The 453620-nt window shown below is 73.8% G+C and carries 409 protein-coding genes, 3 tRNA genes, 1 other RNA gene, 3 pseudogenes and 1 riboswitch (2 of these 417 cut by a window edge); of the genes and pseudogenes, 181 read left to right on the top strand and 235 right to left on the bottom strand.

Going from position 1 to position 453620, the window contains the following annotated elements:
• Together tal and tkt are read right to left on the bottom strand one after the other, a co-directional pair.
• Positions 1-543, bottom strand: partial view of a transaldolase gene (gene tal / locus FE251_RS07940; RefSeq protein WP_139072887.1) — the beginning only. It extends 579 nt beyond the left edge of the window; 543 of the gene's 1122 nt are visible here — the first part of the coding sequence; its start codon is at positions 541-543; its stop codon lies beyond the left edge, outside the window.
• 57 nt (positions 544-600) lie between these two features.
• Complete coding sequence (gene tkt / locus FE251_RS07935; RefSeq protein WP_139071073.1) at positions 601-2772, bottom strand: transketolase; 2172 nt, start codon at positions 2770-2772, stop codon at positions 601-603.
• A 307-nt stretch (positions 2773-3079) separates the two neighbouring features.
• Between tkt and FE251_RS07930 the strand changes: the two genes are divergently transcribed.
• On the top strand, positions 3080-4018 hold the full coding sequence (locus FE251_RS07930) for a heme o synthase (RefSeq protein ID WP_139071072.1): 939 nt from the start codon (positions 3080-3082) through the stop codon (positions 4016-4018).
• 4 nt (positions 4019-4022) lie between these two features.
• Complete coding sequence (gene xerD, locus FE251_RS07925; RefSeq protein ID WP_139948427.1) at positions 4023-4985, top strand: site-specific tyrosine recombinase XerD; 963 nt, start codon at positions 4023-4025, stop codon at positions 4983-4985.
• A gap of 26 nt (positions 4986-5011) precedes the next feature.
• Here xerD and FE251_RS07920 read toward each other — a convergent pair whose 3' ends face one another.
• Positions 5012-5236, bottom strand: a complete 225-nt coding sequence (locus FE251_RS07920) for a hypothetical protein (RefSeq protein ID WP_139948426.1) — start codon at positions 5234-5236, stop codon at positions 5012-5014.
• A 149-nt stretch (positions 5237-5385) separates the two neighbouring features.
• On the opposite strand from FE251_RS07920, the gene FE251_RS07915 reads away from it, so the two are divergent.
• The 7 genes from FE251_RS07915 (at position 5386) to FE251_RS07885 (ending at position 11016) form a co-directional block, all read left to right on the top strand.
• Complete coding sequence (locus FE251_RS07915; protein ID WP_330998284.1) at positions 5386-6252, top strand: ParA family protein; 867 nt, start codon at positions 5386-5388, stop codon at positions 6250-6252.
• Positions 6221-7096, top strand: a complete 876-nt coding sequence (locus tag FE251_RS07910) for a segregation and condensation protein A (RefSeq protein ID WP_139071070.1) — start codon at positions 6221-6223, stop codon at positions 7094-7096. Before FE251_RS07915 ends, FE251_RS07910 begins: the two co-directional genes overlap by 32 nt.
• A 40-nt stretch (positions 7097-7136) precedes the next feature.
• Positions 7137-7700 carry an SMC-Scp complex subunit ScpB gene (gene scpB / locus FE251_RS07905; protein WP_230976610.1) on the top strand — a complete coding sequence of 188 codons (564 nt, stop codon included), beginning with the start codon at positions 7137-7139 and terminating at the stop codon, positions 7698-7700.
• Entirely contained in the window at positions 7697-8440 is a 744-nt protein-coding gene (locus FE251_RS07900; RefSeq protein ID WP_139948424.1) for a pseudouridine synthase, read from the top strand. The genes scpB and FE251_RS07900 overlap by 4 nt, the downstream gene beginning before the upstream one ends.
• 64 nt (positions 8441-8504) lie before the next feature.
• On the top strand, positions 8505-9620 hold the full coding sequence (locus FE251_RS07895) for a prephenate dehydrogenase (protein WP_139948423.1): 1116 nt from the start codon (positions 8505-8507) through the stop codon (positions 9618-9620).
• Entirely contained in the window at positions 9617-10327 is a 711-nt protein-coding gene (cmk, locus tag FE251_RS07890; RefSeq protein ID WP_139948422.1) for a (d)CMP kinase, read from the top strand. The genes FE251_RS07895 and cmk overlap by 4 nt, the downstream gene beginning before the upstream one ends.
• Positions 10324-11016 (top strand): lysophospholipid acyltransferase family protein, encoded by a 693-nt coding sequence (locus tag FE251_RS07885; protein WP_230976366.1) that lies wholly within the window; start codon positions 10324-10326, stop codon positions 11014-11016. Before cmk ends, FE251_RS07885 begins: the two co-directional genes overlap by 4 nt.
• A 34-nt stretch (positions 11017-11050) precedes the next feature.
• Here FE251_RS07885 and FE251_RS07880 read toward each other — a convergent pair whose 3' ends face one another.
• The gene (locus FE251_RS07880) at positions 11051-11839 is read right to left on the bottom strand and encodes an ABC transporter permease (RefSeq protein ID WP_139071065.1); all 789 of its coding nucleotides are present in this window, start codon (positions 11837-11839) and stop codon (positions 11051-11053) included.
• The gene (locus FE251_RS07875; protein WP_179954744.1) at positions 11836-12732 is read right to left on the bottom strand and encodes an ABC transporter ATP-binding protein; all 897 of its coding nucleotides are present in this window, start codon (positions 12730-12732) and stop codon (positions 11836-11838) included. Before FE251_RS07875 ends, FE251_RS07880 begins: the two co-directional genes overlap by 4 nt.
• 130 nt (positions 12733-12862) lie before the next feature.
• Between FE251_RS07875 and FE251_RS07870 the strand changes: the two genes are divergently transcribed.
• The 5 genes from FE251_RS07870 (at position 12863) to FE251_RS07850 (ending at position 17581) form a co-directional block, all read left to right on the top strand.
• A complete protein-coding gene (locus FE251_RS07870; protein ID WP_139948420.1) occupies positions 12863-14164 on the top strand; it encodes a sensor histidine kinase in 1302 nt (433 codons plus the stop codon).
• Positions 14161-14820 carry a response regulator gene (locus FE251_RS07865; protein WP_139071062.1) on the top strand — a complete coding sequence of 220 codons (660 nt, stop codon included), beginning with the start codon at positions 14161-14163 and terminating at the stop codon, positions 14818-14820. Before FE251_RS07870 ends, FE251_RS07865 begins: the two co-directional genes overlap by 4 nt.
• Positions 14821-14901: 81 nt before the next feature.
• Positions 14902-16374: a ribosome biogenesis GTPase Der gene (gene der / locus FE251_RS07860; protein WP_230976365.1), complete on the top strand. Its 1473-nt coding sequence runs from the start codon at positions 14902-14904 to the stop codon at positions 16372-16374.
• Positions 16374-17426, top strand: coding sequence for a hypothetical protein (locus tag FE251_RS07855; RefSeq protein WP_139948419.1), 1053 nt, complete (start codon positions 16374-16376; stop codon positions 17424-17426). The genes der and FE251_RS07855 overlap by 1 nt, the downstream gene beginning before the upstream one ends.
• 81 nt (positions 17427-17507) lie before the next feature.
• A tRNA-Pro gene (locus tag FE251_RS07850) sits at positions 17508-17581 on the top strand.
• Between the two features lie 223 nt (positions 17582-17804).
• Here FE251_RS07850 and FE251_RS07845 read toward each other — a convergent pair.
• The gene (locus FE251_RS07845) at positions 17805-18500 is read right to left on the bottom strand and encodes a tyrosine-type recombinase/integrase (protein ID WP_168202683.1); all 696 of its coding nucleotides are present in this window, start codon (positions 18498-18500) and stop codon (positions 17805-17807) included.
• A gap of 916 nt (positions 18501-19416) precedes the next feature.
• Here FE251_RS07845 and FE251_RS07840 point away from each other — a divergent pair.
• A complete protein-coding gene (locus FE251_RS07840) occupies positions 19417-19647 on the top strand; it encodes a hypothetical protein (protein WP_139071059.1) in 231 nt (76 codons plus the stop codon).
• Positions 19644-20681, top strand: coding sequence for a serine hydrolase domain-containing protein (locus FE251_RS07835; RefSeq protein WP_139071058.1), 1038 nt, complete (start codon positions 19644-19646; stop codon positions 20679-20681). The genes FE251_RS07840 and FE251_RS07835 overlap by 4 nt, the downstream gene beginning before the upstream one ends.
• A 269-nt stretch (positions 20682-20950) precedes the next feature.
• Here FE251_RS07835 and FE251_RS07830 read toward each other — a convergent pair.
• The 3 genes and pseudogenes from FE251_RS07830 to FE251_RS07820 all read right to left on the bottom strand — a co-directional run.
• Positions 20951-21088, bottom strand: a pseudogene (locus FE251_RS07830) (ATP-binding protein); the annotation flags it as partial.
• Between the two features lie 20 nt (positions 21089-21108).
• Positions 21109-21522 carry an ACT domain-containing protein gene (locus FE251_RS07825; RefSeq protein WP_139948418.1) on the bottom strand — a complete coding sequence of 138 codons (414 nt, stop codon included), beginning with the start codon at positions 21520-21522 and terminating at the stop codon, positions 21109-21111.
• A gap of 491 nt (positions 21523-22013) precedes the next feature.
• A complete protein-coding gene (locus FE251_RS07820; protein WP_139071056.1) occupies positions 22014-22847 on the bottom strand; it encodes a methyltransferase domain-containing protein in 834 nt (277 codons plus the stop codon).
• 330 nt (positions 22848-23177) lie between these two features.
• Between FE251_RS07820 and FE251_RS07815 the strand changes: the two genes are divergently transcribed.
• The 16 genes from FE251_RS07815 to FE251_RS07740 all read left to right on the top strand — a co-directional run bounded on the left by FE251_RS07815 (position 23178) and on the right by FE251_RS07740 (position 44105).
• On the top strand, positions 23178-28832 hold the full coding sequence (locus FE251_RS07815; protein ID WP_139948417.1) for a Spy0128 family protein: 5655 nt from the start codon (positions 23178-23180) through the stop codon (positions 28830-28832).
• Positions 28833-28878: 46 nt separating this feature from the next.
• Entirely contained in the window at positions 28879-29439 is a 561-nt protein-coding gene (locus FE251_RS07810) for an AAA family ATPase (protein WP_139948416.1), read from the top strand.
• Positions 29440-29661: 222 nt separating this feature from the next.
• On the top strand, positions 29662-30504 hold the full coding sequence (locus tag FE251_RS07805; RefSeq protein ID WP_179954743.1) for a hypothetical protein: 843 nt from the start codon (positions 29662-29664) through the stop codon (positions 30502-30504).
• Complete coding sequence (locus FE251_RS07800) at positions 30501-32309, top strand: YhgE/Pip family protein (RefSeq protein ID WP_139948415.1); 1809 nt, start codon at positions 30501-30503, stop codon at positions 32307-32309. The genes FE251_RS07805 and FE251_RS07800 overlap by 4 nt, the downstream gene beginning before the upstream one ends.
• A 53-nt stretch (positions 32310-32362) precedes the next feature.
• Complete coding sequence (locus FE251_RS07795; protein ID WP_139948414.1) at positions 32363-32869, top strand: fluoride efflux transporter FluC; 507 nt, start codon at positions 32363-32365, stop codon at positions 32867-32869.
• Positions 32866-33243 (top strand): fluoride efflux transporter FluC, encoded by a 378-nt coding sequence (locus FE251_RS07790; protein ID WP_139071051.1) that lies wholly within the window; start codon positions 32866-32868, stop codon positions 33241-33243. The genes FE251_RS07795 and FE251_RS07790 overlap by 4 nt, the downstream gene beginning before the upstream one ends.
• Before the next feature lie 27 nt (positions 33244-33270).
• Positions 33271-36639 carry an FUSC family protein gene (locus tag FE251_RS07785; RefSeq protein ID WP_139948413.1) on the top strand — a complete coding sequence of 1123 codons (3369 nt, stop codon included), beginning with the start codon at positions 33271-33273 and terminating at the stop codon, positions 36637-36639.
• A gap of 227 nt (positions 36640-36866) precedes the next feature.
• The gene (locus FE251_RS07780) at positions 36867-37172 is read left to right on the top strand and encodes an urease subunit gamma (RefSeq protein ID WP_139948412.1); all 306 of its coding nucleotides are present in this window, start codon (positions 36867-36869) and stop codon (positions 37170-37172) included.
• A 4-nt stretch (positions 37173-37176) separates the two neighbouring features.
• Positions 37177-38049, top strand: a complete 873-nt coding sequence (locus FE251_RS07775) for a cobalamin biosynthesis protein CbiX (protein ID WP_139948411.1) — start codon at positions 37177-37179, stop codon at positions 38047-38049.
• Positions 38050-38066: 17 nt separating this feature from the next.
• Positions 38067-38510, top strand: coding sequence for an urease subunit beta (locus tag FE251_RS16000; RefSeq protein ID WP_139071047.1), 444 nt, complete (start codon positions 38067-38069; stop codon positions 38508-38510).
• A gap of 1 nt (position 38511) precedes the next feature.
• Positions 38512-40236: an urease subunit alpha gene (ureC, locus tag FE251_RS07765; RefSeq protein ID WP_139071046.1), complete on the top strand. Its 1725-nt coding sequence runs from the start codon at positions 38512-38514 to the stop codon at positions 40234-40236.
• 2 nt (positions 40237-40238) lie between these two features.
• Complete coding sequence (locus tag FE251_RS07760) at positions 40239-40973, top strand: urease accessory protein UreF (protein ID WP_139949294.1); 735 nt, start codon at positions 40239-40241, stop codon at positions 40971-40973.
• A 22-nt stretch (positions 40974-40995) separates the two neighbouring features.
• Positions 40996-41631: an urease accessory protein UreG gene (ureG, locus tag FE251_RS07755; RefSeq protein WP_139071907.1), complete on the top strand. Its 636-nt coding sequence runs from the start codon at positions 40996-40998 to the stop codon at positions 41629-41631.
• A complete protein-coding gene (locus tag FE251_RS07750; protein WP_223147507.1) occupies positions 41628-42641 on the top strand; it encodes an urease accessory protein UreD in 1014 nt (337 codons plus the stop codon). Before ureG ends, FE251_RS07750 begins: the two co-directional genes overlap by 4 nt.
• A 30-nt stretch (positions 42642-42671) precedes the next feature.
• Complete coding sequence (locus FE251_RS07745) at positions 42672-43589, top strand: urea transporter (RefSeq protein ID WP_139071906.1); 918 nt, start codon at positions 42672-42674, stop codon at positions 43587-43589.
• A 33-nt stretch (positions 43590-43622) separates the two neighbouring features.
• Positions 43623-44105, top strand: coding sequence for a Fur family transcriptional regulator (locus FE251_RS07740; protein WP_168202682.1), 483 nt, complete (start codon positions 43623-43625; stop codon positions 44103-44105).
• A 2-nt stretch (positions 44106-44107) separates the two neighbouring features.
• Here FE251_RS07740 and FE251_RS07735 read toward each other — a convergent pair whose 3' ends face one another.
• The gene (locus FE251_RS07735; RefSeq protein ID WP_139948410.1) at positions 44108-44932 is read right to left on the bottom strand and encodes an AraC family transcriptional regulator; all 825 of its coding nucleotides are present in this window, start codon (positions 44930-44932) and stop codon (positions 44108-44110) included.
• A 186-nt stretch (positions 44933-45118) separates the two neighbouring features.
• On the opposite strand from FE251_RS07735, the gene FE251_RS07730 reads away from it, so the two are divergent.
• The 10 genes from FE251_RS07730 (at position 45119) to FE251_RS07680 (ending at position 55178) form a co-directional block, all read left to right on the top strand.
• Entirely contained in the window at positions 45119-45808 is a 690-nt protein-coding gene (locus tag FE251_RS07730; protein WP_139071903.1) for an energy-coupling factor ABC transporter permease, read from the top strand.
• On the top strand, positions 45805-46128 hold the full coding sequence (locus FE251_RS07725; RefSeq protein WP_139071902.1) for a PDGLE domain-containing protein: 324 nt from the start codon (positions 45805-45807) through the stop codon (positions 46126-46128). Before FE251_RS07730 ends, FE251_RS07725 begins: the two co-directional genes overlap by 4 nt.
• 1 nt (position 46129) lies before the next feature.
• Complete coding sequence (cbiQ, locus tag FE251_RS07720) at positions 46130-46771, top strand: cobalt ECF transporter T component CbiQ (protein ID WP_139071901.1); 642 nt, start codon at positions 46130-46132, stop codon at positions 46769-46771.
• The gene (locus FE251_RS07715; protein ID WP_139071900.1) at positions 46768-47550 is read left to right on the top strand and encodes an energy-coupling factor ABC transporter ATP-binding protein; all 783 of its coding nucleotides are present in this window, start codon (positions 46768-46770) and stop codon (positions 47548-47550) included. The genes cbiQ and FE251_RS07715 overlap by 4 nt, the downstream gene beginning before the upstream one ends.
• Before the next feature lie 102 nt (positions 47551-47652).
• A complete protein-coding gene (locus FE251_RS07710) occupies positions 47653-48291 on the top strand; it encodes a DUF4956 domain-containing protein (RefSeq protein WP_139071899.1) in 639 nt (212 codons plus the stop codon).
• Positions 48288-49064 carry a polyphosphate polymerase domain-containing protein gene (locus tag FE251_RS07705; RefSeq protein ID WP_139948409.1) on the top strand — a complete coding sequence of 259 codons (777 nt, stop codon included), beginning with the start codon at positions 48288-48290 and terminating at the stop codon, positions 49062-49064. The genes FE251_RS07710 and FE251_RS07705 overlap by 4 nt, the downstream gene beginning before the upstream one ends.
• Complete coding sequence (locus tag FE251_RS07700) at positions 49061-51079, top strand: carbohydrate-binding domain-containing protein (protein ID WP_223147585.1); 2019 nt, start codon at positions 49061-49063, stop codon at positions 51077-51079. The genes FE251_RS07705 and FE251_RS07700 overlap by 4 nt, the downstream gene beginning before the upstream one ends.
• Before the next feature lie 618 nt (positions 51080-51697).
• Positions 51698-52489, top strand: a complete 792-nt coding sequence (locus FE251_RS07695; RefSeq protein WP_139948408.1) for a response regulator transcription factor — start codon at positions 51698-51700, stop codon at positions 52487-52489.
• Entirely contained in the window at positions 52486-53934 is a 1449-nt protein-coding gene (locus tag FE251_RS07690; protein WP_230976587.1) for a sensor histidine kinase, read from the top strand. Before FE251_RS07695 ends, FE251_RS07690 begins: the two co-directional genes overlap by 4 nt.
• Positions 53935-54263: 329 nt before the next feature.
• A complete protein-coding gene (locus FE251_RS07680) occupies positions 54264-55178 on the top strand; it encodes a Gfo/Idh/MocA family protein (protein WP_139071974.1) in 915 nt (304 codons plus the stop codon).
• On the opposite strand, the gene FE251_RS07675 is transcribed toward FE251_RS07680, so the two are convergent.
• The 4 genes from FE251_RS07675 to FE251_RS07655 all read right to left on the bottom strand — a co-directional run bounded on the left by FE251_RS07675 (position 55175) and on the right by FE251_RS07655 (position 60182).
• Positions 55175-55903: a competence/damage-inducible protein A gene (locus tag FE251_RS07675; RefSeq protein ID WP_139948407.1), complete on the bottom strand. Its 729-nt coding sequence runs from the start codon at positions 55901-55903 to the stop codon at positions 55175-55177. The genes FE251_RS07680 and FE251_RS07675 overlap by 4 nt on opposite strands.
• Positions 55904-55956: 53 nt before the next feature.
• Positions 55957-56835: a polyphosphate kinase 2 gene (gene ppk2 / locus FE251_RS07670; protein WP_139071979.1), complete on the bottom strand. Its 879-nt coding sequence runs from the start codon at positions 56833-56835 to the stop codon at positions 55957-55959.
• A 300-nt stretch (positions 56836-57135) separates the two neighbouring features.
• Complete coding sequence (locus FE251_RS07665) at positions 57136-58413, bottom strand: PP2C family protein-serine/threonine phosphatase (protein ID WP_139948406.1); 1278 nt, start codon at positions 58411-58413, stop codon at positions 57136-57138.
• A gap of 224 nt (positions 58414-58637) precedes the next feature.
• A complete protein-coding gene (locus FE251_RS07655) occupies positions 58638-60182 on the bottom strand; it encodes a molybdopterin-dependent oxidoreductase (protein ID WP_139948404.1) in 1545 nt (514 codons plus the stop codon).
• A gap of 49 nt (positions 60183-60231) precedes the next feature.
• On the opposite strand from FE251_RS07655, the gene FE251_RS07650 reads away from it, so the two are divergent.
• Positions 60232-60630: a YccF domain-containing protein gene (locus tag FE251_RS07650; protein ID WP_139071970.1), complete on the top strand. Its 399-nt coding sequence runs from the start codon at positions 60232-60234 to the stop codon at positions 60628-60630.
• A gap of 27 nt (positions 60631-60657) precedes the next feature.
• Here FE251_RS07650 and FE251_RS07645 read toward each other — a convergent pair whose 3' ends face one another.
• Positions 60658-60966 carry a hypothetical protein gene (locus tag FE251_RS07645; RefSeq protein ID WP_139071969.1) on the bottom strand — a complete coding sequence of 103 codons (309 nt, stop codon included), beginning with the start codon at positions 60964-60966 and terminating at the stop codon, positions 60658-60660.
• A gap of 185 nt (positions 60967-61151) precedes the next feature.
• Between FE251_RS07645 and FE251_RS07640 the strand changes: the two genes are divergently transcribed.
• The 9 genes and pseudogenes from FE251_RS07640 to FE251_RS07600 all read left to right on the top strand — a co-directional run.
• Positions 61152-61724, top strand: coding sequence for a GNAT family N-acetyltransferase (locus FE251_RS07640; RefSeq protein WP_139948403.1), 573 nt, complete (start codon positions 61152-61154; stop codon positions 61722-61724).
• A gap of 33 nt (positions 61725-61757) precedes the next feature.
• Complete coding sequence (locus FE251_RS07635) at positions 61758-62513, top strand: LamB/YcsF family protein (RefSeq protein WP_139071967.1); 756 nt, start codon at positions 61758-61760, stop codon at positions 62511-62513.
• A complete protein-coding gene (locus tag FE251_RS07630) occupies positions 62510-64054 on the top strand; it encodes a 5-oxoprolinase subunit B/C family protein (RefSeq protein ID WP_139948402.1) in 1545 nt (514 codons plus the stop codon). The genes FE251_RS07635 and FE251_RS07630 overlap by 4 nt, the downstream gene beginning before the upstream one ends.
• A 65-nt stretch (positions 64055-64119) precedes the next feature.
• Positions 64120-64992 carry a carbohydrate kinase family protein gene (locus FE251_RS07625; protein WP_139948401.1) on the top strand — a complete coding sequence of 291 codons (873 nt, stop codon included), beginning with the start codon at positions 64120-64122 and terminating at the stop codon, positions 64990-64992.
• 49 nt (positions 64993-65041) lie between these two features.
• Positions 65042-66166: a 23S rRNA (uracil(747)-C(5))-methyltransferase RlmC gene (rlmC, locus tag FE251_RS07620; RefSeq protein WP_139948400.1), complete on the top strand. Its 1125-nt coding sequence runs from the start codon at positions 65042-65044 to the stop codon at positions 66164-66166.
• 74 nt (positions 66167-66240) lie between these two features.
• The gene (locus tag FE251_RS07615; protein ID WP_139948399.1) at positions 66241-67389 is read left to right on the top strand and encodes a zinc-dependent alcohol dehydrogenase; all 1149 of its coding nucleotides are present in this window, start codon (positions 66241-66243) and stop codon (positions 67387-67389) included.
• Positions 67390-67401: 12 nt separating this feature from the next.
• Entirely contained in the window at positions 67402-67977 is a 576-nt protein-coding gene (locus FE251_RS07610; protein WP_139948398.1) for a hypothetical protein, read from the top strand.
• On the top strand, positions 67974-68480 hold the full coding sequence (locus FE251_RS07605; protein WP_139948397.1) for a hypothetical protein: 507 nt from the start codon (positions 67974-67976) through the stop codon (positions 68478-68480). Before FE251_RS07610 ends, FE251_RS07605 begins: the two co-directional genes overlap by 4 nt.
• A gap of 59 nt (positions 68481-68539) precedes the next feature.
• Positions 68540-68788: pseudogene (locus FE251_RS07600) on the top strand (lipase); the annotation flags it as partial.
• Here the strand turns inward: FE251_RS07600 and FE251_RS07595 are convergent.
• On the bottom strand, positions 68770-69792 hold the full coding sequence (locus tag FE251_RS07595; RefSeq protein ID WP_223147583.1) for an adenosine deaminase: 1023 nt from the start codon (positions 69790-69792) through the stop codon (positions 68770-68772). The pseudogene FE251_RS07600 and the gene FE251_RS07595 sit on opposite strands and share 19 nt — an antisense overlap.
• Positions 69793-69909: 117 nt before the next feature.
• Here FE251_RS07595 and FE251_RS07590 point away from each other — a divergent pair, with 117 nt between their 5' ends.
• Complete coding sequence (locus FE251_RS07590; RefSeq protein WP_139071960.1) at positions 69910-70797, top strand: ribonuclease Z; 888 nt, start codon at positions 69910-69912, stop codon at positions 70795-70797.
• Between the two features lie 52 nt (positions 70798-70849).
• On the opposite strand, the gene FE251_RS07585 is transcribed toward FE251_RS07590, so the two are convergent.
• From FE251_RS07585 to FE251_RS07575, 3 genes are all read right to left on the bottom strand, one after another.
• Positions 70850-72688, bottom strand: a complete 1839-nt coding sequence (locus FE251_RS07585) for an amidase family protein (protein ID WP_179954781.1) — start codon at positions 72686-72688, stop codon at positions 70850-70852.
• A complete protein-coding gene (locus FE251_RS15495) occupies positions 72685-73407 on the bottom strand; it encodes a hypothetical protein (RefSeq protein WP_168202681.1) in 723 nt (240 codons plus the stop codon). The genes FE251_RS07585 and FE251_RS15495 overlap by 4 nt, the downstream gene beginning before the upstream one ends.
• A 173-nt stretch (positions 73408-73580) precedes the next feature.
• On the bottom strand, positions 73581-74486 hold the full coding sequence (locus FE251_RS07575; protein WP_139071958.1) for a serine hydrolase domain-containing protein: 906 nt from the start codon (positions 74484-74486) through the stop codon (positions 73581-73583).
• Positions 74487-74579: 93 nt separating this feature from the next.
• Between FE251_RS07575 and FE251_RS07570 the strand changes: the two genes are divergently transcribed.
• Positions 74580-75374, top strand: coding sequence for a deoxyribonuclease IV (locus tag FE251_RS07570; RefSeq protein WP_139071957.1), 795 nt, complete (start codon positions 74580-74582; stop codon positions 75372-75374).
• 356 nt (positions 75375-75730) lie between these two features.
• Here the strand turns inward: FE251_RS07570 and pgi are convergent, their stop codons facing one another.
• From pgi to FE251_RS07550, 4 genes are all read right to left on the bottom strand, one after another.
• A complete protein-coding gene (gene pgi, locus FE251_RS07565) occupies positions 75731-77365 on the bottom strand; it encodes a glucose-6-phosphate isomerase (protein WP_139071956.1) in 1635 nt (544 codons plus the stop codon).
• Between the two features lie 71 nt (positions 77366-77436).
• The gene (locus FE251_RS07560) at positions 77437-78501 is read right to left on the bottom strand and encodes an aromatic acid exporter family protein (RefSeq protein ID WP_168202680.1); all 1065 of its coding nucleotides are present in this window, start codon (positions 78499-78501) and stop codon (positions 77437-77439) included.
• A gap of 35 nt (positions 78502-78536) precedes the next feature.
• Entirely contained in the window at positions 78537-80126 is a 1590-nt protein-coding gene (locus FE251_RS07555; RefSeq protein WP_139071706.1) for an FAD-dependent oxidoreductase, read from the bottom strand.
• Positions 80126-81268 (bottom strand): glutamate--cysteine ligase 2, encoded by a 1143-nt coding sequence (locus FE251_RS07550; RefSeq protein WP_139948395.1) that lies wholly within the window; start codon positions 81266-81268, stop codon positions 80126-80128. The genes FE251_RS07555 and FE251_RS07550 overlap by 1 nt, the downstream gene beginning before the upstream one ends.
• A gap of 71 nt (positions 81269-81339) precedes the next feature.
• Between FE251_RS07550 and hrpB the strand changes: the two genes are divergently transcribed.
• The gene (hrpB, locus tag FE251_RS07545) at positions 81340-83853 is read left to right on the top strand and encodes an ATP-dependent helicase HrpB (RefSeq protein ID WP_139948394.1); all 2514 of its coding nucleotides are present in this window, start codon (positions 81340-81342) and stop codon (positions 83851-83853) included.
• A gap of 9 nt (positions 83854-83862) precedes the next feature.
• Here hrpB and FE251_RS07540 read toward each other — a convergent pair whose 3' ends face one another.
• From FE251_RS07540 to exaC, 4 genes are read right to left on the bottom strand one after another with little or no spacing between them, the layout of a single operon-like run.
• Positions 83863-84936, bottom strand: a complete 1074-nt coding sequence (locus FE251_RS07540) for a mechanosensitive ion channel family protein (RefSeq protein ID WP_139071708.1) — start codon at positions 84934-84936, stop codon at positions 83863-83865.
• A gap of 14 nt (positions 84937-84950) precedes the next feature.
• Positions 84951-85253: a YciI family protein gene (locus tag FE251_RS07535; protein ID WP_139071709.1), complete on the bottom strand. Its 303-nt coding sequence runs from the start codon at positions 85251-85253 to the stop codon at positions 84951-84953.
• A gap of 25 nt (positions 85254-85278) precedes the next feature.
• On the bottom strand, positions 85279-85803 hold the full coding sequence (locus FE251_RS07530; RefSeq protein ID WP_139948393.1) for a DUF779 domain-containing protein: 525 nt from the start codon (positions 85801-85803) through the stop codon (positions 85279-85281).
• Between the two features lie 59 nt (positions 85804-85862).
• Entirely contained in the window at positions 85863-87428 is a 1566-nt protein-coding gene (exaC, locus tag FE251_RS07525) for an acetaldehyde dehydrogenase ExaC (RefSeq protein ID WP_139948392.1), read from the bottom strand.
• 153 nt (positions 87429-87581) lie between these two features.
• Here exaC and FE251_RS07520 point away from each other — a divergent pair, with 153 nt between their 5' ends.
• On the top strand, positions 87582-88277 hold the full coding sequence (locus FE251_RS07520) for a DUF5701 family protein (protein ID WP_230976586.1): 696 nt from the start codon (positions 87582-87584) through the stop codon (positions 88275-88277).
• Between the two features lie 14 nt (positions 88278-88291).
• Here FE251_RS07520 and arfB read toward each other — a convergent pair whose 3' ends face one another.
• Positions 88292-88717, bottom strand: a complete 426-nt coding sequence (gene arfB, locus FE251_RS07515) for an alternative ribosome rescue aminoacyl-tRNA hydrolase ArfB (RefSeq protein WP_139071713.1) — start codon at positions 88715-88717, stop codon at positions 88292-88294.
• A 205-nt stretch (positions 88718-88922) separates the two neighbouring features.
• Here arfB and pepN point away from each other — a divergent pair, with 205 nt between their 5' ends.
• A complete protein-coding gene (gene pepN, locus FE251_RS07510; protein ID WP_230976585.1) occupies positions 88923-91541 on the top strand; it encodes an aminopeptidase N in 2619 nt (872 codons plus the stop codon).
• Between the two features lie 4 nt (positions 91542-91545).
• Here pepN and FE251_RS07505 read toward each other — a convergent pair whose 3' ends face one another.
• The 4 genes from FE251_RS07505 to FE251_RS07485 form a co-directional block, all read right to left on the bottom strand.
• The gene (locus FE251_RS07505) at positions 91546-92364 is read right to left on the bottom strand and encodes an SCO1664 family protein (RefSeq protein WP_139948390.1); all 819 of its coding nucleotides are present in this window, start codon (positions 92362-92364) and stop codon (positions 91546-91548) included.
• Positions 92295-92846 carry a DUF3090 domain-containing protein gene (locus FE251_RS07500; RefSeq protein ID WP_139948389.1) on the bottom strand — a complete coding sequence of 184 codons (552 nt, stop codon included), beginning with the start codon at positions 92844-92846 and terminating at the stop codon, positions 92295-92297. Before FE251_RS07500 ends, FE251_RS07505 begins: the two co-directional genes overlap by 70 nt.
• Before the next feature lie 10 nt (positions 92847-92856).
• The gene (locus tag FE251_RS07495; RefSeq protein ID WP_139948388.1) at positions 92857-93555 is read right to left on the bottom strand and encodes an MSMEG_4193 family putative phosphomutase; all 699 of its coding nucleotides are present in this window, start codon (positions 93553-93555) and stop codon (positions 92857-92859) included.
• A 290-nt stretch (positions 93556-93845) separates the two neighbouring features.
• On the bottom strand, positions 93846-94838 hold the full coding sequence (locus tag FE251_RS07485) for an LLM class F420-dependent oxidoreductase (protein WP_139948387.1): 993 nt from the start codon (positions 94836-94838) through the stop codon (positions 93846-93848).
• An 87-nt stretch (positions 94839-94925) separates the two neighbouring features.
• On the opposite strand from FE251_RS07485, the gene FE251_RS07480 reads away from it, so the two are divergent.
• The 9 genes from FE251_RS07480 to FE251_RS15825 all read left to right on the top strand — a co-directional run bounded on the left by FE251_RS07480 (position 94926) and on the right by FE251_RS15825 (position 101635).
• The gene (locus tag FE251_RS07480) at positions 94926-95549 is read left to right on the top strand and encodes a CDP-alcohol phosphatidyltransferase family protein (protein WP_139071718.1); all 624 of its coding nucleotides are present in this window, start codon (positions 94926-94928) and stop codon (positions 95547-95549) included.
• Positions 95546-96397 carry a DUF881 domain-containing protein gene (locus FE251_RS07475; protein WP_139948386.1) on the top strand — a complete coding sequence of 284 codons (852 nt, stop codon included), beginning with the start codon at positions 95546-95548 and terminating at the stop codon, positions 96395-96397. Before FE251_RS07480 ends, FE251_RS07475 begins: the two co-directional genes overlap by 4 nt.
• Positions 96398-96442: 45 nt before the next feature.
• The gene (locus tag FE251_RS07470) at positions 96443-96775 is read left to right on the top strand and encodes a small basic family protein (protein ID WP_139071720.1); all 333 of its coding nucleotides are present in this window, start codon (positions 96443-96445) and stop codon (positions 96773-96775) included.
• 11 nt (positions 96776-96786) lie between these two features.
• On the top strand, positions 96787-97542 hold the full coding sequence (locus FE251_RS07465) for a DUF881 domain-containing protein (protein WP_139071721.1): 756 nt from the start codon (positions 96787-96789) through the stop codon (positions 97540-97542).
• A 95-nt stretch (positions 97543-97637) separates the two neighbouring features.
• A complete protein-coding gene (locus FE251_RS07460; protein WP_139071722.1) occupies positions 97638-98090 on the top strand; it encodes an FHA domain-containing protein in 453 nt (150 codons plus the stop codon).
• Positions 98087-98860 carry a transcriptional regulator FtsR gene (gene ftsR, locus FE251_RS07455; RefSeq protein ID WP_230976583.1) on the top strand — a complete coding sequence of 258 codons (774 nt, stop codon included), beginning with the start codon at positions 98087-98089 and terminating at the stop codon, positions 98858-98860. Before FE251_RS07460 ends, ftsR begins: the two co-directional genes overlap by 4 nt.
• 63 nt (positions 98861-98923) lie before the next feature.
• Positions 98924-99394 (top strand): bifunctional nuclease family protein, encoded by a 471-nt coding sequence (locus FE251_RS07450; protein ID WP_168202679.1) that lies wholly within the window; start codon positions 98924-98926, stop codon positions 99392-99394.
• A gap of 245 nt (positions 99395-99639) precedes the next feature.
• Positions 99640-100155: a MerR family transcriptional regulator gene (locus tag FE251_RS07445; protein ID WP_176554649.1), complete on the top strand. Its 516-nt coding sequence runs from the start codon at positions 99640-99642 to the stop codon at positions 100153-100155.
• A gap of 142 nt (positions 100156-100297) precedes the next feature.
• Positions 100298-101635, top strand: coding sequence for a DUF2510 domain-containing protein (locus FE251_RS15825; RefSeq protein WP_139071724.1), 1338 nt, complete (start codon positions 100298-100300; stop codon positions 101633-101635).
• 57 nt (positions 101636-101692) lie between these two features.
• Here FE251_RS15825 and FE251_RS07435 read toward each other — a convergent pair whose 3' ends face one another.
• The 3 genes from FE251_RS07435 to FE251_RS07425 are packed head-to-tail and all read right to left on the bottom strand — an operon-like array spanning position 101693 to position 105042.
• Complete coding sequence (locus FE251_RS07435) at positions 101693-102856, bottom strand: hypothetical protein (RefSeq protein ID WP_139948385.1); 1164 nt, start codon at positions 102854-102856, stop codon at positions 101693-101695.
• Positions 102853-104130: a glycosyltransferase gene (locus tag FE251_RS07430; RefSeq protein ID WP_139948384.1), complete on the bottom strand. Its 1278-nt coding sequence runs from the start codon at positions 104128-104130 to the stop codon at positions 102853-102855. Before FE251_RS07430 ends, FE251_RS07435 begins: the two co-directional genes overlap by 4 nt.
• Positions 104131-104133: 3 nt before the next feature.
• Complete coding sequence (locus tag FE251_RS07425) at positions 104134-105042, bottom strand: ATP-grasp domain-containing protein (RefSeq protein ID WP_139948383.1); 909 nt, start codon at positions 105040-105042, stop codon at positions 104134-104136.
• Between the two features lie 172 nt (positions 105043-105214).
• Between FE251_RS07425 and FE251_RS07420 the strand changes: the two genes are divergently transcribed.
• The 3 genes from FE251_RS07420 to FE251_RS07415 all read left to right on the top strand — a co-directional run bounded on the left by FE251_RS07420 (position 105215) and on the right by FE251_RS07415 (position 107016).
• Positions 105215-105862, top strand: a complete 648-nt coding sequence (locus tag FE251_RS07420; RefSeq protein WP_139948382.1) for a DUF6338 family protein — start codon at positions 105215-105217, stop codon at positions 105860-105862.
• Positions 105863-106306: 444 nt separating this feature from the next.
• On the top strand, positions 106307-106474 hold the full coding sequence (locus FE251_RS15490) for a hypothetical protein (protein ID WP_168202678.1): 168 nt from the start codon (positions 106307-106309) through the stop codon (positions 106472-106474).
• An 86-nt stretch (positions 106475-106560) separates the two neighbouring features.
• The gene (locus tag FE251_RS07415; RefSeq protein ID WP_139949287.1) at positions 106561-107016 is read left to right on the top strand and encodes an ASCH domain-containing protein; all 456 of its coding nucleotides are present in this window, start codon (positions 106561-106563) and stop codon (positions 107014-107016) included.
• Between the two features lie 186 nt (positions 107017-107202).
• Here FE251_RS07415 and FE251_RS07410 read toward each other — a convergent pair whose 3' ends face one another.
• The 3 genes from FE251_RS07410 to FE251_RS07400 all read right to left on the bottom strand — a co-directional run bounded on the left by FE251_RS07410 (position 107203) and on the right by FE251_RS07400 (position 109365).
• Positions 107203-107619, bottom strand: coding sequence for a GNAT family acetyltransferase (locus tag FE251_RS07410; RefSeq protein WP_139948381.1), 417 nt, complete (start codon positions 107617-107619; stop codon positions 107203-107205).
• Positions 107620-107764: 145 nt separating this feature from the next.
• Positions 107765-108406, bottom strand: a complete 642-nt coding sequence (locus tag FE251_RS07405; protein WP_139948380.1) for a dihydrofolate reductase family protein — start codon at positions 108404-108406, stop codon at positions 107765-107767.
• A 62-nt stretch (positions 108407-108468) separates the two neighbouring features.
• A complete protein-coding gene (locus tag FE251_RS07400) occupies positions 108469-109365 on the bottom strand; it encodes an alpha/beta fold hydrolase (protein ID WP_230976582.1) in 897 nt (298 codons plus the stop codon).
• 63 nt (positions 109366-109428) lie between these two features.
• Between FE251_RS07400 and FE251_RS07395 the strand changes: the two genes are divergently transcribed.
• The 3 genes from FE251_RS07395 to FE251_RS07385 all read left to right on the top strand — a co-directional run bounded on the left by FE251_RS07395 (position 109429) and on the right by FE251_RS07385 (position 111281).
• Positions 109429-109980: a TetR/AcrR family transcriptional regulator gene (locus FE251_RS07395; RefSeq protein WP_139948379.1), complete on the top strand. Its 552-nt coding sequence runs from the start codon at positions 109429-109431 to the stop codon at positions 109978-109980.
• Between the two features lie 55 nt (positions 109981-110035).
• Complete coding sequence (locus tag FE251_RS07390) at positions 110036-110971, top strand: hypothetical protein (protein WP_139071729.1); 936 nt, start codon at positions 110036-110038, stop codon at positions 110969-110971.
• 70 nt (positions 110972-111041) lie between these two features.
• A complete protein-coding gene (locus FE251_RS07385) occupies positions 111042-111281 on the top strand; it encodes a PspC domain-containing protein (RefSeq protein ID WP_139071730.1) in 240 nt (79 codons plus the stop codon).
• A gap of 22 nt (positions 111282-111303) precedes the next feature.
• On the opposite strand, the gene FE251_RS07380 is transcribed toward FE251_RS07385, so the two are convergent.
• From FE251_RS07380 to FE251_RS07330, 11 genes are all read right to left on the bottom strand, one after another.
• Positions 111304-111624: a hypothetical protein gene (locus FE251_RS07380; protein ID WP_139071731.1), complete on the bottom strand. Its 321-nt coding sequence runs from the start codon at positions 111622-111624 to the stop codon at positions 111304-111306.
• 97 nt (positions 111625-111721) lie between these two features.
• The gene (locus FE251_RS07375; protein WP_139071732.1) at positions 111722-112558 is read right to left on the bottom strand and encodes a helix-turn-helix domain-containing protein; all 837 of its coding nucleotides are present in this window, start codon (positions 112556-112558) and stop codon (positions 111722-111724) included.
• A 67-nt stretch (positions 112559-112625) separates the two neighbouring features.
• On the bottom strand, positions 112626-113933 hold the full coding sequence (locus FE251_RS07370) for a TRAP transporter large permease (protein WP_139948378.1): 1308 nt from the start codon (positions 113931-113933) through the stop codon (positions 112626-112628).
• Positions 113933-114445: a TRAP transporter small permease gene (locus tag FE251_RS07365; RefSeq protein WP_139071733.1), complete on the bottom strand. Its 513-nt coding sequence runs from the start codon at positions 114443-114445 to the stop codon at positions 113933-113935. Before FE251_RS07365 ends, FE251_RS07370 begins: the two co-directional genes overlap by 1 nt.
• A gap of 8 nt (positions 114446-114453) precedes the next feature.
• Positions 114454-115473, bottom strand: a complete 1020-nt coding sequence (locus FE251_RS07360; RefSeq protein ID WP_139071734.1) for a TRAP transporter substrate-binding protein — start codon at positions 115471-115473, stop codon at positions 114454-114456.
• Between the two features lie 15 nt (positions 115474-115488).
• Positions 115489-118008 (bottom strand): glycoside hydrolase family 31 protein, encoded by a 2520-nt coding sequence (locus FE251_RS07355; protein WP_139948377.1) that lies wholly within the window; start codon positions 118006-118008, stop codon positions 115489-115491.
• Between the two features lie 143 nt (positions 118009-118151).
• Positions 118152-120506, bottom strand: coding sequence for an ATP-binding cassette domain-containing protein (locus FE251_RS07350; protein ID WP_139948376.1), 2355 nt, complete (start codon positions 120504-120506; stop codon positions 118152-118154).
• Positions 120507-120531: 25 nt separating this feature from the next.
• Positions 120532-120942, bottom strand: coding sequence for a VOC family protein (locus FE251_RS07345; RefSeq protein ID WP_139071737.1), 411 nt, complete (start codon positions 120940-120942; stop codon positions 120532-120534).
• Between the two features lie 5 nt (positions 120943-120947).
• Positions 120948-121394, bottom strand: coding sequence for a helix-turn-helix transcriptional regulator (locus FE251_RS07340; RefSeq protein ID WP_139071738.1), 447 nt, complete (start codon positions 121392-121394; stop codon positions 120948-120950).
• 48 nt (positions 121395-121442) lie between these two features.
• Positions 121443-121787 (bottom strand): single-stranded DNA-binding protein, encoded by a 345-nt coding sequence (locus tag FE251_RS07335; protein WP_139948375.1) that lies wholly within the window; start codon positions 121785-121787, stop codon positions 121443-121445.
• Positions 121788-121911: 124 nt separating this feature from the next.
• Complete coding sequence (locus tag FE251_RS07330; protein ID WP_139949286.1) at positions 121912-122865, bottom strand: aldo/keto reductase; 954 nt, start codon at positions 122863-122865, stop codon at positions 121912-121914.
• Positions 122866-123028: 163 nt separating this feature from the next.
• Between FE251_RS07330 and FE251_RS07325 the strand changes: the two genes are divergently transcribed.
• Positions 123029-123379, top strand: coding sequence for an RNA polymerase-binding protein RbpA (locus tag FE251_RS07325; RefSeq protein ID WP_139071740.1), 351 nt, complete (start codon positions 123029-123031; stop codon positions 123377-123379).
• A gap of 194 nt (positions 123380-123573) precedes the next feature.
• On the opposite strand, the gene FE251_RS07320 is transcribed toward FE251_RS07325, so the two are convergent.
• The 9 genes from FE251_RS07320 to FE251_RS07280 form a co-directional block, all read right to left on the bottom strand.
• Entirely contained in the window at positions 123574-124317 is a 744-nt protein-coding gene (locus tag FE251_RS07320; RefSeq protein ID WP_139948374.1) for a polyprenol monophosphomannose synthase, read from the bottom strand.
• Positions 124314-125855 (bottom strand): apolipoprotein N-acyltransferase, encoded by a 1542-nt coding sequence (lnt, locus tag FE251_RS07315; RefSeq protein WP_139948373.1) that lies wholly within the window; start codon positions 125853-125855, stop codon positions 124314-124316. Before lnt ends, FE251_RS07320 begins: the two co-directional genes overlap by 4 nt.
• Before the next feature lie 337 nt (positions 125856-126192).
• Positions 126193-129015 (bottom strand): DEAD/DEAH box helicase, encoded by a 2823-nt coding sequence (locus FE251_RS07310; RefSeq protein ID WP_139948372.1) that lies wholly within the window; start codon positions 129013-129015, stop codon positions 126193-126195.
• The gene (locus FE251_RS07305) at positions 129012-129950 is read right to left on the bottom strand and encodes a diacylglycerol/lipid kinase family protein (RefSeq protein WP_139071743.1); all 939 of its coding nucleotides are present in this window, start codon (positions 129948-129950) and stop codon (positions 129012-129014) included. Before FE251_RS07305 ends, FE251_RS07310 begins: the two co-directional genes overlap by 4 nt.
• A complete protein-coding gene (gene tatC / locus FE251_RS07300) occupies positions 129947-130705 on the bottom strand; it encodes a twin-arginine translocase subunit TatC (protein WP_139071744.1) in 759 nt (252 codons plus the stop codon). The genes FE251_RS07305 and tatC overlap by 4 nt, the downstream gene beginning before the upstream one ends.
• A gap of 57 nt (positions 130706-130762) precedes the next feature.
• Positions 130763-131080: a Sec-independent protein translocase subunit TatA gene (gene tatA, locus FE251_RS07295; RefSeq protein ID WP_139948371.1), complete on the bottom strand. Its 318-nt coding sequence runs from the start codon at positions 131078-131080 to the stop codon at positions 130763-130765.
• 49 nt (positions 131081-131129) lie between these two features.
• Positions 131130-131444, bottom strand: a complete 315-nt coding sequence (locus tag FE251_RS07290) for a hypothetical protein (RefSeq protein ID WP_139071746.1) — start codon at positions 131442-131444, stop codon at positions 131130-131132.
• Positions 131441-132412 carry a helix-turn-helix transcriptional regulator gene (locus FE251_RS07285; RefSeq protein WP_139071747.1) on the bottom strand — a complete coding sequence of 324 codons (972 nt, stop codon included), beginning with the start codon at positions 132410-132412 and terminating at the stop codon, positions 131441-131443. Before FE251_RS07285 ends, FE251_RS07290 begins: the two co-directional genes overlap by 4 nt.
• On the bottom strand, positions 132405-133376 hold the full coding sequence (locus FE251_RS07280) for a helix-turn-helix transcriptional regulator (protein WP_139948370.1): 972 nt from the start codon (positions 133374-133376) through the stop codon (positions 132405-132407). The genes FE251_RS07285 and FE251_RS07280 overlap by 8 nt, the downstream gene beginning before the upstream one ends.
• A gap of 77 nt (positions 133377-133453) precedes the next feature.
• Between FE251_RS07280 and FE251_RS07275 the strand changes: the two genes are divergently transcribed.
• Positions 133454-134560: a DUF3866 family protein gene (locus FE251_RS07275; RefSeq protein ID WP_139948369.1), complete on the top strand. Its 1107-nt coding sequence runs from the start codon at positions 133454-133456 to the stop codon at positions 134558-134560.
• 4 nt (positions 134561-134564) lie between these two features.
• Here FE251_RS07275 and FE251_RS07270 read toward each other — a convergent pair whose 3' ends face one another.
• The 9 genes from FE251_RS07270 to FE251_RS07230 form a co-directional block, all read right to left on the bottom strand.
• A complete protein-coding gene (locus FE251_RS07270) occupies positions 134565-135023 on the bottom strand; it encodes a PH domain-containing protein (RefSeq protein ID WP_139948368.1) in 459 nt (152 codons plus the stop codon).
• The gene (gene hisG / locus FE251_RS07265; RefSeq protein WP_139948367.1) at positions 135020-135862 is read right to left on the bottom strand and encodes an ATP phosphoribosyltransferase; all 843 of its coding nucleotides are present in this window, start codon (positions 135860-135862) and stop codon (positions 135020-135022) included. The genes FE251_RS07270 and hisG overlap by 4 nt, the downstream gene beginning before the upstream one ends.
• A 20-nt stretch (positions 135863-135882) precedes the next feature.
• Positions 135883-136146, bottom strand: coding sequence for a phosphoribosyl-ATP diphosphatase (locus FE251_RS07260; RefSeq protein WP_139071752.1), 264 nt, complete (start codon positions 136144-136146; stop codon positions 135883-135885).
• A gap of 53 nt (positions 136147-136199) precedes the next feature.
• Positions 136200-137183 carry an ABC transporter substrate-binding protein gene (locus tag FE251_RS07255; protein WP_139948366.1) on the bottom strand — a complete coding sequence of 328 codons (984 nt, stop codon included), beginning with the start codon at positions 137181-137183 and terminating at the stop codon, positions 136200-136202.
• Positions 137180-138034, bottom strand: a complete 855-nt coding sequence (locus FE251_RS07250) for an ABC transporter permease (protein ID WP_139071754.1) — start codon at positions 138032-138034, stop codon at positions 137180-137182. The genes FE251_RS07255 and FE251_RS07250 overlap by 4 nt, the downstream gene beginning before the upstream one ends.
• 84 nt (positions 138035-138118) lie before the next feature.
• A riboswitch (FMN riboswitch) is annotated at positions 138119-138242 on the bottom strand.
• Positions 138243-138309: 67 nt separating this feature from the next.
• Positions 138310-138969 (bottom strand): ribulose-phosphate 3-epimerase, encoded by a 660-nt coding sequence (rpe, locus tag FE251_RS07245; protein WP_139071755.1) that lies wholly within the window; start codon positions 138967-138969, stop codon positions 138310-138312.
• 29 nt (positions 138970-138998) lie between these two features.
• Complete coding sequence (locus FE251_RS07240; RefSeq protein WP_139948365.1) at positions 138999-140534, bottom strand: RsmB/NOP family class I SAM-dependent RNA methyltransferase; 1536 nt, start codon at positions 140532-140534, stop codon at positions 138999-139001.
• A complete protein-coding gene (gene fmt / locus FE251_RS07235) occupies positions 140531-141472 on the bottom strand; it encodes a methionyl-tRNA formyltransferase (RefSeq protein ID WP_139071757.1) in 942 nt (313 codons plus the stop codon). Before fmt ends, FE251_RS07240 begins: the two co-directional genes overlap by 4 nt.
• A gap of 216 nt (positions 141473-141688) precedes the next feature.
• Positions 141689-142303: an HAD family hydrolase gene (locus FE251_RS07230; protein ID WP_139948364.1), complete on the bottom strand. Its 615-nt coding sequence runs from the start codon at positions 142301-142303 to the stop codon at positions 141689-141691.
• A gap of 91 nt (positions 142304-142394) precedes the next feature.
• Here FE251_RS07230 and FE251_RS07225 point away from each other — a divergent pair, with 91 nt between their 5' ends.
• Together FE251_RS07225 and FE251_RS07220 are read left to right on the top strand one after the other, a co-directional pair.
• The gene (locus tag FE251_RS07225) at positions 142395-143447 is read left to right on the top strand and encodes a YeiH family protein (RefSeq protein WP_139071759.1); all 1053 of its coding nucleotides are present in this window, start codon (positions 142395-142397) and stop codon (positions 143445-143447) included.
• A gap of 223 nt (positions 143448-143670) precedes the next feature.
• Positions 143671-145701 carry a primosomal protein N' gene (locus FE251_RS07220; protein WP_230976580.1) on the top strand — a complete coding sequence of 677 codons (2031 nt, stop codon included), beginning with the start codon at positions 143671-143673 and terminating at the stop codon, positions 145699-145701.
• A gap of 370 nt (positions 145702-146071) precedes the next feature.
• On the opposite strand, the gene metK is transcribed toward FE251_RS07220, so the two are convergent.
• The 12 genes from metK to FE251_RS07160 all read right to left on the bottom strand — a co-directional run bounded on the left by metK (position 146072) and on the right by FE251_RS07160 (position 158774).
• Positions 146072-147277, bottom strand: coding sequence for a methionine adenosyltransferase (gene metK / locus FE251_RS07215; protein ID WP_230976579.1), 1206 nt, complete (start codon positions 147275-147277; stop codon positions 146072-146074).
• Positions 147278-147299: 22 nt separating this feature from the next.
• Positions 147300-148499 carry a bifunctional phosphopantothenoylcysteine decarboxylase/phosphopantothenate--cysteine ligase CoaBC gene (coaBC, locus tag FE251_RS07210; protein WP_139071818.1) on the bottom strand — a complete coding sequence of 400 codons (1200 nt, stop codon included), beginning with the start codon at positions 148497-148499 and terminating at the stop codon, positions 147300-147302.
• A gap of 19 nt (positions 148500-148518) precedes the next feature.
• Positions 148519-148782 (bottom strand): DNA-directed RNA polymerase subunit omega, encoded by a 264-nt coding sequence (rpoZ, locus tag FE251_RS07205; protein ID WP_139071760.1) that lies wholly within the window; start codon positions 148780-148782, stop codon positions 148519-148521.
• 66 nt (positions 148783-148848) lie between these two features.
• Positions 148849-149430, bottom strand: coding sequence for a guanylate kinase (gmk, locus tag FE251_RS07200; protein ID WP_139071819.1), 582 nt, complete (start codon positions 149428-149430; stop codon positions 148849-148851).
• Between the two features lie 2 nt (positions 149431-149432).
• On the bottom strand, positions 149433-149744 hold the full coding sequence (gene mihF / locus FE251_RS07195) for an integration host factor, actinobacterial type (RefSeq protein WP_139071761.1): 312 nt from the start codon (positions 149742-149744) through the stop codon (positions 149433-149435).
• 111 nt (positions 149745-149855) lie between these two features.
• Entirely contained in the window at positions 149856-150704 is an 849-nt protein-coding gene (gene pyrF / locus FE251_RS07190) for an orotidine-5'-phosphate decarboxylase (RefSeq protein ID WP_223147582.1), read from the bottom strand.
• The gene (gene carB / locus FE251_RS07185; RefSeq protein WP_139071762.1) at positions 150701-153997 is read right to left on the bottom strand and encodes a carbamoyl-phosphate synthase large subunit; all 3297 of its coding nucleotides are present in this window, start codon (positions 153995-153997) and stop codon (positions 150701-150703) included. Before carB ends, pyrF begins: the two co-directional genes overlap by 4 nt.
• Complete coding sequence (carA, locus tag FE251_RS07180; protein WP_230976578.1) at positions 153997-155211, bottom strand: glutamine-hydrolyzing carbamoyl-phosphate synthase small subunit; 1215 nt, start codon at positions 155209-155211, stop codon at positions 153997-153999. Before carA ends, carB begins: the two co-directional genes overlap by 1 nt.
• Positions 155208-156527: a dihydroorotase gene (locus FE251_RS07175; RefSeq protein WP_139948363.1), complete on the bottom strand. Its 1320-nt coding sequence runs from the start codon at positions 156525-156527 to the stop codon at positions 155208-155210. The genes carA and FE251_RS07175 overlap by 4 nt, the downstream gene beginning before the upstream one ends.
• Positions 156524-157507 carry an aspartate carbamoyltransferase catalytic subunit gene (locus tag FE251_RS07170; RefSeq protein ID WP_139071765.1) on the bottom strand — a complete coding sequence of 328 codons (984 nt, stop codon included), beginning with the start codon at positions 157505-157507 and terminating at the stop codon, positions 156524-156526. The genes FE251_RS07175 and FE251_RS07170 overlap by 4 nt, the downstream gene beginning before the upstream one ends.
• On the bottom strand, positions 157504-158061 hold the full coding sequence (gene pyrR / locus FE251_RS07165) for a bifunctional pyr operon transcriptional regulator/uracil phosphoribosyltransferase PyrR (RefSeq protein ID WP_139948362.1): 558 nt from the start codon (positions 158059-158061) through the stop codon (positions 157504-157506). Before pyrR ends, FE251_RS07170 begins: the two co-directional genes overlap by 4 nt.
• A 221-nt stretch (positions 158062-158282) precedes the next feature.
• Positions 158283-158774 carry a CinA family protein gene (locus tag FE251_RS07160; protein ID WP_139071767.1) on the bottom strand — a complete coding sequence of 164 codons (492 nt, stop codon included), beginning with the start codon at positions 158772-158774 and terminating at the stop codon, positions 158283-158285.
• A 108-nt stretch (positions 158775-158882) separates the two neighbouring features.
• Here FE251_RS07160 and FE251_RS07155 point away from each other — a divergent pair, with 108 nt between their 5' ends.
• Together FE251_RS07155 and FE251_RS07150 are read left to right on the top strand one after the other, a co-directional pair.
• The gene (locus FE251_RS07155; protein WP_139948361.1) at positions 158883-159317 is read left to right on the top strand and encodes a DUF4383 domain-containing protein; all 435 of its coding nucleotides are present in this window, start codon (positions 158883-158885) and stop codon (positions 159315-159317) included.
• Positions 159314-159871 (top strand): DUF2231 domain-containing protein, encoded by a 558-nt coding sequence (locus tag FE251_RS07150; protein WP_139071769.1) that lies wholly within the window; start codon positions 159314-159316, stop codon positions 159869-159871. The genes FE251_RS07155 and FE251_RS07150 overlap by 4 nt, the downstream gene beginning before the upstream one ends.
• Here the strand turns inward: FE251_RS07150 and lgt are convergent.
• From lgt to trpC, 4 genes are all read right to left on the bottom strand, one after another.
• Entirely contained in the window at positions 159868-160842 is a 975-nt protein-coding gene (lgt, locus tag FE251_RS07145) for a prolipoprotein diacylglyceryl transferase (RefSeq protein ID WP_139071821.1), read from the bottom strand. The genes FE251_RS07150 and lgt overlap by 4 nt on opposite strands.
• Before the next feature lie 254 nt (positions 160843-161096).
• Positions 161097-161918 (bottom strand): tryptophan synthase subunit alpha, encoded by an 822-nt coding sequence (trpA, locus tag FE251_RS07140; RefSeq protein WP_407925289.1) that lies wholly within the window; start codon positions 161916-161918, stop codon positions 161097-161099.
• Positions 161915-163204: a tryptophan synthase subunit beta gene (trpB, locus tag FE251_RS07135; RefSeq protein ID WP_139948360.1), complete on the bottom strand. Its 1290-nt coding sequence runs from the start codon at positions 163202-163204 to the stop codon at positions 161915-161917. Before trpB ends, trpA begins: the two co-directional genes overlap by 4 nt.
• Positions 163201-164016: an indole-3-glycerol phosphate synthase TrpC gene (trpC, locus tag FE251_RS07130; protein WP_139948359.1), complete on the bottom strand. Its 816-nt coding sequence runs from the start codon at positions 164014-164016 to the stop codon at positions 163201-163203. Before trpC ends, trpB begins: the two co-directional genes overlap by 4 nt.
• Positions 164017-164138: 122 nt before the next feature.
• Between trpC and FE251_RS07125 the strand changes: the two genes are divergently transcribed.
• The gene (locus tag FE251_RS07125; protein ID WP_139948358.1) at positions 164139-165902 is read left to right on the top strand and encodes a glycoside hydrolase family 13 protein; all 1764 of its coding nucleotides are present in this window, start codon (positions 164139-164141) and stop codon (positions 165900-165902) included.
• On the opposite strand, the gene FE251_RS07120 is transcribed toward FE251_RS07125, so the two are convergent.
• The 5 genes from FE251_RS07120 to hisI are packed head-to-tail and all read right to left on the bottom strand — an operon-like array spanning position 165899 to position 169005.
• On the bottom strand, positions 165899-166195 hold the full coding sequence (locus FE251_RS07120) for a hypothetical protein (RefSeq protein WP_139948357.1): 297 nt from the start codon (positions 166193-166195) through the stop codon (positions 165899-165901). The genes FE251_RS07125 and FE251_RS07120 overlap by 4 nt on opposite strands.
• Entirely contained in the window at positions 166192-166476 is a 285-nt protein-coding gene (locus FE251_RS07115) for a hypothetical protein (RefSeq protein ID WP_139071774.1), read from the bottom strand. The genes FE251_RS07120 and FE251_RS07115 overlap by 4 nt, the downstream gene beginning before the upstream one ends.
• A 38-nt stretch (positions 166477-166514) precedes the next feature.
• On the bottom strand, positions 166515-167093 hold the full coding sequence (locus FE251_RS07110) for a Trp biosynthesis-associated membrane protein (RefSeq protein ID WP_139948356.1): 579 nt from the start codon (positions 167091-167093) through the stop codon (positions 166515-166517).
• On the bottom strand, positions 167090-168646 hold the full coding sequence (locus FE251_RS07105; protein ID WP_139948355.1) for an anthranilate synthase component I: 1557 nt from the start codon (positions 168644-168646) through the stop codon (positions 167090-167092). Before FE251_RS07105 ends, FE251_RS07110 begins: the two co-directional genes overlap by 4 nt.
• Entirely contained in the window at positions 168643-169005 is a 363-nt protein-coding gene (hisI, locus tag FE251_RS07100; RefSeq protein ID WP_139071777.1) for a phosphoribosyl-AMP cyclohydrolase, read from the bottom strand. Before hisI ends, FE251_RS07105 begins: the two co-directional genes overlap by 4 nt.
• Positions 169006-169165: 160 nt before the next feature.
• Between hisI and FE251_RS07095 the strand changes: the two genes are divergently transcribed.
• Complete coding sequence (locus tag FE251_RS07095; protein WP_168202676.1) at positions 169166-169651, top strand: OsmC family protein; 486 nt, start codon at positions 169166-169168, stop codon at positions 169649-169651.
• Positions 169652-169700: 49 nt separating this feature from the next.
• Here FE251_RS07095 and FE251_RS07090 read toward each other — a convergent pair whose 3' ends face one another.
• The 6 genes from FE251_RS07090 to FE251_RS07065 form a co-directional block, all read right to left on the bottom strand.
• Positions 169701-171491: an ABC transporter ATP-binding protein gene (locus FE251_RS07090; protein ID WP_139948354.1), complete on the bottom strand. Its 1791-nt coding sequence runs from the start codon at positions 171489-171491 to the stop codon at positions 169701-169703.
• Positions 171488-173374 carry an ABC transporter ATP-binding protein gene (locus FE251_RS07085; protein WP_330998319.1) on the bottom strand — a complete coding sequence of 629 codons (1887 nt, stop codon included), beginning with the start codon at positions 173372-173374 and terminating at the stop codon, positions 171488-171490. The genes FE251_RS07090 and FE251_RS07085 overlap by 4 nt, the downstream gene beginning before the upstream one ends.
• Before the next feature lie 144 nt (positions 173375-173518).
• Positions 173519-174994, bottom strand: coding sequence for an APC family permease (locus tag FE251_RS07080; RefSeq protein WP_179954786.1), 1476 nt, complete (start codon positions 174992-174994; stop codon positions 173519-173521).
• Positions 174995-175186: 192 nt separating this feature from the next.
• Entirely contained in the window at positions 175187-176593 is a 1407-nt protein-coding gene (locus FE251_RS07075) for a glutamate decarboxylase (RefSeq protein WP_139071780.1), read from the bottom strand.
• 137 nt (positions 176594-176730) lie between these two features.
• Positions 176731-177678, bottom strand: a complete 948-nt coding sequence (gene bsh, locus FE251_RS07070) for a choloylglycine hydrolase (protein ID WP_139071781.1) — start codon at positions 177676-177678, stop codon at positions 176731-176733.
• 174 nt (positions 177679-177852) lie between these two features.
• A complete protein-coding gene (locus FE251_RS07065; RefSeq protein WP_139071782.1) occupies positions 177853-178398 on the bottom strand; it encodes a nucleoside/nucleotide kinase family protein in 546 nt (181 codons plus the stop codon).
• Positions 178399-178469: 71 nt separating this feature from the next.
• On the opposite strand from FE251_RS07065, the gene hisF reads away from it, so the two are divergent.
• The 3 genes from hisF to FE251_RS07050 are packed head-to-tail and all read left to right on the top strand — an operon-like array spanning position 178470 to position 180354.
• Positions 178470-179240: an imidazole glycerol phosphate synthase subunit HisF gene (hisF, locus tag FE251_RS07060; RefSeq protein ID WP_139071783.1), complete on the top strand. Its 771-nt coding sequence runs from the start codon at positions 178470-178472 to the stop codon at positions 179238-179240.
• Positions 179241-179294: 54 nt separating this feature from the next.
• The gene (locus tag FE251_RS07055; RefSeq protein WP_168202675.1) at positions 179295-179936 is read left to right on the top strand and encodes a TIGR03085 family metal-binding protein; all 642 of its coding nucleotides are present in this window, start codon (positions 179295-179297) and stop codon (positions 179934-179936) included.
• A 46-nt stretch (positions 179937-179982) separates the two neighbouring features.
• Positions 179983-180354, top strand: a complete 372-nt coding sequence (locus tag FE251_RS07050; RefSeq protein ID WP_139071785.1) for a VOC family protein — start codon at positions 179983-179985, stop codon at positions 180352-180354.
• Between the two features lies 1 nt (position 180355).
• On the opposite strand, the gene FE251_RS07045 is transcribed toward FE251_RS07050, so the two are convergent.
• The 4 genes from FE251_RS07045 to FE251_RS07030 all read right to left on the bottom strand — a co-directional run bounded on the left by FE251_RS07045 (position 180356) and on the right by FE251_RS07030 (position 184278).
• Positions 180356-181267, bottom strand: coding sequence for an FKBP-type peptidyl-prolyl cis-trans isomerase (locus FE251_RS07045; RefSeq protein ID WP_139071786.1), 912 nt, complete (start codon positions 181265-181267; stop codon positions 180356-180358).
• A 1-nt stretch (position 181268) separates the two neighbouring features.
• Positions 181269-182651, bottom strand: a complete 1383-nt coding sequence (gene pafA / locus FE251_RS07040) for a Pup--protein ligase (protein WP_139071787.1) — start codon at positions 182649-182651, stop codon at positions 181269-181271.
• Positions 182648-182839, bottom strand: a complete 192-nt coding sequence (locus tag FE251_RS07035; RefSeq protein ID WP_139071788.1) for a ubiquitin-like protein Pup — start codon at positions 182837-182839, stop codon at positions 182648-182650. The genes pafA and FE251_RS07035 overlap by 4 nt, the downstream gene beginning before the upstream one ends.
• A gap of 83 nt (positions 182840-182922) precedes the next feature.
• Positions 182923-184278 (bottom strand): FUSC family protein, encoded by a 1356-nt coding sequence (locus tag FE251_RS07030; protein ID WP_168202674.1) that lies wholly within the window; start codon positions 184276-184278, stop codon positions 182923-182925.
• Between the two features lie 191 nt (positions 184279-184469).
• On the opposite strand from FE251_RS07030, the gene FE251_RS07025 reads away from it, so the two are divergent.
• Positions 184470-185072 (top strand): ATP-binding protein, encoded by a 603-nt coding sequence (locus tag FE251_RS07025; protein WP_139071790.1) that lies wholly within the window; start codon positions 184470-184472, stop codon positions 185070-185072.
• A gap of 20 nt (positions 185073-185092) precedes the next feature.
• On the opposite strand, the gene dop is transcribed toward FE251_RS07025, so the two are convergent.
• The 6 genes from dop to FE251_RS06995 form a co-directional block, all read right to left on the bottom strand.
• The gene (gene dop / locus FE251_RS07020) at positions 185093-186661 is read right to left on the bottom strand and encodes a depupylase/deamidase Dop (RefSeq protein WP_139071791.1); all 1569 of its coding nucleotides are present in this window, start codon (positions 186659-186661) and stop codon (positions 185093-185095) included.
• A 13-nt stretch (positions 186662-186674) separates the two neighbouring features.
• Complete coding sequence (gene arc / locus FE251_RS07015) at positions 186675-188312, bottom strand: proteasome ATPase (RefSeq protein ID WP_139071792.1); 1638 nt, start codon at positions 188310-188312, stop codon at positions 186675-186677.
• Between the two features lie 65 nt (positions 188313-188377).
• On the bottom strand, positions 188378-189418 hold the full coding sequence (locus FE251_RS07010) for a tRNA (adenine-N1)-methyltransferase (RefSeq protein ID WP_139071793.1): 1041 nt from the start codon (positions 189416-189418) through the stop codon (positions 188378-188380).
• 44 nt (positions 189419-189462) lie between these two features.
• Entirely contained in the window at positions 189463-189741 is a 279-nt protein-coding gene (locus tag FE251_RS07005) for a DUF2277 domain-containing protein (protein WP_139071794.1), read from the bottom strand.
• A 66-nt stretch (positions 189742-189807) separates the two neighbouring features.
• Positions 189808-190242, bottom strand: coding sequence for an MmcQ/YjbR family DNA-binding protein (locus tag FE251_RS07000; RefSeq protein WP_139071795.1), 435 nt, complete (start codon positions 190240-190242; stop codon positions 189808-189810).
• A gap of 48 nt (positions 190243-190290) precedes the next feature.
• Positions 190291-191415, bottom strand: a complete 1125-nt coding sequence (locus tag FE251_RS06995; RefSeq protein WP_139071796.1) for a site-2 protease family protein — start codon at positions 191413-191415, stop codon at positions 190291-190293.
• An 87-nt stretch (positions 191416-191502) separates the two neighbouring features.
• On the opposite strand from FE251_RS06995, the gene FE251_RS06990 reads away from it, so the two are divergent.
• Entirely contained in the window at positions 191503-192432 is a 930-nt protein-coding gene (locus tag FE251_RS06990) for a RecB family exonuclease (RefSeq protein ID WP_139071797.1), read from the top strand.
• 18 nt (positions 192433-192450) lie between these two features.
• Here the strand turns inward: FE251_RS06990 and FE251_RS06985 are convergent, their stop codons facing one another.
• Positions 192451-193167, bottom strand: coding sequence for an HAD family hydrolase (locus FE251_RS06985; RefSeq protein WP_139071798.1), 717 nt, complete (start codon positions 193165-193167; stop codon positions 192451-192453).
• An 85-nt stretch (positions 193168-193252) separates the two neighbouring features.
• Between FE251_RS06985 and FE251_RS06980 the strand changes: the two genes are divergently transcribed.
• Positions 193253-194131 carry an alpha/beta fold hydrolase gene (locus FE251_RS06980; protein ID WP_139948352.1) on the top strand — a complete coding sequence of 293 codons (879 nt, stop codon included), beginning with the start codon at positions 193253-193255 and terminating at the stop codon, positions 194129-194131.
• Here the strand turns inward: FE251_RS06980 and FE251_RS06975 are convergent.
• From FE251_RS06975 to FE251_RS15630, 3 genes are all read right to left on the bottom strand, one after another.
• Positions 194082-194555, bottom strand: coding sequence for a type III secretion system chaperone family protein (locus tag FE251_RS06975; RefSeq protein WP_139071800.1), 474 nt, complete (start codon positions 194553-194555; stop codon positions 194082-194084). The genes FE251_RS06980 and FE251_RS06975 overlap by 50 nt on opposite strands.
• Positions 194556-194580: 25 nt before the next feature.
• Entirely contained in the window at positions 194581-197691 is a 3111-nt protein-coding gene (locus FE251_RS15635; protein WP_218013609.1) for an eCIS core domain-containing protein, read from the bottom strand.
• Positions 197692-197773: 82 nt separating this feature from the next.
• Entirely contained in the window at positions 197774-199681 is a 1908-nt protein-coding gene (locus tag FE251_RS15630; RefSeq protein WP_139071801.1) for an ATP-binding protein, read from the bottom strand.
• A gap of 177 nt (positions 199682-199858) precedes the next feature.
• On the opposite strand from FE251_RS15630, the gene FE251_RS06960 reads away from it, so the two are divergent.
• The 6 genes from FE251_RS06960 to FE251_RS06935 all read left to right on the top strand — a co-directional run bounded on the left by FE251_RS06960 (position 199859) and on the right by FE251_RS06935 (position 212257).
• Positions 199859-200323: a septum formation family protein gene (locus tag FE251_RS06960; RefSeq protein ID WP_139071802.1), complete on the top strand. Its 465-nt coding sequence runs from the start codon at positions 199859-199861 to the stop codon at positions 200321-200323.
• 18 nt (positions 200324-200341) lie between these two features.
• Positions 200342-200734, top strand: a complete 393-nt coding sequence (locus FE251_RS06955; RefSeq protein WP_139071803.1) for a DUF4280 domain-containing protein — start codon at positions 200342-200344, stop codon at positions 200732-200734.
• A 111-nt stretch (positions 200735-200845) separates the two neighbouring features.
• On the top strand, positions 200846-201502 hold the full coding sequence (locus tag FE251_RS06950) for a DUF4255 domain-containing protein (RefSeq protein ID WP_168202673.1): 657 nt from the start codon (positions 200846-200848) through the stop codon (positions 201500-201502).
• Positions 201503-201509: 7 nt separating this feature from the next.
• The gene (locus FE251_RS06945; RefSeq protein WP_139948351.1) at positions 201510-203729 is read left to right on the top strand and encodes a carboxypeptidase-like regulatory domain-containing protein; all 2220 of its coding nucleotides are present in this window, start codon (positions 201510-201512) and stop codon (positions 203727-203729) included.
• The gene (locus FE251_RS06940) at positions 203722-206289 is read left to right on the top strand and encodes a carboxypeptidase regulatory-like domain-containing protein (protein WP_139948350.1); all 2568 of its coding nucleotides are present in this window, start codon (positions 203722-203724) and stop codon (positions 206287-206289) included. Before FE251_RS06945 ends, FE251_RS06940 begins: the two co-directional genes overlap by 8 nt.
• A 7-nt stretch (positions 206290-206296) precedes the next feature.
• Positions 206297-212257 (top strand): carboxypeptidase regulatory-like domain-containing protein, encoded by a 5961-nt coding sequence (locus FE251_RS06935; RefSeq protein WP_139948349.1) that lies wholly within the window; start codon positions 206297-206299, stop codon positions 212255-212257.
• 17 nt (positions 212258-212274) lie between these two features.
• Here the strand turns inward: FE251_RS06935 and FE251_RS06930 are convergent, their stop codons facing one another.
• The 12 genes from FE251_RS06930 to FE251_RS06870 all read right to left on the bottom strand — a co-directional run bounded on the left by FE251_RS06930 (position 212275) and on the right by FE251_RS06870 (position 224376).
• Positions 212275-212826, bottom strand: a complete 552-nt coding sequence (locus tag FE251_RS06930; protein WP_139948348.1) for a hypothetical protein — start codon at positions 212824-212826, stop codon at positions 212275-212277.
• Positions 212823-213404, bottom strand: a complete 582-nt coding sequence (locus FE251_RS06925) for a phage tail protein (protein WP_230976576.1) — start codon at positions 213402-213404, stop codon at positions 212823-212825. Before FE251_RS06925 ends, FE251_RS06930 begins: the two co-directional genes overlap by 4 nt.
• Entirely contained in the window at positions 213401-215344 is a 1944-nt protein-coding gene (locus FE251_RS06920) for a putative baseplate assembly protein (RefSeq protein ID WP_139948347.1), read from the bottom strand. The genes FE251_RS06925 and FE251_RS06920 overlap by 4 nt, the downstream gene beginning before the upstream one ends.
• Positions 215344-215754, bottom strand: coding sequence for a GPW/gp25 family protein (locus FE251_RS06915; RefSeq protein WP_139071041.1), 411 nt, complete (start codon positions 215752-215754; stop codon positions 215344-215346). The genes FE251_RS06920 and FE251_RS06915 overlap by 1 nt, the downstream gene beginning before the upstream one ends.
• Complete coding sequence (locus tag FE251_RS06910; RefSeq protein ID WP_139948346.1) at positions 215754-217547, bottom strand: phage baseplate assembly protein V; 1794 nt, start codon at positions 217545-217547, stop codon at positions 215754-215756. The genes FE251_RS06915 and FE251_RS06910 overlap by 1 nt, the downstream gene beginning before the upstream one ends.
• Entirely contained in the window at positions 217544-218197 is a 654-nt protein-coding gene (locus FE251_RS06905) for a CIS tube protein (RefSeq protein WP_168202672.1), read from the bottom strand. Before FE251_RS06905 ends, FE251_RS06910 begins: the two co-directional genes overlap by 4 nt.
• On the bottom strand, positions 218197-221124 hold the full coding sequence (locus FE251_RS15480) for a hypothetical protein (protein ID WP_168202671.1): 2928 nt from the start codon (positions 221122-221124) through the stop codon (positions 218197-218199). Before FE251_RS15480 ends, FE251_RS06905 begins: the two co-directional genes overlap by 1 nt.
• The gene (locus FE251_RS06890) at positions 221121-221573 is read right to left on the bottom strand and encodes a phage tail protein (RefSeq protein WP_230976575.1); all 453 of its coding nucleotides are present in this window, start codon (positions 221571-221573) and stop codon (positions 221121-221123) included. The genes FE251_RS15480 and FE251_RS06890 overlap by 4 nt, the downstream gene beginning before the upstream one ends.
• A gap of 4 nt (positions 221574-221577) precedes the next feature.
• Positions 221578-221760, bottom strand: a complete 183-nt coding sequence (locus FE251_RS06885; RefSeq protein WP_139073236.1) for a DUF6760 family protein — start codon at positions 221758-221760, stop codon at positions 221578-221580.
• Between the two features lie 3 nt (positions 221761-221763).
• Positions 221764-222252 (bottom strand): hypothetical protein, encoded by a 489-nt coding sequence (locus tag FE251_RS06880; RefSeq protein WP_139073237.1) that lies wholly within the window; start codon positions 222250-222252, stop codon positions 221764-221766.
• Positions 222249-222728, bottom strand: coding sequence for a phage tail protein (locus FE251_RS06875; protein ID WP_139073238.1), 480 nt, complete (start codon positions 222726-222728; stop codon positions 222249-222251). Before FE251_RS06875 ends, FE251_RS06880 begins: the two co-directional genes overlap by 4 nt.
• Before the next feature lie 79 nt (positions 222729-222807).
• The gene (locus FE251_RS06870; RefSeq protein ID WP_139948344.1) at positions 222808-224376 is read right to left on the bottom strand and encodes a phage tail sheath family protein; all 1569 of its coding nucleotides are present in this window, start codon (positions 224374-224376) and stop codon (positions 222808-222810) included.
• A 244-nt stretch (positions 224377-224620) separates the two neighbouring features.
• On the opposite strand from FE251_RS06870, the gene FE251_RS06865 reads away from it, so the two are divergent.
• Together FE251_RS06865 and FE251_RS06860 are read left to right on the top strand one after the other, a co-directional pair.
• Positions 224621-227116 carry a helix-turn-helix transcriptional regulator gene (locus tag FE251_RS06865; RefSeq protein WP_139073239.1) on the top strand — a complete coding sequence of 832 codons (2496 nt, stop codon included), beginning with the start codon at positions 224621-224623 and terminating at the stop codon, positions 227114-227116.
• Positions 227117-227169: 53 nt separating this feature from the next.
• The gene (locus tag FE251_RS06860) at positions 227170-228063 is read left to right on the top strand and encodes a PAC2 family protein (protein WP_139073240.1); all 894 of its coding nucleotides are present in this window, start codon (positions 227170-227172) and stop codon (positions 228061-228063) included.
• Here FE251_RS06860 and FE251_RS06855 read toward each other — a convergent pair.
• Genes FE251_RS06855 through FE251_RS06840 form a run of 4 tightly spaced genes read right to left on the bottom strand, consistent with a single transcriptional unit; the run spans position 228060 to position 232391 of the window.
• Positions 228060-229277 (bottom strand): YihY/virulence factor BrkB family protein, encoded by a 1218-nt coding sequence (locus FE251_RS06855; RefSeq protein ID WP_139948343.1) that lies wholly within the window; start codon positions 229275-229277, stop codon positions 228060-228062. The genes FE251_RS06860 and FE251_RS06855 overlap by 4 nt on opposite strands.
• Positions 229278-229280: 3 nt before the next feature.
• A complete protein-coding gene (mshC, locus tag FE251_RS06850; RefSeq protein WP_139073242.1) occupies positions 229281-230549 on the bottom strand; it encodes a cysteine--1-D-myo-inosityl 2-amino-2-deoxy-alpha-D-glucopyranoside ligase in 1269 nt (422 codons plus the stop codon).
• Between the two features lie 17 nt (positions 230550-230566).
• On the bottom strand, positions 230567-231469 hold the full coding sequence (locus FE251_RS06845) for a VOC family protein (protein ID WP_230976574.1): 903 nt from the start codon (positions 231467-231469) through the stop codon (positions 230567-230569).
• 55 nt (positions 231470-231524) lie between these two features.
• Positions 231525-232391, bottom strand: coding sequence for an undecaprenyl-diphosphate phosphatase (locus tag FE251_RS06840; RefSeq protein ID WP_139073243.1), 867 nt, complete (start codon positions 232389-232391; stop codon positions 231525-231527).
• Positions 232392-232455: 64 nt separating this feature from the next.
• Here FE251_RS06840 and FE251_RS06835 point away from each other — a divergent pair, with 64 nt between their 5' ends.
• On the top strand, positions 232456-233394 hold the full coding sequence (locus tag FE251_RS06835; RefSeq protein WP_139948342.1) for an aldo/keto reductase: 939 nt from the start codon (positions 232456-232458) through the stop codon (positions 233392-233394).
• A 3-nt stretch (positions 233395-233397) separates the two neighbouring features.
• Here FE251_RS06835 and FE251_RS06830 read toward each other — a convergent pair whose 3' ends face one another.
• The gene (locus FE251_RS06830; protein WP_139073245.1) at positions 233398-233715 is read right to left on the bottom strand and encodes a DNA primase; all 318 of its coding nucleotides are present in this window, start codon (positions 233713-233715) and stop codon (positions 233398-233400) included.
• A gap of 81 nt (positions 233716-233796) precedes the next feature.
• Here FE251_RS06830 and FE251_RS06825 point away from each other — a divergent pair, with 81 nt between their 5' ends.
• Positions 233797-234027 (top strand): DUF5703 family protein, encoded by a 231-nt coding sequence (locus FE251_RS06825; protein ID WP_139073246.1) that lies wholly within the window; start codon positions 233797-233799, stop codon positions 234025-234027.
• Between the two features lie 4 nt (positions 234028-234031).
• On the opposite strand, the gene FE251_RS06820 is transcribed toward FE251_RS06825, so the two are convergent.
• From FE251_RS06820 to FE251_RS15820, 4 genes are all read right to left on the bottom strand, one after another.
• Positions 234032-235363 (bottom strand): M20/M25/M40 family metallo-hydrolase, encoded by a 1332-nt coding sequence (locus FE251_RS06820; protein WP_139948341.1) that lies wholly within the window; start codon positions 235361-235363, stop codon positions 234032-234034.
• A 20-nt stretch (positions 235364-235383) separates the two neighbouring features.
• Positions 235384-237036: an ABC1 kinase family protein gene (locus FE251_RS06815; protein ID WP_139073248.1), complete on the bottom strand. Its 1653-nt coding sequence runs from the start codon at positions 237034-237036 to the stop codon at positions 235384-235386.
• 47 nt (positions 237037-237083) lie between these two features.
• A complete protein-coding gene (locus FE251_RS06810) occupies positions 237084-239150 on the bottom strand; it encodes a M3 family metallopeptidase (protein WP_139073249.1) in 2067 nt (688 codons plus the stop codon).
• 218 nt (positions 239151-239368) lie between these two features.
• Positions 239369-240406 (bottom strand): bifunctional GNAT family N-acetyltransferase/nucleoside triphosphate pyrophosphohydrolase family protein, encoded by a 1038-nt coding sequence (locus FE251_RS15820; RefSeq protein ID WP_139073250.1) that lies wholly within the window; start codon positions 240404-240406, stop codon positions 239369-239371.
• A gap of 64 nt (positions 240407-240470) precedes the next feature.
• Between FE251_RS15820 and FE251_RS06800 the strand changes: the two genes are divergently transcribed.
• From FE251_RS06800 to FE251_RS06790, 3 genes are read left to right on the top strand one after another with little or no spacing between them, the layout of a single operon-like run.
• Entirely contained in the window at positions 240471-241337 is an 867-nt protein-coding gene (locus FE251_RS06800) for an SDR family oxidoreductase (RefSeq protein WP_139073251.1), read from the top strand.
• Positions 241318-242478: a PQQ-dependent sugar dehydrogenase gene (locus FE251_RS06795; protein WP_176554765.1), complete on the top strand. Its 1161-nt coding sequence runs from the start codon at positions 241318-241320 to the stop codon at positions 242476-242478. Before FE251_RS06800 ends, FE251_RS06795 begins: the two co-directional genes overlap by 20 nt.
• A 14-nt stretch (positions 242479-242492) precedes the next feature.
• Complete coding sequence (locus FE251_RS06790) at positions 242493-243203, top strand: NUDIX hydrolase (RefSeq protein ID WP_168202669.1); 711 nt, start codon at positions 242493-242495, stop codon at positions 243201-243203.
• 1 nt (position 243204) lies between these two features.
• Here FE251_RS06790 and FE251_RS06785 read toward each other — a convergent pair whose 3' ends face one another.
• From FE251_RS06785 to FE251_RS06775, 3 genes are all read right to left on the bottom strand, one after another.
• A complete protein-coding gene (locus tag FE251_RS06785) occupies positions 243205-244242 on the bottom strand; it encodes an Rv2578c family radical SAM protein (RefSeq protein ID WP_139073254.1) in 1038 nt (345 codons plus the stop codon).
• A 68-nt stretch (positions 244243-244310) separates the two neighbouring features.
• Entirely contained in the window at positions 244311-244991 is a 681-nt protein-coding gene (hemQ, locus tag FE251_RS06780; RefSeq protein WP_139073255.1) for a hydrogen peroxide-dependent heme synthase, read from the bottom strand.
• A gap of 159 nt (positions 244992-245150) precedes the next feature.
• The gene (locus FE251_RS06775) at positions 245151-246257 is read right to left on the bottom strand and encodes a ferrochelatase (RefSeq protein ID WP_139948340.1); all 1107 of its coding nucleotides are present in this window, start codon (positions 246255-246257) and stop codon (positions 245151-245153) included.
• Between the two features lie 120 nt (positions 246258-246377).
• On the opposite strand from FE251_RS06775, the gene FE251_RS06770 reads away from it, so the two are divergent.
• The 8 genes from FE251_RS06770 (at position 246378) to FE251_RS06735 (ending at position 254112) form a co-directional block, all read left to right on the top strand.
• On the top strand, positions 246378-247439 hold the full coding sequence (locus tag FE251_RS06770; protein WP_139948339.1) for a FecCD family ABC transporter permease: 1062 nt from the start codon (positions 246378-246380) through the stop codon (positions 247437-247439).
• Complete coding sequence (locus FE251_RS06765) at positions 247436-248242, top strand: ABC transporter ATP-binding protein (RefSeq protein WP_139948338.1); 807 nt, start codon at positions 247436-247438, stop codon at positions 248240-248242. The genes FE251_RS06770 and FE251_RS06765 overlap by 4 nt, the downstream gene beginning before the upstream one ends.
• Before the next feature lie 11 nt (positions 248243-248253).
• Complete coding sequence (locus FE251_RS06760) at positions 248254-249222, top strand: ABC transporter substrate-binding protein (RefSeq protein WP_139073259.1); 969 nt, start codon at positions 248254-248256, stop codon at positions 249220-249222.
• Between the two features lie 47 nt (positions 249223-249269).
• Positions 249270-250052 (top strand): FadR/GntR family transcriptional regulator, encoded by a 783-nt coding sequence (locus FE251_RS06755; RefSeq protein WP_139948337.1) that lies wholly within the window; start codon positions 249270-249272, stop codon positions 250050-250052.
• Between the two features lie 31 nt (positions 250053-250083).
• Complete coding sequence (locus FE251_RS06750; RefSeq protein WP_139948336.1) at positions 250084-250908, top strand: hypothetical protein; 825 nt, start codon at positions 250084-250086, stop codon at positions 250906-250908.
• Positions 250909-251073: 165 nt separating this feature from the next.
• Positions 251074-251547 (top strand): hypothetical protein, encoded by a 474-nt coding sequence (locus FE251_RS06745; RefSeq protein WP_139948335.1) that lies wholly within the window; start codon positions 251074-251076, stop codon positions 251545-251547.
• A 247-nt stretch (positions 251548-251794) separates the two neighbouring features.
• Positions 251795-252553 carry a sulfite exporter TauE/SafE family protein gene (locus FE251_RS06740; RefSeq protein WP_139073261.1) on the top strand — a complete coding sequence of 253 codons (759 nt, stop codon included), beginning with the start codon at positions 251795-251797 and terminating at the stop codon, positions 252551-252553.
• A gap of 107 nt (positions 252554-252660) precedes the next feature.
• The gene (locus FE251_RS06735) at positions 252661-254112 is read left to right on the top strand and encodes an alanine/glycine:cation symporter family protein (protein WP_230976573.1); all 1452 of its coding nucleotides are present in this window, start codon (positions 252661-252663) and stop codon (positions 254110-254112) included.
• Positions 254113-254114: 2 nt separating this feature from the next.
• On the opposite strand, the gene FE251_RS06730 is transcribed toward FE251_RS06735, so the two are convergent.
• Both FE251_RS06730 and FE251_RS06725 read right to left on the bottom strand, forming a co-directional pair.
• Positions 254115-254714 (bottom strand): hypothetical protein, encoded by a 600-nt coding sequence (locus FE251_RS06730; protein WP_139948334.1) that lies wholly within the window; start codon positions 254712-254714, stop codon positions 254115-254117.
• A gap of 10 nt (positions 254715-254724) precedes the next feature.
• A complete protein-coding gene (locus FE251_RS06725; protein ID WP_139948333.1) occupies positions 254725-256815 on the bottom strand; it encodes a peptidoglycan recognition protein family protein in 2091 nt (696 codons plus the stop codon).
• Positions 256816-257182: 367 nt separating this feature from the next.
• On the opposite strand from FE251_RS06725, the gene FE251_RS06720 reads away from it, so the two are divergent.
• The gene (locus FE251_RS06720; RefSeq protein WP_139948332.1) at positions 257183-258478 is read left to right on the top strand and encodes an AI-2E family transporter; all 1296 of its coding nucleotides are present in this window, start codon (positions 257183-257185) and stop codon (positions 258476-258478) included.
• Positions 258479-258617: 139 nt separating this feature from the next.
• Here the strand turns inward: FE251_RS06720 and FE251_RS06715 are convergent.
• Positions 258618-258703, bottom strand: a tRNA-Leu gene (locus FE251_RS06715).
• 205 nt (positions 258704-258908) lie between these two features.
• On the opposite strand from FE251_RS06715, the gene FE251_RS06710 reads away from it, so the two are divergent.
• Entirely contained in the window at positions 258909-260294 is a 1386-nt protein-coding gene (locus tag FE251_RS06710) for an AI-2E family transporter (protein ID WP_230976572.1), read from the top strand.
• Here the strand turns inward: FE251_RS06710 and FE251_RS06705 are convergent.
• The 3 genes and pseudogenes from FE251_RS06705 to FE251_RS06695 form a co-directional block, all read right to left on the bottom strand.
• Positions 260281-260814: a GNAT family N-acetyltransferase gene (locus tag FE251_RS06705; RefSeq protein WP_139948330.1), complete on the bottom strand. Its 534-nt coding sequence runs from the start codon at positions 260812-260814 to the stop codon at positions 260281-260283. The two genes, FE251_RS06710 and FE251_RS06705, sit on opposite strands and share 14 nt — an antisense overlap.
• Positions 260815-260867: 53 nt before the next feature.
• Complete coding sequence (locus tag FE251_RS06700; protein WP_139948329.1) at positions 260868-264161, bottom strand: error-prone DNA polymerase; 3294 nt, start codon at positions 264159-264161, stop codon at positions 260868-260870.
• Positions 264162-264334: 173 nt separating this feature from the next.
• Positions 264335-264712, bottom strand: a pseudogene (locus tag FE251_RS06695) (imine reductase family protein); the annotation flags it as partial.
• Positions 264713-264874: 162 nt separating this feature from the next.
• Between FE251_RS06695 and FE251_RS06690 the strand changes: the two are divergent.
• From FE251_RS06690 to FE251_RS06680, 3 genes are all read left to right on the top strand, one after another.
• Positions 264875-266785 (top strand): LTA synthase family protein, encoded by a 1911-nt coding sequence (locus FE251_RS06690; RefSeq protein ID WP_139948327.1) that lies wholly within the window; start codon positions 264875-264877, stop codon positions 266783-266785.
• 64 nt (positions 266786-266849) lie between these two features.
• Complete coding sequence (locus FE251_RS15700; protein ID WP_223147581.1) at positions 266850-268733, top strand: HNH endonuclease signature motif containing protein; 1884 nt, start codon at positions 266850-266852, stop codon at positions 268731-268733.
• Positions 268734-268804: 71 nt separating this feature from the next.
• On the top strand, positions 268805-269401 hold the full coding sequence (locus FE251_RS06680; protein ID WP_139948326.1) for a protein-L-isoaspartate O-methyltransferase family protein: 597 nt from the start codon (positions 268805-268807) through the stop codon (positions 269399-269401).
• A gap of 10 nt (positions 269402-269411) precedes the next feature.
• Here FE251_RS06680 and FE251_RS15940 read toward each other — a convergent pair whose 3' ends face one another.
• From FE251_RS15940 to FE251_RS06670, 3 genes are read right to left on the bottom strand one after another with little or no spacing between them, the layout of a single operon-like run.
• Positions 269412-269546 (bottom strand): hypothetical protein, encoded by a 135-nt coding sequence (locus FE251_RS15940; RefSeq protein ID WP_269144724.1) that lies wholly within the window; start codon positions 269544-269546, stop codon positions 269412-269414.
• Between the two features lie 14 nt (positions 269547-269560).
• Positions 269561-271159: a Y-family DNA polymerase gene (locus FE251_RS06675; protein ID WP_139948325.1), complete on the bottom strand. Its 1599-nt coding sequence runs from the start codon at positions 271157-271159 to the stop codon at positions 269561-269563.
• On the bottom strand, positions 271159-272022 hold the full coding sequence (locus tag FE251_RS06670; RefSeq protein WP_139948324.1) for a hypothetical protein: 864 nt from the start codon (positions 272020-272022) through the stop codon (positions 271159-271161). The genes FE251_RS06675 and FE251_RS06670 overlap by 1 nt, the downstream gene beginning before the upstream one ends.
• A 129-nt stretch (positions 272023-272151) precedes the next feature.
• On the opposite strand from FE251_RS06670, the gene FE251_RS06665 reads away from it, so the two are divergent.
• Positions 272152-272679, top strand: coding sequence for a YbhB/YbcL family Raf kinase inhibitor-like protein (locus tag FE251_RS06665; RefSeq protein WP_139948323.1), 528 nt, complete (start codon positions 272152-272154; stop codon positions 272677-272679).
• Positions 272676-273251 carry a YbaK/EbsC family protein gene (locus FE251_RS06660; RefSeq protein WP_230976571.1) on the top strand — a complete coding sequence of 192 codons (576 nt, stop codon included), beginning with the start codon at positions 272676-272678 and terminating at the stop codon, positions 273249-273251. The genes FE251_RS06665 and FE251_RS06660 overlap by 4 nt, the downstream gene beginning before the upstream one ends.
• A 16-nt stretch (positions 273252-273267) precedes the next feature.
• Here the strand turns inward: FE251_RS06660 and FE251_RS06655 are convergent, their stop codons facing one another.
• Together FE251_RS06655 and FE251_RS06650 are read right to left on the bottom strand one after the other, a co-directional pair.
• Positions 273268-273711 carry a hypothetical protein gene (locus FE251_RS06655; RefSeq protein WP_139948322.1) on the bottom strand — a complete coding sequence of 148 codons (444 nt, stop codon included), beginning with the start codon at positions 273709-273711 and terminating at the stop codon, positions 273268-273270.
• Between the two features lie 65 nt (positions 273712-273776).
• Positions 273777-274241: a tRNA (cytidine(34)-2'-O)-methyltransferase gene (locus tag FE251_RS06650; RefSeq protein ID WP_139948321.1), complete on the bottom strand. Its 465-nt coding sequence runs from the start codon at positions 274239-274241 to the stop codon at positions 273777-273779.
• 104 nt (positions 274242-274345) lie between these two features.
• Between FE251_RS06650 and FE251_RS06645 the strand changes: the two genes are divergently transcribed.
• Positions 274346-274876: an OsmC family protein gene (locus tag FE251_RS06645; protein ID WP_139948320.1), complete on the top strand. Its 531-nt coding sequence runs from the start codon at positions 274346-274348 to the stop codon at positions 274874-274876.
• 3 nt (positions 274877-274879) lie between these two features.
• Here the strand turns inward: FE251_RS06645 and FE251_RS06640 are convergent, their stop codons facing one another.
• From FE251_RS06640 to FE251_RS06610, 7 genes are all read right to left on the bottom strand, one after another.
• On the bottom strand, positions 274880-275311 hold the full coding sequence (locus FE251_RS06640; protein ID WP_139948319.1) for a COG1361 family protein: 432 nt from the start codon (positions 275309-275311) through the stop codon (positions 274880-274882).
• Between the two features lie 36 nt (positions 275312-275347).
• Complete coding sequence (locus FE251_RS06635; RefSeq protein ID WP_218013705.1) at positions 275348-276172, bottom strand: TrmH family RNA methyltransferase; 825 nt, start codon at positions 276170-276172, stop codon at positions 275348-275350.
• 55 nt (positions 276173-276227) lie between these two features.
• Positions 276228-278159 (bottom strand): ABC transporter transmembrane domain-containing protein, encoded by a 1932-nt coding sequence (locus FE251_RS06630; protein ID WP_139948318.1) that lies wholly within the window; start codon positions 278157-278159, stop codon positions 276228-276230.
• Entirely contained in the window at positions 278156-279883 is a 1728-nt protein-coding gene (locus tag FE251_RS06625; protein ID WP_139948317.1) for an ABC transporter ATP-binding protein, read from the bottom strand. Before FE251_RS06625 ends, FE251_RS06630 begins: the two co-directional genes overlap by 4 nt.
• Before the next feature lie 142 nt (positions 279884-280025).
• Positions 280026-281351: an SPFH domain-containing protein gene (locus FE251_RS06620; RefSeq protein ID WP_139948316.1), complete on the bottom strand. Its 1326-nt coding sequence runs from the start codon at positions 281349-281351 to the stop codon at positions 280026-280028.
• Between the two features lie 7 nt (positions 281352-281358).
• A complete protein-coding gene (locus FE251_RS06615) occupies positions 281359-281805 on the bottom strand; it encodes an NfeD family protein (RefSeq protein WP_139073146.1) in 447 nt (148 codons plus the stop codon).
• 61 nt (positions 281806-281866) lie between these two features.
• On the bottom strand, positions 281867-282655 hold the full coding sequence (locus FE251_RS06610; RefSeq protein WP_139948315.1) for an ABC transporter ATP-binding protein: 789 nt from the start codon (positions 282653-282655) through the stop codon (positions 281867-281869).
• A gap of 49 nt (positions 282656-282704) precedes the next feature.
• Here FE251_RS06610 and FE251_RS06605 point away from each other — a divergent pair, with 49 nt between their 5' ends.
• A complete protein-coding gene (locus FE251_RS06605; RefSeq protein WP_139073144.1) occupies positions 282705-283526 on the top strand; it encodes a hypothetical protein in 822 nt (273 codons plus the stop codon).
• Positions 283527-283530: 4 nt separating this feature from the next.
• Here FE251_RS06605 and glgA read toward each other — a convergent pair whose 3' ends face one another.
• On the bottom strand, positions 283531-284745 hold the full coding sequence (gene glgA / locus FE251_RS06600) for a glycogen synthase (protein ID WP_139073143.1): 1215 nt from the start codon (positions 284743-284745) through the stop codon (positions 283531-283533).
• A gap of 70 nt (positions 284746-284815) precedes the next feature.
• Between glgA and glgC the strand changes: the two genes are divergently transcribed.
• The 3 genes from glgC to FE251_RS06585 all read left to right on the top strand — a co-directional run bounded on the left by glgC (position 284816) and on the right by FE251_RS06585 (position 287953).
• Positions 284816-286072 (top strand): glucose-1-phosphate adenylyltransferase, encoded by a 1257-nt coding sequence (gene glgC / locus FE251_RS06595; protein WP_139073142.1) that lies wholly within the window; start codon positions 284816-284818, stop codon positions 286070-286072.
• A gap of 44 nt (positions 286073-286116) precedes the next feature.
• Entirely contained in the window at positions 286117-287007 is an 891-nt protein-coding gene (gene serB, locus FE251_RS06590; protein WP_230976569.1) for a phosphoserine phosphatase SerB, read from the top strand.
• A gap of 73 nt (positions 287008-287080) precedes the next feature.
• Positions 287081-287953 (top strand): alpha/beta fold hydrolase, encoded by an 873-nt coding sequence (locus FE251_RS06585; protein WP_139948314.1) that lies wholly within the window; start codon positions 287081-287083, stop codon positions 287951-287953.
• A 109-nt stretch (positions 287954-288062) separates the two neighbouring features.
• Here the strand turns inward: FE251_RS06585 and FE251_RS06580 are convergent, their stop codons facing one another.
• From FE251_RS06580 to fabG, 3 genes are read right to left on the bottom strand one after another with little or no spacing between them, the layout of a single operon-like run.
• Positions 288063-288569: a SixA phosphatase family protein gene (locus FE251_RS06580; protein ID WP_139948313.1), complete on the bottom strand. Its 507-nt coding sequence runs from the start codon at positions 288567-288569 to the stop codon at positions 288063-288065.
• Entirely contained in the window at positions 288570-289337 is a 768-nt protein-coding gene (gene fabI, locus FE251_RS06575) for an enoyl-ACP reductase FabI (protein WP_139948312.1), read from the bottom strand.
• Positions 289338-289360: 23 nt separating this feature from the next.
• Positions 289361-290077, bottom strand: coding sequence for a 3-oxoacyl-ACP reductase FabG (fabG, locus tag FE251_RS06570; protein WP_139073138.1), 717 nt, complete (start codon positions 290075-290077; stop codon positions 289361-289363).
• Between the two features lie 82 nt (positions 290078-290159).
• Between fabG and FE251_RS06565 the strand changes: the two genes are divergently transcribed.
• Genes FE251_RS06565 through FE251_RS06555 form a run of 3 tightly spaced genes read left to right on the top strand, consistent with a single transcriptional unit; the run spans position 290160 to position 291522 of the window.
• A complete protein-coding gene (locus FE251_RS06565; protein ID WP_230976568.1) occupies positions 290160-290486 on the top strand; it encodes a DUF3099 domain-containing protein in 327 nt (108 codons plus the stop codon).
• Positions 290483-290704: a hypothetical protein gene (locus FE251_RS06560; RefSeq protein WP_139073137.1), complete on the top strand. Its 222-nt coding sequence runs from the start codon at positions 290483-290485 to the stop codon at positions 290702-290704. Before FE251_RS06565 ends, FE251_RS06560 begins: the two co-directional genes overlap by 4 nt.
• Positions 290701-291522, top strand: a complete 822-nt coding sequence (locus FE251_RS06555) for an SURF1 family cytochrome oxidase biogenesis protein (RefSeq protein ID WP_139948311.1) — start codon at positions 290701-290703, stop codon at positions 291520-291522. Before FE251_RS06560 ends, FE251_RS06555 begins: the two co-directional genes overlap by 4 nt.
• Here the strand turns inward: FE251_RS06555 and FE251_RS06550 are convergent.
• On the bottom strand, positions 291479-292186 hold the full coding sequence (locus tag FE251_RS06550; protein ID WP_139073135.1) for a FadR/GntR family transcriptional regulator: 708 nt from the start codon (positions 292184-292186) through the stop codon (positions 291479-291481). The two genes, FE251_RS06555 and FE251_RS06550, sit on opposite strands and share 44 nt — an antisense overlap.
• Before the next feature lie 48 nt (positions 292187-292234).
• Here FE251_RS06550 and FE251_RS06545 point away from each other — a divergent pair, with 48 nt between their 5' ends.
• Positions 292235-293437: an MFS transporter gene (locus tag FE251_RS06545; RefSeq protein WP_168202668.1), complete on the top strand. Its 1203-nt coding sequence runs from the start codon at positions 292235-292237 to the stop codon at positions 293435-293437.
• Positions 293438-293449: 12 nt separating this feature from the next.
• Here the strand turns inward: FE251_RS06545 and FE251_RS06540 are convergent, their stop codons facing one another.
• Positions 293450-294178 (bottom strand): DUF72 domain-containing protein, encoded by a 729-nt coding sequence (locus FE251_RS06540; RefSeq protein WP_139948309.1) that lies wholly within the window; start codon positions 294176-294178, stop codon positions 293450-293452.
• Complete coding sequence (locus FE251_RS06535; protein WP_456237484.1) at positions 294175-295764, bottom strand: ABC-F family ATP-binding cassette domain-containing protein; 1590 nt, start codon at positions 295762-295764, stop codon at positions 294175-294177. The genes FE251_RS06540 and FE251_RS06535 overlap by 4 nt, the downstream gene beginning before the upstream one ends.
• A gap of 444 nt (positions 295765-296208) precedes the next feature.
• Between FE251_RS06535 and FE251_RS06530 the strand changes: the two genes are divergently transcribed.
• Genes FE251_RS06530 through FE251_RS06515 form a run of 4 tightly spaced genes read left to right on the top strand, consistent with a single transcriptional unit; the run spans position 296209 to position 305454 of the window.
• Entirely contained in the window at positions 296209-296535 is a 327-nt protein-coding gene (locus FE251_RS06530; protein ID WP_139948308.1) for a hypothetical protein, read from the top strand.
• Positions 296529-299252, top strand: coding sequence for a VWA domain-containing protein (locus tag FE251_RS06525; protein WP_139948307.1), 2724 nt, complete (start codon positions 296529-296531; stop codon positions 299250-299252). The genes FE251_RS06530 and FE251_RS06525 overlap by 7 nt, the downstream gene beginning before the upstream one ends.
• 41 nt (positions 299253-299293) lie before the next feature.
• Positions 299294-302599, top strand: coding sequence for a tubulin-like doman-containing protein (locus tag FE251_RS06520; protein WP_139948306.1), 3306 nt, complete (start codon positions 299294-299296; stop codon positions 302597-302599).
• A complete protein-coding gene (locus FE251_RS06515) occupies positions 302599-305454 on the top strand; it encodes a hypothetical protein (protein ID WP_139948305.1) in 2856 nt (951 codons plus the stop codon). The genes FE251_RS06520 and FE251_RS06515 overlap by 1 nt, the downstream gene beginning before the upstream one ends.
• A 43-nt stretch (positions 305455-305497) precedes the next feature.
• Here the strand turns inward: FE251_RS06515 and FE251_RS06510 are convergent, their stop codons facing one another.
• Together FE251_RS06510 and FE251_RS06505 are read right to left on the bottom strand one after the other, a co-directional pair.
• Positions 305498-306184 carry an NAD(P)H-binding protein gene (locus FE251_RS06510; RefSeq protein WP_223147580.1) on the bottom strand — a complete coding sequence of 229 codons (687 nt, stop codon included), beginning with the start codon at positions 306182-306184 and terminating at the stop codon, positions 305498-305500.
• 74 nt (positions 306185-306258) lie between these two features.
• Positions 306259-308976: an ATP-binding protein gene (locus FE251_RS06505; RefSeq protein WP_139948304.1), complete on the bottom strand. Its 2718-nt coding sequence runs from the start codon at positions 308974-308976 to the stop codon at positions 306259-306261.
• Between the two features lie 262 nt (positions 308977-309238).
• Between FE251_RS06505 and FE251_RS06500 the strand changes: the two genes are divergently transcribed.
• The 6 genes from FE251_RS06500 (at position 309239) to FE251_RS06475 (ending at position 317839) form a co-directional block, all read left to right on the top strand.
• Positions 309239-309796, top strand: a complete 558-nt coding sequence (locus FE251_RS06500) for a small multidrug efflux protein (RefSeq protein ID WP_139073130.1) — start codon at positions 309239-309241, stop codon at positions 309794-309796.
• A 385-nt stretch (positions 309797-310181) separates the two neighbouring features.
• Positions 310182-311849, top strand: a complete 1668-nt coding sequence (gene kdpA, locus FE251_RS06495) for a potassium-transporting ATPase subunit KdpA (RefSeq protein ID WP_139948303.1) — start codon at positions 310182-310184, stop codon at positions 311847-311849.
• Positions 311846-313984, top strand: a complete 2139-nt coding sequence (gene kdpB / locus FE251_RS06490; RefSeq protein ID WP_139948302.1) for a potassium-transporting ATPase subunit KdpB — start codon at positions 311846-311848, stop codon at positions 313982-313984. The genes kdpA and kdpB overlap by 4 nt, the downstream gene beginning before the upstream one ends.
• Complete coding sequence (gene kdpC / locus FE251_RS06485) at positions 313981-314628, top strand: potassium-transporting ATPase subunit KdpC (RefSeq protein WP_139073109.1); 648 nt, start codon at positions 313981-313983, stop codon at positions 314626-314628. The genes kdpB and kdpC overlap by 4 nt, the downstream gene beginning before the upstream one ends.
• On the top strand, positions 314625-317162 hold the full coding sequence (locus FE251_RS06480; protein ID WP_269144723.1) for an ATP-binding protein: 2538 nt from the start codon (positions 314625-314627) through the stop codon (positions 317160-317162). The genes kdpC and FE251_RS06480 overlap by 4 nt, the downstream gene beginning before the upstream one ends.
• Complete coding sequence (locus tag FE251_RS06475; protein WP_139948301.1) at positions 317159-317839, top strand: response regulator; 681 nt, start codon at positions 317159-317161, stop codon at positions 317837-317839. Before FE251_RS06480 ends, FE251_RS06475 begins: the two co-directional genes overlap by 4 nt.
• An 89-nt stretch (positions 317840-317928) precedes the next feature.
• On the opposite strand, the gene FE251_RS06470 is transcribed toward FE251_RS06475, so the two are convergent.
• The 8 genes from FE251_RS06470 to FE251_RS06435 are packed head-to-tail and all read right to left on the bottom strand — an operon-like array spanning position 317929 to position 324603.
• On the bottom strand, positions 317929-318267 hold the full coding sequence (locus FE251_RS06470) for a metal-sulfur cluster assembly factor (protein ID WP_139073107.1): 339 nt from the start codon (positions 318265-318267) through the stop codon (positions 317929-317931).
• Entirely contained in the window at positions 318264-318758 is a 495-nt protein-coding gene (gene sufU / locus FE251_RS06465) for a Fe-S cluster assembly sulfur transfer protein SufU (protein ID WP_139073106.1), read from the bottom strand. The genes FE251_RS06470 and sufU overlap by 4 nt, the downstream gene beginning before the upstream one ends.
• Positions 318751-320061 carry a cysteine desulfurase gene (locus tag FE251_RS06460; RefSeq protein WP_139948300.1) on the bottom strand — a complete coding sequence of 437 codons (1311 nt, stop codon included), beginning with the start codon at positions 320059-320061 and terminating at the stop codon, positions 318751-318753. The genes sufU and FE251_RS06460 overlap by 8 nt, the downstream gene beginning before the upstream one ends.
• Positions 320062-320081: 20 nt before the next feature.
• Complete coding sequence (gene sufC, locus FE251_RS06455; protein WP_139073104.1) at positions 320082-320840, bottom strand: Fe-S cluster assembly ATPase SufC; 759 nt, start codon at positions 320838-320840, stop codon at positions 320082-320084.
• Positions 320841-320874: 34 nt separating this feature from the next.
• Positions 320875-321222, bottom strand: coding sequence for a non-heme iron oxygenase ferredoxin subunit (locus FE251_RS06450; RefSeq protein ID WP_139073103.1), 348 nt, complete (start codon positions 321220-321222; stop codon positions 320875-320877).
• On the bottom strand, positions 321219-322454 hold the full coding sequence (gene sufD, locus FE251_RS06445) for a Fe-S cluster assembly protein SufD (RefSeq protein ID WP_139948299.1): 1236 nt from the start codon (positions 322452-322454) through the stop codon (positions 321219-321221). Before sufD ends, FE251_RS06450 begins: the two co-directional genes overlap by 4 nt.
• Positions 322454-323884, bottom strand: coding sequence for a Fe-S cluster assembly protein SufB (gene sufB / locus FE251_RS06440; protein ID WP_139073101.1), 1431 nt, complete (start codon positions 323882-323884; stop codon positions 322454-322456). Before sufB ends, sufD begins: the two co-directional genes overlap by 1 nt.
• On the bottom strand, positions 323884-324603 hold the full coding sequence (locus FE251_RS06435) for a helix-turn-helix transcriptional regulator (protein WP_139073100.1): 720 nt from the start codon (positions 324601-324603) through the stop codon (positions 323884-323886). The genes sufB and FE251_RS06435 overlap by 1 nt, the downstream gene beginning before the upstream one ends.
• Before the next feature lie 169 nt (positions 324604-324772).
• Here FE251_RS06435 and FE251_RS06430 point away from each other — a divergent pair, with 169 nt between their 5' ends.
• A complete protein-coding gene (locus tag FE251_RS06430; protein WP_139948298.1) occupies positions 324773-325735 on the top strand; it encodes an ABC transporter ATP-binding protein in 963 nt (320 codons plus the stop codon).
• The gene (locus FE251_RS06425; protein ID WP_139948297.1) at positions 325732-326472 is read left to right on the top strand and encodes an ABC transporter permease; all 741 of its coding nucleotides are present in this window, start codon (positions 325732-325734) and stop codon (positions 326470-326472) included. Before FE251_RS06430 ends, FE251_RS06425 begins: the two co-directional genes overlap by 4 nt.
• A 3-nt stretch (positions 326473-326475) precedes the next feature.
• On the opposite strand, the gene FE251_RS06420 is transcribed toward FE251_RS06425, so the two are convergent.
• Genes FE251_RS06420 through FE251_RS06410 form a run of 3 tightly spaced genes read right to left on the bottom strand, consistent with a single transcriptional unit; the run spans position 326476 to position 329947 of the window.
• Positions 326476-328806 carry a catalase gene (locus FE251_RS06420; RefSeq protein WP_139948296.1) on the bottom strand — a complete coding sequence of 777 codons (2331 nt, stop codon included), beginning with the start codon at positions 328804-328806 and terminating at the stop codon, positions 326476-326478.
• Positions 328807-328852: 46 nt separating this feature from the next.
• The gene (locus FE251_RS06415; protein WP_139073096.1) at positions 328853-329224 is read right to left on the bottom strand and encodes a DUF5997 family protein; all 372 of its coding nucleotides are present in this window, start codon (positions 329222-329224) and stop codon (positions 328853-328855) included.
• Positions 329225-329266: 42 nt separating this feature from the next.
• Complete coding sequence (locus FE251_RS06410; protein ID WP_168202667.1) at positions 329267-329947, bottom strand: GOLPH3/VPS74 family protein; 681 nt, start codon at positions 329945-329947, stop codon at positions 329267-329269.
• Positions 329948-330056: 109 nt separating this feature from the next.
• On the opposite strand from FE251_RS06410, the gene FE251_RS06405 reads away from it, so the two are divergent.
• Positions 330057-330803 (top strand): LysR family substrate-binding domain-containing protein, encoded by a 747-nt coding sequence (locus FE251_RS06405; protein ID WP_139948294.1) that lies wholly within the window; start codon positions 330057-330059, stop codon positions 330801-330803.
• Positions 330804-330989: 186 nt separating this feature from the next.
• On the opposite strand, the gene FE251_RS06400 is transcribed toward FE251_RS06405, so the two are convergent.
• Together FE251_RS06400 and FE251_RS06395 are read right to left on the bottom strand one after the other, a co-directional pair.
• A complete protein-coding gene (locus tag FE251_RS06400; RefSeq protein WP_139948293.1) occupies positions 330990-332198 on the bottom strand; it encodes an RNA polymerase sigma factor in 1209 nt (402 codons plus the stop codon).
• Positions 332199-332555, bottom strand: coding sequence for a YciI family protein (locus FE251_RS06395; protein WP_139073091.1), 357 nt, complete (start codon positions 332553-332555; stop codon positions 332199-332201).
• Between the two features lie 152 nt (positions 332556-332707).
• Between FE251_RS06395 and FE251_RS15995 the strand changes: the two genes are divergently transcribed.
• Together FE251_RS15995 and FE251_RS06390 are read left to right on the top strand one after the other, a co-directional pair.
• Positions 332708-332983 carry a DUF7800 domain-containing protein gene (locus tag FE251_RS15995; protein ID WP_330998318.1) on the top strand — a complete coding sequence of 92 codons (276 nt, stop codon included), beginning with the start codon at positions 332708-332710 and terminating at the stop codon, positions 332981-332983.
• Positions 332980-334476 carry an alkaline phosphatase D family protein gene (locus tag FE251_RS06390; protein ID WP_330998317.1) on the top strand — a complete coding sequence of 499 codons (1497 nt, stop codon included), beginning with the start codon at positions 332980-332982 and terminating at the stop codon, positions 334474-334476. Before FE251_RS15995 ends, FE251_RS06390 begins: the two co-directional genes overlap by 4 nt.
• Here FE251_RS06390 and FE251_RS06385 read toward each other — a convergent pair whose 3' ends face one another.
• The 4 genes from FE251_RS06385 to FE251_RS06370 form a co-directional block, all read right to left on the bottom strand.
• Positions 334477-335289 (bottom strand): SDR family NAD(P)-dependent oxidoreductase, encoded by an 813-nt coding sequence (locus FE251_RS06385; RefSeq protein WP_139073128.1) that lies wholly within the window; start codon positions 335287-335289, stop codon positions 334477-334479. It abuts the gene before it with no gap.
• Positions 335290-335398: 109 nt separating this feature from the next.
• Positions 335399-336265 (bottom strand): carbohydrate ABC transporter permease, encoded by an 867-nt coding sequence (locus tag FE251_RS06380; protein ID WP_139073090.1) that lies wholly within the window; start codon positions 336263-336265, stop codon positions 335399-335401.
• Positions 336265-337098: a carbohydrate ABC transporter permease gene (locus tag FE251_RS06375; protein WP_139073127.1), complete on the bottom strand. Its 834-nt coding sequence runs from the start codon at positions 337096-337098 to the stop codon at positions 336265-336267. Before FE251_RS06375 ends, FE251_RS06380 begins: the two co-directional genes overlap by 1 nt.
• A 101-nt stretch (positions 337099-337199) precedes the next feature.
• Positions 337200-338462 carry an ABC transporter substrate-binding protein gene (locus tag FE251_RS06370; RefSeq protein ID WP_168202665.1) on the bottom strand — a complete coding sequence of 421 codons (1263 nt, stop codon included), beginning with the start codon at positions 338460-338462 and terminating at the stop codon, positions 337200-337202.
• Between the two features lie 34 nt (positions 338463-338496).
• On the opposite strand from FE251_RS06370, the gene FE251_RS06365 reads away from it, so the two are divergent.
• The gene (locus FE251_RS06365; protein ID WP_139948291.1) at positions 338497-340749 is read left to right on the top strand and encodes an alpha-galactosidase; all 2253 of its coding nucleotides are present in this window, start codon (positions 338497-338499) and stop codon (positions 340747-340749) included.
• 85 nt (positions 340750-340834) lie between these two features.
• Here FE251_RS06365 and recD read toward each other — a convergent pair whose 3' ends face one another.
• From recD to recC, 3 genes are read right to left on the bottom strand one after another with little or no spacing between them, the layout of a single operon-like run.
• On the bottom strand, positions 340835-342712 hold the full coding sequence (gene recD / locus FE251_RS06360) for an exodeoxyribonuclease V subunit alpha (protein ID WP_230976566.1): 1878 nt from the start codon (positions 342710-342712) through the stop codon (positions 340835-340837).
• Positions 342709-346047, bottom strand: coding sequence for a UvrD-helicase domain-containing protein (locus tag FE251_RS06355; RefSeq protein ID WP_139948290.1), 3339 nt, complete (start codon positions 346045-346047; stop codon positions 342709-342711). Before FE251_RS06355 ends, recD begins: the two co-directional genes overlap by 4 nt.
• Positions 346044-349382: an exodeoxyribonuclease V subunit gamma gene (gene recC, locus FE251_RS06350; RefSeq protein WP_139948289.1), complete on the bottom strand. Its 3339-nt coding sequence runs from the start codon at positions 349380-349382 to the stop codon at positions 346044-346046. The genes FE251_RS06355 and recC overlap by 4 nt, the downstream gene beginning before the upstream one ends.
• 81 nt (positions 349383-349463) lie before the next feature.
• On the opposite strand from recC, the gene FE251_RS06345 reads away from it, so the two are divergent.
• Together FE251_RS06345 and FE251_RS06340 are read left to right on the top strand one after the other, a co-directional pair.
• On the top strand, positions 349464-350756 hold the full coding sequence (locus FE251_RS06345; protein ID WP_139948288.1) for a D-arabinono-1,4-lactone oxidase: 1293 nt from the start codon (positions 349464-349466) through the stop codon (positions 350754-350756).
• Positions 350756-351073, top strand: a complete 318-nt coding sequence (locus FE251_RS06340) for a DUF1905 domain-containing protein (RefSeq protein WP_139948287.1) — start codon at positions 350756-350758, stop codon at positions 351071-351073. The genes FE251_RS06345 and FE251_RS06340 overlap by 1 nt, the downstream gene beginning before the upstream one ends.
• 18 nt (positions 351074-351091) lie before the next feature.
• On the opposite strand, the gene FE251_RS06335 is transcribed toward FE251_RS06340, so the two are convergent.
• The 4 genes from FE251_RS06335 to FE251_RS06320 form a co-directional block, all read right to left on the bottom strand.
• On the bottom strand, positions 351092-352351 hold the full coding sequence (locus FE251_RS06335) for an alpha-hydroxy acid oxidase (protein ID WP_139948286.1): 1260 nt from the start codon (positions 352349-352351) through the stop codon (positions 351092-351094).
• Positions 352352-352554: 203 nt separating this feature from the next.
• Positions 352555-352932: a VOC family protein gene (locus tag FE251_RS06330; RefSeq protein WP_139948285.1), complete on the bottom strand. Its 378-nt coding sequence runs from the start codon at positions 352930-352932 to the stop codon at positions 352555-352557.
• Between the two features lie 139 nt (positions 352933-353071).
• On the bottom strand, positions 353072-354802 hold the full coding sequence (locus tag FE251_RS06325; protein WP_139948284.1) for an HNH endonuclease signature motif containing protein: 1731 nt from the start codon (positions 354800-354802) through the stop codon (positions 353072-353074).
• A 57-nt stretch (positions 354803-354859) separates the two neighbouring features.
• Positions 354860-355774, bottom strand: coding sequence for an alpha/beta fold hydrolase (locus tag FE251_RS06320; RefSeq protein ID WP_139948283.1), 915 nt, complete (start codon positions 355772-355774; stop codon positions 354860-354862).
• Between the two features lie 385 nt (positions 355775-356159).
• On the opposite strand from FE251_RS06320, the gene FE251_RS06315 reads away from it, so the two are divergent.
• From FE251_RS06315 to FE251_RS06280, 8 genes are all read left to right on the top strand, one after another.
• The gene (locus FE251_RS06315) at positions 356160-357176 is read left to right on the top strand and encodes a substrate-binding domain-containing protein (protein ID WP_223147579.1); all 1017 of its coding nucleotides are present in this window, start codon (positions 356160-356162) and stop codon (positions 357174-357176) included.
• Between the two features lie 70 nt (positions 357177-357246).
• A complete protein-coding gene (locus FE251_RS06310) occupies positions 357247-358737 on the top strand; it encodes a sugar ABC transporter ATP-binding protein (RefSeq protein ID WP_139948281.1) in 1491 nt (496 codons plus the stop codon).
• Positions 358734-359726 (top strand): ABC transporter permease, encoded by a 993-nt coding sequence (locus tag FE251_RS06305; protein ID WP_223147578.1) that lies wholly within the window; start codon positions 358734-358736, stop codon positions 359724-359726. The genes FE251_RS06310 and FE251_RS06305 overlap by 4 nt, the downstream gene beginning before the upstream one ends.
• Positions 359723-360715, top strand: a complete 993-nt coding sequence (locus FE251_RS06300) for an ABC transporter permease (protein ID WP_139948280.1) — start codon at positions 359723-359725, stop codon at positions 360713-360715. Before FE251_RS06305 ends, FE251_RS06300 begins: the two co-directional genes overlap by 4 nt.
• 132 nt (positions 360716-360847) lie before the next feature.
• Positions 360848-362050 (top strand): Gfo/Idh/MocA family protein, encoded by a 1203-nt coding sequence (locus FE251_RS06295; protein ID WP_139948279.1) that lies wholly within the window; start codon positions 360848-360850, stop codon positions 362048-362050.
• Between the two features lie 295 nt (positions 362051-362345).
• Entirely contained in the window at positions 362346-366935 is a 4590-nt protein-coding gene (locus FE251_RS06290) for a family 16 glycoside hydrolase (RefSeq protein WP_139948278.1), read from the top strand.
• Between the two features lie 160 nt (positions 366936-367095).
• A complete protein-coding gene (locus FE251_RS06285) occupies positions 367096-367473 on the top strand; it encodes a nuclear transport factor 2 family protein (RefSeq protein ID WP_139948277.1) in 378 nt (125 codons plus the stop codon).
• Between the two features lie 410 nt (positions 367474-367883).
• Entirely contained in the window at positions 367884-368837 is a 954-nt protein-coding gene (locus FE251_RS06280) for an NAD(P)-dependent oxidoreductase (protein WP_139948276.1), read from the top strand.
• A 7-nt stretch (positions 368838-368844) separates the two neighbouring features.
• Here the strand turns inward: FE251_RS06280 and dinB are convergent, their stop codons facing one another.
• Complete coding sequence (gene dinB / locus FE251_RS06275; RefSeq protein WP_168202663.1) at positions 368845-370101, bottom strand: DNA polymerase IV; 1257 nt, start codon at positions 370099-370101, stop codon at positions 368845-368847.
• Positions 370102-370312: 211 nt separating this feature from the next.
• Between dinB and FE251_RS06270 the strand changes: the two genes are divergently transcribed.
• Both FE251_RS06270 and FE251_RS06265 read left to right on the top strand, forming a co-directional pair.
• Complete coding sequence (locus FE251_RS06270) at positions 370313-370555, top strand: hypothetical protein (RefSeq protein ID WP_139948275.1); 243 nt, start codon at positions 370313-370315, stop codon at positions 370553-370555.
• Positions 370556-370601: 46 nt separating this feature from the next.
• Positions 370602-371375, top strand: coding sequence for an AAA family ATPase (locus FE251_RS06265; RefSeq protein ID WP_139948274.1), 774 nt, complete (start codon positions 370602-370604; stop codon positions 371373-371375).
• Positions 371376-371380: 5 nt separating this feature from the next.
• Here FE251_RS06265 and FE251_RS06260 read toward each other — a convergent pair whose 3' ends face one another.
• Positions 371381-372295, bottom strand: coding sequence for a universal stress protein (locus FE251_RS06260; protein WP_139948273.1), 915 nt, complete (start codon positions 372293-372295; stop codon positions 371381-371383).
• Between the two features lie 278 nt (positions 372296-372573).
• On the opposite strand from FE251_RS06260, the gene FE251_RS06255 reads away from it, so the two are divergent.
• Positions 372574-374793 (top strand): SpoIIE family protein phosphatase, encoded by a 2220-nt coding sequence (locus FE251_RS06255; RefSeq protein ID WP_139073069.1) that lies wholly within the window; start codon positions 372574-372576, stop codon positions 374791-374793.
• Between the two features lie 25 nt (positions 374794-374818).
• Here the strand turns inward: FE251_RS06255 and FE251_RS06250 are convergent, their stop codons facing one another.
• Both FE251_RS06250 and FE251_RS06245 read right to left on the bottom strand, forming a co-directional pair.
• Positions 374819-376951, bottom strand: coding sequence for a DEAD/DEAH box helicase (locus tag FE251_RS06250; RefSeq protein ID WP_139073068.1), 2133 nt, complete (start codon positions 376949-376951; stop codon positions 374819-374821).
• 188 nt (positions 376952-377139) lie between these two features.
• A complete protein-coding gene (locus tag FE251_RS06245) occupies positions 377140-377673 on the bottom strand; it encodes an acyl-CoA thioesterase (RefSeq protein ID WP_139948272.1) in 534 nt (177 codons plus the stop codon).
• Between the two features lie 113 nt (positions 377674-377786).
• On the opposite strand from FE251_RS06245, the gene FE251_RS06240 reads away from it, so the two are divergent.
• Positions 377787-378893, top strand: coding sequence for an excalibur calcium-binding domain-containing protein (locus FE251_RS06240; RefSeq protein ID WP_139948271.1), 1107 nt, complete (start codon positions 377787-377789; stop codon positions 378891-378893).
• A gap of 109 nt (positions 378894-379002) precedes the next feature.
• Here FE251_RS06240 and FE251_RS06235 read toward each other — a convergent pair whose 3' ends face one another.
• Positions 379003-379452 (bottom strand): NUDIX domain-containing protein, encoded by a 450-nt coding sequence (locus FE251_RS06235; RefSeq protein ID WP_223147576.1) that lies wholly within the window; start codon positions 379450-379452, stop codon positions 379003-379005.
• Between the two features lie 261 nt (positions 379453-379713).
• On the opposite strand from FE251_RS06235, the gene FE251_RS06230 reads away from it, so the two are divergent.
• The 7 genes from FE251_RS06230 to FE251_RS06200 are packed head-to-tail and all read left to right on the top strand — an operon-like array spanning position 379714 to position 385947.
• Entirely contained in the window at positions 379714-380730 is a 1017-nt protein-coding gene (locus FE251_RS06230; protein WP_179954785.1) for a zinc-binding dehydrogenase, read from the top strand.
• Positions 380727-381158: a PaaI family thioesterase gene (locus tag FE251_RS06225; RefSeq protein WP_223147575.1), complete on the top strand. Its 432-nt coding sequence runs from the start codon at positions 380727-380729 to the stop codon at positions 381156-381158. The genes FE251_RS06230 and FE251_RS06225 overlap by 4 nt, the downstream gene beginning before the upstream one ends.
• On the top strand, positions 381155-382630 hold the full coding sequence (locus FE251_RS06220; RefSeq protein WP_139073064.1) for a class I adenylate-forming enzyme family protein: 1476 nt from the start codon (positions 381155-381157) through the stop codon (positions 382628-382630). The genes FE251_RS06225 and FE251_RS06220 overlap by 4 nt, the downstream gene beginning before the upstream one ends.
• Positions 382627-383412 (top strand): ABC transporter permease, encoded by a 786-nt coding sequence (locus tag FE251_RS06215; RefSeq protein ID WP_168202662.1) that lies wholly within the window; start codon positions 382627-382629, stop codon positions 383410-383412. The genes FE251_RS06220 and FE251_RS06215 overlap by 4 nt, the downstream gene beginning before the upstream one ends.
• The gene (locus FE251_RS06210; RefSeq protein ID WP_139948268.1) at positions 383409-384155 is read left to right on the top strand and encodes an ABC transporter permease; all 747 of its coding nucleotides are present in this window, start codon (positions 383409-383411) and stop codon (positions 384153-384155) included. The genes FE251_RS06215 and FE251_RS06210 overlap by 4 nt, the downstream gene beginning before the upstream one ends.
• 1 nt (position 384156) lies before the next feature.
• Positions 384157-384963 carry an ABC transporter ATP-binding protein gene (locus FE251_RS06205; protein WP_139073062.1) on the top strand — a complete coding sequence of 269 codons (807 nt, stop codon included), beginning with the start codon at positions 384157-384159 and terminating at the stop codon, positions 384961-384963.
• 9 nt (positions 384964-384972) lie between these two features.
• Positions 384973-385947 (top strand): ABC transporter substrate-binding protein, encoded by a 975-nt coding sequence (locus FE251_RS06200; protein WP_139948267.1) that lies wholly within the window; start codon positions 384973-384975, stop codon positions 385945-385947.
• Here FE251_RS06200 and FE251_RS06195 read toward each other — a convergent pair.
• Entirely contained in the window at positions 385928-386620 is a 693-nt protein-coding gene (locus FE251_RS06195) for an SDR family NAD(P)-dependent oxidoreductase (protein ID WP_139948266.1), read from the bottom strand. The two genes, FE251_RS06200 and FE251_RS06195, sit on opposite strands and share 20 nt — an antisense overlap.
• A 34-nt stretch (positions 386621-386654) precedes the next feature.
• Between FE251_RS06195 and FE251_RS06190 the strand changes: the two genes are divergently transcribed.
• Complete coding sequence (locus tag FE251_RS06190) at positions 386655-387314, top strand: VOC family protein (protein ID WP_139948265.1); 660 nt, start codon at positions 386655-386657, stop codon at positions 387312-387314.
• Here FE251_RS06190 and FE251_RS06185 read toward each other — a convergent pair.
• The gene (locus tag FE251_RS06185) at positions 387304-388209 is read right to left on the bottom strand and encodes a cytochrome b/b6 domain-containing protein (protein ID WP_139948264.1); all 906 of its coding nucleotides are present in this window, start codon (positions 388207-388209) and stop codon (positions 387304-387306) included. The two genes, FE251_RS06190 and FE251_RS06185, sit on opposite strands and share 11 nt — an antisense overlap.
• A gap of 202 nt (positions 388210-388411) precedes the next feature.
• Here FE251_RS06185 and FE251_RS06180 point away from each other — a divergent pair, with 202 nt between their 5' ends.
• Positions 388412-388645: a heavy-metal-associated domain-containing protein gene (locus FE251_RS06180; protein ID WP_230976565.1), complete on the top strand. Its 234-nt coding sequence runs from the start codon at positions 388412-388414 to the stop codon at positions 388643-388645.
• 344 nt (positions 388646-388989) lie between these two features.
• Here FE251_RS06180 and FE251_RS06175 read toward each other — a convergent pair whose 3' ends face one another.
• From FE251_RS06175 to FE251_RS06160, 4 genes are all read right to left on the bottom strand, one after another.
• Positions 388990-389937, bottom strand: a complete 948-nt coding sequence (locus FE251_RS06175) for a TIGR03557 family F420-dependent LLM class oxidoreductase (protein WP_139948263.1) — start codon at positions 389935-389937, stop codon at positions 388990-388992.
• 70 nt (positions 389938-390007) lie between these two features.
• The gene (locus FE251_RS06170) at positions 390008-390628 is read right to left on the bottom strand and encodes an alpha/beta hydrolase family protein (protein WP_168202661.1); all 621 of its coding nucleotides are present in this window, start codon (positions 390626-390628) and stop codon (positions 390008-390010) included.
• Entirely contained in the window at positions 390625-390834 is a 210-nt protein-coding gene (locus tag FE251_RS06165) for a dodecin (RefSeq protein ID WP_139073055.1), read from the bottom strand. The genes FE251_RS06170 and FE251_RS06165 overlap by 4 nt, the downstream gene beginning before the upstream one ends.
• Positions 390835-390931: 97 nt before the next feature.
• Positions 390932-392176, bottom strand: a complete 1245-nt coding sequence (locus tag FE251_RS06160) for an MFS transporter (RefSeq protein WP_223147574.1) — start codon at positions 392174-392176, stop codon at positions 390932-390934.
• A gap of 62 nt (positions 392177-392238) precedes the next feature.
• Between FE251_RS06160 and FE251_RS06155 the strand changes: the two genes are divergently transcribed.
• A complete protein-coding gene (locus tag FE251_RS06155) occupies positions 392239-393081 on the top strand; it encodes an SMP-30/gluconolactonase/LRE family protein (protein WP_139948261.1) in 843 nt (280 codons plus the stop codon).
• 103 nt (positions 393082-393184) lie between these two features.
• Entirely contained in the window at positions 393185-394036 is an 852-nt protein-coding gene (locus FE251_RS06150) for an SMP-30/gluconolactonase/LRE family protein (protein WP_139948260.1), read from the top strand.
• A gap of 3 nt (positions 394037-394039) precedes the next feature.
• On the opposite strand, the gene FE251_RS06145 is transcribed toward FE251_RS06150, so the two are convergent.
• From FE251_RS06145 to FE251_RS06095, 11 genes are all read right to left on the bottom strand, one after another.
• Entirely contained in the window at positions 394040-396130 is a 2091-nt protein-coding gene (locus tag FE251_RS06145; RefSeq protein WP_139948259.1) for a hypothetical protein, read from the bottom strand.
• A 9-nt stretch (positions 396131-396139) separates the two neighbouring features.
• Positions 396140-397393: an enolase C-terminal domain-like protein gene (locus FE251_RS06140; protein ID WP_139949272.1), complete on the bottom strand. Its 1254-nt coding sequence runs from the start codon at positions 397391-397393 to the stop codon at positions 396140-396142.
• An 11-nt stretch (positions 397394-397404) separates the two neighbouring features.
• Entirely contained in the window at positions 397405-398208 is an 804-nt protein-coding gene (locus tag FE251_RS06135; protein ID WP_139948258.1) for an SDR family NAD(P)-dependent oxidoreductase, read from the bottom strand.
• 14 nt (positions 398209-398222) lie between these two features.
• Positions 398223-399038: a carbohydrate ABC transporter permease gene (locus FE251_RS06130; RefSeq protein ID WP_139073049.1), complete on the bottom strand. Its 816-nt coding sequence runs from the start codon at positions 399036-399038 to the stop codon at positions 398223-398225.
• A 1-nt stretch (position 399039) separates the two neighbouring features.
• Positions 399040-399969, bottom strand: a complete 930-nt coding sequence (locus FE251_RS06125; RefSeq protein ID WP_230976564.1) for a carbohydrate ABC transporter permease — start codon at positions 399967-399969, stop codon at positions 399040-399042.
• Positions 399970-400042: 73 nt separating this feature from the next.
• The gene (locus tag FE251_RS06120) at positions 400043-401329 is read right to left on the bottom strand and encodes an ABC transporter substrate-binding protein (RefSeq protein WP_139948257.1); all 1287 of its coding nucleotides are present in this window, start codon (positions 401327-401329) and stop codon (positions 400043-400045) included.
• A 21-nt stretch (positions 401330-401350) separates the two neighbouring features.
• A complete protein-coding gene (locus FE251_RS06115; RefSeq protein WP_456237483.1) occupies positions 401351-402457 on the bottom strand; it encodes a DUF4185 domain-containing protein in 1107 nt (368 codons plus the stop codon).
• Between the two features lie 83 nt (positions 402458-402540).
• Complete coding sequence (locus tag FE251_RS06110) at positions 402541-403275, bottom strand: FadR/GntR family transcriptional regulator (RefSeq protein ID WP_139948255.1); 735 nt, start codon at positions 403273-403275, stop codon at positions 402541-402543.
• Between the two features lie 324 nt (positions 403276-403599).
• Positions 403600-406110: a helix-turn-helix transcriptional regulator gene (locus FE251_RS15935; protein ID WP_139948254.1), complete on the bottom strand. Its 2511-nt coding sequence runs from the start codon at positions 406108-406110 to the stop codon at positions 403600-403602.
• A gap of 38 nt (positions 406111-406148) precedes the next feature.
• On the bottom strand, positions 406149-407162 hold the full coding sequence (locus FE251_RS06100) for a sigma-70 family RNA polymerase sigma factor (RefSeq protein WP_139073044.1): 1014 nt from the start codon (positions 407160-407162) through the stop codon (positions 406149-406151).
• Positions 407163-407236: 74 nt separating this feature from the next.
• On the bottom strand, positions 407237-407707 hold the full coding sequence (locus FE251_RS06095; RefSeq protein WP_139073043.1) for a VOC family protein: 471 nt from the start codon (positions 407705-407707) through the stop codon (positions 407237-407239).
• Between the two features lie 135 nt (positions 407708-407842).
• Here FE251_RS06095 and FE251_RS06090 point away from each other — a divergent pair, with 135 nt between their 5' ends.
• Positions 407843-408259, top strand: a complete 417-nt coding sequence (locus FE251_RS06090; protein WP_139073042.1) for a VOC family protein — start codon at positions 407843-407845, stop codon at positions 408257-408259.
• 10 nt (positions 408260-408269) lie between these two features.
• Here the strand turns inward: FE251_RS06090 and FE251_RS06085 are convergent, their stop codons facing one another.
• The gene (locus tag FE251_RS06085; RefSeq protein WP_139948253.1) at positions 408270-409472 is read right to left on the bottom strand and encodes an amidohydrolase; all 1203 of its coding nucleotides are present in this window, start codon (positions 409470-409472) and stop codon (positions 408270-408272) included.
• Between the two features lie 148 nt (positions 409473-409620).
• Between FE251_RS06085 and arfA the strand changes: the two genes are divergently transcribed.
• Positions 409621-411129: an arabinosylfuranosidase ArfA gene (gene arfA, locus FE251_RS06080; RefSeq protein WP_139948252.1), complete on the top strand. Its 1509-nt coding sequence runs from the start codon at positions 409621-409623 to the stop codon at positions 411127-411129.
• A 13-nt stretch (positions 411130-411142) separates the two neighbouring features.
• Here arfA and FE251_RS06075 read toward each other — a convergent pair whose 3' ends face one another.
• Both FE251_RS06075 and FE251_RS15805 read right to left on the bottom strand, forming a co-directional pair.
• Positions 411143-412774: a thiamine pyrophosphate-binding protein gene (locus tag FE251_RS06075; protein WP_139948251.1), complete on the bottom strand. Its 1632-nt coding sequence runs from the start codon at positions 412772-412774 to the stop codon at positions 411143-411145.
• Positions 412775-412779: 5 nt separating this feature from the next.
• The gene (locus FE251_RS15805) at positions 412780-413550 is read right to left on the bottom strand and encodes a cyclase family protein (protein ID WP_139948250.1); all 771 of its coding nucleotides are present in this window, start codon (positions 413548-413550) and stop codon (positions 412780-412782) included.
• Positions 413551-413642: 92 nt separating this feature from the next.
• Here FE251_RS15805 and FE251_RS06065 point away from each other — a divergent pair, with 92 nt between their 5' ends.
• Complete coding sequence (locus FE251_RS06065) at positions 413643-414035, top strand: DUF2237 family protein (protein WP_139073037.1); 393 nt, start codon at positions 413643-413645, stop codon at positions 414033-414035.
• A gap of 177 nt (positions 414036-414212) precedes the next feature.
• A complete protein-coding gene (gene panB, locus FE251_RS06060; RefSeq protein ID WP_139073036.1) occupies positions 414213-415061 on the top strand; it encodes a 3-methyl-2-oxobutanoate hydroxymethyltransferase in 849 nt (282 codons plus the stop codon).
• 33 nt (positions 415062-415094) lie between these two features.
• Here the strand turns inward: panB and FE251_RS06055 are convergent, their stop codons facing one another.
• A complete protein-coding gene (locus tag FE251_RS06055; protein WP_139948249.1) occupies positions 415095-415283 on the bottom strand; it encodes a hypothetical protein in 189 nt (62 codons plus the stop codon).
• A 34-nt stretch (positions 415284-415317) separates the two neighbouring features.
• Here FE251_RS06055 and map point away from each other — a divergent pair, with 34 nt between their 5' ends.
• Positions 415318-416190, top strand: coding sequence for a type I methionyl aminopeptidase (gene map / locus FE251_RS06050; protein ID WP_139948248.1), 873 nt, complete (start codon positions 415318-415320; stop codon positions 416188-416190).
• 18 nt (positions 416191-416208) lie between these two features.
• Here map and FE251_RS06045 read toward each other — a convergent pair whose 3' ends face one another.
• Positions 416209-417063 (bottom strand): AraC family transcriptional regulator, encoded by an 855-nt coding sequence (locus FE251_RS06045; protein WP_139948247.1) that lies wholly within the window; start codon positions 417061-417063, stop codon positions 416209-416211.
• 27 nt (positions 417064-417090) lie between these two features.
• On the opposite strand from FE251_RS06045, the gene FE251_RS06040 reads away from it, so the two are divergent.
• The 3 genes from FE251_RS06040 (at position 417091) to FE251_RS06030 (ending at position 419201) form a co-directional block, all read left to right on the top strand.
• Entirely contained in the window at positions 417091-417585 is a 495-nt protein-coding gene (locus tag FE251_RS06040; protein WP_139948246.1) for a VOC family protein, read from the top strand.
• A gap of 66 nt (positions 417586-417651) precedes the next feature.
• Positions 417652-418419: a polyphosphate--glucose phosphotransferase gene (gene ppgK / locus FE251_RS06035; RefSeq protein ID WP_139948245.1), complete on the top strand. Its 768-nt coding sequence runs from the start codon at positions 417652-417654 to the stop codon at positions 418417-418419.
• A 20-nt stretch (positions 418420-418439) separates the two neighbouring features.
• On the top strand, positions 418440-419201 hold the full coding sequence (locus FE251_RS06030; protein ID WP_139948244.1) for an MBL fold metallo-hydrolase: 762 nt from the start codon (positions 418440-418442) through the stop codon (positions 419199-419201).
• On the opposite strand, the gene FE251_RS06025 is transcribed toward FE251_RS06030, so the two are convergent.
• From FE251_RS06025 to FE251_RS05980, 10 genes are all read right to left on the bottom strand, one after another.
• Positions 419179-419547, bottom strand: coding sequence for an RNA-binding S4 domain-containing protein (locus tag FE251_RS06025; RefSeq protein ID WP_139073030.1), 369 nt, complete (start codon positions 419545-419547; stop codon positions 419179-419181). The genes FE251_RS06030 and FE251_RS06025 overlap by 23 nt on opposite strands.
• 23 nt (positions 419548-419570) lie before the next feature.
• Positions 419571-420734, bottom strand: coding sequence for an ABC transporter permease (locus FE251_RS06020; protein ID WP_139948243.1), 1164 nt, complete (start codon positions 420732-420734; stop codon positions 419571-419573).
• Complete coding sequence (locus FE251_RS06015) at positions 420731-421897, bottom strand: ABC transporter permease (RefSeq protein ID WP_230976563.1); 1167 nt, start codon at positions 421895-421897, stop codon at positions 420731-420733. The genes FE251_RS06020 and FE251_RS06015 overlap by 4 nt, the downstream gene beginning before the upstream one ends.
• A gap of 1 nt (position 421898) precedes the next feature.
• On the bottom strand, positions 421899-422879 hold the full coding sequence (locus tag FE251_RS06010) for an ABC transporter ATP-binding protein (RefSeq protein WP_218013693.1): 981 nt from the start codon (positions 422877-422879) through the stop codon (positions 421899-421901).
• A gap of 153 nt (positions 422880-423032) precedes the next feature.
• Positions 423033-423704, bottom strand: a complete 672-nt coding sequence (locus FE251_RS06005; protein WP_139948242.1) for a hypothetical protein — start codon at positions 423702-423704, stop codon at positions 423033-423035.
• Positions 423705-423839: 135 nt separating this feature from the next.
• Positions 423840-424220, bottom strand: an RNA gene (gene rnpB, locus FE251_RS06000) — RNase P RNA component class A.
• A 33-nt stretch (positions 424221-424253) separates the two neighbouring features.
• Positions 424254-425372 carry a histidine phosphatase family protein gene (locus FE251_RS05995; RefSeq protein ID WP_139948241.1) on the bottom strand — a complete coding sequence of 373 codons (1119 nt, stop codon included), beginning with the start codon at positions 425370-425372 and terminating at the stop codon, positions 424254-424256.
• Positions 425369-426106 carry a zinc ribbon domain-containing protein gene (locus FE251_RS05990; RefSeq protein ID WP_139073026.1) on the bottom strand — a complete coding sequence of 246 codons (738 nt, stop codon included), beginning with the start codon at positions 426104-426106 and terminating at the stop codon, positions 425369-425371. Before FE251_RS05990 ends, FE251_RS05995 begins: the two co-directional genes overlap by 4 nt.
• The gene (locus FE251_RS05985) at positions 426103-427287 is read right to left on the bottom strand and encodes a Nif3-like dinuclear metal center hexameric protein (RefSeq protein ID WP_139073025.1); all 1185 of its coding nucleotides are present in this window, start codon (positions 427285-427287) and stop codon (positions 426103-426105) included. The genes FE251_RS05990 and FE251_RS05985 overlap by 4 nt, the downstream gene beginning before the upstream one ends.
• 105 nt (positions 427288-427392) lie before the next feature.
• Entirely contained in the window at positions 427393-427827 is a 435-nt protein-coding gene (locus FE251_RS05980; RefSeq protein WP_139073024.1) for an OsmC family peroxiredoxin, read from the bottom strand.
• 140 nt (positions 427828-427967) lie between these two features.
• Here FE251_RS05980 and FE251_RS05975 point away from each other — a divergent pair, with 140 nt between their 5' ends.
• Positions 427968-428957 (top strand): aldo/keto reductase, encoded by a 990-nt coding sequence (locus FE251_RS05975; protein ID WP_139948240.1) that lies wholly within the window; start codon positions 427968-427970, stop codon positions 428955-428957.
• Between the two features lie 9 nt (positions 428958-428966).
• Here the strand turns inward: FE251_RS05975 and FE251_RS05970 are convergent, their stop codons facing one another.
• From FE251_RS05970 to FE251_RS05950, 5 genes are all read right to left on the bottom strand, one after another.
• The gene (locus tag FE251_RS05970) at positions 428967-429458 is read right to left on the bottom strand and encodes a beta-class carbonic anhydrase (protein WP_139948239.1); all 492 of its coding nucleotides are present in this window, start codon (positions 429456-429458) and stop codon (positions 428967-428969) included.
• A gap of 30 nt (positions 429459-429488) precedes the next feature.
• Complete coding sequence (locus FE251_RS05965) at positions 429489-429983, bottom strand: DUF3052 domain-containing protein (RefSeq protein ID WP_223147571.1); 495 nt, start codon at positions 429981-429983, stop codon at positions 429489-429491.
• Between the two features lie 64 nt (positions 429984-430047).
• Positions 430048-430124 (bottom strand) — tRNA-Val (locus FE251_RS05960).
• Positions 430125-430265: 141 nt separating this feature from the next.
• Complete coding sequence (locus FE251_RS05955; protein WP_139948238.1) at positions 430266-430712, bottom strand: redoxin domain-containing protein; 447 nt, start codon at positions 430710-430712, stop codon at positions 430266-430268.
• Positions 430696-431121 (bottom strand): DUF3052 domain-containing protein, encoded by a 426-nt coding sequence (locus FE251_RS05950; RefSeq protein WP_139073020.1) that lies wholly within the window; start codon positions 431119-431121, stop codon positions 430696-430698. The genes FE251_RS05955 and FE251_RS05950 overlap by 17 nt, the downstream gene beginning before the upstream one ends.
• A gap of 273 nt (positions 431122-431394) precedes the next feature.
• On the opposite strand from FE251_RS05950, the gene aceE reads away from it, so the two are divergent.
• Positions 431395-434133: a pyruvate dehydrogenase (acetyl-transferring), homodimeric type gene (aceE, locus tag FE251_RS05945; RefSeq protein WP_139948237.1), complete on the top strand. Its 2739-nt coding sequence runs from the start codon at positions 431395-431397 to the stop codon at positions 434131-434133.
• A gap of 106 nt (positions 434134-434239) precedes the next feature.
• On the opposite strand, the gene adhP is transcribed toward aceE, so the two are convergent.
• Positions 434240-435274 carry an alcohol dehydrogenase AdhP gene (gene adhP / locus FE251_RS05940; protein ID WP_218013691.1) on the bottom strand — a complete coding sequence of 345 codons (1035 nt, stop codon included), beginning with the start codon at positions 435272-435274 and terminating at the stop codon, positions 434240-434242.
• Between the two features lie 209 nt (positions 435275-435483).
• Entirely contained in the window at positions 435484-436152 is a 669-nt protein-coding gene (locus FE251_RS05935) for a hypothetical protein (protein WP_139073018.1), read from the bottom strand.
• A 129-nt stretch (positions 436153-436281) separates the two neighbouring features.
• Between FE251_RS05935 and FE251_RS05930 the strand changes: the two genes are divergently transcribed.
• The 5 genes from FE251_RS05930 (at position 436282) to FE251_RS05910 (ending at position 441151) form a co-directional block, all read left to right on the top strand.
• Complete coding sequence (locus tag FE251_RS05930) at positions 436282-437475, top strand: PucR family transcriptional regulator (protein ID WP_139073017.1); 1194 nt, start codon at positions 436282-436284, stop codon at positions 437473-437475.
• 110 nt (positions 437476-437585) lie between these two features.
• A complete protein-coding gene (locus FE251_RS05925) occupies positions 437586-438512 on the top strand; it encodes an ACP S-malonyltransferase (protein ID WP_139948236.1) in 927 nt (308 codons plus the stop codon).
• Complete coding sequence (locus FE251_RS05920; protein WP_139073015.1) at positions 438509-439516, top strand: beta-ketoacyl-ACP synthase III; 1008 nt, start codon at positions 438509-438511, stop codon at positions 439514-439516. The genes FE251_RS05925 and FE251_RS05920 overlap by 4 nt, the downstream gene beginning before the upstream one ends.
• Before the next feature lie 83 nt (positions 439517-439599).
• Positions 439600-439848: an acyl carrier protein gene (locus FE251_RS05915; RefSeq protein WP_139073014.1), complete on the top strand. Its 249-nt coding sequence runs from the start codon at positions 439600-439602 to the stop codon at positions 439846-439848.
• A gap of 64 nt (positions 439849-439912) precedes the next feature.
• Positions 439913-441151 (top strand): beta-ketoacyl-[acyl-carrier-protein] synthase family protein, encoded by a 1239-nt coding sequence (locus tag FE251_RS05910; protein ID WP_139948235.1) that lies wholly within the window; start codon positions 439913-439915, stop codon positions 441149-441151.
• Positions 441152-441188: 37 nt separating this feature from the next.
• On the opposite strand, the gene FE251_RS05905 is transcribed toward FE251_RS05910, so the two are convergent.
• The 8 genes from FE251_RS05905 to FE251_RS05870 form a co-directional block, all read right to left on the bottom strand.
• Positions 441189-441689: a DUF3145 domain-containing protein gene (locus FE251_RS05905; RefSeq protein WP_139073012.1), complete on the bottom strand. Its 501-nt coding sequence runs from the start codon at positions 441687-441689 to the stop codon at positions 441189-441191.
• A gap of 142 nt (positions 441690-441831) precedes the next feature.
• Positions 441832-443256 carry a dicarboxylate/amino acid:cation symporter gene (locus FE251_RS05900; protein WP_139948234.1) on the bottom strand — a complete coding sequence of 475 codons (1425 nt, stop codon included), beginning with the start codon at positions 443254-443256 and terminating at the stop codon, positions 441832-441834.
• A 324-nt stretch (positions 443257-443580) separates the two neighbouring features.
• Positions 443581-444069, bottom strand: coding sequence for a peptide deformylase (def, locus tag FE251_RS05895; RefSeq protein WP_139073010.1), 489 nt, complete (start codon positions 444067-444069; stop codon positions 443581-443583).
• A 46-nt stretch (positions 444070-444115) separates the two neighbouring features.
• A complete protein-coding gene (locus tag FE251_RS05890) occupies positions 444116-445765 on the bottom strand; it encodes an FAD-binding dehydrogenase (protein WP_139948233.1) in 1650 nt (549 codons plus the stop codon).
• A gap of 42 nt (positions 445766-445807) precedes the next feature.
• The gene (locus FE251_RS05885; protein ID WP_139949269.1) at positions 445808-448261 is read right to left on the bottom strand and encodes a beta-xylosidase/alpha-l-arabinosidase; all 2454 of its coding nucleotides are present in this window, start codon (positions 448259-448261) and stop codon (positions 445808-445810) included.
• A 102-nt stretch (positions 448262-448363) separates the two neighbouring features.
• Positions 448364-449263: a carbohydrate ABC transporter permease gene (locus FE251_RS05880; protein WP_139073005.1), complete on the bottom strand. Its 900-nt coding sequence runs from the start codon at positions 449261-449263 to the stop codon at positions 448364-448366.
• The gene (locus tag FE251_RS05875; RefSeq protein ID WP_456237482.1) at positions 449260-450243 is read right to left on the bottom strand and encodes a carbohydrate ABC transporter permease; all 984 of its coding nucleotides are present in this window, start codon (positions 450241-450243) and stop codon (positions 449260-449262) included. Before FE251_RS05875 ends, FE251_RS05880 begins: the two co-directional genes overlap by 4 nt.
• A 58-nt stretch (positions 450244-450301) precedes the next feature.
• Positions 450302-451603, bottom strand: a complete 1302-nt coding sequence (locus tag FE251_RS05870; RefSeq protein ID WP_139073004.1) for an ABC transporter substrate-binding protein — start codon at positions 451601-451603, stop codon at positions 450302-450304.
• A gap of 116 nt (positions 451604-451719) precedes the next feature.
• On the opposite strand from FE251_RS05870, the gene FE251_RS05865 reads away from it, so the two are divergent.
• The gene (locus tag FE251_RS05865; protein WP_139073111.1) at positions 451720-452724 is read left to right on the top strand and encodes a LacI family DNA-binding transcriptional regulator; all 1005 of its coding nucleotides are present in this window, start codon (positions 451720-451722) and stop codon (positions 452722-452724) included.
• Positions 452721-453620, top strand: the 5' portion of a protein-coding gene (locus tag FE251_RS05860) for an endo-1,4-beta-xylanase (protein WP_139948232.1). Its footprint extends 384 nt past the window's final position; only the first 900 of its 1284 coding nucleotides appear in the window; it begins with the start codon at positions 452721-452723; its stop codon lies beyond the right edge, outside the window. Before FE251_RS05865 ends, FE251_RS05860 begins: the two co-directional genes overlap by 4 nt.

Raw genomic sequence — 453620 nt, 5'->3', positions numbered from 1 at the left:
GGCGAGGGCGACGGCGCGGTAGCGGTCGAGGGAGAAGATGAGGGTGACGTTGACGCTGATGCCCTCCGCGGTGGCCGCGGTGATCGCCGGCAGCCCCTCGAGCGTCGCCGGGACCTTGACGAGGAGGTTGCGGCGGTCGACGAGCCGCCACAGCTCGCGCGCCTGGGCGAGGGTGGCGTCGGTGTCGTGGGCGAGGTACGGGTCGACCTCGATGGAGACCCGGCCGTCGACGCCGTCGGACCGCTCGCTCACCTCGGCGAAGCAGTCGCAGGCGGCGCGGACGTCGGCCGTGGTGAGGGAGGTGATCGCGGTGGGGACGTCGGCGCCCTCGCCGGCGAGCCGCGCGAGGTCCGCGTCATAGCGCGTCCCCTCGGACATCGCGGAGGCGAAGATCGACGGGTTGGTCGTCACGCCGACGACGTGGTCGTCGGCGATGAGGGAGGACAGGGACTGCGCGCCACCACCCTCGAGACGCTCGCGCGACAGGTCGTCCAGCCAGACAGAGACCCCGAGGTCGCTGAGCTCAGCGAGGTGGTTCGTCATTGCTCCTCCTTCGGTGCGGTCCGGCGGCGGCAGTCTGCCGCCGCCGGACCGGTGCCGCTACTTGGGCAGGTCGCCCGTACCCCCGCGGGAGGGCTCCTGGTCGGCGCCGGGGGAGTCGGTCCCCGCGGCGGCCAGCGACTCGTGAGCCTTGGCGACGGTCGCCTCGGCCGTGATGCCGAACTCCTCGTAGAGGCGCTGGTAGTCGGCGGAGGCGCCGTAGTGCTCGAGGCTCACGCAGCGGCCGGCGTCGCCGACGAGCTCGTGCCAGCCCTGGGCGATGGCCGCCTCGATCGACACGCGCGCCTTGACCGAGCCGGGCAGGACCTCCTCCTGGTAGGCGTCGTCCTGCAGCGCGAACCACTCGCGCGAGGGCATCGACACGACGCGCGTGGCCACACCCTGCGCCTGGAGCATCTCGCGGGCCTCGAGCGCGATCTGCACCTCGGAGCCGGTGGCGATGAGGATGACCTGCGGCGTGCCGCCGGCGGCCTCGGCCAGGACGTAGCCACCGCGGGCCGTGCCCTCGGCGCTGGCCAGCGTGTCGCCCTCGGCCGCACCGGAGCCGCGCGCCGGGTTGGGCACGTTCTGGCGGGTGAGGATGAGGCCGACGGGCCGCTCGGTGTTCTCCAGGATCGTGCGCCACGCGACGGCGGTCTCCGCGGCGTCCGCGGGACGGACGACGTCGAGGCCCGGGATGGCGCGGAGCGCGGCGAGGTGCTCGATCGGCTGGTGCGTCGGGCCGTCCTCACCGAGGCCGATGGAGTCGTGGCTCCACACGAACGTGCTCGGCACGCCCATGAGCGCGGCGAGGCGCACGGCCGGGCGCATGTAGTCGGAGAAGGTGAGGAACGTGCCGCCGTAGGGGCGGGTGAGGCCGTGGATGGTGATCCCGTTGAGGATCGAGCCCATCGCGTGCTCACGGATGCCGAAGTGGAGGGTGCGGCCGTAGGGGTTGCCGGGGAACATCTTGGTGGAGCGCTCGACCGGCAGGAAGGACGGCTCGCCCTTCATCGTCGTGTTGTTCGAGCCGGCGAGGTCGGCGGAGCCGCCCCAGAGCTCGGGCAGCACCGGGGCCAGCGCGCTGAGGACCTCACCGGAGGCCGCGCGGGTGGACACCGCCTTGCCCTCCTCGAACGTGGGCAGCGCGTCGGCCCAGCCCTCGGGCAGCTCGCGCGTGCGCAGGCGGTCCAGCAGGGCGGCGCCCTCGGCGTTGGCGGTGCGCCACGCCTGGTAGTGGCGGTCCCACTCCTCGCGGGCGGCGGCGCCCCGGTCACGGACCTTGCGGACGTGGGCGATGACGTCGTCGGCGACCTCGAAGGTGCGCTCGGGGTCGAAGCCGAGGACCTCCTTGAGGCCCTTGATCTCCTCGGCGCCCAGCGCGGAGCCGTGGATCGCGCCGGTGTTCTGCTTCGTGGGGGAGGGCCAGCCGATGATCGTGCGCAGCGCGATCATCGTCGGGCGGCGCGTCTCGGCCTGGCCGGCGCGGACCGCGGCGAGGAGCGCGTCGGTGTCCTCGGCGTAGGTGGTGTCGCCCTGGGTCCAGTCGACCCGCTCGGTGTGCCAGCCGTAGGCGGCGTAGCGGGCGAGGACGTCCTCGGTGAAGGCGATGTTCGTGTCGTCCTCGATCGAGATCCGGTTGTCGTCCCAGATGACGATGAGGTTGCCCAGCTCCTGGGTGCCGGCGATGGAGCTCGCCTCGGAGGTCACACCCTCCTGGAGGTCGCCGTCGGAGGCGATGACGTAGATGTTGTGGTCGAAGGGGCTGGTGCCCGGGGCGGCGTCGGGATCGAGCAGACCCCGCTCGCGACGGGCGGCCATGGCCATGCCGACCGCGTTGGCCAGGCCCTGGCCGAGCGGGCCGGTGGTCACCTCGACGCCGTCGGTGTGGCGGTACTCCGGGTGACCCGGGGTGCGGGAGCCCCACGTGCGCAGCGCCTGCAGGTCCTCGAGCTCGAGCCCGTACCCGGAGAAGTACAGCTGGATGTACTGGGTGAGGGCCGAGTGGCCGGCGGACAGGACGAAGCGGTCGCGGCCGAGCCAGTGCGGGTCCGCCGGGTCGTGACGCATGACGTTCTGGTAGAGCAGGTAGGCGGCCGGCGCGAGGCTCATCGCCGTGCCGGGGTGCCCACTGCCGACCTTCTGGACGGCGTCTGCGGCGAGCACGCGGGCGGTGTCGACCGCCCGGTGGTCGAGATCGGTCCAGCCGGTCCGGCTGCTGGTGTCGCTCACTAGGTCTCCCTCGGGTGTGTGTCACAGGCCGGCCGACGAGCGGCCGGGAGAACAACGGATGCTTGGACCCTATCGCCGCTCTCCGCCACGCCGGGATTGTTGCCAGTTGGTGCCCGGGCCGCACCCGGGTGTGAGCAACTCGGCAGCGACGCGGCGGTGCGCGCTGGGCCAGGACGCGCTCCCTGGACCGTAGGATGACGGGACCTGCGCTGTCCCTGACGGCCGGACCGTGAGATGGGAAGTGGAACGACGCGTGCGAAGTGTGGAGCCGGCGCCCGGACGCCAGACCGAGGAAGGTGCACCCGCCGTGTCCGACCGTTCGACCCTCCGGTCAAGCCCCGGACCTGCCGGTCCGTCGAGCACGAGGGGTGACCGGCTGAGGGCCTACGTCGCCCTCACCAAGCCCCGGATCGTCGAGCTCCTGCTCATCACGACGATCCCCACGCTCTTCCTCGCCGCTGACGGCTGGCCCGGGCTGTGGCTCACCGTCGCGACCGTCGTCGGCGGGTACGCGGCGGCCGGCTCGGCCAACACGTGGAACATGATCCTGGACCGGGACATCGACCGGCTGATGAACCGGACGAAGCAGCGCCCGCTCGTCACCGGCGTGCTGTCGGTGCGCCAGGCGACGGTCTTCGCGATCGTCCTCGGCGTCCTCGCCTTCCTCTGGTTCGGCCTGCTCGTCAACTGGGCCTCGGCCTGGCTGGCCCTCGGCGCGATCGCCATCTACGTCGTCGGCTACACGATGCTGCTCAAGCGGCGCACGAGCCAGAACATCGTCTGGGGCGGGGCCGCGGGCTGCATGCCGGTGCTCATCGGCTGGTCGGCCGTCACCGGGACGGTGCAGTGGCCCGCCGTCGTCCTCTTCGGGATCATCTTCTTCTGGACGCCGCCGCACTACTGGCCGCTGTCCATGCGCTTCCGCAAGGACTACGCCCGCGCCGAGGTGCCGATGCTCCCCGTCGTCGCCTCGAGCTCCCAGGTGAGCGTGCAGATCCTCGCCTACGGCGCCGCGATGGTCGCCTGCTCGCTCCTCCTCGTGCCCGTCGCGGGGATGACGTGGGTGTACGCCGTCGTCGCCGGCCTGGCCGGGGCGTGGTTCCTCTACGGCTGCGTCCGGCTGCTCGTGCGCGCCCGGAACCCCGAGCGCGGCAAGCTCGCGGCGATGAAGGTGTTCCACGCCTCGATCACCTACCTCACGGTCGTCTTCGTCGCCGTCGCGGTCGACCCCTTCCTGCCCCTCTAGACCGGTGACGACCCGCACGACGACACCGTCTGCGCGGTCCGTCGCGCCTGCCCTGGCGCGGGCGCTGGAGGAGTACCTCGCCCACCTCGCCGTCGAGCGCGGGCTCAGCGAGCACACGCTCGCCGCCTACCGGCGCGATCTCGAGCGGTACACCGCCTACCTCGGCGGCCGCGGGCGGCGGCGTTTGTCGGACGTGGTGGAGACCGACGTCGCGGAGTACGTCGAGGTGCTGCGCGCCGGGTCCGACGGCGGCCGGGCCCTGGCCGTCTCCTCCGCCGGGCGAGCGGTGGTCGCCGTGCGCGGCTGGCACCGCTTCGCCGTGCTCGAGGGGCACGCGCCGCAGGACCCGAGCGCCGAGGTCCGCGCCCCGGCGACGGCACGGCGCCTGCCCAAGGCGCTGAGCACCGACGACGTGGAGCGGCTGCTCGAGGCCGCGTCGCTGGGGGACGGCCCGGTCCCGCTGCGTGACCGGGCGTTGCTCGAGGTGCTCTACGGCACCGGCGCGCGGATCAGCGAGGCGGTGGGGCTCTCGGCCGACGACCTCGACCTCGACGGCGGGACCGTGCGCCTCTTCGGCAAGGGACGCCGCGAGCGGGTGGTGCCGGTCGGCCGCTTCGCCGTGGAGGCGGTGGAGGCCTATCTCGTGCGTGCCCGCCCGGTGCTCGCGCACGCCGGCCGGGGCACCTCGGCCCTCTTCCTCAACCAGCGGGGCAACCCGCTGAGCCGGCAGAGCGCCTGGGCGGTGCTGCAGACCGCCGGGGCCCGCGCGGGGCTGGGCGACCGCGTCTCCCCGCACACCCTGCGCCACTCCTTCGCCACCCACCTGCTCGCGGGCGGCGCCGACGTGCGCGTGGTCCAGGAGCTGCTCGGGCACGCGTCGGTGACGACGACGCAGATCTACACCCAGGTCACCGTCCAGGCGATGCGCGAGGTCTACGCGACCGCCCACCCCCGCGCCCGCGGCTGACCGCCACGGGCGCGGGCGGGCAGGGGTCAGGCGCGGTGGTCGCCGGTGCCGGCGTCGGGCTCGCCGTCGGCGCGGTGGCGGCCGGTGGTCGCGGCCGGGCCCGGCTCCGTGGCCCCGGCCGTCGTGTTGCCCGAGGTCTTCCCGCTGCCCCCGGCGGTGCCGACCGCGTTGACGCCGTCGACGCCGGTCTGCTCGTCCTGCTCGCCGCTGAGCGCGTCCTTGGCCTTGCGTGCCATGTCTCCGAGTCCCATGACTCCTCCTCGAGGTGGTTCGTGAGGCCAAGAATGGGGGCGTGGCCCGCCCGCCGCATCCCGGGCGACCGTCCGCCGTCGCGTGCCGAATGCCCGAACCTCCGCGCGCCTGCTCGCCTCAGGTGGCGACGGGCAACTAACGTGGCACCGTGACCGACCCCAAGCAGCCGACCCTGATCGACGCCCAGACGTCCGGGCAGGCCGCCGACTTCCCCGTGCCTGCGCCGCTCAGCGGCCACGGGCCGGCCCGCATCATCGCCATGTGCAACCAGAAGGGCGGCGTCGGCAAGACGACGACGACCATCAACCTCGGCGCTGCGCTGGCGGAGTACGGCCGGCGGGTCCTCATCGTCGACTTCGACCCCCAGGGCGCGGCCTCGGCCGGGCTCGGGATCAACGCCAACGAGCTCGACCGCACGATCTACTCGGTGCTCATGGAGCCCCGCTCGGACGTCCGGGAGATCATCTGCGAGACGTCCGTCGAGGGCCTGGACATCGTCCCGGCGAACATCGACCTGTCCGCCGCCGAGGTCACCCTCGTCACCGAGGTCGCCCGGGAGCACGCCCTCACGCGGGTGCTGCGCCCCGTGGCCGACGACTACGACGTCGTCCTCGTCGACTGCCAGCCCTCCCTCGGCCTGCTCGCCGTCAACGCGCTCACGGCCGCGCACGGCGTCGTCATCCCGCTCGAGGCGGAGTTCTTCGCGCTGCGCGGCGTCGCGCTCCTCATGGAGACGATCGACAAGGTGAGCGAGCGGATCAACCCGCGCCTCCAGCTCGACGGCATCCTCGTCACCATGTACGACGGGCGCACCCTCCACGCCCGCGAGGTGCTCGAGCGCGTCCGTGAGGGCTTCGGCGACCGCGTCTTCGACACCGTCATCAACCGGACGATCAAGTTCCCCGACGCCACCATCGCCACCGAGCCGATCACGACCTACGCCCCGAGCCACCCGGGCGCCGAGGCCTACCGGAGGCTGGCCCGTGAGCTCGTCGCCCGCGGTGACGTCGCCTGACCCGGCGGCGGTCCCACCCGAGGCGTCCGACGGGCACGGCCGCGCGCCGTTCGCGGTGACGCTGGAGAACTTCTCCGGACCCTTCGACCTGCTGCTCTCGCTCATCGCGAAGCACAAGCTCGACATCACCGAGGTGGCCCTCGCGCAGGTCACCGACGAGTTCATCGCCCACCTGTCCGGTCAGGAGGACTGGGACCTCGGCCAGGCGAGCGAGTTCCTCGTCGTCGCCGCGACGCTCCTCGACCTCAAGGCCGCCCGGCTGCTGCCGCGTGGCTCGGTGGAGGACGAGGAGGACCTCGAGCTCCTCGAGGCCCGCGACCTCCTCTTCGCCCGGCTGCTCCAGTACCGCGCCTACAAGCAGGTGGCCGCCGACCTCGAGCGTCGCTGGGCCACCGGCTCGCGGTCCTACCCGCGCTCGGTCCGGCTCGAGCCGCACTTCGCCGCCCTGCTGCCCGAGCTCGTCCTGCGCGTGGGACCCGAGCGGCTCGCCGAGCTCGCCGCCGCTGCGTTCGCCCCGCGCCCCGGCCCGCCGCAGGTGGACCTGGGCCACCTGCACGCGCCGGTCGTGTCCGTGCGCGAGCAGGCGGCGATCCTCGTCGACCGGCTGCGCCGCACGCGCTCCGCGACCTTCCGCGCGCTCACCGACGACGCCGCCTCGACCGCCGTCGTCGTCTCCCGGTTCCTCGCGCTGCTCGAGCTCTTCCGCGAGGGGGCGATCGCCTTCGACCAGGCTCGTCCGCTCGGCGAGCTCACCGTGCGGTGGGCGGGCAGCGAGGACGGCGACGTCGACGTGGCCGACGAGTACGACGACGCGACGAGCGAGGAGGAGACCGACGATGAGTGAGGCCGAGGTGCCGCAGTACGAGCCGGTGCCCGACGACGTCATGCCGCGCGAGCACCTCGCGGCGCTCGAGGCGATCCTCATGGTCGTCGACGAGCCCGTGCCCGCGGCGCAGCTCGCCGGGGTGCTCGGCCTGCCCACAGGCCAGGTCCGTGAGCTCCTCGCCGAGCTCGCCGCCGACTACGCGGGGGAGCGCGGCGGACGCCCGCGCGGGTTCGAGCTCCGCGAGGTGGCCGGCGGCTGGCGGGTCTACTCGGCGCCGACGTACGCGGACGTCGTCGGCCGCTTCATCGTCGACGGGCAGACCGCCCGGCTCACCCAGGCCTCGCTCGAGACGCTCGCCGTCATCGCCTACCGCCAGCCGGTCTCGCGCAGCCGGGTCGCGGCGATCCGCGGCGTCAACGTCGACGGCGTCGTGCGCACGCTCCTCGCCCGCGGTCTCATCGAGGAGGCGGGCCACGACGAGGACAGCGGCGCCGTCCTCTACCGCACGAGCGCCTACTTCCTCGAGCGCATGGGCCTGGGCTCGCTCGCCGACCTGCCCCCGCTCGCCCCCTACCTGCCCGACCTTGACGCCCTGGACGACCTCGACGAGGAGCTGCGATGAACCCCGATGCCCACACCCCCGACGGTGTCCGCCTGCAGAAGGTGCTGGCCGCCGCCGGCTACGGCTCCCGCCGTGCCTGCGAGCAGCTCATCGTCGACGGCCGGGTGACCGTCGACGGGCGGAGGGTCGAGCTCGGCACCCGGGTGGACCCGGCCACCGCCGTCGTCCACGTCGACGGCGTGCGCCTCCAGCTCGACGACACCAAGGTGACGATCGCGCTGCACAAGCCGGCCGGCGTCGTCTCCTCGATGCACGACGAGCAGGGCCGGCCCGACCTCTCGCAGTACGCCGCCGAGCGTGACGAGCGGCTGTTCCACGTCGGGCGGCTCGACGAGCAGACCGAGGGCCTGCTCCTCCTCACCAACGACGGCGAGCTCGCCCACCGGCTCACCCACCCGTCCTACGAGATCCCCAAGACCTACGTCGCCACCGTCCGCGGCCAGGTGCCCCGGTCGCTCGGACGGGCGCTGCTGGACGGCGTGGAGCTCGAGGACGGGCCGGCGCGCGCCGACCGCTTCACCGTGCTCGAGACGCTGCCGACGGAGTCGGTCGTGGAGATCGAGCTGCACGAGGGCCGCAACCGGATCGTGCGCCGGATGCTCGAGCACGTCGGGCACCCCGTGACCCGGCTCGTGCGCACCCGCTTCGGCAACGTGCGGCTCGGGCGGCTCAAGCCCGGCCACACACGAGTGGTCGAGGGCACCGAGCTCGGCACGCTGATGTCGAGCGTCGACCTGTGAGCCGGGGGGTACTCTGTCCCGGGCGCCGCGTCGGGCGGCCCGCGGGCAAGGAGGAAGCAGCAGCGTGACGACCCAGGCGGCCCCCCTGACGGCAGGTCCGGTCAGGGTCGTCGGCACCGGTCTCCTCGGCACGAGCATCGCGCTGGGCCTGCGCGGCCTCGACGTCCCCGTCCAGCTGTCCGACTCCTCGCCCTCCGCGCTCGCCCTCGCGCGCGACATGGGCGCCGGCGAGCCGGTCGGCGAGGCGAGCCCCGAGCCGGCGCTCGTCGTCGTCGCGACGCCCCCGGACGTCGCGGGACCGGTCGTGCTCGAGATGCTCCGCCGCCACCCCGGCGCCGTCGTCACCGACGTCGCGAGCGTCAAGGCGGTCATCGCCGCGGAGGTCGCCGCCGGTGGTCAGGACGGTGCCCGCTACGTCGGCTCCCACCCGATGGCGGGCCGTGAGCGCTCCGGCGCCGCCGCCGCCGACGCCGACCTCTTCGCCGGGCGTCCCTGGGTCATCGCGCCGACCGGCGACGCGGACCCCGCCGCCGTCGCCGCCGTCCGCGGCCTCGCGCTCGACCTCGGCGCGCTGCCGGTGTCGCTGGACCCGCAGGAGCACGACGACGCCGTCGCCGTCGTCTCCCACGTCCCCCAGCTCGCGGCCTCGCTCGTCGCGTCCCTGCTCGTCGAGGCGCCCGAGTCGGCGCTGTCCCTCGCGGGGCAGGGGCTGCGGGACGTCACCCGCATCGCGGCGTCCGACCCGCGACTGTGGGCCGCGATCCTCGTCGGGAACGCCGCCCCGGTGGGCGAGGGGCTGCGCCGGCTGCGCGCGGGCATCGACTCGCTCATCGAGGGCCTGGACAAGGCCGCGGCGAGCGGCCCGCTCGCACCGGGCGCCGTTGGCGCGCTCAGCCGCGTCATCGACGCGGGGAACACCGGGGTCGCTCGGATCCCGGGCAAGCACGGCGGCGCGCCGCGCCGCTACAGGACCGTGCAGGTGCTCATCCCGGACGAGCCGGGTGAGCTGGGCCGGCTCTTCGGCGAGGTCGGGGAGCTCGGCGTGAACATCGAGGACCTCCAGCTCGAGCACTCCGCAGGGGCGAGGGTCGGCATCGCGCACCTGTCGGTGGTGCCGGCCGCCGCCGCGGCGCTGGAGGACGGACTGACCAACCGAGGGTGGAGAGTGGTGGCGGAATGACAGCGCCGGTGACGGTCGCGATCGACGGACCTTCCGGGTCGGGCAAGTCGACGGTGAGCAGGGGGCTGGCGTCCGCGCTGGGCCTGGCCTACCTCGACACCGGCGCGATGTACCGGGCGGCCACCTGGTGGTGCCGTCGGCAGGGGGTGGACCTCGACTCCGCGGACGCCGTGACGGCCGCCGTCGCGGTCATGCCGCTCGAGATGGGCATCGACCCGGCCGCCCCGGCGGTCGTGTGCGACGGCGTCGACATCACCGCGGAGATCCGCGGCTCGGACATCTCCTCCATCGTCTCGGTGGTGGCGACGAACCTCGACGTGCGCGCCGAGCTGCGTGAGCGGCAGCGGGCGATCATCGCCGCCGAGCGCCGCGCCGCCGGCTTCAGCGAGGGTCGCGGCATCGTCGCCGAGGGCCGCGACATCACGACGGTCGTCGCCCCCGACGCCGACGTGCGCATCCTCCTCACGGCGGACGAGGAGGCACGCCTCGCGCGGCGTGCGCGCGAGCTGCACGGCAGCGACGACCCGGACTCGCTCGCCGCGACGCACGCCGAGGTCGTGGGCCGCGACGCACGTGACTCGACCGTCTCGACGTTCCTCACCGCGGCGGACGGCGTCGTGACGATCGACTCCTCGCGGATGGACGCGGCGCGCACCCTGGAGGTGGCACTCGGCGTCGTCGAGCAGGTGCGGCAGGAGCAGCGGTGAGCACTGAGCTCTCGCGCGGGGCACGCACGAAGGCCGAGGACATCTACCGCTGGGGGCCGATCTGGTCGCGGCGCGTGGGCCAGTTCCTCGACCACGTGTGGTGGAACACGAAGGTCCACGGTGCCGAGCACGTCCCGAAGGACGGCCCGGTCATCATCGCCTCGAACCACACCGGCGTCATCGACGGTCCGCTCCTGCACGGTGCGGTCCCGCGTGGCTCCCACTTCATCATCAAGCAGGAGTTCTGGGACTCCCCGCTCGGCTTCCTCATGACGCTCGCCGGCCAGATCCCGGTCGACCGGAAGAACGGGCGCGCCGCGCTCGTCGTCGCCCAGCAGATGCTCAGCGAGGGCCGCGTCGTCGGGATCTTCCCCGAGGGGAACCGGGGGAGCGGTACCGTCCAGTCCACCCGTGCGGGCGTCGCGTGGCTCGCCGTCCACGGCAACGCGCCGGTCGTGCCGGTCGCCTGCCTCGGGACCCGGCCCACGGGCAAGAAGGTCGGCTACGTCCCGCCGCCGCGCTCGCGCCTCCACGTCGTGTTCGGCAAGCCGATCGTCGTGGACACCGAGCGCGGCGAGGGCGGCAACCGCGAGGTCATGACGCGGGCGATGCAGCAGATCCACCAGGGCCTGGCCGCGCACGTCGAGGACGCCGTCGCCCTCACCGGCATCCCGCTGCCCACGCACTGACGGTCCCCGGCACGCGCCGGGGACCGCAGGCAGGTCAGGAGACGTCGCGGCGCGCCGTGCGCCACAGGCCGAGGGCCAGCGGCACGCCCACCCACACCGCGGCCGACGTGGCGAGCTGTGCCCACCCGGTCGCGGTCATCGTCCCCTCCATGAGCGGGCCCATCGCGGAGTCGAGGTTGAGCCACTGCGCCGGCTCCCGGAGCCCCGACACGAGGGCGGTGAGCACGGTCCAGGCGGTGGGCAGGGCGAGGTAGGCGACGATCGCCACCGGCGTGCTCAGCAGCGCGAGCCCGAAGCCCACCCCCTGGCTCACGAGCAGGACGAGCGCGAGGAGCATCCCGCCGAGCACCGACCACTCCATGGTCCAGGCGCCGTCCCCGTCGAGCAGGACCGCCCCGACGACGTTGGACACGGCGCCCACGGCGAGCGCGGCCGCCATGACGACCAGGCCCAGCCCCCAGGCCGAGACGAGCTTGGCGAGGTTGACCCGGCTGCGCCGCGGCTCGAGGGTGAAGGTGGTGAGCGCGGTGCGCTGGGACCACTCGCCGGTCGCGGCCATGATGCCGATGAGGGGCAGGAGGATCAGCTGACCCAACGACGACGCGGTGGTGAGCTCCTGCCACGTCCTGCTCTGCGGCTCGCCGGTGAACAGGACGAGGGCGATGAGGGCCGCGTTGAGCAGGACGATGACGGCGAGCAGCCAGGCTCCCGCGCGGGTGTCGACCTGCTTGCGCAGCTCGACGAGCAGGAGGCGGGTGAACGGGACGCCGCTGCCGCGCGCCTGGCGCGGGCGGGCGGGGACGGTGGTCGTGGTGGTGCTCATGCGGGGATCTCCTCTCGCCCGTGCTGGGCGGTCGCGTCGAAGAACAGCTGCTCCAGGCCGGTGGAGGAGCTGGGACGCAGCTCGGTGAGCACGACGCCGGCGGTGAGGGCGAGGCGCCCGACCTCCTCGGTGGTCGCGGACGTCGCGAGGCCCGGGCCGGTGGGGGACACGTCGTGACCGTCCGCCGCGAGGACGGCCGCGAGCGTGAGGTCGTCGGTGCTGTGGACCTGCGTCCCAGGGGTTGCGAGGAGGTCGGCGACGGCGCCCTGGGCCACGATCCGGCCACCACCGATGATGACGAGGTCGTCGGCCACCGCCTCGACCTCGCGCAGGAGGTGGGAGGACAGCAGGACGGTTCCCCCGGAGTCGGCGAAGGAGCGCAGGAGCGTGCGCAGCCAACGTATGCCCGCCGGGTCGAGACCGTTCGCCGGCTCGTCGAGGACGAGCACCGCGGGCTCACCGAGGAGGGCGTGCGCCAGGCCGAGACGCTGGCGCATGCCGAGGGAGTAGGTGCGGGTGCGCGCCCTGGACTCGGCCGGGGTGAGCCCGACGAGGGTGAGGACCTCCTCGACGCGCCGCGAGGGCAGCCCCATGAGCTGTGCGGAGACGGTGAGGATCTCGCGCCCGGTGCGCCCGGCGTGCTGGGCGGCGGCGTCGAGGAGCACACCGACGTGCCGGCCCGGGTTGGCCAGGGAGGTGAACGGCACGCCGAGGACGGTGGCGCGCCCGGCGGTCGGGCGGGTGAGGCCGGTGAGCATCCGCATCGTCGTCGACTTGCCGGCACCGTTGGGGCCGAGGAAGCCGGTGACGCGCCCGGGCCTGGCGGTGAAGGAGACGGTGTCGACGACGAGGTGGTCGGCGTACCGCTTGGTGAGGTTCTCTGCGGTGATCATGGGAACCACCCTCCCGGCCCGCGCGGCGCGGAGGATCGGAGCCGGGGCTCGCGCGGGTCGGACTTTGGTCGGACCCGCGCCGGCCGGGAGGTGGACGGAGGCGCCCCCGTGTGTCCCTAGGCTGGCGGTCATGCAGCTCGCCGCCCCGTCCCCGCCTGCCTCCCGCCGGGGGGCCGGCCCGGCCGGCGCGTCGCCGGCCCTCAGCCCTCCCGGCCCGCCGGCCCTGCGCCCGTGGTCGAGGACGTGGCGGTACCTGGCGGCGGCCGGCATCGCCTTCCTCATGTGGATCTTCACCTCCGTCGACCTCCTCCCGCAGGACGGCGCGGTCCCCACCGAGGTGGAGGCCCGGATGGGGGTCGCCCTCCTGCTCGACGGGCTGCTCGGCATATTCGCCCTCCTCCTCCTGCCGCTGCGTCGTCGCTACCCGGCCGTCATCGGCGTCGTGACCGGTCTGCTCACCGGGGTGTCGGCCGCAGCGCTCGGGGCCGCCGCGGTGGCCGCGGTCTCGGCGGCGACCTGGCGGCGGTGGCGCCTCGTCCTCCCGGTGGTCCTCGCCTGGGTCGCGGCGACCGTCGTCTACGAAGGGCTGTGGCGCCCGAGCCTCCTCGAGGACACGAGCACCACGGCCTTCGTCATCCTCTCCAGCAGCATCGCCGTGGGCGTGGTCGCGACGTGCATCGCCACCGGCTTCTACGTCGGCGCCCGGCGCGAGCTGCTGTCCACGCTGCGCCAGCGCGCGGAGACCGCGGAGCGGGAGCAGGCGCTCAAGGCCGAGGCCGCGCGCGAGGCGGAGCGCACCCGGATCGCGCGCGAGATGCACGACGTGCTCGCCCACCGGATCTCCCTCGTCGCGATGCACGCCGGTGCCCTCGCCTACCGCACGGACCTCAGCCGCGAGGAGACCGCGGAGGCAGCCGGTGTCATCCAGCACAACGCGCACCTCGCCCTCAGCGAGCTGCGGCAGGTGCTCGGGGTGCTGCGGGCCGGGAGCCCGGGGGAGCACGTGGCGCCCGAGCCGCCGCAGCCCGAGCTCGCCCAGGTGACCGAGCTCGTCGCGGCCGCGAGCCCTCACGTCGACGTCACGGTCGACGCCGCCGGGCTGCCCGAGGGCCGGCTGCCCGCGCGCGAGCTGCCTGCGACGACGTCCCGCACCGCCTACCGCGTGGTCCAGGAGGCGTTGACGAACGCGTCCAAGCACGCCCCGGGCAGCGCCGTCGTCGTCCGGCTCGCCGGCGCCCCCGGTGGCCTCCTCACCGTCGAGGTGGTCAACGGCCCGCCGTCGCGCACTGCCCCCGGCACCCCCGGTGCCGGACTCGGGCTGCTCGGCCTCGGCGAACGGGTCGAGCTCGCCGGCGGGGCGCTGGAGCACGACGCCGGTCCGGACGGCTCGTTCACTGTGCGAGCCTGGTTGCCGTGGGAGGAGAGCACATGACGACGCCGGTGCGGGTGGTCATCGTCGACGACGACGGCCTGGTCCGGGCAGGTCTGCGGCTCATCCTCGGCGGGCACGCCGGGATCACGGTCGTGGGCGAGGCGCCCGACGGGCACGAGGGGGTGGCCGTCGTCGAGCGGGAGCGCCCCGACGTCGTCCTCATGGACATCCGCATGCCCCGGCTCGACGGGTTGGCGGCCCTCCGCCGGCTCGCCGAGCGCGGCTCCACCGCCCGCGTCATCGTCCTCACGACCTTCGACACCGACGAGATGGTGCTCACCGCGCTGCGGCAGGGAGCGACGGGGTTCCTCCTCAAGGACACCCCGCCCGCCGACCTCGTCGACGCCGTGCTGAGGGCCGCCCGCGGGGAGCCGATGCTCTCCCCGAGCGTCACCGCCCAGGTGATCTCGGTCGCAACGCAGAACCAGGACGACTCCAGGGAGCGCGCGGCACGCGAGCGGGTCGCCCGGCTCACCGAGCGGGAGCGGGAGGTCGCCGTCGCCATCGGCCGAGGGCTGTCGAACGCCGAGATCGCGGCCGAGCTCTACATGGGCGTGGCGACGGTCAAGACGCACATCGGTCGCCTGTTCACCAAGCTCGAGGCCGCCAACCGGGTGCAGATCGCCCTGTGCGTCCACGACGCCGGGCTCACCTGACGCGCTCCGCCCGCCCCCGTTCCGGCCCCGCCCCGGGGCGGCGTTAGCATCCGGGCGGCGCGGCAGGGGAGAATGGGCGACGTGAGTGAAACCCAGGACCTCCCGACCACCCCGGCCGACGACGAGCAGCGCGCCGCCGCCCTGCGCGCCGGGCTGGCCGACTACGTGCTCGACGAGGAGGACGCCGCCCTGCTCGCCGCCGGCGACGGCGGCTCCGAGCGGGAGCCCGCGGACGCCCCCCTGCCCGTGCTCGCCGTCGTCGGCCGCCCGAACGTCGGCAAGTCGACGCTCGTCAACCGCATCCTCGGACGGCGCGAGGCCGTGGTGCAGGACGTCCCCGGCGTCACACGAGACCGCGTGAGCTACCCGGCCGAGTGGGCCGGACGCCGCTTCACGCTCGTCGACACCGGCGGGTGGGAGCACGACGCCGCGGGCCTCCACGCCCGCGTCGCCGACCAGGCCGAGGTCGCTATCGAGCTCGCCGACGCCGTCATGTTCATCGTCGACGCGACCGTCGGGCCGACGAGCACCGACGAGCAGGTCGTCCGGCTGCTGCGCAAGTCCGGCAAGCCGGTGGTGCTCGTGGCCAACAAGGTCGACTCGCCCATGCAGGAGGCCGACGCCTCCGCCCTGTGGTCCCTCGGTCTCGGGCAGCCGTGGCCCGTCTCGGCCCTGCACGGCCGCGGCTCCGGTGACCTCCTCGACGCCGCGATGGCGATCCTTCCCGAGGTCTCCTCCGTGGCGGCCGAGCTGCCCGAGGGAGGGCCCCGGCGGGTGGCCCTCGTCGGTCGCCCGAACGTCGGCAAGTCCAGCCTGCTCAACGCGCTCGCCCGCCAGGACCGCGTCGTCGTCCACGACGTCGCCGGCACCACCCGCGACCCCGTCGACGAGCTCGTCGTGCTCGGGAACCGGCCGTGGTGGTTCGTCGACACGGCCGGCATCCGCCGCCGTGTCCACCAGACGAAGGGCGCGGACTTCTACGCCTCGCTGCGCACGCAGGCAGCGCTGGAGAAGGCGGAGGTCGCCGTCGCGCTCGTCGACGCCTCGGTCCCGCTGACCGAGCAGGACATCCGCGTCATCCAGCAGGTCGTGGACGCCGGGCGCGCGCTCGTCATCGCCTACAACAAGTGGGACCTCATGGACGAGGACAAGCGCTTCCTCCTCGAGCGGGCGATCGACCAGGACCTCGTCCAGCTCCCGTGGGCGCCGCGCGTCAACCTGTCCGCCAAGACCCGCTGGCACGTCGACAAGCTGGTCAAGGCGCTCGACACGGCGCTGGAGGGCTGGGACACCCGCATCCCCACCGGCCGGCTCAACGCCTTCCTCGGCGAGCTCACCGCGGCCAACCCGCACCCGGTCCGGGGCGGGAAGCAGCCGCGGATCCTCTTCGCCACGCAGGCGGACAACCGCCCGCCGCGGTTCGTCATCTTCGCGACCGGGTTCATCGAGCACGGCTACCGCCGCTTCATCGAGCGCAAGCTGCGCGAGAACTTCGGCTTCGAGGGCACGCCCATCGAGATCAGCGTGCGGGTGCGGGAGAAGCGGCGCCGCTGATGGCCGGAAGCCGGCACGTGCTCCTGCGGTGGGGGTTGCCCCGCGACCCCCGCGCCGGGGAGCACGTGCTCGGCTTCCTGCTCACCGCGGTCGTGACCGTCGTCGTCACCCGCGGGATTCTCGAGCTCACCGGCTTCCCGCAGATCGGTGGGGCCTCCCTCCACATCGCCCACGTGCTGTGGGGCGGGCTGCTCATGGCGCTGGCCCTCCTGCTGGCCCTGTGCTTCGCCGGGCCCGTGGTGCGGCCGACGATCGCGTTCGTCGGCGGGGTCGGCTTCGGCCTGTTCATCGACGAGGTGGGCAAGTTCCTCACGAAGGACAACGACTACTTCTTCCGGCCCGCGCCGATGATCATGTACCTCACGTGCGTGGGGCTGCTGCTGCTCGCCGACGCCCTCGTCGGTCGCCGCCCGGCCGACGCGAGCGAGCGGCTCGCCGCCGCTGCCGACCACGCCGTCGCGGGCCTTGCCGGAGGGCTCAGCCCGCAACGCCGCGTGGCCGCCGAGGCGCTCCTGCGGGAGGGGAGAGGTGCCCGCGGGGCGGAGGAGGTCGAGGCGCTCCTCGCGGTCGTGCCCGAGGACCACAGCGAGCTGCCGGACCCGCTCGAGGTCGCCACCCGCGCCCTCCGTGAGCTCCTCGTCGGCGTCGTGCGCGCCTCGTGGTCGCTGGCGGTGGCCGGCGCGCTCCTCGTCCTCGTCGTCGGCGGGGGAGTGGTCATCGTGGTCACGGCCGACTCGGACGCACCGGCATGGTCGGGCTGGTTCGTCGTGGCGTCGACCGCCGTCGTCCTCGCGTGCGCCCTGCGCGCGTGGATGCTCGTGGCCGGGCGTCACCAGGGGTGGGCGGTGGAGTGGCTGCGTCGGGCGTTCACGGTCGAGCTGCTCGTCACGGTCGTCGCCCTGTACCGGATCGACCCGTGGCCGGCCACGGCCGTCATGGCCGTCGCCCTCCTCGGACTGGGCGTGGCACTCGCCGAGCGGGCCCGGCTCGCGCAGACCGGTGAGGACATCGACCGGGCGGGCGGACCCCGGGTCCCCACCGCCCAGGAGTGACCCCGCCCACACGGGGGCCCTGCGGTTTCAGTTCCCGCCGAGTCCTGCGGTAACCTGCTCTCGGTTCGTTCGCGAACCGGACGGGCTGTGGCGCAGCTTGGTAGCGCACTTGACTGGGGGTCAAGGGGTCGCAGGTTCAAATCCTGTCAGCCCGACCGTGAAGCAGCAGGTCAGGGGCCATCTCGCACATGCGGGATGGCCCTTTTCCGTTCTGGAATGGGGCGATGTAGCCATCCATGTAGCCAACGCACATGAGGTCAGGCGAGACGCTCTGGCTAGTGGTCGGTCCGCGATCCGAGAAGGCCCGCGCGTTAGGCGTCGTTGCGACGCGCAACCTGCGAGGCATCGTTGCAAGAGTGCCGCGGCACCGCCGGGCCGCTACCACCCAAGGGACGAGGCCAGGCGGTCGACGGCGGCTCGTGCGCCCTCGGTGGAGACGTGCCCGTAGATGTCGCCGGTGACTTGCACCGAGGCGTGGCCGAGAATCTCCGAGACCGTGCGCAGGGGGACGCCTGCCTCGAGCATGGTCGAGGCGGCCGTGTGCCGGAGCGTATGGATACCGACGCCGTGAAGTCCGGCGTTCTTGGCGGCGGTGGACATGGCTCGCGACGCGTTCCGTGGATCGATCGGTCCGCCGAACTCCGTCGTGAAGACCAGCCCGCTCTCCCTCCACGATCCTTCGCTTCGAGCGCGGGCCTCGTCTTGAGACGCGCGCACGGCGGAAAGGACAGCGGCGGTCGCGGTCGAGACGGGGATCGTACGGCGTGAGCGCTCTGTCTTCGGCGGCTGAACCTCGAGGCCCTCGCGTGTTCGTGCAAGGGTTCCGCGCACGGTGACGAGCCGGCGCGTCAGGTCAACCTCGGACCACCGGAGCGCGAGGGCTTCACCCCGTCGCAACCCCGTACCGGCGAGCACTCGCAGCAGGTGCTCGTAACGAGTGCCCTCGGCTGCCCTGAGTAAGGCGTCGACCTCGTGTGGTGCCAGCGCGCGGGCTTCGGCGCTGGTGACGGTTGGCCTCTTCAGCTTGGACGCGGGGCTCGCGCCGAGGAGGCCATCACGTACGGCGGTATCCAATACCTGCCTGAGTACGGTGTCGATCTGGCGGATCGTCGAGGATGAGAGACCTTTGGCGCGCAGCCGGAGGATGAATGCCTCGATGTCCGCGGCACCTACCTTCCCGATTGGGGAGCGCGGCCATCTGGTCCGACAGTGCGTGTGTGCGGAGAAGGACCTCGTACGTGTCCTTCGTCGACCGCTTGCGGTCCGACGCCTCAAGCGTGGTGCGCATCCACTCGTCGATGACCTTGTGGAGCTTCACCGAGGAGTCTCGGACCGGGCCGCCGACATCGAGCCGCTGTCGAGCCGCCTGGAGCTTCTTCTTTACTTCTGCGTGGAAGGTGCCGAAGAAGGTTGCGCGCCGGCGCCTGCCGTTGAGCGCCGGCAGTTCGATCGAAGCGGTCCATCGACCCTGGCAACGGTGGTCGGGCCGCGTGCCATCAGAGCCCAGGGGCGGACAGGTCGGGTGGTCGTGGCGCCGGTAGATGGTCCCGTCGCCGCGACCGGCCCTTCTACCCATGGCGACGTGCCCAGGAGTATGTGGAGATCCGACGGGGGCCACAATCGGTCGCCGTGCGCGGACGGCGATGTTGGCGACTCGTACACGATTGCCAGGGTCGCGACCCGTCCGATGATCGGTCAGTCGCGCGCCGACGGTCGGCACCTTGGGCGGCATGGTCGGGCGGATGCCCGCTGAGCGGAATGGTCGGGCGGATGCCCGCTGGGCGGAATGGTCGGGCAGAGCCCGTATGGCGGCCGTGGAGTGCGTTCAGGCAACGAGTCGGTCAGCGAACCCGTCGGTGTCGTGGGGCGAGCGAATCGGGCGATGGGCTCCCAACTGGTCGGATGGTTCCTGACCGCGGTAGAAGGATGTGCCGCTGCGGGCAGTCAACGTAAGTTGACGACCATAGAGAAGTCAACTAGGGTTGACCGCATGGCCGATGTTGATCTTGCATGGATCACCGAGCACACCGATCCCCTCCAAGCGTTGCGCGAAGCGACCGCGCTGCGCCGCCGACTGGAAGGACACGAAGAGGTCCTGGTCCACCGTGCCCGCGTGTCAGGGACCACGTGGGCGCAGATTGCCGAGGCGCTCGGCGTCTCGAAGCAAGCCGTCCACAAGAAGTACGGGGGCCGGCACCTGTTCGGCCGCACGGAGGCATGACGATGATCAACTCGCTCCTTGACGATCTGTCAGGACGAACAGCGCAACGACTCGGCGCTGGACAGCGTGGTGTCGTGGTGGTGGGTGCGCTGCACGGCAGGCAGTCCGCAGTGCACGGCGCAGATCCCGGCACGCAGTTCGAGATCGGTTCCATCACCAAGACGTTCACCGCGCTCGCCTTGGCCCAGCTCGCCGTGCGCGGCGTCGTGGGGCTGGACCAACCCCTGAGCGACCTCCTACCTCGTGACATCACGGCCCCCCAGCGCGGCGGCGAGGTCATCAGGCTGAGGCACCTGGCCTCCCACACTTCTGGGTTACCAAGGCTTCCCAAGGGGACCCTGCCACGGGGCCTGTTGCGAGCAGACCCCTACGCCGGATGCACCGGCGAGCTCCTGATGGACGGGTTGCGGCGCACCCGTTTGCGATCGGTGCCCGGCACCCGCTTCTGCTACTCCAACCTCGGCGCCGGCTTGCTCGGATTCGTCCTGGCACGCCACACCGAGACCGACTACGACTCGCTCGTCCAGGCCGAGATCTGCCGGCATCTGGGCATGACAGACACCCGCGTGGTCCTCGATCTCGAAGGCGCAGCCCGGTTGGCCCCCGGTCACTCCCGCACGGGACGACCACGCCCACCGTGGCACCTGGCCGCCCTCGCCGGTGCCGGCGGCCTTCACTCGACGGTTCCCGACCTGCTCAGGCTCGCGCGGGCCCACCTCGGCCCCGCCCCCGAAGAACTCGCCGAAGCGATCGCTCTCAACCGCACGACCGCGCACCGCATCAACGCACGAGCTGCGATCCATCCCGGCTGGATCGCAGCCAACCTGCCCCGCACCCAGCATCGAGTCATGTTCCACAGTGGCGGCACGGGTGGATATCGCAGCCTGCTGGCTATAGCCCCCGAACACGGCGCCGCAGTCGTGATCCTCAACGCCAACAACCGACCCGTGGATCGCCCCGGCCTCAAGCTGCTCGGGCAGATCATCGACTCCGGACCCGGATTCGGGTCCGATCCCGTCCCGGCCGCCGCCTGACCGACCTGACGTGGGTAGAGAGCTCGGCGAAGTAGCGACCGGTCGCAGTCGGCGGAGTCAGCCAACGGATCCCGCGCATTCACGTGCTCCCGCCCTGCGGCTCACGACTCCGGATGCAACGGATGATCGCCTCAACTAACCGACGCCGATCGTGGGCGGCCGGGGTCAAGCGCACCCATTTGCATGAGCAAGATCGCCCACAAGTGTCAACGACGGCTGAAAGTGGACCCCTTTGCGACGGGTGAAAGTGGACCCCTCTCGTGGTGTGGTCAGTCGGTTGTGGCCGCTGGCGGGCGGCCGAGGTCGCGGTTCTTGAGTCGGTAGGAGTCGCCTTTGGGGGCGATGACGTCGGCGTGGTGGACGAGGCGGTCGATCATCGCGGCGGCGACGGTGTCATCGCCGAAGACGTGTCTGCTGCTGGTTCGGTCTACGGGACGGCGCTTCTGACAGTCCTGTCAACCGCGAGGCGGCGGAGAGCGTCCAGTTCGTCGTCGAGACGGTCGATAGGAACCAGTAAGTGGTCGTGGTTGTAGCCGGCAACCACGTTGCAGCTGATGTCGGCCTCTGCGAGGGCACCGCTTACTGCTGCGGTCAGCCCGACTGCCTCAAGTGCCGAGTAGACCTGCAAGGTGATCCATCCGGCGACGTAGTCGTAGGTGAGCCCCAGTCGATCAGCGTCATCCTGGGCGATCACCACGCTGAGGCCCTCGGGCTCGACAACGCTTGCCAGGACATCGGCGTCGACCGTGCCGCTCTGCACGGTGACGAAGACGAACCGTCCTGGACGGCATCGCGGTGACATCCCCGCCAGCAACTTCGCCAGGTTCGTCTCACCGCTCATGGTCCGGCAGTCTGCCAGAGCCTTCGAGGCGCTTGCCTCCCGTGAGCCATCGGACGGACGAGATATGGGTGCCGATTGCCGATCCTCTGCCGGATGCCGGAGTTGCCGCATCGCGCGCGGGGTTTGCGTCTGTCTGTCGGATGACGTCGACAACTGCGCGAGACTGGAACGATGCGCGTACGACCGATCGACCCGCGCGACGAGACCTGGGAGATCGAGCGCCCGCGCTTTCAGGGTCTACTTTTGGACCGGCACGGCTTCCGAAGAGTACGAACCCAGCGGAACCGATGTGCATGGAGCTATCCAGTGGGCCGAAGGCCAGCGCGGGGACCGGACATACACCCTCTACGCCTGTGCCGACGTCGACCTGATTCGCCTCGCCGGCGTCGATCCGTCGGCTGAGCAAGCTTCCGCCCGACTGAGTCCGCGGCATCCCAGGTGACGATCGGCTTGCGAGGGCAGGTCGTGCGGGTCGCTCCCCAGGGAGCGGCTCACCGGCACTGCGCGAGTAGTTCTCCGTGGAGAATGACGAACCAGGCATCAGGACTCTCACCCCAGGTACGCCAGCCGTCGGCAATCGCCTCGACGTCGGCGCGCGTGAGTCCGAGTTCCGCTGCCTGGGCGGAGAACGCGCCCGCTTCGACGCGCGCAGCTTGTCCGTTGCCCCACCATCGACAGCTCGCCGGGTCGGCGTAGGTCCACGTGGAAGAGGTGACCTGGACGTCGGTGATGCCTGCCTGGTGTGCCCAGGAGCGCAGCCGCCGACCGGCGTCGGGATTCGCGCCGTTGCGGTGGGCGATCTGCCGGTAGGTCGTACGCCACTGTTCCAGATGGGGTGAGTCCGGGTACCACGCCATGGCGGCGTAATCGGCGTCGCGGGCGGCGATCCATCCGCCCGGTCGGCAGACACGACCCATCTCACGGAGCGCGGCCACCGGGTCCGCGAGGTGCTGCAGCACCTGGTGAGCGTGGACGATGTCGAAGCTTGCATCCGGGTAGCCAAGCGCCACTGCGTCCGCAAGCTCGAACCGTGTCCGGGAGTCCCCGCGCCTGGCGGCGTTCTCGCGTGCTGCCGCCAGCGGCGCCTCGGTGTTCTCTACACCGACCACCTGGCCGGGAGCCACGAGCTCGGCGAGGTCCAGCGTGATGGTCCCGGGACCGCACCCGACGTCGAGGATGCTCTGGCCGCCACGCAGATGCGGCAGCAGATATGCCGCCGAGTTCACGGCGGTGCGCGCGGCATGCGAGGCGAGAACAGGCAGCTCGTGCCCATGGCTGTAGCGGACCGTGGATCGGGTCGACTGATCGGCAACTTCGTCGTTCACAAACTGCAGGCTATTGGGTCGCGGCTCTGCCAGCTTTGGCGTGCCGCTCCGCGGACTACTTCCAGCCGCTGGCTGGTGTCACCACTGCTGGGGAGGGCCGGCAGCACGCGGCTCGACGTCGGCCAAGGCGCGCACCGCGTGGGATGCCGGGAGGCGCGCTGGGACGTGTCAGCCGAAGCCCCGCACGAGTGTCCCGGAGCGGGCACGAATGTGATCCGTGTCATAGGCTGCCCCGAACATGCACCGGCGACGTCGGGGGAGTCCGGGATGCACGGTTCGAGGAAGAGCACAACTGTCCTTGGCGGATGGCGTCGGCGTGCTGCCGGCGCGGTGGTCGCGGCGACACTCGTCGTCGGCGGGGCGGTGACCGGCGTCCTGTCGCTGGCCGAACCCGCCGCCGCCGCCGATGCCGTCGACCGCGTCGTCGACCCGCCCACGTGGCACGACTTCCCGGGATCGGACCCCACGCAGGGGTACTACAACATCTCGCGGAGCCCGGGCCGCATCTGGACGGACAAGACGGTGTTCGACACGACGGTCGAGGACCCGGGACGAGAGGTCCCGCCGCTCGAGGTCGGGACGAACGAGACGGCCGTGGCACTCTCGGCCATCGGCAGCACGCGCCACGTCTCGCGCGAGGAGCCCATCCCGATCGACGCGTCGCTCGTCGTCGACCTCTCGGGCTCGATGCGGTCCTGCATCGACAACCCGAGCACCAACTGCATCACGAACAGCGGCGCCGGTTCCCGGGCCGAGGCCCTCGTCGAGGCCACCAACAGCGCACTTCGCATCATCCTCGGTGCCGACCCCGACAACCGCGTCGCCCTCACCAGCTTCGGCAACAGCACGGGCACGCTCATCGGCCTCGGTCGGCCCGAGCCGATCGGCCAGGACGCCGCCGGCGACGACATCTACATGCGGCTGTGCAACGCAGGCGGGAACCTCTACGTCACGTTCGCCGCGAACGGGTGCCCGGCGTCGAACCGTACCGAGGTCGTCGGTGGCACGAACATCGAGCGCGGCATCTACCGCGGGATGAACATCCTCGCGACGCAGACCGGCGTGGCCGGTGAGCGCATCCCGAGCGTCCTGCTCATGTCGGACGGCGAGCCCACCTACTCCGTCGCGGCCAACGCGCAGGGCGGCACCAGCTCCCCGCAGTGGTGGAACATCCCGAGCAACGGCGCGGGCCGGGACAACGTCGGACCCGGGAACGCGGGCTACTCCGGCAACGGCTTCATGGCCGCGCTCACCGCCCAGTACTTCAAGAACATCGTCAACGAGAACTACGCCACGTCCGCAGACCTCGGCACCGACGCCCGCGTCTACACGGTCGCCTTCGGTCTGGACTCGTTGTCCGCCGAGAGCCAGGCCCTCGCGCGCGTCACCCTCGACCCGGCAGACGAGCTCGGGTCCACGACCAACACCTACGCCGCAGACTTCCGCACCTGGTTCGCGCAGTACCGGGCCGGCGGCGGGACCGGCACGATCCCGTGCGTCCTCGTCAACCGCACCGGCAGCACCGACGTGTGCCTGACGAACGTCGGGCACCCGACGAGCGCCACGGGCGGCGTCCCCGCCGCGGACCCGACGACGCTCGCCTACAACGACGCCTTCTACTCCCCGGTGACCGCCGAGGACCTGGAGGAGGCGTTCACCCAGATCGCCACCTCGATCACCGAGGCGCCGCCCAACTTCCCGATCGACATCGAGAACAACAGCCCGGCGACCTCGGGCTACCTCACGATGACCGACGAGCTCGGGCCGTTCATGGAGGTCAAGATCCTCGACCGGATCGCGTTCTGCTCCTCGATCCGGGAGTCCCCGACGTCCGAGCCCGACCCCAACGACTGCGACGCCCAGACGTTCGTCGCCACCGGCTCCACGACAGAGGGGGACGTCACCACCTACACCTTCGAGGGGACCTACGAGGCCAACGACGTCGCCGGCCCCGCGAACGTCGGTGACGTCATCGTCCAGGTGGTGCGCAACCCCGCCCTCGCGGTCGGCGACACGGTCATCTGGCGGGTGCCCGCCTCGCTCCTGCCGTTGCGCGACACCAACGTCGTCGAGGACGCCGACGGCACCCCGACCTCGGTGTCGATCATCCCGTCGCACCCCGTGCACCTGCTGTTCACCGTCGGTCCCAAGGACGGTGTCACCGACGCGCTCGGCGACACCGCGTCCCTCGGCGCCTCCGACGGAGCAGCGCTCGCCCAGTACGTCGCCGAGAACACCGACGACGCCGGGAACGTGCGGTTCTACACCAACGCCTTCGAGACCGGCACGGACGGGATCACCGCCCAGACCAACGCCCAGTTCCGGCCGGCGGACCGCAACGCGTTCTACCGGTTCGCCGCGGACACGACGCTCTACACCGCCCAGTCGACCGACGCGCCGCTGTCGTTCGCCGACTTCGAGAGCGACCCGGCCGACACGACGTACTACTACCCGCAGGTCGAGTACTCCAACGTCGACGGCCCGGCCAAGAGCACCTTCTGGGTCGCGACCACGAAGCAGCAGCTGCTCGACAGTGAGGACGAGGCCCACCAGGTGTCCGGCGTCGCGGGGACGGCGTTCGCCCCCGCCGGGATGTTCGCCCTGACCGAGCGCACGAACAACCTCGACGAGGTCAAGTGCACCCCGGCGGGCAGCGCCTGGGACACCAGCGTCCCCGTCTGCAACGACGCCAACCCCGGGGTCGACGGCAACTACACCGAGACCGCCGACTACGTCCGCCTCAGCCCGCCGCTGGCCCCCGAGAGCCAGACGCTGCAGCAGGACCTCGGGAACAACGGGTACGTGGCGTTCGCGACCCCCGGCACACTGAGGATCGACAAGACCGTCGTCGCCGACCCCGCGCTCGAGCCCGACCAGGACGCGACGTTCGAGTTCACCGTCGACCTCACGGCCGACGGCGCGGCGCTCGAGGGCGACTTCCCGTACACGCTCTACCAGGACGGGGTGAGTGACCCCGTCGAGACAGGCCGGATCGCCTCCGGGGGCACGGTCTCCCTCACCGTCGACCAGTACGTGACGATCGGCAACCTCCCTGCCGGCGCCACCTACACCGTCACGGAGACGCCGCCCGCGTCCGGGTTCACCCAGACCTCACCCACAGGGCCGGCCACCGGCACCATCGAGACCGCTGCCGAGGCGACCGCGACGTTCGAGAACACCTACACCGCCACCGCGGTGACGCTCGCGACGCCGTCGGCGACCAAGGTCCTGGAGCCGTGGCCGGCGGGCCTGACCTTCGACGCGACGCTCTGCGGGTCGGGTGTCCCGCTGCCGGAGGGAGCCGGTGCCGACGGCTGCGTGACCGTCGAGCTCACCGCCGCCGATCCCACCGCCGCGTTCGGGGACATCGTCTTCGAGTCACCCGGCCAGTACCAGTACGCCATCACCGAGACCCGCAGCACCGCGGCCGGGGTGACCTCCTCCGCTGCCCAGTACCAGTGGACGGTCCAGGTCTCCGACAACGGGACCGGCGAGCTCACGGCGACCGTCGCGCTCGTCCGGGTCGCCGACGACGCCGGGGTCGCGGTGAGCGAGCCGGTGGCGGGCGGGTCACCGGCCACGTTCACCAACTCCTTCTCCGCCACCGAGACCAGCATCTCGCTCCCGGCCGCCAAGATGGTCCGCGACCTCTCCCTGCCCGGCAGCGAGGCGGAGCAGATGCGCTTCCCCGCGCTGTCGCACACGGCGGAGTTCACCGCTCTCGGGGTCACACCGGACGACGTCCCGGTCCCGGCCCCGACCGGGTGCACCTCGCCGTGCCAGGTCTCCAACACCCCGGGGTCGCCCGACCTCTCCTCCCCGCAGATCACCTTCGGGGAGACCGACGTCAACCACACCTTCTACTACTCGGTCCGTGAGGTCGCCGACCCGACGCGACCCTTCGTCGACTACGACACCTCCGCCTACGTCTACCGGGTGTCGGTCACGGCGGTCGACACGGACGAGGGCGCCGTCGTGGACGCGACCCTCGCCACCTGCGAGACGACCGCCACCGCGCTCGAGCAGAGCACCTACGGCGACTGCGACCCGACGACGGGCACCTACACCGAGGGACAGACGGCGGACTTCGTCAACGTCTACGAGCCCGCCGCCGGGACGACCGACCTCACCGCCACCAAGAGCTTCCAGGGCCGCCCGTGGCTCGACGGGGACTCCTTCGAGTTCCAGCTCGTGCCCGCTCCCGGGGCCACCAGCGACGCCGTGGCGGCCGGGACGGTGACCCTCCCCGGCGGCAACCCGTGGGCGGTGACGGTGAGCGACCCGGCACAGCCCACCGCGACCTTCGCGGGCCTGTCCTTCAGCCAGCAGGGCAGCTACCAGTTCCTCGTCACCGAGACCGTGCCGGCGGACACCCGCGGCATCACCTACGACACCCACACCCTCGTCTACGACGTCAGCGTCACGAACGTCACCGTCGACGGCGAGCTCGAGGTGCAGGCCACCCCGCGCGGCGGTCAGGGCCAGCAGACCTTCACCAACACCTACGCCGGCGCGGTGACCGTGGCCGGGGTCGAGATCGACAAGACGCTGACCGGGCGCGACCAGAGGGCCGGTGAGTTCGTCTTCGACATCGTCCCGGCCGACCAGGCGGCGGCGGACAAGGCGGGCATCCCGCTGACGGGTGCCGAGCTGGCGACCCAGTCCGACGCTCGACCCGGTGAGACGATCGGCCAGCAGCTCCTCGGAACGGTCCAGTACACCCAGGCCGACCTCGGCAGCACCTACACCTACACCGTCACGGAGCGGCAGGGCACGACCACGGGCGGGGTCGAGTACGACGACGCGACCTGGACGGTGACGCGTGCCGCCCAGTACGACCCCGAGACGGCCGGCCTCTACGTGCTCACCACCGTCACCGGCCCGGACGGCGCGACCCAGTACGACTCGCGCACGTCCGAGGTCCCGGTCGTCTCCTTCGCCAACGCCTACTCGGCGCAGCCGACCACGGCGACCGTCGGCGGGAGCAAGACGATCACCGGCCGCGGGTGGCTGGAGGGGGAGACCTTCCGGTTCCAGCTCACGCCGCAGGACGACGCCCCCGCGCCCGCGGACGACACGGTGACCGTCGCGGGTGACGCCGCCGCGGGGCAGGCCGTCCCGTTCGAGTTCGAGCCGATCACCTACGACACGGCCGGCGAGTTCCGGTACGTCATCGCCGAGCTCGCGCCGGACGACGGCGAGGGCCTGAGCTACGACCGTCACCCGTCCCTCGCCACGGTCACCGTCACCGACGACGGCGAGGGCAGCCTCGTCGCCGCGGTCACCTACGACACGGACGAGGACTTCGTCAACATGTACTCCTCGCAGTACACCGCCGCCGTCGAGCTCGCCAAGACGCTCCTCGGCCGCGACCTCGAGGCCGGCGAGTTCACCTTCGACGTCGTCCCGCAGGACTCGGGCGCCGCAGCGGTCGCCGACCTGCCCGAGGAAGGCTCGTCCCTGGTCAACGCCGAGGGCGCGGCCGACGGCGAGCCCTCGGTCACCGACGTGCTGCCCGCCGTCTTCCTCACCCAGGCCGACGCCGGGCAGACCTACTGCTACGCGATGACCGAGCGCGCCGGCAGCCTGCCGGACGTGCGCTACGACCCGACCGCCTACGACGTCTGCCTCGCGGTCGCCGACAACGGCCGGGGCGTCATCACGGTGACGACGACCGTGACCGGGAGCGACGGCACCGAGGTGGTGACCGAGAACTCGTCCGACGCCGACCCGGCGGGGCCGTGGCCGCTGGTGCCGTTCACCAACATCTACGAGGAGCCCACGCCCCCGCCCGGCCCCGAGCCGACCCCGCCGCCGGACGCCCCGGACGTGCCCGTGCCGCCGGACGACACGACCCCGGGCTGGCACCTGCCGTCCACGGGTGCCGCCGTCCTCGGCCTCCTCGCCCTGGCCCTGCTCCTGGCGATGCTGGGCGCTCTCCTGGTGCGCGACCGGCGCCGGCGCGACGGCAGCGCCGGGTCGTGACACCCGGCCGTGGTCGGGCCTCCGGTGGTCGGGGCGGGACGCGGGCGTGCAGGCCGACGTCGTCCTCCTGAGCGGGCCGCCGGGGGCGGGGAAGACCACGACCGCGCGGCGCCTCGCGGCCACTTACGCCAAGGCCGTGCACCTGCACACCGACGACTTCTGGCACGTCATCGTCTCGGGCGGCATCGCCCCGTACCTGCCCGGGTCGGACCCGCAGAACCGCACGGTGATGGCCGCGGTCGGGCGAGCCGCCCGGACCTACGCCGAGGGGGGCTTCACCACGGTGGTCGACGGGATCATCGGCCCGTGGATGCTCCCGCACGTCCTTGACCCGGCGTCCTCCGCTCCGCGGGTCCACTACGTCGTCCTGCGGCCGAGCCGCGCGGAGGCGCTGCGCCGGGCCCAGGCACGGTCGGCGCCCGACGCGCTCGTCGAGACCGGGCCGGTCACCGCGATGTGGGACCAGCTGGCCGACCTCGGCCCGCTCGAACGGCACGTCCTCGACACCACGTCGCAGCGACCCGAGGAGACCCTCGCCGTCGTCAGGGCGGCCGTCGACGGTCGGCGCTTCGTCCTCTCCGCACACCCCGGTGACGCCCGTGGGTAGGCGCCGGTGCGGGCGACCTGCTCCGGGCAGCACGCCTGTTGCGGGCGACAACTGGCGGATTGATACTGTCCGGCACGGGCCGTTCGGGGGAGGGGGCCACGTGAGCACCTACGGTCGGTGGCACAGATGCACGGCGACGGTCGTGCCTCTCCCGCGCCTCCGGGCGGTCTCCCGCACGCACGGCAGCAGCCGCCCGCCCGACTCGTCGGTGCTGTGATCCCGGTGCGCGTCCAGCTGGAGCAGGTGACCAAGGGGCAACGCCAGGACGCGCTGCCGGTCACCGACCTGTCGTTCGAGACCGGGCACGCCACCCTCGAGATCGCCGAGACCGAGCAGCGACCCACCGTCCTGGGCCTGCTGGCCTCGGGGCGGATGCGTCAGGAGTCGGGCTCGGTCCTCATCGACGGGAAGCGGGACAGACGGTCCCTGCGCCGCCGCGTCGCGCTCGTGGACGCCCCCGACGTCTCGGCCCCGGAGCCGAACGTCTCGGTGACGGGCGTCGTCGCCGAGGAGCTCATGTTCGCCCGGTGGCGCTCCGGTCCGGCCAGCGCCCGCCGGTGGCTGCGGGAGCAGGGCCTGGGGGACACGGTGCGGCTGCCGATGAGCAACCTCGAGCCGGCCGCACGCGTGCGCATCCTGTGCGAGCTCGCGCTCCTGCGCAACGGCGTCGAGGGCATCGTCCTCGTCTCACCCGACCGGCACGGCGGCGACCCCCACGCCTGGTGGGACATCGCCATCGAGATCGCCGAGCGCGACATCGCGGTGCTCGTCCTCGCCGGGATCGCCTCGCGCACCGTCCTGTTCACCCCCCGGCCGCCTGCGGCACGGTTGCCCGAACCGGACCGGTCCACGTCCCACGAGGGGCGCCACGCCGCCACAGCCCAGCTCCAGACGCCGGACGGTGAGCCGGAGCCGCAGCCGGACCGAGACGCGGAGCCGGAGACGGATCAGCACCCGGAGCCGGAGCGCGACGCGGGGCCGGAACGAGACGTACAGCCGGAGCCGGACCGCGACGCGGAGCCGGACCCGGACCGCGAGCCGGACGTCGCGGACGGTGAACGGTGAAGATCCCCCACCTCATCGCCGCGGAGCTCCGCCGGCTCGTGTCCACCCCTCTCTCGGCGGTCGCGCTCCTCGCCCTGCTCGCTGTGCCGATCCTCTACGGCGGCCTGTACCTCTGGGCCAACCAGGACCCCTACAGTCAGCTCGGGCGGATCCCCGCTGCGGTCGTCGTCGAGGACGAGGGCGCGGAGATCCGGGGCTCGGAGCGCAACCTCGGCGACGAGATCGCCCAGGAGCTCCTGCGCAGCGGGACGTTCGACTGGACCGAGGGGAGCGCGGACGAGGTCAGCGCCGGCCTGCGGTCGGGCCGTTACGACTTCGCCGTCGTCATCCCCTCCGGCTTCTCGGCCTCGATCGCCTCGATCAACTCCACCGACCCGCAGCAGGCCACGATCGAGCTGCAGACCAACGACGCGAACAGCTACCTGGGCACGACCATCGGCACGGAGGCGGTCCAGCGGGTCGAGACCCTCATCGTGCGCAAGGTGGTCGACGAGGTCGCCCTGGCGCTCCTCGACGGCCTGGCGGAGATCCGCTCGAAGCTCTCCGACGCCGCGGGGGGCGCGAGCCGGCTCACCGAGGGCCTGTCGTCCGCCGCGAGCGGCGGCGAGCGGCTGCAGTCCGGGGCCCAGGAGCTCGTGAACGGCATCGGCGAGCTCCAGGCCGGCGCCGAACGGCTCGCCTCCGGCAGCCGCCAGGTCGCCGGCGGCGTCGACCAGATCGACGCCGTCGCCCGGGAGGTGGGCTCCGTGGCCGCCGAGGCCGCCGCGCTCGTCCCGCAGGCCCGGACCGACCTCGCCCACAACCTCACCGCGCTCGGGCTCACCCAGGCGGAGGTGGCCCAGGTCCTCACCCTCCTCAACCCGGTGGGGGAGCGGATCGAGCAGCTCGACGACCGCGCGCAGGCCACCGTCGCCCGCATCAACGAGCTCGACGCCGGAGCCGACGAGGTCGCCTCCGGCGCCCAGACCCTGAGCGACGGGCTGGGCTCGGCGTCCTCCGGCGCGAGCGAGCTGCTCAGCGGCGTGGGTGAGCTGCGCAGCGGCATCGGTGAGCTGCAGTCGGGTGCGAACGAGCTCTCCACCGGCCTGTCCGACGGCGTCTCCCAGATCCCCGACGACGACACCGCGGTGCGCGAGGCGCAGAGCCGGATGCTCTCCGACCCCCTGCGCATCGACACGAGCGCCATCGCACCGGCGCAGAACTACGGCGCCGGGCTCGCCCCGTTCTTCGCCGCGCTCGCGGCGTGGATCGGCATCTACGCCCTGTTCCTCATCGTCCGGCCGGTGTCGCGCCGGGCCATCTCGGCGATGTACAAACCCATCCGGATCTCCGTTGCCGGCTGGCTCACGCCGGCGCTCCTCGGCGCGGTCCAGATGGCCGGGCTGTTCGGCGTCCTCGCCCTCGCGCTCGACTTCCGCTTCGCCGAACCGTGGGCCACCTTCGGGCTCCTCGTCCTCGCCTCCGCCTCCTACACGTGGATCATCCTCGCGCTGAACGTGTGGCTGGGGGCCGTCGGGCAGTTCCTCGGGCTCGTCCTCATGGTCCTCCAGCTGGTGACGGCCGGCGGCACCTTCCCCTGGCAGACGCTACCCACGCCCCTCGCCGCGCTCCACGGCGTCCTGCCCATGGGGCACGTCGTCGACGCGCTGCGCCAGGTCATGTACGGAGGGGACCCGGCGAGGGTGCGCGGCGACATCGCCGTGCTCCTCGCGTGGGCCCTGGGCGCCGCGCTCATCGCCACGGCGGGGACCGCGCGGATGCGCTTGCTGACCCTGCGCGAGCTCCAGCCGAGCATCCTCCAGTGACCACCACCGACCAGTGACCACCACCGACCCCGACCCAACGAGAGAAGGTCACCATGACCGTCGTCGAACACCACAGGGACAACGCCCGCCACGTCCCCAGACCGGCGTACGCGCAACCCCGCCTCGTCCTGCTCGTCCTGCTCGGCGGGGCGATCGGCACGGCCGGACGCGAGGGCATCGCCCTCGCCCTGCCGTGGAGCGGCGACACCGTCCCGTGGGCGGTGTTCATCGTCAACGTCGCGGGCGCCTTCATCCTGGGGCTGCTCCTCACCGCGCTCGCCGCCCGCCGGCCGGAGACGCCGGCACGCCGTGACGTGCGGCTGTGCGTCGGCACCGGCGTCATGGGCGGCTTCACGACATACAGCTCGCTGGCCACCGACACGGCGACTCTTGCGGAGTCAGACCTCGGCCTCGCCGTCGTCTACGGGCTGGGCAGCGTCCTCGTCGGCGTCACCGCGGCAGGGCTCGGCGTCCTCGCCGGTGGAGCGGTCGGACCGCCCCGGCACCCTGACGGGACCCCCAAGGACGGGTCCGCACCGGGACGGGGGACGGGACGATGAGCGGCTCCGTGTTCCTCCTGGTCATGCTCGGCGGAGGCATCGGCGCCGCCCTGCGCTTCATCATCGACGGGCTCATCATGCGCCGCGTCACCAGCGGCTACTCGTGGGGAACGTTCGTCATCAACTCGACCGGATCGTTCCTGCTCGGGCTGCTCACCGGGCTGGCGGACTCCTCGGTGCTGTCCTCCGACTGGCTCGCCGTGCTCGGCGGCGGCGTCATGGGCGGCTACACCACGTTCAGCACGGCCATGGTCGACACCGTCCACATGATCCAGCACCGCACCTACGGGCGGGCGCTGTTCAACGCCTTCGGCATGATCGTGGTCACGGTGCTCCTCGCGCTGCTCGGCCTCGTGCTCGGCCGGTCGGTCTAGCCGACACCAACCACAAGGGGGAACCACATGGAGACCGTGTGGATCGTGCTCGGGGTCCTCGTCCTGACCATCACGCTGCTCGACACCTTCCTCACGGTCTTCAACTTCGACGAGCACGGCCTCGTCCTCGACAAGGTCGTGAGGTGGGAGTGGCTCGCCCTGCGCGGCATCACCCGCCGGGTAGGGCGTCGGTGGCGTCCCGTCCTCCTGCGACAGGTCACCGGCATCCTGCTCGTCTCGACGATCGTCCTGTGGTTCACCGGGATCATCCTCGGCTTCGCGCTCATCTACCTCGGCGCGATGCAGTCCAGCACGTCGTTCCAGATCTCCGCCGGCGTCGAGGCCGACTTCGGGGGCGCGCTCTACCTCGCGGTCGGCCAGTTCTCGACCGTCGGCGTCGACAACATCTCCCCGGCGTTCTTCCTGCTCAACGTGCTCACCGTGAGCGAGGCGCTGCTGAGCATCGCCCTCGTCTCCTTCATCATCACGTTCCTCAGCAGCGTGTACGGCGTCATCGAGTCGCTGCGCACCCTGTCGGCCAACTTCTTCCAGGTCGGGCACGGCATCGGGGACGCGGTCGACACGCTCCAGCCGTTCTTCCCCGACGGCGAGGCCCGGGGGCTGGACGGACAGCTCGGCGCTGTCGTCGACTCCCTCGGCGCCTACTCCGACGGCCTCGCCCAGAACGGCACCGCCTACTACTTCCAGAGCGGGCGCGACCAGTTCTCCCTGCCCTTCTCCCTGGCCATGACCTCCGGCGTCATCGGCGCCCTCACCTGGGGCCTGCCCACCGGCAGCGACCCCACCAAGGAGCCCAACCTCGCGCGTCTCACCGAGCAGTTCGAGGAGTTCCGGCTGCGCACGGAGGCGAGGATGGGGCTCTCCGGCAACCCCGTGGTCGCGGCTGTCTCCGAGGAGGAGTTCGCGGCGGTGGCCGACGCCGTCGAGGGCCGCAGGCCGGTCGGGAGACCCGACCCCTGGGCCCAGCGGTTCCTCGCGATCGACCGCCGCATGGCCGGGCTCACCCGCTCGACGACCCCACTCGACCGCGCGGACGCCTACCGCCGCTACACCGCCTGGCTCGCCTTCGCCGTGCCCGCCCGCGCGTTCGTCGAGCAGGTCGCCCGGGACCTCGACTACCAGCCCATCTACCGGACGACCCTCACCACCCCCGACGGCGTCCGGCTCGACCCCATGGGACCGACCGCCGCCGAGGCCGCCGGGGAAGTCGTGGGCGGGGAGGTGCGTCCGCGGCCCTCCGGCCACCCCGGGCGCGTGGGCGCGTGGCTGCGCCGGCGCCGGCTGCTCGTCGACCCCGGGTTCGTCCGGCTCACCGAGGCGATCCGCGCCGTGGGGACGGTCGCCCTGGCCGTCGCCGTCACCGCCGCGATCGCGGGCACGCTGGACGCCGACCCGGTCCACGCGGTGATCCTCGCCGGCCTCATCTCGGTGTTCGCCGCGCCGTCCGTCAGCGGAGGACGCCGCAGCTCGCGATGGTGGACGGGCGCCCTCACGGCGGTCCCGGCGGTCATCGGCGCGACGCTGGGGACCGTGCTGCCCCACGACGACGAGCTGATCTCCGTCCTCGAGCTCGCCGTCGTCGCCGGCATCGCCATGTGGCTGCGGCGTTTCGGCCGCCAGTTCGGAGGGTTGGGCCAGCTCGCGTTCATCAGCTACTACGTCGTCCTGCTCACCGGGATGCAGACCTCCGACCTGCCCGCCGTCCTCCTGGCGGTAGGGGTCGGCGTGGTGAGCGCGTGGATCGCTGCCCTCGTGCCCGGCCCCAGTCTCGAACGTCAGGTGGACAGCGGGTTGGACGCCGTCTACGAGCGGGTGGACCAGCTCGTCGACACGATGGTCGACGTCGTGTCGACGGGGCGGACCGACAAGCACCTCATCCGGACCCTGCGCTCCGGGCAGACCGCACTTCACCACACGGCCGCGGCGTTCAACGGCAACCTCAGCGCCGACGACGTCCCCGGCATCAGCCCCGAGCGGGCGCACGCGATGCGCGCGCGGATCTTCGACCTGCACCTCGCCGCGACGAACCTCGTCGCCCTCGTGCCGACGTCCGCGACGATCACGATCACGACCGCGCAGCGTGCCCGGCTCACCGCCGACCTCCTCGACGTCCAGCAGGACATCGCCGAGCTGCGTGCCGGCGGGGCCCCCGCGCGGTCCGCCGGGCCGCTCCCGGCCCCGGCCGAGCCGGGGTGGCCGCACGTCGCCCGGCGGATCCTCGAGGCGGTCCTCCAGCTCCGCGGCGCGCTGGACGACATGCACGAGGCCTACCGCGGTCCGCTCCACACGCCCGCGCCGCCCCCGGACACCGAGGGAGCCCACCACCCCGAGCACGCGCCGGCAGCTGCCGCACACGCCCCGGCCGGCGCCGCCGGCCGCAAGGCGTTCCAGGCCGCGGTCTCCACCGCACTGGCCCTCGCCCTCGGGTCGCTCGTCTCGGAGCGGCACCAGTACTGGGCGGCCATCCCGGCCTTCCAGGTCCTCGCCGACAGCGACGGGGAGACCCGTGTCAAGGCGTTCCAGCGCATCCTCGCCACCGTCCTCGCCTCCGGTCTCGCCTTCGGGCTCGCCATCGCCGCCGGGCACCGGCTCGAGCTGGCGATCCCCCTCCTCATCCTCTGCACGTTCGCCATGGCCTTCCTGCGCACGGTCTCCTCACCGTGGCTCTCCTTCTGGTCGACCCTCCTCCTGGCGACGATGTACGACGCCCTGGGCACGCTCGACGTCGAGACCGTGGAGGTGCGGCTGGCCGAGACCGCGATCGGTGCGGTCGTGGCCGTCGTCGTCTCGGCCTTCGTCTTCCCCACCCGCACGCGCACCCGCGTGCTGCACGGGATGTCCGACGTCGTCGGGCGGACGAAGACGCTCGCCCGGGACATCTTCCTCCGGCTCGGCGGCGCCGAGGGCCCGAGCAACGCCCGCCTGCACCGGGCCGGGCACCAGATCTCCGGCCAGATCGGGAACCTCGAGCAGGTCGCTGTCCCAATCCGCCGGAACTCGGGCTCGCTGCAGTCGGAGGGCATCGAGGCCCAGCTCACCTGCCTGTGGTCGATCCTCGGCTACGAGGAGAACATCGTCCGGGTGCTGCGCGAGGGACCCGTCCCGACCCATCCGGAGTGGGCGCGGCTCGCGAGCGCGACCAGGGACAACTTCGACGCGGTGCTCGCCGTCCTGCGCGGCGCGCTGCCCCAGCGCATCCACCCGCCCGCGGAGTTCGACGTCGACGCCGCAGACCCGGGGTCGGACCGGGAGCGTGCACTGCTCATCCTCGTCGCCCGGCTCAACGACGCGCTGCTCACCCTCCTCGACGCCGTCCAGCCGGGAACGGTCGACTCGATGTCCCAGGGTGCGCCGGCCCGGGGCGCGAGCGACTGAACCTGCGCGCGGCCGGGAGGCTGCCCTGTGCGCGACACCTCTCCACGTGGCCGGAGCGGGCTCTTCCTGCGACAGGCTCGCGCGTGCAGGCACGGATCTGTGCCACCCGGCGCGATCCCGTGCCCAATCGCCGCCCCGCCGTTCGGTCCGCCGGACCGCGTGCCAGCATGGCGGAAAGGGACCCGGCCGGGGCCGGCCGGGTCAGCGCTCAAGAGCAAGGAGCTGTCGTGGACCTCGCACCGCGCGAAATGGACAAGCTGTACGTGTACCAGGTGGCCGAGCTCGCGCGCCGGAGGCGCGACCGGGGCACCAAGCTCAACGTGAGCGAGGCCCAGGCCCTCGTCACCGAGGCGATCCTCGAGGCCGCGCGCGACGGAAAGACAGTCGCCGAGTGCATGGAGCTCGGGAAGAAGGTCGTCACCGTCGCCCAGTGCATGAACGGTGTCCGGGAGCGGGTGCAGCTGCTCCAGGTCGAGGCGACCTTCCCGGACGGGAGCAAGCTCGTCTCCTGCCACGACCCGATCGGGGCCTGACCACGTGGCTGGGGGGCCCGGGGTCGCGGTGTACCTCGTCGGGGGGCACGAGAGCGCCTACGGGAGAGAGCTGACCCGGTTCACCGGGTCGGCCGCGACCATCGCGGAGGCGGCGACGGCGCCCGGACGCGGTCTGCAGGACCTCGCCGAGGACGCGCTCGCGTCCGAGCAGACGGTGGTCGCCGTGCCGATGACGTTCGGCCGCGACCCGCAGATGGTCGCCGAGACCGCCAAGACCCTCAAGTGGCTCTCCGCCAGAGCACCGGGCCGGGTGGCCGTCAGCGCCCCGTTCGGCACGACCGACCACCTCACCACCTGGCTGCGCGCCGCGGCGAACCGCGCCGCCACCGGGGGCGGGCGGACCGCACTGCTCGCCGTCGCCCCCCACTCCAACCCCTTCGACGAGGCCGAGCTGCACCGGCTCGCCTACCTCGTCGCCACCTACGGTGCGCTGCCCGAGGTGCACGCCACCATCGCCGACGACTCCGCGGAGCTCGCGGCCGCCGCCGCCCGGGCCCGTGCCCTCGGCGCCGAGCGCGTCGTCGCCGTCCCGGCAGGCTTCGCGGCCACGCTCCCGGACGCCGACGTCGAGCTCGCCGGCCCGCTCGTCGGGGAGGCCGCCGTCGCGCGCGTCGTGCGCATCAGGGTGGTCGCAGCGCTCGCCGCCCTCGTAGCGGGCGACGACGGCATCGACGTGGCACTCGCGGCCGACCACGGCCACGGGTACGCGCACTCCCACGCGGGCGACGAGCACCCGCACACCCACGCAGACGGCACGACGCACGTGCACTCGCACGGCTCGGCCCACCCCCACGCCCACGCCGACCACCGCCCGGCGACGCCGGTCGGTGACGGGGTGCACGGCTACCACCAGTAGGGATCCGGAGGACGACGATGATCAACAGGAAGCCGAAGTACCACCACGGCACCGACGAGATCGAGATCAACGAGGGACGGGAGTCGGTGACCCTGAGGGTCACCAACACGGGGGACAGGCCGGTGCAGATCGGCTCCCACTTCCACTTCTTCGAGGTGAACCCCGCGATGAGGTTCGTGCGCGAGCGCGGCTGGGGCATGCACCTGGACATCCCGGCAGGCACCGGCGTGCGCTTCGAGCCGGGGGAGACCAAGGAGGTGAACCTCGTCGCCTTCGCCGGCGCCCGCCGCATCGTCGGCTTCAACGGGCTCGTCAACGGCGGGCTCGACGCGAAGAGCACCAAGGCACGTGCCCTGCGGCTGCTCGCCGAGCGCGGCTTCGCCGACGGCGAGCCCGACTCGGGCAGTGGGAGCGGATCCAGCACGAAGCCCGGCACCGGGCAGACGAAGGGGAGCAACTGAGATGGCTGTCATTTCGCGCAAGCAGTACTCCGACCTGTTCGGCCCGACGGTCGGGGACAAGGTCCACCTCGCCGACACGAACCTCGTCATCGAGATCGAGCGTGACTACGCCTCGGAGAGCTACGGGGACGAGGTCGTCTACGGCGGTGGCAAGTCCGCCCGCGACGGCATGGGCTCCAACCCGTCGGCCACGTCGGCCACCGGCGCGCTCGACCTCGTCATCACCAACGTCATCGTCATGGACGCCCTCATCGGCATCGTCAAGGCCGACATCGGCGTCAAGGACGGGCGGATCGTGGGCATCGGGAAGTCCGGCAACCCGCAGACCCAGAAGGGCGTGGACCCGCGGCTCATCGTCGGAGCAGGGACCGAGGTCATCGCGGGCGAGCACCTCATCGCGACGCCCGGTGCCATGGACCCGCACGTCCACTTCATCTCGCCACAGCAGGCCTACGCGGCCCTGTCCAACGGCATCACGACCCTCTTCGGCGGCGGGACCGGCCCGACGGACGGCACGAACGGCACGACGTGCACCCCCGGCCCGTGGAACATCCACCGGATCATGCAGGCCTGGGACGACCTGCCCGTCAACGTCGGCATCCACGGCAAGGGCAACGCCTCCATGCCGGAGAGCCTCATCGAGCAGATCGAGGCCGGGGCCGGTGGCCTGAAGGTCCACGAGGACTGGGGCACCACGCCCGCCGCCCTCAGCCAGGCGCTGAGCATCGCCGACCAGTACGACGTCCAGGTCGCCGTCCACACCGACAGTCTCAACGAGTCCGGCTTCGTCGAGGACACCATCTCCGCCATCGACGGCCGGACGATCCACACGTACCACACCGAGGGCGCCGGCGGTGGGCACGCACCGGACATCATCAAGATGGCCGGCCAGGCCAACGTCCTGCCCTCCTCGACCAACCCCACCCTGCCGTACACGGTGAACTCGGTCGACGAGCTCCTCGACATGGTCATGGTGTGCCACCACCTGTCCTACGACATCCCCGAGGACGTCGCGTTCGCCGACTCCCGGGTGCGCGCGGAGACGATCTCGGCCGAGACCGTCCTGCACGATCTGGGTGTCATCTCGATGTTCTCCTCCGACTCCCAGGCCATGGGACGGATCGGGGAGTCGGTGGCACGGGCGTTCCAGACCGCCCACCACTGCAAGGACAAGCGCGGCAAGCTGCCCGAGGACGCGGAGGGCAACGACAACTTCCGCGTCCTGCGGTACCTCGCGAAGGTGACGATCAACCCCGCGATCACCCACGGGATCTCCGACTACGTCGGATCGCTCGAGCCGGGCAAGATCGCCGACATCGTCCTGTGGCCGATCGACCACTTCGGCGCCAAGCCGAAGATGGTCGTCAAGGGCGGACTGGTGAACTGGGGGCTCATGGGCGACCCGAACGCCTCGCTGCCCACTCCCCAGCCCGTGTACTTCCGCCCGTCCTTCGGTGCGGTCGGCCAGGCCCTCAACGCCACGCGGGCGACCTTCGTCTCCCAGGCGTCGATCGAGAAGGGCGTGCCCGAGAAGCTGGGCCTCAAGAGCATGATCCTGCCGGTGCGGGGGACGCGCTCGATCGGCAAGGAGGACATGGTCCGCAACAACACCCGGCCGGCCATCGAGGTGGACCCGGAGACCTACCAGGTGACGTTGGACGGCGAGCCGGCCCACATCGACCCCGCCCAGTCGCTGCCGCTGACCCAGCTGTTCTACCTGGCGTGAGCATGGGTACTCCGGGAGTGGCCGCGCGGACGGGCGACGCGGCACTCACCCACCTGCTGGTGAGCCTGCAGCTGAGCGACTCAGCCTTCCCGAGCGGCTTCTACACGATGTCGCACGGGCTGGAGTCCTTCAGCCAGGCGGGCCTCGTCGACGCGCGGAGCGTCGGCGAGCTCCTGGAGGACCTGCTCGTCTCCGTGGTCGGCCCGGGCGACGCGACAGCGCTCGCCCGGGCCCACGAGGCGGCCCGGGCCGGCGACTGGGAGACGGTGGCCGACCTCGACCGCCTGCTCCACGCGACGAAGCTGAACGCCGAGCTGCGTCTTGCCAGCGTCCGCAGCGGCCGCCAGCTCGCCGACATCGCCGCCGAGACCTTCGCCGGCACGACGGCGGGCCCCGAGGTGGCCGCGTGGGCGGCGCGGGTGAAGGCCAAGGAGGTGCCCGGCTGCCAGCCGGTCGTCACCGCGGTCTGCTACGCGGCAGTGGGGGTGCCCACGGCCGCCGCCGTGGCCTCCGACCTCTTCGCCTTCGCCGTGAGCTACGCCGGGGCCGCGCTGCGGCTGCGGCTCACCGACCACCGGAGCAACCAGGTGATGCTCCGGCGGGCCCAGCCCGTCATCGAGGCGGTGGTCGCCGACGCGATGGCCCGGCCCGTCGCGGACATCGGCGGGTTCGCCCCCATGGGGGACGTCATGTCGGCCGCCCACGAACGCGCCGAGGCGCGGCTCTTCACCACCTGACCACCGAGAGAGGCACAACCGCATGAGTGAGAACGTCCTGCGTATCGGGATCGGCGGGCCGGTCGGCTCGGGCAAGACGGCACTGGCCGAGGCGCTCGTCCCGATCCTCATCGCAGCCGGGCGCACGCCCGGTGTCATCACCAACGACATCTACACCCAGGAGGACGCCCACCACGTGCGGCGGGCCCTGGCCGGGACACTGGACCCGGACCGGGTGTTCGGGGTGGAGACCGGTGCCTGCCCCCACACCGCCGTGCGCGACGACCCGACGATGAACCTCGCCGCGGGCGACGAGATGCTCGAGCGCTTCCCGGACATCGACACGCTGATCTACGAGTCCGGGGGCGACAACCTCACCCTCACCTTCTCCCCGGTGCTGGCCGACGTGTTCGTCTTCGTCCTCGACACCTCCGAGGGGGAGAAGATGCCGCGCAAGCGAGGGCCGGGCATCACCGACAGCGACATCCTCGTCATCAACAAGATCGACATCGCCCAGTACGTGCGCACGGACCTCGACGTCATGACCCGCGACGCCCACGCGGTCCGCGGCGACAAGCCCGTCGTCCTCACGAACTCCCTCGACGGGACCGGCGTCGCCGAGCTGTTCGACACGATCATGGCGACGTGGCACGCGCGGCGGGGCGAGCTGATCGCGTGACCGGGCAGAGCGTCGTGGACCCGCCGCGGACGACAGCGCTGCCGGGTCCCGGCGCGCCGCCCGAGCGACTGTCGGCCGCGCACTACGAGCCCGCCCACGTACCGGCGGAGGTCTCCCGGTACGGGACGGCGGCGCACACCCTGCCGGTGGGTACGTCGGGCAAGGTGGGCCTGCTCGAGCTCGGCTTCGAGGTGCGCGGGCCGGCAGGGGAGCAGCGCACCGAGCTCGTGCGGCACTACCAGAAGACGCCGCTGCAGATCATGCGCCCCATGTACTACGACGAGGCGCGGCCCGACATGCCCTACACCTACGTCATGACGACCGGGGGAGGCATCCTCCACAACGACCGGCAGCGGACCGACCTGTGGTTCGGTGAGGGCACCTCGGCGCACGTGACGACGCAGGCGCACACGAAGGTCTACCGGATGGAGTCGGGCTACGCGACGGCACTCGTCAACCTCGACCTCGCGCCCGGCGCCTACGTCGAGTACCTGCCCGACCCGCTCATCCCGTACCGCGACTCACGCCTCTACCAACGCACCGACGTCACGCTCGCGGAGAGCGCGACGCTCGTCGCCGGGGAGACCGTGTACTCCGGGCGGCTCAGCCGGGGGGAGCACCACCAGTTCTCGGCGCTGGCGAGCGACTTCACGGTGCGCCGGCCGGACGGGGAACCCGTCGCCGTCGACCGCGTGCGGCTCGTGCCCCGTGACGGGCGCAGCGGCGGCCCGGCGGTGCTCGGCTCGCTCGACGTCGTCTCGACGATCTACGTCGTGACGACCGCGGTGCCCGCCAAGGAGGTGGCCGACGTCCTGCACGCCGCGGCGGCGGACGCGTTCTCGCACGCGCCCGAGGGACGGTTCGGCGTCAGCACGCTGCCCGTCGGCTCCGGGGCCTGGCTCCGCTTCGTCGGGAACGACACCGTCGCTGCCGCGGCCGTGTGGCGGTCGGCCACCCGCGCGGCACACGAGCTCCTCACCGGGAGCCCGGCACCCACGATCAGGAAGTAGCCCGCCGACCATGGACAACGGAGGTGCGTCGTGACCACGCCCAGCGAGCAGACAGGCCTGGCGCCCTGGGGGTTCGCCCTCCTGCGCGGACCGTCCCAGATCTTCTTCCAGGTGAACGTCATCACCGGCCTGCTGGTCCTGGCCGCGTTCTTCATCGCCGACTGGCGCATGGGGGTCCTCGCACTCATCGGTGCCCTCGGCGGGGCGCTCGGAGGGCGCGCCATGGGCTACCCGCCCTCCAACGTCGCCTCCGGCATGCAGTCCTTCTCCGGCACCCTCGTCGGCGCGGCGGTGTTCGCCGCGCTCGGCGGGGACGAGTGGTGGTGCTACGCGCTCGCGTTCGGCGGCGGGCTGCTCACCGGCCCGGTGACGTGGCTCATCGACGCCCTGTTCTCGAAGACCGCGCTGAAGAAGTACAACCTGCCCTACACGACGGCCCCGTTCGTCATCGTCGCCACGATCATCGTCCTGTCGACGACGTCGCTCGCGGTGTCCTCCTCGCCCTCCGACCTCCCCGACGAGCCGGTCCAGGCGTTCTTCCTCTCGCTGCTCACGAACGTGTCGCAGGTCGTCCTCGTGGACAACCCCTTCGCGGGCGCGGCGATCCTCCTCGGGCTGTTCATCGCGAGCTGGCGGGTGGGCCTGGCGGGCCTGCTGGGCAGCGCGCTCGGGTCGCTCACGGCGATCGCGATGGGGGAGCAGTGGAGCGAGATCGCCAACGGCCTGGCGAACTACTCCGGCGTCCTCACCGCGATCGCCCTGTGTGTGACGTTCCTCAAGAGCTCGACGGCCTCCTGGCTGTACTCCCTGCCGTGGATCGTCGTCACCGCGGTCGTCACGCTGCTCATGCACCGCCTCGGCCTCGAGACGTACACCTGGCCCTACATCCTCACGACGTGGGTCGCGCTCATCGTCGCGTACTCGGTCAAGGGGCTCGACCGGTCCTAGGCCACCGGGCTGCCGGGTGGCACGATGAGGCCCATGTCGAGCACCGCGCGAGAGGTCGAGCACGACCACGTGCACCACGCCGCGGGGCCGCGCTCGGCCCAGGCCGCGGTCGCGGCGCTGCGCGCCCGGGGGGAGCGGATCACCTCGGGCAGGCGCGCCGTGCTCGACGTCCTCTCCGCGAGCGCGGACCACCTCACCGCCGAGGAGGTCGTCGCAGCCCTGGGTGACTCGACCGTCCACCGGGCCACCGTCTACCGGACCCTGGACCTGCTCGTGGCGGCCGGCGTCGTCGCATACCGCCGGCTGCCCGGTGGTGCCACCAGCTACCACCTCGCCGCCACGGGTGAGGGCTACGAGCACCTGCACGGCTACTGCCACCGCTGCGGCACGGTCGTCGTCCTGCCCGCCGACGCGCTCGATGACGTCGGTGAGCTGCTCCGGCGCGCGGGGTTCCGGCTCGACGCCCGGCACAGCGACCTCGTCGGCCTGTGCGAACGGTGCGTCTCGCCGGACTGACCTCAGGCAGTCCGCTCGACGTCGTGGTGCTCGCGGTACTCGGCGGGGGTCACCCCGAGGCGGGCGACGAACGCCGCGCGCATCGTCGCGACGCCGGAGAACCCGGACCGGACGGCGACGTCGGACAGCGCGAGCGCGGGGTCCTCGCGGATGAGCCGTGCGGCGGTGGACAGCCGGTACCGCGTGATGAGGTCCGCAGGGCCCACCGGGTCCGGGAACCTGCGGTAGAGCTGGCGTCTGCTCACGTGCAGCTCGCGGGCCAGGGCGGCGACCGCGAACTCCGGGTCGCAGTGCCGCTCGGCGATCGTCGACCACGCCAGGCGCCGGATGTCGTCCGAGTCCTCCGGCCCGGTCCGCGTCGCCGCATGGTGCTCCCGCAGCACGTCCCGGACGATCGCCACCGCGAGGTCCTCCAGGGCGGTGTCCGAGGCCGGTGAGCGCCCGGGCTGGACGGCGGTGCACAGGGCGCGGGTCATCTCGCGCGAGACCCGCGCGAGCGAGCCGTCCTCGAGAGGGACCACCGCCTCCACCACGTCCCGGGGCGGGAGCAGGACGTCGGGGACGACGATCGCGCACACGTCCTCTCCCAGCCCGAGCACCGGGGCGAGGCCGGTCCGGGACGAGACGACGTGACTGCGCGAGGTGGCCCCCTCGCGGGTGTGGACCAGCGCCGTGAACGGCGAGGCCACCTGACCGGCGCTCGCCCCCTGCGTCACTCGCAGGACCGTGCGCGGGCCGATGAGCACGACCCGTCCGAACCGGGCGCACGCGAGCCCTGCACCTCGGTCGGGCGCCGACGCCGGCGTCCCCGTGACGATCTCGGTCATGGTTCGCCGTCCCCCCAGAGGCTCCAGACAAGAGGGCCCCAGGCGCTGCCGGCAGGCCCTCCTCGGCTCCGATTGTCACCCGGCCACCGGGCCGGCGCTAGCGCTGGCCGGGCCTCGGCGGGCGGTCTAGATTGGCAAGTGCGACTCGCTCGCATTCGCGAGTGGGGGGAACGAAAGGGTCGCGCGATGCACGTTCCGGACGGATTTCTCGACCTCCCGACATCGATCGCGACCGGCGTCGTCGCCGCCGCCGGCATCGCGGTCTCCCTCCCGATCGCGCGGAGGGAGGGGGACGAGGACCGCAAGGTTCCCATGGTGGGCATCGTCGCCACCGTCGTGTTCGCGTCGCAGATGGTGAACTTCCCCGTCGGCGCCGGGACGAGCGGGCACCTCATGGGAGGTGCCCTCGCGGCGGTCCTTGTCGGACCCGGCACGGCGGTGCTGTGCCTCAGCGTCGTGCTCATCGTCCAGGCGCTGCTCTTCGCCGACGGCGGGATCACCGCGGTCGGCACGAACATCACCCTCATCGCCCTGGTGACGGTCGTCGTCGGGTGGTGGGTGTTCCGCGGTGCGGTCGCGGTCCTGCCGCGTCGGCGCTGGTCGGTCGCCGCCGCGGCCTCGGTCGGTGCATTCCTCTCCGTGCCGGTCGCTGCCGCCGTGTTCGCCGGGCTCTTCGTCGTCGGCGGGACCGTCTCCGTCCCGGTCTCCTCGATCTTCGCCGCGATGGTCGGCTGGCACCTGGTGATCGGCGTCGGCGAGGCGGTGATCACCGCCGTCGTCGTCTCCGCCGTCCTCGCGACCCGCCCCGACCTCGTCTACGGGGCGCGCTACGCACGGGCCGTGCGGCCCGCCACCGGCCGGGAGGCACGGGCATGAGCGCGCAGCGCGGGCGGCGCCGGATCTCGGCCCGGGCCTTCACCGTCGGGGCGCTCACCGTCGCGCTGCTCGTCGCGTGCGTCGTGAGCGTCTGGGCCTCCGGGCACCCCGACGGCCTCGAGTACGTCGCCGAGTCCGAGGGCTTCATCGGCGAGGCGAGCGAGAGCGCCGCCGCCGCGAGCCCGTTCGCCGACTACAGCGTCGCGGGCCTTCCGACCGGCCTGTCCGTCGCGATCGTCGGTCTCGTCGGCTGCGCGGTGACCTTCGCCGTCGCCTGGGGCGTGGGGCGGCTGACCCGCGGCCGCACGCGCGAGCGCTGACGTGACCCCCGTCCGCGAGAGCCTCCTCTCCCGGGTCGACGCGCGCACGAAGCTCCTCCTGCTCGTCGCGTTCGCCGTCCTCGTCGTGCTCACCCCGCGTGAGTGGGTTCCGGTGTTCGGCGGGTACGCCGTCGTCGTCGGCGTCGTCCTCGCGCTGGGCCGGGTGCGGCCGCGCACCGTGGCCAAGGGGATGCTCATCGAGCTGCCGTTCGTCGTCTCCGCGCTGCTCATGCCGTTCATCGCCACCGGGCCCCGGGTCGACGTGCGGGGCGTGGCGCTGTCGGTCGAGGGGCTGTGGGGCGCGTGGGGCCTGCTCGCCAAGGCGACGCTCGCCCTGCTCGCCGCGATCGCGTTCGCCTCCACCACCGAGCCACGACGCGTCGTCGCCGCGCTCGAGAGCCTGCGCCTGCCCCGCCAGCTCACCGAGATCCTCGCCTTCATGCTGCGCTACCTCGACGTCATCGCCGAGGAGGCCGCCCGGATGCGCATGGCTCGTCAGGCGCGCGGGTTCACCGCCCGCGGGCCGGGCGCCTGGCGCGTCCTCGGGATGGCGGTCGGCGCCCTGTTCGTCAGGGCCCACGCCCGTGGGGAGCGGATCCACTTCGCCATGCTCGCCCGCGGGTACCGCGCGGACGCCCGATGACGGCGCTGCGCGCCGCGAGGGGGACCGGTGCGGCCGGTGTCACGGTCGCGGACCTGCACTACGGGTACCCCGGGGGCGGCGCACCGGTGCTCGAGGGCGTGAGCTTCGACGTCGCGCCGGGGGAGCGGGTGGCGATCCTCGGCCCCAACGGCGCGGGCAAGACGACGCTCATGCTCCACCTCAACGGCATCCTCAGCCCCGACGACGGACACGTCGCCGTCGACGGCCTGCGCGTGTCGCGCGAGACCGTGCTCGAGGTGCGACGCCGCGTCGGCCTCGTCTTCCAGGACCCCGACGACCAGCTCTTCATGCCGACGATCGGGGAGGACGTCGCCTTCGGTCCGGCGAACTACGGCGTGAGCGGGGCAGCCCTGGACGAGCGGGTGGGCACCGCGCTCGCCCAGGTCGGGCTCGCGGGCAGCCAGGCCCGCTACCCGCAGCGGATGTCGCTCGGCGAGCGCCGCCGCGCCGCGATCGCCACGATCCTCGCCATGGAGGTCGACGTCGTCGTCCTCGACGAACCGACGTCGAACCTCGACCCGACGGCGCGGCGCGAGCTGTCCACCACCCTCTCCCGGCTCCCGGCGACGCAGATCGTCGTCACGCACGACCTCCCGTTCGCGCTCGAGGTCTGTCCCCGGGCGCTCGTCCTGGACGACGGGCGGATCGTTGCCGACGGCGCCACCCGCGAGCTGCTCGCCGACGAGGAGCTGCTCGCCGCCCACGGTCTGGAGCTGCCCTGGGGGTTCGACCCCGGGCGCACGCAGGGCGGCACCTGACCGGCCGGGCTCACATGCTGCTCACAGGAACGTCCCAGGACCGGTGAAGGCCGGGCTGGCGCAATAGGAGTCGTCCAGCCCAGCCGCGTCCCGGGAGCCAGCGTGCCGAACCTCCTCCTCGTCCTGGCCGACGTCGTCGCCGTCACCCTCCTCACCTTCGCCCTCTACCTGCCCCGGCACCGCCGTCGGGACCTCGCCGTCGCCTACCTCGGCGTCAACGTCGGGGTCCTCGGGGTGGCCGCAGCGCTCTCCTCGAGCACCGTCGGGGCGGGGCTGGGCCTGGGCCTGTTCGGGGTGCTGTCGATCATCCGGCTGCGGTCCAGCGAGCTCTCCCAGCGCGAGGTCGCGTACTACTTCTCGGCGCTCGCGCTCGGCCTGCTCGGTGGTCTCGGCGTCACCGAGCCCACCGTCAACGCCGCCTTCATGGCCGTGGTCCTCGCCGTCATGTACGTCGGTGACCACCCCCGGCTGCTGCCGCGGATGCGCTCCCAGACCGTGCTCCTCGACCGGGCGCTGAGCCGGGAGGAGGAGCTCACCGCGTGCCTCGCGGAGCTGCTCGGCGGACGGGTCCACCAGGTCACCGTGCAGCGTCTCGACCTCGTCAACGACACCACGCTCGTCGACGTGCGCTACACCGTGCCGGCGCAGCGCCGGCGCGCCGCGGAGGACTCCCGTACGGCCCCGGCACCCACCGGGGCGGACGGCGCGCGGCGCGTGGGCAGCACGGCGGTGGCGCGATGAGCACGCCGGACCTCGCCCTGGACCACCTGCCCGCCGTCACCCTGCCCGAGCTCGAGGCACGCGCCGCACGGCTCACCCGCGTCGACCGCAAGTACCTCCTCACCTACGAGGAGGCCGAGGCGGTCACGGCCGGGCTCCCCGCCGACGTCGCGGCGCTGGAGATCGGCGGACGACGCACCTTCGGCTACGAGTCGGTCTACCTCGACACCCCGGCCGGTGACGCCTTCGCGGCCACCGCCCACCGCCGTCGGCGACGCTTCAAGGTGCGGACGCGGACCTACGACTCCGGTGCCTGCTGGCTGGAGGTCAAGACCCGCGGCCCGCGCGGCACGAGCGTCAAGGTCCGCCGCCCGCGGCCCGCCGGGGCTCCGGACGGGCTCACCGGCGAGGAGCGCGCCTTCGTCGCCACGACGCTGCGCGACGCGGGCATCGACCCGGCGCCCGTCGACCGGCTCGAGCCGGTGCTCCTCACCCGCTACCGGCGCGCCACGCTCTACCTGCCCGGTGACGGCGCCCGCGCGACCGTCGACACCGCCCTGGAGTGGCGCGACCCGGCGGGCAGGTCCCGGGACGCCACCGGTCTCGCCGTCGTCGAGACCAAGACCGGCGCGACGCCGTCCGCGGTCGACCGGCTCCTGTGGGCCCGCGGCCACCGCCCGGCGCGGATCTCCAAGTTCGCCACCGGGCTCGCCCTGCTCCACCCCGACCTCCCCTCCAACCGCTGGCACCGGACGCTGCGGCGTCTGGACGCCACCCCGACCCCCACCAGATGAGAAAGGCACACATCATGCGCAACGCCATCCGCCCGATGGCTGCCGTCCTCCTCGTGGGCGGCCTCGCGGCCGGCTGCTCCGGCTCGCAGCCCGACGCCGCCGCGCAGGACACCGTCGACCTCAAGATCGACGCCGCGTCCGTCGAGGACGCGCTCGCCGCCAACGTCGCGGCCCACGAGACCGAGACCGACTGGGACCCCGACACCGAGGTCGCCATCGACCTCTCCGACGACGGGTCCACGGTCTCCGGTGAGGGCGCGTCCGTCGACGGGAGCACCGTGACCATCTCCCAGCCCGGCACCTACCGGCTGAGCGGCACGCTCACCGACGGGCAGGTCGTCGTCAGCTCCGCCACGGAGGGGCTGGTCCGCCTCGTCCTCGACGGCGCCGACATCACGAGCTCCACCACCGCGCCGATCGCGGTCGAGCAGGCCGGGCAGGCCGTCGTCGTCCTCGCCGACGGCTCGACCAACAGCCTCACCGACACCGCCCGGACGGCGGGGGAGGACGAGCCCGACGGCACCCTGTTCTCGCGCGCCGACCTCACCGTGACCGGCACCGGCTCGCTCAAGGTCACCGGCGCGATGAACGACGGCATCGCCGCGAACGACGGGCTCGTCATCGACTCCGGCAAGGTCGCGGTCCAGGCGGCAGACGACGCCATCCGCGGCAAGGACTACGTCGTCGTCTCCGGCGGCGAGGTCAGCGTCACGAGCGAGGGCGACGGCCTGAAGTCCGACGACGAGGAGGACGCCGAGGCCGGGTACGTCGCCGTCCTCGGTGGTTCCGTCACGGTCGAGTCCGGGGCCGACGGCCTCGACGCGGCCACCGACGTCATCGTCGGCGACGGCACGCTCGACGTCACCTCCGGTGGCGGCGCGGGCGGCGAGCTCGCGGAGGACGCCTCCGCCAAGGGCCTCAAGGGCAACGTGTCCGTCGTCGTCGGCGGCGGGACCGTCACGGTGGACGCCGCCGACGACGCCGTGCACTCCGACGCCGTGGCCACGATCGCCGGCGGCGACCTCACCCTCGCGACCGGGGACGACGGCGTGCACGCCGAGGAGTCCCTCGCGGTCACCGGCGGCAGCGTCGAGGTCAGCCGCTCCGAGGAGGGGCTGGAGGCCGCGGCCATCACGATCACCGGCGGTGACGTCTCCCTCGTGTCCACCGACGACGGCATCAACGCCGCCGGCGGCAACGGTGAGAACGGCCCGGAGGCGCAGGCCTCCGCGGAGTACTCGGTCACCATCACCGGCGGGACGGTCGTCGTCGACGCCGGCGGGGACGGCCTCGACTCCAACGGCACCGTCGACATGACCGGCGGGACGGTCGTCGTCGCCGGGCCGACGAACGAGGGCAACGGGGCGATCGACGTCATGGGCGAGTTCACCGTCGAGGGCGGCACCCTCCTCGCGACCGGCAGCTCCGGCATGGCCACGGCCCCGAGCACGGACTCCCCGCAGGCCTCGGTGCTCGCCACCTTCGACCCGCAGGAGGCCGGGACGGTCGTCGCGATCACGACGTCCGACGGCGAGGTCATCGCCGCGTTCGAGTCCCCGAAGGACTTCTCCTCCGTCGTCCTGTCCTCACCGGAGCTCGTCGCGGGCGAGAGCTACGACGTGCTCGTCGGCGCGAGCGTGAGCGGCGAGGCGACCGCGGGTCTCCACGACGACGCCGACCTCGAGGGGGCGACGACCGTCGCCACCGTCACCGGCGGGGAGCACGCCGCCGGACCGATGGGCGGCCCGGGCGCGGGTGGCATGCAGCCCCCGGCCGACGGGGAGATGCCCCAGCCCCCGGCTGACGGGGAGATGCCCCAGCCCCCGGCCGACGGGGAGATGCCCCAGCCCCCGGCCGACGGCGAGATGCCCCAGCCCCCGGCTGACGGTGAGCGTCCGGAGCGTCCGGCTGACGGTGAGCGTCCGGAGCGTCCGGCTGACGGTGAGCGTCCCGCCGACGGCGAGCGCCCCCAGGGCGACTCGGCCTCGCCGGAGGCCCGCACGTCGGCCGCCTGAGCCGACCCCACCACACCCTCTGGGACACCCCTTTGCGCACCCGACGCGCGCTGCACGGGGTGTCCCAGAGCCCGCACAGGGTGTCCCGGAGCGCTTCCCCCTCCAGGACACCCCGGCGCGTTCCGCTGCGCGCCGTGAGGGGTGTCCCGGAGGACTTCCTCCTCTGGGACACCCCTCTGAGGCTTCGCAGCCTGCTGCGCGGGGCGTCCGAGGGCGCCAAGGGGCGTCCCAGAGGAGGTGGGGCGTGCCGGCCGGTGCTCGGCACGCCCCGCCAATCGCTCGCCGTGCGCCCGGGAGCTGCAGCGTGCGCCCCACTCCTGCACTGTGCGACCAGGAGGTCCACGGTGCGCCCGTCCCAACGGGCGCGCGGTCGCACGGTCGGGCACACCGTCAGCCGTGCCGGACGCGCGCGCCGGAACGGCGTGAGGCAGACCTCGCGAGGAGCCTCCCGGGGAAGTCCTCTGGGACACCCTTATGCGGCTCCGCACCCCGCTGCACGGGGTGTCCGGGGGCGCCAGGGGGCGTCCCAGAGCGGGGTGGGGGTGCGCGGGCGGGGTGTTCAGGGAACGTTCAGGAGGGGCTCAGGGATCCTCCATCGCACGGCGCGACCATGGGGGCATGTCCTCCTCCACCACGCCCGCCCCGGGGCCGGTCCTCACCCGCCCGGACGGCTCACCCGTCCGGGCACTCGTCGTCGACGACGAACCCGCCCTCGGGGACCTGCTCGCCACCGTGCTCCGCTTCGAGGGCTGGCACGTCGACACCGCGGTGACCGGCCACGCCGCCGTCCGTCTCGCCCGCCGCGAACGGCCCGACGTCGTCGTCCTGGACGTCATGCTCCCCGACCTCTCCGGCCTCGAGGTGCTCGAGCGCCTGCGTGCCCTCCACCCGCACGTCCCCGTCCTCTTCCTCACCGCCAAGGACGCCGTGGAGGACCGGGTCGCCGGGCTCACCGCCGGCGGCGACGACTACGTGACCAAGCCGTTCAGCCTCGAGGAGGTCGTCGCCCGGCTGCAGGCGCTGCTGCGCCGTGCGGGCACCCGCGCGGACGACGAGCGCAACGTCCTCACCGTCGGGGACCTGCGGCTCGACGAGGACAGCCGCGAGGTCTCCCGCGCCGGTGAGCCCGTCTCGCTCACCGCCACCGAGTTCGAGCTGCTCCGCCACCTCATGCACAACCCGCGCCGGGTGCTGTCCAAGGCACAGATCCTCGACCAGGTGTGGCACTACGACTTCGGCGGCAGGGCCAACATCGTCGAGCTGTACATCTCCTACCTCCGGCGCAAGATCGACGCCGGACGCGCCCCGATGATCCACACCGTGCGAGGGGTGGGCTACGTCCTCAAGCCGGCCGAGGACGCCGAGGACACGGAGGACGCCGCGGACGCCGAGGGGGGCGAGGACCGGTGAGCCGCTGGCCACTGCGCCGCCGCGTCATCGCCGTGCTCGTCGGGCTCGTCCTCGCCGTCGCCCTCGCCACCGGCATCCTGTCCGCGCTCGCACTGCGCGACTCGCTCATGTCCCAGCTCGACCAGCGGCTGCTCGCCTCCAGCCAGCGCGCGCTCGGCGCCCAGCACGAGCTGCGCGGCCACCGCGACGCCGGCGGCCCGCCGCCCGGGCTCGACGTCCCCGGCCAGGGGACCGGCACGGTGAGCGTCTCGGTCGGCCCGGACGGGACGCTGTCGGGCTACATCGGCGAGGACGGCACCTTCCTGCCGCTCACCGCCGCGCAGGTCGAGCGCCTGCTCGACGTCGACCCCGGCGCCCCTGCCACCGTCGACCTCGGTGACCTCGGCAGCTACCGGGCCCTCGCCGTCACGGACGTCGACGACGGCAGGGTCGTCACCGGCCTGTCCACCGAGGACGTCGACGACACCGTCCAGGACTACGTCGCCGCCGAGACGGGCATCGCGCTCGTCGCCGTCGCGGGCGCCGCGACCGCCGGCGGGCTGCTCGTACGGCGCCAGCTCCGCCCGCTCGACGAGGTCGCGGCCACCGCGACCACGGTCGCCTCGCTGCCGCTCCACGAGGGCCAGGTCGCCCTCGACGAGCGGGTCCCCGCCCGGTACACCGACCCGGCCACCGAGGTGGGCCAGGTGGGCGCTGCCCTCAACCGGCTCCTGGCCCACGTGGAGGACGCCCTGCGCCAGCGGCACGACAGCGAGACCCAGGTGCGCCAGTTCGTCGCCGACGCCAGCCACGAGCTGCGCACGCCGCTCGCCTCCATCCGCGGCTACACCGAGCTCCTGCGCCGGCTGCCCGGCGAGCTGCCCGAGGGCGCCGAGCAGGCGATCGGGAGGGTGGAGTCCGAGTCGGCCCGCATGACGACGCTCGTCGAGGACCTGCTCCTGCTCGCGCGCCTCGACGCCGGGCGTCCGCTCGCCCGGGAGGAGGTCGACCTCGCCGTGCTCGCCGTGGACGCTGTCGCCGACGCGCACGTCGCGGGCGCGGACCACACGTGGCGCCTGGACCTGCCCGACCCGGAGGTGAGCGGCCCGGCGCTCGTCGTCGGGGACGAGGACCGGCTGCGCCAGGTCCTGGCCAACCTCCTCGCCAACGCCCGCGTCCACACCCCGGCCGGGACGACCGTGACGACGTCCGTGCGGTGCGAGGGAGACACCGTCCAGCTGCACGTGGAGGACGACGGCCCGGGCATCGCGCCCGAGCTGCTGCCCCGCCTGTTCCACCGCTTCGCCCGCGGGGACGCCGCACGCAGCCCGGGCACCGGTTCCACCGGCCTGGGCCTGGCGATCGTCGACGCCGTCGTGCGCGCCCACGCGGGCCGGGTGGCCGCGGACAGCGTCCCGGGACGCACGGTCTTCACCGTGTCCTTCCCGGCCGCGCCGGCGGACTGAGGCGTACTTCCGCTGCGCGGGCCGCGGCGGCTTTCGTCGCGTCGCCACCCGTGGACATCGACGCTGGTGGCGGTCGTGCACCCCGTGGGTGTAGACGCGTACGGCTCCACCGCCGCGACGACCTCCTCGATCGCCGTGATGACGCCCCGGCGGGATCGAGCCGGGTGTCGGGGAAGTGGAGGTGGACAAGCCGGGCGCCGACGACGGCCGCGGCCGCTGCGGCCTCCGACCGGCGCGCGGAGACCGCGCCGCCGACGGCGCAGGCGCGCGCAACGACGTCCGCAGCGGCGCTAGGCTCGCCGGGTCGCCCCACCCGAACGGAGAACCTCATGCGCGTCGCGGTCATCGGCCTGGGCGACATCGCCGGCAAGGCCTACCTGCCCGTGCTGGCGGCGACGGCGGGGGTCACCCCCGTCCTCGTGTCGCGCCGGCGGGCCACCTTGGACGCCGTGGGTGAGCGGTACCGGGTGGCCGAGCGCTTCACGTCCCTCGACGACGCTATCGCCACGGGCCTGGACGCCGCGACGGTGCACGCCCCCACGGCGGTCCACCCCGAGGTCGTCGAGACGCTGCTGCGGCACCGGGTCCCCGTGCTCGTCGACAAGCCGATAGCGCAGGACCATGCCACGGCGGCCGCGCTGGTGTCGCTCGCAACCAGGCTCGGGGTGTCCCTCGCCGTGGGCTTCAACCGCCGCCACGCGCCCGCCGTGCGGGCGCTGGCCGAGTGGCCGGACCTCGACGTCGTCACCCTGCAGAAGCACCGCTCCCACCCGCTGGGGCCGGCTCGCGCCATGGTCTTCGACGACTTCATCCACGTGCTCGACACGCTGCGATTCCTCGTGCCCTCCACGCTGACCGACCTCACGGTCTCGGTGCGTGGTGGGGGCGGCGGTACCGCCCGGCGGCTCGCCGTCCACTTCACGGGGGAGGACGGCCGGCTCGCGACCGGGGTGATGAGCTGGACGGCGGGCATGTCGCACGAGGTGCTCGACGTCGTCGGGGACGGGCGGCGGCGCCAGGTGGTCGACCTCGCCGACATCGTCGACCTCGCCGGCCAGGAGCGGCTCACCCGACGGGACGGCTGGCGCCCGGCGACCGCGCTGCGCGGCTTCGACGCGATGTGTGCCGAGTTCCTCTCCGCTGTCGCGGCCGGCCGGATCCTCGACGCGACGGACGCCCTGGCGACCCATGAGCTGTGCGAGCGCGTCGTCGAGGCGGCCGAGGCCGTGACGGGCCAGGGCTAGGACACGGCGCGGCGGATCTCCTCGAGCCGGGCGATGGCGTCGTCGAGCAGGGTGGCGTCCGTCCCGCGCACGACGACGGTCGTGCCCCGCACCTGGCCGTCACTGAAGGGGTAGGAGCCGAAGCTCAGCGCCGGGGTCCGCTCGGCGAGCTCACGCAGCGGGCCCGCCACCCGGCTCTCCCCGACCTCGAAACGCACCTCTCGGGACTCGCGTGGGACACCCGCCTGCAGGCCGGGCAGGAGGGCGTCGAGCATGGCCCGGAAGATGCTCGGGACGCCGGCCATGACGTGGACGTTGCCGAGGCTGAACCCCGGGGCTCCGGAGACGTCGTTGGCGATGAGTGTGGCGCCGTCGGGGATGCGCGCCATGCGCAGCTGCTCCGGTGAGGGGACTGTGCCACGGCGGGCCGCCGCCTCCTCGAGCAGGGCGCGCGCGTCGTCGCGCACGGCGATCCCCACCCCGAACGCGGCGGCGACGGCGTCGGCGGCGATGTCGTCGTGCGTCGGGCCGATCCCGCCGGAGGTGAAGACGTGGGTGTAGCCGTCGCGCAGGGCGTGGAGCGCGCCGACGATGACGTCGTGGTCGTCCGGGACGACCCGCACCTCGCGCAGGTCGATGCCCACGGCGGTGAGCTGCCCGGCGAGGTGGTAGGCGTTCGCGTCGCGGGTGCGACCGGAGAGGATCTCGTCCCCGATGACGAGCATGGCGGCGGTGGGGTTCGGCATGCGCCCAGCGTGCCCGGCCGCCGCGCCGCGCGCACGCCCCGTCCGCGCCGGCGTCAGCCCTTGCTGCGGGACCTGGCGCCGTCGTCGAGCGAGGGGTCCTCGACGAGCGTGGAGGCCCAGTCCGGCACGTAGGAGGACACCTCGATCGGCGGGCGCTGGTAGCCGGTGCCCTGCGGACGCTTGGGCAGCGTGGGCTTGTCGTGGGGCACCTCGACGTAGGGGAGGGAGGCGAGCAGGTGGTGGATCATGTTGAGCCGGGCCTGCTTCTTGGAGTCCGAGGCGACGTGGTGCCACGGGGCGACGGCGGTGTCGGTGTGGACCATCATCTCGTCCTTGGCCCGGGAGAAGTCCTCCCAGCGGGTGATCGACTCGAGGTCGATGGGGGAGAGCTTCCACTGCCGCAGCGGGTCGTGCAGCCGCTTGCGGAACCGCTCGAGCTGGACGTCGTCGGACACCGAGAACCAGTACTTGCGCAGGTGGACACCGTCCTCGACGAGCATCTGCTCGAAGATCGGGCACTGGCGCAGGAAGCGCTTGTGCTCCTCGGGGGTGCAGAACCCCATGACCTTCTCCACGCCGGCGCGGTTGTACCAGGAGCGGTCGAACAGGACGATCTCCCCGGCCGCGGGCAGGTGCTGGATGTAGCGCTGGAAGTACCACTGTCCGCGCTCGCGCTCGGTGGGGGCGGGCAGCGCGGCGATCCGGGCGACGCGGGAGGAGAGGTACTCGGTGATCCGCTTGATCGTCCCGCCCTTCCCGGCGGCGTCGCGACCCTCGAAGACGACGACGACGCGCGCACCGGTGTCCTTCACCCACGCCTGGAGCTTCCCGAGCTCACCCTGGAGCCGGTAGAGCTCCGCCTCGTAGATCTTGTTCGGGATCTTCGTCGTGCGGAACCCGGTGACCTCGGAGGACGGTGCCTCCTGCTCCATCGTGGCAGTCGGCTCCTTCGAGCCGGAGGGCTGCTTCGTGGCGGCGGGCTTCTTCGCGGTGGCCATCTCCCGATTCTGCCGCCGCACGGCCCGCTGCGCGCGACGACGAAGGCCCCCGCCACGACTGGAGGGCGTGACCGGGGGTTGGTCCGCGGCGGATGCCGATGGTGTCGCTCTGGTCCCCGTTCCAGTCACCGACGAGGGTGGTGTCGCTCTCCCGGTCGTGCACGACCGTCTGGTCGGCGGCGCCGGCGCGAGTGGCGCCGGCGAAGAAGCAGGTGCGTCCGCGGCGCAGGGTGCCTAGCGGGCGTCGTCTGCGCCGCTGCCGGTGGAGCGGCTCGTAGGGCCGCCGTGCCACTCGAGCAGCAGGACAGCGGCGTCGTCCTTGATCTCGGTGCCCACGGTGTCGAGGAAGATCCGGGCGATGTCGTGGGCGACGTTGCGTGGGTGCTGGTCAGCGGTGTCGCGCAAGGCGCCCGGTAGGTCGAAGGCGGCGGCGCTGCGTTCGAGCATGCCGTCGGTCATGAGCAGGAGCCGGTCGCCCGGGCTCAGGTCGATCTCCTGGACCAGGAAGTCGTGCTCGCGCAGCCCCAGCATGGGGTTGTTCGCCGGAGCGATGCTGGTCACTCGTCCGTCGTGCAGCAGCAGGGCTCCCGGGTGCCCGGCGTTGATGATCCGGGCGACCGTGTGGTCGGCACCGCGGTGCGGCTCGGCCGACCCCTGGATGTCGATCTCGAGGAGGATCCCGGTGACGTAGGAGCCGAGGACCCCGGTGTCGTAGGCGTCCTGCCCGACGTCGGCGCGGTTCTGGGCCAGGAGCGCCCGGTTGGCGGCGTGCGCCTGCTCGACGATACCGGCGCCTGCTCGGCGGGTGTTGCGGAGCGCGTTGACCGTGAGCGTGGCCATCATGGCGGCCCTGAGGTCGTGCCCGGTGGCGTCGGTGAGGGAGACCGTGAGCCGGTCGGAGGAGGCGACGTAGTCGAAGGAGTCTCCCGCGGCGCTGGCCGAGGGCTCCAACCATCCCGCGATCGTGAAGGACCCGCCCTCGCAGACGAACCCGGGCGGCAGCAGACGGCGCTGGATCTCTCTGGGCAGCGTGAACTCCGCCGACCGCATGGCCGTCTCGTAGGTGTCGGTGTGCCGCTGATTGGCGATGAGCACGTAGCCGAGCGCGTGCGCGACCGCGGCCAGCTGCGTGGCCGTCCCCGGGGCGAGGGTGCCTTCCTCGCCCGTCTCGGCGTCCGAGTCGGCGTCGTGCCCGGGCAGCGTCACGGCGAGCACCCCGAGGGCGTCGCCCCGGACGGTCACGGGGACGTACGCGCGACCGTCCCCGTCCTGGACGATCCGCTGCTCACGCCAGGCCCGCCCCGGGGTGGTGCCGTCGAGGTCGAACCGGGTCCCGGCGTGGGTGTGGTCGACCAGCGTGCTGCCCGCGGCGTCGGCGATGAGGAACGCGGCGGACTGCACACCGAGCGCCTCGTGCAACGCCTCGGCCACGGCGGAGATCGCCTCGGCGGGAGGGACGTCCTCCGCCGCCGAGAGCAGTGCCGAGATGTCAACCTCTTGAACGCGCGCCATCGTCGGACCGTATCCCAGGCCGCGGCGCGGATCTCGCAGGGTGGGCTCGACATCCACGACCTGGCGCGGTCCTCGACGAGAACGTGGGCACGACCGTCGTCCAGGCGGTGACCGGCACCGAGGACCGCGGCCAACCCGCCAGGTGAGGACGCCGCGTCCGAGTACCGCGTCAGCGACGTCGAAGGGGCAGGCAGCCCTGGCGCCGGAGCCGACCCACGACGAGCTCAGCCTTCGACGTCAACCACGACCGAGTGCCACCCCGAGGCGCCGTCCGGCACGGGCGGCGCCTCGGCCGAGGTCTGCGTCTTCCCGGTCCCGTCGGTGGCGCGGACGGTGAGGGTGTGACGCCCGGGGGTCGCCTCCCACGCGAGACGCCACTGCCGCCACGCGTCGACCGTCGGCTCGGCGGCGAGATCGGCGGGCAGCCACTCGCCGTCGTCCACCCGCACCTCGACGCGGGAGATGCCGCGGTGCTGCGCCCACGCCACCCCGGCGACCGTCGTCGGGCCGGCGGGCAGGCTCCGGCCCCGAGGGACGTCGATGCGCGAGGCCGTCTTCACCGGCCCGCGCTCGGCCCAGCCGCGGGTGGTCCAGTAGGCCGCGGCGTCGGCGAACCGGGTGACCTCGAGGTCGACGACCCACTTCGTCGCCGACACGTAGCCGTACAGCCCGGGGACGACCAGCCGTGCCGGGAACCCGTGCTCGGGTGGCAGCGGCTCCCCGTTCATCCCGACGGCGAGCACGGCGTCGCGTCCGTCGGTGAGCACCTCCAGCGGCGTGCTCGCCGTCCAGCCGTCCGCGCTCGTCGAGAGCACCATGTCCGCGCCGGGCAGCGGGCCGGCCTCCGCGAGGAGCTCACTCACCGGCAGGCCCGTCCACACCGCCGTGCCGGCGAGGTCCCCGCCCACCTGGTTGGACACGCAGGTGAGCGTGACGAGCGCCTCGACCATCGGGCGGGAGAGCAGGTCGGCCATGTCGATCTCGACCTCGCGCCTCACCATGCCGTGCACCCGCAGCCGCCACGCGGCCGGGTCGACCTGCGGCACGGCGAGCGCCGTGTCGATCCGGTAGAACTCCGCGTTGGGCGTGCGGAAGGGCGGCTGCCCCCGCACGCCCTGCTCCGCGGCCGGGTCGACCGCAACCGGCACCGCGACCGACGGGACCACGAACGCCCGGCGCGCCGCCCGCACCACCTCACCGGCCCCGCTGAGGACGCGGCCGGCGACGATGCCGAGCACCCCGAGGACGGCGAGCGACCCGCCGAGGACCAGCACCGACCGTCGCCCGGGGCCGTCGGGGGCGGGGGTGGGGGCGCGTGCGGCCGACGAGCCGGGGAACAGCGCCACCAGAACGAGCAGGCCGGCGCCCCCGCCGAGCACCGTCGGCGCGGCGTCGGCCGGCGCCGCGCCCGGCCGGGTGAGCACCGCCGCGAGCGCCACCACGCACAGCAGCGTGAGACCTGCCAGCGCGAGGCCCCGCCGGCGCCGTGCGAGCAGGCCGAGCCCTGCGCTCAGGGCGGCGAGGACCACGCCCGTGCCCACGATCAGCGCCGCCTTGTCGCCGGTGCCGAACGCCGCGATCGCCGCGTCCTTGAGCCAGGCCGGCGTGCGGTCGACGAAGGAGTCGGCGACGGCGAGGAGCGGGGAGGGCGTGCCGTCCGTGCCGACCACCCGCACGAGCAGCCCGGCGACGACCTCGGCGACGCCGAGCGTCACCGCCCCGGAGGCCAGACCGGCCGCCGCGGCCTCCACCGGGGAGTGCCGGACCATGCCCCATCGTCGCACTGCGCCGCGACTCGGGCCTCGCTACCGTGGGGGCATGCGGACCATCGGCAACATCCTCTGGCTCCTGCTCGCCGGCTGGTGGCTCGCGCTGGCCTACGTCGTCGCCGGGGTCATCGCCTGCGCCCTCGTCGTCACCATCCCGTTCGGCATCGCCTCCTTCCGGCTGGCGAGCTTCGTCCTGTGGCCCTTCGGGCGCCGGGCGGTCTTCCGGCAGGACGCCGGGGCGCTGGCGATGATCGGCAACGTCGTGTGGATCCTCGTGCTCGGCTGGGAGCTCGCCCTGGCGCACGTCGTCGCGGGCTTCCTCCTGTGCCTCACCGTCGTGGGCATCCCGCTGGGCGTCGCCTGCTGGAAGATGGTGCCCCTCGCGCTCGTGCCGCTCGGCCAGCAGATCGTCCCGGTGAACGGCCCGCGGGCCTACCCCGGTCGCTGACCGGCCGAGCGGTCACGAGCCCGGCACTCAGAACAGGACGAGGCACCCCAGGGTCCCGGCGACGCCGAGCCACACCCAGCCCGGGAGCCGCAGGAACCTGCCCGGCTCACGGCCGGTCACCTCGCGCCACGCGGGCACGATGACCGGCCACGCGGCGGCGAGCAGCAGCCCGCCGAGCACGGCGCCCCAGCCCGCGGCGATCGCGCGCACCCCCCAGGTGAGGGCGAGCACGAGGGCTCCGGGGACGAGGGCCGCCACGATGAGGAACGTGACGAGCATCGACCCGACCTGGCTGGTCGTCGACTGCTCGGATTCGAGCTCGGGACGGATCGTCAAGACACACCTCCACCGGTGACTCTGGGCGGGGGAGACGCGCCGCCGGGGCGTCGCGCGCCCTCGCCGGTTTCGGCCTCATTCTCACCCGTGGTGACGCCTCCTCACGCCACGCCACCGGCAGGTCGCACGTGGTTCGGCTCACCATTTCCCTGGCCCCGGTCGCGGCCGCGGTGTTCGATGTCCCCATGCCGATCGAGGTGCGTCCGGCGGTCGTCTTCGAGGACGTCGCGACGATGGTCGGACCCAAGCGGCCCGACGCCAACGTGTGCTGGTGCCTGTCCTACCGGCTGCCCTCGCGGGAGCACCTCGCGCTGCGTGGCACGGCGCGCGGGGAGCGGGTGCGCGAGCTCGTCGCGCAGGACCCGCCACCGGGCGTGCTCGCCTACGACGGTGAGGACGTCGTGGGGTGGGCGGGGGTGCACCCGCGGGCCGACACGAGCTTCGCGCGCAACCGCCGCATCCCGCGGGTCGACGACCTCGACGTATGGTCGGTGTGGTGCCTGCGCGTGCGCCCCGGCCACCGGGGCCGGGGGATCGTCCACCCGCTCCTCGCCGGGGCGGTGGACCTCGCCCGCTCCTACGGCGCGCCGGCCGTCGAGGGGTACCCGGTGGACAACGGCGGGGCCAAGGTCGACATCACGATGGCCTACGTCGGCACCCGCCACGTCTTCGAGCGCGCCGGGTTCACCAAGGCGGCCGACACCACCTCCGTCCTCGCCGGATTCCCGCGCGTCCTCATGCGCCTCGACCTGCGCTGAGGCGCCGGTATCCTCCCGGTGGGAAGGAGCCCCATGCCGATCGACCTCAACGCCGACGTCGGCGAGTCCCTCGGTCCCCGCGCCACCGGGGACGACGCCGCGATCCTGCGGCTCGTCTCGAGCGCGAGCGTCGCGTGCGGGTTCCACGCCGGGGACGCGAGCACCGCCCGGCGCACCTGCCTGTCCGCGGCGACGTCGGGCGTGGACGTGGGGGCCCACGTCTCCTACCGCGACCGTGCCGGCTTCGGCCGCAGGTTCATCGACGTCGACCCCGGCGAGCTCGTCGACGAGGTGATCTACCAGATCGGGGCGCTGCAGGCCATGGCCGCGGCCGCCGGGACGCTCGTGCGGTACGTCAAGCCGCACGGGGCGCTGTACAACGCGATCGCCCACCACCGGGCGCAGGCCCGCGCCGTCGCCGCGGCGGTGCGGACGGTCGACCCGGACCTGCCGATCCTCGTGCTGCCCGGCACCGTCATCGAGGAGGAGGCCCGCGAGGCCGGGCTGCGGCCGGTCCCCGAGGCCTTCGCCGACCGCGCCTACCAGCCCGACGGCACCCTCGTGCCCCGCTCCCGGCCCGGGGCGGTCATCACCGACCCCGCCCGGGTGGCCGCACGCGTCGTGCGCCTGGCCACGACCGGCACCGTCGAGGCGGTCGACGGGACGACGATCCACGTCCCGGCGCAGAGCGTGTGCGTGCACGGGGACACGCCCGGCGCGGTCGCCGTCGCCACGGCCGCGCGCGCGGCCCTCGACGCCGCCGGCGTCCCGGTCACCGGCTTCCGGTGACACCGCGCACCGTGCGCCACGCGGGGGAGCGCGCGCTGCTCGTCGAGTGCGCCGACCTCGGGGAGGTCCTCGGGCTGCACGCCGTGCTCACCGCGGCGCCGCTGCCCGGGCAGCTCGAGGTGCTCCCCGCCGCCCGCACGCTGTTCGTCCGGGCCGCCGACCGGCGCGCCCGCGACCGCCTCGTCACGCTCCTGCGCGACCTGCCCGCCGCCGCGGACGCCCGGCCGGAGGGCGACGTCGTCCAGGTCGACACGGTCTACGACGGCGCCGACCTCGCGGAGGTCGCCGCGCTCACGGCGATGAGCGCCGACGCCGTCGTCGCCGCCCACACCGGGCAGGTGTGGACGGCCGCGTTCGGCGGGTTCGCACCCGGCTTCGCCTACCTCGTCGGTGAGCACGCGGCGCTCGACGTGCCGCGCCGCGCGACCCCGCGCACCGCCGTGCCCGCGGGGGCGGTCGGCCTCGCGGGTCACTTCTCCGCCGTCTACCCCCGGCGCTCCCCAGGCGGCTGGCAGCTCCTCGGGCGTACCGCCGCCCCGGTGTGGGACCTCGACCGCGACCCACCGGCCTTGCTGCGCCCCGGTGCACGGGTGCGCTTCCGCGCCGTCCGCGAGGTCGTCACCGCGGTGGTCCCCACCCCGCCCGCCGCACCCGTCGCCGATGAGGGCCCGGCCCTCGTCGTCCTCGCCGCCGGTACCCAGAGCCTGGTCCAGGACCTCGGCCGGCCCGGCCGGCTCGACCTCGGCGTGAGCCCGTCGGGCGCGGCGGACCGCGGGTCGGCACGGCAGGCGAACCGGCTCGTCGGCAACCCCCGGGAGGCCGCCGTCGTCGAGACCGTGCTCGGTGGGCTGGCGTTGCGGGCGGTGGGGGACCACGTCCTCGCGGTGAGCGGGGCGCGGGCCCCGCTCACCGCGCTGCGCGACGGATCGGTCGCGCGGACGCCGCCCACCGACGACCCGTTCGCGCTCTACGACGGCGAGGAGCTGCGGGTGGGGCACCCGGACGCGGGCCTGCGCGTCTACCTGGCGGTGCGCGGCGGCCTCGCCGTCGCCCCGGTGCTCGGCAGCCGGTCGACCGACGTCCTCTCCGGCACCGGTCCCGCCCCGCTCGCCACCGGCACCGTCCTGCCCGTGGGGCCGCCCCCGGGCACCGCCGTCGCGCGGTCCGAGCCGCCGCGCGTAGCCGCGGCGCCCGGCGACGTCCTCGAGGTGCCCGTGACGCTCGGGCCGCGGGAGGACTGGGTGACCCCGGAGTCCGTGGAGCGGCTGCTCGGGCAGGAGTGGACCGTCGGCGTCCGCTCCAACCGGGTCGGGGTCCGCCTCGAGGGCGCCGCGCTCGACCGCGCCGACGACGCCGAGCTGGCGAGCGAGGGCACGGTCGCCGGCGCCGTCCAGGTCCCGGCCGACGGTCAGCCGGTCGTCTTCCTCGCCGACCACCCGGTGACCGGTGGGTACCCGGTGGTCGCCGTCGTGCGCGATGCCGCCCTCGACACGCTCGCCCAGGTCCGGCCGGGGGACCGGGTCCGCTTCCGGCTGCGCTAGCCCCGCCTTGCGCGCTCGGCGTCGGCCCGTAGGTTCGATGACGGAACCGACCACGAGGAGGACCGATGGCCGAGCACACCCACCCCGCGGACCGGGAGGCAGCGACCTCCGTCCCGTCACCGCGCGCCCCCGACGCCCGCACGCTGCGTCGCCGCAGCGAGGACCCGACGCTCGGGGACGGCGCCAAGCCACCCACGAGCGTCGGCTGGGGCCCGACCCCCACCCTCACCGACCGCCGCGGGCCCGAGGCGCCGGCGTACGTCGCCCTCGAGCCCGGCGCGCCCACCGACAGCCCGGCGGCCCGGGTGGCCGAGGGCCTCGAGGCGCTCGGCCGGTCGGTCGAGCGCGTCTCGCCGGAGCAGGTCCCCCGGAGGGCCCCGACCGCGACGAACAGCCCGCTCGTCGTCCACGTCGGCGACGTCGACCCCGTCCGCGGCCCGGAGGCCGTGGACGTCTACAGGTCCGGTGCGACCGTGAGCTACGCCGTGCCCCAGGGCGCCGAGGAGTCACGCGTGCAGGCGCTCCTCGCCCGCGCCGACGTCGTCACCGTCGCCGCCGGCGACCTCGCCCGCCTCCACCCGGGCGAGGAGGCGGCCTCCACCGTGCGCCGCTGGCTCACCGCCGGTCCGTCGGTCGTCGTCGTCACGGGTGCGGACGGGGCGCGGGCCACCAACGCCGTCGGGACGACGGCCGAGGTCCGCGGCGACCACGGCGGTGACCACGGTGCCTTCGTCGCGGGGGTCCTCGACGCGCTGTGGTCCGGGGGTCTCCTCGGGGTCCACGCGCGCGAGGACCTGCGCACCCTCGTGGCCGGCACGCTGCAGGAGCTCCTCGACAACGCGGCCGCCTCGGCGGAGGTGGCCCGCACGACGGGCCGCCCGGCCACCCGTGCGGAGCTCACCGAGGCCAGGGGAGTGCCCCGCCTCGGCACCGTGTGACGGATCTCCGGCCCGCGGCCCACCCCGGCCCCCGTACGCTGGTGGGGCCATGCAGTGCTCCTACTTCGACGCCGGCCGGTGCACCTCGTGCACCCTCATGGGCACGCCGTACGCCGCCCAGCTCGCCGGCAAGGAGGAGCACGCCCGCGCTGTCCTCGGGTCCCACGGCCCGGCCGAGTGGCTCCCCGCGGTCGCGAGCCGGGAGTCCGGCTACCGGAACAAGGCGAAGATGGTCGTCGGCGGCACCGTCACCGCGCCCACGCTCGGCATCCTCGACGCCGCGGGCAGGGGAGTGGACCTGCGCGAGTGCGGCATCATCGCCCCGGGCATCCGGGCCGCCTTCGGTGCCCTCACCGCCTTCGTCACCACCGCCGGGCTCACCCCCTACGACGTGCCCGCCCGACGCGGTGAGCTGAAGAACCTCGTCGTCACCGAGTCGCCCGACGGGCAGCTCATGGTCCGCTTCGTCCTGCGCTCCCGCGAGGCCCTGCCCCGGGTGCGCAAGCACCTGCCCGCGCTGCTCGCCGACCTGCCACAGGTCGCCGTCGTCTCGGTCAACCTGCTCCCGGAGCACAAGGCCGTCGTCGAGGGTGAGGAGGAGGTCGTCCTCACCGAGCAGCAGACCCTCACCATGCGGCTGGGCGGCATCGCCCTGCACCTGCGACCCCAGGGCTTCTTCCAGACCAACACCGAGGTCGCCGCCGCGCTGTACGCCCAGGCCGGCCGGTGGGTGGAGGAGGTGGCGCCGTCCTCGGTGTGGGACCTGTACTGCGGTGTCGGCGGCTTCGCCCTGCACGCCGCCCGCCCCGGGCGCACCGTCACCGGGATCGAGACGAGCGCCCACGCGGTCGCCGCCGCCGAGCGCAGCCGGACCGAGGTGGGGCTCGCCGACGTGCGCTTCCTCGCCGGGGACGCGACCGCCTTCGCCCTGGACGCCGGCACCGTCCCGGACCTCGTCGTCGTCAACCCGCCCCGGCGCGGGATCGGCCCGCGCCTCGCGCAGTGGCTCGAGGACTCGGGCGTCCGGCACGTCCTCTACTCCAGCTGCAACGTCACGTCCCTCGCCCGGGACCTCGCGGCCATGCCCTCGCTCGTGGCCGTGCGCGGCCAGGTGCTCGACATGTTCCCCCAGACCCCGCACTCCGAGGTCCTCCTCCAGCTCACCCGCCGCTGACCGGGCGCTTCGACCTGCGGACCTCGGCCGCCCGTGCCACCCTGGCTGCCCCCGAGCAGCGAGTGGAGGTCCCCGTGCGTGCGATGGTCTACCGCGGTCCGTACAAGATCCGGGTCGAGGAGAAGGACATCCCGGCGATCGAGCACCCGAACGACGCCATCGTGCGGGTCGAGCTGGCCGCGATCTGCGGCTCCGACCTGCACCTCTACCACGGGATGATGCCGGACACCCGGGTGGGCACGACCTTCGGGCACGAGTTCATCGGCGTCGTCCACGAGGTCGGCTCCTCCGTGGAGAGCCTCAAGCCGGGGGACCGGGTCATGGTCCCCTTCAACATCTCCTGCGGCTCGTGCTACTTCTGCTCCCGCGGGCTGCTGTCCAACTGCCACAACGTCAACCCGAACGCGACCGCCGTCGGCGGCATCTACGGCTACTCCCACACCACCGGCGGCTACGACGGTGGCCAGGCCGAGTACGTGCGGGTGCCCTTCGCCGACGTCGGACCGACGATCATCCCGGACTGGATGGACGACGAGGACGCCGTCCTGCTCACCGACGCCGTCGCCACCGGGTACTTCGGCGCCCAGCTCGGCGAGATCCGTGAGGGCGACACGGTCGCCGTCTTCGGCGCCGGCCCGATCGGCCTCATCGCCGCGAAGACGGCATGGTTCATGGGTGCGGCCCGCGTCATCGTCATCGACCACCTCGAGTACCGGCTGGAGAAGGCCCGGTCCTTCGCCCACGCCGAGACGGTGAACTTCGCCGAGCTCGACGACGTCGTCGTCCACCTCAAGCGGACCACCGACGGCCTGGGCGCCGACGTCGCCATCGACGCCGTGGGCGCCGAGGCGGACGGCAGCTTCCTCCAGCACGTGACCTCGGCCAAGCTCAAGCTCCAGGGCGGCTCACCCGTCGCGCTCAACTGGGCGATCGACGGGGTGCGCAAGGGCGGCACCGTCTCCGTCATGGGCGCCTACGGCCCCATCTTCAGCCAGGTGAAGTTCGGCGACGCCGTCAACAAGGGCCTCACCCTGCGGATGAACCAGGCCCCCGTCAAACGGCAGTGGCCGCGGCTCTTCGAGCACATCCGCAACGGCTACCTCAAGCCGAGCGACATCGTCACCCACCGCATCCCCCTCGAGCACATCGCCGAGGGCTACCACCTCTTCTCGGCGAAGCTCGACGGCTGTATCAAGCCCCTGATCGTGCCCAGCGCGAGCTGAGAGGAGAGAGACATGAGCGAGCGCATCCCCGTTTACACCTCTGCCGCACCCCCGGTGCCCTCCGCCGAGGAGCTGCGCGCCCGGATCCCCGGGTGGGGCGTCGACCTCGACCCCGCCGACCGACCCTCCTACCCCAAGGAGCGCGCGGAGCGCACCGGCGCGCACTGGGACCTGCCCGAGCAGCAGGAGGAGACCTTCCCCCGCGAGCGGTCCGTCGAGCACATGAGGCTCACCCCGGTCTTCGGCACGGTCGCGCCGCTGCACGGGCTGTCGGGCGCCATCCGGCGATACTCCTACGCGCGCTTCAGCGAGGCCCGGGCGGCGCACTGGCTGCTGCTCATCGCCGCGGACCGGGTCGACGCCGCCGAGAGCCACCTGCGCTCCCTGGCGAGCGGGCGGCCGGACAACCCCGTGACCGAGACCGGCGTGCGCGCCGAGCTCAGCCACGACGGCGTGGGCTCGCGGCGCGGCAGCCGGGTGGACGTCAACCACCAGTGGATGGACCCCGTGCTCGTGGCCGGGCCGTGGGTGCTGGCCGGCGCCGCCGCCGTCGCCGGCGTGCGCGCGCTGCTGCGGCGCGGCCGGTGAGCGCCACCTCGCCGGTGTGGAACCTGCGCGGGGACGACGCCGGGTGGCAGGCGGACCCGCTGCCGCAGGTCCGCGCCGAGGTACCGAGCGTCGTCGACCCGGGATGGCTGGACGGGCCGGGCCTCTTCGACGTCGCCCACGACGCCACGGCCCGGTTCTACGCGACGAACCGGGGCGTGACGCCGTGCTTCCTCGACACCGAGGAACCGGCGGACCTCCAGCGTCACGTCCCGATGGGCTACACGAACCTCGACCTCTTCGAGAAGCGCGCCGTCGTGGCCGACGGGGCGCTCGTGCGGCTGTGGCCCCAGCGCTTCGACGCGACCCCCTCCGGTCCCTACCACTTCCACCTGGTCGTCCCGGGCGGCGGCGAGCACGAGATGCTCGTCCTCGGGGCCTCCCACCCGGTCCCGTACCCGATCCTCCAGGCGGAGAACCTCTCCGCACGGCTCGGTGTGCCGGTCCTCGTCGCGCGGCGGCTCAGCTCGCGGGCGTGGCACTGAGCCGCGTCCCGGACCGTGCGCCGTGACGGGCGGCCGAGTACGGTGCCGCCGTGACCCGAGGCGCCGACGACGAGGGAGCAGCCGGCGTGCCGGACACCTGGACGATCACCACCGACGTCCTGCGCGCCGCGCACGACCCGAACCTGTTCGACGGGCGCGAGCTCTACGGCCCGGCCGACTGCGCCGAGCTGCCGCTGCCCGACGAGCTGCACCCCGACGCCGCCACCCACCGCCGGGTCGCCGAGCGCTTCCGCGCGCGGGTCCTCGGCGGTGGGGGCGCCTTCGCGGGTCAGGCCCCCGCGGCGTAGGCGTCGAGCTCGGCGAGGTAGCGCTCGCGCTCCCGGCCGCTGAGCCAGGCGACCTCGAAGGAGTTGCGGGCGAGCTGGACGAGCTGCTCGCGGCCCAGGCCCGCGACCTCGGCGAGCCGCTCGTAGTTCTCCGCGACGTACCCGCCGAAGTAGGCCGGGTCGTCGGAGTTGAGGGTCACCTTGACCCCCTGCTCGAGGAGGCCGACGATCTCGGTCTCCTTGACGCCGTCGACCACCCAGCCGTTGGAGATCGGGCAGCAGGTGAGGCCGAGGTCGCGCTCCTTGATGGCGGCGACGAGCTCGGGAACCTCGAAGGCGTTGGAGCCGTGGTCGATCCGGTCGACGCGGATGTCCTCGATGACCTGGCGGATGTGCTCGTGGGTGCCCTCCTGGTCGATGTCGCAGTGCATCGTCAGGAGGTAGCCCTCCTGGCGCGCGCGGGCGAAGACGGCGGCGAACTTCGCCGGCGGGTTGCCGCGCTCGTCGGAGTCGAGACCGACGCCGAGGATCCAGTCGCGGTAGGGGAGTGACTCCATGAGCGTGCTCATCGCGTGCTCGGCGGAGAAGTCGCGCAGGAAGCACATGATGAGCTCGGCGTGGATGCCGAGGTCGCGGCGCGCGTCCAGGACGGCGCGGCGCAGGCCACCGACGATCGTCGGGAAGGGCACGCCCCGGGAGGTGTGCGCCTGCGGGTCGAAGAAGATCTCCGCGTAGCGCACGTTCTGGCTCGCCGCCTTGGTGAGGTAGGCGGTCGCGAGGTCGTAGAAGTCGTCCGCGGTGACGAGCACCCGCATGGAGTCGTAGTACACGGTGAGGAAGGAGGAGAGGGAGTCGAAGTCGTAGGACGCCCGCACCTCCTCGGCCGTGGCGTGCTCGAGCTCGATGCCGTTGCGCTGGGCGAGGGTGAACTTCAGCTCCGGCTCGAGGGTGCCCTCGATGTGGAGGTGCAGCTCCGCCTTGGGCAGGCCGGCGATGAAGTCGCGCAGGTCGGGGGTGACGGTCACGCGTGTGCTCCCTTGGTCGATCGGGGCCCGGCCCGCTCGGCCGGGCGGGGCGAGCGTACCGAGCAGCTCGGCCGGGGCGGGCCGGGTGTCCGGCGCGGGCGCCGGTACGATCGCGCCGTGCGTGAGCTCGTCGTCCTCGGGACGGCCTCCCAGGTGCCGACCCGCACCCGCAACCACAACGGCTACCTGCTGCTGTGGGACGGACGCGGCTACCTCTTCGACCCGGGTGAGGGCACCCAGCGGCAGATGACCCACGCCGGCGTCTCGGCCACCCAGGTGCACCACGTCTGCCTCACCCACGTCCACGGCGACCACTGCTACGGCCTGCCCGGCGTGCTCTCGCGGATGGTCCTCGACGGCGTCAGCCACCCCGTCCACCTCCACTACCCGGCGAGCGGGGAGGAGGTGGTGCGGGCGCTCGTGTCCGTCGCCTCGCCCGGCCTGGACCTGCGTCTGCACCCGCACCGCAGTGCGGGGGAGGTGGCGCCCGGGCTGGAGGTGGCGCCGCTGGACCACCGCGTGGAGACCTACGGCTACCGCCTCGTCGAGCCCGACGGGCGCACCCTGGTGCCGGAGCGGCTCGCCGCCGCCGGGCTGCACGGGCCCGACGTCGGCCGGCTGCAGCGCGAGGGCCGGGTCGGTGGGGTGAGCCTGGCGGAGGTGAGCGTGCCGCGGCGCGGCCAGCGCTTCGCCCTCGTCATGGACACCGCCCCGTGCGACGGTGCGCAGCAGCTCGCCGACGGCGCGGACCTGCTCGTCGCCGAGTCGACCTTCGCCGACGAGGACGTCGCGCTCGCCGCGGAGTACCGCCACCTCACCGCCGGACAGGCGGGGGCGCTGGCCGCCGCCGCGTCGGTGCGCACGCTCCTGCTCACCCACTTCTCCTCGCGCTACCCGGACCTCGAGCCGCTGCGCGCCCAGGCCCAGGCCGCCGCGGGGGACGCGCGTGTCCTCGTCGCCCACGACCTCGACCGGGTCCCCCTGCCGCGTCGCCGGTCGGGCTGAACGGCGCGCTCGTCCCGGAGGTGCGCGGGGCACCTCCGGGACGAGCGTCGGGTCAGCCGAGCGGGCCGTACAGCGCCGGCGTCGTGCGCGCCGTCGTCGCCTGCTCGAAGGCGTAGGCGAACCCGAGCAGCGTCCCCTCGGAGTAGTCCCGGCCGAGGAGCTCGAGGTTGACCCCGGCCCCGGTGACCGTGCCGTCGGCCTCGATGGCCTGGCCCATCGGCACGGTGACCGACGGCATCCCGGTGTTCGGGCTCAGCCGCATGTTCTGGCCGACGGTGCCGTACGGCGTGCCGGTGGGGTAGACGAGCGCGTCGAGGCCGAGCTCGTCCATGAACGAGGTGACGAGCACCTGCCCCGCCACCAGGGCCCGGGTGTGGCTGCCCTCGGGCCCCGCCCACGCCTGGTAGACCTCCTCGGTCACCGCGGCGCGGGACTCGTAGGTGCGCTGGCGCGAGGTGACGAAGTGCCCGGTCGCGACGATCTCCTCCAGGGTCCGCGCCTCGACCTGCGGGGCGAGGTACGCCGCGACGTACTCCTCGAGGTCGTGGCGGAACTCGTTCGTGCTCCCGCTCGGCTCGGCGAGCACGTCGGAGAGGCCCGCGGGCGCCTCGAGCGGGACGACGGTCGCGCCGAGCGCCTCGAGGGTGGCGGTGGCCTCGGCGAAGAGCCGCGTCGTCGTCGCGTTGGTGCCCACCATCGACGTCACGTACCCGATGCGGGCACCGTCGAGCGCGTCGACGTCGAGGGAGGTCGCGTAGGACGCGGGCACCTTGCCCGCCTGGTCGGCGGTCACCGGGTCGGCAGGGTCGACCCCGACGACGGCGTCCAGCGCCACGGCGGCGTCGACGACGCTGCGCGCCATCGGGCCGGCGGTGTCCTGGCTCAGCGCGAGCGGGATGATGCCCGCGCGGCTCACCAGGCCGATGGTCGGCCGCACGCCGACGAGCTGGTTGTAGGAGGACGGGACGCGGATCGAGCCGCCGGTGTCGGTGCCGAACCCGAGGCCCACGAGGTTGGCGGAGACCGCCGCGCCCGTGCCGCCGCTGGAGCCGCCGGCGCTGCGGCGGGTGTCGTAGGGGCTGGCCACGAGCAGCGTGGTGCCCGGCTCGAGGCCGGTCGAGAACTCCGAGACGAAGCCGAACGCGAACTCGTCGAGGCTGGCCTTGGCGAGGACGACCGCGCCGTCGGCGCGCAGGCCGGAGACGATCGTCGCGTCGGTGCCGGTCTCGTTGTCCTCCCAGCAGCCGCAGCCGCCGGTGGTCGCCATGTCGGCGGTGTTGACGTTGTCCTTGACGGCCACCGGCACCCCCAGCAGCAGGCTCGTCATCCCGCTGGTGGCGCGGGTCGCGTCGGCCGCGGCGGCGGCGTCGAGGGCGACGTCGCTCGTCGTGATGACGGAGTTGAGTGGGCGGCCCTCCGGGTCGAGGAGGGCACGGTCGTACGCCTCGATCCGCTCGAGGTACGCCTGGGTGAGCTCCACGGAGGTCGTCACGCCCGCGTTCATCGCGGCCTGCATGTCGATCACCGAGGCCTCGACGATCTCGAACGGGCCGTCGTCGTAGACCATGCGCTGGGCGACGGCGGCGAGGTCGGTGACGGTGAGGACGCCGTCGTCGTCGACGTCGGCGGTGGGCACCCAGGCGGGCTCGCCGTCGGTGGCGCCGAGCGCGCCGGTGAGGACGGCGAGGTCGGCGGGGGTCACCTGGCCGTCGCCGGTGAGGTCGAGCTCGGCGTAGTAGCGCGGCAGCTCGAGGGTCGCGGCGGCGGGCCGGGGCGCGCCCTGCGCCGTCGCGGTCGCGGCGAGCGCGAGCCCGCCGACGAGGACGACGGTGAGGGCCGTGCGGCGGGTGGTCACGGGGGTGCTCCTGCGGGACTGGCGGACGAGGGTCATCGCGCACCTGCCCGGGCGCGGCGCACGGCGAGGGCGGTGCCGCCCCCGGCGAGGAGGAGGGCGCCGAGCGCGCCGACGAGTCGCACGTCGGCGCCGGTGCTGGCGAGCGGGCCGCCGGCGCGCGGCGGGGTGCCGGCGTCCGCACCCGCGGGAGCGGGGTCGGCTGCTGTCGGCTCGGGGTCGGCGGTCGGCTCGGGGACGGCCGGCTCCGCGGGCGGCGGCGTCGTCGGCTCGACGACCTGGGTGACGGTGACGGTCGCGACGGGGGCCTCGACCGACGTCGTCGTCCCGTCGGCGGCGACGAGCGCGGCCTGCACGGTGATGTCGGAGGTGCCCGCCCCGACCGCGAGGAGCTCGACCTGCGTCGTGAGGTCGCCGGCGAGCGCGGGGGAGGTGCCCAGCCGGGTGTGGACGAGCGTGGCGCCGTCGACGGTGGCGGTGAGCGCGTCGAACCCGCCGTCCGGGCCGGTGGCCGCGGCGTCGGGGGCCAGGGAGAGGACCGCGTCGTCGAAGACGAGGCCGAGCTCGTAGGCGTAGACGTCGCTCACGTCGTCGAGCGTGAGGTCGACGGTGACCCGCTGGGCGACCGGCACGGTCTGCGGGGCGTCGACGGTGAGCGCGGCGACGGTGGGCGCGGCGGCCGCGGGCACGGCCAGGAGCGTGCACGCGACCAGGAGGGCGCCGGCGGCTGCCCCCCTCGTTCGGCGGGTGGGTGGCATGGTCCGTCCTTCCAGCTGCGTCAGGGCTCGGACGCGCTCCGAAGGTGCCGCGTCCTTCGTCGGACGGTAGGCGGGCGGTGTTTCGCGCGATGGGCCCGGACGTTACCCGCGTGTTTCACGCGGTGCGCGGGGAGGCGGACTCCGTCACCGGCGGCGGCCGGAGCCGGGGGTGCTCACAGGAGTGGCAGGAGCTCGTCCCAGACCGCCCGGAGGATGTCGTTGGACGCGGCCTCGTTGTGCGCCGTCGTCGTCACGACCGCGCGCTGCTGGGGCAGCACGACGGAGAACTGGCCGTACATGCCGTCGGCGCGCCACGCGCCCTCCGGCGTGCAGCCCCACACCTGGTAGCCGTAGCCGGCCTGCGACTCCGTGTCCGTGAAGCCCTGCGTCTCGACGACGTCGGTGTGCATCGCGTGCACGTAGGACGCGGGGACGAGCTGCTCGCCCTCCCAGCGGCCCTCCTGGAGGAGGAGCCGGCCGAGGCGGGCGTACTCGCTCGTGCGGAGGAACAGATCGGTGGCTCCGCGGCTGAACCCGAGCGGGCAGCGCATCCACTGCGGGTTGTGGATGGCCAGCGGGTCGAAGAGCCGGGGGAGGAGGTAGTCACGCAGGTCCTGTCCGCTCACGGCGTGGACGACCCTGCTGAGGACGTAGGTGCACCCGTTGGAGTACTCGAACCGCGCGCCCGGCTCGGCGACGAGCTCGGAGCGCAGGAACCCGGCGAGCAGGTCCGTCTGCTCCTCCTGGCCCGGCCCCCACCAGGTGAAGGTGTTCCCGCTCGTCATCTGGAGCAGGTGACGGACGGTCATGGCCTCGACGCCGTCGGCGTGCTCCTGCCCGGGGAAGAAGCCGAGCACGGGGTCGTCGAGGTCGAGCAGGCCCTCCGCCTGCGCCATCCCGACCGCCACCGCGGTGAAGGCCTTGGAACCCGAGTAGACGTTGACGAGGTCGTCGTTGCGGAAGCGGTGCTCGACCGGCTCGTGACCCTCCCGGTGGAGGTGGACTCCGTACAGGCCGAGGTTCCGCTCCGCGTTGCGCAGGCGGATCCCGGTGAGGAGGGCGGCGTCGGACGTCGGCATCGGCTGTTCTCCCAGTGGCATCGGCGGCAGGACCAACTCTACGGCGGCGGGCGAGGCGGGGGCGGTGGGGACGCCAGACGTTAGGGTCGGTGCATGGCCGTTGTGGGAGCGCACGTCGAGCAGACCGACCCGATCGCCGAGGCCCGCGCACGCGGGGCCGACGCCGTCCAGTTCTTCCTGGGCGACCCCCAGGGGTGGAAGAGCCCCGAGGTCCGCTACCCCGGGGGCGCCGAGGCGCTGCGGGCCGCCGCGCAGGAGGCCGGCGTGGCGCTGTACGTCCACGCGCCGTACGTCCTCAACGTCGCGACGACGAACAACCGCATCCGCATCCCCAGCCGCAAGCTGCTGCAGAAGCAGGTGGACGCCGCGGCCGAGATCGGCGCCGCGGGGATCATCGTCCACGGCGGGCACGTGCTCGCGGCCGACGACCCCGCCGTCGGCTTCGACAACTGGCGCAAGTGCATCGACCAGCTCGACGCGAAGGTGCCCGTCCTCATCGAGAACACCGCCGGCGGCAACCGCGCGATGGCGCGCGGCGTCGAGCGCCTGGAGCAGCTGTGGGCGGCCGTGCTCGAGGCGGACGGCGGAGCCGACGTCGGCTTCTGCCTCGACACGTGCCACGCCTACGCGGGCGGTGAGGAGCTCGCCGGGCTCGTGGACCGGGTGCGCGCGGTGACCGGGCGGATCGACCTCGTCCACGCGAACGACAGCCGCGACGCCTTCGACTCCGGCGCCGACCGGCACGCCAACCTCGGCCAGGGCACCCTGCCCGCCGACGAGCTCGCCGACCTGCTCCGCGCCGCCGACGCCCCCGTCATCGTCGAGACCCCCGGCGGCGTCGAGGAGCACCGCGCCGACATCGCCTGGGTCCGCACCCACCTCGCCTGACCCGCCGCCTCACGCGCGGCGCCGCCGGCGCGCGCGTCAGCGTCGGCTGCGCCTCACGCGGCCTTTCCTGCCACCACGTCCGCGGCACGCCCGCGACACGCCGCAGGGAAGCGCTCCCCGGCGCCCGTTCAGGTGACTCAGTGGCAGGAACCGCGCGCCGGACTCCCGGACCGAGCCGGACTCGCGTGCCGCGCGCACCCTGCCGCGTGCGTTCCTGCCACCAAGTCAGCGACTCGCCGACGACACGCCGCGGGGAGGCGCTTCCCGAGGGCTGCTGAGCCGACTTGGTGGCAGGAACCGCGCGCCCGGCAAGCCGCCGGAGCACCGGGGCGGCAGGAGAGCCGCCCCGGTGGCGGTCAGGAGCGGCGCAGGCGGCGGTAGCGGCGGATGAGCGCGTTGGTCGAGGAGTCGTGCGCGAGCTCGGGCTCCTCCTCGGCGCTGAGCTCGGGCTCGATCCGCTTGGCGAGCACCTTGCCGAGCTCCACGCCCCACTGGTCGAAGGAGTTGATCCCCCACACCACGCCCTGGGTGAACACCTTGTGCTCGTAGATCGCGACGAGCTGCCCGAGCACGGCCGGGGTCAGGCGCGGGGCGAGCAGGAGTGTCGTGGGGGAGTTGCCCGCGAACGTCTTGTGCGCGACGAGCTCCTCCGGCACGCCCTCGGCCCGCACCTCGTCCGCCGACTTGCCGAACGCCAGCGCCTCGGCCTGCGCCAGGAGGTTGGCGGTGAGCTGGTCGTGGTGGCCCGGAACCTCCTCGCCCGGGTGGACGAGGCCGATGAGGTCGGCCGGCACCGTCTGGGTGCCCTGGTGGATGAGCTGGTAGAACGCGTGCTGCCCGTTGGTGCCCGGCTCGCCCCACACGACCGGACCGGTCTGGACCGACACCGGCGAGCCGTCGATCGTCACGGACTTGCCGTTGGACTCCATGTCGAGCTGCTGGAGGTAGGCGGGGAAGCGCGAGAGGTTCTCGCTGTAGGGCAGCACGGCGTGCGTCGCCGCACCGCGGAAGTTGCGGTGCCACACCCCGATGAGCCCGAGCAGGGCGGGCACGTTGCGCTCGAGCGGGGTGGTGCGGAAGTGGGTGTCGACGGTGTGGAAGCCGTCGAGCATCTGGCGGTAGTTGTCCGGCCCGATGGCGATCATGAGCGAGAGGCCGACGGCGGAGGTCATCGAGTACCGGCCGCCCACCCAGTCCCAGAAGCCGAACATGTTCGCGGTGTCGATCCCGAACGCCGCGACCTTCTCGGTGTTCGTCGACACGGCGACGAAGTGCTTGGCGACGGCGGCCTCGTCACCGAGCGCGGCGAGGAGCCAGCTGCGCGCCGTCGTCGCGTTGGTGATGGTCTCGATCGTCGTGAACGTCTTGGAGGCGACGATGAAGAGGGTCGTCTCGGGGTCGGCGGCGGCGAGGACGGCGGCGATGTCGTCGCCGTCGACGTTGGAGACGAAGGAGGAGCGGATGTCGGGCGTGGCGTAGGGCGCGAGGGCGATGGTCGCCATCTTCGGCCCGAGGTCCGACCCGCCGATGCCGATGTTGACGACGTGGTCGATCCGCTTGCCGGTGTGGCCGCGCCACTCGCCGCTGCGCACCTGCTCGCTGAACGCGGCCATCTTGTCGAGGACGGCGTGGACGTCGGCGTCGACGTCCTGGCCGTCGACGACCAGCCCGCTGCCGCGCGGCGCGCGCAGCGCGGTGTGGAGGACGGCGCGGTCCTCGGTGGAGTTGATGTGCTCGCCGCGGAACATCGCCTCGGTCTTCTCGGCGAGCCCGGCGGCCTCGGCCAGCCGGACGAGCAGGGCGAGCGTCTCGTCGGTGACGTCGTTCTTCGAGTAGTCGACGTAGAGGTCGCCCACCTCCAGCGCCAGCCGGGTGCCCCGCTCGGGGTCGGCGTCGAACAGCTCGCGCAGGGTGGTCCGCGCGGTGCGCGCGGCGTGATCCTCGAGCGCGGCCCACTCGGGGGTGGTCGAGATGTCCTGGGGATGAGGCACGGTGCTGCTCCTGGGCTCGGTGGGCGATCGCCCCCCATCATGGCGCGCCACGGCCGTGAGCGCGACGGACCTCAGTCGGTCCGCTCCATCTGGGCGAGCGAGTCCGAGGCCCGGCGCAGGGAGACGAGCACGGAGTCGACGAGGAGCTGGTCGTCCCGCCTGGGCGCGATGCGGCGCGCCTCCTCGACGGCGCGGTGCGCCTCGCGGCTCGAGGGAGGCCCGCCCTCCACGCTCTCGGTACCGGCGTCCGTGACGTTCTCGAGCGCCGCCGCGATCGTGCCGAGGGCGTCGCGGACCAGCTCGCGCGTCCCTCCGGACAGTGCCTCGACCCGGTCGGTGTCGCCGACGCCCCCGAGGAGCAGGTCGGCGAGGTCGCTGACGACGAGCGAGAGCCGGTCGAGCGTGCGCGCCTCGTACCGCAGCGCCTGGATCGAGGCGGTGTACCGCCGCGCCCTGGGGTTGCGGCGGGCCGCCTCCCCGACCTCCGTCACCGCCGCGGCCATGGCGGCCCGTTCGCGCGGGGCAACGGCGTGCTCGTCGTCCCACTCCCGCAGCGAGGGCAGCTCCTCCCCGTCGAGCAGCGCGGCGAGCGCGGCGACGTCCCCGGCCAGCGTGGCGCGGAACCGGGCGATCGTGGCCTGGGCGGGGGCGAGCGGGAGCGGCGGCAGGACGGCGTTGACGAGGATGCCGATGACGGCCCCGAAGAGCGTGAGCCCGGCGTAGGCGCCGACGTACATCTCCTCCCCGTGCCCGACGATGAGGGTGAACAGCGCGGCCGTGGGGACCCAGCTGCCCATCGAGCCCAGCAGCCGCCACCCGGCGAGGACGACGGACGGGACGACGACGAGCGCGACAGCCGCCGGCCCGGTGGCCGGCAGGAGGTCGACCGCCCACCCGACGGCGCCGCCGACGACGATGGCCAGCACCGACTGCAGCGACTCACGCACCGAGCCGGCGAGGGTGAAGGTCGTGGCGATGACCGCGCCGAACGGCGCGTAGTACGGGTAGTCGGCGGCCGGGCCGGGGAGGAGGCCCACGGCCGCCCACGCGATCGCGGCCGCAAGTGCCGCCCGGATGGCCAGTGCGAGCCGGGGGTTGCGCCGCCACCGCTCGCGCCACCACGAGGCACTCCGCACGTCCCTCGGTAGCGCGACCCGCTGCCAGGCGAACGTCATCGGGTGGCGAGCCCGCGCGTCGCAGGACCCTCCAGCAGCTCGCCGTCGGCGGTGAACCGCGACCCGTGGAGCGGGCAGTCCCAGGACATCTCCTCGTCGTTCCAGCGCAGCACCCCGCCCAGGTGGGGGCACACGGCCGAGACGGCACGGGTGACGCCGTCCACGGTCGAGACGGCGACGGGGTGCAGACCGTGCCGCACGACGCAGCCGGTGCCCTCGGCCGGCGCCTCCGGGGCCGCCGTCCCGTCCGCGTCCGAACCGCCCTCCTGGACGGGCGTGGCGTCCGCCTGCTCGGCGGCCGACGCGTCTGCCGTCGTCGGCGCCGAACCGGTCTCGGGGGCGGTCATCGCCCGGACGTACCCGCCCGCGAGCCGTGCGGCAGCGCCGGCGTTGAGCCGGACCGCCTCGGTGAGACCGGACATCTCGTGGCGGCTCCACGTGCGGTACGCGTCGCACCACTCCGGCGTCTCACCCACGAGGGCCGCGGCGAGCAGGTGCGCGGCGGCCACGCCGTTGGTCATGCCCCACTTGGCGAAGCCGGTGGCGACGTGGACGCGCGTGTCGCGGGGCACGAGCGGCCCGACGTAGGGCAGCTCGTCGACGGGGTGGTAGTCCTGGGCCGACCAGCGGGCGACGAGCCGCGCGTCGGGGAACCAGCGGCGCCCCCAGCTGAGGAGGTTCTCCACCCGGGCACGGGGCGACTCCGTGCGGCCGACGACGTGCGAGGCGCCGCCGACGAGGACGACCTCCCCGTCCCCGTGCGGCGCCGTGCGCAGCGAACGGGTCGGCGTGCCGGCGGTGATGGACATCGGGAGGTCGGTGGGCGCGTCGACCTCCAGCGCGAGCACGTAGGACCGCTGCGGCTCGAGGCGGGCGAAGTAGGCCCCGCGGTCGGCGAAGGGGGTCCCGGTGGCGAGGACGACACGGTCGGCGTGGACGGTGCCGCGACTGGTCGCGACGGCGCCGTCCTTGCCGCGCAGCTCGGTCACCCGGGCACCCGTCCGGATGACGACTCCGGCGTCCTGTGCCGCCCTGGCGAGCGCGGCGAGCAGCTGGACGGGGTCGACCTGCGCCTGGTCGGCGAGCCACGTGCCGGCAAGCGCGGGGAAGGGCGCGGAGAGCTCCTCGTGCCACTCGACGGGCAAGCCGGCCCTCAGCGCCGCGGCGTGCTCGTCCTCGGCGGCGGGCAGCTGGTGGGGACCGGCCGCGTAGGTGAGGGCGGCACGGCGCTGGACTGGCACGTCCCACCGGGCGCTCTCGGCGAGAAGCCACTCCTGGCCGACCCGGTTGCCCGTGACGTACTGGCGCACCATGTCCTCGCCGTGACGGGCACCGATGGCCGAGAGCCGGGTGCCCTGGAGGAGCGACACCTTCGCCGTCGAGTGGCCGGTCGTGCCGGCCCCGATCCACCGCGCCTCGAGCACGACGACGCGCACCCCGGCCCGTGCGAGCAGGACGGCGGTCGCGAGCCCGGTGAGTCCCGCACCGACGACGGCGACGTCGTAGCGTCCGGTGACCGGCTCAGCGGCGAGCCGCTCGGCGTCCGGCACCGTCCCCGGCCCGGCGCCCAGCCACAGTGAGGTCATCAGCCCTCTCCTTCCTGTCCCAGCGTCATGCGCACCGCGGCCTGGACGACGTCGTGCAGGCTGCCGGTGCGCTCCAGCACCCGCCGCTGACGGTCGGCACCCGTGCCGACGCGCTGCAGGCGGGCGAGTCCGTCGAGGACGAGCTCGGTGTCCCCGTACTCCTCGAGCGCGGGGCGCACGTGGGCGACGAGGAGGTCGAGCACCTCGCCCGCCGGACGCGGCCGGTGGGTGAACGGGTCGAGGAGCTCACCGCCCGTGCCGTAGCGGGAGGCCTGCCACGTCGCCAGCCTGAGCATCTGGGTGGGCACGTCCGGGGCGGGGTCGCCCGACGCCCACTGCCCGGCGGCCGTCTCGACGAGCGCGCGCGAGAGTGCGGCGAGCAGGACGGTGTCGCGTGCGTCCTGGCACACGTCCGCCACCCGGAGCTCGAGCGTCGGGTAGGAGCGTGAGGGCCGGGCGTCGAGGTAGACCATGCCCTCGTCGAGGATGACGCCGGTGGCCATCATCTCCTCGATCCGCCGCCGGTAGGCGGCGGCCGAGCCGAAGACGTCGGGAGGCCCGGCGACGGGCCAGCGGATCATCACCTCGGGCCGGTAGGAGGCGTACCCGGAGTCCCCGCCCTGCCAGAAGGGGGAGTTGGCGCTGAGCGCGAGAAGGGTCGGCAGCCAGACGCGCGCCCGGTCCAGGGCGCCGATCGCCTCGTCGTCGGAGTCGACGGACACGTGGACGTGGCACCCGCAGATGAGCTGCTCGCGCCCGATCTGGCCGTAGCGCTCGACGATGCGCTGGTAGCGCTCGTCGTCGGCGGCGCTCGGCTCGGCGGGGAGGGGGGAGGTGGCCAGGGCGACGGCGCGGGTGCCCTCGCGGCGGGCGGCGGAGTCGGCCCGCACCCGCCACTCGAGGAGCTCCTCGCCGAGCGCGGTCATGTCGTGGTGGGGAGCGGTGTCGGTCTCGACCTGCTCGCGCTGCAGCTCGCCGTCGATGCTCGACCCCGGGGTCGAGGACGCCGCGGCGGAGATCCCGGAGGACCGGCTGCCGGCGAGCACCTCGGCCCGCCGGAGGACCTGGGTCGCCCGGGCCACCGCACGCCCCGAGTCGGTCCCGACCAGCAGCAGCTCTTCCTCCACACCTACGGTTCGCATCGGGTCAGTGTGGCGTGGGCCGCGCGGGTCGGCACGGCGGGAGAGCGGCTGTGGCGCGGCACACTGGTCCGGTGACCGCCCTCGCCCAGCTCCTCGCCGACCCGCCCGACCTGCCCGTCGCGGCTGGCCTCGCCGAGCTGACCGACGCCGTGGGCACGGCCGGCACCGCGGTCCTCCAGTCCGCGCCCGGCAGCGGCAAGACGACCCTCGTCCCACCCGCGATCGCGGTCGCGCTGGGCGGCAGGGTCGTCGTCACGCAGCCGCGCCGGATCGCCGCCCGCGCCGCCGCGGCGCGCCTGGCCGCGCTGCTCGGGGAGCCGGTCGGGGCGACGTCCGGGTTCGCCGTCCGGGGCGACCGGCGCAGCGGTCCGACGACTGTCGTGGAGTTCGTCACGGCGGGCACCCTCCTGCGGCGTCTGCAGCGCGACCCGGAGCTGCCCGGGGTGCGCGCCGTCGTGCTCGACGAGGTCCACGAGCGGCAGGTCGACTCCGACCTCCTGCTCGCCATGCTCGTCGAGGTGCGCGCGACGCTGCGCGAGGACCTCGCCCTCGTCGCGATGTCCGCGACCGTTGAGGCCGAGCGGGTGGCGGCGGTGCTCGGCGCGGGCACACCGGTGGTCACGGTGCCCGGCGCGCTGCACCCGGTGGACACCGTGTGGTGCCCGCCCCCGCGCACGGCACCCCGGCTCACCCCGCGAGGCACGAGCCCGGCGTTCCTCGGGCACGTGGCCGACGTCGTCCAGCGGGCGCTGCGCGAGCAGGAGGGGGACGTCCTCGTCTTCCTCCCGGGAGCGCGCGAGGTCGACGACGTCGTGCGCCGCACGTCGGGCACGGGCGTGGAGGTGCTGCCGCTCCACGGCCGGCTCCCGGCCGCCGAGCAGGACCGGGCGCTGCGCCCGGGCACCGCCCGCAGGGTCGTCGTCTCGACGGCGGTGGCCGAGTCCTCCCTCACCGTGCCCGGCGTGCGCGTGGTCGTGGACGCCGGGCTGGCGCGCGAGCCGCGCACCGACCACCACCGCGGGCTGGCCGGGCTCGTCACCCGCAGCGTGAGCCAGGCGTCGGCGGAGCAGCGCGCGGGCCGCGCCGGACGTCAGGGCCCCGGGACCGTCTACCGGTGCTGGTCGCAGGGCGAGCACGCGCGGCTCGCCCGCCACCCCCAGCCGGAGATCCTCACCGCCGACCTCACCGGACCGCTGCTCGAGCTCGCCGTGTGGGGCGCACCGGACGGCGTCGGCCTGGCCCTGCTCGACCCGCCCCCGCCGGCCGCCGCCACCGCGGCCCGCTCTGTCCTCACCGACATCGGCGCGCTCGCTCCCGACGGCACCGTGACCGAGCGCGGCCGGGCGATCGCCGCCGTCGGAGCCGACCCACGCCTGGCCCGCGCCCTGCTCGACGGCGCGGCCGCCGTCGGTCCGCGCACGGCGGCCGAGGTCGTCGCCCTGCTCGCCGAGGACGCCGGGCCGCAGGACCTCGACCTGCCGGCCGCGCTGCGCCGCGCCCGGGCGGGCGGCCGGTCGGCCTGGCGCCGCGAGGCCGACCGGTGGGAGCGCCTGGTCACCCGCTCACGGCAGGACGCCGCCGCGGGAGGCCCCGGCGGCGCCCCGCCTTCTCTCGACCTCGCCGTCGGGCTGGTCACCGCACTCGCCCACCCCGACCGGATCGCCCGTCGCCGTCCGGGGTCGGAGGTCTACCTCATGGCCGGGGGCGCCGGCGCGCGACTGCCCGCGGGCGGGCTCGGCGGCGCCGAGTGGGTCGCCGTGGCCGACGCGACCCGCACCCCGGGGCAGCCCGACGCCGTCGTCCGGGCGGCGGCGCCCGTCGACGAGGCGACCGCCCGGGAGGCGGGGGCGCACCTGCTGCGCACGAGCGATGACGTCGCGTGGCGCTCCGGCCGGCTCGTCGCCCGGCGGGTGGAGCACCTGGGTGCGATCGAGCTGTCCTCCGAGCCGCTCGCGCACCCGCCGGCCGACCTCGTGGCCGCGGCGGTCCGCGACGGCCTGCGCGCCGAAGGGCTCGGCCTCGTCCCGTGGCCCGCCGGCGCCCTCCTCCTGCGGCAGCGACTGGCGTTCCTCCACGCCGCGCTCGGTGACCCGTGGCCCGACGTCTCGGACGACGCTCTCCTCGCCCGGGTGGGGGAGTGGCTGGGTCCGGACCTCGCCGGGGTGCGCGGCAGCCGCGACCTCGCCCGGCTCGACACGACGAGCGCGCTGCGCAGGCTGCTGCCGTGGCCGGAGGCCGGGCGGCTGGACGAGCTCGCCCCCGAGCGGGTCACCGTGCCCACCGGCTCGGCGGTCCGCGTCGACTACACCGACCCGGCCCGCCCGAGACTCGCGGTGCGCATCCAGGAGGTCTTCGGCTGGCGCGGCGCCCCGGCGCTGGCGGGTGGCCGGGTGCCGCTCGTGCTCGAGCTGCTCTCCCCGGCCCGGCGCCCCGCCGCCGTCACCGCCGACCTCGCCGGCTTCTGGCGCACCGGCTACCCGCAGGTGCGCGCCGAGCTGCGCGGGCGCTACCCCAGGCACCCGTGGCCGGAGGACCCGGCCACGGCGCCCCCCACGACCCGGACCAAGCGGCCCGGGCACGGCTGACGCGGCGGCTCAGCCCGCGACGTCGGCCGCCGGCTCGTGGTCCGGGCCGTACGGCGGCAGGGTGACGCGCCGCACCGGCAGCGCCTGCGGGTCGTTGTCCCGCAGCCACACGACGAGGTGCTCCCGCACGGCGCAGCGCAGGGTCCAGTCGTCGTCGGTGTTCGCCGTCGTCACGAGCGCGCGGACGGTGACGTGCCCGCCGGTGGAGTCGGTGACGAGGAGCGACTTCCCGCGCTTGTCCCACGCGGGGTGCTGCTCGACGAACGCGTCGAAGGCGGCCCGCATCCGCTCGAAGTCGGTGCGCCAGTCGAGCTCGAAGTAGACGACGCCGGTGACCGTGTCGCCGGTCCGGCTCCAGTTGATGAACGGCTGGGTGGTGAAGTACGTCGAGGGCAGCACCTTGTGCCGCTCGTCCCAGATGCTCACGACGACGTAGGACAGCGTGATGTCCTCGATCGTGCTGTACGTGCCGTCGACCTCGACGATGTCCCCGATCCGGATCGCGTCGGTGAACGCGAGCTGGAGCCCGGCGAAGAGGTTGCCGAGGCTGCTCTGCGCCGCGATGCCGACGACCACCGACAGCAGGCCGGCGGAGGCGAGGATCGTCGTGCCGATGCGCTCGACCCCGGGGAAGGTGAGGAGCGCCATCGCCGCGCCGACGACGATGAAGCCGGCGTTGACGAGGCGCCGGATGAGGAGCATCTGGGTACGCGTGCGGCGCCGGTCACGGTCGTCCTGCTTGCGGGCGACGACGCGGCGCTGGGTCTGCTCGAGCCAGGCGAGCACGATGGTCGCCGCGAACCAGACGCCGCTGACGATGATGGCGATGAGCAGCACGTGCATGCCGACGTCCCGCACGGTGCCCGCCTCGGCTGTCGTCCCGAAGGCGATGCGCAGGGCGATGGCCAGCACGAGCGCGCCGAACGGACGGCGCACCCGCAGCCAGGCGGCGTGCAGGCGGGGGGCGCCGCGGTCCGACAGCCGGCGGACGATGACGTAGACGGTGAACATCACGAGCGCGACCGCCGCCGCGGCGGCGAGGAGCGCGATGATCCACCGGAGGAAGGGCCAGAGGTCGTCCATGGGTGCCTGCCGGGTCAGAGCGTCGCGTGCTCGCGCAGCGCCCCCAGGACCGGGTTCCACGGCCTGGCGGTGCGCTTGGTGATGAGGTGCGCCCGGTGGAAGGGGTCCTCGTCCAGCAGCCGGAAGGCGCCGTCGACGTCCTCGGCGAGGACGATGAGGAGGGCGCCGGGGGCGGCGTTGTCCAGCCACGGGCCGGAGGCGAGGAGCGAGCCGGCGTCGACGAGACCGGCGACGAACTCCCGGTGCTCGGGCCGGATCGCGGCGAGGTCGTCGGTGCGGTTCGTGTCGTAGGTGTACTCGACGGCGAAGACGGTCATGCGCACGAGGGTATGTCCTCCGGCGTCACGCGCGCGGGATGGCGCACGCCTCGGCGACCTCCGTGACCACCTGGGGGTGGGTCGCGGCGGGCGGGCGGGCACCGGTGTCCCAGTCCGCTCCGGTGAGGACCGGCTGGCTCTCCAGCGCCCGCAGCTCGGCGTCGTTGAACACCCGGGAGCGGGTGAGGAAGCGGACCCCCTCGGGGCCCTCGACGCTGAACCCGGCGCCGCGGCCGGGCACGACGTCCAGGACGAGCTGGGTGTGGCTCCACGCCCCGAACTGCTGGGCCGAGATCCACACCGGCACGCCGTCCTCGTCGGCGGGCGCGTCGGGGCGCACCTGCCCGGTGAACAGCCGCAGGTCGAGCACGCCGAGGAGGACCTCGCGGTCCCCGACGATGAACTCCCCCTGCGGGTAGCACATGGGGGAGGAGCCGTCGCAACAGCCGCCCGACTGGTGCATCATCAGCGGCCCGTGCTGGTCGCGCAGCCGGTCGAGCAGCTCGCTCGCGGCCTGCAGCGCCACGACCCGCGGCACCCTGACCTCCATGGTCCCTCCCTCGGGTGGGGGACCGGGGCCGCGCGCGGCGGCCCCGGTCCGGCGTCGGTCTAGAAGAAGCCCAGCGGTCCCGGCGCGTAGGACACGAGGAGGTTCTTCGTCTGCTGGTAGTGCGACAGCATCATGAGGTGGTTCTCGCGGCCGATGCCCGACTGCTTGTAGCCACCGAAGGCTGCGTGCGCCGGGTACTGGTGATAGGTGTTCGTCCACACCCGCCCCGCCTGGATGGCCCGGCCCGCCCGGTACATCGTGTCCGCGCTGCGGCTCCACACCCCGGCGCCGAGCCCGTAGAGGGAGTCGTTGGCGATGGCGATGGCCTCGTCGAAGTCCTTGAACGTCGTCACCGACAGGACGGGGCCGAAGATCTCCTCCTGGAAGACCCGCATCGAGTTCTCACCCTTGAAGACGGTCGGCTGGATGTAGTAACCGCCGTCGAGCCCCTCGACGGAGTCGACGCCGCCGCCGATGAGGACCTCGGCGCCCTCCTGGCGGCCGATGTCGAGGTAGCTACGGATCTTCTCGAACTGGTCGGAGGAGGCCTGCGCACCGACCATCGTCGTCGGGTCGAGGGGGTGGCCCCGCTTGATCGCCTTGACGCGGGGCAGCGCCCGGGCCATGAACTCGTCGTAGATCGACTCGTGGATGAGGGCCCGGGAGGGGCAGGTGCACACCTCGCCCTGGTTGAGGGCGAACATCGTGAAGCCCTCGAGCGCCTTGTCGAGGTAGGAGTCGTCGGCGTCCATGACGTCGGGGAAGAAGATGTTGGGCGACTTCCCGCCGAGCTCGAGGGTCACCGGGATGATGTTCTGGGTCGCGTACTGCATGATGAGGCGGCCCGTCGTCGTCTCGCCGGTGAAGGCGATCTTGGCGATGCGCGGGTTGGACGCGAGCGGCTTGCCCGCCTCGAGCCCGAAGCCGTTGACGACGTTGACGACGCCGTCGGGCAGCAGGTCCCCGATGAGGGACATGAGGTAGAGGATCGAGGCTGGGGTCTGCTCGGCAGGCTTCAGGACGACGGCGTTGCCCGCCGCGAGCGCCGGGGCGAGCTTCCACGTGGCCATGAGGATGGGGAAGTTCCAGGGGATGATCTGCCCGACCACCCCGAGCGGCTCGTGGAAGTGGTAGGCGACGGTGTCCTCGTCGAGCTGGGAGATGCCGCCCTGCTGGGCGCGCAGCGCGCCGGCGAAGTACCGGAAGTGGTCGATCGCCAGCGGCAGGTCCGCGGCGAGCGTCTCGCGCACGGGCTTGCCGTTCTCCCACGTCTCGGCGACGGCGAGCCGCTCGAGGTTCTCCTCCATGCGGTCGGCGATGCGGTGGAGCACCAGCGCCCGCTGCGCCACGGAGGTGCGCCCCCAGGCCGGGGCGGCCGCGTGGGCGGCGTCGAGGGCGAGCTCGATGTCCTCGGCGGTGCCGCGCGCGACCTCGGTGAACGTCTTGCCGTCCACCGGGCTCTGGTCGGCGAAGTACTGGCCCTTGACGGGCGGGACCCACCGGCCCCCGATGTAGTTGTCGTAGCGCTTCTCGTAGCTCATCAGCGCGCCCTCGGTGCCCGGGGCGGCGTAGACGTTCGGCTGCGGCGCGGCGGTGTCCTTGGCGACGTCGGTCTCGATGGTCATGAGCGAGTACTCCCTCGTGCTCTCGATCTGCCGTGAGTGGCTCGTCGTCGAACCACCCGCCCCCGACGATATGTCGTGGATCACATCCTGGGAAGAGTTCTGGCGGCGCGTGCGTTGACCCCGGGGCGCCCACCATCCCAGGAGGTCACCGTCGTGCCCCAGCAGACCGTCACCCACCCCGCCGACCTGCCCACCGTCCTCGCCGGCCCCTCGGCCGCGCAGACCGCCGTCGACCCTGTCGCCCCGCCCGAGGCCGAGCTCGAGCGGCAGGTGCGCACCTATGTCGAGCTCGGCTTCCCCGCCCTGCTCGGCACCGACGAGGACGGGCTGCGCGCGCTCGTCGAGCCGCTGCGCGCGCAGCTGCCGCCCGCCGGGGCACCGACGTCCGTCCCGCCCGAGGACCACGTCCCGTTCGTTCTCGTGCTCGCCCTCGAGCGGCCGGGTGACGCCGTCCCCGCCATGCGGCTGGGGCGGCGCGGCGGCGTCAGCCTCATCGACGACGACGAGCTCGCGACCTACCGCCCCGTGGTCGACGTCCCGGACGGCCCCGCCCACCTCGTGCGCGACGTCGACACCGGCACCCGGTTCCTCGGCGTGACGCCCGAGAGCGCCACGGAGACGATCCGCGCGGAGGGGCGCCGCCCGCTCACCGTCGCTGAGGGGCTGGCGCTCGTCGTCGTGCGCCCGGACATGCTGCGTCCCGGCCGCTGCTTCTCCCTCGCCGGCTCGCGCACCGGCACGAACCAGCGGGTGCCCGCCGTGTGGATCTCCGAGCGTCGCCCCAAGCTCGGGTGGTGCTGGGACCGCAACCCGCACACCTGGCTCGGCACCGCGTCGGCGGCCGGCTGAGGCCGCGGCCCGCCTCAGTCCGCCGGGCGGCGGCGCAGGGCCTTGGTCTGGCTGCGGCGGGTCTTGGCCTCGGCGCGCCGGCGCTGGGCGCCCCGCGAGGGCTTCGTGGGCCGGCGCGTCGGAGGTGGGGGAGCGAGCGCCCCGCGCAGCAGGTCGGCCAGCCGGGCGGCGGCCGCCTCGCGGTTGCGCAGCTGGGAGCGGTGCTCGCTGGCCACGACGGTGAGCCGGCCGTCGACGAGCCGGCCGGCGAGGGCCGCGAGCACCCGCTCACGCTGCCGCTCGTCCAGCGCCGTGGTCCCCGCGACGTCGAGGGTGAGCTCGACCCGGGAGTCGGTCGTGTTGACGCCCTGGCCACCGGGCCCCGAGGCCCGGGAGAAGCGCCACTGCAGCTCCTCCTCGCGCACGACGACGGCGCGCGTCACGTGCAGGTCACCGGGCATGGCGCCAGCCTCTCATCCGCCGAAGACCGCAGGCGCGCTCATTCCTGCCACGACTGAGGTCCGCGTCACGGTCCGGGCCGTGCCTCACCGGCGTGTCGCAGGGCGTGTCGCGCAGGTCGTGGCGTGTTTTCCGGTCGCTCGGGCACGCGGGGACCGGCCGCGTCCGCGTGGCCCGGTGGGCGGTCCTCGTGCTTTGCTCCTCCCCGTGAGCAACCTGACCCGCGACGAGACCCGCGGCCGCGCCGCCCACCTGAGCCTCCACACCGTCACCGTGGAGCTCGACCTGCGCGCAGCCCGCGACGGCGGCACCCCGACCTTCCCGACGACGACGACCGTGAGCCTGACGAGCACCGCGCCCACGACGTGGCTCGACTTCCTCGGACCCCGCGTCCACGCCGTCGTCGTCGACGGCGAGGAGCAGCCGGTGCGCTTCGATGACGGCCGGGTCCACGTCGAGGGGCTGCGCACGGACGGCGGGGAGTCGACCGTCGTCGTGCGTGGCGAGGGTGCCTACTCGCGCACTGGCGAGGGGCTGCACCGCTTCGTCGACCCGGTGGACGGGCAGACCTACCTCTACACCCAGTACGAGCCCGCCGACGCCCGGCGCGTCTTCGCGAACCTCGAGCAGCCCGACCTCAAGGCGTCCTACACGTTCGTCGTCACCGCGCCGGAGGACTGGCACGTGCTGTCCAACTCCGCGGCGCAGGAGGTGAGCGACGCCGAGGACGGCGGGCGGACGTGGACCTTCGCGCCCACGCCGCCGCTGTCCACCTACATCACCGCCGTCGTCGCCGGGCCCTACCACCGCGAGGAGGGCAACTGGTCGCGCGAGCTGCCCGACGGCACCACCCTCGAGGTGCCGCTCGGCCTGTGGTGCCGCGCCTCCCTCGCGCCCTACCTCGACGCCGCGGAGTTCCTCGAGGTCACCCGCCAGGGCCTGGACCTGTTCCACGACGCCTTCGACTACCCCTACCCGTGGGGCAAGTACGACCAGGTGCTCGTGCCCGAGTACAACCTCGGCGCGATGGAGAACCCGGGCCTGGTGACCTTCACCGAGCACTACCTCTTCCGCTCCCAGGCCACCGAGGCCCAGCGCGAGGGCCGCGCCACGACGATCCTCCACGAGATGGCCCACATGTGGTTCGGCGACCTCGCGACGATGCGCTGGTGGGACGACCTGTGGCTCAAGGAGTCCTTCGCGGACTACATGGGCACCTACGCCACGGCCACCGCCACCCGCTTCTCCACCGCGTGGACGAGCTTCGCCCTGCGCCGCAAGGCCTGGGCCTACCGCCAGGACCAGCTGCCCAGCACCCACCCCGTCGTCGCGGACATCCCCGACCTCGAGGCCGCCAAGCAGAACTTCGACGGCATCACCTACGCCAAGGGCGCCTCGGTGCTCAAGCAGCTCGTCGCGTTCGTCGGGCCCGAGGCGTTCCTCGCCGGTGCCCGCGTCTACTTCCCCCGCCACGCGTTCGGCAGCACGACCCTCCCGGACCTCCTCGCCGCGCTCGAGGAGGCCTCGGGCCGCGACCTGTCGGCGTGGAGCGGGCAGTGGCTGGAGACCACCGGCCCCTCGACGCTCACCGCCGAGGTCGACCTCGCGCAGGGTGAGGACGGCCGGGAGACCGTCGCCCTCCTGCGGGTCCACCAGGAGGACGCGGGCGGGGTGCTGCGCGACCACCGCCTCGTCGTCGGGTGCTACGCCGCGGGCGAGGACGGCGCCCTCGTGCGCACCCACCGGTTCGAGACCGACGTGACCGGCGCCGTCACCGAGGTGGCCGAGGCCGCCGGGATCCCCGCGCCGGACCTCGTCCTCGTCAACGACGACGACCTCACCTACGCCAAGGTGCGCCTCGACCCGCGGAGCAGCGCCACCGCGCTGCGCTCGGCGGGGACCCTCGCCGAGCCGCTGTCCCGCGCCGTCGTGTGGTCGGCGCTGTGGAACGCGACCCGCGACGCGGTCCTGCCCGCCGAGCGCTTCCTCGACGCCGTCGTGAGCCAGCTGCCGGCGGAGGAGGAGATCGGGATCGCGCGCGACCTGCTCGCCCACGCCGCGACCGCCGTCGAGCACTACCTGCCGGTCGAGCAGCGCGCCGGGGCGCGCGGTCTGCTCGCCGAGGAGACCTACGCGCGGCTCACCGAGCGTGAGCCCGGCTCGGGCCTGCAGCTCGTGTGGGCGCGTGCCTTCGCCGACGCCGCCGCCCGCGCGCCGGAGGCGGCCGGCCACGTCCGCGCGGTCCTCGCCGGTGAGGTCGAGGGCCTGCGGCTCGACCCGGACCTGCGCTGGTCGCTGTGGCAGGCGCTGGCCGCTGTCGGCGAGGCGGGGCCGGAGGACCTCGACGGCGAGCTCGCCCTCGAGGACACCGCGACCACCCGCCTGGCCCGTCGCGCCGCGCTCGCGGGGCGCCCGGACGCCGACGTCAAGGCCGGCGCCTGGGCCGAGCTCGGGCTGCCCGCGCCGGGCACCGACGCCGCCCTGGGGGACAGCGACCTGTCCAACGACGAGGTCGACGCCGTCCTCACCGGCCTCACCCAGCCGCTGCACGCCGACCTGCTCGACGGGTACGTCGAGCAGTACTTCGCCCTCCTCCCCGCGATCTGGGAGGGCCGCTCGATCGAGATCGCCGAGCGGCTCGTCCAGGGGCTCTACCCTTCGTGGGCGGCGGAGGAGGACGGCGCGGTGGAGGAGCAGCCGGTGGTGCGCCGGACCCGGCGCTGGCTCGACGAGCACGCCGAGGCGCCCGCAGGGCTCCGCCGCACCGTCCTCGAGCAGCTCGACGACCTCGAGCGCGCACTGCGCGCCCGGGCCGCGGCGGCCTGACCGGCTAGAAGGGCGGCCAGGGGATCGCCGGGTAGCCGGCGGGCGGCAGGGGGAACCGCCCGGCGGCGAGCAGGCGGTCGCAGCGATCGGTGAGGGCGATGACCTCGGCGGGCTCGAGCAGCCCGCCGAGCGCCGCGCCGAGCTCGCCGTCCAGGTCGGTGCGCACCCGCTGGACCCCGGCCACCTCCTCGGCCGTGAGCCCGGCCCCCGCCCACCCCCAGAGCACGGTGCGCAGCTTGTGCTCGGGGTGGAACGTCAGCCCGTGGTCCACGCCGTACCGGTGGCCGCCCTCGACCGCGAGGACGTGCCCGGCCTTGCGGTCGGCGTTGTTGACGACGACGTCGAATACCGCCATCCGCCGCAGGGCGGGGGAGTCCTCGTGGAGGAGGGCGACGGGCCGGTCCTCCTCGTCGACACCCTCCAGGACGCGGCACCATCCCTTCGCCGGGGCCTCCCCGGCGGGGACGAGGAGGACGGCGTCCTGCTCCGGGTCCGGCTCGCACCAGACCTGGGCCATGCCGGTACCGAGCGGCCCCTCGCACAGCCAGGTGCGGGGGACCAGCCCCCACCCCGTCGCCTCCGAGACGAGGTAGGCGGCGACCTCCCGGCGGGCGAGCGTCCCGTCGGGGAAGTCCCACAACGGCCGCTCCCCGGCGACGGGCTTGTAGACGACCGGCTCAGGCCCGAGGCGGCCGAGGAAGGTGGCGTTGGAGGCCGAGAGGATCCGCGCGTCGAGAACGATCTCGGCGCCGCTCACCGCAGCCCGTCGGTGGGCCCGCAGTCGTGGCCCTCGGGGTCCATCGGCTCCCCGCACCGGGGGCATGCCGGGCGCCCGGCGGCGACGACCTCGCGGGTGCGCTCGGCGAAGGCGCGGGCGGTACCGACGGGGATGCGCACGACGAGCGCCTCCTCCACCTCGGGGACGACCGGCTCGAGCGTCTCCGCGTCGACCGTCTGGATCGGGACCGCCTCGATGACGAGCTGGGCGGTGGAGGGGTCCCAGCCCAGGCCCATGACCCCGACGCGGAACTGCTCCGCGACCGGCTGGTCGAGGCCCTCGGTGTCGATGAGCTCCTGCGGTGCCTCGGCCGGGACGCTGAAGCGGTTGCCGTCGGTGGCCATGAGCTCGTCGAGCAGCTCGTCGATCTTCTCGGCGAGCGCGGCCGACTGCTCCTTCTCCAGCGCGACGGACAGGAGCTGGCTGCCGGTGCGTGCCTGGAGGTAGAAGGTGCGCGCCCCGGGCTGCCCGACCGTCCCGATCACGAGCCGGTCGGGCCAGTCGAAGGTGTGGACGGTGACGGGCACGTTCCCCATGCTACGAGGCGGGCGGCGAACCCGCCGGTCCGGCCCCGCCCCCGACCTGGGCCCCCTCGTGCCGGGCGGCGAGCCACGAGAGGTCGCCGTCGTCGGTGTTGACGGCGAGCACCTGCGGCGCGGCGGGGGCGTAGCGCACGACCGAGAGCGACGCGGGGTGGACGTGGAGGCGCTGGAAGAGGTCGAGGTGCAGGCCGAGGGCGTCGGCGAGGACCGCCTTGAGCAGGTCTCCGTGACTCACCGCGGCCCACACCGCGCCGGGCCCGTGCTCGGCCTCGACCTCCGCGTCGATCCGGCGGACCGCGCCGACCGCCCGCGCGTGCATCTCCACGAGCGACTCCCCGCCGGGGAATACGGCGGCCGAGGGCTGGCGCTGGACGACCTGCCACAGGTCCTCGCGGGCGAGGTCGGCCAGGGCCCGGCCCTGCCAGCGGCCGTAGTCGCACTCGGTGAGCGCGTCCTCCACCCGGGTCGGCGGGCTCCCGGCCTGGCGGTCGAGCACCGCCTGCGCCGTCTCCCGACACCGTTCGAGCGGGCTGGTGACGACGAGGGCGAGCGGCACGCCGGCGAGACGTGCGCCGGCGTGCCGAGCCTGCTCCCGCCCCGTCCCGTCGAGGACGACGCCCGGCGTGCGGCCCGCGAGCACCCCCGCGGTGTTCGCGGTGCTGCGGGCGTGCCTCACGAGGATGACGGTGGCCATGGGAGGCGATCCTAGGTCCCGGGGCCGGGCGCCGCCGGGCGGGTCCCCCTCAGAGCACCGCCTGGAGGAAGTCGCGGGTGCGCTGCTCGCTGGGGTGGGTGAACAGCTCGCCGGGCGCGCCGTCCTCGATGATGTGGCCCGCGCGCCGGACGGCGTCCACGAGAGGCGATCGTGGCGGGCGGAGGTCGCCGTCGACCTCCGCCCGCACCGCAGCGGAACACCCGTCGCGGATCGTTACCGCACCGCGACACGCTTGACCGCTGCTTTGCGGTCGAGGGAACCTTGTTTGACTAGTCCTGCAGTGCGGGGATGACCTCCTGCTCGAAGAGCTCCATCCCGCTCGTGTCGTAGGCCGCCTCCGGGAAGTAGAGGATCGCGTAGGTCATCCCGAGGTCGCGCAGCGCGGAGAGGTTCTCCACGATCTGCTCGGGCGTGCCGCACGCCGGCATCCCCCGGATGGCGCCGAGCTCGCGCTCGACCTTGTCCTCCGGCACCCCGGCGGAGCGCAGCCGGTCGGCGAGCTGGTCCAGGCGGTCCTGCACCTCGGCCTCGTCGCGCCCGATGGCGACGTTGTAGTTGGAGGAGCGGGTGATGCGCTCGACGTCGGTGCCGACCTCGCGGCAGTGCTCGGCGAGGATCGCCGACTTGTGGGCGAAGCCCTCCGGGGTGCCGTCGAAGTTCGTGTAGTCGGCGTACTGCGCGGCGATGCGCAGGGTGACCTTCTCGCCGCCGCCGGCGATCCACAGCGGCACGCCACCCTCCTGGAGGGGGAGGGGGCGGCAGATGGCACCGTCGACCTGGTAGTGCTCGCCGCTGAAGGTGGCCACGCCCTCGCGCCACGCCTGGCGCATGATCTGGACGCCCTCACGGAGCATCGCCAGACGCTCGCCCGCCCGCGGGAAGCCGTAGCCGTAGGCGCGCCACTCGTGCTCGTACCAGCCGGCGCCGATCCCCATCTCCAGGCGGCCGCCGCTCACGTGGTCGATCGTGGCTGCCGCCTTGGCGAGGTACATCGGCGGGCGGTAGGCCATGCACGTGCACATCTGGCCCAGGCGCACCCGGTCCGTGCTCGCGGCGAGGGCAGCCATGAGGGACCACGCCTCGTGGGTCGCCTCCTCGCTCGGGACCGGGGTCGTGTGGAAGTGGTCGTACACCCACACCGACTCCCACGGCCCGGCATCGGCCCGGCGGGCCAGGTCTCGCATGAGCGGCCACTGCCGCACGTCCTCGATGCCGACGAGGTCGAAGCGCCAGCCTTGCGGGATGAAGAGTCCGAATCGCATGGCCAGAGAGTACGGGCAGGTCACGGCACGGTCACGCCTGGCGCGCCCGCCTCCGCGAGTCGCTCCCACCTGCGTACCCTGGACCCCGTGGACACCGGGGAGGAGACGGCGCGCGCGGCCGCCGACGAGCGCGTCTGGACCGTCCCCAACGCCATCAGCTTCCTGCGCCTGGCACTCATCCCGGTCTTCGCCTGGCTGATCGTCGGTGAGCACGACGTCGCCGCGCTCATCGTCCTCGCCGTCGCCGGCGCCTCCGACTGGGTCGACGGGTTCATCGCCCGGCGCTTCGACCAGGCGAGCCGCCTCGGGCGCATGCTCGACCCGGCGGCCGACCGGCTCTACATCTTCGTCACGCTGATCGGCCTCGCCTACCGCGAGATCGTCCCGTGGTGGCTCGTCGTCGTCATCGTCGCCCGCGAGCTCGTGCTCGCCGGGACGATGCCCGTGCTCGTCCGCCATGGCTACGGGCCGCTGCCGGTGCACATGGCCGGCAAGTCCGGGACGTTCTGCCTCATGTACGCCTTCCCGCTGCTGCTCCTGGCCTCCGTGCCGGGCGTGGTGGGGGAGGTCGCGTGGACCGTCGGCTGGGCCAGCGCCCTGTGGGGCGTGGGCCTGTACTGGTTCGCCTGCCTGCTCTACCTGGAGCAGGTCGCGTGGATCGTGCGCCGCGACCGTGCGGGGTCGGGCGCAGCCGCACCAGGTGCCGGATGACCGGGGGGCGGCTGCGGCTGGACGAGTCGATGACGCTCCTGACGGAGGTCATCGAACGGCCCCTGGACCCCGGCTACGCCGAGGCTGCCCGGCGGCGGGCCGATGGCACCGCTCCGGCGATGCCCTGGTGGCGCAAGCTCGTCGTCGCCGTCCTCGCGGCGGTCCTGGGCCTGGGCGGGGTGTGGGCCGCGCGCGAGCTGCGCGCCCCCAGCGCCACGGCCAGTGAGGCACGAGCGGTCCTCCTGTCCCAGATCGAGGAGGGGGTCGCGGATGCCGACGCCCTGCGCCAGGAGAACGCCGCCCTCGCGGCCGCCATCGACACCCTCCAGGAGGAGTCGCTGCGCGTCAGTGACCCCGAGTTCCTCGACGAGGTCCGCGCTCTCGCGCTGAGCGCCGGTGGGGTGAGCGTCCAGGGCCCCGGCCTGCGGATCACCCTGGACGACTCGCGTGACGCCCAGGCCGGGACACCGGGCTCCGAGATGGGCCGGGTGCAGGACCTCGACCTGCAGATCCTCGCCAACGCGCTGTGGGCGTCGGGGGCCGAGGCCGTCGCCATCAACGGCCACCGCCTCTCCAGCGTGAGCGCCATCCGCTCCGCCGGCCTGGCGATCCTCGTCGACCTCGCGCCGCTGGCCCGGCCCTACGTCGTCGAGGCGGTCGGCGACCCCGACGCCATGCGTGCCCAGCTCGCCCGCAGCAGCGCCGGCGCCCACCTCGCCACGCTGCGCGACTCCGTGGGCATCCCGGTGTCGTTCGAGGAGGCCGACGAGCTCGTGCTCCCCGGCACCACCGAGCGCAGCCTGGAGCACGCCGAACCGCTCGCCACGCCGGAGGCGGGGGACCGATGACCGGACAGGACCGGCCGCCGCGGGCGGCAGGGGAGGAGCACTGACATGTTCGCCGTCATCGGACTCGTCGTCGGCGTCGTCGCCGGCATCCTCATCGAACCCACCGTGCCGACCGGGCTGCAGCCCTACCTCCCGATCGCCGTCGTCGCGGCGCTCGACGCCCTCTTCGGCGGTCTGCGGGCCTACCTCGACGGGGTGTTCGACGACCGCGTCTTCGTCGTCTCCTTCGTCTTCAACGTCCTCATCGCCGCGCTGCTCGTCTTCCTCGGTGACCAGCTCGGGGTGGGGGCGCAGATGACGACGGCGGTCGTCGTCGTCCTCGGCATCCGGATCTTCTCCAACGCGGCCTCGATCCGCCGGCACGTGTTCAAGGCGTGAGGAAGGTGCGCGTGCAGGACGAGCGACCCACCGGGGAGGGCACCGCCGCCCGCGCCCGCCTGCGCCAGCTCGTGCTGCGCCGGCAGCCCACGTGGGTCCACGTGCTCATCGTCCTGCTCTGCGCGGCGGTCGGCTTCGCCCTCGCCGTCCAGGTGCGCCAGGCCCAGGAGGACACCTACGCGACGATGCGCCAGGACGACCTCGTGCGGCTCATCGACGAGCTCGGGGCTCGTAACCGCGAGCTCACCGAGGAGGGCGTGGCGCTGCGCCGCGAGCTCGACGACCTCGAGTCCGGGACGAGCTCGCTGGAGGCTGCGCGGGAGGCGGCCGAGCAGCAGGCCCGCGTCCAGGGCATCCTCGCCGGGGTCCTGCCGGTCACCGGGCCGGGCATCGAGCTCCGCGTCGAGGACCCGAACGCCGAGGTCACGGCCCCGACGTTCGTCACCGTGCTGGAGGAGCTGCGCAACGCCGGCGCGGAGGCGATCGAGCTCAACGGCCAGCGGATCACCGCCTCGAGCTGGCTGGGCACCCGCACCGGCGGGCTGGTCGTCAGCGGCGTGGAGATCGAGCCGCCGTACGTGTGGCGAGCCATCGGCGACCCGCAGACGCTCGCCGTCGCCCTGGACATCCCCGGGGGCGCGCTCGCCTCGATCCGCACCGCGGGCGCGACGGTCGAGGTCGAGCAGGAGGAGCGCGTCGAGATCACCTCCGTGCGCGAGCTCCAGCAGCCCGAGTGGGCCACGCCGAGCCCCGCGGACGAGGGCTGAGGACGAACTGCGTGTCACACGGGCCTCATCGGGAACTATGGTGGTGGCATGAGGCCGGGGTGACACCCGGTGGGTCGTTGAGGGGAGCACACGTAATGGGTACCGAACCCGAGCCGCAGGACATGTCGCGCACGACCGCCCGGTTCGGCGCCATCGGAGCGACGGACGAGACCCTCGCGCGCACGGACGTCCCGCCGCCGGACCTCGCGGCCGTCGAGGGCCTGCCCCCCGGCCACGCGCTGCTCATCGTCCAGCGCGGGCCGACAGCGGGTGCACGGTTCCTGCTCGACACCGACCGGACGATCGCCGGACGCCACCCGAGCGCCGACATCTTCCTCGACGACGTCACGGTCTCCCGCCGTCACGCGGAGTTCGTCGCGCACGAGGGTGGCTACGTCGTCCGTGACGTCGGCTCCCTCAACGGGACGTACGTCAACCGGGAGCGGATCGACTCCGCCGTCCTCCACGCGGGCGACGAGGTGCAGATCGGCAAGTACCGCCTCACCTACCACCCGAGCCCGAACCGCGGCGACGCCACGGCCCAGTGAGCGCGACCGCACGCCGCGCCACCGGCCCCGAGCCCGCGGAGCAGAACCGTCCCGAGGAGGCGCCGAGCACCTGGCCGCCCGGCGCCTCCACCGAGCCCACGATGAGCATCGGCGCGGTGCTCGCCGTGCTGCAGCCGGAGTTCCCGGCGGTCCGCATCTCCAAGCTGCGCTTCCTCGAGGAGCAGGGCCTGGTGAGCCCGCGCCGCAGCGGCTCGGGCTACCGGATGTACAGCCAGGCCGACGTCGAACGGCTGCGCTACGCCCTCACCGCCCAGCGCGACTCGTTCCTGCCCCTGCGGGTGATCCGCGACCAGCTCGAGGACCTCGACGCCGGACGTCCGGTCGCCGACGCGCCGGGCACCCGGGTCGTCACGCGTGACGGCGAGCTCGTCCGCCCCCGGCCCTCGGCCCGGGTACGGCCCGAGGAGATCGCCGACCTCACCGGCGTCAGCCTCGCTGAGATCGAGGAGATCGCCGCCGCTGGGCTCATCGTCGCCGACCCGCGCGGTCGGTTCCCCGGCCGCGCCGTCGACGTCGTGCAGCACGCGGCGACGCTCGCCCGGCAGGGGATCAGCCCGCGGCACCTGCGCACCGTCCGGACGGCGGCCGAGCGCCACGCCGACACGATCGAGCAGGTCGTCGCGCCCGTGCGCGCGCAGCGCTCGGGCGCCGGACGGGAGCGGGCGGCGGCTCGTGCGCTGGAGCTCGCGGAGGTCTACGGGCGGCTGCACGCCGACCTCCTGCGTGCGGCGGTGGACGACCTCGCCTGAGGGCGCGTCCGGTGGCCGACCATCCGCAGGCACGCCCGTGACGATGGTCGTACCGTTGCGGGTATGCGAGAGATGGACGTGCTCGGCGTCCGGGTGAGCATCCCGGAGAACGAGGTCGTCGTCGTCCTCGCTGCGAAAGGTGCCGGCAGGGTCGTGCTCCCCATCGTCATCGGGCCGCGGGAGGGCGCTTCGATCGCGACCGCGCAGGCCGGGATCGTCCCCGAGCGCCCCCAGACGCACGACCTGTTCATCGCGCTGCTTGAGGCCACCGGGGTGAGCCTCGAGCGCGTCCAGGTGACCAAGCTGGAGCACGGCACGTTCCACGCCGAGCTCCACCTGTCCACCGGGCACCGGGTGGACTCGCGGCCCTCGGACGCCATCGCGCTCGCGCTGCGCGCCCAGTGTCCGGTGCTGTGCGCCGAGGACGTGCTCACGACGGCAGGCGTCATCATGGACGCGGAGGACGAGGCCGACGTCGTCGCGAACTTCCAGGCGTTCCTCGAGGACGTCGAACCGGAGGACTTCGAGGCGTGAGGGGAGGGGCAACCGGTTGCCGCGAGGGCCGACCTCGAGGTGAAGTAGAGGTTGAGACACGCGGCACGAAACACGCCGAGCGACGCGCCCGGGCGTGTCGTTGACTGGGCTGCCCCCGGGTCCTAGCGTGGGGGACATCAGGGCCGGAGCACACACCTCGTGCACGGCGTGAACGAACGGGAGTGCACGTGAGCGGCAGCGACGCGACAGCAGCCGGTGCAGCGGTCCCTCAGCGGGCGCAGGGAATGCTCTTCGGAGACGCCCTCCCGGACCTGGACACCGAGACCGGCTACCGCGGCCCCACGGCCTGCCGGGCAGCGGGTATCACCTACCGGCAGCTCGACTACTGGGCCCGCACCGGGCTGGTCGAGCCGAGCATCCGCAACGCCAGCGGCTCGGGCTCCCAGCGGCTCTACAGCTTCCGCGACATCCTCGTGCTCAAGGTCGTCAAGCGACTGCTCGACACCGGGGTGTCCCTCCAGCAGATCCGCACCGCGGTCCACCACCTGCACGAGCGCGGCGTCGATGACCTCGCCGGCATCACGCTCATGAGCGACGGCGCCAGCGTCTACGAGTGCACGAGCGCCGACGAGGTCATCGACCTCGTCCAGGGCGGTCAGGGCGTCTTCGGCATTGCGGTCGGCCGCGTGTGGCGTGAGGTCGAGGGCTCGCTCGCCGAGCTGCCCACCGAGCGGGCCGAGCGTGGGACCCCCGTGGAGGACGAGCTCTCCCGCAGGCGGCGCGCCCGCGACGCGGGCTGACGACATCGGGACCTGGGCCATCGGCCCAGGTCCCTCTCGTTTTCCCGCCTTCCCGGCAGCCGCATGGGGAAGGGGACATTTCCCCATGGAAACTCTTGTACATCTGTCGGTTTGAGGGCGTTACAACTCCTACTATTCGACCATGACTAATCCGATCGCCGGTTGGTACCCCGACCCCTCAGGGGACACGAGCAAGCTGCGGTACTGGGACGGCACGTCCTGGACCGCCCACTACGCGCCCGCCCAGGCGGCAAGCCCCGCCGCGGGTGAGCAGTCGACTGCGCCCGGCACACCGGAGAGCGGCCAGCCCGCCGCCGGGCCGAGCGACACCCCCACGACCCAGCTGCCGGCCCAGTCGGACACGCCCACCGCCGCCTACCCCGCGGCACAGAGCTTCGGCCAGCCCTCCCAGCAGGGCTACCCGCAGCCGGGTCAGCCCGGCTACGGCCAGCCCGGTCAGCAGGGTTACGGGCAGCCTGGTCAGGCGGGTTACGGCCAGGGTGGCTACGCCCAGCAGGCCGCTCCCGGCCAGGACGCCTACGCCCAGTACCCCGGGAGCCAGCAGCCCTACGGGCAGCCTTACGGAGGACCGCCGCAGGACGGCTACGGCCAGCAGCCCGGTGAGTCCGACGGTGGCTCCGGCAAGGGCCTGGTCATCGGCATCGTCGTCGCCGCGCTCGTCCTCATCGCTGCCGCGGTGACCGCCGTCGTCCTGCTCCTCAGCGGTGACGACGAGCCCGAGCCCCGGCCCGTCACGTCTCCCACGGCGGTGGAGCCCACCGAGGAGCCCTCCGTGGCCCCCACCGAGGAGCCCACCGAGGAGGACACGTCCGAGCCCGAGCCGACGGGGTCCGCGAGCGGCGGGGCCATCGAGCTGGGCACGCCCGCCGAGGGCTCGTTCGACGCGGGCGGCACCTGGACCGCCACGCTGACCCTCACCGAGGCAACGCCGGTGGTGGTCGACGCCGCCTCCGCATCCGGTGACCTCCAGCTCAGCCTCACCGGCGGTGACGTCACGCTCGAGAACGACGACCGCGGCCAGTTCTTCAAGTACCGCGAGGCCAGCATCCTCGACCCCGCCATCGGCGCCTACCTCGAGCCGGGGGAGTACGAGGTCGCGGTCTCCGGGTTCGGGGCCTCGACCGCCGCCGACTTCACCCTCACCGCGGTGGCCGCCGTGCCCCTCACCCCCGGTGAGACGGTGTCCGTGGACACCGACGGCGAGCCGTGGGTCGGGTACCTCGATCTCACCGACGCCGCGCTGGTGACGGTCGACGTCGCCTCGAGCGAGGGTGACGCCGTCCTGGGCCTGTTCGACTCCGCCGGTGAGACGCAGGGGATCGACGACAGCACCGACGGCTCGGGGCAGATGACCGACCCGTACTTCCAGGCCGAGCTGCCGGCCGGTCCCACGTTCATCTCCCTCCACGAGTACTTCAGCGACCCGCTGGTCGCGGAGCTGACCGTCACCGTCGAGTGACACCTCCGACGCCCCCGGGAGCACGCCTCCCGGGGGCGTCGTCGTACGCCGGAGGGCTCATGAGGTGGGAGTGGCCCTCGAGCCCCACACGGTCGCGAGGGCCTGCCAGTCCTCGTCGGTCATGAGCGAGAGCGGGCTGACGTTGACGGACGTGATCCCGTTGGTGGCGGCGAGCCCGACGGCCTCCTGCAGCGTCTCGGCCGGGATGGACTCCTCGGACCCCCCGTCCTCCGCGCTGGCCCGGCCGGACCACAGCCCGACCGAGACGGTGAACCGGGACATGTCGAAGCCTGCGTCCTCGAGTGCCGCGGTCACCTCCTCGATCTCGGCGGGCGGGCGCTGGGCGTAGAGGTAGGCCCACAGGACCAGGCGGTCCGCGGCCTCGAGGAGGACGGTGTAGTCCTGACCGCTCGAGGGGTCGCCGAGGGCCGGGTCGGTCCAGTTGACCCGGACGTCGACGGCCAGCGCGATGTGTGCGCCCGCCCCGTCGCGCACGTCGTCGAGGGCGGCGCGCATCCGGGCGAGCAGGTCGGCGATCACCTGGGAGGTCCACGCTCCCAGCGCGGGGTCGCTCTCGGCGATCGTGCCGTCCGCGTCACGGGGCCAGTCCACGGCACCGGTCATCTCCTGGAACAGCGCGAGGTCCTCCTCCCCGAAGTGGAAGCCGCTGAGGAAGAGCTCGGTCACCGCGATCTGACTGGGGTCGTAGCGCTCGCCGAGCGCGGCGACGTACTGCACGAGACGCTCGCCCACCTCACCCCGGGCGAGCTGGTGGGCCGAGGGCAGGTACTGCGACCGGACGCCCTCTGCGGACGTCCCGGCGAGGGAGGGGTTCTCGGCGATCCAGGCAGGGACGTACGCGTCGACGATGAGCCCGACCGGCCGCGCACTGCCGTCGGCACTCTCCCGCAGGGCGCGGGAGGCGCGGGCGAGGTGGTCGGCGCCGGACTCGGCCGCCGCGTCGGGGTGGGCGGGCCAGTCGAACGCGGTGAACTCCACCCGGCCGGCGTTGAGGTCCACCGCCGTCACGCCGGCCTCGTCGAGGCGGGCGTCGATCGCCGCCCAGTCTGTGCCGGGGTCGATGACGATGCCGAAGTCGACGCTGACCGAGCGCAGCTCCTCGGGCAGGTCCTCAACCGCCAGGTCGGGCGGGACGTCACGCCACGGCGCGGCGATGACCACGGCGACGACGAGTACGGCGACGACGGTGAGCAGGATCATGACGGCCCAGGGTCCTGGTCGTCGACGAGGCCGTCCACGCTCACTGTCCCGGTCCGCTCCAGCTTGTTCCATCTGTTCTCCGCGTTGCTGAGCTCGAGCCGCGCGGCGTCGAGGATGACGAAGGTCATGAGGGTCGAGTACAGCGGCCAGAGGACGATCGTCCAGGCGTGTCGCAGGTCGCGGGGCGCCCGGTCGACGAGCACGGCGGCGAGGAGGAGGACGACCGACATGCCGAGGCCGACGAACAGGATCCAGGCGACCAGCGACTCGGGCAGCCACCGCGTGCCCTGGACGACGACGAGCACGACCAGGGCGATGGCGCCGAGCACCTGGAGGAAGGGTGCGATGACCTGCGAGACGGTGTTGAAGAGCAGGTAGACGCCGAAGGCGCCGTACCGGGGGTTGCCGACCATGCGGCGGTGCAGCGCGGTCACCTGGAGCAGCCCTCGTGCCCAGCGCACGCGCTGGCGCCACAGGCCGCGCAGGGTCGAGGGGGACTCGGCGTAGACGACGGCGTCCGGGGCGAAGGCGACCTGGTAGCCGCTGCGGTGGACCCGCCACGTGAGCTCGAGGTCCTCACCGAGGGTCGAGGTGTCCACCGGCCCGGTCTGCTCGAGGACGTCGCGCCGGAAGGCGCCGATGTTGCCCGAGACGATGGGCAGGCAGCCGAGGGTGTCGAGGGCGCGGCGCATGAGCCCGGTGCCGACGTGGCTGATGAGCGCCAGGAGGCGGGTGAGGATGCGGTCGGTGTTGACCGGTCGGTCGTTGCCGCACACGGCGCCGACCTTCTCGTCGCGGAACCCGCGCAGCAGGCGGGTGACGGTGTCCGGGCGAAAGATGCCGTCGGCGTCGGCGAGCAGGAGGACCTCGCCGTGGGAGGCGGCGATGCCCGTGTTGAGGGCACTTCCCTTGCCCCCGTTGACCTGGCGGATCGCCTGCACCCGGGGGTCGGCGGCGGCGAAGTGCCGCATCCAGTCGTAGGTGTCGTCCGCTGAGCCGTCGTCGACGCACACGATCTCGAGCCGCGCGTGGTCGCTGCGCAGGAGCGACTGGATGCAGTTGCCGATCACCCTGCCCTCCTCGAACGCCGGGATGATGACGCTCACGAGAGGTGGCTCGATGAACAGCGGGCCGCAGCCGGCCGGGCCGAGGCCCTTGCTGCGGCCACGGAGCTCGAAGACGATCGCCCAGGGGAGGATGGCGAGCCGGACGATCCCGACGGCCAGCAGCGACACGCCGATCACCAGGACGAGCGCGATGGCGACGCCGGTCACCGCTCAGCCCGGCCAGTCGCCGAGGAGCGCCTCGAAGATCTCCGGGGCCTCGGCGGAGACAGCGCCGAAGCGGGCGTTGACCTCGAGGACGACGGGGGTGCCGTCGTCCAGGCGGCGCACGTCCATGTCGAGCGGGCCGACGAGCCCGAGGGCCCGGGCGCAGCGCGTGGCGAGGTCGGCGACGTCCTGGGCCCCGCCGTCGGACACGCGTCGCACGGCGGTGGCGTTGCCGACGAGCCCGTCCTCGAGCTCGGTCTTCTCGAGGACGACGACGACGCTCTCACCGGTGACGGGGGAGCGGTAGACCTGCGGGCTGTACTCGCGGCCCGGCGCGAACGCCTGCACCACCCACGAGCCGTCGAAGTCGGACCAGTGCTGTGCGTCCGCGTCCTGCACGACGTGCACGCCCCGCCCGCCACGTGACACGCGGGGCTTGACGACGACGGGCCCGTCGAAGTGGCGCAGGACGGTCGCGGTGGAGGCGAAGGCGTCCGCGGGGGCGTGGCGGGGGACGGCGACGTCCTGGCGGGCGAGGGCCCACATGGTGAGGAGCTTGTCACCGGCGACGGCCGCCGGTCCGGGCGGGGAGACGACGACCCTGCCGGTGAGGCCCGCCGCCTCGGCCAGGACGGCGAGGCGGGGGAGCTCCTCGGAGACCGTCGGGACGACCAGGTCGGGCTCGACGCGGGCGAGGAGCTCGAGCATGAGCCGGTCGTAGGAGGGGTCGGTGGCCCACGGTGCGGACTCGACCGCGGCGAAGCCGGGCACGGAGGCCGGCACGGCGTCCACGCCCACGACGCCGAGCGGGTCGTCGGGGCCGCGCGCGAGCAGCTGTCTGCCCAGTGCGCGGCCCGCCGGCCCGGCCGCACCGGTGACGAGCAGCGTGCGCGTGTCCTGTCTCACAGCCTCCATGGGCAAAATCGTAGGCGGGCCCCGGGGCGGTCGCCCGGTAGGGAGGGGCCCAGGCACCGGGGGAGAGGGGCGACCTTCCCGGCGCCCGGGGCTTCCTTCCGCCGTGGAACCGCTACCGGCGTACGGCGGGCGGGTGGAGAATCGGGCCACGCCCACACGCGGGGGAGGACCTGTGCCTGAGACGTGGATGCAGGTGGCCGTCATCCTCGCTGCCGTCATGCCCGGGTTCGTCTACCAGGTGAGCAGGCGCAAGGTGGCGGGTCCCGGCCCCGACGAGCGGGAGTTCGCGGTCCGGGTGCTGCGAGCAGTCGCGGCGAGCGCGGTCTTCGCCGGCGTCTACGCCGCCGCGTTCGGCCCGACGGTGGTGAGGTACGTCCGCGAGCCGGCCTCCACCTTCGAGGACATCCGGCTGGTGGCCCTCGCGTTCCTGCTCCTGGTCGTGCTCGTGCCATGGGCAGCGGCGCGAGCGGCCGTCTACCTCAGGACGTCGCGATGGTTCGCCGAGCTCAGCGCCACGCTGACGTCGCGGCTGAGGCTGAGGAGGTCCTGGAACCCGACGCCCAGTGCCTGGGACTACGCCTTCGCCACCGTCCGGCCCGGCTGGGTCCGCGTCCGCCTGTCCGACGGCTCCTGGGCAGGGGGCTGGTTCGGGTACGACTCCTTCGCGACGTCGTTCCCCGAGCCGCAGGAGCTCTACCTGGAGGTCGGCTACGTCATGTCGGAGGAGGGGACCTTCACCGCGGAGGTCTCGGCGCCGGAGGGGGTGATCATCCGCTGCCAGGACGCCCTCGTGGTGGACTTCATCCCGCCAGAGAACTGATACTGGGGCGGTCGAGGAGGCGTGATGCGTACCAAGGGGAGCACCAGGGGCGACAAGGGAGAGAGCGTCAGGGGAGTGGCGCCCGTCCGGACGAAGTGGGTCGCGCCCAGCGCCGGTGGGTACTCGGCCCGGTCGGCCCCGGGTGAAGCAGTCGAGCGCCCCTCGACGCCCCCGAGCAACGGGGCCTCGGTCTCCCGTCCGCGCCGGTCGCAGGCGGCCGGACAGTGACCCGCGAGGAGGGCCCGCCGCCGCGGGAGCCGGGGTGGCAGGTGCCGGACGCCGGCTCGCTCACCGAGGGATGGGTCGTCGAGCCGCGCGACGAGGGTCCGAAGCGTCCGCTGCCCACCCCGCCGAAGACACCGGCAACACCGAAGAGGAACACGAAGAAGTAGCGCCGGACGACGGCGCCGGGCGAGGCCCGTCACCACCGACAGGAAGAGATCTGTGGCCACCTACGACCTGATGTTCAGCGCGTTCCTCCTCATGCCGGTCATCGGCGGCGTCGTGACGGGCGGGGCGGTGCTCGTCGCCCGCCTCGTCCGAAACGTCCGGGCTGACCGGGTCGGAGCCGGGGGAGGGGCGATCAGAGCTCGTGGGACGATCGGCGTGTGACCGACCAGGATCGCTCGTCCGACACCAGTCCGCCGCCCACGGGCCCGACGCCGGCGGCCGCGCTCGACACCGAGGCGGCGGAGCGCATGTGGGCGGAGTACGCAGGCGCCCACCCGGAGGTGGTGAGCGCCGGGTCGGAGCACACGGTCGACCGGTTCGGGGACTCGGCCGAGCTGTCCGACGAGCTGTTGGCGATCGTCCTGAACGGCACGAAGCGGGCCACCGCCGACCTAGTCGCCGAGTTCGCCGCACGCGGTGAGGCGCTGCCGCGAGTCGGCTCGCACTGGGTCGCCTGCGACGGGGCCGGAGCTCCTCGAGCGGTGCTGCGCAGCACCGAGCTGCGCCTGGGAACGATCGGTGACGTCGACGAGGACTTCGCCCGCGACGAGGGCGAGGGCGACCGGACGCTGCAGTCGTGGCTGCGGGAGCACCGGCGTTACTGGGAACGCACCTGCGCCGCACGCGGCGACGTGTTCATCGACCAGCACGAGATCGTCTTCGAGCGCTTCCGTGTCGTGTGGCCGCCGGAGATCGCGGACTGACGTCCCGTCAGCTCATGCCCTGGTGAGGGAGTGGCGCATCGGCCAGGCATCCTGGCCGGCTGCAGCGTTTTGACATAATGTACATTATCGGCGTTACGCCAACGAATGCCGATCGGCCTCCGACCGGGCGATGTCCAGGACGACTGCCGTGAGGCGCGACGCTCGGACCGGCGTGCCCAAAGCTCGTCAGTCGTCGAACCGACGGCCCAGCACCTTGACGTCGGACGCCTCGTACCCCAGGGCCTCGTAGAACCCGATGACGCCGGCGTTCTGTGCGCGGACCATCAGCTGGATCTTCGGTATGTGCCGCTCGCGTACCCACTGCTCACAGGCCCGCATGAGCATCCGGGCATACCCCTTGCCCTGGAGGTCCGGAGTGACGGCCACGTAGTAGACCCATCCTCGATGACCGTCGTGGCCGACCATGGCGGTAGCGACCAAGGTCCCGGTGGGCTCATAACCGCCCAGGACCGTCGAGTCGGGACCCTGCATGGCCCTGGTCAGGTCAGCACGGGCGTCGTTCCACGGCCGGGTCAAGCTGACGGCTTCCCACAGTGCGACTGCCGAGTCGTAGTCGGCGGGCTCGAGGGGTCGGATCTGCACCCGTCTCACTGTAGGAGGAGGCCTGCCGAGTCCGCGCGCACTTCACGCGGGGCTCCACTGTGCCCCCCGCGCCGGGACCGTGCGGCCGCCAGAGCGAGCGCACGGTGGACGGCACGGGGGCGCACAGTCGCGGTGAGGCGCCGTGTCAGCGCCTCGTCATCGTGAGGTGGGTGACGCCGCTCGCGGTCGAGACCGCCTCGACGTCGTAGTCCCGCTCGATGGCCTCGAGCCCGTCCCACAGCCGGCTGCCGCGGCCGAGCACGATCGGGACGACGACCACGTGGATGTCGTCGACGAGGCCGGCCGCGATGAAGTCGCGTGCGACGCTCGCACCACCACCGATCCGCACGTCCAGGCCGCCGGCGGCCTCGCGGGCGACCTCCAGCGCCTGTGCCGGGCCGGCGTCGAGGAAGTGGAACGTCGTGCCGCCGGCCATCTCCAGCGGCGGCCACGGCCGGTGCGTGAGCACGAAGGTCGGCGTGTGGAACGGCGGCGTCTCACCCCACCAGCCGCGCCACTCGGGATCGTCCTGCCAGCCGGGCGGGCCGAACTTGTTCGCGCCCATGATCTCGGCGCCGATCCCCTCCTCGTGCCGGCGCGCCATGGCGTCGTCGACGCCCTCGCTGCCGGACTCGGCGCCGATGAGCGAGGCGCCGAAGCCGGTGGCGAACATCCACTCGTGGAGCCGCTCGCCGGCGTGGCCCATGGGCGTCTCCAGGCTCTGGCCCTCCCCCGCGCCGAAGCCGTCGAGCGAGATGGACAGGTTGTGGATCCTCGTGCGTGACATGCGCATTCCTCCGTCTAGGGTCTTGCGGTGCTGACCGGCGCCGCGGCCAGGAGTCATCTGCCTCAGGCCGCGCGTGCGAACCAGTCGAGAGCGAGCTCGGCCACCTCGGCGGGCGCGTCGTCGGTGATGAAGTGCGCGGCGTCGTCCACGTAGGTGATCTCGAGGTGGTCGGCGCACGTGCCGGCGTCGCGGCAGATGGTGGCGACGAGCCCTTCCTCGAAGCCGTAGTCGCGCCGGCCGAACACGACGAGCGTCGGCACGGTGAGGCGACGGCGCCGGTAGGTCCCGCCCACCATCCGTGCCGCTTCGGGCAGGACCATGCGTCGGGTGAGCGGCCGGACCGCGGCGTCGACCTCCGGCCGTGCCATCGGCGCGAGGTGCGCCGCGAGAACCTCGGCCGGGACAGGATGCGCGGCGTACCTCTCGGAGAACGTCCGGTCCATCGGCGCGCCGCGCCGGTGCCACACGAAGCGCGGGAGGTGTGAGAAGGCCCGGTACAGCTGCGGAGCGAAGCGCATGAACCCGGGCGGCACGCTGAGCTGTACCGCCGTCCTGACCCGTTCCGGGTGCTCGTAGCTCAGCTGCATGGCGGTGACGACGCCCATGTCGTGCGAGACGAGGTCCACGCGGTCGAGGTCGAGTGCGTCGAGCAGCGCGAGCAGATCCTCCATGCGCGTCTCGCGGTCGACGCGCGGGTCGCGTGCCGACGTCCAGCCGGCGCCCCGGAGGTCCGGGCACAGCGCCCGGTAGCCGTGTGCCGCAAGCGCCGGTGCGACATCGCGCCACTGCCACCAGTGCTGCGGGCTGCCGTGCAGGAGGAGGACCGGGCGCCCCTCCCCCACGGCGGCGAGATGCGTCCGCAGGCCCGGCGTCTCCACGACGAGGTGCTCGAACCCCTCGGCCTCCGGCAGGGGCGGTGACCATGCGCCCGCGGGTCCGGCGCTCGGCAGCGTGTCCATGGCAACCTTCTTCGCTCGTTGGACTACTATGAACATAGTAGAACCGTCGTCGGGAGGTTGTCCATGGCCGGGACGCGCGAGCGTGCGCTCGAGGCAGCCGTCGCACTGCTCGGGACGCAAGGGGTGCGCGCGCTCACCCACGCCCGGGTCGACGAGCGGGCCGACCTGCCGCCGGGGTCGACGTCGAACTGGTTCCGCACCCGGCGGGCGCTCCTCGGCGGCGTCGTCGACTGGATCGCCGAGCAGGAACGGGCGGACATCGACCCGTCCGGACTCCCCCACGTGAGCAGCGCGCAGGACCTCGCTGCCGGGCTCTGTGCGATGGTCGAGCTGCAGACCACGCGGTACGCCGCCCGCACCCGGGCGCGCTACGCGCTGTTCCTCGAGCTCACCACCGACCCCGAGCTCACCGAGCCGCTGGTCCGCCAGCGCCGAGAGTTCGAGCGGTGGGCCGAGTCCGTCGTCTCCGCCGCCGGCATCCCCGACCCCGTGCCCGCCACACGAGCACTCATGGCACTGGCCGAAGGGCTGCTGCTCCACCGGCTCAGCGTCGACCCGGGCCTCGACGTGCGTCCGGCGATCGAGCGGGCGGTCCGTGGCCTGTCCCGGGCCTGACCCCGCGACGCCACTCCCCCTTCCACGCACCGCGCCGATGCCCTACCGTGCGCTGATGGACGTCGTCGCCTGGCTGCTGGACTCCGACCCCGCGCTGCGCTGGCAGGTGCTCGCCGATCTCACCGACGCCCCCGCGGACGAGGTCGCCGCCGAGCGTTCGCGGGTCGCGACCACCGGCTGGGGCGCCGCCCTCCTGGCCGAGCAGGCCGAGGACGGACGCTGGGACGGCGGCACCTACCGGCCCGGCTGGGCACGTGAGGACCTGCCGTTCTTCGACGCGTGGACCGCCACCCACCACGTGCTGCAGGAGCTCGTCGACCTCGGCGTCGACCCGGCGAGCCCGGAGGTGCGCCGCGCGGTGGAGCGCGTGCGGGAGAACGTGCGCTGGGAGCACGAGAGCGAGCCGTTCTTCGCCGGTGAGGCCGAGCCGTGCATCAACGGCGTCGCGCTGCGCACCACCGCCTCCCTCGGCGAGGACGGCAGCGCGATCGCCGCGACGCTCCTGCGCACGCGACTGCCCGACGGCGGGTGGAACTGCTGGGCCGAGGACGGTACGGCCGTCTCCTCGTTCCACTCGACGATCTGCGCCGTCGAGGGCCTGCTCGCGTGGGAGCGCACCGGGGACGCGACGCCCGAGGCCGCCGAGGCACGGGCGTCGGGCGAGGAGTACCTCCTCGCCCGGGGACTGTTCCGACGCCGCTCGGACGGCGCCGTCGCCGACCCGCGCATGACGATGCTGTCCCACCCGGCGCGCTGGTACCACGACGTCCTGCGCGGTCTGGAGCACTTCCGGAACGCGGGCCGGCGCGACCCGCGCCTGGCCGAGGCCGTCGAGCTCCTCCGCGGCAAGGCCGATGCGAACGGCATGTGGCACCTGGACAGCGCCCACCAGGGCCCGTGCTGGCTCGACTACGGCGAGGGCGAGGGCTTCCCCAGCCGCTGGGTGACGTTCCGGGCGCTGCGCGTGCTGCGCTGGTGGGACGGCGGATGAGGGAGCGACCAGGGACCGGTCAGGGTGGTCCCCGATGTCCGCCGCACGCGCCGCGACCTAGCGTGACGTCATGACCTCCTTCTTCGACTCCATCCGCCGCACCGGCTTCCGCCGCGGTCCGGGCCGCATCCTCGGCGGCATCGCCGCCGGCCTGGCGAACAGGCTGGGGACCAGCGTGACGCTCGTCCGGCTCCTCGTGCTCCTCGCCTTGCTGCTCCCGGGGATAGGCATCGGCCTCTACCTCGTGCTGTGGGCACTCCTGCCGTGGCAGGACGGCACCATTCCCCTCGAGCGACTGCTCTCGCGCTGAGACGCCGCCGGCCCCGTCTGCCTCAGGGGTCGACGAAGAGCGCGAGCGTCGTGAGCACGGCGAGGACAGCGAGCACCCGCACCGTCGTGCTGCGCCACTCCCCCTCCCGCGCCGCGCCGCACACGGCTGCGAGAGCAAGGCTCGCCGGGACGAGCCACCAGCCGAGGACGCCGTACTCGTCCCACGGCCAGTGGGACACCTCGCCCACCCGCTGGAGCTGGGGCACGAACGCCACGACGACGGCGAGGGGCACCGGCACCGCGAAGACCATCATCAGCCACGTGAGCACCGACCAGCGGCGCCCCAGGGTGGCGGCGGGGGCACGGGAACAGGTTTCGACCACGAGAAACGCCTCTTCGACCTGGACGACGATGTCGTCTGCCCCCTGTCCCGACCGTACCCGGTGAGGGCGCCACCTGTCGACGATTTGACGGGATCCTTCAGGCTCCGACGCTGCGGACCTCCCGAACGGGCGTCGCGCCCGCGCGGAACTGCGAGGGGGTGAGTGACGTGCGCGACCGGAAGACGCGGTTGAAGTGGGTGACGTTGGCGAACCCGACGATGCTGCTGATCCGCCCCACCGGGTGGTCGGTCTCCTGGAGCAGCCGCTCGGCGCGCCCGATGCGCAGCCCGTTGACGTAGCCGATCACCGTGGCACCGGTGTGCCGCTTGAACTCGCGGGCCAGGTGGTACGGGCTGATGTAGAAGCGGCCGGCGAGGGTGGTGAGGTCGATCGGCTCGGCGTAGTGCTCGTGGAGGAAGTGGATGACCTCGGCGATGCGCCCGCCCTGCGCGCTCACCCGGGCGTCGCGCCGCTCCTCGCGCTGCAGCTTGACGAGGAGCTGGGTGACGAGCAGCCGCATCTCCTCCTGTCCGCCGTCGCCCAGGACGTCCTGGACGTCGAGCAGCTCGTCGACCACCTGGCGCACCCGGGACCGCACCCCGGCGGGCCGCGTGACCCCGACCTCGGCGAAGCCCGCGAGCACGTGGGGGTAGAGGACGGCCTCGGGCCGGAAGTAGACGACGACGCGCTGGAACGCGACGCCGTCGTCGCCGTAGGAGAAGTGCTCGACCCCGGGAGGGAAGACGATGAGCTCGGACGGTTCGATCCGGTAGAGCGTCTGCTCGGCCCAGTGGTTGCGGGCGCCCGCCTCGAGGCAGTAGATCTCGAAGTAGTCGTGGCGGTGAGGCCGGGACATGTTGTCGTCCACGCCCCGCACCCGTGCCACCGCGACGTCGTGCCCGCGTGACATGAGGTCGCCGGCGAAGTCGAGCACCGTCCCTGCCTTCCTGCCGAGTGGCGGTGCACCGGCCCGGTGCACCGCCACCCACCGTACCCAGGAGCTAGCCGAGCAGCCCCAGCCACTCCGGCAGCTGCAGCGACAGCGCCGGGATGAAGGTCACCGCGAGCAGCAGCACGACGAGACCGGCGAAGTACGGCAGGAGCCGCGGCACGACCTGCTCGATCGTCACCCCGGACACACCGGTCGCGACGAACAGCACCGAGCCCACCGGCGGGGTCATCGTGCCGATGCACATCGCGAGGATGAGCATCATGCCGAAGTGCACCGGGTGCATGCCGAGCTCGGTGGCGATCGGCAGGAAGATCGGGGTGAAGATGAGGATCGCCGGCGTGATGTCCATGAACGTGCCGACGACGAGCAGGATCGCCACCATGAGCAGCAGGATGATCGCCTTGGAGTCCGCGGTGGACAGCAGCGCGTCGGTGATCGCCGTCGGGATGCCGGTGTAGGCCATGACCCACGACATCGCCGAGGACGCCGAGATGAGGAACATGACCACGCCGGTGGCCACGACGGTCGAGGTGACGACCTGCTTGAGGTCCGCCCAGCTGAGGCTGCGGTAGATGAGGGACAGGACGAGGCAGTACAGGACCGCCGCGGCCGCACCCTCGGTCGCCGTGAAGACGCCGGCGACGATCCCGCCGACGACGACGATGACGAGCAGCAGGCTGGGCACCGCGCGCAGGAACACCCGCAGCCCCTCCCCAAGGCCGACGCGCGGCGAGGTCGCCCCGGCCATCCGCCGCCGCGCGTAGAGCCACGCGACGACCATGACGACGACGCCCATGAGGATGCCGGGGACGTAGCCGGCCATGAACAGCGCCGAGATCGACACGCCGCCGGCGACCGTCGAGTACACGATGGCGGCCGTCGTCGGCGGGATGAGCAGCCCGGTGGACGCCGAGGCGATGTTGACGGCGGTGCTGAAGGCCGGGTCGTACCCCTCCTCCTTCTGCCGCTTGTGCAGCGTGCCGCCGATGGCCGCGGCGGCGGCCACGGCCGAGCCGGACAGCGAGCCGAAGAGCATGTTGCCGAGCACGTTGGTGTGTGCGAGAGCCCCGGGGACCCGACCGGCCAGGACGAGCGCGAGGTCGACGAGCCGCCGCGCGATGCCGCCGTTGTTCATGATGTTGCCCGCGAAGATGAACAGCGGGACGGCGAGCAGCGAGAAGCTCTCGATCCCGACGTTCATCTGCTGTCCCACGACGTAGGTCGACTCCTCGAAGGAGAGGAAGACGAGCGCGGTGAGGAAGGAGGCGATCCCCAGCGACACCGAGATCGGCACGCCGGCGAAGAGCAGGACGAAGAAGACGCCGAACAGCACGGCGACCGCGAGAAGTGCTTCCATCAGTCTGTTCCCTCCGCCTCGACGACCGGCTCCCCGGTGACGTCCTCCCAGATGTTGAGCACCTGCGCGAGGGCGATCGCCAGACCGCTGACGGGTGCGATGGCGTAGACGAGACCGCGTGAGATCCCGAGCAGCGCCGAGTAGTCGTGCCGCGCGGCGAGCGCGAGCATGGTGCCGCCGACGACGAGGACGACGACAGCGAAGAGCAGGACGAGGACGTCGGCCCCGAGGAGGAACCCGCGCCGGGCCCGGCCGGGCAGCCGGTCGCGCACGAGCACGAGGGCCATGTGCTTGCGGTGGAGGAAGGCGTAGGCCGCGCTGACGAACGAGGTCCAGATGAGCGCGTAGCGCACGAGCTCCTCGGTGAAGGCGGCCGGGGCGCCGAGGACGTAGCGCGTGAACACCTGGTAGAGCACGAGGAACGTCATGAGGACGAGCAGGGTGCCGGCGGTGGCGAGGAGCACGGCGCCGAGCACTCCCCTCACCCGGGCGATGCGGTCGTGGGTGGTCATCTCGTCCTTCACTCCCCTGCAGCTTCGATGACGGACAGGAGCTCGGCGACCTCGGGGTGCTCGGCCACGTACCGCTCGACGACAGGGCGCGTGGCCTCCCGGAAGGCCTCGAGGTCGACGTCGGTCACGAACTCCACGCCCATCGCCTCGGCCTCGGTGACGGCCTCCTCGATGCTCTGCGCCCAGGCGACCTTGTGGTCCTCCGTGGACCGGCGTGCCGCGTCGACGAGCAGCTCCTGGTCCTGCGGCGACAGCCGCTGCCAGGCGTCGCTGCTGATGACGAGCATGTCCGGGATGCGGGTGTGCTCGGTGAGAGAGAAGGACTTGGCGACCTCCCCGTGCGCGCTCTGGGTGAGGACGGTCTCGTTGCTCTCCGCGCCGTCGATGAGGCCGGTCTGCAGGGAGGTGTAGGTGTCCCCGAGGGCCATGACGATCGGGGCGGCGCCGAGCTCGGCCATGAGCTCGGTCTGGGAGCGCATGTCCTGGACGCGGACCTTGAGCCCGCGCAGGTCCTCCGGGGTCCGCACCGGGGTGTCCGCGGTGTAGAAGGACCGGGCGCCGGAGGTGTAGTAGGTGAGCCCGACGAAGCCCTGGTCCACGGTCGACCGGAAGAACTCCGCCATCTCCGGGGAGTCCATCACCTGGTAGTACTCCTCCTCGGATGCGAAGACGTACGGCAGGCCGAAGGCGTGGTAGCCCGGGTCGTAGTTGGCCAGGCCGGGGGCGCTCACCCGGGTCATGTCGACGATGCCCTGGTTGAGCTGGCCGAGGACGGTCGTCTCCGAGCCGAGCTGGCCGTTGCCGTACATCCGCACGGTGATCCGCCCGTCGCTGCGCTCCTCGACGTCCTCCGCGAAGGCGGTGAGCGCCTGGGAGGTCACGTGCCTGTCGTTGAGGTTGTGCGCGAAGCGCAGGACGAGCGGGTCCTCGGCGGTGGCCTCAGTGCTCGTCGTGCTCCCGCCGGCGCACGCGCCGAGCGCGGCGCACGCGGCCAGCAGGGCCGTGAGTCTCGTCAGTGTTCGTTTCATCCGTCCTTCTCTTCCTCACATGCCGATCATGTCGAAGGGCTCGAACGAGACCGTGACGGCGAGGTCGCCGTCCGGGTTGGGCAGGGTGATGAGCACCGAGCCGAGCTCGGGGTCGTAGTACCAGCCGCGGTCCGCCATGGCGAAGTCCTCGCGGTAGAGCACGTGCGGGACCCGCCTGCCGTCGGCCTCCACCCAGAACGGCGCCCGGTCGGGGTGGATGACGTCGAGCAGGAGGCGGCGCACCGGGCTGCGGAACGTGCCGCGCCGGGTGAGAGTGAGGGTCACCCGGTCCCCCGCGGTCATCCGCACGTCGGTCTCGAGGTACTCCCCGCGCTCGTGCGCGCGGGTGAGTCCGTCGTCCTCGTACAGCACGGTGTGCCCGTCGCGGTCCGGCGCGCACACCAGCCGCAGCTCGTTGACGACGTCGCGGGTGAGGCTGTCGAGGTCGTGGGCGGCGAGCGGGACGATGCCGCCGCCGCGGACGAGGACCGGGATGGAGGAGAGGTCCACCGGGAGGGTGATCGTCTGCCCGCCGTCGTGCCGCTCGCGGGTCCACGCGTCGTAGAAGACCTCGCCCGCTGGCAGCCGGAGGGAGCGGGTGGTCGCGCCCGGCTCCAGGACGTTGGCGACGAGCAGCGCGTCCCCGAGCATGAACTCGGTGAAGGTCTCGTCGACCTCGGGGTCGTCCTGGAAGGCGCTGACGAGCGGCTCCATGATCGGCAGGCCGGTGCGGTGGGCGCGGGCCATGAGGGAGTACAGGTAGGGGAAGAGCCGGTAGCGCAGCTTGATGGCGTCGCGCACGTACGGGGTGTGGGAGGCGAACATCCACGGCTCGGTCACGGTGTTGTCCGAGTTCACCGAGTGGATGGAGAACCGCGGCTGGAAGATGCCGTGCTGCACCCAGCGCACGAGCAGCTCGGGGTCGGGCGCGGGGCCGTGGAAGCCGCCGATGTCGGCGCCCTGGTTGGCCACCCCGGACAGGCTCATGCCGAGGATGGTGGCGATGTTGTAGCGCAGGCTCTCCCAGCTCGTGGAGTTGTCCCCCGCCCAGGTCTGGGCGTAGCGCTGGATCCCGGCGTGCCCGGCGCGGCAGACGATGTAGGGCCGGGCGTCGGGGTCGCGCTCGATGATCGCCTCCTGGGTCACCTGGCACATGAGGTTGGCCATGACGGTGCGCAGGCGCCCGATGGTCGCGCCGGTCCCCTCGAAGTCGACGACGGAGTCCTGGTCGATGATGCCGTCGTACTCGCAGTTGTCGTTCCACACCGACGTCGTGCCCTGCGCGAGGACCGCGTCGGTGAGCCACGCCTTCCACGACTCACGCGCGGCGGGCCGGGTGAAGTCGACGAACCGGCCCGGTCCGCCCCACCAGGCGCCGACGGCGGGCCCCTCCCCCGCCGTCGCGACGGCGTCGGCGCTGCGCCGGACGAAGACGTCCGCCTCGGCGAACTCCGCCATCCGCGGGTGGACGTCGAGCACCCCGGGCTTGACGTTCGGGGAGACGGTGATGCCGCGCTCGGCCATCGCCGTGAAGAAGGCCGGCGGGTCGGGGAAGCGGCGGTCGTTCCAGGTGAGGACCGCGCGCTTGGGCCCGGCCGGGGTGTCCTGGGTGCAGTAGCCGGAGGACAGCTGGAACCCGTCGACCGGGATGCCCTCGGCCCGCGCGATGTCGATGAAGCGGGTGATCGCCTCGTCGCTGCCCGACTCGAGCTCGGCGTAGTACATCGAGGAGGCGAGGTAGCCCAGGGCGTACTTCGGCAGCAGCGGCGGGCGCCCGGTGAGCGCGGTGTAGCGCTGGACGACGTCGCGGATCGCGGGCCCAGCGATGAGGAACAGGTCGATGTCCCCGCCGTCGGTGCGGTAGCGGCTGTGCGCCGGCCAGTAGTTGCTCTTCTCCCGGCCGAGGTCGAAGTCGCACGCGTAGGTGTTGTGGTAGAAGTACCCGACCGCGGTCCGGGAGCGGCGGTCGAGCCTGAGGTAGAACGGGATGTGCTTGTACAGCGGGTCGGTGTCCCGCGCGTCGTAGCCCAGCGCGTCCTTCGGGCTGAGCGTGAGGAGCCGGCGCGCCTTGTTCAGCGGCCCGGCGGTCTCGCCGAAGCCGTAGAACGCGTCGTCGGGGTCGATCTCGCTCGTGTGGATGCGGCGACCGTTGGCGTCCTCGAGGTAGCCGAGGCCGACGACGTCGGAGTGCAGCACCGTGCCCGCCTCGTCGAGCACGCGCAGGCGGAAGGGCTCCTTGTCGATCTCCACCCGCAGCCGCCCGCCGGTGACGACGGCCTGCTCGGCGCCGTCCTGGAGGGTGAGGGCGGGCGGGGTGACCCGGGTGCGCTCGTCGCCCAGCACGCCGTCGAGCCGGTCCGGCCAGGCGGTCGTCACGAGCGAGTAGGACTCCTCGGCGAAGTCCCCGTCGAACCCGGCGCGGATGCGCACGACGTCCTCGGTGACGAGCAGGAGGCGGACCTCGACCCCGTCCGTGCGGACCCTCACCCATCCGTCGACGAGCTCGACCGTCTCGACCCGTGTGCTCACCCGCACGGCGCCCTCCCTCGGTTCGCGGACCGGCGGTGGCGCCGGCCCTGGCTTACCGAGGAACTCTAGGAAAGGGGGTTTGACCGAAATTGCGGTGATGGGGCGAGTTCTCGACCGATCTTGCGCACCTGCCCGCCCGGGGCGTCGGCTCAGCGCGCGACGTAGGCCGCGAGGTGGGTGCCGGTGAGGGTCGAGAGGTCGGCGACGAGGTCGGCCGGGGTGCCCTCGAAGACCACCCGACCGCCGTCGTGCCCGGCGCCCGGCCCGAGATCGACGAGCCAGTCCGCGTGGGCCATGACGGCCTGGTGGTGCTCGATGACGATGACGGTCTTGCCGGAGTCGACGAGCCGGTCGAGCAGCGCGAGGAGCTGCTGGACGTCGGCGAGGTGCAGCCCGGTGGTCGGCTCGTCCAGCACGTACACCCCGCCGGGCTCGCCCATGTGGACGGCGAGCTTGAGGCGCTGGCGCTCGCCGCCGGACAGCGTCGTCAACGGCTGCCCGAGCGTGAGGTAGCCCAGCCCGACGTCGCTGAGCCGCTGCAGGACCTTGTGGGCGGCGGGGGTGCGCGCCTCCCCCGCGCCGAGGAAGGCCTCGGCCTCGGCGACCGACATCTCCAGCACCTCGGCGATGTTGCGTCCGCCGAGCGTGTACTCGAGCACCGCGGCCTGGAACCGCCTGCCCTCGCACTCCTCGCAGGTCGTGCTCACCGTCTCCATGAAGCCGAGGTCGGTGAAGATCACCCCGGCGCCGTTGCACACCGGGCACGCGCCCTCGGAGTTGGCGCTGAACAGCGCCGGCTTGACGCCGTTGGCCTTGGCGAACGCCTTGCGGATGGGCTCGAGGAGGCCGGTGTAGGTCGCCGGGTTGGAGCGACGCGAGCCCTTGATCTGGCCCTGGTCGACGACGACGACGCCCTCGCGGCCGGCGAGGTTGCCGTGGATGAGGCTGCTCTTGCCCGACCCGGCGACGCCGGTGACGACGGTGAGCACGCCGGTGGGGATGTCGACGTCCACCCCGGTGAGGTTGTTCTGGCGGGCGTCGCGGATCTCCAGGGCGCCGGTGGGCTCGCGCACCGACTCCTTGAGCGCCACCCGGTCCCCGAGGTGCCTGCCGGTGAGCGTGCCGCTCTCCCGCAGCCCGTCCAGGGTGCCCTCGTAGACGACCCGCCCGCCCGCGCTGCCCGCACCCGGGCCGAGGTCGACGACGTGGTCGGCGATGGCGATCGTCTCGGGCTTGTGCTCGACGACGAGCACGGTGTTGCCCTTGTCGCGCAACCGGCGCAGCAGGGCGTTCATGCGCTCGATGTCGTGCGGGTGCAGGCCGACGGTCGGCTCGTCGAAGACGTAGGTGACGTCGGTGAGGGACGAGCCGAGGTGGCGGATCATCTTCGTGCGCTGCGCCTCGCCGCCGGACAGCGTCCCGGACGGCCGGTCGAGGGACAGGTAGCCCAGGCCGATGCCGACGAAGGAGTCGAGCAGGTGGCGCAGGTTGGCCAGCAACGGGGCGAGGGACGGCTCGTCGAGCTCCGCGACCCACTCGGCGAGGTCGCTGATCTGCATCGCGCACGCGTCGGCGATGCTCACCCCCCGGATCATCGACTCCCGCGCGTGGGGAGCGAGGCGGGTGCCGTCGCAGTCGGGGCAGGTGCGGTAGACGACGGCGCGGTCGACGAAGGCCCGGATGTGCGACTGCATCGCGTCGCGGTCCTTGGCGAGCATCGACTTCTTGATCTTGGGGACCAGGCCCTCGTAGGTCATGTTCGCCCCGCCGACGGGGACCTTGACCGGCTCCTTGTACAGGAAGTCGTGCAGCTCCCGCTCGGTGTAGTCCTTGATCGGCTTGTCGGCGTCGAGGAACCCGGACTCCATGAAGAGCTTGACGTACCAGCCGTCGGCCACGTAGCCGGGGACGGTGATCCCACCCTCGGCGAGGGACTTGGTCTCGTCGTAGAGCTGGGCGAGGTCGATGTCGGTGACCGACCCGCGCCCCTCGCACCGCGGGCACATGCCGCCGAGCTGGTTGAAGGTGGCCCTGACCGCCTTCTTCCCGCCGACCGAGATCGCGCCCTGCGAGCTCACCGACGGGACGTTGAAGGAGTAGGCGTTCGGTGAGCCGGCGTGCGGCTCCCCGAGCCGGCTGAAGAGCATCCGCAGGAAGGCGTTGGCATCGGTCACCGTGCCGACGGTGGAGCGGGGGTTGGCCCCGAGCCGTTCCTGGTCGACGATGATCGCCGTCGTCAGCCCTTCGAGGACGTCGACGTCCGGGCGCGCGAGCGTCGGCATGAACGCCTGGAGGAAGGTGCTGTAGGTCTCGTTGATGAGCCGCCGCGACTCCGCGGCGACGGTGTCGAACACGAGGGAGCTCTTCCCCGATCCGGACACGCCGGTGAAGACCGTGAGCCGGCGCTTGGGGATGTCGACGTCCACGTCCTTGAGGTTGTTCTCCCGCGCGCCCTGGACGCGGATGCGGTCGTGCTGCTCGGTACCGGCTGACGTCGTCGTCATCAGGGCGTGCCTCTCTCGGGGACGGTCAGGGGAGCTGCTGCAGCCGCACGGTGTTGCCCGCCGGGTCCCGGAATGCGCAGTCGCGCATGCCCCAGTCCTGGTCGGTGGGCTCCTGCATGACCTCGACGCCGGCCGCCTGGACCCGCTCGAAGGCGGCGTCGACGTCGGAACTGGCCAGCATGATGCTCGCGAAGGTGCCCTTGGCCATCATCTCAGCGATCGTCTGCTGCTCCTCCGCGGTGACGCCGGGATCGGCCGTCGGCGGGTAGAGGACGATGGCGGTGCCCGGCTGGCTCGGCGGACCGACCGTGATCCAGCGCATGGCGCCCTGCCCGACGTCCTGGCGGACCTCGAAGCCGAGCGCGTCCCGGTAGAAGCCGAGGGAGGCCTCCGGGTCGGTGTGCGGGAGGAAGCTGGCGTGAATCGTGATGTCCATGCAGGTCACGCTAGTAGCGGCGCCTGCGCCAGTGCTTCTCGATTTCTGACCGGTCTGGCGACCCGCTTCGCGACGCACGGCGGCACGCCCGTGGCAGCGTGCTCGGCCTCCTTGCGGTAGACGCTCGGCGGCATCCCGACGAGCTCGCTGAAGCGCGTGCTGAAGGTGCCGAGGGAGGAGAAGCCCACCGCGAAGCACACCTCGGTCACGCTGAGCTCACCGCGGCGCAGCAGGGTCATCGCGCGCTCGATGCGACGGGTCATGAGGTAGGCGTAGGGAGACTCCCCGTAGGCCCGGCGGAACTCGCGGCTGAGATGCCCCGCGGACATGTGCGCGGCGCGGGCGAGGGCCTCGACGTTGAGCGGCTGGGCGTAGTCGCGGTCGATGCGGTCGCGCACGCGGCGCAGCACCGTGAGGTCCCGCAGGCGCTCCTGCGCGCCGGTCCGTGCCATGCCGTGATGCTGCCACGGGCCGCCGCGCTTGCCTAGAGCTGCCCGCGCCTACGGGCCGCGTCCACCTCCCGGCACGCGCCGCACGCGCACGGCCTCCACCTCGTAACGCGAGACCCTCGCCGCGCCCGCCGCGAAGAACCGGCGGCGCAGCGCGCCCTCGACGGCGACGACGCTCCCCTCCCCCAACCTGCCGGCCACCCGACGTGTCCGCCCGCTCCAGCACGCGACGTCGACCGTGTCGACCGTGGCGCGTCCCGCGGCGGCGTCGGGCCGCGGGACGACCAGCCGGAAGGTCGCGACGCGGTCACCGCTCGGCAGCTCCCGCTCCGCGACCGCGCCACTCACCCGGCCGACGAGCGACACCGAGTTGTGCCCGAGCTCCCCGTGCTCCATGTCCTTCTCCTCCCGTCCGCTCCCGGCCGAGCCTGCCCGGCGGCGAGGACAGGGGCCGGCGCCGCGGCCGGTGCTCGTGGAGGAGCAGGTCGTGACTGCGCGTCGTGGAGCAGCCTCGGGGGCGTCAGGCGGAGGCCGGGCCGGGCGACGCCTCGTCGATCGCGAGGAGCGTCTCGGCGTCGGGCTCCCACAGGCCCGCCTCGACGTTCGCGCGCACCTGCTCGGGCGTCCGTGCCCCGGCGATGACGCTCGCCACGCCGGGCTGCGCCGCCAGGCCACCGAGCGCGAGGGTGAGCAGCGGGACACCGGCGTCGCGGGCCACCGCCTCCAGCGCCTCCACCCTGTCGAAGTCCGCACGGGCCAGCCGCTCGGGCTTGGCCGCCAGCCGGCTCCCGGCCGGGGCGGGCTCACCGCGCCGGTACTTGCCGGTGAGCAGGCCGGACGCGAGGGGGAAGTAGGGCAGGACGCCGGCGCCGACGTGCGCAGCCGCCGGGACGACCTCGGCCTCGATCCCCCGCGAGAGGAGCGAGTACTCGTTCTGGACGGAGACGAACGGCGTGAGCCCGGAGGTCCGGGCGATCCAATCGGCGTCGACGAGCTGCCAGCCCTGGACGTGGGAGCAGCCCACGTAGAGGACCTTGCCCTCGCGGACGAGCTCGTCGAGCGCTCCGAGGGTCTCCTCCATCGGGGTGACCGGGTCGAGCCGGTGGAGCTGGTAGAGGTCGATGTGGTCGGTGCGCAGCCGACGCAGCGAGCCCTCGACCGCGCGGCGGATGTAGCGGCGCGACCCGCGCACGCCGTGGTCCTCCCCGTTGAGGCCACGCACGTCCATGCCGAACTTCGTCGCCACGACGACGTCGTCGCGCCGGCCCACGAGCGCCTCACCGAGGAGCTCCTCCCCCTGTCCTGGCACCCCGCCGTAGGAGTCGGCCGTGTCGAACATGGTGATACCGGACTCAATCGCGGCGCTCACCACGCGCGTGACGTCCTCCGGCGGTAGTGTCGCTCCGAAGCTGTTGCAGCCCAGGCCGACCGTCGACACCACGAGGCCGCTGGAACCCAGCTGGCGGAACGTCATCTCGGTCACACGGGCACCCTAACGCGCCGGAGATGACCTACTGGACCTTCACAGGACTTTCACCACGGCCGTGGAACAAGCGGACACCATGGGCCGTTGGGATCAGTAGTAGCAGGGTGCATACCGGCGCGCTCGAACATGCGTGCCCGAGAGGAGAGGCGTGATGGCAGATCGATCACTGCGAGGAGTCGGGATCGGTGCGAAGAGCCTCGAGACCGAGGCCGGAGTCGAGTTCGCCGAGCGGACCGAGGCGCACTACGAGTGCCCGAACGGGCACACCATCGTGCTGCCCTTCGCGGCAGAGGCGGAGATGCCGGCGCTCTGGGAGTGCCGCTGTGGCGAGGAGGCGCTCCTCCGTGACGCCGCCCGCCCCGAGCCCGTCAAGCCCGTGAAGAAGCCCCGTACCCACTGGGACATGCTGCTCGAGCGCCGCACCATCCCCGAGCTCGAGGAGCTGCTCGCCGAGCGGCTCGAGCTGCTGCGCAGCGGACAGCTCCGCCGCCGCAGCGCCTGACACACCCGCGACGAAGGCCCGCAGGCACCGCCTGCGGGCCTTTGCCGTGCCCGGACGCCGATCGCTGACGCGTGCCGAGCTGCGTGCGCAACTCCGCTGTCGCGCGGAAGTCCGCTGTCGCGCGGAAGTCGGCTCTCGCGGGGAAGTCCGCTGTCGCGCGGAAGTCGGCTGTCGCGGGCGGGCGGTCGGACGGACTAGCGGCGGCGCAGGAGACCGAGGAGCTGCTGGGCGCGGTGCCGCACGCCCCACGCGGTCGTGCGCACGAGCGCCTCGGCGATGATGCCGCGGCTCATCTTCGACACGCCCTCGGCGCGCTCGACGAAGCTGATCGGCACCTCGGCCACCCGCCCGCCGGCCCGGTGCACCCGCCACGTCATGTCGACCTGGAAGCAGTAGCCCTGGGACTCGATCTCCTCCAGCGGCAGCGCGGCGAGGGCGGGTGCCCGGAACACCCGGAAGCCGGCGGTCGCGTCGCGCACCGGGAGCCCGAGGAGCAGCTGGACGTAGGTGTTGGCGCCCCGGGAGAGCAGCTCTCGGTGCAGCGGCCAGTTGACCACCTCTCCCCCGGGCACCCAGCGCGAGCCGATGACGAGGTCCGGCGCGTCCTCGGCGGCCGCGCGGGCGAGCAGGTCGGACAGCTGCTCGGGGCGGTGGGAGCCGTCGGCGTCCATCTCCACGACGAGGTCGTACCCCCGCTCCAGCGCCCACTGGAACCCCGCGACGTACGCCCTCCCCAGCCCCTGCTTGCCGGGCCGGTGCAGCACGTGGACGTGGCCGTCGCGGGCAGCGACCTCGTCGGCCACCGCCCCGGTGCCGTCGGGGCTGTTGTCGTCGGCGACGAGGATGTCGGCGTCCGGGACCGCCCGACGGGTCCGCTCGAGCACGAGCGGCAGGGACTCCCGCTCGTCGTAGGTCGGGATGATGACGAGGGTCCTCACGCCTGCCTCCTACGGCTGCGGGCGGTGGCCAGCGCACCGGCGAGGAGCGAGACGAGGGCGAAGGCGGACACGACGACGGTCGGCCAGTCGCCCAGCCGGTCGGCCACCGTGAGGGAGGTGCGCAGCGGCAGGTCCGCGACGAGCTGGTCGGCGGTGAACAGCCCGGTGGAGTCCATGACGACGCCGTTGGGCGCGATGATCCCGCTGACGCCCACGGTGGAGATCTGCACGGTCGCCCGGCCGTGCTCCACCGCGCGGAACACCGACATCGCCAGCTGCTGCGCCGACTCCTGGGTGAAGCCGAAGGAGGCGTTGTTCGTCGGCACGACGATGAGCTCGCCGCCCGCGAGCACGGCCTCGCGCATGAGCCCCCCGTAGGCGACCTCGAAGCAGATCCCGACGGCGAGGTCGACCACCCGGCCGAGCCGGGGGCTGTCGAGCTCGATGATGCCGACCTCGTCACCGGGCAGCATGTCGATGGACACGAGGTCGACGACGTCGGTCACCTTCCGGGCGAGGTCGCGCAGCGGGATGTACTCGGCGAACGGGGCCGGGTGCTGCTTGGCGTAGACGTCGACCTGCCCCTCGCCGGCCACCCAGAGGATCGCCTCGTTGTACCGGTAGTCCTCCCCGTAGCGCTGGCCGCCGACGAGGATCGGGGCATCGACCGCGGCGGCGGCCCGGTCGATGAGCCGCCCTGCCTCACCGTCACGGCGCGGGTCGATGTCGGTGGAGTTCTCCGGCCACAGGACGATGTCGAGCTCGCCGGACTCGACCTCCTCGAGCAGTGCCTCGGTCCCGGTGACGTGGCGTTCGAGGACGTCGCGGCGGACGGCGAAGGCGTCGAGCCCGGGGCCGGGCACGTTGCCCTGGACTGCGCCCACGCGCAGCGTCCCGGCCTCGGCCCGCGTGTCGACGGGGACGACGAGGCCGGAGGCGACGAGCGCACCGGCGACGAGCAGGGCACCGCTCGCCTGCCCCACGCGGGCACGGCGCAGGTGGCCGAGCGCGAGGGCGACGAGCGCACCGGCGGCGACGACCACCCAGCCGACGAGGGTCTCCCCGCCGAGGGAGGCGAACCGCAGCAGCGGGCCGTCGGTCTGGGAGAAGGCGAGCTTGCCCCACGGCATGCCGCCGAAGGGCACGAGGCCGCGTGCGGTCTCCGTCGCGACCCACAGGCTCGCGACGACGGCGACACCGAGCGCCGGGTGGCGCACCACGGGGCCCCAGCGGGCCGCCAGCGACCACGCCCCGGCGAACACGGCGACGAAGCACGCCTCGGCGGCACCGAGCAGGAGCCACGGGACGGCGCCCGCGGCCTCCTCGGCCCACCACAGGTGGATGAGGAAGAAGACGGCACCCCAGAGCCAGCCGACCAGGAGCGCCCGCCCGAGCGTGGCGCCGCGCAGCGCGAGGAGGAGGAGGGCGATGCCGACGGGTGCCAGCGGCCACCAGGAGCGTCCGGGGAACGCCGCGTCCGTGGCGAGAGCTCCGGCGACGGCGAGCAGGATCGCGACGGACGAGGAGGGGCGGGGCACCCGACAAGGATAGGTGCCGCGGAGGGCCGCCCGGTCCGCGGACGCGACCGGCCCGCGTGTCCTTCGGACCGAAGCTGCCGGAGCAGCTCCGTTATCTACTGAACACGCGGGCCCGGCCACTGTCCGCCGCGGCGCTCACCCGGATCTCAGCGCGGAGATGGGGGCGTCGGCGGTATGCCAACCGAACCTAATAGTCCGGGGTGTACTCCATCAAGCCTGAGAAACCGCAGGTCAGCGACATGGATGCAGGTCAGCGCCGCGTTTGTACGGACGTGTGATTCACCATGACCGGCGTGTCGCACGGGCGTGTCGCCGCGTGTCCGTTCTAGCCGCCGGGTCACACGCTCGACCACGCGACGACGCCCCGGCGGACGAGGTCGATGGCGCGGCGGGCGCTGCGGCGGGTCTCCTCGTCGGGGGCGGCCGTGGCGAGCTGGTCGAGGACGTCGAGCACCTGCTTGCACCAGCGCACGAAGTCTCCCGCGCCGAGCTCGGTGCCCTCCAGGACGGTGTCGAGCGCGGCCCCGCGGGCCCACTGGTGGACGGCGGCGACGATCCCGGCGTCGACCGGCTCGGCACGCGGGACGCCGTGCTCGGTCTCGAGCTCGCCGAGCTCGTCCGACACGCGCACGGTGGCGCGCACCGCCTCCCCGAGCGCCCCTCCCCCGGCACCCGGCCGGCTCACCGTGTCGGTCCGTGCGGAGTAGACGACCGTGGAGACGACGCCGGCGAGCTGGGCCGGGTCCAGTCCCCGCCACAGCTCGCGGCGCAGGCACTCGGCGAGGACGAGGTCCTTCTCGGCGTACAGCCGCGCGAGCCAGCGCCCGTTCTCCGTGACGACGAGGCCGTCCGCCTCGTCGCCCTCGAGGTAGCCGAGCTGGGTGAGCAGGGCACACACCTTGTCGAAGTCGCGGGCGATGGAGGACGTGCGGGTCTCGATGCGGCGCAGCAGGCGCTGGTGCTCGGCGTCCAGGGTGGCCCACCGGTTCGCCCAGCGGGCGTGCTCCTCGCGGTCGGGGCACGCGTGGCACGGGTGGGCACGCAGCGCGCGGCGCAGCTCCTCGAGCTCGGCCTCGACGGTGGGTACCGGCCGCGGGGCGGCGTCCCGGGATGCGGGTGGCGCGCTCTGGACCGCGCTGCGCAGCCGGGCGGCGAGGTCGCGCCGCTGCCCGGCGTCCCGCAGGTTGGCGTGCTTGGGGATGGGGACCGTGGCGACGGTGGCGGCCCCGTGCGGCAGCTCGGCGCTGGTGAGGGTGCGCACCCGCGGCTCTGGCGTGAGGACGCGCAGGACCGGGGAGTCCAGGCGGTCCGCGTCGACGTCCAGGACGAGCGCCCACAGCGTGCGCCGGCCCCGCCGGTACTCCAGGACGTCACCGCGCCGGGTGCCGGCGAGCGAGGCGTGGACGGCGCGGCGGGCGGCGAGCGACCGCTCGCGGGAGCGGTCCTTCTCCAGCTCGCTGATGCGTTGGCGGATCCGCGCGTACTCGCGGAAGTCGCCGAGGTGGCAGGTCATCGCCTCGGCGTACCCGGCCAGGCCCTCCTCGTTGCGGCGGGCCTGGCGCGCCAGGCCGACGACGCCGCGGTCCGCCTGGAACTGTGCGAAGGAGCTCTCGAGCAGCTCCCGGGCCTCGGGGTGGGGCAGCGTGCCGAGGAGGTTGACAGCCATGTTGTACGTCGGGTGGAAGCTCGAGCGCAGCGGGTAGGTGCGGCGCGAGGCGAGGCCGGCGAGGGCCGTGAGGTCGACGTCGTCGCGGTACAGGACGATCGCGTGGCCCTCGACGTCGATGCCGCGCCGTCCGGCGCGCCCGGTGAGCTGGGTGTACTCCCCCGGGGTCAGGGCGGCGTGAGCGGTGCCGTTCCACTTCTCGAGCTGCTCGAGCACGACGGAGCGGGCCGGCATGTTGATGCCGAGCGCGAGGGTCTCGGTCGCGTAGACGACCTTGACGAGCCCGGCGGCGAACAGCACCTCGACGGTCTCCTTGAACACCGGCAGCAGCCCGGCGTGGTGCGCGGCGACGCCGCGCTGGAGCGCCTGGGACCACGCGTGGTAGCCGACGACGGCGAGGTCCTCCGGCGGCAGGGCGGCGCACCGCTCCTCGACGATCTGCGCGATGGTCCGCGCCTCGGCGGCGTTGGTGAGGCGGATGCCCGAGCGCAGCACCTGCTCGACGGCGGCCTCGCACCCGGCGCGGGAGAAGATGAAGACGATCGCGGGAAGCAGGCCCTCGGCGTCGAGCCGTTCGACGACGACGTGCCGCGGGGCTGTCCGCACCCGGGCCGGACGCATGGCGGGGCGGCGACGCGCACGCGGGTCGCGGCCGCGGCCGGCCGGTGCCGACCCGGTGCGCTGCGCCCGCCTGATCGCCTCGAGCAGGTCGGGGCTGATCGGCGGGTTGGGGCCGGGGTCGGTGGGGTCCACGCGGTCGCTGTAGAGGTCGTGGACCCTGCTGCGGACCATCACGTGCTGCCACAGCGGGACCGGCCGGTGCTCGGAGACGACGACGGCGGTGTCCCCGCGGACCATCGACAGCCAGTCGCCGAACTCCTCGGCGTTGGACACGGTGGCCGAGAGGGACACGAGCCGCACGTCCTCGGCCAGGTGGAGGATGACCTCCTCCCACACCGGGCCGCGGAAGCGGTCGGCGAGGTAGTGCACCTCGTCCATGACGACGTAGCCGAGGTCCTCGAGCGTGGAGGAGCCGGCGTAGAGCATGTTGCGCAGCACCTCGGTGGTCATGACGACGACCTGCGCCTCGCCGTTGATCGTCGTGTCACCGGTGAGGAGGCCGACCTTCTCCTCCCCGTGGGCGGCGACGAGGTCGAGGTACTTCTGGTTGCTCAGCGCCTTGATCGGCGTGGTGTAGAACGTCTTGCGCCCGGTACGCAGGCCGAGGTGGACGGCGAACTCCCCGACGATCGTCTTGCCGGCGCCGGTGGGCGCCGCGACGAGGACGCTGCGTCCCTCCTCCAGGGCCTCGCACGCCTCGCGCTGGAAGTCGTCGAGGTGGAAGCCGACGCGACCGGCGAACGCGGCGAGCTCGCTGCGCTCGGCGCGGGCGCGGCGGCGGGCGGCCGCGTAGCGCTCGGCAGGACTGGGCTCGTCGGTGGTCGGGGACGTCTCGGGGGCGGGGTCCGGTCGGCGCTTGCGTCGAGGGCTCACGCCTCGACCTTAGGCGCCAGGACACGCAGCGCGCGCGGGTGGACGTCGCACTGCAGCGGCAGTGCGCGCAGCGGCTCGCCGTCGACGATCGCGATCGGCGGGTTGGCGCCGACGTCGGTGAGCGGCTCGATCCGGACGCTGCGCACCCGGCGCGTGCGCACGGCGGGGTGGTCGACGTGCTTGCCGGAGAACAGCAGCGGGAAGAGCCGCACGACCTGGTGGCGCGGCAGCCCGTGGGCGGTGACGAGGTCGAGCAGCCCGTCGTCGGGCACGGCGTCGGGGGCCACGCGCATGCCGCCGCCGAACAGCGGGGTGTTGGAGACCGTGACGAGGGTGGCCTCCTGCTCCCAGGTCTCACCGTCCGCGGTGATCCGGAAGCCGTAGGGGCGGAAGGCGGCGAGCTCGGCGAAGATCGCCCGCACGTACCGCCCGCCGCTGCGGGGCCAGCGCAGCCGGGCCGCATGATCGGCGACGGCGGCGTCCAGGCCGGCGCACAGCGAGCTCACGTACCAGCGGTCGGGCCGCTGCCCGGGCGTGCTCACGGCCACGGCGTCCAGGAGCCGGGTGCCCTCGTCCTGTCCGAGCGTGCGGCGCAGGAGGTCGAGGGAGGCGGGCACGTCGTGGACGGGCAGGCCGAGCGCGCCGGCGATGTCGTTGCCGGAGCCGACGGCGACGATGCCCAGCGGCACGCTCGTGCCGGTGACGACGTTCGCCCCGAGGTGGACCATCCCGTCCCCGCCGACGACGACGACGGCGTCCAGCCCGTCGGCCAGGGCGGAGCGGGTGGCCGCGAGGGCCTCGTCGTAGTGCCGACCGGTGAGGTCGACGGGTTCACGCCCCGTCGCGGCCAGGCCCTCGAGGACGGCGGTGCGGGCGCGCGCCGCCCGCCCGTGGCCCGCGGTGGGGTTGCAGACCACGCCGACGCGGCCGGTCACGTCTGGGGTCCGAGGAGCTCGGCGTCACGCTCGGCACGCCGCCGCTCCACCCGCCTGTCGTGCCGCGCGGCGATGCCCACGGCCCCGAAGTACAGCGCGCAGATGGGGATGGCCAGGGCGATCATCGTCCACGGGTCCGGAGTGGGGCTCGCGATGCCGGCGAAGACGAAGATGGCGAGGACGGCCCAGCGCCAGCCGGCGAGCATGGAGCGGGCCGAGAGCATCCCGAGCGCGTTGACGAGCACCATGATGAGCGGCAGCAGGAAGGCGATGCCGAAGGCGAGGACGATCCTCATGACGAAGCGGACGTAGTCCGTGGCCGGCATGTAGTTGATGGCGCCCTCGGGGGTGAACTCGGTGAGCACGCGCACCGCGTTGGGCAGGACGAGCCAGGCGAGGGCCGCGCCGCCGAGGAACAGCGGGACGCCCGCGGCGAGGAAGGCGAGGCTGCGCCGCTTCTCCGGCCGGGTGAGGCCCGGGGCGATGTAGGCCCAGACCTGGTAGAGCCACCACGGGCTGGACAGAAAGGCCGCGAGCCAGAGCGACACGCGGATGCGCATGTCGAACGCCGCGGCCGGCGTGGTGAAGTTCAGCGCCGCGCTGAGCCCGGCGTCGTCGATCGCGTCGATCGGCGCCTGCAGGGCGTCGAAGACGGGTCCGTAGAGGAACCACGCAGGCACCGCCATGACGGCGAGCCCGGCGATCGCGAGCAGCACCCGGCGGCGCAGCTCGCGCATGTGCTCGACGAGCCGCATCCGGCCCTCGGGGTCCCGGGGCGGCCTGTTCCTCCGCGCCACTGAGTCCTCGTGCTCCTAGCGCTGGTCGGAGACGGGGCCGCCCGGAGGGGTGGGGGCGATGCCCGGGTCGCCACCGGGGCGGAACTCCGGGCGCATCTCGTCGCGCACGGTCGTCTCGACGGGCGTCGGCGTGGTCGTCGTCGTGCCGGCGGGCGTGGTCGTCGTCGTCGTGCCGGCGGGCACGTCGTCCTCGCGGGTGAGGTCGGTGACCTCCTTCTTGAAGATCTTCAGCGACTTGCCGACGCTGCTGGCGACGTCGGGCAGCCGCTTCGCTCCGAAGAGGATGACGATGAGCAGGACGAGGACGACGATGTGCCAGAACTGGAGTCTCATGACATGCCTTCGGGGTCGGGGACCGTGAGCCTGAGTCTACGCGCGTCGGTCAGCGCAGCCCGAGACGGCGCCACCGGGTGATGGCGGTCTGCGCGCGGTCGTGGCGCCGGGCGCGCCGGGCGGCGAGGTTCTGCGCACGGGCGAGGCGCGCCTCGGCGAGCTCCGCGGGGCCGGCGAGGAAGCCCGGGAGGACGACCGGCGCGGGCGGCTCGTCACCGGTGATCGCCGCGAGCCGCTCCCCCACCTCGGACAGCGCCTGCATCTCGCGGAACAGGGCCTTGCCCTTGTGCCACAGCCGCACGCCGAGGACGGCGAACACGGCGAGGGCCACGAGGACGAGCAGGAGCCACAGCCACCAGGTCATGAGGCCGAGGATAGGGCGTCGTAGGCGGCGAGGGCGTCGGCCGCGCGGGCGGCGACCGCGGCGGCGAGCTCCGGTGGGGCGACCGCGCGGACCTCCGGGCCGAGCCCGAGGACGACGTTGGTCAGCCACGCCGGGTCGGCGACACGCAGCCGCACCCGCAGCCCGCCGTCGGGCAGGTCCTCCTGGTCGACGACGGGGACGCGCTCGGCGAGCCAGCGCGCGCGGGGCGCGAGCTCGAGCTCGGCGAGGAGGTCGTCCTCGTCCAGCTCGGGCTCGGTGGTACGGCCGGTGGACTCCGGCTGGTGGGCCGCGGGGGTGTCGAGCACCTCGGCGGCGAGCACCCGGTCCAGGCGGAAGTGACGCAGCCCGTCGACGCGGTGGCACCAGGCGCGCAGGTACCACTGGCTGCCGTCCCACACGAGCTCGAGGGGATCGACGTCCCGCTCGGTGACGACGTCGGCGGCCGACACGTACCGCAGGTGCAGGCGGCGTCCCTCGGCCATGGCGCGCCGGGCGGGGGCGAGGGCGGCGGTCGCGTCGCTCACGTGGACGTCGACGGCCTCGGCGGCCCGCGCCGCCTCCCCGGCGGCGGCGGTGAGCTTGGCGGTCGTGCTGCGCAGGACCTCGTCGTCGATCCCGCCCTCGGCGCTCAGCGCCTCGAGCGGCTTGAGCGCGACGAGCAGCGCCAGCGCCTCGTGGGCCGCGAGACGCAGCGGGCGGTCCATGCCGCGCGGGTTGGTGAGGGTGAGCACCTGCCGGTCGTACTCGTCGGCGGCGAAGTCGATGAGGTCGTCGGGCAGGTAGCCGGGCGTGCCGGTGACCCACAGGAGGTTGACGTCGGCGACGATCTGCTGCGGGCTCACCCGGAAGTGGGCGGCGACGTCGGCGACGGGCACCCCCGGGTTGTCCCCGAGGTAGGCGATGAGGGCGAGCAGCCGGGTGAGCCGCTCGCCGGTGGTCTCAGCCACGGGCGGCCTCCCCCAGGTCGGCGACGGCCCGCAGCCTGCGCAGCACCTGCTCGCGCAGCTCGGGCGGGTCCAGGACGAGCACCGCGGCGCCGTAGGAGGCGACCTCCGCGGCGAGCGAGGCGTCGTCGTCGGTCTCGACGACGAGGACGTCGCGCCCCTCGACCTCGCCTCGGCGCTCGACGGCGCGGGCGCGCAGCGCGGGGCCGCGCTCGGGCAGGACGGCGAGCACGGCGCGGACGACGGCGCCGGCGCCGCCGGCGAGCAGGGCCTGCGCGTCGTGGTCGGGCACGGTGAAGGCGCCGGTGGGGCCGGTGGCGCGGACTGAGCCGACCACCCGCGAGAGCCGGAACAGGCGAGCGGCGTCCCGGTCGACGTCGTGGCCCAGGAGGTACCAGCCGCGGTCGCGCGAGAGCAGCCGCCACGGCTGGACGTGGCGGCGGGTCTCCTGGCCGGTGGAAGCAGCCCGGTAGGTGAAGGTCACCGCCTGGCGGGCGGCGATGGCGTCCAGGAGCGGTGCCAGCGCGGTCTCGGACGCCTGGACCCGCAGCGCGACGCCGAGGTGGGCGTCCGGCTCGGCGCCCTCGGCGACGACGCGCAGCTTGGTGAGCCCGCGGTGCGCCGAGCCGTGGAGGTGGGCGTCCTGCCACACGGTGGCCGCGAGGGAGAGCACGCCGATCTCTGCGGCGGTGAAGGTGACCTCGGGCAGCTCGTAGCCGGCGGTGTCGAGCCGGTACCCCACGGCGTCCTCGTGGACGGGGTCGACGTCGGTGACGATCGGCACGCCGAGCTGGCGAAGGAGGTCCTTGTCCCGCTCGAACATCCGCTCGAAGGCGACGTCGTTGGCGGCGTCGCGGTAGCCGTTGACCGAGGCGCGGATCGCCGACTTGGTCAGCCGCCCCTGGGCGTGCCGCAGTGCGATGAGCAGGTCGAGCAGCCGCTCCGCCGGGTCCACACGTGTCACCACGTTCTCCACGGTATCCGCAAGAGTGCGGTTCCCCGCGCGGACGCGGCCGAGTGCCGGGCACGGGTAGCGTGCGGTGGGTGATCTCCTGGCGTGGCGGTGTGGTGCGGACGGTGCGTGGCCGATGGGCCGGCGCGGTCGAGCTCGAGGTCGACCTCGAGGAGCCGGCCGGCGGGCGCACGCAGGTGCGCGCCCTGGCCTACCCCGCGCTCGTCGGGGAGCCGCGGCCCGGGGACCGGGTGCTCCTCACCGTCTCCGCGCTCTTGCGCGGGCTGGGCACCGGCGGCTACGCGATGGTCGCGGGCATCCCCGACCGGCTGCCGGCCGACCCTCCCCCCGGCCCCGGTCACGTCGTCAAGGCCCGGTACACACCGCTGCAGCCGATGCTCCTCGGCGTCGACGAGCAGGAGTCGCCGTGGCACGAGCGGCTGCGCGACGCCGACGACGTCGCCGGGATGCCGGTCGTCGTCGCCGACCTGCACTCGGCGCTGCCGGCCGTGCTCGCCGGGCTGCGTGCCAGGGCCCGGGACGGCGCACCGGCGCCGAGGGTCGCCTACGTCATGACCGACGGCGGCGCCCTGCCGCTCGCGTTCTCCCGCTCGGTGGCCACCCTGCGCGAGGCGGGGTGGCTCACCGCGACCGTCACCGCGGGGCAGGCGTTCGGCGGTGACCACGAGGCGGTCAACGTCCACACCGCCCTGCTCGCCGCGCGGCACGTCGTCGGCGCGGACGTCGTCGTCCTCACCCAGGGCCCGGGCAACCTCGGGACCGGCACCCGGTGGGGCTTCTCGGGCGTCGCCGCCGGGGAGGCGCTCAACGCCGCCGCCGTCCTCGGCGGGCGCCCGGTGGCCGCGCTGCGCGTCTCCGCGGCCGACCCGCGCGAGCGGCACCGCGGCGTGTCCCACCACTCGCTCACCGCCTACGGGCGGGTCGCCCTCTGCCCGGCGGACGTCGTCGTGCCCGTGGGACCGGGTGAGCCGTGGGACCTCGTGCGCGAGCAGGCCCGGGAGCTGGGCGCGCCCACGGGCCGCCACCGGCTCGTCGAGGTGCCCGTCGAGGGGCTGCGCGCGGCGCTGGAGGACTCCCCCGTGCGCCTGTCGACCATGGGCCGGGGCCTGGACGAGGACGAGGCGGCGTTCCTCGCCTCCGCCGCCGCGGGCGTGCACGCGGCCGCCCTGCTCGGCTGAGGCCTCAGCGCGCTGGCGGCTCGCCCGGCTCGTGCAGCTGGACGAGGGCCGCCAGCCGCCCTGCCTCCTTGCGCCCGTGGGCGCCGTCGGCGGTCTGGACCGCCATGACCGGCAGCGTGGTGCCGTCGGCGAGGTCGAGCTGCGCCCACGGGTGGTTGGGGCCGAAGCGCACCGCCACCACCTGTGCCCACTCCAGACGGCGGGTGCGCACGACGTTGCGCACGGTGAGGCCGGCGTCGTCGGGGGTGGCCCGCACCCGCGCCTGCCGGAAGCACACCCAGGCCAGCACGGCCGCGATGAGGAACGCGCCGTAGCGGTCGGGCCACGACATCTCCAGCCCCGCGGCCGACAGGACGACGAGCAGGACCGGCAGCGCGGCCACGACGAGGACGAGGAGGACCGAGGCCACCCAGCGCGCCGCCCGGGGGCGGAACGGGCGGAGCAGCTCGGCCGGGACCGTCACAACCGCGAGGCGTGGATGGAGGTGACGATGATCGCCCGCGCGCCGACGTCGTAGAGCTCGTCCATCACCCGGTTGGCGTCCTCGCGGCGGACCATGGCGCGCACCGCGCGCCAGTTGCCGTCGTGCAGCGGGGAGACGGTCGGGGACTCCAGGCCGGGGGTCACGGCCACGGCCTTCTCCACGTGCTCGACCGGCACGTCGTAGTCCATGAGGACGTAGCGGCGGGCGACGAGCACGCCCTGCAGGCGCCGGTCCAGGACGTCGACGGCGGGCCCGGCGGGGCGGCTCGCGGGCCGGATGAGCACGGCCTCGGACTGCAGGATCGGGTCCCCGAAGACCTCCAGGCCGGCGGCGCGCAGGGTGGAGCCGGTCTCGACGACGTCGGCGACGGCGTCGGCGATGCCGAGCTGCACCGAGGACTCCACGGCGCCGTCGAGGTGGACGACCTCCGCCTCGACGCCGCGCTCGGCGAGGTAGTTCGCCACGAGGACGTCGTAGCTCGTGGCCACGCGCGTGCCGGCGAGATCCTCCACCCGCGTGATCGCCCCGGCGGGCGCGGCGAAGCGGAACGTCGAGCGGGCGAAGCCGAGCGGGCGGTGCTCGACGGCGGTGGTCCCGGAGTCGAGGAGCAGGTCGCGGCCGGTGATGCCGACGTCCACGGTGCCGTGGCCGACGTAGACGGCGATGTCGCGGGGGCGCAGGAAGAAGAACTCGACGTCGTTGGCGGGGTCGGCGAGGACGAGCTCACGGTCGCGGCGACGGCGGTAGCCCGCCTCGGCGAGCATCTCGATGGCGGGCTCGGACAGCGAGCCCTTGTTGGGGACGGCGATACGCAGCACAGGTTCTCCGGGTGGTCTGGTCAGAGCTTGCGGTAGACGTCCTCGAGGCTGACGCCGCGAGCGATCATGAGGACCTGGACGTGGTAGAGCAGCTGGGAGATCTCCAGCGCCGTCGCGTCCTCGCCCTCGTGCTCGGCGGCCATCCACACCTCGGCGGCCTCCTCGACGATCTTCTTGCCGATCGCATGGATCCCGGCGTCCAGCTGCGCGACGGTGCCCGATCCCTCGGGGCGGGTGTCTGCCTTGTGCCGCAGCTCGGCGAAGAGGTCGTCGAAGGTTTTCACGTGCCTCAGGATAGGCCCCGGCCCGTGGTGCCCGCGGACCGGTCCACGGGCGCTCATCGCGCGGCGGCCTGGGCGCGCACCGCGGTGGCGGGGTCGACCTCGCCCTCGAGCAGGCCCTGCTCGGCCATGAAGACGGCCATCTGCTCCCACAGCGTGACGTCGGTCTCGCCGGTGCCCTCGCCGTAGAGCGGGAGGGTCGCCGTCACCGTCGCCAGCGCGGCGTCCCGGGCGGCCGGGTCGGCCAGGCCGGGGATGTGCTCGGCGGCGATCTCCACCGCGCCCTCCGGGTCGTCCAGGACGTCGCGCACGCCCCGCATCGTCGCGGCGACGACGGCGGCCGTGACGTCGTCGTCGGCGAGGTCGGAGTGCGCGCCGACGCCGATGCCGACGAGCGGGACGTCCTCGAGCGCGATGGTCCGCACCTCGATCCCGGCCTGCGCGAACTGGACGGCGTCGTTGTTCGCGAAGCCCATGACCGCGTCGACGTGACCGGCGCCGAGCGCCGCCTGCTGGGTGTAGCCGATGTGCTCGACCGCGACGTCCTCGGGGGTGAGCCCGGCGCCGGACAGGAGGGCGAGCAGCCCGAAGTAGGTCTCCCCGAACGGCCCGGGCACGCCCACGGTGTGGCCGGGCAGGTCCGCCGCGCTCGTGATCGGCGAGTCGGCCGGGACGATGAGGACGACCGGGTACTCCTCGTAGACGGTCGCGACGTTGACCACGGGCACGCCCGCCGAGAACGCCTGGAGCATCTCGTCCCCGCCGGCGACGACGAGGTCCTCCTCCCCCGCCTCGAGCGCCCCGAAGAGCGACTCCGAGGCGCCGTGGTGGCGCAGGGTCACCTCGACGCCCGCCTGCTCGTAGTAGCCCTTCGCCTCGGCCACGTAGAACGGGGCGAACTGGACGTCGGGGGTGTAGGTGAGGCCGAGGACGACCGCCTCGCCGGTCTGCGGCGCGGCGGGGTCCTGCGCCTGCCCGCCGCAGGCGGCGAGGGCGAGGACGGCGGCGGCGGCGAGGGCGCTGGTGGTGCGACGGTTCACGGGAGACTCCTGGCTGCGGCGGGGTGCTTGGCGGCGTATCGGGTGCGGGCGGTGGGCCCCTCGCGGACGGCGAGGCGCTCGACGACGCGCAGCAGCGTGTACATGCCCACGGCGAGGGCGGCGAGGACGACGAGCGTGGCGAACAGGCCGGTGGTGTCGGCGGAGTTGGACTGGACGGACAGGACCATCCCCAGACCGCGTCCGCCCATGACGAACTCCCCGACGACGGCGCCGGTCACCGAGAGGGTGACCCCGTTGCGCAGGCCGGTGAGGAGGGTCGGCAGCGCCATCGGCGCCTCGATGTGCCGGACCATGGACCAGCCGTGGGCGCCGTCGAGCCGGGCGGCGTCGACGACCTCGGGGTCGAGGGTGCGCAGCCCGAGGATCGTCGCGAGGAGGATGGGGAAGAAGACGAGCAGCGCGCACAGCAGCACGATGGGCAGCAGGCCGTAGCCCACCCAGATGACGAGCAGCGGGGCGAGGGCGACGGCGGGCAGCGCCTGGGAGGCCGCGACGTAGGGCTGCAGGCCCGCCGCCGCCCAGCGGTTGCGGGCGATGAGGTAGCCGAGCGGGAGGGCCACGGTGGCACCCAGGACGCTGCCGAGCAGCGCCTCGGTGAGGGTGGTCGCGGTGTACCCGAGCAGACCGCCGGCGGTGAGCTCGGTCCACAGGCGCGCGGCGACCGCCGTCGGGGCCGGGAGGAAGAACGCGGGGACGAGGCCCGCCCGGCTCACCGCCTCCCACACGAGGAGCACCGCGGCGCCGACGGCGAACGGCGTGAGCAGGACGAGGCGGCGGGTGCGGCGGTGCGCGGCGAGGGTGCGCGCGAGCGGCGTCCACCCCTGCTCCATGGTCGTCCCTCCGGTCCGCTGCGGTGTGGACCGGGGTCGCCGGACGCGTACGCGTCCGCAGCGCACGCCGACGGCCGGCGCGCGCCCGTGCATCCTCCCATCCGGACTTTCACCGTCGGCCCTGGAGTTCCACCAGGTCAACCGCCTGCGAAGGCGGGTCGCGGACTGTCACCGCCGGTTCGGAATCTCACCGACCCCGGAGCACGTTCTTGCACCGTCAAGTCTGCCACACGCGAGGGCGCGCGTGGGGCGGTGCCCAGGCGGCGTGCCCCGCCTCAGCGGGCGGCGGCGGCGAGCTCGCGCAGGGCGGTGACCTCGGCGTCCGGGTCGGGCGAGCCGTAGACGGCCGAGCCCGCGACGAACGTGTCGGCCCCGGCGCGGGCGGCGAGGGCGATGGTCTCGCGCGAGATCCCGCCGTCGACCTGGAGCCAGACGTCGCGGCCGGAGGCGTCGATCGCGGCGCGGGCGGCGGCGATCTTGGCCGCCATCGCCCCGAGGTAGCGCTGGCCGCCGAACCCGGGCTCCACGGTCATGACGAGGAGCATGTCGAGCTCGTCGAGCAGGTCGAGGTAGGGGGTGATGTCCGTCGTCGGGCGCACGGCGACGGCGGCCCGTGCCCCGGCGGCGCGGATCTCGCGGGCGAGGCGGATGGGCGCGACGGAGGCCTCGGCGTGGAAGGTCACCGACGCGCAGCCCGCCTCGGCGTACCCGGGTGCCCAGCGGTCCGGGTCCTCGATCATGAGGTGCGCGTCGACCGGCAGCGCGCTCGCGGCGACGATGCGCTCGACCACGGGCAGCCCGAGGGTGAGGTTGGGGACGAAGTGGTTGTCCATGACGTCGACGTGGACGAGGTCGGCCGAGGGTATGCGGGCGAGCTCCCCGGTGAGGTCGGCGAAGTCGGCGTTGAGGATGCTGGGGGTGATGCGGATGGTCACGCCCTCGAGCCTATCGATCCCCACGGGCCTCAGCGCTCCCGCCGCAGCAGGGCGAGGAACATCGCGTCGGTGCCGTGGACGTGCGGCCACAGCTGGACGTCGGGCCCATCGCCGAGGCCGGGCACGTCACGGCCGGTGGCCGCGAGCAGCGCCTCGCGCGCGTCGAGCCGGGTGACGTCGTCGCGGCCGCGCAGGACGTCGGCGACGACGGCGCTCGTCTCGGCCAGGTGCGGGGAGCACGTGACGTAGGCGACCACTCCCCCGGGCCGCACCGCAGCGAGGGCGGACTCGAGGAGGTCGCGCTGGAGCGCGGTGAGGCCGGGCAGGTCCTCCGGGAGTCGCCGCCAGCGCGACTCGGGACGGCGGCGCAGCGCCCCCAGCCCGGTGCACGGGGCGTCGACGAGCACCCGGTCGTAGGCGCCGGGCTCGGCCTCCCCCAGCGTGCGGCCGTCGCCGGTGCGCACCTCGACGCTCTCCCGCGGGAGGGCGGCGGTGGACTGGGCGACCAGCCGGGCACGGTGCGGGGCGACCTCGTTGGCCACGAGGTGCACGCCGCGCTCGGCGGCGATCGCCCCGAGGAGGGCGGACTTGCCGCCGGGACCGGCGCACAGGTCGAGCCAGCGTGCCTCCTGCCCCTCGACGGGCGCGGCGGCGAGGGCGAGGGCGACGAGCTGGCTGCCCTCGTCCTGCACGCCCGCGCGGGCCTCGCGCACGGCGGGCAGGGCGGCGGGGTCCCCGCCGGGCAGCCGCAGGGCGGTGGGCGCCCAGCGGCCGGGGGTGGCGTCCTCGGCGAGGGACCGGTCGACCTGCGCGACGACCTCCTCGGGGGACACGAGGCCAGGCCGCGCGACGAGGGTGACCGCGGGCGGCTCGTTGTCGGCGTGCAGCAGCTCGGGCAGCTCGGTGGCGGGCCGCCCGTGGGCCCGCAGTGAGGAGCGCAGCGCGCGCACGACCCACGCCGGGTGGGACTCGACGGCGGCGAGCCGGGCGCCGTCGTCGTGGATCTCGCTGCTCAGCCGGTCGAGCCAGGTCTCGAGGTCGGCGGCGGAGACGGCGCGCAGGACCGCGTTGGCGAAGCCGCCGGCGCCCAGGCTCACCCGGCTGCGCACGAGGGCGACGGTCTCGGAGACGGCGGCGTGGGCGGGCACGCGCATCCCGAGGAGCTGGTGGGCGCCGAGGCGCAGGAGGTCGAGGACCGGCGGGTCGACCTGGTCCAGCGGCCGGTCGTTGGTGCAGCGGGCGAGGATCGCGTCGTAGCGGCCGCGCAGGCGCAGCGTGCCGTAGACGAGCTCGGTGGCGAACGCCGCGTCACGGCCGCTGATCCCGCGCTCGCGCAGGAGCTTGGGCAGGACGAGGTTGGCGTAGGCGTCGCTCGTCGCCACCGCCTCGAGGGTGTCGGCGGCGGCGGTGCGGACGGGGTCGACCTCGCCGCCGCGACGCCCGCGCCGCTGCGGCGGGCGTCCGCCGGCCCGCGGCCCGTTGCCCCCGGCCCGCGGGGCGGCCGAGCGGCCGCCGCCCGAACGTCCGTGGTCGGGGCGCTGCCCGCGTCGTCCCTGCTCGCTCACAGTGCCTCCTGCCCGAGTCGTGCGTCGTCGTCGAGGCGGGCGCCGCGCGCCCAGTCCGGTGCGGCCATCCACGAGCGCCCGGCGGGCGCGACCTGGCCGAGCTCCACCGCGCCGTTACCGGTGCCGACGAGCACCTCGCGCTTGCCCGGGCGCACCTGCCCCGGGGCGAGGTCGGCGACGTCGGGGCGCGGGCGGACCGGGCCGAGCTTGAGGCGCGAACCGTCCGGCGCCGTCGTCCACGGGCCCGGCGCGGGGGTGGTGCCGCGGACGAGCCGGTCGACGGCGATCGCCGGCGCCGACCAGTCGACCCGCGCGTCGGCGACCTCGAGGCGGGGAGCCAGGCTCACGCCGTCGGTCGGCTGCGGGACCGCGACGGCGGTCCCTGCGTCGAGGGCGTCGAGGGTGGCGAGCAGGAGGGGGGCGCCGGACTCGGCGAGGCGCGCGAGCAGGTCACCGGCGGTGTCCTGCGGGCGCACCGTCTCGGTGAGCGTGCCGAGGACGGGCCCGGTGTCCAGGCCCTCCTCGATGCGGAACGTCGAGGCGCCCGTGACGTCGTCGCCCGCGATGAGCGCGTGCTGGACGGGCGCGGCGCCGCGCCACGCCGGGAGCAGGGAGAAGTGGAGGTTGACCCAGCCGTGGCGGGGGACGTCGAGCAGCGCCGGGGGGATGAGGGCGCCGTAGGCGACGACGGGCGCGACGTCGACGTCGAGCGCCGCGATCTGCTCCTGGACCTCCGCGTCGCGCAGGGTGCGCGGCGTGAGGACCGGCAGCCCGTGCTCGCGCGCCCACGCGGCGACCGGGCTCGGGTGCAGGGTGCGGCCCCGGCCGCGGCGCGCGTCCGGGCGGGTGAGGACGGCGACGACCTCGTGGGGCGAGTCGACCAGGGCGCGCAGGGACGGGAGGGCGACCTCGGGGGTGCCGGCGAAGAGGACTCGCATGGTCACCGAGTCTAGGCGTGCCCAGCGGTCCGCCCCGCCCGGGCGTGATGCCGGCGCCCGGCCCCACCCCGCCGGCGCCCACTTCCTGCCACCACGTGCCCGACACGCGCCCGACACGCCGGGGCGCACCTGGCATTCCGGGCGCGCGGGGGGACTTGGTGGCAGGTTCGGCCCGTCTCGGGGCGGCCGATGCGTGGGCGGGCGGGGTGCCCCGCCTCAGACGGGCAGGCCGAGCGTTCGAAGGTCGGCGCGCAGGCGCTCGGCGCCGGTGAAGTGGAGCGCGACGAGGCCGGCGTCGCGCGCCGCGGCGATGTTCGCCGGGGAGTCGTCGGTGAACGCGGTGCGCGCGGGGTCCAGGCCGAACCGCTCGATGAGCAGCGCGAAGATCGCCGGGTCGGGCTTCGCCATGCCCTCCGCGCCGGAGACGAGGACGTCCTCGAGACGGTCGATGACCGGGGCCGAGCGGGCCGCCTCGTGGAAGTTCTCCGCCGACCAGTTCGTCAGTCCGAGCACCCGCACGCCGGCGGCACGCAGCTCGTCGACGATCTCGGTCGTGCCCTCGACAGGTCCGCCGAGCGAGCGTGCGAAGTTCGTCACGTAGTGGTCGAAGTCCTCGACGCGGTGGGGGTGCGTGGCCGCGAGGGCCGTGCGCGCCTCGGCGAAGGTACGTCCGGCGTCCTGCTCGTGGTTGAACGCCGGGAAGTCGATCTCGGCGTGGAAGTCGTCGAACTCCTCCCGGGTCCAGCGCTCGGCGAAGGGCTCGTACGGGTCCCACTCGACGAGGACCTTGCCCAGGTCGAAGACGACGGTGCTGATCTTCTGGGTGTGCATGTGACGGAGGTCGCCTCTCGCTCGGGGGTCGCTCCGACCCTAACGGGGGCGAAGTGGCCCGCCGGACCGGCGAGGGCGGATCATGGCCCCCATGTCGACCCCTGCCGGTACCAGCCCCTCGGTCGCGGCGACGTGGCGGGCCCGCGTCCCCGGTCTTGCCGCGGCCGTGGCCCTGGCCCTCGTGGCGACCGTGATCGGCACGGCAGCGCCGATCGTCGGGGCGCCGGTGAGCGGGGTGGTGCTCGGCGTGCTCGTCGGGGTGCTGCTGCGGCGTCGTCCCGGCACCCTCGGCCCGCTCGGGCCGGGGCTGAGAACGGCGAGCAAGCTCGTCCTGCAGGTCGCGGTCGTGCTGCTGGGCGCGCGGCTGTCCCTCGCGCAGGTGGCCGAGGTAGGGCTGGACTCCCTGCCGGTCATGCTCGGCACCGTGGGCGTGTGCCTCGCCGGCGCCGCGCTCGTGGGGCGGGCGCTCGGGATCGACCACGAGCTGCGCGTCCTCATCGGCACCGGGACGGCGATCTGCGGGGCCTCGGCCATCGCGGCCGTCACGCCGGTCGTCCGCGCGCAGGGGAACAACGTCGCCTACGCGCTGTCGACCGTCTTCGCGTTCAACATCGCGGCCGTGCTCGTCTTCCCGCCGCTCGGCCAGCTGCTCGGGATGAGCGAGGAGGCCTTCGGTCTCTTCGCCGGCACCGCCGTCAACGACACCTCCTCCGTCGTCGCCGCGGCGACGACGTTCGGGCCGGTGGCGGCCGACCACGCCGTCGTCGTCAAGCTCGTCCGGACCCTGCTCATCATCCCGATCGTCATCGGGCTGGGGATCCTGGTGGCGCGCCGCGACCGCCGTCTGGCCGGTGAGGAGGCGGGGCCGCGGCCGTCGGCGATCAGGCTGGTGCCGTGGTTCCTCGTCGGCTTCCTCGTCCTGGCCGCGGTGAACAGCCTCGGGCTGGTGGCCGAGTCGTGGCACGACCCGCTGGCGACGGCGGCGACCTTCCTCATCACCGTCGCTCTCACCGCCATCGGCCTGTCCACCGACCTGCCCGCCCTGCGCGCCGCCGGCCTGCGCCCGCTCGCGTTCGGCGGCATCCTCTGGCTCCTCGTCACCGCCAGCGCCCTCGCCATCCAGTACCTCACCGGCCTCCTCTGACCCACTACTCCCCTTCCTCCCCTTCCCCACCTCCCCTCCCTCCCCTCCCCCACCTCCCCTTCCCCGCGACAGCCGACTTCCGCACGAGAGCCGACTTCCGCACGAGAGCCGAGTTCCGCACGACAGCCGACTTCCGCACGACAGCCGAGTTGTGCGCGGAGGCTGTGGACTGTGCCGGCACGTCGGTGGCGCGTGGTGAGATTGGGGGACGGAGGTGAGAGACGTGCAGCAGCCAGCCCTGCTCGACGACGTCGCCGGCGTGCGCACGGTGTCGGGCGCCGAGGCTGCCGGCGTCGCGCTGCCCGTGGCGCGGGTCGCCGTCGACGTGCCGCTGCCGCACCTGGACCGCCCGTTCGACTACCGCGTCCCGCCGGAGCTGGACGACGCCGCCCAGCCGGGCACCCGCGTCTCCGTCAGGTTCGCCGGCAAGGAACGCAGCGGCTTCGTGCTCGAGCGCGTCGCCACCACCGACCACCACGGCGCGCTCGTGCCGATCCGCCGGGTGGTCTCGAACCTGCCCGTCCTCACGCCCGAGATCGCCGCCCTCTGTCGCGCCGTCGCAGACCGGTACGCCGGGACCCTCATGGACGTCGTGCGCCTCGCCGTCCCCCCGCGCCACGCCACCACTGAGAAGGCCGTGCTCGAGGCTGCCGCGCCGGACCGCACCGGGATGACCGCCGCTCACATCCCCGGCACTGCCTGGGACGACTACGTCGGTGGCCCCGCGTACGTCCGCCGGCTCGCCGCCGGGGAGTCCCCGCGCGCGGTGTGGTCGCCGCTCCCCCGGCACGAGGCCGACGCTCCCGACCGGCTCGCCGCGATCGCCGAGGCGGCAGCCGCCACCCTCACGTCCGGGCGCGGGGTGCTCGTCGTCGCCCCTGCCGCCCGCGACGTCGAGGAGCTCACCGAGGCGCTCAAGGCCGCACTCCCGGGCGAGCCGGTGGTGGCTCTGCAGGCCGACCACGGGCCCTCGCGCCGCTACCGGGCCTTCCTCCAGGTGCTCACTGGCCGTGCGCGCGTCGTCGTCGGCACCCGCGCCGCCGCGTTCGCCCCCGTCCGTCGGCTCGGCCTGATCGTGTGCTGGGACGACGGCGACGACGTGCTCGCCGAGCCGCGTTCGCCCTACCCGCACGCCCGGGAGGTGCTCACGCTCCGCGCCGCCCAGGAGCAGGCCGGCGTGCTGCTCGCGAGCTGGGCCCGCAGCGTGGAGAGCGCACTGCTGGTCGCCTCCGGCTGGGCGCACTCGGTCGCGGCGTCGCGGGCCACCGTGCGCGAGCGTGCCCCACGTGTCGAGGCTCCGGGCGACGTCGACCTCGCCCGCGAGGGACCGGCGGCAGGGGCGCGGATCCCGCGCCCGGCATGGGAGCTCGTGCGCAAGGCGCTCGAGCACGGTCCGGTTCTCGTCCAGGTCCCCCGCGCCGGGTACCTGCCCGTCGTCGCGTGCCAGCGTTGCCGCGAACCTGCCCGCTGCCGGGAGTGTCACGGTCCGCTTCAGCTCGCCGGCCGGGGCGGCGTGCCCACGTGCCGCTGGTGCGGGCGGCCCGACCGGACGTGGGCCTGCCCGACGTGCCGCGGCACCGAGCTGCGCGCGCGGCGGGTCGGGTCGGCCCGTACCGCCGAGGAGCTCGGCCGGGCCTTCCCGAAGGTGCCGGTGGTCCTCTCCGGCGCCCGCGCGGACCACGGCGTCGTGCGTGAGGTCGACGACCGTCCGCGCGTCGTCGTCGCCACACCCGGCGCCGAGCCGGTCGCGCGAGGCGGCTACCAGGGCGCCCTGCTCCTCGACGCCGCCGCCGTCTCGGGCCGTCAGGAGCTCGACGCCGAACCCGAGGCGCTCCGCCGCTGGATGGCCGCTGCGGCACTGGTGCGCCCTGCGTCCGCCGGTGGCCGGGTGATGCTCCTCGGCGATCCCGCGCCGGTCCCCGCCCAGGCGCTCGTGCGCTGGGACCCCGCCGGCTTCGCCGAGCGGGAGCTCGCCCAGCGCCAGGAGCTACGACTGCCTCCCGCCAGCCGGATGGCCGCTGTACGTGGCACCTCACGCGCCGTCGCCGGCCTCCTGCGCCACCTCGAGCTGCCCGACGGCGGTGAGGTGCTCGGTCCGGTGCCGTGGTCGCAGGACGAGGTCCAGGCGCTCGTGCGCTCCGACCTCGCCCAGGGCGCGCGGCTCACCCGCGCCCTCGCCGTGGCTGCCGCCGTCCGCAGCGCACACAAGGAACCCGACCCGGTCCGCATCCAGGTCGACCCCCCGGAGCTCTGACCGGTACGCCGAGCGACCACAGCCGCACCCTCACCCGCCGACAGCCGAGTTCCGCTCGACAGCCGACTCACGAGGGTTCGGGCATCGACCGCTCCGATCGGAGGAGCGGGCTGGAACCTGTGGAATCGGCGCCGTCCGGGCAGAAGTCGGCGATCGCGACCAACTCCGCTCTCGGGCAGAAGTCTGCTCTCGCGCAGAAGTCGGCTCTCGTGCGCAACTCCGCTCTCGCGACCAACTCCGCTCTCGCGCAGAAGTCGGCTCTCGTGCGCAACTCCGCTCTCGCGACCAACTCCGCTCTCGCGACCAACTCCGCTCTCGTGCGGAAGTCGGCTCTCGCGGGTGAGGGGGTGAGGGGGGAGGTGCGGGCGGGTCAGCTGATGGCGGCGCGGAGCTGGTCGACGCGGTCGGTGCGCTCCCAGGTGAAGTTCTCCAGCTCGCGGCCGAAGTGGCCGTAGGCGCTCGTGTCGCGGTAGATCGGCCGCTTGAGGTCGAGGGCGTCGACGATGGCGGCGGGCCGCAGGTCGAAGACCTCGCGGATCGCGGCCTCGATCCGGGCGACCGGGACGGTCTCGGTGCCGAACGTCTCGACGTACAGGCCCACGGGGTGCGCCTTGCCGATCGCGTACGCGACGTGCACCTCACAGCGGCGGGCGAGACCGGCGGCGACGACGTTCTTCGCGACCCAGCGGGTGGCGTAGGACGCCGAGCGGTCGACCTTCGAGGGATCCTTGCCGGAGAACGCGCCACCGCCGTGACGGGCCATGCCGCCGTAGGTGTCGACGATGATCTTGCGGCCGGTGAGGCCGGCGTCGCCCATCGGGCCGCCGACGACGAACTGCCCGGTCGGGTTGACGTAGAGCGTGTGCCCGGCGGTGTCGAGCGCACCGGCGTGCTCGGCGAGCACGGGGGCGACGACCTCGGCGGCGACGGCCGACTGCAGCCACGCGCTCGTGACGTCGGCGTCGTGCTGGGTGGACACGACGAGGGAGTCGAGTGCGACCGGTCGGTCGCCGTCGTAGGCGATGGTCACCTGGGTCTTGCCGTCGGGCCGCAGGCCGGGGACGATCCCCTCCTTGCGCACCCGGGCGAGACGCTCGGCGAGCCGGTGGGCGAGCCAGATCGGCAGCGGCATGAGCTGGGCGGTGTCGTCGCTCGCGTAGCCGACCATGAAGCCCTGGTCGCCGGCGCCCTGGTCGTCGTAGGGGTCGTGCGTCTCGCCGGTCCGGTTCTCCCAGGACTTGTCGACGCCGCTGGCGATGTCCGGCGACTGCTGCCCGATCGACACCTGGACGCCGCACGAGTGCCCGTCGAAGCCGATCGCGGAGGAGGTGTAGCCGATCGCGTTGACCTCGGCGCGCACGATCTGCGGGATCTCGACGTACGCCTCGGTGGTCACCTCGCCGGCGACGGTCACCAGACCTGTCGTCACGAGGGTCTCGACGGCGACCCGGGCGTCCCGGTCCTCCCGGAGGATCGCGTCGAGGATGGAGTCGGAGATCCGGTCACAGACCTTGTCGGGGTGACCCTCGGTCACCGACTCGGACGTGAACAGACGCAGGCTGGCGTTGGAGGTCACCGATCGATCCTAGTCGTGCTTGTCAGCGCAGCCGCGGGACGATGAGGTCCCACAGGCCGCGCGCGACGTCGTGCTTGGTCCCGGCGGCCGCCCCCACGGCGGCGCCGTCCGGGCCGAGGACGGTGACGGCGTTGTCGACGTCACCGAATCCCCGGCCCTTGCCCACCGCGTTGACGGCGAGCAGGTCCGCCCCCTTGCGCCGCGCCTTGGCGCGGCCGAGCTCGAGCACCTCGTCCGGGTCCCCCGTCTCGGCGGCGAAGCCGACGACGACGAGGTGGTCGCGGGGGCGGGCCGCGACGGTGGCGAGGATGTCGGGGTTCTGGACGAGGTCGAGGACCTCCGGGGCCCCCTCCCCCTTCTTGATCTTGCGCTCCGCGGTGGTGCGCGGGCGGAAGTCGGCGACGGCGGCGGCCATGACGAGGACGTCGGCATCGGCGGTCGCGTCGTCGACGGCGGCGGCGAGCTCGGCGGTCGTCTCGACGTCGGTCACCTCGACGGCGGGGTGCGCGGCGAGCGCGCGGGCGGAGGCGTCGACGGACGCGGCGATCAGGCGCACCCGGGCGCCGCGGCGGGCCGCCTCGACCGCGATCTCCACGCCCTGGCGCCCGGAGGACCGGTTGCCGAGGAAGCGCACGGGGTCGAGCGGCTCGCGGGTGCCGCCCGCGGTGACGACGACGGTGCGCCCGGCGAGGTCCTGCGGCGCGAGGAGCGCGAGGGCGGCGGCGGTGATCGTCGCCGGCTCGGGCAGCCTGCCGGGTCCGGAGTCGGTGCCGGTGAGGCGCCCGGAGTCCGGCTCGAGGACGGTGACGCCCCGGGCGCGCAGGGTCGCGACGTTCGCGACGGTCGCCGGGTGCAGCCACATCTCGGTGTGCATCGCCGGGGCGAGGAGCACCGGGGCGGTGACGGTGAGCAGCGTCGTCGTCAGGAGGTCGTCCGCACGCCCGGAGGCGGCGCGGGCGAGCAGGTCGGCGGTGGCGGGGGCGACGACGACGAGGTCGGCGCTGCGACCGAGGGCGACGTGGTCGACCTCGGTCGCGCCGTCGAAGACGCTCGTCGTCACCGGCTCACCGGACAGCGCTTCCCACGTGGGGCGCCCGACGAACTCGAGGGCGGCCGCGGTGGGGATGACCCGCACCCGGTGGCCCGCCTCGCGCAGTGCGCGCAGGACGAGGACCGCCTTGTACGCGGCGATGCCGCCGGTCACCCCGAGCAGCACGCGCAGGCCGCCCGTGTGCGTCATGTCAGCCCTCGGTCGGGGTGACCTGCAGCAGCCCCTCGTTGATCTCGCGGAGCGCGATCGACAGCGGCTTGTCGGTCTGCGCGTGCGGGACGAGCGGGCCGACGAACTCGAGGAGACCCTCCTGGAGCTGGGCGTTGTACGCGTTGATCTGACGGGCGCGCTTGGCGCCGTAGATGACGAGGGCGTACTTGGAGTCCGCGGCCTCGAGCAGCTGGTCGATCGGCGGGTCGGTGATGCCTTCGGGCTGGGCAACGGTTCCGGACAATGGTCACCTCACGTGATTCTGGTGGCGGGCGGCGTCCCGGACCCGGGACACGCGCAACGGTCAAGTCTACTCGGTCGGCAGGCCCATGAGGGAGACGAGCTCGTCCGTGGCGCGTGTCACGACGTCGTTGACGACGACGTCGTCGAACTCCCCCGCCGCGGCGAGCTCCTCCCGGGCGGTGCGCAGCCGACGCTCGCGCTCCTCCGGACCCTCGGTGCCCCGGCCGAGCAGCCGGCGCTCGAGCTCCTCGAACGACGGCGGCGCGAGGAACACGAAGTGGGCGTGCGGCATGGTCCGGCGGACCTGGCGCGCGCCCTGGAGGTCGATCTCGAGCAGCGCGGGCTGTCCGCTGCTCAGCTGGGCCTCGACAGGTCCGCGCGGCGTGCCGTAGCGGTTGCGGCCGTGCACGACGGCCCACTCGAGGAGCTCGTCCTCGGCGACCATGCGGTCGAACTCGGCGTCCGAGACGAAGTGGTAGTGGACGCCGTCGACCTCTCCCGGGCGCGGTGCCCGGGTGGTCGCGGAGACCGAGAGCCACACCTGCGGGTAGCGGCGGCGGATGTCGGCGGAGACGGTGCCCTTGCCGACGGCGGTGGGGCCGGCGAGGACGGTGAGGCGTGACTCGGCAGCTGGGGAGTGGGCCGCCACGGTCACCCGAAACGCTCGACGAGAGCGGTGACCTGGTTGTGGCCGAGGCCACGCACGCGCCGGGACTCGGAGATGCCGATCTCGGCCATGATCGTGCGGCTCTTGACCTTCCCCACGCCGGGGAGGGACTCGAGGAGCTCGACGACGCGCATCTTGCCGAGCGCCTCGTCGTCGCCGGCGTCCTTGACCACCTGGGAGAGGGAGGTCTGGGAGTACTTCAGCCGGTTCTTCACCTCGGCTCGGCGGTTTCGGGCGGCAGCGGCCTTGGCCAGGGCGGCGGCGCGCTGCTCGGGAGTCAGTGACGGGAGGGCCACGGGGATCACCTCGGAGGGGGACGGAGGGGGCTGGGAGGGACGGTCCTTGGGGGAAAGGTACCGACCGTCAGCCTCAGTGTGCCAGGACCTGCGGGGTCGTTGAGCGGATGGTCACCGACCGAGGGCGGCGCGGACCTCGGCCGTGGCGTCCTCGACGGCCCGGAGGAGCCCGTCCGGCCCGGCCGCGAGGACCGCTCGCGAGGTGCTCGCGAGGACGGCGCGCTCGGCGCCGGCGAACACCTCGGTGACCTCGGCGCGGCCGGCGCCCTGGGCACCGAAGCCGGGCGCGAGCAGCGGGGCGCGGGAGGCCGCGAGGTCGATGCCGAGCTCACGGACCGCCGGGCCGACCGTCGCGCCGACGACGAGGCCGACCGACCCGAGGCCCTGAGCCGCCGGCCCGGCGGCGTTGAGCGCGCCGACGCCGTCGACGACGCCGGCCGCGACCGACCGCCCGTCCGGGCCGACGGCGTGCTGGACGCCCGCGCCCTCCGGGTTGGAGGTGAGAGCGAGGACGAACACCCCGCGGCCGGTCTGGTGGGCGAGCTCGACGGCAGGAGCGAGCGACCCGAGCCCGAGGTACGGGGAGAGGGTGACGGCGTCGGCGGCCAGCGGCGCGCCGTCGGCGAGGTAGGCCTGGGCGTAGCCGGCCATCGTCGAGCCGATGTCGCCGCGCTTGACGTCCAGGACGCTGAGCGTGCCCGTCCCCCGGCACGCCCCGAGCACCTCCTCGAGCGCGGCGACGCCCGCCGAGCCGTGCCGCTCGAACAGCGCGGACTGCGGCTTGAGCGCCGCCACCCGGCCGCCGAGCGCCTCGACGACGCGCAGCGCGAACTCACGCAGCCCGGCGGCGTCGTCGCCCAGCCCCCACGCGGCGAGCAGCCCGGGGTGCGGGTCGATGCCGACGCACAGCGGGCCGTGCTCGTCCATCGCGGCCGCCAGCCGCGTGCCGAAGGGCGTCACCGGACGCCCCGGGCCGCCCGGGCGGCGTCGTGCTCCTGGAGGGAGGTCACGGTCATCGGGCCGAGTCCGGCGGCCTCGATCGCCTGGACCGCGGCGGAGAGCTCCTGCATCGTCGTGATGATCGGCTTGTCGGCCGCCGTCGTCGCGGTGCGGATCTCGTAGCCGTCGGCGCGGGCGCCCTGGCCGGAGGGGGTGTTGACGACCATGTCGACCTGGCCGGTCTCGATGAGGTCGACGACGGTCGGCTCCCCGTTCGGGCCGCGCCCGGCCGAGGCCTTGCGCACGACCTCGGCGGCGATGCCGTTGCGGCGCAGGACTGCCGCGGTGCCGGACGTGGCGAGGATCTCGAAGCCGAGGCTCTGCAGCCGGGCGACCGGGATCGCCAGCGCCCGCTTGTCGCGGTCGGCGACCGAGACGAACACCCGGCCCGAGGTCGGCAGCCCGCCGTAGGCGGCCGCCTGGGACTTGGCGAAGGCCCGCGGGAAGTCGACGTCGTAGCCCATGACCTCACCGGTCGAGCGCATCTCCGGCCCGAGGACGGTGTCGACCACCGAGCCCTCCCGGGTGGCGAAGCGCTTGAAGGGCAGGACCGCCTCCTTGACTGCGATCGGCGCGTCGAGGTCCAGCCGGGTCGCGTCGTGCTCGGGCAGGATCCCCCGCTCGCGCAGCTCGGCGATTGTCGCCCCCGCCATGACGAGCGAGGCGGCCTTGGCCAGCGGCACGCCGGTCGCCTTGGCGACGAAGGGCACCGTGCGCGAGGCGCGCGGGTTGGCCTCGATGACGTAGAGGACGTCGGAGACGAGCGCGAACTGGATGTTGATGAGGCCGCGCACCCCGACACCCGCGGCGATCGCCCGGGTGGACTCGGCGATCCGCACGATCTCCCGCTCGGAGATCGTCACCGGCGGCAGGACGCACGCGGAGTCCCCGGAGTGGATGCCGGCCTCCTCGATGTGCTCCATGATGCCGCCGAGGAAGAGCTCGGAGCCGTCGTAGATCGCGTCGACGTCGATCTCGGTCGCGTCGTCGAGGAACCGGTCGATGAGAAGGGGACCGCTGCCGTCGCCGATGGCGGTCCGCGCGGCGTAGTCGCGCAGCTGCTCGACGCCGTAGACGATCTCCATCCCGCGCCCGCCGAGGACGTAGGAGGGCCGCACGAGGACGGGGTAGCCGATCCGCTCGGCGATCTCCAACGCCTGCTCCAGGGTGGTCGCCGTGCCGTACGCCGGGGCGGGCAGGCCCGCACGGTCGAGGACGGCGCCGAAGCGGCCACGGTCCTCCGCGGCGTCGATCGCCTCGGGCGGGGTGCCGAGGATCGGCACGCCGGCGTCGGCAAGGCGCTGGGCCAGGCTCAGCGGCGTCTGCCCACCGAGCTGGACGACGACGCCGGCGACCGGCCCGACGGCGAGCTCGGCGTGGTAGACCTCGAGGACGTCCTCGAAGGTGAGCGGCTCGAAGTAGAGCCGGTCGGAGATGTCGTAGTCGGTGGACACGGTCTCCGGGTTGCAGTTGACCATGACGGTCTCGAACTGCTCGGCCAGCGCCATCGTCGCGTGGACGCAGGAGTAGTCGAACTCGATGCCCTGGCCGATGCGGTTGGGGCCCGAGCCGAGGATGATGACCGCCGGCCGCTCGCGCGGCTCGACCTCGGTCTCCTCGTCGTAGGAGGAGTAGTGGTACGGGGTCTGGGCGGCGAACTCGGCGGCGCACGTGTCGACCGTCTTGTAGACGGGGCGCAGCCCGTAGGCGTAGCGCACCTCGCGCACGGTGTCGTCCGACAGCCCGCGCAGCTGGCCGATCTGCACGTCGGAGAAGCCGTGACGCTTGGCGAGGGCGAGCACCTCAGGGGTGAGCGCCGGGGCCTGGCGCACCTCGTCGGCGATCTCCTCGATGAGGACGATCTGGTCGAGGAACCACGGGTCGATGGACGTCGCGGCGAACAGCTCCTCGACGGTCGCGCCGCCGCGGACGGCCTGCTGGATGTCGACCAGCCGGCCCGCGGTCGGGGTGCGCACCGACTCCAGGAGCGCGGCGGTCCGCTCGGCGTCGGGCGCCTCTCCCTGCCAGTGGAAGACGCTGTCCTTGGTGTCGAGGGACCGCATCGCCTTCTGCAGCGCCTCGGCGTAGTTGCGGCCCAGCGCCATCGCCTCGCCCACCGACTTCATCGTCGTCGTGAGAACGGGGTCGGCGGCGGGGAACTTCTCGAACGCGAACCGCGGCACCTTGACGACGACGTAGTCGAGCGCGGGCTCGAAGGACGCCGGGGTCGCCCGGGTGATGTCGTTGGGGATCTCCTCGAGCGTGTAGCCGATCGCCAGGCGGGCGGCGATCTTCGCGATCGGGAAGCCGGTGGCCTTGGAGGCGAGGGCCGAGGAGCGCGAGACGCGCGGGTTCATCTCGATGACGATCGTGCGGCCGGTGTCCGGCTCGACGGCGAACTGGACGTTGCAGCCCCCGGTGTCGACGCCGACCTCGCGGATGACCGCGATGCCGATGTCGCGCATCTTCTGGAACTCGCGGTCGGTGAGGGTCATCGCGGGTGCGACGGTCACCGAGTCACCGGTGTGGACGCCGACGGGGTCGACGTTCTCGATCGAGCACACGACGATGACGTTGTCGGCCTTGTCGCGGATGAGCTCGAGCTCGAACTCCTTCCAGCCGAGGATCGACTCCTCGAGGAGCACCTCGGTGGTCGGTGAGTAGTGCAGGCCGGCGCCGGCGATCCGCTCGAGGTCCCCGGCGTCGTAGGCCAGGCCGGAGCCCAGGCCGCCCATGGTGAAGGACGGGCGCACGACGAGCGGGTAGCCGAGCTGCTCGGCGGCCGCGTGGCACTCCTCCATCGTGTGCGCGATGACCGAGCGCGCCGACTCCGCGCCGCACCGCTCGACGATCTCCTTGAACGCCTGGCGGTCCTCCGCGGCGTGGATGGAGGCCACCGAGGCTCCGATGAGCTCGACGCCGTACTCGGCGAGCACCCCGGCCTCGTCGAGCGCGATCGCGGTGTTGAGCGCGGTCTGCCCGCCGAGGGTGGGCAGGAGCGCGTCGGGGCGCTCCTTGGCGATGATCGTCGCGACGACCTCGGGGGTGATCGGCTCGACGTAGGTCGCGTCGGCGATCTCCGGGTCGGTCATGATCGTCGCGGGGTTGGAGTTGACGAGGATGACGCGCAGGCCCTCCTCGCGCAGCACCCGGCAGGCCTGGGTGCCGGAGTAGTCGAACTCGGCGGCCTGCCCGATGACGATCGGCCCGGAGCCGATGACGAGGACGGAACGCAGGTCGGTACGACGCGGCATCAGGCGTCCTCTCCGGTCGTCTGGGAGCGCGCCGCGCGATGGGCGGCGACGAGCTCGAGGAAGCGGTCGAACAGGTGGGCGGCGTCGTGCGGGCCGGCGGCCGCCTCGGGGTGGTACTGGACGGAGAAGGCGGGGATGTCCAGGGCGCGCAGGCCCTCGACGACACCGTCGTTGAGGCTGATGTGGGAGACCTCGACGCGGCCGAACCGCCCGTCGTCGTACGGCGCGAGGGTCACCTCCCCGACCGGGGCGTCGACCGCGAAGCCGTGGTTGTGCGCGGTGATCTCGACCTTGCCGGTGGCGCGGTCGAGGACCGGCTGGTTGACGCCGCGGTGCCCGTAGTCGAGCTTGTAGGTGCCGTAGCCCAGGGCCCGGCCGAGCAGCTGGTTGCCGAAGCAGATCCCGAAGAACGGCAGGCCGGCCGACAGGACGCCGCGCAGGACGTCGACCTCGTGGTCCGCGGTGCCCGGGTCCCCGGGCCCGTTGGAGAAGAAGACGCCGTCGGGGTGGAGGGCGACGATCTCGGCGAGCGTCGTGCGCTGCGGGACGACGTGGACGCGGGCGCCGCGCTCGGCGAGCTGGGCAGGCGTGCGCGCCTTGATCCCGAGGTCGACGGCGACGATCTCGGCCACCGGCTCCTTGCCGGCGAACTCACCGGTCGGCTCGACGACGTAGGCCTCCGGCGTGGAGACCTCCCCGGCGAGGGCGGCGCCGGACATCTGCGGCGCCTGGCGCACGAGGTCGACGAGCACGTCGAGCCCGGGACGCCCGAGGGTCATCGCCCCGGCGGGCAGCGCCGAGCCGGAGAAGATCCCGGCGCGCATGACGCCGCGGTCGCGCAGGTGGCGGGTGAGCGCCCGGGTGTCGACGTGGCAGATCCCGACGACGCCCTGCTCGCGCAGCTCGTCCTCGAACTCGTGGGTGGAGCGCCAGTTCGACGCGCGCCGGGCGGGCTCGCGCACCACGAGCCCGGCGACCCACACGCGGGCCGACTCGGCGTCCTCGGCGTTGACGCCCGTGTTGCCGATGTGCGGCGCGGTCATCGTGATGATCTGGCGGTGGTAGGACGGGTCGGTGACCGTCTCCTGGTAGCCCGTCATCGCGGTGGCGAAGACGATCTCCCCCACCGTGCGTCCTTCGGCGGCGTAGGCCTGGCCGGCGAGGACGAACCCGTCCTCGAGGACGAGCAGGGCGTCCTCACGCTGGTACCTCAACGAGATCCTCCTGTGTGCTCGGCGACGGGCTGGGCGTCGAGGACCGTTGGACGCCCGCGGAGGAACGTGGCCACGACGCGCCCTGGAAGGGTACGGCCCTGGAACGGGGTGTTGCGGCTGGTGGTCGCCTGGTGGGCGCCGTCGACGGTGACGCGCGCCGCCGGGTCGACGAGGGTGAGGTTGGCGGGCTCACCGACGGCGATCGGGCGCCCGTGACCCTCGACCCGCCCGATGCGGGCGGGCGCGGTCGACAGGACGCGCGCGACGCCGGCCCAGTCGAGCAGGCCGGGCTCGACCATCGTCTCGATGACGACCGGCAGCGCGGTCTCCAGGCCGGTCATGCCGAAGGCGGCGTCGGCCCACTCGCAGTCCTTGTCCTCCACCGGGTGGGGGGCGTGGTCGGTGGCGACGATGTCGATCGTCCCGTCGGCCAGCGCGGCGCGCAGGGCGAGGACGTCCTCCTCGGTGCGCAGCGGCGGGTTGACCTTGAACACCGGGTCGTAGCTGCGGGCGAGGTCGTCGGTGAGGAGCAGGTGGTGCGGGGTGACCTCGGCGGTGACGTCGATGCCGCGTGACTTGGCCCAGCGGACGATCTCCACCGACCCCGCCGTCGAGAGGTGGCAGATGTGCACGCGCGAGCCCACGTGCTCGGCGAGGAGCACGTCGCGGGCGATGATCGACTCCTCGGCGACCGCCGGCCAGCCGGTGAGGCCGAGCTCGGCGGACACGACGCCCTCGTTCATCTGCGCGCCCTCGGTGAGCCGCGGCTCCTGGGCGTGCTGGGCGACGACGCCGTCGAACGCCTTGACGTACTCCAGCGCGCGGCGCATGAGGACGGGGTCCCACACGCACTTGCCGTCGTCGGAGAAGACCCGCACGCGGGCCTTCGAGGTGGCCATGGCGCCGAGCTCGGCGAGCTGCTCCCCCGCCAGACCCACGGTGACGGCGCCGACCGGCAGGACGTCCACCCATCCGGCCTCGCGGCCCAGGCGCCACACCTGCTCGACGACACCGGCGGTGTCGGCCACCGGGTAGGTGTTGGCCATCGCGTGGACGGCGGTGAAGCCGCCGACCGCCGCGGCGCGGGTGCCCGACCACACGGTCTCGGCGTCCTCGCGGCCCGGCTCGCGCAGGTGGGTGTGGAGGTCGACGAGGCCCGGCAGGGCGACCAGGCCCTCGGCGTCGACCACCTGGGTGTCGCTGCCGGCCCCGGCGGCGGCGTCGGCGCCGGTCGCGGCGATGACGCCGTCGGTGAGGAGGAGGTCGGTGGGCTCGCCGCCGAGCGGCGCGGCCCCCCGGATGAGGTAGCTGGTCACAGGGACGCTCCTGTCGTCGTGGTCGCCGGGGCGCCGGCGAGAAGGTGGTAGAGCACGGCCATGCGCACCGAGACGCCGTTGGCGACCTGCTCGACGATGGTCGAGCGCGGGCTGTCGGCGGCCTCGGCGGAGATCTCCAGGCCGCGGTTCATCGGGCCGGGGTGCATGACGATGGCGTGGTCGGGCAGGGCGGCGAGGCGCGCCCCGGTGAGGCCGTAACGGCGGTGGTACTCCTGCGGGGAGGGGAAGAACCCGCCCCCGGCGCTGGACATCCGCTCGCGCTGGACGCGGAGCATCATCACCGCGTCGGGGGCGCCTGCGATCGCGTCGTCGAGGTCGTAGCGGATCTCGGCGGGCCACGTCTCGGCACCGACCGGCACGAGCGTGGGCGGGGCGACGAGCGTGACCCGCGCGCCGAGCGTCGTCAGCAGGTCGACGTTCGAGCGCGCGACCCGCGAGTGGAGGACGTCGCCGACGACGACGACCTTGAGCCCGCGCAGGTCACGGCCCCGGGACTCCCCGCCCTCGGCCGCGAGGTGCCGGCGGATCGTGTAGGCGTCGAGGAGCGCCTGCGTGGGGTGCTGGTGGGTGCCGTCGCCGGCGTTGACGACCGGGACGTCGATCCAGCCGGAGTGCGCGAGGCGGTGCGGGGCGCCCGAGGCGCTGTGCCGCACGACGACCAGGTCCGCGCCCATCGCCTGGAGCGTCTGGGCGGTGTCCTTGAGCGACTCCCCCTTGGAGACGCTCGAGCCCTTCGCGGCGAAGTTGATGACGTCGGCCGACAGCCGCTTGGCGGCCGCCTCGAAGGAGATCCGGGTGCGCGTGGAGTCCTCGAAGAAGAGGTTGACGACCGTGCGCCCGCGCAGCGTGGGCAGCTTGCGGATCTCGCGGGACTGGGTCGCGGCCATCTCCGCGGCGGTGTCGAGCAGGGCGACGGCCGCGTCGCGGTCGAGGTCGGCGGCGGAGAGCAGGTGCCTCATCGGGTCTCCCCCTCCTCGGGCTTGACGATGGTGACGGCGTCCTCGCCGTCGACGTCCGCGAGGGTGACCTGGACGCGCTCGTGGCGCGAGGTCGGCAGGTTCTTGCCGACGTAGTCCGCGCGGATGGGCAGCTCGCGGTGCCCGCGGTCGACGAGCACGGCGAGCTGGACGCGCGCCGGGCGGCCGAGGTCACCGAGCGCGTCGAGCGCGGCGCGGATGGTGCGCCCGGAGTACAGGACGTCGTCGACGAGGACGACCGTCGCGCCGTCGACCCCGCCCGGGGGCAGCTCGGTGCGCAGGAGGGTGCGCGTGGGCTGGGAGCGCAGGTCGTCGCGGTACATCGTCACGTCGAGCGTGCCGAGAGCGGCGCTGCCGCCGGCGGCGAGCACCCGCTCGTGGAGGCGCTGGGCGAGCGGTGCCCCGCGCGTGGGGATCCCGAGGATGACGAGCGACTCGTCCGGCTCGGTCCGTTCGAGGATCTCGTGGGAGATCCGGGTCAGCGCGCGGGAGATCTCCTGCGGCCCGAGGACGGGCACGGCTGTGCTGGGGGACATCTGGCAGTCTCCTTCCCCGCCTCACTGGACGGGCCTTAAAGGATGGGCAGATCGCAGGTCATGCTACCGGCACTCGACAGGTGTCGGACGCACCCGTCCACGCACGGGCGGGGCGCAGCCGCGCCCGGCCCACACTCCCCCGACCACACCCCCCGCGACAGCCGACTTCCGCACGAGAGCCGACTTCCGCACGAGAGCCGACTTCCGAGCGGACGTGGGGGTCAGGCGTGCCCGGCGTCCTCGAGTCCCGCCGCGAGGAGCTCCAGCGCGCGCAGCGTCGTCCGGTCGAGGATCTCCGCCGGCTCCCCGTCGAAGTGGTGCTCCTCGCAGGTCGTCCCCGCGGGGGTGTGAATGGCGATGAAGACGGTGCCGACCGGCTGGTCCTCCTGCCGGTCAGGGCCGCCGACGCCCGTGACGGCCACCGCGCAGTCCGCGCCGAGCACCCGGGCGGCACCCTCCGCCATCGCGCGGGCGCACTGCTCGCTGATGACCGGCCCCTCCGGCACGCCGAGCGCCTTCTGCTTGGCCTCGACCGTGTACGTCACCGCACCCCCCGAGAACCAGCTGCCGGCCCCGGGTGCCGCGCCGAGGTGGACAGCGATCTGGCCGCTCGTGAGCGACTCCGCGGTGGCGACGGTGACCCCGCGATCACCCGCCCGTTCCCCGACGACCGAGGCCAGCTGCTCCGCTTCTCCTGTCAGTTCCTTGGTCATCGGCCGATTCTCACCGGGTCGCCGCGGGTCGGCATCCCGGGGCACCGGATGCGGCGTGTGACGCACGCCACCATGATGGCGACACCAGACCCGTACCCGGAGGACGCCATGACGACCATCCGTCCGACCGTCCAACGGCGCGGTGCCCACCAGCGGCTCGCGCTCGTCGTCGGGGTCCTGTTCGTCGTCGTCGGCATCGCCGGCTTCGGCGTCACGGGCTTCGAGGGCTGGGTGGAGCACGACCACACCCAGACGCTGGTCGTCTTCGCGGTCAACCCGCTCCACAACGTCGTGCACATCCTCATCGGCCTGCTCGGCATCCTGCTGTGGCGCACCCCGAGCGGATCGAGGACGTTCGGGTGGCTGCTCGTCATCGGGTACGGCGCCACGCTCCTGTACGGAGTGTTCGTCGTCGACAACGAGGAGGCGAACTTCCTCAACATCAACTGGGCGGACAACTGGCTGCACCTGGCCGCGGTGGTCATCGGCCTGCTCATCGCACTCCTGCCCTACCGGACGTCGGCTCAGGGAGCGGACCGATGACGGCGCCGGGCTCGGGGTCCCCGGGCGCGCGCGTCGCCGAGGCCATCGAGCAGGACGAGCGCCTCGACGCCGCCGTCCAGGCACTCAGCGGACCGGTGCAGGTCCTCGCCTCCGTGCCCGGGCGCGACCTCCTCCTCGGCAAGCCGTTGGGCCACGCGCTCCACCCGATGATGACCGACCTGCCCATCGGGTTCTGGACGAGCGCGACCGTGCTCGACCTGCTGCCCGTCCCCGGCGGGCGCCGCGCGTCGCAGCGGCTCATCGCACTCGGCCTCATGGCGGCGGTACCGACGGCACTGAGCGGCTGGGCCGAGTGGGGCCAGGTCAAGGACCCCGGGTCACGCCGCGCGGGCGTGGTCCACGCCGGCGCCAACGGCGCGGCCGCGGTCCTGTTCGCCGGGTCCTGGCTCGCTCGCCGCTCCGGCCGGCACCGCAGCGGTGTGGTTCTCGGCGGTCTCGGCGCGCTCGCCGCGTCGGCCGGAGGGGCGCTCGGCGGTCATCTGGCCATCGGGAAGAAGGTGGGCAGCACCTTCACCGCGACCGCGTCCGCCTAGCGCTCGCCGCGCGCCGAGGAGGCGTCGTCGTCCGTGGGCTCGACCTGGGCGGACGCGCCGTCCTCCTGCGCGGTGGCTGTCTCGTCGCTGTCGACGACGGTGGCGTCGACGGCGGTGTCGTCGTCCGCGGTCTCCGGACCGTGGCCCGGCAGCCAGATCTCCTCGTCCTGCCCGCGGGTGCGCCGCCCGATGCGGATGTAGAAGGCGAAGGCGACGAGGAAGACGAGGATCGAGGTCCACACGTTGAGCCGCAGGCCGAGGACGGTCTCGGCCGTGTCGATCCGGAGGTACTCGATCCAGACGCGTCCGGCGGTGTAGAGCATGACGTAGAGCCACATCACCCGGCCGTGGCGCAGGCGGAAGCGACGCTCGGCCCAGAGCAGGACGCCGACCATCGCGAGGTTCCACACCATCTCGTACAGGAAGGTGGGGTGGAAGAGGAGCGCGGGGTCGGTGTAGCCGGAGACGCGGTGCGCGGCGTCGATCTCGAGACCCCACGGGAGGGTGGTGGGCGCTCCGTAGAGCTCCTGGTTGAAGTAGTTGCCGAGGCGGCCGATGGCCTGGGAGACCAGGAGCGCCGGGGCGGCGGCGTCGGCGAAGGGCGCCAGACGCAGCCCGCGACGACGCAACGCGATCCAGGCGCCGAGGGCCCCACCCATGATCGCGCCCCAGATGCCCAGCCCGCCGTTCCAGATCTCGATGATCCGGGCGGGATCACCGTTCTCGCCGAAGTAGGCGTCCGGCGAGGACACGACGTGGTAGATCCGGGCGCCGATGATCCCGAAGAGGACCATCCAGAGCGCGACGTCGACCGCCGTGTCCTTCGGGCCGCCCTTCGCCGAGTAGCGCCGGTCGAGGATCCACCAGCCGGCGACGATCCCGAGGCCGATCGCGATGGCGTAGGCACGGATCGGCAGCGGGCCGAGCCACCACTCGGCAACGGCGGGGCTCGGGATCGAGGCGGGGAGCATCAGCACGGGGGCAGCCTAACCGGCGCGACCGACACGGTGGGCCCGGCTTCCGGGACGCCGCGCGGACGACGACGGAGGGCCGACCCGCGGAAGTTCGCTCTCGCGCACAAGTCGGCTCTCGCGCACAAGTCGGCTCTCGCGCACAAGTCCGCTCTCGCGCGAAAGTCCGCTCTCGCGCGAAAGTCCGCTCTCGCGCGAAAGTCCGCTCTCGCGCGAAAGTCGGCTCTCGCGGGGAGGGGGTGGTGGGCGGTGCGTCAGGCGCGGACGCCGGCGGCGAGGTCCTCGACGAGGGCGCCGAGGGCCTTGAGACCGGCCCGCTCGTCCGGGTCCTGCAGGGTGCGGACGAGGGCGGAGCCGACGATGACGCCGTCGGCGTACTCCGCGACCTCCGCGGCCTGCGCGCCCGTCGAGACCCCCAGGCCCACGCACACCCGCTCGGCGCCGGCCGCACGGGTGCGGGCGACGAGGTCACGAGCGTGGGTGTCGACCGAGCTGCGCACGCCGGTGACCCCCATGGTGGAGGCGGCGTAGACGAAGCCGCGGGAGGCGGCGGCGGTCATCGCGAGCCGCTCGTCGGTGGAGCTCGGGGCGACGAGGAAGACCTTGTCGAGGTCGTGCTCGTCGGCCGCGGAGATCCACGCGCCGGCCTCGTCGGGGATGAGGTCGGGGGTGATGAGCCCCCCTCCCCCGGCGTTGGCGAGGTCGCGCGCGAAACGGTCGACGCCGTAGCGCAGCACGGGGTTGTAGTAGGTCATGACGAGCACGCCGGCGCCGGTGGCGGACACCTGCTCGACGGCGCGCACGACGTCGCTCACCCGTGTGCCCTGCGCGAGGGCCTGGGTGGTGGCGTGCTGGATGACCTCGCCGTCCATGCCCGGGTCGGAGTACGGCAGGCCGAGCTCGACGAGGTCGGCTCCCGCCGCGACCGCGGTCCGCGCCGCGGCGATCGACCGCTCGACGGTCGGGAAGCCGACCGGCAGGTACACGACGAGTGCCTTGCGGCCCTCGGCGAGGGCGGCGTCGATCGCCTCGGCGGACCGCCGGCCCGCCACCGTCCTCGTCTGCTCCTCGCTCACAGCTCCACGCTTCCCGTCGCCTCGTAGCCGGCGCCGTCGACGGCACCGGTCTTCGCCTCGTCCTGCGGCCCGGCGGCCTTCTCGTCCAGCAGCCCGAACCAGGCGGCCGCGGACTCCACGTCCTTGTCCCCGCGCCCGGAGAGGTTGACGAGGATGGTCGGGGCGGGCTCGCCCGCCGCCGCGGCGGCGCGCCCGATCTCCAGGGCGCCGGCCAGGGCGTGGGAGCTCTCGATCGCCGGGATGATGCCCTCGGTCCGGCACAGGAGGCGGAAGGCCTCCATCGCCTGCGCGTCGGTGACCGGGACGTACTCGGCGCGGCCGAGGTCCGCGAGCCACGCGTGCTCGGGCCCGACGGCCGGGTAGTCCAGTCCGGCGGAGATCGAGTGCGACTCGACGGTCTGGCCGTCCTCGTCCTGCAGGAGGAAGGTGTGGGCGCCGTGCAGCACGCCCGGGGTGCCCGCGCTGATCGAGGAGGCGTGGCGCCCTGTCTCGACGCCGTCACCGGCGGCCTCCAGGCCGACGAGGCGCACGCCCTCGTCGTCGAGGAACGCGTTGAAGATCCCGATGGCGTTGGAGCCGCCGCCCACGCACGCGCAGACGACGTCGGGCAGCGCGCCCGTGAGGTCGAGCACCTGCTCGCGGGCCTCCTCGCCGATGATCTTCTGCAGGTCGCGGACCATCCCCGGGAAGGGGTGCGGCCCGGCCGCGGTACCGAAGACGTAGTTGGTCGTCTCGACGTTCGTCACCCAGTCGCGGAACGCCTCGTTGATCGCGTCCTTGAGGGTCCTGGACCCGCTGGAGACCGGCACGACCGTGGTGCCGAGCAGCTCCATGCGGGCGACGTTGAGCGCCTGGCGGCGCACGTCCTCCTCGCCCATGTAGATGACGCACTCGAGGCCGAGGAGCGCCGCCGCGGTCGCGGTGGCCACCCCGTGCTGACCGGCGCCCGTCTCGGCGATGACGCGCTTCTTGCCGAGCTTGCGGGTGAGCAGCGCCTGGCCGAGCACGTTGTTGATCTTGTGCGAGCCGGTGTGGTTGAGGTCCTCGCGCTTGAGGATGACCCGGGCGCCGCCCGCGTGCTCGGCGAAGCGCGGCACCTCGGTGATGATGCTCGGGCGCCCGGTGTAGGTGCGGTGCAGCTCGGCGAGCTCGGCCTGGAAGGACGGGTCCTCCCGCAGCTCCTGCCACGCGGTGTCGAGCTCGTCGAGCGCGGCGACGAGCGCCTCGGCCACGAACCGGCCGCCGAACCGCCCGAAGTACGGACCCTCGGCGCCGGACAGGCTCACGGGCGCACCGCCCGGACGGAGGGGTGGGCACCGGCGGCGACCATGTCGGCCACGGCCTGGCGCGGGCTGCCCTGGGTCACCAGCGCCTCCCCGACGAGGACGACGTCGGCGCCAGCGCGGGCGTAGTCGAGGACGTCGTGGGGGCCACGAACACCCGACTCGGCGACCTTGAGCAGACCGCTGGGGATGACGTCGACGACGGTGCCGAACACCGACCGGTCGACCTCGAGGGTGTGGAGGTTGCGGGCGTTGACCCCGATGACGCGGGCGCCGGCGTCGACCGCGCGCTTGGTCTCCTCGCGGTCGTGCGCCTCGACGAGGGCGGTCATGCCCAGGGAGTGGACGCGCTCGACGAGCGAGGTGAGCACGGTCTGCTCGAGCGCCGCGACGATGAGGAGCACGAGGTCCGCGCCGTAGGCGCGCGCCTCCCACACCTGGTAGGGCGTGACGACGAAGTCCTTGCGCAGGACCGGGACGTTGACCGCTGCGCGCACGGCGCCGAGGTCCTCGAGCGAGCCGCCGAAGCGACGCCGCTCGGTGAGCACGCTGATCGCGCTCGCGCCACCGGCCTCGTAGTCCGCCGCGAGCCCGGCGGGGTCGGCGATGTCGGCCAGCGCACCCTTGGACGGGCTCGAGCGCTTGACCTCGGCGATGACCGTCACCGCGTCCGCCCCGCCGCGCAGCGCGGCGACGGCGTCCTTGGCGACGGGCTGCTGATGGGCGCGCTCCTTGAGCGCGTCGAGCGGCGTCGCGGCCTCCCGCTCGGCGAGGTCCTCCCGGACCCCTGCGACGATGTCTTCCAGGACCGTCACCGTCTCTCCCTCCCCTTGCTTGGCCCCCATCGTAGGTGCCCCCACCCACAAGGCCGACCACAGTCCGCTGGACGGGCCACTCCCGGGCCGCGCGGCGGGCGAGGAAGTGGTGGGATGACCTCATGACCTCGCCGCGTCACCTCGACACCACCGCGACCACGCCCGTTCCCGACCGTGAGCCCGGGTGGTGGCGCTCGGCGGTCGTCTACCAGGTCTACCCGCGGTCCTTCGCCGACTCCGACGGCGACGGCGTCGGTGACCTCCAGGGCATCATCGACCACCTCGACCACATCGCCGAGCTCGGCGTCGACGTCGTGTGGCTCTCCCCGATCTACCGCTCCCCGCAGGACGACAACGGCTACGACATCTCCGACTACCAGGACGTCGACCCGATGTTCGGCACCCTCGAGGACCTCGACCGGCTCATCGCCGCGATCCACGAGCGCGGGATGAAGCTCGTCATGGACCTCGTCGTCAACCACTCCTCCGACGAGCACCCGTGGTTCCAGGAGTCCCGCTCCGGCCGTGACGCCGCGAAGCGCGACTGGTACGTGTGGCGTCCGCCCCGCCCGGGGCACACCGGCGGGGAGCCGGGGGCAGAGCCGACGAACTGGCACTCCTTCTTCTCCGGCTCGACGTGGGAGTGGGACGAGGCGAGCGGGGAGTACTACCTCCACCTGTTCTCCCGCAAGCAGCCGGACCTCAACTGGGAGAACCCGCAGGTGCGCGAGGCCGTCTACGCGATGATGCGCTGGTGGCTGGACCGGGGTGTGGACGGCTTCCGGATGGACGTCATCAACCTCATCTCCAAGGCGGTCGGCCCGGACGGCGAGCTGCCCGACGGTCCCGCCAAGCCGGGCACCCGCTACGGCGACGGATCGCCGTTCTACATGAACGGGCCGCGCAACCACGAGTTCCTCCACGAGATGCACCGCGAGGTCTACGCCGACGCCGCGATCCTCGCGGTCGCCGAGACGCCGGGCGTCACCCTCGAGCACGCCCGGCTCTTCACCGACCCGGCGCGCCGCGAGGTGGACATGGTCTTCCAGTTCGAGCACGTGGGCCTGGACCACGGGCCGGGCGGCAAGTGGGACCTGCAGCCGCTGTCCCTGCCCGACCTCAAGCTCAACCTCGCCGCCTGGCAGGAGGGGCTCGCGGCCGGGTGGAACTCCCTGTACTGGAACAACCACGACCAGCCGCGGGTCGTGTCCCGGTGGGGCGACGACTCCCCGGAGTACCGGGTCGCGTCGGCCAAGACGCTCGGCACTGTGCTCCACATGATGCGCGGGACGCCCTACGTCTACCAGGGCGAGGAGCTGGGCATGACGAACGTCGGCTTCACCTCGATCGAGGACTACCGCGACATCGAGTCCCTCAACCACTACCGCGAGCAGCTCGAGCACGGCGCCGACCCGGCGGACGTGCTCGCCGGCATCGCGCCGGTGAGCCGGGACAACGCGCGCACGCCGATGCAGTGGGACGACTCCCCCGCCGCCGGCTTCACCACCGGCACCCCGTGGATCGCGGTCAACCCGAACCACACCGAGGTCAACGCGGCCGCCGCGCGGCGCGACCCGGGCTCGGTCTACCACCACTACCGGCGGCTGCACGAGCTGCGGCACACCCACGACATCGTCGTCGAGGGGAGTTTCCGCCTCCTCCTGCCCGAGCACGAGCAGGTCTTCGCCTACACCCGCACCCTCGCCGGCTCACCGACGCTGCTCGTCGTCGCCAACATGAGCTCGGAGCCGGCGACGGTCACGCTCGCGGGGCTGGCCGGCCCGCTCGCGGGCGAGGTCCTGCTCACGACGCACGACGACGGCGCCCCCGCCGCGGGCGAGGAGCTCACCCTGGCGCCGTGGGAGTCGCGCGTCCTGCTCGGCTAGAGGCCGAGGACCAGCCCGAGGAGCGAGAGCAGCCAGAAGAAGGAGCCGACGGCGCCGAGCACGATGCCCAGGACCGCCGTGTAGCGGGTGGCGGTCCGGCCCCGGCTGTACGCGAGGACCCCGTTGATGCCGAGGACGACGGCGGACGCGCTCACGGCGGTCCCGAGGAGGATGACGACGACGGCCGCCACCATCGACCCGATGACCGGGGCGAGCAGGAGGAGCAGCCCGGCGATCCCGAGCCCGAGCGCCCAGGCGCCGGCCCGGTTGCCCGTGGGCGTCGTCTCGCTCATGCGTACCAGTCGGGCTGCCCGGCTCCGGGGCGGCCGGTCCGGTCGCGCGGCTGGCCGTGGCCCAGCGCGCTGAGGACGATGCTCGCGACGACGGTGAGGACGAGGACGGCCACGCCCGCGACGATCAGGCCCATCTGCCACAGCACGAGGCCGAGCGCGGTGAGGATCGCACCGAGGGAGACGCCCCAGAACATCACCCAGCCGGCGACGGTCTTGCCCTCGTTGTGGGCCGGGGCCTTGGGCGGCAGGTCGTAGTCGCGACGGGTGCCGTCGTGCGCCATGGTTCGCTTCCTCTCAGCGGTCATCATCTGGTCCAACACTAGCCGTGGTCCCGGGCGGTCGGGTCCTCGCCCCGCCCGAGGGCGTCCCAGTCGTCCATCGCGCGGACCCGCTCGTCACGCTCCGGGTCCCCTGCGGCGTCCTGCCCGGCGGTGCGCTCGAAGCGGCGCCCGGCCTGGACCGTGGGGATGCGCACGACGAGGACGGCCGCGGCGGCGACGAGCGCGCCGAGGGCGATGGTGAGGTAGGGCCACGCGGTGACCTCGGGGGTGCCGAGGGTCTCCCGGACGCCGCTCACCTGCGCGGCAGCGGTCTCCAGGCGGGGTCGCGGGTCGCGCAGGAAGCCGATGGCGGCCGCGCCGAGGGCCCCGCCGAGGACGACGAGCGCACCGGCGCACACCCGGGTGACCCAGCGGCCCCCGAGGGCCAGGGCGAGCCCGGTGGCGAGGACGGCGAGGCTCGCCGCGGTCGTGACCGGGCTCGCGTCACCGCCGGAGACAGTGACGGTGCGCTGGGCGAGCACGGTCGGGACCTCGGTGGAGCCCCAGGTCAGCGCGGACAGCGCGAAGCCGAGGACACCGAGGACGAGGACCGCGAGGACGACGCGCCCTCGGCTCACCGCTCCTCCTCGGTCCCGGGGCGCAGCGTGGCGGCGACGCGCACGGCGCGCAGCGCTGCGGCCGCCTTGTTGCGCGACTCCTCGTACTCCAGGGCGGGCACCGAGTCGGCGACGATGCCGGCGCCCGCCTGGACGCTGGCGACGCCGTCGCGGATGAAGGCGGTGCGGATGGCGATGGCCATGTCGGCGTCACCGGCGAAGTCGAAGTAGCCGATCGTCCCGCCGTAGATGCCGCGCCGGGCCGGCTCGAGGTCGTCGATGAGCTCGATCGCCCTCGGCTTGGGAGCCCCGGACAGTGTCCCTGCGGGGAACGTCGCGACGAGGCTGTCGAGGGCGGTGGACGAGGGGCGCAGCCGCCCGCTCACCGTGGAGGAGATGTGCATGATGTGGCTGTAGCGCTTGATCTCCATGAGCTCGACGACCTCGACGCTCGGCGGCTCGCACACCTTGACGAGGTCGTTGCGGGCGAGGTCGACGAGCATGATGTGCTCCGACCGTTCCTTCGGGTCGGCCAGGAGCTCCTCGGCCAGGGCGTGGTCCTCCTCGGCGGTGCGTCCGCGGGGCCGGGAGCCGGCGATGGGGAACGTCACCACCCGGCCGTCGCTCACCTTGACGAGCGTCTCGGGGCTCGAGCCGACGACCGCGAAGCTCGCCGAGCGTCCGTCGGCCGGCTCGTCGGGCAGCTGGAGGTAGTACATGTACGGGCTGGGGTTGATGGTGCGCAGCACCCGGTAGACCTCCAGCGGGTCGGCCGGGCAGTCGGTGTCGACCCGGAGGGACACGACGAGCTGGAAGACCTCACCGTCGTGGATCGCCTGCTTGGCCGCGCCCACGGCGCTCTCGAAGTCGGCCTGGCTCGTGCGGAAGCGCAGGCCCTCGTCGGACGTCGGGGCCTGCCCGCCGACCGCGGCGTGGCTGCGGGCCGGGGCGAGGAGCTGGTCCTGCATGGCGTCGAGCCGGGCGACGGCGTCGGTGTGGGCCTGGTCGACGCGCTCGTCGGTGTCGTCGAAGTTGATGGCGTTGGCGATGAGCCACACCGACCCGTCGGAGTGGTCGACGGCGGCGAGGTCGCTGGCGAGGCACAGCGCGACCTCGGGGGCGTCGATCTCGGCCGGGGCGTTGGCGCGCAGCCGGGGCTCCCACTGGCGCAGGACGTCCCACCCCAGGGAGCCGACGAGCCCGCCGGTGAGCGGGGGCAGACCGGGCAGGGCGGGGGTGTGCAGGGCGCGGAGGGTCTCGCGCAGGACGTCGAGGACCGGTCCCTCGGTGGGCACCCCGACGGGCACGTCGCCCAGCCAGGTCGCGCGGCCACCGCGGGACAGGAGGGTCGCCCGGGAGCGGACGCCGACGAACGACCAGCGAGCCCAGGCGCCGTGCTCGGCGGACTCGAGGACGAAGGTGCCCGGACGCCCGCCGGCGAGCTGGCGGTACAGGCCCACGGGCGTGACGTCGTCGGCGAGGAGGCGGCGCACGACGGGGATGACGCGCCGTCCGTCGGCGGCGAGCTCACGGAAGGTGGCGAGGTCGGGTGACGTGGCGCCCCACTCGGTCATGACGCCTCCCCGACGACGGCGCCGAGGTCCCCGCCCGCCTCGAAGCAGCTGCGGGTGCCGGTGTGGCACGCCGGGCCGACCTGCTCGACGCGTACGAGCAGGGCGTCGCCGTCGCAGTCCAGGGCCACGGAGCGCACGTGCTGGACGTGGCCGGAGGTGTCGCCCTTGCGCCAGTACTCCTGCCGGGAGCGCGACCAGTACGTGGCGCGGCCGGTGGTGAGTGTCCGGTGGAGCGCCTCGTCGTCCATCCAGCCGACCATGAGGACCTGGTCGGTGGAGTCGTCCTGGACGACGGCGCACACGAGCCCGGAGGGGTCGCGCTTGAGCCGGGCGGCGATGGCGGGGTCGAGGCTGGGCACCAGTCGATCTTGCCAGATCGCCGGGTACGTCCGGAGCGTGCCCGTCTCACCCAGTGGGAGGCGGGCGCCCGCGGGTCTCACCCGGCGGGTGCCGCTCGCTGTGGACTCCCGCTCCTCCCTAGCGTCCGGCACGACAGCCCACGACCTCAGGAGCAGACCGATGACCCTCACCGCCACCCCCGCCACCGACCCGACGCCGCGCCTCGCCGAGATCTCCGCGAGCGGACGCTCGACCGGCTCCCTGTCGACCGCCGTCCGGGCGCGGCAGTTCGGTTTCGTCGTCGCCGAGCCCGCGTCCTTCGGCGGCACGGACGAGGGGCCCAACCCCATCGAGTACCTTCTCGGCTCGCTCAACGGCTGCGTGACGGTCGTCGTCGAGACGGTCGCCGCGGAGCTCGGCGTCGCCGTCGAGGGGGTCGAGACGCACGCCACCGGCACCCTCGACCTGCGCGGGTTCGCCGGCACCGCCGACGTCTCCCCGCACTTCCAGACGCTCACCCTCACCGTGACGCTCACGACGACGGCGGGGCCCGGCGAGCTCGCCGAGCTCCAGGCCCAGGTGCTGCGCCGATGCCCGGTGTTCAACCTCGTCCGCGACGCGGGTGTCGACCTCCGCGAGGTCTGGCAGGTGCGGCCGGCCGCGTGACCCCCGGCCGGCCGCGCGGAGCGGGCCGGCCGCACGGGGGCCGGCCCGCTCAGTGCGCCTGGCGCACCCAGCTCGCGTACATCCGGGCGTAGACGCCGCCGCGGGCGACGAGCTCGCGGTGCGTGCCCACCTCGACGACGTGGCCCGCGTCGACGACGACGACGAGGTCGGCCGCCTCGGCGGTGGAGAGCCGGTGGGCGATCGCCACCGAGGTCCGCCCGGCCTGGAGGCGGGCCAGCGCGGCGCTGATGCGTCCCTCGGTGGCCGGGTCGACGGCGGAGGTCGCCTCGTCGAGGACGAGCAGGTCGGCGTCGGCGAGGTAGGCGCGGGCGATGGCGACGAGCTGGCGCTCCCCCGCCGAGAGCGACTCCCCGCGCTGCCCGACGTGGGTGTCCGGGCCGTCGGGCAGGGTGGCGAGCCAGTCGGTGAGGCCGAGCTCGGCGACCGCGGCCTCCACCTCTGCGCGGTCGTGCGTCAACCGGCCGTAGGCGATGTTCTCGGCGATCGTGCCGTCGAAGAGGAAGCCCTCCTGCGGGACGAGGACGACGCGGCTGCGCAGGGTGGCGAGCGGGAGCTCGCGCAGGTCGGTGCCGTCGAGCAGGACGCGTCCGGCGGTCGGGTCCATGAGCCGGGCGAGCAGCTTGCCGAGCGTCGTCTTGCCCGAGCCGGTCTCCCCCACCATCGCCACCGACGTGCCCGCCGGGATGTGCAGGTCGATGCCGTGGAGCACCTCGGGCCCGCCCGGGTAGGCGAAGCGGACGCCGTCGTACTCGACCGCGGCGGCGCGGTGGCCGGCGGCGCGCGGCGCGGCGGCGCGGCCCTGGGCGGGGTCGGTGACCTCGAGCGGGGTGTCGAGCACGGCGATGACGCGGCGCCAGCCGGCGACGGCGTTCTGCAGCTCGTTGAGCATCTCGGTCGCGTTCTGCACCGGGCCGGTGAACATCTGGACGAGGAAGAGGAAGGCGAGCAGGCGGCCGAGGGACAGGTGGCCGTCGAGGGCGAGGAGGGTGCCGACGACGACGGTGGCCGCCAGCGCCAGCCCGGAGAAGGCCATGCCCGTGGAGAAGGCGACGGCGGTGAACGTCTGGGCCTTGATGGCGTCGGCGCGGTGGTCCTGGACGGCGTCGTCGATGCGGCGCTGGGTGCGTCCCGAGGCCCCGTAGGCGCGGATCGTCTCGGCGCCGACGATGGACTCGGAGATCGCGCCGAGCATGACGCCGACCTTGACGCGCACGGCCCCGTAGGCGCGGGAGATGACCTTCTGGGCGCGCGGTGCCAGGACGAACATCGGGGCGAAGCACAGCCACACGACGAGCGCGAGCACCGGCGAGTACACGACCATGGCCACGGTCGCGACGAGCAGCTGGCCGACGTTGAGGACGAGCTGCAGGCCGCCGAACTGGACGAAGCGCGAGACGGTGTCGACGTCGCTCGTGACGCGGGAGACGAGCGAGCCACGCCGCTCGGCGTTCTGGGTGAGCACGGACAGGTCGTGGACGTGGCGGAAGGTCCGCACGCGCAGCTGGGCCAGGCCGCGCTCGCTGGCGCGGAACAGGCGGATGTTCACCGCCGACGTCGCCACCCCGGCGAGGAGGACACCGGCGAGGGCGAGGAGCACGGTGCGCACGACCAGCGGCACGTCCGGGCCGCCGTCGGCCATGATCGCGTTGTCGGTGACCTGCTGGATGACGATGGGGACGACGACCCGCCCGGCGGTGGCGACGACGGCGAGGGCGAGGGTCCAGCCGATGCCCTGGACCATCGCCGGGGACAGCTGCAGACCGCGGCGGACGGTGGCGAGGACGCCGAGGTCGGAGGACGCGGAGATCGTCGAGCTCATCGGGACTCCTCCTGCTCGGCGCTGCGGCGGGCGTAGCTCGAGGCGAGCTCGGCGTAGCCGGGGTCGCGCGCCATGAGCTCGGCGTGGGTGCCGACGTCGACCACCCGTCCCCTTTCGAGGTGGACCACCTCGTCGGCGAGGGCGATCGTCGCCGTCCGGTAGGCGACGAGCAGGACGCTGGCGCCCGACCCGCCGAGCCCGGCGAGGATCTCCTGCTCGACGACGGGGTCGACGGCGCTCGTCGCGTCGTCGAGCACGAGGAGCCGGGGTCGGCGGACGAGGGCGCGGGCGATGGCGATGCGCTGGCGCTGCCCGCCGGACAGGGTGGCTCCGCGCTCCCCGACGAGGGTGTCGAGGCCGAGGGGCAGCGCGCGGACGAAGTCCTCGGCGCGGGCGGTGCGCAGCGCGGCCCACACGTCCTCGTCGGACACGGCATCTGCGTCGTCGAGCGCGACGTTGCCGCGGATCGTGTCGTCGAAGACGAAGGTCGACTGGCTGACGAGGGCGACCTGGTGGGTGCGCTCGGCGTGGCTGAGCTCGCGGACGTCGACGCCGTCGAGCAGCACGCGTCCGCGGGTGGGGTCGACGAGCCGGGCGACCACGGAGGTGAGCGTCGACTTGCCGGAGCCGGTCGGGCCGACGACGGCGACGGTGCGCCCGGCCGGCACGTGCAGCGTGACGTCGCGCAGCAGGGCCACCGTGTCGCCCGTGGCGCTCACCGCCTGCTCACCGAGCTCGCCCGGGACGAGGCGGGCGGGGACCTCGAGGGTGACGTGCTCGACGTCCAGGCGCAGGCCGCCGCGGCCGGGGAGGGTCGCCTCCCCCTCGGGCATCGAGCCCTGGGCGTCGACGACGTAGGCGAGGCGGTCGTGCCCGACGGTCGAGCGGGGAAGCTCGGCGAGGACGAAGCCGATCGCCCGGACGGGGAAGGTCATGAGGGTGAGGAGGTAGGCGACCGTGACGAGGTCGCCCGTCTCGGCGGCGCCCCGGGAGATCTGCGAGGCACCGACGGCGACGACGGCGAGGGTGGCGACCGAGGGCAGGAGCTCGATGATCGGGTCGAAGACCGAGCGGACCTTGCCCATCTCGATGTTCGCGTCCTGCAACCGCTCGGTGACCTCGGCGAACCGGCGCTCCTCGACGGCCTCCGAGCCGAGCGACTTCACGAGCAGGGACGCCTCGAAGGACTCGTGGGCGACGTCGGAGACCTCGGCCCGCAGCCGCTGGGAGGTGGCCACGCGCGGCGACATCCGGCGCCGGAAGACGGTGTTGACGACGACGACGACCGGCAGCACGCTCACCCCGATCGCGCCCATGAGCGGGTCCGCGAGGAGCATCGCGGCGCCGGCGACGAGGAGCATGACGGCGACGCCGATCGCGAACGGCAGCGGCATGAACACCCCGGAGGCGGCCTCGGCGTCGGCGTTCGCGTTGGACAGCAGGCGTCCCGCCGGGTGGCGGCGGTGCCACGCCATCGGCAGGCGCAGGTACTGGCGGGTGACCCGCAGCCGGTGCGCCGCCTGGATCTCGAAGACGGCGGCCCCGGCCCACACGCGCCGGCCGGCGACGGCCGCCGCGGTGAGCAGCCCGACGACCAGCAGGGCGCCCCCGGCGAGCCAGATGTGGGAGGTGGGGACGTCCCGGCCGCTGAGGGCGGGGACGACGACGCGGTCGGTCACCTGGCCGAGGAGGAGCCCTGAGCCGACGGTGCCGAGCCCGTACAGGACCGAGCTGATGATCGCGAGCGTCGAGGTGCGCGGCGAGTCGCGCATGCCGCGTCCCATGAGGGTGAGGGAGCGCCGCAGCGTCCCGCCGGGCAGCCGGTAGGGCCGCGGTCCGGGGCCCGGCTCGAAGCGCCGTGCCCGGGTGGTCGTCTCCGGCACGGCGGTCTGCTCCTCTGGTCGCCGTCGGGCCCGGTGGCCCGACCGCCGACCATCCTCGCACGGCACGCCGCCGCGCGCGGGCCGGCCCGGTGGAGGGGGCCGACCCGCACGCGGCGGGGTGCTGGCGGGCGTGGCCCGCCCGTCTCAGCTCGCGGGCGGCTGAGACGCGCCCGGCGAGCCCGGAGCCGCCGGCGGCGCGCCCGACGGCGTACTCGGGAGCGGGTTGACCAGGACGTTGTCCGCCGTCTGTCGCTCCTCGGGCGTCCGCTGGTCCCAGCTGGGCTTGCGCACGGCGTAGAAGATGAGCGGCGGGATGCCGAGCACGATGACCACGGCGAAGACGACCAGCGGGTAGGTGATGTTGCTCAGTCCGCTGAACCCCTCGGGGCGGATGAACGCGAGCACGAACGCGGCCACGCACGCGACGAGCCCGACGCCGGCGACGAGCTTCATCGCCGGGGTGCGGTAGGTGCGCACCACCTCCGGGTGGCTGCGGCGCAGGCGCAACGCCGCGGCGAACATGAGGATGTACATGATGAGGTAGAGCGCCGCGGCCATGTCGACGAGCGCCACGAACGCGGTGTTCCCGTTCGGGATGATGACGAAGAGCAGCGCGAGAACGGTGACGACGCCGCCCTGGGCCATGAGGATGCCGACCTGGACGCCTGCCTTGTTCCGGCGCTGCAGAACGGGCGGGAGCAGGCCGGTTCGTGCGGCCGCGAGGACGCCGCGCGACGGGCCCGCGATCCAGGTGACGACGGAGGCGAAGGCGCCGAGTGCGATGAGCAGCGAGATCACCGGGGTGCCCCACGGCAGGTCCCACTTGTCGAAGTAGGCCTCGAACGCGAGGTTGATCCCGTTCGTCACACCGAGCTCGCTCTTCGGGACGGCGACCGAGATCGCGATCGTCGGCAGGATGAAGACGGCGAGGATGAGCCCGGTCGCGATGGCGATCGACTTCGGGAACCCGCGCCCGGGGTCCTTGAGGTCGTTCGCGTGGACGGCGTTGACCTCCATCCCCGCGAAGGCGAGGACGTTGGACACGATGAGCACGATCGAGGCGAGCCCGGTCCACGGCGGGATGACCGCCGAGGCCTCGAGCGTGGTCTCGGACCGTTCGCCGGTCGCGAGCCAGATCGCGCCGAACACGATGAGCAGCGCGGCGGGGAACAGGGTGCCGAGGATGCCGCTCCACGAGCCGACCTTGGCGAACAGGTTCCCGCCGGCGAGGGTGATGAGGGTCGAGCCCCAGTACAGGACGAGGATCACCGCAGCCGTGTACAGCCCGTTGCTGGCGATTCCCTGGTCGCCGATGACGAACGACAGGCTGGCGGCGATGAACGCGAGCTGGGTGGGGTACCAGACGACGTTCTGGACCCACTGGAGCCAGATCGCGACGAACCCCATCCGCTGGCCGAAGGCCTCACGCACCCACGTGTAGACCCCGCCCTTCCACCCCGTGGCCAGCTCCGCCGCGACGAGGGCGGTCGGCACGAGGAAGACGATGGCGGGGATGATGAACAGCGTGACCGAGCCGAGGCCGTACGTCGCGATGGCCGGCAGGGAGCGCAGCGAGGCCACGACGACGACGGTGAGCATCGCCAGCTGGGTCACGGACATGAACACCGTGGCCCCGGTGGCCGGCGCGCCGATCGCCGGACCGGCGTGCCCCGGCGGCTTGCGGTTGTCGGGAGTGCCGAACGGGTGGGCGGGAACGTGCTCCGGTGACGGCGCCGGCGTGCCGTCGGCGCGAACGACGGGCTGTGCTGCCCGGTGACCGGAAGACCGTGACTTGTTCATGGTCGTTCGCTCTCAGTGGTGGAACCCGGGGTGGTGGGCCTCGGCCGGCATCGGGCCGGTCAGGGCGTCGAGGTAGGCGACCTCCTCACGCAGGTCCGCGAGGAACGCCGAGGCGAGGTCGTGACTGAGGCCGTTGCGGACCACGACCCGCTGGACGGTGACGTCGGGGAGGTCGGCCGGCATCGGGTAGGCGGGCACGAGCCAGCCCTTCATGCGCAGCCGGTCCGAGAGGTGGTAGAGGTTCCAGTTCTTGGTGTGGTCAGGCTTGAGCCGCCAGGCGAAGACGGGGATGTCCGACCCGTCGTTCCACAGCTCGAACGCCGGCATCTTCGCGATCTCCCCGGACAGGTACAGCGCCACGTCCCGGGAGGCCCCCTGGACCCGGGTGTAGCCCTCGATCCCGAGCCGGAGGAACATGTAGTACTGCAGGAGCACCTGGGCCCCGGGCCGGGAGAAGTTCAGCGCGAACGTCGGCATCTCCCCGCCGAGGTAGCTGACCTTGAACACGAGGTCGTCGGGCAGGGCGTCGGCCGAGCGCCACACCACCCAGCCCACGCCCGGGTAGACGAGGCCGTACTTGTGCCCGGAGGTGCTGATCGACGCGACCCGGTCGACCGCGAAGTCCCAGCGCAGGTCGGGCTGGAGGAACGGCGCGATCATCGCCCCGGACGCGCCGTCGACGTGGATCGGCACGTCGAGGCCGGTGGTCTCCTGGATCCGGTCCAGCGCCTGGGCGATCTTCTCGACGGGCTCGTACATCCCGGTGTAGGTGACGCCGAGGATCGCGACGACGCCGATGGTGTTCTCGTCGACGTACTTCTCGAGCTCGTAGCCGTCGAGGACCTTGTGGTCCCAGGAGATGGGGACGTACCGCGGCTCGACGTCGAAGTAGTTGCAGAACTTCTCCCAGCAGACCTGAACGGCGCTGGACATCACGAGGTTGGGACGCTCGGTGGACTTGCCGGCGGCCCGGCGCGCGTGCTGCCAGCGACGCTTGAGGGCGAGCCCGCCGAGCATGCACGCCTCGGAGGAGCCGATCGTCGAGGTCCCGATGGTGTGCTCGGGGTCCGGCGCGTGCCAGAGGTCGGCGAGCATCGTCCAGCACCGCGTCTCGACGGCCGCGGTCTGCGGGTACTCGTCCTTGTCGATCATGTTCTTGTCGGCGGCCTCGAGGTAGAGGCGCTGGGCGTGCTCGTCCATCCAGGTGCCGACGAACGTCGCGAGGTTGAGCCTGGCGTTGCCGTCGAGCATGGCCTCGTCGTGGACGATCTGGTAGGCGGTCTCCGGGAGGGACTCCCCGGCGGGGAGCCGGAACTTCGGTAGCTCCGTCGCCTCACCGGGCCGTGCGAACAGTGGGTTGAGCCCGACCGAGTCGGGCTCGTTCTCGTGGCGCTCGACACGCCGCGACGTTGTGACCATCGTGTCTACCCCCAATATGCGTCAGGTGGTGGCACCCTGCCGCTGCGCAGCAGGGCGGTATGACCGCCGGCCGCGCGCGCTCTCGCGCGTGGGTCGACCACGGCCGCACGAGGCGACCGCAGTGTGTTGTGACGAGGTCAGACGACGACGAGCTCGGTGCCGTCCGCGGCGTGGTCGCCGAGGGCGACGGAGTGGATCGCCGGGTCCTCGTAGGTGTTCCAGTAGTACGTGTTCGTGCGCCCGGAGAACAGGCCGGTGTAGATCGTCCGCTCGAAGTCGCCGTCACCCATCGCCGCGGCGCCGTCGACCATCGCCACCTGCTGCAGGGTGTGGAAGGCGCGGCTGACGTTCTCCTCCTCGCTCCCCTTCTGCGGGTAGTGGGAGTTGACGTACGCCGCGCGGACGAACCGCGACGGTGAGTAGTAGTCGCCGGGGATGCCGCGCATGTGCGCCCCGGAGCCGAACGGCTTGAGCCGCGCCCGCCCCACCGGCGTCACCTCGGGGAACTCAGGGGAGAGGTTGAGGTAGTTGCGCAGGTTCTCGTGGTGCCAGCCGAAGCCCGGCTGGTTGGCGAGGACGTCGACGTCGTCGTCGAAGACGTGCATACCGTCGGCGGTGTACTCCACGACGATGGCGCGCGTCGCGTCACCGATGATCCAGTGCAGGAGGGAGCTGGGGTACTTCTCGTTGATCGGCCGGTCGACGATGGTGACGTTCGCGAGGGCGGCCCCGACCTCGTCGACGCTGGCGAACTGCGAGGCGACCCAGAGCGGGAACTCGTAGGCGGCCACGTTCGTCGTCCCCTCGACCGGCGCCTGGGCGTACTCGGCGTAACCGGGGAAGTTGAGCCCGGCGACCGCGAGACCGACGTCGTTGCCGCAGTCGAAGTACAGCGGCGTGTCCTCCTCGACGATGCCCATGCCGATGACGGCGTGCCGGATGCTGGGCACCGCGGCGAAGGGTGAGCGTGTCGCGTAGCCGGTGGGGGTGATCACCACCCGCTCCCCGTACCCGAAGGTCCAGTCGAGGTTGCGCGCGAGGTAGACGTTGTCGTTGCCGTCCGTGAATCTGATGCCGGTGCACATTCCGGACCCCCCAGTGGTCGGTCTCCGGTCGGCGCACGCCCCGCGCGTCGACGGGATCAGTGTTTGAGCTCCCGGTCGGCCGCGCGCCCCGCGCGTCTACGGGAGCGGTTCAATGATAATCCTCATCACAGGAGTGGAACTGTAATCTCCGTCACACTTCTCGGCACCTGGAGGCTAGACGGTGGACGTGTCGATGATGACGTCCGCGGCGGCGCGCGCGTCACGCTCGGCGAGCAGCGCGCCCTCCTGCGCCGCCCACGTCGACCACTGGTCCAGCCAGGTGCCGTCGTCGCGTGCCATGGCTCGGTGGTGGCGCTCGGGCTCGGGCGCCTCGAGCCACACGAGGGCGTCCAGGTAGGGCGCACACGGTGCGGACCCGGCCCCGCACCCCTCGAGGACGACGACGGCGGTCGGCTCCACCCGCACCGTGCCGTCGAGCTCGCCGCGCACCCAGTCGTAGCGGCGGTAGCTGCCGGCGCGCCCGGCCCGCAGCGGGGCCAGGACGCCGGTCGCCACGGCCTCGACGCCCTCCCGCAGCCCGCGCCACCCGCGGTAGGCGTCCTCCAGGGCGAGGACCTGCGCGCCGGGCACGGCCGCGGCCACCTGCCCGGCGAGCCGGGTCTTGCCCGCCCCGGACCGCCCGTCGATCCCCAGCACGACGGGCTCGCCCGACCCGGCGGCCTCGGCGAGGAGTGCGAGGACGCGCTCGAGCGGGGTCACGCCGCGAACGGTACCCGCCGGGGCCCGTGCGCGCCGGATATTCTCTGCGGAGCCGAGAGTCTGGAGGAACGATGAGTGTGGCCGTGCGCGTGATCCCGTGCCTGGACGTCGACGCGGGACGCGTCGTCAAGGGCGTGCGGTTCGAGAACCTGCGCGACGCGGGCGACCCGGTCGAGCTGGCCCGGCGCTACGACGCCGAGGGCGCCGACGAGATCACCTTCCTCGACGTCTCGGCCTCCACCGAGGGCCGTGCGACCACGCTCGACGTCGTCTCGCGTACCGCCGAGGAGATCTTCGTGCCGCTCACCGTCGGGGGCGGCGTGCGCGCGGTCGAGGACGTCGACCGGCTGCTGCGGGCCGGGGCGGACAAGGTGGGGGTCAACACCGCCGCCGTCGCGCGCCCCGAGCTGCTCACCGAGGTCGCCGAGCGCTTCGGTCGCCAGGTCATCGTCCTGTCGGTGGACGCGCGGCGCTGCCGCGACGGCGCCGAGACGCCCTCCGGCTACGAGGTCACCACTCACGGCGGGCGCCGCGGCACCGGGATCGACGCCGTCGCGTGGGCGGTCGAGGCCGCCGAGCGCGGCGCCGGGGAGATCCTCCTCAACTCCATCGACGCGGACGGCACCGAGGACGGGTTCGACCTCGAGATGCTCACCGCGGTCCGTGAGCGGGTGTCCGTGCCGCTCATCGCCTCCGGCGGGGCCGGGACGGCCGCCCACTTCACCCAGGCCGCCCAGGCCGGGGCCGACGCGGTGCTCGCGGCGTCGGTGTTCCACTTCGGCACCCTCACGGTGGGCGAGGTCAAGGCGGACATGCGGGCAGCGGGCGTGCCGGTGCGCTGAGCCGCCGCTGCCCCTAGCGTGAGGTCCCCAGCACCGATCGGACGGAGCACGCACGTGTCACGAGCCAAGTGGAGCGAGCCGGAGCGCCGGGCCCTGGCCGCCACCTTCCGGGAGGTGGGCCCCGGCGCCCCGACGCTGTGCGCGGGGTGGCGCAGCGAGGACCTCCTCGCGCACCTCGTGCTGCGCGAGACCCGGCCGTGGGTCATCGCCCTGGACATGGCGGGCCGGCCCGAGCCGGGCCACGAGAAGCGCCAGTCCCAGGTCGCGCGCGCGGCGCGCACGCCGGGTGGCTACGCCGCCCTCGTCGACGACCTCCTCGGCACCGACGGGCTGCGCCCCACCCGGCGGATGGGCGACGCCGTCAACCTCGTCGAGTTCGTCGTCCACCACGAGGACCTGCGACGCGCCGGGGACTCCCCGCGCCCGCCCCGCCGGCTGCCGCCGGGGATGCGTGACGCCCTGTGGCGCCAGCTCGCGACCATGGGCCGGCTGGCGGCGCGCCGTTCCCCGGTCGGTGTACGGCTCGCGAGCACCGACGGTGGCCGCGCCGTCGTGCGGCGGGGCGAGGACCCGGTGACGCTGGTCGGCGGGCCGGTCGAGCTCGCCCTGTACCTCATGGGACGCGCCGAGCGGGCGGAGGTCGAGGTCCAGGGCTCCCCCGGCGCCGTCGCCTCCTTCACCGCGGCGATGGGCTGACCCGCCGCGCCGATGAGTTCGGGAACCGGACCGGGTCTGCCGGTGCATGAGCCTGACGACGAGGGTGCTGAGCGTGTCCGTGCCGGTGGCCGACCAGGACGCCGCGCTCCGGTTCTACACCGAGGTGCTCGGCTGTGAGCTCGAGGCCGACGTCGAGGTCTGGCCGGGCGCCCGGCTCGTCCAGGTGCGCCCGCCGGGCTCGGCGGTCGCGCTCGTCCTGCTCCCGCCGGACAGCGAGATCCCGGTGGCGGTCCGGCTGGGCACCCCGGACGCCGCGGCCGCGCACGCCGCGATCCGCGCGGCCGGGGTGCGGCTCGACAACGAGGAGCTCGTCCGGATGGACGGGATGACGCCGATGTTCTCCTTCGCCGACCCGGACGGCAACGGGCTGGTCTACATCGAGGAGGACGGCGGCTGACCTAGCCGGCCGGCGTCGTCTGCTGGGGGCTCTGGCCCTCCTCCGGCGTGGCCGCCTCCTCGACGGGGGTGGCGGCGAGGATGTCGACGACGAAGACGAGGGTCTGGCTGCCGTTGCCGAGCGCCGGGGGCACGACGACGAGGACGCGCGAGCCCACCGTCTGGTCCACGAGGCCGTCACGCAGGCCGGCGAACGTGTCGTCGACGAGGACGGTGCGCGGGACCTTCCCGTCGGCCCAGGTGGAGTCGTAGATCTCGCCACCCGGCCAGGTCACCGCCTGGTACTGGATGGTCACCGCCTCGCCCGGGGCCACCTGACGCCCGGTGCCGCGGATGAGCGTCTCGACCTCGAGGGTCGAGGGCGGGTCGCCGTCGGGCAGCGTGATGGTGACGCCGTCGTCGCTCTCGGTGACGGTCGGCAGGTCCTCGCGCTGGGCGAGCTCCTCGCCCTGGGCCACGGTCGGCAGGACGTCGACGACGAGCACGAGCATCCGCTCGATGCCGTCCTCCCCGGCCACCGGCTGGGTGACGAGCAGCCGGCTGCCCTCCCGGGCGCCGAGGAGCAGCGGGTAGACGTCCTCGCCGACCTCCTCGGGGGTGAGCAGGAGCGTGCGGGCCTCACCGGCGCCGCGGTCGGGCACCGCCTCGCCGGTCTCGCCGTCGTAGGCGGACAGCGCGAGGAGGGCCGGGCCGCCGGCCTCGAGCTCGCGCCCCTCCCCCTCGATGAGCACCTCGCTCTCCTCCTCGGTGAGCTCGAGGGGTGCCTCGAAGCTCACCACGGGGGTCCGGCCGAAGGCGCCGGAGACGGAGATGGCCGACGGCTCCTCGGTGGGCGTCTCCTCGGGCGAGGAGCAGCCGGCGAGGGCGAGCACGGCGAGGAGCGCGGTGGCGAGGGCACGGCGGGGGCGGGACACGTCAGGCTCCGATCGCGGCGATGAGCGCGTCGACCCGCGCGTCGGTGCTCGCGAACGGGTCCTTGCACAGCACGGTGTGCTGCGAGGCGTCGTTGAGCTTGAGGTGGACCCAGTCCACGGTGTGGTCCCGGCGGTGCTCCTGCGCGGCGGCGACGAAGTCGCCCCGGAGCTTGGCGCGGGTGGTCTGCGGCGGGGTGGTGCGGGCGGCCTCGATCTCCTCGTGGGAGGCCACTCGCGCCATGAGGCCGCGCTCGCGCAGCTTCTCGGCGAGCCCGTCGACCGGCGAGATGTCGTGGTAGGCGAGGATCAGGCGGCTCACGCGCACGTCGGCGAGCCCGGCGCCGCTGCCGGCGCGGTAGCGCTCGATGAGGCGCTGCTTGATCGCCCAGTCGAGCTCGGTGTCGATGAGGGAGTGGTCCCCGGTGCGCAGGGCGCGCAGGCCGCGCTCCCACAGCTCGAGCACCTCGAGCTCGACGGGGCGCAGTGTCATCCCGGCGGTGTGGGCCAGCACCCGCTCGAGGTACTCCTCCTGCAGCTCCAGCGCGCTGCGCCGGCGCCCGTTGACGAGCTCGACGGGGGTGGTCGCGGTGAGGTCGCGGGAGATGTCGCGGATGGCGCGCATCGGGTCGGCGAGGAGGAGGTCGTCGAGCCGGCCGCCGGCCTCGACGAGGTCGAGGAGCAGCGCGGTCATGCCGGTCTTGAGGAGCGTCGTCGTCTCTGCGACGGAGGAGTCCCCGGAGATGACGTGGAGCCGGCGGTAGAGGTCGGGGTCCCCGTGCGGCTCGTCGCGGGAGTTGATGATGGGGCGCGAGCGGGTGGTGGCCGAGCTCATCGCGTCCCACAGGTGCTCCGAGCGCTGGGAGAAGCAGTAGGTGGCCCCGCCGGGGGTCTCGCGCACGGCGCCGGCGCCGGTGAGGATCTGGCGCGTGATGAAGAAGGGGACGAGCTGCTCGACCGTGCGCTGGAAGTCACGGCGGCGGCGCAGCAGGTAGTTCTCGTGGCAGCCGAAGGCGTTGCCGGCGGAGTCGACGTTGTTCTTCAGCAGGTGGATCCGCCCGCCGATGCCCTCCTCGGCCAGTCGCGCGGTGGCCTCCTCGGCGAGGTCGACGAGGATCGCCTCCCCCGCCCTGTCCTGGACGACGACGTCGCGCACGTCGTCGCACTCGGCGGTCGCGTACTCCGGGTGGGAGCCGACGTCGAGGTAGAGCCGACCCCCGTTGCGGAGGAAGACGTTGGAGGACCGGCCCCACTCGACCACCTTGCGGAAGAGGTAGCGCGCGGCCTCGTCGGCGCCCAGCGGCGGCCCCGTCTCGGGCTGCCGGGCACCGACGACGGTGATGCCGTACTCGGTCTCCAGCCCGACGATGCGGGGAGCGAGGCTCACTGCCCGCCCTTCTGCACGAACCCCTTGACGAAGGACTCGGCGTTGGTCTCGAGCACGGAGTCGATCTCCCCGAGGAGGTCGTCGAGCTCGGCGGACTGGGCCTGCGCGCTCGCGGCTACGGGCAACGGCGGCGGCGTGGGCTCCTCCGGCTCCCGCTCGCTCCGGCGCTGCTGCTCCTGACGGGCCATGGTGACCGCCTCCCTCTCGACTACCCGTCGATCCTAGTTCGCCGCGGCGGTGTGCGGGCCGGTCGCCCGGTGCGTGGCACCTGCTACTCCGGACGCTCCGGACGCTCCGGGCGCCGGTCCGCGGCTCGCCGCAGCGCGAGCCGGGCCCGGCGAGTGACGTGGGCGGGGCCGCCGGCGAGCGAGCGGAGGCGGCCGGCCGACTGTGGGACCAGCACGTCGCGGGTGAGGACGGCGTCCGGGTTCGTCAGGCGTCTCCTGCGCGACTGGTGCTGCGCCCGGATCCGCACGCGGTCCTCCAGCCTCATCGGGTCGAGCACGTGGTCGACCGCGGAGAGGATCGAGCCACGGAGCAGCCAGAGGCCGGTCTCCTCCCGCGGGTCGACGAGGAGCAGCTCGGTGAGGACGGCCCGGGCCTCACCCGCGACGTCCAGCGTCTCGGCCAGGTGCCGCTCGACCTCTGCCTCCGAGCGCTCCGCCTCGGCCTCGACGAGCGCGCCGAAGGCGTCGAGGCAGTCCGCGACGTGACCGAGCAGGACGGCGAACGCGGGGCGGACGTCGTCGCCGTAGCCGTCGTCGGGCGTCTCGTGCTCGGGAGCCTCGGCGAACATGGTGGCGAAGAGGGCACGGATCGCGAGCAAGGAGCGGTCGAGGGAGTCCAGGCCGGCCCGCAGGACCGGTTCCACCTCAGGGGCACCGATCGCGCGGGGGTTGAGTCGCCGCAGGTCCGCGACCGTGCTGATCGCCGCTTCCGTGCGCTCCATGTCCCGAGCGATGGTGCGGGCCTCGTCCAGCCAGGCACCCACCGCGCCCTTGGTGACCGGCCCCCGGGACATCGACGAGGCGGCGGCCCGCAGGGACGCCGCCTGGCTGCCCGCGACGTTGCGCACGTCGGTCACCGCGGCCCGGACGGGGACGGGTGGTGGCAGGAGCACGTTGAACGCCATCCCCACGCCCGCACCGATGAGGGTGGTGAGCACGCGGGTCTCCGCGGCGATGTCCTGTCCCCCGGTCCCCAGGATGAGCATCGCGCTGATCGCCGTCTCCAGTCGCTGGTCGCCCAGGCGCAGGACCGCCGCCAGCAGCAGCGCCAGGGCGACCGCCGCGCCCAGGCTCCACCAGGTCAGGCCCACCCACGAGGACAGCGTGACCGCGACCAGCACGCCGGTCAGGACGGCCCCCACGCGGACCACGCCCATCCGCAGGCTCGCCGCTGCCGACGCCTGGACCACCAGGAGCGCGGTGAGCGCACCCGTGAGGTCGACATCTCCATCGACCAGCCACACCGTCAGCAGGTAGGCGACGACCGAGGCGATCGTCAGCCTGGCCACCCACACGAGGAGCGGTCCGACCGGCCGGGGCAGCAACCAGGACGGCGCCGGCAGCCGGCGACCGTGACGCAGCCGGCTCAGCGCCAGGCGCTTGCGGGCGGAATCGGACACGGCAGCTCCCACGGCGCAGGTCGGAGGGGCCAGCGTACAGAGCCGACCCAGGCCGAGCGCGGCGGTGTCGGGGTGGAAGACGGCCATGCGAACGGGTCCAGCCGCGGCTCCCCAGCGGGACGTCGGAGCGGGCGGACGACCGCCCGCGCAAGGTGCCGGACCGACGCCCGAGAACCTGGCAGAGTCACCGCATGCGTCTCCTCGTGATCTTCGGACCCCCGGCCGTGGGGAAGATGACCGTCGGCCGCGCGGTCGTCGAGCGGAGCACCTTCCGCATGCTCCACAACCACGCGATCATCGAGCCGCTGCTCGACGTGTTCGACTACGGCACGCCGCCGTTCACCCGCCTCCTCGGTGAGTCGCGGGTGCGCGTCGTCGAGGAGGCCGTCGGCGCCGGGATCGACCTGCTGCTCACGTTCGTCTGGGGCTTGGACCTGCAGTCCGACCTCGAGGAGATCAGCGAGTACGTCCGCCCCTACGTCGAGCGGGGCGCGGACGTGGCGTTCGTCGAGCTCGCGGCGGACCTCGACACGCGCCTGCGACGCAACCGGACGGAGCTGCGGCTCGCCGAGAAGAGGTCGAAGCGTGACCTCGAGTGGTCCGACGCGAACGTCCGGGAGATGGAGCGGCTCGTCATGAACACCGGCACCCGGACCGACCTGCCCGGAGTCCTCCTGCTGGCCCGGCACCCGCACCTACGGATCGAGACCGACGACCTCGACGCGCAGGAGACGGCGGACCGGATCCTCACCTGGCTGGACGGGCTCGCGGCCGGGGGCAGCGCCGGCGACTGAGCCCGCGCCGGGCACCGCGCTCAGCGGTGGCGGCGGCGCAGCTCCTCCAGGAGCGTGGCGACGTCGGGGCTGGCGTCCAGCGCCTCCCCCACGTGCGCGCGCGTGCCCCGTGCGGGCTCGGCCATCGGGAGGCGGACGAGGTGCTCGGTGCCCGGGACGTCGAGCACCACCGACTCCCAGCCGGCGGCTGCCACGCCCGCGCCGTACCGTCGCACGGTCTCACCGCGGAACCAGGCCCGGGTGTCGTGCGGCGGGGTGTGCACCGCCGCGTCCACGTCCTCCTGGGTGACGAGCCGCTCGACGGCGCCGGACGCGGCGAGGCGCTGGTAGATGCTGCGCTCGGGCCGCACGTCGGACCACTGGAGGTCGAGCGCCGCCAGGCGCGGGTGCTCCCACCCCAGGCCGTCGCGCCGCCGCATCCCCTCGAGAAGGCGGAGCTTGGCCACCCACTCGACGTCCGCGGCGCAGGACATCGGGTCCTGCCGGAGCCGGGTGAGCACCGAGTCCCAGCGCGCGAGCACGTCGCGGGTCTCCTCGTCCACGTCCGGGCCGAGCGCCTCACGGATCGTCTCGAGGTAGAGCCGCTGGATCTCCAGCGCGGTCATCTGCCGCCCGTCGGCCAACGTGAGCCGGTGGGTGAGGGTGGTGTCGTGGCTGACCAGGCGCGTCTCGGCGACGGCGTCGTCGAGGGCGACGGTGTCCAGGGCGAGCGGCACGGCGTCCTGCTCGAGCAGCCACAGCACCAGGGAGGTCGTGGCGAGCTTGAGGTAGGTGGCGGTCTCGAGGAGGTTGGCGTCCCCGACGATGACGTGGAGGCGGCGGTAGCGCTCGGCGTCGGCGTGCGGCTCGTCGCGGGTGTTGATGATCGGCCGGTTGAAGGTCGTCTCCAGGCCGACGTCGTTCTCCACGTAGTCCGCGCGCTGGGAGAGCTGGAAGCCGGGCACCTCCGAGCGCGGCCCGAGCCCCACCCGGCCCGAACCGGTGAAGACCTGGCGGGTGACGAGGAACGGGGTGAGGTAGCGGACGACGTCACCGAAGGGCACCGCGCGGTCCATGAGGTAGTTCTCGTGGGTGCCGTAGGACTGGCCCTTGCCGTCGACGTTGTTCTTGTAGAGGGCGACGTCGGGCATCGCCGGCTCGGCGGCCAGCGTCGCGGCGGCGCGGCGCATGACCTCCTCACCGGCCCGGTCCCACAGCACCGCGGCCCGCGGGCCGGTGACCTCGGGGCTGGAGTACTCCGGGTGGGCGTGGTCGACGTAGAGACGGGCGCCGTTGGTGAGGACGAGGGAGGTCATCGGCCCGGGCCGCTCCTCGGGCCCCGGCCGGCGCCGGTGGTAGGGCCCGAGCCGGGCGGCGAGGTCAGCCGGGGAGTCGGTGAGCTGGTCGGGGTGGGCCGCGGCGCGGTCGAGGCGGAAGCCGCGGGCGTCGGCCAGCGGGTCCTCCCCCTCGTAGTCCCAGCGGGCGGTGGCCACAGTCTGCGCGTAGGCGACGACGACCGCCGCCGACAGCGCCATCGGGTTGGCCATGGGGTGGCCCGGCTCGAGCACCCCGTACTCGGTCTCGATGCCCATCATCCGGCGCACGGTCATCGCGGCACCCCGCTCACAGGTAGTCGCGGGTCTCGACGACGCGGGTGGGCTCGGCGCCCTCCCCGGTCCCCCCGCCGCTGCCGAGCGTGCGCATGAAGACGATCCGCTCGCCCTTGCGGCCGGCGACGCGCGCCCAGTCGTCGGGGTTCGTCGTCGAGGGCAGGTCCTCGTTCTCCCGCATCTCGGCGGCGTAGCCGGCGAGCAGGTGGGAGGTGCGCAGCCCGCGCTCGCCGGTGGCGATGAGGTCCTTGATCGCGGCCTTCTTCGCGCGGTCGACGATGTTGGCCATCATCGCCCCGGAGGCGAAGTCCTTGAAGTACAGGACCTCCTTGTCCCCGCTCGCGTAGGTGACCTCGAGGAACCGGTTGTCGTGCGTCGTGGAGTACAGCCGCGCGACCACGGCCTCGGCCATGGCGGCGACGACGGCGCGCGGGTCGCCGTCGTGGCGCGCGAGCTCCTCGGGGTGGATCGGCAGGTCGGCGGTGAGGTACTTGGCGAGGATCTCCCGGGCGCCGGCGGCGTCGGGCCGCTCGATCTTGATCTTCACGTCGAGCCGGCCGGGACGCAGGATCGCCGGGTCGATCATGTCCTCGCGGTTCGAGGCGCCGATGATGACGACGTTCTCGAGCTTCTCCACACCGTCGATCTCGGCGAGCAGCTGGGGCACGACGGTCGTCTCGACGTCGCTGGACACGCCGGTGCCGCGGGTGCGGAACAGGGAGTCCATCTCGTCGAAGAAGACGACGACCGGCAGACCGAGCGCGGCCTTCTCCCGGGCGCGGGCGAAGATCACCCGGATCTGGCGCTCGGTCTCCCCGACGTACTTGTTGAGGAGCTCGGGGCCCTTGATGTTGAGGAAGTAGCTGCCCTTGCGCCGGCCGTCCTCACCGGTGCCGGCGAGGGACGTCGCCACCGCCTTGGCGATGAGCGTCTTTCCGCACCCGGGCGGTCCGTAGAGCAGGACGCCCTTGGGCGGCTTGAGGCCGTGCTCGCGGTAGAGCTCGGGGTGCCGGAAGGGCAGCTCGACGGCGTCGCGGATCTGCTCGATCTGCGGACCGAGGCCGCCGATGTCCCCGTAGTCGACGTCGGGCGTCTCCTCCAGGAGCAGGTCCTCCACCTCCGAGCGCTCGACGTGCTCGAGGGCGAACCCGCTGCGCAGGTCGGCGAGCAGCGTGTCCCCCACCCGGATGCCGGTGTCGCGCAGCGGGGCGGCGAGGCGCAGCACGCGCTCGTCGTCGGAGCGGGCGACGACGAGCACCCGCGCGTCGTCGACGACCTCCTTGACGGCGACGAGCTCCCCCGTCTCCTCGTAGCCGCCGGGCTGCACGGCGACGAGCGCCTCGTTGAGCCGGACCTGCTGGCCCGGGCGCAGCGCCCCGAGGGGCAGGGACGGCGCGGCGGCCACGCGGAGGTGACGGCCGCTGGAGAGCACCTCGACCTCGCGGGCGGGCACGTCGACGGCGAGCACGGTGGCGAAGCTCGCGGGCGGGCGGGACAGGGCGTCGATCTGCTCCTGCATGGTCTCCAGGCGCTCACGCGCCCCCTGGAGCGCCGTGGCGAGCCGCTCGTTCTTCGTCGCGAGACTGGCCGCCTGCTGCTCGAGCTCCTTGACCCGGTCGGTCCGGAACCCGTCCATCCCCGCCTCGGCCATCACGGCCCCTTCCCTGCTCGACTGCCCCCACGGTAGGTCACCCGGCGCGCCGGGCGCGCGCCCGGTCACTGGGTGGGAGAGTCCCCCTCGGGACGCGTCGCGGTGCCTTCCTCGCGCAGGCGCTCGGCGCGGTCCTGGTCGCGGCGCACCCGGCGGATCTTCTTGTCCGAGACGGTCCGCTCCCCCAGGTCCTCGGCCCACTCCTCCTCGACGGGGTAGGCGCCCTTGGCCGGGCGCCGCTTGCGCAGCGGCGGGGTGACGCCCGGTGCCATGCGTCGGGTCGTCACGAGGAAGCCGGTGTGCCCGACCATCCGGTGGTCGGGCCGCACCGCCAGGCCCTCGAGGTGCCAGCCGCGCAGGAGCGTCTCCCACGCCCGCGGCTCGGTGAACAGCTCGGAGTCCTTGGCGTCCTCGACGAAGCGGGACAGCTGGGTGGTCGTGGCGACGTAGGCGATGAGCACACCGCCCGGGGCCAGCGCGTCGGCGGCGACCTGGAGGTTCTCCCACGGCGCGAGCATGTCGAGGACGACGCGGTCGACCGAGCCCGGCTCGACCGCGGTGGGCAGCACCTCGGCGAGGTCGCCGACGACGACCTCCCACGCCGGGTGGTCGGTCCCGAACCAGGCGCGGGCGTTGGCCTGGGCGATCTCGGCGAAGTCGGCGCGCCGCTCGACCGACAGCAGGCGGCCGGTGGGGCCTACGGCCTGGAGCAGCGACATGCTCAGCGCGCCGGACCCGACGCCCGCCTCGACGACGCGCGCGCCCGGGAAGATGTCGGCCATCGCGACGATCTGGGCGGCGTCCTTGGGGTAGACGACGGCGGCACCCCGTGGCATCGACAGGACGTGGTCGGCGAGCAGCGGACGCAGGACGAGGTACTCCACCCCGCCCGTCGTGGCGACGACGATCCCTTCCGGACGGCCGATCACCTCGTCGTGGCGCAGGTAGCCGCGGTGGGTCTGGAACGTCGCGGCCGGGTCGAGGGTGATCGTGTGGAGGCGGCCCTTGGGGTCGGTGAGCTGGACGCGCTCCCCGACGGCGAGGGGGCCGCGCCGCCCCGCGGGGCCGAGCGGACGGTCGGCGGGGGCGTCGGGATGTGAAGTCACGATCGACGAGTCTACAAACCCGGCGTCCTCCGCCTGTCGCCGGCTCAGGCGTACTGGGCGTCGTACCGCTGCCGGGCGCGCTCGCGTGCCTTGGCTGCCTCGGTCTTCCGGTCCTTCGCGGGAGCGGTGGTGACGAGGGCGTCGAGCAGGTGCTGGGTGGCGTGGGCGACCTGGGCGACCGCGGCGTCGAACGCCTCCTGGTTGGCCTGGGAGGGCTTGGTCATGCCGGCCACCTTGCGCACGTACTGCAGGGCGGCGGCCTGGACCTCCTCGGAGGTCGCCGGCGGCGCGAAGTTGTACAGGGTGTGGATGTTGCGGCACATGACTCCAGGGTGACACCACTCACACCTCACGGGAAGGGCGGTTCGCCCGTTCCCTGACCGGGGTGGTCAGGGCGCTGCCGAGCCGGCGGGGCCTCCCTCCTGCTCGAGGCGGGCGACGAGCCGGGGGCCGGCCACCTGCCGGTAGGAGCCGTCGAGCAGCTCGGCGACCTCCTGCCAGTCGACCTCCTCCGGCGACGCGTAGCCCAGGTCGAGCCCGACCCACCCGAAGGGGCCGTAGTAGGCGGGCAGGAAGAAGCGCGGGTCCTCCGCGAGGGCGGGCCGCTCGCTGTCCTCCGGGGAGAGGACCAGGCCCCGCGGGTAGCGCACCCGGGTGGCGGCGTCGCCCTTCGTCGAGCTGCCGTAGACGGCGAAGATCTTGCGCGCCCGGAACGTGGGCCGGCCGTGCGAGACGGCCTCGGTGGCGTCGGGGAAGCCCAGGGCGATCGCCCGGACGCGCGCGAGGTAGGGGTCGTCGTCCTCGAACATCTGCGGATGCGCCACCGCCACCACCCCTCTCGTGCGGCCGAGAGTAGACCGCGCCACCGACACTCAGGGCCGGGTCCGGCGCAGCGCCTCCTCCAGGCGGTCCACCGTGAGCACCCCGACGACGCCCGCCGCGCCGTCGACGAGGACGATCGCCGGGCTCGTGCGGGCCGCCTGCGCCGCGGCCCCGACCCCGGCGGCGCCGGTGAGCCGGGTGACGACGCTCGTCGGCGGGAGCACGGAGGCGACGGCGGTCAACGGGGTCGTCGCCCGCGCGGCGGGGGGCACCTGGGCGAGGACGGCGTCGTCGACGAGCCCGACGACCTCACCGGCCGGGCCGAGGAGGACGACGCGACGGCCGGCCGCGGCGTCCGCTGCGGCGACCGGGGCGGAGGCGGGCAGGGCGAGGGCCGGCTGGGCGACCGACCGCAGGTCGATGCCCGCCGCACGGCGCCGCGCCCGGGCGGTGTTCACCGCCTGGCTGGAGCCCGCCCACAGGTAGAAGGCGAGCAGACCGACCCACAGCACCGTGAAGGTCGTCGGGCGCAGGCCGAGCGCGAGGGGGCGGCCCAGGCCGACCACGACGACCGCAACGGCGACGACGCGCCCACCCCAGCCGGCCGCGCTGAGCCCGGCGAGCCGGTCGCCCGTCACCTTCCACACCGCCGCCTCCAGGATGCGCCCGCCGTCGAGCGGGTACCCGGGCAGCAGGTTGAAGAACGCGACGGCGGCGTTGCTCAGTGCCGCGATCTGCCAGAGCACCGCGACGAGCGGGGACTCGGCGAACCCGAGGGCGAACCAGGCGAGCCCTGCGAGCACGGCGTTGGCCAGCGGGCCGACGACCGAGACGAGCGCCGAGGCGCCCGGGGTGCGCATGTCGGCGTCGAACTGCGTGTGCCCGCCCCACAGGGTGAGCACGTACTCCCGCGGCGGGGAGCCGACGGCCTGGCCGACGAGGCCGTGGGCGATCTCGTGGGCGAGGACGCCGATCATGAGGGTGACCGGGACGCTCGCGGCGGCGAGCACGGTGGCGGTGGTCGTGGCCTCGGGCACCACGCGGGTGATCGTCGGCGCGACGATGATCCCGAGCACGGCGGCCATGAGGAACCACGACGGCGCGAACACGACGGGAACACCGCGGATGCGGCCGATCACCCAGCCCGAGGAGGTGCGCTGCCCCAGACGTGTCATTCCCGCACCCTACGTCCCGGTGCCGCCCTGCCCACATCCGGCGTGGGAGGCACCGGCAGTGTCGGAGCCTCTGCCTACAGTGGCGCCATGGCAGTGAGCAGCACAGAGACCGCGACGTCCCCGGTGGCCCTCGTGCCCTCCGCCGTCCCCCCGGCGGACGCCCCGCAGGAGCCCCGTCCGGTGGCGTTGTCGCCCTCGCGTGCCAAGGACTTCATGCAGTGCCCGCTGCTCTTCCGCTTCCGCGCCGTGGACCGGCTGCCCGAGCCGCCGAGCCCGGCCGCGGCTCGCGGCACCCTCGTCCACAGCGTCCTCGAGCGGCTCTACGACCTGCCCGCCGACCGTCGCGACCCGGCCGCGGGCGTCGAGCTGCTCGCCCCCGCCTGGGAGGACCTGCGCGCCGAGCGCCCAGACGTCGAGCAGATGTTCGGGACGCCGGAGGAGCTGCACGCCTGGCTGGTGAGCGCGCGCGAGCTCGTCGAGCGCTACTTCCAGGTGGAGAACCCGCAGCGGCTCGAGCCGGCGGAGCGCGAGAAGCTCGTCGAGGTGGAGCTCGCCTCCGGGGTGCTCCTGCGCGGCTTCGTCGACCGGCTCGACGTCGCCCCGAACGGTGCGGTGCGCGTCGTCGACTACAAGACCGGCCGCTCCCCCAAGCCGCAGTGGGCCGCCGACGCCCTGTTCCAGATGCGCTTCTACGGGCTCATCCTCTGGCGGCTCACCGGCACCCCGCCGCGCCGGCTGCAGCTCGTCTACCTCGGTGACGGACAGGTCCTCACCCTGGACCCCACGCAGGACGAGCTGCTCGCCACCGAGGAGCAGATCGAGTCGGTGTGGGGCGCCATCGCCCGCGCGGCCGAGAGCGGGCGGTTCGTGCCGCGCACCTCGCGGCTGTGCGACTGGTGCAGCTTCCGCGCCCTGTGCCCGGCGTTCGGCGGCACGCCCCCCGAGCCGCCGCAGGAGGGCCTGGACCGCCTCCTCACCGCCACCCGCCGGACGACCGTCGGCGCCGGCCTCGCCTGACGGCGGCGCTCGCCGGGGTCACATGCGGACGAGCGGGGTCCCGGCGAGGACGGACGCGAGGTCCTCGATCGTCAGGCCCTCGAGCGTGTGGACCATGCTGCGCCCGGGCGCCGGCGGGATGGGGATCATCATCGGCACGACGACGGTCGCGGCACCGGACGCCTCGGCGGAGGCGACCCCGGGGACGGAGTCCTCGAACGCGACGCAGTCACGGATGTCGACGCCGAGCATGCGGGCGGCCGTGAGGTACGGCTCGGGGTGCGGCTTGCTGTGGGTGACCTCGTCACCGGTGACGACCGCCGCGAACGTGCCCTCGGGCAGCACCTCGAGGACGGCGTCGGCCATCTCGCGGTAGGACATCGTCACGAGCGCGCACGGTATCCCCGCCTCACCGAGCGCGGTGAGCAGCTCACGGGCGCCCGGGCGCCACGGGGCGCCCTCGGTGCGGATACGGCCGGCCACCCGCCGGACGAGCTCGTCGGAGATCTCCGCCACGGTGCCCGGGACGCCGAGGTCACGCAGGAGCTCGGCGGTGTCGGCGATCGGCCTGCCGACCATCGCCAGTCCCTGCTCGTGGCTCCACGTCCCGCCGTTCTCGGTGGCCAGCTCCGTCTCGGTCGCGATCCAGTACGGCTCGGAGTCGACGATCGTGCCGTCCATGTCCCACAGCACCGCCGCCGGGTGGCCGGGGCGGCGCGTGGACGTGACGGAGGAGGGAGCGGAGGTGGTAGGCATCGTGCCCGATCCTAGTGCCGGACGTGTCCGGCCCGGCCGTGATATTCCCTTCCCCCGGGCGGCCCGCAGGGTGCAGCCTCGCACCATGGACCGACGCGAGGTCGCCCTCACCGCGGGCACCGTCGAGTACGTCGACACGGGCGGGGACGGACCCACGCTCGTCCTCCTGCACGGGGTGAACATGGACGCCACCCTCTGGCGGGACGTCGTGCGCGCCCTCGGCCCGGGCGTGCGCTGCATCTGCCCGACGCTGCCGCTCGGCAGCCACCAGCGGGCGATGGACCGGCCCGAGCTCGTCACCCACCGCGGCGTCGCGGCCCTCGTCGGGGAGCTGCTCGAGGCGCTCGACCTCACCGACGTCACGCTCGTCCTCAACGACTGGGGAGGGGCACAGCTGCTCCTGGCCGAGGGCGAGACCGCCCGCGTCGCCGCGGCCGTCCTCGTCGCCTGCGAGTCCTTCGACAACTACCCGCCCGGGCGTGCCGGCAGGGCCGTCGCGGTGGCCGCGCGGGTGCCCGCGCTGCTCTGGCTCGTCATGCAGCTCCAGCGGTTCACCTGGTTCCGCCGCGCGCCGGGCGGGTGGGGGTGGATGAGCAGGCGCCCGGTCCCCCGCGACGTCATGGACGGCTGGTTCCGGCCGGCGCGCCGCGACCGGCTCGTCCGCCGCGACCTGCGTACCTTCGCCCGCTCGACCCCGAGCCGCACCGAGCTGGAGCGGCTGTCCTGCGCGCTGAGCACGTTCGACCGTCCCGTCCTCGTCGTGTGGGCGGCGCAGGACCGCCTCATGCCGCCCGAGCACGGTCCCGCGCTGGCCCGGCTGTTCCCGCGCGGGAGGCTCGTCGTCGTCGAGGACTCCGCCACCCTCGTCCCCGTCGACCAGCCGGCGGTGCTCGCCCGGCTGCTCGCCGAGTTCGTCACTCCCAGTGGCCGGCCACCTCGGCGGGGTCCAGACGCCCCTCGATGACCGCCTCCAGCACGGGGCCGTAGACCCGCCAGGCCCGCTCGACCTCGTCGAGCACGTTGCCGAGGAGGGCGGCGAAGACCTCCTCCGGGACGTCGACGTCGCCGATCTCCAGCCCGGCGCGCACGGACAGCGCCCCGGTGCCGAGGTCGACCTCGACGGCGGAGGTGCTCAGCCGCGTGTTGATGCGGGGCACCGCCTCGACGAGGTTGACCAGCGCCCCGGCGGGTACCAGCTGGGGCCGCACGGCGTGCAGCACGACCGAGCGGGAGGAGGACATCACCACCCCCATGACCACGTCGCCGAGGACGAATGTCTCCAGCTCCCAGTCCACCTCGACGCTCCGTCCCCGGGCCACGAGGGCCCGGACCGAGGCGGTCAGCAGGTCACTGGCCGACTCCGCGGCCTCCGGCAGGGGGTCGGTCATGGGTACTGCCTCCGGCAGTTCGACGTCAGACACTCGTACGCTCCTCTTCCTTCCATCGTTCGGCGCACACGCAGAGCAGGAACTCGCGTGCCGCCGCATCGTTCGCGGGGTTGGCGGTGTGCTTGAGGATCTCATCGGTGCTCATCGCGCCGATCCCGTCGAGGAAGGCGGTGAGCTCGGCGTCGGTCGGCTCCGCCGGCAGGACGTGCGTGCCGCACACGACGGCCGCCCCCTCGGTGTCCACGCCGCCGGTCGCGTGGGTCCACAGGACGGCGGTCCTGTTGACCGACCGGGTGGTGGCCTCCTGCCCGCGCAGCATCATCTTCAGCCGCCACGCGAGACCGCGGTGCCCCTTCGCCCCGCCGGTGGCGGCGTCGTCCATCTTGTTGCGCTTGGTGGCGAGGTCGCCGGTGGTGCGCCACGAGGCGCGGACCCCGCCGAGGAACGCGCCGGCCTTCTTCTTGTACGTGGTGTAGGCGTGCTGGGGGTCGGCCTCGGCGCCGAGGTCGTCGAGCACCGCGTTGCGGATGGTGAGGAAGCCGTCCTCCACGCCGGCGTCGGCGCCGAGGTCGGGGGCGTCCAGTGCGCGCAGCATGGCGAGGCTGATCGGCCGGCCGTCGACCTCGTAGGTGGCGAGGAACGACTGGGCGACCTGGTCCCCGCGGACGGCGCGCATGATGATGCCGTCCACCGCCATCGCCGGGTGCTTGCGCAGCTCGTTCTCCGCACCACCCTCGAGGTGGAGGACCGCGGACTCCCGCTCGGCGGTGCGCGCGATCTCGACGAGGACCTCGTCGGCCACGAAGTGGCCGAGGCTGTGCAGGGTGTCGAGCAGCTTGACCCCGGCCTGGACCGCGGCGGGGATGCCGTAGCCGCCGCCGCTGGCGACCGTGGCGATCGCCGTCGCGAGGTCGGAGACGGCCACGCCGGTGTCCCAGGACGCCTTCTCCACCTGCTTGGTGTAGCTCTGCGCGAGGCCGAGCATCGGGTGGACGAGGACGTCGACGGCGGTGGCCGCCTTGTCCCTGCTGCGGGCCTGGAAGATCGTCTCGTTCGTCTGCCCCAGCCGCAGGGACCTGTCGGCCAGGTCGATGGCGTTGCTCACGACGCCGAGGGCCGCACCGGCGATGTTGAACCCGGGGATGACCTTGCCGACGGACTCGGTGACCGACGGGGAGATCGCCTTGGCGAGGTTGGCGGTCGACCTGGCCGTGCTGTTGAGGCCCTTGAGCCCGTCGACCCCTGCCTTGGCGGCGGCCAGCGCCTTGCGGGGGTCGGGGTCCTCGTAGGCCCGCTTCGTCGCCTTGGCGAACTTGAGAGCGGACTGGACCGCGCCGGTGAGGCCGGTGACGATCTCCCGGACCGAGGTGATCCCGGCGATGACGTTGTCCTTGGTGGTCAGCGGGTCGGAGGGCTTGGACCGCTGCTTCGCGGCGACCTGCTTCTGGGCGCCGGTGATCTCGGAGTGGAGGGGGAGCTTGCTCAGGCCCTTGGCGAGCAGACCGGGCGACTCCGCCTCCGGCTTCTTCGTCTCCTCCGGGTCCTTGACGAGCGCTCCTCCGGCGGAGACGAGCAGTCCTGCCACGGTGCTCCCGGTGCCGGCGTAGCCGCCGACCGTCCCCACCGCGTCCTCCGCCCGCGTGAGGGTGTCGCGCTCGTCCGGGGCCGGGGGCTGCCGCAGCCCGAGGCGCTCGCGGGCCTGGTCGATCGCCGCGAGGTCGAGCGCCGAGCCCTGCGGGGGCCGCTTCGTGCGGATCTTGGCGACCGTCGTCGCCCACACGACGGCCTCCCCCTGGGCGGCGGCGGTGAGCGGGTCGAGCGTCGGGTCGGCCTGCATCGCGGCGTCGATGTGGCTGACGTAGCTCTCGTAGACGGCCTCGACCTCCGGCGGCAGCAGGGTGCCCATGACGGAGGCGGCGGCGGTCCTCGCGGCGGCCTCGTCGTTGACGGTCTTGCGCACGTTCGCGGCCGTGCGCGCCCGGCGTACGTCGATGACGAGTCGCTCGGCCGCGGTCTCCCGGGGCGGGCGCACGTGCTTGAGGTGCTCGGCGGGCAGGCCCTCGAGCCACGTCTCCCGGTAGGCCTGGTCGGCGATCCGCTCGTCCGTCCACGTCGGGTCCCCCGCGTGCTCCTTGACGAGGTGGCTGACGGCGGCCTTCTCGAAGCGCAGGGCGTCCTCGAACATCTGCTGGAGGACGCCGAGGTGGCTGCCGGCCTCGGCGAGCCCGGCGTGGCGCTCGACCGGGTCGCTCCACTCGGTCCCCTCGCCGTAGACGGCCGACGTCATCGCCGTCCTGCCGGCGACACCGTCCTTGCGCGACTGCTTGAGTGCGGCCCGCTCGCTCGTCTCGAGGACCTTGGAGCGCTTGACCCCGGCGCGCTCCTCCTCCTCGCGCTTCTTGCGGGCGTCCTTGTCCTGCCGCTTGCGCTCCTCCTCGATCTCGCGCGCCGCCCGCTCCGTCGGCGTCTCGCGCGGGTGCAGGACGCTGTTCTTCACCCGGGAGGCTGCCCTGCCGATCCCGCCGAACAGGCGGTGGACGCCGGGGCCCGGCTCCGAGACGACGTGCGCCAGCTCGTGGGCCAGGACCTGGCGGCCCTCCGGCGTGCCAGGGGCGAACTGTCCGGCGCCGAAGAAGATGTCGCTCCCCGTGGTGAACGCGCGGGCGGCGACCCGGGCGTTGAGTCCGGCCGCGGCGGGATCGGTGTGGACGCGCACGTGGCCCAGGCGGGTGCCGAATGCGCTCTCCATGGAGCGACGGACACCGCCGGGCAGCGGGGCGCCCCTGCCGCGGCGGCCCTCGATGGCGGCGGTGGTGGCGGCGTCGAGGTCCCCTCCCTCACGCCCGACGACGGCGCCCGGCGCTGGGGCCGCCGCGGACCGGCGCAGGTGGCCACAGCCTGCCCCGTGCCGGTGCTGCTGCGCGTCCTCCTCCCCCGCGCCGGCGTGCAGGCGTCGCAGCGCCCGGTCGGCGAGGACGTCGGCGTCGTGCTCGGCACGGTCGTCGGCCGCCCCCACCGTGAGGGCGGCCACCCCGGCGAGCGGGACGGGACGCGCCGGTCCGGCGGCCTCGGGGGTCTGCTCGGCGACGTCGAGCACGGGGGTGCGGGCGGTCTCGTGGACGCGGGACGTGCTCACGGCTGCCTCCTGTGGTCTGGTCGAGCGGGGCGTGGCTGTCAGCAGCCTCGCTGCGGTGCGGTGCGGTGCGCTACGGCAATCGCTACTGAACGAGCGGCGTGAGGGACGTCGCCGCAGCGAGCACGACGGCGGGTGGGCGCCGGCCGAGCTTGCCGTACTCCCGCACGGTCGCGCCCCCGAGGTGGGCCATGCCCACCGGCCGGTCGCGGGCGACCGCCTCGAACGTCGCGGCGAGCACGATGTTGCGGATGTCGCCGCCCGCGAGCTCGACGTGCTCGGCGAGGACGTCGAGGTCGACGGGGTCGTGCGGGTCGAGCGCGAGCGGGGCGAGGTGGTGCTCCCACAGCCGGCGCCGGGTCCCGGCGTCCGGGTCTGGGAAGTGGATCATGAAGTGCAGGCGGCGGGCGAAGGCCTGGTCGAGGTTGCCGCGCAGGTTCGTGGCGAGGACGGTGATGCCGTCGAAGGCCTCCATGCGCTGGAGGAGGTAGGCGACCTCCTGGTTGGCGTAGCGGTCCTTGGCGTCGGACACCGCCGAGCGGGAGCCGAAGACGGCGTCGGCCTCGTCGAAGAAGAGCACGCAGTTGAGCGACTCCGCCTCGGTGAAGACGCGTTCGAGGTTCTTCTCCGTCTCCCCGATGTACTTGTCGACCACAGCCGACAGGTCGACCTGGAACAGGTCCATCCCCAGGGCGTCCGCGACGACGTGCGCGGCGAGGGTCTTGCCGGTCCCGGGGCTGCCGGAGAACAGGGCCGCGATGCCGCCGCCCTTGCCGCCCTTGCCCTGGAGGTCCCCCAGGGCGAGCACGTCGTCCCGGTGCCGCGCCCAGCTGATGAGGCGCTCGACCTCGTCCCGGGCGTGCGCGGGCAGCACGAGGTCGCCGAGCGTGGCGGTCCCGCCGCCGTGCCCGGCGCGGGTGGAGCGGCCCAGCCGGCGGGCGGTCGCCGCGACGAGACCGGGCGAGAGCTGCTTCCCGCGGGCCGCCGCCTCCTCGCGGGCGGCGCGCCCGACGAGGTGGATCTGCTCGGCATCCAGGCGCAGCGCGGTGACCTCGGGACCGGGGTCGGCGCCGCCGAGCACGGTGCGCCACTCCTGGCGCCGCTGCTCGGTGGTGAGCCGGGGCGCCGTGACCACCGGCGGCAGGGAGGCGTGCCAGCGGGCGTCCCACGGGCGTGACCCGACGGCGACGACGGGGACGGGGGCGTCCGCGAGCAGGTCCATGGCCGGCGCGGCGGTCTCCGCCCCGGCGAGGACGAGCACGGCGCCGCCGAGCGCCGCCTCGAGGACCAGGCCCCGGACGGTCTGCCGCACGCCGGCGGTGTCGGCGGCGTCGGGGGCGCCGGGGCGGGTGAGGTCGGCGACGAGGCACAGCACGTCGAGCTCCAGGCAGGCGGCCACCGCGAGCGCGGTGCCGGCGGTGCCGGGCGGGGCGCTGACCCAGCAGAGTCCGGCGCCGCCGGCGAGCGAGCCCGCGAGCTCGCTCGTGCCCTCGACGGTGACCGGCAGGGCGGGCGCGAGCAGCGGGGCGAGCGCGGCGGGCACGGTGTCGTCCCCGAGCAGGTGGGCGACCACCCGGTCGGCGACGCGCAGCCGCCGTGAGAGCAGGACGTCCTCCCCGAGGACGTCGAGGAGCCCGAAGCGACGCAGTGGAGCGCGCAGGCCGAGCCGGCGGCGCGGGGCGGGCGCCAGCGTCGAGGAGCCGGTGAGCTCGAGGGCGAGAGCCACGGACGGGCGGGCGGCGCCGTCGTCGCCGGAGAGGAGACCGAGGAGCAGGTGCGCCGAGGGGTGCAGCTCGGGCGCGAGGGCGACGGCCAGGAGCCCGCTGTCCAGCCCGCCGAGGCCGAGCCGGCCGGCGACCTCCTCGAGCGGGCCGTCCACGGCGGTGAGGTCCGCGGCGTCGGCCTCGAGTGCGGCGAGCGCGGCGTGGGCGGTGGCGGGCAGGCCGGGCCGGCGCTCCAGCGCGCGCGCGAGCGCGGCGACGAGCTCCCTCATCCACTGCCTCCAGTCCCGCCCGCCCGGTGCGGCGGTTGCTCCAGCGTCCCGCCCGGCCGCCCGGGGCGGCTACGGCAATCACTACGCAAATGAGGCGGAAGTTGCGCAACAACTACTGATGAGGACGAGTCGGCCGCGCGGCTAGGTTCGACAGCGCACACGAGTGAAGGAGATGGGATGCGCAGACGCCTGGCGCCGGCCGCCGTGGCGGTACTCACGGGCGCGGCCCTCACGGGCTGCTCCCTGTTCGGGCAGGGGCCCGAGCAGGTGTCGGTGTTCGACGCCGCACCGGGTGAGTGCTTCCTCGCGCCGGAGGAGATCGTCGCCGAGCTCACCGAGATCACGCGGGTGCCGTGCGACAGCGCCCACGACCAGGAGGCCTACGCCGTCGTCGACTACGTCACCGGCGAGGGCACGGAGGGCTACCCCGGCGACGGCGCGCTCAAGGACTTCGCCGACGGCTCCTGCGCGGCGGAGTTCGCCGGCTACGTCGGCGTGGACTACCGCGACTCGAGCCTCTTCCTCACCTACCTCCTGCCCTCCGCGCGCAGCTGGGAGCAGGACGGGGACCGGGAGGTCACGTGCTTCGTCACGACGACCGGCGAGCCACTGACCGCCACCGTGCGGGACAGCGCGCTGTGACCGTCGAGGGGCGCTGACATGGGCCGTCCAGCCGCCGTCTCCACCGCCATGCTCCAGTGCAGCATGGGCCTGTCCCCCGCCCCGCTCAACGTGCTGCCGGTCTCGCGCGTGCTCGTCGAGGGCCGCCCTGCGGCCACCGTGACCGACTCCGTCCCGCTGGTCAACATCCTGCCCTTCGGCATGTGCAGCTCTCCCTCCAACCCGATGGTCGCCGCCGCGACGGCCGCGGCGCTCGGCGTGCTCACCCCGATGCCCTGCGTCCCGGCCACCGGCACGCCGTGGACGGGCGGGGCGGCGGCGACCACGGTCGCCGGCAGTCCGGCGCTCACCGCCGGTGCCACGTGTGCGTGCGCCTACGGCGGGGTCGTCCAGATCCTCAACCCGGGAGCGGTCCGCACCACAGAGGCCTGAGGTTCGGTAGCGATTACCGATGCCCGTCCCGGCCGCCCGTTCCTACGCTCGCTCTCGCCATCGTCCTGCCCTGTCGTGCGCCCAGGGCCCGCGCCCTCCAGGAGATCCCACGTGCTCATTCCCACGGTCGAGGACGGCCTCGAGGCGCTCCTGCGCGCCACGCTGCCGCTGCCCGAGGAGGTCGGCGACGTCTCCTTCGAGGCGCCGTCGGGCGCGTGGTCGGCGCAGGTCAACCGGGTCACGGTCAACCTCTTCCTCTACGCCGTCGCACGCAGCCCGCTGCCCCCGCTGCCACCGGCGGCGCGCAGCGGCCCCGGCGGCACCGAGCGGCGCCCCTCGCTCCCGCTCGTCCAGCTGTCCTACCTCGTGAGCGCGTGGGCGGGCAGCACCCGCGACGAGCACCAGCTCCTGGGTGACGTGCTCACCCGGTTCCTCTCCCACCAGACCGTCCCCGCGGCGCACCTGCCGGCCACGCTCACCTCCTCGGTCCAGCTCTCCCTGGCGAGCGACGAGGTCAACCGTCCGCGCGAGCTGTGGGCGGCGCTGGGCAGCAACCACCGCGCGGCGTTCACCCTCGTCGTCACGATGGCCAGCGACGCCTTCGGCTGGCAGCCCGCCGCCACCGGCGTCTCCTCGGTCGAGGGCCTCGCCGCCCCCGTCCCGCACCGCCCCGCGACGGCGCGCGACGCCGCCGCGGAGGCCGCCGGCCCGGTGCGCCGCTCGGGTGGCGGCCTGGTCCGCTCCGCGCTCACCGAGGGGCGGTCGTGACGCCCGCATGAGAGCACTGAGCACCACCGACGTCCTGCGCGTCCAGCCCGGTGAGACCGGGGAGGTCCCCGTCGACGTCGTCAACACCGGCGCCGTCATCGACGCGATCTCCGCCCGGGTCCTCGGGCTGCCGGCCGACCACGTGACGACCAGCCCGCCCGTCCTCGCGCTCTTCCCCGACGCGACCGGCCGGATCGACGTGCGGATCACGGTCCCCGACACCTTCCCAGCGGGCACCCACCCGGTGACGGTGGAGGTCGACGGGCAGGCACCCGGCTCGGTGCCCGCCCACCACGACCTCGACGTCGTCGTCGGCGCACGACCCGCGCTCTCCCTCGCCGCGGTGCCCTCGGCCGTCCGCGCCGGGCGCCGCGCGGGCTTCGAGCTCGCGGTGCGCAACACCGGGAACGTGCCGCTCGACGTCGCGCTGCGCGCCACGGACACCGACCGCAGCGTCGAGTCGCGGATCACGCCCTCCGCGGTACACGTCGAGCCCGGCGCGGTCGCCGCGTGCGCCGTCCAGGTGCGCGGTCCGCGCCACCTGCTCGGCTCGGACGTCGAGCGGCCGCTGCGGGTCACCGCGACCGCCGAGGGGGTCGAGCAGCACGTCGCGCTCACCTTCACCCAGCGGCCCGCCGTCGGGCGCGGCCTGCTCACGGCGCTCGTCCTGCTCGGCATCATCGCGGTCTGGGCGGGCATCTTCCTCCTCGGCATCCTCGGCATGCTCGGCACCGACCCGATGACCCGCACGGCCCCCGCGTCCTTCTTCGCCGCCACGGGGCAGGACGGCGCGGGTGGCTCGGACGCCCCCGCCGGTGCCGTCGCCAAGGACGGGCTGCTGCCGGCCGGTGTCGGCGGCTCGCTCACGGGCACGGTCGTCGGCGACACCGACGGCGTGGGCCTGGGGCGCATCACCACCGAGGCGTGGCGCCACGGCCGCGACGGCCTCGTGCTCGTCGGGTCGGCCGCGACCCAGGCCGACGGCAGCTTCGAGATCGCCGGCCTGTTCCCCGGCGGCTACCTCCTGCGGGTGGCGGCCGACGGCTACGACGAGGTCTGGTACCCCGCGGCGCCCGACGCCGCGGGGGCCGACACGGTCACCGCCGAGGCGCAGACGCTGACCGGCGGGCTCGACGTCGCGCTCGTCGGGCACCCCGGTGAGATCGCGGGCACCGTCGACGTCGGGGACACGACCCAGCCGGTGGAGACCACCGTGCGGGCGGTCGCCACGTGGACCGAGCAGGGTGAGGAGGTCGTCGTCGAGACCACCGCCGGGCCGGACGGCGCGTACGTGCTGCCGCGGCTGCCCGCCCCGGGCACCTACGAGCTCACGTTCACCGCCGAGGGGTACGCCCCGACGACCATCACCGAGCGCATCACCGGCGGCCAGCAGCGCTTCGCCCAGCACGTGCGCCTCGCGGCGGGCGCCGGGCAGATCAGCGGCACCGTGACCGACGGCGTGCTGCCGCTCGGCGGCGTCACGGTCCGCACGACGGTCGCGGACGCCGAGGTCGTCGTCGGCACCCCGACCGTCGGCCAGGTCGGCACCTTCGTCGTCCCCGGCCTGCCGACACCGGGCACCTACGTCCTCACCTTCGACCTCGAGGGCTACACGAGCGCGAGCGCCGTCGTCGACCTCACGGCCGGACAGTCCCACACCGACCTCGCCGTCGTGCTGCGCGGCGGCGCCGGCACCGTGACCGGCCGCGTCACCCTGCCCACCGGCGCCGGCCTGGGCGGCGTCGCCGTGACCGCCGGCGGGGCCGAGACCACCCTCGCCGCGACGACCCTCACCGCCGGCGACGTCGGCAGCTTCACCCTCAGCGGCCTGGCCCCGGGCACCTACACCCTCACCTTCACCCACCCCGGCTACCGCTCGGTCTCGGTCCCGGTCGACCTCACGGACGGCCCACCCGCCCCGGTCGCCGTCACCCTCCACCCCGCCACCGGGCGGATCGAGGGCATCGTGACCGACGGTGGCCGGGGTGCCGTCGGCGTCGACGTCACCGCCACCGACGGGCGCACCACCCGGACCACGACGACGACCACGCGCCCGCCGTCCTCACCCGGCGGTGCCAACACGCCGGGCTACTACCTCTTCGCCGACCTGCCCGCCGGGACCTACACCGTCTCGGTGGCGATCGACGGGCGCGTGGAGAGCACCGGTGTCGTGCGTGTCACGGCCGGCGCGACCGCCTCGCGCAACCTCGCCCTGGCGGGTGGCTGACGTGCGCGTGGAGCTCGAGCCCCGTCGGCTGACCGCCGGCACCGGGGAGCCGGTCATCGTCACGGTCACCAACACCGGTGACGTCATCGGCGGGTACGCGGTGCGCGTGCTCGGCGCGGACCCGGCGTGGGTGCGCCTGAGCGACCCCGAGCCGCGGCTGTTCCCAGGGGAGTCGACGACGGTCGCCCTCGAGCTGCGCCTGCCGCCGGGGCTGCCCGCGGGTGAGCGCCGACTGGCCGTCCAGGTCCGGGAGGTCACCGGCGAGCAGGCGATCGCCATCGAGGAGCTCGTCGTCGACGTCGCGGGCGCACCGCGCCTCGGCGTGCGCCTCGAGCCCGGCACCGTGACCGGCGGGCGGCGGGCCGCCTACGGCGTCGTCGTGGAGAACACCGGCAACACCCTGGTGGACGCCGCGATCGTGGGCACCGACCCCGAGCACCGGCTCGACTTCCACCTCGAGCCCTCGCGCCTACGGCTGGCCCCCGGCGAGCACCTCACCGCCACCCTCACCGTCAGCGGCAAGCGGCGGCTGCTCGGCTCCCCCGTGGCACGGGCCTTCGAGCTGCGCGCCGACGAGCGCGCCCAGCCCGCCCCGCGCAGGCGGCGCGACGCCCCGCCCGGGGACGCCGCCCGCGCCGTCACCCAGCCCGACACCCCTCCCGCGGCGATGGGCGTGTTCGTCCAGCGGCCGGTACTGTCCCGCGCCTCGGTCAGCCTGGCAGGGCTGCTCCTCGCGGTGACGGTCTTCGCCCTCGTCATCGTCACCGCCCTCAACACCGTCGCCGCCCGCTCGGCCGCCGACCGCGACCTCGCCCTCCAGGTCTCCCAGGCCCGCGAGCAGGTAGCGACCACCGGCACCTCCTCGCTGTCCGGGCTCGCCCTGCTGCTCTCCAGCGGGGAGCCGGTGGCCGGCGTGTCCGTCGAGGCCTTCGACGTGACTGACACCTCCGCGCCCGTGGCCACGACCGCCTCGGGAGAGACCGGGGCGTGGGCCGTCTCCTCGCTGCCCGCCGGCAGCTACAAGCTCCGCTTCCGCGGCGCCGGCTTCGACGAGGTCTGGTACCCCGCAGCGGCGACGAACGCGGAGGCCGCGTCCGTCGAGGTCGGCCCCGGGGAGAGCGCCGCCGGCCTGGCCGTCCTCCTCGGCGGCGTCCCGGCGACCGTCGGCGGCACCGTGAGCGGCGACGACGTCGCGGGCGCCACCGCCACCCTCGAGCTGCCGCTCGACTCCCCCGCGCTCCTCGGACAGCTCGGCGCGAGCGAGGACACCGGCGCCGGGCGGGTGCGCGGCGCCGTCGTGCGCACCGTCCCGGTCGGGTCCGACGGCGCCTTCGAGCTCGCCGACATCCCCTCCCCCGCCGTCTACGACGTCGTCGTCGCCAAGCCGGGCTACAGCGAGCAGGTGCAGCGGGTCGACGTGGCCGCCGGGGAGGACCGCACCGACCTGCAGCTCCAGCTCCTCGACGGCGACGGCGCGATCTCCGGCCGCGTCACGGGGGCCACCGGCCCGCTCGGCGGGGCGACGGTGACCGCGACCTCCGGCGAGGTCACCGCCCGCACGGTCTCCCTCACCGAGGGCGAGGTCGGCTCCTTCACGCTGCGCGGCCTGCCCACGCCGGGCACCTTCACCGTCATCGTCACCGCCGAGGGCCACGCCCCCGCCACCCTCAGCCTCAACCTCGGTGCCGGCCAGCAGCTCGACGGCGTCGCCGCCACCCTCGGTGCCGCCGCGGGCTCCCTCGGCGGCACCGTGACCGCGCCCGACGGCGGCGGCGGGGTGAACGTCACCGTCACCGACGGGTCGAGCACCCGCCAGACCGTCACCCAGTCCACCGACCCCGTGGGCAGCTGGTCGGTGGCAGGGCTACGCATCCCCTCCACGTACACGGTGACCTTCACCCGGGCCGACCTCGCCTCCCAGGTGGTCTCGGTGAGCATCGACGGCTTCGGCAACGTCACCGCCGGCGCACCGGCGCCGGACCGCGTGGACGCGGTGATGCGCTCGGCCACGGGCGTGCTCACCGGCACCGTCTCCCAGTACCGCGACGCGGCCGCCGGCTCCGCGGCACCGGCGGGAAACGTCCGCGTCACCGCGACGTCCGGGACGAACGAGTACACGGTGACGACGGCGTCGACCCCGGCCGACGCCGTCGGCACCTACGTCCTGGAGGACCTCGTCCCCGGCACCTACACGGTGACCTTCTCCCGCCGGGGCACGGCGCCGACGTCGCAGATCGTCACGGTCGGGGCGAGCCAACGGCTACGGATCGACCCCGTGCTCGTGGCGCCCGCGTCGATCTCCGGCCGCGTCTCGCTCGCCGGCGAGGCCGCCGAGGGCGCCGTCGTCCACCTCTACCTCGCCTCCCAGTACGGCACCGCCGCACCACCGGTGGCCACGACGACCGCGCGCGGGGGCCGGTACGCGTTCGCCGACGTCGACGCACCGGCGCACTACATCGTCGAGCTGCGCCGCTCCCCCACCGGCGCGCCACTCGTGACCTCGGCGCCGGTCACCCTCGGCGCGAGCGAGGCCGCCACCGCCGACCTGACCACCCCGTGAGGCACCGTTGAGCACCTACCTCCCCACCAGCGCCCCGACCGTCACGGTCGTGCCCGGCGCGCACGCGCCCGCCGGGCAGGCCGCCACCGTGCGGGTCCACGTGCGCAACCTCGCCGACGGTCCGCGCGACCTCACGGTGACCGCGCTCGGGATCGACTGGCTCCCCGCGCCCGTCCGTGTGGCCGACGTGGCCTCCGACGCGACTGTCACCGTCGAGCTCGCCGTCCCGGTCGGTGCGGGCGCCGTCCCCGGCGACTACCCGTTCGCGCTCGCGGTCGAGGCCCACCGGCCGGGCGGGCGGCCCACCGCGCGGACGGTCACGGAGGGCACCCTGCGCGTCGACGCCCCGAGCGAGGTCGTGCTCAGCGTCGAGCCCGCCGAGACGCGCGCCGTGCGCCGCCGCACCGTCTCCGTCGTCGTCGCCAACGGCGGCGACGTCCCCGTCCCGCTGGAGATGGGCGGCACGACCGAGCGCGGGCTGAGCCTGCACCTCGACCGCCGGCACGTCACCGTCCCGGCGCACGGCACCGTCCGGGTGCCGGCGCGGCTGTCCGTCCGGCGCCCGCGCGTCGTCGGGCACCACAACCGGCTCGCGTTCACCGTGACCGCGCGCGGGCGCCAGGCGCCGGCCCGCGTCCACGGCACGCTGACCTCGCGCCCCCTGCTCACGTCCGGGGTCCTGCGGGTGCTCTCCGTCGTCACGGCGCTGGCCGTGTGGGCCGGCGCCCTCGGCCTCGGCGTGCCGTGGGTCGCCGAGCAGGTCGCCGGCCCCGACCAGGCCGACGTCGTCGCCGGGGGCACCGGGGACGACGTCGGCGGCGACGGCGCGACGGGCACCGGCGACGGCGGGGCGGACGACCTGCTTGACGACGGGGCCGGGGCCCCCGAGGGCGTGCGCATCGGCGGCACGGTCACCGGCTCCGACCCCGCCGGGGTGCGCGTCGACATCGCCCCCGCGTCGCTGCTCGACCAGCAGACCGGCACCGTCCCGGCCACGACCGGCGCCCCGCCGGCGGGTGCCGCGGGTGCGACCGGCGGCGGGCCGCTCGGCACCTCCGTCCGCCTCTTCCGCGCTGCCCGGCCCCCGGCGGACCCGGCCGGCAAGGTGCCCTCGGGCGCCCTGCCCGTCACACGGACCGAGCCGCTGGACGCCACCCGCAGCACCTCCACCCACGAGGACGGCACCTGGGCCTTCGCCGGCCTGCCCGCAACCCAGAACTACCTCATCACCCTGTCCAAGCCGGGCTACCAGACCCAGCGCTTCGTCATGTCCGGCGCCGAGGCCGCCGCCGGGCTCGAGGTCGAGCTCGTGGCCGGCGCGGGCCGGCTCTCCGGCACCACCACTGGCCCCGGCGGCCACCCCGTCGGCGGCGTGGACATCACCATCACCGACGGCACGACCACCATCACGACCAGCACGAACACGACCGGCGACGTCGGCGCCTGGGCCGTCGAGGGCCTGTCCACCCCGAGCACCTACCTCGTCACCGCCAGCGGCAACGGGCTCGGCACCGAGGCCGCGCTCGTCCCGCTCGCGGCAGCGGGCGCCGAGCGCGTGGACCTCGCGCTGGACACCGCCGTCAGCACCCTCACCGGCGTCGTCACCGGCCCCGACTCCCTCGGCGCCGTCGGCGGGCTCGGCGGGATCACGGTGACCGCCACCGACGGCACCACCACCCGCACCGCCTCCACCACCACCGGCGACCTCTCCGGGCGGTACGTCCTCGCCGACCTGCCGGTGCCCGGGCGGTACACCGTCACCGTCACCGGGGACGGGTACGCGTCCCACACCCGCGAGGTGGAGCTCGGCCACGGCGCCGCGACGACCGTCGACGTGCGCCTCGGCGTCTCCTCCGGGGTCGTCCAGGGCACCGTCGCCACCCCCGACGGCGTCGGCCTGGGTGGCGCCGGCCTCACCCTGCGCGGGGACTCCGGCACGTACAAGACGATGAGCGCGTCCGACGCGCGCGGCTCCTTCCGGTTCAACGGCATCGCCCCCGGCGACTACGTGCTGCAGGCCGAGCTCTTCGGCCACCTCACCGGTCTCGCCCCGGTCACCGTCGCGGCGGGCGGGGCGGCGTCGGCCGACCTCGTCCTCACCCCGGTGGCCGACGAGGGCCTGCTCGACACGGCCCGCGTCCAGGGTGCGGTGTCCGACGCGAGCACGAACGGCCAGATCGAGTGCCCGGCCGGGACGGATCCGGAGGACTGCGTCGTCACCGTGACGACCCGCGCGCAGACCCTCGACGGCACCACCCGCACCGTCACGGTGACCGTGGCGCCGGACCTGCCCTACACCCTGCCGCCGGCGGACCAGCCGGGGCTGCTGCCGGGCTTGTACCAGGTCGACGTCTCGGCCCCGGGCTACGAGCCGGGGCGGGTGACCGTCCAGGTACCCATGGGCGAGACGGTCCAGGCCAACCCCGTGGCCCTCTACCGCTCGCCGTCCGTCACGGGTGTCGTCTCCACGCGGGTCGGCATGGTCCCCGACGGCACCTGCGTCCTCGCCGTCCCCGGCACCGGCGCCGCCGCCGACGCCGACTGCACGGTCGACTCCGGCGGTGTGTGCACGGTCTCCGGGGCCACGGTCCCCACCGGGGCGCGTTGCGCCGGCCTGGCCACGAACGGGTCCTACACCCTCGAGCAGCTGAGCTCGGGCCCCTGGTCGGTGGCCGTGCGGCCCCCTGACGGCAGCGAGTACCTGCCGGTGGCCGCGGTGAGTCTCGTGCTGGAGCCGGGCGAGCTGCGCCGGTACGACGCCACGCTCAACCGCCTGGGCCGCGTCGACCTCACCGTGCTCTACGACCGCGGTGGCGGCGTCCTGGAGCCGGCGGCCGGTGCCGCGGTCACGCCGGTGCGCCTCGCCGGCGACACCCCGGACGCGGTGACCACCGGCCCCACCGGGCTGGCCGGCCTCACCCACCTCACGCCGGGCAGCTACCGCCTCGAGGTCGCCTACACGCCGCCGGGCAGCGGCCGTACCTACACGGGGGCCACGCCGGTGCTCACCGTGGGGCTCAACCAGGAGGTCACCCGCCAGCTCGTCCTCACGGGCGGCACCGGCTACGCGGTCGACGGGGCGGTCTTCACCAACCTCGGGGCGGGCGGCACACCGCCGGTGGAGGGTGTGTCCGTCTCCGTCAACGGCATCACCGGCTACTCGGGCCTCGTCCCGGTCCGCGAGACGGTGACGATGACCACCGGCGCGGCGGGCCAGTTCGAGGTGGTGGCGGAGGACGGCTCTCCCGACGTCCCGGGCGACCCGACCGGCCGGATGACCTTCGTCAGCGACCGCGTCTCGATCACCGTCGAGGACCCGCTCGGACGCTACGCCCCGCTGAGCCTGACCGACGTGGCGATCACCGAGCCCGCCGTGACACTCGAGCTCGAGCCGCTCGGCCGGCCGGTCGAGATCCTCGTCGACGGCGTCGCGGACGCCGACCGCGCCAACCTCGCGCTCACGGTCACGCAGGCGCCGCCCGGTGCCCAGCGCGCCCGGGTCGCGACGAACGGCTCCGGCGCGGCCACGACCTACGTCTGGCACGACGACCTCGCCCAGCCCTTCGCGGTCCCCGGCGAGTACGGCCGGGGCACGCTCATCCGGCCCGGTCTCTACACGATCACCCCCGAGCTGGGCGGCTACGAGACCAACCCCGTGCAGGTGCTCGTCGCCCCGCGCGGCGAGGGCGTGACCGACCCCGTGAGCATCACGGTCTCGCTCGCGCAGTACGGCCAGCTCGTCGTCGAGGTGGTGCAGACCGGCTCGTGCGCCGCCGGAGGGTGCACCCGGGTGCTCGACCCGGTCGTCACGCTCATGCGCCCCCAGGAGGGCGACCGGACCGCCCGGGCGGTGGTCGGCACCAACCGGGTGAACTTCGGTCCCGTGGCACCGGGCACCTACGAGGTCTACGTCCAGGCCGCCGGGCACGAGTTCACGGTCTCGACCATCACCGTGGCCCCGGCACAGGCCGAGCCGGTCCCCGTGGAGGTCCGGCGCCTGGGCACCATCTCCGGCACCGTGCGGAGCACCGGCGGCGATTCGCTCGCGGGCGTGACGGTGAGCGCCCGGCCACCCGACGGCGGCGAGCCGTTCCTCGCCACGACGGACACGACGGGCTCGTTCCGCATCACGGGCACCGACTCCCGCGAGGGGCTGCGCGAGTCCGACCAGCCCTGGGTGCTCACCTTCGCGGCCCCCGGGTACGTGAGCGACACGGGCGCCTCCCAGCCCAACCGGGTCGAGGTGCTCGTCTCGGGGGGCTCCTCCCCCGCGCCCCTCGACGTCGCCCTGGCGCCGCTCCCGGTGGACGTCTACGTCGACGTCTACGACCCCGACGCCGCCGCCGACGGCCTGGTCGAGGGCCTGAGCGTCACCCTCCTCCAGGGCTCGCGGCGGTACACCGGGGCCGACCTCGACTCCCCCGACGGCCGGTACTACTTCGCCGACGTCGTCCCGGGCGTCTACACGGTGAGCCTGACCGGCGGCGACTACGCCCCGCTCGTCACGACGATCACCGTCCCCGCGAGCGGTGAGGCGACGTCGGTGAGCCTGTCCATCGCCTCCCGGCGCAACACGGTGACGGGCACGATCATGGGCCAGGCCGGCGGTGGGGCCGCCGCACCGGTCGGCGGGGCCACGGTCACGCTCCAGTCCGCATCGGGCGACACCGAGACGGTGGAGACCGGGAGCAGCGGCGCCGGGGCGGGCCGGTTCACCTTCGACGGCGTCCCCGACGGCGAGTACGTCCTCACCGCCGAGCACCCCTCCTTCGGCCCGGCCGCGAGCCGGTCGGTGAAGGTCGAGCGCGGGCAGGTCCTCACCGTGGACATCGTCCTGTACGCCGCCGCCCGGCAGGTCGAGGTGACGGTGCGCTCGGTCAACGGCTTCGACCTGACCGGCATGCTCGTGCGCCTGGAGCCGCCCGGCGGCCCGGCCGGCTCCCTCGCCCCGCAGCCCGTCGCCCGGGCCGCCGACGGCACCTACCGCACGGTCTTCAACCAGGTCCCCCCGGTGAGCGGCGGAGGACCGGACTGGGAGGCGGTCGCCTCCGGCCCGGTGGGCCACCTCGGCACGCACCGGGCGAGCGTCTCGGGCACGACGGCGACGATCGACGTCCGCGAGGTCCGCCTGCGGGTCTCGGCGACGGCCGACGGGCCGGAGCCCCCGGCCACCCTCGGGGTGACCGTCCGCTCGACCGGGGACACGCCCGGCACCGAGCTCAGCGTCGGCGTGGGCGGGACGCAGGAGTCGGTGTACCTGCCCGCCGGGAGCCGCTACACCGTCACGGCCACCGCCGTGCCGGGCTGGACCCTCGCCAGCCAGACCGTCGAGGTCGACGCGACCGGCCCGGCCTCCGAGGCCGTCGCCGCCTTCCGGCTGACGAGCGACACCCCGGTCGTCCTGCCCGCCGTCACGACGACGACGGTCGCGGCCGACCGCGCCACGGTGACCACCGGCGGGTCCGTCACCCTCACCGCCCGGGTGGCATCCTCCCCGCCGGCGGCGGGCGGGACGGTGACGTTCGTCCACAACGGCCGGGCGCTGGGGCCCGTCGCGCTCACCTCGGGCACGGCCACCGCCGTCGTCCCCGGCCTCACCGCCGGGATCCACGAGTTCTCCGCGACGTACTCCGGCGCCACGGGCTTCGCGCCCTCGGCGACGGCGGCCTCGGCGTTCGTCCTCGCGGCCGACCCGGGGACGGCGCCGTCGAGCGTCGCGCTCTCCGCGGCAGCCGGCGCCGGCTCCGTGACCTTCACGGTGACCCCGGACGTCCCGGGCGTCGTACGCGTCGTCGTCACCGGGCCTGCCGGCACGGTGCTCGAGGCCGACGCCTCCGGGTCCGTCGGCCTCACGTGGACGGCGGCGCCCGGGACCTACAGCGCCTACGCCCAGCTCTTCCCGCGGGACCCCGGCCGCGCCCCGAGCACGTCCTCCCCGGTGCCCTTCACGGTCCTGGCGGAGCCCTGACGCCTCGGTGGGCCCGGTCAGAGCAGGCGGGCCGCCACGACGACGGCGCCGACGAGGAGGCCGACGGAGGCGAGCCACCACCACGGGAAGCGCACGGGCGCCGCAGGGGGCTCCTCCACGACGGGCTCGGGCACGGGCTCGGGCAGCGGCGCCGGCAGCGGGACCGGCGCGGGCGGCGGCGTCATCGTCGAGCCGCACCGTAGGCACAGCTCGGCGCCGGGGAGGTTGAGCTCGACGCAGTGCGGGCAGGGCACGGTGGCCAGGCGGGTCGTGCCGAGCGAGCCGGGCAGGCGCCGGCGCGCGTCGTCACCCGACGGCGCCTCCTCGAGCACGGCGTGCTCGGGCCGCGCCCAGAACAGCGGGTAGTCGCACGCGCGGCAGAAGTCCTCGGCGGCGCGGCGCGAGAGCACGACCTCGGCCGTCGTCCCGCACTCGGGGCAGCTGAGGCTCGCCGCGGCGGGCGTCGCCGGGCCGGTCTCGGTGCTGCCCGCGGCGGGCAGCACCGACTGTCGCACCACCGCGGTCTCGGGCGCGACCTGGCCGGTGGGGCCGGGGGTCGTCGTCGTCACTGCTCCTCACTCCCTCGCCCGCCCACGGCGGCGCGGTGCCGGGCCGGCGCGGTCGCCGGCGCGTCGTCGGGGAAGACCTGCCGCCCGGCCACCCACAGCTCGGCGCGGACGTGGGCGGGCACCTCGTCGAGCACCAGCCGGACGAAGTCGGCCTCCTCGAGCAGCCCGGTCGAGGCGACCTCCATGACCACCCAGCAGGTGTCGTCGGGGGCGCCGTCCTCCCGCCACACCCCGCCGCCGTCGCGCACGAGCGCGGGGCCGTCGCTGAGGAGCTCGAGGAACCCGGTGAGCCCGCGCCGCGTGCCGCGCCAGGCGAGCACCCGGGCGCAGCCCGCGACGTACCGGCGCTGCCACTCCTCGGGCTGGTCGCCGTCGACCCCGGACAGCCCGATCCACGACGCCGTCCAGCGCAGCATGCCGGCCGGCGTCACCGACGGGTCGGCCAGGTGCGGGAGGTTGTGCGCGTGGGCGAGGAGGGTGCCGGCCTGCTCCTGGAAGATCGAGGCGAAGCGGACGAAGAAGTCGTCGGTGAGCATGCCCGAGGGCAGCTGCCGCAACAGCCAGTGGTCGGTGCTCACCGCACCACGACCTGGTGCTTCGCGGAGAGGAACAGCGAGTGGGGGTCCAGCCGCAGGGCGTCGCGGCCGACACCGAGACGCCGGCCCGTGCGCAGGTCGTACTCGAAGAGGACCATCTCCTCGACCCGCTCGACACCCTCGACGGACTCGACCAGCTGGGCGACCGTCACGGCCGACAGGTCGGTGTCGAAGGGCCACCCGGTGCCGTCGGGCCCGCCGGTGAGCGGGTTGACGAAGCGCGCGACGGCGTCGCTCACCCGCTGGCTCACGAGCGCCGCGGGCCGGCCGGGCAGCGCCCGCACGAGCGCCGCGACGCTGGCCCCCTGGTAGTAGGGGGTGCCGACCTCGACGGCGACGCCGACGGGACGGCGCTCGTCGAGCACGGCGGCGATCTGCTCGTACAGGCGGCGGTCCAGGGCGTAGTCGTCGATCCGGTGGGTGAGCGGCGAGGTGCGCACCTGCGGCACGACGAGGACCCGCACGGCCCCCGTCCCCCGGGCCGGGAGGCAGCGGGCGCGGGCCACCTCGACGGAGGTCTCGCGGGTGAGCCGCTCGTAGTCGCGCGCGGTGACCGCGCGCTCGCCGGTGCGCAGGGACAGCGGCCCGCGCACCTTGGCCTCCTCGACGCTCTCGCCGTCGACGCCTCCGGTGGCGGGGGCGAGGTTCTCGACGCTCGAGACGAAGGGGACCGTGGAGCGCAGCGCGGTGAGCGTGCCGGCGCCGACGTTGCCGACGGCCCCTCCCCCGTGCCGGTAACCGGTGACGACGACCTCCGCACCGTCGGGCGGGATCGCGCCGTGCTGCCGCACGGTGCCGTCGGGGTGGCGCACCCGCGGGCCGAAGCGCACCTCGCCCGACGCCGAGTCCCACACGACGTGCCGGTCCGTGGGGCCGGACGCGGCGAAGTCCTCGACCTCGGTCCACTCGGTGACACCCGTGTGGTCGATGACCCGGACCTCCTCGCCCTCCCGGCGGCGGGCGACCGGCGCGGCCGACAGCCGGAAGGACTGGGCGGGCACCCCGACCGACCGGCCGAGGGACTCACGCGCCATCGCCTGGGCGTGCTCGGCCGGCACGGTGACGCCGACGGCGTGCGCGGACAGCGACCTGATGCGCGGGGAGGCCTGGTACGTCGGCTGACCGGGCACGGGGTGCAGGAGGCGGGCGCGCAGCCAGTGCGCGGCCTCCCCGCCCAGCGTGAGCGGCTCGTGGGCGGCCGGGACGCGCAGGACGACGTCGCCGTCGCGGTTGAGGCCACCGGTGGTGTCGACGTGGACCCGGACCGGCAGCCATGCCTCCCCGCCCCACACCTCCCACGCGAGCGGCGGGTTGAGCGGGTCCACCCCGACCCCTTCCGCCGTCGCGGCGACCGACAGCCGCACGACGAGGCCGGCCAGCGGCTCGGCGAAGCCGAGGTAGGTGGCGTCACCCGGGGCCAGCGGGACGGAGGTGAACGCGGTGAGCGAGGAGCCCGGGTAGGTGAGGTCGTCCCACCCGTCGGTCGTCTGCTCCTGCCCGGCGCGGCAGGTGTGGACCGCCCGCAGCCGGGGGGCCGAGACCACCGCCTCGTCCACGGTGGCGAAGACGACGGCGTCGGTCTCCGCGGTGCCGACGGTGGAGACCTGCGTCCCGGCGGGGACGTGGACGGACTGCTCGGCGGGGGCGGAGAGCCAGAAGGTGAGGTCGGCCCGGGCCACGGTGGGCGGGAACTGCTCGATGCCGACGAGGTTGAGGAAGTGGACGAGCAGCTTGTCGGGCACCTGGTTGACGCGGAAGAGCACCATCTCGCTCATCCAGGCGAACAGCTCGATGAGCGCGACGCCCGGGTCGGAGACGTTGTGGTTGGTCCACTCGGGCGTGAACCGGGGGATGAGGCGCTTCGTCTCGTCGACGATGTCCTGGAAGGAGCGGTCGTCGAGGTTCGGCGGGGGCAGCGGCATCAGGATTCCTCGCGGGGGATGACGTAGAAGGGGTAGACGAGGTTGCGGCGGTCGTTGGTGGCCTTGACCCGGTAGGTGATCTCGATCCGCACGAGGGCGGAGTCGGTGTCGTCCTGGACGGGGCGCACGTCCTCGACCTCCACGCGCGGCTCCCACTGGGCGAGTGCGTCGCGCACGGCCTGGGAGACGAGGCCGAGGAGGTTGGCGTTGACCGGCTCGAACAGCAGGTCCCAGATCCGGCAGCCGAACTGGGGCCGCATGAGCCGCTCGCCCGGGGCGGTGAGCAGCACCATGCGGATCGAGCGCTCGAGATCCTCCGCGCCCTCGGTGAGCCGGATCGCTCCGGTGTGGTCGACCCGCAGCGGCCAGCCGAAGCCTCTGCCGATGAAGTCGGTACCGTGTCCGGTCATCAGTTGATCTGCACCATCCCGCCCTTGATCGTCGCGGTGGTCCCGCCCTGCAGCGCGGCCGTCACGCTGCCCTTGACCTCGACGTCGGCAGCCGAGACGGCGGCCTTCGCGCTGGCCTTGACCTCGACGCTCGCCCCGGACAGCTCGATGCCCTGGGTGGCCTTGAGGGTGATCGTCACGCCGGACAGCGTGAGGTTGCCCTTGCCGTCCATGTCGATCGTGCTGTCGCCCGAGCGCACCGTGAGGGGCACGCCGCTCGGGACCTCGACGTCGGCGCGGTCCTTGCCGAGGCGGATCCGGTGGCTGGTGTCCTGGAGCGCGAGGAGGACGTGCTGGCCCTTGGCGTCCCTGCCGTCGCCGAGCTCGACGACGTGGCCGAGCCGCGAGGTGAGGCGCCGGTTGACGACCGTGCCGTCCTCGATCACTCCGGGCGGGACGGCCCCCCTCTTCCCGTGCAGGCCGCCCAGGACGACGGCGCGGCGCGCGTCGCCGCCCTCGAAGCCGACGAGCACCTCGTCCCCGACCTCCGGGGTGAGGACGATGCCGCGGTCCGCGCCGGCACCCACCGCGGCGACGCGCGCCCAGGTGGAGGTCACGGCGTCCGACATCGCCGAGTACTGCACCTTGACCCGGCCGAGCCCGTCCTCGTCGCGGATGTCGGTGACGGTCCCGATGACGAGCCCCGCGTGGGCGAAGCTCGACGCGCCCGCGCGGGCGACGTCGGCCAGGTGGACCGGCCGCCGGTCCCCCGCGGTGAACCGGGTGTGGAAGCCGCCCGGCCGGTAGACGTGCTCGACCTCCTGGACGTAGTAGCGCCCGTTGGCGGGGCCGACCCCGGTGATGTCGGCGAGGACTCCGGGGCGCAGCTCGGGGGTGACGGTGCATCGGCCCTTGGCGGAGACGGTGCCCGTCGCGTTGGCGCGCGACTCGGCGATGGCGGCGGCGTCCGTGCCGTCGAGGGGGCTGTCGACCGACCACAGGCGCGAGGCGGGCGTCGCCTCGTCGACCCTGAACGCGTCGGCGAGACCGCGCGGCACGGAGGCACGGTCGAGGGCCGCCGTCGCGGTGATGTGCTCCTGCTTGACCGGGTCCCAGCCACGGACCGTGACCTCGGTGGGGGCGTCGGAGGACACCCCGGCCGCGAGCTCCTCCAGCGTGTCCCCCAGGGCGAGGCGCACGTCCGGTCCGATGGTGCCGGTGCGGCCCGACCCGGTCCAGGACCGCCAGAACCGCAGGGTGCCGCGGTCCACGACCCACTCCCAGCCGATGCGGCGGGCGAGCTCGTCGATGAAGGCGAGGTCGGTGTCCGCCTGGAGGAGGTAGGGGTGGACCTTGCTCGTCTGGTCGGCCCTCACGGCGACCCCCGCCCCCCTCGCGAGGGTCTCGACGACGTCGGCGTAGGTGCGGTCGAGGTAGGTCTGGGCACGCGAGGTGCGCGACAGCCGGAAGGCGGCGTCCTCGACGACGGCCACGAGCTCGGCGCTGCGGCCTGCCCGCTGCTCGACGCCGGCCGAGGTCACCGTGCCGGTGAAGATCTCGGTGAGCGGGCTGCGGGCGGGCACGGCGCGCGCCGAGAGACTCACCTGCGCCCCGACCGCCAGGCGCCGTTCACCGGTGAGCTCGTAGCCGGGGTCGGCGAAGCGCAGGGTGCAGCGCCCCACGGTGCGCAGCGCGAGGGTCGCCCGCAGCTCGAGCAGGGCTGCGGTCCAGCGGGCGGGCAGAGGGCTGCCGTCGACCTTGACGACGGGGCTGAGCGCCAGCCCGGCGGACGGTGACTGGGTGAGGACGCTCATGCGTCGGCCCTCGGGATCGACAGGACGGTGCCGGCCCGGAGGGCGAGGGGGTCCTGGACGCCGTTCGCCAGGGCCAGCCGGCGCCAGGAGGTGGCGTCGCCGTAGTAGGTGGCGGCGATCCGGTCGAGCGTCTCCCCCGGCCGGACGCGGTGGGTGCGGTGCGGGTCGGGTGTGCCGGAGGTGGGGTTCTGCGGGCCGAAGGCCTGCGAGGGCTCGTACTGGCGCAGCGTCAGCGCGACGGTCGCGCGCAGCGGGGTGCCGTTGGAGGCGAAGTAGGTGAAGGCCATGGACAGGTCGGCGACGACGGCCTTGAAGGAGTGCAGGTCACCCCAGTGGAACGTGACGTACGGCGGGCGGGCGTTGCTCGTCGTCTCGTCCGAGCCCGGCAGGGTGGGGTCGACGTCCATGAGGGCGAGGATCCTGCCGGTGTACCGGGTGACGGCGGAACCGTCGTGGGTGGTGTCGAAGAACAGCTCGAGGTGCATCCAGCCGGGCTGGGCGCCGGCGTAGCGCAGCCGGGGCACGCCCCGGCCGGGCAGCGCCTCGCCGGTCCAGTCGTTGGAGCGGGAGATGGCGAGCTGGGCCGGGTTGAACAGGCAGGGCAGCCGCTCGCCGCCCTCGAGCTCGAGGAACGCCTTCTCGGTGGCCATCAGAACACCCCCACGCTGCCGTGGCGGCCACGGCGCTCGAGCTCGGCGACGACGCGCTCCTCCACCCGCTCGGCGACGAGGTCGACGAGGTGGTCGAGGTCCGTGACGGTGTGCGCGCCGGTCGGCTGGTCGCGGCGGAAGGCGAGGGCCGTCGGTGGCACCGCCGGCGGGGCGGCCGGGCGGGTCGGGTGGTGACCGAGGAGGCTCATGGCCGGTCCTTCCGTGGGTGGGGCGGGGCTCACGGACTCGTGGTCCCTGAGCGCGGCGAACGTGGCGGGCAGCGCGGGTGGCGTGGCCGGCGCCGGGGCCGGAGGACCCGGTGTGGCCGGGGCGAGGAGGCGGCGCACGATGCGAGGACCTGCCGTGGCCTGGGGCAGCACGGCGCGCCCCGCGACGGCGGAGGCCCGGGTGCTGCGCGGCGCGGGGGCCGGCCGACGGCGTCGCGCGCCCACGGTGGCCGGCGCGGAGGCATGGACAACAGGGGCGTGCGCGGCTGGCGCGGTGGGAGCGGCCGGCGCGGTGGGAGCGGCCCGGTGGGCGGCCGGCGCGGTGGGAGCAGCGCGGTGGGCGGCCGGCGCGGGGGCAGCGGAGCCGTGGGCAGCCGGTGCGGTCGTCGGCCCTCTCCCGCGCACCGTGGCGCCCGGGGGCGCGGACGGCCGGTGCGCTGCGTCGGCGCGCTGCGGGCCTGTCGCCGGGTGGCCGGGCGTCCCCGCGGTCGCGCCGCCGGGCCAGACGGGCAGCCGGCGCACCGGGGCCGACAGCGACGGCGGCGTGGCGTAGAGCGGGGTGGAGGGCGGGAACATCGTCGGGGTCCCGGCGGCGCTCGCCGGCACGAGCGCGCGGGCGGTGACGGGACGGCCCGCCACGGAGATCCCGAGCGCGCCCGCCGGCACGGGCTGGGCCGTCGGGACGGTCCGCAGACCGGCGGCCGGGTGCGCCGAGGCCGCAGCAGCAGCCGTCGTCCGGGCGGCGGGGCGGGAGACCGGTGCGGTGTCCATGGTCAGGGCAGGTGTCGTGCGACGCCCGCTGGAGGGCAGCCGGCGCAGTCCTGCCCGCGCCGGGCCGGGGCTCGTGCCGAGGGGCCCGGCCGCGACGGCCGCGCGGTGCCCCGCCACGTCGGCACCGACCGCCGGTGCGCCTGGGCGGAGCGCGGCGGCCGGAGCCGTGAGGGCGACAGGTCCGCCGCCGAGCACGGTGGCGCGGGCGGCCTGGGAGGAGCTGGTGACATCGGTCCCCACGCGCAGGGCGCGCTGGGACGTCGTGTGCGCGGGCCGCGTCCGTCCGCCGGGGGCAGCTGCGGGCAGCACGCCGAGCGGCAGGCGCCGGAGGGTCCTCGCCCGCGGGACCGCCACGTCGGCGCGGTCGTCGACGCGGGCCGCGCCGGGGACGGCCGGGACTGCGGACACGGAGGTCCGGGCGAGGCGCGCCGATGCCTGGGCACGCCCGGTCGCACCCCCTGCCGGGTGGGCGGGCCCGGTGGCTCGGAGCGCACCGGGGAGAGTGCTCGAGGTCCGCCCCGCGGGGCGCACGGTCGCCGGGGCACGGCCGGTTGTGCGCCCCACGGGTCGGGTGGGCCCGTCCCCGGCGGGTGGGGACACGCCGGGGACGGAGCTGGAGGGCCGGCCGGATGCGGCCGGTCGGGTGGGCCCGTCCCCGGCGGGTGGGGACACGCCGGGGACGGAGCTGGAGGGCCGGCCGGGTGCGGCCGGTCGGGTGGGCCCGTCCCCGGCGGGTGGGGACACGCCGGGGACGGAGCTGGAGGGCCGGCCGGGTGCGGCCGGTCGGGTGGGCCCGTCCCCGGCGGGTGGGGACACGCCGGGGACGGAGCTGGAGGGCGCCGCGACCGTCGCGGCACGGGGCGCACCGGCGTGCCGCACGACGGCACCGGCAGCAACGCGCGGGCTCAGGCTCGCCGATGTGGCCACCGCACGGCGCAGCGGCGCGACACCCGGCGGGAGCTCCCCGGCCGGGGTGGCGACGCCGGCCACCTCGCGTGCCACCTCGGCGGGCCACCGGCCCGCTCCGCGCTGCACAGCGAGCTGCCGGTGTGCGCCGGGCTGGCGCGTCCTCGGGAGGAGGCCTCCCCGGTGCGCCGTGGCCGCTCGGCCGGGGAGCGCCGCCGCCCTGTGGGCGGACACGGCGGCGCGGTTGCGGCCGGACCCGGGGGTGGTGGACGGGGTGGGTCCGGTGGTGGAGGACGGGGTGGGCACGGCGACGGAGGACGGGGTGGTCACGGGCACGCCGGCCCCGCGGGCGGCCGCCGAGGCGAGCGCGCGGCGGCGCACGTAGTGGGCGGTGCGGGCGGGACGGCTGTCCACGCGCGAGCCGGTGCCGGCGGCCCCCGGCAGGGTCGCGCCGGTGGGCCGGGTGGCTGGTGACGTCGCGGTCGCCGGATCGGGGGCGCCGGTCGCGGCACCGGGTGCCTGCGACGTGGGACCGGTCCCCGTGGGGTTCCCCGGGTCGGGCGCCCGTCGGGGCGGTGCCGAGCGGCGCCGGGTGTCCAGGCTGGTGATCATCCGGCCGGCCGCCTGCACCTCCGCCGGCAGCCGCATGGGCACCGCCTTGGGCGCCGTCGCGGCCGAGAAGCTGCCCGGCCGCCACGTCCGCTCGTCCGGCACCGGTGCGGCGGCACGACGCAGGCCGCGCTCGGGTAGTGCGGGTGTCACCGGCTCCGGCGACGGGTGCCACCAGCGCGGGGGGCGCACGGTGGCGCCGGAGAGCCGCTGGACGCGCAGCTCGTCGGGCCCGGCGAGCATGCGGCGGACCGCGACGGGGCGTCCGGTGCCCGCCGCGAACCGGGTGGCCCCGGAGGCGAGGAGCCCGAGCAGCGCCGAGCGCGGGGAGCGCACGGCTGGGCCCGGGCGGCGCCAGCGCCGGGCCGCCTCGGTGCCCAGCGGGTGGCGGGGCGCGGGAAACGGGTCCGTCATGAGGTCTTCGCCCGGAAGCCGTTGTGCGCGATCTCCAGCTCCTCGACGAGCTGGGCCTCGGTGTCCACGCTGAACTCCGGGCCGGTCCAGCGCACGGCGAACACGTTGTCGAACTCCCAGGCGCGCAGCCGCTCGCCGATGTAGTTGATCGCCGTCACCGCGCCGGTGCTGCGCACGAGCCGGTTGCCGTTCGCGGCGAAGGACTCCCCCGCCGAGCTGGAGACCCAGGCGAACAGCGCGTCCGAGGCGACCATCCCGCGGGTGAACACGAGGTTGGGCCAGCGCATCGTCCCCGGGAAGCGGTGGACGAAGCCGTTCTGCCCGCCCTCGACGTACGTCTCGACGTCGACGGTGAGCTCCAGGCCACGGACCTCCCGGAACGTGCCGATCTCGACGCCGTCGACCTCGAACAGGAACCACCCGCTCGTGGTCGGCTCGCCGCCCAGCACCTCCCTATCGGATGGGACCACTCTCGTTCACCGCCTCCCAGGCTCGTTCGTTCAGTGCGGAGACCGCGCGGATGAGGCGCACACGGTCCAGGTGCTCGAGGTCGAGCAGGTCGTCCAGCGGCCAGTGCAGGTGGTAGGCGAGGTAGGCGACCTCCTGCCACAGGGCCTCCGGCGGGTAGCGCAGCATGCGTCACCGCCCGTCGCTGGGGATCTCCTCGATCGCCGACCGGGAGAACCGGGGCGACGTCGCGGGAGCACCCGCGGTGACCGGAGCGGGAGCCGGCGGCTCCGGCTCCGGCTCCGGCTGCGGCACCGGCGCGGGCGATGCGGTCACCGGCGCTGCGGCGTCCCGCTGCGCTGCGAGCAGCTCCTCGTACTCCGCCTGGGACCCGAAGTTGATGACCCCGTAGAAGTCCTGGAGGAAGGCGAGGTCCGCGGCGAACAGCGACTCGATCTCCCGCGTGGTGACGAGCTCGAGGGTCCCGAGGCGCTCGACCACCCGGGCGAGGACGACGACGGTGAGACGCGGGTCGTCCGGCCCATCGACCGTCGGGTCGCGCAGCGGCTCGAGCTCGTCGCGCGCCGTCGCCAGCCGCATCGTCCCCTCACGGTGGAGCACCCCCGCCGCGTCGAGGTACCCGCGCGGCAGGGTGAAGTCGTAACGGGTCTGCAGGCTCACTTGACCCGCTCGAGGCGCTCGATGACCAGCGTGATGTTCTCCTTGACGGCCTCGGTGCTGTCGACGCTCAGCTGGTCGGTGGAGATCTTGCTCGGCCACGCCTTGAAGAAGTTGAAGCGGGCGACCTCGGTGCGCGCGGCGTCGTACAGGACGATCGAGCCGTTCTTGCGCTGGCCGGTGCGGTCGGTGGCCCTGAGGCCGGTCCCGCGGATCTCGTTGAACCAGGTCCACAGCTTGTCGCTGCCGGAGTCGAGCGGGGCGATGCGGCTGAGCTGGAGGTCCGGGGACGAGACGGTGTTGCCCAGGCCCTTGACCTCCTCGATCTGGCCGCCCGCGCCGGACGCCTTGGACGTCGAGACGGAGACCTCGATGTCGAGGCCGGAGACGGAGGTCAGCGTGGAGATGACCTCACCGTCGATCTCCAGGAAGAAGTTCTGCGCGATGATCGGGTCATTGGTGAACAGGCCGTCGACCACTGGTGCTCCTCAGGTTGTGTGGGGGTGTGGGCCCCGAAGGGCCCGCGGCGGTCCCGGGGATCCCGGGACCGCCGGTCGGTCAGGATGCGGACTGCTTGTTCTGCGCGATGCGGAACACGACGAACTCGGCGGGCTTCACCGGGGCCAGCCCGACCTCGACGACGAGCCTGCCCGCGGCGATGGACTCCGGCGGGTTGGTCGTCTCGTCGCACTTGACGTAGTACGCCTGGCTCGCCGAGGAGCCGAAGAGCGCTCCGGCCTGCCACAGGCCGTGGAGGTAGCCGCTGAGCGTGCGGGTGACGCCCTCCCACAGGGTGACGTCGTTGGGCTCGAACACCGCCCACTGGGTGCCCTCCATGATCGTGGACTCGACCATGTTGAACAGGCGCCGGACGTTGATGTACTGCCAGTCGGTGTCCGAGGAGAGCGTGCGCCCGCCCCAGACCCGGATGCCACGGGTGCCGAAGGGCCGGATGCAGTTGATGCCGACCGGGTTGAGCAGGCCCTGCTCGTTCTGCGTGATCGGCCGCTCGACGTCGAGCACGCCGCGGATCGTGTCGTTGGCCGGGGCCTTCCACACGCCGCGGGTGTCGTCGGTGCGGGCCCACACGCCGGCCACGTGGCCCGACGGCGGGACGAGCACCTCGGCGTTGCCCTGGGTGCCGGCGGGGTTCTCGACCTTGATCCACGGGTAGTACAGGGTGGCGAACTGCGAGTCGTACATCGCCGTCTCCGAGCGCCACTCGCGCACCTGCTGGGGCGTCATCCCGGGAGGGGCGTCGAGGATCGCCATGCGGTTGGGGTGCTGCTCGCAGTGGGAGATGAGCGTGGTCTGCACGGCCTGCCACAGGCCCAGGTCGAGCGTGCCGTCCTCGCGGGTGGCCGCGGTGACGAGGTCGGGGACGACGACCATCGTCACGTCCTCGGCGATCGCCAGACCGTTGATGCCCGAGCGGCTGGACTCCGAGCCGGCGAAGCGGCGCCCGGTGACGGCGACCGGCTTGGTGGGGGCCTTCTCCAGGGAGAACGTGCCCGCCTTGAGGAGCTCGAGCTGGGTGGAGGTGTCGACGGCGGAGTCGAGCGTGACCTCGACCTTGACCTTCGTCGAGGTCTTGTTGATGACCGTCGCGGCGTCGCGGGGACCCCCGAGGGTGAGGTTCGGGAAGGACTCGACCGCCTCGCCGCCCTCGACGATCGTGATGGTGAACGGGGCCGGACCCTCGTCGTCGGGGGCGGGCTCCTCGTTGCGCACGACGATCTCGATGTCGGCGTCCGGCTCGAGGCTCTCGACGGCGACCGGCAGGCCGAGCGCGCGGTCCGCGGCGGGCAGCGCGGAGCGGGCGGGCTCGCCCGAGGGTGCGCTGTTGGGGACCCGCACGACGTAGGCCATCGTGCCGCCGTTGGCGAAGAAGCCGAACACCGACAGCGGCAGCATGGCGCCGTCGACGAAGCCGCCGTACAGCTCCTCGTACTGGCTCCAGCTCGTGACGAGCCGGGGCGTCAGGCCCTCCGGGTCGTTCGCGTCGTCGAGCGGCGCGCGCTCGGTGAAGCCGACGAAGGCGGCGACGGCTGTCGGGGCCGAGGCCAGCACCTTCTGCGAGGAAGGAACCTCCTCGACGTAGACGCCGGGTGCGGTGTAGGTGGGCACTGGCTCTCCTGCGGGTCTGCTCCGCGGGGCGTTCCGCGGCGAGGGACGGGTGGGGTCGCAGCCGAGCCTAGGAATCGCCGGTCCGCAGCAGCATCGGTAATCGCTACCGAACCTGTCCCGAAGTGCCGTCGGGCTGATCGTGTGCCTCTCGGCAGGCGTTACGATCCGTCACGAGCCGGTGCACGGGCGCGCACACGCCAGCCAACGGGGGCGCGCCGGCCCGCCGACGAAAGGTGGAGTCCTCGTGCCCACGCTTCCTCCGTGGCCGGTCCTGCCCCGCGCCGAGACCGCCGAGCTGCGCGACGCCCTGGACGCGGGGCGCAGCGTCGTCGTCGTCGGGGACGCCGGTGTCGGCAAGAGCGAGCTCGTCTCGGGCGTGCTCGCCGGCCTCGACCGTCCCGTCGTCACCGTCTCCGGCAGGGCCCCCGAGCTCACGCTCGACCAGGTGCACCCGGCGCTCGCGGCGAGCCTGCTCGACGTGCACACCCCGCGGGGTGACGTCGCCCCCCTGCTCCTGCGGGTCGAGGACGCCCACCTGCTCGACCGCGGCACCGCGCACGCCCTGTGCGCCCTCGTCCACCACGGCCGGGCCACCATGGTCGCGACCCTGCGCACCGCGGCCGCCAGCCGCTCCCCCTGGCTCGAGCTGTGGAAGGACGGCGCAGCCGAACGCATCGACGTGCCTGCCTTCTCGGCCCGCCAGGTCGAGCGTCTCCTCGAGACGGCGCTGGGCGGACCGCTCACCACCGACACCTGTCTGCGCATCGTCGCCCGCACCCAGGGCAACGCCTTCCACCTGCGTGAGCTCGTCCGCTCCGAGCTCGCCGCCGGCACCCTGGTGGAGAGCCAGGGCACGTGGGTGGGCGTCGCCGGCGTTCCGCCCGGGCCGCGGGTGCTCGACGTCATGCGCGCCGAGCTCGACCGGCTGGACCCCGTTGTCCGCGAGGGCCTGGAGCTCGTCGCGCTCGCCGACGAGCTGCCGGTGCGGTACCTCGCCGTCCTCCTGCCCGAGCGCGTGCTCGACGACCTCGTCCGCGAGGGACTCGTCGTCACCGACGGGCTCGACAGCGCGACCGGACTGCTCGCGCGGGTGAGCCACCCGATGTACGCCGAGGCGATCCGTGAGCTCGTCCCGCCCGGACGCCGCCGCCGCCTCTACGCGCGGGTGCGGGCGGCGCTGCCGCTGTCCGCCGCGACCACCGGCAGCCCGCTCGGCACGCTGCGCATGGTCACCTGGGCGCTGGAGAGCGGGGTGCGCGAGACCCCGGCGCGGGTGCTCGCCGCGATGCGGGTCGCGTTGGACACCCAGCGCTGGCAGAGCGCGGTGTGGGTGGGCACCGCCGCCCTCGAGTTCGTCGCCGCCGACGACCCGCAGCGGGCGGACGTCCTCCTCCTGCGCGGGGAGGCGTGGCGCCACCTCGACCGGCCGGGGGAGGCGAACGAGGACCTCGCGGCGGTTGCCGCGCTCCTGGCCGGCCCGACCCGCACCCCGCTGCCCCCGATCGTGCGGCTGCGGCTGTCCCAGCAGCTCGCCTACCTCCACCAGTTCCACGAGGACGACGTCGACCAGGCCCTGGCCGACCTCGAGGACGCGCGCCGCCACCTCACCGACGTCGCACCCGAGCACGTGCGCGTCCTGGAGATCGACCGCCTCGCCCACCTCGGCCACGCCGGGCGCTTCGCCGAGTGCCTCGACGCGTCGCTCGAGCTGCTCGACACGACCGACGCGACCGACGTCACCGTCCTGCGTCTGGCCAACCCGGTGGTCCTCGGTCTTGCCCAGACGGGGCGCCTGGAGGAGGCCGTCCGGCTCGGCACGGTCTACGCCCAGCGGGCGGTCACCTACCCCGACCCGGAGCGGCCGTGGCTGTCGGAGGACATCGTCGTCGCGCTGGGAATGGCACTCGCGTGGACCGGCGACGTCGACGCCCTCGCCCGCGTGGTGGGGGGCCCGGAGCAGGCAGCCGACTACTGGATGCGCGAGGCGCTCGCCCAGACCGGGCGCGGCGTGCTCGCCAGCAGCCGGGGCCAGTGGAGCGACGCGCACCGGGACCTGGGGATGGCCGCGGCCCGGTACTCGATCCGCGACACGGTGGGCACGAGCGGCTACATCGTCGCGGCCGCCGCGGTCGCTGCCGCTGCCGCCGGTGACCTCCGCGCGGCCCGGGCGGCGATGACGCGGGCGCTGGCCGTGCCGCTGCGCATCTCGGCATCGGTGGAGCCCGAGATCCGCCTGCTGCTCCTCGACGCGCAGGCGTGGGTCGGGGACCGTCCCGTCCGCCCGGACGCCCTCGAGCTGGCCACGTGGTGCGCCGAGCGGGCCCTGGCACGCACCGAGCTCGAGGCGCTCCACCGCGCCGTCGTCGCCGAGCCGGACTCGCCTCCTCCCCCGGGGGTCCTCGACCGGGTCGTCGAGCTCGGTGCCACGGTCACCGGACCGCGGCCCGCGGCCCTCGTCGCGCACGCCCGCGCCGTCGCCGACGGCGACCGCGACCTCGCCGAGGTGGCCCTGCGGCGCCTCGGCGAGGCAGGGCTCTGGCTGCCGACGGGCTCGCTGCGCGTCGTCCTCACCCGCCGCGAGCGGGAGATCGCGAGCCTCGCCGCCGGCGGGCTCAGCAGCAAGGCGATCGCCGAGCGGTTCACCCTCTCGGTGCGGACGGTCGACAGCCACCTCTCGCGGGTGTTCACCAAGCTCGGCGTGCGCAGCCGCCGCGAGCTCGCGGGCGCGCTGCGCGAGTGACCACCGCCCCGGGCCGCGCGCCTCGCGCGCCGAGACACGCATAGGCTGAGGGGATGACCGACGCGCAGGACCCCAGCACGGCGCCAGACGAGGGCGCAGAGCGCACCCCCGCCATCCTCCTCGCCGCCTTCGAGGGCTGGAACGACGCCGGGTCCGCCGCGAGCCAGGCACTCGAGCTCGTCGCCGAGGCGTGGGGCGCGCAGAGCGTGCACGAGCTGGACCCCCAGGACTTCCACGACTTCCAGGTCAACCGGCCGGTGACGATGCGCGACGAGGACGGCGCCCGCGTCCTCAAGTGGCCGACGACGACGATCTCGGTCACCCGCTCCCCCGTCGCCGGGCGCACCGTGCTGCTCGTCCAGGGCATCGAGCCCTCGTTCCGGTGGCTCGACTTCTGCGACGAGATCCTCGACGTCGCCCAGCAGTGGGACGTCGGCAGCGTCGTGGGCATCGGCGCGCTCCTCGCCGACGTGCCCCACACCCGCCCGGTGCCCTGCCAGGTGACGAGCGACGACCCCGGGGTCCAGGCGCTCCTCGGGGTGGAGGGCTCGGAGTACGAGGGCCCGTCGGGGATCGTCGGCGTCCTCGCCCAGCTCGCCCAGGAGCGCGGCATGCACGCGATGTCGCTCTGGGCAGCGGTCCCGCACTACGTCGCGCAGCCGCCCTCCCCCAAGGCCAGCCTCGCGCTGCTGGGCGGCCTGGAGGAGCTCGTCGGTGAGCCGCTGCCCCTCGGGGAGCTCGTCGAGGAGGCCCGGGCCTGGCAGGCCGGGGTGGACGAGCTCGCCGAGCAGGACCCGGAGGTCGCCGAGTACGTCCAGCAGCTCGAGGAGGCCAAGGACACCGCCGAGCTTCCCGAGGCCACGGGTGAGGCGATCGCCCGCGAGTTCGAGCGCTACCTGCGCCGCCGGGACAACGGCGGGGGCGCCCAGCCTCCCGGCGCACGCTAGGAGAGGACCGTGGCGCGGCCCTCCCGCGCCCGCGCGAGCTCGGCGTTGAGAACCCCGCCGGCGAGCACGACGATGCTGCTCGACCACAGCCACACGACCCCGGCGAGGACGAGTCCGATCGTCTGGGCCGCGGCGGTGACGGCATCGTCCTGGCCTCCCTGCGCGCCGGGCGGTGACGGCCCCGCCAGCGCGAGGTAGCCGGCGAACCCGACGGCGACGACGACGACGCCCACCGTCCCGGCGACGGCGCCGGGCAGGCAGCGGGTCCACGTCGTGCTGACGTTGGGGCCGTAGCGGTAGAGCACGACGAGGTAGGCCGTCGTCACGGCCGCGAGCACCGGCCACCGGGCCACGGACCACGCGACCTCGAACATGACGCCGAGCCCGAGGCGATCGGCGAGCTCACGGCCGTCCCCGAGGAGCGGGCCGACGACGACGAGCGCGAGCAGGAGGAGGAGGGTGAGGACCGCGCCGAGCGCGAGGGCGATGCCGAGCGCGTACTGCGCGAGGAGGGTGCGCCGCTCGGGCACCCGATAGGCGTCGTCCAGTGCCCGGATCGCGGCGCGGAACATCCTGCTCGCCAACCACAGCGCGAGCAGCAGGCCGCCGACGGCGACCCCCGTGCGCTCCTCGCGCAGCAGCCCCTCGATGAGCGGGGCGAGGACGTCGGTGGCAACCTGCTCGGCGAAGACGGTGGACACCGCCCCGACGAGCGAGTCCTCGAGGCGAGCGACCACCGCCGGCCCGGCGAACCGCTCGAGGAAGCCGAGGCCGGCGCCGAGCGCTGTGAGCAGCGGGACGAGGGAGATGAGCGCGTAGTAGGTCATCTCGGCGGCCAGTCCGGTGACGCGCACGTCCGCCGCCCGGCGGGCTGCGCGGACGGCGACGGAGACCACGTCCCCGCGTCCCTCGGCCCAGTCCTGCACCCGGTCGGCGAGGCCCGGCCGCTCCGCGGCGCGGGCACGCACCGGACCCAGCACCCGGTCGTTGACCACCGCGCCCCCGGCGACGAGCAGCACGGCCCCGAGACCGGCGGCGGCGAGGGTGAGCCACGGCCCCGCCCCCGCGTCGAGCAGCGCGAGCCCGGCAAGGCACGCGCCGAGCAGGGCGAGGATGGTGGTGGCCGCCGGGCTCAGCCGGTCACGGACGGGTGGCCACCGCCGAGCGGCCAGGGCGCAGCCCAGCCCGACGAGGACGACGCCGACCGGCAGCACGTCTCAGACGGCGATCCCGAGGAGGGCGTCGACCGTCCGGGCCGCGAGGGCAGGGCCGCGGTCGGCGTCGGCACGCGCCGTGCCGGCGTCGTGCTCGGCGGCGGCCACCCACGCGTCGACGGCGTGGAGCGCGGCGGGGGCGTCGAGGTCGCGGGCGAGCGCGGTGCGCACCTCCTCGAGCAGCCCGGTGGCGTCCGGGCCGTGCTCGGCCGTCATCGCCCGCCGCCAGCGGGCCAGCCGCTCGCTCGCGGTACGCAGCTGGGCACCGGTGTACTCCCAGTTCTCCCGGTAGTGGTGGGCGAGCATGACCAGGCGCACCGCCATCGGGTCGACGCCGGACGCGGTGAGCTGGGAGACGAGGACGAGGTTGCCCAGGGACTTGCTCATCTTCGACCCGGCGTAGGCGACCATGCCGCCGTGCGCGTGGACGGTGACCGGACGCTCGCGTCCGGTGAGCATGCGCAGGTGGGACTCGCTGCACGCGTGGTGCGGGAAGACGAGGTCGCTGCCCCCGCCCTGGACCTCGACGGGCAGGCCGAGGTACTCCGAGGCGATCGTCGCGCACTCGATGTGCCAGCCGGGCCGCCCCTGCCCCAGGGTCCCGCCGTCCCACGAGGGCTCCCCCGGCCGGGCGGTGCGCCACAGCAGCGGGTCGAGCGCCTGGCGCTTGCCCGGCCGGTCCGGGTCACCGCCACGCTCGGCGAAGAACTCGGCCATCTGTGCGGCGGTCAGCCCGGTCTCGGTGGCGAAGAGGTGGTCGGCGGCGACGTCGGCGTAGACGTCCCCGACGCCGTGCCCGCCGGCGTCCGCCTCGGTGATGCGGTACGCGGCGCCGGAGGCGAGGAGGGCCGCGACGGCGTCGACGACGACCGGGATGGACTCCACGGCGCCGACGTAGTGGTCCGGGGGCACCACCCGCAGGGCGGTCATGTCACCGCGGAACAGCTGGGTCTGCTCGGCGGCGAGGTCGCGCCAGTCGACCCCGGTGTCCGCCGCGCGCTCGAGGAGCGGGTCGTCGACGTCGGTGACGTTCTGCACGTAGCGCACCTCGCGGCCGGCGTCGCGCCACGCCCGCACGAGCAGGTCGAAGCCGAGGTAGGTGTTCGCGTGCCCGAGGTGGGTGGAGTCGTAGGGCGTGATGCCGCAGACGTAGAGCGTCGCCAGGCCCTGGGCGGCCGTCCCGACGAGCTCACCGGTCCCCGACTCGGTGAGGCGGATCTCCTGGCCGCGGCCGGGGAGGACTGGGACGTCGGGAGCAGACCAGGAGTGCACGTCCGGAAGCCTAACCGTCAAGCGACGCGCACGCGGACCCTGTTGCGCCAGGGGTCCTCGACCTCGAGCGTGCGCCCGTCGTCGGCGAAGGCCACGCCGCGCGTGCGCAGGCGGTCCGCGAGGGCGCCCAGATCGTCGGCCTCGGGCGCGACGACGTCGACGACGCCCAGGCCGAGGGCCGGCACGCGCGGGCCGGCGCCCGCGCTGTTCCACGTGTTCATCGCCATGTGGTGGTGGTAGCCACCCGCCGCGACGAACAGGGCGCCGGGGATCTCGAGGGTGGCCTCGAAGCCGAGGGTCGCGACGTAGAAGTCGCGCGCCGTCGCCGTGTCCCCGACCTGCAGGTGGACGTGCCCGACGACGGCCGCGTCACCCGTCGCCCCGGTGAGACGTTCCTCGCTGAGGTGGGTCCCGAGGTACTCGTTGGGGTCGAGGACGAGCGTGTCCATCGCCACCTGGCCGCCGTCCCAGCGCCACTGGTCACGGGGGCGGTCGAGGTAGAGCTCGATGCCGTTGCCCTCGGGGTCGGTGAAGTAGAACGCCTCGGAGACGAGGTGGTCGGCGCTGCCGACGAAGCTGCGCGGGGCCAGACGCGCGAGGGAGGCCACGGTCGCGGCCAGGGCGCCGGCGTCCTCGAAGAGGAGTGCGGTGTGGAACAGGCCGGCGTCGCGGCGCGAGCCGCGCGGCAGGCTCGGGTCGTGGCGGAGCACGACGAGCGGCTGGTCCCCGCGCCCGAGGACGGTCTCGACGCCCTGCGCGGACAGCACGGTGAGCGCCAGGCCCTCGACGTAGTAGGTGGTGAGCAGGTCGAGGTCGCCGACGAGCAGCGTCACGGGTCCCATCCGCGTGCCCGCCGTGAGGAGGTCGCGGTCGGCGAGGGCGCGGGCGTCGGTCCCGGGCTGGGTGATGAGGTGCTCCATGCCCCCACCATACTTGAAGCCTCAACCTTTGGCGAGGGGCCCTCGCCCGCCCGGGCTACGACGACGCCGCGGCGGCACCACTCACCGGGTCGAGCACGCCCGACACGACGAGCGCGACGACGACGACGGCCAGGACGATCCGGTAGACGACGAACGGCATGTAGGAGTACGTCGAGACGATCTTGAGGAAGGCGATGATGACGAGGAACCCGACGCCGAACGCGGCGAGCGTGGCGATCGCCGTCACCCCCGCCCCTGGCGCGTCCGGGGTCGGGTCGGCCGTGAAGAGCTGGTAGAAGCCGGAGCCGAACACCGCCGGGATCGCGAGGAGGAAGGAGTAACGGGCAGCCGCCTCCCGGGTGTAGCCGAGCAGCAGGCCCATGGTGATCGTCCCGCCAGAGCGTGAGACGCCCGGGACCAGGGCAAGGGACTGGGCGAGGCCGAAGAGCAGGCCGTCGCGCAGCGTGAGGTCGCCCAGCTCCTTGCGCTTGCGCCCGAAGCGGTCCGCCAGGCCGAGGAGCACGGCGAACACCGCGAGCATCGTCGCCGTGATGTACAGGTGGCGCAGCGAGGTCTCGATCGCGTCCTGGAACAGGAGCCCGAGGACGACGATCGGCACCGAGCCGATGATGATGTACCAGCCCATCCGCGCGTCGGGGTCGGTGCGCGGCACCGTCCCGCGCCAGGGCCCCACCGGCAGGGCGCCGACCCATGCCTTGATGATCCGCCAGATGTCCTTGCGGAAGTACAGCAGGACGGCCGTCTCCGTGCCGAGCTGGGTGATCGCGGTGAAGGCCGCGCCGGGGTCACCTCCCCCAGGCAGCAGCTCCCCCACGATGCGCAGGTGCGCACTGGAGGAGATCGGGAGGAACTCCGTGAGTCCCTGGACCACGCCGAGCACGATTGCTTCCCACCACGTCACGATCGAGCATTCTATGTTCGGGCCCGTTGTCCCGGGGGCGCGCCCACGCCGGTAGCGTGAGGCCATGGAACTTCGCAGGGCGGGCCGCAGCGGGCTGCTCGTCTCGTCGGTCGGCCTGGGCACCATGACGTGGGGCCGGGACACCGACGAGCACGAGGCGGCCGAGCAGCTCTCGGTGTTCCTCGACGCCGGCGGCACCCTCATCGACACCGCCGCCTCCTACGGCGAGGGTGCGGCCGAGGGCCTCCTGGGCAGCCTGCTCGCCGAGGTCGACCGCCGTGACGTCGTCCTGCGCTCCAAGGCCGGCGTGCGCCACGGGCGCTCGGGCAGCCGCCTCGACGCCTCCCGCTCGACGCTGCTCGACACGCTCGACGAGTCCCTCGCCGCGCTCGGCACCGACCACCTCGACCTGTGGCTGGTCCAGGCGCCCGACCCCCACGTCCCGGTCGAGGAGACGCTGTCCGCGCTGCGCCACGCCGTCGCGACCGGGCGCACCCGGTACGTCGGCCTGTCGAACCACCCCGCCTGGTACCAGGGCTACGCCGCCGCGCAGCTCGCACAGGACGCGACCGGCCTCGCGGCCGTCGAGGTGGAGTACTCGCTCCTCGAGCGGTCCGTCGAGCACGAGGTCGTGCCGGCCTCGGACGCGCTCGGCACCGGGCTGCTCGCCTGGTCCCCGCTGGGACGTGGCGTGCTCACCGGCAAGTACCGCAGCACGGTGCCGGCCGACTCCCGCGCCGCCTCCCCGCACCTGCGGGGCTTCGTCGAGCCCTACCTCACCGAGCGCTCGCGCGGGATCGTCGAGTCGGTCGCCACGGCGGCCGCCGGGCTGGACCGCGCGCCCCTCGAGGTGGCCCTCGCGTGGGTGCGCGACGCCCCCGGCGTCACGTCGGCGATCGTCGGCGCACGCACCGCCGCACAGCTGCGCGGGGCGCTGTCGGCCACCGACCTCGAGCTGCCTCCGGCCATCCGCCGGGCGCTCGACGACGTCAGCGCCGGCTGAGGATCACTCCTCGTCGTCGTCGTCCTCGTCCTCGTCGTCGTCCTCGTCGTCCTCGTCGTCGTCCTCGTCGTCGAGGTCGAAGTCCTCGAGCTCCTCGTCGTCGAGGTCGTCCTCGTCGTCGTCCCCGTACGCCTCGAGCGGCACCTCGACCTGGTAGGTCGTGTACAGGGCGTCGTCGTAGCTGAAGAACGCGTCCTCGACGGCGGCGGCGGCGTCCTCGACAGCGACGGCCTCCGCGTCCTGCACGCTGCTCGCGATCTCGAAGTGGGTCTCAAGGGCGGAGATGAAGCGATCGAGTGCGGCGCGCGGGTCGTTGGACATGGGAAGAAGGTATCGCGACTGGTAGGAATGACACAGTCCGCGCGGTACCGCCCCGGCTTGTGGGAGACAATGGGTCACGACATGGTCTGGTACACCGAGAACCCTCCCCGTCCCGGCGTCCGCGGAGCCTCCCAGTACGAGTTCCGGGTGCTGAGCATCCCGTCCTCGACGAGCCGCGCCGACGTCCGCCAGCTCCTCACCGAGCAGGCCGAGTACGGCCGCTGGGAGCTCGCCCGTACCCGCCTGTACATCGGCGGCTCCCGCAAGGTGTGGCTGCGCCGCAAGATCATCCGGGTGCGCAGCACCCTGTGACCGCTCAGGCGGTGCGCAACAGGCGCTCCAGCACACGCACCCCGAAGCGCAGCGCCTCGACCGGCACCCGCTCGTCGACGCCGTGGAACATGCCGGCGAAGTCGAGCGTGGGCGGCAGCTGGAGCGGCGCGAAGCCGTATCCGGTGATGCCGAGCCGCGAGAGCGACTTGTTGTCGGTGCCGCCGGAGAGCATGTAGGGCAGGACGACGGCACCCGGGTCCTCGCCGTCGATCGCCTCGACCATGCGGTCGACGAGGTCCCCCTCGAAGGGAACCTCGAGCGCGACGTCGGCGTGGATGGCCTCGATGCGCACACCCGGGCCGGCGAGCTCGGTGAGCGTGGCGCGCACGCTCTCCTCCTCCCCCGGCAGGTAGCGCACGTCCACGGCCGCCTCGGCGCTGCCGGGGATGACGTTCGCCTTGTACCCGGAGCTCAGCTGGGTGGGGTTGGCACCCGTGCGCAGGGTCGCGCCGACGAACTTCGACGCCGGGCCGAGGGCGCGCACGAGGCGGTCGATGCCCTCCGGGTCCTGCGGGTCGAACCTCGTGCCGGTGAGGTCCGCGACGCCGGAGAGCAGCTGGCGCACGGTGCCGGTGAGGTGGAGCGGCCAGGAGTGCGCGCCGATCCGGGCGACCGCGCCGGCGAGGCGGGTCACCGCGTTGTCGGTGTTCACCTGCGAGCCGTGCCCCGCCGTGCCGTCGGCGAGCAGCCGGAGCCAGGCGAGCCCCTTCTCCGCGGTCTGCAGGAGGTAGACGCGCCGCCCGTCGATCTCCACCGAGTAGCCGCCGACCTCGCTGATCGCCTCGGTCGCGCCCTCGAAGAGGTCGGGCCGGTGGTCCACGAGCCACCCGGCGCCCTTCGCGCCGCCCGCCTCCTCGTCGGCGAAGAACGCGACGACGACGTCGCGCGCCGGCCGCCAGCCCGTGCGGGCCATGTCGCGCACGACCGCGAGGATCATCGCGTCCATGTCCTTCATGTCCACGGCCCCGCGGCCCCAGATCATGCCGTCGCGGACCTCGCCGCCGAACGGGTCGACCTGCCAGTCCTCGGCCTGCGCCGGGACGACGTCGGTGTGGCCGTGGAGCACGAGCGCGGGTCGCGAGCGGTCGGTGCCCTCGATGCGCAGGACGACCGACGCGCGGCCGGGCTCGGACTCGACGAGCTCGGGCTCCCAGCCGACCTCGGTGAGGAGCTCGGCGACGTACTCGGCGGCCGCCCGCTCCCCCGGCCCGGAGCCGTCGCCGTAGTTCGACGTGTCGATCCGGATGAGGCGGCGGCAGATCTCGACGACCTCGTCGGTGGGCGCGGGCACGGGCTGGGACGGGGAGTCGGACATGTGCCGACCCTAACGCGGGGCTAGGCCCCCGGGGTGCGCGGCCGGCGCGGGCGGCTCGTCCACGCGAGATAGGCGCTGCCGAGGGTGAGGCCGGCGCCGCCCCCGGCGACCAGCGGCCCGGCGAACCGTCCGAGGCGGTCACGGTAGGCGACGAGGACGTTCGTGCCCCCGGTGATCATCGCCGCCACGACGAGGGCGGCGACGACCCGGTCCCCGGTGCGCTCGAGGCGGTCGACGAGCGGCTCCAGCTCGCTCGCGCGGATGTTGACGTCGACCCCGCCCATGTCCAGGCGCTGGAGCAGGCGCCGGGCGTACCCCGGCAGGTCGAGCCCGAGCTCGGCGGCCATGAGCGTGGCGTCCCGCACGCGTCCGGCCACCTCCCGGGGGCGCAGCTGCTCGGCGACGAGGCGCCCCGCGTAGCGGTGGAGCACCTCGGTGAGGTCCAGGCCGGGGTCGATGCGGCGCCCGAGGCCGTCGACGATCACGAGCATCCGCAGCAGCCGGACCACCTCGGGCGGCAGCGCCAGCCGGTGGCGGCGGACGATCCCCAGCAGCTCGTCGGCGACGGCGTCGACCTGGATGTCGGCCAGCGCCCGCCCGTCGAACCACCCGGTGAGACGCCCGACGTCGGTCCGCAGCACGCCGCGGTCCAGCCCGCCGCGTGGCGGGGCGATCTCGATGAGCGCCGTCGTCAGCGCCTCGGTGTCCTGGGCGTAGAGCGCGAGGATGAGCCGGGAGAGCTGGCGGCGCATGGGCTTGCCGACCCGCCCGACCATCCCGAAGTCGATGATCCCGATGGTCCCGTCGGGCTCGACGAAGAGGTTGCCGGCGTGCGGGTCGGCGTGGAAGAAGCCGTCCTCGAACACCATCCGCATGAGCACCGCGACCGCCCGGTGGGCGAGCTCGGGCCGGTCGATACCGGCCGCGTCGAGGGCGGGGGCGTCGTCGATGCGCAGGCCCGAGAGCTCCTCCATGGTGAGGACCCGGGAGGTGGTGAGCGGCCACTCGACCCACGGCACGTGGACCCCGGGCGTGTCGGCGAGGTTGTGGGCGAACTGCTCGCAGGCACGCGCCTCACCGAGGTAGTCGAGCTCGGCACGCAGCGACCGGGAGAACTCGTCCACGACGCCGACGACGTCGACGTCGGCGAGGGCCTGGCTGCTGCGCGCCAGGTGCCCGGCGAGGTTGCGCATGATCTCGAGGTCGTTGTGGACCTCCTCGACCACCCCGGGCTTGCGGATCTTCACCACGACCCGCCGCCCGTCGTACAGCCGGGCCCGGTGGGCCTGGCCGATCGAGGCGCTGGCGAGCGCGGTGCGGTCGAACCACGCGTAGAGGTCGTCCACCGAGGCGCCGAAGTCCTCCCGCACCGCAGCGTCCATCTCCTCGAAGGGCACGGGCGCCGTGCCGTCGGTGAGCCGGGCGAAGGCGTCGCAGTACGCCTGCGGGAAGAGGTCGGGGCGGGTGGAGATGAGCTGGCCGAGCTTGATGAACGTCGTCCCGAGCTCCTCGAAGGTCTCGACGAGGAGCTCGGGACGGAGGTCGTCACCGGAGAGGGCGCCGGAGCCGTGCGGGAGCCAGCGACCCAGGCCGGCACGCACGCCGACCGCGTGCAAGCCGTGGCGGGCGAGGACCTGGGCGATCTGGCGATACCGCTGGAGCTGCCCGGCCATGCCGTCACGCTACCCCGCGGGCAGCACCCCCACCACGGCCTCGCGCCTCAGCCGGTGAGACCGCGCCGCACGAGGAGCGGACGGATGTCGGCGTCGCGGCCGCGCAGCTCCCGGTAGAAGTCCAGCGGGTCGGCGCTGTGCCCGCGCGAGAGGAGCACCTCACGGAAGCGCTGCCCGGCGGCGCGGCCGGGGCGCCCGTCCTCCTCCTTCGGAGCATCGGTGGAGAACCACTCGACCGTGTCGGCGTCGAGCACCTCGCTCCAGATGTAGGAGTAGTAGCCAGCGTCGTAGCCGCCGCCGAAGGTGTGGTTGAAGTACGTCGAGCGGTAGCGCGGCGGCACGAGCGGGTGGGCGATCCCGGCCTGCTCCAGCGCGCGGGCGGAGAAGTCCTCGACGTCCTCGGCCGAGGTGGGCAGGTCGTGCGGCCCGACCTGGTGCCACGCCTGGTCCAGCAGCGCGGCGCCGAGGTACTCGGTGGTCGCGAAGCCCTCGCCGTACTGGGCCGAGCCGAGCAGGGCGGTGAGCAGCTCCTCGGGCAGCGGCTCGCCCGTCTCGTGGTGACGGGCGTAGCGGGCCAGGACCTCCGGGTCACGCGCCCACATCTCGTTGACCTGCGAGGGGTACTCGACGAAGTCGCGCGGCACGTTCGCCCCAGACAGGGACGGGTATCGCACGTTCGAGAACAGGCCGTGCAGGGCGTGGCCGAACTCGTGGAAGGCCGTGATGACCTCGTCCCAGGTGAGCAGGGTCGGCTCGCCCGGCGCGGGCCGGGTGAGGTTGAGGTTGTTGACGACGACCGGCCGCTGCCCCAGGAGGTGGGACTGGTCGACGAGGTTGTGCATCCAAGCGCCGCCGTGCTTGCCCTCGCGCGCGTAGTAGTCGCCGACGAACAGCCCGAGCGGGGTGCCGTCCTCCTCCGCGACCTCCCACACGCGCACGCCGTCGGCGTACCCGGCGAGCTCGGGCCGCTCGGTGAGCGTGATGCCGTAGAGGCGGCGAGCGGCGTGGAAGACCCCGTCGCGCAGCACCCGCTCGAGCTCGAGGTAGGGGCGCAGCACGGAGTCGTCGATGCTGAAGCGCTCCTGGCGCACCTTCTCCGCGAGGTAGGACCAGTCCCAGGCCTCGATCGGGCCGCCGTGGACCTCGGCGAGGTCGGTGGCCTCGGCCTGCGCGTTGGCGACGGCGGGCGCCGCGAGGCGGCCGAGCATCTCGTTGACGGCCGCCGTCGTGCCGGCCGTGCCGTCCTCGGCGACGTAGGCGGCGTGGTGCTCGTAGCCGAGCAGCCGGGCGCGCTCGGCGCGCAGCCGGGCGATCTCGAGCAGGGTGGCGCGGGTGTCGCTCTCGGCGTCGACGCCGGTGCCCCGCATGACCGAGGCGGTGTACAGCTCGCGGCGCAGCTCCCGGTCGGTGAGCTGGGCGAGCAGCGCCTGCTGGGAGGGCAGCTGGAGGGTGATGAGGTAGCCGTCGGTGCCGCGGTCGGTCGCCGCCTGGGCGAGCCCGGCGACGGTGTCCTCGCTCAGCCCGGTGAGGCGCTCCGCGTCGCGCAGGTGGAGGGCGCCGGCGTCGAGCGCCTTGACCACGCGCTGGGCGAACTCGGTCTCCAGCACGGTGAGGCGGGAGTTGAGCGAGCGCAGCTGCTCCTGCTTCTCGTCGCCCAGCCGGACGCCCGCGCGGACGAAGTCCTTGCGGTAGGTGTGCAGCAGCCAGGCGGTCTCCCCGTCGAGGTCCTGCTCGGCGAGGGCCTCGAGCCGGGCGAAGATGCGCCGGTCGAGGTAGAGCGCGTCGCGGTGGGCCGAGCGGAGCGGGGCGAGCTCGGCCTCGAGTGCACGCAGCGCGTCGTCGGCGCGGGAGGAGGTGTAGGTGTCCAGGACGGCGGTCGCCCGGCGCAGCAGGCCACCCGAGCGCTCGAGGGCCTCGAGGGTGTTGGCGACGTCCGGTGCCGCCGGGTCGGTGGCGATGGCCTCCCACTCGGCGCGCTGCTCGGCGAGGCCGGCGAGCATCGCCGGGCGCAGGTGCTCGTGCCGGATCGCGGCGAAGTCGGGCAGCTCGTAGGGCAGGGTCGAGGGCGCCGCGAAGGGGTTGTCCGCGGTCAGGGTGGGGACGTCCGGAGTCATGGGCCCATTCTTCACCCGCCGCCGACCTCCCCTGGCCCAGATCCCGTCGCGGTGCGTCCTCCGCCTTGTCAGGGTGGCCGCGCGCCGGAACCTGCCACGACGTGCGTCCGGGCGGGCCCGGAGAGCGCTTCCGCCCGGCGTGTCGTCGGCGTGTCGCCCGGTTGGTGGCAGGTTTCGCGCGACGGTCGCCCGCGGACAGCGCGCCGGCCCGCGCGCGCTCAGCGCTGGGCGCGGGCGAGCACGGCGGCGACGTCGGGGGCGCGGTACGCCTCGCCCTTGAGCACCTTGCCGTCCTCGCGGAGCAGCGCGGCGCCGTCCGGGCCGAGCTTGGAGAGGTTCGCCGCGTGGACCTCGGCGAGCACGGCGGGCAGCGGGATTCCGCACTCCTGGGCCATGCCGTACAGGACGTAAACGAGGTCGGCGAGCGCGTCGGCGGCGGCGACGGTGTCCCGCGCGCCGTCGTCGGCGGCCACCGCGCGGGTGAAGCCGGCGGCGACCGCCTCCCCCGCCGTCTCGCCGTACACGGCCGTGACGAGCTCGGCGAGCTCCTCCGCCACGAGTGCCATGCGCAGGTGGACGCGCTCCCGGTCCACCGAGGGCGCGTCGCGGGCGACCGGCACGCCGAAGTGCTCGTGGAACTGCCGGACGAGCGCGTCGGGGTCGCGGCCCGTGACGTCTGCGGGCACGACGCCGGTGACCGGGTCCGGTCCGTCCCACGGGGTCGCCGGCTCGCGCGGGTCGTCGCGCAGGAGCGTGCCGATCCACTGGTCGACGCGCTTTGCGCCGTGCACCCCGTCCCCGCGGACCTGCCCCTCGCGGCGGAACCCGTGGCGCCACACCACCCGCCAGGAGGGCCAGTTGCCCACGTGGGCGCGCCACTCCACGCGCTCCATCCCGAGCGGGCCGAAGGCGGCGTCGAGCACGAGCCCGACGGCGCGGGTGGTCAGCCCGGCGCCGCGGGCCTCCGGTGCGGTCCAGTACCCGATCTCCCCGCTCCCCGCGGAGCGGGAGACGCCCACCATGCCGACCAGTCGCCCGCCGCGGCGCATCGCCCACGTGAAGTTGTCGCCCCGCGCCCAGCCGCCGGCGACGAACCCGTCGACGAAGTCCACCGCGTCCTGGCGCCCGTAGGGCGAGGGCACGATGGTCCACCGCTGGACCTCGGGGTCCTGGCAGACCTCGGTCACGCGGTCGACGTCCTCGGGGGTGGGGACGCTGAGGGTGAGGTCCCCGTCGTGCAGGGTGAACGGCTCCATGGCCGGGCAGCGTACGGCACCGCTCCGGATGCGCGATCCGTCGCCCGCCCGAAGGATGGATCGCATGGACATCGACACCGACGCCATGAAGGACTTCCCCAGGCAGAGCCAGCAGTGGCCCGGCCGGACGGACCAGCTCGACCCGGTGCCCGACCACGGCGAGACGAGCTACGTCGGCCGCGGCCGCCTCGAGGGCAAGCGTGCCCTCATCACCGGCGGCGACTCCGGCATCGGCCGGGCGACGGCGATCGCCTTCGCCAAGGAGGGCGCCGACGTCGCGATCTCCTACCTCGAGGTTGAGCAGGACGACGCCGAGGAGACGCGCCGGCACGTCGAGGCCGCCGGGCGCCGCTGCGTGCTCGTCCCCACCGACCAGCGCACCGAGGAGGCGAACATCGCCCTCGCCCGGGCCGCCGTCGAGGGCCTCGGCGGGATCGACGTCCTGGTGAACAACTCGGGCTTCCAGATGGCGCAGGACTCCCTCGCCGACGTCAGCGACGCCCAGCTGCGCCAGACCTTCGAGACGAACGTCTTCCCCGTCTTCTGGCTGACCAGGGCGCTGCTCGAGGACCTGGCGCCCGGCTCGAGCGTCATCAACTGCACCTCGATCCAGGCCTTCCAGCCCTCCGACACCCTGCTGGACTACGCGTCGACCAAGGCGGCGATCAACAACGCCACCGTCAACCTCGCCTCCGACCTCGGCCCGAAGGGGATCCGCGTCAACGCGGTGGCGCCGGGCCCGATCTGGACCCCGCTGCAGCCGTCCACCAAGCCGGCCGAGTCGCTGGAGTCCTTCGGGGCGGACACCCCGCTCGGGCGGGCCGGGCACCCGGTCGAGGTCGCCCCGGCCTTCGTCTTCCTCGCCAGCGACGACGCGAGCTACGTCTCGGGCACGGTCCTCGGTGTCACCGGTGGCAAGCCCGTCTTCTGACGCGTTCCGCAGGGCGAGGACGACGACGGCAGGGCTCCTCGCCGTCGTCGTCCTCGCCGCGTGCGGCGCCGGGCCGGACGAGACACCCGCGCCGACACCGCCCGCCACGGGGACGGCCGCGACGCGCGAGCCGACGGCCGCGCCCACGGCGAGCCCGAGCACCGCAGCGCCGCGGGAGCCGGAGGTCGTCGCCACCGGCCTCGACGTCCCCTGGGGCCTGGCCTTCCTGCCCGACGGCTCGGCGCTCGTCACCGAGCGGCGCACCGCCCGGGTGCTCCACCTCGTGCCCGGCGAGGAGCCGCGCGAGCTCGCCACAGTGGCCGGCGTCGACGCGGACGACGAGTCGGGCCTCCTCGGCATCGCCGTCTCCCCCGGCTTCGCCGGCAACGGCCGCGTCTTCGTCTACCTCACGACCGCCACCGACAACCGGGTGCTGCGCATGGTGCTCGAGGGTGAGGAGCTGCGGCCCGACGTCGTCGTCCTCGAGGGCATCCCGCGCGAGACCTACCACTCCGGTGGGCGGATCGAGTTCGGGCCGGACGGTCACCTCTACGTCGCGACCGGCGACGCCGCCCAGCCCTCGACGTCCCAGGACCCGGACTCGCTCGGGGGCAAGATCCTGCGGGTCGACGAGGACGGCGCGCCCGCGCCCGGGAACCCGCAGGAGGGCTCGCCCGTGTGGTCGCTCGGGCACCGCAACGTCCAGGGGCTGGGGTGGGACGCCGACGGTCGGATGTTCGCCTCGGAGTTCGGGCAGGACACGTGGGACGAGCTCAACGCCGTCGAGCCGGGCGCCAACTACGGGTGGCCGCAGGTCGAGGGTGACGGCGGCGACGCGCGGTTCACCGACCCGCTCGTCACCTGGCGCCCGGCCGACGCCTCCCCGAGCGGGCTCGCGGTGACCGACGACGCCGTCTGGGTCGCCGCCCTGCGCGGGGAGTCGCTGTGGCGGGTGCCGCTCGACGGCGGGGAGCCGACGCGGCTCCTCGAGGGCGAGTACGGCCGCCTGCGCACCGTCGCGGTGGCCCCGGACGGGCGGCTGTGGATCCTCACCTCCAACACCTTCCGCGGGAACCCCGGCCCGGCGGACGACCAGGTCCTCGCCGTCGACGAGGCGTGGCTCACCGGGCGGCCGCGGTGACCTATGGTGACGCCGTGGACCGGGATCAGGCGACGGCGCGCGCGGACCTCGACCGGCTCGTCGCACGGGCCGCCGCGGGTGGGCTCGGGCCCCCCGCCGAGGTGCACCGGTTCGACCCGCGGACGCAGGGCGACTACCGGCCCGCCGCGGTCCTCCTCCTCTTCACCCCGACGACGGCGCCCGGCTCCGGCTTCCCGGGTCTGGACCTGTTCCTCGTCCAGCGCTCGCCGCTGCTGCGCCACCACCCCGGCCAGATCGCCCTCCCGGGCGGCCGCGCCGACGCGCAGGACGCCGGCCCCGCGCAGACCGCGCTGCGCGAGGCGCACGAGGAGATCGGCCTCGCCGCCGACCGGGTCGAGGTCCTCGGGCTGCTGGCGCCGGTCGCCGTGCCGATCAGCCGGTTCGTCGTCACGCCCGTCGTCGGGTGGTGCGGCGACGCGACCGGGCAGGACGACGTCGAGCCCGGGGAGGTGCTCCACACCCTGCGCCTGCCCGTCGGCGGGCTGCTCGACCCCGCGTGCCGCGCGACCGTGACGATCCGCGGTCACGGCAGCGCGGGGTTCGCCGTGAGCGGCGGGTGGGTCTGGGGGTTCACCGGCAACCTGCTCGACGGAGTCTTCGACGAGCTCGGCTGGACGCGGCCGTGGGACCGCGGGCGCCGCTACCGGATGTCGCTCGCCGAGGCGCGCGGGGAGACCCTGCCCCCGCTCACCGCCGACGCCTGAGTCAGAAGAGCGCCGCCTGGGCGGGCGGCGCGGGCGCCGGCGCTGCGGGCTCGGCGGGGGCGCTGTCGTCCGGCAGGCGTAGGGCCGAGGGTCGGTCCAGCCCGTGCGCGCGCAGGAGCGGCCGGGCCCGTTCGGCGAGCCAGGTGCGGTACTCGGTGGGGACGTAGGAGCCGCGGCCGTACAGCCGCCGATAGTCGGCGACGAGCGCGGGCCGGTGCTGCCGGAGCCACTGGAGGTACCAGTCCCGCACCCCGGGGCGCAGGTGCGCGGCGAAGACGGTGGCCGACGTCGCCCCGGCGTCCGCGACGGCGCCGAGGAGCGCGTCGAGGTGCTCGCGCGAGTCGGTGAGCCAGGGCAGGACGGGCGCGACCATGACGTGGCACTCCAGGCCGGCGTCGCGGATCGCGCGGACGAGGTCGAGGCGGGCGCGCGGGGTCGGGGTGCCGGGCTCGACGAGCTGCTGGAGCTCCTCGTCGGCGAAGGCGAGGGAGACCCCGAGGGACACCGGCACCTGGCCGGCGGCCTCGCGCAGGAGCGGGAGGTCACGGCGCAGGAGGGTGCCCTTGGTGAGGATCGAGAGCGGTGTCCCGGACTCCGCGAGGGCCTGGATGATCCCGGGCATGAGGCGGTAGCGGCCCTCGGCCCGCTGGTAGGGGTCGGTGTTCGTGCCCAGCGCCACCTGCTCGCGGGCCCACGACGGCTTGGCCAGCTCCCGGCGCAGCACCTCCGCGGCGTTGACCTTGACGATGATCTGGGAGTCGAAGTCCGCGCCGGTGTCGAGGTCGAGGTACCGGTGGGTGGCGCGGGCGAAGCAGTAGACGCAGGCGTGGCTGCACCCGCGGAACGGGTTGACCGTCCAGCGGAACGGCATCCGCGAGCCCTCGGGCACGCGGTTGAGGACCGAGCGCGCGGCCACCTCGTGGAAGGTGATGCCGGCGAACTCCGGCGTGCGCACGGTGCGCAGCAGCCCGGCCATCCGCCGCAGCCCGGGCAGCGCCGCGCCGTCGTCCTCCGTGATGTCCTGCCCGTCCCACCGCACCCGTCAAGTCGAACACGCGTTCGACGGTCGGTCAAGCACCCACGCCCCACCCACCGACGAGTGCGGTGCTAGCCCCGCGGGAGGCGGTCGATGAGGTCGCCGAGCTCGCGGCGCGGCCCGGTGAAGAACGGGACCTCCTCACGGACGTGGCGGCGCGCCTCGGTGTTGCGCAGCTCGCGCATGAGGTCGACGATCCGGCCGAGGTCGTCGGCCTCGAAGCCGAGCAGCCACTCGTAGTCCCCGAGCGCGAACGAGGAGATCGTGTTCGCGCGGACGTCCCCGTAGTCGCGGGCGGCCAGCCCGTGCTCGCGCAGCATCGTGCTGCGCTCCTCGGGCGGCAGGAGGTACCACTCGTAGCTGCGGACGAACGGGTAGACGCACAGGTAGCCGCGCGGCTCCTCGCCCATGATGAACGAGGGCAGGTGGGAGCGGTTGAACTCCGCCTCGCGGTGGGTGCCCACCTGGGACCACACCGGCTCGAGGACCGCACCGAGGCGGCTGGCGAGCAGCCGGTGGTAGGCCTCCTGCACCGCCTCGACGTCCTCGGCCCACCACCACACCATGACGTCGGCGTCGGCGCGGAAGCCCGCGACGTCGTACCAGCCGCGCACGGTGAGGCCGGGCACCGACTCCACCGACTCGAGCGCCTCGCTGACCATCGCGCCGCGGGCGGCGTCGTCCTCCGGGAGCGGCAGGACCGCACGGAAGACGCTGTACATCACGTAGGCGCTGGTGGGCTGGTCGGACATGGAGGGCGCTCCTCGGCAGGTGGGTGGTGGTGAGGTCCGGTCCCGCACAGAAGTCGGCTGTCGAGCGGAAGTCGGCTCTCGCGGGAGAGGGGGTGGGGGGTGGGGGGTGGGGCTGGGGGGGCTGGGGCTGGGGGTTGGGTGGGTCGAGCGGGGGCGGGGTCAGTCGGCGGGGCCGGCGAGGACGGGGATGCCGGTGACCTCGCCGTGGCGCATGCGGCAGCTCCCGGGAGGGGCGACGTCGGGGAAGGCGGGCAGGTCGCCGCGCACGACGACCTCCGGGTCCTCCCCACGCTCACGCGCCGCACGCTCGAGCACGAGGTCGACGATCCCGCCGACGAACTCCGGCGCGACGCCGGCCGTGGCCGCGCGGGCGGCGTGCAGGCCGAGCTCGCGCGCGGTCTCCATCGCCTCGGTGTCGAGGTCCCAGGCCACCTCCATGTGGTCGGAGATGAACCCGATCGGCGCGATGACGACGCGGCGGACGCCGGACTCGGCGAGCTCGGCGAGGTGGTCGTTGACGTCGGGCTCCAGCCACGGCGTGCGGGGGTCGCCCGAGCGCGAGCAGTAGGACAGCGAGGAGGTGACCTCCAGCCCGCGCTCGCGCAGGGCGGCGTCGATGACGCTGCGGACGTCCTCGTGCTGCTCGCGGTAGCCCGGGCCGGTGACGGCCGAGGCGTCCTGCATGGTGTCGGGGATGGAGTGGGTGACGTAGGCGATGTGCAGGCCCTCACCGGCGGGGAGCTCCTCGACGGCGCGCAGGACGGCGGCGGTGTTGGCGTCGACGAAGCCGGGGTCGTTGAAGAAGGGCCGGATGATGTCGATCTCCAGGCCGGCGCCGCCCGTCTCGGCGTCGAGCTCGGCGACGGCGGCGGCGAGGTGCTCGCGGTACTGGCGGCTGCCGGAGTACGAGGCGTAGGCGCTGGTGACGAGGACGATGATGCGCCGCGCGCCGAAGGCGTGCGCGTCGCGCAGCGTGTCGACCGTGTAGGGGTGCCAGTTGCGGTTGCCCCAGAGCACGGGGAGGTCGAGCCCCCGCCGCTGCAGCTCCCCGGAGAGCGCGGCGCGCAGCGCGAGGTTCTGCTCGTTGATCGGGCTGCGCCCGCCGAAGGCGAAGTAGTGCTCGCCCACCTGCTCCAGCCGCTCCTCCGGGACCCCCTTGCCGCGCACGACGTTGCGCAGGAAGGGCACGACGTCCTCGGTGGCGTTCGGCCCTCCGAAGGAGCACACGAGGAGGGCGTCGTAGGGAGTGACGGAGGGCGCGGGCATCGGTGGGCTCCAGGAACCGGGGGACGGGGATGCGCTCACCGTAACATCTGACGAAGAACTTGATCTGATGAAGTCGATGTGCCAGGTTGGACCGTTCCCTCCCCCCGCCCGAGGACCTCGATGACCCAGCTGGACAGCCCGTCACACACGACGACGACGGCGCACCCGGTCCTCCCCCGGCGACGCTCGCGCAGGGCGCTGTGGCTCGGTGGCGCAGCCGCTCTCGCGCTCGTCCTCGCCGTCCTCCTCAGCGTCGGCCTCGGCACGCTGCGCCTGGACCCCCTCGAGGCGGTGCGCGCCGCCCTCGTGGCCCCCGACTCCTCCCAGGTGAGCACGGTCGTGTGGTCGATCCGGCTGCCCCGGATCGTCGTCGCCGTCCTCGTCGGCGGGGCGCTGGCCGGGGTCGGCGTCGTCATGCAGGCGGTGTTCCGCAACCCGCTCGCCGACCCGGGCGTCACGGGCGTGTCCTCCGGCGCCGCCGTGGGCGCCGTCGCCGGGATCACCCTCGGCCTGGGCGGGTCGCTCCAGTGGGGTGTGCCGCTCGCCGCGTTCGCCGGGAGCCTGGCCGTGGCGCTCGCCCTCCAGGCGGTGCTCCACGCGAACCGCGGGGCGAGCACCTACACCCTCATCCTCGTCGGCGTGTCGATCAACGCCTTCGCCGGCGCGGTGATCTCCGTGCTCGTCGCCAACGCCAAGGACGACGCACTCGCCCGCGGCGCGGTCTTCTGGCTCGCCGGTGACCTCGAGCTGCGGACGTGGAACCACGCGGCGATGGCGGTCGTGCCCATCGTGCTGGGCCTCGCGCTCCTCCTCACCCGCACCCGGGCGCTGGACGCCCTGCTCCTCGGCGACGACGTCGCGGCCACCTCCGGCTACGACGTCCACCGCACCCGCCTCGTCCTCCTGCTGGTCGCCTCGCTCGTCACCGGTGCGGCCGTCGCGGTCTCCGGGGTCATCAGCTTCGTCGGGCTCGTCGTGCCCCACGCCGTGCGGCTCGTCATCGGCGCCAAGCACTCCCTGCTGCTGCCCATCTCGGTCGTCTGCGGCTCGCTGTTCCTCGTCCTCGCCGACACCGCCGCCCGGGCGGTCTCCACGACGGCGGTCGTCCAGACCGGTGCGGTGAGCGCCGTCGTCGGCGCCCCGGTGTTCCTCGCCCTGCTCCTGTCCCGGCGGACCGCATGACCGACCTCGTCCTCGACCGTCTCGTCGCCCACCGCGGCCGGCCCCTGTTCGAGCCGGTGAGCGCCGCCCTGCCGCCGGGGACGCTGCTCGGGCTCGTCGGCCCCAACGGCGCGGGCAAGTCGAGCCTGCTGTCCGCCATCGTCGGCAGCGGCGTCACGTCCAGCGGCACCGCGCGCTACGGGGAGGCCGACCTCCACCGCCTGCGCCCACGCCGGCTGGCCGAGGTGCTCGCCTACATGACGCAGGACAGCTACGCCCCGAACGAGCTGCGGGTACGCGACGTCGTCGCCGTCGGCGCGCGGGCCACCCCGGCCGCCGGGCCGGTCGACGTGCGCACGGCGGCCGCCCTGGAGCGCCTCGACGTCGCCCACCTCGCCGACCGCAGCTACGCGCGTCTGTCCGGCGGTGAGCGCCAGCTCGTCCAGGTGGCGCGTGTCGTCGCCCAGCACGCCCCCGTCATGCTCCTCGACGAGCCCACCTCGGCCCTCGACCTGGGCCACCAGCTCACGGTCATGCACGTGCTGCGCCGGCACGCCACGGACGGCCACATCGTCGTCGTCACCATGCACGACCTCACCCAGGCGCTGCGCTGGGCGGACCAGGTGGCCGTGGTCGCGGGAGGCACCGTGACCTTCGGGACGCCGGCCGACGTCATCACCCCCGAGCTCATCCACCGCGTCTACGGGGTCACCGCCGAGGTCTTCGACTCCCCCGGCGGCTCCCCCACCCTCAGCCTCGTGCGGCCGTCCGACCCGACGCCCGCCACCCTCACCCGCCCCGGCCCCGCCGCGGCACGTCCCTGAGAGGCCGCTCCATGCGCCCCCGTCTCCTCACCACCGTCGCCGCCGTCCTCACCCTCGCGGCCTGCTCCTCCCCCACGACCTCCGGGGCCCCCGCCCCGGCGGCGACGACCGACGACGCCGCGTTCCCGCGCACCGTCGAGGTCCCCGCCGGCCGCGAGCTGGCGGCGGACGAGGTCGTCCTCGAGCGCCGGCCCGAGCGGGTCGCGGCGCTCACCTACGAGACCGCCGCCGTCGTCGCCGAGCTCGGCGCCGCCGACCGGCTCGTCATGGTGCCCGAGGCGGCGGCGAACCCCGTGCTGTCCGACCACCCCGGCGAGATGGCCGCCGTCGAGCACCACATCACGAGCGAGAGCAGCGTGGACGTCGAGGCGGTCATCGCCGCCCAGCCCGACCTCGTCGTGCTCAACGACCGGCACGGCCTGGAGGCCGGGGTCGGCCAGGTGCTCGAGGGCGCCGGGATCCCCGTCCTCGTCCTGCCCAACACGTGGGCGAGCGTCGAGGACATGACGACGAACATCGACCTCGTCGGCCAGGCCCTGGGCACCGAGGACGCGGCCGCGGCGCTCACCGAGGAGCTCGCGGCGGGGCTCGTCGACGAGTCCTCCGCGGACGGTCCGCGCGTCCTCGTCCTCAGCAACCAGGCCGGGCGGCCCTTCGTCACCGCCGGTGGCGCGTTCCCGCTCGAGCTGCTGCGCCTGGCCGGCGCGGTGGACGCCAGCGCGGACCTCGGCATGGTGCGCTCCGGGCCGATCACCGCCGAGCAGGTCATCGCCGCGGAGCCGGACCGCATCCTCCTCATCGACATGAACGGCTCGGGCGACGCGATCTTCCGTCCGCTGCTCGACACCCCGGCCGTCGCCCGGCTGGCGGCGCTCACCGAGCACGAGCCGCTGCTCCTCGAGGGCAAGCAGGTCCAGGCGCTCGGGCTGACGAGCACGGTCGAGGGTCGCGCCGCGATCGCCGAGTGGCTGACCCGCTGAGCGGGGCGCGGCCTACACTGACGCGGACCGGCGAGCGCGGGAGAACCATGGCGACGACGACGAACGGCACCGAGCGGGCGCGCACGACGCTGGCCTACCTGCGCCGGCAGATCACCACCGGGGAGTGGGAGGTGGGCGCCCGCATCCCCATCGAGCCCGAGCTCGCCGAGACGCTCGGCGTCGGCCGCTCGACGATCCGCGAGGCGGTGCGCTCCCTGGCGAGCATCGGCATGCTCGAGACGCTGCCCGGACGCGGCACGTTCGTCCGCTCGAGCACCCCGACGAGCGCCGTCCTCACCGAGTTCCTCACCGCCTACACCCTGGAGGAGCTGCTCAGCTACCGGCGGGCGCTGGAGGTCGAGGCCGCCCAGCAGGCGGCGCTCCACCGCACCCCGGAGGACGTCGCGGCGCTCGAGGCCGCCGTCGCCGAGCACGTCGCGCGCTCCCACTGCCCCGCCTTCGGCAGCGCGGAGGGCACGGCGCGGCTCGCCGCGCGCTTCCACTACCTGCTGTTCGACGCGGCGAGGAACCGGCTGCTCGCCTCGCTGTACGCCGGGATCAACGAGCGCCTCGCCACCCCGGGCCACGTCGAGCGGCTCACCCACGCGAGCGACGCCCGCACCATGCAGGCCGAGCACGAGCGCATCGTCGACGCCGTGCGGCGCGGCGACTTCATCGACGCGGTCCACGCCATGGCCGACCACATGGACAACGACCTCGTCATCATCACGCCCGACGACGAGATCATCCCGCCGCTGCGCCGCTCGGCCGGGGACCAGGAGCGCATCGACGCCGCGCGGGTGCGCAGCCGGGAGCGCGCCGCCGGCTAGGCGCCCGACTCCGCTGCTAGCGTGCCGATGCATGGATCCCACCGCCGCACTCCGCTCCATCGAATCAGTCCTCCGTGCGGCTATCCATCGCGTCTTCGACGGCGAAGATTGGCTCGACACCAAGGGGGCTCCCACTCGCGAGAGTTTGACTGCCAAGCGAGCGGAAGAGGAGAAACGCAGAGACGGGGTTCTGACATCGCAGGACCTTCTCGAATACGTCGAGACATATCATCTCACGCGGATCGTGTTGAACTCATGGGAGTTATTCAAACCCATATTTGACGACAAAAAGCGGACGGAGACATACTTCGGGCTAGTCGATGATGTACGCAACTCGATCGCCCACAGCCGAGATCTAGTCCCTTATGAGGAAGACCTCCTATCCGGGGTGGCGCAACACCTAAGTAACCAGCTTTCTCTGTACGGCACTGCAGGGAACCCTGCGGCACGCTATTATCCGTCTATCGAACGGGTCGTCGACTCACTGGGCTCGGCAGGCAGCATCGATGAGTCCGGCACGATCGTCCGGGCGCCCCGACTCGAAGTCGGACAAGTACTCAGGTTTCGTGGCCGCGCAGTTAGCGCGCGAGGAAAACAAGTCACTTGGTACTTGTCGCGCCCGATCGAACTGGGGGTCGGCAGCGTAGAATGGGAAATGCACGACGGGCTATCGCTCGACTACGAGTGGACAGTCACCGAGCGCGAGGTCGGAGAGGCCCGCATCTACGCAGTACTGCTGGTTTCCGAGTCCAGGTATCACCGGCACCCGCCCAGTTACTTTACGGACAGGGCGTTTGACGACGTCAGGCACTTCCAATACTCGGTGAATCCTCCTCTGGAGGAACCTCTACCCTAATGCTGCTCCCGACGATCGGAGCCCCGATCCGTGGGCGCCCTGGGCTGGCCGCCCAGGCGACAGGACACGACCAGCAAAGGCTCAGTCCGTTGCACAGATCCTGCCGGACGATCGGCCACGCGGTGCGGCGCTAGCGGCTAGTGCTCCCGTCGGCAGTCTCCAACCATGGACCCAGCGCTCTACGGCCTTGCCGGTGTCGTCATCGGCGGAATCATCGGTGCGGGTGGGCAAGTCGTGGCGGAGCGACTACGCCAGCACGGAGAGTCTAGGCGCGAGGCACGTCGCATCCGCGAGAAGATCTATATTGACGCTCTTGGAGTGGTGCATGACTTCGTTTACAACATGTACTTGTACATCCTTTACAGGGGAGCCCTGAGCGAGCCGTCAATGGCGACTGAAGTCAAGGCGGTCATGGATGCCAGCGACGAACTAACGCCAGAGTTGCGTCGCTACGCCATTCTCGCAGAGGCAATGGGCAACAAGGAGCTAGGGCAGCACATAGACAAACTCGCAGGCTCTCCTTTGATTCTCCTTGCGGATGGCGTCGGCCCCGCCTCGGTAGATGTCCGGGCCCTGGTCGACGAACACCGCAATGCAATTATTCGACTAATCGCTCGCGACATGGGCTTCGCTAGCTAACGTGAGAGAACAGGCCCCGGGTAGTCCTGGGCCTTCGGGCGGGCGAAGCCGCGCAGGCAGCGGTAGGTCGCCGTAGTCGGCGAGAACGAAAGACTCCGAAGACACAGGTCCCGACGACGAGATCATCCCGCCGCTGCGCCGCTCGGCCGGGGACCAGGAGCGCATCGACGCCGCGCGCGTGCGCAGCGCCCAGGAGCGCGCCGCCGGTTAGGCGCGCCTCCCCGCCGCGCGGCCCCGATGCCGCAGGATGGCCGGCGTGGATCCCGGTGTGCTCGCGGCGGTGCTCGGCGCCGTCGTGCTCGGCGGGGTCCTCCAGCGCACGAGCGGGATGGGCACCGGGCTCGTCGTCTCCCCCACCTTCGTCCTGCTCGTCGGGCCGGTGGCGGGCGTCATGCTCACGAACGTCACGACCGTGGCCTCGGCCCTCGCCCTCACCCTCGTCATGCGCCGCGACATCGACTGGCGCCGGTTCGTGCGGATCGCCCCGGCGATCGTCGTCGGCTCGGTGCCCGCGGCGCTCGTCGTCCGGGCGACGGACGCCGGGTGGCTCGAGGTCGTCATCGGCGGCGCCCTCCTCCTCGCCCTCGCCCCGATCGCCTTCTCCTGGCGACTGCCGGACCTGGGCCGCCTCGCGGCGCCGGTCGCCGGGGTGACCGGGGGGTTCCTCAACACTGCGGTCGGGGTGGGCGGTCCGGCCGTGCTCCTGTACGCCCACGCGACGAGCTGGTCCCAGCGCGCCTTCGCCGCCACCCTCCAGCCGATCTTCCTCACGATGGGCGCCGTCTCGCTGCTGACGAAGTGGGCGGTCGGGGCGACGAGCGGGCCGGACGCGCTGCCGGGGTGGCCGCTCGTGCTCGCCGCCGTCGCGAGCGTGCCGCTCGGCGTCGTGCTCGGCGGGTGGGTGGCCCGCCGGGTGAGCGCCCGGACGGCCCGGCGCACCGCCGTCGCCCTCGTGACGGTCGGGGCGACGACGACGCTCGTGCGCGGCCTGCTCGCCGTCCTCTGAGAGAGCCCCGCCACCGATCCGCGACATCCGGCGCGTACCCCGCGGGGTCCGGGACCGTCCGTGGCACAGTGTCCCCTCGACCGGCGGATGCAGACCTGGGGGTAGCGATGGACGACATCATGACGGCGGTGGCCGACTTCTTCGAGGACGTGTCGGCAGTGGTGTGGGGACCGTTCGTCCTCATCCCGCTCCTCTTCGGCGTCGGCCTCGTCCTCACCGTGCGGCTGCGCGGGCTGCAGTTCCGCAAGCTCGGGGTGGCGCTGCGGCTGGGCCTGATCACCCGGCGCGACGAGGGCGCCGAGGACGGCGACGTCTCCCAGTTCCAGGCGCTGACGACGGCGCTGGCGGCGACCGTCGGCACCGGCAACATCGTCGGTGTCGCGACGGCCATCGCGATCGGCGGTCCCGGCGCGCTGTTCTGGATGTGGGTGACCGGCCTGGTCGGCATGGCCTCGAAGTACACCGAGGCGTTCCTCGGCGTGTACTACCGGCGCACCGACGCCGCCGGGGAGAAGTCCGGCGGCCCGCAGTACTACCTCCGGCGCGGCATCCGCGGGCCGCTCGGCGCGATCCTCGCCCTGTTCTTCACGATCGCCGCGATCATCGCCTCCTTCGGCATCGGCAACATAGCGCAGGGCAACTCGATCGCCACGAACCTCGACCGCTCCTTCGGGATCGAGCCCTGGGTCACCGGCCTCGTGCTCAGCCTCTTCGCGCTCCTCGTGCTCGTCGGCGGCATCAAGTCGATCGGGCGGGTGACGGCCGGCTTCGTGCCGGTCATGATCGTCTTCTACGTCGCCGGCGCGCTGTTCATCCTCGCGACGAACGTCACCGAGCTGCCTGCCGCTCTCGCGCTCGTGTTCACCGACGCCTTCACGGGCACGGCCGCGACCGGCGGGTTCATCGGCTCGACGATCATCATCGCGGTGCAGCTCGGCGCCGCCCGCGGCATGTTCTCCAACGAGTCCGGCATGGGCTCGGCCGCCATCGCCGCCGCCGCCGCCAAGACCTCCCACCCGGTGCGCCAGGGCCTCGTGTCGATGACGCAGACCTTCATCGACACGATCATCGTCGTGTCCTGCACCGGCCTGGTCATCATCACGACGGGCGCCTGGGACCTCGGCGAGGACAACGCCGCGACGATGACCGGCACCGCCTTCGCCAGCGGCCTGCCCGGCGGGTGGGGCCACTACGTCGTGACGATCGCGCTGGTGATGTTCGCGTCCTCGACCATCCTCGGCTGGGCCTACTACGGCGAGCGGTGCGTCGAGCGGCTCGTGGGTCGCGGCGGCGTCATGCCCTACCGGATCATCTTCTCGGTGGTCGTCTACCTCGGGTGCACCGTCTCCCTCGATGCGGTGTGGAACTTCTCCGACGTCATGAACGGTCTCATGGCGATCCCCAACCTCATCGGCCTGCTCCTCCTCTCCGGGCTCGTCGCCCGCGAGACCAAGCGGTACCTCGACAACGACCCGAGGCTGACGGCCACGACCGAGGAGGTGCGCGCCTTCGCTCCGCACGCCTTCGCGGACGACGACGACGCCCTGCCCCGTCGCTGAGCTCAGGCGTCGGGCCGCAGGACGCGCTCGGCGAAGGCCGCGACGACGGCGAGGACCGTCCGCTCGAGGTCGTGGGACTCCTCCCAGGGGCCGGGCAGGAGGAGGCTGTGGTCGGCCTCCGGCAGCTCGAGGACGTCGACGGCCGAGCGGGCCGCCACGTCCGGGTCCCAGAACCGGTCGCGGGTGCCGCCGACGAGCAGCGCGGGGGCGGGGTAGCCGGCGAGCGACTGCGCCACCTCGGGGCGCCCGAGCAGAGGGGTGAGCCAGACGCCGGGGAGCGCGTGGCGCGCTGCCCAGCCCGCGGCGAGAGTGCCGAGGGACTTGGCGACGACGAGCGTGGTGCCGGCGGCCCGCCGCCGCGCGTAGAGGTCCGCGGCGACACCCTCGACGAACGGCGTCGCCGCTGCCGGCTCGACGTCGTCGACCGACCAGCGCACGGTCGTGCACCACCAGCCCTGCTCGTGGAGCATCCGCAGCGTCCACGACAGGAGCGGGTGGTCGATGCCGTAGCCGCGGCCGGGCAGGACGAGCGCGTCGCCGACCGGGTCGCCCGGCAGCGCCGGGCGCTGCGCGGAGTACTCGACGACCTCGACCCGGGGCATGTCGCGAACCCTACTGGCTCGGGCGGTAGACCCCGAGGGTGTCGGTCCGGTCGCCGTTCCAGTCGCCGACGAGGACGGCGTCGTTCTCCCGGCCGTAGGGGATGACGAGGTCGGCCGGGCCCGTCGCGATGCGGTTCTTCACGTGGTAGACCGCGCCCCGGCGCACCGCGAAGGAGTCCACGCCGTCACCGTCCCAGTCGCCGACGAGCATGGTGTCGCCCGGCTTCCCGTACGCGATGACATGGTCGGCCGGCCCGCCGGCGACGTTGTTCTTCACGTGGAGGATCGCGCCGCGACGGACCGCGAAGGTGTCCTTGCCGTCGGCGTTCCAGTCCCCGACGAAGACCTCGTCGCCCGGGCGGCCGTAGACGAACTCGTGGTCGGCCGCCCCGCCGAGCACCTTGTTCTTGATGTAGAAGGTCGCCCCGCGGCGCACCGCGATGGAGTCCTTGCCGTCACCGTCCCAGTCCCCGATGAAGACCTCGTCGTCCGCCCGCCCGTAGGCGATCGTCCACGCGGGCGCGTCGGGGGCGTTCTCGTTGTAGACGCTGAAGACGTTGCCGCTGCGCGTCCCGAGGGTGTCGGTGCCGTCCCCGTCCCAGTCCCCGACGACCACCCGGGCACCCTCGACGCCGAACGGGTACTCGACGTCCGCGACGGGGCCCCACCCGTTGTTGAGGTAGACGTGGCCCGCGGCCGGGACGGGCTCGGGGGCCGGCGTGGTCGGGGTGCTCGGCAGCTGCGGCCCGGCGGCCGCGATGCGGGCGTCGGCGGCGCGGGCGAGCCAGCCCATGCGCGAGTAGATGTCGTCGCCCGGGCAGGCGGTGGCCGAGACGTCGCGGTGGGCGAAGACCCTGCCGAGGTTCTGGCCCTGGGGGCGGGCAGAGGTGCCGGGCGAGATCATCCCGGACGCCTCCGTCGCGCTGAGCCCGGCGGGGCCGAACTGCCAGGCGACGACGTCGGCGAGGGCGTTCATCGCGGCCGCGGGCACGCCGGTCGTCGTGTAGTCACCCATGACGCTGAGGCCGACGCTGCCGGTGTTGAACGGGGCGGCGTGGGCGCCGACTGGCATCGTCCCGGTCGCGGCGGTGAGGCTGCCCTTGCGTCCCTCGTACACCCGGCCCCACCGGTCGACGAGGAAGTTGTAGCCGATGTCGCCCCAGCCGCGGCTGACCGCGTGGTAGTTGTAGATGCCGCGCACGATGCTCGCGCTCTGGCTCTGGGTGTAGCTGTTGGTGCCGGCGGTGTGGTGGACGATCGCGGCCTTGAGCGCGACGGGCTTGGGCGTCCACGTCATCTTCGACTCGTCGGCGCCCCACCCGGAGCGGCTGACGACGCTCGGCGTCAGGCTCGCCGTGGCCACCGCGGAGGTCATGAGCGCGGACTCCTCGGCGACGTCAGCGCTCGTCGTGCTCGCGGTCGTGGCCGCCGTCCGGGCAGCGGGCTGCTCGTAGGACAGTGCCGCGGCGGCAGCGGGCGCGACGGGCTCCGTCGTGGGCGCCACCGCGGCCGCCGGGGCGTCCTCGGCGAGGACGACCTCCTCGTCCCCCGGCCACTCCGGGGTGAGGCTGAGGCGGATGTTCGGGGGCAGCGACTCGGCCTGCCCGGTGATCTGCACCTGGACCGCCTCCGCGGCGGCCGCGATGTACGGCTCGGTCCCTCCGACGGCGCCCGGCTCGTCCGTCGCGCCCTCGACCTCGAGCTCGGCCCACTCCTGCCACTGCCCGTCCTCCATCACCCGGATGAACACGGCGGCGTCCGCCGGCATCGCGTCCGCGCCGTCCCAGGTGACGCCGGCGACGTAGAACTCGCTCGTGGCGATCGGGGCGGTGAGCACGGCGACGCCCGCGGGGACACCGGACTGCGCTGCAGCGGCGTCCGTGCCGACGGACGAGCGGCCCGCTGCGGCGGCGGGCGTGGCGGCGAGGGCCTCGAGACCGTCGTCGGCCAGGGGCGTGAGCGCGCCGTCCTCGGCGGTGAGCGCGATGACGCTCACCGGCTCCTCGGGGCCGCTCGCCGTCTGCGCCGCCGCCGGGAGGAGCCCACCGACCGACAGTGTCGAGACGAGGAGGACCGGGCCGAAGGACCTGAGCAGAGACATGGGAGCACGACGTCCAATGGGAGTGGGTGGCGGTACCGCTGACGCCACAAGGGCCTCACCGGCACCAATCGTCACAATGGCACCATAGTTGAGGACTCCCCGTGCTGTCGCTCACCCATATCGGGCGAACCCCCGCGAACTGAGGAAAACGACCGCACTCATCCGCGCGGTCTCGACACCCCTGGGGGTCTCGTCGCCCGTGCACGCGCCCGACAGCCCGTCGCCGCGCTCGGCGGCCTCGGCCTCACGCCGCGGCTGACCGGGGCCGCCTGTCCCCCGCGCTGAGCCCGCGCCGCCCGCACCGTCCGCCCCGCGTCGCGGGCACCTCGGACGTGCGGGAGCATCACCTCACACGGAGGAGGCGCCGATGAGGAAGCAGCGCAGGGCAGCACGGGCCGGCTCGGACGCCGCCACGAGCCCGGCACCCGACCACGACGTCGGCGCGGTCGCAGCGCCGGACGAGCCCTCCTCTCGCGCCGCGCGCGACCCGGGCAGGACGACCCGGGTGCTGCTCGACCCCGGCAACGTCTGGCGCACCGGTCTCGTCGTCGTCGGCCTCATCGTCCTCGTCGTCGTGGGCCGCTTCGTCCTCGCCCAGGGACGCTCGCTCATCTTCATCGTCGTGATGGCGTGGTTCGCCTCGCTCGCGATGGAGCCGGCGGTCGCCTGGCTGTCCCGACACATGCGCCGCGGCGCGGCGACCGGCCTCACCTTCGCCGCCATCGTCCTCTTCCTCGTCGTCTTCTTCGGGCTGTTCGGCCAGCTCATCGTCGAGCAGGTGAGCGCGCTCGTGCAGAGCGCACCCGACCGCGCCCGTGACGCCCTGGACTGGGTGAACCAGCGGCTGGGCACGAGCTACTCCTTCGACGACCTCACCCGCAACCTCGACCTCACCTCCGACCGAGCCGCCGGTCTGGCCACCCAGCTCGCGGGCGGCCTGGTCGCGGCCCTCGGCTCCATCGCGGGGGCGGTGGCGAGCTTCTTCATGTTCGCCCTCCTGCTGTTCTACCTGTCGGCGGACGGTCCGCGCCTGCGCCGCTGGATCGCCTCGCTCTTCCCGCCCCCGATCCAGAAGACGACGCTCGTCGTGTGGGACACGACGGCGGAGAAGACCGGACGGTACGTCACGGCCCGCCTCACCCTCGCGGCGGTCAACGCCACCGCCAGCACCATCGTCTTCCTCGTCATCGGCCTGCCGTCGTGGCTCGCGCTCGGCCTGTGGACCGGCCTCGTCGCGCAGTTCGTCCCGGCGATCGGCACGTACATCTCGATCGTGCTGCCGACGCTGGTCGGGCTGCTCAGCCCCAACCCGTGGCTCGGCGTCATCGTCGTGGGCTGGGCCGTGCTCTACCAGCAGGTGGAGAACCTCACGATCGAGCCGCGGATCAGCGCCCGCGCCGTCAACGTCCACCCGGCGGTGAGCTTCGGCTCCGTCATCCTCGGGACCTCCCTGTTCGGGATCGCCGGCGCGCTGCTCGCCATCCCGGTCATCGCCATGCTGCTCACCCTGCTCGACCTCTACCGCACGCGCTACGAGCTCGTCCCCGAGCTCGACGCGCCACCGGGCTCGGCCGCTGCCCACCCGGGCCGCGACCCCGCTCACGGCCCACCCGCGACCCGGCCCGACGACGCCGCGCCCGAGGGCCCGGCGTCCTCCGCCTGACGGGGGACAGAGGCACCGCCGGCACGTCCCGCCGATCTCTCGTCGCCTCATCGCGCCCGACCTCAGCGCACATGCGCCCGGAACGGCGAAGGACCCGCCGGGCCCCGGCTCTCGCCGAGATCCTGCGGGTCCTGCTCTGTGTCCGAGGGGGGACTTGAACCCCCACGCCCTAATACGGGCACTAGCACCTCAAGCTAGCGCGTCTACCTATTCCGCCACCCGGACGAGTGGTTCGCCATCAGCCCGGGGGCCGTTGGCGACGCGGGTAAACATAGCACGGCGCGACCGTGCGTTTCGAACCCGTACGGCCCGTTCCCGGCGAATGTGTCGAGCGCCACCGGGAGGGCGCCGGACACCGCCGTGTCACCGGGCCGCGACGCCTCCGGTAGGTCACACTGGGCACGGTTCACGGACTGGAGGAGGATGCGGGATGAGGCTCTTCGGCAAGGTGCGTAGTCTGCGCCCGGCCTCCCCCGACGCGCCCTCGGGCCCGGCGCCCTCCCCGGCCGGGCGGTCGCTCGGACGGGCCGCGCGGATGCCGCGTGCGGCGTCGGCGTCCGGCCGGCTCACCGTCCGCCGGATGCCCGAGCGGGCGGCGCGCGCCGACCGCGAGACGTTCGACGTGCCGCACTGGCTGCGCCGATACGGCCTCATGGCGTGGCTGTTCATCGGCATCGTCATCGTCGTCGCCGCGGTCGTGTTCGCCACCAGCCGGATCCAGGTGGTGTTCATCGCCGTCTTCCTCGCCCTCGTCGTCACCTCGGTGCTCTACCCGGTGGTGAGCTACCTCGCGCGGGTCATGCCCCGGCCGCTGGCGACGGTGATCGCGATGCTCGGCTCCCTCGCGGTCGTCGCCGGGATCTTCACCTACGTCATCACCTCGGTCGCCGGGCAGTGGTCCGACCTCGCCGACCAGTTCGGGCAGGGCATCGACGACATCTTCACCTTCCTCGAGACGGGCCCGCTGCCGGTCCACTTCACCCAGCAGGAGATCTACGACTCGATCAACACCTTCATCGGCGAGGCGCAGCAGTACATCTCAGCGAACGCCGGCACCCTCGCCGGTCAGGTGCTGAGCAACGCCGGCACCGTCGCGCTCATCTTCACGGTCCTCGCGCTGAGCATCTTCGTCACCGTCTTCTTCCTCACCCGCGGCGCGGACATGTGGCGCTGGTTCCTCAACCAGATGCCCGCCCGCTCGCGGGAGAACGTCCACCGCGCGGCGAGTGCCGGCTGGTACACGTTCGCCGGCTACGCGCGCGGCACCGTCATCATCGCCACCGCCGACGGCCTCATGGCCTTCGTCCTCCTCCTCATCGTCGGGGTGCCCCTCGCCGCGCCGCTCGCGGTGCTCGTCTTCATCGGCGCGTTCATCCCGCTCATCGGTGCCCCGCTCGCCATGATCATCGCGGCGGTCGTCGCGCTCGCGGCCGGGGGCATCGTCGACGCGCTCATCGTGACGATCGGCGTGGCCCTCATCGGGCAGATCGAGGGGCACCTGCTCCAGCCGCTCGTCATGGGCAGGCAGGTCTCCCTCCACCCCGTCGTCGTCGCCCTCGGTGTGACGGCGGGGACCTTCCTCGCGGGGCTGCTCGGCGCGATCGTCGCGATCCCCATGCTCGCCGTCGTCTGGGCCGTCTACGCCGCCCTCCACGTGCCCGACCCGCCCATCGAGGGCAACCTGCCCGACTCCAAGCTCGTCGCCGAGGGCATCAACCGCAGACGCCGGCGGTACAACGAGCGGGCGGTCGGCAACGCCGAGGACGAGCCCTCGTTCACCGGCGCAGACCCCGGCCTGACGCTCAGGCCCCGGTGAACGGCTTCGCGAAGGCGAACGTGCCGGTGAGCCCGGCGTACGCGGTGAGCGTGCGGACCTGGAACGCCGCGCCCCACGACGGGTCCGGCGCGCCCACGCCGACCGTGTCCGCGGGGACGAAGCCGAACCGGCCGTAGAAGGCGGGGTCACCGAGCAGGCCGACGAGCGGCTCCCCGAGGGCGTCGGCGGCACCGAGGACCGCGTGCATGAGCGCCGTCCCCACGCCCGCGCGCTGCCGGTCCGGCAGGACGCTCACCGGGCCGAGCGCGAGCACCGGCTCCGCGCCGACCCGGGCGCGGGTGGCGAGGACGTGGCCGACGACGTCACCGTCCTCCACCGCCACCATGGACAGCTCGGGGATCCACGCGGGGTCCGCGCGCAGCCGCGCGAGGAGCGCGACCTCGCCGGGGTCCCCACCCGGCTCGACGGGCGGCGCACTGTGTGGGGCGCTGCGGAACGCCGCGCTCGTCAGGGCGCTGACGACAGCGACGTCGGCGGGCAGCTCGCGGCGGATGAGCACGTGGCCAGCCTCTCCCCGCCGTCGGGTGTCGTCAACGCCTTTGCACGGGCGGGTCAGCGGAAGTCGCGCGAGCGGGAGGCGACCCGCAGCGGCAGGGCGCGCACGTGGTCGGCGACGAGGTTGAGCACCCCGTCCCCGCGCTCGACCGTCCCGCGCACGACGAGCGCCGCACTCGTCCGGGCGACCTGCCGGTAGCGGGCCCACAGCCCGGGGCTGCACACGACGTTGAGCAGGCCGGTCTCGTCCTCCAGCGACAGGAACGTCACCCCGCCCGCCGTCCCGGGCCGCTGCCGGTGGGTGACGACGCCGGCGGCCTCGACGCGGGTGCCGGACGCGCAGCCCGCGAGGGAGGCGATCGTGCGGATCCCGCGGGCGGTGAGGTCGGGGCGCAGGAACTGGGTGGGGAAGCTGTCCGGGGAGACGCCGGTCGCCCAGACGTCGGCCACCGCCGTCTCGACCTCGTCCATCCCCGGGAGCATCGGGGCCTCGTACCCGACGGCGGTGTGCGGCAGGGTGGCGTGCTCCTGGGCGAGCACGCCGGCGGCCCACAGCGCCTCGCGCCGCTCCAGGCCGAAGCAGTCGAGCGCGCCGGCGGTGGCGAGGGCCTCGAGCTGGGCGGCGGTGAGCCGCACCCGCCGGGCGAGGTCGGCGAGGTCGGCGAACGGGCCGCCGGTCTCCCGCTCGGCGACGAGCCGCTCGGCGGTCCGCTCCCCGATGCCGCGGACGGGCGCCAGCCCCAGGCGCACCGCGAGCGCCGGGTCCGGGTCCACGAGCCGCCGGCCGGCCGGGTCGCGCGGCACGTCCGCGTCGTCGGGCACTCCCCCGGCCTCGTGCGGCACGTGCCGCTCGACCACTGCCTGCGCCCCGGAGGTCTGGACGTCGGCACGCAGGACGCGCACCCCGTGGCGGCGGGCGTCGGCGGCGAGCGTCTGCGGGGAGTAGAAGCCCATCGGCTGGGCGGCGAGCAGCGCCGCGTAGAAGGCCTCGGGGTGGTGCACCTTGAGCCACGCGCTGGCGTAGACGAGGTAGGCGAAGGAGAAGGCGTGGGACTCGGGGAAGCCGAAGTCCGCGAAGGCCTTGAGCTTGTCGTAGATCTTCCCCGCGACCTCCTCGGTGACGCCGTTGCGTGCCATCCCCTCCATGAGCCGCGCGCGCAGCGCCTCCATCCGCTCGGTGGAGCGCTTGGAGCCCATCGCCTTGCGCAGCTGGTCCGCCTCGGCAGGACTGAAGCCGGCGACGTCGATGGCGATCTGCATGAGCTGTTCCTGGAACAGCGGCACCCCCAGGGTCTTGGCGAGGGCCGGCTCGAGCAGCGGGTGGAGGTAGGTGACCGGCTCCCGACCCCGGCGGCGGTTGATGTAGGGGTTGACGGAGTCGCCCTGGATGGGGCCGGGCCGGATGAGCGCGACCTCGACGACGATGTCGTAGAAGGTGCGCGGCCGCAGCCGCGGCAGGGTGGCCATCTGGGCGCGGGACTCGACCTGGAAGATGCCGACCGTGTCCGCCGCGCACAGCAGGTCGTAGACGCGCGGGTCCTCCTGCGGCAGGGAGTGCAGGCCCACCGGCGGGGCGCCCGGCGCCGCGTGCGCGTTGACCTCCGCGAAGGCGAGGCGCAGCGCGGTGAGCATCCCCAGGCCGAGGAGGTCGAACTTCACCAGCCCGGCGTCGGCGCAGTCGTCCTTGTCCCACTGCAGGACGGTGCGTCCCGGCATGGTCGCCCACTCCACGGGGCACACCTCGATGACCGGCCGGTCGCACAGCACCATCCCCCCGGAGTGGATGCCGAGGTGGCGGGGCAGGCGCAGCATCCGCTCGGCGACGTCGACGACCTCCTCGGGGATGGCGCCGACGTCGTCGGCGGGCGCGGGGCCGCGACCGTCCCGGGCGCCGCGGGCGTCGCCGCCGTCGTCGGGGCTGCGCAGGCTGCGCCACCGCTCGATGGACTTGCTCCACGCGTCCTGCTGCCCGACGTCGTAGCCGAGCGCGCGGGCGGCGTCCCGCACCGCCGAGCGCGGCCGGTAGGAGATGACGTTGGCCACCTGCGCGGCGTGGGTGCGCCCGTAGCGCTCGTAGACGAACTGGATGACCTCCTCGCGGCGGCCGGACTCGATGTCGAGGTCGATGTCCGGCGGGCCGGAGCGTCCCGGGGAGAGGAAGCGCTCGAACAGGAGCCGGTGCTGGACGGCGTCGACGGCGGTGATGCCGAGCGCGAAGCACACCGCGGAGTTCGCCGCCGAGCCGCGTCCCTGGCACAGGATCCCCTGCTCGCGGCAGAAGTCGACGATCTCGTGGACGATGAGGAAGTAGCCGGGGAAGTCGAGGTCGATGATGACCTCGAGCTCGTGCTCGATCATCGCGTAGGCGCCGGTGATCCGTTCGGCCCCGCGCGGCCCGTAGCGCTCGGCGGCGCCGCGGTAGGTGAGCTCGCGCAGCCAGGTGGCCTCGGTGTGCCCGGGTGGGACGGGGTGCGGCGGCAGGTTGGGGGCGACGAGCGCGAGGTCGAACGCGCACTCGGCGCCGAGCTCGGCCGCCGTCGTCACCGCCTGCGGGTGGCGGGCGTGGATCGCGGCCATCTCGACGGCGGAGCGCAGGTGGGCGGCGGTGGGCGGGCGCCAGCCGTCGATCTCCTCGAGGGTGGCGCGGGCGCGGACCGCGGCGAGGACGTCGGCGAGCGGCTGGTCGGCGGGCCGGGCGCAGTGGACGCCGCCGGTCGCCACGAGCGGGAGGCCCGCGGCGGCGGCGAGCTCGGCGAGCGCGTCGTTGCGCGCGGAGTCGAGCGGGTCGCCGGTGTCGGTGATCTCGACCGCGACGTTGCCGCGACCGAAGAGGGCGGTGAGCTCGTCGAGGGCGGCACGGGCGGCGGAGGGGCCACCGTCCGCGAGCGCCCGCCGCACCGCGCCCTTGCGACAGCCGGTGAGGACGAGCCACTGCCCGTCCGCGGCCTCCGCGAGCGCCGGCAGACGGTGGTCGCTGCGTCCCTTCTCCCCCGTGGCCAGGTGCCCCTCGGCGATGGCCCGGGACAGCGAGCGGTACCCCTGCGGCCCGCGCGCGAGGGCGAGCAGGTGCGTGCCGGGCGGGTCCATCTGCCCGGTGGCCCGCTCGGTCGCCCCGAGGGTGAGCTCGGCGCCGACGACGGCCGGCAGCCCGAGCCGGCGGGCTGCCTCGGCGAAGCGGACCACCCCGTACAGGCCGTCGTGGTCGGTGAGCGCCAGGGCCTCCAGGCCGAGACGGTGCGCCTCGACGGCCAGCTCCTCCGGCTGGCTCGCGCCGTCGAGGAAGCTGAACGCGGAGTGGGCGTGCAGCTCGGCGTAGCGCGGGGTCCGCACCCCACCTCGCTCGTCGTACATGTGTTCGAGTGTACGCCCGGTGCGGCAGGTCTACTCTCGCGTCATGGACGACGACGTCACCCAGCCAGTACCCGCTGACCCGGCCCCGGCGCCCCGCCCCGACCTCCGCCTCGCGGGCGGAGGAGGTAGCGACGGGTGGCCGGTCGAGCCGGCGACGCACACCTACGAGGAGGTCACCGACCCCCCTCCCCCTCCGGTGTGGTTCGACGCGCCGGACACCGACGGCTGACGGAGCACCTCCGCCACGCTCGCGAAGCTGTCCGCCCCGTGCCCGGCACGGACCCCCGCGCTGCGAGGTCGCGCAGCACCTGCGGCAGGCCGCCGTCGAGGCCGAGCTCCGCGCTCGTCGCGACGATGTGCTCGAGCGCCGCGAGCTCCATCGCCAGCCGGTCCTCCGTACCCGGGTAGCTGCCGGCGTCGACCTCGGCGGCGAGACCGGCGAACGTCTGCGGCAGGAGCGAGGCGATCTGCTCCGCGTAGGGCAGGAACCGCCGGGCGGACACACCCTGGGCGGTCGTCATCGCGGCGGCGTGGAGGAAGGAGGCCATCGCGGCGAAGTAGACCGAGCATGGCGACGTCGTGCCGCCCCAGGTGGTCTACTCCCCCTCGGGGAGAGGGGAGTCCCGGATGGACCGGATCTCAGCGATCCGCCGGGAACAGTGACGGTCGGCGGGCCGGGTTACCGTAGCCCCTGCCCACCCACCGCCGAGGAGGTGACGACGACGGACGAGGACCACGCGCCCAGCCCTGGCTCGCGCAGGCTGCTACTCGTCGCGCGCACCGTCCTGCTCCCGCTCGCGCTCACCGTGCTGCTCGCCGTCGCCCTCGCGCGCGGCATCGAGCTCGTCCACGTCCAGACCGAGCCGTGGCAGGAGCCCGCGGAGCGGTGGGCCTCGCTGCCGGGCCGGCTGCACCTGCTCGGCGCGCTCACCGTGTGGCCGTTCGTCGCGCTCCTCCTCGCCCTCACCGGCTCGTTGTGGGCCACCGCGCTCCTCTCCCTCGCCGCCGGGGCCGTCATCGCGGTCGCCGACCACGAGAAGATGACGATGCGCGGCGAGCCGCTCTTCCCGAGCGACATCGCCTACCTCGCCAACCCGGGGCTGCTCCTCGACTCCGCGGGGATCAGCACCCCGCTCGCCGTGGGCGCCGTCGTCCTCCTCCTCGGCGCGCTGGCCGCCGTCGCCCTGCTCTCCTGGCGCCGCCGGGACCGCCGGTCCCCCACCGAGCGACGGTGGCGCTGGGCCACCCGCGCCGCGCTCGGACCGGCCGCCGTCGTCGGCATCGTCGTCGTCTCCGGCTTCAACGAGTCCGACAACCCCCTGCGCGAGGCCTACGAGGACATCCCCATCACCTGGGCGTCGTGGAACCAGGTGCAGAACTACGCGGAGAACGGCTTCGTGGCCGGTGCGCTGTACAACCTGCCGGGCGAGGCGATGGCCCGGCCGGAGGGGTACGACGCCGAGCGGATGGCCGAGGTCGTCGCCACCTACGAGCAGGTGGCCGCCGCCGCCAACGCCGACCGCGACCCGGGCGCGCTCGACGACGTCAACGTCGTCCTCGTCCTCGCCGAGAGCTTCACCGACCCGACCCGCCTCGCGGGCCTGGAGGTGGCGGAGGACCCGATCCCCTTCACCCGCTCCCTCATGGAGCGCACCCCCTCGGGCACGATGCTCAGCTCCGGCTTCGGGGGCGGCACGGCGAACGTGGAGTTCGAGGTGCTCACCGGGATGGCGGTCGCCGGCTTCGAGCCGCAGATGCACGCCCCCTACCCCATGCTCATCCCGCACCAGGAGTCCTTCCCGTCGGTCGTCCACCGCCTGGGCGGCAACCACGGGACGCTGACCGTCCACCCCTACGCCGCGGGGTTCTACCGCCGCGAGACCGTCTACCCGCGGCTCGGGTTCGAGCGGTCGATCTTCCGGGACGGGATGACGCACCAGGACCGCGTGGACGCCGACATGCACATCTCCGACGCCGCGACGTACGCGGAGGTGCTCGACCAGCTCGACGCCTCGCAGGCGCCGCTGCTCGTCAACGTCGTGACGATGCAGAACCACAGCCCCTACCTCGGCAACCACCTCGACCCGATCGAGGTGAGCGGGGCGTTCGGCGACGACGCCGCCGAGGAGGTCGGGCAGTACCTGCGCGGCCTGCGGCACTCCGACGACGCCCTCGCCGACTTCCTCGCCGAGCTCGCCTCGCGCGAGGAGGAGACCGTCGTCCTGCTCTACGGCGACCACCTCCCGGCGATGTACCCCGACGAGGTGCGCTCGGCGAACGACGACCAGACGCTGCGCGAGACGCCGTGGCTGCTGTGGGCGAACACCGGGCTCACCGGCCTCGACGTGCCGCCGGTCCTCGGGCCCAACCACCTCGTCACCCAGCTGCTCACCGCCACCGGCGCCCCGCTCACGCCCTTCGACGCCCTGCTCACCGAGCTGGCGGGCGAGGTCGCGGCGGAGGAGGCGGGCATCGTCCTCGACGGGCAGGGGCGGCAGGTCGACCCGGAGGACCTCTCCCCCCGGGCCCAGGAGCTGCTGGAGGACTACCGGCTCGTGCAGTACGACCTGTCGGTCGGGGAGCGGTACGCGCTCGACCGGCTGCTGGAGGTCCCGGGCGACTGAGGCCCCCGGCCCGATGTCGGTGCCCGGCGATAGCGTGGCACCAGCACCGAGGGAGGTGGTCACCGTGGCGGTCGCGCAGGCAGAGCAGGGCTGGTCCACCGCCCTGCCCGTGGCCGCCTGGACCGACGACGACGCCGCCTGGCCCTGGGACGACGAGGCTCCCGAGCCCGGGCCGCTGCCGCCGGATCCGCTGGACGGTGCGGCGTTCGCGCCGGAACGCCTGCCCGGGATGGCGCCGGGGCCGCACCTGGCACGGGTGCTCGAGGGCATCGACCCCGCCTCGCTCGACGAGTACGACCTCGTCGAGATGATCGCCGGCTACCAGCGGGTCGCGGCGTGGGCGCAGTCGAGCATGGCGCACCTCGCGGCGCGGCTGTCCCGGCGGCCCGCGCTCAACCCGCGCTCGCCGCTCCCGGGGGACGACACGACGCTCGACGTCACCGCCGAGGAGCTCGCGCCACGCCTCGGCGTCTCTCGGTTCGCGGCCCGGCGGCTGGTCGACGCCGGCCGGGCGTTCCGCCTGCGGCTCGAGGACACCGCGGCCGCGCTCCACGAAGGGCGGATCGACTACCCCAAGGCGTGCGTCCTCCTGCGGCTGCTCGCCGACCAGCCCGACGACGTCGCCTGGGAGGTGCAGCAGCTCGTGCTGCCGCACGCCCCGCACCAGACCGTCACCCAGCTCGAGCGGGCGGTGAGCCTGGCGGTCATCGCCGTCGACCCGCACCGCGCGACCGCCCGGGCCCGCGCGGCCCGCCGCGGGCGGCGCGTGGACCACCCGCGCGCGCTGCCCGACGGCATGGCCTCGCTCTACGCCGTCCTGCCCGCCACCGACGCCGCCGGGCTCGACCTCGCCCTGGAGGCCGCGGCGCGCACCGCCCGGGCCGCCGGCGACTCCCGCACGATCGACCAGCTCCGGGCCGACGCCCTCGCCCTCCTCGGCCACGCCGCCCTGGAGCAGGGGTTCGTCGGGGTGCCGGGTTCGGGCCCGGCCGGTGAGCCGGACCAGGACCGGAGCCGCCGTGACCGATCCACGGATGGCCGGCCATCCCCGGCGCCGGAGACGTCGTTGTCCGCGGCTCCGGACAGTCCGCCCGGCGAGCACGGCCCGGATGTCCCTGCCTTCGACGTGGGCAACACCTTCCTGCGCACGCCGCACCTGCCGATCGGGACGATCGGAGGGCGCCGCGCCCAGGTCAACGTCACCGTGCCGCTGTCCGTGCTCCTCCCGCCGGAGGTCCTCCAGGTCCCGCGGACACCCGCATGCCAGACCCGAGGGGACAACTGTGCCCACTGCGGCTCCGTGCAGCCGCCGAGCGCGCCACCCGTGGTCACCGATTCGCGCCCGCCACGCGGTCTCGCTGACCCCAGCCCACCATCCGGCGTCGCTGACCCCAGCCCACCATCCGGCGTCCGCTCACCGCAGGAGCTACCCGACGCTCCCCCGCCCGACGACCTCCCACCCGACTGGTACCCCGGGCCGACCCCGGCCGAGGTCGCAGTGCTCGAGGGGTACGGGCCGATCACTCCGGACGTCGCGCGGGCGCTCGCGCTCGCCGGCGACACGTGGCGGCGCCTGGTCACCGACCCGCTGAGCGGCCGGCTGCTCGACGTGGGGCGCACCCGCTACCGACCGCCCGCCGCACTGGCCGAGCTCGTCCGGCTGCGTGACCGCACGTGCGTCAGCCCGACGTGTACCTCCCCCGCGCGCGGCTGCGAGCTCGACCACGTCGAGCCCTGGCACGCGGGCGGTGCCACCAGTTCCGACAACCTCGCCACGGTGTGCGCCCGCGACCACCGCGTGAAGAGCACCGGCGCGTTCGGCCTCGAGCACCTCGGTGACGGCACCTTCGTGTGGACCACGGCCACCGGGCACCGCTACCGCCGCGACCACACCGGCCGGATCACCCACCTCACCGCCCACGTCCACCCCGGCGACCCGCCGTTCTGACCGGCTCGGGACTCACCCGAGCCGGACCACGCTCCCTGGCGGCGGTGCCCGGGCCGCGTGAGGATGGGGGCATGGAGCGTCCCGGTGCCGGGGACCGGGTCGGCGAGGCGATGGCCGAGGTCGACCGGCGCACGTTCCTGCCGCCCGACCAGCACCGGTTCGCCGACGCCGACCAGGCGCTGCCCATCGGGCACCATGCCACCTGCTCCCAGCCGAGCACCGTCGCCCAGATGCTCGTCCTGCTCGGCGCCGCACCGGGGCACCGGGTGCTCGACGTCGGCTCCGGCTCCGGCTGGACCACCGCGATCCTCGCCCGGCTCGTCGCCCCGGCCGGCGAGGTCGTCGGGGTCGAGCTCGAGCCGGCGCTCGTCGACGTCGGCCGGGCGAACCTCGCGGCCTTCACCACGACGCGCGGCGGCGGCGCCCCGGCCCGGATCGAGCCGGCCGTCCCCGGCGCGCTCGGCCTGCCCGCCCACGCCCCCTACGACCGGATCCTCGTCTCGGCCGAGGCCGGGCACCTGCCCGAGGCGCTCCTGGACCAGCTGGGCGACAGCGGCCGGATGGTCCTGCCGGTCCGCGGCCGGCTCGTCCTCGCCCGCCTGGACGGCGGGCGCCTGCGCACCGACTCCTACGGCAGCTACCGCTTCGTCCCCCTCCGCCCGCCGTGACACGGCGGCGTCAGGGGGTGCGGCGCACCCCGAGGGTGTCGGCGCCGTCGCCGTCCCAGTCACCGGCGAGGACGGAGTCGCTCGCGAGGCCACCGCGGCGGAGGCCGGAGCCCAGCCTCAGCACCTCGTCCTGCTCAAGCTGCACGCCGGTCGCCCGGCTCAGTCGTAGACCCCCTCGAGCCACCACGTGCCGGACTCGAGGGCGAGCAGCCGGGCCACGCCGTCGGACAGGACGACCTGCAGCCAGGCCCGGCGCCGCCCGCGCGCCCACCAGCGCTCCCACATCGACCACGGTCCCGCCCAGCCGACCACCTCCCGGCTCTCGCCCTCGTCGACGACGCGTGCGGGCTCCCCGCTCAGCCGGGCCCGGGCGTCGACCGTGACGGGGCGGCGGGCGACGTCGAGGACGTCGACGGCGCGGCGCTCCTCGAGCAGGGTGCCCGGGGCCGGGGAGGGCAGCTGCCCGGGCCAGGGCGCGTCGGGCCGCAGGACGGGGACGGGGTCGTCCCCCCACGCGACCAGGCGCACCCGGGTGCGCGGGTCGCGGCCGCCCTGCAGGACGGGGACGAGCACCCCCTCGGCGCCGAGCAGCCCCTGGACGCGCAGCGCCGCCCGCTCCGCCTGGACCTCCCCGCGCCCGCGCCGCCCCCACAGGCCCTCGCTCACCGCCGCTGCGGGGCTGACCTCCTGGGCGAGCAGCTCCAGGTGCACGAGCGGGGCGCTCGGCGGGCGGGCGCTGCGCCCGGCCAGCCAGCCGTCGAGCTGCCAGCGCACCCGGTCGGTGAGCTCGGCGGCGCTCGGGGCGACGTCCAGCCGCCAGGTGCGGGCGAGCTCGGTGCCGTCCTCCGTGCGCGCGAGCACCTCGACCCGGCCGCAGACGACGCCGCGGCGCTGCAGCCGCTCGGCGAGCTCCTCGGCCAGTGCGCGCGCGGCGAAGGCGGCGACGTCGGACCGGGCGGCGGGCGGGTCGAGGTCGGTGCGGACGGTGACGTCCTGCTCGGGCCGCCGCGGCGCGGGGACGGCGACGTCCCCGCCGCGGGCCAGCCGGTGGGCGAGCAGACCGAGGGTGCCGAACCGTGCCGCGACGTCCCCCGGCTCCAGGGCCGCGAGCGCGCCGAGGGTCCGCAGCCCGAGCCGCCGCAGGAGGTCGGTGAGCTCCCCGAGCTCGGCCCGCCGCTCCCGGGTGGTGGCGGCGAGGTCGAGCAGCCGCACGTCCTGCGTGGCGAGGAAGTCCGCACCGCCGCCCGGCGGTACGAGCACCCCGGCCCGTGCCGCGAGCAGTGCGGCGAGCAGGCCGTCGGCCACCCCCACCTGGCACTCGGCGCCGGTCTCCTCGGCGACCGTCCCGACGAGCAGCGCGGCGAGCTCCTCCTCACCGCCGGCGTGCCGGCTGGGCCCGCGGGCGGGCATGAGCAGGACACCCGGCCGGGCGACCTCGACCCCGACGACGACGTCCTCCACCGCCTGGACCAGCGGTTCGAAGGCCCGGGCGTCGCGGTTCTCGTCCGCGGCGAGCAGGACGAGCTCGGGGCACAGCCCCTGGGCGGTGCGCCGGCGCATGCCCCGGCGCACCCCCGCCGCGCGGGCGGCTGCGGAGCACACGAGGACCCCGCGGGAGTCGTGCACCGCGACGGGCTCGTGGCTGCCGACCGCACCCTCGGCGACGGCCGCGGCCACGGGCCAGTCCGGCACCCACAGCACCGCGCGCCGCAGGGCCGGGAGCGCGGCCGCTGCCGGGGCGGTGGCGGGGGCGCTCATCAGGACACCGCCTGCAGGGGCGGACGGGCACCCGCGACGGGCTGCGGCGCGGCCACCGGAGTCGCGTGCTCCCGGTCGGCCACGGGACCGAGCCCGGCGGGTCCGAGGGACACCCTGACCCGGCCGGCCGCCCCGCTGCGGGAGCGGCCGTGGACGGTGACCTCCCCGCCCGTCACCCGGCCCCAGCCCTTCCCCACGCCGGTGCTGCGGGCCTCCCCCGCCCGCAGCACGACGTCGGCCCCCGGCCAGTGCGCCGTGCTCAGCAGCACCGCACCGCGGCTGCGCAGCCGCGCGGACAGCAACCGCCGGTCCCGGGCACTGAGCGCCCGGCAGTCACCCACGGCCAGCACGTCGACGCCGTCGACGAGGGCCCCGACGACGGAGGCGGCCTCCGGGCCGGGGCGCGGCACGAGGAGGGCGCGCTCGAGGGCGAGCCCGGCCTCGGCGGCGGCCTGCAGCCCGACGTCCGGCAGGGCGGCGAGCCCGGCCCACCCCTCCCCCTGGGCGGCGGCGAGGAGGGCGAGCAGGAGGGAGGAGGACCCGCCGACCTGGACCACACTGCCCCGGCGCAGTCCGTCGGCCGGGAAGAACCCGGCGAGCACGGCTGGCACCGGGAGGTGCTCGGACATGCCGCCGCCGATGACCGACCCGGGCGCGGCAGGGTGCGCGGCGGCTGCCGGCCGGGCGGACGCCTCGGCCGGCGGCTGGGAGGGGGCAGCGTCCGGGGTGGGCGCCGGGGCAGGCGCGCTGGCAGGGGCGAGCCGGAGCGGAGCGGCGAGACGGGTCCGCAGGCCGGCCGCCGCCTCGGCCCGCTCGAGGGCCCGGCGGGCGGTCGCCATGCGGTCCGCATGAGTCGCCGTCATCTCCACCTCCACAGTTTATCGAACTCCTGTTCGATCATGACAGGGGGTACCGACACGGGCCCGACGCTGCCTGCGCCGCCCGGCCCGGCACCGTAGGTTGGGCCTGCACCCACCCCAGAGGAGGCCTCGATGGACCTGCAACGCCCTGTTGCCCCCGCCCCGTACGACCTGCTCCCCGCCGTGCCGTCCTTCACCCTGCGCAGTGACGACGTCGCCGACGGGCAGCCGATGGACGCCCCGTTCACCGCCGAGGGCGGCAACGTCTCCCCCCACCTCGCGTGGTCCGGCTTCCCCGCCGGGACGCAGAGCTTCCTCGTCAACTGCTTCGACCCCGACGCGCCGACGCCGGCCGGGTTCTGGCACTGGACGATCGTCGACCTCCCGGTCGACCTCACCGAGCTCGAGCAGGGCTGGGGCGAGAGCGACCTCATGCTGCCCGGCGCCGCCTACCACGTGCGCAACGACGGCGGCACCCACGCCTACACGGGCGCCGCGCCGCCCGCCGGCGACCGTCCGCACCGCTACTACTTCGCGGTGCACGCGCTGGACACCGACTCCCTCGACCTCGACCCCGACGACAGCCCCACCCGCGTCGCCTTCGTGGCCCTCTTCCACACGATCGCCCGCGCCGTCATCGCCCCGACCTTCCAGCAGTGAGCGAGCCGACGACGACGCCGGACGGGCCGCTGCGGTACGGCACCCTCACGTGGGTGCCCGCCCTGCAGCGGCCGGACCTGCTCGCCGAGCCGGTCCGCCGGGCCCTGGAGGACCTGCCACGGGCCGCCGAGGTCCGGGTCGCGCAGATCGACCCCGACCTCGCCGACACGGCCGCGATGACGGAGGCCTACGAGCTGCCGCTGGAGGCCTCGGTCAACTGCGTGCTGGTCGCCGGGAAGCGGGCCGGGGAGGAGCGGGTGGCCGCCTGCGCCGTCCGCGCGACCACCCGCGCCGACGTCAACTCCACCGTCCGGCGGCTGCTCGACGTGCGCAAGGCCTCGTTCTGGCCGACGGACCGGGCGGTGGAGGCCTCGGGCATGGAGTACGGCGGCATCACGCCCGTCGGGCTGCCGCAGGAGTGGCGGCTGCTCGTCGACGCGTCCGTGGACGCCGACGGGCCGGCGATCGTCGGCAGCGGCGTGCGCCGGTCCAAGCTCCTCCTGCCCGGCGACCTGCTCGCCGCGCTGCCCGGCGCGGAGGTGGTCGAGGGGCTCGGGCTGCCGGTCGGCTGAGCCCGCCGAGCCGAGGTCAGGCGGGCGGGAGCTGGGCGGCGTCCGGGTCGTCGCGCCGGACGAGCGCGGTGAAGATCTGCGCGAAGAGCTCCTCGACGCGCGCCTCGATCGCGGCGGCGTCGGCAGTCTGGGCCTTGCGGTCGTGGAGCGACATGAGGTCGATGGCGCTGTCGAGCTTGTCCGCCTGGAGCAGCCAGCCCTCGGCGCGGGCGGCCTCGGCGGGGGTGTCCGCCCCCGCGAGGGCGCGCTGGGCCTGTCCGCGCAGCACCTCCACGGAGCGGCGCAGGCCCTCCGGGCGCGAGCGCGCCGCGCGGGCCTTGGACAGCCCGTTGAGCAGCCGCTGGACCTGGGAGGCGAGCTCGGGGTTCTCGCGCAGCATGACCGCGCCCTTCTTCACGACCGGGTAGACCACCGGCCCGAAACGCGCCGCGGCCTTGACGATCGCCGTCACCTTGCCCATGTCCCGCTCTCCCTTCCAGACCCGACCCTACGTGTGCCGCTCCCGCGCGGCCAGCCGCCCACCCGCTACACCCCGCCCGCGAAGCCCTGCTGACGCCAGGCCTCGTAGGTGGCGATCGCAGCGCAGTTCGACAGGTTCATCGAGCGGGCGCCGGGGAGCATGGGGATGCGCACCCGGGCCGTGACGCGCGGGTCGGCGAGCACGTCGGCCGGCAGCCCGGTCGGCTCGGTCCCGAAGAGCAGGACGTCGCCGGGCGCGTAGGCGACGTCGGCGAAGCCGGTCCCGCCGTGGCCGGTGAAGGCGTAGACCCGCGCGGGCCCGATGGAGGCGAGCGCGGCGTCGAGGTCCGGGTGGACGACGACGCGCGCGAGGTCGTGGTAGTCCAGGCCGGCGCGGCGCAGGTGCGCGTCGCTCAGCTCGAAGCCGAGCGGCTCGACGAGGTGGAGGGTCGCACCGGTGCAGGCGACCATCCGGATGGCGTTCCCGGTGTTCGGGGGGATGCACGGCTCGTGGAAGACGACGTGGAACACCGGGGAATTGTCTCAGGGTCACCGGGCGCGTCTCGCCACGTGTGCACCCGTTGACCGCCTGCGGAGCCCGGTGGTCTGATGCCCGGACACCCGACGGAGGAACCATGACCGAGACGACCAGCCCTGCACAGGCCGCGTCCGCAGCGCTGCGCGCCCGCCAGCGCCCCCTCAAGGCGGCCTACAAGGAGGACCCGGGCAGCGCGCGCGTCACCAGCACCGCGACGGCGCGGGTGGACCAGCAGGCCCTGACCGCGACCGTGCCGACGTCGGCCGGGGAGGTCGTCGCCGGGCTGCACCCGGCCACCGGCGGCGACGGCAGCCAGGCGTGCTCGGCGGACATCGTCCTCCAGGCCCTCGTCGCCTGCGCCGGGGTCACCCTCTCCTCCGTCGCCACCGCGATGGGCGTCGAGCTGCGCTCGGCCTCCGTGACGGCCAACGGCACGTGGGACGCCCGCGGCACCCTCGGCGTGGACCGCGAGACACCGGTGGGCCTCACGTCCGTCGAGGTGGTCGTCGACGTCGACACCGATGCGGACGACGCCACGGTCACCAAGCTGCTCGAGCTCACCGAGCGCTACTGCGTCGTCGCCCGCACGCTCACCGACCCACCGCCAGTGACCGTCCGCCGCGCCTGAGCCTCAGCTGATCACCTCGACGGCTGCGAAGGGGTTCTTCGGACAGCTCATCGTCGGGTCGATCTCGCAGATCGTCCGCGCGCCCTCGAGGTCCACCGACACCTCGGCAGTGCCGGCGGGCACGTCGGCGGGCACCGTGAACGTCCCACTACCGGCGCCGTCCTCGTCGGGCCGGACCGTGCCGAGCGACGTCCCGGAGCCGTGCCACCGCATCTCGATCTCGTAGCGGGCACCCTCGGGCAGGCGCGGCTCGCAGCCGCCGACCTCGTCCACACCGCCGACCTCGACCGTGACCTCCGCCCCGGGCGCGACCCTCATCGGCGAGACGACCGGATCCTGCGGGTCGCAGTAGGCCGTCTCCGGGCCGGTGTCGACGCAGCCCGCTGTCCCGACGACGAGCACGAACGCGGCCACGGCGGGGCGGAGGGGTCGCACCCCGCCACCGTATCGACGGCACGGCGCGACCGGGCTTTACCGGGTCGCGTAGAAGACGACGGCGGCCGAGGCTGCGACGTTGAGGGAGTCGACGCCGGCGGACATCGGGATGCGCACCACGCGGTCGGCCATCGCGAGCACCTTCGGTGACAGGCCGTGGCCCTCGGGTCCGAAGACGTAGGCCGAGCGCTCGTGGTTCTCGGCGACGTACTCGTCCAGGGTGATCGAGTCGTCGCTCAGCGCGAGGGCGGCGACCGTGTAGCCGAGGCGCTGTGCCTCGGTGATGGCGCCGGGCCAGGACTCCAGCCGCGTCCACGGCACCTGGAACACGGTGCCCATGGAGACCCGGACCGAGCGGCGGTACAACGGGTCGGCCGAGGTGGGCGTCATGAGGACGGCGTCGACGCCGAGCGCGGCCGCGCTGCGGAACGCTGCCCCGAGGTTCGTGTGGTCGACCATCCCGTCGAAGACCGCCACCCGGCGCGCCCCGGCGACGACCTCCTCGACCGGCCGCAGAGCGGGCCGGTGCATCGCGGCCAGCGCCCCGCGGTGGAGGTGGAAGCCGGTGATCTCCCGCAGCAGCGCCTCGTCGGCGACGAAGACGGGCACGTCCGGGCCGCCGTCCGGCGCGCCGTCGCACGCCGCGGCGATGACCGGGGCCATGCTCTCCAGCCACCGCTCGGCCATGAGGAAGGACCGGGGGCGGTGCCCCGCCGCCACGGCCCGGGAGATGACGTTGCTGCTCTCGGCCATGTAGAGGCCACGCTCGGGCTCGAGCGTGCGGCGCAGCGCGACGTCGGTGAGCCGGGTGTAGTCGGCGAGGCGGTCGTCGTCAGGGTCGGTGAGGCGGATGAGCGGCACACCGACATTGTGCCGTGCAGGATCCAGCGCTCGGCGCAGAGGGGGTCCGGCCGGGTCAGTCGTCGACGGACACGGGGGCGGCGAACTGGCTGCGGTAGAGGCGGGCGTAGGCGCCGTCGGCGGCGAGGAGCTCCTCGTGGGTGCCCTGCTCGACGATGTCGCCGTGCTCCATGACGAGGATGACGTCCGCGTCGCGGATGGTGCTCAGCCGGTGGGCGATGACGAAGGAGGTGCGGCCCTTGCGCAGCTCGGTCATCGCCTGCTGGACGAGCATCTCGGTGCGCGTGTCCACCGAGCTCGTCGCCTCGTCGAGGATGAGCAGCTGCGGGTCGGCCAGGAAGGCACGCGCGATGGTGATGAGCTGCTTCTCCCCCGCCGAGACGCCGCCGCCCTCCTCGTCGATGACCGTGTCGTAGCCCTTGGGCAGGCCGTGGACGAACCGGTCGACGCTCGCGGCCCGCGCCGCGCGGCGCACGTCCTCGCCGGTGGCGTCCCGGCGCCCGAAGGCGATGTTCTCCGCGATCGTCCCCTCGAAGAGCCACGTGTCCTGCAGGACCATGCCGATCGGCTCGCGCAGGTCGTGCCGGGTCATCTCCCGGGTGTCGACGCCGTCGAGCAGGATGGCGCCGGAGTCGATCTCGTAGAAGCGCATGAGGAGGTTGACGAGGGTCGTCTTGCCGGCCCCGGTCGGGCCGACGACGGCGACCGTCTGGCCCGGGGCGACGTCGAGGTCCAGGCGCGTGATGAGGGGACGCTCCGGGTCGTAGCTGAAGGCGACCTCCTGGAACCGGACCTCCCCGCGCACGACGTCGGGGCGCCGGCCGGGCTGCGGGTCGGCCGACTCCTCCGGGGAGTCCATGACCTCGAAGATCCGCTCGGCGGACGCCACCCCGGACTGGACGAGGTTGGCCATCGAGGCGAGCTGGGCGAGCGGCTGGCTGAACTGGCGCGAGTACTGGATGAACGCCTGCACGGACCCGAGGCTGAGGTCGCCCGAGGCCACCCGCAGGCCGCCGACGACGGCGACCAGCACGTAGTTGAGGTTCCCGACGAACCCCATCATCGGCATGATCGTCCCGGAGATGAACTGGGACCGGAAGCTCGCCTGGTAGAGCCGGCCGTTGTCGGTGTCGAAGCCCTCGCGCACGCCCTCCTGGGCGTTGAACGCGGTGACGAGCTCGTGGCCGGTGAAGGCTTCCTCGACCTTGCCGCCGAGGTCGCCGGTGGACTTCCACTGGGCGACGAAGTGCGGCTGGGCGCGCTTGGCGATGAGCATGGTCGCCCACGCCGACAGCGGCACGGTGACGAGCGCGATGAGCGCGAGCTGCCAGGACAGGACGAACATCATGACGAGCACGCCGACGACGGTGACGAGCGACGTCACCACCTGCGACAGCGTCTGCTGGAGCGTCTGGGAGACGTTGTCGATGTCGTTGGTCACCCGGGACAGGACGTCGCCGCGGGCGTGGGAGTCGAGCTCGCGCAGCGGCAGACGGTCGATCTTCGCCTGGACGTCGCGGCGCAGCGCGAAGGCGGTGCGCTGGACGACCCCGGCGAGCATGCGGCCCTGCACCCACAGGAAGGCGGCCGCGGCGAGGTAGACGCCGAGGACGAGGAGGATCGTCTGGCCGAGGGCGCCGAAGTCGATGCCCTGACCGGGCACGACGTCCATCCCCCGGACGAGGTCGGCGAGCTGGTCGTTCCCGGCAGCCCGGAGTGCGTCGACCGCCTGCTCCTTGCTGAACCCCGACGGCAGCATCTCCCCGAGCATCCGGCCCACGACGCCGTCGAAGACGATGTTCGTCGCCCGGCCGAGCAGCGCCGGGCCCAGGACCTGCAGCGCGACCGCGACGACGGCGAGCACGACGACGACGACGAGTCGCACCCGCTCGTGCGCCATGGAGCCGAGCAGACGACGCAGCGACGCCCCGAAGTTCGCCGACCTCTCCCCCGGCGGCAGGCCGGGCCCTCGCCCGTGGTGACTCATGCCGCCTCCTGCACGCTCAGCTGGGACAGGACGATCTCCCGGTAGGTCTCGTTGCTCTCCATGAGCTCGGCGTGGGTACCGCGGCCGACGACCCGCCCCTCGTCGAGGACGACGATCTCGTCGGCGTCGCGGATGGTCGCCACCCGCTGGGCGACGATGAGGACGGCAGCCCCGGCGGTGGCCGCCGGCAGCCCGGCGCGCAGCCGGGCGTCGGTGGCGTAGTCGAGCGCGGAGAAGGAGTCGTCGAAGACGTAGAGGTCGGCCTTCTTGAGCAGCGCGCGGGCGATGGCGAGGCGCTGGCGCTGGCCGCCGGAGAAGTTCGACCCGCCCTGCTCCACGCGTGCGTCCAGGCCGAGCCCGGCGACGAACTCACTGGCCTGCGCGGCGTCGAGCGCGGCCCACAGCTCCTCGTCGGTGGCCTCGGGGGCCGCGAAGCGCAGCGTCGAGGCGATGGTCCCGGAGAAGAGGTAGGCGCGCTGGGGCACGAGGGAGACCCGGGCGCGCAGCTCGGCAGGGTCGAGCTCGCGCACGTCGATCCCGGCGGCCCGGACCGTGCCGCCGGTCGGGTCGACGAGGCGCGGCAGGAGGTTGACGAGCGTCGACTTGCCCGAGCCGGTGGCGCCGATGACGGCGGTGGTGCGGCCGGGCTCGAGGCGCAGGGAGACGTCGTGGAGCACCGGCTCGTCCGCGCCGGCGTAGCCGAACGTCGCGTGGTCGAGCTCGAGGACGACCTGCCCCTCCGGGAGCCGGCGCGGACGCTCGGGGGCGACGATGCTCGGCTCGGTGCCGAGGACGGCCTCGATGCGCTCGGCGGACACCGCGGCGCGGGGCACCATCATGAACATCATCGAGGCCATGAGGACCGAGATGAGGATCTGCATGAGGTAGTTGAGGAAGGCGACGAGCGAGCCGACCTCCATGGCACCGGCCTCGATGCGCCCGGCGCCGAACCACACGACGGCCACCGACGAGGCGTTGAGGATGACCTGGACGACGGGGAACATGAGCGCCATGAGGTAGCCGACGCGCAGGCTCGTGTCCATGAGCTCGGTGTTGGCCTGGGCGAAGCGCTCCCGCTCCCCCGCCTGGCGGTTGAAGGCGCGGATGACCCGGACCCCGGTGATCTGCTCGCGCATGACGCGGTTGATCCGGTCGATGCGGGTCTGGATGAGCCGGAACAGCGGCCCCATCCGCAGCGCGATGAAGACCATCACGCCCAGGAGGGCCGGGACGACGACGAGGAGGAGCCCGGAGAGCCCGACGTCCTGCCGGATCGCCATCGCGACGCCGCCGATCATCATGATCGGCGCCATGACGATGACGGTGAAGGTCATGAGGGTGACCATCTGGACCTGCTGGACGTCGTTCGTCGAGCGGGTGATGAGCGAGGGCGCCCCGAAGCGCCCGGCCTCGGCCACCGAGAAGCGCTGGACCCGCGAGAACACGTCGTGGCGCAGGTCGCGGCCCACACCCATCGCCGTGCGCGCGCCGAGGTAGACCGCGGCCACGGCGGTGACGACCTGGACGCCGCTGATGGCGAGCATGACCCCGCCGGTGCGCACGATGTAGCCGAGGTCCCCGCCGACGACGCCGTCGTTGATGATGTCGGCGTTGAGCGTGGGCAGCGAGAGTGCCGCGATCGTCTGGACGAACTGCAGGAGCACGACGATGACGACGTCGCGGCGGTAGGGGCGCAGGTAGCGCCGCAACAGGGACAGCAGCATGAGTGCCTTTCCGTACACCGCCCGGTGGGGCTGTGGCCAGGGTAGGTCGGCCCTCCGACACCCGCGGACCGATTTCGCTCTCGGCATGCACGCACGACGACGGCGCGCCACCGGGTGGGCGGCGCGCCGTCGGGCGTCGGGCCTACTGCTGCGGGGGCTGGTCCTGCGTCGGGTCGACCGTGCTCGGCGGGCCCGCCGTCGGGCCGGGCTGGTGGGAGCTCGGCGGCTCCGGCGACGTGGCCGGCGGCTGCCCCACCGGCGGCAGCGGCGCGGGCGTGCCGGTGGGCGGCGGGGGCGGGGCGAAGCGCGACTGGTCGGCGGCACGGCGGCCACGGGCCTGCGGCTCGTCCTCCGCCGGCCGCTGGCCGCGCTCGGCGGGGCCGGAGAAGGGCCGGCCCGAGCGCTCCCCCGCGGCGTTCGCCTCCGAGGTGGCCTGCTGCGCCTCGCTGCGGGCCTGGGCCAGCGCCTCGTCCGGGTCCTGGAGGCTCGCAGCGGCCAGGCCGGCCGCCATGGAGCTGCCGTGGGGCCCGAAGTCGACCTCGGGCCTCGGGCCGGAGTCGTCGTCGGGGCCGCCGACCGGCCCACCGCCACCGAAGCCCTTGGAGATGGCGCCCAGCGCCGCGGTGAACTCGGTCGGGATGACGAAGAACTTGCTCGACTCCTTGTTCGCCAGCTCCGGCAGCATCTGCAGGTACTGGTAGGCGAGGAGCTTGGAGTCGGGCTTGCCCCGGTGGATGGCGTCGAAGACCTGGAGGATCGCGCGGGACTCACCCTGCGCCCGGAGGATCGCGGACTGCGCCTGGCCCTCGGCCCGCAGGATCGAGGACTGCTTCTCGCCCTCGGCGGTGAGGATCTGGGACTGCTTGACGCCCTCGGCGGTGAGGATGGCGGCGCGGCGGTCCCGCTCGGCGCGCATCTGCTGCTCCATCGCGCCCTGGATGCTCTGCGGCGGGTCGATCGACTTGAGCTCGACCCGGTTGACGCGGATGCCCCAGCGGCCGGTCGCCTCGTCGAGCACCCCGCGCAGCTGGCCGTTGATCTGGTCGCGGCTGGTGAGGGTCTGCTCGAGGTCCATCGAGCCGATGACGTTGCGCAGCGTCGTCACCGTCAGCTGCTCGATACCGGTGATGTAGTTGGCGATCTCGTAGGTCGCGGCCTTGGGGTCGGTCACCTGGAAGTAGATGACCGTGTCGATCGACACGACGAGGTTGTCGGAGGTGATCACCGGCTGCGGGGGGAAGGAGACGACCTGCTCGCGGAGGTCGACACCGGCGCGGACCCGGTCGACGAACGGGATGAGGAAGTGCAGGCCCGCGTACATCACGGTGTTGAACTTGCCCAGCCGCTCGACGATGAGCGCCACGGCCTGCGGCACGATCCGGACCGCCCGCCAGATCGCGACGACGACGAACAGGGCGAGCAGGACGAGGACGACGGTGAGCACGAGGCCACCGGGGTTGTCGGTCACGAGGCTCCTATTCGGGGTAGGTGACAGGCACGGGCGCGACGATCGCCGTCGCCCCGTCGATGCGCACCACCTGGACGGTGGTGCCGGTCGGCAGCACGGTGCCGGGCTCCGCGGTGCGGGCCGTCCAGACCTCACCGACGAGCTTGACCCGCCCGGCGCGGTCGGTGACGTCCATGAGCACCTCGGCGGTGCGCCCGACGTGCGCGGCGACGTTGGTCACGGTGTCGGGGGTGGAGCGCTTGAGGTAGCCGATCGCCCAGGGGCGCACGGCGACGAGCAGGACGGTCGACACGACGGCGAAGGCGGCGATCTGCGCCCACAGCGGGCCGCCGAGCAGCGCCACTCCCCCGCCCGCCAGCGCACCGCCGGCGAACATGAGGAAGATGAGGTCGACCGTGAGCATCTCCACGACGCCGAGCACCAGGGCTCCGCCCAACCACCACAACCACGCCATCGTCGTCCTCCTCGCGCTCGATCCTACCGACCGGGGCGGGTCCCCGGGCCGGACTTCCGGCTCAGCGACCGGCCGCGCGGGCGCTCCAGCGCCCACGGTGCCGCTCGACCTCGAGGTCGAGGCCGAAGGTGCGCGAGAGGTGCTGCGGGGTGAGGACCTCCTCGAGCGGTCCGGCCGCCTCGACGGTGCCCGAGCGCAGGAGCAGCGCGTGGCCGAAGCCCGGCGGGATCTCCTCGACGTGGTGGGTGACGAGGACGATGACGGGTGAGCGCCGGTCGCCCGCGAGCTCGGAGAGCGCCGCGACGAGCTCCTCGCGGCCCCCGAGGTCCAGCCCTGCGGCGGGCTCGTCGAGGAGGAGCAGCTCGGGGTCGGCCATGAGGGCGCGGGCGATCTGCACGCGCTTGCGCTCGCCCTCGCTCAGCGAGCCGAAGTGGCGGTCGACGAGCTGGTCGACGGCGAAGGCGGCGAGCAGGTCGCGGGCGCGGGAGGTGTCGTACTCGTCGTAGCTCTCCCGCCAGCGGCCGGTGACGCCGTAGGAGGCGGTGAGGACGACGTCGAGCACCCGCTCCCGCCCGGGGATCCGGTCGGCGAGGGCCGCGGAGGCGAGGCCGATGCGGGTGCGCAGCTCGGAGGTGTCGACGGTGCCGAGGCGGTCGCCGAGGATCTCCACGGAGCCCTCGGTGGGGAACATCCGCGCGGCGGCCAGCTGGAGCACGGTCGTCTTGCCCGCGCCGTTGGGGCCGAGCACCACCCAGCGCTGGCCGTCGTCCACCGACCAGTCCACGCCGTCGAGGATCGTCTTCGCTCCTCGTCGCAGGGTCACGTCCGCCAGGCGCAGCACATTGCTCATGCTCCGAGCCTATCCGCCACGTCCCCCGCCGGGCGTCTACCGTGGGGGCGTGCCCGAACTCGTCCTCCCCCACGCCGTCCTCGCCGCACTCTGGCTCCCTCCGGTGACCATCGCGGGTGAACGCAGCGGTGAGGTGCCCGACCAGCTCATGGAGGCGGCCCTGCGGGCCGTCGCAGGCTCCGACACCCACGTCATGGACCGGCCCGACGGCGCGGTCCGCTCGCTGCGGGAGATGGTCGGGCGGATCGTGGGGCAGGGCGTCACCGACGTCGGCGCCGTCCTGCCCGTGCCCGGGCACGTCACCGGCCTGCCCGGGGTGGCGCTGCTCGACGCCGTCGACGCCGGGCAGTGCCTGCTCATCCGCACCGAGGGCGGCTCGTGGGCGGTCGTGCCGCACGTCGAGTCCTTCGGCAGCGACCTCGAGCCCGGCACCCTCGTGCGCTGGGTGCTCCACCCCTTCCCGTTCGCCGAGCGCCCGGTGCCGACGCTGCTCGGCCTCGTCGGCTCGCTGCGCCAGGCGCGCCAGGAGATCGCCAAGGCCCTCGTCACGGCCGGTGAGGCGCTCGAGGCCCTCGACCTCGCGAGCTGGCGGCCGGACGTGGCGCGCCAGGCGGCGCACCTGCTCCACGACGACCTGTCCACCGACCTGCTGCCGCCCGGCCTGGAGCCGGCGCGGGTCGAGGTGCTCGTCCGGGCGGCGCGGCTGCTGTCGATCGTCCAGCTCGCGCTGGAGGACGACGGCGGCGCGGTGCTGGCCCGGCAGGGAGCGGCACGCGCCGAGGTGCTGCGCGGCCTGGAGCACACGGCCCGGCGGGCGCTCGCCGCGGCGAGCGTCAGCCACGTCTCCGGGGGCGTGGTCCGCGCCCGCTGACGTGTCAGCGGCGGGCGAGCACGCTCGCGTAGAACTCCAGGGTCCGCTCGGCGATCGCCTCCCACGAGAAGTGCTCCTCGGCGCGGCGACGGCCCGCGGCGCCCATCTCGCGGGCGCGCTGCTCGTCGCCGGCGACGGCGGTGAGCGCGGCGGCGAGGTCCGCCTCGAAACGCTCCGGGTCCACGGGGGTGCCGGTGCCGTCGGAGACCTGGTCGATGGGGACGAGGACGCCGGTGACGCCGTCGTCCACGACCTCGGGGATGCCGCCGGTCGCGCTGCCGACGACGGGCAGGCCCACGGCCATCGCCTCGAGGTTGACGATGCCGAGCGGCTCGTAGACCGAGGGGCAGACGAAGACGGTGCACGCGGTGAGGACCGCGATGAGGTCGCGCCGCGGGAGCATGGTGTCGATCCAGACCACGCCCGAGCGGGTCGCGCGCAGCTCCTCCACGCCGGCCCGGACCTCGGCCGCGAGGGCCGGGGTGTCCGGCGCGCCGGCGCACAGGACGAGCTGGACGTCCGCGGGCAGGGAGCGGGCGGCGCGCAGCAGGTGCGGCAGGCCCTTCTGGCGGGTGATGCGCCCGACGAAGACGACGGCGGGGCGGCTCGGGTCGATGCCGTGGCTGCGGGCGACCCGCTCGGCGTGCTCCGCCTCCTCGCCCGTGGGCCGCTGCCAGCCGGTGAGGTCGATGCCGTTGTGGATGACGGCGACCTTCTCCGGGTCCACCGACGGGTAGACGCGCAGGATGTCCTCGCGCATGCCGGCGCTCACCGCGATGATCCCGTCCGCGCCCTCGTAGGCGGTGCGCTCGGCCCAGGAGGACAGCGCGTAGCCGCCGCCCAGCTGCTCGGCCTTCCACGGGCGCAGCGGCTCGAGGGAGTGCGCCGAGAGCACGTGCGGCACGCCGTGGAGCAGCCCGCCGAGGTGCCCGGCGAGGTTCGCGTACCAGGTGTGGGAGTGGACGATGTCGGTCCCACGGACGCCGTCGGCCATCTCGAGGTCCACGCCGAAGGTCTGCAGCGCGGGGTTCGCGCCGGCGAGCTCGGTGACGTCGGAGTAGCCGCGCACCTGGTCCCCGGCGTCCTCGCGAGGACCGCCGAAGCAGTGGACACGAACGTCCGCGCGGGTGCCCAGCACCCGGGCGAGCTCGGTGACGTGGACACCGGCACCGCCGTACACCTGCGGGGGGTACTCCCGGGTGAGCATGTCGACTCGCATCGTGACCTCCTCGGCCTGGCAACGGCTCAAATGTCTGCATGACCATCTAAGCAGCCCTAGAGTCGGCCTCATGTCCCCTCGGCGCCCCCACTCGCCCCGTGTCCTCGCGATCGTCCTCGCCGGAGGTGAGGGCAAACGACTCATGCCCCTCACCGAGGAGCGGGCCAAGCCCGCAGTCCCGTTCGGCGGGATCTACCGGCTCATCGACTTCGCCCTGTCGAACATCGTCAACTCCGGCTACCTGCGTGTGGTCGTCCTCACGCAGTACAAGTCGCACAGCCTGGACCGCCACATCTCCAAGACGTGGCGGCTGTCGACCCACCTCGGCAACTACGTGGCGCCGGTGCCGGCGCAGCAGCGGGTGGGCAAGCACTGGTTCCTCGGCAGCGCCGACGCGATCTACCAGTCGCTCAACCTCATCGACGACGAGCAGCCCGACATCGTCGTCATCGTCGGTGCGGACAACATCTACCGCATGGACTTCTCCCAGATGGTGGAGCAGCACATCGACTCGGGGGCCGCGATGACGGTCGCGGGCATCCGCCAGCCGATCGCCCTGGCCGACCAGCTCGGCGTCATCGACGTCGACCCGGCCGACCCGCGCCGGATCCGGGCGTTCCTCGAGAAGCCGCAGGACCCCGAGGGCCTGCCCGACTCCCCGGGCGAGGTGCTCGCCTCGATGGGCAACTACGTCCTGTCGACCGACGCGCTCATCGAGGCCCTGCGGGTGGACGCGGAGGACCAGGGTTCCGCGCACGACATGGGCGGCAGCCTCGTGCCGTGGTTCGTCGAGCGCGGCCAGGCCGGCGTCTACGACTTCAAGGACAACCTCGTGCCCGGCGTGTCCGAGCGGGACCACGGCTACTGGCGCGACGTGGGGAACATCGACGCGTACTACGACGCCCACCAGGACCTCATCTCGGTCTCCCCGGTGTTCAACCTCTACAACCAGGACTGGCCGCTGTTCACCGGCAACGCCGGGCTGCCGCCGGCGAAGTTCGTCTACGGCCACCGGGAGCGCCTCGGGCACGCTCTGGACTCCCTCGTCTCCCCCGGCGTCATCGTCTCCGGCGGTGAGGTCATGGGCTCGGTGATCTCCCCCGGGACGAAGATCAACTCGTGGTCCTCGGTGCGCGACTCGGTGGTCTTCGACAACGTCGACGTCGGGCGCAACGCCGTCGTCCACCGGGCGATCATCGACAAGAACGTGCGGATCGCCGACGGCGCCCAGGTGGGCGTGGACCTCGAGCGCGACCTCGAGCGCGGGTTCGTCGTCACCGAGTCGGGCATCACCGTCGTGCCGAAGGGGGCCACCGTCCGGCGGTGAGGCACGGGCGCGGGCGGGGTGCGGTTCGCCGTAGCCTGTGGCGCGTGATCCGTATCGGTCTCGTCTCCGCCCGCCCCGTCCCGCCGTCCCTCGTCGAGCACGCGAGAGCGCTGCTCGGCACGGTCGCCGGCGACGTCCTCGCCTCCGACACCTCCCGTCCCGGCTGGTCCGGGGTGGCGCTCACCGGGGTGCCGCTGGCCGGTGCCGCGGCCGACGTCGACGTCGCCCTGGCCGCCGAGCTGCGCGCCCCGGCGACGGCGCTGGGCGTGGACGTCGGGGTGAGCGCCGGGCCGCTGGCCGCCGACGGCGTCGGGCTGCTCGTCATGGACGTCGACTCCACGCTCATCACCGCCGAGGTCATCGAGCTGCTCGCCGAGCACGCCGGCACCCGCGAGCAGGTCGCCGAGGTCACCGAGCGGGCGATGCGCGGGGAGCTCGACTTCGCCGCCAGCCTGCGGGAGCGGGTGGCGACCCTCGCCGGGCTGGACGTCGCGGTGCTCGAGGAGGTGCGCGCCGCCGTCGAGCTGTCGGCCGGTGCGCGCGAGCTCGTCGCCGCCGTGCAGGAGCGCGGCGGGCGGGTCGGGCTCGTGTCGGGAGGCTTCCTCGAGGTCGTCGGCCCGCTGGCCGCGGAGCTCGGCATCGACCACGTCGAGGCGAACCGGCTCGAGGTCGACGGCGGACGGCTCACGGGCCGCACGACCGGGCCGGTCGTCGACCGGGCGGCCAAGGAGCGCCACCTGCGCGCGTGGGCGCAGGCCGACGGCGTGCCGCTCGCCCGCGTCGTCGCCGTCGGGGACGGGGCGAACGACCTCGACATGCTTGCCGCCGCCGGCCTCGGCGTCGCCTACTGCGCCAAGCCCGTGGTGCAGGAGCAGGCGCGCGCGGCCGTCACCTTCCCGCGCCTCGACGCGGTGCTCGGCCTCCTCGGCGGCTGAGGCCCGGCGCTCCCAGGCCGCGCAGCCCTCGCGGCCTGTTGCACAGCTGACGGGTGCGGGCCAGGGTGTTGGCGTGTTCGAGGGGTTCCGCGCTGAGCTGGTCGAGGCCGCCGGGCTGGACCTGTTCGTGCGCCACGGCGGTGACGGTCCGGCCGTCCTCCTGCTGCACGGCCATCCCCGTACCTCCGCCACCTGGCACCTGGTCGCGCCGCTGCTGGTCGAGCAGGGATTCTCCGTCGTCTGCGCCGACCTCCCCGGCTACGGCCGGTCCGGGAAGCCCCCACCAGCGCCGGACCACGCGGCACACTCCAAGAGGGCCAGTGCCCGGCACCTGGTGGCCGCGATGGAGCGGCTCGGGCACGGGCGGTTCGCCGTCGTCGGGCACGACCGTGGCAGCTACGTCGCCCTGCGGATGGCCTTGGACCACCCCGACCGGGTTACCCGGGCCGCCCTGCTGGACAGCTTGCCCATCAGCGAGCACCTCGACCGTGCCGATGCCCGCTTCGCGACCGCGTGGTGGCACTGGTTCTTCTACGCTCAGCCCGAGGTGCCGGAGCGCGTCATCACCGCAGACCCGGACTCCTGGTACCGCGGCGACCCACGGTCGATGGGGACCGAGAACTACGCCGAGTGGCGGGCTGCGATCCACGACCCGGAGGTTGTCCGGGGCATGGTGGAGGACTACCGGGCCGGGCTGACCGTCGATGCCGGCCACGAGCGCGCCGACCGGGAGGCCGGGCGGCGTGTTCAGCAACCACTGTTGGTGCTGTGGTCCCTCCAGGACGACCTCGAGGACCTGTACGGCGATGTCCTGGCAATCTGGCGGAGCTGGGCCGAGCACGTCACCGGGCACGGCATCGAGTCCGGGCACCACATGGCCGAGCACGTCCCCGACCACCTCGCACGGGTGCTGAGCGACTTCCTCGCGGACACACCGTCCTCCTAGCGGGCCGACGGTCTGCGCGAAGTCGGAGACACGGGGCGACACGCCGGGACAGGTGTCGATCAGCAGTCCCTCCGCGGGACCGGCGCGCACATCCCGCCGGGGGCCGCGCTCAGGGCTCGGGACGCAGGATCCTGACGAGGCGGGCCGTCGAGCGGTCGAGGTCCGCCCACGGCACCGGCACCTCGAGGACGGCGGCGTTGGCGGTGCTGATCCCCAGGAACAGCATCTCGGCCAGGGCGCTGCGCTCACCGTCGAGGAGGTGCGCGAGGGAGGAGATCGTCGGCTCGTGGCCGACGACGAGCACCTGCTCCACGTCCTCGGGGACCTCCGCGAGGAGCGCGAGCACCTCGCGAGGGCCGGCCGCGTAGAGCTCCTCGCGCACGTCCGCGGCGGGTGCCTCCGGCAGGCCGCTCGCGACGAGCTTGTAGGTCTCGGTCGTGCGCAGCGCGCTCGAGACGAGCGCGACGTCGACGTGGCCCAGCTGCTCGGCGAGGACCGGACCGAGGGCCGCCGCCTGGCGCCGGCCGTGGGCGGACAGCGTGCGCCGCGCGTCGCCGAGGCTGGTCTCCGGCTCGGCGTGCGCGTGGCGCAGCAGCACGAGCGTGCGGCCCGTCACCTACTGCCCCATCGCGTGGACGCCGCCGTCGACGTGGACGATCTCCGCGGTCGTCGCGGGGAACCAGTCCGAGCACAGCGCGACGACGGCCCGGGCGGTCGGCTCTGCGTCCTTGACGTCCCAGCCGAGCGGCGCGCGCTCGGCCCAGACGCTCTCCATCTGCTCGAAGCCGGGGATGGAGGTGGCGGCGGTCGTGCGGATCGGGCCGGCGGAGACGAGGTTGACGCGGATCCCCTCGGGGCCGAGGTCACGGGCGAGGTAGCGCGCCGTGGACTCGAACGCGGCCTTGGCCACGCCCATCCAGTCGTACACCGGCCACGCGAAGGACGCGTCGAAGGTGAGGCCGACGATCCCCGCGCCCCGGGTGAGCAGCGGCTGCGTCGCCACCGCCAGGGACTTGAGGGAGAACGCCGAGACCTCCATCGCCGTGGCGACGTCGGCCCACTCCCCCGCGAGGAAGTTGCCGCCCATGACCGACTGGGGCGCGAAGCCGATGGAGTGGACGACGCCGTCGAGGTGGTCGGTGTGCTCACGCACCCGCTCGGCCAGCGCGGCGAGGTCCTCGGAGCTCGTGACGTCGAGCTCGACGACGGGCGCCTCGACCGGCAGGCGCCGGGCGGTCACCTGGGTGAGGCGCAGCTGGCGGCCGAAGGAGGTGAGGATGACGGTCGCGCCCTCCTCCTGGGCGAGGCGCGCGACGTGGAAGGCGATCGAGTTGTCCTTGAGCACGCCGGTGACGAGCAGCGTCTTGCCGTCGAGAAGGCCCATGGTGTGTGTCTCCTTGTCGGGGGTCAGTGGCCCATGCCGAGTCCGCCGTCGACGGGGATGACGGCCCCGGAGACGTAGGCGGCGGCGGGCGAGGCGAGGTACTGCACGGCCCCGACGATGTCGGAGACGTCGCCGAAGCGGCCGGCGGGGATGGCGGCGCGCAGCTTCTCCTGCTGCGCGTCGGGCAGCGCCCGGGTCATGTCGGTGTCGATGAAGCCGGGGGCGATGACGTTGGCGGTGATGTTGCGCGAGCCGAGCTCGCGGGTGATGGACCGCGCCATGCCGATGAGCCCCGCCTTCGTCGCGGAGTAGTTCACCTGGCCGGCGTTGCCGTACATCCCGACGACCGAGCCCATGAGGACGATCCGCCCGCCGCGCTTGCGGATCATGCCCTTGGACACGCGCCGCACGCAGCGGAAGACCCCGGTGAGGTTGACGTCGAGGACCTCCTCGAACTCCTCGTCGCTCATCCGCATGAGGAGCTGGTCGCGGGTCATCCCGGCGTTGGCGACGAGCACCTCGACGAGGCCGTGCGCCTCCTCGATCTCGCTGATCGCGGCGTCGACGGCGGCGGTGTCACGCATGTCGCCGCGCACGCCGAGCACACCGTCGGGCAGGTCGCCGCCCCGGTGGATCGTCGCGACGCGGTCCCCCGCGGCGACGAACGCCTCGGCGACGGCGCGGCCGATCCCCCGGCTGGCGCCGGTGACGAGCACGCTGCGTGGCTCGGTGTCGTTCATGTGTCCTCCTCCGTGTCCCGGTCGAACGGTAGCCGACCGGAGCACCGGAGCGGCGGAGGCGTCCGAGGACTACCCTTGCCAAGTGAGCAGGAAGGCCCGCGTCCACGCGATCACCTCGGCGCGGAGGTCGCTGAGCGAGGACGTCCACGGGCGCGCCGTCCGCTACCTCATCTCGATGTCGATCCGCACGGGCTGCTTCGTGGGGATCTACTTCACCGAGGGGTGGCTGCGCTGGGTCATGGCCGCGGGAGCGATCTTCGTTCCGTACGTCGCGGTCGTCCTCGCCAACGCCGGGACCGAGCGCCCGAAGGAAGCCGATACCCTGATCGGGACACCGGGCGCGCCGGAGGTCGGGGCACCCCGCCGGACCTTCCCGCCCGTCGACCTGAGAGGTGGCTACCTGAGGTGAGCGCGTTCGCCGCGTCCGAGGGCCCGGACGAGCGGGTGTGCAGCGCCAAGGGCTGCCGCGAGACCGCTCGGTGGGCCCTGCTGTGGAACAACCCCAAGCTGCACACCGAGGACCGCCGCAAGACGTGGCTGGCCTGCGACGGGCACCGCGAGCACCTCGAGACCTTCCTCGGGAAGCGCTCCTTCCTGCGTGAGGTCGTGCCGGTCAGCGAGACATGAGCCGCTGGGCCTTCCTGCGCACGCGCCGCTGGCTCGGGGTGGCGGCGATCGCCGTCGTCGTCGCCACGGCGTGCGTCCTCCTGGGACGCTGGCAGCTCGACCGGCACGAGACCCGCGCCGCCGCGAACGACCTCGTGACGACGAACTACGACCTGCACACGGCCCCCCTCGCGGACGTGGCCGACGGCGCGGTCCCCGCCGACGCCGTCTGGCGCAGCGTGGCCCTGGAGGGCAGCTACGTCGGGGAGCAGGTGACGGTGCGCAACCGTCCCGTCGACGGGAACGCTGCGGCCCGCGTCCTCGCCCTGCTGCGCACCGACGACGGCGGCCTCGTCGTCGTCGACCGCGGCTGGCTGCCCCTCGGTGACGGTGCCCCGGTCCCGCCCCCGTACCCGGCGGGCGAGGTCGACCTCGTCGGGCGCGTGCGCCAGGCGGAGAGCCCGGACGCGCGGACCGCCCCGGAGGGGCAGGTGTACAGCATCGACCCGGCGACGGTCGCCGCCGCCGCGGGCGTCGAGGGCGCGGACCTGCTCGACGGGTACGTCATGGCGACGAGCGAGGACGGGGCGGCGCCCGCCGGCCTGCACGCCTTCCCGCGCCCTGGGACGACGCCGGGATCCCACCTGTCCTACGCGTTCCAGTGGTGGGTGTTCGCCGTGGGCACGCTCGTCGGGTTCGTCGTCCTGGCCCGGCGGGAGGCGGCCGAGGGCAGCGCGCCGGCCCAGCCGGCCCGCCCGTCGCGCCGGCGCACCGACGCGGACGAGGAGGACGCGCTCATCGAGGCGCAGCTGCGCCAGGGCCCGCCGGTCGGCCCATGAACGGCTCGACGATCGCGGAGACGAGAGCGGCGGCGCGCCCGGCGTCCTGAGCCGCGACGGCCTCGACGAGCTCGTCGTGGAGCCGGTGTACCGACGCCTCGTCGGCGCCCTCGTCGTCGCGCATGTGCCGGGCGAAGACGTCGAGCATGTCGTCGTAGAGCCGGACGTACAGCGGGTTGTGGGTCGAGGCGACGATCGCGCGGTGCAGGTCGAGGTCCGCGGCGGTCCGGAGGTCGACGTCGTCACTCGCCCAGGCCGCCTCGCGCCGGTCGCGCAGGCGACGGAGCAGCTCGACGTCGGCGTCGGTGCGGTGCTGGGCGGCGAGGGACGCCGCCGTGCTGTCCAGGGCGAGGCGCAGCTCGAGGTAGTGCCTGCGCGTGCCGCCGGCGAGCTGACGCTCCAGTGAGCCGCTGAGCTCCGAGCTCGAGATGACGTAGGTGCCGCGGCCCTGCTCGCGGCGCAGCAGCCCGGCGTGGACGAGGGACTGCACCGCCTCGCGCACCGTGTTGCGCCCGATCCCGAACGTCGCCGCGAGGTCCGCCTCGGTGGGGATCTTGTCCCCGACGGGCCAGCGCCCGGAGACGACCTCCTCGCGGAAGCGTGCGGCCGCCTGCCCGACGAGACCCTCTCGACGCAGCGGTCGCGCCGTGCCAGACTCAGCCACGATTCATCCTACAATCCCATCATCCGTCGATCTCAGTGTGGAGTCTACGTGAGGACCCTCTCCCCCGACCGGACCACCGCGGCGCGCGGGCGCCTCACCGTCCTCGCCGGGCTCGCCATCGCCCTCACCGCGATCAACCTGCGCACGGCCGTCACCGGCTTCACCCCGCTCCTGGAGACCATCGGTGCCGACCTCGGCTTCGGGGTCGTCCTCGCCGGCGTGCTCGGCACGATCCCTGCGGCCACCTTCGGCGTCTTCGGGTTCCTCGCACCTGCCGTGACGCGACGGTTCGGGCTCGAGCGGACCGCGGCGGCGGCGCTCGCGCTCACCGCCGTGTCGCTGCTCGCACGGGCGGCCTCCCCGACCCCGGCGCTCGTCGTGGTCTCGACCGTCCTCGCGCTGGGCGGGATCGGCGCGGCGAACGTCGTCATCGTCCCGCTCGTCAAGGCCTGGTTCGCCGATCGCGTCGCCCTGTGGACCTCGTGCTACCTGCTGCTCCTGCAGACCGGACAGTTCGTCGCCCCGCTGCTCGCGGTGCCGGTGGCCCAGGCCGCCGGCTGGCGGCTCTCGGTGGGGATCTGGGCCGGACCGATCGCGCTGGCCGCGGTCGTCTGGCTCGTCCTCACCCTGCGGCTGCCTGCCGACCACCACACGCCCGCAGCCACCGCGACGCGTCCGACGTCGCGGATCAGCCGGTCCGGCACCGTCTGGGGCCTGGTCGTGCTCTTCGCGATGATGTCGCTGTCGAACTACGCGATCATCACCTGGGTGCCGGCCGTGCTCACCGACGCGGGCGGCAGCGCGGAGCTCGGCGGGTCCATGGTCGGCCTGTACTCGGCGTGGGGCGTCCTCGCGGCGCTGGTGGTCCCCCACGTCGCGACCCGCATGACCAACCCGTTCCCCGTCGTCGTCGCGTGCTCCGTGGTGCTCGTGGGCGGGTACCTCGGACTGCTCCTCTCCCCGCTCGAGGGCACCGCGGTGTGGGTGTGCGCGCTGGGGATCGGGGTGAGCACGTTCCCGCTGTGCCTCACCCTCGTCAACCGCCGCACGAGGACGGCACAGTCCGCCTCGGCGGTGTCCGGCTTCGTCCAGGGCATCGGCTACGGGCTGGCGTGCGTCGGTCCGGTCGGGCTGGGACTGCTGCGCGAGGCGACCGGCTCCTGGTCGGTGCCGCTCCTCGTGCTCGCGGCGACGGCCGTGCCGGGGGTGGTCGCCGGGTGGTTCGCCTGCCGGCCGCGCTTCGTCGACTGAGGGCCCGCGGGCTCAGCGGCCCAGCAGCTCGCGCAGCCGGCCGGCGTTGCGCACCGCGTTGCCGTCGCCGTCGTTGTTGAAGTAGACGAGCACGTCGCGCCCGGACCCCTCCCACTCGCGCACCCGGTCGGCCCACCAGCGCAGGGAGTCCTCGTCGTAGGACCCGCCGTAGAGGTGGTGGTGGTCCGGCCCGTGCAGCCGCACGTAGACGAACGGGGCGGTGGCGCGCAGCACGCAGGGCAGGTTCGCCCCGCTCATCACGCAGTAGGCCGCGCCGCGGGCCTCGAGGAGCCGGTAGACGCCCTCGTCGTGCCAGCTGGGGTGGCGCAGCTCGACGGCCACCCGCACCCACCACGGCAGGCGGGAGAGGAAGTAGTCCAGGCGTGCGTCGTCGCGCTCCTGTCCCGGCCCGAGCTGGACGAGCAGGACCCCACGGGTCGTACCGAGCTCGTGCCACGCGCCGGAGATCCGCTCCACCCACCGCTCGGGTGCGTAGAGCCGCTTGGCGTGGGTCAGGCCCCGCGGCGCCTTGACCGACAGGACGAAGCCCTCGGGGGTGCGCCGGTCCCAGCCCGCGAACGTCGCGTCCCGCGGCCAGCGGTAGAAGCTCGCGTTGAGCTCGACCGTGCCGAACGCCTGGACGTAGCGGCCCAGCCGCTCGTGCGGGGGCAGGCCGTGGGGGTACAGCACGCCGGCCCAGTGGTCGTAGCTCCAGCCGGACGTGCCGACGTGGACGCTCACGCCAGGGCGATGAGCTCGGAGTAGGCGTCGCTCCAGAGGTCCTCGTCGCCGTCGGGCAGGAGGAGGACGCGGTCGGGCTCGAGCGCCTCGACCGCACCCTCGTCGTGGGTGACGAGGACGACGGCGCCGGTGAAGGTCCGCAGCGCGCCGAGGATCTCCTCACGGGACGCCGGGTCGAGGTTGTTCGTCGGCTCGTCCAGGAGCAGGACGTTGGCCGACGAGACGACGAGGACGGCGAGCGCGAGGCGCGTCTTCTCCCCGCCGGACAGGACCTTGGCGGGCTTCTCGGCGTCGTCCCCGGAGAAGAGGAAGGAGCCCAGCACCGAGCGCACCTGCGTGTCGGTGAGGTCGGGCGCCGCGGAGCGCATGTTCTCCACGACGGTGCGCTCGACGTCGAGGGTCTCGTGCTCCTGGGCGTAGTACCCGATCTTCAGGCCGTGCCCGGGCACCACCTCGCCGGTGTCCGGCTTCTCCACCCCGCCGAGGATGCGCAGCAGCGTCGTCTTGCCGGCGCCGTTGAGGCCGAGGACGACGACCTTGGCGCCCCGGTCGATGGCGAGGTCGACGTCGGTGAAGACCTCGAGGGAGCCGTAGGACTTCGACAGGCCCTCGGCGGTGAGCGGGACCTTCCCGCACGGGGCGGGGTCGGGGAAGCGCAGGTGGGCCACCTTGTCCGCCTGGCGGCTCTGCTCCAGCCCGGCGACCATCCGCTCGGCGCGCCGGATCATGTTCTGCGCGGCGACGGCCTTGGTGGCCTTGGCACGCATCTTGTCCGCCTGGGCGAGGAGGACGGAGGCCTTCTTCTCCGCGTTCGCGCGCTCCTTGCGACGGCGGCGCTCGTCCTGCTCCCGCTGCTTGAGGTAGGCGTCCCAGCCGAGGTTGTAGACGTCGAGCTCACCGCGGTTCGCGTCGAGGTGGAAGACGGTGTTGATGGTCTCGCGCAGCAGCTCGACGTCGTGGCTGATGACGATGAGGCCGCCGGAGTAGGACTTGAGGTAGTCCCGCAGCCAGACGATCGAGTCGTGGTCGAGGTGGTTGGTCGGCTCGTCGAGGAGCAGCGTCTGCGCACCGGAGAAGAGGATGCGGGCGAGCTCGACCCGGCGTCGCTGACCACCCGAGAGGGTGTGCAGCGGCTGGTCCAGGACCCGGGTGGGCAGGCCGAGGTTGGAGGTGAAGCGCGCGGCCTCGGACTCCGCGGCCCAGCCGCCCTGGGCCGAGAACTCCGCGTCGAGCCGGGAGTAGCGCTCGATCGCCTTCTCCTGGGCGTCCCCGGTCTTCGTCGCCATGTCCGTCTCGGCCTTGCGGATGCGGCGCAGGATGCCGTCGAGGTCGCGGGCGGACAGGACCCGGTCCCGGGCGAGGACGTCGAGGTCGCCGGTCCGCGGGTCCTGCGGGAGGTAGCCGATCTCGCCGGTGCGGGTGATCGTCCCGGTGTGCTGGACGACGCCGGAGGTCGCGTCCTGTCCCGCGAGGAGCTTGGTGAGGGTCGTCTTCCCAGCGCCGTTGCGCCCGACCAGGCCGATGCGCATCCCGGCGTCGACGCGGAAGGTCGCCGAGTGGATCAGCTCGCGGGCGCCGATGCGCATGGAGACGTCGTGGGCGGTGATCACGGGCAGACCTCAGAACCTGGTGCGTGGGGTGGGTGCCGCCGACGACGGTCGCGCGGCGCCCATCAGTCTACGGCGGGGCTGCCAGCCCTTTCCCGGCAGGTGAGGCGCGGCACTCCCCGGCAGCACCGGGCGGGCTCGTCACAGGAGGTCGGCCACCGCCTCCAGGGCCATGACCATCCGCCGTCGAGGGCGGCGGCCGACTGGGCGCCAGGTTCACCCTCAGTCACCCCGTGCGCCGTGAGCGATCATCCGCCCCTTCGCCACGGTTCATCGACAGGCGTGAGTATTCCGCCCATACGTTCAGCTCCAGGCTCCGATCACCTCGAGCCACCGACAACCGTTGCATGGGGCGAAGATGACCGCTGAAGACGTGATCACGGTGCGCCGTTCGAGATGTTCGCGCCACCACGGGTGGACGGAGTGACGGCCACGGCCGTCCAGCCCACCGTCCCGCCGTACTGGCCGGTTGCCCTCCAGGGTGGTGCGGTTGCCGCGGCTGCGGTGCTCGGCTGGCTCGTCGCCGCGAGGGAAGCCCCCTGGGAGCTCGCCGTCGTCGGCTACGTGCTGGGCGCCGTCGTCGCCGTCTTCCTCCTGACGCTCTACCGGTCGCTCAGCTCGCTACGGCGGAGCAAGCACTTCCTGCGACGTCCGCTGCTGGACCGCGCGTCCCTCGGCCTGGCCGTGGCCGGCCTGGCGTGCGGGCTCTTCTGCGGCTACCTCGTCGCGACGGAGCTGGCCAAGTGGTGAGGCGCGCCGCCGGGTGGTGGGCCGCCGTCGCCTGCCTGCTCGCCGCGGTCGTCCTGGGTACCGGGCCCGCCGCCGCGGTCGGTGACATCTCACCGGTCGGGTCGCAGAGCGTCTCGGCCGTCGCCGCGTGCGCTGCGGAGGCCGACCACCTCCTCGCCGCCGTCGTCGTCGACGAGTCGCTCAGCCTGCGCGCGACCGACCCGGACGACCTCCGCGTCGGGGCGATCGACACGGCGCTGGACTCTCTCGAGCGCCTCGCGGCGAACAGCGGCGGCGCCCTCGACGTCCAGGCCCGGCTCTCCGTGTTCGGTGAGACGAGCACCGAGCTCGTCGGCTGGGGCGCTGTCAGCGGCGAGCACGCCGAGGACCTGCGGTCCGCCGTGCGCGAGGAGCTCCCCTCGCGGGACGGGGCCCGCCTCACGGACTACCGTCGAGCGCTCGGGGACGCCCAGACGGCTCTGGACGAGCGCGCAGGTGAGGTCGGCGGCACGTCGTGCAAGCTCGTCCTCTGGCTCACCGACGGGAAGCTCGACGTCGACGGGCGTGGCGACCGCCCGGCGACCGAGGCCGCCCGCCTCGAGCTGTGCGAGCCCGGCGGGACGGTCGACGGCATCCGCGCCGACGACGTCGCCGTCATCGCCATGGGCCTCATGACCTCCGAGGGAGAGGGTGCCGCCACGCCGGTGGACCGCGATCGCCTGCAGGCGATCGCCGAAGGAAGTGCCGGCGGGGAGTCGTGCGGGTCTGTGCCCGTCCCGGCCGACGTCACGAACGGGGCGTTCCTCAACGCGGACGACGCCGGCGCCCTTGCGAGGCTGTTCGCACATATGGGGGCGCTGCTGGAGCGGTTCACGTCGACCGGCACTGCCGAGTGCCCCCGGGACTGCACGGAGGGGCGCCTCGCCATCCCGGTGGACCCCGGCCTCGGAGGCTTCCGTATCGTCGCCCAGAGCTCGGCCGGTGCTGCCCCCATGCAGCTCGTGGCACCCGACGGGAGCACCTCGGTGCTCGACGCTCCGACAGCCGAGGTCGGCGGCGCGGGCGTCAGTGTCCTCACGAGCAGCAGTCTCACGACCGTCGACGTCCGGGACGTCGGGGCCGACACCGGGACGTGGACGCTCGTCACCGACCCGACGGCGACGACCGTCATCGACCTCTACCACTTCTGGGGCGTGACCCTCACCGTCGAGGCGCCGGACGGGGTGGTGATCGGCGAGCCGAGCCGGCTGCGGATCGTGCCGCGCACGGCGGACGGCTCCCCCGTCCCGCTCGACGTCTACGGGTCCGCGGTCATGGAGGCGACGGTCGACGGCGAGGCGTCCGACTTCCGCGCCGACGGCGACGGCTGGCTCGGCGAGGTCACGGTCCCGACCGACGTCGCGGTCTCCTCCCTCACGGTGAGCGGCCGGGCGACGGCCGTGACGACGCCTGGGGGGATCCAGCTCGGGCCGGTGACGGTCGAGCAGGTGCTCAGCACCCAGTTCCCCCCGTCGTTCCCGGTCATCGCGCCGGCGGAGCTCGACTTCGGCCGTCTCGACGGTGCGACTACTGCCCGGGCCGTCCTCACGTTGACCGGGGCGGAGCGCGGTCCGACGCGCGCATGCTTCGGGGCCGGGACGGTGTCGGCACCGGAGCAGGCCGGCGCCGTCCGACTGGGCACCGCCACCGAGTGCGTCGAGATCGAGGCGGACGCGTCGGTCGACGTGGCCGTCGACCTCGACGCACAGGAGCAGGCGGACGGCCGCATCAACGGCACGCTGCCTGTCACGCTTCAGGGCGTCGACGGCGATCAGATCGAGGCGCAGGTGCGCGTCACCGGGACCATGGTGCGACCTGTCGACGTCGCGGCGCAGCTCTCGCTCGTCGCCGTGCTCACCGGGCTCGCCCTCGGGCTTGCCTACCTGAGCGCGGTCGTCGCGCGGCGCCTGCTGGGCCGCTTCCGGCTCGGCCCGCAGACGAAGTACGCCGAGGTGCCGGTCCGGATGACCGAGCGTGGGCTCGAACGCACGGACGGCGCCACCGCCCTCCTCTCGTCCGAGGAGTTCCGCCACCTCCCGGTCCACGGTAGGGTCCGTTCCTTCCAGGCGGGCCCGGTGCGCCACGTGGTGAGGTACCCGTGGAACCCGCTCGCGGAGCCCCAGGCTCTCGTCACCGTCCCCGGGCGAGTGCCCGTGACGCACGTCGTCAAGGGACGGCGCGGTCCGTGGACCCGGCAGACCGAGCTCCCGGGAAGTGTTGGCTTCGTCGTCGCGACGGAGCGGCCGACGACGCCGGAGGGCGATCTCCGGGGCACGCTCGTCATGGTCATCGACCCCGGGCAGCAGAGCGTCGCGAGCCTGCTGCCCCACCGCCTGGCGGAGCTGGCCCGGGTGCCGTGGGCCAGGGAGGTCGCACGCGCGCGCGCTGCCTGGGAGCAGGTCGCGTCGGGCGCAGCCGTGACCGGTGCGTCCGGCACTCGTCCACACCTGTCGCAGGACGGCGACGGGACGACGACGCCCGCACGTCCCGTGCCGGCCGGCGGCGGGTCCGCACCTCCTCCCCGCCGCGATGTCCCGTCCGTGTCCGCTCCCCCGCCCCGCGGTCGCTCGGACGGTCCACCGCCGCCTCGCGAGCGCGTCCCGGAGAACGGTCGGCGCCGCGTTGGTGGTCAGGACGCACCACCTCCGCCCTCGCCCGGGCGCAGCGGTACCCCGCCCCCTCCTCCGCCCCGCCGCTGACCCCCACCCTTGTCCCTCCTCCCCAGAACCGAGGTCCCTCCATGCTTCGTCCCTTCCTTCTCGTCGGTGTCGGCGGGTCCGGCGGCAAGACGCTCCGCGTCGTGCGCGAGGACCTCGAGCGCCGCCTTCAGCAGGCCGGCTGGACACGCGGTATCCCCGACGCCTGGCAGTTCCTCCACATCGACGTGCCGACGACGGCGGACGGCAACGAGCCGGACCTGCCCGGTCAGCTCCCGGAGCGGGAGTACCAGGGCCTCATCGGCTCGGGGATCGACTACCGGACGGTCGACGACTCCCTGCTCCAGACCGCCGGCACCCACGCGCGTGATGCGCTCGGCGGGTGGCGCCCCGACCGCGACCGGGTCAACGTGCCCGCGAGCAAGGGGGCCGGCCAGTTCCGGGCGCTCGGCCGGGTCATCACCCTGTCCCAGCTCAGCCGCATCGACCACGCGGTGCGCGAGGCCCGCCGGCGGATCACCGGTGCCGAGGTGACCGGTGTGCTGCAGAGCCTCACCGAGAAACTCGGTGGGGAGCCCCGTACGACCGCCCCGGCACCGGAGGTCGTCGTCATCTCCTCGATCGCGGGAGGCAGCGGCTCCGGCGCCATCATCGACGTGTGCGACGTCATCCGCGGGCTGCCGGACAAGTGGGCGTCGGAGAGCGTCGGGATCCTCTACTGCCCCGACGTCTTCGACGACATCGACGAGTCCCTCCGCCGTGGCGTCCGCGCCAACTCCCTCGCCGCGCTCGCCGAGGTGATGAGCGGCTACTGGAACGCTCAGGGTCCCAGTGAGAGCACGAGCGAGCTGTTCCAGGCGGCCGGGGTGTCCACCGGTGCCAGCCGGCGCCTCGGCCCTCGCTACCCGTTCCTCGTCGGTGCTCGGAACGAGGCGGTGACCTACAAGACGCAGAACGACGTCTACCGGGCCATGGGCCGTTCCATCGCGTCGTGGGTGGCGAGCACAGCGCTCCAGGACAGCATGGCCGGCTATCTCCACGCCCAGTGGGCGTCGACGTCGGGGGCTGTGCCGGACCACCTGCGCCTCCACCCCGGTGGCACGGAGACGCCGTTCACGGCGCTGGGCTCCTCACGGGTGGGCCTGGGCCGCGACCGGTTCCGGACCTATGCCGCGGAGCACCTCGCCCGGACGGCCGTCGAGATGGTCCTGGACCGTCACGAGGAGCTCCGCGCCCGAGGGGACGAGCGGCCGGCGACACAGCTCGTCCAGGAGCAGGCGAGCGACGCCTTCGGTGCCTTCCTCGTCCAGACCGGCCTCGACGAGCGCGGCGAGGACCGCAACACCGTCCTCGACGCCCTGCACGACCAGGCGAAGCTCACCAGGGCCGGGCAGGAGCTCGGTGCCCAGGTCCTCGACGCTGTTCGCGCCGCGTCGCCCGCCAAGGGCCTGACGACGGACGACGTCCGCATCCGGGTCCGGAACGAGGTGCTGGACCGCCGGTCCCGCTTCGCGGCCGAGCAGCGGGAGTCGCGCGAGCGCCAGGCGGTCGAGTGGGTCGAGACCATCCAGCGCCGGGTGGTCGACACGGCTGCGGATGCCGTGGTCAAGCACGGGGGCCGGGTGGCCGCGGTCATGCTGCGCCGCCTCGTCACCGAGCTCGACGAGGTCTCCGAGGAGCTGCACGCCGAGGCCGAGCACCGCCGGCGGTGGGCGGCAAACCTCGAGGACGAGATCTCCGGCGTCCTCGGCGGCACGCGGAAGAGCGTGACCGAGGCCGAGATCGAGCTCGCCGTCGACCGCGCGATCCAGACGCTCGAGTGGGAGCAGGAAGCCGACACCCGCGACCTGGCGGTCGCCCTCATCCCCGACCTGCGCCGGAACTTCCTCGAGCCGCTCACCGAGGCCGTCGACCACGCCGTCGACGGGCTCGCCGTCGAGCGGACCGGCGGACTGGACGGGCGCGGGTCCCTCATCTCGATGTGGCCGGAGGGCGACGTCGTCCCCAGCCGTCTCAAGCCCGCGCCGAACGAGTTCCTCCTCTCGAGCGTCGACTCCTTCCCCCAGATCCTCGAGGACGTCGTCGCCCGGACCGTGGGCGGGGAGACGCCGCAGGTCTCCCGCGTCGCGGCCGAGCGTCAGGTTCTCCTCGGGGCCGTGTACGGCGAGCGCCAGCGGTTGATCACCATCGACAAGCCGTGGGTCCCGGCCGACGCGCGGCTCCACCGCAGCTCCATGCAGGCGGCGACGCGTGCCACGATCAGCGTCGCCGGGAACTCGTCGCAGATCCTCCACCGCGCGACCGCCTGGGTGACCCGGCCCGGCACGATGATCGGCAAGTACCTCGACGAAGGGCTGCGGGCCTACCTCTCCGAGGGCGCGGCGGCGCCGAGCGAGCTCGCGGAGCGGCTGCGCGCCTTCGAGGGCCAGCTCGTCGCCGCGCTCAACGCGGGCGCGCCCCTCGTGAGCATCAACACCTCGGTGCTGACCCGGGTCCACGGGCGCTCGAACGTCACGTACCAGCAGAAGTTCAGCGAGATCCCGTTCCCGGAGCGGTCGGCGGCACGGGAGTCGTTCGTCCGGACCCTGCAGGGCCGCGGCCAGTTCGGGGCCACCGTCGAGCAGTCCTTCTCCGACTCCGAGGCGGGGTTCATCGACATCTTCACGGTCCTCGGCGAGCCTTACGAGCCGGTGGTCTTCGACAGCCTCATGCGCCCGATCGCGAGCGACTGGGGCGCTCGGAAGGCGTCGGTCGAGGGACGGGAGGAGTTCTGGCGGTGGCGCCGCGCCCGCCCCCTCCAGGAGGCGGTCCCGCTCCACCCCGAGACGCTCACTCAGCTGATCCGCGGGTGGTTCGCCGCGGGCCTGCTCGGCCAAGTACAGCAGGACCCGGCCGTCGCGGTCTACGTCCCGGCCAGCTCGAGCGGCTCCGCGGGCTTCGTCCCGTTCGACGACCCGCTCCTCGTGGGCAACAGCCAGGGCCCGGAGGTGCTGCCTGCCGTCCTCGAGTCACTCGTCCTCGCGCTCCTTCGGGTGAACACCCAGGAGTCGCTCGATCCCGTGCGTCCCTACCTCCGTCTGCTCGACCTCGGCACGAGCGAGTCCGGCACGCTGCCCCAGGAGCTCAGGACCTGGATCGAGGCGGGACACCGGGCGCAGGACCCGTCACCCGACCCCCGCACCGCTGCCGACCGCCAGGCCGCGGCGCGCCAGCAGGTCGAGAAGGTGGCCGCCGCGTTCGCCAGGCACTTCGAGGCGCTCGAAGCACGCCACGACATCCTCGGATACCCCGGTTCCTTCGACCTGCGCCACCTCATCCGGGCGGCGCTGCGCGACCTCCACCACGCCGTCGACGACTTCCGCGCCGACGCCGACAGCGCCTTCATCTGATGCGCTCGATCAGCGTCGTCGTCACGGGCGACACCCCCACCGCCACCGCGGTCCGCTCCCTGGTCGCGGAGTGGACCCGGGTGCGGATCACCGAACCGTCCCTGTGGGTCCGGGAGGCGGACATGGTGCGTTCCGACGGTCAGCCGCCGCAGGTCTTCGCGTGGCTCGTCGACCCCGACGGCGAGGAGAGGGTGGACCTCTTCGCTCACCTCGGCCGGTTCCGGCTCGACCGGGTCCGCATCGTCGTCACCCAGCTGGCGGCGACGACCGAGGAGGCCGACCCCAAGGTCTCGGCGGTCGGTGAGCTCGTCGCAGACCTCGTCCGGCAGGCACTGCCCCGCGACCCGTCGGGCACCGACCTGACGAGCCTGCACCGCACCCTGCTCCTCGTGCCGGCGACCGACGTGAGGGACATCGACAGCAGAGTCCTGCTGCCCAGCTGGGAGGCCAACGTCGTCGTCTCCCCCGAGGACCGGCCGGACCTCGACCGCTCCTCGGTGTTCGTCAGGCCGGCCACCAACTACGCCGGCCACGCCGCAGCCGCCGTCGCGGCAGCCGCGGGCCTCGTCCGAGGTGTCCCCGGCGGCGTCTTCGACAGGGTGGGCACCGACTCCTCCACCCGACCGGACGACGTCGTCGTCGCACGTGTCGCCATCCGCACCGTCGTCGGTGAGGACGTGCTCGACGTCCTCGGCCGCCGGACGCTGGACCCCGAGACCCTCGCCCCGGTCGGTCCCGGCCAGGTGGTCGGGTGGGCCACGCCCGCGAGCGACCCCGAGCTCCTCGTCCGGCGCGCCGCGAACGCGATCCTCACGACCCCAGAGTGGGCGCCCACGCCGGAACCCGACCGTGCGGAGCCGCAGCCGGAGCAGGTGGCGCTGGCCGGTGCCTTCGGCCGGGCTGCACGGTTCAGCCTCCACACGGTGGGCGCCGTGGCCGCGTGGACCTTCGGTCGCGGTCGGGACGCCGCGGAGCGCACGGCGACCCGGCAGGTCGTCGGTGCGGACGTCGGGTCCGTCGTCACCCTGGGGCCGCGCGCCGTCGACTCGATGAGCGAGGTCGCCACCGCGATCCTCACCGCCAAGCGGTCCCAGCTGGCCGAGGCGCTGACCTACGAGGCGACCCGCGGCGCACCACCGGCACCGACCACGTGGAGCACGTTGCGGCAGCTGTGCTTCGCGCTCGCCGACGGCGGCCCGGTCGACGGGATGGACACACCACGCCAGCTGGGGCAGCGAGAGGTCCTCGGGCCGCGTGAAGTCGGCCCTCGGCCCGGTTCCGCTCACACGGCGCTCGACGGCAGAATGGTCGCGGCGACGGACCCGCCGGCCATGCGGTCCTACCTCGCGGATCTCGAAGCACAGCTGCGCGAGCGCAAGGACGAGGTCGGCGAGCTGCGTCGGCTCCGGGACGCCGCAGAGCGGGACCTGCCGCCCGGAGTGTCGGACCCGACGGCGACGACCGGACCGGGCGCTACTGGAGCGGACGACGACGCGGTGGACCCGCTCGCGGCGGCGCGAGAGCGTTGGGAGGCGGACCGGACGGCCGTCCTCGAGCGGCTACGGGCTGCCGAGGACGAGGCCGAGCGGGTCGGGACCGAGCTGGCCACGTTCCGGGAGTGGTTCGCCGACCAGGCGTGCAGCGTCCTCTGGCAGGTCGGGGACGACGTCGCGCGGCGGCTCGCCGCCTGCGAGGACGGCCGTCGGGCTTGGGACGGGACAGAGAGAGTCACGGCGCCCGCCACCGCCTCGCTCGATGCCGCGAAGAGGCGGCTTCTGCGCCGCTGGTGGGTCACGTCGGGCCTCGGTGTCCTCGCCCTCGTCGTGCTGGGACTCGTCGTGCAGGAGCAGGAGAGCCCCGACTGGGGCACCGTGGCCTGGTGGACGACGGGGATCGTCGTCACGACGGTCGGCCTGCTGGCCCTGTTCAACCACGTGTTCTACAAGGCGTTCCGGCGGTACGAATGGGAGGTGAGGACCGCCCTGGCACGGCAGCGCGCCGAAGCAGCGACGTTCCTCTGGCGGGGCAAGGAGCGCGGCCGGCTCGCCGTGCTGTACCAGGGCTGGCGGGACTGGACGGAGGTCATCGCGGAGGTCGTGCACCGGCCGTGGGAACCCCCGGCGGTCCAGGTCCACGAGCTCGCGGAGGAGGTCGTGGGGAAGCTGCCCGCGGCGATGGCAGCGGCACGTCAGCAGGAGGAGCAGCTCGACCTGCCCGCAACGCTCCTCGCCCGCGCCTACGGCGCGGTCTACCGCGAGGGATGGGCACAGCAGGCCTTCGACGCAGCCTACGAGCGGCTTGCCGGCCAGGAGCTGCTCACCGCCTCGAGCGGCTACCTCGATGTCGACGTGGACATGTCACCCAGCGCCATCTCGCCGCGGGGCCGGCTCCTGGAGATGTGGCAGTCCGGGAGTGCCCGCGCGATGCTCGGAGAGATCCAGGCGGGCCGCCTCCGGGAGGCCGTGCTCGGCGGCGACCTCGTGCTGCCGTTGCGCCGGGTCGAGCGGATCGGCCCTCACTCGGACAACGTGTGGCGCGACGAGCCGGAGTACTTCGCCGCGTTGGCGACGAGCGAGACGACCTTCGCCCTCGACGTCTTCGGCTCGGTCGCGAGGACGCAGAACCGCCACTACGCCGGCCACGTGACAGTGTGGCTGCCACAGAGCGCGCACAGCCATGCGACACGGAACCGCAGCTCGAGGGTCGCAGTCGAGCCTGCCGAGGCCGCGACCGCAGTCCGGGTGGACCTCTCGCGGCGCATCCCACCGCAGGACCTCGCCATCTTCGTGTCGCCACAGTCATGGGACAAGCACCGGACCGCCCAGGCCGCGGCGACGCAGGACACCTTCCTCTGACTGCAGATCACGGTCCGGGCCGTTCCAGCACCGGGCGGGCTCGTCACAGGAGGTCGGCCACCGCGCGCGCGACGGTTGTCAGGCCCTGGGTGACCTCGAGGATGCGCCTGCGGACCCTGGGCTCGTGGAGCAGCTCGGCGAGCGTGGCGGCCACGTCCTCACGCGGGACCTCGTCGTCCGGCTGGGCGGGGCCGAGCGCGATCCCCCCGGTCCCGGCGCGGTCGACGAGCTGCGACGGGCGCAGGATCAGCCAGTCCAGGTCGCTCGCGCTCACCGTCACGTCGACGAGCTTCTTCACGGCGAAGTAGAACTCGACGTCCTCCCCGAGGTGCTGCGCGCGGCGGGCCTCGGGAAGCACGGAGACCAGGGTGAAGCGGTTGACGCCGGCCAGGCCCGCCGCCTCCAGGGCCGTCACCACACCTTGGCCGTCGACGGCGGCCGCCGCCTGGCGTGAGACCCCGTTCGAGCCGGCGGCGTAGACGAGGACGTCGGTGCGGCTGAGCATGGGCGCGAGCGAGTCGGCGGTCAGGTCGGCGAGCTGGCCCACGTGCACGGTGACCCCCAGCGCGGAGAACGCCGCCCGCTGCTCCTCCCGTCGGACCAGTCCCACGACGTCGTCGCCCCGGTCGAGGAGGTGTCCCACGAGGAGCCTCCCGACCGTCCCGCTCACGCCGATGATGAAGACCCTCAGCGGTCCGCCCGCGGGGCGGGTGAGGAGGTCGGTGTCCATCGGTCCAGGCTTCCCCGTCGCCGCCCGGCTCCGCGTCGGTAGGAGCCACCTAGCGTGGTCCGGTTGCCGGGTGGTCAGGGCAGGTCGAGCGTGCTGAGCTGGCGACGCGAGGTGATCCCGAGCTTGCGGAAGATGGTGCGCAGGTGGGCCTCGACGGTCCGCGGGCTGAGGAACAGCTGCGCGCCGACCTCCCGTGAGGTCGCTCCCGTCGCCACGAGCCGCGCGACGTGCAGCTCCTGGGTGGTGAGCTCGTCGACCGGCTGCGCGGACCGCGCGCGCGGGTGCTCGCCCGTCGCCTTGAGCTCGCGGGCGGCGCGGGCGGCGAACCCGTCGGCGCCCATGTCGAGGAGGAGCTCGTGGGCCGTGCGCAGGTGCTCCCGGGCGTCGCGGCGGCGGCCCTCGCGGCGCAGCCACTCGCCGTAGACGAGGTGGGTACGGGCGAGGTACCCGCCCATCCGGGTCCGCACGAGCTGGTCGAGGGCCTCGCGGTACCCGTCCTCGGCGGCTGCTCCGGTGCTCGTCAGGGCCTGGGACCGTGCCGCCATCCCGGCGGCCCACGCGGTGCCGCTCGCCCTGGCGCGGACGGACAGCTGCTCGAGCACCGCACTCGCGGCCTCGGGCCGCCCGGCACGGGCCGCCGCCTCGACGAGCTCGATGTGGGCGAGGTTGGACAGCGCCAGCTCCTGCGACGTCAGCGCCCGCTCCGCGGCGTCCTGCGCGAGCGCGTAGCCTCCCGACCCGTTGTGGAGCACTGCGAGCGCGTACTCGGCCAGGGCGGCCTCCGTGCCGCCACCGGCGGGGTCGTGGAGGGCATGGACGTGGAGCTCGGCGGTCCCCGCCTGGTCCCCGCGCCAGGCACCGAGGATGACGTGGGCGTGACGCAGCTGGGCACCACCCGTGGCCTGCGTGATCGCCGTCGCCTCGGTGGCGAGCTCGCCGGCCCGCGCGAGCTGCCCCATGAGGACCGACACGATGGACAGGAACCGCAGCGCGTCGGGCAGGGCGGTCAGCGCGCCGGCCTCGCGCGCCAGCCGCACGTGGCGGGTGGCCAGCGTGTGCACGAGCTCGTCGTCGAGGATCGCCACCGCGTTCCGGCCCGCGAGCCGCAGCCAGCGGTCACCGCTGGGGTCCGACTGCCCGTCGACGCAGAACGCCTCCAGGGCCCGGCGCAGCGCGGGCGTGCCCGCCGCGTGCCCGCTCGTCAGCGTCGTCACGAGCCCGTCGAGCAGGAGGTCGGCAGGCCTGGGCAGCCCGGCCGGTGCCGGTGCCTCCCGGGCGGCCGTCGCCACCTCCACCGCGCCGTGCGCGGTACCTCCGGTGACGAGTGCCGCGTCCAGCGCGTGCAGGTAGGTCTCCCGAGCGAGGCTCGCGTCGAGCGGCGCGAGTGCCTGTGCGGCCCGGAGCAGGGACCCGGGCACGTCACCGTCCCGGCTCCGGTACAGCCCGACCTGGGCGCGGAGCAGCTCGAGACGAGATCGTGCGAGGTCGTCCAGCGGGCCCGCCCCGGCCAGGGCCAGCAGCTCCAGCGCGGCGTCGGGGGCACCTGCCTCGTGCTTGGCGTAGGCGGCGTCCAGCGCCCGCCTCGCACGGTCGGCGGGGTGGGTGGAGAGCTCGGCCGCGCGCTGCAGGAACGCGGCCGCGGCGGCCGGCCCGCCGCGGGCGCGCACCCGGGCGGCGGAGACCTCCAGCGCCTCGGCGGCCTCCTCGTCGGGCCCGAGCACCGCCAGGGCACGGTGCCAGCTGCGGCGGTCCGGGTCCGTCGCGGGGTCGGTGACCTCGGCCAGCGCGCCGTGGGCCCGGCGGCGATCGGGCGCTGAGGCGGCCCCGTAGACCGCCGACCGCACCAGCGGGTGCCGGAAGCGCACCCGCGAGCCGATCTCCAGCAGCCCGGCGGCCTCCGCCGGGGTCGCCGCCTCGCGGGCGACACCGAGGTGCTCGACCGCGCGCCACAGCAGCGCCACGTCACCGGTCGGCTCGCAAGCGGCGACGAGGAGCAGCTGCTGCGTCTCGCTGGGAAGCCCGTGCGAGCGGCGCCGGAAGCTCTCCTCGACGCGGCGGGGGACGCTGCGCGCACCGGGCAGCCCGAACCCGCCCGCGAGGCCGTCCGGGCCCATGGTGCGGGGCAGCTCGAGGAGGGCGAGCGGGTTGCCGTGCGCCTCGGCGAGGATCCGCAGACGCACCTCGTCGTCCAGCGGTGCGCGCACCGCTCCGTCGAGCAGCGCCCGGGCCTCGGGCTCCCCGAGCGGCTCCAGCCGGAGCTCGGGCAGGCCGGAGAACGCGCGCGCCCCACCCTCGTCCGGGTCGCGCACCGAGAGCAGGATCGCCAGTCGTTCGGCGCCCAGGCGGCGGGCCACGAAGGCCAGGACCTGCGCCGAGGCCTCGTCCAGCCACTGCGCGTCGTCGACGAGGCAGAGCACGGGCCCGTCCTCGGCGGCCTCGGCCAGGAGCGTGAGGACGGCCAGCCCCACGAGGAACAGGTCCGGGGCAGCGCCGCCGTGGATGCCGAACGCGACGCCGAGAGCGGCGCGTTGCGGCTCCGGCAGCGTGTCGGTGCGGTCCAGGAGGGTGGCGCACAGCTGGTGGAGACCCGCGAACGCGAGCTGCGCCTCGGACTCCACGCCGACGAGGTCCTCCACCCGGAACCCCGAGGCGAGCGCCGACCGCCGCGCGTGCTCGAGCAGGGCGGTCTTGCCGATGCCTGCCTCGCCGCGGGCGACGAGGCAGCCGCTGTGCCCGGCGCGCGCCAGGGACAGCAGCTTCTCGACCGTGTCGCGCTCGGCGCGCCGGCCCACGAGATCAGTCAGGTCGTCCCCCCGTCCACGGCCGGTTCGCCGCCAACCGTAGCGGTTCCGGTGGGAGGAGGTGGCCCGGTCCGCGGGGCCGCACGACCGTGCCTGCGTAGGTGGTTGTCACCGACGCGAGCGACGGTCGCCCGCTGCGAACGTGGCGGCATCGCCACGGATCACCCCGGGAGACCGGCCACCACCGGCCGCCCGGCTCGTCCCCCCGGCGCCGCACGTCCGTCCAGCCACACGACACACGAGAGGAACGACCATGAATGCCATCGAACGACTCATCATCAACTTCCAGGAGCTCGTCGCCCAGGTGCCCGAGGCCCTGCAACCGCTCATCGTCGCGCTCGCGGGAGTGATCCCGTTCGTCGAGGGCGAGGTCGCCTCCCTGATCGGCATCGCCGGCGGGATCAACCCGATCGTCGCGGGCGTCGCCGCCGCGACCGGGAACTTCCTCAGCGTCCTCGTCGTCGTGGCGGTGACCGCACGGGCGAGGACCGCGGTCGTCGACCGGCGGCTGCGGCCGGTGCCGGTCGGTGCGGGCGCGATGCCGGCGTCGGCCCTCGAGGAGACGCCCGCGAGGCCGCAGTCCAAGGGACGTGCCCGCTTCAACAGGTGGCTCCTGCGGTTCGGAGTGCCCGGCGCGAGCATCCTCGGCCCGCTCGCCGTCCCGACCCAGGTCACGTCGGCGATCCTCGTCGGCGGCGGGACCTCGCGGCGCTGGGTCCTGCTCTGGCAGGCCGTCGCCATCGTGCTCTGGACGACCATCAGCACCGTCTCGGTGTGGGCAGCCCTCACCTACGTGGTCGGTGTCTCCTGACCCCCGCCCCTGTGGGGAGCCGGCCGCCACGGCCCTGCCGCCCCGCCCCGAGACCGACCACCCACGACCGTGCACGATCCAGCTCTCGGCGCAGGAAGGTCCCCGGAGGGGCCCCTTCCCGCCGAGAGCTGGATCGTGCACGGCGGCCCTTTCCCGGTCGGGGCCGCACGGGACGCGTCAGGATCGGCCGCCCGACCGTCAGGGACCCGTCAAAGAGGGCCGTCCGAGGGCGCGGCCGGGTCTAGAACTAGGCGGTCGAACTCGTCCGCGCCGGCTCCCGGCGCGACCACCTGGAAGGGGTCCCCCATGGCCGACCTGGCCTACGTCGTGCTGACGGTCGCGGTCATCGCCCTCGTCGCGCTCGCCGCACGCAGGGCGGAGCGTCATGAACGATGAGGTCGCCGCCGCCGCCGGGCAGCTCGCCCTGCTCGTCGCGGTGCTGCTCGTCCTCCAGCGGCCCGTCGGCAGTTACCTCGTGTGGGCGCTGCAGTCACCGCGACACCTGCGCGTGGAGCGAGCCGCCTATCGCCTCATGCGGGTGGACCCCGACGCCGACCAGCGGTGGAACACCTACCTCTTCTCGGTCCTCGGGTTCTCGCTCGCCTCGGTGCTCCTGCTCTACGGGCTGGCCCGCCTCCAGCACCTCCTGCCCATGTCGCTGGGCGCCGACCCCATGGAGCCCGCGGGCGCCTGGAACGCCGCCGTCTCCTTCGTGACGAACACGAACTGGCAGTGGTTCTCCGGCGAGCAGGCCGCCGGGCACCTGCTCCAGATGAGCGGCTTCGCCGTGCAGAACTTCCTGTCCGCCGCGGTGGGGATCGCCGTCGCGGTCGCCGTCGTGCGCGGGTTCGCGCGCTCCGCGGCCGACCACCGGGTGGGCAACTTCTGGGCCGACCTCGTCCGCACTGTCGGCCGGGTGCTGCTCCCCGTCGCGTTCGTCGGCGCCCTCCTCCTCGTCGCAACAGGTGTCGTGCAGAACCTCGCCGGACCCGCGGAGCTCACGACCCTCGGCGGGGCGAGCCAGCACGCGCTCGGCGGCCCGGTGGCCTCCCAGGAGGTCATCAAGCAGCTCGGGACGAACGGTGGGGGCTTCTTCAATGCCAACGCCGCACACCCGCTGGAGAACCCGACACCGGTGAGCAACCTGCTCCAGGTCCTCCTCATGCTCCTCATCCCCTTCTCCCTCCCGCGCGCGTTCGGGCTCATGGTCGGCTCGAAGCGCCAGGGCTGGGCGGTCCTTGCCGCGATGGGCGTCCTGTGGCTGGGGTCGGTGGCCCTGGTGACGTGGGCGGAGATGTCCGGGCCCGGGCTCGTCCCCGAGGCGGCCGGCGGCGCCATGGAGGGCAAGGAGCAGCGCTTCGGCACCGCGGCCAGCGCGCTGTTCGCGGCGAGCACGACCGCGACCTCGACCGGCGCGGTCAACTCCATGCACGACTCGCTCACGGCGCCCGGTGGCGGGGTCGTCATGCTCAACATGCTGCTCGGCGAGGTCTCCCCCGGCGGGGTCGGGTCGGGGCTCTACGGCATGCTCGTCCTCGCGGTCGTCGCCGTCTTCGTCGCCGGCCTCATGGTCGGGCGCACCCCGGAGCTGCTCGGCAAGAAGATCGGCCCCGGCGAGATGACGCTCGCCTCGCTCAACATCCTCACGATGCCCGCCGTCGTGCTCCTCGGCGCCGCGCTCGCCATCTCGACGGCGGCCGGCCGGGCGGGCATCCAGGAGGCGGGCCCGCACGGGCTGTCGGAGATGCTCTACGCCGTCGCCTCGGCCGGCAACAACAACGGCAGCGCCTTCGCCGGGCTCACCGTCTCCACGCCGTTCTACAACACGCTCCTCGGCCTGGCGATGCTCCTGGGCCGGTTCGTCCCCATCGCCCTCGTCCTCGCGCTCGCCGGGCGGCTCGCCGCCCAGCGCACCGTCCCCGCCGGGGCGGGCACGCTGCCGACCCAGGGGGCGCTGTTCGTCGTCCTCCTCGTCGGCGTCACGCTCGTCATGGTGGCGCTGACGTTCGTCCCGGTCCTCGCGCTCGGCCCAGTCACGGAGTCGCTCTCATGACCCTCGCCCCCACCCGCCCCGGGCCCGCCGCCCAGGCCACCGCCCACGCCCCGCGCGTCACGGTCCCCGGCGCCCCGCTCGGCCCGCGCCAGCTGCTCGCCGCAGTCCCCGGCGCCCTCACCAAGCTCGACCCGCGCACCCTCCACCGCGAGCCGGTGCTGCTCGTCGTCGAGGCCGGCGCCGCGCTGTGCACCGTCCTGTCGGTCCTCGACCCCAGCGTCTTCGCCGTCCTCGTCACCCTCTGGCTGTGGGGCACGGTGCTCTTCGCGACGCTCGCCGAGTCGGTCGCCGAGGGGCGCGGCAAGGCGCAGGCCGCGAGCCTGCGCGCCACCCAGCGCCAGACCACGGCCAGGCGCCTCCCCGGCACCGTCACCGGCGGCCCGCTCGCCGAGCTGCCGACCGAGGAGGTCGCCTCGACCGAGCTGCGCGTGGGCGACCTCGTCGTCGTCACCGCCGGGGAGCTCGTCCCGGGCGACGGCGACGTCGTCGAGGGCATCGCGAGCGTCGACGAGTCGGCGGTCACCGGGGAGTCGGCGCCCGTCATCCGCGAGTCCGGAGGGGACCGCTCCGCGGTCACCGGAGGGACCCGGGTGCTCTCCGACCGGGTCGTCGTGCGGATCACCGCGCCCGCGGGGCACACGTTCGTCGACCGGATGATCGCCCTCGTCGAGGGCAGCGACCGCCGGCGCACCCCGAACGAGCAGGCGCTGGACGTCCTCCTCACCGTCCTCACCGTCGTCTTCGTGCTCGTCGTCCTCACCCTGCAGCCCTTCGCCACCTGGTCCGGGCAGCCGCAGCCGCTGCTCGTGCTCGTCGCCCTCCTCGTGTGCCTCATCCCGACGACGATCGGGGCGCTGCTCTCCGCGATCGGCATCGCCGGCATGGACCGCCTCGTGCGGCGCAACGTGCTCGCGATGTCGGGCCGGGCCGTCGAGGCGGCCGGGGACGTCGACACCCTCCTCCTCGACAAGACCGGCACGATCACGCTCGGCAACCGGCAGGCGGCCGCCCTGCTGCCCGCCGCCGGGACCGACCCCGCCCACCTCGCCGACGCCGCACAGCTGTCCTCGATGGCCGACGAGACGCCAGAGGGCCGTAGCGTGCTCGTCCTCGTCAAGGAGACCTTCGGGCTGCGGGCCCGCGAGAGCGGTGAGCTGCCCGGCGCCGTCCTCGTCCCATTCGCCGCCCGCACCCGGATGAGCGGGCTCGACCTCCCCGGCGAGGGCGGTGGGCCCCGGCGCATCCGCAAGGGGGCCGCCGGCGCCGTCGCCGAGTGGGTCGCCTCGACCGGCGGGCACACCGGGCCGGACGTCACGGCCGCCGCGGACGAGATCAGTGCCTCCGGCGGGACTCCCCTGCTCGTCGCCGAGCAGCTCGGGGACCGGCCCGCCCGGGCGCTGGGCGTCATCCACCTCAAGGACGTCGTCAAGGACGGCCTGCGGGATCGGTTCGACGCCATGCGCGCGATGGGGATCCGCACCGTCATGGTCACCGGCGACAACGAGCTCACCGCGCGGGCGATCGCGGCGGAGGCCGGCGTGGACGACGTCCTCGCCGAGGCCACGCCGGAGGACAAGCTCGCCCTCATCCGCCACGAGCAGAGCGGCGGGCGCCTCGTCGCGATGGCCGGGGACGGCACGAACGACGCGCCCGCGCTCGCCCAGGCCGACGTCGGGGTCGCGATGAACACCGGCACGACCGCCGCGAAGGAGGCCGGCAACATGGTCGACCTCGACTCCGACCCGACCAAGCTCATCGAGATCGTCGAGATCGGCAAGCAGCTGCTCATCACCCGCGGGGCGCTGACGACGTTCTCCATCGCCAACGACGTCGCGAAGTACTTCGCGATCCTGCCCGCGATGTTCGCCGGTGTGCTGCCCCAGCTCGACGCCCTCAACGTCATGCGCCTGGCGAGCCCCGAGTCGGCCATCCTGTCCGCCGTCGTCTTCAACGCCCTCGTCATCCTCGCGCTCATCCCCCTCGCCCTGCGCGGGGTGCGCTACCGGCCGGCGTCCGCCGCCCGGCTGCTGCGCCGCAACCTCCTCGTCTACGGCCTCGGCGGGCTGGTCGTCCCGTTCGTCGGGATCAAGCTCATCGACCTCGTCGTCTCCCTCATCCCCGGGATCGCCTCATGACCACCACCCAGAGCCGGCGGCGCACCGGCGCCGCCGCCACCACGACGACGCTCCTGCGGCACTGCAGCGCGGGCCTGCGCGTGCTGCTCGTCCTCACCGCCGTCCTCGGGATCGCCTACCCGCTGGCCGTCACCGGCGTCGCCCAGGTCCTGCTCCCCTGGCAGGCGAACGGCTCCCTGCTCACCGCCACCGGGCAACGGACCCTGTCGGCGGAGGCCGCCGTCGGCTCCGCGCTCGTCGGCCAGCCCTTCACCGGGCCGGAGTGGTTCCACCCCAGGCCGTCGGCCGCCGGCGAGGGGCACGACACCCTCGCCTCCGGCGGGTCCAACCTCGGCCCGCTGAACCCGGACCTCCTCAGGACGGTGGTCGAGCGGCGCGAGACGTTGGCGAGTCGTGAGGGCGTGCCTGCCGGCACCGTCCCGCCCGACGCCGTCACCGCCTCGGCCTCCGGCCTGGACCCGCACGTCTCCCCCGAGTACGCCGAGCTCCAAGTGGCGCGCGTCGCCGCGGCCCGCGGGCTGACGCTCGAGCAGGTGCGCGGCCTCGTGGCCGAGCACAGTGCCGGACGCGACCTCGGGATCCTCGGCGCGCCGCGGGTCAACGTCCTGACGCTCAACCTCGCGCTGGCGACAATGGGCCGGTGAACGACACCCCGTCCACCCCGCGCCCCGGCCCACCGCCGGGGCGACGAGGCCGACTCACGGTCTACTTCGGCGCCGCGCCGGGAGTCGGCAAGACCTACGCCATGCTCGACGAGGCGCACCGGCGCCGCACGCGCGGCGTGGACGTCGTCGTCGGCTACGTCGAGACGCACGGGCGCGCGCCGGTCGTGGCGCTCCTCGAGGGCCTGGAGGTGCTCCCACGCCAGGAGCTCACCTACCGCGGGCAGAGCTTCACCGAGCTCGACACGCAGGCCGTCCTGCGCCGCAGCCCCCGGGTCGTGCTCGTCGACGAGCTCGCGCACACCAACGTCCCCGGCTCGGCGCACGCCAGGCGGTGGCAGGACGTCGAGGAGCTGCTCGACGCGGGGATGGACGTCGTCACCACCGTCAACGTCCAGCACCTGGAGTCCCTCAACGACGATGTCGAGGCGGTCACCGGGGTGCGCCAGCGCGAGACGGTGCCCGACCACGTCGTCCGCCAGGCCTACCAGATCCAGCTCATCGACCTCGCCCCGGAGGCGCTGCGCCGCCGGCTGGCCCACGGCAACATCTACCGCGCCGACCAGATCGACGCCTCGCTGTCCTCCTACTTCCGCCTCGGCAACCTCACCGCGCTGCGCGAGCTCGCCCTGCTGTGGCTGGCCGACCGCGTCGACGACGCCCTCATCAGCTACCGGCGCGAGCACGCGATCTCGCGGACCTGGCCGACGCGCGAGCGGGTCGTCGTCGCCGTGACCGGCGGACCGGAGAGCGAGACGCTCATCCGGCGCGGAGCCCGTATCGCCCAGCGCGCCGCGGGCAGCGAGCTGCTCGCGGTCCACGTCCTGTCCGGCGACGGCCTGCCGGCCGCAGCCCCCGCGACGCTCGAGGCCCAGCGCCGGCTGGTCGAGGAGCTCGACGGGAGCTTCCACACCGTCATCGGGGAGGACACGGCGGCTGCGGTCGTCGACTTCGCGGCGGCGGTGAACGCGACGATGATCGTCGTCGGCGTCTCGCGACGCAGCCGGTGGGTCCGGGTGCTCACCGAGTCCGTCGGCACCGAGATCGCCCGGCTCGCGGAGACGGTCGATGTCCACCTCGTCACCCACGAGCAGGCCCGTCGCGGCCGGCGAAGGCCCAACCGAGAGGCGCGGCTGCCGTTCTCCCGGACGTTGGCGGGCTGGGCGCTGGCCGTCGCCGGTCCGGTCGCCCTCACTGCGGTGCTGCACCTGGTGCCCGAGTCCGCCGGGCTCAGCACCGAGATCCTGCTCTACCTCGCACTCACCGTGGGCGTCGCGCTCGTCGGAGGCCTGTGGCCGGCGCTCTTCGCCGCGGTCGCCGCGTTCCTCGCCCTCAACTTCTTCTTCACCGCGCCCACCGGACGGCTGACAGTCGCCGACCCACACAACCTCCTCGCGCTCGGCGTCTTCGTCGTCGTCGCCGCGGCGGTCGCGTCGGTCGTCCACCTCGCCGTCCTGCGCAGCGCCCAGGCCGCCCGGGCGCGCGCGGAGGCGAGCGCCCTCGCCCAGGTGGCCCGGTCCGTGCTCGAGGGTGAGGACACCGCCGAGTCCCTCGTCTCGCGGGTCCGGGAGGCTTTCACGCTCGAGTCGGTCGCCCTCCTCGCCCGCGACGGCGCCCGGTGGCGCACGGTGGCGACGTCGGGGAGCAGCCCCCCGCGCTCGCCCGAGGAGGCGGACACGGTCGCCACGGTCGACCCGATGCGGGTGCTCGCGCTGCGCGGGCACAGCCTCCACGCAGGTGCCCGGAGGGTGCTCGAGGCGTTCGCCACCCAGGCCGGCAACATCCTGGAGTACCGCCGCCTGCGTGAACAGGCCGAGCAGGCGCGGCTCCTCGAGCACGCCGAGGCGACCCGCACCGCCCTCCTCGCCGCGGTCTCCCACGACCTGCGCACCCCGCTGGCCACGATCCGCACCTCCATCGACGGGCTGCTCGCCCCGGACATCCGGCTCGGGGCCGCCGACACCGCCGACCTCACCCGCACGGTGGCCGACGCGACCGCGCGGCTCGAGCGGCTCATCGACAACCTGCTCGACCTCTCCCGGCTGCAGACCGGCAGCGTGGCCCCTGTCCTGCGGGCTGCGAGCCTCGACGAGATCGTCCCGCTCGCGACCGAGGGCCTGGCCACTGCGGCCGTGCGGCTCGACGTGCCCGAGACGCTCCCGCTCGTCCTCACCGACCCGGGGCTGCTCGAGCGCGTCATCGCCAACGTCGTGTCCAATGCCGTGCGGCACGCCCCGGCCGGGGCACCGGTCCTCGTCAACGCCTCGGCGACGGACGCGCACGTGGAGGTGCGGGTCGTGGACACCGGGCCGGGGGTGAGCGAGGACCGCAAGGAGCACCTCTTCGAGCCGTTCCAGCGGCTCGGGGACACCTCCTCCGGCGGCCTGGGCCTGGGCCTGGCCGTCGCGCACGGTCTCGCGGGAGCGGTCGGGGCGGAGATCTCCGCCGAGGACACCCCGGGTGGCGGGCTCACCATGGTGCTCACCGTGCCGGTGGCCGGGAGGCGGGCGCCGTGAGCCCTCGGGTCCTCATCGTCGACGACGAGTCCGACCTCGTCCGGGCGCTGACGATCAACCTGCGCGCCCACGGGTGGGAGGTGACCGCGGCGCTCGACGGCACCCACGCCCTGCGGCTCGCCGCGACCGCCCACCCCGACGTCGTGCTCCTCGACCTCGGGCTGCCGGACCTCCCCGGCATGGACGTCATCGCCGGCATCCGGGGCTGGAGCCGGGTACCGATCGTCGTCCTGTCCGCCCGCCAGCACGGCGAGGACAAGGTCGCCGCACTGGACGCGGGCGCGGACGACTACGTGACCAAGCCGTTCGCGATGAACGAGCTCCTCGCCCGGCTGCGGGCAGCGGTGCGGCGCTCGGCCCCGGCGAGCGAGGACGACGGCCTCGTCGAGGCCGGGGAGCTCACCGTCGACCTCGCCCGCCGACGGGTCCTGCGTGCCGGGCAGGAGGTACGGCTCACGCCCACCGAGTGGGCGATCGTCGAGGTGCTCGTGCGCAACAGGGGCCGGCTCGTCACCCGTACCCAGCTGCTCCGGGAGGTGTGGGGGCCGGGTTACGGCACGGAGACGAACTACCTGCGCGTCTACACCGCCCAGCTGCGCCGCAAGCTCGAGGTCGATCCTTCACACCCGCGCCACCTCATCACCCACCCTGGAGCCGGCTACCGCTTCGAGGCCTGACCGGCACGCGCACGATCCAGCTCTCGGGGGAAAGGGCGACGCCCCCGCCCGGGTGGGCGGGGGCGTCTGCGTCGAGAACTGGATCGTGCTCAGACGTTGAAGCCGAGGGCGCGCAGCTGCTCGCGGCCGTCGGAGGTGATCTTCTCCGGGCCCCACGGCGGCAGCCAGACCCAGTTGATCCGCATGTCGTTGACGAGGCCGTCGGTCGCCTGGGCGGCCTGGTCCTCGATGACGTCGGTGAGCGGGCAGGCCGCGGACGTCAGCGTCATGTCGATGACCGCGTTGTTGTTCTGGTCCACGGTGATGCCGTAGACCAGGCCGAGGTCGACGACATTGATGCCGAGCTCGGGGTCGATGACGTCGCGCATCGCCTCCTCGACGTCCGCGGCGGTCGTCGGGCTCGGGTTCGTCTGGGTGGACTCGGTCATCGTTCCTCCTCCTGCGTGCCCGAGGCGGGCTCGCTCGTCAGTGCGTGGGCCAGCGCGTCACGCAGGGCCATCCAGCCCAGCAGCGCGCACTTGATGCGCGCCGGGTACTTGGCGACCCCGGTGAAGGCGCTGGCGTCCCCCAGGGAGTCCTGCTTGTCCTCGGGCAGCTCGGCGCCGCGCCCGTGCATGAGCTCGCGGAACGTCTCGTTGAGCGTGTCGACCTCGTTGATGGTGCGCCCGACGACGAGGTCGTTGAGCACCGACAGGGAGGCCTGGGAGATCGAGCACCCCTGACCGACCCAGCCGACCGCCTCGACGCTGGGCACACCGGCGTCGTGCGAGAGCCGCACGCGCAGCGTGACCTGGTCCCCGCAGGTGGGGTTCACCTGGAAGGACTCGGCGTCGTAGGGGTCGAGCTCACCCGCGCCGTGCTTGGCACGGTAGTGGTCGAGGATGACCTCCTGGTAGAGCTGCTCCATCGCGTCAGCCATGGTCCACCCCGAAGAATCGGCGGACCGTGCCGAGCTGCTCGACGAACACGTCGATCTCCTCCTCGGTCGTGTAGATGCCGGCCGAGGCGCGCGCCGAGGCGTGCACCCCGAGCCGCTGGTGGACCGGCTGGGCACAGTGGTGGCCCACCCGGATCGCGACCCCGGCGTCGTCGAGCACCTGGCCGACGTCGTGCGGGTGCACGCCGTCCACCGAGAAGGCGACGACGGCGAGGCGGTCGCGCGTGTCCGTGGGACCGAGCACCCGCACGCCCGGCACCGAGGAGATGCCGGCGATGAGGCGCTCGGTGAGCGAGTGCTCGTGCGCCGCGACGGCGTCCATCCCCAGCTCGCCGAGGTAGTCGACCGCGGCGTGCAGGCCCACGGTCTGGGACACCATCTGGGTCCCCGCCTCGAAGCGCTGCGGCGCCTCGGCGTAGGTCGTGCGGTCCATGGTCACGACCTGGACCATCGACCCGCCGGTGAGGAACGGGGGCATCTCCGCGAGCAGCTCGCGCCTGCCGTACAGGGCGCCGACGCCGGTGGGCCCGAGCATCTTGTGCCCGGAGAACACCGCGAAGTCGACGTCGAGCGCGCGCAGGTCCACCGGCAGGTGGGGCACGCTCTGGCAGGCGTCGAGCAGCACGAGGGCGCCGACGGCGCGGGCCCGGCGGACGAGCTCGGCCACCGGGCTCACCGCCCCGGTGACGTTCGAGGCGTGGGTGAAGGCGAGCAGCCGGGTTCGCTCACCGACGACGTCGAAGGTCGCCGGGTCGAGCCGGCCGTCGTCGGTCAGGCCGACCCACCGCAGCGTCGCGCCCGTGCGGGCGCACAGCTCCTGCCACGGGACGAGGTTGGCGTGGTGCTCGGCCTCGGTGACGACGATCTCGTCACCGGGACGCAGCCCGAAGATCTCCTGGGCGCGAGCCCCGCCCCGTCCGAGCGTGGCGTTGGACATCGCGTAGGCCACGAGGTTGATGCCCTCGGTGGCGTTCTTCGTCCAGACGAGCTCGTCGGGGGCGACCCCGACGAACGCCGAGACCGCGGCCCGTGCCTGCTCGTATGCCTCGGTGGCCTCCTCGGCGAGCTGGTGGGCACCACGGTGGACGGCCGCGTTGCGCTTCTCGTAGAAGTCCTGCTCGGCGTCGATGACGCACTGCGGCTTCTGCGAGGTGGCCGCCGAGTCCAGGTAGACCAGCGGCCGGCCGCTGCGGGTCGTCCTCCCGAGGATCGGGAAGTCGGCGCGCACGGCCGCCAGCTCGGCCGCGCTCAGCGCGCCCGAGCCGGCGGTGACCGGTGCACTCATGGCTGTCCTTCCGGAGCGGGTCAGACCGCGGCCGCGACGTACTTGTCGTAGCCCTCGGCCTCGAGGCGGTCGGCGAGCTCGGGGCCACCCTCCTCGGCGACGCGACCGGCCACGAACACGTGGACGAAGTCGGGCTTGATGTACTGCAGCACCCGGGTGTAGTGGGTGATGAGGAGGAAGCCGGCGTTCGTCTCGGTGTGGACGCGGTTCACGCCCTCGGCGACGATGCGCAGCGCGTCGACGTCGAGCCCGGAGTCGGTCTCGTCCAGGACGGCGAACTTCGGCTTGAGGAGCTCCATCTGGAGGATCTCGTGGCGCTTCTTCTCACCGCCGGAGAAGCCGGAGTTGACGTCGCGCTGGGCGAACACCGGGTCCATGCGGAGCTTCTCCATGGCCGCGTTGACGTCCTTGACCCAGGTCCGCAGGGCGGGGGCCTCGCCGTCGATGGCGGTCTTGGCGGTGCGCAGGAAGTTGGAGACGGTGACGCCGGGGACCTCGACCGGGTACTGCATGGCGAGGAACAGGCCCGCGCGGGCGCGCTCGTCGACGCTCATCTCCAGGACGTTCTCGCCGTCGAGCAGGATCTCGCCCTCGGTGACCTCGTACTTGGGGTGGCCGGCGATCGCGTAGGCGAGGGTCGACTTGCCCGAGCCGTTGGGGCCCATGACCGCGTGGATCTCACCGCTGTTGATGGTGAGGGTCGCGCCCTTGAGGATCTGCTTCGGGCCGTCGTTGGTCTCGACGTTGACGTGGAGGTTCTTGATCTCAAGCGTGGACATTCGTGTTCTCTTCCTTAAAAGGTGTGTCAGGGGGTCAGGCGTTGGCTGCGACGGTCGTGGTGACGTCGACGAGCACGGAGTCGCCCTGGACGGAGACGGGGTAGACCGGCACGGGCTGGGTGGCCGGCAGGCTCGTCGGCTTGCCGGTGCGCAGGTCGAAGCTCGACCCGTGGAGCCAGCACTCGATCGCGCCGTCCTCCACCTCCCCGTCCGAGAGGCTCACCTGGCCGTGGGAGCAGGTGTCGGAGATGGCGTGGTACTCGCCGTCGGTGTCGCGGACGATCGCCACCGGGACGGGCCGTCCGTCGGCGTCCTCGATGTCCACGCGCATCACCTCACCGGGCTCGAGGTCCCCGGTGTCGCACACGTACTGGGCGCTCATGCGGTCGCGTGCTCCATCGTGCGGTCGAGCTCGGCCTCGATGGCCTTCATGAGCCGCTCGGAGACGACCGGGACACCGATCTGCGCGATGAGCTCGGCGAAGAAGCCGCGGACGACGAGGCGGCGGGCCTCGGCCTCCGGGACGCCGCGCGAGCGCAGGTAGAACAGCTGCTCGTCGTCGAAGCGCCCGGTGGCGCTGGCGTGCCCGGCACCCTCGATCTCGCCGGTCTCGATCTCGAGGTTCGGCACCGAGTCGGCGCGCGCGCCCTCGGTGAGGACGAGGTTGCGGTTGAGCTCGTAGGTGTCGGTGCCCTCGGCGGCCGCCCGGATGAGGACGTCACCGATCCACACGGAGTGCGCGTCCTGCCCCTGCAGCGCGCCCTTGTAGGTGACCCGCGAGACGCAGTTCGGCGCCACGTGGTCGACGAACAGGCGGTGCTCCTGGTGCTGGCCGGCGTCGGTGAAGTACAGACCGAGCATCTCGACGTTGCCGCCGGGGGCCCCGAGGGAGGCGTCCGGGGTCACGCGCACGACGTCGCCGCCGAGGGTGACGACGATGTGCTTGAGGTTGGCGTCCTGGCCGAGGCGCGAGCGGTGCGAGGACAGGTGCAGCGCACCGTCCTCCCAGTCCTGGACGCTGACGAGGGTGAGGCGCGCGTTGGCCTCGACGTCGATCTCGACGGTCTGGGCGAGGCTCGCGGAGCCCCGGTGGTCCAGGACGACGATCGCCTCGCTGCTCTCCTCGGCGCGCACGAGGACGTGCTGCGCGGCGACGCCCTGCGCGCCGGTCCCGCTGACCGTGACCATCGTCGGCGCACCCGCCGCGTGGCCCCGCGGCACGGTGACGACGAGGGCCTCGGTGAAGGACGTCCAGGCGGCGGCCGCGGCGCGGTCGCCGGGGGCGCCGACCTGGCCGAGGCGGGAGTCCTCGCGGCCCACGCGCTCGACGAGGACGCCGTCGGCGGCCTCGACGGTGACGTCGGGCGAGGCGCCGTCGAGCGCACCGGCGAAGAAGCCCTGGAGGCGGTCGACGGGCGAGAAGCGCCAGTCCTCCTCGCGCCCGGTGGGCACGGCGAAGTCGGCGAGCTCGAAGGAGGTGGCGCGGTCGGCGCGGGAGGACTCCGGGACGGTGCCGCCGCCGTGGGTGTGGGCGGCGTCCGTGGTGGCGCGGGAGTGGTCGGTCTTCATCTGGTCGTCAGTCGTTCCCTTGGTGGTGTCGGTCGTCGCGGTCATCAGCCCACCGCCCCTTCCATCTGCAGCTCGATGAGGCGGTTGAGCTCGAGGGCGTACTCCATGGGCAGCTCGCGCGCGATCGGCTCGACGAAGCCGCGGACGATCATCGCCATCGCCTCGGGCTCCTCCATGCCGCGCGACATGAGGTAGAAGAGCTGGTCGGCGCTGACCTTGGAGACGGTGGCCTCGTGGCCCATCTCGACGTCGTCGACGCGGACGTCGACGTACGGGTAGGTGTCCGAGCGCGAGATGAGGTCGACGAGCAGCGCGTCGCACAGGACGGTCGACTTCGACTGCGCCGCCCCCTCGAGCACCTGGACCAGGCCGCGGTAGGAGGCGCGGCCACCGCCGCGGGCGACCGACTTCGACACGATCGAGGAGGACGTGCGCGGCGCCATGTGGACCATCTTCGAGCCGGTGTCCTGGTGCTGGCCCTCGCCGGCGAAGGCGATGGACAGGGTCTCGCCGCGGGCGTGCTCGCCCATGAGGTAGACCGCCGGGTACTTCATCGTCACCTTGGAGCCGATGTTCCCGTCGATCCACTCCATCGTGCCGCCCTGCTCGACGGTCGCGCGCTTGGTCACGAGGTTGTAGACGTTGTTCGACCAGTTCTGGATCGTCGTGTAGCGGACGCGGGCGTCCTTCTTCACGATGATCTCGACGACCGCGGAGTGCAGCGAGTCGGTCTTGTAGATCGGCGCGGTGCAGCCCTCGACGTAGTGCACGTAGGAGCCCTCGTCGGCGATGATCAGCGTCCGCTCGAACTGGCCCATGTTCTCGGTGTTGATCCGGAAGTAGGCCTGGAGCGGGATCTCGACGTGCACGCCCTTGGGGACGTAGACGAAGGAGCCACCGGACCACACCGCGGTGTTGAGCGCGGCGAACTTGTTGTCACCCGACGGGATGACGGTGCCGAAGTACTCCTCGAAGATCTCCGGGTGCTCCTTGAGCGCGGTGTCGGTGTCGAGGAAGATGACGCCCTGCTGCTCGAGGTCCTCGCGGATCTGGTGGTAGACGACCTCGGACTCGTACTGCGCGGCGACACCGGCGACGAGTCGCTGCTTCTCGGCCTCCGGGATGCCGAGGCGGTCGTAGGTGTTCTTGATGTCCTCGGGGAGCTCCTCCCACGAGGTCGCCTGCTTCTCCGTCGAGCGCACGAAGTACTTGATGTTGTCGAAGTCGATGTCCGACAGGTCCGCGCCCCAGTTCGGCATGGGCTTCTTGTCGAAGAGGCTGAGGGCGCGCAGGCGGCGCTTGAGCATCCACTCCGGCTCGTCCTTCAGCGCGGAGATGTTGCGCACGACCGCCTCGTCCAGGCCGCGACGCGCGGTGGAGCCGGCGTCGTCCTTGTCGTGCCAGCCGAAACGGTAGTTCCCGATCGAGGCGATGGTCTCGTCCTGGGTCATCGGGGTGTCGGTCGTACTCGTCATCAGTTTCCTTCCATGGCGTCACCGCGCGGCGACGTGGTCGTGCTCGGTCGGCCGATCTGGACCGTGGGGATGTGGGTGGTACACACGTGCTCGCCGCGGGCCAGCGTAGCCAGCCGTTGGACGTGCACGCCGAGCAGGCGGGAGAAGGCCCGGGTCTCGGCGTCGCACAGCTGGTGGTAGGACTCGGCGACGGTGAGCACCGGGCAGTTGCCCTGGCACAGCTGCACGGCCAGACCGTGCGGCCCGACAGAGCGCACCGTGGCGGCGTAGCCGTCGGCGGTGAGGGCGCCGGCCAGCGCGTGGGCGCGGTCCGCGACGTCGTCGCCGGCGGCTGCGACGACGGGCGCGTAGCGCTCCTCGAGCTCACCGACCCGCTGCCCGGCGAACCGCTCGACGGCGTCCGGTCCGGCGACGGTCTCGATGAACCCGAGCGCCTGGGTGGCGAGGTCGGAGTAGGCGTGGGACAGACCGGCCCGCCCCGCGTCGGTGGCGACGTAGTACCGCGCGGGCCGCCCGCGGCGGCGCTGCTCCGGCCCGGTGGGCAGGTGGACGACGATCCGCTCCTCGCGCTCGAGGGCGGCGATGTGGCGGCGCACGCCCGCCGGGGTGAGCTCGAGGAGACGGGCGAGCTCGGCGGCGCTGATCGGCCCCTGCTCGACGACGAGGCGCAGGACGCGGTCCTGAGTCGTCACGTCGGACTCGACGTTCGTCTCGCTCATCACCGCTCCTTCCTTCTTCTCCGGGGGGCACACCTCACCCACGCATTAGAGAACAGTGTCGTTGCCGAAATGGTTCCCGGCAAGGAAGGCATACCTCACGTGTCGGGCGTCACTCCCCTCCGTCGGCGCCGCTCCCGGGGCCCCCGTGGGCGCCGTCTACCCTGGGCCCGTGCCCACCGACTCCCCCGCGCTCCTCGTCGCGGACCTGCGCAAGCGCTACGGCGACCGTGACGTCGTCACCGGGCTGAGCCTGCGTGCCGAGCGCGGGGAGCTCACCGCCGTCCTCGGCCCCAACGGCGCCGGCAAGACGACGACCATCGAGTGCTGCGAGGGCCTGCGCCGCCCCGACGGCGGCCGGGTCGCCGTCCTGGGCCTGGACCGGTCCGCCCCCGAGAACGCCCCCGAGCTGCGCCGCCGGGTGGGCGTCATGCTCCAGGAGGGCGGGCTGCCGCTCTCGCCCCGCGCCGTCGACGTCCTCGAGCACGTCGCACGGCTGCACGACCGCCCCGGCGCGGCCGCGCCGCTGCTCGAGCGGCTCGGTCTGACGGCGGTCGCCCGCACGCGGGTGCGTCACCTCTCCGGCGGGCAGCGCCAGCGTCTCGCACTGGCCTGCGCGATCGTCGGGGAGCCCGAGCTCGTCTTCCTCGACGAGCCGACGGCCGGCCTCGACCCCCAGGCGCGCCTGGCGGTGTGGGACCTCGTCCGCTCGCTGCGCGAGGCCGGGACCTCGATCGTCCTCACCACCCACCTCATGACCGAGGCCGAGGACCTCGCCGACCGCGTCGTCGTCGTCGACCGCGGGTCGGTCGTGGCCGCCGGCACGCCCGACGAGCTGCGCGGGACGCCGCACGTACGCGTCGTCGTCCCACCGGGCGCCACGGCAGCGGCCGTCGCCGCGGACCTCGGGTCCGCGCTCGCCGCACACCCGCGACTGGTGACCGCCGTCGAGGGCGGCGACGTCCTCGTGCGCCACGGCGACGGGGGCGACCTCGACACCGCCGACCTCGCCCTCGTCGCCACCGCCCTCACACGCGCCGGGCACCGGGCCGCCCAGGTGGCCCTCGCCCGCCCCACGCTCGAGGACGCGTTCCTCGCGCTCACCGGCCGCGAGCTGCGGAGGGAGGCCGCATGAGCGCCACCGTCCGCCGGGTCTGGGCGCAGACCCGCTTCGAGACCGTCGCCGTCCTGCGCAACGGCGAGCAGCTGGTCCTCATGATCCTGCTGCCCGCGATCGCGCTCGTCGTCCTCACCACCACCGACCTCGTGCCGCTTCCGGAGCCGCGCGCCGACGCCGCTCTCGGTGGCGCGCTCGCGATGGCGGTGGCCTCCTCCTTCACCTCCCAGGCCATCGCGGTGGCCTTCGACCGGCGCTGGGGCGTGCTGCGGATGCTGGCGACGACGCCGCTCGGGCCGCGCGGCCTGCTCGCCGGGAAGCTCGGTGCCGTCCTGCTCGTCCTCGGCGTGCAGGTCCTCACGCTGCTGGGCGTGGCGCTGGCCGTCGGGTGGCGCCCGGACGGCGTGACCGCTGCTCAGGTCGGGGGCGGGGCCGTGCTCATGGTCGTGGGGACGGGGGTGTTCGTCGCCTTCGCCCTGCTCCTGGGCGGGACGCTGCGGCCCGAGGCGGTGCTCGCCATCGCCAACCTGCTCTTCGTCCTCATGGTCGTCGGCGGGGGCCTGCTGCTCCCGCTCGACACGCTGCCTGGGCCGCTCGCCGCCGTCGCGGCCTACCTGCCCCCCGGCGCACTGGGTGAGGCACTGCGCACCCTGTGCACCGTGGGGCAGGTCGACCTGGTCGCGCTCGGTGTCCTTGCGGCCTGGGCCGTGGCGGGCGGGCTGCTCGCCACGCGCTCCTTCCGCTGGGACGCCTGAGCCCTAGACGCGGACCGGGAACCGCTCCCACACCCGGTGGGCGGCGAGGAGCTCGCGCACGCCCTCGAGGACGGCGGCCGGGGAGTCCCCGGTCACCACGCCGGGGCCGGTGATGCCCACCTCGGCGAGCACGGCGCTGCCGGCGCCCCACGCACCGACCGCCTTGGAGTGACGGAAGGCCTCGGCGACGAGCATGGTGACGCGCGGGTCGACGGACGGCGTCTTGGGGTCGCCACCGGCCTTCGCGTCGTGGGCCGGGGTGGCGTCCGGACCGGGCGCGGGGGCGCCGGCGAGGACGACGGCGTCGAGCTCGACCGACCGCGCGGTGAGGAAGGTGCGCTGGACCGGCAACGGCGCGCCGGTGGCGTCACCGAGCATCCCGCCGTGCGGCGCGATGACGAGCGGCACCATGCCCGCGGCGTCGATCGCCTCCCGCAGCTCGCGCACGCCGTCGAGGTCGCTGGACTCGTCCGCGACGATGCCGATGCGGCGTCCGTCGGTGGGCCAGGCCTTCCCGATCATCGACAGCGACGGGCTCACCACGACGTCGTCGGCGAGCGGGATCGTCGCCTCCGGGGCGGGCAGGCCCAGCCCCTGCGCGACGAGGCGGCAGAGCTCGGGGTCGATGTTCGCCAGGGCGAGGAGCTGACGCTCCTTGACCGCCTGCTCGTAGCACTTGCCGAGCTCGAAGGTGTACGCCTGGACGATCTGCTCCTGCTCGAGCGGCGTCATGCTCAGCCAGAACATGCGCGCCTGGCTGAAGTGGTCGTCGAAGGACTCCGGGGCCCGGCGCTCCTTGACCGACGCCGCGACCGGCTCGGGCACCTCGACGTAGCCGCCGCCGTCGGCCCCGATGGTGAACGGGCAGCCGCCGTCGATGCTGTTCGGCTTGTAGTGCGAGGCGTTGCCGACGTGGACCGCGTCCTGGTGGAAGCCGTCGCGGAGCATGTCGTTGACCGGCACGTGCGGCCGGTTGACCGGGATCTGCGGGAAGTTCGGCCCGCCGAGCCGGGTGAGCTGGGTGTCGAGGTAGGAGAAGAGCCGGCCCTGGAGGAGCGGGTCGTTGGACACGTCGATGCCCGGGACGAGGTGGCCGGGGTGGAAGGCCACCTGCTCGACCTCGGCGAAGAAGTTCGTCGGCGTGCCGGTGAGCGTGAGCAGGCCGACCGGCTGGACCGGCGCGAGCTCCTCGGGGACGAACTTGGTCGGGTCGAGGAGGTCGATGCCGTGGAACATCTGGTCCTCGGTGTCCGGGAACGTCTGGATCCCCAGCTCCCACTGCGGCAGCGCACCTGCCTCGATCGCGTCGTAGAGGTCGCGGCGGTGGAAGTCCGGGTCGGCGCCGGCGATGAGCTGGGCCTCCTCCCACACGAGCGAGTGGGTGCCCAGGCGCGGCTTCCAGAAGAACTTCACGAGCGTCGTCGCGCCGTCGTGGGCCACGAGGCGGAAGGTGTTGACGCCGAAGCCCTCCATCGTGCGGTAGGTGTGCGGGATGCCACGCCCGGACATGAGCCACATCGTGTGGTGCTGGGCCTCGGTGTGGATGGAGACGAAGTCCCAGAAGGTGTCGTGGGCGCTCTGCGCCTGCGGGATCTCGCGGACCGGCTCGGGCTTCACCGCGTGGACGACGTCGGGGAACTTGATCGCGTCCTGGATGAAGAACACCGGGATGTTGTTGCCGACGAGGTCGAAGTTGCCCTCCTCGGTGTAGAACTTCACCGCGAAGCCGCGGGTGTCGCGCACCGTGTCCGCCGAGCCGCGCGAGCCCTGGACCGTGGAGAACCGGACGAACACCCGGGTCTCGGCACCCTCCGCGAGGAACGCGGCGCGCGTGACGGGCGCGGCGTTGCCGTAGGACTGGAAGACACCGTGGGCACCGGTCCCGCGGGCGTGGACCACGCGCTCGGGGATGCGCTCGTGGTCGAAGTGCATGATCTTCTCGCGCAGGTGGTGGTCCTGGAGGAGCACCGGGCCGCGCGCGCCGGCCTTGAGCGAGTGGGCGGTGTCGTACAGCCGCACGCCCTGCGCCGTCGTCAGGTAGGCGCCGTCCTGGGCGCGTGCGTCCGGCGGCGCGCCGGTGTCGCGGCCGGTCGGTGAGACCGGGGCAGGAGCCTGCTGCTCCGGCTTGGGCGGCAGCGGCTCACGCGGCTCGGTGGGCTCGGCCACCGTCGGCGGCTCGCTGCCCGGCGCGCCGGGGATGCGGATGCCCCCGGCCGCGTCCTTGGCGGCGTGCGCCACGCCGGCGACGGCGTCCTTCGCGGCGTGCGCGGCCGACGCCGCGGCGTCGGCGAGCTTGTCGGTCGTGCTGCGGTCCGGATCCTGTGTCTCACTCATGCGGGCGAGACTCGCAGAACCGACAGGTGTCGGCATCCGGAGGGGGTCAGCCCTCCGCGGACCGCCGCTCCTTGAGGCGCGCCTCCTCGGCACGGACCTTCGCCTGGGTCTCCCGCTCGGCCCGCAGCCACTCCGGCCGGGCCTCGAGGAGCTCCTTGATCTGCTCGGTGGTGAGCGGCTCGGTGACGCCGGCGCGGGCGAGCCCCGAGGCGGACACCCCGAGGCGGCGGGCGACCTCCTGGCGCGGGTGCGGACCGTTGCGGCGCAGGTCACGCAGCCACTCGGGCGGGTCGGCCTGCAGCTCGGCGAGCTCCTCGCGGGAGATGTCCCGGCCCTGGAAGTCCTCCGGGGTCGCCGAGAGCAGCACCCCGAGCTTGCGTGCGGCGGTCAGGGGCTTGAGCATCTGCGGCGTGGCCATGCCCGCAGGATATCGGCTGCGCGGGGGCGCCCGGGCCGCCCGTCAGGAGCCGGAGCCGGAACCCGCGCTCGCGACGGCGACACCGAGGACGGTCATGATCGCGGCGTTCGCTCCCGCGATGGCGTCACGGACTGCCCTGCCCGCCCACTCCCCCTCCGCGATCCCGCGTGCCCGGGCGGTGAGCTCGCGCCGGGTGAGGCCGATGGAGTCCGGCGGCTGGACCTTGTGGAGGGCGCCGACGGCGAGCAGGAGGGAGACGAGCGCGGCCAGACGGGGGTCGTCCGTGGTCCCGGTGCCGAGCGCCTGCGCCAGCCGCGCGCGGACGGACTCCTCGTGGGCGGGCTGCACCGTCGGCCAGGAGCGGGAGGGGAACAGACCGAGGACGCGGCGCTCGTCGGCGTCGAGGATCCCGGCCTCGACCAGCCGGGCGTAGACCTGCTCGCGGGTCCCCCGGCCGAGGGCGGTGACCGCGCTCTGCGGCCGGCGCCCCTCCTTGGCCGTGAGGGTCGCGAGCGCGTCGTCGAGCAGCGGCTCGCCGGTGGGGCTCGCGTCGAGGACGGTGAGCCGCCCCGAGCGTCCCGGCGTCACGGTGACCCGCTCGCGCAGGGCGAGCTCGACGAGCAGCGCGCCGCCGAGGCCGACGTCCGCCTCGGGGCCGGAGACGAGCAGGCGTCCGGTGTCGTCAGCGGTCAGGCACAGGAGGAGGTCCTCGACGATGAGCATGGCCGTCATCCTGCCCGACCCGGCCGCGCCGCGCCCGGTGTCCGCGGCCGCTGCGGACGCGGCGGCCCGATAGTCTCGCGACGTCCCGTCCCCGTGCTGAGGAGCCCCGATGGCCGAGCCTTTCCGAGTCGGCTTCGTCCCCGGAGTGAGTCCGGGCAAGTGGCTGGGCAAGTGGGAGGAGCGGCTGCCCGACTCCCCGCTGGCGCCCCGGCTCGTCGAGGTCGAGGAGCAGCGCGAGCTGCTCACCGGGGGCGAGCTGGACGTGTGCTTCGTGCGTCTGCCGCTCGAGCGCGAGGGCCTCCACCTCATCCCCCTCTACACCGAGGTCCCGGTGGTCGTGGCCGCGAAGGACCACCCGCTCACCGCGTTCGACGAGCTCGACGTCGCCGACCTCGCCGGAGAGCACCTCCTCCAGGACCCGGCCACCTGCCCCGCGTGGGCCGCCGTCGCCGACGAGGTCCGCGACGGGACACGGGTGGAGACACCCCCGATGACCCTCGAGCAGGCCGTCGAGGTGGCCGCGAGCGGAGCGGGCGTGCTCATCGTCCCCATGTCCCTGGCGCGCCTGCACCAGCGCAAGGACGTCCGGTACCGGCCGCTCACCGGGGTGGAGGGCTCCGGCATCGGGCTCGCCTGGCTGGTGGACAACGAGGACCCGCGCGTCGAGACGTTCATCGGCATCGTCCGGGGGCGCACCGAGCGCAGCTCGCGCCAGCCGGTCGACGACGGCGCGCGTCCCCGCGAGGAGCCGCGCCCGTCCGCTGCCCGCGGCGGGGTGGCCCAGCCCGGTCGCGGACGGGGTCGCAGCGGACCACGACGCCAGGGGCCGCCCGGCCGACGCCGCGGCGGCCGCTGACCTAGCCCTCGGGGCTGCCGGGCGACTCGTCCGCGAAGAGCCGCGCGAGCAGGGGCACGGACTCCATGCCGTAGGTGACCCCTCCCACGACGCCGCGCACCCGGTCGTGTGTGACGGGCGCGTGGTCTGGGCACCGCAGACCGGCGGCGGTGAGGTGCGCACCGTCGTCGTCGCCCGTTGGACGGACTAGAGCTCGGCGGCGCGCGCCCGGAGGAAGTCGCGTTCCGCGGCGTTCCCGGCGTGGCCCGCCGCGGCGGCGTACTCCACGGCCGCCTCCGGCCCGCGGCCGAGCCGCCGCAGCAGGTCCGCGCGCACGGCGTGGAAGGGGTGGTACCCCTCCAGCGCGAGCTGGTCGACCACCCCGAGCGCCGGCTCCGGTCCCGCCACCTCGGCCAGCGCGACCGCCCGGTTGAGCGCGACGACGGGCGTGGGGGCGAGGGCGAGGAGCCGGTCGTACAGCGCGAGGACCTGCCGCCAGTCGGTCCGTCCGTCGTCGGGAGCGTCGGAGTGGACGGCGGCGATCGCGGCCTGCAGCTGGTAGGGCCCGGGCCGCCCGAGCCGCAGGCACTGCCGCACGAGCTCCTGCCCCTCGGCGACGAGCCGCCCGTCCCACCGTGAGCGGTCCTGCTCCGCGAGCGGGACGAGAGCGCCGTCGGGCGCCGTCCGGGCGGGACGGCGGGCCTCGGTGAGGAGCAGGAGGGCGAGCAGGCCGCGGGCCTCCGGCTCGTCGGGCATGAGCTCGACGAGCAGCCGGGCGAGGCGGACCGCCTCGGCGCACAGGTCGGTGCGCACGAGGTGCTCCCCCGAGCTCGCGCCGTACCCCTCGTTGAACACGAGGTAGACGACGGCGAGCATGGCGCGCAGCCGCCCGGGCAGCTCGCCGTCCGCGGGCACCCGGTAGGGGATGCGCGCGTCGCGGATCTTCGCCTTGGCGCGCACGAGGCGCTGGGCCATCGCCGGCTCCCGGACGAGGAAGGCGCGCGCCACCTCGGCCGTGGTCAGCCCGCCGAGGAGCTTGAGGGTGAGCGCCACCTGCGCCTCCGGGGCCAGCGCGGGGTGGCAGCAGGTGAAGACGAGGCGCAGCCGGTCGTCGGGCACGGTGTCCTCCTCATCCGGCTCCTCACGGGTGTGCAGCAGGGCGGCCTGGGCGTGCCGCGCGTCGCGGGTGGCCTCGCGGCGCAGCCGGTCGACCGCCCGCCGGCGGGCCGTGGTGATGAGCCAGCCCGCCGGGCTGGGCGGCAGCCCGGTCAGCGGCCACCGCTCCAGGGCGATGACGAAGGCGTCCTGGGCCGCCTCCTCGGCGAGGTCGATGTCCCCGAGGCGGCGGACCAGGGCGGCGACCACGCGGCCGTACTCCGCGCGGAAGACCCCCGCGACGTCGTCGGCCGTGGCCACTCAGCCCTCCTGGAAGGGCCGGACCTCGACCGGCAGGGTCGTCGCCCGCGCCAGCCGGCCGCCCCAGTGGAGCGCGGCGTCGAGGTCGGGGACGTCGACCACCGTGAGGCCGCCGAGGTACTCCTTCGCCTCGGCGAACGGGCCGTCGGTCGTCACGACGTCCTCCCCCTGGGTGCGCAGGACGGTGGCCGTCGTCGGGGCGTGCAGGCCGCCGTCGAAGACCCACACGCCCTCGCGGCGCATGTCCTCCTTGAGGGCGGTGACCTCGCGCATGATCGGCTCGAGGACCTCGGCGCCCGGGAACTGGTCCATCGTCTCGCCGTAGGGCTGGTAGATGCTCAGCAGGTACTGGCTCATCGTCGTCTCCGTGTCTCGGGACGCCGGCCGGTCCGGCGTCTCACCATGTACACGAACGGGCTCGCCCGGATTCGACAGCCATCCTGCCCGCGCCGCGCCGCGCGTGCCGCCGAACAGGGCCGGGGACCTCCCGTGGGCGGCACACTTGGCCCATGGCCCCCTCCCTCGTGCTCGGACCCATGCTCCGCCGCACCGAGCCGACGTCCGCCGCCGTCTGGGTCGAGACCGACGCCGCGGCGACCGTCACCGTCCGCCTCACCGACGACGGCGCGACGTGGCGGGCGCCGACGTTCGCCGCCCACGGTCACCACTACGCGCTCGTCGAGCTCACCGGCCTCGAGCCGGGGCGCCGCGCCACGTACGAGGTCCTCCTCGACGACGTCGTCCGTTGGCCCGAGGCCGACTCCCCCTTCCCCCGAGCACCGTGACGACCCCGGGCGACGGGGACCCGGTGCGGCTCGCGTTCGGCTCGTGCCGCACGAGCGTGCCGCACGACGCCACCCACCACCTCAGCCACGGCGTCGACGCCCTGCGCACCTACGCGCTCGCCCTCGCCGACGGGGAGACCGGGCCGTTCGACGCCGCCCCCGACCTGCTCCTCCTCCTGGGCGACCAGGTGTACGCCGACGCGACGAGCGAGGCGATGCAGGAGTTCATCGCGGCGAGGCGCGACATCACCGAGGAGCCCGGCGAGGAGCTCGCCGACTACGAGGAGTACGCGCACCTGTACCGCCTCGCCTGGGGCGAGCCCGCGCTGCGCTGGCTGTGGTCCTGGCTGCCCTCGCTCATGATCTTCGACGACCACGACGTGCGCGACGACTGGAACACCTCGGCCGCGTGGCGGGCGCAGATGGCGGCGACGTCCTGGTGGCACGGGCGCATCGTCGCGGCGCTCGGGTCCTACTGGGTCCACCAGCACCTGGGGAACCTCTCCCCGACCGAGCGGGCCGCCGACCCGCTGTGGCGCGAGCTGCAGCGCCGGCAGGACACCGACCCGTCGGCCGAGGTCGACCTCACCGACGCGCTCGACGCCTTCGCCGAGCGGGCCGACGTCGAACCGGCGAGCTACCGGTGGAGCTACACCAAGGACCTCGGGCGCTCCCGGCTCGTCGTCGTCGACTCGCGCGCGGCCCGCACCCTGGACCCGGGTGAGCGCGCGATGCTCGACCGCGCCGAGCAGGACTGGCTCGACGAACGGCTCACCGGCGACGTCGAGCACCTGCTCGTCGCGACGTCGTTGCCCTTCCTCCTGCCGATGGGCCTGCACCGGGTCGAGGCGCTGAGCGAGGCGGTGGCCGAGGGGCGCTTCGGACGGCGGGCGGCGCGCGCCGGGGAGAAGGTGCGCCAGGAGATCGACCTCGAGCACTGGGCGGCGTTCGGGAAGAGCTTCGACGCCGTCGTCGGCATGGTCACCGAGGTCGCCGAGGGTCGGCGCGGCGGGGCGCCGGCGTCGGTGCTGTTCCTCTCCGGTGACGTCCACTTCTCCTACATCACCGAGGTGCACCGGGAGTCCGGCTCCCGCATCCTCCAGCTCGTGTGCTCCCCCATCCGCAACCCGCTGCCCGGTGCGCTGCGCGCGTTCGCGGCGCTCGGCTCGCACGCCGCCCGGCCGCTGGGGACGGTGCTGCGCCTGGCCGGGATCGCCGAGCCGCCGTGGCGGTGGCACGGGATCGCCGGCCCGTGGTTCGACAACAACCTCGCGGTGCTCGAGATCGCCGACGGCCGGCTGCGTACCGAGTGGCTCGGCGGCCGGGTCGCCGGTGGGCCGGAGGACCGGCCGGGGCTCCAGGTCGTGGCGAACCTCGAGCTGGACGTGCCCCCGGCCGGCACCGCGCACCTGCGGCCGCTCGCCGCGGTCCACCCGGACGGGCGGCAGGGGCTCGTCGCCCGGCTGCGGCGACGGCTCACCCGCCGCCGCTGATCAGCTCGCCTCGGGCTTGGCGCGCAGCGCGCTCATCTTCTTGGCGATGAGCTCGGTCGTGCGGCGCGGCATGAGCCGCGAGAGACGGTCGACCATGCGGGCGTCGGAGCCGATGGTGGCCCGGTAGGCGCCCTTCTCGACGGCGGCGACGATCTGGCGGGCCGCCTCCTGCGCCGTCGTCAGCTTCATCTTCGACCCGCTCGCGTCGCTGCTGCTCCCCATCGACACCCCGGAGTTCTGCGTGATGTTCGTGGCGATGGCGCCGGGGAAGATCACCGTGACGGCGACCGGTGTCTCGAGCAGCTCGGCGTACAGCCCCTCGGTGAACAGCTTGACGGCCGCCTTGCTCGCGCCGTACGTCGACTGCCCGGGGACCGGGGACAGCCCGCCCATGCTCGCGACGTTGACGAGGCTGGCGGCGGGCCGCTCGAGCAGGTACGGCAGGAACGCCTTGGACATGTGGACCACGCCCCAGAAGTTCACCGCCATGACCTTCTCGATCTCCTCGTAGGCGAGGTCGTTGACGGGGACGAAGCGCTGGATGATGCCGGCGACGTTGAGCACGCCGTCGACCTGGCCGTGGGCGGCGACGACCGCCTCGGGCAGTGCCTCGACGGCGGGACGGTCCGCGAGGTCGACGACGTGGGTGCTCAGCCGGGTGCTGCGGGCCATCTCGGCGGTCTCGGCGAGGGCGGCCTCCCCGATGTCGACGGCCGCGACCTCGGCCCCTCGGGCGAGCAGCTCGAGGGTGACGGCGCGTCCGATGCCGTTGCCGCCCCCGGTCACGACGAATACCTTGCCCGCGATCTCCATGACGTCCTCCAGATGTGGCCCCCGGTGCACGGGCCGGACCTCGACCCGTGAGGATCGTCTCGCGGGCGTTATGAGCCGGTCCGGGCCGATGGTCCTGCCGCCCGGCGCGTCACTTGATCGCCCCGCGCGTGACGCCGGAGATCACCCACCGCTGGGCGACGAGGTAGACCACGAGCAGCGGCAGCATCGCCATGAGGTAGGAGGAGAACGCGAGGGTGTAGTCGGCGCTGAACTGCCCCTGGAAGACGTACTGGGCGAGCTGGATCGTCGCGCCGTCGGGGTCGGAGATGATGACGAGCGGCAGGAGGAAGTCGTTCCACGCCCACACGCAGGTGAGGATGCCGACGGTGGCGTTGATCGGTGACAGGAGCGGGAAAACCACCTTCCAGAAGACGCCCCACGTGCTCGCGCCGTCGATCCGCGCGGCCTCCTCGAGCTCGACGGGGATCGAGCGGATGTAGGCGGTGTAGAGGAAGACGTTGAAGGACAGGCCGTAGACCGTGTAGAGCAGGATGAGCCCGGCCTGGTTGTCCAGCCCGAGGATCGCCGCCTGCTTCGCCGCCGGGAGCATGAGCACCGGGAACGGGATGAACAGCGCGGCGATGAAGTAGTAGAAGAGCGCCTTGAACAGCGGCCGGTGCATCTGGCGGGCGATGGCGTAGGAGACCATCGAGTTCGTCACGAGCGTGAGGACGACGGCGCCCACGGTGATGAACGCGGTGTTGAGCGCGCGGGCCGGGAAGTCGATGGTGCGCCACGCCTCGGCGAAGTTGCCCCACGCCCACTCGGTGGGCAGGGAGAACCCGGTGCCGCCGAGCTGGTCGGGCGTCTTGAGGGCGGTGACGACGGTGAAGTACAGCGGGACGAGCACGGTGAGGGACAGCACGCACAGGAGCGCGGTGAGCCACCAGTTGACGCCCCCGGCGCGGCGGCCGCGGCGGCGGCGGCGCGGCGGTGGCATGGTGACGGCGGACATCAGGCGCTCACCTCCTCGCGTCGCAGGACGCGTAGCTGGAAGAAGGCGAAGGCGACGATGACGATCATGAAGACGACGGCGTTGGCGAGCTGGTAGCCGTACTCCCCGCCCTCGAAGCCGCCCCGGTAGATGAGGACGCCGATGGACTCGGTGGACGTGCCCGGCCCGCCGCCGGTCATCGCGATGATCTGGTCGAAGACCTGGAGGAAGTTCTTCAGCGCGAGGACGACGTTGATCGTGAAGAAGCCCCAGATCATCGGCAGCGTGATGCTCCAGAACCGGCGCCACGGCCCGGCGCCGTCGATCGAGGCCGCCTCGTGCAGGTCGGCGGGCACGGTCTGCAGGCCGGCGAGGTAGATGATGATCGTGAACGCCGCGCCCTGCCAGACCGTCATGACGACGATGCCGAGCCACGCGCGGTCGGGGTCGGCGAGCAGGGAGCTGCTCAGCGCCTCGATGCCCAGGGCCCGCCCGATCGTCGGCAGCGACTGGTTGAGCATGTAGGAGAAGACGTAGCCGATGACGAGCAGCGCGAGCACGTAGGGGATGAAGTACACCCCGCGAAGGGTGTTCTTCAGCCTGATCCGCGCGTTGAGCCCGAGCGCGATGAGCAGCCCGATGACGTTGACGAGCACCGTCGTCACCGCGGCGAACTTGAAGGTGAAGAGGTAGGCGTCGACCACGCGGGGGTCGGAGAAGAGCGCCGCGTAGTTCGACAGGCCGATGAACTTCCACGCGCCGTAGCCCGGGGAGTCGGTGAGGCTGAAGAAGATGCCCTGGAGGACCGGGATGGTGTGGAGGACGAAGAAGAGCACGAACGCCGGCAGGACCATCCAGTAGTAGGCCCGGTCCAGCCCGCGGGCGCGGCGCGTCGTGGGCGGACCGGCGGGTGCGTCGGCGGCTGCGTCGTCGCGGGTGGGGGTGGACGAGGTGGTCACGAGTCCTCCACCGCCCCCAGGCCCCACGTGCGGCGCTGCGCCACGCGGTCCCAGTTGTCGTCCAGGCCCTCGAGGAAGGCCTCGGCGTTGCGGTCGATGAGGTACTGCTGGAGCAGCGGGCCGAGCGGGATGGCCTGGATGAACTGGTGGTCGGTGAAGCCCACGATCCGCCCCTCCTCGATGTAGGACTGGATGCCGGCGAGCGCCGGGTCGTCGTTCCTCAGGCCCTCGAGGGTGGGGATGGCGACCTGCTGCTCGGCGTACTCCTCGACGAGCTCGGGCTCGAGGAGGAAGGCGAGGAACCGGTCGACCTCCTCGCGGTGGGGCGTGTCCACGGAGGCGGACAGGACGACGTCGACGCCGGAGACGAGCGTCGTGCGTGCCGGGTCGTCGGTGGCGGGCAGGGCGAAGGTGCCGACGGTGAACTCGGGGTCGAAGGAGCGGATCTGCGGGACGGCGTAGCTGCCGATGAGGAGCATCGCCGACTCCCCCGCCGCGAACGCGCGGGTGCCCTCCTCGTAGCCGAAGGCCGCCGGGTCGGGCTGCGTGTACTCGAAGAGGGTCCCCTCCTTCTCGATGGCCTCGGCCCAGCCGGCGAGGAACGTCACCTCCCCCGCGAACCGGTCCTCGAAGAACCCCTCGGGCTGCGTCTGGGCGGTGAGCGGGGCGAGCGGTGACTGCGCCGTCCACGCGTCGGCGAGCATGCCGAAGAACGGGTAGATGCCCTCGCCCTCGAAGTACTGGGCGGTCTCGATGAGCTCGGTCCACGTCGTCGGGACCTCGCGCCCGTGCTCGGCGAACAGCTCGACGTTGTACAGGACGCCGGAGGCGTTGGCGGCGAACGGGATGCCGTTGACGGCACCCGGGGTGTCGGCCCCGAGGCTCTGGACGACGTCGACGTAGGCGGGGGTGATGCCGTCGAGCAGCGGGCTGTCGGCGAAGTCGGCGAAGACCCCGGCGGAGGCGAACTCCCCGAAGGTGCCGTTGCCGTTGAAGGTGAGGACGTCGGGCGCGTCCTCCTTGACGAGCCGGATCCGCATCGCGGTCTCCGCGCTCGGCACGTTGTCCACCGTCACCCGGATGTCCGGGTTCTCCTCCTCGAAGCGGGCGGCGGCCTCGGTGAAGAAGTCCACCGCCTCCGGCTTGAACTGGAAGAAGACGATCTCGGTGCGGCCCTCGCCCGAGGCTCCGGAACAGGCCGCGAGCGCGAGGGAGGCCACGACGGCCCCGGCCGCCACGGTGCGCGTCGCTCTGGTCACTGCGGTCCCCCCGGAAGCAGCCCTGCCTTGGACGATGCCCATTATCCGAGGACGGGTGTCGCCCGCCACCGGAGGGCCCGGCCCTGGCCTGCGCGCCCGTGCGGCCGGCGGTGAGGCGCGGTACAACGGCCGGGTGAGCAACGCGGGGACGGTCCACCACCTGCGCGCGGGCGGGACGTCGGTCGTCCTCGCCACCGCCGGCACCGCGCTGCCCCAGGTCCTGCACTGGGGACCCGACCTGGGCGACGTCGACCGCCACGTGCTCGTCGACCTCGTCCGGGTGAGCGAGCCGCCGCTCGTCTCGGGCCAGCTCGACGTCGTCGTCCCCCTCGCGCTCCTCGCCGAGCACTCGAGCGGCTGGATGGGGACCCCCGGCCTCACCGGCCACCGCGCCGGCACCGACTTCAGCACGGCCTTCGTCGTGCGGTCCCTCGAGGTCCAGGACCCGGCGCCGCAGGACGACGTCGCCGCCCGGGTGAAGGTGGAGGCGGCCGACGACGTCGCGGGGCTGCGCATCTGGATCGTCCTGGAGCTGCTGCCCTCCGGGCTGCTGCGGATGCGCGCGTCGCTGCGGAACGAGGCACCGGGGGTGTTCGACGTCGGCTCCCTCGACCTCGCGCTGCCGGTGCCGCGCTCGGCGGCGGAGGTCCTCGACCTCACCGGCAGGCACCTGCGCGAGCGGGCCGTCCAGCGCCACGAGCTCACCCTCGGCACCCACCTGCGCGAGTCACGCCGGGCGCGCGGGCACGACGCGAGCCTCGTGCTCGCCGCGGGCGTCGCCGGGTTCGGCCACCGGTCCGGTGAGGTGCACGCGGTCCACGTCGCCTGGTCGGGCAACACCCGGTGCTACGCGGAGCGGACGAACCTCGGCAGCTCGATGCTCGCGGGCGGGGAGCTCCTCCTCGCCGGGGAGGTCCGGCTCGCCGAGGGCGAGACCTACACCGGACCCTGGGTGTACGCCTCGCACGGTGAGGGTCTGGACGAGCTCGCCGGGCGCTTCCACCGATTCCTGCGTGCCCGGCCCGAGCACCCCCGCTCCCCGCGGCCCGTGACGCTCAACGTGTGGGAGGCCGTGTACTTCGGGCACGACCTCGAGCGGCTGTCCGAGCTCGCCGACGTCGCGGCCGCGATCGGCGTCGAGCGTTACGTCCTGGACGACGGCTGGTTCGCCTCGCGCCGGGACGACACCTCCGGCCTGGGCGACTGGTACGTCTCCCCCGACGTGTGGCCGCAGGGCCTGGCCCCCCTCGTCGACCACGTCCACGCGCTCGGCATGCAGTTCGGGCTGTGGTTCGAGCCGGAGATGGTCAACCCCGACTCCGACCTCTACCGCGCCCACCCGGACTGGATCCTGTCCGCCGGGGGCCGGGTGCCGGTGCCGGCCCGTCACCAGCAGGTCCTCGACCTCGCGAACCCCGCGGCGTACGACCACGTGCGCACCCGGCTGCTCGCGGTGCTCGCCGAGCACGAGATCGACTACGTCAAGTGGGACTACAACCGCGACCTCGTCGAGCCGGGGCACCAGCCGACCGGGCGGGCGGGGGCGCACGAGCAGACCCTGGCGGTCTACCGCCTGCTCGAGGAGGTGCGGGCGGCGCACCCGGGCCTGGAGATCGAGTCGTGCGCCGGCGGAGGTGGCCGCGCCGACCTCGGGATCCTCGCGCGCACCGACCGCGTGTGGGCCTCGGACTGCATCGACCCGCTCGAGCGCCAGCTCATCGAGACGGGCACGCGGCTGCTGCTCCCGCCCGAGCTCATCGGCTCGCACGTCGGCTCGCCGGTGAGCCACACGACGGGCCGCGCGCACAGCCTCGACTTCCGGGCGGGGACGGCGTTCTTCTCCCACCTCGGCATCGAGTGGGACGTGCGGACGGCGAGCCCGCAGGAGCGCGAACGGCTCGCCGAGTGGGTGGCGGTGCACAAGCGTCACCGCCGGCTGCTCCACACCGGGACCGTCGTCCACGCCGACCACCAGGAGCCGTCGCTGTGGGTGCACGGCGTCGTCGCGCCGGACCGGCGGGAGGCGATCTTCGCCGTCGTCCAGGCGCGTACGCCGGTGGCCTCACCGGTGGGGCGCGTGCGGCTGCCCGGGCTCGCCGACGACCTCACCTACCGGGTGGCGCCGCTGCCACCCGGAGACGTCACCACGGGCCGCGCCGGCCACGGGCCCGCGCCGTGGTGGGACGAGCCGGCCGTGCTCACCGGTCGCGTGCTCGCCGCCGTCGGGGTCCAGGCCCCCGTCCTCAACCCCGAGCAGCTCGTCCTCCTCCACCTCACGACGCCCTGACGCGTCCCCGTCTCCCGCACGCCCAGCCCGTGCAGGATCCAGCGCTCGGCGGGATGGGGCGCGGCGCGGGGCGCGGGCCGGGGTCCTACTGGGGGTGCATGAGGCCGCTGGCGCGGCGGACGGGGCGGGCGACGGCGGCGCGGACGGCCTCCTCGCTGCCGACCACCCGGACCTTGCGCCGGGCTCGGGTCACCGCGGTGTAGAGCAGCTCACGCGTGAGCAGCGGGGAGGCCGGCTCGGGCAGGACGAGGGAGACGGTGGCGAACTGGCTGCCCTGGGCGCGGTGGACGGTCATCGCGTGGACGGTCTCCACCGGCGGGAGGCGGTGCGGGCGGACGCGCACCGGCTCGTCCGGGTCCCCGAGGACGGCGACGACGCCGCCCGCGCCGTCGGCGACGAGCACGCCGGTGTCGCCGTTGTACAGGCCGGTGCCCCGGTCGTTGGCGGTGACGAGCAGCGGGCGCCCCAGGTACCAGGGCCCCTCGGGGGTGAGGTGGGCGGCCTCGGTCACCCAGTCCTCGACCTGCTCAGCCCAGTGCGCCACGCCCGCCGGCCCGCGCCGGTGGGCGAGGAGCAGCCGGTGCTCCTCGAGCGCCGCCAGGGCAGCCCGCTCGTCCCCGGCCCGGGCGGCGGCGAGCACCCGCTCCCCCGCGGCCACCGCGTCCGCGCGCAGCCCGGCGACGTCGGCGTCCGACGGCCACTCGCCGCGCGGCTCGACGAGCTCGACGTCCGGCAGCCCCGCCCGCAGCACACCGAGGGCGGCGTCGACGTCACCGGCGCGCACGGCCTCGGCCAGGGCGGCGATGCCGGCCTCGAAGCGGTGGACGGTCTCCAGTCGCACGACGCCGTTGCGCAGCGCGCCCAGCGCGGGCCCGTCGGCCGGCAGGTCGCCGGGCAGGACGGCGCGCAGTGCGCCGGGCAGCGCGTCCGCGACGGCCGGGCGGGCGACGAGGTCGCCGAGCACCGCCCCGGCCTCGACCGAGGCGAGCTGGTCCGGGTCACCGACGAGGACGAGCCGGGCGTCGGGCCGCAGCGCCTCGAGCAACCGCGCCATGAGGGGCAGGGACACCATCGAGGTCTCGTCCACGACGACGACGTCGTGCGGCAGGTGGTGGCGCGCGTGGTGCCGGAACCTCGTCGAGCTGCCCGGGCGCCACCCGAGCAGCCGGTGGATGGTCATCGCCTCGGGGCTGCCGACCGCGGCCTGGTCGGCCGGACCGAGGCGGGCGAGCTCTGCGCGGACCGACTCGTGGAGCCGGGCCGCAGCCTTGCCTGTGGGCGCGGCGAGCGCGGTCCGCAGCCCGGGGCCGACGGTCGCCTGGAGGGCGGCGAGCATCCGGGCGACGGTCGTCGTCTTGCCGGTGCCCGGCCCACCGGTGAGGACGGTGAGCCGGCTCGTCACGGCGGCGGCGGTGGCCAGGCGCTGGCGCGCGTCGGCCGGCGCGGGGAAGAGCCGGCGGACCGTCTCGCCCAGCCTCGGTGGCGGTGCGGCGAGCGGTGCGGCGAGCCGGGCGTCGACCTCGCGACGGACGAGCTGCTCGTCGCGCCAGTACCGGTCGAGGTAGAGCCGTCCGTCGACCCAGCGGGCGGGCCGGTCGGCCGGGCCGTCCACACCGACGGCGACGAGCGGGCTGGTCGTGACCGCCGCGTGCCACGCGTCCGGCTCGGGGAGCTCGGCGGCAGGGCCGGGGCCGGCGTCCCACTCGGCGGCCAGGGCGTCGAGCTCGTCCAGGCGCACGCACACCGAGCCGCCGCGCACGGCGCGCACGGCGAGGGCGACGGCGAGGAGCACCCGCTCGTCGGCCTCCCCGGTGAGCCGACCGAGCCGCCGGGCGACGTGCACGTCGGCGGCCGAGACGGTGCCGGCGGTGTTGTGCCGTCGCAGCAGGTCCGGGGCCCGGATGGCGAGGCGGGCGTCGCCGTCGGTGGGCGGCCCCCCTGCCCACTCCCTCACGGCGCTCACCGCTGCCCCTCGAGGAGGTCGGAGAGCTCGACGACGAGCGCGGCCGGCGGCCGCCACGCCATGACTCCGGTGGGCGCCTCGCCGAGCACCGGGGCGTGCGGGCCGCTCATCCCGCGGACGAAGAGGTACAGGCCGCCGCCGAGGTGCCGGGCGGGGTCGTACCCCGGCTGGCGCCAGCGCAGGTAGCGGTGCAGCGCCGCGAGGTAGAGGAGCAGCTGCAGCGGGTAGTGGGCGGCCATCATCGCCTCCGCGAGGGCGGCCGGCCGGAAGTGCCACGCGGTGAGCGGCTCGTCCCACGGCGCGAGCCGGTTGGTCTTGTAGTCGACGACGAGGTAGCGCGGCTCCCCGGTCTCGTCCCGAACCCGCAGGACGGCGTCGATGCTCCCGGTGAGGTACCCGCGCAGGTGGGCGGGACCGAGCCCGGTGAGGAGGTCGGCGTAGCGGGCGAGCGGGTCGTCCGCCGGCAGGTGGCGACGCAGCAGCGCGGCGAGGTCGGGCAGGGTGGCCCCGGCGCCGGTCGGGGCGTCCCCGCCGGCGAGCGGCAGCTCGAAGGAGAGCTCGGGGAGCCGGTCGCCGGGCGCGACGTCCGCGAGGGTGCGCCCGCCGGCGGCCGGGCCGAGCGGGGTTCGCAGGACGGCGAGGAGCGCCTCGGCGAGCTCCTCGGGCTCGACCCCGGGCATCCGCATGCCCTCGGCGCACCGGCGGCGGAGCTCGGCGAGGAGGTCGGGGGCGGCGGTGTCGACGTGCTCGAGGACGTCGTGGACGAGGGTGCCGAAGGTCGTGCCCGCGGGCATGTCGCCCAGGGGCAGCGAGATCTCCCGGGCGGCCTCCTCGGCCGGCGTCACCGCCGACCCGGTGACGTCGACGTCCACCTCGTCGACGGTGCCCGGCGACTCGGGCTCGGGCCCACCTGCGTGCAGCCGCTCGTGCGCGGCGGCGGTGAGGCCGGAGTAGGACAGCCGCCGCCACGTCTGGTCGACCGACCGGCGCAGCGTCCCGACCGACAGCGCGGGCGGCTCGCCGGCGGGCGGCACCCAGCGGCCCGGGGCGGGGGCGGCGGTCACCGGCTCGACCGCGACCGTGCCGCCCGACCGCTCGGCCAGCGCGGCCAGGCGCGCGGCGACGACGTCGTCGGCCGGGGTGGGGACGGTGCGCGGAGGGACCTCGCCGGGCGCCCGCTCGGCGAGGAGCAGCCGGCTCAGCGGCCCGGACGCGGAGTTACGGGTGGGCGCCCACCAGGTGACGACCTGGCAGGCCGCGCGGGTGAGGGCGACGTAGAGCAGGCGCAGGTCCTCCCCGCGCTCCTCCTCGGCGTGCCGCTCGCGCAACGCCGGGTAGGCCGGGTCCTCGCTGCCACCGACGTGCAGGACCCGGCGGCCGTCGTCGTCGTGCAGGCGCAGCACGGCCGGGGTGCGCGACTCGAAGCGGTCCCACTCGTAGGGGACGTAGACGACCGGGAACTCCAGGCCCTTGCTCGCGTGGATGGTGACGACCTGGACGGCGGCGGCGTCGGTCTCCAGCCGTCTGCTGCGCTCCTCGGCGTAGTCCTCCGGCGCCTCGGACACGCGGCTGCGCAGCCAGTCGGTGAGGGCCGCGACGCCGTAGCGGTTCTCGACGGCCGCGAGGTGGAGGAGCTGGCCGACGTGGCGCACGTCGGTGAGCCGGCGCTCCCCGTCGGTGCCGGCGAGCAGCCGGCCGGCGAGCCCGTCGGCCTGCAGCGCCTCGACGAGGGCGGCCACTCCCCCGCCGGACAGGAGCTCGGCGTAGCGTCGGACGGTGTCGGCGAGCCGGTCGCGCTCGTCGTCGCCGGCAGTGGCGAGTCTGCGCGCGTCCCAGCCGACGAACGGGGTGAGCGCGAGCGCGGCGGTGCGCCCGGCGTGACCGGGCTGCTCGAGGGCGGTGAGGAGAGCGAGCCAGTCGCGGGCGGCGGGCGTGCCGAACACGCTGGAGAGCCCGGAGACGACGGCGGGCACCCCCGCGGCGACGAGCGCGTCGCGCACCGCCGCGGCGTCGGCGTTGCGGCGGCACAGGACGGCGACGTCGCCGGGCGCGAGGGACCGTGTTCCGTGGCCGGTCCCCAGCCGGGTGTCCTCGAGCTGGCGGACGACGTCGGCGGCGACGTCGGCGGCGATGAGCTCGCGCACCTGCGCGACGGCGGGGTTGCGGTTGCCGCGCTTGCCGAAGGGCTCGCGGGTCACCTGCCGGATGCGCACGGGCGCACCGCCGACCAGACGCCGCCCGGTGTGCTCGGCGTCGACGGGCCGCACGAGGATGTCCGGGTCGCCGAGCGCGGCGCCGTCGAAGAGGGTGTCCAGGCCGCGCAGGAGCGGCTCGTCCGCGCGCCAGCTCCGCCCGAGGGTGGCGGTCGCGGTGGCCTCGGCGCGGGCGGCGAGGTAGGTGACGACGTCCCCGCCGCGGAAGGCGTAGATCGCCTGCTTGGGGTCGCCGATGAGGACGAGGGTGCGGTGGCCGTGGAAGGCGGTGCGCAGGATCTCCCACTGGACGGGGTCGGTGTCCTGGAACTCGTCGACGAGGACGAGGGAGTAGCGCGAGCGGACCCGCTCGCTGGCGGCCGGCCCGGTGACCGGGTCGGTGAGGGCGTCGCGCAGGACGAGGAGGAGGTCGTCGTAGTCGCGCAGCCGCCGCTGCCGCTTGCGCCGGGCGACCTCGGCGACGACGTCGCGCGCGAAGGCGTGGCGGTGCCCGGGCAGGGAGTCGGGCGGCGCGTCGGCGGGGGCGAGGGCGGCGTGCGGGTCCCCGACGGCGGCGCGGGCCACCTCGCGGGCGGCGGCGACGGTGAGCGGCGGGTGGGGGTCGCGGCTGTAGCGCTGGAGGTAGCGGTCCGCGACGACCTCCTCGCGCAGGTCGCCCGGGTCGGCGAGGAACGACGTGTCCGGGTCGACGTCCGCGGCGATCCCCAGGGAGGTGAGCATCTGCTCGCAGAACCCGTGGGTCGTGGTGATGGTGGCGGCGTCGAAGTCGGCGACGGCGGCGTCCAGGCGCGCGCGGCGGCGGACGAGCTCGGCGTCGTCGACCGCGGCGAGGTGGCGCACGACGGGGTCATCCGCGTCCCGGGCGCCGGGCTCGTTCAGGGCGCGGGCCGTGCCGACGAGCCGCTCGCGGACGCGGTCGCGCAGCTCGGAGGTGGCGGCCCGCCCGAAGGTGACGACGAGGACCTCGGCGAGGCTCGCCACGCCCTCGGCGACGTAGCGGGTGGTGAGGGCGGCGATCGTCCACGTCTTGCCGGTGCCGGCGCTCGCCTCGAGGACGGTGGTGCCGCTGGGCAGCGCGCCGCACACGTCGAAGACGTCGGGCCGGACCTGGAGGGAGCTCATGCGCGTGCCATCTCCTCGTGGTCGAGCAGCGGGTCCCAGACACGCCGGGCGAGGGCCCCCAGCCGCAGCCGTTCCTCACTCCCCCACGCCCGTTCGGCCTCGCCCGCCTCACCGGCGACCTGGCGGAGCGAGGCCCCCTCCCCCCAGCACAGGGCGTGGTGGGCGTCGACGGACTCGTAGGACTCGCGCCAGGTGCGCTCGGCGTCCTCGAGAGCCTGCTCGACGGTGTTGCCCGCCAGCCGCGAGGTCGCGTACACGCTCGCGGTGGCGACCGGCAGGGGCAGCGGCTCGCGGCGTGCGAGCTCGCGGATCTCGACGAGCCGGGCGAGGTGGGCGGCCGGGTCGGCCGGTGCCCGCAGCTCGGCGAGGGCGGCGCCGGGGCGGGTGCCGGGGGGCCGGCCGATCGTCACGGCGCGCCACTGCCGGCCGGGATCGGTGGCGGCGAGGGCGAGCAGCTGGACCCACGCCCGCAGCCGGTGCTTGGCACCGAGCCTGGAGTAGACGGCGCGCACGACCGTGTCGCCGTGGACGCCGGGCACGGTGCCGGACACGACCTGGCCGGTGGGCAGGACGGCGGCGACGTCCACGGCGCGCGCCTCCCCGGTGGCGCGCTGCCGCGTGACGGCGGCGAGCGGCTCGACCCGGCCGGCGACGTCGAGGAGGACGGCGCGGCCGAGCTCCTTGGGCGGGACCTGCCCGCGGCGCCACTCCGCGTTGAGGGCGTGGACCGGGTCCACCCCGGCCATCCCGGCGGCGAGCAGCCGGTCCCCGAGCTGCCACGTGTCGAGCGGCCCGAGCTCCAGGGGCAGCTCGTCGGCCACGTCATCGACCTCGCCGGCGAGGGACACGCCCAGCCGCTCGCGCAGGAACCACTTGACCGGGTGCTCGAGGGCCGCGACGAGGTCGTCGAGGTCGAGGTCCGCGGCGGGCGGCTCGGCCGGCAGCGGCGCGGTGAGGAAGGGGGCGCGCCCGGCGCGGGGCGCACGGGCGGCCAGCGCTGCGCGGTGGGCGAGGACGTCGAAGCTGAACGGGCCGGGTCGTCCGAGCGCGCCGCCGGTGAAGTTGCGCTCGTCGACGTGCTGCAGCGGGTGGTGCACGACGACGTGGTCGCGCACGCTGCCACCCTCCGGGACGACGGTGGCGGTCACGAGGGCGTCGAGCAGCTCACCGACGGGCACGGCGGGCGGCTGCATGGCACCGGTGCGGTCGTCGGCACCGCTGTGGAGGAGGACGAGGCGCTCCTGCGCCGCCGTGATCGCGTCGAGGAAGATCTGCCGGTCCTCGCTGCGCCGGTCGCGCTCCCCGACGAGCGGGGCGCGCTGGAGGAGGTCGTCGCCCTCGGCGGCGGCGCGGCGCGGGAAGGCGCGGTCGTCGAGGCCGAGGAGGCACACGACGCGGTGCGGGACGGCGCGCATCGGCTCCAGGGAGCAGATGGTGAGCGCGCCGGTGCGGAAGCCGGCCCGGGTGGGGCGTCCGCGAAGCCTCCTCTCCAGCAGGGCCCGGACATCGGGCAGTCGCAGGTCGGTGCCCTCGTGCGTGGCCCCGGCGACGCGGACGCCGGCGAGGACGGCGCGCGCGTGCGGCTCCTGCCAGGCGTCCTCCGGGGCGGTCTCGGCGAGGAGGGTGAGGGCGTCCTCGAGGGCATCGAGCCAGGCGGTGAGCGGGCGGGCGCCGGTGAGCCGGGCGAGCACCGCCGAGAGCCGGTCGAGCAGCTCGGCCAGGCGGCCCGCGAGCTCGATGTCGGTGCTGTCGACGTCGTCGAGCGGGAGCGCGGCGCCGACGAACCGGTGGTCCTCCTCCGCCATGGCTGCCCCGAGGAGGATCCGGTCCAGGGCCATGTCCCACGTGCCCTGGCGCAGGTCGGGCAGCCCGAAGCGGGCGCGGCGGGTGACGTCCTCGCCCCAGTGGGCGCCGGCCTGCACGGCCCAATCGCGCAGCCGGGCGAGGTCGGCGTCGTCCAGGCCGAGGCGGCGGCGGACGGGCGCGGAGGCAGCGAGGTCGAGCACCTCGGAGGCGGTGACCCTGCCGTCGGCCATCTCGAGGAGGGTGGCGAGGAGGTCGAGGAGCGGGTTGACCTGGCGCGGGGACCGGTCGGCCAGGCTCACCCGGAAGGACCGGCCCGGGTGGGCGTGCGTCTCCCCCTCGGGGACGGGGGCGAACGTCGCGGCGAGGAGCGGGGCGTAGGCCTCGATGTCCGGGCACATGACGAGGACGTCGCGCGGCTCGAGGCCGGGGTCGTCGGCGAAGAGGCCGACGAGGACCTCGCGGAGCACCTCGACCTGCCGGGCCCGGCCGTGGCAGGCGTGGACCTGGACGCTGCGGTCGTCCGGCGCGAGGAGGTGCTGGGCCGTGCCCGGGGAGTCGGCGCGGAGCTCGCGCTGGAGGACACCGAGCAGGGTGGCGGGCGGCGCTGGGGCGGGGTGGTGCTCGTCGCTGCCGGCCACGCCGCGCAGCCGGTGACCGAGCTCGGCGACGTCGCGACCGAGCGAGGCGAGCAGCGGGTGGCGCGCCGGGGAGCGGTGCTCCACCCGCCGCAGCGGCCGCGTCGCACGCGGCGCGGCGGCCTGCCACAGCGCCGGGGACGGGTGCGGCAGCCACAGGTGGACCTCGCGGCTCTCGGCCAGCGCCTCGAGCACCCGCAGCTGGGCCTCGGGCAGGTGGGTCGGCCCGAAGACGGAGAGCCGGGCGGGCAGGGCGGCCAGGTCCGGCCGCGCGCGCAGCGCGGCGAGGGCGTCGGACAGCCGTTCGGCCGGGCTCGGCTCGCCGACCGCGGCCCGCACCTGCCGCCACAGCCGGGGCTGCCAGGCGAGGTCGGCCGGGACGGGCGCGCCCGCGCCGTCCTCGTCGCGGCCGGCGGCCCAGGCGGTGAGGAGGTCCGGCCGCTGGGCGGCGTAGCGGGAGAACAGGCCCGCGAGGCGCCCGGCGAGGGCGAGGCCCCGGCCGCGGCGCAGCTCGTCGTCCTCCTCGCCGAGGTAGCGGGCGACCGGGGCGAACCACGGCTCGCGCGCGGCGGCGTCGAGCGTCTGGAGGACCGGCCAGGTGAGCCGCTCGCGGTCCCAGGGGTCCTCGTCCGGGTCGCGGGCGAGCACGCCGGCGAGGGCGGTGGCGACGAGCCGGGCGGGCGGGTCGAAGGACACGTTCGCGCACACGCCGGCCCGGTCGCCCGGTCCCGCGCCGAGGTGGTGGGACAGGCGCTGGGCGAGCCAGCGCTCGACCCCGCGGGTGGGCACGGCCACGACGTCGGGGGCGAAGGGGTCCGCGGGCGGTTCGGCGAGCACGGCGGCGAGCGGCGCGACGAGCGCGTCGGCGCGCTCGGACCGGTGGACGTGCAGCACGGCCGGCCTCCTTCCCCTGGGACGCTGCCACCCTACGGCGACCCACCGACACGGCGACGCGTGTCCGGCTAGCGTGTGCGGGTGGAACCGCTGCTGACCTGGGCCGGCAACCGCGCCTACGCGGGCACGCTCGTGCACCCGGGCTCCCTCGACGAGGCCGCCGACGTCGTCGCCCGCTCCCGGCACGTGCGCGCCCTGGGCAGCCGGCACGGGTTCAACGACGCCGCGGACTCCCAGGGGGCCCTCGTCAGCCTCGACCGCCTCGCCTACCGCCACCCCGGCAGCAGGACCGGCCCCGACGACCTCACCGGCGGCCCCGAACCTCGCCTCGACCCCGCCACCGGGCACGTGTGGGTCCCGGCGGCCACGCGCTACGCGGACCTCGCCCTGTTCCTCGCGGACCACGGCCGGACCCTGCCGAACTTCGCCTCCCTGCCCCACATCACGGTCGCCGGGGCGGTGGTGACCGCCACCCACGGCTCGGGGACCGGCAACCCGGTGCTCGCGGCCTCGGTGGTCGGGCTGGACCTCCTCCTCGCCGACGGCACCGAGCGCCGGCTGCACCGCGACACCGACGGCGACGTCCTCGACGGCGCGACGGTCTCCCTCGGCGCCCTCGGCCTCGTCCACGGCGTGACGCTGGCGACGGTGCCCGCGTTCGACGTCGCGCAGACCGTCTACGGCCCCCTCCCCCTCGCCGGGCTCGTCGAGGCGTTCGACGAGGTCAGCGCGCTGGGCTACTCGGTCAGCTGCTTCACCACGCTACGGGGCCCGGACGTCGAGACGGTGTGGGTCAAGCGGCTGGCGGACGAGGGCATGCCCGAGGAGGTGCTCGGGGCCAAGGCGCTCACCTCCCCCGTCCACCCCATCCCGGGCGTCGACCCGGCGAACTGCACCCCGCAGGGTGGGGTCCCCGGCCCCGCGGCGGACCGCCTCCCCCACTTCCGGGCGGAGGGGATGCCCAGCGCCGGCGCCGAGATCCAGTGCGAGTACCTCGTGCCGCGCGAGGAGGCACGCGCCGCGCTGCGCGCCCTCGCCGGCCTGGCTCGCCCGCTCGCCGGGCTCCTCCAGGTCTGCGAGGTGCGCTCGGTGGCGGCCGACCGCGCCTGGCTGAGCCCGATGCACGACCAGCCGTGCGTCGCCGTCCACCTCACCCTCGTGCGCGACGTCGAGCGCGTGGCGGCGGTGCTGCCGCTCGTCGAGGCGGCGTTCGCCCCGCTCGGCGGCCGGCCCCACTGGGGCAAGGTGTCCGCCGCCGACCCGGCCCGGGTGCGCGGGCTCTACCCGCGGCGCGCGGACTTCCTCGACCTCGCCCGCACGCTCGACCCGGGGCGGAAGTTCACCAACGCGTTCGTGCGGCGCTGGGTGGGCTGATGGCCGCCCTCGAGTTCGACGCCGAGCTGTGGCTGTGGGAGGCCCGGGCGACCGACGCCTGGACGTTCGTGTCGCTCCCGCCGGAGGTCGCGGACGAGGTGCTCGAGCGCGCCGAGGGGTTCACCCGCGGGTTCGGGTCGGTGCGGGTCGAGGTGACCGTCGGGACGACGACGTGGCGGACCTCGCTCTTCCCGTCGGCCGCGGCACGCACCTACGTCCTCCCGGTGAAGCGGGCCGTGCGCCGCGCCGAGGGCCTGGAGGTCGGGGACACGCTGCGGGTGGCGTTGCGGCTGCTCGACGTCGGGCAACCGGACTAGCGACGACCTCTGTCGGCTTCAGATCGGCGACCGGTCGCCTCCCGGCAGCCGCCGCGGCACCAGTCGCTGGAGCTGGGTGACGTGCTGGGGACCGAGCTCCTCCACCGAGGTCACCTGGAGGAGCTTCATCGTGCGCACCACCTGCCCGGCGAGGATCTCGATCGCCCGGTCCACGCCCTGGCGCCCGCCGGCCATGAGGCCGTAGAGGTAGGCCCGGCCGATGAGCGTGAACCTCGCCCCGAGGGCGAGGCACGCGACGACGTCGGCGCCGCTCATGATCCCCGTGTCGACGGCGACCTCGGTGTGCCGGCCCACCTCGCGCACGACCTCCGGCAGCAGGTGGAAGGGCACCGGCGCGCGGTCGAGCTGGCGCCCGCCGTGGTTGGACAGCACGATCCCGTCGACCCCGTGGTCGACGAGCTGCCGCGCGTCGGCGACCGTCTGCACGCCCTTGACGACGAGCCGGCCGGGCCACATCGAGCGGATCGTCTCGAGGTCGGCCCACGTGATCGACGGGTCCATGGCCGAGTCGAGCAGCTCCCCGACAGTCCCCCCGGTGGAGGACAGGGAGGCGAACTCGAGCTTCGGCGTCGTGAGGAAGTCGACCCACCACCAGGGGCGCGGGACGGCGTTCGCCACGGTGCGGACGGTGAGCCGGGGCGGGATGGAGAAGCCGTTGCGGGTGTCGCGCAGCCGGGCACCGGCCACGGGCGTGTCGACGGTGAAGAACAGCGTGTCGAAGCCCGACTGCGCCGCGCGCTCGACGAGGCCGTAGGAGATCTCGCGCTGCTTCATCACGTAGAGCTGGAACCAGTTGCGCCCGTGGGGGTTGGCGGCGCGGACGTCCTCGATGGTCGCGGTGCCGAGCGTGGAGAGGGTGAAGGGGATGCCCGCCGCCCCGGCGGCGGCCGCCCCGGCGTGCTCGCCCTGGGTGTGCATGAGGCGGGTGAAGCCGGTGGGGGCGATGGCGAAGGGCAGCGCGGACGGGCCGCCGAACACGGTGGTCGAGGTGTCGACGTGGGAGACGTCGCGCAGGATCGCGGGGTGGAACTCGACGTCCCGGAAGGCCTGGCGGGCCCGCTTCAGCGAGAGCTCGTCCTCCGCGGCACCGTCGGTGTAGTCGAACGCCGCAGCCGGCGTGCGCCGCTTGGCGATGCGCCGCAGGTCCTCGATGGTGAGGGCGGCCTCCAGTCGCCGCCGTCGCGCGTCGAACGTGGGGCGCTTGAGCTGGAGGAGCTCGCGGAGCTCCGCGGGCCGGGGCGCCTGTCGTCTCACCACGGTCTCCAGGCCCTGCCACGTCCCGCCGGCCCGAGGGCCGGTTCGTGTGGTCGCATGGTGTCTCCGTTCCGACGATCATCGCGTCCCCGCAGCATCCCACCAGAGAGCACCCGCGCGCGCAGGCGTGCGAGGGTCGGGCACAGCCGGGCCGCGCTCGTCGCACGGGCCGGGCCCTGGCGGCGGACCAGGCCGGACGTGTCCGGTCAGGCGCTCTGCCAGAGCCCGACGACGTTGCCCTCGGAGTCGGTGAAGTACGCGGCGAAACCCATCTCGGCCACCGGCGACTTCGGCTCGAGCACCGCTCCCCCGTTCGACTCCACCCGCGCGAGGTCGGCGTCGATGTCGGCGCTGGCGAGCACGATGATCGGGGCGGTGTTGGCGCCCTGACGCTGCGTCATCCCGCCACCGATGTAGCCCGGCTCGTCCGGCATGCCGTCCTCGCCCGCCGGGCCGGTGGACACCCCGACGTAGTCGAGCTCGGGCATCTCGTCGAAGGTCCAGTTGAAGATCTCGCCGTAGAAGCGCTTGGCCCGTTCCTTGTCCTCGAAGGGGATCTCGAAGTGGACGACTCGACCGGTCATGCTGACCTCCACGTCGCGGGGCCGGCGCTCGGCGGCGTCGGCGCTGAGGCGGCCATCGTAGGGCGGGCACCCGTCCCGCGGACAGACCCGCGGCCTGGTTCGTGGCCCTCGGCCCGGGCGGACCGCCCGGTCCAGCCGCTCAGAACGGGGGGTCGCCCGGGGCCTCCGCCCGGCCGAGGGAGGTGACACGTCCGGACCTGTGCCGGACGTAGTGGTGGCCGGTGGGGGTGGTCCACTCGAAGGCGCCGTCGCCCAGGTGGCGGAGCCGGAAGTCGCCGACGGTCTTCGCGGCATGGTCCCGGGGGCACAGCGCCGCGAGGTTGTCGACGCCGGTGCGGCCGCTGAAGGCCCACGGCACGACGTGGTCGATCTCGCACGCACGGGCCGGTGTGGAGCAGCCCGGGGCCACGCAGGTGCCGTCGCGGGCACGCACGAAGTCGGCGACAGGCGCGGGTGGGCGGTAGCGGGACCGGCCGACGTCGAGCAGCCGCCCGGACAGCGGGTCGGTGACGAGCCGGCGCCAGGTGCCGCCGCTGTGGGCGAGGGCTCGGGCGACGTCCGGGGTGATGGGCCCGTAGCCGTCGAGCTCGGCGACCTCGACCGGGGGGCCGTCGTGGCGGTCGTCGGGTGGAACGTCGTCGGGCGGGCCCTGGTCGGGGAAGTCGTCGTCGGGCGGGCCGCACCCGGGACGACCGCCGGCGGGCGGGGCGGGCGGGAGGAGGACCGAGAGCGGGACGGTCACCCTGACCTGTGCCCTGTCGCCGCCGATGCCCCCGACGGGCATGTGCCGGGTGCGCAGGAAGCTGTTGCCGGTCTCCATGCGGGGCAGATCGTCACCGAGGTCCCGCGGCGGTGCCGAGTGGGCCGAGGGGCCGCCCGCCTCCGCCCCTGCCGGGCGACAGTCGCCGGGAGCTTCCCCGATGAACCCGCGGTCGAGCGCGCCGTGGCCGAGCAGGGCGAGGGCGTCGGCGCGGAGCTGGTCGATGGTGCGCGGGTCACCACCGGCCCGCGCCGACCGGGCCGCGGCCTCCAGCGCGAGGTCCAGACCCGCGGCGTCGGTGGCGGGCAGGACGGCCGTGAGCGAGGCCATGCCGTCGGGCAGCGGCCGCGGGTGGTGGACACGCCGCAGCTCGCGCGCCTCCCTGGCCCGGGCCGTTGCCCGCAGCGGGTCGATCGCGATGATCGCCCTGCTCACCGCGCGCTCGAGCTGGGTGACCGTCTGGTGCGGGGCGTGGGGAAGGACCTCCTGCTGCACGGCCCAGGCGACGTCGTCGGGCTGGTCCTTGAGGAGCCGCGCGAGGGTGCAGGCCTTGGGGTAGTCGATCCCGCCGCGCTCGAGCGCGGCGCCGGTGTCCTCGAGCTTCAGGTCGAACAGCCGCCCGTTCTCCACGAGCCGGCGCGCGGCGAACCGGGAGATGCCGAGGCGCGGGGCGAGCTCCTGAGCGGTCATGTCGACCACCTGCTCGCCGGTCGGGAGCGAGTGACGAGGGCTCAGCGCCGGGCGACGCGACAGCCGGCGGGCCAGGCCGGCCATCCGCCACTGCGCCCAGGCCGCGACCCGCTGGTACCCGGCGATCATCTCCACGAGGTGGTAGTCGTCCACCGTGCGTGGGTCGGTGGACTCGAGCTCGGCCAGGAGGAGCTCGCCCGGGTCCACGGTGGCGAGAACGTCGCTGGGCAGGTGGTCGCTCGGCGACCGACCGTCCTCCTCGTCGCCCGCCCAGTCGTCCAGCCGGGCGAGGTCGAGACCCGGACCGCCTTCGCCGAGCGGGTCGGGCGGCAGCGGACGGAGGACGTCAGGACCCTCCTCGGCAGTACCCGCCGGCCACTCCCACTCCTCGCAGGCCGGTCCCTCTACCACTGCCGTCACGCCGTCCACCTCCCTCGGTGCCTGCCGCCACGCTATCGGCGACCACCGACATCGCCGTCAGCGCGCGGGAGAGCTGCCCTGCGCACCGTCCGACGCGGCGACGAACCGTGTGACGACGTCGACGACGCCCGGGTCACGCAGCAGCCGCCGGTGCCCGAGCCCCTCGGTCGTCACGAGCGTGCCGTCCGACCAGGTGCCCGCGACGCGAACGCCGTCGGCGTGTGGCACCTCCTTGTCCTGCCGGTCGTGGACGACGAGCACGGGCACGGTGACGTCGTGGGCGGTGAGGTCGAAGTCGCGCAGGGGCCGCCGAGCCAGCGCCTCCAGGCGCCGGTCGAACCGGCTCCGGGTCCGTTCGCCGTAGCCCAGGTGGCGCGCCATCGTCCGCGTCATGGAGAGCACCTCCGCGCTCGGGGCGAGGAGGGCGAGCCGGCCCGCCGCGACGCCGTCCGTGACGGCGATCGTCGTCACCGTCGCGCCGAGGGAGTGCGCCACGACGGCGGCCGGTGTGCCGTGGGCGGCGGTCACCGCCTTCAGCGCGTCGACCATCTCGAGCGCGGTCGACCGGCGCGGGCCGAGGAACCCGGGAGCGGACTCGCCGTGGCTGGGGGCGTCGAACGCGACGACGCGACGGCCCTGCGCGACGAGCGGGGCGACGAACGCGCCGAGCTGCCCGCGCCAGCCACCCCACCCGTGGACGAGGTAGACAGGCTCACCGCTCCCCCACGTCTCGACGACGACGTCACGTCCCGGCGCGACCGCGACGGTGGAACGCTCCCCCTCGCCCGGCCGCTCGTCCCGGCGCAGCCCTCCGCCGCGAGGGACCGTGCACCAGATCCGCACCGCCCACCGTGCGCCGACCTCCGGCGCGACCCGGTCGAGCGCACCGAACCCGCCGCGCAGCGCGGCGAGCCGGAGCCCGCCGGACGGACCCGTGGTCCGCCCGGCGGCGCCCCCCGGCTCACCGCTCATGGCCGGGAGGGTAGTGGCCGGCCGGGCCGAAGTCACCGGGTCTGCCGGTCCCGCCACGTCCCGGCTCCACCCTCCGGCCGAGGGCCGACCTCCGGAGCACGAGCCGGCGCCCCCGGGGGACCGACCTTCGCAGCGATTGACGACAACATTTGCGTCAAGCCTTGACGTCTTCTGTGGACAGTCATTAGTTTCTTAAGCACACGCAGGCGACCATCTTTAGTTATGAGGTCGTACAAAAGCAATGGAGCTGCGCACACGGGCACGTACGTCCGGGCACACTTCGGCACGCCCTGACGCAAATCGAAACGGCAAATCGAATACCTGGGGGAAACCGGCGATGAGGCTGAACACCAAATTCTGCACGGCAGCAGTTGCGACAGCCTTGGTGCTGGCGCTGAGCGCCTGCGGCTCGGGTGACGGGAACGCGAGCGGCGAGGGGACCGACGACGGCGACGGAGGCGGAGGCGACTACGTCATCGGCGTGAGCAACACGCTCGCGGGCAACGGGTGGCGTGAGCAGATGGTCTGCTCGATCCAGGCCGAGGCCCTCGCCAGCGGCCAGGTCTCCCGCGTCGTCGTGCTCTCGGAGAACGCCGGGCCCACCGAGCAGGTTCAGCACCTGCAGACCCTGATCTCGGAGGGCGTGGACGCCATCGTCGTCAACCCCTCGGACCCCGAGCAGCTCAACGGCATCATCGACGAGGCGACCGCCCAGGGCATCGTCGTCGTCGCCGTCGACGCCGCCGTGACGAGCGAGAACGCCTACGTCGTCACGAACGACCAGGTCGAGTGGGGCCGCGTGGGCATGGAGTGGCTCGCCGAGGAGGTCGGTGGTTCCGGCGACATCCTCTACGTCCGGGGCATCGAGGGCGTCCAGTCCGACACCGACCGGCACGAGGGCGTCATGGCCGCCCTCGAGAGCTACCCCGACATCGAGCTCACCACCGTGTGGAGCAACTGGGACTACACGCTCGCCGGGGAGATCGCCGTCCAGCAGTTCAGCGCGAGCGACTACGACGGCGTGTGGACCACCGGCGCGGACTACACCGTCGTCAACGGCATCCGCACCGCCGGCAAGGACCTCGTCCCCGTCACCGGGCAGGACAGCAACGCGTTCGTCGGGCAGCTGCTCGACGGCGCACCGGGCGCCGTCGTCACCAACCCCGCCGTCATCGGCGCTGTCGGCACCAACGTCGCGCTCAAGGTGCTCGCCGGCGAGGACGTCGAGCAGACGACGATGCTCACCCCCGAGCTGTGGACGATGGCCGACGCCGCCGACCGGCTCGAGGAGGCGCACGAGCCCGACCGCGGGCAGGACACCAGCGCCGCCGTGGAGATCGACTACCCGCTCGAGATGACCCGGGAGCAGCTCTACGCCTGCGAGGGCCCCAGCGGTTCCTGACCTGCCGTACGGCAGGGGTGTCCGGGGCGGTCACGCCCCGGACACCCCGGCCCTGACGTGAGAGAGCACGATGTCCTCCGAAACGTTGCTGGCCGCCCGCGGGGTGGCCAAGTCCTACGGCAGCGTCCTCGCCCTGCGCTCCGCCGACGTCACCGTCGGCCACGGGGAGACGCACGCGCTCCTCGGCGCGAACGGCGCGGGCAAGTCCACCTTCGTCAAGGCGCTCACCGGCGTCATCACCCGCGACGCCGGCACCGTCACCCTCGACGGCGCACCCGTGACGCTGCGCTCCCCCGCCGACGGGTACGCCCGCGGCATCGCCGCGGTGTTCCAGGACCCCGCGCTCATCCCCGACCTCACGGTGCGCGACAACCTCCGGCTCACCGCCACCGACGCGAGCACCGTCGAGCAGCACCTCGCCGGGCTCGACATCCGGGGCCTCGACCTCGACGAGCGGGTGCGCGACATCCCGCTCCCGTTCCTCCGGATGATCGACCTCGCCCGCGCGCTGGCGCACCGGCCCCGGCTGCTCATCCTCGACGAGATCACCGCGGCTCTGCCGGCCGACCTCAGCGAGAAGGTCTTCGCCGTCATGGCCCGCCAGCGGCAGGAGGGCGGGTCGGTCCTGTTCATCTCCCACCGGCTCGAGGAGGTCGTCGAGCACTGCGACATGTGCACCGTCTTCCGCGACGGCGGCGACGTCGCACGCTTCGCCCCGAAGGAGGGCCGGGAGCAGCGGATCGTCGCCTCGATGCTCGGGGACCGGCTGGTCGAGGAGGCAGCGGAGGGCCGCCGGACCCGCACGGCGGGCCGGCCGGAGGTGGCGCCCCGACTCGTCGTGGAGGACCTCGGCGCGGGGGACATGCTCCACGACGTCAGCCTCGACGTCCGTCCGGGCGAGGTGCTCGGCCTCGTCGCGCTCGAGGGCCAGGGGCAGGACACGCTCTTCGACGTCCTCGCCGGGGACCAGCGCCCGCGCACCGGGGAGATCCGGGTCGACGGCGAGGTGCTCACGGCCCGCCACCCGGCCGCGGCGATCCGCAAGGGGGTCGTGCTCGTCCCCGCCGACAGGTCGTGGGCACTGCTGCCCAAGCGCTCCATCCGGGAGAACATCGCGTTGCCCTCCCGGGCGCGCGTCTCCCGCTGGGGGCCGATCAGCCGGCGGCGGGAGGACCGCGCCGTCGACCGGGCGGTCGCGCGACTGTCGATCGACACCCGGGCGGCCTCCCAGGCCCGGCGCCTGTCCGGCGGCAACCAGCAGAAGCTCACCATCGGGCGCTGGCTCGCCGAGGGGTTCGGCACGCTGCTCCTCTTCGACCCCACCCGCGGGATCGACATCGGCACCAAGCGCCAGATCTACGACCTCGTCCGCGAGGTCGCCGACTCGGGTGCCGCCGTCCTCATGTACACGAGCGAGCTGCGCGAGATCGGGCTCGTCTGCGACCGCGTGCTCGTCCTCTACCGCGGCACCGTCGTCGCCGAGCTGCCGGCGGACGCCGGTGAGGAGGCGCTGCTGCACGCCGCGCACGGGCTGCACGAGGCGGAGGTGACCACCTCGTGAGCGTCACCACCACCGTCCCCGAGCCGACCGGCCGGCTCACCCGCTTCCGCCAGCAGAACGGGTGGGTCGCGGGCGTGGCCGTGCTGCTGCTCGCGATGATCCTCGTCCGCTACCTCCAGGTGGAGAACTTCGGCGGCTTCGAGCTGCGCGCCCTCACGGCCGGCAGCCTCATGCTCGCGCTCCTCGCCATGGCCCAGGGGGTCGTCGTCCTGTCCGGGGGCATCAACCTCGCGGTCGGGGCGCTCATGGTGCTCGCCAACTGCTTCTCCGCCTGGCTCATGGAGGACGCGTCCCTCGGCACGAGCGTCCTCGTCGCCGTCCTCACCGTCGCCGGGACCGCGCTGCTCTCCGGGCTCATGGGCTGGATCGTCACGGTGTCCGGGATGCCCGACATCGTCGTCACCCTCGCGCTGCACTTCGCCTTCGTCGGCCTCGCGCTGCTCATCCTCGGCGGGCCGGGTGGCCGGGCGAACCCGCAGCTCTCCCAGCTGATCGTCGGCGGCTTCTCCAACCCCTGGCCCGCCCTGCTCTGGCTCACCGGCATCTACTGCCTGATCTGGATCCCCTTCCGGCGCAGCCGCGCCGGGATCGCGACCTACGCCATCGGCAGCGACCGGCAGGCAGCGTTCCTCGCCGGCATCGTCGTCAAGCGGGCGCGCGTCCACGCCTACGTCGTCTCCGGCGTGTTCGCCGGGCTCGCCGGCCTCGTGACGACGGCGCTGCTCGGCAGCGGCAGCCCGCAGGAGTCGATCGCCCTCGGCGCGCTCCTCGGCTCGGTCGCGGCCGTCGTCCTCGGCGGCGTCGCCCTCTCCGGCGGACGCGGCCAGCTGCTCGGCCCCGTCCTCGCCGCCTTCGTCCTCACCCTCATCCCGGCGATCCTGCTGAGCCTGGGGGTCAACCCGAACGTCGCAGTGCTGCTCGAGGGGCTGATCATCATCGGGGTGGTCATGCTCGGCGGCCTGCTCGAGCTGCGCAGGAGGAAGCTGTGAGCACCGCCGTCGCCCCTCCCCTCCCCAGGTCACAGCGCCTGCGGCGAGGGCTCACCGACCGACCGGTCATCGTCCTCGGCGTCGTGTTCGTCGTCTTCTACCTCGTGACGGCGCTGCTCGACCCGAGCCTGTTCACCATGCGAGGGCTGCGCTCGATCCTCCTGCTCGCCTGCCCGCTCGCGATCTTCGCGGCCGGCCAGACGCTCGCCTTCCTCACCGGCGGGATCGACCTGTCGGTGACGATGACGGCGAACGTCGCGGCCTACGTCGCCGCCACCCAGAGCGGCGCGGGACCGGTCCAGGCACTCGCCCTCGCTCTCGTCGTCGGCGCGGCCGCCGGCCTGGTCAACGGGGTCGGCATCGGCATCTTCCGCGTCCACCCGCTCATCATGACGATCGGCATGTCGAGCGTCCTGCTCGGACTCGTGTCCGTCGGGCTCTCGAGCGGCGGCTTCCTCTCCGGCCCCACCGTCGTGCCTGCGGTGCTGGAGACCGTCGGCGGCGGGACGCTCGTCGGGCCCGTCCCGCTCAACGCCGTCGTGTGGGCCGTCGTCTCCGTCGTCCTCGTCCTCGGGCTCGCCCGGACCGGGCTGGGACGCAACATCTACGGCGTCGGGGACAACCCGCTCGCGTGCCGGCTCTCCGGGGTCAAGGTGTGGCAGGTGCTCATCGCCACCTACGTCATCGTCGGCGTCCTCGCCGCGATCGCCGGCCTGCTCATCTCGGGCAGCAGCGGCTCCGTCGGCCCGAGCCAGACGAACTCCTTCCTGCTGCCGAGCATCGCCGCGGCCGTCATCGGCGGGACCTCGATCCTCGGCGGGGCGGGCGGGTACGGCGGCACCATCGTCGGCGCGCTCGTCCTCACCGTCCTCAACCGGCTGCTGCTCACCCTCGGCGTGGGACAGGCCGTCCAGCAGCTCGTGTACGGCGCGATCGTCCTGGCCCTGGCCTGGGTGTACGTCGCCGTCTCCGGGCAGCGGTCGGACTGAGACCGCGTCTCGGGCGGGAGGGGTGGTCAGGGGGAACACACGACGGGCGGCGCCGACCGGCAGGGCCACGTGCCCGGAGGCGGCGTCGCCGCGCGGACACCACGCAAGCACTCGACGAAGGAGGACTGTGCTGTGACAGCACATCGAATCGCCATGCTGGGCACCGGACTCATCGGTGACTTCTACACCGCCGCGCTCAACCGCGGCCGCACGAAGGACACGGTCGAGCTCGTCTACTCGCGCAGCGAGGAGCGCGGAGCCGCGTTCCGTGAGCGCTGGGGGGTGCCGCGCTCGACGACGTCGCTCGAGGCGGCCTGCGCCGACCCGGACATCGACACGGTCGTCATCGGGCTCCCCAACGACATGCACGAGGAGGCGGTGCGCCTGGCCGCCGAGAACGGCAAGGCGGTGCTGTGCACCAAGCCGCTGGGTCGCACCGCCGCCGAGGCCAAGCGCATGCTCGACATCGTCGAGGAGCACGGGGTGTTCGCCGGCTACCTCGAGGACCTCGTCTACACCCCCAAGACCCTCACCGCGGTGAAGTCGGTGCAGGACGGCGCGCTCGGGGACGTCCTGTGGGTCCGCTCGCGCGAGACGCACCCCGGTCCGCACAGCGCGTGGTTCTGGGACGAGAAGAAGGCGGGCGGTGGCGTCATCGTCGACCTCGGCTGCCACTGCATCGCGATCTGCCGCAACTTCGTGGGCAAGGGGAACCGGCCCGTCGAGGTCTTCTGCTGGAAGGACACGCTGGTCCACCCGATCAGCGCGGACGACCACGCGGTCGCCCTCATCCGCTTCGAGTCCGGCGCCATCGGGCAGTTCGAGGTCTCCTGGGCGTTCCGCGGAGGGCTCGACCTGCGCGACGAGGTCCAGGGCACCGAGGGCACGATCTGGCTCAACCACTTCCTGCGCACCGGCTTCGACATGTTCACCACCGGCAAGTCGGCCGGCTACGTCGCGGAGAAGGCGGAGACGACGAGCGGCTGGCTCTTCCCGGTGGGTGACGAGGTCACCGAGCTCGGCTACCTCGACATGTTCACCGACATGTTCGACTCCATGGACGCCGGGACCCGGCCGCAGGAGTCGTTCTACGACGGGTACGTCGTCAACGCGATCATCGACGCGTGCTACGCCTCCGCGCAGAGCGGTGCGTGGGCGCCGGTGGAGATCGAGGACTGGCGCGGGGGCACGACGCCGCGCATCTCCCGGTCCCCCGAGCTGCACGAGGGGCACGCCGTCATCAAGCGGGAGATCCTGCCCGACGGCCGGACCAAGGTGCTCTTCCAGCACCGGGAGACCGGCGAGATCCTCGAGACGGTCGGCCAGCCGGGCTGAGCGGTACCGCGGGCGGGTCCGGCGACGGCCCCGCCCGCGGCAGGCAGGTGGGGGCACCCGGGGGGAGGAGGAACCGCTCCCACCTGCCGCACACGAGCCGCTCCGGCGGCCCTTGAGAAATCAATGCACCACGCGGACCTCGCGACAGCCTGCGAATATTCGGTTCGCGCAATTTCGCGCGCCCGCACGACAAAGCCGCGAATTACATTTCTCAAATGCAGGACGAACCCTTGACAACCCCCACACCTGCGGACACTGTGAATAACTCCGTATGTTTACTCAGAGTGGAGGGGTCATGAGTAGACGATCCATTGCTGGATTGTTGTCGTTACCATTGGTGATGTCATTCTTCGTGGCCGCGCCGGCAGGGGCAGACCCTGTCGACGTGGCCGCGCAGGACGTCGCGGAGGAACGGACGTTCGCCGAGCTCTCGGCGACGGACGAGTTCGAGAAGGTCCGGCTGGCCTCGGTGCCGCAGCCGATGACCATGGACATCGCCGCCGACGGCCGGGTCTTCACGACCAGCCGCGACGGCGTCGTCCAGATCTACCACCCGGACACGGGTGAGACGACGGTCGCCGCCGAGCTCAGCGTCTTCGACGACCACCCGCTGCCGGCGCGCCCGGACATCGAGGGGTCCAAGAACCAGGAGGGCGGCCTCCTCGGCCTCACCCTCGACCCGGACTTCGAGTCCAACGGCTGGCTGTACGCCTACTACACGAGCCGCGAGGAGAACAACCACGTCCTCTCGCGCTTCACGCTGGTGGACGACGAGATCGACGTCTCCTCGGAGATCGTCATGCTCAAGGTCCCCTACGAGAAGACGAACTGCTGCCACGTCGCGGGCGACCTCGACTTCGACTCCGAGGGCAACCTCTACCTCAGCACGGGCGACGAGTCGACGCCCGACCTCAACAACCAGTACTCGCCCATCGACAACCGGCCGACCCACTGGTACAACGACGACCGCCGCACGTCGGGCAACACCAACGACCTGCGCGCCAAGATCCTGCGGATCACGCCCCAGCCGGACGGGACGTACACGATCCCCGAGGGCAACCTCTTCCCGCCCGAGACCTCCGACCCGGACCTCACGCGGGCCGAGATCTACGCGATGGGCTTCCGCAACCCCTTCCGCATCTCGATCGACCCGGCGACCGACCGGCTGCACATCGGCAACTACGGGCCCGACCGGCTCGGTGAGTGGACCGAGCGCGGGCCGTGGGGCTTCGACCAGTACATGGCGACGTCCGAGCCGGCGAACTTCGGCTACCCGTTCTGCATCGGGAACAACTACCCGTACCGGCCGTGGGACTACGTGACCGACCAGCCGCTCGGCGACTTCTACGACTGCGTGGGCGGCCCGGTCAACGACTCCCCGAACAACACCGGCCTGGAGAAGCTCCCGCCGGTCAAGCCCGCGACCATCTACTACCCGCGCAGCTGGGCCAACTGGCCCGAGTCGTGGGAGGGCTGGCCCGCCCAGGAGATCAACCCGATCCCCGAGCCCTTCCTCAACATGGGCTCCGGGGCAGGCGGCCCGATGTCCGGACCGGTGTACCGCTACGACGCGGACCTCGACTCCGACACGAAGTTCCCCGAGCACTACGACGGGCGCTGGTTCCTCCTCGACTACCACCGCGGCCACATCAAGACGGCCGAGCTGGACGAGAACGAGCAGGTCACCGCGATCGACGACTTCATGGCGGGCGAGTGGTGGGCCGGCCTCATGGACGGGCAGTTCGGCCCGGACGGCTCGCTGTACGTGCTCGAGGGCGGCTCGTTCGACACCGGCGCCAGCCAGGCGCTCTACCGCATCGACTACGTGAGCGACGACGGCGGGTCGGTGCCCGACGTCTGCCGCGCCGACGACTTCGCCGGCGAGGAGCTCGACCGCGAGCTGTGGTCGACGATCGTGCGGGAGAACCCCGACGGCTACCGCCAGGTGGACGGCGCGCTGGAGATCGACATGCTCCAGGGCGACATGATCAGCAACCACCTCAGCGGCAACATCCTGACCGACGGGCAGAACCTCGTGCTCACCGACCTCCCCGAGGGCCGGTGGGTCTCGGAGGTCACGCTCGAGATGCCGACGGGCGCGGTCGACTACGACCAGGCCGGGTTCATCGTCTACGAGGACGACGCCAACTTCACCAAGCTGGCGTACTTCCCGCCGTACGGCAACAGCACCGAGGCCCGGTTCGAGTACCTCTTCCACCAGGACGGCGAGATCCGCTACCAGGGCGACGTCGACGACCAGTACCTGTACAACGCGCCACGGACGCTGACCCTGCGGCTGACGAGCGACGGCACCAACGTCGCGGCCGCCTACTCCGTGGCCGGCAGCTCCTGGGTGAACATCGGACGTCCGGCGCCGGTCGGGCAGTACGAGGCGCCGAAGATCGGCTTCTTCGCCGTGCACGGCCCCGGCGCCATCCAGACACCGCAGACCGCGACGTTCAGCGACTTCTCGCTGTGCGGCCAGCAGGAGCCGACCCCGCCGGTGTGCGCCGCACCGACGCCCGACGCCGGCTACCGCGCGCTGTGGGACGGCGCCTCGCTCGACGGCTGGCGCCAGTCCGGGCCCGGTGGGCTCGCCGTCGTCCCGGACCCGGACCGCGAGGGCGCGTGCGCCCTCGAGACCATCGGTGACCCGGCCGGGCTGGGCATGCTCTGGTACGAGGAGGAGTTCGAGTCCTACCGGCTGCACGTCGACTTCAAGGCCGTGACGGAGGCGGACAACTCAGGCGTGTTCTTCGGGTTCCCGGACCCGGGTGACGACCCGTGGGTCGCGGTGCGCCAGGGCTACGAGATCAACATCGACGACACCGGCGGCAGCCCGAACGCCGCCGACAGCTCCAAGACCGGGTCGATCTACACCTACCAGGCCCCGACGTCGTTCCCGACGGTCGCCGGTGAGTGGAACGAGATGGTCATCGAGGTCGACGACCCGATGGTCAAGGTGTGGATCAACGGCATCCTCGTCAACGACTACGAGGACCCGGGCGACCTCGGCCGCGACCTGTCCTCCGGCTACATCGGGCTGCAGAACAACCGCGTGGAGGACAACGTGTTCTTCCGCGACGTCTGGGTCCAGGAGCTCGGGGACACGACCTGCCCCGACGAGCAGACCCCGCCCGAGGGCTACGTCTCGCTGTTCGACGGCGAGTCGCTCGAGGGGTGGACGCAGGCCGGTACCGGAGGCTTCGAGATCGGTGACTGCGGCGTGCTCCAGCCGCACGGTGGCATGGGTCTGCTCTGGTACGACGAGCAGATGTTCGAGGACTTCGTCATGCAGGTCGACTTCCGCGTCCAGAACCCGACCGACAACTCCGGGGTGTTCGTGCGCTTCCCGGACCCGGAGGGTGACCCGTGGAAGCCGGTGGACGACGGCTACGAGATCCAGATCTACGAGGCGGCGACCGACCCGATGACCCGCACCGGCTCGATCTACACCTTCGCGCCGGCCGAGCCCGTCGCCACCAACCCCATCGGTGAGTGGAACACGATGGAGATCGAGGCGATCGGCCAGGAGTACCGGGTGACGATCAACGACGTCGAGGTCGCGACGTACACCGGTGACGGCAGCCGCGGGCTCGAGGGCTTCGTCGGCCTGCAGAACCACGCCTCCGGCCAGCAGGCCGGGGACAACGTCGAGCTGCGCAACGTGTGGATCAAGGAGCTCACCCAGGAGGTCCCAGAGCTCACGGTCGACGCCACGCTCGAGCCGGGCGCGCCCGACGGTGACGGCCGCTGGTACGTCTCCCCCGTGACGCTCACGCTGGAGTCCAACGACCCGCAGGCGCAGCTGCTGTGGCGTCCGCGGACCGACGAGACGCAGTGGCGCACGTGGACCGAGCCGGTCACCTTCGATGAGGACGGCGTCTACAACATCGACTACAAGGCCGTGCGGCCGGGTAGTGGTGGTGGCGAGGAGCCGAGCGAGAAGGAGATCCTCGTGGGGTCCGGCGGGTTCGGGTTCAGCGAGACCGACTTCGCCGTCCAGCAGGGGGACACGATCAAGTTCCAGTACGTGCCGGGCTACCCGCACGACGTCGTCGTCACCGACGACGAGGGGAACGTGCTCGCCTCCCGTCCGGAGGGCTCGGACTGGGAGGACGACCCGTTCTACTTCGAGGCCACCGAGGCCGGTCGGTTCTACGTGTACTGCACGCCGCACGCGAACCTGCCCGACCTCACCGACCCGACGACGTGGCGCGGGATGGTCGCGACCTTCGAGGTGACCCCCTCCTCCTCCGGTGAGGAGCCGGTGGAGACGGGCATCAAGGAGATCGAGTTCCTCATCGACCAGACGGCGCCGGGCACCACGGCCGCGCTCGCCGGGGAGCAGGACGGGGAGGACTACACCGGTCAGGTCGCCCTGAGCCTCACGGCGCAGGACGCCACCTCCGGGGTCGCCCAGACCCACTGGCGGCTCGCCGGCGCCGAGGACTTCACGGTCTACGGCGGCCCGGTGACCTTCGAGGAGGAGGGCGAGCACACGGTGGAGTTCCGCTCGGCGGACATCGCGGGGAACGTCGAGGAGTGGCAGACGGTCACCTTCCGCATCGTCGGGCAGGAGGAGCCCCCGGGTGAGTGCCCGGACTCCGACACCCGCGAGACGGTCGTCGTCGGCGACGTCGACAGCCGGGTGCCCAACCACCGGACCGCGGACGGGTGCACGGTCAACGACCTCATCCGCGACGACGCGACGTGGGCACGTCCCGGGGAGTTCGTGCGGCACGTCCGTGACGTGACCGGCGTGCTCGTCTCCGACGGCGTGCTCACCGTCCGCGAGCGCGACGCGATCCTGCGGGCCGCGGCCCGCAGCGACGTCGGCAGCGGGAACGGCCGGGGGGCGGTGACGCTCCTGACGCTGAGCTAGGCCAGGGACGGGAGGACATCCGGGGCGGCGACCCACCGCCGCCCCGGAGGTCCTCCGCCGTGATCAGCGCGTCCCCCTCGTGTCCCTCACCCCCCTCGCGCTGACAGCTCACCTATTACCAGACCGTGACACCAGGCCGGCGGCGGAGCAGTATCGGGGGATGGGCCAGGACCTGAGGCAGGAGATGCGCGGCGTCCTCGACGCCTGGGCGCAGGCGATCGTCGCCAACGACGCCGACCGGATCGGCGCCTACGCCGCGCAGGACTGGGTGCTCGTCGGCACGGGCGGCACGGTCGACCGCCGGCAGTTCCTCGACCTCGTCCGCAGCGGGCGGCTGACGCACGAGGAGATGGGCTTCGAGGTGCTCGACGTGCGGGAGCTGGGCGACGTCGTCGTCGTCCTTGCGCACGGGACCAACTCGGGCCACTGGGAGGGCCGGTCCTTCCACGAGGACGAGTACACGACCGACGTCTTCGCCCGGGACGCCGACGGCGCGTGGCGGTGCGTCGTCACGACGCTGACGCCGCGGGCGCAGTGACGGCCCGCCCCGCGCGTCGGGAATGATGGGGCCGTGAAGCTCTTCGACCGCCGGCGCGCCGCCGAGGTCCCGCCCGACGTCGAGCGGGAGACCGCACCACCGCACGACGCTCGTGCGGTCGGCCCGGGCGCGGAGAGCCGCCGAGCTCCGACGCCGGCGAGCCGTGAGGTGCGGTCCCCCGCTCCCCCCAGTCACGCCTCGTGGCGCAACGCCCGGATCTGCTCCAGCCGGAAGCCCGACCACCACCGGTCCCCCGTCGCCACCACCGGCGCCGAGCTGAGCTCAAGCGCCTTCACCAGTCGCAGCGCCGCGGGGTTGGCATCCAGGTCCACGGACCTCGAAGTCCACCCCGGCACGCTCCGCATCGTCAGCAGACATGCCCCGCACCCCTGCCGGCTGTACACGACCACATGAGTAGCCATCACGTGGACGCCTTCGCCCCCCGCCGCATGCTCCTCGCAGGCCGTGACGCCGAACGCGTCGCCGCCGACCTCGCACGGGCGCTGCCCGAGCTCGAGACCCGGACGGTTCGGCACGGCCCGCTGACGGAGGAGGACGCAGCGTGGGCCGACAGCTACGTCGGCTTCACCGTCCCTCCCGGCCTCGAGCGCTCGGGCATCCGCTGGATGCACCTGCCGATGGCCGGGGTTGACCGGGTCGTCGCCGACCTCGCCGGGACCGACGTGGTCCTCACCCGGACGGTCGGCGCGATGCCGCGCCGCATCGGCAGCTACGTCCTGGCCCACCTCCTCGCCGACGCCTGGCACCTGCGCGAGTACGCCGCCCAGCAGCTCGTCGCCCGGTGGGAGCCGCTCGGGCCCGCGCGCGTCGAGGGGAGCACCGCCGTCGTCCTCGGGACCGGGGAGATCGGCTCGGGGGTCGCCGGAGCGCTGCGCGCCGGCGGGTACCGCACGGTCGGCGTCAACACGCGGGGCACCGCCGCGCCGGCCTTCGACGACGTCGTGGCCCTGACGGACGCCGGTCCCCACCTCGCGGAGTGCGCCGCGCTCGTCGGTGCCCTCCCCCTCACCGACGCCACCCGGGGGCTCATCGACGCGGGCCTCCTCGCCCGGCTCGACAGCGCCGTCGTCGTCAACGTCGGCCGCGGCGCGAGCCTCGTCCCGGACGACCTGCGGGCCGCGCTCGACGCCGGCCACGTGCGCCGCGCGGTCCTCGACGTCCACGAGACCGAGCCGCTGCCCGCCGAGGACTGGCGCTGGCGCGACCCGCGCGTCACCGTCACCCCCCACATCTCGGGCCCCACCGAGCCGCAGGACGTCGTCGAGGCGGTCCTCGGCGCCTACGAGGCGCTCACCGCCGGGCGCCGTCCGCCGCTCGCCGTCGACCTCGGGCGCGGCTACTGACAGCGGCTCACAGGTCGTGCTCGGCGAGCTCGCGGAACTCGTCGGGCACCCCGCCCCGGCGCATCGTCGCCGGCAGGTAGCCGACGGCGGAACGGCCGAACCGTTCCCGGGCGGCGTCCATCGAGCGGTCGAGCGCCCAGCGGGCCGCGCCGGTGGGCGAGCCGGGGCGCCACGGGTCGGGAGGCGGCAGCTCGAGCTCGAGCTGGACGGCCACCTGGGTGGTGAGCTTGGAGACGGAGACGGCGAGCAGGGTGATCTCCGGGCGCTCCTCCTCCTGGTCCCCGATGGCCTGCCACGCGAGCTGCTCGGCGACCTCGGTGATCGTCAGGGTGGCCGAGACCGGGGCGGCGAGCGTGTGTGCCCGCGTCACCGCGCGCATCCCCGCGAAGCGCACCCGCACGGTCACCGTCCGCCCGGCCCGCCCCTTCGCCCGCAGCCGCCCGGCGACCCGCTCGGCGAGGTGGCTGAGCACCTCGCGCACGAGCTCACGGGTGGGCACCACCCGGCGCATCGCCGACTGCGCCCCGACCGACCCGGCGCGGGTGTGGGTGCTCACCCGGCGCGGGTCCTCGTTGTGGGCCAGGCCGTGGAGCGTGGAGCCGACGGCCCGCCCGAGCAACCGCTCGACGGCCTTGCGGTCGGAGCGGGCGAGGTCGCCGATGGTGTGGATGCCGCGGTCGGCGAGCCGCTGCTCGGTCACCGGGCCGACGCCCCAGATGAGCGAGACGGGCAGCGGGTCGAGGAACTCGCGCTCGGTCCCCGGCTCGACGACGACGAGCCCGTCCGGCTTGGCCACCTGCGAGGCGATCTTCGCCAGGTGCTTCGTGCTCGCCGCGCCGACCGAGATCGGCAGGCCGACCTCCTCCCGCACCCGCCGGCGCAGCAGCCGGCCGATCTGCTCCGGCGGCCCGAAGAGGTGGGTCGCGCCGGACACGTCGAGGAAGGCCTCGTCGATGGAGATCCGCTGGACGAGCGGAGTGACGTCGCGCAGGACCGCCATGACCTCGTCGGCCAGCCCCTGGTAGCGCTCGAAGCTGCCCCGGACGAAGGTGAGCCCCGGGCACAGCCGGGCGGCCCGCCAGCCGGGCATGCCGCCGCTCACCCCGTGCGCCTTCGCCTCGTAGGACGCGGCGAGCACGACCCCGCCGCGCGCGCTGCCGCCCACGGCGATCGGCCGCCCCCGCAGGGACGGGTCGAGCAGCTGCTCGACCGAGGCGTAGAACGCGTCGAGGTCGGCGTGCAGGATGGTGGGCCCGCTGGACACGGCACCATCATACTCGAACAGTTGTTCGACGGCGAGGGTCGTGCGGATCCTGCCACCATGTCCGCCCGGTGCCCCCTCCCGGCCCGCGCGGAACGGCGTGTCGCGCGCGTGTCGCCGACTTCGTGGCAGGTTCCGCGCGGCAGGAGGCCGGCCAGCGGCCCGCGCCCGCGCCCCCTGGTCAGATCGCGTGCGCAGGAGGACCATGGACGGCATGGGACGCATCGTCGCGCTGCCCGCGCGGGGCGAGGTACTCACCGACGTACGCGGCGGTGACCGGTGCCTTCGCGTGTCGTGGCACGACGCCGACGGCGTGGTCGTCGTGTCCGTCTGGCACGGTGACGTGTGCGCCGGCACGGTCCGGGTGGCCGCGCAGGACGTCCCGGACCTCGTCGCCGCCCTCACCCAGGGGCTGGCGCGCGGCTACGACGCTCCCGCGCTCGGCCGCCCCGGGTAGCGCGCCGCGCGTGCGGCGTGTCACCGCCGTCGGGCACAGTGCAGGGGTGAACGAGGACCAGCCGGGCGGCCTGCGCGTCGAGCGCCGCCCCGACGCACCCGTCGACCCGGCGCGGTGGCCGGACTCCGTGCCCGCCGTCGCCCACGTCCTGGAGCACGGTCTCGACATCCCGCCAGGCGTGACGTTCCTCGTCGGGGAGAACGGGTCGGGCAAGTCGACCGTCGTCGAGGCCGTCGCCGAGGTGCGCGGCATCCCGCCCGACGGCGGCTCGAGCGACCACCACAGCGGGGCCGACCGCGGCCGGGGCACCGACCGTTCCGACCTCGGCGAGCGGCTCCTCGCGGTCCGGCGCGGAGCCGGCCCGCGCACGCGCACCGGGTTCTTCCTGCGCGCCGAGACCATGCACCGGTTCGTCACCTACCTCGAGGACGCGAGCCGGCTCGACGAGGAGCACGAGCCGGGCGCGCACCCGCTCCACCGGCTGAGCCACGGGGAGTCCTTCGTCGAGATGCTGACGAGCCGGTGGGTGCGCGGCGCGGGGACGGTCCTGCTCGACGAGCCGGAGTCGGCGCTGTCCTTCATGACCTCGCTCGCGCTGCTCGACGTGCTCGCCCAGCTCTCCGCCGCCGGCCGCCACGTCCTGTGCGCGACGCACTCCCCGCTCCTCACCGCGCTGCCCGGCGCGCGGATCCTCCAGCTCGACGGCGAGGGGATGCACGAGGTCGCGTGGGCGGACCTCGACGTCGTGCGGCACTGGCGCGCGTTCCTCGACTCACCCGGCCGCTACCTGCGCCACCTCCAGGAGCCGGCGGACGGCTGACCGGCTCAGCGGGTGATGTCGCGCGCCTCCGGCTCCTCCCGCGGGCCACCGACGGGCGGCACGACCGCGACCGACGCCATCGAGCGGGAGAGCACGCCCTGGCTCACCGAGCCGAGCAGCAGACCGGCGAACCCGCCCAGGCCGCGGCTGGCGACGACGATCAGGCGCGCCTGGGCCGACTCGTCGACGAGCGCGCTCACCGGGTGCTGATGGAGGATCTCGAGCTCGACCTCGACCCCGGGGTGCTCGCGCGCGACCTCCTCGACCTTGGAGCGGACGCTCTCCGTGAGCGCCTGCATGCGGTCGACGAGGTCCGCGTACCACTCCCCCGGCGGGACACCGGGAGGGGCCTCGACGTACTCGGCGCGCACGACCCGCAGCGGGGCCCCCACTCCCTCGGCGTGCCGCAGCGCGAAGCGCAGCGCCTCGTCGGCCTGCACCGACCCGTCCAGGCCGACGACGACGGGCCCGCCCTCGACCCCGCCGCGGACGACGACGACGGGGCACCGGGAGTGCAGGGCGACCTGCTGGGACACCGAGCCGACGAGGACGCCACCGATGCGGCCGTGCCCCCGGGCGCCGAGCACGACCATGCTCGCCTGCCGGGACGCCTTGATGAGCTGCGGGGCCGCCGGCCCCACGCGGACCTCGGTCGTCACCGCGAGGTCGGGGAACTCGGCGCGGACGCGCTCGAGCGCCGCGGCGCACACCTCGCCACCGATCTCGTCCGGGGTCGCGACGTCGACGACCGCGAAGCCGCCCATCGCATGGACGTAGACGAACGCGTGGACGATGTGGAGCGGGGACCCGAGACGCGCGGCCTCGGCCGCCGCCCAGAGCAGCGCCGACTCGGACAGGCCGGAGCCGTCCACACCGACGACGACAGCGCCTGCGGGGGCTGGAACGGAGTTGATGGTCATCGTGTGCCTCCTCCTGTCCTTGGTACCAGAGATCGGGCCGTCCCGCCGGGGGACGACCGGGGTCAGCCGCCCATGACGTGCCGGTCCACCCACTGCTCCCAGGTGGGGAGCGCAGGAGGTGCCGCCGGTGCCTGCCCTGTCCTACCTCCACCGTCCTCCCCGGCGGCCACGCGGGTCGAGGGACCTAGGACCCTGGCACGCCGGGTTCCCTCCCCCACTTCGCCCCGATCCGCGGACCGACCTGGCACACTGAGGCCCCTGCCACGACAGGAGACCACGTGGAACCGACCCTGGCGCCCGACGACCCGGTGGACCTCGACAACTGCGCCCGCGAGCCGATCCACGTCCCCGGTTCGATCCAGCCGCGCGGCGTGCTCCTCGTCCTCCACGGCGACGTCGTCGTCCAGGCGACCGGCACCGTCGCCGCGCTGCTCGGCCGCCCGCTCGACGCCGTCCTGGGCCACCCGCTGGCCGACGTCGTCGGTGAGCACGCGGCCGCCGTCGTCACCGCGCACGCGGCGGCTCCCGGTGACGTCCAGGAGCGCAACCCCGCGCTCGTCCACCTGCCCGACGGACAGCCGTGGGACGCGATCCTCCACCACCCGCCGGGCGCGGAGGACCTCCTCGTCCTCGAGCTCGAGCCGGCCGAGGGCGCGCGGCCGCTGAGCCACACCGGCACCTACCACCAGGTGCGCGGCAGCCTCGCCGAGCTCAACCGCGCCCACTCGCTCCGGGACCTGTACGAGGTCGTGGCGGGCGAGGTGCGCCGGCTCACCGGGTTCGACCGCGTCATGGTCTACCGGTTCGACGCCGACCACAACGGCGAGGTCGTCGCCGAGGCACGGCGTGAGGACCTCAACGCCTTCCTCGGCCTGCACTACCCGGCCACCGACATCCCCGCGCAGGCCCGCGCGCTGTACGAGAAGAACTGGATCCGGCTGATCTCCGACATCGGCTACACCCCCAGCCCGCTCGTTCCCACGCTCAACCCGGTCACCGGCGCGCCGCTCGACCTCACGCACGCCGCGCTGCGCTCGGTCTCCCCGATCCACGTCGAGTACCTGCAGAACATGGGCGTCACGGCGTCGATGTCGATCTCGCTGCTCGAGGACGGGAGGCTGTGGGGCCTCATCGCCTGCCACCACTACTCCGGGACGCACGCCCCGCCGTACGAGGTGCGCGTGGCGGCGGAGTTTCTCGGCTCGGTCCTGTCCCTGCGGCTCATCGCCCAGGTCGAGGAGGACCGGCTCGCCGCCGCCCACCGCGTGGCGCGCGACCTGGCCGGGCTCGTCGCCGCCACCCGTGACGAGCACCTGCCGCTCGCCGAGGCGCTCGTGCGCCGGCCCACGCTGCTGAGCATCATGGAGGCCGACGGCGTCGTCGTCCGGGCCCAGGGGCGCACCGCCACGGCCGGTGACGCGCCCGCCGACGCCGACGCCCTGCTGCGGTGGGCCGCCGGGACCGGTGAGGAGATCGTGGCGACCGACTCGTTGCGGCGCGACGCCCCGCTGGTGGCCGCGGCCGTCCCCGACGCCGCCGGCGTCCTCGCGCTCAACCTCGCCGAGGGGGACGCCGTCGTCTGGCTCCGCCGTGAGGTCGCCCGCTCGGTCGACTGGGGCGGGGACCCGCACAACAAGGCGATCGCGCTGCGCGAGGGCGACTCCGTGCGCCTGTCGCCGCGCAAGTCCTTCGACCGCTGGCGCGAGACCGTGCGCGGGGAGAGCCTGCCGTGGTCCGAGGAGGAGCTCGACACCGCCGCCGTGCTGCGGCGCCACGCCGTCGAGGCGCTCTACCTGCGCGGGCTGGCGGACAGCCGCGCGGCAGAGATCCTCCACCGCTCCTCCCTGCCGACCTCGCTGCCGGAGGCGCCGGGCTGGTCCATCGAGGCGCGCTACACCCCCGGGGACGGCGGGCGGGTCGGCGGGGACTGGTACGACGCGCTGTGCCTGCCCGACGGGCGCCTGGCCATCGCGGTCGGGGACGTCGCCGGGCACGGCATGGCGGCCGCCTCGACGATGGGCCAGCTGCGCAACGCGCTGCGCGCGCTGCTCGTGCGGGACAGCTCACCGGGCGCGGCCACCAGCGGGCTCGACGCGCTGGCCAAGTGGACGATGTCCGGGGAGATGGCCACCCTCCTCGTCGCCGTCATCGACACAGTCACCGGCCGGATGGAGTACGTCCGGGCCGGCCACCTGCGACCGCTCGTGCTGGACGCCGACGGCAGCGCCGGCTGGCACACCGACGTCGGCACGCTGCCGATCGGCTACGGGAGGGGCGCACCTGTGACCGGTGTGCTCGACATCCCCGCCGGCGGCGGGGTCGTCCTGTTCACCGACGGCCTGGTCGAGCGGCGGGGCACCCCGCTGCCCGACGGCCTGGAGCAGCTGCGGGCGGCCTTCAGCGGTCCGGGGGCCGGCGACCTCGACGCGCTCATCGCCTGCGTGCGCGACCCGCGCTCCGACGACGACGCGACCGCCGTCGTCGTGCGCCGGCACTAGGCCGCGGCACGACGACGGCGGCGCCTCACACGGTGGCCGGAGCCTTGCTCAGCGCGTCGGTGAGCAGGGCGATGAGCATCTCGAGCTGGACGTCGGTGACGACCTCCTCGTCCGAGCCGTCCAGCGCCCGCGCCGCGAGGCCCGCCTTGCTGCCGATGAGCTCGGCGATGCGGGTGTCGAGCGTCTGGGCGGCGATGATCCGCCACGCGGTCACCGGCTCGGGCTGCCCGATGCGGTGGACGCGGTCGATCGCCTGCGTCTGCTCGGCGTCGGTCCAGGAGAGCTCGGCGAGCACGAGGTTGGACGCCACCTGGAGGTTGATGCCCACGCCGGCGGCAGTGAGGGAGCACACCGCGACCGAGACCTCGGGGTCGGTGGTGAAGGCGTCGATGTTGCGCTGGCGCGCCGTCGGCGTCTGGTCACCACGGATCGAGGCGTAGCGGATCCCGCGGTGCTCGAACAGCGCCTCGGCCTCGTCCATGACGTCGATGTGCTTGGCGAAGAAGACGACCTTGCCGACGTTGCGGGCGAGCTGGGCGGCGTAGTCCGCGGCGGCGCCGCCCTTGGCGGTGCCGATGCGGCGCATCATCGTGAAGACGTTGTCCTCCGACTTCGTCTCCGACGTGCGTGCCGTCTCCCACACCGCGACCTGCCGGACGAGGTCGTGGTCGATGCCCTCGTGGACGTTCTCGCCGTACTTCGTCTCCAGCGCCCGCTCGTAACGGGTGACGAGACGACGGGCCAGGGCCCGCTCGGCGTCGCGGATCGAGCGGCCGGCGTCGTCGTCGAGCTCGACGAAGACGTCGGCCACCCGGCGTGCCGGAAGGTCGGCGGCGACGTCGATCTTGCGCCGGCGCACGATGCCGCACTCGATGACCGCCTGGCGGGCGGCGGCGTAGAACCCGCGGTCGGAGGGCACCAGGCCGGTGTCCTCCAGGGCCTCCATGAGGTCCCCGAGCGGCTTCTCCTCGTCGATCCAGCCGAGGAACTGCCAGATCGCGGTGAAGTCCTCGATGTCGTTGATGAGCGGGGTGCCGGTGAGCGCCATGAGCAGCGGCTCACCCGGACGCGAGCGGAGCTGCTCGGACAGGTGCAGGACGTGCTGGGAACGCTGGGACTTCTTGTTCTTGATGAAGTGCGCCTCGTCGACGACCAACCCGCGCGCGTTCAGCCCGAGGCTGCCGAGCCAGCCGACGTGCCGGTCGAGGATCTCGTAGTTGACGACGAAGATGTCGGCGAAGGCGTCGACGTCCTCACCGTCGCCGTGGATGACGGTCGCGCGGTGCGCCGGGGTCCACAGCTCGGCCTCGCGCGCCCAGTTCGTCTTCACGACGTTGGGCACGACGACGATGAGCGGGTAGGCGTCGGCGGCCTGCGCGGCGAGCAGCGCCTGCGCCGTCTTGCCCAGGCCCGGCTCGTCGGCGAGCAGGAAGGTGCGGTGGCCCTCCGCGGCGGAGGCGACGACCTGCGCCTGGTGCGGCATGAGCTCCAGCCCCGGGCGCACCTGCGTGGCCGGCACCTCGGGCAGCGTCATGCAGGCGGCCTCCCCGCCGTACTCGAAGGAGCGCAGGAGGGGCTCGATGAGCTCCCAGCCGGCGAGCCGGCGGGGACGGGGCGGAGGCTTGCGCACGGCGTCGTAGGCCGGCTCGAGGAAGGGGTTGGACATCTGCCGCGAGATCACCGACCGCGGCACGACGCGCCGCAGCTCGACGACGGTCTCGACCTGCTCCGGCTCGGGCTCCTCCTCGGGGACCTCGTAGCCGGCGTCGGTGAGCATCTCGCGGCGCAGCTCGCGGGCGTCGGGGCTGACGACGGCGTCGTCGGCGAGGAGCGCGAGGAGCGTGGAGTCACGGGCCGCGGTCACCGCGAGGATCGTCGCGATGCCCTCGAGCCGCTTGAGCTCCTCGCCGCGCCGTGCCTCGGACAGGGACGGGTCGGCCTTGAGCCGGGCCCGCTCCTCCCGCACGAGCAGGGCGACGGCCTGGAACTTCGTCCGGATCGAGGGCCGGGCGGCGCCGCGCTTGACGGCGGCCTCGACCTCACGGACGGCCTGGGCGAGCACCGGGATGATGCCGGTGTTGTCGCGATGACGGGTGCGGCGCTGGGTACGCGCCGGCCCGCGGCGGGCGCCGGACTGGCGCTGGGCTCGTTGAGCCACCGATGTCTCCTCCGGGGTGACGGTGATCGTCGCGTCGTTCCACACGAGGCACCGGCCGACGAAACGTCGGCCTCGAAGGCGCCAGGGCGCTGAGCAGGCGGTCGGTGCGGCCCGACCGGACGCTGCTGCGACGTCGCCAGCCTATCGCGCCTCCCGCCGTGCCGTGACCCGGATCGCCGTGGCCGATCTCACCCTCGGTGCGCGACGTCGACCGCCCGCGCCCACGCCGCGACGTCGTCGGGCAGGACCGGCGGGTCGAGCGGGCCGCCGGCGAGGAGCTCGACGACCTGCGGGGCGGGGACGCGCGCACCCGACCCGCGGGTGAGGAAGCGGCCGGCGACGAGGCCGCGCGCGCACCGCTCCCCACGGCGGGTGAAGACCTGCTCGAGGTAGGCCACCCGCTCGTCCCAGCCGATCACCCGGGTGGTGATCTCCACCGGGTCCCCGAGGCGCAGCGACCGGCGGTAGGTCATCGACGACGCCGCGACGACCGGGTACCAGCCCTTCTCACGCAGCCGCCCGAAGCCCCCGACGTCGGCGATGTAGTTGCTCCGCCCGATGTCCATCATCTGCAGGTAGGTGCCGTTGTTGACGTGGAGGTACAGGTCGAGGTCCGCGGGCGTCACCCGCAGCCGCGTCACCGACGGGTCGAGGACGTGGATGGCGGGCACGGTGCGGCGCGGTCGCGTCGTCGCGAGGAGCAGGTGGAGCTGTCTGGACACCCCGGCACGCTACAGTGCTGGAGACCGCTCACATCGCCAATGTCGGCGCCGATGAGCAGGCGTGTCCACCGCAGCGGGTGGCGGGCGCGCCCTTGACCCAAGGAGTCCTCATCATGGCGGACCTGCGCCGTTTCGTCTCCGACCACAAGGTCGGCGTCTCGCTCGTGACCGCGGGCATCCTCGTCGTCGGCGGGGTCATCGGCGGGGTCGCCGTCGCCGGGAGCCCGGACGAAGGCTCGGCCACCGTGACGGCCGTCGTCGACGGCGACACCATCGACGTCGAGCTCGGCGGCAAGGAGCAGCGGGTACGGCTGCTCAACGTCGACACCCCCGAGGTCGACGGGTGCCTCCACGAGGAGGCGACGGCGTTCCTCGCCGAGCGCATCCCGCCCGGGACCGAGGTGGAGCTCGAGCTCGACGAGGAACACCACGACCAGTACGACCGTCTGCTCGCCGGTGTCGTCGAGGGCGGGCAGCTCGTCAATGCCGAGATCGCCCGCCAGGGCCTCGGCGTGGCCGTGCTCATCGAGCCGAACGACCGGTTCTACGACGACGTCCTGAGCGCGCAGGAGGAGGCGGAGGCTGACGGTCTCGGGCTGTTCTCCCAGGACGTCGCGTGCACGCTGCCGGCGCAGGTCGGCGCGTACGCCGGGCAGGTCGAGGACCTCGAGGCGAGGGTGGCGGCAGTCGTCACCATCGAGCAGGCTGACGGCTGGGCCGCCGAGGCCGCCACCGTCGCGACCGTCGGCTCCGCCCTCGCGGCGATCTTCGACGGCGACGAGGGCCACTTCCCCCTCCTCGCCCACACCGGTGACCGGTCCTCCCTGCAGAGGGACGCAGAGGACGCCGACGCCCGGCTGGCCGCCGCCCAGGAGCAGGTGGACGAGGTCCGGCGTGCCGAGGAGCAGCGCCTCCAGGAGGAGCAGGAGCGGCAGGAGCAGGAGGAGCGGGACCGCGCCGAGGCCGAGCGTCTCGCCCAGGAGGAGGCCGAGCGTCTCGCCCGGGAGGAGGCCGATCGCCAGGCACGTGAACAGGCGGAGCGCGAGGAGGCAGAGCGGCGGGCCGCCGAGGAGAGCACGCAGCAGGAGCCGAGTGGCAGCGCCTACTACGAGAACTGCGCCGCGGCGCGGGCCGCGGGTGCGGCGCCGGTGCTCGTCGGACAGCCGGGCTACGGCCGCCACCTCGACCGCGACGGTGACGGCATCGGGTGCGAGTCATGACCGGCCCGGCCAGCCGCCTCACGGCGGGTGGCCGCTCGTAGCGGCAGGTGATGGAGCCCGGGGGTCTGGACCGGGCCGGTCACCCTGCTCAGCCAGGGGCCCTGCCCGGTCATTCCCCCGAGCCCCAGGTCTCCAGCTCGGCGACCGCCCCTGACGCGGCCGCCCCCAGCGCAGCGGCCACGCGGCGGGCGAGCTCGGCGTCGGCGAGGCAGGGGACGTCCTCGGGCGCGACCCAGCGCCAGTCACGCAGCTCCTCCGGAGGCAGGCGCGGCTCCCCGGCGAGCGTCCCGCCGTCGTAGACCAGCATGAGTCCCTCCCCCAGCCCGGGGCGCGGGGCGACCCAGTCGAGGACGAGGAGCCGGCCGACGCGCAGGTCGGCCCCCAGCTCCTCACGCAGCTCGCGCGCGCACGCGGCCCGCGGCGCCTCGTCCGGCTCGACCGCGCCGCCGGGCAGCAGCCACGTGGCGCCGTGGACGGGCTCGACGAGGAGCACCCGCCCGGGCGTGTCGCGGACCAGCGCGTGGGCCGCCATCCGGCGCGGCGGGCCGTCCCTGCCCATGCCCACCAGTCTGCCGTGGGACGCAGCCACTGCGCCCGTCTCGGCGCATGGACCCGACATCTCGGGCCGTCCGTCGCTGTGCGAGGATCCTCGACATGTATCGGCTGCACCTGACCTCGCGGAGGCACATCGACCTCGCGCTGGTGCACACGATGGCCTGTCGGGCCTAGCGCCGCGGCACTCTCTCCGTCCTCCGACGGGCCTGCCGCACACGTCTTCGCCCCCGGCCCTAGGAAAGGACATCGGTCTGTGACCTCGACGATGCGCGCTCTCGTGCTGCGCGACCACGGCGACCTCGACGCCCTCCGCCTGGAGGACGACTACCCCCGGCCCGCGCTCGTCCCCGGGCACGTCGTCGTCCGGGTGACCGCGAGCTCGTTCAACTACCACGACATCTTCACCGTCAACGGGATGCCGGGGATCACCCTGCCGCTGCCCGTCGTCATCGGGCTCGACGTCGTCGGGGTGGTCGAGGAGGTCGCACCGGACGTCACCGGCTGGCAGCCCGGGGACCGCGTGCTCGTCCACCCGCTCGACGCGTCGGGCAACCTCATGGGCGAGCAACGCGACGGCGGCATGGCCGAGTACTGCCTCGTCGAGGCCGGCCAGCTCATCGCGATCCCCGACGCCGTCACCGACGTCCAGGCCGCCGCCCTGCCGGTCGCCTACGGCACGGCGCACCGCATGGTCGTCGGCAAGGGCGCGGTCCACCCCGGGGACAAGGTGCTCGTCCTCGGCGCCTCCGGCGGCGTCGGCACCGCCTCGGTCGTCCTTGCCAAGAAGCTCGGCGCGCACGTCGTCGCCGCCGCCGGCAGCGACGAGAAGGCCCAGCGCCTGCTCGAGATCGGCGCCGACGAGGTGCTCAACTACCGCGAGGTCGACTTCTACCAGTGGGTCAAGGAGCACTACGGCAAGCCGGCCCGCTGGAGCACCGAGACCGGCATGGACGTCGTCATCAACTTCACCGGCGGCGACACCTGGCACCCCACCCTGCGCAGCACCAAGCTCGGCGGGCGCATCCTCGTGTGCGGCGCGACGGCGGGGTACGACCCGGTCGAGGACCTGCGCTACATCTGGTCCTTCGAGCTGCAGGTCATCGGCTCCAACGGCTTCGCGACCGAGGACTTCGAGGCGCTCCTCGCCATGGTCGCCGCCGGTGAGCTCGACCCGCCGGTCTCCGACGTCCTGCCCCTGTCCCAGGCGGTCGAGGGGCTGCGCAAGGTCCGCGACCGCGAGGTCCTCGGCAAGGTCGTCGTCACCCCGTGGGAGCGCGCGTGACGACGGCCGCCGAGCTCGAGGAGCGTCTGCTCGCCTCCCCGTTCCACCGCTGGCTCGGCCTGCGGGTCGTGTCGGTGAGCCCGCAGGAGCTGCGCCTCGCCGCCACCTGGCGCGAGGAGTGGGACAACGGCACCCCCGAGCGGGTCACCCACGGCGGAATCCTCGCCACCCTGCTCGACCTCGCCGCCGACTGGGCGCTCGTCGCCTCCCTCGGCAGCCCCGCCCCGACCATCGACTTCACCACCCACTTCCTGCGCGCCGCGACCCCGGGCGACCTCGAGGTCGTCGCCCGGCCGGTCAAGCTCGGCCGCTCGCTCACCGTCGCCGAGGCCGAGGTGCTCGACGGCGCCGGCAGGCAGGTCGCCGTGGGCCGCGGCACCTACGCGACCTTCGCGCCGAGCACGACGGCCGGTGGTGGCGGCTCGTGAGCCGCAACCAGGGCGACCGGATCGCCGCCGACCGCCCCGACACCCCCGCCGTCGTCGGGGTGGGTCCCGAGGGCACGACGACGCTCACCTACGGCGAGCTGGAGGCCCAGGTCCAGGCGCGCGCCGCGCAGCTCCACGCCCGGATCCGGCCCGGGCAGACCGTGGGGATCCTCGGGCTCAACTCCCCCGCCTGGCTCGTCGCGTTCTACGCCGTCCAGCGGGCGGGCGGCGTGCCCGTCCCGGTGAGCCACAAGCTGCCGGCCGTGACCCTCGGGTACGTCCTGCGGGACGCCGGGGTCGAGCTCCTCCTCGTCGACGACTACACCCGGGACCTCGTCCCGACCGACGCCGAGCTCCTCGACCTCGCGACGCCCGCCCCGCCGTCGTCCTTCACCAGCGTCGTCCCGCAACCGCAGGACACGGCGATGATCCTCTACACCTCAGGCTCGACCGGGCGGCCCAAGGGCGTGCTCCTGTCCCAGGCGAGCCACCTGTGGGTCATCGACCAGACCGCGCGGACCGTGGCTCCCGGGAGCACCCGCGTGCTCATCTCCGCGCCGCTCTACCACATGAACGCGCTGACCAACTCCCAGCGCTCGCTCGCCTCGGGCGCGACCGTCGTCCTGCTGCCGGCCTTCGCGCCCGAGGCGTTCGTCGACGCCCTCGAGGCCCACGAGGTCACCGAGCTCAGCGGCGTCCCACCGATGTTCGCCATGCTGCTCCAGCGCCCCGAGCTGCTCGCCGGCCGCGACCTGTCCTCCGTGCGCGCCGTCTACATGGGCTCCGCGCCCGCCGCCCCCGCCCTCTTCGACCAGCTCCGGGAGACCTTCCCGAACGCCGAGATCCTCTTCGGCTACGGGACGACGGAGTCCGGGCCGGTCGTCTTCGCCCCGCACCCCGCCGGGCTGCCCACCCCCGACGGCTCCGTCGGCGTCGCCAACCCGGCCGTCGAGCTGCGGCTCGTCGACGAGCAGGGCCGCCCCACCGAGGGCCGCGGCGTGCTCGAGATCCGCAACCCCGCACTGCTCAGCGGCTACCACAACCGGCCCGACGTTCCCGTCCCGGTGACCCCCGACGGCTTCCACCACACCAAGGACGTCTTCCGCGTCGACGAGGACGGCTTCCACTACTTCGCCGGCCGCGAGGACGACATGTTCACCTCCGGCGGGGAGAACGTCTTCCCCCGCTCGGTCGAGCAGGTCCTGGAGACCCACCCCGCCGTCGACCAGGCCGTCGTCGTCCCCGTGCCCGACGACCTCAAGGGCGCCAAGCCGGTCGCCTTCGTCACCCTGCGCCCGGGGAGCGCGGCCGACGAGCAGGAGCTCAAGGAGCACGTCCTCGGACGCCTCGAGCCCTTCGCCCACCCACGCCGCGTCTGGGTGCTGCCGCACATCCCGCTGTCGAGCACCAACAAGGCCGACCGGGAGGGCCTCGCGGCACGCGCCGTCGAGCTCCTGGGGGCCGCCCGGTGACCACCGTGACCCGGGCACGCCGCGCGGACTCGCGGACGCGGGCCGTCGCCCTGCCCGCCGCCGTCGTCCTCGGGCTGCTCGCGCTCGCCCAGGTCCTCTCGGTGACCGACGTCCTGCCGCGTCGCTACGCCCCGCCGCCCACCGAGGTCCTCGCCGCCCTCGGCCGGCTGCTCGCCGGCCCCGCCCTGTGGGCCGACATCGGCGCCACGCTCGTCGGCTGGGCGGTCTCCCTGGCGATCGCCGTCCTCGTCGGGACGGCCGTGGGCCTGCTCCTCGGCAGCGTGCGACCGGTCCGCTGGCTGCTCACCCCCGTCGTGGAGTTCCTGCGCCCCATCCCCTCGATCGCGCTCATCCCGCTCGTCGTCCTCACCCTCGGCCGCGGCCGCGAGGGCGAGGTCTTCCTCGCCGCGTACGCCGCCGTGTGGCAGATGCTCGTCGCCGCGATCTACGCGACGTCGGCGGTCGACCCGGTGGCCCGTGACACCGCCCGCGCCTTCGGCTTCTCGCGCCTGCACACCATCCGCTGGGTCACCCTGCCCGCCATGGTCCCCGGCCTGGTCACCGGCGTGCGCATCGCCTCCGCGACGGCCCTCATCATCACCGTCACCAGCGAGATCCTCCTCGGGGTGCCCGGGCTGGGCGAGGGCCTCAACCTCGCCCGCAACGCCGGGGACCTCACGCGGATGTACGCCTACGTCGTCGTCATCGGCGTCGTCGGGCTGGGCATCAACACCGCCTTCACCGCCCTCACCCGCCGCTTCCTCACGTGGAGGGGCAGATGAACCGCCGCACCCTCACCGGCCTGCTCGGGGCCGTGCTCGCCGTCGTCGTCTGGTGGGCCCTCTCGGCCGGCTCGACCAACCCCTACTTCCCGCCGCTGAGGCGGGTGCTGGACAACCTCACCGGGTACTGGCTCGGCGGGCCGGGCACCGAGCACCTGCTCGACAGCGTGCGCAACCTCGGGGTGGGCCTGGGCATCGCCGTCGTGCTCGGCATCGGGCTGGGGATGCTCATCGGCCAGGTCCGCGTCCTCGACCAGGCGGTCTCCCCCACCTTCGAGTTCGTCCGCGCGATCCCCGCGACCGCGCTGCTTCCCTTCGCCATGGTGGTCTTCGGGCTCGGCACGACGATGAAGATCGTCATCATCGCGCTCGGCTGCTTCTTCCCCGTCCTGCTCAACGTCATCGACGGGTGCCGCCAGCTGCCCCCGACGCTGCTCGACACCACCCGCTCGTTCAAGATCCGCGGCTGGTTCCGGCAGGTCAACGTCGTCGCCCCGGCGATCTACCCGCGCGCCGCGGCCGGCATCCGGATCGCGATCCCGCTCGCCCTCATCCTCGTCGTCACGAGCGAGATGACCGGCACGAGCACCGGCATCGGCTTCGTCCTCACGACGGCGCAGAGCTCCTTCAACCTCGTCGCCGTGTGGTCGGCGATCCTCCTCCTCGGGATCCTCGGGGTGGTCCTCAACCTGCTCTTCGGCGCCGTCGAGCGCCTCACCGACCGTCGCTACCACCGGGCCTGAGATGACACAGACACCACCGATCCTCCGCGTCGACCGCCTCTCGAAGTCCTACGGGACCTTCCGGGCGCTGGACGACATCACCTTCGACGTCGCGCCCGGTGAGTTCTTCACCCTCGTCGGGCCCTCGGGCGCCGGCAAGACGACGCTGCTGCGCTGCCTCGCCGGCCTGCTCGAGCCCACGTCGGGCACCGTGGAGTTCAAGGGCCGGCCCGTGACCGGGGTGCCCCGCGAGCTCACCGTCGTCCTCCAGGACTACTCCCGCTCCCTGCTGCCCTGGTTCAGCGTGGAGAAGAACGTCGCGCTGCCGCTGCGCGCGCAGGGCATCGACCGGGCGACGATCGCCGAGCGCACCGCCCAGGCGCTGGCCGACGTCGGTCTCGCCGACGCCGCCCGCAAGCACCCCGGTGAGCTCTCCGGCGGTATGCAGCAGCGGGTGGCCATCGCCCGCGCCATCGCCTACCGGCCCGAGGTGCTCGTCATGGACGAGCCCTTCGCCTCCGTCGACGCCCAGACACGCGCGGACCTCGAGGACCTCGTCCTCGCGCTGCGCGAGGAGTTCGGCATGACGGTCGTCTTCGTCACCCACGACGTCGACGAGTCCGTCTACCTCAGCGACCGGGTCGCCGTCGTCTCCAGGTCGCCCAGCCGCATCACCACCGTCGTCGACATCGACCTGCCCCGGCAGCGCGACCAGATCGCGACCAAGGAGCTGCCGCGGTTCACCCGGCTGCGCTCCGAGGTCTTCGCCGAGATCCGCAACCGCGTGCGTGACTCCGGCGAGCCCACGACCCCCGAGTACGTCATCTGAGGAGCACCCATGAGAGCACGCACGACCACCCTCACCCTCGCCGCAGGCGCCGCGCTCCTGCTCGCCGCCTGCGGAGGTGGCGGTGACCAGCTCGAGGCCGGCGAGGACGGACTCACCCCGCTCACCGTCCTGCAGATCACGACGATGGACGCCGGGCCGCTGCACCTCGGCGTCGAGGAGGGCTTCTTCGAGGAGGAGGGCCTCGCCGTCGACGTCCAGATCGCCGAGGCCGGCTCGGCGATCGTCCCCTCCGTCGTCAACCAGGAGAGCCCGATCGGCTACGCCAACGCGGTGAGCGACCTCCAGGCCATCGACCAGGGCCTGGACGTGCGGTTCGTCGCCAACTGCTGCGGTGTCGGCACCGACCCTGAGCTCGACACCTCGCGCATCTACGTCCTGCCGGACGGCTCCATCACCGACGTCCAGGGCCTCGCGGGGGCGAACATCGCGGTGAACTCGGTGAACAACCTCGGTGACCTCACCATCAAGGTGGCCCTGGAGAACCAGGGCGTGGACACCTCGGGCATCACCTTCACGCCGATGAACTACTCCGACATGCCGGCCGCGCTCGAACGCGGCGACGTCGACGCGATCTGGTCGGTCGAGCCGCACAAGTCGATCTCCGACAGCCGCGGCTTCACCCCGCTCATCTCCAACTTCGTCGAGTCCTTCCCCGGCACGACGATCGGGTACTACATCACCAGCGGCGCCTTCGCCGAGCAGAACCCGGAGATCGTCGCCGGCTTCCAGCGCGCGATGGACCGCAGCAACGAGTTCGCCACCGCGAACCCCGACCGCGTCCGCGAGGTCATCGTCGAGAAGCTCGAGATCGACCCCGAGCTCGTCGACCTCACCAACCTCGCGATCTACGCCCCGGGCCTGGACGAGCAGAGCGTCAAGGACATCGCGGCGGCCGCCGTCACCCACGGGATGATCAGCGGCGAGCCGGACTACGAGGAGATCTTCATCCGTCCCGCGGGGTGAACGGCGTGAGGACGAGCTCGGGGACCTCGACGTCGTCGGGGCCCTCGAGCACGCTCCGCACGGCGGCCGCGACGCTGGCCGCGCTCATCGCCGTGCCCGGGTCGAAGTCGCGGCCCACCGCCGCGTGGATCCGGTGCTGCATGCCGGTGTCCGTCCTGCCCGGGAAGACCGAGGTCACCCGCACCGCGGGCTCCTCCAGGCGCAGGGTGTCGGCGTAGGCCCGCAGCGCGGCCTTGGACGCCGCGTAGGCGGCCCACCCGGGGAAGGTGCCCAGGACCGCGGTCGAGTTGAGGAACACGACGTGGCCGCGGCTGCGGCGCAGCCCGGGCAGCAGCACGCGGGTGAGCTCGACCGGCCCGGCGAGGTTCGTCGCGAGCACCGCGGCGAGCAGCGCCGGGTCGAGCTCGCCGGCCGGGGCCACGCCCTCGACGCCGGCGCAGTGCACCACCGCCGCCACCTCGAGCCCCGCGCAGCGGTCGGCGATGCCCTCCGGGTCGGCGAGGTCGAGGACCATGACCTCGGCGCCGGGCACCTCGGCCCGCAGCGGCTCGACGTCGTCCTCGCGGCGCACGGTGAGCACGAGGTCGCGGTGGCCCAACGCCCCGGCGACGGCACGGCCGATCCCGCGGGCGGCCCCGGTGACGAGGACGCGGCGGGCAGGAAGAGTAGTCATCGACGAGCAGCCTACGCACGACCGGAGGACAGCCATGACCGTGCCCACCACCCTCGACCACCTGCTCTGGGCGGTGCCCGACCTCGCCGACGGGGTCGCCCACCTCGCCGCCCTCACCGGGGTCGAGGCGGTGCGGGGCGGTGCCCACCCCGGGCTGGGCACCGCCAACCACCTGCTCGCCCTTCGGGTGCCGGGGGTGGCCGGACCGCGCCGGACCTACCTCGAGGTCATCGGCCCCGACCCGGAGCAGTCGCTCCCGGCGGACCGGGTGAGCCTCAGCGTCGGGCACGTGCGTGCGCCGTCGCTGCACACGTGGGCCGTGCGCCCCGCGGACCTGGACGCGACCGTGCGCGCGGCCGCGGCCGCCGGGGTCGACGTCGGCGAGGTCCGCGCGACGGAGCGCACGACGCCGGACGGGCGGCTGCTGCGGTGGCGGATGACCAGACGCCGCGGGCTGGGCCTCGACGGCGTCCAGCCGTTCCTCATCGACTGGCGCGACACCCCGCACCCGGCGCAGGGCAACCTGCCCGAGCTCACGCTGCTCGACTTCACGGCCGAGGCGAGGGACGTCGCGGGAACCGAGCGGGTGCTCACCGCGCTCGGCGCGCCGCTGCGGGTCACGCCCGGGCCGCGCGACTCGCTGCGCGCCGTCCTGGGCACCCCGCGCGGGGAGGTCGTCCTGGCTACCGCGTGACCTTCCCGGTGAGCGCGGCGACCGGCTGGACGTAGGCGGGCTTGGCCACGACCCACGCGACCACCATGAGGACGGCCGCGACCGCGAAGTACGCCACCCCGACCCAGCTCGCGTCGTTGCGCGCCGCGAACATGTGGTTGAGGTTCGCCATCGCCCCGGTGGTGAGCACGAGCGTCACGTGGACGACCGTGAAGCAGACGAAGTAGATCATGATCGGGAAGTGCAGCGCCCGCGCCGCGGACATCGGGAAGAGGCTGTTGAGCCTGCCCGGCCCCTTCGGCCACACCGGGGACATGCGCAGCCCGGAGAGCAGGGCGAGGGGCGCCGCGACGAACACCGTGACGAAGTAGGCGAGCACCTGCAGCGCGTTGTAGGTCACCCAGCTGCCGTGCGCCGGCCAGTCCAGCGACAGGTACTGGACTGCCACCGACAGCGCCTGCGGGAAGACGTCCCACGTCGTCGGCACGATCCGCACCCAGTGCCCGGTGACGAAGATGAGGACGAAGAACAGCAGGCCGTTGAGGGTCCACAGGATGTCGACGGCGAGGTGCAGCCAGAGGTTGAGGCTGATCCGGACCGGCTTGCCCTTGCGGGACGTCCGCGGCTGCCAGTGGCCCTTGGGGCGCTGCGTCGTGCGCACGAGCCAGCCGCTGCGCACGATGAAGACGAGGAAGAACGCGTTGAGGAAGTGCTGCCAGCCGACCCACGCCGGGATCCCGACGGGCGCCCAGTCGGGCAGCGGCGTCGTGCCGGGGTGCGCGGCGATGAACTCGGCCACCGCGGGCAGCGTCCGCAGCCATCGCGCGAGGAGCACGAGCGCGACGAGGATCACGAGCGCCACCGGTACCGCCACGGCCAGCTGCTTGGTCCGGCTCTTCTTCGCCTGGGCCGACATTCCTCACCCTCTTCACGACGTCACGGGGCGGCCCACGCCGACCCCGCCACAGCCTAGGCCAGCCGCGGCCCTGCCCCGGCTGCCGTCCGGCTCATCCCGATGCGGATGGTTGACCTAGGTCATGGATGTGGCCGCCCCGTGCTCTTTAGGTTGTGCGCAGCCCAGCCCGAGAAGGGCTGTCCCGGAACGAGAGGAGCCCACCGTGAGCATCGAGACCCTGAACCACACCATCCTGCGCGCCGAGGGCTTCGCCTGCCCGTCGTGCGTCCGCACGATCGAGAAGCAGGTCGCCCGGCTCGACGGCGTCGAGGCGGTCAAGGTCCACTTCGCCTCCTCGCGCGTCGAGGTCGTCCACGACGCCGACAGGGCTCCGCTCGACACGCTCGTCAGCGCGGTCGCCAAGGCCGGCTACCCCGCCACGCCCACGGCGTTCTGAGCGCCGCCGGACCCGGCCGGAGGGCGGAACCTGCCACGAAGTGCCGTCGCCGGGGCCGTTCGCACCGCCGGGGCGGCGTGTCGCGCGGCGTGTCGCGGACTTGGTGGCAGGTTTCGAGCGCGCAGCGCCCCGCGGACGCGGGCGCCGGCCGGACGACACCACGCAGTTCGCGCCGGAGATCGGTGCAGGCATCGGCGTGCACCCCGGACGATCCCTGGCGGAACCTGCCACGAAGTGCCACTCCGGCGTCCGTGAGCGCCGCCGGGGCGGCGTGTCGCGCGGCGTGTCGCGGACTTGGTGGCAGGTTCCGAGCGCGCAGCGCCCCGCGGGCGCGGGCGCGACGGTCAGAGGCGGGGGCGCAGCTCACGCTCGACGAAGTCGAGGAACGCGTCGGGGTCGGGGCCGACGTTCATCGTGACGACGTGGTCGTACCCGGCCTCGGTGAACTCCCGGATCGCGGCGAGGTGCCGCTCGACGTCGGGCCCGCAGGTGAACTGCTCGCGCACGTCCTCCTCGCGCACCGTCGCGGACGCCGCCTCGAAGTTCACCGGGTTGGGCAGCTCGGCCATGACCTTCCAGCCGGTCACCGCCCACCTGGCCTTGGCGTGCGCCTCGCGCACCGCCTCTTCCTCGGTGGCGGCGTAGGCCAGGGGCACCTCGGCGTAGAGCGGGCCGGACCCGCCGGCGCCGGTGAAGGCCTCGATGAGCCCGGGGTCGGGGTCGGTGACGAAGAGCGCGTCGCCGAGCTCGCCGGCCAGACGCGCGGCCTGCGGGCCCCCGCCGGCGACGGCGATGCGCGGCAGCTCCTCGGGCAGGTCGAAGACGCGCGCGTCGACCAGTCGGAGGTGCTTGCCCTCGTAGCTCCGGTAGCCGCCCTGCCACAGCAGACGGATGATCTCCAGCGCCTCGCGCAGCATCTCCTGGCGCGCGGTCGCGGAGGGCCACGGCTTGCCGACGACGTGCTCGTTGAGCTGCTCCCCCGAGCCGAGACCGAGGGTGAACCGCCCGCCGGAGATGAGTGACATCGTCGCGGCTGCCTGCGCGACGACCGCCGGGTGGTAGCGGATGGTGGGGCAGGTGACCCCGGTGACGAGGCCGATCCGCTCGGTGCGGGCCGCGATGGCGCCGAGCACCGACCACGCGAACGGGCTGTGCCCCTGGACGTCGAGCCACGGGTGGAAGTGGTCGCTGATCTCGACGAAGTCGAAGCCCACCTCCTCGGCTCGCACGGCCTGGCGGATGAGCTCCTCGGGGCCGAATGCCTCCGCGGCGAGCTTGTACCCGAGCTTCATCGACAACCTCCTGGGAAGTGGGGACGCCCACCGTGACACGCCGCGCCGCCGTCGGCACGGCGGGCGGTCCTCAGGGGACGAGACGGGCGAGCCAGGTGCGGACGGCGTCGGCGATCGCGGCCTGGTCCTTCTTCAGGCCGTGATCCCCGGCGACGACGACGACCTGCCGGCCGCGCGCGGGCGGCGGCATGCCGAAGGTGTCCCGCTCCCCCTGGACGACGAGCGTGGGGACGTCCACCGCCTCGAGCTCGGGCAGGCGGCTGGGGCTGTCGGGCCGCCCCGGCGGGTGCAGCGGGAAGGCGAGGCAGAGCACGCCGACGGCTTCGAGGGAGGTCGCGGTGCGGCACGCGACCCGCGCGCCGGAGGACCGCCCGCCGACGACGAGCGGGAGCCCGGCGAACGGCCCGGAGTGCAGGTGGAGGGCGACGTCGGTCCAGGCGGTGTCGAGCTGCCGGGCGGGTGCCGGGGCGCGACGGCCGGCCACCCGGTAGGGCTGCTCGACCAGGGCGACCGCCCACCCGAGCTCACCTGCGACGTCGGCCGTGGTGCGCAGGTCCGGCGCTGCGAACCCCCCGCCCGCTCCGTGGCCGAGCATGAGCAGCCCGCGGGGCGCGTCGGCGTGCAGGAGGTGGACGCGTGCCTCACCGCTCGCCGTGGCGATGAGGAGGGCGTCCGGCGGGTGCTCGGTCACGCGTCGACGCGGAAGCCGAGCTTGATGCCGACCTGCCAGTCCGCGACCTTGCCCTCGACGAGGTGGCCGCGGATCTCGGTGACCTCGAACCAGTCGAGGTTGCGCAGGGTCCTGCTCGCCTGCGTGAGGGCGGTGTTCACGGCGTCCTCGATGCCGTCGGGCGACGTGCCGACGATCTCCGAGACGCGGTACACGTTGTTGGCCATGGCGGACCTCCCCGTCGTCCTGCGAGCCGTCCCTCGGCCCACCGGTCACGCTAGCGTCGCCCGCGCCGCCCGGCCCGGGGGACCGTCGGGAACGAGGTCAGGACCCGGCGTCGTCGGCGATGTCGCGGCTGATGCGGAACTCCCGCAGCGAGCGGTTGAGCGCGGCGACGAGGACGATCCCGGCGAGGCAGGCGAGCCCGCCGGACGTCGCGGCGAAGGCCGCCGTCGTCGCGCCGGCGACGAGGCCGGCCCGGAAGTTGCCCACCTCCGGTCCCGCGACGCCGATGACGTGCTCGACCGAGGTGACCCGCCCGCGGTGGCTGTCCGGCGTCGCGAGCTGGACGGCGGCCCCGCGCGCCACCACCGAGACGGTGTCCGCGGCGCCCGCGACGGCGAGCGAGGCGAGGGCGAGCCACAGCGGCCCGACGAGCCCGAAGACGGCGAGCGCGCCGCCCCACACGCCCGCGGCCCAGAGCTGGACGACGCCGGGCCGGTCGGAGCGGGTGACGGCCCCGGAGATGAGTCCCGCCGCCATGCCGCCGACGGCGACGGCGCTGAGGAACAGGCCGAGCGTCTCCGGGCTGCCGCCGAAGCGCTGCTCGTTGATGACGGGGAACAGGGCGATCGGCATCGCGAGGAGGGTGGCGACGAGGTCGGTGACGTACAGCCCACGGAGGACGGGCGAGCGGGTGACGTACCGGATGCCCTCGAGCACGGCGCGCGGGCCGCGCCCGCTGCCGGGCCCGGTGGGCGGCATCGCCGGCAGGAGGAGCACGGCGTACAGCGCCGCGAGGAACGCGACGGCCTGGAGGAGGTAGGCGGCGGTCAGCCCCCACCGCCCGAGCACGACGCCGGCGAGGGCCGGCCCGAGGAGCATCGCCACCTGGAAGCTCAGGTGCTGGATCGCGATGCCCGCGGCGACGAGCCGGCGGCCGAGCAGCCGCACCGGGAAGGTGCGCTGCGCGGAGGCGCCGAGCGCACCGAAGGAGGCCTGGGCGGCGACGAGGAGGAGCAGCACGGCGAGGGAGTCCACGTCCGCGAGCGCCTGCGCGGCGAGTCCGAGCGCGGTGAGGACCTGGGCGAGGATCGTCCAGCGGACGAGCGAGCGGCGGTCGACGGCGTCGGCCAGGGCGCCGCCGAGCAGCCCGAGGACGACGAGCGGCACCGCGCGGACCAGCCCGACGGCGCCGGTCCACACCGGGCTGCCGGTCATCTCCCACACCTGGTAGAGCACGGCCACGGCGGTGACCTGCCCGCCGAGGGCCGCGGCCGACGTCCCCACCCACAGCCGCCGGAAGGACGTGACCCGCAGGGGACGGACGTCGAGCAGGCGGTGACTCACCCGGGCACGGTAACCCAGGGGCCGACTCGCACCGGAAACGCCGGCCCGGGAGACTGGCGGCCATGCGCACAGCCGAGCAGATCACCGATGTCGTCACCTTCCACGGCGAGGGGCCCGTGTGGTCCCTGGACTGGGGAGGGCTGCGGTTCGTCGACATGCTCGCCGGCGGGGTGCTCACCCTGCGTGACGACGGCGAGGTCGACCGGATCACCGTCGGCAAGGTCGCGGCGATGGTGCGCCCCCGCGCCTCCGGCGGCTACGTCGTCGCCACCGAGGACGGCGTCGCCCTGGCCGACGACGTCACCTCCGCCCCCTCCCGCTCGATCCGCCTCACCGACCGGGAGGGTGAGCGGATGAACGAGGGCGGCGCGGCGCCGGACGGGAGCCTGTACGTCGGGTCGATGGCGTGGGACGGCTCCCCCGACGGCGGACGGCTGTACCGGGTGATGCCCGACGGCGGCACGCGGGTGGTCCTGGACCCGGTGTCGGTCTCCAACGGGCTGGGCTTCTCCCCCGACCACACGCTCGCCTACTACGCCGACAGCGGGCCGGGGCGCATCGACGTCCTCGACGTCGACGGCGGGGAGCTCCGCGAGCGCCGTCCGTTCGTCACGGTCGCCGAGGAGGACGGCGTGCCCGACGGTCTCGTCGTCGACACCCAGGGCACGGTGTGGGTCGCGATCAACGGCGGCGGGCAGGTGCGCCGCTACTCCCCCGACGGCGAGCTGCTCGACGTCCTCGAGGTGCCGGTGCCCGGGGTGACCGCGTGCACCCTCGGCGGACCGAGCCTCACGGACCTGTTCGTCACGACGTCGCGCGAGGGTGACGACACACCCGGTGCGGGCGCCCTGTACGCCACGGCGGTCGACGTGCCCGGGCTGCCCGTCCTGCCCTTCGCCGGCTGAGCCGCAGGGCGGTCGGTCGCGCCGGCGCATGGTGCGCCACCGGCCGCACGGTCCGGGCGCCGACCGCCGTCCGGGCCCGGCGGCCGTGGGCCAGACTGGGGGCATGCGCAGCGTCGAGCAGGTCACGGAGGTCGTCACCGACCACGGCGAGGGGCCGGTGTGGTCCGCGGAGTGGGGCGGGCTGCGCTTCGTCGACATGCTCGCCGGAGGCGTCCTCACCCTGCGCACCGACGGCACGGTGGACCGGCTCGACGTCGGGCGGGTCGCGGCGATGGTCCGCCCGCGCGCCGGGGGCGGCTACGTCGTGGCGACCGAGACCGGCCTCGGGCTCGCGGAGGCGCCCGACGCCCTGCCCACTCGCGACGTGGCGCTCACGCGAGCGCCCGGCGAGCGGATGAACGAGGGCGCCGTCGCACCGGACGGCAGCCTCTACGTCGGCTCCTCCACGTGGGAGGTGACCCCGGGAGCGGCCGCGCTCTACCGGGTGCACCCCGACCTGCGCACCGAGCGGGTGCTCGAGGGCGTGACGATCTCCAACGGGCTGGGCTTCTCCCCCGACCACACGCGGGCCTACTACGTCGACAGCGGCGCGGGGCGGATGGACCTGTTCGACGTCGTCTCCGGGATCCTCCTCGAGCGGCGCCCGTTCGTCTCCCTGCCGCGCGAGGAGGGCGACCTCGACGGGCTGGCCGTCGACGCGCAGGGCACGATCTGGGTCGCCGTGTACGGCGGCGGGCACGTGCGCCGCTACTCCCCCGACGGTGACCTCCTCGAGGTCGTCGACCTGCCGGTCCCCCACGTCACCGCGTGCACGCTCGGCGGCCCGGGGCTCACCGACCTCCTCGTCACGACCTCCCGCGGCGGGCTGGGCGCCGACGCCCCGGTCGGGGCGGGCGCGGTGTACCGCGTGGACGTCGACGTGCCCGGCCTGCCCGTCCTGCCCTTCGCGGGCTGAGCGTCAGGAGCGGGGCACCACCTGCCCGCCGACGACGTCGTAGGTCCGCCCCTGGACCGTGAGCCCCTCGAGGCGCGCGTCGGGGTCGAGGTCGGCGATGCAGCCTCCGGCCGTGACGGTGCCGTCCAGCGCCACCTCGACGCCGAAGACGCCGGCGAGCACGAGCTCGCACCACGCCCCGGCCGAGGAGCAGGACCAGTCGATGATGTAGGGCAGCTGCGGCGGGGTCTTGCGGGCGCCGCCCTCGACGGGCGCGGCGGCCTCCTCGACGAAGTGCGCCTGCCCGGGCGGGCCCTGGTTGGCCGACCGGGCCAGCCCGGGCAGCCACTCCAGGACGACGTCGGGTCGGCCGAGCGCGATCGCCGCGCGCGCCGAGTCGGCCGGCCACGCCGGGTAGGCGCCGTTCCACTGGTGGTCGGCGCGCAGGGAGTAGCCGGCGTCCTCGTCCCACGGGGACAGCGCCCGTATCCACGACGGCGTGCGCAGCTCCTCGACGAAGAAGCGCACCATCTCCTCGCGCTGCTCGGCGGGCAGGTCCTGGGCGATGGTCGTGCCGACGGTGGCGAAGTCGTAGCAGTGGCGGGTCTCCACGAGCGACCCGTCGGGCCGGCGGGCGTGGAAGAAGCCCCGGCCGGGCAGGTAGAGCTCGGTGACGAGCGGGACGAGCGCCTCGGCCTCCGCGCGCAGCCGCGCGGCGTCCCCGACGCGGCCCTGGTGCCCGCTGATCGCCGCGGCCGTGCGCATGTTCCACACGTTGGCGGCGTTGAGGCTGGCGACCTCGTGGACGTAGGTGCTCACGCACTCGAGGAGGTTGTCGATCTCGCCGTAGTCGGCCAGTCCCGAGTGACCACGCAGCCGGTGCCAGGCGGTGGCCCAGTCGCGCACGTCGTCCCCGATGCTGCGGGTGCGGCCGCCGGGCGTCGTGAGCTCCTCGTCGAGGAAGTCGTGGTCCCCGTGGAGGCGCAGGTAGTCGTGGACGAGGCGGATGAGGGCGTAGTGGTTGACGGAGTACCAGTTGCCCACCGGCCCGCCGGTGAGCCACTCGGTCCCGAAGTGCTCGTCGATGTCCAGGCCCACCCAGTGGGAGATCTGCCGGCGCATGACGGTCGGGTCGAGCAGCGCGTGGACCATCGAGCTCAGCGAGTAGTCCCAGATGAAGGTCGTCGTCTGCCAGTACCGCGGCATGAGGGTGTCGTAGGTGCGCCCGAGCACCGAGGCGGGGTTGTCCCGGCGGAACCACAGCACGCCCATCGCGCCCCACCAGTACAGGGTGCGCAGCGCGTGGTCGCTCGTGCGCAGGGCGGGCAGGTGCCCGGAGAACTCCTCGTTTCCGGGGGTGAAGAGCGCGGCGAGCTCGGCGTCCCAGCGCGCGGTGGACGCGGCGAGCGCGCCGTCGACGTCGCGCGCGACGCGCTCGTAGGCGGCCGTCACCTCCTCCTCACCGGTCCCGACGACGTGGACGTAGGAGTGGACGACGCTGCGGCCGGGGCCGACGGTCCCGCGCGCCTCGATGAGCTGCGCCGTCCCGGCGTGGTCCACGACGTCACGCCCGGTCGCGTCGACCATGCCCTGGACGGCGACGGCGGACCGGTCGGCAGGCCTGCCCACCCGCCTCGCCCCGGCGACCTCGACCGTGTTCGGTGCCTGCGGCGCCTCGGCGCGCAGCCACGGCCCCGACGGCCGGGTGACGGTCGAGGCGATCCACAGCCCGAGCCGCAGCTCACGCTCCACCCCGGCGGCGTTGCGCACCTCGATCCGCACGACGACCCCCGCCTCCCCGGGCGGGCAGGCCGTCGTCGTGCTCACCTCCCAGCCGTCGACGACCGTGCGCCGCTCGACCCGGTCCGGACGCCACTGGGTGTGGACCGGCTCCCCGAAGGACCGCGCGAGCCGACCGCCGAGGTAGAGCTGGGCGGTGATGGTGTCCCCCTGGGAGACGGGCGGGACGCACAGGGAGCGCACGGCGACGACGTCGTGGTCCACCTGGGCGGTGGCGAGGTGGTTGGTGAGGCCGGGCGGGTTGACCATGTCGTCGAAGCGGTCGACGACGACCGCGCTCGCGAAGTCCTCGACGGTGGGGATCGTGCGGGGCATGGGGTCCTCTCAGTAGGGCTCGGCGGTCAGGGCGGCGGGCCGGCCGGCGGCGTCGGGGTCGGCGAAGTCGGCGTTGGGCAGGAGCGGGTACCAGCCGGGGCGACCAGGGTCGCGGTCGTAGGGGTAGCCGCCGAGCTCGCGGTACAGCTCGGCGTACTCGGCGACCTTGTCGCGGTCGAGGTCGACGCCGAGGCCCGGTGCGTCGGGCACGGCCATCCGGCCCTCGACGTACTCCCGCTTCCCGCCCACGACGACGTCGTCGCGCAGGTGGTGGTAGTGCGCGTCGGCGGCGAAGGCGAGGTTGGGCACGACGGCGCCGAGGTGGAGCATCGTCGCGAGCTGGATCCCGAGCTCCCCGGAGGAGTGGACGGCCAGTCCGAGCTGGAAGGTCTCCGCCACCCCCGCAGCCTTGAGGCACGGACGGATCCCTCCCCAGAAGGTCGTGTCGAGCAGGACGACGTCGACGGCCGGCTGGAGGACGTTCGCCGCGAGCTGCTCGAAGTTGACCACCACCGTGTTCGTCGCGGTGGGGATGCGGGTCCGCTCCCGCAGGCGGCGCATGGCGTTCAGCCCGTAGCACGGGTCCTCGATGTAGTCGTTGTCCAGGTCCTCGATCGCGTGGGCGAAGCGGATCGCCTCCTCGACGCTGAGCACGCCGTTGGGGTCGTAGCGGAAGCGGTCACCGGGCAGCGACTCCGCCAGCGCCCGGTAGGCGGCGAGCTCGTGGTCCGGCGGGAAGACCCCGCCCTTGAGCTTGTGGACCCGGAAGCCGTGCCGCTCCTTGAGCTCGGCCGCGTGGGTGAGGAGCTGGTCCACGGTCCGCACCTCCCCGCTGCCGTCGGCCGAGGGGTAGCGGAAGAACAGGTAGCTGGCGAACTCGACCTCCTCGCGCACCGCCCCGCCGAGCAGGGCGTGGACGGGCAGGCCGGTGTGCCTGCCGAGGAGGTCCAGGCAGGCGAACTCGAGGGCGGCGAGCAGCTGGGTGCGGTTGTTGTACAGGCTCGCGGTCGGGTTGGCGACCATGAAGCGCAGCGCCTCGGTGCGGGCGGGGTCGTGCCCGAGCAGGTAGGGCCGCAGCGCCTCGACGGCGGCCTCGGCGCTCTCCCCACCGCCGCCCATCTCCCCGAGCCCGACGAGTCCGTCGGTGGTCTCGACCTCGACGATGGTGCGCACGAACCGGCCCCAGTGCGCGCCGTTGCTGTGCCGCAGGGGCGCCTCGAGGGGGACGGTGACGGTGGTGGCGCGGACGTCGGCGATGCGCAGCGGGCTGCCTCTCATGCCCCCTCCTCCGGGAGCGCGACGGCGAGGCCGGCGGTGAGCCCGCCGTCGACCTTGAGGTCCGCGCCGGTGACGAACGCGGCCCGCTCGGACAGGAGGAACTCCACGGCGTTGGCGACGTCGAGCGGCGTGCCGACCCGCCCGACCGGGTGGGCGCGGCCCCACTCCGCGAGGACCTCCTCGACGTCGCGTCCCTGGCTGAACAGGCCGGCGGCCCACCTCAGCATCGGGGTGTCGATGGAGCCGGGGCACACGGCGTTGACCCGGATCCCCTCCGGCGCGTGGTCCACCGCCATGGCCCGCATGAGCCCGAGCAGCGCGGCCTTGCTCGCGGTGTACGCGGCGACCCCGGTCTGGCTCGCGTAGGCCTGGGCCGAGGAGACGAGGACCACGGCGCCCCCGCCGCGGGCGCGCAGCAGCGGGATGCCGATGCGGCAGGCGTTGAACGCGCCGCCGACGTTGACGTCCATGACCTCGGCGTAGGTGCCCGGGTCGGTCGCATCGACGGTGCCGTAGCGCTGGATCCCCGCGGCGCAGACGAGTCCGTCGATGCCGCCGTGCGCGGCGCGGACCTCCCAGCCGATCGCGGCGAGCCGTTCGACGTCGGTGAGCTCGGCCGCCGCCGGCTCGAAGGTGCCGCGCGCGCCGGTGAGGGCGGCGGCCGTCCGCGACAGGGCGGCGGTGTCCCGGTCGAGGCCGACGACGGTGGCGCCCGCCCGGACGAGCAGCTCGGCCACACCGGCGCCGATGCCTGCACCGGCGCCGGTGACGAGCACGGTGCGGTCCTTCCACGTGGACACGGTGGTCCCCTTTCTCAGAACTGGCCCAGGGCCAGGCCCCGGGTGAAGGCGCGCTGGGTGAGCAGGAAGAGGACCACGGTCGGGACGGACACGATGAGTCCGCCGGCGAGCACCGTCGGCATGGTCGAGCCGCCGTAGGTGCTCTGGAGCGCCGACAACGCGGTCATGACCGGCCGGGTCTCGGAGGACTGGGTGAGGGTCAGCCCCAGGAGGAGGTCGTTCCAGATGAGCGTGGCCTGGAGGATGAAGACGGCCACGAGCGCGCTGGTGGACATCGGCAGGTAGATGCGCCAGAAGATCCGCCAGGTGGAGGCGCCGTCGACCACCGCCGCCTCGAACACCTGGTAGGCGATCCCGGTGAAGAAGTTGCGCATGACGAACGCGGCGAAGGGCACGGAGATCACGGTGTACACGAGGACCATGCCGGTGCGGGTGTCGTACAGGCCGGTCTGGACGTAGCCGATGAACAGCGGCATGAGGAGCATCTGCATGGGCAGGACCGTCGCGGCGAAGATGACGACGAACCAGAGGAACCCGTGGCGCAGCCGCAGCGCCACGATGGCGAACCCCGCGCCGGCGCCGACGAGGACGGCGAGTGCGGGGGCGACGACGCTGTAGAGCGCCGTCGAGGCGACGCCCTCGGAGATGTTGCCGCGGGTCCAGGCGGTGGAGACGTTCTCGACGAGCCCGCCGAGGCCCACGGCCCGCCACACGGACACGACGCCGTACTGGTCGTCGGTCTTGGCGGCGTTGGCGAGCATGAGGTACACCGGCGCCAGCCACAGCAGGCCGAGCACGACGAGCACGGTCCTGCGGATCCGGTCGGTCATGTCACGCCCCCTTCGGGTCGCCGAGCTGGCGGCGCAGGTAGAGGACGGAGGCGGCGACGGTGACGACGGTGAGGAACACCGCGACGGCGGCACCGAGCCCGTAGTCGTTGCTCACGAAGGTCTCCTTGTACATCGTCAGCGCGAGCGTCTCGGAGGACGTGCCCGGACCGCCCTTGGTCATCGCCCAGATGATGTCGAACTGCTTGAGCGAGCCGACGATCGCCAGCCCGACGACCACGGTGGTCAGCGGGGTGAGCAGCGGCCACGTCATCGTGCGGAAGAGCGTCCAGCCGGAGGCGCCGTCCACCCGGGCGGCCTCGATGGGCTCCTTCGGGATGGACTGGAGGCCGATGCCGAAGAGCAGCGCGTTGACCCCGGCGCCCTGCCACGTGGCCGCGCCGATCATCACCACGGTGTTGAGCGGCGCGTCGAGCAGCCAGCGCTGGACGAGGCTCTCGAGCCCGACGGCGGCGAGCGCCTCGTCCAGGGCTCCCCCGCTCTGGAGGATGAACGTCCAGATGACGCCGACCGCGACCCCCGAGATCGCGTAGGGCAGCAGGAAGGGCAGGCGGTACCAGAACGCCCCCTTGAGGCCGTGGGTGAGCACGGCGAGGAGCAGGCCCAGGCCCACGGGCAGGACGAGGGTGCCGACGACCCACAGCAGCGTGTTGCGCAGAGAGGTGAGGAACCCGGCGTCGGCGAACATCTCGCGGTACTTGTCCAGGCCGACGAACTCCGGCTCTCCCAGGCCGTTGAAGTCGGTGAGGCTGAGGTAGGAGGTCCAGAGGAACGGCAGGTACATGAGCGCCGCGACGATGAGCACGCCGGGCAGGACGAAGGCGCGGGCGGACCAGCGGTAGCCGTGGCCGGGCGTGCGGCGGCGGTCGGGGGCGGGGGCGAGCAGGGCGGGCGCGGCCTGGGTGGTGGTCACGTCCACCTCCTTCCGGGTGCGGGGCCGGTGGGTGGGCGGGGCCGGTGGGTGGTGCCCACCCACCGGCCCGGTCTCAGTCCTGCTCGGCCCAGTACGCCTCGGCCTCGGCCTGGAGCCGCTCGAGCACCGGCATCGGGTCGGGCGCGTTGGTGACGAAGTCGCCGAAGAGCTCGGTGGACAGCGTGTACACCGGCAGCGGGTTGGCCTCGAGGTAGCGCTGCTGGACGGTGATGCCGGAGTCCTCCGCGGTGACCTGCGCGACGAGCTCGGCGAGCGCGGGGTCGGCGACGTCGGCGTTCGGGTTGAAGGAGATGTCGCCGCGCTCGCTGGACCAGGCGTTCTGCGCGTCGTCGGTCATCCACCAGGCGCTGTACTCCAGGGCCGCCTGCTCGTTCTGCGAGCCGACGCCCACGCAGAGCGGGCCCGTCTCCAGGATCATCTGCCTGTTCTCGACGTCGGGGCCGAGGTTCGGCATGACGAAGACGCCGTAGTCCTCCCCGGACGTCGCGCCGATGTCGGTGAGCTGCCCGGTGAAGAACGTGCCGAAGTAGGCCATGGCGACGTCGCCGTTGGCGAGGAGCGTCTGCGGGTCGGTCGTCACGCCCGGGTCGACGAAGTAGCCGTCGTCGATCATCTGCTTCCACGTCTCCATGGCCTCGACGACGGCGGGGTCGGTGTAGCTGGCCTCACCGGTCTGCAGGCCCTGGTAGACCTCCGGGTCGTTGCCGGCGAGGAGTGCCTGGAACCAGACGAACTCGAAGATGATGTTCATCTGGTGGAAGGGCACCTCGCCGTTCTCGACGAGGGTGTCGGCGATGGTCATGAGGTCGTCCCAGGTCTCGGGGACCTCGAGGTCGTACTCGTCGAAGACGCTCTGGTTGTAGTACACCGGCCAGTAGGCGACGTTGAGCGGGACGCAGTACTGCTTGCCGTCGAAGGTGTAGTTGTCGATGAGGCCCTCGGGGACGAGCCCCTGCTCCTCGGCGTCTGCCCACAGGTCGGTCGTCTCGGCGACGAGCCCCTGCTCGACGAGCTCGCCCAGCTGGGCGCCGGTGTGCCAGGTGAACAGGTCGGGCACCGAGTCGGTGCGGAAGGACTGCTTGACGAAGGAGTCGAAGGCGGTGGGGTCGGCGTAGCCGGTGAAGTCGAGGGTGAGCCCGTTCTCGCCGGACACCTCGTTCATCGCCTCGAAGCTCGGCTCCCAGGCGGCCTTGTCGGTGTAGAAGCCGAGCGTCACCTCCTCGCCCTCGGCGCGCGGCTCGCTGGTCGTCTCGTCACCGCCACCGCCGCCGGAGCAGGCGGCGAGGACCAGGGTCAGGGTGAGCGTCGTCGCGACGGTCAGGACAGGGGTCTTCCTCATGATGATCACCTCGGTGTGATGTCAGGGGCGGGTCAGGTCGAGCTCGACCTCGATGAACCGAGGCCGGTAGATCGTGACGTCGTCGTAGACGTCGTCGGTGTCGATCGAGTTGACGTTGTAGGAGACGAGCAGGGTGTCGCCGTCCCTGAGCTCGGGGTGCTCGTGGGCGTTGTAGGCGATGACGTCCGGGTCCCCGTAGCTGCCCCAGGCGCCGACCTCCGGCATCCGGTAGATCGTCGTGCCGCCCTCGAACGGGCCGGTCGGTGAGCAGGAGGTGTAGGCGCGGATCTCCGAGCCGAAGGGGACCGAGGTGTCCTGAGTGACGAGCAGGTAGCCGTCGCGGTAGGGGCTGACGCTGTACTCGTTGGCGACGCCCGGCATGACGCGCGCGGAGTCGGTCTCCGTGCGCGACCAGCCCTGCCCGTCCCAGTACCGCCACCGCCGGAGGTCGGTGAGGTCCCCGCCGACCACCATGGCGACGTGCATGTACTTCACGGCGCCGAGGTCCTCGACGCCGTGGACGATGACGTGGCCGCCGGCGCGCTGGTACCACGAGGCCCACTGGACCCCGGCGGCCGAGGGGAGCGGGTCGAGCCCGGTCACCTGCCACGTGTCGGTGTCGAGGGTGACGAGGGCGTTGCTCTCCCAGCCCCAGTCCCAGTACCCGTCCCCGAAGCGGGCGAACCTCAGCACCCCCACCGTGAGGTCCCCGCGACGGGTGAGCACGCCGGCACCGAACCAGTGCCAGTCGCCGTCCGCCGTCGGGCCGACGATGCTCTCGGGTGCGCCCGCGGTGCCGCCGGTGACGGTCCTGAGGTGATCGCCCTCCTGGAGCACGATCGAGTTGTTGAGGAACGGTGTGGTGCGCGGCCGGGTGCCGTCCGCCTCGACCGGGCCGAGGAAGGTGTCGGAGAAGATCCAGGCGAGGGAGCCGTCGCGCAGCCGCACGGAGTACGTGCTGTCGGCACCCGTCCAGCCGGTGCCCGAGTCGCCGTAGCCGGTGAACAGGTCGGTGAGGTCCTCGGCGGGCCGGGCGGTCGCGGTGAGCTCGGCCCCCGCGAGCGAGCAGGTGGCCGGGCCGGGCCGGTGGGCCACGGCCGGGACGGTTGCGGCGGCGGTGCCGCCCATGAGGAGCAGTCCCGCCACGGTGAGGGGGACGAGGGCACGTCTTACGTCGGACAAGCTGATCACCTCGTTGTGAGCTCGACGGACTAGCCGGCAGGTGGCGTCGGCGCGCTGATCGCGCCGGCGACGTCGGTGAGGTGCCGGCGCATGACCTGGGTCACCTCCTTCGTCCGGCCGGCGACGATGAGACGGACGATCTCCGCGTGCTCCGCGTAGTCGGTCTGCGGGTCCCCGTGGAGCGCGAGGATCCGTCGCTGGTCCTCGGCGTGGATGAGCAGGAGGGAGTCGAGCACCTCCGCGACGATGCGGTTGCCGGCGGCCGCGGCGATGGCGCGGTGGAGGTCGATGTTGGTCCGCCACAGGTCCTCGTCCCCGCTCTCGAGGCGCTCGCGGGCCTGCGCGAGCACCGCCTCGAGACGCGCGATCCCCTCCGGGTCGCGCACCTGCGCCGCGCGCTCGGCGATGGCGGGCTCGATGAGCGCTCGCGCGGCGACGAGCTCGACGAGCCGCTCGCGGTCCGCGGGCGGGAGCACGCCGTTCGGCACGACGCTGCGGTTGAGGTGAGGGCCGACGTAGATGCCCGACCCGTGGCGGAAGGAGAGCATGCCCAGGCCCTCGAGCCGGCGCAGAGCCTCGCGCATCGTCGGGACGGCCACGCCGAAGTGGGCCGCGAGCTCACGCTGGGAGTCGAGGCGCATCCCCGGCTCGAGGCCGCGCTCCTCGACCATCCGCACGACGGCGGCGGCCAGGTCGGAGGTGAGGTTGGAACGGGCCACCGGACCCTGCGACATCGCCGTCTGCATGGCAAGTGATCTAATCACCTGCTCACCTCACGGGCAAGAGATGTGCGGAGGGCACCGCGCGGATATCCGCAGGTCCGCGCGGCGCCCTCCACCACGACGCACTCCGGAGGAGGGAGGGAGTCCCGTGCCGAGCACGGGCGGCCGTCGTGCAGTCGCTCCCCGCGGACGAAGGGCGGAGGTGCCGGGACCAGGCTGCTACCCCGCCCCGATCCTGTCCGCGGGGCTGGTACGAGCATGGCACCGCGTGTGCCGCGAGGTCACCACCTATCTCGGACCTCGCGCCGGCTGGGTGCCCGGGACGTGGGGCGCGGTCACGGTACCCGGTGCGGCCCGCGCGGGTCCCTAGGTGGTGGACGGTGGGTGTCCGTCGGTGGCGAGCCACCGCGCGAGCTCGGTGCGGCCGGTGAACCCGAGCTTGTGGAGCGCGTTGGAGACGTGGTTCTCCACGGTGCGCACGCTGAGGCTCAGTGCGGTCGCGATCTGGCGGTTGGTGCTCCCGGCGCCGGCGAGCGCGGCGATCTCCCGCTCCCGCGGCGACAGCGCCTCCCCGGGATCGTCCTCCGCGCCCGTCCGCAGCCGCGGGTCCAGCGCCCGGACGGCCTCCTGCGCCGCGTGCTCGGGGTCGAGCGCGGCCACCGCGTTCCGGACGAGCCCGGCGACGTCGAGCGTGGCCCCCGGCAGCGCCGCGACGACGGCGTCCTGGTCGCCTGCCGCGAGCGCCTCGTGCAGCCGCAGGTACGGAGCGAGGCGGGGCGAGGGGCACGCCGACCACGTCTCGCGCAGGCGTGCCAGTCGCTCGGCCGGCAACGGCGGCGGGCAGAAGACCCAGCACACGAGCGCCGCCTGGACGGCGCCCTGGGCGAGGTAGTCCTCTCCCGCCCGCCACAGCTGCTCCGCGGTCCCGGGGTCGCCCCGGGAGTCGGCGAGCGCGGCGCGGGCGAGCGGCGCCAGGGAGTGGATGACCGGCTGGAAGCCGCGCGGCGTGGCGTCGAGCGCGTCGAGGAGCATCTCGGCGACGTCCACCGTCCCCTGGTGGACGAGGAGGATCGTGCCGACCGTCAGGCCACGGCGGAAGAACGTCGCGTCGAGCGGCCCGCCCGGGCCCACCCGCAGGAAGAGGCTGAGCACCCGTGCGGCGGCGTCGAGGTCCCCGGCGTCCAGCAGGCACTCGGTGAGGAGGCAGGCGTGCACCCGGATCCCGAGGAGGTCCCGCTCGTGCAGCGCCCGGGTGAGGTGGTCGCGAGCGAGGACGTCGGCCTCCTCGCTCCGGTCGAGCATGATGAGCGCCGTGCCGCGCACCCCCTCGAGCTGGTGGTCGAGCTCGGTCGGCGGTCGGGCCGGGTCCTCCTCGTCGCACACGTCGAGGGCGAGCTCCGGGTGTCCCAGCTCGACGAGGCGGGCGGCGCGCGCGAGGGCCGCCGCCCGGTGCAGCACCGGCGAGGGCCACTCCCCCGTCCCCGCGAGCAGCTCCTCCAGCCCCGCAGTGCGCTCGTGCAGGAGCCGGTGCAGGGCGCGGGAGTGCGGGCCGGGCAGCCGGAGGCGGGCGAGCACCTCCTCCTCCCCCTCCCCCTGCCACGCCGCCCACCGCAGCTCGTGGAGGTGGAAGGTCACGACGTCGTCGACCGGGTCCTCCTCGGAGAGCTCGGTGCCCGCGAGCACCGCCGCCACCTGGGCGTCCGCGCGCCGCCGCAGGAGCATCCCCAGGTAGGCGTTCGCGTGGGCCGGCGTCGGCCTGGTCTGCCAGCGGATCCGCAGGGCTGCCTCGGTGGCGCTGGCCTGCTCGGTGACGACGCCGACGAGGTCGGCCGCCCACTGCCAGTACGACTCGCTCGCGCCCCCGGTGAGTAGGTCGCCGTGCTCCGGGGTGGCCCACCGGGCGCCGGCGCGGTCCGCGAGCACCTCCTCCAGCCGGCGACGGCGTTCCTCCCCCAGCCGGGCGCGCAGCGCAGCCGCGAGCGCCGGCGGGTCGACGTTGACCGTGTCCTCCTCCCCGGAGGGGAGCTGCCGCACCCGGCCGACCTCGGCGAGCCGGTCGAGCAGGCCGGCGCCGAGGAGCTCCTCGGCCACCTCCCGGGTGAGCGGCCCGGCGCAGGCGAGCAGCTCGAGGGCCGCGACCTGCTCGCGGCCGAGCCGCGGGAGCAGGGCGTGGGCCACCGGGTCGAGCGGGACGTCGTCCAGGGACCCGGTCGCCCGCCACCGCCCGCCGACGAGCCCGACGGCGTCGGCGACGCGCGCCGCGTCCACCAGCGCCCGCACCACTCGCGGGTTCCCACCCGAGCGCGCGGTGACCGAGGAGGTGAGCGCGACGTCCGGCGGGCCACGCAGCTCCTCGGCGAGCAGGCGCGACACCGCCCGGAAGCCGAGGGGCAGGAGGTGGACCTCCGCCGGGGCCCGCTCGGCGACGAGGTCGGCGACGGGCCCGGGGGCGAGGCGGGTGAGGTCTGTCCGCGTCGTCGCCAGGAGCATGGCCCCGCTCGACCGGGACGCCTGGAGCACCACCTCCGCGCTCGCCTGGTCGAAGAGGTCGACGTCGTCGAGCAGCAGGAGCGAGCGACGTGCCTGGAGCTCCTCGGTCAGCCACCCGGCGAGCGCCGTCGCCGATCCGAGCCGCTCGGCGACGACCGAGGGGTGCGCGCGCAGCGCCGCGTACGGTGAGTCGCCGGACGCGGCGAGAAGTACGGCGGTCATCCCCCGCCGCGAGGCCTCACGCTGCGCCGCACCGAGCACGCGTGTGCGGCCCGAGCCGTCGGCTCCCCGCACGACGACGTCGCGGCCCAGGGCGAGCCACCGGAAGGCGGCACCGACGGCGTCCTCGTCGGTCGACCGTCCCCCGGCCCCCTCCAGCCCCACCACCCGCCGAGCGTAGCCAGCGCGTCCGCCCGCGGCGCGGGCTACCGCGGCGGGAGCTCGGGCGGCAGCGCGAAGTAGGTGAAGAGCTCGCGCCCGAAGAAGGCCGTCACCCGGGCCACACCGTGCTCCGCGGGCACGATGTGCTGGAGGTGGAAGGCACGGTGGACGCCGTCCTCCTCGCGCATGTAGAGCGCGAGGACGGGCTCGCCGTTCGCCGACGTCGGCAGCATCCGCATGTCGCCCGCGCGCTGCGCCGGGCACCACGTGCTGATGAGCCGCCCGACGTCCCGTGGCCCGCGGTACCACTCGGGAAAGGGGGGCATCTCCCACACCACGTCTGCCGCGAGGAGGTCGACGATCGCGGCGACGTCGTAGGCCTCGAAGGCCTCGACGTAGGCGCGCAGGAGCGCACGGCGGCGCTCGTCGTCCGGCAGCTGTGGTGGTTCCTCGGGGTCGACCTCGGCCATCCGGGCGCGGGCCCGCTGGAGGGTGGAGTTCACGCCCGCGACCGTGAGGTCGAGCGCCTCGGCCACCTCCCGCGCACGCCAGGCCAGGACGTCGCGCAGGAGCAGGACGGCCCGTTGCTGGGCGGTGAGGTGCTGCAGCGCCGCGACGAACGCCAGACGCACGCTCTCCCGGCTCACCGCGCGTGCGGCGGGGTCGGGCTGCCCCTGGGCCCACAGGAGGTCGTCGGGCATCGGCTCGAGCCACGAGACCCCGACCTCCTGGCGCGGCTCGTTCGCCGGGTCCGCCGGCGGCCCGCCGAGCCCGGTGGGCAGCGGACGGCGCTTGCGCCCCTCGAGGTGGGTGAGGCACGCGTTCGTCGCGATCCGGAACACCCAGGTGCGCAGCGAGGAGCGGTTCTCGAAGCCGTGGTAGGCCCGCCAGGCGCGCAGGTAGGTCTCCTGGACGAGGTCCTCGGCGTCGTGGACCGAGCCCGTCATCCGGTAGCAGTGCGCGAGGATCTCGCGCCGCATCGGCTCGAGCAGCTCGGCGATGTCACCGGCGGTGGCGGCCGGACGCTGCGCCGTCGCCGTCGGGGGCTGGGTGACCATCCCTCGACGGTAGGGGGCACCCCGGTCGCGTGTCAGCCCCTTTCCCGCAGTCCGACGCGTGTCGACCGCGGCCCTCATGCGGCGGCCCGCTCGATCTCGGCGAGGTCGACGCGCACCATCCGCATCATCGCCTCGGCCACCCGCCCGGCCCGGGCAGGGTCGGGGTCGCCGAGGAGCTCGAGGAGGCGCTCGGGCACGATCTGCCAGGACAGCCCGTACCGGTCGGTGAGCCAGCCGCACATCGACTCCGTGCCGCCCGCCGCGAGCAGCGCCTCCCAGTACCGGTCGACCTCGGCCTGGTCGGCGCAGCCCACCTGGAGGGAGACCGCCTCGGTGAACGGGCGGCCCGGCCCGCCGTTGAGGGCGAGCAGCTCGCGACCGTCCAGCGTGAAGCGGACGGTGAGCGGCTCGCCCACGCGCTCGGGGTCGTTGTCCCCCCAGCGCACGATCTCGCTGATGGCCGAGCGCGGGAAGACGGACACGTAGAGCTCGGCGGCCTCCAGGGCCTGGGTGTCGAACCACAGGCAGGTGGTCACGGTGGGCATGGTGGGCTCCTCTCGAACGACCCTGCTACCGACCGCGCCCGGCCACCGAAGTCATCGCCGCGATGAGTTCCACCCTCCGCCCCGGTCGGCCGGTGGTGAGAGGGCGCGTCCGCCGCCCCGCGGAAGGGACCAGCCATGGACCGGATGATCATCGTCAACCTCCCGGTGCGCGACCTCGGGGCCACCCGGCGCTTCTACACGGGCGTCGGCTTCACCGTCGACGAGCGCTACTCCGACGACCAGTGCCTGTGCGTCGTCGTCTCCCCCTCCATCTACGTCATGGCGATGGACCGCCGGCGCTTCGCCGAGTTCGTCACCACCCCCGTCGTCGACGCCCACCGCGCCACCCAGGTGCTCAACTGCCTGTCGATGGGCTCACGGCAGGAGACGGAGGCGTTCGTCGCCGCCGCGCTCGCGCACGGCGGCTTCGAGCACGCCTACCCCGTCGCCCTCGACGGCCCGGTCGGGCCGCAGGGCGAGGACATGTACGGCGCCGCCGTCACCGACCCCGACGGCCACGTGTGGGAGGTGCTCTACATGGCGCCGGCCTAGGCCCGCGGTGTCAGGCCCGCAGCGCCGCCTTGCGGGCGCGCAGCGCCGCGACCTCGGACTCGTCCGCGGCGACGGTGGCGACGGTGAGGGCCATCGCGGTGCCGGCGTCGAGCATCGTCTCGTAGGCGGGGGGCTCGTCGGCCGCGCGGGCGAAGTCGGCGGTGTGGATCGGCGCCTCGACGTGCGGCAGGCTCACCCACGGGTGGATCGCCGGGACGACGCGCGAGACGTTGCCCATGTCGGTGGACCCGCCGCGCGGGCCACCGCCCGGCGCGGCGTCGTAGCCGAGCGTCTCCAGCGCCCCGGCCCAGTGGCGGCACAGGACGTCGTCGTGCTCGAGCGGCTCGTAGACCGGCTCGGTCGGCTCGATGCGCAGGCTCGCGCCGGTGGCCAGCGCGCCCGCCTCGAAGCACCGGCGCACCCGGGTGAGGAGGTCGGTGAACTCGGTCATGGTGAAGGCGCGGCACTCGAAGTCGACGATCGCCGTCTCGGGGATGATGTTCGTCGCGTCCCCGCCGTGGGCGACGACGGCCGCCACCCGGTGGTCCCCGGGGATCTGCTGGCGCAGCAGTCCGACGGCGACCTGGGCGACGACGGCGGCGTCGGCGGCGTTGATGCCGCGGTGCGGGGCGGCGGCGGCGTGCGCGCCGCGGCCGGTGAAGGTCGCCCGGTAGCGGCCCACCGCCTGTGAGGTCGTGCCCTGCGGGTTGTGGCCGTGGTCGGCGGGCAGCGCGTGGACCATGAGCGCGAGGTCGACGTCGTCGAAGACGCCCCGCTCGAGGAGGAGCACCTTGCCCCCGCCGTGCTCCTCGGCCGGCGTACCGACGACGACGACGCGCAGCCCGAGCTCGGCGGCGACCGGCTGGAGGGCGAGTGCGGCGGTGACCGCGGCGCCCGCGATGAGGTTGTGCCCACACGCGTGCCCGACCGTCGGCAGCGCGTCGTACTCCGCGCAGATCGCCACGGTGAGCGGCCCGTCGCCCACCGTCGCGGTGAAGGCGGTGGGCAGGTCGGCGACGCCGAGCTCGACCGCGAAGCCCTCCCGGGCCAGCAGGTCGGTGATCGCGGCGGCGGCGCGGTGCTCGGTGAACGCGAGCTCCGGCAGGGCGTGGATCTCGCGGGCGAGGTCGACGACGGCGGGCCCGTGCGCGGCGACCGCCCGCGCGATCGCCCCGGCGACACCCGTCTCCTGCGTGAGCTGTGCGCGGTCCATCGATGCTCCTCCCGTCGGCTGGGTGCATCGTCCCACGGCGCGCCGCCCACCCCTGCACCCGCCGGTCCCGCGGGGTCGCTACAGTCGGTCGACCGGCCCGGCCCCGACCGGGTGGGACGACGCCGCCCCCGGCCCCCGAAGGACTGCCATGCCCCGCGCACACCTCACCGTCGCCGCCGAGCCCGTGGCCGACGTCGACCCGCGGCTGTTCGGCTCGTTCGTCGAGCACCTCGGCCGCGCGGTCTACGACGGGCTCTACGAGCCCGGGCACCCCGCGGCCGACGAGGACGGGTTCCGCACCGACGTCCTCGCCCTCGTGCGCGAGCTCGGCGCGACCACCGTGCGCTACCCGGGTGGCAACTTCGTCTCCGGCTACCGGTGGGAGGACGGCGTGGGGCCGCGGGAGCAGCGCCCCCGGCGCCTGGACCTCGCGTGGCACTCCCTGGAGACCAACGAGGTGGGGCTCGACGAGTTCGCGCGCTGGGCGCGCCGCGCCGGGCTCGAGCTCGTGCTCGCCGTCAACCTCGGCACCCGGGGCGTGCAGGAGGCGCTGGACCTCCTGGAGTACTGCAACGTCCCCTCGGGCACGACGCTGTCCGACGCGCGAGTGGCGGCCGGGACGCCCGACCCGCACGCGGTGCGGATGTGGTGCCTGGGCAACGAGATGGACGGCCCGTGGCAGCTCGGCCACAGCACGGCCGAGGAGTACGGCCGGCTGGCCGCCCGCACCGCCCGGGCGATGCGGCAGCTCGACCCCTCGGTCGAGCTCGTCGTGTGCGGCAGCTCGAGCGCGCAGATGCCGACCTTCGGCACGTGGGAGCGCACCGTCCTCGAGCACACCTACGACGTCGTCGACCACATCTCCTGCCACGCCTACTACAAGCTCACCGACGGAGACGTCGCGAGCTTCCTCGCCTCGGGCGTGGACATGGACCGCTTCATCGAGTCGGTCGCCGCGACGGCGGACGACGTCAAGGCCGCCACGGGCGACGACCGGACGATGACGATCGCATTCGACGAGTGGAACGTCTGGGACGCCGAGCACTACGAGGCGCAGGAGAAGCGCACCGCGGTCGACGACTGGCCGGTGGCCCCGCGCCTGCTGGAGCACAGCTACACGGTGGCCGACGCGCTCGTCGTCGGCGGGCTCCTCATCTCCCTGCTCCGGCACGCCGGGCGGGTGCGCTCGGCGAACCTCGCCCAGCTCGTCAACGTCATCGCCCCGATCATGACCGAGCCCGGTGGGCCGGCGTGGCGCCAGACGATCTTCCACCCGTTCGCGGCCGCCTCGCGGCTGGCGCGCGGCGAGGTCCTGCGCACCTCGCTGCGCGCCGACCGGCTGACCACCGCCCGCTACGGCGAGGTCGACGTCCTGGACGCCGTCGTCACGCGCGACGAGGCGGCGGGGCACACGACCGTCCTCGTCCTCAACCGGGCGACCGACGCCCCCACCGTGCTCACCGTCGACCTCGCGGCGCTCGGCGCCGTAGGGACGGTCGAGGCGACGACGCTCACCGACGCCGACCTCACCGCCCGCAACACCCTCACCGAGCCGGACCGGGTGGTCCCCGTCCCCCTCCGGGAGGTCCGGCGCGAGGGCGCCACGCTCACCCTCGAGCTGCCGCCCGCCTCGTGGACGGCGGTGACGCTGCGCTGAGCCGGGCGGACGGTCAGTGGCCGAACGCCTCGGCCAGCCACCACGCCGGCTCGTCGGCGACGACCTTCGCGTCGATGAGCAGCGGCCGGTCACGCGGGCCGTCGAGCCAGTCGCGCACCGGGGCGAGGTCGCCCGGCGAGCGCACCGTGAGCGCGGTGAAGCCGTACCCGGCACCGATCGCGGCGATGTCGGTCGGCGGGAAGGTGACGGTCGCGTGGTCCTCGCCGGCGAAGTGGTGGACCTCGGCCCCGTAGGCGTCGTCGTTGTAGACGACGACGACCATCGGCAGCCCGAGCCGGCGCACCGTGTCGAGCTCGGCCGCGCCCATGAGCGCCCCGCCGTCGCCGAGCGCGACGACGGGCAGCCGGTCGGGCCGGGCGAGCGCGGCGCCGATCCCGGTCGCCAGGCCGAGACCGATGGACTGGAACGCCTGGGTGAAGCAGAAGCCCTGCTCGTCCGGGACGTCGAGGAACATGCTCGGGTAGCCCATGAAGTTGCCGGAGTCGACGGCGAGCACGCGCTCGGCGGGCAGGAGGTCGTCCAGCGCGAGGGTGAGGGTGCGCGGGTCGATCCGCTCGCCGTCGGACAGGTCGGTGTAGGGCACGTCCCGCCAGCGCAGGCCGGCGGCCAGCCGCTCGCGCAGCCCGGGGCCGCGGTAGCCCGGCGTCGGCGTGCCCTCGAGGCGGCGCGCGAGGGCGCGCGCGGTGGCCGCGACGTCGCCGACGACGCCGAGGTCGATCGTCCGGTGCCTCCCGAGTGCCTCGGGGGTGTCGTCGACCTGGGCGACGACGGCGCCCGGGCCCAGGAGGCGCCCGTGGCGCATCGTCCACATGTTCAGCGCGCACCCCCAGCCCACGACGAGGTCGGCCTCGCCGATGAGCTCCGCGGCGAGCGGGGAGGAGAAGCCGCCGGAGACGTCGAGGGACCACGGGTTCCTGGCGAACAGGCCCTTGGCGACGGCGGAGGTGGCGAGCAGTGCCCCGCACGCGTCGGCGAGCGCCACGAGGGCGTCGCGGGCGGCGGCGGACCGGGCGCCGCGGCCGGCGACGAACACCGGGCGCCGGGCGACCTGCAGCGCCCGGGCCAGGCGCTCGAGGTCGGCGTCGGAGGCGGGCCGGGCGGGCGGCGGCGGCGCGGGCAGGGGCGGCGCCGCGTCGGGCACCTCGAGGTCCTGGACGTCCAGCGGGAGGTTGAGCACGACCGTGCGCCGCTCGTCGCGGGCGGTGGCGAGCGCCGCCGCGGTGACCTGCGCGGCCGACGCCGGGTCGGTGACGCGCACGGGGACCGCGCCGACCGCCCGGGCGACGGCGTCCTGGTCGACGTGGAAGTTCGACGTCGGACTCACCGCCTCCGGCGCGAGCACGACGAGCGGGGTGCGGGACTTGGCCGCCTCGGCGATGCCGGTGAGCGCGTTCGTCAGGCCGCAGCCCTGGTGCACGCTCAGTGCCGCCGGGGCGCCGGCCGTGCGCGCGAAGGCGTCGGCCATGGTCGCCGCGCCGCCCTCGTGGCGGGCGGCGACGAACCGGGCTCCCGCCGCGACCATCGCGTTCGTCGCGTGGAAGTTCCCCGAGCCGACCACGCCGAAGACGTGGTCGACCCCGCCGGCGACGAGCGTCCGGCCGACGACCTCCCCGACCCGTGCCACGGCGCTCAGCGCTCGACGAGCGCGAGGACGCGCGTGGGCGAGCCGGAGCCGCCCTCGATCCGCAGCGGCGAGGCGAGGACGAGGGCGCCGGTCGCGGGGAGCCGGTCGAGGTTGCGCAGCTGGGACAGCCCGTACTTGCCGTTGCCGAGGAGGTAGTGGTGGCACGGGAAGAGGGGGTCGAACCCGGCGGCGGCGCCGGCGTCGGTGCCCACGGTCTCCACGCCGATGCCCTGCAGCGGGCTCTCCTCGGCCACCCAGCGGGCGGCCTCGACGGACAGGCCGGGGCTGTGCGGGCCGTCCTCGCCGCGGTTGATCATGTCCTGCTGGCTCGTGCGCGCCGACCAGCCGGTGCGGCACAGCAGCCAGCCGCCCTCGGGCAGCGGGCCGTGCTCGGCGACGAACGCGTCGATGTGCTCGCGCTCGATGAGGAAGTCCGGGTCCTCGGCCACGTGCGCGGCGACGTCGAGCACGACCGCCGGGGCGACGAGCGCGCCGACGGGCACCGAGGCGATGTCGGCGAGGTCGCGGCCGCTGGCCCAGTGGTTCGGGGCGTCGAAGTGGGTGCCGGTGTGCTCGCCGGTGCGGAAGTTGTTCCAGTACCAGGCCGGGCCGCGGTCGTCGTAGCGGGAGATCTCCTCGAGCCGGAAGCGGGCCGTCTGCCCGAAGTGCTCGGGCAGCTCGAGGACCGGGGTCGCGTCCGACAGCGGCGCGGTGAGGTCGATGATCTCGACGCCGCCGGTGCGCAGCGCGGTGAGGAGGTCGGCGAGCACGGTCATGGAGGTCTCCTTCGACGGCGGTTCCTGGCCCAGATCCTGGCACAGCCGCGGTGCGCCGGGGCCCGGACGTCCACCTGTGCCAGGATCGGGCCATGAGCGAGCGCAACGTGCTCGGGGGGCCGCTCGAGGAGTGCGGGACCGACCCCGTCACCGGCTACTACCGCACCGGCAGCTGCGTGCCCAGCGCCGGGCACCCCGGCGGGCACTCCGTGTGCGTCGTCGTCACCGCCGACTTCCTCGCCCACCAGCGGGAGATCGGCAACGACCTGTCCAGCCCGCGCCCGGAGCTCGGCTTCCCCGGGCTGGAGCCGGGGATGCGCTGGTGCGTGCTCGCGCCGCGGTGGCTGCAGTCCTACCACGCGGGCCGCGCCGCGCCCGTCGTGCTCGCCGCGACCCACGAGCGGGCGCTCGAGGTCGTCGACCGCCTCGCCCTGCTCGAGCACGCCGTCGACGTCCCCGACGACCCCTCGTCCCTCCTCACCTGACCCACCCCCCACCTCTGGGACACCCCTACGCGGGGCGCCAGGGGTGCTGAACGGGGTGTCCCCGGGCGCCAAGGGGTGTCCCAGACACCACACCCCCTGGGACACCCTTCTGCGGAGCGGCGGGGGTGGCGGGCCGCGTAGGGTCGTCGTACCGGACGACCCGACCTGGAGAACGACATGAGTGAGCAGACCCCCGCCACCCCCGCAGCCTCCGGCGTGCCCGTGCCGAAGCGGGTGCGGGTGCACCACCTCGGCCAGATGAAGGAGCGCGGCGAGCCCATCACGATGCTCACCGCCTACGACGCGGTGACGGCGCGGATCTTCGACGAGGCGGGGATCGACGTGCTCCTCGTCGGGGACTCCATCGGCAACACGATGCTCGGTCTGCACGGCACGATCCCGGTCACCGTCGACGAGATGGTCCCGGCCGTGCGCGCGGTCGCGGGCGCCGCACGCCGCGCCATGGTCGTCGCGGACCTCCCCTTCGGCTCCTACGAGGCCTCCCCGCAGCACGCCTTCGCGACGGCGGTGCGCATGCTCAAGGAGGGCGGTGCGCACGCGGTCAAGCTCGAGGGCGGGGAGCGTGTCGCCGCGCACGTCAAGCTGCTCAGCGAGTCCGGCGTGCCCGTCATCGGGCACCTCGGCTTCACCCCGCAGTCCGAGCACGCCCTCGGCGGCACGCGCGTCCAGGGACGCGGGGACGGGGCGGCCGAGCGGCTCGTCGCCGACGCCGTCGCGCTGCAGGAGGCCGGCGCCGTCGCCGTCGTCCTGGAGATGGTGCCCGCCCCCGTCGCCGCCCGCGCCACCGAGGTGCTCCACGTCCCGACGATCGGGATCGGCGCCGGCTCGGCGTGCGACGGTCAGGTCCTCGTGTGGACCGACATGGCCGGGATGACGGCCTGGGCTCCCCGCTTCGCGAAGAAGTTCGGCGACGTCGGCGCGGCGCTCTACACCGCGACCCGCGCCTACGCGCAGGAGGTCCGGGAGGGCACCTTCCCCGGCCCGGACCACACCTTCGCCGAGTAGTCGCCGCGCAGGAGCAGCCCGCCCCCGGGCGGGCTACTCCTCGTCGTTCCAGGCGCGGTCGGCGGCGTCCCAGGCCTTGTTGCGGTCCGCCGCCCTGGCGTACGCCTCGGCGGCCGCCTCGCGCGTCGGGTAGGGGCCCATGCGGTTGAGCGAGCCGGAGACCTTGCCCCGCTCCACCTCCCCGGTGGCGGTGTTGTAGAACCACTCGTCGTGGGGCTCCATCGGTCCTCCTCGATCGGCTACGTAGACTTCTCCCATGCTTGCCGATCGCGCCCCGTTGGGCACCCTGACCCCCGGAACCGTCTCCCCGCGGCGGGCGGTGCCCACGTCGATCGAGTACCCGGAGTACGTCGACAGGCCGGACCCGCGGCCGTTCACCGGCAGCGAGGTCAACGACCCCGAGACCGTCGAGCGGATCCGCCGCACCGCCCGCCTGGCGGCCCAGGCCCTCCAGCACGTCGGCGCCGCCGTCCGCCCCGGCGTCACCACCGAGGAGCTCGACCGCATCGGCCACGAGTTCGCCCTCGCCCACGGCGCCTACCCCTCGACCCTCGGCTACCGCGGCTTCCCCAAGTCGCTGTGCACGTCGGTCAACGAGGTCGTGTGCCACGGCATCCCGGACAGCACCGTGCTCCAGGACGGGGACATCGTCAACGTCGACATCACCCTGTTCAAGGAGGGCGTCCACGGCGACAACAGCGCCACCTTCCTCGTCGGCGACGTCGACGAGGAGTCCCGGCTCCTCGTCGAGCGCACCCGCACGGCGATGGAGCGCGCCATCCGCGCCGTCAGGCCCGGCCGCGAGGTCAACGTCATCGGCCGCGTCATCGAGGCCTACGCCAAGCGGTTCGACTACGGGGTCGTGCGTGAGTTCACCGGGCACGGCGTCGGCCGCGCCTTCCACTCCGGCCTCGTCATCCCGCACTACGACGCCGCACCCGACCACGACGACGTCATGGAGCCGGGCATGGTGTTCACCATCGAGCCCATGCTCACCCTCGGCGAGCCGACGTGGGACCTGTGGGACGACGGCTGGACGGCGGTGACCAGCGACCGCGGCCGCACCGCCCAGTTCGAGCACATGGTGCTCGTCACCGACGACGGCGCGGAGATCCTCACCCTCCCCTGACGCCGTGCGCCGGACGGCTCACCGCTCCCCCGCCCGGTAGCGGGAGGGCGGGACCCCGACGACGGCGGTGAACGCGCGGGTGAGGTGCGCGTGGTCGGCGAAGCCGAGCGACGCCGCGAGCTCGGCGAGGTCCTCACCGCCGCCCGCGTCGAGCGCGGCCACCGCGTCCTGCAGCCGGTGACGGCGCAGCACCCACAGCGGCGAGGCGCCGACGTAGTGGGTGAACAGCCGCTGCAGCGTGCGCCCCGAGACGTGGAGCCGCTGGGCGACCGGTCCGAGCGCCACGTGCTCACGGACGCGCATGAGGCGCACCGCCTCGCGCACGGTCCGGTAGCCGGGGTCCTCCCGCACCTCGCGCAGGCGCGGGGCGAGCAGCCCCTCGAGGTGGACGGCGAGGACGTCGCGGCGGGCGGCGTCGTCCTCCTCGGCGAGGACGGAGCCCGCGAGCCCGGTGACGCCGGGCAGGACCTCCCCGGCCGGGACGACGGCGTCGGTGAGGTCGTGGACGCCGCGGCCGAGGAGCGCCGCGAGCCCGCCGGGACGGAAGGCCACGCCGGCCACCCTGCCCGCGACCGGCAGGTCGACCGAGAACACCCGGGTGACCAGGCCGTGGACGAGCGCCGCCGGCACCGCCAGCCCGTGCAGCACCCCGCCCTCGGCCGCCTCGACCGTGAGGTGGGTGAGCGGGTGGCTGAGCACCTCCTGGCGGAAGGGCGAGCGCTCCTCCCGGCGCCAGGTCACCGACCAGAAGTACGCGCCGACCTCGTCGAGCGGCGCGGGCAGCTCCAGGCGCCGGGTGGTGAACACGCGCGTGCCGGCGGCGGGCCACAGCACCGCACCCTCCGGAGGGTGGCGCGCATCTTCAAGCCCCATGCGCGCCACCCTAGGCACGCTGGAGGGATGAGCACGAACTTTCTCCCCGAGGGCGCCACGTCCCTCAGCCCGCTCCTCGTCGTCTCCCCCGCCGCCGAGGCGATCGAGTTCTACCGCGCCGTCCTCGGTGCCCGCACGACCACCCGCATGGACGGGCCGGACGGCTCGGTGTGGCACTGCGAGCTCGACCTGGGGCACGGCCGGATGACCGTCATGGACCCCTCACCGCAGTTCCACGCCGTCGCCTGCGACCCCGGCACCGACGAGGCCTGCTTCAGCCTCGCCGTCCACGTCCCCGACGTCGACGCGACCCTCGCCGCCGCCCGCGAGCGCGGGGCCCGCGTGCGCGAGGAGGCGCAGGTCTTCGACGTCACCGGGGACCGCTTCGCCTCCGTCCAGGACCCGTTCGGGGTGCGGTGGACGATCATGACGCGCGTCCAGCACCGCACCGACGAGCAGGTGCAGCAGGGCCTGGACGCGTGGCGGGACTCCCTCACGGAGACGGCCGGGCCCGTCACCTGAGCCGGGCCGGCGTCGCGGCGGTAGGCTCGCTGTCGGTCACCGACCCCGAGCCACGGAGCAGCGCCGATGTCCTCAGCCAGCAGCACACCCGTCGCCTTCGGCATCGACATCGGCGGCTCGGGCATCAAGGGAGCGCCCGTCGACCTCGACGCCGGCGAGTTCGCCGGGGAGCGGCTGCGCATCCCCACCCCGGAGAAGTCCACGCCCGCGGCGGTGGCCGCCGTCGTCGAGGAGCTCGTCGGGAGCTTCGACCTCGCCGCCGACGTCCCGATCGGCCTCACCTTCCCCGCACCGATCAAGCACGGGGTCGTGCCGTTCATCGCCAACCTCGACAAGTCGTGGCAGGGCGTGGACGTGCCCGCCATCATGAGCGAGGCGGTCGGCCGCCGCGTCGTGGCGGTCAACGACGCCGACGCCGCCGGCTACGCCGAGGCCGTCTACGGCGCCGCGAAGGGCGTCGAGGGGGTCGTCTTCGTCGCCACGCTCGGCACCGGGATCGGCTCGGTGCTCATCGTCAACGGCACGCTCGTGCCGAACACCGAGCTCGGCCACCTGCAGATCGACGGCCACGACGCCGAGAGCCGCGCCGCCGACTCCGCCCGCGAGCGCGAGGGCCTGTCCTGGTCGAAGTGGGCCAAGCGCCTCCAGCGGTACTTCGAGACGATCGAGATGCTCTTCTCCCCCGACCTCATCGTCGTCGGTGGCGGGGTGAGCAAGAAGTCCGACCAGTTCCTCCCGCTCCTCGAGCTCCAGGCCCCGATCGTGCCGGCCGCGCTGCGCAACCAGGCGGGCATCGTCGGGGCTGCGGCCCTCGCCGCCGCGAACTACCACTGATCGCGCCGTAGCCTGCTCTCATGGAGCAGGTCGCCCGTCACGTCTGGGTCGTCACGTCGCCCACGTGGCTGACGACCTCGACCCTCGTCGTCGACGACGACGGCGCCTGCCTGCTCGTCGACCCGGCGCTCACGCCCGAGGAGATCCTCGCGCTGGAGCAGGAGGTGTCCCGCCGCGGCTGGCACGTCGCCGCAGGGTTCTCCACCCACCCGCACTGGGACCACGTCCTGTGGTCCGCGGCGCTGCCCGACGTGCCCCGCTGGGCGACGTCGGTGGCGACCGACGCCGCCACCGCCGAGGAGCTCACGGCGCAGGCGTCACGCGACCTGCCCGGGTACCGGTGGGACGTCATCGGCGGGACGACGCCGCTGGCCCCGGACACCACCGAGGTGCCGTGGACCGGCCCGCGCGCCGTCGTCGTGCCCACGCCGGGCCACGCCCCCGGTCACGCGAGCCTCCACCTGCCCGAGGAGGGGGTGCTCATCGCCGGGGACATGCTCTCCGACGTCGAGGTGCCCCTGCTCGACGACGCACCGGACGCCTTCGAGGAGTACCGCCACTCCCTGCGCCGGCTCGCCGACCTCGACCCGCGGGTGGTCGTCCCGGGCCACGGGCGGGTCGCCCACCGCTGGGTGGGGCACCGGCGGGTGCACGCCGACGAGCGCTACCTCGCCGACCTCGCCGCGGGGACGCCGCCCCACGACCACCGCCTCGCCGACCCGCGGGTGCGGGCCGACCACGAGTCCCAGATGGCGCTGCTCAGTAGCCGCGCAGGCGGGTGATGTCGCGCCGCTCCCGCTTGGTCGGCCGGCCGGCACCCCGCTCGCGCTGAGGAACGGCCGCCCGCTCGACCTTCGGCGGGGGCGGGGGTGTCTCGTCGATCATCGCCTGCGCGGCGAGCGGCGCGCCGACACGCTTGCGCAGCGCCCGCTGGACGACGACGGTGCGCTCGATCTCCCCGCCGGTCACCACGACCTTGCTCCCCGGGCCGACGAGCGTCGCCGGCTTGGCGCGGTCCCCGTCGACGCGCACGTGCCCGCCGCGGCAGGCCGCCTGGGCCTGGGAGCGCGTCTTGAACAGGCGCACGGCCCACAGCCAGCTGTCCACGCGCACGGAGTCCTCGGCCATGGGCACCGATGCTACGCCGGACGTCACATCGCCCGGGCGGTGCTGCGGCGCAGCGCGAGTGCGCCGAGGAGCACGAGGCCGACGGCCATCGCGGCGAGCACCGCGAGCTGCGGGGCGACGTCGAGCAGGCCGCCGTCGTGGCGCTGGATCTCGGCGAAGGCCTCGTAGCCCCACGCGTGGGGGGTGAGGTTGGCGACGGTGCGCAGGGTGTCGGGGAACATCTCGAGGGGGAACATGCACCCGCCGAGCGCGGCGAGCACGAGGCCGGCGCCGACGGCCACCCCGTTGGCCGCGCCCTCGTTGTCCATGAGCGCCCCGAGGAGCATCGCGGCGCCGGTGGCCACCGCGCCGAAGACGAGGAGGATGAGCAGCGCCAGCGGGAGGCTGCCGAAGTCGACGTCGAAGAGCAGGATGCTCGCGACCATGATGTAGACACCCTGGGCGCTGGCGATGACCCACCGGCCGAGCATCTGCCCGAGGATCGCCTGCGTGCCGGAGACCGGGGCGGCGAGCACCCGGCGCTGCACGCCCAGGCGGCGGGACTCGATGAGCGTCACCGCGCTGCCCAGCGTGGAGAGGAAGACGAAGAGCAGGAGCATCGTCGCTGCGCCGAGGTCGAACTGTCCCAGGCCGCCCAGCTCCTGGGAGACCTCGTCGACGTCGACGACGCCGATCTCGACCGGGGCGACGTCCGACCGGGCCCGGGCCAGCGCCGCCGCGGCCTCCCCCTCCGGCACGCCGCGCGCGGTGAGCACGGCGAGCTCGGTCTGCTCCAGGGACAGGGTCTGCAGCGCCGTGAGCACGACCTGTACCGCCCCGGGGGCACTGGCCTCGGAGGAGACGATGAGCTCGATCTCGGCGGGCCGGCCGGCGACGAAGGACTGCTCGGCGTCGTCCTCGACGAGGAGGCCGACGTCCGCGCGCCCGCGTGCCACCTGCTCGCGCATCGCGTCGGCGTCGGCGGTGCTCACCGTGGCGTCGGCGTCCCGGAGCTCGGTGGTCAGCGCCGAGCGCAGCTCACCGCCGGCGCCGGCGATGACCACCCGTCCCGTGCTGCCCTGCCCGCCGAACTGCAGCCCGATGACGACGACGAGGAGGAGCGGGAAGATGAGGAAGAAGAAGATGTTCGACCGGTCGCGCAGGTAGCGGCGCAGCTCGGTGCCGGCGATGGCCAGGACCGGCATCATGCGGCCACCCCCCGGTCCGGCAGGAGCCGGGAGGCCACCGCGGCGACGAGGGCGAAGCCGAGCATCGCCAGGACCGGGCCGGCGATCTCGGACAGGCCACCACCGCCCGCGCTGATCCCCAGGCCGCGGGTGAAGGCCGAGACCGGGTTGAGGTCGAGGGCCACCGAGAGCGGCCCGGTCGCGGTGACGGGGAAGAACGCGCCGCCGGCGAGGCCGAGGACGACGGCGATGATCGACTGCGCCACCCCCGCCTGCTCGGAGGTGCGTGCCACCCGCACGACGACGAAGGTGAGGGACGTCGCCGCCGCGACGACGCACAGGACGAGGACGAGGACGAGCAGCGGGGAGCCGAACTCGACGTCGAAGAGGAGGACGCCGGCGGTGAGGAGGACGAGGGTGGCGACGACGCCGAGCACGTAGCCGGCGAGCGCCTTGGCGGCCACGATGAGGCCCGGCGGGATCGGCATCGACCGCAGCCGGGCGAAGGTGCCCTGGTCGCGCTCGTTGATGATCGCCAGCACCCCGAAGCCGACGGTGAACAGGAGGAACAGTCCGGCCTGCCCGGCGACGAGCGAGGCCGACGCGCCGAGCTGCTCGGTCGCCGTCGTGCCCTCGACGGTCATCACGCTGGCGGGGGCCTCCCCCACCTCCCGGGCGATCGTCGCGAGATCCTCGGGCGGCACGCCCGCCGCCGCGGCGGCGCGGGTGGCGACCGTGCCGGCGGTCAGCTGCTCACCGACGCCGCGGACGACGGCGACGAGGACGTCGGTCTCCATGCCCGCCCCGTCGCCCTCGATGATCTCGACCCGCGCGCCGCGGCCCTGGTCGACGTCCTCGCCGAACCCCTCGGGCAGGAGGAGCCCGAGCTGCGCCTGCCCGGACTCGGCCATCGGACGGACCTCGTCGGCCGGGACCTCCTCGACGGTGACGTCCAGGCCCTCGATCCGGGTGAGCGTCTCGAGGAGGACCTGGGCGGAGGCGTCGTCGGCGGGGGCGGACGCGGCGACCGTCACCGGCCCCAGCTCGACGTCGCCGGTGTCCCCGAAGACGAGGTTGAGCACGAGCATGAGCGCGACCGGCACGACGATGCCGAAGATGAGGACGGACTTGTCGCGCAGCCGCTGACGCAGGTCGTTGCCCGTCATCGTGAGGAGCTGGCGCATGTCAGTCCCGCAGCCCCTTGCCGGTGAGGTGGAGGAAGACCGACTCGAGGTCCGGGCGGGTGATCTCCACGTCGGCGAGCTCGACCCCGCTGCGGCCCGCCGTCGTCACGACGGTCGCCACCGCCGTCGGGGCGTCGCGCACGTGGAGGAGGATCTGGCGGCCCTCGAGGACGGCCCGCTCGACGGCGCCGATCTCCTGCAGCGCCATCAGCGCCGCCGCGAGGTCCCCGGTCCCGACGAGCCTGATCTCGTCGAGCTCACCGATGATCCGGATGAGCTCGTCGCGGGTGCCCTCGGCCTGGATCGTGCCGGCGTCGATGATGCCGATGCGGTCGCACAGCCGCTCGGCCTCCTCCATGTAGTGCGTGGTGTAGAGGACGGCCATGCCCTCGGTCGACAGCGCCTCGACGGCCTCGAGGATGGCGTTGCGGGACTGGGGGTCCACGCCCACGGTGGGCTCGTCGAGGATGAGCAGGTCGGGGTGGTGGAGCAGGCCGATGCCGATGTTGAGGCGGCGCTTCATGCCGCCGGAGAACTCCTTGGTCTGGCCCTTGGCGCGGTCCGTGAGGCCGATGAGGTCGAGCACCTCGTCGGTGCGGCGCTTGAGCTCGGCACCGCGCATACCGTGGAGGTGGCCGAAGAACATGAGGTTCTCCCGGGCGCTGAGCTCGGGGTAGATGGCCAGGTCCTGGGGCACGAGCCCGAGCCGCCGCTTCGGGGCGATCGCCCGCGGGCCCATCCGCCGGCCGGCGATCCGCACCTCCCCGGCGTCCGCGGCGAGCAGCCCGGCGACGACCGAGATCGTCGTCGTCTTGCCCGCACCGTTGGGCCCGAGCAGCCCGTAGGTCTCCCCGGGGGCGATGTGGAAGGACACGCCGTCGACGGCGGTGAGGTCACCGAACCGGCGGACCAGCCCGGAGACCTCGAGGACGGGGCTCGCCGTGCGGGTCCCGGCGGGGCTGTGGGCGACGTCGCTCGTCACGAGGGCTCCAACGGGGGGTCGGTGGGAGGTGCGCGTTCATCGTTCCACACCCCCGCAACCGCGGGGCGGACCCGGCGCGGGTGGACGGTGGTGGCCGTCCGCGGGCGATCCACGACGCGCGTCAGTCTGCCGTAGGGCCCGGCGTCAGGCGCCTCACGAGGTGAGGTCGCCGGGGCACGGGCCGGCCTGCTGGAGCTGCTCGTGCAGGACCCAGCCGCCGTCGACGTGGACGAGGCGGGGCTGGACGTAGACGGCGTCGGCGGCGGTGAGGTCGCGGGCCACGCTGCCGTCGGGGGCCCGCAGCACCCCGCGCACGAGGACGCACGCGTCGAAGACCACCTGCAGGCCGCCGCCGTCCGCGGTCGGCGGGCCGAGCCACGCGACCTCCATCCCGAGCACCTCGGTGCCACCCTCGACGACGTGCCCGGCCTCGGCGAGGCTCGCGCTCTCGCGCTCGAGGAGGTCGCGCATCGAACCGTCGGTCCCCTCCAGGGCCGCCTCGAGGAGCTGGGCGTCGGCGAAGCCGGTGCGCGCCGCGGCGTCGTAGGCGGCGCGGTGCGCGAGGTAGGCATCCGCGGCGTCGAGCACCATCGCGTCGACCTCCTCCTCCGGCGGCATCCGCGCGGCGTAGGGCAGCTCGGTGGCGGCGTCACCGGGCGCGGACGGGGCCGCAGCAGGTGGCGGCGGGGTGGCGCTGGGCGGGTCCTCGGCGTCCTCGGCGTCGGCACTGGGCGGGTCCGCGACGTCGTCGGCTGCGAGGGTGCAGCCCGCGAGGCACGCGACGAGGACGGCGAGCGCCGCGGGGACGGCGTGCTGGGCTCGCATCGGTTCTCCTTCGGCCCGGGCGAGCGCTGGTGCCCGCCGTGTGGGCCCCACGATGCGGGCCGCCGGGTGACGCCGTCGACCACCCTCGCGCCGTCTGTGGACGGGGCGGGACGGGACGCTGCCTGTGGAGAGGTGCGGATGAGTCGGCCGGTACGCCGGGTTCTGTCCCGCGGGTCCGTTACCGGTCCCGCGGTGGCGGCCATCCATCTACGACGCACGTTGCCGTGCGCCTCCAGCGACCTACCCGCAGGCTCGGGCGAGCAGCCCTCGGGCGCCTGCTGTCTGGTCTTGCTCCGGGCGGGGTTTACCGAGCCGTACCGGTCACCCGGCACGCTGGTGGTCTCTTACACCACCGTTTCACCCTTACCGCCGCGGCCCGGAGGCTGCGACGGCGGTCTGTTTTCTGTGGCACTGTCCCGCGGGTCACCCCGGGTGGGTGTTACCCACCGCCCTGCTCTGTGGAGCCCGGACGTTCCTCGTCGCCCCGGAGGGCGCCGCGACCGCCTGGCCGACTCATCCGCCCGGGAAGTCTACCCGCCGCGGCGCGGCCTACTCACCGCTCAGCTGGGCGGGGCAGCCCATGACGTGGACCTCCCCGCGTCCGCTCCACAGGCGCACGACGCTCACCGTGCCGGGGGCGACGCGGAAGACGTCCCACGCGGTGGTGGGCGCCTCGACGACCGTCCCGACGATCGCGGCGATGACGCCGGCGTGGGCGGCGACGACGACCGTGCAGCCGGCCTGGTCGGCGACGCGGGAGAGGGCGCGCGCGACCCGCTGCGCGAGGTCCTCGCGGCTCTCCCCCGGCCGGGCCGCGGCGAAGTCGTCGTCGATGGTGGGCACCCCGAGCCCGGCGACCTCGCTGATGAGCTCGGCGGTCTGCTGGGCGCGCACGAGCGGTGAGGACAGGAGCACGGTGGGCGGGGCGAGGTGGGGCCACAGGTCCCCGCCGATCCGGTCGACGAGCGCGGCGGCCGCCCCGGCGAGCTCGACGCCCTGCTCGGTGAGCTCGGGGTCCTCCCCGTGGTCCTGCGGAGCGGTGCCGGGTGAGACGAGGACGAGGGTGATGGCGCCGGGGTCGGCGAGCGACGGTGCACCGGCGTCGACGTCCGGGATCGGCTCCTCGGCCTGCCAGTCGTCCGCCGGGACGTCCTCGCCTCGGCCCGTGACCGGCTCGCCGTCCGAGGCGTGGTCGCGCTCGATGCTGCCGCCGGAGTCCATGACGGCGTTGGCGAGCGCGTCGGCGGCGGAGTTCTCCGCCCGTGGCACCCACGTGTAGCGCACCTGCCCGGCGGGCAGGATCGTGCGGGCCTCGTCGGCCAGGCGGCGCATGTCCTCGTGCTTGATCTTCCAGCGACCCGACATCTGCTCGACGACGAGCTTGGAGTCCATCCGGACCTCGACCGACGCGGTCGGGTCGATCGCGGCGGCGGCGCGCAGGCCCGCGACGAGGCCGCTGTACTCGGCGACGTTGTTCGAGCACACGCCGAGGAAGGCGGCCCGCTCGGCGAGGACGGTGCCCCCCTCGCGGACGAGCGCGCCGAAGCCGGCAGGGCCCGGGTTGCCCCGGGACCCACCGTCGGCCTCGACGACGAGGACCCGGCCCGGGCGCGCGCTGGGCGCCTCCTGCTCGGCCGGCTCGGTGTCGAAGAGGCTCGCCTGGCTCACTTCGGTTCCATCCTCACGATGATGTAGCCGTAGTCCTCGTGCTGGACGACCTGCTCGGGCGGCGCGGAGTGGATCGCGTCGAGCTCGGTGAGCGAGAAGTCGAGCTGGGTGCCCTCGGTGCGCGAGCCGTACAGCGCGACCGCGGCCAGCCCGCCGGTGCGCTCCCGGACCCGGTCGTACAGGGCGAGCAGCCCGGCGTCGATCCGGCCCGCGAGCGCGGCGCGCTCGGCGGTGATCGTCTCGAGCTGGCGGTCGATCGTCGCCCACTCGGCGTCGCGCGCCTTGGTGTGGCGGGCGACGTCGGCGGCGATCGCGGCCTCCTGCGTCTCGAGCTCGGCGAGGCGGGCCTCGGCCTGCTCCAGTCGCTCCATGACCTCGAGCTCGACCTCCTCGAGGGCGCCCTGCCGCCGCGCGAGCTGCTCGAGCTCGCCCTGCAGCGCCTGGGCCTCCTTGGCGCTCACCGCGCCGGAGTCGAGGCGGGCCTGGTGGCGCGCGGCGCGCTGGCGCACCTGCTCGACGTCGGCCTCGGCCTTGGCCACCTCGCGGCGGGTGTCGGCCACGACGGTGCGCTCCTCCACCTGGGCGCGGCTCAGGTCCTCCAGCCTTCCCTCGAGCTCGGCGATGGACCCGAGCACGGGCAGGCTGCGGCGCTGGTGACCCAGCTTCGCGGCGCGCGTGTCGAGTACCTGGATGTCGAGCAGGCGGCGCTGGTCGGCCACCGGGGCTGTGGTCACTGGGCGACTCCCTCGTTGTCGGTCGTGCTGTCATTGTCGGGCGCGGCGAGGCGCAGCGTCCACGGGTCGGTGACGATCGTGCTCACGCGGGTGGCGAGCTCGCCGCCCGCCGCGCGGGCGTCCTCCTCGAGGCGGGCCGCCGCCACCGGCAGCCAGGGCCACTCACTGGCCCAGTGCGTGGCGTCCAGGAGGTAGGGCGGACCGGCCTCGAGCGCCTCGGAGGCGGGGTGGTGGCGCAGGTCGGCGGTGAGGTAGACGTCGGCGCCCAGGGCACGCACGGTCCCGAGCAGCGAGTCACCCGAGCCGCCACACACGGCGACGGTGCGGACCTCGGCGTCGAGGTCCCCCGCCACCCGGATGCCCTGGGCGGTCGCCGGGAGGACGGCGGCGACGCGCTCGGCGAGCGCGCGCAGGGTGGTCGGCTCGGGCAGCGTGCCGATGCGCCCGACGCCGGTGCCGGCGGGGCGGGGAGCGTGCTCGACGACGGAGAAGGCCGGCTCCTCGTAGGGGTGGGCGGCGCGCAGCGCGGCGACGACGGCGGCGCGGCGTCCGCGCGGCAGGGTCATCTCCAGGCGGTCCTCGACGACCTCGGTGACCTCCCCGCGCTCGCCGATGGTGGGGTTGGCGCCCTCGCCGGGCCGGAAGGTGCCCTGGCCGGTGACGGTGAACGCGCACCGGTCGTACTCGCCGACGGCGCCCGCGCCGGCCTCGGCGAGCGCGTCGAGCACCACCTCGGTGTGGTCCTGCGGGACGAAGACGGTGAGGGTGTCGAGCGGTGCGGCGTCGTGCGGGGTGAGCGGCCGGCGCTCGCGCAGCTCGAGGAGGTCGGCGAGCGCGTCGGCCACGCCCCCGGCGGCGGCGTCGGCGTTGGTGTGGGCGGCGTACAGCGCGCAGCCGGCCCGGACGAGCTCGTGGACGACACGGCCCTTGGGGGTGCCCGCGGAGACCGTCGTCGTGCCGCGCAGGAAGAGCGGGTGGTGGGTGACGAGGAGGTCGACGCCGGCGGCGATCGCCTCCTCCGCGACCACCTGGACGGGGTCGACGGCGAACATCACCGAGCGGACCGGGGCGGCCGGGTCCCCGGCGACGAGCCCGACGGCGTCCCAGCTCTCCGCGGTGCCGGGCGGGTAGCGCTTCTCGAGGAGGCCGACGACGTCGGCCAGGGTGAGGGACTGGGCCATGGCCCCAGGCTATCGGTGGCAGACGTCAGGCTGCCCCGCGCCCCGGGGCAGCCTGACGTGTCGGGCTCGCCACCTCCCCCGGCCGCCGGCCGGAGGGGCGGTCGCTCAGGCCAGGCGGACGTCGCTCAGCGTGATCTCGACGGCGGAGAGCGCCTGGCTCACCGGGCAGGTCTCCTTCGCCTTGCGGGCGATCTCGTCGAAGGTGCCGGCGTCGATCCCCTCGACGGTGCCGCTCACCGTGAGCTCGATGCCGGTGATGCCGGTGCCGGCGACGAACGTCACGGCAGCGGAGGTGTCGAGCGCCGTCGGCGGGGTGCCGTTCTCCTTGAGCATGTTGGACAGCTGCATGGCGTAGCAGGTCGCGTGGGCCGCGGCGATGAGCTCCTCGGGCGTCGTCGTCCCTCCGGACTCCTCACCGCGGGACTTCCACGCGACGTCGAAGGTGGCCGTGCCGGAGGTGTCCAGGCTGGTGGTGCCCGAACCGGTGAACAGCTCCCCCTTCCACTCGGTGCTCGCCTTGTTGACCACGGGGTTGGGCATGATCTCTCCTTCTCGGTGGGCGGCGCTGGGGCCGGCGACGAGTGCCGCCGATCCCATCCCACCCCACCATCGGCGCCGCCGCACACCGGGCGTCACGGCCCGTGGCTAGGCTGAGGAGAACCCCCCAGCGAAGGAGTCCCATGGACACGCGCACCCTCGGCCGCACCGGCCGCACCGTCTCGGTCATCGGCCAGGGCACCTGGCAGCTCGGCTCGGACTGGGGCGAGGTGAGCGAGGAGGACGCGCGCGCGGTCCTCGACGCCGCCGTCGAGTCGGGGGTGACGATGCTCGACACGGCCGACGTCTACGGCGACGGTCGCAGCGAGGCGCTCATCGGGCGCTGGCTGCGTGACAACCCGGGCCTCGACGTCACGGTCGCGACCAAGATGGGCCGGCGGCTGCCGCAGGAGCCGGCCAACTACTCGATGGACAACTTCCGCGCCTGGACCGACCGGTCGCGGCGCAACCTCGGCGTCGACACCCTCGACCTCGTCCAGCTCCACTGCCCGCCCACCGCCGTCTACGGCATCGACCGGGTGTTCGACGACCTCGACACCCTCGTCTCCGAGGGCGTCATGGCGAGCTACGGGGTGAGCGTCGAGCTCGTGGAGGAGGCGCTGGCCGCCATCGCCCGGCCGAACGTCGCCACCGTGCAGATCATCCTCAACGCCTTCCGTCTCAAGCCGCTCGAGCAGGTGCTCCCGGCGGCCAGGGAGGCTGGGGTGGGCATCATCGCCCGCGTCCCGCTCGCCAGCGGCCTGCTCTCGGGCCGCTACACCTCCGAGACGACGTTCCCCGAGACCGACCACCGCAGCTTCAACCGCAACGGCGAGGCCTTCGACGTCGGCGAGACGTTCTCCGGCGTCGACTTCGAGACGGGCGTGCGCGCCGCCACCGAGTTCGCCGCGGCGGCCCGCCTCCTCGTCCCCGGCGCGAGCACGGCCCAGGTCGCCCTCGCCTGGGTGGCCGCCCAGGACGGCGTCTCCACCGTCATCCCCGGTGCCCGCTCCCCCGAGCAGGCGCGCGCGAACGCCGCGGCCGGCTCGCTCGAGCTGCCCGCCGAGCTCGACGACGTCGTCCGCACCATCTACGACCGCGACCTGCGGGAGGCGGTCCACCCCCGTTGGTGACCGCCGGCGCTACCGGACCTCGGCGAGCGTCCCGTCGGTGACCGAGTAGACGAAGCCGCGGACCTGGTCCTTGTGCGGGACGAACGGGTTCGCGGCGATCCGGGCGAGGGACTGGCGCACGTCGTCGGCCGGGTCGCGGAACGACTCCGCGGCCCACGGCGGCCGGATCCCGGTGTCGGCCTCGATCTGCGCCTTGAACTGGTCGTCGGTGAACGTGAGCATCCCGCAGTCGGTGTGGTGGAGGAGGACGATCTCGCGCGTGCCGAGCAGCCGCTGGCTGATCGCGAGCGACCGGACGACGTCGTCGGTGACGACGCCGCCGGCGTTGCGGATGACGTGCGCGGACCCGTCCGGCAGGCCGAGCAGCCCGGCGGGGTCGAGGCGCGCGTCCATGCAGGCGACGACGGCGATGTGCCGGGCCGGCGGCATCGCCAGGTCGCCCCCGGTGAACGCGGCCGCGTACGCCTCGGCGTTGTGCAGGAAGTCGTCGGTGGCGCTCATGTCAGGTCCCTCCGTCGGCAGCACGTGCGGTCATCGTCGTCCGGGGCCGCGTCCCCGGACAGGGTCCTGCGGGTCCGTCTCGGATCCCGGACGGCTGGACCGGGTCGGTCCGCCGGGCAGCGTGCCGTAGCTGTTTCGGTAGGTCTTGCCGGGCTTGGGACGGGTGAACTTCAGGGCCGACCACGTGTCGTCCACCCGCAGCGCGGTGCTCTCGACGAGGCCGTGGTCGTAGCCGATGGCGATGACCGACCGGATGGTGAGGTCGGTGCCGAGCCGCCCGCCCTTGGGCCAGGACACCCAGAGCCGCCCGTCGGGGGCGAGGTGGTCGCGCAGCGGGCCGAAGCCGGCGCGCATGTCCTCCTGGCGGGTGACGAAGAGGTGGAGGTAGTCGAACGCGCCGGTGAGGTCCGCGGCGAGGTCGAGCTCGGGCAGCCGCATCGCCGCGACCGCCTCGGCGGGCGCCCCGACGAGGTGCGCCCGGGAGCCGGCGCGCACCCCCATCTTCTCGGCGACCGTCCGGGCCATGGGCCGAGGCTACGGCGGGGCGCGGAACTCCGCTCTCGCGAGAAGGCCTGCTCCTGCGGGAGGGTGGTGGGCCCGGCCGGTCTCGAACCGGCGACCTCCGCGGTGTAAGCGCGGCGCTCTGACCAACTGAGCTACAGGCCCCAGCGGCAGCCCCAGGGGCGCCACCCAGCCGCCAAGACTACTGCTCGCCCGCCCCTCCCCCGTCCGGGACGCCCCTGCCGCCCCTGGGACGCCCCCTGCAGCACGTCGCCGGTCCGCGGAGGGGCGTCCCAGAGGGTGGGGTCAGGCGGTGAGTGCGGCGACGGCCGCGCGGTAGTCGGCGACGGACCGGGCCACCCCGGCCGGCGAGTGGACCGACCAGGCGACGACGCCGTCGCCGTCGAGGAGGAAGGAGGCGCGGGTGGGCGCGCCGGAGGTCTCGTCGAGCACGCCGAAGGCGCGCGCCGCGGCCCCGTGCGGCCAGAAGTCCGAGAGCAGGGGGAAGGTCGCCCCCTCCTGCTCCGCCCACGCCCGCAGCGCGAAGAGCGGGTCGCAGCTGAGGACGGCGAGGTCCGCGCCGTCGAGCGGCTCGCTCACGAGCGCGCGCAGCTCCCCGCCGCACACGCGCGAGAACGCGAACGGGAGGAAGACGACGAGCTGGGGACGCTCCCGGCGCCCGCCGAGGCGTACCGGCGTGCCGTGGGTGTCCGGGAGCTCGAGGACCGGCGCCCGGTCAGCGACCGCGACCACGCGAGAGCAGGCGCAGCCCGTTCCAGTCCTCCGAGGCGCTCACCGCGCCGGTGGGCTGCAGGCCCGCCGTGCGCGCTGCCTCCTCCAGCACCGCGGGGCCGACGTGACCTCCACGGCCCGGCTTCGGGGTGAGCACGACGATGGTGCCTCCGGCGTCGTCGAGGTTGTCGAGGGCGTCCATGAGGAGATCGGTGAGATCGGTGTCGTCACCGTCGTCGTCCCGCCACCAGATGAGCGCGCCGTCGACGACGTCGGAGTGGTCCTCGTCCACGAGGGCCTTGCCCGTGACGTCCTCGACGGCGGAACGAACCGCCTCGTCGACGTCGTCGTCGTAGCCGAACTCCTGGATCTCCTGCCCGGCGGTGAAGCCGAACCGGCTGCCGGCATCGGGGCCAGCGGTCGCTGCCACGTGTTCTCCCACTCTCTCTCGTCGGTGGCGCTCCTCGCGCCGTCGGCCCCTCGCGATGCGTGGGGTTGGGACAACGCTACTGCCGAGGCGGGAGCAATCCCAGACGAACCACCCAAGAGGCTCACCCTTGGCGGGTTGTTGTCAAGGTCATAGCGAACCGGTGACCGGGCTGATGGCCCTGGCCTCCCGGGCCGGGGACAATGGGCCTAATCTGGATGTCACCGAGCACCAGCCACGCGCGTCGGGCGTCGACGCCTGAGGGAAAGAGGACGTGTGAGTCCACAGGAATCTGGACCGCTCATCGATGGCCTGCTGAGCCAGGTCAAGGACATCGACCCTGCTGAGACCCAGGAGTGGCTCGAGTCCCTCGACGGGCTCATCGAGGACCGCGGCGGGCCGCGTGCGCGGTACATGCTGCTCAACCTCATGCGGCGGGCTCGCCAGCGCAACGTCGCTGTGCCCGCACCGCTCACCACCCCGTACGTCAACACGATCGGCGTCCACGAGGAGCCCTACTTCCCCGGTGACGAGGCTGCGGAGCGCAAGTACCGCGGCTGGATCCGCTGGAACGCCGCCGTCATGGTCACCCGCGCCCAGCGCCCGGACGTGTCCGTCGGTGGCCACATCTCCTCCTACGCCTCGATCGCGACGCTGTACGAGGTGGGGATGAACCACTTCTTCCGGGGCAAGGACCACCCGGGCGGCGGTGACCAGGTCTTCTTCCAGGGCCACTCCGCGCCGGGCAACTACGCGCGCGCCTACCTCGAGGGCCGCCTCTCGGAGAACGACCTCGACGGCTTCCGCCAGGAGTACTCCCACCCGGGCGGCGGCCTGCCGTCCTACCCGCACCCGCGGCTCATGCCCGACTTCTGGGAGTTCCCGACCGTCTCGATGGGCCTGGGCCCGGCCGAGGCGATCCACCAGGCGTTCACCAACCGCTACGTGCACGAGCGCGGCATCAAGGACACCTCCCAGCAGCACGTGTGGGCGTTCCTCGGCGACGGCGAGATGGACGAGCCCGAGTCCCGCGGCATGCTCCAGCTCGCGGCGCAGCAGAACCTCGACAACCTCACGTTCGTCGTCAACTGCAACCTCCAGCGCCTCGACGGCCCGGTGCGCGGCAACGGCAAGATCGTCCAGGAGCTCGAGGCGTTCTTCCGCGGCGCCGGCTGGAACGTCATCAAGGTCCTGTGGGGCCGCGAGTGGGACTCCCTGCTCAACGCCGACAAGGACCGCGCGCTCGTCAACCTCATGAACGAGACGCTCGACGGCGACTACCAGACCTACAAGGCGAACGACGGCGCCTACGTCCGTGAGCACTTCTTCGGCCGCGACCCGCGGACCAAGGAGCTCGTCAAGGACATGACCGACGACGAGATCTGGGCGCTCAAGCGCGGCGGCCACGACTACCGCAAGATCTACGCGGCCTACAAGGCGGCGATGGAGCACACGGGTCAGCCGACGGTCATCCTCGCGCAGACGGTCAAGGGCTACGGGCTCGGCCCGAGCTTCGCGGGGCGCAACTCGACGCACCAGATGAAGAAGATGAAGACCACGGACCTCAAGATGCTCCGTGACGCTCTTCGCATCCCGATCTCGGACGAGCAGCTCGAGGACCCGTTCAACGCGCCGTACTACCGGCCGTCGGAGGACGACCCGACGCTGCAGTACATGCTCGAGCGTCGCAAGGCCCTCGGCGGGTTCCTCCCCGAGCGTCGCGACGACAAGGGCTCCCTGCCGATGCCGGGCGACAAGCCCTTCGAGATCCTCAAGGGCGGGTCGGGCAAGCAGGAGGTCGCCTCGACGATGGCCTTCGTCCGTCTCCTCAAGGAGCTGATGAAGGACAAGGAGTTCGGCAACCGCATCGTGCCGATCATCCCGGACGAGGCCCGCACCTTCGGCCTGGACTCGATCTTCCCGACGGCGAAGATCTTCAACACCCATGGGCAGAACTACACCGCCGTGGACGCCGAGCTCATGCTCTCCTACAAGGAGTCCGAGACCGGCCAGATCATGCACATGGGGATCAACGAGGCCGGGTCGGCCGCCGCCTTCCAGACGGTCGGCACGTCCTACGCGACCCTCGGCGAGCCGCTCGTGCCGGTCTACATCTTCTACTCGATGTTCGGCTTCCAGCGGACCGGCGACCAGTTCTGGGCCGCCGGGGACCAGCTGGCCCGCGGGTTCGTCATCGGCGCCACCGCCGGGCGCACGACGCTTGCCGGCGAGGGCCTGCAGCACATGGACGGGCACTCGCTCGTCATCGCCCAGACCAACCCGGCGTTCGTCAACTACGACCCGGCGTACGCCTACGAGATCCGGCACATCGTGCGCGACGGTCTGCAGCGCATGTACGGCGCCGACGACCCGCGCGACCCGAACGTCATGTACTACCTCACGGTGTACAACGAGCCGATGCGTCAGCCGGCCGAGCCGGAGGACGTGGACGTCGAGGGCATCCTCAAGGGCATCCACCGCATCGCCCCGTCCGAGGGTGAGGGCCCCTGGGTCCAGCTCATGGCCTCGGGCGTCGGTGTGCCGTGGGCGATGCACGCGCGCGACATCCTCGCCGAGGACTGGGGCGTGCGCGCAGGCGTGTGGTCCGTGACGAGCTGGGGCGAGCTGCGCCGCGACGCGCTGGCGATCGAGCGCAAGCGCCTGCTCGAGCCGACCGGTGAGCACCCCGAGCCGTACGTCACCGCCAAGCTGCGTGACGCGGGCGGCCCGTTCATCGCCTCGAGCGACTGGGACCACATGGTCCCGGACATGATCCGCCAGTGGGTGCCGGGCGACTACCACGTCCTCGGCGCGGACGGCTTCGGCTACTCCGACACCCGCCCGGCGGCTCGTCGCCAGTTCCTCATCGACTCCCACTCCATGGTGGTCAAGGCCCTCCAGGCCCTCGCCGCCCAGGGCTCGATCGACCCCGACGCCCCGCGTCAGGCCGTCGAGCGCTACCGCCTGTGGGACGTCAACGCCGGTGAGTCCGGCACCGCGGGCGGCGACTCCTGACCGCAGCCGTCCAACCCGGAGGAGACCCTCCTCCTGAAGCGCCGAGAGCTGGATCGTGCACCGTGCACGATCCAGCTCTCGGCGTTTGCGGGGTGGGACGGGGTCGTCAGGCGTTCATGTCCATGACGATGCGACCGTCGATCTTGGCCTCCTCCATCTCGGCGAAGATCTCGTTGATGTCGTCCATCGGGCGCACCGTGTAGGTCGGGCTGATGAGGCCGCGGGCGAAGAAGTCCAGCGCCTCGCTCATGTCCTTGCGGGTCCCGACGATCGAGCCACGGACCGTGAGGCCGAAGAGCACCGTGGTGAAGATGTCGAGCGGGAACTGGTCCGGCGGCAGGCCCACGAGGGAGACGGTGCCGCCGCGGCGCAGCGCGCCGACGGCCTGCGGGAAGGCGTGGGCGTTGACGGCGGTGACGAGCGCGCCGTGGACGCCGCCACCCGTGGCGGCCTTGATCTCCTCGGCCGGGTCATCGCTCGTGCGGGCGTTGACGGTGACCTCGGCGCCGTGCTTGCGGGCGAGCTCGAGCTTGCTGTCCTCGACGTCGACCGCGACGACCCGGCGCCCCATGGCGACGGCGTACTGGACGGCGATGTGGCCCAGGCCGCCGATGCCGGAGATGAGCACCCACTCACCGGGCTTGGTGTCGGTCATCTTCAGGCCCTTGTACACCGTGACGCCGGCGCACAGGATCGGGGCGGCGCCCGCGGGGTCGACGCCGTCGGGGATGATCGGGCAGTAGCGGGAGTCGACGAGCATGTACTGGCCGAAGGAGCCGTTGACGGAGTAGCCGCCGTTCTGCTGCTTCGGGCACAGCGTCTCCCAGCCGGTCTGGCAGTACTCGCACTCGCCGCAGGCGGACGCGAGCCAGGCGTTGCCGACCTTGTCGCCGACCTTCACCCGGTCGACGCGGTCGCCGACGGCGACGACGGTGCCGACCCCCTCGTGGCCCGGGATGAACGGCGGGGTCGGCTTGACCGGCCAGTCGCCGTGCGCGGCGTGCAGGTCGGTGTGGCACACGCCGCTGTAGTCGACCTTGACCAGCGCCTCGAACGGTCCGGGCTGCGGGATCTCGAGGTCCTGGACCTCGAGCGGGCTGCCCAGCTCGGGCACGACGGCGGCGCGCATGGTTTCAGGCATGGTGGTCCTCCTTGGCTGGTGCCGAGGGCCTTCGGTGGTCGCCCTCGGGCTGATTCACCTTGTGCGGTGCTGGATCCAGTGAACCAGGACACACACCGCCGGACCGGGGACCGATGTCCCTCACCTGCTGCTCGCCCCCCGGCGCCGCCATGCTACGGCGCCTGCACCTCTGCGGCCCGCGGGGGGCGAGGACCGCGGAAGCGGGTGCGTCAGACGCGCTCGGCTGCGGCCACGCGCGGCTCGAGCTCGGCGACGACGGCGTGCGTCTCGGCGTCGTCGCGCTGCTTGAGCTCCTCGAGGTGGCGGCGCGCGTCGAGCGGGCGGTCGGCCTCGAGGGCGGCGAGGACGACCTGGCGTCCCGCCTCGGGGATGTGGTCGCGCGGGGACCACTGCCCCACGCCCAGGCCCAGGCCGTCACCCGGGAGGTCGGCCTCACGCAGCGTGCGCACGCCCTCGGCCAGCGCCAGGCCCGAGTGCTCCCGCTCGCAGGCGGCGCTCAGGCGGCGCATGGCGCCCTCGTGGTCGTCCTGGAGGGACAGGCGGCCGAGCTCGATGAGCGGGAACCACGCCTTCGGGTTGCCCGCGAGCTCCTCGGCCAGCGCCCAGATCGCCACCTCGGCGGAGATGTGGTGGTCGGTCGGCTCGTGCTCGGCGATGAGGGGGTCGACCGGCTCGACGGAGTCGGCGCGACGGCGCACGAGCTCGGCGAGCTCACCGAACGCCTGCATGTCGTTGGGATCCTCGACGAGCTTGGCCCGCAGGACGTTCTCGCGCGGCACGTCGGCGCTGCGTGCCGCGGAGGTGGCCTGCCGGGTCCCCGGACGCCGCTCGGGCCGGCGTCTGGTCAGCAGTGCCTTGAGTCGCTGGAGTAGAGCCATGCGGTCGACCCTAGCGGGTCGGCTCCCAGCCCTCATGTGGACGGGGCACCGGTTCCGCCGTCGCCGCGCCGTTCTCACCTGGCGAGCGGGGTTGTCGGCTTCCCACAACGCCTCCCCTATGCTCTGCCCATGTCACCCGCGAGCACTCCCGCCGACAGGCAGGACAGCTCGGACGTCGTCCGGCGCCTGCGCGGCGGCACCGACCTGCTCACCTCCGCCGCGCTCAAGCGCCTCGACGGCGAGATCCCCTGGTACGGCGAGCTCGCCGCGGAGGACCGGTCGTGGATCGGGCTCGTCGCGCAGTCCGGCATCGCCGCCTTCATCGCCTGGTACGAGAGCTCGGCCGAGGCGACGTACAACGCCGCGGAGATCTTCCGGGCGGCGCCGCCCGAGCTCACCCGCTCGATCTCGCTGCAGCACACGCTGCAGCTGGTCCGCCTCATCGTCGAGGTCGTGGAGGAGAACGCCGTCCAGCTCGCCGCACCGGGCCAGCAGCGCGACCTGCGTGACGCCGTCCTGCGCTACTCGCGGGAGGTCGCCTTCTCCGCCGCCGAGGTCTACGCCCGGGCCGCGGAGGCGCGCGGCGCCTGGGACGCGCGGCTCGAGGCGCTCGTCGTCGACTCACTCGTCCGTGGGGACACCGACGGCTCGCTGCGCTCGCGCGCCGCGGCCCTCGGCTGGTCGGGCACCGGACGCACGGTCGTCCTCGTCGGCACCACCCACACCCCCCTCGACGAGCGCAGCACCTCAGAGCTGCGCCGCGCCTCCCGCCGGGCCGCGCACGACGCGCTCGTGGGCATCCAGGGCGACCGGCTCGTCATCGTCCTCGGCGGGCCCGACCTGCGCGCGGCGGCGGAGTCCCTCATGTCCCGGCTGCGGCCGGGCACCGTGGTCATCGGCCCCGAGGTCGGGGACATCGCCGAGGCTGGTCGCTCCGCACGCGCGGCCCTCGCCGGACTGCTCGCCGCGCCGGCCTGGCCCGACGCTCCCGAGCTCGTCGAGGCCGACGAGCTGCTGCCCGAGCGGTTCTTCAACGGCGACCCGCTCGCCCGGCGCACGCTGCTCAACGAGATCTACCGCCCGCTCGTCACGGCCGGCGGCCCGCTGCTCGAGACGCTCGGGGAGTACCTCGCCCAGGGCCGGTCCCTCGAGGGTGCCGCCCGCGCCCTGTACGTCCACCCCAACACCGTGCGCTACCGGCTGCGGCGCATCTCCCAGGTCGTCGGGTGGGACGCGACGACGCCGCGGGAGGCCTTCGTGCTCCAGGTCGCGCTCGTCGTCGGTCGCCTGTCCGCCATGGCCGGGGACCACTCCGGGGTGTGACGGCGCTCACTGCGGCGCCACCGCTTTGTCGATCTCCCACAAGGGGGTCGTGAGGAGTTGGTAGGCGTCGCGCCGCTGGCGTGCCGTGCCTTGTTGGCAGAGTGGAGGCCGTGCTCGCGATCCTCTGCCCTGGCCAGGGCGCCCAGTCCCCCGGGATGCTCTCCCCGTGGCTCGAGCTCCCGGAGCTCTCCACGTCCCTCGACGCCTACAGCGAGGCGGCCGGTCTCGACCTGCGCCGCCTCGGCACCGAGGCGGACGCCGAGGAGATCCGCGACACCCGCAACGCCCAGCCGCTCATCGTCGCCGCCTCGCTGCTCGCCCTCCAGGCGCTGCTCGGGCAGGACACCGCCGCGGTCGACGTCACCGCCGGCCACTCCGTCGGTGAGCTCGCCGCCGCGGCCGTCGCGGGCGTGCTCACCGCCGGCGAGGCGATGACGCTCGTCGGCGTCCGGGGCCGGGCGATGGCCGAGGCCGCCGCCGTCACCCCCACCGGGATGAGCGCCGTCGTCGGCGGTGACCCCGAGGAGGTCGAGCAGGTCCTCGCCCGGCACGGGCTCACCGCCGCGAACGTCAACGGCGGCGGACAGGTCGTCGCCGCCGGCACCCTCGACCAGCTCGCGGCCCTCGCCGCCGAGCCGCCCGCGAGGGCGCGCGTCGTGCCGCTCCAGGTGGCCGGCGCGTTCCACACCGAGCACATGGCCCCCGCGGTCGGCGAGGTGGCCGCGGCCGCCGCGTCACTCACTCCGGTCGCCCCGCGCGCCACGCTCCTGTCCAACGCCGACGGCGCCGCCGTCACCTCCGGCCAGGACGCCCTGGACCGGATCGTCGCGCAGGTGGCCCGCCCCGTGCGGTGGGACCTGTGCTGCGAGGCGATGGTCGACCTCGGCGTCACCGCCGCCGTCGAGCTGGCGCCCGCCGGTGTCCTTACCGGACTGGCCCGACGTACGCTGCCCGGCGTGCAGACCCTCGCCCTGAAGTCCCCCGACCAGATCGACGCGGCCCGTGAGCTGGTGCGCGAGCACGGAGGGGCCCGATGACCCGTCCCACCCTGCGCTCCCCGCAGCGCCACGCCTACTCCCGCATCCTCGGCATCTCCGGGGTGCGCGGTGAGCGGGTCGTGAGCAACGACGACATCGCCGGGCCCATCGACAGCTCCGACGAGTGGATCCGCCAGCGGACCGGCATCATCGAGCGGCGACGCGCCACGGAGGAGCAGACGATCGCCGCGATGACCGAGGAGGCCGCCCGCAAGGCGCTCGAGGCCTCCGGCGTCGAGGCCTCCCGGATCGGGGCGGTCATCCTCGCCACCGTCACCCACCTGGAGCAGACCCCCGCCCTGGCGACGATCATCGCCGACCGTATCGGGGCGAGCCCTGCCGCGGCGTACGACATCTCCGCCGCGTGCGCCGGGTACTGCTACGGCATCGCCCAGGCCGACGCGCTCGTCCGCGCCGGCACGGCGGACCACGTCCTCGTCATCGGCGCCGAGCGGATGTCGGACTTCATCGACCCCACCGACCGGACGATCTCCTTCCTCCTCGGCGACGGTGCCGGCGCCGCCGTCGTCGGCCCGTCCGACACCCCCGGGATCGGCCCCACCGTGTGGGGCTCGGACGGGTCGCAGGCGGACACGATCTACCAGACCCACTCCTGGCTCACCTTCCGCGACGGCACCGACACCTCGTGGCCGACGCTGCGGCAGAAGGGCCCCACCGTCTTCAAGTGGGCGAGCTTCGAGATGGCCAAGGTCGCCACCGCGGCGATCGAGGCCGCCGGGCTGCGGCCGGAGGACATCGAGGTGTTCCTCCCGCACCAGGCGAACATGCGGATCATCGACCAGCTCGCCAAGCAGGTGGGGCTCTCGGACTCCGTGGTGATCGCGCGGGACATCGCCGAGACCGGCAACACCTCCGCCGCCTCCATCCCGCTGGCCGCCGAGCGGCTCATCCGGGAGGGCGCGGTGGAGTCCGGGGCGCTGGCGCTGCAGATCGGGTTCGGCGCCGGCCTCGCCTACGCCGCCCAGGTGGTGGCCCTGCCCTGACCCGGGCGAGTCGCCCCGAGCGGCGCACGCCTTCTGGACCACACTGTCTTTCGACCCATCCACACGAAATTGGAGCAACACGCATGGCACACAGCGAGCAGGAGATCCTGGCCGGACTGGCGGAGATCGTCAACGAGGAGACCGGCCTTCCGGCCGAGTCCGTCCAGCTGGAGAAGTCCTTCACCGACGACCTCGACATCGACTCCCTGTCGATGATGACCATCGTCACGCTGGCCGAGGAGAAGTTCGAGGTCCGCATCCCCGACGAGGAGGTCGCCAACCTCGCCACCGTCCAGGACGCCGTCTCCTTCATCCACGGCGCGCAGGCCTGACCTCGTCGGCCGGGACGGCGTCACCGTCGTCCCGGCCGGCACCCACCCACCTCGAGGAGCAGCCATGAGCCCCACCGTCGTCGTCACCGGTCTCGGAGCCACCACGCCGCTGGGCGGGGACGTGCCCTCGACCTGGAGCAACGCCCTCGCCGGCAAGTCCGGCGTGCGCACCCTGGACAACGACTGGGCCGAGCGGTACGAGATCCCGGTCGACTTCGCCGGCCAGCTCGCCGTCTCCGCCGCGGACGTCCTGGCCCGCACCGAGATACGCCGCATGGACCCGAGCGCCCAGTACGCGGTCATCGCGACCCGTGAGGCGTGGGCCGACGCCGGCGCCCCCGAGGTCGACCCCGAGCGTCTCGGCGCGGTCGTCTCCTCCGGGATCGGCGGCGTGTGGACCCTCCTGGACGCGTGGGACACCGTCAAGGAGCGCGGCGCGCGCCGCGTCATGCCGCTCACCGTCCCCATGCTCATGCCCAACTCCCCCGCCGGGTACGTCTCCCTCGAGGTCGGCGCGCGCGCCGGGGCCCACGCCCCCGTGTCCGCCTGCGCCTCGGGCGCCGAGGCGATCGCCACCGGGGTGAACATGATCCGCTCGGGCCGCGCCGACGTCGTCGTCGCCGGTGGCACCGAGGCCGCGATCCACCCGCTGCCGATGGCCGCGTTCGCCAAGATGCAGGCGCTGTCGACGCGCAACGACGACCCCGAGGGCGCCTCACGCCCCTACGACGTCACCCGCGACGGCTTCGTCCTGGGCGAGGGCGCCGGGATCGTCGTCCTGGAGAGCGCCGAGCACGCCGCCGCCCGCGGCGCGCGCGTGTACGCCGAGATCTGCGGCATCGGCATGACGTCCGACGCCTACGCCATCGCCCCGCCCGACCCCACCGGCGCCGGGCAGGAGCGCGCGATGCGCCTGGCGCTCCAGGACGCCGGCGTCACCGGCCGCGAGGTCGTCCACGTCAACGCGCACGCGACGTCCACGCCCGTCGGCGACGGGATCGAGGCCGCCGCGATCCGCCGCGGGCTCGGCGCCGAGGCGGACCACGTGACGATCTCCGCGACGAAGTCGATGACCGGCCACCTCCTCGGTGGTGCCGGCGCGCTGGAGACGATCCTCACCGTCCTGGCCATCAAGGAGCGCACCGCTCCCCCGACGATCAACGTCACCGAGATGGACGCCGGCCTGGACATCGACCTCGTGCGCGACATCCCGCGCGCGCTGCCCGCCGGCGACGTCGTCGGGGTCAACAACGCCTTCGGGTTCGGCGGCCACAACGTCGCCCTCGCCGTCCGCAACGTCTGACGCGGGCCGGGACCGGCCGCGCCGGTCCCGGCCGGTCTCAGCCGACCCGGTGGAGCCAGCGCACCGGCGCGCCCGCACCGGCGTAGCGGAACGGCTCGAGCTCGTCGTCCCACGCCTGGCCGATCGCCAGGTTGAGCTCGTGGCGCATGCGCACGGGGTCGGCGGCGTGCTCGAGGGCGGAACGGACCCGGTCCTCCGGCACGACGACGTTGCCGTGCGCGTCGGTCTGCGCGTGGAAGATGCCGAGCTCGGGCGTGTGCGACCAGCGCCCGCCGTCGACCCCGGGCGTCGGGTCCTCGGTGACCTCGTAGCGCAGGTGGTTCCACCCGCGCAGCGCGGAGGCGAGCCGCGCCCCGGTCCCGACCGGGCCGGCCCAGGAGTACTCGGCGCGGAACATTCCCGGCGCGGCAGGCTGGGGCGTCCACTCCATCGTGACGCGGCCGTCGAGGACCGTGCCGGCCGCCCACTCGACGTGCGGGCACAGCGCACGGGGCGCTGAGTGCACGAAAATGACGCCGCGGGTATTGGCACCACTCATGTCGACCCTCCTGGTTCCTGTTGAGGTGCGTCTTCCCCTACGACCTCAGCCGGAGTTACCAGCAGTTCCGCCACGATCACGGCGTAGCACGGTCATCATGCCACACCGCCGGTGGGCCCGACCAGGACCCACCGGCGGGAGGTCAGGACCGGACGGGGGCGGCCGCCGCCTCGGGCCGGCCGCTCACCTCCTGCGGTGCCCCGTCCGCGTGCTCGACGTCCTCGGTGAAGAGGTCCGTGGCGTTGGCCGAGTCGTACTGCTCGACGTCGAGGATGCCCTCACGCTTGGCGACGATCGTCGGCACGAGCGCCTGGCCCGCGACGTTCGTCGCGGTACGGCCCATGTCGAGGATCGGGTCGATCGCCAGGAGCAGGCCCACGCCCTCGAGCGGCAGGCCGAGGGTCGACAGGGTGAGGGTGAGCATGACGATCGCGCCGGTGAGGCCGGCCGTCGCCGCGGAGCCGACGACCGAGACGAACGCGATGAGCAGGTAGTCGGTGATCGCGAGCTCGATCCCGAAGAACTGCGCGACGAAGATCGCCGCGAGCGCCGGGTAGATCGAGGCGCAGCCGTCCATCTTCGTCGTCGCCCCGAGCGGGACCGCGAAGGAGGCGTAGGACTGCGGAACCCCGAGGTTGCGCTCGACGACCCGCTCGGTGACCGGCAGGGTGCCGATCGAGGAACGGGAGACGAACCCGAGCTGGATCGCCGGCCACGCGCCGCGGAAGAACCGCACCACCGACAGCCCGTTGCTCTTGAGCACGATCGGGTAGACGACGAGCAGCACGAGCGCCAGGCCGATGTAGACGGCCGCGGCGAACGTGCCGAGCGGGGCGAGGGACTCCCAGCCGTAGGTGGCCACCGCGCGCCCGACGAGGCCGAGCGTGCCGAGCGGGGCGAGGCGGATGATCCACCACAGCACCTTCTGGATGATCGCGAGCAGCGAGCGGTTGACCGAGAGGAACGGCTCGGCCTTCTGCCCGACCTTGAGCGCGGCGATCCCCACGACGAGCGCCATGACGAGGATCTGCAGCACGTTGAAGCTCAACGACCCGCTCACCCCGGCGATCTCGTCGCCGGCGCGCTCGAGGGAGACCGAGCTCTGCAGGCCGAGGAAGTTGGCCGGGATGAGGCCGCTGAGGAAGTCGAGCCAGCTGCCGGTGCGGCCCGGGTCGGCCGCGGCGTCCGCGCCGACCGAGGTGTTGATCCCGGGCTTCATGAGGAGCCCGAGGCCGATGCCGATCGCCACCGAGGCGGCGGCGGTCACGGCGAACCACAGCAGGGTCTGGCCGGCGAGGCGGGCGGCGTTGGCCACCCCCCGCAGGTTGGCGATCGAGGCGACGATCGCGGTGAAGACGAGGGGCGGGACCGTGGCGCGCAGCAGGCTGACGAACGCGCCGCCGATGGTGTCGAGCGCGACGGTGAGGCCGTTGGGCTCCCCCTCGGGCGTCTGGCCGATGGACAGCGCCCACCAGCCGAGAAGGACGCCGAGGACGAGCGCGAGCAGGATCTGGACGGTGAACGACGGGGCTCGTAGCCGCCGTCGGGAGGAGGTGGTGGTGGACATGACTGCCTTCCGGGTGTGCAGGGACGACGAGGCAGGCGCGATGGTGCGCCGGGGCGCGGGTGTGCGGACGCGCGGGCACGCCGATGACGACGGCGTGGCGCAGGGGGCCGGCGGCGGTGCCGGCGTCCGGGGCTCAGGTCAGAGCTGAACCGTCCCGCAGGTGCTCAGCGACAACAACAGAGCGCGCTGGCCTGCCGACGCAGGTCGCAGTCGAAGCGCGTGGTGAGATACCAGGTGCGGAGCACACACCCTCCCCGAGGTGAGGGGTCCGACGGTCGGACCGTGGCCGACACTAGCCGACCACGGACCCCGTGGGAAGTGGTGCTACAGCATCTCCCGGATGGCGCGCATCGCCTTCTTCCGCTGGCTCTTGTCCAGGCGGTCGATGTAGAGCATCCCGTCGAGGTGGTCGACCTCGTGCTGCAGGCAGCGGGCCATGAGCTCCTCGCCCTCGACGACGACGGGCTTGCCGTCGAGGTCGATGCCCTCGACGCGGGCGTACCAGGCGCGCTCGGTGGGGAACCACAGGCCCGGCACGGACAGGCAGCCCTCGTCACCGTCCTGGTACTCCTCCTCGGAGACCTCGACGATCCGGGGGTTGAGGACGTAGCCGATCTCGTCCTCGATGTTCCACGAGAACGCCCGCAGGCTGACACCGATCTGGTTGGCGGCCAGGCCGGCGCGCCCCTCGTGGTCGACCGTCTCGAGCAGGTCCTCGACGAGCGCCTTGACGCGGTCGTCGATGTCCGTGATCGGTTCGCACGGGGTGCGCAGGACCGGGTCCCCCACGACGCGGATGTCTCGCATAGCCATGAGGACAAGTTTCCCACGGACGAGGCAGTGCTCGGGTACGCACCGCTCAGGTCGCCTCGATGGCGCCCCGCCCGGCCTGGCGGCCGGAGAACAGGCAGCCGCCGAGGAAGGTGCCCTCGAGCGAGCGGTAGCCGTGCATGCCGCCACCGCCGAACCCGGCGGCCTCCCCCGCCGCGAACAGCCCGGGCACCGGCGCGCCGTCCGGGCCGAGCGCTCGCCCGTCGAGGTCGGTCTCGATGCCGCCGAGGGTCTTGCGGGTGAGGACGCGGAGCCTGACGGCGACGAGCGGCCCGGCGTCGGGGTCGAGCAGCCGGTGCGGGGCGGCCACCCGGACCAGCCGGTCACCGCGGTACGTGCGGGCCTGGCGCAGCGCCGTGACCTGGGCGTCCTTGGTGAACTCGTTGTCCAGCGCACGGTCGCGGGCGCGCACCTCCCCGGCGACGACGTCGAGGTCGAGCGGCGCCTCGGGCGTCAGCCGGTTCATCCCGGCGACGAGCTCGTCGAGGGAGCCGGCGACGACGAAGTCCGACCCTCGCTCCGTGAACGCGGCCACCGGTCCGGGCGGGCCGGGGCGCAGACGCTCGAGGAGAAGGCGCACGTCCCTGCCGGTGAGGTCGGGGTTCTGCTCGCTGCCGGACAGGGCGAGCTCCTTCTCGATGATCCGGCGGGTGAGGACGAACCAGCTGTGGTCGTACCCGGTGGAGCGCAGGTGGCGCAGGGTGGCGAGGGTGTCGAACCCCGGGAAGTTCGGGGCGGGCAGCCGGCGCCCCGTGGCGTCGAGCCACAGGGAGGAGGGGCCCGGCAGGATCCGGATGCCGTGCCCGGGCCAGACCGGCGTGTGGTTCTCCACGCCCTCGGTGTAGTGCCACATCCGGTCCCGGTTGACCAGGCTCACCCCCGCCCGCTCGGCGGCCTCGAGCAGCGAGCCGTCGACGTAGGCGGGCACCCCGGTGAGCATCCGGGCCGGCGGGGTCCCGAGCGACTCGGGCCACCAGCGCCGCACGAGCTCTCCGTTGCCGCCTATCCCGCCGGAGGCGACGACGACGGCCTGGGCGCCCAGCCGGAACTCCCCGACGACCTCGCGGCTCGTCGGCTCGCCGCGCGCGGCCCCGTCGGGCGCGAGGACGTCCCCCGCGACACCGTCGACGACGCCTCCCGTCGTCGTCAGCCGGGTGACGCGGTGGCGCGGCGCCAGGCGCACGAGCCCGGCGTCGACGGCGGCCCGGACCTGGCGGGCGAAGGGCGCGACGATCGCCGGCCCGGTGCCCCAGACGATGTGGAAGCGGGGCACGGAGTTCCCCGGCCCGGCGGCGAGCCCGCCCCCGCGCTCCGCCCAGCCGACGACGGGGAAGAACCGCACGCCCAGGGAGTGCAGCCACGCGCGCTTCTCCCCGGCGGCGAAGCGCACGTAGGCACGCGCCCAGCGCTCGGGCCACAGGTCCTCGCGCGGGCGGTCGAAGCCGGCGGTGCCGGCCCAGTCCTGCCAGGCGAGCTCCGCACTGTCGCGCACCCCCATGCGGCGCTGCTCCGGGGAGTCGACGAGGAACAGCCCGCCGAAGGACCAGAAGGCCTGCCCGCCGAGGTCGGTGAGCGGCTGCTGGTCCACGAGGACCACCCGGCGCCCGGCACCGGCGAGCTCGGCGGTCGCGACGAGCCCAGCCAGGCCCGCCCCCACGACGACGACGTCGGCGTCCATGAACCCCTCCTCGCACCGGCGCCCCCGCCGACCGTCGCCAGGCTAACGGCCGCTGCCGACGGGCACGGTCGTTCCGGTGCGCCCGGCGGTCCCCGGCGCCGCGACGTGGACCCCGACGACGCGGGCGTCCTCCGCCGTCACCTCGTGGACAGGCCCGCGGACGGTGAGCGTGGCCCGCGGGGTCGCCGTCCCGGGGACCGCGGGTCCTTCGTCCTTGCGCTCGCTGCGGATGGCGTAGTTCGCCGGCTCCTCCCCCGCCGCCGCGGGCGCCGAGGCCGCGGCGTGGGAACCGGCCCACACCTCGACGTCGCCGGGCTCGACGACCCGCACGAGGCGGCGGTCGGAGAACGCCAGGCGCGTCGTCGGCACGGTGAACGTCACCCGGCGTGACTCCCCGGGCTGCAGCGGGACGCGGGCGTAGCCGAGGAGCTGGGCCACCGGCCGCGCGACGGACCCGACGAGGTCGCGCCCGTAGAGCTGGACGACGTCGCTCGCCGCGACCTGCCCGGTGTTCCTCACCGTCACCGCGGCGGTGAACGTGCCGCCCGCCCGGACCTCGGGGTCCACCACGAGGTCGGTGTAGGCGAACTGCGTGTAGGACAGCCCGAAGCCGAAGGGGCGCAGCGGCGTGGAGTCCGCCGACGTCACCTCCGAGGGGCCGCCGAGGATCGGGTGGAGGTAGGTGTAGGGCTGCGCACCCGCCGAGCGCGGCAGTGACACCGGCAGCCGCCCGGACGGGGCGACCACGCCGGTGAGGACGTCGGCGATCGCCAGACCGCCGGCCTCACCGGGGAAGAACGCCTGGAGGACGGCACCCGGCCGAGGACCAGGCCCTTCCAGGGCCCAGCCGACGGCGTAGGGACGGCCGGTGACGAGAACCATGACGACCGGCGTGCCGGTCGCGAGGACGGCCTCGACGAGCTCGCGCTGCACCCCCGGCAGGTCGAGGGACTCGGTGTCGTTGCCCTCGCCCACCGTGCCGCGGCCGAACAGGCCGGCCTGGTCGCCGACGACGACGACCGCGACGTCAGCGCCCTCCGCCGCCGCGACCGCCTCGGCGAAGGCCGAGGTGTCCTCCCCCTCGACGGCGCAGCCGGGGACGTGCACCAGCTCGGGCTGCGGCATCCCGGCGGCGGCGAACGCCGTGCCGAGCGCGTCGCGGACGGTCGGGATCGCGAGGCCGGGGTCGTGGTCGGGGTAGTGCGCGAGGACGTGGTTGGTGAAGGAGTAGCAGCCCTGGAGGGCCGCGGCCCGGTCGGCGTTGGGGCCGATGACGGCCACCCGCCGCGGCGCGCGTACCCAGCTGCGCAACGGCAGGACGCCGTCGTTGGCGAGCAGGACGATCGACTTCTCGGCCAGCCGGCGTGCCACGTCCCGGTGGCGGGGGGAGTCGAGGTCGACGACGGCGGGCGGCTCGTCCTCGAACGCGTCGGGGTCGAGCAGCCCGAGCTCCTCCTTCTGCGACAGCGCCCGCAGCACGGCGCGGTCGACGTACTGCTCGTCGAGCTGCCCGGCGCGCACGCGCGCGGCGAGCGGCTCGAGGTAGGCGTCCCCGGTGGGCAGCTCGACGTCGACGCCCGCCTCGAGGGCGAGCGCCGCAGCCTCACCGCGGTCGGCGGCGACGGCGTGCATGACCTCGAGGAAGGCGACGGCGAAGTAGTCGGCGACGACGACGCCGTCGAACCCGAGCCGCTCACGCAGCACCCCGGTGAGGTACTCGACGCTCGAGGCCATCGGCACGCCGTCGACGTCGGTGTAGGAGTTCATCACCGAGCGGGCACCGCCGTCGCGCAGGGCCATCTCGAAGGGCGGCAGCTGGACGTCGGCGATCTCCCGCGGCCCGGCGGAGACGGGGGCGTGGTTGCGTCCGGCGCGCGAGGAGGCGTACCCGACGAAGTGCTTGAGGGTCGCGTGGACGCCGGAGCACTGCAGGCCGCGGACGTAGGCGGTGCCGACGGTCCCCACGAGGTAGGGGTCCTCCCCGATGCACTCGTCGACGCGTCCCCAGCGCGGGTCCTGGACGACGTCGAGCACCGGGGCGAGGCCCTGGTGGACCCCGAGGCTGCGCATCGACTCCCCGACGACCCGCCCCATCTCCTCGACGAGCGCGGGGTCGAAGGCGGCGCCCCAGGCGAGCGGGGTGGGGAAGGTCGCGGCCCGCCACGCGGCCAGGCCGGTGAGGCACTCCTCGTGGACGAGCGCGGGGATGCCCAGGCGGGTCTCCCGCTTGAGCCGGCGCTGCTCGCCCCACAGCCACGCCGCCCGCTCCGCGGCGTCGACCGGACGGGTGCCGTAGACGCGGGTGTAGTGGCCGATGCCGTGCCGCGTGATGTCGGCGAGGGCGTCTGCGCCCCGCTGGCCTGCGGCCATCTCCCCCTGCATGGGGGCGACGACGTCGCCGCCCTGGTCGAGCCAGTAGCCGACGATCTGCGCGAGCTTCTCCTCGAGCGTCATCCGCGCGTGCAGCTCACGCACACGCTCGGACACGACCGGCATCGCCGGGACGGACGCTTGTAGCACGGGACTGTCTCCTTGTGGTTGCGCGAGCGAGCGCGACGACGGCGTGACGGCCGCTCTGGTGTGGGCACGAGGCTGCGGTCAGCCCTTCACCGCTCCTTGCAGGCCGCTGACGATCCGCTTCTCCATCGCGAGGAAGAACACGAGGGCGGGGATCATCGCGACGGAGGTGAAGGCGAGGACCCCGGCGGTGTCCTGGGCGTACTGGGTGGAGAAGTTCGCCACCCCGAGCGGCAGGGTCTGGGCCTGCGGGTCGCTGAGGATGAGGAGCGGCAGCAGGTAGGCGTTCCACGACGCGACGAAGGCGAGCACGCCGACGGTGACGAGCCCGGGCCCGGACAGCGGCAGGAGGATCCGCCAGAAGAAGCCGATCCGGGAGGCGCCGTCGATCGCCGCGGCCTCCTCCAGCTCCTTGGGCAGCGCCATGAGGAAGGGGCGCAGGATGACGATCGTCATCGGCAGGGCGAAGGCCGCCTGCGGCAGCACGACCCCCCACATGCTGTTCGTCAGGCCCAGCTCCCGGACCATGAGGAACAGCGGGATGATCGCCACGGTGAGCGGGAAGAGCAGCCCGAGGGTGAAGAAGGTCGTGAGGAACCCCCGCCCGCGGAACTGGTAGCGCGCCAGCGGGTAGGCGGCCATGACGCCGAAGATCGCGACGATCGCGGTCGTCGCGAGCGCGATCATCGTCGAGTTGAGCGCGTACCGCCAGAACGCCGGGGACGTGAGCACGCGGCCGTAGTTCGTCAGGACCCACGGGTCGGGCAGGCTCACCGGGTCCGAGGCGAGCTGGGCGTTGGTCCGGAAGCCGCCGAGGACTGCGTAGACGACGGGGCCCAGGGTGGCGAGGACGACGACGAGCGCGATGCCGTAGACGAGCGGGTTCCCGCGGGAGAAGGCGTTGCTGCGTCGGCGCCGCGGCGAGGTCTCCAGGGTGCCGACCGTGCCACCGGGGGCGGGCGTCGTGAGGGGAGCGCTCATCGCCTGGCCTTTCGCGGCTGGGGTGCGTCCGGGTTGTCCCGGCGCAGGATGAAGTGCTGGTAGAAGGCGGCGAGCACGAGGGAGATGACGAAGAGGATGACGGCGACGGCGGAGGCGTAGCCGTACAGGCTGCGCTCGGTCCCCTGGTTGATGAGGTAGACCGCCATCGTCATCGTCGAGTTCGCCGGGCCGCCGCCGGTGAGGATCCACACCATGTCGAAGAGCTGGAGCGAGCCGATCATCGACAGGAAGCCCCACGTGCGGATGGTCGGGCCGAGCAGCGGGATCGTGATCCGCCGCTGCACCTGCCACCACGAGGCGCCGTCGAGCTGGGCCGCCTCGTAGAGGTCGGCCGGCACGCCCTGGAGACCGGCGAGGAAGAGGATGATCGCCAGGCCCACGTACTTCCAGGTGAGCACGAACATCACCGTGCCGAGCGCGACCTTCGGGTCCCCGAGCCACAGCTGGGTGTACTCCCCCAGACCGACCGTGTCGAACAGCGCGTCCATGACGCCGCGCGGCTGCAGCAGCATGAACCAGATGACACCGGCGACGACCTCGGCGAGGACGTAGGGCACGAAGATGACGACGCGCAGCACCGTCCGGCCCCAGATCTCCCGGTTGAGCAGGAGGGCGATGCCCAGCCCGAGGGGCAGCTGGATGAGGATCGACAGCGCGATGATGATGAAGTTGTTCATCACCGCGTCGGTGAAGATCGTGTCGCGCAGCGCGTTGGCGTAGTTCGCCAGCCCGACGAAGTCGTCGAGCGGGCCGAGCCCGTTCCAGCGGAACACCGAGTACCGCACGGCCTGGACGACCGGCGTGACGATGAAGACCGCGAACAGGGCGAGCGCCGGCAGGACGAAGAACGCGATCTCGAGCCGCTTGCGCACGGCCGGGCGCAGCGGGCGGCGTCCACGCGGCGCGGGGGCGGCGGCGGGCGCCGCCCCCCGGGTCTGCACCCGGGAGGCGGCGTCCACGGTGTCGCCGTCGGCGCGCGTGCCCGCAGGAGGGGCGGTCACGTCGTCGACCACGTCGTCACCGCGTGCCGGCAGCGGCCTGCGTCGCGTCCACGATGTCCTGGGCACCGGCCTGACCGGCGAACACCAGGGCGATCGTGTCGTTCATGGCACCACCGACGTTCTCCCCGAACAGCGTGTCGAGGTAGAGCTGGACGTACGGGGCCTCGTCACGGATCGTCACGAGGTCGGCGAGCGCCGGGTTGGTGAGCGAGGCGATCGCGTTCGGGTTGGTGGGCACGCCCATCCCGAGCTCGGCGAAGCCGGACTGGACCTCGTCGCTGAGGAGGTAGCGGATGAACTCCACGCACTCCGGCGGGGCGTCGGCCGAGCAGGCCCACGCGTCACCGCCACCCATCGGCGCGGCGGGGTCACCCTCGCCACCCTCGACGGTCGGGAAGGGGAACCAGCCGGTCTTGTCGCCCAGGCCCTGCTGGTCCTCGGTGAGGCCCTGCATGACACCGGGCTCCCAGTGGCCGGCGAGCTCCATGGCCACCTGCTCGGTGGCGAGCAGCCCGGAGGCGCTGGTCGGGCCGGTCTGCGCGGGGGTGGCGAGGAAGCCGGCGTTGAACGGCTCGGCGGCGACGAGCTCCTCGAGGTCCTCGCCCGCCCGGACGAAGCACTCGTCGGAGAAGTCCATCGTGTCCGCGGTCTCCGCCAGGACGTCCTCGCTGCACTGGCGCGTGACGAAGTAGTACCAGTAGTGCGCGGCGGGCCACTTCTCGCCGGCGCCGACGGAGATCGGCTCGATGCCCGCGGCCTTGAGCGCGTCGATCGCCGCGTAGAGGTCCTCCATCGTCTCGGGGGCCTCGGTGATGCCCGCCTGCTCGAAGAGGTCGGTGTTGTACCAGAAGCCGACGACGCCCACGGAGAAGGGCAGGGCGTAGGTCTTGCCCTCGTACTGCCAGCCGCCGACCGAGGGGCCCATCATCTCGATCTCCTCGGCGGCCAGCTCCGTGAGGTCCATCGTGAGGCCGGCGTCGACGTGCGCGGCGAGCTCGCCGCCGCCGCGCTCCATGTAGACGTCCGGCGCGTCGCCCGTCTGGAAGGCGGCGTCGAGCCGGGTGAGCATGTCCTGGTGCGCCATCGGGGTGATCTCGATGGTCACGCCCTCGTTGGCCGCCTCGAAGTCGGCGGCCACCTGCTCGTAGTAGCCCAGACCGGGCTCGTTGTTCGAGTTGTGCCACCAGGTGAGGGTGACGTCGCCGCCCTCGCCCGTGGTGCTGCCTTCGCTCGTCTCACCGCCGCCGCCACAGGCGGCCAGGAGGAGGGCGGCGCTGGTGAGTGCCGCCGCGGTGAGAACTCGCTTGCTGCTTCCCATAGGACGCATCCTTCGTCGTCGTTGACTGACCGAACGATGCCAGCATGCCGCGTGACGCCGGACACTGTCAATCGATATCGATAACGGTTTCGTCGCGGTATGGTGCACCGGTGACCATGACCCCGCGGGTGACCATCCACGACGTGGCCCGGACGGCGGGCGTCTCGCCGGCGACCGTGTCCAAGGTGATCAACGGGCGGTACGGCGTCGCCCACGCCACGAGCGAGCGGGTCCAGGCGGTCATCGAGGAGCTCGGCTACGAGTCCAGCCTCGTCGCCCGGAGCCTGCGCAGCCACCGGACCAACGTCATCGGGATCCTCGTCGCGGAGTTCGAGCCGTTCAGCGCCGAGATCCTCAAGGGCGTCTCCACGGCCATCGACGGCACCGGCTACGAGCTGCTCGCCTACTCCGGCGGTGACAGCGTCGGCTCGCGCGCCGGCTGGGAGCGCCGCTCACTGTCCCGGCTCAGCGGCACCCTCATCGACGGCGCGATCGTCGTCACCCCGACAGTCGTCGACTCCGGCGGCACGACGCCCGTCGTCGCCATCGACCCCCACGCCGGGCCCACCGGCATGCCCACGGTCGACTCCGACAACTTCAGCGGCGGCCTCACCGCCACCGAGCACCTCCTCTCCCTGGGGCACCGCCGCATCGGCTTCCTCGGCGGACGTCCCGACCTCGAGTCCTCCCGGCTGCGCGAGGAGGGCTACCGGGCCGCGCTCGCCGCGGCGGGCATCGACGTCGACCCGGCTCTCCTGCGGGTCGCGGACTACCGCCGGGACAGCGCCCGCGCGCCGGCGCGTGAGCTGCTCACCCTCCCCCAGCGGCCGACGGCGATCTTCGCCGCCAACGACCTCTCGGCCATCGGGACCATGGACGTCGCCCACGACCTCGGCATCTCGGTGCCCGACGAGCTGTCGGTCATCGGCTTCGACAACGTCCCCGAGTCCGCGCTCACCTCTCCCCCGCTGACGACGGTCGCTCAGCCGATCCAGGAGATGGGCGGCGAGGCGCTGCGGCTCCTCGTCGGCATCCTCGACGGGACGAGTGACCCCGGCAGCCACCTGCGCCTCCCGACCGAGCTCGTCGTGCGCGCCTCGACCGCACACCCGCGCGCATGACCGTCACGTCCGCCGCCGACGCGTCGCTGCGCCACCGCTACGCCGAGGCGTTCCTCACCGTCCGCCGCGGCGACGGCGCCCCGCTCGCCGACACCGAGGTCACCGTCGCGCAGACCCGGCACGCCTTCTCCTTCGGCAACATCGGCTTCGACCTCGTCGCGCACGCCAACGGGGAGACCGAGGCCGACCCCGACAGCCCGTTCGGCGGAGCACCGCCGGCCTCCGGCGAGCACCTCGCCGCCCTGTGGCTCGACCTGTTCAACACCGCGACGCTCCCGTTCTACTGGGCGGGCTTCGAGCCGCGGCGCGGGACGCCGGACACCACGCGCCTGCTCCGCGCGGCCCGGTGGTTCGCAGAGCGGGGCGTCACGGTCAAGGGCCACCCGCTCGCCTGGCACACCCTCGCGCCGGACTGGCTGCTCGACGTGCCCACCGACGAGGTCGAGACGCTGCTCCGCGAGCGCATCCGCCGGGAGGTGAGCGACTTCGCCGGCGTCGTCGACGTCTGGGACGCGATCAACGAGGTCGTCATCATGCCGGTCTTCAGCAACGAGGAGCGGCGCAACGCGATCACCCGGCTGTGCTGGGAGCGGGGCCGCATCCCCACGGTGCGCCTCGCGTTCGAGGAGGCCAGGGCCGCGAACCCGTCGGCCACCCTGCTGCTCAACGACTTCAACCTCTCCCCTGCGTTCGAGTGCCTCGTGGAGGGCGTCCTCGAGGCCGGGATCCGCGTCGACGCGATCGGCCTGCAGAGCCACATGCACCAGGGCTACTGGGGCGAGGAGCGCACGCTGGAGACGCTCGACCGCTTCGCGCGGTTCGGGCTGCCGCTCCACCTCACCGAGAGCACGCTGCTGTCCGGGGACCTCATGCCGGCCGACGTCGTCGACCTCAAC

It is taken from the genome of Georgenia wutianyii (assembly GCF_006349365.1).
GTDB classification, from domain to species: Bacteria; Actinomycetota; Actinomycetes; order Actinomycetales; family Actinomycetaceae; genus Oceanitalea; species Oceanitalea wutianyii.
This window is presented reverse-complemented; position numbering and strand designations above follow the sequence as displayed.

What these genes read in the sequence shown, in the direction of transcription:
- FE251_RS07920 (WP_139948426.1), bottom strand. Translation starts at nt 5,236, where the DNA reads ATGGGACTCGGAGACATGGCACGCAAGGCCAAGGACGCGCTCAGCGGC.
- scpB (WP_230976610.1), top strand. Translation starts at nt 7,137, where the DNA reads ATGCCGCGCGAGCACCTCGCGGCGCTCGAGGCGATCCTCATGGTCGTC.
- FE251_RS07900 (WP_139948424.1), top strand. Translation starts at nt 7,697, where the DNA reads ATGAACCCCGATGCCCACACCCCCGACGGTGTCCGCCTGCAGAAGGTG.
- cmk (WP_139948422.1), top strand. Translation starts at nt 9,617, where the DNA reads ATGACAGCGCCGGTGACGGTCGCGATCGACGGACCTTCCGGGTCGGGC.
- FE251_RS07880 (WP_139071065.1), bottom strand. Translation starts at nt 11,839, where the DNA reads ATGAGCACCACCACGACCACCGTCCCCGCCCGCCCGCGCCAGGCGCGC.
- FE251_RS07875 (WP_179954744.1), bottom strand. Translation starts at nt 12,732, where the DNA reads ATGATCACCGCAGAGAACCTCACCAAGCGGTACGCCGACCACCTCGTC.
- FE251_RS07870 (WP_139948420.1), top strand. Translation starts at nt 12,863, where the DNA reads ATGCAGCTCGCCGCCCCGTCCCCGCCTGCCTCCCGCCGGGGGGCCGGC.
- FE251_RS07865 (WP_139071062.1), top strand. Translation starts at nt 14,161, where the DNA reads ATGACGACGCCGGTGCGGGTGGTCATCGTCGACGACGACGGCCTGGTC.
- FE251_RS07855 (WP_139948419.1), top strand. Translation starts at nt 16,374, where the DNA reads ATGGCCGGAAGCCGGCACGTGCTCCTGCGGTGGGGGTTGCCCCGCGAC.
- FE251_RS07840 (WP_139071059.1), top strand. Translation starts at nt 19,417, where the DNA reads ATGGCCGATGTTGATCTTGCATGGATCACCGAGCACACCGATCCCCTC.
- FE251_RS07835 (WP_139071058.1), top strand. Translation starts at nt 19,644, where the DNA reads ATGACGATGATCAACTCGCTCCTTGACGATCTGTCAGGACGAACAGCG.
- FE251_RS07825 (WP_139948418.1), bottom strand. Translation starts at nt 21,522, where the DNA reads ATGAGCGGTGAGACGAACCTGGCGAAGTTGCTGGCGGGGATGTCACCG.
- FE251_RS07795 (WP_139948414.1), top strand. Translation starts at nt 32,363, where the DNA reads ATGACCGTCGTCGAACACCACAGGGACAACGCCCGCCACGTCCCCAGA.
- FE251_RS07790 (WP_139071051.1), top strand. Translation starts at nt 32,866, where the DNA reads ATGAGCGGCTCCGTGTTCCTCCTGGTCATGCTCGGCGGAGGCATCGGC.
- FE251_RS07785 (WP_139948413.1), top strand. Translation starts at nt 33,271, where the DNA reads ATGGAGACCGTGTGGATCGTGCTCGGGGTCCTCGTCCTGACCATCACG.
- FE251_RS16000 (WP_139071047.1), top strand. Translation starts at nt 38,067, where the DNA reads ATGATCAACAGGAAGCCGAAGTACCACCACGGCACCGACGAGATCGAG.
- ureC (WP_139071046.1), top strand. Translation starts at nt 38,512, where the DNA reads ATGGCTGTCATTTCGCGCAAGCAGTACTCCGACCTGTTCGGCCCGACG.
- FE251_RS07760 (WP_139949294.1), top strand. Translation starts at nt 40,239, where the DNA reads ATGGGTACTCCGGGAGTGGCCGCGCGGACGGGCGACGCGGCACTCACC.
- ureG (WP_139071907.1), top strand. Translation starts at nt 40,996, where the DNA reads ATGAGTGAGAACGTCCTGCGTATCGGGATCGGCGGGCCGGTCGGCTCG.
- FE251_RS07740 (WP_168202682.1), top strand. Translation starts at nt 43,623, where the DNA reads ATGTCGAGCACCGCGCGAGAGGTCGAGCACGACCACGTGCACCACGCC.
- FE251_RS07735 (WP_139948410.1), bottom strand. Translation starts at nt 44,932, where the DNA reads ATGACCGAGATCGTCACGGGGACGCCGGCGTCGGCGCCCGACCGAGGT.
- FE251_RS07730 (WP_139071903.1), top strand. Translation starts at nt 45,119, where the DNA reads ATGCACGTTCCGGACGGATTTCTCGACCTCCCGACATCGATCGCGACC.
- FE251_RS07725 (WP_139071902.1), top strand. Translation starts at nt 45,805, where the DNA reads ATGAGCGCGCAGCGCGGGCGGCGCCGGATCTCGGCCCGGGCCTTCACC.
- FE251_RS07715 (WP_139071900.1), top strand. Translation starts at nt 46,768, where the DNA reads ATGACGGCGCTGCGCGCCGCGAGGGGGACCGGTGCGGCCGGTGTCACG.
- FE251_RS07705 (WP_139948409.1), top strand. Translation starts at nt 48,288, where the DNA reads ATGAGCACGCCGGACCTCGCCCTGGACCACCTGCCCGCCGTCACCCTG.
- FE251_RS07700 (WP_223147585.1), top strand. Translation starts at nt 49,061, where the DNA reads ATGAGAAAGGCACACATCATGCGCAACGCCATCCGCCCGATGGCTGCC.
- FE251_RS07695 (WP_139948408.1), top strand. Translation starts at nt 51,698, where the DNA reads ATGTCCTCCTCCACCACGCCCGCCCCGGGGCCGGTCCTCACCCGCCCG.
- FE251_RS07680 (WP_139071974.1), top strand. Translation starts at nt 54,264, where the DNA reads ATGCGCGTCGCGGTCATCGGCCTGGGCGACATCGCCGGCAAGGCCTAC.
- FE251_RS07675 (WP_139948407.1), bottom strand. Translation starts at nt 55,903, where the DNA reads ATGCCGAACCCCACCGCCGCCATGCTCGTCATCGGGGACGAGATCCTC.
- ppk2 (WP_139071979.1), bottom strand. Translation starts at nt 56,835, where the DNA reads ATGGAGCAGGAGGCACCGTCCTCCGAGGTCACCGGGTTCCGCACGACG.
- FE251_RS07665 (WP_139948406.1), bottom strand. Translation starts at nt 58,413, where the DNA reads ATGGCGCGCGTTCAAGAGGTTGACATCTCGGCACTGCTCTCGGCGGCG.
- FE251_RS07655 (WP_139948404.1), bottom strand. Translation starts at nt 60,182, where the DNA reads ATGGTCCGGCACTCCCCGGTGGAGGCCGCGGCGGCCGGTCTGGCCTCC.
- FE251_RS07650 (WP_139071970.1), top strand. Translation starts at nt 60,232, where the DNA reads ATGCGGACCATCGGCAACATCCTCTGGCTCCTGCTCGCCGGCTGGTGG.
- FE251_RS07640 (WP_139948403.1), top strand. Translation starts at nt 61,152, where the DNA reads ATGCCGATCGAGGTGCGTCCGGCGGTCGTCTTCGAGGACGTCGCGACG.
- FE251_RS07635 (WP_139071967.1), top strand. Translation starts at nt 61,758, where the DNA reads ATGCCGATCGACCTCAACGCCGACGTCGGCGAGTCCCTCGGTCCCCGC.
- FE251_RS07625 (WP_139948401.1), top strand. Translation starts at nt 64,120, where the DNA reads ATGGCCGAGCACACCCACCCCGCGGACCGGGAGGCAGCGACCTCCGTC.
- rlmC (WP_139948400.1), top strand. Translation starts at nt 65,042, where the DNA reads ATGCAGTGCTCCTACTTCGACGCCGGCCGGTGCACCTCGTGCACCCTC.
- FE251_RS07610 (WP_139948398.1), top strand. Translation starts at nt 67,402, where the DNA reads ATGAGCGAGCGCATCCCCGTTTACACCTCTGCCGCACCCCCGGTGCCC.
- FE251_RS07585 (WP_179954781.1), bottom strand. Translation starts at nt 72,688, where the DNA reads ATGACCCTCGTCCGCCAGTCCCGCAGGAGCACCCCCGTGACCACCCGC.
- FE251_RS15495 (WP_168202681.1), bottom strand. Translation starts at nt 73,407, where the DNA reads ATGCCACCCACCCGCCGAACGAGGGGGGCAGCCGCCGGCGCCCTCCTG.
- FE251_RS07575 (WP_139071958.1), bottom strand. Translation starts at nt 74,486, where the DNA reads ATGCCGACGTCCGACGCCGCCCTCCTCACCGGGATCCGCCTGCGCAAC.
- FE251_RS07570 (WP_139071957.1), top strand. Translation starts at nt 74,580, where the DNA reads ATGGCCGTTGTGGGAGCGCACGTCGAGCAGACCGACCCGATCGCCGAG.
- FE251_RS07555 (WP_139071706.1), bottom strand. Translation starts at nt 80,126, where the DNA reads ATGACCTCACTGTGGCTGGGCGCCGGGCCGGGGACGGTGCCGGACGCC.
- FE251_RS07550 (WP_139948395.1), bottom strand. Translation starts at nt 81,268, where the DNA reads ATGCGAACCGTAGGTGTGGAGGAAGAGCTGCTGCTGGTCGGGACCGAC.
- FE251_RS07540 (WP_139071708.1), bottom strand. Translation starts at nt 84,936, where the DNA reads ATGGACGACCTCTGGCCCTTCCTCCGGTGGATCATCGCGCTCCTCGCC.
- FE251_RS07535 (WP_139071709.1), bottom strand. Translation starts at nt 85,253, where the DNA reads ATGACCGTCTTCGCCGTCGAGTACACCTACGACACGAACCGCACCGAC.
- FE251_RS07530 (WP_139948393.1), bottom strand. Translation starts at nt 85,803, where the DNA reads ATGGAGGTCAGGGTGCCGCGGGTCGTGGCGCTGCAGGCCGCGAGCGAG.
- exaC (WP_139948392.1), bottom strand. Translation starts at nt 87,428, where the DNA reads ATGACCATCGAGACCGACGTCGCCAAGGACACCGCCGCGCCGCAGCCG.
- arfB (WP_139071713.1), bottom strand. Translation starts at nt 88,717, where the DNA reads ATGCCCGGTGACCTGCACGTGACGCGCGCCGTCGTCGTGCGCGAGGAG.
- FE251_RS07505 (WP_139948390.1), bottom strand. Translation starts at nt 92,364, where the DNA reads ATGCCCCCGGTGCGGGGAGCCGATGGACCCCGAGGGCCACGACTGCGG.
- FE251_RS07495 (WP_139948388.1), bottom strand. Translation starts at nt 93,555, where the DNA reads ATGGCCACCGTCATCCTCGTGAGGCACGCCCGCAGCACCGCGAACACC.
- FE251_RS07485 (WP_139948387.1), bottom strand. Translation starts at nt 94,838, where the DNA reads ATGCGATTCGGACTCTTCATCCCGCAAGGCTGGCGCTTCGACCTCGTC.
- FE251_RS07475 (WP_139948386.1), top strand. Translation starts at nt 95,546, where the DNA reads ATGACCGGGGGGCGGCTGCGGCTGGACGAGTCGATGACGCTCCTGACG.
- FE251_RS07470 (WP_139071720.1), top strand. Translation starts at nt 96,443, where the DNA reads ATGTTCGCCGTCATCGGACTCGTCGTCGGCGTCGTCGCCGGCATCCTC.
- FE251_RS07460 (WP_139071722.1), top strand. Translation starts at nt 97,638, where the DNA reads ATGGGTACCGAACCCGAGCCGCAGGACATGTCGCGCACGACCGCCCGG.
- FE251_RS07450 (WP_168202679.1), top strand. Translation starts at nt 98,924, where the DNA reads ATGCGAGAGATGGACGTGCTCGGCGTCCGGGTGAGCATCCCGGAGAAC.
- FE251_RS07445 (WP_176554649.1), top strand. Translation starts at nt 99,640, where the DNA reads ATGCTCTTCGGAGACGCCCTCCCGGACCTGGACACCGAGACCGGCTAC.
- FE251_RS15825 (WP_139071724.1), top strand. Translation starts at nt 100,298, where the DNA reads ATGACTAATCCGATCGCCGGTTGGTACCCCGACCCCTCAGGGGACACG.
- FE251_RS07435 (WP_139948385.1), bottom strand. Translation starts at nt 102,856, where the DNA reads ATGATCCTGCTCACCGTCGTCGCCGTACTCGTCGTCGCCGTGGTCATC.
- FE251_RS07425 (WP_139948383.1), bottom strand. Translation starts at nt 105,042, where the DNA reads ATGGAGGCTGTGAGACAGGACACGCGCACGCTGCTCGTCACCGGTGCG.
- FE251_RS07415 (WP_139949287.1), top strand. Translation starts at nt 106,561, where the DNA reads ATGTGGGCGGAGTACGCAGGCGCCCACCCGGAGGTGGTGAGCGCCGGG.
- FE251_RS07405 (WP_139948380.1), bottom strand. Translation starts at nt 108,406, where the DNA reads ATGTCACGCACGAGGATCCACAACCTGTCCATCTCGCTCGACGGCTTC.
- FE251_RS07400 (WP_230976582.1), bottom strand. Translation starts at nt 109,365, where the DNA reads ATGGACACGCTGCCGAGCGCCGGACCCGCGGGCGCATGGTCACCGCCC.
- FE251_RS07395 (WP_139948379.1), top strand. Translation starts at nt 109,429, where the DNA reads ATGGCCGGGACGCGCGAGCGTGCGCTCGAGGCAGCCGTCGCACTGCTC.
- FE251_RS07390 (WP_139071729.1), top strand. Translation starts at nt 110,036, where the DNA reads ATGGACGTCGTCGCCTGGCTGCTGGACTCCGACCCCGCGCTGCGCTGG.
- FE251_RS07385 (WP_139071730.1), top strand. Translation starts at nt 111,042, where the DNA reads ATGACCTCCTTCTTCGACTCCATCCGCCGCACCGGCTTCCGCCGCGGT.
- FE251_RS07370 (WP_139948378.1), bottom strand. Translation starts at nt 113,933, where the DNA reads ATGGAAGCACTTCTCGCGGTCGCCGTGCTGTTCGGCGTCTTCTTCGTC.
- FE251_RS07365 (WP_139071733.1), bottom strand. Translation starts at nt 114,445, where the DNA reads ATGACCACCCACGACCGCATCGCCCGGGTGAGGGGAGTGCTCGGCGCC.
- FE251_RS07360 (WP_139071734.1), bottom strand. Translation starts at nt 115,473, where the DNA reads ATGAAACGAACACTGACGAGACTCACGGCCCTGCTGGCCGCGTGCGCC.
- FE251_RS07350 (WP_139948376.1), bottom strand. Translation starts at nt 120,506, where the DNA reads ATGACGACGACGTCAGCCGGTACCGAGCAGCACGACCGCATCCGCGTC.
- FE251_RS07345 (WP_139071737.1), bottom strand. Translation starts at nt 120,942, where the DNA reads ATGGACATCACGATTCACGCCAGCTTCCTCCCGCACACCGACCCGGAG.
- FE251_RS07340 (WP_139071738.1), bottom strand. Translation starts at nt 121,394, where the DNA reads ATGGCACGGACCGGCGCGCAGGAGCGCCTGCGGGACCTCACGGTGCTG.
- FE251_RS07335 (WP_139948375.1), bottom strand. Translation starts at nt 121,787, where the DNA reads ATGGAGCACGGGGAGCTCGGGCACAACTCGGTGTCGCTCGTCGGCCGG.
- FE251_RS07330 (WP_139949286.1), bottom strand. Translation starts at nt 122,865, where the DNA reads ATGACGTTCCGCCAGCTGGGTTCCAGCGGCCTCGTGGTGTCGACGGTC.
- FE251_RS07325 (WP_139071740.1), top strand. Translation starts at nt 123,029, where the DNA reads ATGGCAGATCGATCACTGCGAGGAGTCGGGATCGGTGCGAAGAGCCTC.
- tatC (WP_139071744.1), bottom strand. Translation starts at nt 130,705, where the DNA reads ATGCGGCTCGTCGAGCACATGCGCGAGCTGCGCCGCCGGGTGCTGCTC.
- tatA (WP_139948371.1), bottom strand. Translation starts at nt 131,080, where the DNA reads ATGAGACTCCAGTTCTGGCACATCGTCGTCCTCGTCCTGCTCATCGTC.
- FE251_RS07290 (WP_139071746.1), bottom strand. Translation starts at nt 131,444, where the DNA reads ATGACCTGGTGGCTGTGGCTCCTGCTCGTCCTCGTGGCCCTCGCCGTG.
- FE251_RS07250 (WP_139071754.1), bottom strand. Translation starts at nt 138,034, where the DNA reads ATGGAGCAGGGGTGGACGCCGCTCGCGCGCACCCTCGCCGCGCACCGC.
- fmt (WP_139071757.1), bottom strand. Translation starts at nt 141,472, where the DNA reads ATGCGAGTCCTCTTCGCCGGCACCCCCGAGGTCGCCCTCCCGTCCCTG.
- FE251_RS07230 (WP_139948364.1), bottom strand. Translation starts at nt 142,303, where the DNA reads ATGCACACCCAGAAGATCAGCACCGTCGTCTTCGACCTGGGCAAGGTC.
- FE251_RS07225 (WP_139071759.1), top strand. Translation starts at nt 142,395, where the DNA reads ATGTCGACCCCTGCCGGTACCAGCCCCTCGGTCGCGGCGACGTGGCGG.
- carB (WP_139071762.1), bottom strand. Translation starts at nt 153,997, where the DNA reads ATGCCGCGTCGTACCGACCTGCGTTCCGTCCTCGTCATCGGCTCCGGG.
- FE251_RS07170 (WP_139071765.1), bottom strand. Translation starts at nt 157,507, where the DNA reads ATGAGGCACCTGCTCTCCGCCGCCGACCTCGACCGCGACGCGGCCGTC.
- pyrR (WP_139948362.1), bottom strand. Translation starts at nt 158,061, where the DNA reads ATGTCCCCCAGCACAGCCGTGCCCGTCCTCGGGCCGCAGGAGATCTCC.
- FE251_RS07160 (WP_139071767.1), bottom strand. Translation starts at nt 158,774, where the DNA reads ATGACCAAGGAACTGACAGGAGAAGCGGAGCAGCTGGCCTCGGTCGTC.
- FE251_RS07155 (WP_139948361.1), top strand. Translation starts at nt 158,883, where the DNA reads ATGACGACCATCCGTCCGACCGTCCAACGGCGCGGTGCCCACCAGCGG.
- FE251_RS07150 (WP_139071769.1), top strand. Translation starts at nt 159,314, where the DNA reads ATGACGGCGCCGGGCTCGGGGTCCCCGGGCGCGCGCGTCGCCGAGGCC.
- lgt (WP_139071821.1), bottom strand. Translation starts at nt 160,842, where the DNA reads ATGCTCCCCGCCTCGATCCCGAGCCCCGCCGTTGCCGAGTGGTGGCTC.
- FE251_RS07125 (WP_139948358.1), top strand. Translation starts at nt 164,139, where the DNA reads ATGACCTCGCCGCGTCACCTCGACACCACCGCGACCACGCCCGTTCCC.
- FE251_RS07120 (WP_139948357.1), bottom strand. Translation starts at nt 166,195, where the DNA reads ATGAGCGAGACGACGCCCACGGGCAACCGGGCCGGCGCCTGGGCGCTC.
- FE251_RS07115 (WP_139071774.1), bottom strand. Translation starts at nt 166,476, where the DNA reads ATGGCGCACGACGGCACCCGTCGCGACTACGACCTGCCGCCCAAGGCC.
- FE251_RS07105 (WP_139948355.1), bottom strand. Translation starts at nt 168,646, where the DNA reads ATGACCGAGTGGGGCGCCACGTCACCCGACCTCGCCACCTTCCGTGAG.
- FE251_RS07095 (WP_168202676.1), top strand. Translation starts at nt 169,166, where the DNA reads ATGACCCTCACCGCCACCCCCGCCACCGACCCGACGCCGCGCCTCGCC.
- FE251_RS07090 (WP_139948354.1), bottom strand. Translation starts at nt 171,491, where the DNA reads ATGAGCTCGACGATCTCCGCGTCCTCCGACCTCGGCGTCCTCGCCACC.
- FE251_RS07080 (WP_179954786.1), bottom strand. Translation starts at nt 174,994, where the DNA reads ATGTCCGTGACCCAGCTGGCGATGCTCACCGTCGTCGTCGTGGCCTCG.
- FE251_RS07075 (WP_139071780.1), bottom strand. Translation starts at nt 176,593, where the DNA reads ATGGTCACAACGTCGCGGCGTGTCGAGCGCCACGAGAACGAGCCCGAC.
- bsh (WP_139071781.1), bottom strand. Translation starts at nt 177,678, where the DNA reads ATGTGCACCGGCATCAGATTCACGGACGGCAACGACAACGTCTACCTC.
- hisF (WP_139071783.1), top strand. Translation starts at nt 178,470, where the DNA reads ATGAGTGTGGCCGTGCGCGTGATCCCGTGCCTGGACGTCGACGCGGGA.
- FE251_RS07050 (WP_139071785.1), top strand. Translation starts at nt 179,983, where the DNA reads ATGAGCCTGACGACGAGGGTGCTGAGCGTGTCCGTGCCGGTGGCCGAC.
- FE251_RS07035 (WP_139071788.1), bottom strand. Translation starts at nt 182,839, where the DNA reads ATGGCCCGTCAGGAGCAGCAGCGCCGGAGCGAGCGGGAGCCGGAGGAG.
- FE251_RS07025 (WP_139071790.1), top strand. Translation starts at nt 184,470, where the DNA reads ATGCGTCTCCTCGTGATCTTCGGACCCCCGGCCGTGGGGAAGATGACC.
- dop (WP_139071791.1), bottom strand. Translation starts at nt 186,661, where the DNA reads ATGACCGTGCGCCGGATGATGGGCATCGAGACCGAGTACGGGGTGCTC.
- arc (WP_139071792.1), bottom strand. Translation starts at nt 188,312, where the DNA reads ATGGCCGAGGCGGGGATGGACGGGTTCCGGACCGACCGGGTCAAGGAG.
- FE251_RS07005 (WP_139071794.1), bottom strand. Translation starts at nt 189,741, where the DNA reads ATGTGCCGCAACATCCACACCCTGTACAACTTCGCGCCGCCGGCGACC.
- FE251_RS06995 (WP_139071796.1), bottom strand. Translation starts at nt 191,415, where the DNA reads ATGACACGTCTGGGGCAGCGCACCTCCTCGGGCTGGGTGATCGGCCGC.
- FE251_RS06990 (WP_139071797.1), top strand. Translation starts at nt 191,503, where the DNA reads ATGGCAGTGAGCAGCACAGAGACCGCGACGTCCCCGGTGGCCCTCGTG.
- FE251_RS06985 (WP_139071798.1), bottom strand. Translation starts at nt 193,167, where the DNA reads ATGCCTACCACCTCCGCTCCCTCCTCCGTCACGTCCACGCGCCGCCCC.
- FE251_RS06980 (WP_139948352.1), top strand. Translation starts at nt 193,253, where the DNA reads ATGGACCGACGCGAGGTCGCCCTCACCGCGGGCACCGTCGAGTACGTC.
- FE251_RS06975 (WP_139071800.1), bottom strand. Translation starts at nt 194,555, where the DNA reads ATGACCGACCCCCTGCCGGAGGCCGCGGAGTCGGCCAGTGACCTGCTG.
- FE251_RS15630 (WP_139071801.1), bottom strand. Translation starts at nt 199,681, where the DNA reads ATGAGGGAGCTCGTCGCCGCGCTCGCGCGCGCGCTGGAGCGCCGGCCC.
- FE251_RS06960 (WP_139071802.1), top strand. Translation starts at nt 199,859, where the DNA reads ATGCGCAGACGCCTGGCGCCGGCCGCCGTGGCGGTACTCACGGGCGCG.
- FE251_RS06955 (WP_139071803.1), top strand. Translation starts at nt 200,342, where the DNA reads ATGGGCCGTCCAGCCGCCGTCTCCACCGCCATGCTCCAGTGCAGCATG.
- FE251_RS06945 (WP_139948351.1), top strand. Translation starts at nt 201,510, where the DNA reads ATGAGAGCACTGAGCACCACCGACGTCCTGCGCGTCCAGCCCGGTGAG.
- FE251_RS06920 (WP_139948347.1), bottom strand. Translation starts at nt 215,344, where the DNA reads ATGCCGCTGCCCCCGCCGAACCTCGACGACCGCTCCTTCCAGGACATC.
- FE251_RS06915 (WP_139071041.1), bottom strand. Translation starts at nt 215,754, where the DNA reads ATGACCGGACACGGTACCGACTTCATCGGCAGAGGCTTCGGCTGGCCG.
- FE251_RS06910 (WP_139948346.1), bottom strand. Translation starts at nt 217,547, where the DNA reads ATGAGCGTCCTCACCCAGTCACCGTCCGCCGGGCTGGCGCTCAGCCCC.
- FE251_RS06905 (WP_168202672.1), bottom strand. Translation starts at nt 218,197, where the DNA reads ATGGCCACCGAGAAGGCGTTCCTCGAGCTCGAGGGCGGCGAGCGGCTG.
- FE251_RS15480 (WP_168202671.1), bottom strand. Translation starts at nt 221,124, where the DNA reads ATGACGGACCCGTTTCCCGCGCCCCGCCACCCGCTGGGCACCGAGGCG.
- FE251_RS06885 (WP_139073236.1), bottom strand. Translation starts at nt 221,760, where the DNA reads ATGCTGCGCTACCCGCCGGAGGCCCTGTGGCAGGAGGTCGCCTACCTC.
- FE251_RS06860 (WP_139073240.1), top strand. Translation starts at nt 227,170, where the DNA reads ATGACCGACGCGCAGGACCCCAGCACGGCGCCAGACGAGGGCGCAGAG.
- FE251_RS06845 (WP_230976574.1), bottom strand. Translation starts at nt 231,469, where the DNA reads ATGGAGCACCTCATCACCCAGCCCGGGACCGACGCCCGCGCCCTCGCC.
- FE251_RS06835 (WP_139948342.1), top strand. Translation starts at nt 232,456, where the DNA reads ATGGAACTTCGCAGGGCGGGCCGCAGCGGGCTGCTCGTCTCGTCGGTC.
- FE251_RS06830 (WP_139073245.1), bottom strand. Translation starts at nt 233,715, where the DNA reads ATGTCCAACGACCCGCGCGCCGCACTCGATCGCTTCATCTCCGCCCTT.
- FE251_RS06825 (WP_139073246.1), top strand. Translation starts at nt 233,797, where the DNA reads ATGGTCTGGTACACCGAGAACCCTCCCCGTCCCGGCGTCCGCGGAGCC.
- FE251_RS06820 (WP_139948341.1), bottom strand. Translation starts at nt 235,363, where the DNA reads ATGTCCGACTCCCCGTCCCAGCCCGTGCCCGCGCCCACCGACGAGGTC.
- FE251_RS06815 (WP_139073248.1), bottom strand. Translation starts at nt 237,036, where the DNA reads ATGGCCGGGCAGCTCCAGCGGTATCGCCAGATCGCCCAGGTCCTCGCC.
- FE251_RS06810 (WP_139073249.1), bottom strand. Translation starts at nt 239,150, where the DNA reads ATGACTCCGGACGTCCCCACCCTGACCGCGGACAACCCCTTCGCGGCG.
- FE251_RS15820 (WP_139073250.1), bottom strand. Translation starts at nt 240,406, where the DNA reads ATGGAGCCGTTCACCCTGCACGACGGGGACCTCACCCTCAGCGTCCCC.
- FE251_RS06800 (WP_139073251.1), top strand. Translation starts at nt 240,471, where the DNA reads ATGGACATCGACACCGACGCCATGAAGGACTTCCCCAGGCAGAGCCAG.
- hemQ (WP_139073255.1), bottom strand. Translation starts at nt 244,991, where the DNA reads ATGTCCGACCAGCCCACCAGCGCCTACGTGATGTACAGCGTCTTCCGT.
- FE251_RS06775 (WP_139948340.1), bottom strand. Translation starts at nt 246,257, where the DNA reads ATGCCCGCGCCCTCCGTCACTCCCTACGACGCCCTCCTCGTGTGCTCC.
- FE251_RS06770 (WP_139948339.1), top strand. Translation starts at nt 246,378, where the DNA reads ATGACCCAGCTGGACAGCCCGTCACACACGACGACGACGGCGCACCCG.
- FE251_RS06765 (WP_139948338.1), top strand. Translation starts at nt 247,436, where the DNA reads ATGACCGACCTCGTCCTCGACCGTCTCGTCGCCCACCGCGGCCGGCCC.
- FE251_RS06760 (WP_139073259.1), top strand. Translation starts at nt 248,254, where the DNA reads ATGCGCCCCCGTCTCCTCACCACCGTCGCCGCCGTCCTCACCCTCGCG.
- FE251_RS06755 (WP_139948337.1), top strand. Translation starts at nt 249,270, where the DNA reads ATGGCGACGACGACGAACGGCACCGAGCGGGCGCGCACGACGCTGGCC.
- FE251_RS06750 (WP_139948336.1), top strand. Translation starts at nt 250,084, where the DNA reads ATGGATCCCACCGCCGCACTCCGCTCCATCGAATCAGTCCTCCGTGCG.
- FE251_RS06745 (WP_139948335.1), top strand. Translation starts at nt 251,074, where the DNA reads ATGGACCCAGCGCTCTACGGCCTTGCCGGTGTCGTCATCGGCGGAATC.
- FE251_RS06740 (WP_139073261.1), top strand. Translation starts at nt 251,795, where the DNA reads ATGGCCGGCGTGGATCCCGGTGTGCTCGCGGCGGTGCTCGGCGCCGTC.
- FE251_RS06735 (WP_230976573.1), top strand. Translation starts at nt 252,661, where the DNA reads ATGGACGACATCATGACGGCGGTGGCCGACTTCTTCGAGGACGTGTCG.
- FE251_RS06730 (WP_139948334.1), bottom strand. Translation starts at nt 254,714, where the DNA reads ATGCCCCGGGTCGAGGTCGTCGAGTACTCCGCGCAGCGCCCGGCGCTG.
- FE251_RS06725 (WP_139948333.1), bottom strand. Translation starts at nt 256,815, where the DNA reads ATGTCTCTGCTCAGGTCCTTCGGCCCGGTCCTCCTCGTCTCGACACTG.
- FE251_RS06720 (WP_139948332.1), top strand. Translation starts at nt 257,183, where the DNA reads ATGAGGAAGCAGCGCAGGGCAGCACGGGCCGGCTCGGACGCCGCCACG.
- FE251_RS06710 (WP_230976572.1), top strand. Translation starts at nt 258,909, where the DNA reads ATGAGGCTCTTCGGCAAGGTGCGTAGTCTGCGCCCGGCCTCCCCCGAC.
- FE251_RS06700 (WP_139948329.1), bottom strand. Translation starts at nt 264,161, where the DNA reads ATGTACGACGAGCGAGGTGGGGTGCGGACCCCGCGCTACGCCGAGCTG.
- FE251_RS06680 (WP_139948326.1), top strand. Translation starts at nt 268,805, where the DNA reads ATGGAGCGTCCCGGTGCCGGGGACCGGGTCGGCGAGGCGATGGCCGAG.
- FE251_RS06675 (WP_139948325.1), bottom strand. Translation starts at nt 271,159, where the DNA reads ATGAGCGCCCCCGCCACCGCCCCGGCAGCGGCCGCGCTCCCGGCCCTG.
- FE251_RS06670 (WP_139948324.1), bottom strand. Translation starts at nt 272,022, where the DNA reads ATGACGGCGACTCATGCGGACCGCATGGCGACCGCCCGCCGGGCCCTC.
- FE251_RS06665 (WP_139948323.1), top strand. Translation starts at nt 272,152, where the DNA reads ATGGACCTGCAACGCCCTGTTGCCCCCGCCCCGTACGACCTGCTCCCC.
- FE251_RS06655 (WP_139948322.1), bottom strand. Translation starts at nt 273,711, where the DNA reads ATGGGCAAGGTGACGGCGATCGTCAAGGCCGCGGCGCGTTTCGGGCCG.
- FE251_RS06645 (WP_139948320.1), top strand. Translation starts at nt 274,346, where the DNA reads ATGACCGAGACGACCAGCCCTGCACAGGCCGCGTCCGCAGCGCTGCGC.
- FE251_RS06630 (WP_139948318.1), bottom strand. Translation starts at nt 278,159, where the DNA reads ATGAGTCACCACGGGCGAGGGCCCGGCCTGCCGCCGGGGGAGAGGTCG.
- FE251_RS06625 (WP_139948317.1), bottom strand. Translation starts at nt 279,883, where the DNA reads ATGCTGCTGTCCCTGTTGCGGCGCTACCTGCGCCCCTACCGCCGCGAC.
- FE251_RS06615 (WP_139073146.1), bottom strand. Translation starts at nt 281,805, where the DNA reads ATGGCGTGGTTGTGGTGGTTGGGCGGAGCCCTGGTGCTCGGCGTCGTG.
- FE251_RS06610 (WP_139948315.1), bottom strand. Translation starts at nt 282,655, where the DNA reads ATGAGCAATGTGCTGCGCCTGGCGGACGTGACCCTGCGACGAGGAGCG.
- glgA (WP_139073143.1), bottom strand. Translation starts at nt 284,745, where the DNA reads ATGCGAGTCGACATGCTCACCCGGGAGTACCCCCCGCAGGTGTACGGC.
- glgC (WP_139073142.1), top strand. Translation starts at nt 284,816, where the DNA reads ATGTCCCCTCGGCGCCCCCACTCGCCCCGTGTCCTCGCGATCGTCCTC.
- fabI (WP_139948312.1), bottom strand. Translation starts at nt 289,337, where the DNA reads ATGGGCCTTCTCGACGGCAAGACGCTGCTCGTCACCGGCGTGCTCAAG.
- fabG (WP_139073138.1), bottom strand. Translation starts at nt 290,077, where the DNA reads ATGAACGACACCGAGCCACGCAGCGTGCTCGTCACCGGCGCCAGCCGG.
- FE251_RS06555 (WP_139948311.1), top strand. Translation starts at nt 290,701, where the DNA reads ATGAGCCGCTGGGCCTTCCTGCGCACGCGCCGCTGGCTCGGGGTGGCG.
- FE251_RS06535 (WP_456237484.1), bottom strand. Translation starts at nt 295,764, where the DNA reads ATGCGCATCGGCGCCCGCGAGCTGATCCACTCGGCGACCTTCCGCGTC.
- FE251_RS06520 (WP_139948306.1), top strand. Translation starts at nt 299,294, where the DNA reads ATGCTTCGTCCCTTCCTTCTCGTCGGTGTCGGCGGGTCCGGCGGCAAG.
- FE251_RS06515 (WP_139948305.1), top strand. Translation starts at nt 302,599, where the DNA reads ATGCGCTCGATCAGCGTCGTCGTCACGGGCGACACCCCCACCGCCACC.
- FE251_RS06510 (WP_223147580.1), bottom strand. Translation starts at nt 306,184, where the DNA reads ATGGACACCGACCTCCTCACCCGCCCCGCGGGCGGACCGCTGAGGGTC.
- FE251_RS06500 (WP_139073130.1), top strand. Translation starts at nt 309,239, where the DNA reads ATGAATGCCATCGAACGACTCATCATCAACTTCCAGGAGCTCGTCGCC.
- kdpA (WP_139948303.1), top strand. Translation starts at nt 310,182, where the DNA reads ATGAACGATGAGGTCGCCGCCGCCGCCGGGCAGCTCGCCCTGCTCGTC.
- kdpB (WP_139948302.1), top strand. Translation starts at nt 311,846, where the DNA reads ATGACCCTCGCCCCCACCCGCCCCGGGCCCGCCGCCCAGGCCACCGCC.
- kdpC (WP_139073109.1), top strand. Translation starts at nt 313,981, where the DNA reads ATGACCACCACCCAGAGCCGGCGGCGCACCGGCGCCGCCGCCACCACG.
- FE251_RS06470 (WP_139073107.1), bottom strand. Translation starts at nt 318,267, where the DNA reads ATGACCGAGTCCACCCAGACGAACCCGAGCCCGACGACCGCCGCGGAC.
- sufU (WP_139073106.1), bottom strand. Translation starts at nt 318,758, where the DNA reads ATGGCTGACGCGATGGAGCAGCTCTACCAGGAGGTCATCCTCGACCAC.
- FE251_RS06460 (WP_139948300.1), bottom strand. Translation starts at nt 320,061, where the DNA reads ATGAGTGCACCGGTCACCGCCGGCTCGGGCGCGCTGAGCGCGGCCGAG.
- sufC (WP_139073104.1), bottom strand. Translation starts at nt 320,840, where the DNA reads ATGTCCACGCTTGAGATCAAGAACCTCCACGTCAACGTCGAGACCAAC.
- FE251_RS06450 (WP_139073103.1), bottom strand. Translation starts at nt 321,222, where the DNA reads ATGAGCGCCCAGTACGTGTGCGACACCGGGGACCTCGAGCCCGGTGAG.
- sufD (WP_139948299.1), bottom strand. Translation starts at nt 322,454, where the DNA reads ATGACCGCGACGACCGACACCACCAAGGGAACGACTGACGACCAGATG.
- sufB (WP_139073101.1), bottom strand. Translation starts at nt 323,884, where the DNA reads ATGACGAGTACGACCGACACCCCGATGACCCAGGACGAGACCATCGCC.
- FE251_RS06435 (WP_139073100.1), bottom strand. Translation starts at nt 324,603, where the DNA reads ATGAGCGAGACGAACGTCGAGTCCGACGTGACGACTCAGGACCGCGTC.
- FE251_RS06425 (WP_139948297.1), top strand. Translation starts at nt 325,732, where the DNA reads ATGAGCGCCACCGTCCGCCGGGTCTGGGCGCAGACCCGCTTCGAGACC.
- FE251_RS06420 (WP_139948296.1), bottom strand. Translation starts at nt 328,806, where the DNA reads ATGAGTGAGACACAGGATCCGGACCGCAGCACGACCGACAAGCTCGCC.
- FE251_RS06415 (WP_139073096.1), bottom strand. Translation starts at nt 329,224, where the DNA reads ATGGCCACGCCGCAGATGCTCAAGCCCCTGACCGCCGCACGCAAGCTC.
- FE251_RS06410 (WP_168202667.1), bottom strand. Translation starts at nt 329,947, where the DNA reads ATGCTCATCGTCGAGGACCTCCTCCTGTGCCTGACCGCTGACGACACC.
- FE251_RS06405 (WP_139948294.1), top strand. Translation starts at nt 330,057, where the DNA reads ATGGCCGAGCCTTTCCGAGTCGGCTTCGTCCCCGGAGTGAGTCCGGGC.
- FE251_RS06395 (WP_139073091.1), bottom strand. Translation starts at nt 332,555, where the DNA reads ATGAGCCAGTACCTGCTGAGCATCTACCAGCCCTACGGCGAGACGATG.
- FE251_RS15995 (WP_330998318.1), top strand. Translation starts at nt 332,708, where the DNA reads ATGGCCCCCTCCCTCGTGCTCGGACCCATGCTCCGCCGCACCGAGCCG.
- FE251_RS06385 (WP_139073128.1), bottom strand. Translation starts at nt 335,289, where the DNA reads ATGGAGATCGCGGGCAAGGTATTCGTCGTGACCGGGGGCGGCAACGGC.
- FE251_RS06380 (WP_139073090.1), bottom strand. Translation starts at nt 336,265, where the DNA reads ATGTCCGCCGTCACCATGCCACCGCCGCGCCGCCGCCGCCGCGGCCGC.
- FE251_RS06375 (WP_139073127.1), bottom strand. Translation starts at nt 337,098, where the DNA reads ATGGTCCTGCCGGCGTTCGTGCTCTTCTTCGTCCTCCACACCATCCCG.
- FE251_RS06365 (WP_139948291.1), top strand. Translation starts at nt 338,497, where the DNA reads ATGCCCATTATCCGAGGACGGGTGTCGCCCGCCACCGGAGGGCCCGGC.
- FE251_RS06355 (WP_139948290.1), bottom strand. Translation starts at nt 346,047, where the DNA reads ATGAGCTCCCTCCAGGTCCGGCCCGACGTCTTCGACGTGTGCGGCGCG.
- FE251_RS06340 (WP_139948287.1), top strand. Translation starts at nt 350,756, where the DNA reads ATGGCCGCCCTCGAGTTCGACGCCGAGCTGTGGCTGTGGGAGGCCCGG.
- FE251_RS06330 (WP_139948285.1), bottom strand. Translation starts at nt 352,932, where the DNA reads ATGACCGGTCGAGTCGTCCACTTCGAGATCCCCTTCGAGGACAAGGAA.
- FE251_RS06320 (WP_139948283.1), bottom strand. Translation starts at nt 355,774, where the DNA reads ATGAGCGGTGAGCCGGGGGGCGCCGCCGGGCGGACCACGGGTCCGTCC.
- FE251_RS06310 (WP_139948281.1), top strand. Translation starts at nt 357,247, where the DNA reads ATGTCCTCCGAAACGTTGCTGGCCGCCCGCGGGGTGGCCAAGTCCTAC.
- FE251_RS06290 (WP_139948278.1), top strand. Translation starts at nt 362,346, where the DNA reads ATGAGTAGACGATCCATTGCTGGATTGTTGTCGTTACCATTGGTGATG.
- FE251_RS06285 (WP_139948277.1), top strand. Translation starts at nt 367,096, where the DNA reads ATGGGCCAGGACCTGAGGCAGGAGATGCGCGGCGTCCTCGACGCCTGG.
- FE251_RS06280 (WP_139948276.1), top strand. Translation starts at nt 367,884, where the DNA reads ATGAGTAGCCATCACGTGGACGCCTTCGCCCCCCGCCGCATGCTCCTC.
- FE251_RS06270 (WP_139948275.1), top strand. Translation starts at nt 370,313, where the DNA reads ATGGGACGCATCGTCGCGCTGCCCGCGCGGGGCGAGGTACTCACCGAC.
- FE251_RS06260 (WP_139948273.1), bottom strand. Translation starts at nt 372,295, where the DNA reads ATGACCATCAACTCCGTTCCAGCCCCCGCAGGCGCTGTCGTCGTCGGT.
- FE251_RS06240 (WP_139948271.1), top strand. Translation starts at nt 377,787, where the DNA reads ATGGCGGACCTGCGCCGTTTCGTCTCCGACCACAAGGTCGGCGTCTCG.
- FE251_RS06235 (WP_223147576.1), bottom strand. Translation starts at nt 379,452, where the DNA reads ATGGGCAGGGACGGCCCGCCGCGCCGGATGGCGGCCCACGCGCTGGTC.
- FE251_RS06230 (WP_179954785.1), top strand. Translation starts at nt 379,714, where the DNA reads ATGCGCGCTCTCGTGCTGCGCGACCACGGCGACCTCGACGCCCTCCGC.
- FE251_RS06210 (WP_139948268.1), top strand. Translation starts at nt 383,409, where the DNA reads ATGAACCGCCGCACCCTCACCGGCCTGCTCGGGGCCGTGCTCGCCGTC.
- FE251_RS06205 (WP_139073062.1), top strand. Translation starts at nt 384,157, where the DNA reads ATGACACAGACACCACCGATCCTCCGCGTCGACCGCCTCTCGAAGTCC.
- FE251_RS06200 (WP_139948267.1), top strand. Translation starts at nt 384,973, where the DNA reads ATGAGAGCACGCACGACCACCCTCACCCTCGCCGCAGGCGCCGCGCTC.
- FE251_RS06195 (WP_139948266.1), bottom strand. Translation starts at nt 386,620, where the DNA reads ATGACTACTCTTCCTGCCCGCCGCGTCCTCGTCACCGGGGCCGCCCGC.
- FE251_RS06190 (WP_139948265.1), top strand. Translation starts at nt 386,655, where the DNA reads ATGACCGTGCCCACCACCCTCGACCACCTGCTCTGGGCGGTGCCCGAC.
- FE251_RS06185 (WP_139948264.1), bottom strand. Translation starts at nt 388,209, where the DNA reads ATGTCGGCCCAGGCGAAGAAGAGCCGGACCAAGCAGCTGGCCGTGGCG.
- FE251_RS06175 (WP_139948263.1), bottom strand. Translation starts at nt 389,937, where the DNA reads ATGAAGCTCGGGTACAAGCTCGCCGCGGAGGCATTCGGCCCCGAGGAG.
- FE251_RS06165 (WP_139073055.1), bottom strand. Translation starts at nt 390,834, where the DNA reads ATGGCCAACAACGTGTACCGCGTCTCGGAGATCGTCGGCACGTCGCCC.
- FE251_RS06155 (WP_139948261.1), top strand. Translation starts at nt 392,239, where the DNA reads ATGCGCACAGCCGAGCAGATCACCGATGTCGTCACCTTCCACGGCGAG.
- FE251_RS06150 (WP_139948260.1), top strand. Translation starts at nt 393,185, where the DNA reads ATGCGCAGCGTCGAGCAGGTCACGGAGGTCGTCACCGACCACGGCGAG.
- FE251_RS06145 (WP_139948259.1), bottom strand. Translation starts at nt 396,130, where the DNA reads ATGCCCCGCACGATCCCCACCGTCGAGGACTTCGCGAGCGCGGTCGTC.
- FE251_RS06130 (WP_139073049.1), bottom strand. Translation starts at nt 399,038, where the DNA reads ATGACCGACCGGATCCGCAGGACCGTGCTCGTCGTGCTCGGCCTGCTG.
- FE251_RS06120 (WP_139948257.1), bottom strand. Translation starts at nt 401,329, where the DNA reads ATGAGGAAGACCCCTGTCCTGACCGTCGCGACGACGCTCACCCTGACC.
- FE251_RS06115 (WP_456237483.1), bottom strand. Translation starts at nt 402,457, where the DNA reads ATGGGCGGCACCGCCGCCGCAACCGTCCCGGCCGTGGCCCACCGGCCC.
- FE251_RS06100 (WP_139073044.1), bottom strand. Translation starts at nt 407,162, where the DNA reads ATGGTCACCCAGCCCCCGACGGCGACGGCGCAGCGTCCGGCCGCCACC.
- FE251_RS06095 (WP_139073043.1), bottom strand. Translation starts at nt 407,707, where the DNA reads ATGCCCACCGTGACCACCTGCCTGTGGTTCGACACCCAGGCCCTGGAG.
- FE251_RS06090 (WP_139073042.1), top strand. Translation starts at nt 407,843, where the DNA reads ATGGACCGGATGATCATCGTCAACCTCCCGGTGCGCGACCTCGGGGCC.
- FE251_RS06085 (WP_139948253.1), bottom strand. Translation starts at nt 409,472, where the DNA reads ATGGACCGCGCACAGCTCACGCAGGAGACGGGTGTCGCCGGGGCGATC.
- arfA (WP_139948252.1), top strand. Translation starts at nt 409,621, where the DNA reads ATGCCCCGCGCACACCTCACCGTCGCCGCCGAGCCCGTGGCCGACGTC.
- FE251_RS15805 (WP_139948250.1), bottom strand. Translation starts at nt 413,550, where the DNA reads ATGACCGTGCTCGCCGACCTCCTCACCGCGCTGCGCACCGGCGGCGTC.
- FE251_RS06065 (WP_139073037.1), top strand. Translation starts at nt 413,643, where the DNA reads ATGAGCGAGCGCAACGTGCTCGGGGGGCCGCTCGAGGAGTGCGGGACC.
- panB (WP_139073036.1), top strand. Translation starts at nt 414,213, where the DNA reads ATGAGTGAGCAGACCCCCGCCACCCCCGCAGCCTCCGGCGTGCCCGTG.
- FE251_RS06055 (WP_139948249.1), bottom strand. Translation starts at nt 415,283, where the DNA reads ATGGAGCCCCACGACGAGTGGTTCTACAACACCGCCACCGGGGAGGTG.
- map (WP_139948248.1), top strand. Translation starts at nt 415,318, where the DNA reads ATGCTTGCCGATCGCGCCCCGTTGGGCACCCTGACCCCCGGAACCGTC.
- FE251_RS06045 (WP_139948247.1), bottom strand. Translation starts at nt 417,063, where the DNA reads ATGGGGCTTGAAGATGCGCGCCACCCTCCGGAGGGTGCGGTGCTGTGG.
- FE251_RS06040 (WP_139948246.1), top strand. Translation starts at nt 417,091, where the DNA reads ATGAGCACGAACTTTCTCCCCGAGGGCGCCACGTCCCTCAGCCCGCTC.
- ppgK (WP_139948245.1), top strand. Translation starts at nt 417,652, where the DNA reads ATGTCCTCAGCCAGCAGCACACCCGTCGCCTTCGGCATCGACATCGGC.
- FE251_RS06030 (WP_139948244.1), top strand. Translation starts at nt 418,440, where the DNA reads ATGGAGCAGGTCGCCCGTCACGTCTGGGTCGTCACGTCGCCCACGTGG.
- FE251_RS06025 (WP_139073030.1), bottom strand. Translation starts at nt 419,547, where the DNA reads ATGGCCGAGGACTCCGTGCGCGTGGACAGCTGGCTGTGGGCCGTGCGC.
- FE251_RS06020 (WP_139948243.1), bottom strand. Translation starts at nt 420,734, where the DNA reads ATGATGCCGGTCCTGGCCATCGCCGGCACCGAGCTGCGCCGCTACCTG.
- FE251_RS06015 (WP_230976563.1), bottom strand. Translation starts at nt 421,897, where the DNA reads ATGCGCCAGCTCCTCACGATGACGGGCAACGACCTGCGTCAGCGGCTG.
- FE251_RS06005 (WP_139948242.1), bottom strand. Translation starts at nt 423,704, where the DNA reads ATGCGAGCCCAGCACGCCGTCCCCGCGGCGCTCGCCGTCCTCGTCGCG.
- FE251_RS05985 (WP_139073025.1), bottom strand. Translation starts at nt 427,287, where the DNA reads ATGGCCCAGTCCCTCACCCTGGCCGACGTCGTCGGCCTCCTCGAGAAG.
- FE251_RS05980 (WP_139073024.1), bottom strand. Translation starts at nt 427,827, where the DNA reads ATGCCCAACCCCGTGGTCAACAAGGCGAGCACCGAGTGGAAGGGGGAG.
- FE251_RS05975 (WP_139948240.1), top strand. Translation starts at nt 427,968, where the DNA reads ATGGACACGCGCACCCTCGGCCGCACCGGCCGCACCGTCTCGGTCATC.
- FE251_RS05970 (WP_139948239.1), bottom strand. Translation starts at nt 429,458, where the DNA reads ATGAGCGCCACCGACGACTTCCTGCACAACGCCGAGGCGTACGCGGCC.
- FE251_RS05965 (WP_223147571.1), bottom strand. Translation starts at nt 429,983, where the DNA reads ATGGCCCGGACGGTCGCCGAGAAGATGGGGGTGCGCGCCGGCTCCCGG.
- adhP (WP_218013691.1), bottom strand. Translation starts at nt 435,274, where the DNA reads ATGCCTGAAACCATGCGCGCCGCCGTCGTGCCCGAGCTGGGCAGCCCG.
- FE251_RS05935 (WP_139073018.1), bottom strand. Translation starts at nt 436,152, where the DNA reads ATGGCTCTACTCCAGCGACTCAAGGCACTGCTGACCAGACGCCGGCCC.
- FE251_RS05930 (WP_139073017.1), top strand. Translation starts at nt 436,282, where the DNA reads ATGTCACCCGCGAGCACTCCCGCCGACAGGCAGGACAGCTCGGACGTC.
- FE251_RS05920 (WP_139073015.1), top strand. Translation starts at nt 438,509, where the DNA reads ATGACCCGTCCCACCCTGCGCTCCCCGCAGCGCCACGCCTACTCCCGC.
- FE251_RS05915 (WP_139073014.1), top strand. Translation starts at nt 439,600, where the DNA reads ATGGCACACAGCGAGCAGGAGATCCTGGCCGGACTGGCGGAGATCGTC.
- FE251_RS05910 (WP_139948235.1), top strand. Translation starts at nt 439,913, where the DNA reads ATGAGCCCCACCGTCGTCGTCACCGGTCTCGGAGCCACCACGCCGCTG.
- FE251_RS05905 (WP_139073012.1), bottom strand. Translation starts at nt 441,689, where the DNA reads ATGAGTGGTGCCAATACCCGCGGCGTCATTTTCGTGCACTCAGCGCCC.
- FE251_RS05900 (WP_139948234.1), bottom strand. Translation starts at nt 443,256, where the DNA reads ATGTCCACCACCACCTCCTCCCGACGGCGGCTACGAGCCCCGTCGTTC.
- def (WP_139073010.1), bottom strand. Translation starts at nt 444,069, where the DNA reads ATGGCTATGCGAGACATCCGCGTCGTGGGGGACCCGGTCCTGCGCACC.
- FE251_RS05890 (WP_139948233.1), bottom strand. Translation starts at nt 445,765, where the DNA reads ATGGACGCCGACGTCGTCGTCGTGGGGGCGGGCCTGGCTGGGCTCGTC.
- FE251_RS05885 (WP_139949269.1), bottom strand. Translation starts at nt 448,261, where the DNA reads ATGCCGGTCGTGTCCGAGCGTGTGCGTGAGCTGCACGCGCGGATGACG.
- FE251_RS05880 (WP_139073005.1), bottom strand. Translation starts at nt 449,263, where the DNA reads ATGAGCGCTCCCCTCACGACGCCCGCCCCCGGTGGCACGGTCGGCACC.
- FE251_RS05870 (WP_139073004.1), bottom strand. Translation starts at nt 451,603, where the DNA reads ATGGGAAGCAGCAAGCGAGTTCTCACCGCGGCGGCACTCACCAGCGCC.
- FE251_RS05865 (WP_139073111.1), top strand. Translation starts at nt 451,720, where the DNA reads ATGACCCCGCGGGTGACCATCCACGACGTGGCCCGGACGGCGGGCGTC.